371 protein-coding genes, 3 tRNA genes, 3 rRNA genes, 2 other RNA genes and 4 pseudogenes (1 of these 383 only partly in view) are annotated in these 461,373 nt (G+C 58.2%); 197 read left to right on the top strand and 186 right to left on the bottom strand.

Annotation, left to right across the window (positions count from 1 at the left end):
* The 7 genes from AB3226_RS06180 to AB3226_RS06150 form a co-directional block, all read right to left on the bottom strand.
* Positions 1-511, bottom strand: the 5' portion of a protein-coding gene (locus AB3226_RS06180; RefSeq protein WP_367372428.1) for an exonuclease domain-containing protein. The gene continues 38 nt to the left of window position 1, outside the view; the window shows 511 of its 549 coding nt (coding positions 1-511); its start codon is at positions 509-511; the stop codon falls past the left edge of the window.
* A gap of 71 nt (positions 512-582) precedes the next feature.
* Complete coding sequence (locus tag AB3226_RS06175; protein ID WP_367372427.1) at positions 583-2,544, bottom strand: acetyl-CoA carboxylase biotin carboxylase subunit; 1,962 nt, start codon at positions 2,542-2,544, stop codon at positions 583-585.
* A 118-nt stretch (positions 2,545-2,662) separates the two neighbouring features.
* A complete protein-coding gene (locus AB3226_RS06170) occupies positions 2,663-3,460 on the bottom strand; it encodes an enoyl-CoA hydratase/isomerase family protein (RefSeq protein ID WP_367372426.1) in 798 nt (265 codons plus the stop codon).
* The gene (atuD, locus tag AB3226_RS06165) at positions 3,457-4,614 is read right to left on the bottom strand and encodes a citronellyl-CoA dehydrogenase (RefSeq protein WP_052963949.1); all 1,158 of its coding nucleotides are present in this window, start codon (positions 4,612-4,614) and stop codon (positions 3,457-3,459) included. Before atuD ends, AB3226_RS06170 begins: the two co-directional genes overlap by 4 nt.
* Positions 4,615-4,748: 134 nt before the next feature.
* A complete protein-coding gene (gene atuC / locus AB3226_RS06160; RefSeq protein WP_367372425.1) occupies positions 4,749-6,365 on the bottom strand; it encodes a geranyl-CoA carboxylase subunit beta in 1,617 nt (538 codons plus the stop codon).
* A gap of 2 nt (positions 6,366-6,367) precedes the next feature.
* On the bottom strand, positions 6,368-7,282 hold the full coding sequence (locus AB3226_RS06155) for an SDR family oxidoreductase (protein ID WP_367372424.1): 915 nt from the start codon (positions 7,280-7,282) through the stop codon (positions 6,368-6,370).
* A 12-nt stretch (positions 7,283-7,294) separates the two neighbouring features.
* Complete coding sequence (locus tag AB3226_RS06150) at positions 7,295-9,097, bottom strand: acyclic terpene utilization AtuA family protein (RefSeq protein ID WP_367372423.1); 1,803 nt, start codon at positions 9,095-9,097, stop codon at positions 7,295-7,297.
* Between the two features lie 178 nt (positions 9,098-9,275).
* Here AB3226_RS06150 and AB3226_RS06145 point away from each other — a divergent pair, with 178 nt between their 5' ends.
* From AB3226_RS06145 to AB3226_RS06130, 4 genes are all read left to right on the top strand, one after another.
* Positions 9,276-9,902, top strand: coding sequence for a TetR/AcrR family transcriptional regulator (locus tag AB3226_RS06145; protein ID WP_367372422.1), 627 nt, complete (start codon positions 9,276-9,278; stop codon positions 9,900-9,902).
* 92 nt (positions 9,903-9,994) lie between these two features.
* Positions 9,995-10,789, top strand: coding sequence for a substrate-binding periplasmic protein (locus tag AB3226_RS06140; RefSeq protein ID WP_367372421.1), 795 nt, complete (start codon positions 9,995-9,997; stop codon positions 10,787-10,789).
* A gap of 161 nt (positions 10,790-10,950) precedes the next feature.
* The gene (locus tag AB3226_RS06135) at positions 10,951-11,790 is read left to right on the top strand and encodes a sugar-binding protein (RefSeq protein ID WP_367372420.1); all 840 of its coding nucleotides are present in this window, start codon (positions 10,951-10,953) and stop codon (positions 11,788-11,790) included.
* A 148-nt stretch (positions 11,791-11,938) separates the two neighbouring features.
* Positions 11,939-12,952 (top strand): GNAT family N-acetyltransferase, encoded by a 1,014-nt coding sequence (locus tag AB3226_RS06130; protein WP_367372419.1) that lies wholly within the window; start codon positions 11,939-11,941, stop codon positions 12,950-12,952.
* Between the two features lie 137 nt (positions 12,953-13,089).
* Here the strand turns inward: AB3226_RS06130 and AB3226_RS06125 are convergent, their stop codons facing one another.
* On the bottom strand, positions 13,090-13,638 hold the full coding sequence (locus AB3226_RS06125; RefSeq protein WP_007894994.1) for an RNA polymerase factor sigma-70: 549 nt from the start codon (positions 13,636-13,638) through the stop codon (positions 13,090-13,092).
* A gap of 380 nt (positions 13,639-14,018) precedes the next feature.
* Here AB3226_RS06125 and AB3226_RS06120 point away from each other — a divergent pair, with 380 nt between their 5' ends.
* Both AB3226_RS06120 and AB3226_RS06115 read left to right on the top strand, forming a co-directional pair.
* Positions 14,019-27,002 (top strand): non-ribosomal peptide synthetase, encoded by a 12,984-nt coding sequence (locus tag AB3226_RS06120; protein ID WP_367372418.1) that lies wholly within the window; start codon positions 14,019-14,021, stop codon positions 27,000-27,002.
* 207 nt (positions 27,003-27,209) lie between these two features.
* Positions 27,210-28,022, top strand: a complete 813-nt coding sequence (locus AB3226_RS06115) for an alpha/beta fold hydrolase (protein WP_367372417.1) — start codon at positions 27,210-27,212, stop codon at positions 28,020-28,022.
* Between the two features lie 121 nt (positions 28,023-28,143).
* Here AB3226_RS06115 and dsbG read toward each other — a convergent pair whose 3' ends face one another.
* The 4 genes from dsbG to AB3226_RS06095 all read right to left on the bottom strand — a co-directional run bounded on the left by dsbG (position 28,144) and on the right by AB3226_RS06095 (position 32,261).
* Positions 28,144-28,911, bottom strand: a complete 768-nt coding sequence (gene dsbG / locus AB3226_RS06110; RefSeq protein WP_367372416.1) for a thiol:disulfide interchange protein DsbG — start codon at positions 28,909-28,911, stop codon at positions 28,144-28,146.
* Entirely contained in the window at positions 28,887-29,753 is an 867-nt protein-coding gene (locus tag AB3226_RS06105) for a prolipoprotein diacylglyceryl transferase family protein (RefSeq protein WP_367372415.1), read from the bottom strand. The genes dsbG and AB3226_RS06105 overlap by 25 nt, the downstream gene beginning before the upstream one ends.
* Positions 29,753-31,486, bottom strand: coding sequence for a protein-disulfide reductase DsbD (dsbD, locus tag AB3226_RS06100; RefSeq protein ID WP_367372414.1), 1,734 nt, complete (start codon positions 31,484-31,486; stop codon positions 29,753-29,755). The genes AB3226_RS06105 and dsbD overlap by 1 nt, the downstream gene beginning before the upstream one ends.
* A gap of 82 nt (positions 31,487-31,568) precedes the next feature.
* Positions 31,569-32,261: a hypothetical protein gene (locus AB3226_RS06095; protein WP_367372413.1), complete on the bottom strand. Its 693-nt coding sequence runs from the start codon at positions 32,259-32,261 to the stop codon at positions 31,569-31,571.
* A 290-nt stretch (positions 32,262-32,551) separates the two neighbouring features.
* On the opposite strand from AB3226_RS06095, the gene AB3226_RS06090 reads away from it, so the two are divergent.
* From AB3226_RS06090 to AB3226_RS06070, 5 genes are all read left to right on the top strand, one after another.
* Entirely contained in the window at positions 32,552-33,235 is a 684-nt protein-coding gene (locus tag AB3226_RS06090) for a response regulator (protein WP_367372412.1), read from the top strand.
* Positions 33,232-34,557: an ATP-binding protein gene (locus AB3226_RS06085; protein WP_367372411.1), complete on the top strand. Its 1,326-nt coding sequence runs from the start codon at positions 33,232-33,234 to the stop codon at positions 34,555-34,557. The genes AB3226_RS06090 and AB3226_RS06085 overlap by 4 nt, the downstream gene beginning before the upstream one ends.
* A gap of 210 nt (positions 34,558-34,767) precedes the next feature.
* Complete coding sequence (locus tag AB3226_RS06080) at positions 34,768-35,253, top strand: GNAT family N-acetyltransferase (RefSeq protein ID WP_367372410.1); 486 nt, start codon at positions 34,768-34,770, stop codon at positions 35,251-35,253.
* A 143-nt stretch (positions 35,254-35,396) separates the two neighbouring features.
* Positions 35,397-36,809, top strand: coding sequence for an aspartate aminotransferase family protein (locus tag AB3226_RS06075; RefSeq protein WP_367372409.1), 1,413 nt, complete (start codon positions 35,397-35,399; stop codon positions 36,807-36,809).
* An 81-nt stretch (positions 36,810-36,890) separates the two neighbouring features.
* A complete protein-coding gene (locus AB3226_RS06070) occupies positions 36,891-37,118 on the top strand; it encodes an MbtH family protein (protein ID WP_367372408.1) in 228 nt (75 codons plus the stop codon).
* Positions 37,119-37,366: 248 nt separating this feature from the next.
* On the opposite strand, the gene AB3226_RS06065 is transcribed toward AB3226_RS06070, so the two are convergent.
* The 10 genes from AB3226_RS06065 to soxR form a co-directional block, all read right to left on the bottom strand.
* Positions 37,367-38,338: a metal ABC transporter substrate-binding protein gene (locus AB3226_RS06065; protein WP_367372407.1), complete on the bottom strand. Its 972-nt coding sequence runs from the start codon at positions 38,336-38,338 to the stop codon at positions 37,367-37,369.
* Complete coding sequence (locus tag AB3226_RS06060; protein ID WP_095634639.1) at positions 38,339-39,238, bottom strand: metal ABC transporter permease; 900 nt, start codon at positions 39,236-39,238, stop codon at positions 38,339-38,341.
* Entirely contained in the window at positions 39,238-40,101 is an 864-nt protein-coding gene (locus AB3226_RS06055) for a metal ABC transporter ATP-binding protein (protein WP_367372406.1), read from the bottom strand. The genes AB3226_RS06060 and AB3226_RS06055 overlap by 1 nt, the downstream gene beginning before the upstream one ends.
* On the bottom strand, positions 40,098-41,027 hold the full coding sequence (locus AB3226_RS06050; protein WP_367372405.1) for a metal ABC transporter substrate-binding protein: 930 nt from the start codon (positions 41,025-41,027) through the stop codon (positions 40,098-40,100). Before AB3226_RS06050 ends, AB3226_RS06055 begins: the two co-directional genes overlap by 4 nt.
* 35 nt (positions 41,028-41,062) lie before the next feature.
* Entirely contained in the window at positions 41,063-41,638 is a 576-nt protein-coding gene (locus AB3226_RS06045; protein ID WP_367372404.1) for a DUF6162 family protein, read from the bottom strand.
* An 8-nt stretch (positions 41,639-41,646) separates the two neighbouring features.
* A complete protein-coding gene (locus AB3226_RS06040; RefSeq protein WP_367372403.1) occupies positions 41,647-41,967 on the bottom strand; it encodes a hypothetical protein in 321 nt (106 codons plus the stop codon).
* Complete coding sequence (locus AB3226_RS06035; RefSeq protein ID WP_367372402.1) at positions 41,964-42,506, bottom strand: thiamine pyrophosphate-binding protein; 543 nt, start codon at positions 42,504-42,506, stop codon at positions 41,964-41,966. Before AB3226_RS06035 ends, AB3226_RS06040 begins: the two co-directional genes overlap by 4 nt.
* Positions 42,503-43,708, bottom strand: coding sequence for a PepSY-associated TM helix domain-containing protein (locus AB3226_RS06030; RefSeq protein ID WP_367372401.1), 1,206 nt, complete (start codon positions 43,706-43,708; stop codon positions 42,503-42,505). Before AB3226_RS06030 ends, AB3226_RS06035 begins: the two co-directional genes overlap by 4 nt.
* Before the next feature lie 329 nt (positions 43,709-44,037).
* Complete coding sequence (locus tag AB3226_RS06025; protein ID WP_367372400.1) at positions 44,038-44,496, bottom strand: VOC family protein; 459 nt, start codon at positions 44,494-44,496, stop codon at positions 44,038-44,040.
* Between the two features lie 265 nt (positions 44,497-44,761).
* A complete protein-coding gene (gene soxR / locus AB3226_RS06020) occupies positions 44,762-45,229 on the bottom strand; it encodes a redox-sensitive transcriptional activator SoxR (RefSeq protein ID WP_367372399.1) in 468 nt (155 codons plus the stop codon).
* A gap of 94 nt (positions 45,230-45,323) precedes the next feature.
* Here soxR and AB3226_RS06015 point away from each other — a divergent pair, with 94 nt between their 5' ends.
* Positions 45,324-45,689, top strand: a complete 366-nt coding sequence (locus tag AB3226_RS06015) for an antibiotic biosynthesis monooxygenase (RefSeq protein WP_367372398.1) — start codon at positions 45,324-45,326, stop codon at positions 45,687-45,689.
* On the opposite strand, the gene AB3226_RS06010 is transcribed toward AB3226_RS06015, so the two are convergent.
* The 4 genes from AB3226_RS06010 to msuE all read right to left on the bottom strand — a co-directional run bounded on the left by AB3226_RS06010 (position 45,686) and on the right by msuE (position 49,928).
* Positions 45,686-46,789: a sigma-54 interaction domain-containing protein gene (locus AB3226_RS06010; RefSeq protein ID WP_367372397.1), complete on the bottom strand. Its 1,104-nt coding sequence runs from the start codon at positions 46,787-46,789 to the stop codon at positions 45,686-45,688. The two genes, AB3226_RS06015 and AB3226_RS06010, sit on opposite strands and share 4 nt — an antisense overlap.
* 24 nt (positions 46,790-46,813) lie before the next feature.
* Positions 46,814-48,001, bottom strand: coding sequence for an acyl-CoA dehydrogenase family protein (locus tag AB3226_RS06005; protein WP_367372396.1), 1,188 nt, complete (start codon positions 47,999-48,001; stop codon positions 46,814-46,816).
* Between the two features lie 207 nt (positions 48,002-48,208).
* Positions 48,209-49,354, bottom strand: coding sequence for an FMNH2-dependent alkanesulfonate monooxygenase (gene ssuD / locus AB3226_RS06000; protein WP_367372395.1), 1,146 nt, complete (start codon positions 49,352-49,354; stop codon positions 48,209-48,211).
* A 10-nt stretch (positions 49,355-49,364) separates the two neighbouring features.
* Positions 49,365-49,928, bottom strand: coding sequence for an FMN reductase (gene msuE / locus AB3226_RS05995; protein WP_008006482.1), 564 nt, complete (start codon positions 49,926-49,928; stop codon positions 49,365-49,367).
* A gap of 389 nt (positions 49,929-50,317) precedes the next feature.
* Between msuE and AB3226_RS05990 the strand changes: the two genes are divergently transcribed.
* The 4 genes from AB3226_RS05990 (at position 50,318) to AB3226_RS05975 (ending at position 54,536) form a co-directional block, all read left to right on the top strand.
* Positions 50,318-50,587 (top strand): hypothetical protein, encoded by a 270-nt coding sequence (locus AB3226_RS05990; RefSeq protein WP_367372394.1) that lies wholly within the window; start codon positions 50,318-50,320, stop codon positions 50,585-50,587.
* 99 nt (positions 50,588-50,686) lie between these two features.
* On the top strand, positions 50,687-51,301 hold the full coding sequence (locus AB3226_RS05985) for a LysE family translocator (RefSeq protein WP_367372393.1): 615 nt from the start codon (positions 50,687-50,689) through the stop codon (positions 51,299-51,301).
* A 204-nt stretch (positions 51,302-51,505) separates the two neighbouring features.
* Complete coding sequence (locus AB3226_RS05980; protein WP_367372392.1) at positions 51,506-52,672, top strand: cysteine desulfurase family protein; 1,167 nt, start codon at positions 51,506-51,508, stop codon at positions 52,670-52,672.
* 55 nt (positions 52,673-52,727) lie between these two features.
* Positions 52,728-54,536, top strand: a complete 1,809-nt coding sequence (locus AB3226_RS05975) for an aminopeptidase P family protein (protein ID WP_367372391.1) — start codon at positions 52,728-52,730, stop codon at positions 54,534-54,536.
* A gap of 58 nt (positions 54,537-54,594) precedes the next feature.
* Here the strand turns inward: AB3226_RS05975 and AB3226_RS05970 are convergent, their stop codons facing one another.
* The 4 genes from AB3226_RS05970 to rhtA form a co-directional block, all read right to left on the bottom strand.
* Complete coding sequence (locus AB3226_RS05970) at positions 54,595-55,191, bottom strand: 2-hydroxychromene-2-carboxylate isomerase (protein ID WP_367372390.1); 597 nt, start codon at positions 55,189-55,191, stop codon at positions 54,595-54,597.
* A 36-nt stretch (positions 55,192-55,227) separates the two neighbouring features.
* Positions 55,228-55,956 (bottom strand): SDR family oxidoreductase, encoded by a 729-nt coding sequence (locus AB3226_RS05965; protein WP_367372389.1) that lies wholly within the window; start codon positions 55,954-55,956, stop codon positions 55,228-55,230.
* 98 nt (positions 55,957-56,054) lie between these two features.
* A complete protein-coding gene (locus AB3226_RS05960) occupies positions 56,055-56,336 on the bottom strand; it encodes a hypothetical protein (RefSeq protein WP_030132257.1) in 282 nt (93 codons plus the stop codon).
* Between the two features lie 169 nt (positions 56,337-56,505).
* Complete coding sequence (gene rhtA, locus AB3226_RS05955; RefSeq protein WP_367372388.1) at positions 56,506-57,393, bottom strand: threonine/homoserine exporter RhtA; 888 nt, start codon at positions 57,391-57,393, stop codon at positions 56,506-56,508.
* Between the two features lie 681 nt (positions 57,394-58,074).
* Between rhtA and AB3226_RS05950 the strand changes: the two genes are divergently transcribed.
* The 7 genes from AB3226_RS05950 to AB3226_RS05920 all read left to right on the top strand — a co-directional run bounded on the left by AB3226_RS05950 (position 58,075) and on the right by AB3226_RS05920 (position 66,040).
* Positions 58,075-59,613, top strand: a 16S ribosomal RNA gene (locus AB3226_RS05950).
* 123 nt (positions 59,614-59,736) lie between these two features.
* Positions 59,737-59,813 (top strand) — tRNA-Ile (locus AB3226_RS05945).
* Positions 59,814-59,822: 9 nt separating this feature from the next.
* A tRNA-Ala gene (locus tag AB3226_RS05940) sits at positions 59,823-59,898 on the top strand.
* Between the two features lie 230 nt (positions 59,899-60,128).
* Positions 60,129-63,020 (top strand): 23S ribosomal RNA (locus AB3226_RS05935).
* A gap of 161 nt (positions 63,021-63,181) precedes the next feature.
* Positions 63,182-63,297, top strand: a 5S ribosomal RNA gene (gene rrf, locus AB3226_RS05930).
* The 16S, 23S and 5S rRNA genes sit together here with 2 tRNA genes alongside, the layout of an rRNA operon.
* Before the next feature lie 244 nt (positions 63,298-63,541).
* Positions 63,542-65,437 carry a penicillin-binding protein 2 gene (gene mrdA, locus AB3226_RS05925; RefSeq protein WP_367372387.1) on the top strand — a complete coding sequence of 632 codons (1,896 nt, stop codon included), beginning with the start codon at positions 63,542-63,544 and terminating at the stop codon, positions 65,435-65,437.
* Positions 65,438-65,785: 348 nt separating this feature from the next.
* Positions 65,786-66,040, top strand: coding sequence for a DUF1652 domain-containing protein (locus tag AB3226_RS05920; RefSeq protein WP_367372386.1), 255 nt, complete (start codon positions 65,786-65,788; stop codon positions 66,038-66,040).
* 212 nt (positions 66,041-66,252) lie between these two features.
* Here the strand turns inward: AB3226_RS05920 and AB3226_RS05915 are convergent, their stop codons facing one another.
* The 3 genes from AB3226_RS05915 to AB3226_RS05905 all read right to left on the bottom strand — a co-directional run bounded on the left by AB3226_RS05915 (position 66,253) and on the right by AB3226_RS05905 (position 68,097).
* Entirely contained in the window at positions 66,253-66,654 is a 402-nt protein-coding gene (locus AB3226_RS05915; RefSeq protein ID WP_367372385.1) for a lysozyme inhibitor LprI family protein, read from the bottom strand.
* A gap of 106 nt (positions 66,655-66,760) precedes the next feature.
* Entirely contained in the window at positions 66,761-67,159 is a 399-nt protein-coding gene (locus AB3226_RS05910; protein WP_367372384.1) for a GFA family protein, read from the bottom strand.
* Positions 67,156-68,097 carry an ADP-ribosylglycohydrolase family protein gene (locus AB3226_RS05905; RefSeq protein WP_367372383.1) on the bottom strand — a complete coding sequence of 314 codons (942 nt, stop codon included), beginning with the start codon at positions 68,095-68,097 and terminating at the stop codon, positions 67,156-67,158. Before AB3226_RS05905 ends, AB3226_RS05910 begins: the two co-directional genes overlap by 4 nt.
* A 198-nt stretch (positions 68,098-68,295) precedes the next feature.
* Here AB3226_RS05905 and AB3226_RS05900 point away from each other — a divergent pair, with 198 nt between their 5' ends.
* Positions 68,296-68,781, top strand: coding sequence for an SRPBCC family protein (locus AB3226_RS05900; protein ID WP_367372382.1), 486 nt, complete (start codon positions 68,296-68,298; stop codon positions 68,779-68,781).
* 683 nt (positions 68,782-69,464) lie between these two features.
* Here AB3226_RS05900 and inhA read toward each other — a convergent pair.
* Positions 69,465-70,151 (bottom strand): isonitrile hydratase, encoded by a 687-nt coding sequence (gene inhA, locus AB3226_RS05895; protein ID WP_367372381.1) that lies wholly within the window; start codon positions 70,149-70,151, stop codon positions 69,465-69,467.
* Between the two features lie 91 nt (positions 70,152-70,242).
* Here inhA and AB3226_RS05890 point away from each other — a divergent pair, with 91 nt between their 5' ends.
* Positions 70,243-71,235 (top strand): GlxA family transcriptional regulator, encoded by a 993-nt coding sequence (locus AB3226_RS05890; RefSeq protein WP_367372380.1) that lies wholly within the window; start codon positions 70,243-70,245, stop codon positions 71,233-71,235.
* Here the strand turns inward: AB3226_RS05890 and AB3226_RS05885 are convergent.
* The 4 genes and pseudogenes from AB3226_RS05885 to AB3226_RS05870 all read right to left on the bottom strand — a co-directional run.
* Positions 71,204-71,317, bottom strand: a pseudogene (locus AB3226_RS05885) (alpha/beta hydrolase); the annotation flags it as partial. The gene AB3226_RS05890 and the pseudogene AB3226_RS05885 sit on opposite strands and share 32 nt — an antisense overlap.
* A gap of 38 nt (positions 71,318-71,355) precedes the next feature.
* Positions 71,356-71,745, bottom strand: a complete 390-nt coding sequence (locus AB3226_RS05880; protein ID WP_367372379.1) for a hypothetical protein — start codon at positions 71,743-71,745, stop codon at positions 71,356-71,358.
* A gap of 332 nt (positions 71,746-72,077) precedes the next feature.
* Entirely contained in the window at positions 72,078-72,914 is an 837-nt protein-coding gene (locus AB3226_RS05875; protein WP_367372336.1) for an IS3 family transposase, read from the bottom strand.
* Entirely contained in the window at positions 72,911-73,216 is a 306-nt protein-coding gene (locus AB3226_RS05870; protein ID WP_229801896.1) for a transposase, read from the bottom strand. Before AB3226_RS05870 ends, AB3226_RS05875 begins: the two co-directional genes overlap by 4 nt.
* Before the next feature lie 458 nt (positions 73,217-73,674).
* Between AB3226_RS05870 and AB3226_RS05865 the strand changes: the two genes are divergently transcribed.
* Entirely contained in the window at positions 73,675-74,049 is a 375-nt protein-coding gene (locus AB3226_RS05865) for a DUF6124 family protein (protein ID WP_367372378.1), read from the top strand.
* Between the two features lie 161 nt (positions 74,050-74,210).
* Here the strand turns inward: AB3226_RS05865 and AB3226_RS05860 are convergent, their stop codons facing one another.
* Positions 74,211-76,034 (bottom strand): glycoside hydrolase family 15 protein, encoded by a 1,824-nt coding sequence (locus tag AB3226_RS05860; RefSeq protein ID WP_367372377.1) that lies wholly within the window; start codon positions 76,032-76,034, stop codon positions 74,211-74,213.
* Positions 76,035-76,206: 172 nt separating this feature from the next.
* Here AB3226_RS05860 and AB3226_RS05855 point away from each other — a divergent pair, with 172 nt between their 5' ends.
* The 6 genes from AB3226_RS05855 to AB3226_RS05830 all read left to right on the top strand — a co-directional run bounded on the left by AB3226_RS05855 (position 76,207) and on the right by AB3226_RS05830 (position 104,225).
* Positions 76,207-76,947, top strand: coding sequence for a thioesterase II family protein (locus AB3226_RS05855; protein WP_367372376.1), 741 nt, complete (start codon positions 76,207-76,209; stop codon positions 76,945-76,947).
* Between the two features lie 39 nt (positions 76,948-76,986).
* Entirely contained in the window at positions 76,987-77,970 is a 984-nt protein-coding gene (locus tag AB3226_RS05850; RefSeq protein WP_367372375.1) for a TauD/TfdA family dioxygenase, read from the top strand.
* 295 nt (positions 77,971-78,265) lie between these two features.
* Positions 78,266-81,688: an amino acid adenylation domain-containing protein gene (locus AB3226_RS05845; RefSeq protein WP_367372374.1), complete on the top strand. Its 3,423-nt coding sequence runs from the start codon at positions 78,266-78,268 to the stop codon at positions 81,686-81,688.
* Positions 81,685-89,508, top strand: a complete 7,824-nt coding sequence (locus AB3226_RS05840) for an amino acid adenylation domain-containing protein (RefSeq protein ID WP_367372373.1) — start codon at positions 81,685-81,687, stop codon at positions 89,506-89,508. Before AB3226_RS05845 ends, AB3226_RS05840 begins: the two co-directional genes overlap by 4 nt.
* 12 nt (positions 89,509-89,520) lie before the next feature.
* Positions 89,521-103,194, top strand: a complete 13,674-nt coding sequence (locus AB3226_RS05835) for a non-ribosomal peptide synthase/polyketide synthase (RefSeq protein WP_367372372.1) — start codon at positions 89,521-89,523, stop codon at positions 103,192-103,194.
* Between the two features lie 74 nt (positions 103,195-103,268).
* The gene (locus AB3226_RS05830) at positions 103,269-104,225 is read left to right on the top strand and encodes an alpha/beta hydrolase (RefSeq protein WP_367372371.1); all 957 of its coding nucleotides are present in this window, start codon (positions 103,269-103,271) and stop codon (positions 104,223-104,225) included.
* A gap of 197 nt (positions 104,226-104,422) precedes the next feature.
* On the opposite strand, the gene AB3226_RS05825 is transcribed toward AB3226_RS05830, so the two are convergent.
* The 7 genes from AB3226_RS05825 to pvdM form a co-directional block, all read right to left on the bottom strand.
* Positions 104,423-104,782, bottom strand: a complete 360-nt coding sequence (locus tag AB3226_RS05825; RefSeq protein ID WP_367372370.1) for a DUF6124 family protein — start codon at positions 104,780-104,782, stop codon at positions 104,423-104,425.
* 587 nt (positions 104,783-105,369) lie between these two features.
* Complete coding sequence (locus tag AB3226_RS05820) at positions 105,370-105,939, bottom strand: nucleotidyltransferase family protein (protein ID WP_367372369.1); 570 nt, start codon at positions 105,937-105,939, stop codon at positions 105,370-105,372.
* 339 nt (positions 105,940-106,278) lie between these two features.
* Positions 106,279-108,759, bottom strand: coding sequence for a TonB-dependent siderophore receptor (locus AB3226_RS05815; protein ID WP_367372368.1), 2,481 nt, complete (start codon positions 108,757-108,759; stop codon positions 106,279-106,281).
* 348 nt (positions 108,760-109,107) lie between these two features.
* Entirely contained in the window at positions 109,108-110,757 is a 1,650-nt protein-coding gene (locus tag AB3226_RS05810; protein WP_367372367.1) for a cyclic peptide export ABC transporter, read from the bottom strand.
* Positions 110,758-111,071: 314 nt separating this feature from the next.
* Positions 111,072-111,959, bottom strand: coding sequence for a formylglycine-generating enzyme family protein (locus AB3226_RS05805; RefSeq protein ID WP_367372366.1), 888 nt, complete (start codon positions 111,957-111,959; stop codon positions 111,072-111,074).
* Positions 111,960-112,226: 267 nt separating this feature from the next.
* Positions 112,227-113,513 (bottom strand): aminotransferase class V-fold PLP-dependent enzyme, encoded by a 1,287-nt coding sequence (locus AB3226_RS05800; RefSeq protein ID WP_367372365.1) that lies wholly within the window; start codon positions 113,511-113,513, stop codon positions 112,227-112,229.
* Positions 113,510-114,880, bottom strand: a complete 1,371-nt coding sequence (gene pvdM / locus AB3226_RS05795; protein WP_367372364.1) for a pyoverdine-tailoring dipeptidase-like protein PvdM — start codon at positions 114,878-114,880, stop codon at positions 113,510-113,512. Before pvdM ends, AB3226_RS05800 begins: the two co-directional genes overlap by 4 nt.
* Positions 114,881-115,228: 348 nt before the next feature.
* Here pvdM and AB3226_RS05790 point away from each other — a divergent pair, with 348 nt between their 5' ends.
* Complete coding sequence (locus tag AB3226_RS05790; RefSeq protein ID WP_367372363.1) at positions 115,229-116,854, top strand: PvdJ/PvdD/PvdP-like protein; 1,626 nt, start codon at positions 115,229-115,231, stop codon at positions 116,852-116,854.
* Between the two features lie 140 nt (positions 116,855-116,994).
* On the opposite strand, the gene AB3226_RS05785 is transcribed toward AB3226_RS05790, so the two are convergent.
* From AB3226_RS05785 to AB3226_RS05775, 3 genes are read right to left on the bottom strand one after another with little or no spacing between them, the layout of a single operon-like run.
* Positions 116,995-118,389, bottom strand: a complete 1,395-nt coding sequence (locus tag AB3226_RS05785; RefSeq protein ID WP_367372362.1) for an efflux transporter outer membrane subunit — start codon at positions 118,387-118,389, stop codon at positions 116,995-116,997.
* Positions 118,390-118,396: 7 nt separating this feature from the next.
* Positions 118,397-120,370, bottom strand: coding sequence for a MacB family efflux pump subunit (locus AB3226_RS05780; RefSeq protein ID WP_367372361.1), 1,974 nt, complete (start codon positions 120,368-120,370; stop codon positions 118,397-118,399).
* Positions 120,371-121,531, bottom strand: a complete 1,161-nt coding sequence (locus AB3226_RS05775; protein ID WP_367372360.1) for an efflux RND transporter periplasmic adaptor subunit — start codon at positions 121,529-121,531, stop codon at positions 120,371-120,373.
* A gap of 314 nt (positions 121,532-121,845) precedes the next feature.
* Here AB3226_RS05775 and AB3226_RS05770 point away from each other — a divergent pair, with 314 nt between their 5' ends.
* The 5 genes from AB3226_RS05770 to AB3226_RS05750 all read left to right on the top strand — a co-directional run bounded on the left by AB3226_RS05770 (position 121,846) and on the right by AB3226_RS05750 (position 128,747).
* Positions 121,846-122,328 (top strand): sigma-70 family RNA polymerase sigma factor, encoded by a 483-nt coding sequence (locus AB3226_RS05770; RefSeq protein WP_367372359.1) that lies wholly within the window; start codon positions 121,846-121,848, stop codon positions 122,326-122,328.
* Positions 122,329-122,640: 312 nt separating this feature from the next.
* Positions 122,641-123,978, top strand: coding sequence for a lysine N(6)-hydroxylase/L-ornithine N(5)-oxygenase family protein (locus tag AB3226_RS05765; protein WP_367372358.1), 1,338 nt, complete (start codon positions 122,641-122,643; stop codon positions 123,976-123,978).
* Between the two features lie 334 nt (positions 123,979-124,312).
* Positions 124,313-124,741, top strand: a complete 429-nt coding sequence (locus AB3226_RS05760; RefSeq protein ID WP_367372357.1) for a response regulator — start codon at positions 124,313-124,315, stop codon at positions 124,739-124,741.
* Between the two features lie 154 nt (positions 124,742-124,895).
* Entirely contained in the window at positions 124,896-125,516 is a 621-nt protein-coding gene (locus tag AB3226_RS05755) for a response regulator (protein ID WP_367372356.1), read from the top strand.
* Positions 125,517-125,528: 12 nt separating this feature from the next.
* Positions 125,529-128,747 carry a transporter substrate-binding domain-containing protein gene (locus tag AB3226_RS05750; RefSeq protein WP_367372355.1) on the top strand — a complete coding sequence of 1,073 codons (3,219 nt, stop codon included), beginning with the start codon at positions 125,529-125,531 and terminating at the stop codon, positions 128,745-128,747.
* A 221-nt stretch (positions 128,748-128,968) separates the two neighbouring features.
* Here the strand turns inward: AB3226_RS05750 and AB3226_RS05745 are convergent, their stop codons facing one another.
* Complete coding sequence (locus AB3226_RS05745; protein WP_367372354.1) at positions 128,969-129,877, bottom strand: LysR substrate-binding domain-containing protein; 909 nt, start codon at positions 129,875-129,877, stop codon at positions 128,969-128,971.
* A 105-nt stretch (positions 129,878-129,982) separates the two neighbouring features.
* Here AB3226_RS05745 and AB3226_RS05740 point away from each other — a divergent pair, with 105 nt between their 5' ends.
* The 13 genes from AB3226_RS05740 (at position 129,983) to AB3226_RS05680 (ending at position 143,118) form a co-directional block, all read left to right on the top strand.
* A complete protein-coding gene (locus AB3226_RS05740; RefSeq protein ID WP_367372353.1) occupies positions 129,983-130,849 on the top strand; it encodes a pirin family protein in 867 nt (288 codons plus the stop codon).
* A gap of 127 nt (positions 130,850-130,976) precedes the next feature.
* Complete coding sequence (gene ycaC, locus AB3226_RS05735) at positions 130,977-131,603, top strand: isochorismate family cysteine hydrolase YcaC (RefSeq protein WP_247293339.1); 627 nt, start codon at positions 130,977-130,979, stop codon at positions 131,601-131,603.
* Positions 131,604-131,792: 189 nt separating this feature from the next.
* Entirely contained in the window at positions 131,793-133,238 is a 1,446-nt protein-coding gene (locus AB3226_RS05730; protein WP_367372352.1) for a mechanosensitive ion channel domain-containing protein, read from the top strand.
* 245 nt (positions 133,239-133,483) lie between these two features.
* Complete coding sequence (locus AB3226_RS05725; protein WP_367372351.1) at positions 133,484-133,924, top strand: carboxymuconolactone decarboxylase family protein; 441 nt, start codon at positions 133,484-133,486, stop codon at positions 133,922-133,924.
* A gap of 315 nt (positions 133,925-134,239) precedes the next feature.
* Positions 134,240-139,003 (top strand): RHS repeat-associated core domain-containing protein, encoded by a 4,764-nt coding sequence (locus AB3226_RS05720; RefSeq protein WP_367372350.1) that lies wholly within the window; start codon positions 134,240-134,242, stop codon positions 139,001-139,003.
* A gap of 8 nt (positions 139,004-139,011) precedes the next feature.
* Positions 139,012-139,422, top strand: coding sequence for a hypothetical protein (locus tag AB3226_RS05715; RefSeq protein ID WP_367372349.1), 411 nt, complete (start codon positions 139,012-139,014; stop codon positions 139,420-139,422).
* A gap of 254 nt (positions 139,423-139,676) precedes the next feature.
* The gene (locus tag AB3226_RS05710) at positions 139,677-139,919 is read left to right on the top strand and encodes a contact-dependent growth inhibition system immunity protein (RefSeq protein WP_367375760.1); all 243 of its coding nucleotides are present in this window, start codon (positions 139,677-139,679) and stop codon (positions 139,917-139,919) included.
* Positions 139,920-139,975: 56 nt separating this feature from the next.
* On the top strand, positions 139,976-140,356 hold the full coding sequence (locus AB3226_RS05705) for a hypothetical protein (RefSeq protein ID WP_367372348.1): 381 nt from the start codon (positions 139,976-139,978) through the stop codon (positions 140,354-140,356).
* Positions 140,357-140,464: 108 nt separating this feature from the next.
* The gene (locus AB3226_RS05700) at positions 140,465-140,920 is read left to right on the top strand and encodes a hypothetical protein (RefSeq protein ID WP_367372347.1); all 456 of its coding nucleotides are present in this window, start codon (positions 140,465-140,467) and stop codon (positions 140,918-140,920) included.
* Positions 140,920-141,336, top strand: coding sequence for a hypothetical protein (locus tag AB3226_RS05695; RefSeq protein WP_367372346.1), 417 nt, complete (start codon positions 140,920-140,922; stop codon positions 141,334-141,336). The genes AB3226_RS05700 and AB3226_RS05695 overlap by 1 nt, the downstream gene beginning before the upstream one ends.
* 201 nt (positions 141,337-141,537) lie before the next feature.
* A complete protein-coding gene (locus tag AB3226_RS05690; RefSeq protein WP_367372345.1) occupies positions 141,538-141,921 on the top strand; it encodes a hypothetical protein in 384 nt (127 codons plus the stop codon).
* A 91-nt stretch (positions 141,922-142,012) separates the two neighbouring features.
* Positions 142,013-142,435 (top strand): hypothetical protein, encoded by a 423-nt coding sequence (locus tag AB3226_RS05685; RefSeq protein ID WP_367372344.1) that lies wholly within the window; start codon positions 142,013-142,015, stop codon positions 142,433-142,435.
* Between the two features lie 359 nt (positions 142,436-142,794).
* Positions 142,795-143,118, top strand: coding sequence for a hypothetical protein (locus tag AB3226_RS05680; protein WP_367372343.1), 324 nt, complete (start codon positions 142,795-142,797; stop codon positions 143,116-143,118).
* Positions 143,119-143,321: 203 nt separating this feature from the next.
* On the opposite strand, the gene AB3226_RS05675 is transcribed toward AB3226_RS05680, so the two are convergent.
* Positions 143,322-144,914 carry a DHA2 family efflux MFS transporter permease subunit gene (locus AB3226_RS05675; protein ID WP_367372342.1) on the bottom strand — a complete coding sequence of 531 codons (1,593 nt, stop codon included), beginning with the start codon at positions 144,912-144,914 and terminating at the stop codon, positions 143,322-143,324.
* Positions 144,911-146,032: an HlyD family secretion protein gene (locus AB3226_RS05670; RefSeq protein ID WP_367372341.1), complete on the bottom strand. Its 1,122-nt coding sequence runs from the start codon at positions 146,030-146,032 to the stop codon at positions 144,911-144,913. Before AB3226_RS05670 ends, AB3226_RS05675 begins: the two co-directional genes overlap by 4 nt.
* Before the next feature lie 367 nt (positions 146,033-146,399).
* Between AB3226_RS05670 and AB3226_RS05665 the strand changes: the two genes are divergently transcribed.
* From AB3226_RS05665 to AB3226_RS05655, 3 genes are all read left to right on the top strand, one after another.
* Positions 146,400-146,900, top strand: coding sequence for a sigma-70 family RNA polymerase sigma factor (locus AB3226_RS05665; protein WP_038982346.1), 501 nt, complete (start codon positions 146,400-146,402; stop codon positions 146,898-146,900).
* A 40-nt stretch (positions 146,901-146,940) separates the two neighbouring features.
* Entirely contained in the window at positions 146,941-147,915 is a 975-nt protein-coding gene (locus AB3226_RS05660) for a FecR domain-containing protein (RefSeq protein WP_367372340.1), read from the top strand.
* A 97-nt stretch (positions 147,916-148,012) separates the two neighbouring features.
* Positions 148,013-150,436, top strand: coding sequence for a TonB-dependent siderophore receptor (locus tag AB3226_RS05655; protein WP_367372339.1), 2,424 nt, complete (start codon positions 148,013-148,015; stop codon positions 150,434-150,436).
* Between the two features lie 559 nt (positions 150,437-150,995).
* Here AB3226_RS05655 and AB3226_RS05650 read toward each other — a convergent pair.
* Entirely contained in the window at positions 150,996-152,156 is a 1,161-nt protein-coding gene (locus AB3226_RS05650) for an MFS transporter (RefSeq protein WP_367372338.1), read from the bottom strand.
* A gap of 169 nt (positions 152,157-152,325) precedes the next feature.
* Here AB3226_RS05650 and AB3226_RS05645 point away from each other — a divergent pair, with 169 nt between their 5' ends.
* The 3 genes from AB3226_RS05645 to AB3226_RS05635 all read left to right on the top strand — a co-directional run bounded on the left by AB3226_RS05645 (position 152,326) and on the right by AB3226_RS05635 (position 154,545).
* Positions 152,326-153,315 carry a diaminopimelate epimerase gene (locus AB3226_RS05645; RefSeq protein ID WP_367372337.1) on the top strand — a complete coding sequence of 330 codons (990 nt, stop codon included), beginning with the start codon at positions 152,326-152,328 and terminating at the stop codon, positions 153,313-153,315.
* 91 nt (positions 153,316-153,406) lie between these two features.
* Positions 153,407-153,712, top strand: a complete 306-nt coding sequence (locus AB3226_RS05640) for a transposase (RefSeq protein ID WP_229801896.1) — start codon at positions 153,407-153,409, stop codon at positions 153,710-153,712.
* On the top strand, positions 153,709-154,545 hold the full coding sequence (locus tag AB3226_RS05635; protein ID WP_367372336.1) for an IS3 family transposase: 837 nt from the start codon (positions 153,709-153,711) through the stop codon (positions 154,543-154,545). The genes AB3226_RS05640 and AB3226_RS05635 overlap by 4 nt, the downstream gene beginning before the upstream one ends.
* A gap of 65 nt (positions 154,546-154,610) precedes the next feature.
* Here AB3226_RS05635 and AB3226_RS05630 read toward each other — a convergent pair whose 3' ends face one another.
* Both AB3226_RS05630 and AB3226_RS05625 read right to left on the bottom strand, forming a co-directional pair.
* The gene (locus tag AB3226_RS05630; RefSeq protein ID WP_367372335.1) at positions 154,611-156,401 is read right to left on the bottom strand and encodes a bifunctional diguanylate cyclase/phosphodiesterase; all 1,791 of its coding nucleotides are present in this window, start codon (positions 156,399-156,401) and stop codon (positions 154,611-154,613) included.
* 134 nt (positions 156,402-156,535) lie between these two features.
* Complete coding sequence (locus AB3226_RS05625) at positions 156,536-158,617, bottom strand: carboxy terminal-processing peptidase (RefSeq protein WP_367372334.1); 2,082 nt, start codon at positions 158,615-158,617, stop codon at positions 156,536-156,538.
* A 138-nt stretch (positions 158,618-158,755) separates the two neighbouring features.
* On the opposite strand from AB3226_RS05625, the gene AB3226_RS05620 reads away from it, so the two are divergent.
* A complete protein-coding gene (locus tag AB3226_RS05620; RefSeq protein WP_367372333.1) occupies positions 158,756-159,718 on the top strand; it encodes a zinc-binding dehydrogenase in 963 nt (320 codons plus the stop codon).
* Positions 159,719-159,824: 106 nt separating this feature from the next.
* On the opposite strand, the gene AB3226_RS05615 is transcribed toward AB3226_RS05620, so the two are convergent.
* The 6 genes from AB3226_RS05615 to AB3226_RS05590 all read right to left on the bottom strand — a co-directional run bounded on the left by AB3226_RS05615 (position 159,825) and on the right by AB3226_RS05590 (position 165,183).
* Positions 159,825-160,478 (bottom strand): HAD family hydrolase, encoded by a 654-nt coding sequence (locus AB3226_RS05615; RefSeq protein WP_367372332.1) that lies wholly within the window; start codon positions 160,476-160,478, stop codon positions 159,825-159,827.
* Between the two features lie 34 nt (positions 160,479-160,512).
* Positions 160,513-161,502, bottom strand: coding sequence for an ABC transporter ATP-binding protein (locus tag AB3226_RS05610; RefSeq protein WP_367372331.1), 990 nt, complete (start codon positions 161,500-161,502; stop codon positions 160,513-160,515).
* Entirely contained in the window at positions 161,499-162,299 is an 801-nt protein-coding gene (locus tag AB3226_RS05605; protein WP_367372330.1) for an ABC transporter permease, read from the bottom strand. Before AB3226_RS05605 ends, AB3226_RS05610 begins: the two co-directional genes overlap by 4 nt.
* Positions 162,286-163,122, bottom strand: a complete 837-nt coding sequence (locus AB3226_RS05600; RefSeq protein WP_367375759.1) for an ABC transporter permease — start codon at positions 163,120-163,122, stop codon at positions 162,286-162,288. Before AB3226_RS05600 ends, AB3226_RS05605 begins: the two co-directional genes overlap by 14 nt.
* Before the next feature lie 5 nt (positions 163,123-163,127).
* Positions 163,128-163,934 (bottom strand): alkaline phosphatase family protein, encoded by an 807-nt coding sequence (locus tag AB3226_RS05595; RefSeq protein WP_367372329.1) that lies wholly within the window; start codon positions 163,932-163,934, stop codon positions 163,128-163,130.
* Between the two features lie 184 nt (positions 163,935-164,118).
* Positions 164,119-165,183, bottom strand: a complete 1,065-nt coding sequence (locus AB3226_RS05590; RefSeq protein WP_367372328.1) for an ABC transporter substrate-binding protein — start codon at positions 165,181-165,183, stop codon at positions 164,119-164,121.
* A gap of 350 nt (positions 165,184-165,533) precedes the next feature.
* On the opposite strand from AB3226_RS05590, the gene AB3226_RS05585 reads away from it, so the two are divergent.
* The 4 genes from AB3226_RS05585 to AB3226_RS05570 all read left to right on the top strand — a co-directional run bounded on the left by AB3226_RS05585 (position 165,534) and on the right by AB3226_RS05570 (position 168,672).
* Positions 165,534-166,247, top strand: coding sequence for a UTRA domain-containing protein (locus AB3226_RS05585; RefSeq protein WP_123360108.1), 714 nt, complete (start codon positions 165,534-165,536; stop codon positions 166,245-166,247).
* 198 nt (positions 166,248-166,445) lie between these two features.
* Complete coding sequence (locus AB3226_RS05580; RefSeq protein ID WP_367372327.1) at positions 166,446-166,997, top strand: hypothetical protein; 552 nt, start codon at positions 166,446-166,448, stop codon at positions 166,995-166,997.
* 81 nt (positions 166,998-167,078) lie between these two features.
* On the top strand, positions 167,079-168,419 hold the full coding sequence (locus tag AB3226_RS05575; RefSeq protein ID WP_367372326.1) for an S-type pyocin domain-containing protein: 1,341 nt from the start codon (positions 167,079-167,081) through the stop codon (positions 168,417-168,419).
* A gap of 1 nt (position 168,420) precedes the next feature.
* Positions 168,421-168,672: a bacteriocin immunity protein gene (locus AB3226_RS05570; RefSeq protein WP_367372325.1), complete on the top strand. Its 252-nt coding sequence runs from the start codon at positions 168,421-168,423 to the stop codon at positions 168,670-168,672.
* Between the two features lie 95 nt (positions 168,673-168,767).
* On the opposite strand, the gene AB3226_RS05565 is transcribed toward AB3226_RS05570, so the two are convergent.
* The 6 genes from AB3226_RS05565 to minC all read right to left on the bottom strand — a co-directional run bounded on the left by AB3226_RS05565 (position 168,768) and on the right by minC (position 173,421).
* Entirely contained in the window at positions 168,768-168,944 is a 177-nt protein-coding gene (locus AB3226_RS05565) for a hypothetical protein (RefSeq protein ID WP_008005668.1), read from the bottom strand.
* Between the two features lie 156 nt (positions 168,945-169,100).
* The gene (locus AB3226_RS05560; protein WP_367372324.1) at positions 169,101-170,390 is read right to left on the bottom strand and encodes a M18 family aminopeptidase; all 1,290 of its coding nucleotides are present in this window, start codon (positions 170,388-170,390) and stop codon (positions 169,101-169,103) included.
* Positions 170,391-170,597: 207 nt separating this feature from the next.
* Complete coding sequence (locus AB3226_RS05555; RefSeq protein WP_367372323.1) at positions 170,598-171,233, bottom strand: RluA family pseudouridine synthase; 636 nt, start codon at positions 171,231-171,233, stop codon at positions 170,598-170,600.
* A gap of 182 nt (positions 171,234-171,415) precedes the next feature.
* Positions 171,416-171,670, bottom strand: coding sequence for a cell division topological specificity factor MinE (gene minE / locus AB3226_RS05550; protein ID WP_007898843.1), 255 nt, complete (start codon positions 171,668-171,670; stop codon positions 171,416-171,418).
* Positions 171,670-172,482 (bottom strand): septum site-determining protein MinD, encoded by an 813-nt coding sequence (minD, locus tag AB3226_RS05545; RefSeq protein WP_038979761.1) that lies wholly within the window; start codon positions 172,480-172,482, stop codon positions 171,670-171,672. The genes minE and minD overlap by 1 nt, the downstream gene beginning before the upstream one ends.
* Positions 172,483-172,683: 201 nt before the next feature.
* Complete coding sequence (minC, locus tag AB3226_RS05540) at positions 172,684-173,421, bottom strand: septum site-determining protein MinC (protein WP_367372322.1); 738 nt, start codon at positions 173,419-173,421, stop codon at positions 172,684-172,686.
* 118 nt (positions 173,422-173,539) lie between these two features.
* On the opposite strand from minC, the gene AB3226_RS05535 reads away from it, so the two are divergent.
* Both AB3226_RS05535 and AB3226_RS05530 read left to right on the top strand, forming a co-directional pair.
* Complete coding sequence (locus tag AB3226_RS05535) at positions 173,540-174,472, top strand: lipid A biosynthesis lauroyl acyltransferase (protein WP_367372321.1); 933 nt, start codon at positions 173,540-173,542, stop codon at positions 174,470-174,472.
* A 35-nt stretch (positions 174,473-174,507) separates the two neighbouring features.
* Positions 174,508-175,680, top strand: coding sequence for a patatin-like phospholipase family protein (locus AB3226_RS05530; protein ID WP_367372320.1), 1,173 nt, complete (start codon positions 174,508-174,510; stop codon positions 175,678-175,680).
* 117 nt (positions 175,681-175,797) lie between these two features.
* Here AB3226_RS05530 and AB3226_RS05525 read toward each other — a convergent pair whose 3' ends face one another.
* The 6 genes from AB3226_RS05525 to puuE all read right to left on the bottom strand — a co-directional run bounded on the left by AB3226_RS05525 (position 175,798) and on the right by puuE (position 181,764).
* Positions 175,798-176,583, bottom strand: coding sequence for an outer membrane protein OmpK (locus tag AB3226_RS05525; protein ID WP_367372319.1), 786 nt, complete (start codon positions 176,581-176,583; stop codon positions 175,798-175,800).
* A gap of 673 nt (positions 176,584-177,256) precedes the next feature.
* On the bottom strand, positions 177,257-178,561 hold the full coding sequence (locus AB3226_RS05520) for a urate hydroxylase PuuD (protein WP_367372318.1): 1,305 nt from the start codon (positions 178,559-178,561) through the stop codon (positions 177,257-177,259).
* Positions 178,562-178,611: 50 nt separating this feature from the next.
* A complete protein-coding gene (locus tag AB3226_RS05515) occupies positions 178,612-179,115 on the bottom strand; it encodes an ureidoglycolate lyase (RefSeq protein ID WP_007898831.1) in 504 nt (167 codons plus the stop codon).
* A gap of 126 nt (positions 179,116-179,241) precedes the next feature.
* Positions 179,242-180,237: an allantoicase gene (gene alc / locus AB3226_RS05510; protein ID WP_367372317.1), complete on the bottom strand. Its 996-nt coding sequence runs from the start codon at positions 180,235-180,237 to the stop codon at positions 179,242-179,244.
* Positions 180,238-180,325: 88 nt separating this feature from the next.
* Positions 180,326-180,841, bottom strand: a complete 516-nt coding sequence (gene uraD / locus AB3226_RS05505; protein ID WP_367372316.1) for a 2-oxo-4-hydroxy-4-carboxy-5-ureidoimidazoline decarboxylase — start codon at positions 180,839-180,841, stop codon at positions 180,326-180,328.
* Positions 180,838-181,764 carry an allantoinase PuuE gene (gene puuE, locus AB3226_RS05500; protein ID WP_367372315.1) on the bottom strand — a complete coding sequence of 309 codons (927 nt, stop codon included), beginning with the start codon at positions 181,762-181,764 and terminating at the stop codon, positions 180,838-180,840. Before puuE ends, uraD begins: the two co-directional genes overlap by 4 nt.
* 435 nt (positions 181,765-182,199) lie before the next feature.
* Here puuE and uraH point away from each other — a divergent pair, with 435 nt between their 5' ends.
* The gene (gene uraH, locus AB3226_RS05495) at positions 182,200-182,553 is read left to right on the top strand and encodes a hydroxyisourate hydrolase (protein ID WP_367372314.1); all 354 of its coding nucleotides are present in this window, start codon (positions 182,200-182,202) and stop codon (positions 182,551-182,553) included.
* A gap of 197 nt (positions 182,554-182,750) precedes the next feature.
* On the opposite strand, the gene AB3226_RS05490 is transcribed toward uraH, so the two are convergent.
* The 7 genes from AB3226_RS05490 to AB3226_RS05460 form a co-directional block, all read right to left on the bottom strand.
* Positions 182,751-183,377, bottom strand: coding sequence for a LysE family translocator (locus AB3226_RS05490; protein WP_367372313.1), 627 nt, complete (start codon positions 183,375-183,377; stop codon positions 182,751-182,753).
* A gap of 79 nt (positions 183,378-183,456) precedes the next feature.
* Positions 183,457-184,776, bottom strand: a complete 1,320-nt coding sequence (locus AB3226_RS05485; protein ID WP_367375758.1) for an NCS2 family permease — start codon at positions 184,774-184,776, stop codon at positions 183,457-183,459.
* Between the two features lie 755 nt (positions 184,777-185,531).
* Entirely contained in the window at positions 185,532-185,903 is a 372-nt protein-coding gene (locus AB3226_RS05480; protein ID WP_129436949.1) for a glutathione S-transferase N-terminal domain-containing protein, read from the bottom strand.
* 102 nt (positions 185,904-186,005) lie between these two features.
* Complete coding sequence (gene folE / locus AB3226_RS05475) at positions 186,006-186,551, bottom strand: GTP cyclohydrolase I FolE (RefSeq protein ID WP_007898818.1); 546 nt, start codon at positions 186,549-186,551, stop codon at positions 186,006-186,008.
* A gap of 77 nt (positions 186,552-186,628) precedes the next feature.
* Positions 186,629-187,186, bottom strand: a complete 558-nt coding sequence (locus AB3226_RS05470) for a Smr/MutS family protein (protein WP_007898817.1) — start codon at positions 187,184-187,186, stop codon at positions 186,629-186,631.
* 75 nt (positions 187,187-187,261) lie between these two features.
* Positions 187,262-187,582 carry a hypothetical protein gene (locus AB3226_RS05465; RefSeq protein ID WP_010456650.1) on the bottom strand — a complete coding sequence of 107 codons (321 nt, stop codon included), beginning with the start codon at positions 187,580-187,582 and terminating at the stop codon, positions 187,262-187,264.
* Positions 187,583-187,714: 132 nt separating this feature from the next.
* Positions 187,715-188,305 (bottom strand): cysteine hydrolase family protein, encoded by a 591-nt coding sequence (locus AB3226_RS05460; protein WP_367372312.1) that lies wholly within the window; start codon positions 188,303-188,305, stop codon positions 187,715-187,717.
* A gap of 238 nt (positions 188,306-188,543) precedes the next feature.
* Between AB3226_RS05460 and prmB the strand changes: the two genes are divergently transcribed.
* Positions 188,544-189,452 (top strand): 50S ribosomal protein L3 N(5)-glutamine methyltransferase, encoded by a 909-nt coding sequence (prmB, locus tag AB3226_RS05455; RefSeq protein WP_367372311.1) that lies wholly within the window; start codon positions 188,544-188,546, stop codon positions 189,450-189,452.
* A 126-nt stretch (positions 189,453-189,578) separates the two neighbouring features.
* On the opposite strand, the gene AB3226_RS05450 is transcribed toward prmB, so the two are convergent.
* Together AB3226_RS05450 and AB3226_RS05445 are read right to left on the bottom strand one after the other, a co-directional pair.
* Entirely contained in the window at positions 189,579-190,370 is a 792-nt protein-coding gene (locus tag AB3226_RS05450; protein ID WP_367372310.1) for a hypothetical protein, read from the bottom strand.
* Between the two features lie 154 nt (positions 190,371-190,524).
* A complete protein-coding gene (locus AB3226_RS05445; RefSeq protein ID WP_367372309.1) occupies positions 190,525-191,523 on the bottom strand; it encodes an alpha/beta hydrolase in 999 nt (332 codons plus the stop codon).
* 84 nt (positions 191,524-191,607) lie between these two features.
* On the opposite strand from AB3226_RS05445, the gene aroC reads away from it, so the two are divergent.
* The 5 genes from aroC to mtnC all read left to right on the top strand — a co-directional run bounded on the left by aroC (position 191,608) and on the right by mtnC (position 195,913).
* The gene (aroC, locus tag AB3226_RS05440; RefSeq protein ID WP_030131637.1) at positions 191,608-192,699 is read left to right on the top strand and encodes a chorismate synthase; all 1,092 of its coding nucleotides are present in this window, start codon (positions 191,608-191,610) and stop codon (positions 192,697-192,699) included.
* 177 nt (positions 192,700-192,876) lie between these two features.
* Positions 192,877-194,022, top strand: a complete 1,146-nt coding sequence (locus AB3226_RS05435; protein WP_367375757.1) for an MFS transporter — start codon at positions 192,877-192,879, stop codon at positions 194,020-194,022.
* Positions 194,019-194,645, top strand: a complete 627-nt coding sequence (locus AB3226_RS05430) for a methylthioribulose 1-phosphate dehydratase (RefSeq protein ID WP_367372308.1) — start codon at positions 194,019-194,021, stop codon at positions 194,643-194,645. The genes AB3226_RS05435 and AB3226_RS05430 overlap by 4 nt, the downstream gene beginning before the upstream one ends.
* A gap of 34 nt (positions 194,646-194,679) precedes the next feature.
* Complete coding sequence (locus tag AB3226_RS05425; protein WP_367372307.1) at positions 194,680-195,225, top strand: acireductone dioxygenase; 546 nt, start codon at positions 194,680-194,682, stop codon at positions 195,223-195,225.
* Between the two features lie 4 nt (positions 195,226-195,229).
* Positions 195,230-195,913, top strand: coding sequence for an acireductone synthase (gene mtnC / locus AB3226_RS05420; RefSeq protein ID WP_367372306.1), 684 nt, complete (start codon positions 195,230-195,232; stop codon positions 195,911-195,913).
* Positions 195,914-196,108: 195 nt separating this feature from the next.
* Here mtnC and AB3226_RS05415 read toward each other — a convergent pair whose 3' ends face one another.
* Positions 196,109-196,387 (bottom strand): DUF3509 domain-containing protein, encoded by a 279-nt coding sequence (locus AB3226_RS05415; RefSeq protein WP_008005638.1) that lies wholly within the window; start codon positions 196,385-196,387, stop codon positions 196,109-196,111.
* Between the two features lie 353 nt (positions 196,388-196,740).
* Between AB3226_RS05415 and AB3226_RS05410 the strand changes: the two genes are divergently transcribed.
* The 10 genes from AB3226_RS05410 (at position 196,741) to AB3226_RS05365 (ending at position 205,998) form a co-directional block, all read left to right on the top strand.
* Positions 196,741-198,579, top strand: a complete 1,839-nt coding sequence (locus AB3226_RS05410) for a long-chain-acyl-CoA synthetase (protein ID WP_367372305.1) — start codon at positions 196,741-196,743, stop codon at positions 198,577-198,579.
* 127 nt (positions 198,580-198,706) lie between these two features.
* On the top strand, positions 198,707-199,225 hold the full coding sequence (locus AB3226_RS05405) for an ankyrin repeat domain-containing protein (RefSeq protein WP_367372304.1): 519 nt from the start codon (positions 198,707-198,709) through the stop codon (positions 199,223-199,225).
* A 238-nt stretch (positions 199,226-199,463) separates the two neighbouring features.
* Positions 199,464-199,994, top strand: a complete 531-nt coding sequence (locus AB3226_RS05400) for a hypothetical protein (protein WP_367372303.1) — start codon at positions 199,464-199,466, stop codon at positions 199,992-199,994.
* Between the two features lie 83 nt (positions 199,995-200,077).
* Positions 200,078-200,269 (top strand): PLDc N-terminal domain-containing protein, encoded by a 192-nt coding sequence (locus tag AB3226_RS05395; RefSeq protein WP_007902193.1) that lies wholly within the window; start codon positions 200,078-200,080, stop codon positions 200,267-200,269.
* A 262-nt stretch (positions 200,270-200,531) separates the two neighbouring features.
* Positions 200,532-201,407: a polyamine aminopropyltransferase gene (gene speE / locus AB3226_RS05390; protein ID WP_052963708.1), complete on the top strand. Its 876-nt coding sequence runs from the start codon at positions 200,532-200,534 to the stop codon at positions 201,405-201,407.
* 221 nt (positions 201,408-201,628) lie between these two features.
* Positions 201,629-201,862 carry a hypothetical protein gene (locus AB3226_RS05385; RefSeq protein ID WP_123360081.1) on the top strand — a complete coding sequence of 78 codons (234 nt, stop codon included), beginning with the start codon at positions 201,629-201,631 and terminating at the stop codon, positions 201,860-201,862.
* Between the two features lie 214 nt (positions 201,863-202,076).
* Entirely contained in the window at positions 202,077-202,418 is a 342-nt protein-coding gene (locus tag AB3226_RS05380) for a ribonuclease E inhibitor RraB (protein WP_007902188.1), read from the top strand.
* A gap of 407 nt (positions 202,419-202,825) precedes the next feature.
* A complete protein-coding gene (locus AB3226_RS05375) occupies positions 202,826-204,235 on the top strand; it encodes a circularly permuted type 2 ATP-grasp protein (RefSeq protein ID WP_038979788.1) in 1,410 nt (469 codons plus the stop codon).
* A 12-nt stretch (positions 204,236-204,247) separates the two neighbouring features.
* Positions 204,248-205,198, top strand: a complete 951-nt coding sequence (locus tag AB3226_RS05370) for an alpha-E domain-containing protein (RefSeq protein WP_030131627.1) — start codon at positions 204,248-204,250, stop codon at positions 205,196-205,198.
* The gene (locus AB3226_RS05365) at positions 205,195-205,998 is read left to right on the top strand and encodes a transglutaminase domain-containing protein (RefSeq protein ID WP_367372302.1); all 804 of its coding nucleotides are present in this window, start codon (positions 205,195-205,197) and stop codon (positions 205,996-205,998) included. The genes AB3226_RS05370 and AB3226_RS05365 overlap by 4 nt, the downstream gene beginning before the upstream one ends.
* Positions 205,999-206,111: 113 nt before the next feature.
* Here AB3226_RS05365 and AB3226_RS05360 read toward each other — a convergent pair whose 3' ends face one another.
* Complete coding sequence (locus AB3226_RS05360) at positions 206,112-206,933, bottom strand: cytochrome c (RefSeq protein WP_367375756.1); 822 nt, start codon at positions 206,931-206,933, stop codon at positions 206,112-206,114.
* A gap of 645 nt (positions 206,934-207,578) precedes the next feature.
* On the opposite strand from AB3226_RS05360, the gene AB3226_RS05355 reads away from it, so the two are divergent.
* From AB3226_RS05355 to AB3226_RS05335, 5 genes are all read left to right on the top strand, one after another.
* Positions 207,579-208,784, top strand: coding sequence for an acetyl-CoA C-acetyltransferase (locus AB3226_RS05355; protein ID WP_367372301.1), 1,206 nt, complete (start codon positions 207,579-207,581; stop codon positions 208,782-208,784).
* A gap of 24 nt (positions 208,785-208,808) precedes the next feature.
* The gene (locus tag AB3226_RS05350) at positions 208,809-210,953 is read left to right on the top strand and encodes a 3-hydroxyacyl-CoA dehydrogenase NAD-binding domain-containing protein (protein WP_367372300.1); all 2,145 of its coding nucleotides are present in this window, start codon (positions 208,809-208,811) and stop codon (positions 210,951-210,953) included.
* 107 nt (positions 210,954-211,060) lie between these two features.
* Complete coding sequence (locus tag AB3226_RS05345) at positions 211,061-211,795, top strand: amidotransferase (protein WP_367372299.1); 735 nt, start codon at positions 211,061-211,063, stop codon at positions 211,793-211,795.
* Positions 211,796-211,911: 116 nt separating this feature from the next.
* A complete protein-coding gene (locus AB3226_RS05340) occupies positions 211,912-212,208 on the top strand; it encodes a transposase (RefSeq protein WP_367372298.1) in 297 nt (98 codons plus the stop codon).
* 20 nt (positions 212,209-212,228) lie between these two features.
* Complete coding sequence (locus AB3226_RS05335) at positions 212,229-213,038, top strand: IS3 family transposase (RefSeq protein WP_367372297.1); 810 nt, start codon at positions 212,229-212,231, stop codon at positions 213,036-213,038.
* 78 nt (positions 213,039-213,116) lie between these two features.
* Here the strand turns inward: AB3226_RS05335 and AB3226_RS05330 are convergent, their stop codons facing one another.
* The 3 genes from AB3226_RS05330 to AB3226_RS05320 all read right to left on the bottom strand — a co-directional run bounded on the left by AB3226_RS05330 (position 213,117) and on the right by AB3226_RS05320 (position 215,860).
* Complete coding sequence (locus AB3226_RS05330) at positions 213,117-214,088, bottom strand: magnesium and cobalt transport protein CorA (protein ID WP_367372296.1); 972 nt, start codon at positions 214,086-214,088, stop codon at positions 213,117-213,119.
* A 145-nt stretch (positions 214,089-214,233) separates the two neighbouring features.
* Entirely contained in the window at positions 214,234-214,956 is a 723-nt protein-coding gene (locus AB3226_RS05325) for a lysophospholipid acyltransferase family protein (protein ID WP_367372295.1), read from the bottom strand.
* Between the two features lie 214 nt (positions 214,957-215,170).
* The gene (locus AB3226_RS05320; protein WP_258620980.1) at positions 215,171-215,860 is read right to left on the bottom strand and encodes a crotonase/enoyl-CoA hydratase family protein; all 690 of its coding nucleotides are present in this window, start codon (positions 215,858-215,860) and stop codon (positions 215,171-215,173) included.
* Positions 215,861-216,167: 307 nt separating this feature from the next.
* On the opposite strand from AB3226_RS05320, the gene AB3226_RS05315 reads away from it, so the two are divergent.
* Together AB3226_RS05315 and AB3226_RS05310 are read left to right on the top strand one after the other, a co-directional pair.
* Positions 216,168-216,257: transfer RNA gene (locus AB3226_RS05315), tRNA-Ser, on the top strand.
* 298 nt (positions 216,258-216,555) lie between these two features.
* Entirely contained in the window at positions 216,556-216,753 is a 198-nt protein-coding gene (locus AB3226_RS05310) for a hypothetical protein (protein WP_367375755.1), read from the top strand.
* Positions 216,754-216,801: 48 nt separating this feature from the next.
* On the opposite strand, the pseudogene AB3226_RS05305 reads toward AB3226_RS05310, so the two are convergent.
* Both AB3226_RS05305 and AB3226_RS05300 read right to left on the bottom strand, forming a co-directional pair.
* Positions 216,802-217,006, bottom strand: a pseudogene (locus AB3226_RS05305) (Fis family transcriptional regulator); the annotation flags it as partial.
* A gap of 111 nt (positions 217,007-217,117) precedes the next feature.
* Positions 217,118-217,387, bottom strand: coding sequence for a short-chain dehydrogenase (locus AB3226_RS05300; RefSeq protein ID WP_367372294.1), 270 nt, complete (start codon positions 217,385-217,387; stop codon positions 217,118-217,120).
* Positions 217,388-217,875: 488 nt separating this feature from the next.
* Between AB3226_RS05300 and AB3226_RS05295 the strand changes: the two genes are divergently transcribed.
* From AB3226_RS05295 to AB3226_RS05265, 7 genes are all read left to right on the top strand, one after another.
* Entirely contained in the window at positions 217,876-218,196 is a 321-nt protein-coding gene (locus tag AB3226_RS05295; RefSeq protein ID WP_007902143.1) for a YbjQ family protein, read from the top strand.
* Between the two features lie 218 nt (positions 218,197-218,414).
* Entirely contained in the window at positions 218,415-218,609 is a 195-nt protein-coding gene (locus AB3226_RS05290) for a hypothetical protein (protein WP_008072999.1), read from the top strand.
* Positions 218,610-218,949: 340 nt separating this feature from the next.
* Positions 218,950-219,315 (top strand): glycine zipper domain-containing protein, encoded by a 366-nt coding sequence (locus AB3226_RS05285; RefSeq protein WP_038979874.1) that lies wholly within the window; start codon positions 218,950-218,952, stop codon positions 219,313-219,315.
* 186 nt (positions 219,316-219,501) lie between these two features.
* Positions 219,502-219,927, top strand: coding sequence for a glycine zipper domain-containing protein (locus AB3226_RS05280; RefSeq protein WP_030127952.1), 426 nt, complete (start codon positions 219,502-219,504; stop codon positions 219,925-219,927).
* 128 nt (positions 219,928-220,055) lie between these two features.
* The gene (locus AB3226_RS05275; protein WP_007902135.1) at positions 220,056-220,226 is read left to right on the top strand and encodes a hypothetical protein; all 171 of its coding nucleotides are present in this window, start codon (positions 220,056-220,058) and stop codon (positions 220,224-220,226) included.
* Positions 220,227-220,330: 104 nt separating this feature from the next.
* On the top strand, positions 220,331-220,555 hold the full coding sequence (locus AB3226_RS05270; RefSeq protein WP_367372293.1) for a hypothetical protein: 225 nt from the start codon (positions 220,331-220,333) through the stop codon (positions 220,553-220,555).
* A 102-nt stretch (positions 220,556-220,657) separates the two neighbouring features.
* Positions 220,658-221,023 (top strand): hypothetical protein, encoded by a 366-nt coding sequence (locus tag AB3226_RS05265; protein WP_367372292.1) that lies wholly within the window; start codon positions 220,658-220,660, stop codon positions 221,021-221,023.
* Positions 221,024-221,155: 132 nt separating this feature from the next.
* Here the strand turns inward: AB3226_RS05265 and AB3226_RS05260 are convergent, their stop codons facing one another.
* Positions 221,156-221,581, bottom strand: a complete 426-nt coding sequence (locus AB3226_RS05260) for a hypothetical protein (protein WP_367372291.1) — start codon at positions 221,579-221,581, stop codon at positions 221,156-221,158.
* 2 nt (positions 221,582-221,583) lie between these two features.
* A complete protein-coding gene (locus AB3226_RS05255; RefSeq protein ID WP_367372290.1) occupies positions 221,584-226,452 on the bottom strand; it encodes an RHS repeat-associated core domain-containing protein in 4,869 nt (1,622 codons plus the stop codon).
* Between the two features lie 263 nt (positions 226,453-226,715).
* Between AB3226_RS05255 and AB3226_RS05250 the strand changes: the two genes are divergently transcribed.
* Positions 226,716-227,411 carry an HAD-IA family hydrolase gene (locus tag AB3226_RS05250; protein ID WP_253551712.1) on the top strand — a complete coding sequence of 232 codons (696 nt, stop codon included), beginning with the start codon at positions 226,716-226,718 and terminating at the stop codon, positions 227,409-227,411.
* A 182-nt stretch (positions 227,412-227,593) separates the two neighbouring features.
* On the opposite strand, the gene AB3226_RS05245 is transcribed toward AB3226_RS05250, so the two are convergent.
* Positions 227,594-228,340: a 3-oxoacyl-ACP reductase family protein gene (locus tag AB3226_RS05245; RefSeq protein ID WP_367372289.1), complete on the bottom strand. Its 747-nt coding sequence runs from the start codon at positions 228,338-228,340 to the stop codon at positions 227,594-227,596.
* A gap of 124 nt (positions 228,341-228,464) precedes the next feature.
* Here AB3226_RS05245 and AB3226_RS05240 point away from each other — a divergent pair, with 124 nt between their 5' ends.
* Positions 228,465-229,388: a LysR family transcriptional regulator gene (locus AB3226_RS05240; RefSeq protein WP_367372288.1), complete on the top strand. Its 924-nt coding sequence runs from the start codon at positions 228,465-228,467 to the stop codon at positions 229,386-229,388.
* A 134-nt stretch (positions 229,389-229,522) separates the two neighbouring features.
* On the opposite strand, the gene AB3226_RS05235 is transcribed toward AB3226_RS05240, so the two are convergent.
* The 3 genes from AB3226_RS05235 to AB3226_RS05225 form a co-directional block, all read right to left on the bottom strand.
* A complete protein-coding gene (locus tag AB3226_RS05235; protein ID WP_123360060.1) occupies positions 229,523-230,251 on the bottom strand; it encodes an aspartate/glutamate racemase family protein in 729 nt (242 codons plus the stop codon).
* Between the two features lie 59 nt (positions 230,252-230,310).
* A complete protein-coding gene (locus tag AB3226_RS05230; RefSeq protein ID WP_367372287.1) occupies positions 230,311-231,852 on the bottom strand; it encodes an NCS1 family nucleobase:cation symporter-1 in 1,542 nt (513 codons plus the stop codon).
* 579 nt (positions 231,853-232,431) lie between these two features.
* Positions 232,432-233,172 (bottom strand): phosphoadenylyl-sulfate reductase, encoded by a 741-nt coding sequence (locus tag AB3226_RS05225; protein WP_367372286.1) that lies wholly within the window; start codon positions 233,170-233,172, stop codon positions 232,432-232,434.
* 174 nt (positions 233,173-233,346) lie between these two features.
* On the opposite strand from AB3226_RS05225, the gene thrH reads away from it, so the two are divergent.
* The gene (gene thrH / locus AB3226_RS05220; protein WP_305426105.1) at positions 233,347-233,964 is read left to right on the top strand and encodes a bifunctional phosphoserine phosphatase/homoserine phosphotransferase ThrH; all 618 of its coding nucleotides are present in this window, start codon (positions 233,347-233,349) and stop codon (positions 233,962-233,964) included.
* 93 nt (positions 233,965-234,057) lie between these two features.
* Here thrH and pabB read toward each other — a convergent pair whose 3' ends face one another.
* From pabB to AB3226_RS05200, 4 genes are all read right to left on the bottom strand, one after another.
* Complete coding sequence (pabB, locus tag AB3226_RS05215; protein ID WP_367372285.1) at positions 234,058-235,395, bottom strand: aminodeoxychorismate synthase component I; 1,338 nt, start codon at positions 235,393-235,395, stop codon at positions 234,058-234,060.
* A gap of 202 nt (positions 235,396-235,597) precedes the next feature.
* Positions 235,598-236,584 (bottom strand): alpha-L-glutamate ligase-like protein, encoded by a 987-nt coding sequence (locus AB3226_RS05210; RefSeq protein WP_367372284.1) that lies wholly within the window; start codon positions 236,582-236,584, stop codon positions 235,598-235,600.
* Positions 236,584-238,119: an inactive transglutaminase family protein gene (locus tag AB3226_RS05205; RefSeq protein ID WP_367372283.1), complete on the bottom strand. Its 1,536-nt coding sequence runs from the start codon at positions 238,117-238,119 to the stop codon at positions 236,584-236,586. The genes AB3226_RS05210 and AB3226_RS05205 overlap by 1 nt, the downstream gene beginning before the upstream one ends.
* 5 nt (positions 238,120-238,124) lie before the next feature.
* Positions 238,125-238,661 (bottom strand): ATP-dependent zinc protease, encoded by a 537-nt coding sequence (locus tag AB3226_RS05200; protein WP_258621002.1) that lies wholly within the window; start codon positions 238,659-238,661, stop codon positions 238,125-238,127.
* Between the two features lie 300 nt (positions 238,662-238,961).
* Here AB3226_RS05200 and AB3226_RS05195 point away from each other — a divergent pair, with 300 nt between their 5' ends.
* From AB3226_RS05195 to prpD, 6 genes are all read left to right on the top strand, one after another.
* Positions 238,962-239,681 carry a GntR family transcriptional regulator gene (locus tag AB3226_RS05195; RefSeq protein ID WP_172901229.1) on the top strand — a complete coding sequence of 240 codons (720 nt, stop codon included), beginning with the start codon at positions 238,962-238,964 and terminating at the stop codon, positions 239,679-239,681.
* Positions 239,678-240,568 (top strand): methylisocitrate lyase, encoded by an 891-nt coding sequence (gene prpB / locus AB3226_RS05190; RefSeq protein ID WP_038979899.1) that lies wholly within the window; start codon positions 239,678-239,680, stop codon positions 240,566-240,568. Before AB3226_RS05195 ends, prpB begins: the two co-directional genes overlap by 4 nt.
* 105 nt (positions 240,569-240,673) lie before the next feature.
* A complete protein-coding gene (gene prpC / locus AB3226_RS05185; protein WP_367372282.1) occupies positions 240,674-241,801 on the top strand; it encodes a 2-methylcitrate synthase in 1,128 nt (375 codons plus the stop codon).
* Positions 241,802-242,005: 204 nt separating this feature from the next.
* Positions 242,006-244,603 carry a Fe/S-dependent 2-methylisocitrate dehydratase AcnD gene (gene acnD / locus AB3226_RS05180; protein WP_367372281.1) on the top strand — a complete coding sequence of 866 codons (2,598 nt, stop codon included), beginning with the start codon at positions 242,006-242,008 and terminating at the stop codon, positions 244,601-244,603.
* Positions 244,604-244,673: 70 nt separating this feature from the next.
* Positions 244,674-245,864, top strand: a complete 1,191-nt coding sequence (gene prpF / locus AB3226_RS05175) for a 2-methylaconitate cis-trans isomerase PrpF (RefSeq protein ID WP_367372280.1) — start codon at positions 244,674-244,676, stop codon at positions 245,862-245,864.
* Between the two features lie 227 nt (positions 245,865-246,091).
* Positions 246,092-247,576 (top strand): 2-methylcitrate dehydratase, encoded by a 1,485-nt coding sequence (prpD, locus tag AB3226_RS05170; protein ID WP_367372279.1) that lies wholly within the window; start codon positions 246,092-246,094, stop codon positions 247,574-247,576.
* Positions 247,577-247,981: 405 nt separating this feature from the next.
* On the opposite strand, the gene AB3226_RS05165 is transcribed toward prpD, so the two are convergent.
* Entirely contained in the window at positions 247,982-248,800 is an 819-nt protein-coding gene (locus AB3226_RS05165; protein ID WP_007902088.1) for a pyruvate, water dikinase regulatory protein, read from the bottom strand.
* A gap of 174 nt (positions 248,801-248,974) precedes the next feature.
* Here AB3226_RS05165 and ppsA point away from each other — a divergent pair, with 174 nt between their 5' ends.
* From ppsA to AB3226_RS05125, 8 genes are all read left to right on the top strand, one after another.
* Positions 248,975-251,350 carry a phosphoenolpyruvate synthase gene (gene ppsA / locus AB3226_RS05160; RefSeq protein ID WP_367372278.1) on the top strand — a complete coding sequence of 792 codons (2,376 nt, stop codon included), beginning with the start codon at positions 248,975-248,977 and terminating at the stop codon, positions 251,348-251,350.
* 193 nt (positions 251,351-251,543) lie between these two features.
* Complete coding sequence (locus AB3226_RS05155) at positions 251,544-252,533, top strand: alpha/beta fold hydrolase (protein ID WP_367372277.1); 990 nt, start codon at positions 251,544-251,546, stop codon at positions 252,531-252,533.
* Between the two features lie 174 nt (positions 252,534-252,707).
* The gene (gene rraA, locus AB3226_RS05150) at positions 252,708-253,199 is read left to right on the top strand and encodes a ribonuclease E activity regulator RraA (RefSeq protein WP_367372276.1); all 492 of its coding nucleotides are present in this window, start codon (positions 252,708-252,710) and stop codon (positions 253,197-253,199) included.
* Positions 253,200-253,224: 25 nt separating this feature from the next.
* Entirely contained in the window at positions 253,225-254,220 is a 996-nt protein-coding gene (locus AB3226_RS05145) for a zinc transporter ZntB (protein WP_367372275.1), read from the top strand.
* Positions 254,221-254,283: 63 nt separating this feature from the next.
* Positions 254,284-254,532 (top strand): CrfX protein, encoded by a 249-nt coding sequence (locus AB3226_RS05140; RefSeq protein ID WP_367372274.1) that lies wholly within the window; start codon positions 254,284-254,286, stop codon positions 254,530-254,532.
* Positions 254,533-254,534: 2 nt separating this feature from the next.
* The gene (locus AB3226_RS05135) at positions 254,535-255,359 is read left to right on the top strand and encodes a mechanosensitive ion channel family protein (RefSeq protein WP_007902078.1); all 825 of its coding nucleotides are present in this window, start codon (positions 254,535-254,537) and stop codon (positions 255,357-255,359) included.
* An 86-nt stretch (positions 255,360-255,445) separates the two neighbouring features.
* Complete coding sequence (gene sigX, locus AB3226_RS05130; RefSeq protein ID WP_032834987.1) at positions 255,446-256,036, top strand: RNA polymerase sigma factor SigX; 591 nt, start codon at positions 255,446-255,448, stop codon at positions 256,034-256,036.
* 107 nt (positions 256,037-256,143) lie between these two features.
* A complete protein-coding gene (locus AB3226_RS05125; protein ID WP_367372273.1) occupies positions 256,144-257,178 on the top strand; it encodes an OmpA family protein in 1,035 nt (344 codons plus the stop codon).
* Between the two features lie 172 nt (positions 257,179-257,350).
* Here the strand turns inward: AB3226_RS05125 and cobA are convergent, their stop codons facing one another.
* The 8 genes from cobA to AB3226_RS05085 form a co-directional block, all read right to left on the bottom strand.
* Positions 257,351-258,118 carry a uroporphyrinogen-III C-methyltransferase gene (cobA, locus tag AB3226_RS05120; RefSeq protein WP_367372272.1) on the bottom strand — a complete coding sequence of 256 codons (768 nt, stop codon included), beginning with the start codon at positions 258,116-258,118 and terminating at the stop codon, positions 257,351-257,353.
* Between the two features lie 10 nt (positions 258,119-258,128).
* Positions 258,129-260,846 (bottom strand): molybdopterin-dependent oxidoreductase, encoded by a 2,718-nt coding sequence (locus AB3226_RS05115; protein WP_367372271.1) that lies wholly within the window; start codon positions 260,844-260,846, stop codon positions 258,129-258,131.
* A complete protein-coding gene (gene nirD, locus AB3226_RS05110; protein ID WP_007902067.1) occupies positions 260,846-261,163 on the bottom strand; it encodes a nitrite reductase small subunit NirD in 318 nt (105 codons plus the stop codon). Before nirD ends, AB3226_RS05115 begins: the two co-directional genes overlap by 1 nt.
* Positions 261,160-263,613 (bottom strand): nitrite reductase large subunit NirB, encoded by a 2,454-nt coding sequence (gene nirB / locus AB3226_RS05105; RefSeq protein ID WP_367372270.1) that lies wholly within the window; start codon positions 263,611-263,613, stop codon positions 261,160-261,162. Before nirB ends, nirD begins: the two co-directional genes overlap by 4 nt.
* 403 nt (positions 263,614-264,016) lie before the next feature.
* Positions 264,017-265,687: a protein kinase domain-containing protein gene (locus tag AB3226_RS05100; protein WP_367372269.1), complete on the bottom strand. Its 1,671-nt coding sequence runs from the start codon at positions 265,685-265,687 to the stop codon at positions 264,017-264,019.
* Between the two features lie 7 nt (positions 265,688-265,694).
* Complete coding sequence (locus tag AB3226_RS05095; RefSeq protein ID WP_008006983.1) at positions 265,695-266,906, bottom strand: NarK/NasA family nitrate transporter; 1,212 nt, start codon at positions 266,904-266,906, stop codon at positions 265,695-265,697.
* 394 nt (positions 266,907-267,300) lie between these two features.
* Positions 267,301-267,876 (bottom strand): ANTAR domain-containing response regulator, encoded by a 576-nt coding sequence (locus AB3226_RS05090; protein ID WP_367372268.1) that lies wholly within the window; start codon positions 267,874-267,876, stop codon positions 267,301-267,303.
* Between the two features lie 15 nt (positions 267,877-267,891).
* Positions 267,892-269,103: a CmpA/NrtA family ABC transporter substrate-binding protein gene (locus AB3226_RS05085; protein WP_367372267.1), complete on the bottom strand. Its 1,212-nt coding sequence runs from the start codon at positions 269,101-269,103 to the stop codon at positions 267,892-267,894.
* Positions 269,104-269,331: 228 nt separating this feature from the next.
* Between AB3226_RS05085 and AB3226_RS05080 the strand changes: the two genes are divergently transcribed.
* A complete protein-coding gene (locus AB3226_RS05080; protein ID WP_367375754.1) occupies positions 269,332-270,351 on the top strand; it encodes a quinone-dependent dihydroorotate dehydrogenase in 1,020 nt (339 codons plus the stop codon).
* 299 nt (positions 270,352-270,650) lie between these two features.
* On the opposite strand, the gene AB3226_RS05075 is transcribed toward AB3226_RS05080, so the two are convergent.
* Positions 270,651-270,866, bottom strand: a complete 216-nt coding sequence (locus AB3226_RS05075) for a ribosome modulation factor (protein ID WP_003223300.1) — start codon at positions 270,864-270,866, stop codon at positions 270,651-270,653.
* 530 nt (positions 270,867-271,396) lie between these two features.
* Here AB3226_RS05075 and rlmKL point away from each other — a divergent pair.
* The gene (gene rlmKL / locus AB3226_RS05070) at positions 271,397-273,667 is read left to right on the top strand and encodes a bifunctional 23S rRNA (guanine(2069)-N(7))-methyltransferase RlmK/23S rRNA (guanine(2445)-N(2))-methyltransferase RlmL (RefSeq protein ID WP_008074082.1); all 2,271 of its coding nucleotides are present in this window, start codon (positions 271,397-271,399) and stop codon (positions 273,665-273,667) included.
* A gap of 144 nt (positions 273,668-273,811) precedes the next feature.
* Positions 273,812-276,202 carry a diguanylate cyclase gene (locus tag AB3226_RS05065; RefSeq protein ID WP_367372266.1) on the top strand — a complete coding sequence of 797 codons (2,391 nt, stop codon included), beginning with the start codon at positions 273,812-273,814 and terminating at the stop codon, positions 276,200-276,202.
* Between the two features lie 101 nt (positions 276,203-276,303).
* Here AB3226_RS05065 and dacB read toward each other — a convergent pair whose 3' ends face one another.
* On the bottom strand, positions 276,304-277,764 hold the full coding sequence (gene dacB / locus AB3226_RS05060; RefSeq protein ID WP_123360038.1) for a D-alanyl-D-alanine carboxypeptidase/D-alanyl-D-alanine-endopeptidase: 1,461 nt from the start codon (positions 277,762-277,764) through the stop codon (positions 276,304-276,306).
* Between the two features lie 234 nt (positions 277,765-277,998).
* Here dacB and AB3226_RS05055 point away from each other — a divergent pair, with 234 nt between their 5' ends.
* Complete coding sequence (locus AB3226_RS05055) at positions 277,999-278,343, top strand: YggL family protein (protein WP_007896965.1); 345 nt, start codon at positions 277,999-278,001, stop codon at positions 278,341-278,343.
* A gap of 84 nt (positions 278,344-278,427) precedes the next feature.
* On the opposite strand, the gene AB3226_RS05050 is transcribed toward AB3226_RS05055, so the two are convergent.
* The gene (locus tag AB3226_RS05050; protein ID WP_367372265.1) at positions 278,428-279,618 is read right to left on the bottom strand and encodes a benzoate/H(+) symporter BenE family transporter; all 1,191 of its coding nucleotides are present in this window, start codon (positions 279,616-279,618) and stop codon (positions 278,428-278,430) included.
* A 359-nt stretch (positions 279,619-279,977) separates the two neighbouring features.
* Here AB3226_RS05050 and AB3226_RS05045 point away from each other — a divergent pair, with 359 nt between their 5' ends.
* Positions 279,978-280,742 (top strand): GntR family transcriptional regulator, encoded by a 765-nt coding sequence (locus AB3226_RS05045; protein WP_253551663.1) that lies wholly within the window; start codon positions 279,978-279,980, stop codon positions 280,740-280,742.
* 120 nt (positions 280,743-280,862) lie between these two features.
* Here AB3226_RS05045 and guaD read toward each other — a convergent pair whose 3' ends face one another.
* From guaD to xdhA, 4 genes are all read right to left on the bottom strand, one after another.
* Positions 280,863-282,167, bottom strand: coding sequence for a guanine deaminase (gene guaD / locus AB3226_RS05040; protein ID WP_367372264.1), 1,305 nt, complete (start codon positions 282,165-282,167; stop codon positions 280,863-280,865).
* A gap of 27 nt (positions 282,168-282,194) precedes the next feature.
* Positions 282,195-283,040, bottom strand: coding sequence for a xanthine dehydrogenase accessory protein XdhC (xdhC, locus tag AB3226_RS05035; RefSeq protein WP_367372263.1), 846 nt, complete (start codon positions 283,038-283,040; stop codon positions 282,195-282,197).
* Between the two features lie 207 nt (positions 283,041-283,247).
* On the bottom strand, positions 283,248-285,647 hold the full coding sequence (xdhB, locus tag AB3226_RS05030; protein ID WP_367372262.1) for a xanthine dehydrogenase molybdopterin binding subunit: 2,400 nt from the start codon (positions 285,645-285,647) through the stop codon (positions 283,248-283,250).
* Positions 285,640-287,094 (bottom strand): xanthine dehydrogenase small subunit, encoded by a 1,455-nt coding sequence (xdhA, locus tag AB3226_RS05025; RefSeq protein WP_367372261.1) that lies wholly within the window; start codon positions 287,092-287,094, stop codon positions 285,640-285,642. The genes xdhB and xdhA overlap by 8 nt, the downstream gene beginning before the upstream one ends.
* 266 nt (positions 287,095-287,360) lie before the next feature.
* On the opposite strand from xdhA, the gene AB3226_RS05020 reads away from it, so the two are divergent.
* The 13 genes and pseudogenes from AB3226_RS05020 to kwaB all read left to right on the top strand — a co-directional run bounded on the left by AB3226_RS05020 (position 287,361) and on the right by kwaB (position 303,716).
* The gene (locus AB3226_RS05020) at positions 287,361-288,020 is read left to right on the top strand and encodes a GntR family transcriptional regulator (RefSeq protein WP_258621038.1); all 660 of its coding nucleotides are present in this window, start codon (positions 287,361-287,363) and stop codon (positions 288,018-288,020) included.
* Positions 288,021-288,022: 2 nt separating this feature from the next.
* Positions 288,023-291,511, top strand: a complete 3,489-nt coding sequence (gene smc, locus AB3226_RS05015; RefSeq protein WP_367372260.1) for a chromosome segregation protein SMC — start codon at positions 288,023-288,025, stop codon at positions 291,509-291,511.
* A gap of 257 nt (positions 291,512-291,768) precedes the next feature.
* Positions 291,769-292,617 carry a cell division protein ZipA gene (gene zipA, locus AB3226_RS05010; protein ID WP_217858244.1) on the top strand — a complete coding sequence of 283 codons (849 nt, stop codon included), beginning with the start codon at positions 291,769-291,771 and terminating at the stop codon, positions 292,615-292,617.
* Positions 292,618-292,852: 235 nt separating this feature from the next.
* Positions 292,853-295,210, top strand: coding sequence for an NAD-dependent DNA ligase LigA (gene ligA / locus AB3226_RS05005; RefSeq protein WP_367372259.1), 2,358 nt, complete (start codon positions 292,853-292,855; stop codon positions 295,208-295,210).
* Between the two features lie 154 nt (positions 295,211-295,364).
* Positions 295,365-296,528, top strand: coding sequence for a putative zinc-binding metallopeptidase (locus AB3226_RS05000; protein ID WP_367372258.1), 1,164 nt, complete (start codon positions 295,365-295,367; stop codon positions 296,526-296,528).
* 146 nt (positions 296,529-296,674) lie between these two features.
* Positions 296,675-296,771: signal recognition particle sRNA small type (ffs, locus tag AB3226_RS04995), an RNA gene on the top strand.
* Positions 296,772-297,041: 270 nt separating this feature from the next.
* Positions 297,042-298,307 (top strand): hypothetical protein, encoded by a 1,266-nt coding sequence (locus tag AB3226_RS04990; protein WP_367372257.1) that lies wholly within the window; start codon positions 297,042-297,044, stop codon positions 298,305-298,307.
* Positions 298,308-298,332: 25 nt separating this feature from the next.
* Positions 298,333-299,037 (top strand): DUF2971 domain-containing protein, encoded by a 705-nt coding sequence (locus AB3226_RS04985; protein ID WP_367372256.1) that lies wholly within the window; start codon positions 298,333-298,335, stop codon positions 299,035-299,037.
* Between the two features lie 544 nt (positions 299,038-299,581).
* Positions 299,582-301,276 carry an LA2681 family HEPN domain-containing protein gene (locus tag AB3226_RS04980; protein ID WP_367372255.1) on the top strand — a complete coding sequence of 565 codons (1,695 nt, stop codon included), beginning with the start codon at positions 299,582-299,584 and terminating at the stop codon, positions 301,274-301,276.
* Between the two features lie 151 nt (positions 301,277-301,427).
* A pseudogene (locus tag AB3226_RS04975) lies at positions 301,428-301,526 on the top strand (hypothetical protein); the annotation flags it as partial.
* Complete coding sequence (locus AB3226_RS04970; RefSeq protein WP_367372254.1) at positions 301,508-301,954, top strand: Eco29kI family restriction endonuclease; 447 nt, start codon at positions 301,508-301,510, stop codon at positions 301,952-301,954. The pseudogene AB3226_RS04975 and the gene AB3226_RS04970, both read left to right, overlap by 19 nt.
* A gap of 194 nt (positions 301,955-302,148) precedes the next feature.
* Positions 302,149-302,733, top strand: a complete 585-nt coding sequence (kwaA, locus tag AB3226_RS04965; RefSeq protein ID WP_367372253.1) for an anti-phage protein KwaA — start codon at positions 302,149-302,151, stop codon at positions 302,731-302,733.
* Positions 302,733-303,716, top strand: a complete 984-nt coding sequence (kwaB, locus tag AB3226_RS04960) for an anti-phage protein KwaB (protein WP_367372252.1) — start codon at positions 302,733-302,735, stop codon at positions 303,714-303,716. Before kwaA ends, kwaB begins: the two co-directional genes overlap by 1 nt.
* A gap of 556 nt (positions 303,717-304,272) precedes the next feature.
* Here kwaB and AB3226_RS04955 read toward each other — a convergent pair.
* The 3 genes from AB3226_RS04955 to AB3226_RS04945 all read right to left on the bottom strand — a co-directional run bounded on the left by AB3226_RS04955 (position 304,273) and on the right by AB3226_RS04945 (position 305,828).
* Positions 304,273-304,869: a hypothetical protein gene (locus AB3226_RS04955; RefSeq protein WP_367372251.1), complete on the bottom strand. Its 597-nt coding sequence runs from the start codon at positions 304,867-304,869 to the stop codon at positions 304,273-304,275.
* 56 nt (positions 304,870-304,925) lie between these two features.
* Positions 304,926-305,066 (bottom strand): phage tail assembly chaperone, encoded by a 141-nt coding sequence (locus tag AB3226_RS04950; RefSeq protein ID WP_367375753.1) that lies wholly within the window; start codon positions 305,064-305,066, stop codon positions 304,926-304,928.
* 132 nt (positions 305,067-305,198) lie between these two features.
* Positions 305,199-305,828 carry a recombinase family protein gene (locus AB3226_RS04945; RefSeq protein ID WP_367372250.1) on the bottom strand — a complete coding sequence of 210 codons (630 nt, stop codon included), beginning with the start codon at positions 305,826-305,828 and terminating at the stop codon, positions 305,199-305,201.
* Between the two features lie 952 nt (positions 305,829-306,780).
* Here AB3226_RS04945 and AB3226_RS04940 point away from each other — a divergent pair.
* Both AB3226_RS04940 and AB3226_RS04935 read left to right on the top strand, forming a co-directional pair.
* Positions 306,781-307,809, top strand: coding sequence for a hypothetical protein (locus tag AB3226_RS04940; RefSeq protein ID WP_367372249.1), 1,029 nt, complete (start codon positions 306,781-306,783; stop codon positions 307,807-307,809).
* Positions 307,799-309,409 (top strand): hypothetical protein, encoded by a 1,611-nt coding sequence (locus AB3226_RS04935; protein WP_367372248.1) that lies wholly within the window; start codon positions 307,799-307,801, stop codon positions 309,407-309,409. The genes AB3226_RS04940 and AB3226_RS04935 overlap by 11 nt, the downstream gene beginning before the upstream one ends.
* Positions 309,410-311,302: 1,893 nt before the next feature.
* Here AB3226_RS04935 and AB3226_RS04930 read toward each other — a convergent pair.
* Positions 311,303-312,868: a hypothetical protein gene (locus tag AB3226_RS04930; RefSeq protein WP_367372247.1), complete on the bottom strand. Its 1,566-nt coding sequence runs from the start codon at positions 312,866-312,868 to the stop codon at positions 311,303-311,305.
* A gap of 629 nt (positions 312,869-313,497) precedes the next feature.
* Positions 313,498-314,856, bottom strand: a complete 1,359-nt coding sequence (locus AB3226_RS04925; RefSeq protein WP_367372246.1) for a site-specific integrase — start codon at positions 314,854-314,856, stop codon at positions 313,498-313,500.
* Between the two features lie 123 nt (positions 314,857-314,979).
* On the opposite strand from AB3226_RS04925, the gene ffs (AB3226_RS04920) reads away from it, so the two are divergent.
* An RNA gene (ffs, locus tag AB3226_RS04920) (signal recognition particle sRNA small type) lies at positions 314,980-315,076 on the top strand.
* Positions 315,077-315,260: 184 nt separating this feature from the next.
* Here ffs (AB3226_RS04920) and AB3226_RS04915 read toward each other — a convergent pair.
* Positions 315,261-315,575 carry a helix-turn-helix domain-containing protein gene (locus tag AB3226_RS04915; protein ID WP_367372245.1) on the bottom strand — a complete coding sequence of 105 codons (315 nt, stop codon included), beginning with the start codon at positions 315,573-315,575 and terminating at the stop codon, positions 315,261-315,263.
* A 400-nt stretch (positions 315,576-315,975) separates the two neighbouring features.
* On the opposite strand from AB3226_RS04915, the gene AB3226_RS04910 reads away from it, so the two are divergent.
* Positions 315,976-317,676: a putative bifunctional diguanylate cyclase/phosphodiesterase gene (locus AB3226_RS04910; RefSeq protein WP_367372244.1), complete on the top strand. Its 1,701-nt coding sequence runs from the start codon at positions 315,976-315,978 to the stop codon at positions 317,674-317,676.
* Positions 317,677-317,681: 5 nt separating this feature from the next.
* Here AB3226_RS04910 and AB3226_RS04905 read toward each other — a convergent pair whose 3' ends face one another.
* Complete coding sequence (locus tag AB3226_RS04905; RefSeq protein WP_367372243.1) at positions 317,682-318,422, bottom strand: substrate-binding periplasmic protein; 741 nt, start codon at positions 318,420-318,422, stop codon at positions 317,682-317,684.
* Between the two features lie 134 nt (positions 318,423-318,556).
* Here AB3226_RS04905 and dnaX point away from each other — a divergent pair, with 134 nt between their 5' ends.
* The 5 genes from dnaX (at position 318,557) to AB3226_RS04880 (ending at position 324,304) form a co-directional block, all read left to right on the top strand.
* Complete coding sequence (dnaX, locus tag AB3226_RS04900) at positions 318,557-320,656, top strand: DNA polymerase III subunit gamma/tau (protein ID WP_367372242.1); 2,100 nt, start codon at positions 318,557-318,559, stop codon at positions 320,654-320,656.
* Between the two features lie 67 nt (positions 320,657-320,723).
* Positions 320,724-321,062 (top strand): YbaB/EbfC family nucleoid-associated protein, encoded by a 339-nt coding sequence (locus AB3226_RS04895; protein ID WP_007905413.1) that lies wholly within the window; start codon positions 320,724-320,726, stop codon positions 321,060-321,062.
* Between the two features lie 263 nt (positions 321,063-321,325).
* A complete protein-coding gene (locus tag AB3226_RS04890; protein WP_367372241.1) occupies positions 321,326-322,363 on the top strand; it encodes an NADP-dependent oxidoreductase in 1,038 nt (345 codons plus the stop codon).
* Between the two features lie 74 nt (positions 322,364-322,437).
* Positions 322,438-323,040 (top strand): recombination mediator RecR, encoded by a 603-nt coding sequence (gene recR / locus AB3226_RS04885; protein WP_095051991.1) that lies wholly within the window; start codon positions 322,438-322,440, stop codon positions 323,038-323,040.
* A 115-nt stretch (positions 323,041-323,155) separates the two neighbouring features.
* A complete protein-coding gene (locus AB3226_RS04880) occupies positions 323,156-324,304 on the top strand; it encodes an acyl-CoA dehydrogenase family protein (protein ID WP_367372240.1) in 1,149 nt (382 codons plus the stop codon).
* Positions 324,305-324,413: 109 nt separating this feature from the next.
* On the opposite strand, the gene AB3226_RS04875 is transcribed toward AB3226_RS04880, so the two are convergent.
* The 8 genes from AB3226_RS04875 to ccoG form a co-directional block, all read right to left on the bottom strand.
* Positions 324,414-324,962, bottom strand: a complete 549-nt coding sequence (locus AB3226_RS04875) for an adenine phosphoribosyltransferase (RefSeq protein ID WP_367372239.1) — start codon at positions 324,960-324,962, stop codon at positions 324,414-324,416.
* A gap of 79 nt (positions 324,963-325,041) precedes the next feature.
* On the bottom strand, positions 325,042-325,776 hold the full coding sequence (fnr, locus tag AB3226_RS04870) for a fumarate/nitrate reduction transcriptional regulator Fnr (protein WP_123360018.1): 735 nt from the start codon (positions 325,774-325,776) through the stop codon (positions 325,042-325,044).
* Between the two features lie 130 nt (positions 325,777-325,906).
* On the bottom strand, positions 325,907-327,289 hold the full coding sequence (hemN, locus tag AB3226_RS04865; protein WP_367372238.1) for an oxygen-independent coproporphyrinogen III oxidase: 1,383 nt from the start codon (positions 327,287-327,289) through the stop codon (positions 325,907-325,909).
* 213 nt (positions 327,290-327,502) lie between these two features.
* Positions 327,503-328,186: a sulfite exporter TauE/SafE family protein gene (locus AB3226_RS04860; RefSeq protein ID WP_367372237.1), complete on the bottom strand. Its 684-nt coding sequence runs from the start codon at positions 328,184-328,186 to the stop codon at positions 327,503-327,505.
* Positions 328,179-328,397: a cbb3-type cytochrome oxidase assembly protein CcoS gene (ccoS, locus tag AB3226_RS04855; RefSeq protein ID WP_007905420.1), complete on the bottom strand. Its 219-nt coding sequence runs from the start codon at positions 328,395-328,397 to the stop codon at positions 328,179-328,181. Before ccoS ends, AB3226_RS04860 begins: the two co-directional genes overlap by 8 nt.
* A gap of 22 nt (positions 328,398-328,419) precedes the next feature.
* Positions 328,420-330,870, bottom strand: coding sequence for a heavy metal translocating P-type ATPase (locus tag AB3226_RS04850; RefSeq protein ID WP_367372236.1), 2,451 nt, complete (start codon positions 330,868-330,870; stop codon positions 328,420-328,422).
* 135 nt (positions 330,871-331,005) lie between these two features.
* Positions 331,006-331,545: a FixH family protein gene (locus AB3226_RS04845; protein ID WP_367372235.1), complete on the bottom strand. Its 540-nt coding sequence runs from the start codon at positions 331,543-331,545 to the stop codon at positions 331,006-331,008.
* 11 nt (positions 331,546-331,556) lie between these two features.
* The gene (gene ccoG / locus AB3226_RS04840; protein WP_367372234.1) at positions 331,557-332,972 is read right to left on the bottom strand and encodes a cytochrome c oxidase accessory protein CcoG; all 1,416 of its coding nucleotides are present in this window, start codon (positions 332,970-332,972) and stop codon (positions 331,557-331,559) included.
* A gap of 366 nt (positions 332,973-333,338) precedes the next feature.
* Here ccoG and AB3226_RS04835 point away from each other — a divergent pair, with 366 nt between their 5' ends.
* Positions 333,339-334,337 (top strand): metallophosphoesterase, encoded by a 999-nt coding sequence (locus AB3226_RS04835; RefSeq protein WP_367372233.1) that lies wholly within the window; start codon positions 333,339-333,341, stop codon positions 334,335-334,337.
* A 117-nt stretch (positions 334,338-334,454) separates the two neighbouring features.
* Here the strand turns inward: AB3226_RS04835 and ccoP (AB3226_RS04830) are convergent, their stop codons facing one another.
* The 8 genes from ccoP (AB3226_RS04830) to ccoN (AB3226_RS04795) all read right to left on the bottom strand — a co-directional run bounded on the left by ccoP (AB3226_RS04830) (position 334,455) and on the right by ccoN (AB3226_RS04795) (position 341,377).
* Positions 334,455-335,438, bottom strand: coding sequence for a cytochrome-c oxidase, cbb3-type subunit III (gene ccoP, locus AB3226_RS04830; RefSeq protein WP_367372232.1), 984 nt, complete (start codon positions 335,436-335,438; stop codon positions 334,455-334,457).
* Positions 335,435-335,620, bottom strand: coding sequence for a CcoQ/FixQ family Cbb3-type cytochrome c oxidase assembly chaperone (locus tag AB3226_RS04825; protein ID WP_003175465.1), 186 nt, complete (start codon positions 335,618-335,620; stop codon positions 335,435-335,437). The genes ccoP (AB3226_RS04830) and AB3226_RS04825 overlap by 4 nt, the downstream gene beginning before the upstream one ends.
* A gap of 5 nt (positions 335,621-335,625) precedes the next feature.
* Complete coding sequence (gene ccoO, locus AB3226_RS04820; RefSeq protein WP_367372231.1) at positions 335,626-336,234, bottom strand: cytochrome-c oxidase, cbb3-type subunit II; 609 nt, start codon at positions 336,232-336,234, stop codon at positions 335,626-335,628.
* Positions 336,234-337,676 (bottom strand): cytochrome-c oxidase, cbb3-type subunit I, encoded by a 1,443-nt coding sequence (gene ccoN / locus AB3226_RS04815; RefSeq protein ID WP_123360008.1) that lies wholly within the window; start codon positions 337,674-337,676, stop codon positions 336,234-336,236. The genes ccoO (AB3226_RS04820) and ccoN (AB3226_RS04815) overlap by 1 nt, the downstream gene beginning before the upstream one ends.
* Before the next feature lie 482 nt (positions 337,677-338,158).
* Positions 338,159-339,112, bottom strand: coding sequence for a cytochrome-c oxidase, cbb3-type subunit III (gene ccoP, locus AB3226_RS04810; RefSeq protein ID WP_367372230.1), 954 nt, complete (start codon positions 339,110-339,112; stop codon positions 338,159-338,161).
* Positions 339,109-339,312 carry a cbb3-type cytochrome oxidase subunit 3 gene (locus AB3226_RS04805; RefSeq protein ID WP_367375752.1) on the bottom strand — a complete coding sequence of 68 codons (204 nt, stop codon included), beginning with the start codon at positions 339,310-339,312 and terminating at the stop codon, positions 339,109-339,111. The genes ccoP (AB3226_RS04810) and AB3226_RS04805 overlap by 4 nt, the downstream gene beginning before the upstream one ends.
* A 21-nt stretch (positions 339,313-339,333) precedes the next feature.
* On the bottom strand, positions 339,334-339,942 hold the full coding sequence (ccoO, locus tag AB3226_RS04800) for a cytochrome-c oxidase, cbb3-type subunit II (RefSeq protein WP_367372229.1): 609 nt from the start codon (positions 339,940-339,942) through the stop codon (positions 339,334-339,336).
* Positions 339,943-339,952: 10 nt separating this feature from the next.
* A complete protein-coding gene (gene ccoN / locus AB3226_RS04795; RefSeq protein WP_367372228.1) occupies positions 339,953-341,377 on the bottom strand; it encodes a cytochrome-c oxidase, cbb3-type subunit I in 1,425 nt (474 codons plus the stop codon).
* 109 nt (positions 341,378-341,486) lie between these two features.
* Between ccoN (AB3226_RS04795) and AB3226_RS04790 the strand changes: the two genes are divergently transcribed.
* Positions 341,487-342,164 carry an alpha/beta family hydrolase gene (locus tag AB3226_RS04790; protein ID WP_367372227.1) on the top strand — a complete coding sequence of 226 codons (678 nt, stop codon included), beginning with the start codon at positions 341,487-341,489 and terminating at the stop codon, positions 342,162-342,164.
* A gap of 202 nt (positions 342,165-342,366) precedes the next feature.
* Here AB3226_RS04790 and AB3226_RS04785 read toward each other — a convergent pair whose 3' ends face one another.
* From AB3226_RS04785 to acnA, 3 genes are all read right to left on the bottom strand, one after another.
* Positions 342,367-343,932: a methyl-accepting chemotaxis protein gene (locus AB3226_RS04785; RefSeq protein ID WP_367372226.1), complete on the bottom strand. Its 1,566-nt coding sequence runs from the start codon at positions 343,930-343,932 to the stop codon at positions 342,367-342,369.
* A 104-nt stretch (positions 343,933-344,036) separates the two neighbouring features.
* Positions 344,037-344,828 (bottom strand): lysostaphin resistance A-like protein, encoded by a 792-nt coding sequence (locus AB3226_RS04780; protein ID WP_367372225.1) that lies wholly within the window; start codon positions 344,826-344,828, stop codon positions 344,037-344,039.
* Between the two features lie 177 nt (positions 344,829-345,005).
* Complete coding sequence (gene acnA / locus AB3226_RS04775; protein ID WP_367372224.1) at positions 345,006-347,747, bottom strand: aconitate hydratase AcnA; 2,742 nt, start codon at positions 347,745-347,747, stop codon at positions 345,006-345,008.
* Between the two features lie 222 nt (positions 347,748-347,969).
* On the opposite strand from acnA, the gene rlmM reads away from it, so the two are divergent.
* Both rlmM and tusA read left to right on the top strand, forming a co-directional pair.
* Positions 347,970-349,043, top strand: a complete 1,074-nt coding sequence (gene rlmM, locus AB3226_RS04770) for a 23S rRNA (cytidine(2498)-2'-O)-methyltransferase RlmM (RefSeq protein ID WP_367372223.1) — start codon at positions 347,970-347,972, stop codon at positions 349,041-349,043.
* A 176-nt stretch (positions 349,044-349,219) separates the two neighbouring features.
* Complete coding sequence (gene tusA / locus AB3226_RS04765) at positions 349,220-349,471, top strand: sulfurtransferase TusA (RefSeq protein WP_007907805.1); 252 nt, start codon at positions 349,220-349,222, stop codon at positions 349,469-349,471.
* A 212-nt stretch (positions 349,472-349,683) separates the two neighbouring features.
* Here the strand turns inward: tusA and AB3226_RS04760 are convergent, their stop codons facing one another.
* On the bottom strand, positions 349,684-351,093 hold the full coding sequence (locus tag AB3226_RS04760; RefSeq protein WP_038979966.1) for an MATE family efflux transporter: 1,410 nt from the start codon (positions 351,091-351,093) through the stop codon (positions 349,684-349,686).
* Between the two features lie 348 nt (positions 351,094-351,441).
* On the opposite strand from AB3226_RS04760, the gene pdxB reads away from it, so the two are divergent.
* Positions 351,442-352,584, top strand: coding sequence for a 4-phosphoerythronate dehydrogenase PdxB (gene pdxB, locus AB3226_RS04755; RefSeq protein WP_367372222.1), 1,143 nt, complete (start codon positions 351,442-351,444; stop codon positions 352,582-352,584).
* 174 nt (positions 352,585-352,758) lie between these two features.
* On the opposite strand, the gene AB3226_RS04750 is transcribed toward pdxB, so the two are convergent.
* Complete coding sequence (locus AB3226_RS04750; RefSeq protein ID WP_007907798.1) at positions 352,759-352,938, bottom strand: PA1571 family protein; 180 nt, start codon at positions 352,936-352,938, stop codon at positions 352,759-352,761.
* A gap of 264 nt (positions 352,939-353,202) precedes the next feature.
* On the opposite strand from AB3226_RS04750, the gene AB3226_RS04745 reads away from it, so the two are divergent.
* Both AB3226_RS04745 and AB3226_RS04740 read left to right on the top strand, forming a co-directional pair.
* The gene (locus AB3226_RS04745) at positions 353,203-354,990 is read left to right on the top strand and encodes an ABC transporter transmembrane domain-containing protein (RefSeq protein WP_367372221.1); all 1,788 of its coding nucleotides are present in this window, start codon (positions 353,203-353,205) and stop codon (positions 354,988-354,990) included.
* A gap of 111 nt (positions 354,991-355,101) precedes the next feature.
* The gene (locus tag AB3226_RS04740; protein ID WP_367372220.1) at positions 355,102-356,136 is read left to right on the top strand and encodes a Fic family protein; all 1,035 of its coding nucleotides are present in this window, start codon (positions 355,102-355,104) and stop codon (positions 356,134-356,136) included.
* A 131-nt stretch (positions 356,137-356,267) separates the two neighbouring features.
* On the opposite strand, the gene AB3226_RS04735 is transcribed toward AB3226_RS04740, so the two are convergent.
* Entirely contained in the window at positions 356,268-358,196 is a 1,929-nt protein-coding gene (locus tag AB3226_RS04735) for a transglycosylase SLT domain-containing protein (RefSeq protein WP_367372219.1), read from the bottom strand.
* Positions 358,197-358,409: 213 nt separating this feature from the next.
* Here AB3226_RS04735 and AB3226_RS04730 point away from each other — a divergent pair, with 213 nt between their 5' ends.
* The gene (locus tag AB3226_RS04730; RefSeq protein ID WP_367372218.1) at positions 358,410-360,329 is read left to right on the top strand and encodes an ATP-binding cassette domain-containing protein; all 1,920 of its coding nucleotides are present in this window, start codon (positions 358,410-358,412) and stop codon (positions 360,327-360,329) included.
* A 191-nt stretch (positions 360,330-360,520) separates the two neighbouring features.
* Here the strand turns inward: AB3226_RS04730 and AB3226_RS04725 are convergent, their stop codons facing one another.
* Positions 360,521-360,958 carry a universal stress protein gene (locus AB3226_RS04725; protein WP_123359995.1) on the bottom strand — a complete coding sequence of 146 codons (438 nt, stop codon included), beginning with the start codon at positions 360,956-360,958 and terminating at the stop codon, positions 360,521-360,523.
* 104 nt (positions 360,959-361,062) lie between these two features.
* Between AB3226_RS04725 and AB3226_RS04720 the strand changes: the two genes are divergently transcribed.
* From AB3226_RS04720 to AB3226_RS04690, 7 genes are all read left to right on the top strand, one after another.
* Entirely contained in the window at positions 361,063-361,500 is a 438-nt protein-coding gene (locus AB3226_RS04720) for a hypothetical protein (RefSeq protein ID WP_367372217.1), read from the top strand.
* 613 nt (positions 361,501-362,113) lie between these two features.
* Positions 362,114-364,261: a fatty acid oxidation complex subunit alpha FadB gene (fadB, locus tag AB3226_RS04715; protein ID WP_367372216.1), complete on the top strand. Its 2,148-nt coding sequence runs from the start codon at positions 362,114-362,116 to the stop codon at positions 364,259-364,261.
* 30 nt (positions 364,262-364,291) lie between these two features.
* Positions 364,292-365,467 carry an acetyl-CoA C-acyltransferase FadA gene (gene fadA / locus AB3226_RS04710; RefSeq protein WP_008007076.1) on the top strand — a complete coding sequence of 392 codons (1,176 nt, stop codon included), beginning with the start codon at positions 364,292-364,294 and terminating at the stop codon, positions 365,465-365,467.
* A gap of 98 nt (positions 365,468-365,565) precedes the next feature.
* Positions 365,566-365,802 (top strand): DUF1653 domain-containing protein, encoded by a 237-nt coding sequence (locus tag AB3226_RS04705; protein ID WP_007907781.1) that lies wholly within the window; start codon positions 365,566-365,568, stop codon positions 365,800-365,802.
* Positions 365,803-365,916: 114 nt separating this feature from the next.
* Positions 365,917-368,544, top strand: coding sequence for a type I DNA topoisomerase (gene topA / locus AB3226_RS04700; RefSeq protein WP_038979973.1), 2,628 nt, complete (start codon positions 365,917-365,919; stop codon positions 368,542-368,544).
* A 138-nt stretch (positions 368,545-368,682) separates the two neighbouring features.
* Positions 368,683-369,207 carry a DUF6586 family protein gene (locus AB3226_RS04695; protein ID WP_367372215.1) on the top strand — a complete coding sequence of 175 codons (525 nt, stop codon included), beginning with the start codon at positions 368,683-368,685 and terminating at the stop codon, positions 369,205-369,207.
* A gap of 141 nt (positions 369,208-369,348) precedes the next feature.
* Positions 369,349-369,582: a hypothetical protein gene (locus tag AB3226_RS04690; protein ID WP_367375751.1), complete on the top strand. Its 234-nt coding sequence runs from the start codon at positions 369,349-369,351 to the stop codon at positions 369,580-369,582.
* 93 nt (positions 369,583-369,675) lie between these two features.
* Here AB3226_RS04690 and sulA read toward each other — a convergent pair whose 3' ends face one another.
* Together sulA and lexA are read right to left on the bottom strand one after the other, a co-directional pair.
* Entirely contained in the window at positions 369,676-370,149 is a 474-nt protein-coding gene (gene sulA / locus AB3226_RS04685) for an SOS-induced cell division inhibitor SulA (RefSeq protein WP_008073066.1), read from the bottom strand.
* A gap of 10 nt (positions 370,150-370,159) precedes the next feature.
* Positions 370,160-370,768 carry a transcriptional repressor LexA gene (lexA, locus tag AB3226_RS04680; protein ID WP_367372214.1) on the bottom strand — a complete coding sequence of 203 codons (609 nt, stop codon included), beginning with the start codon at positions 370,766-370,768 and terminating at the stop codon, positions 370,160-370,162.
* 229 nt (positions 370,769-370,997) lie between these two features.
* On the opposite strand from lexA, the gene AB3226_RS04675 reads away from it, so the two are divergent.
* From AB3226_RS04675 to AB3226_RS04665, 3 genes are all read left to right on the top strand, one after another.
* Positions 370,998-371,705: a TetR/AcrR family transcriptional regulator gene (locus AB3226_RS04675; RefSeq protein ID WP_258621106.1), complete on the top strand. Its 708-nt coding sequence runs from the start codon at positions 370,998-371,000 to the stop codon at positions 371,703-371,705.
* A gap of 158 nt (positions 371,706-371,863) precedes the next feature.
* The gene (gene nagZ, locus AB3226_RS04670) at positions 371,864-372,874 is read left to right on the top strand and encodes a beta-N-acetylhexosaminidase (RefSeq protein ID WP_367372213.1); all 1,011 of its coding nucleotides are present in this window, start codon (positions 371,864-371,866) and stop codon (positions 372,872-372,874) included.
* Between the two features lie 12 nt (positions 372,875-372,886).
* Positions 372,887-373,624, top strand: a complete 738-nt coding sequence (locus AB3226_RS04665) for an S-methyl-5'-thioinosine phosphorylase (protein ID WP_367372212.1) — start codon at positions 372,887-372,889, stop codon at positions 373,622-373,624.
* A gap of 109 nt (positions 373,625-373,733) precedes the next feature.
* On the opposite strand, the gene AB3226_RS04660 is transcribed toward AB3226_RS04665, so the two are convergent.
* From AB3226_RS04660 to mfd, 3 genes are read right to left on the bottom strand one after another with little or no spacing between them, the layout of a single operon-like run.
* Complete coding sequence (locus AB3226_RS04660) at positions 373,734-376,427, bottom strand: SNF2-related protein (RefSeq protein ID WP_367372211.1); 2,694 nt, start codon at positions 376,425-376,427, stop codon at positions 373,734-373,736.
* 11 nt (positions 376,428-376,438) lie between these two features.
* Positions 376,439-377,017: a CsiV family protein gene (locus AB3226_RS04655; protein WP_367372210.1), complete on the bottom strand. Its 579-nt coding sequence runs from the start codon at positions 377,015-377,017 to the stop codon at positions 376,439-376,441.
* A 10-nt stretch (positions 377,018-377,027) separates the two neighbouring features.
* Complete coding sequence (mfd, locus tag AB3226_RS04650; protein WP_367372209.1) at positions 377,028-380,477, bottom strand: transcription-repair coupling factor; 3,450 nt, start codon at positions 380,475-380,477, stop codon at positions 377,028-377,030.
* Positions 380,478-380,839: 362 nt separating this feature from the next.
* Between mfd and AB3226_RS04645 the strand changes: the two genes are divergently transcribed.
* Complete coding sequence (locus AB3226_RS04645; RefSeq protein ID WP_367372208.1) at positions 380,840-382,303, top strand: glyceraldehyde-3-phosphate dehydrogenase; 1,464 nt, start codon at positions 380,840-380,842, stop codon at positions 382,301-382,303.
* A gap of 195 nt (positions 382,304-382,498) precedes the next feature.
* Here AB3226_RS04645 and AB3226_RS04640 read toward each other — a convergent pair whose 3' ends face one another.
* A complete protein-coding gene (locus AB3226_RS04640; protein WP_367372207.1) occupies positions 382,499-383,797 on the bottom strand; it encodes an MFS transporter in 1,299 nt (432 codons plus the stop codon).
* 264 nt (positions 383,798-384,061) lie between these two features.
* On the opposite strand from AB3226_RS04640, the gene AB3226_RS04635 reads away from it, so the two are divergent.
* Together AB3226_RS04635 and sthA are read left to right on the top strand one after the other, a co-directional pair.
* Positions 384,062-385,048 carry an FAD:protein FMN transferase gene (locus AB3226_RS04635; RefSeq protein WP_367372206.1) on the top strand — a complete coding sequence of 329 codons (987 nt, stop codon included), beginning with the start codon at positions 384,062-384,064 and terminating at the stop codon, positions 385,046-385,048.
* 206 nt (positions 385,049-385,254) lie between these two features.
* Positions 385,255-386,649, top strand: coding sequence for a Si-specific NAD(P)(+) transhydrogenase (sthA, locus tag AB3226_RS04630; RefSeq protein WP_008073074.1), 1,395 nt, complete (start codon positions 385,255-385,257; stop codon positions 386,647-386,649).
* Between the two features lie 42 nt (positions 386,650-386,691).
* Here sthA and AB3226_RS04625 read toward each other — a convergent pair whose 3' ends face one another.
* Positions 386,692-387,414: a glycerophosphodiester phosphodiesterase gene (locus AB3226_RS04625; protein WP_367372205.1), complete on the bottom strand. Its 723-nt coding sequence runs from the start codon at positions 387,412-387,414 to the stop codon at positions 386,692-386,694.
* A 14-nt stretch (positions 387,415-387,428) separates the two neighbouring features.
* Complete coding sequence (locus AB3226_RS04620) at positions 387,429-388,010, bottom strand: PilZ domain-containing protein (protein WP_367372204.1); 582 nt, start codon at positions 388,008-388,010, stop codon at positions 387,429-387,431.
* A gap of 94 nt (positions 388,011-388,104) precedes the next feature.
* On the opposite strand from AB3226_RS04620, the gene AB3226_RS04615 reads away from it, so the two are divergent.
* From AB3226_RS04615 to AB3226_RS04605, 3 genes are all read left to right on the top strand, one after another.
* On the top strand, positions 388,105-389,355 hold the full coding sequence (locus tag AB3226_RS04615) for a lipoprotein-releasing ABC transporter permease subunit (RefSeq protein WP_367372203.1): 1,251 nt from the start codon (positions 388,105-388,107) through the stop codon (positions 389,353-389,355).
* A gap of 7 nt (positions 389,356-389,362) precedes the next feature.
* Positions 389,363-390,046, top strand: coding sequence for a lipoprotein-releasing ABC transporter ATP-binding protein LolD (gene lolD, locus AB3226_RS04610; protein ID WP_020700644.1), 684 nt, complete (start codon positions 389,363-389,365; stop codon positions 390,044-390,046).
* A gap of 65 nt (positions 390,047-390,111) precedes the next feature.
* Positions 390,112-391,356: a lipoprotein-releasing ABC transporter permease subunit gene (locus tag AB3226_RS04605; protein WP_367372202.1), complete on the top strand. Its 1,245-nt coding sequence runs from the start codon at positions 390,112-390,114 to the stop codon at positions 391,354-391,356.
* Between the two features lie 138 nt (positions 391,357-391,494).
* Here the strand turns inward: AB3226_RS04605 and AB3226_RS04600 are convergent, their stop codons facing one another.
* Both AB3226_RS04600 and AB3226_RS04595 read right to left on the bottom strand, forming a co-directional pair.
* Entirely contained in the window at positions 391,495-392,844 is a 1,350-nt protein-coding gene (locus tag AB3226_RS04600) for a heavy metal sensor histidine kinase (RefSeq protein WP_367372201.1), read from the bottom strand.
* Entirely contained in the window at positions 392,844-393,524 is a 681-nt protein-coding gene (locus tag AB3226_RS04595) for a heavy metal response regulator transcription factor (protein ID WP_367372200.1), read from the bottom strand. The genes AB3226_RS04600 and AB3226_RS04595 overlap by 1 nt, the downstream gene beginning before the upstream one ends.
* A 154-nt stretch (positions 393,525-393,678) precedes the next feature.
* Here AB3226_RS04595 and AB3226_RS04590 point away from each other — a divergent pair, with 154 nt between their 5' ends.
* Together AB3226_RS04590 and queF are read left to right on the top strand one after the other, a co-directional pair.
* The gene (locus tag AB3226_RS04590; RefSeq protein WP_367372199.1) at positions 393,679-394,215 is read left to right on the top strand and encodes a plastocyanin/azurin family copper-binding protein; all 537 of its coding nucleotides are present in this window, start codon (positions 393,679-393,681) and stop codon (positions 394,213-394,215) included.
* A 61-nt stretch (positions 394,216-394,276) separates the two neighbouring features.
* Positions 394,277-395,107 carry an NADPH-dependent 7-cyano-7-deazaguanine reductase QueF gene (gene queF, locus AB3226_RS04585; protein WP_367372198.1) on the top strand — a complete coding sequence of 277 codons (831 nt, stop codon included), beginning with the start codon at positions 394,277-394,279 and terminating at the stop codon, positions 395,105-395,107.
* Positions 395,108-395,280: 173 nt separating this feature from the next.
* Here queF and AB3226_RS04580 read toward each other — a convergent pair whose 3' ends face one another.
* The gene (locus AB3226_RS04580; protein ID WP_367372197.1) at positions 395,281-395,544 is read right to left on the bottom strand and encodes a DUF4404 family protein; all 264 of its coding nucleotides are present in this window, start codon (positions 395,542-395,544) and stop codon (positions 395,281-395,283) included.
* A 126-nt stretch (positions 395,545-395,670) separates the two neighbouring features.
* Positions 395,671-396,291 carry an HAD family phosphatase gene (locus AB3226_RS04575; RefSeq protein ID WP_367372196.1) on the bottom strand — a complete coding sequence of 207 codons (621 nt, stop codon included), beginning with the start codon at positions 396,289-396,291 and terminating at the stop codon, positions 395,671-395,673.
* Between the two features lie 200 nt (positions 396,292-396,491).
* On the opposite strand from AB3226_RS04575, the gene AB3226_RS04570 reads away from it, so the two are divergent.
* Entirely contained in the window at positions 396,492-397,181 is a 690-nt protein-coding gene (locus AB3226_RS04570) for a VacJ family lipoprotein (protein WP_048395251.1), read from the top strand.
* Between the two features lie 72 nt (positions 397,182-397,253).
* Here AB3226_RS04570 and AB3226_RS04565 read toward each other — a convergent pair whose 3' ends face one another.
* Positions 397,254-397,553, bottom strand: a complete 300-nt coding sequence (locus AB3226_RS04565) for a PilZ domain-containing protein (RefSeq protein WP_367372195.1) — start codon at positions 397,551-397,553, stop codon at positions 397,254-397,256.
* A 277-nt stretch (positions 397,554-397,830) separates the two neighbouring features.
* Here AB3226_RS04565 and rssB point away from each other — a divergent pair, with 277 nt between their 5' ends.
* Together rssB and rssC are read left to right on the top strand one after the other, a co-directional pair.
* The gene (gene rssB, locus AB3226_RS04560; RefSeq protein ID WP_367372194.1) at positions 397,831-399,012 is read left to right on the top strand and encodes a two-component system response regulator RssB; all 1,182 of its coding nucleotides are present in this window, start codon (positions 397,831-397,833) and stop codon (positions 399,010-399,012) included.
* The gene (gene rssC, locus AB3226_RS04555; RefSeq protein ID WP_007897104.1) at positions 399,012-399,494 is read left to right on the top strand and encodes an anti-sigma factor antagonist RssC; all 483 of its coding nucleotides are present in this window, start codon (positions 399,012-399,014) and stop codon (positions 399,492-399,494) included. Before rssB ends, rssC begins: the two co-directional genes overlap by 1 nt.
* Positions 399,495-399,733: 239 nt before the next feature.
* Here the strand turns inward: rssC and tal are convergent, their stop codons facing one another.
* The 3 genes from tal to dusA form a co-directional block, all read right to left on the bottom strand.
* Entirely contained in the window at positions 399,734-400,660 is a 927-nt protein-coding gene (gene tal / locus AB3226_RS04550) for a transaldolase (protein ID WP_192343296.1), read from the bottom strand.
* 178 nt (positions 400,661-400,838) lie between these two features.
* Entirely contained in the window at positions 400,839-401,066 is a 228-nt protein-coding gene (locus tag AB3226_RS04545) for an AbrB/MazE/SpoVT family DNA-binding domain-containing protein (RefSeq protein WP_367372193.1), read from the bottom strand.
* 43 nt (positions 401,067-401,109) lie between these two features.
* Positions 401,110-402,120 (bottom strand): tRNA dihydrouridine(20/20a) synthase DusA, encoded by a 1,011-nt coding sequence (dusA, locus tag AB3226_RS04540; protein ID WP_367372192.1) that lies wholly within the window; start codon positions 402,118-402,120, stop codon positions 401,110-401,112.
* Between the two features lie 100 nt (positions 402,121-402,220).
* Between dusA and AB3226_RS04535 the strand changes: the two genes are divergently transcribed.
* Positions 402,221-403,333 (top strand): tyrosine-type recombinase/integrase, encoded by a 1,113-nt coding sequence (locus tag AB3226_RS04535; protein ID WP_367372191.1) that lies wholly within the window; start codon positions 402,221-402,223, stop codon positions 403,331-403,333.
* Here AB3226_RS04535 and AB3226_RS04530 read toward each other — a convergent pair.
* From AB3226_RS04530 to AB3226_RS04520, 3 genes are all read right to left on the bottom strand, one after another.
* Positions 403,330-403,611, bottom strand: coding sequence for a pyocin activator PrtN family protein (locus AB3226_RS04530; protein ID WP_367372190.1), 282 nt, complete (start codon positions 403,609-403,611; stop codon positions 403,330-403,332). The genes AB3226_RS04535 and AB3226_RS04530 overlap by 4 nt on opposite strands.
* The gene (locus tag AB3226_RS04525; RefSeq protein WP_367372189.1) at positions 403,608-406,421 is read right to left on the bottom strand and encodes a hypothetical protein; all 2,814 of its coding nucleotides are present in this window, start codon (positions 406,419-406,421) and stop codon (positions 403,608-403,610) included. Before AB3226_RS04525 ends, AB3226_RS04530 begins: the two co-directional genes overlap by 4 nt.
* Positions 406,422-406,834: 413 nt before the next feature.
* The gene (locus AB3226_RS04520) at positions 406,835-407,362 is read right to left on the bottom strand and encodes a hypothetical protein (protein WP_367372188.1); all 528 of its coding nucleotides are present in this window, start codon (positions 407,360-407,362) and stop codon (positions 406,835-406,837) included.
* Between the two features lie 850 nt (positions 407,363-408,212).
* On the opposite strand from AB3226_RS04520, the gene AB3226_RS04515 reads away from it, so the two are divergent.
* Positions 408,213-408,809, top strand: a complete 597-nt coding sequence (locus AB3226_RS04515) for a recombinase family protein (RefSeq protein WP_367372187.1) — start codon at positions 408,213-408,215, stop codon at positions 408,807-408,809.
* A 396-nt stretch (positions 408,810-409,205) separates the two neighbouring features.
* A complete protein-coding gene (locus tag AB3226_RS04510) occupies positions 409,206-409,334 on the top strand; it encodes a hypothetical protein (RefSeq protein WP_367372186.1) in 129 nt (42 codons plus the stop codon).
* A 134-nt stretch (positions 409,335-409,468) separates the two neighbouring features.
* Here AB3226_RS04510 and AB3226_RS04505 read toward each other — a convergent pair whose 3' ends face one another.
* Positions 409,469-409,657: a hypothetical protein gene (locus AB3226_RS04505; RefSeq protein WP_367372185.1), complete on the bottom strand. Its 189-nt coding sequence runs from the start codon at positions 409,655-409,657 to the stop codon at positions 409,469-409,471.
* Between the two features lie 137 nt (positions 409,658-409,794).
* Between AB3226_RS04505 and AB3226_RS04500 the strand changes: the two genes are divergently transcribed.
* The 9 genes from AB3226_RS04500 (at position 409,795) to AB3226_RS04460 (ending at position 419,522) form a co-directional block, all read left to right on the top strand.
* Entirely contained in the window at positions 409,795-410,082 is a 288-nt protein-coding gene (locus AB3226_RS04500; protein WP_367372184.1) for an addiction module antidote protein, read from the top strand.
* Between the two features lie 185 nt (positions 410,083-410,267).
* Positions 410,268-410,480, top strand: a complete 213-nt coding sequence (locus AB3226_RS04495) for a hypothetical protein (protein ID WP_367372183.1) — start codon at positions 410,268-410,270, stop codon at positions 410,478-410,480.
* Positions 410,481-410,556: 76 nt separating this feature from the next.
* Entirely contained in the window at positions 410,557-410,796 is a 240-nt protein-coding gene (locus AB3226_RS04490; RefSeq protein WP_367372182.1) for an AbrB/MazE/SpoVT family DNA-binding domain-containing protein, read from the top strand.
* A 1,601-nt stretch (positions 410,797-412,397) separates the two neighbouring features.
* The gene (locus tag AB3226_RS04485; protein WP_367372181.1) at positions 412,398-413,708 is read left to right on the top strand and encodes a hypothetical protein; all 1,311 of its coding nucleotides are present in this window, start codon (positions 412,398-412,400) and stop codon (positions 413,706-413,708) included.
* Positions 413,709-414,715: 1,007 nt separating this feature from the next.
* Positions 414,716-414,967 (top strand): hypothetical protein, encoded by a 252-nt coding sequence (locus AB3226_RS04480; RefSeq protein ID WP_367372180.1) that lies wholly within the window; start codon positions 414,716-414,718, stop codon positions 414,965-414,967.
* Between the two features lie 28 nt (positions 414,968-414,995).
* The gene (locus AB3226_RS04475) at positions 414,996-415,226 is read left to right on the top strand and encodes a hypothetical protein (protein WP_367372179.1); all 231 of its coding nucleotides are present in this window, start codon (positions 414,996-414,998) and stop codon (positions 415,224-415,226) included.
* A gap of 1,143 nt (positions 415,227-416,369) precedes the next feature.
* On the top strand, positions 416,370-417,761 hold the full coding sequence (locus tag AB3226_RS04470; protein WP_367372178.1) for a hypothetical protein: 1,392 nt from the start codon (positions 416,370-416,372) through the stop codon (positions 417,759-417,761).
* Positions 417,758-419,146: a Dyp-type peroxidase gene (locus tag AB3226_RS04465; protein ID WP_367372177.1), complete on the top strand. Its 1,389-nt coding sequence runs from the start codon at positions 417,758-417,760 to the stop codon at positions 419,144-419,146. Before AB3226_RS04470 ends, AB3226_RS04465 begins: the two co-directional genes overlap by 4 nt.
* 58 nt (positions 419,147-419,204) lie before the next feature.
* Positions 419,205-419,522 carry an FCD domain-containing protein gene (locus AB3226_RS04460; protein WP_367372176.1) on the top strand — a complete coding sequence of 106 codons (318 nt, stop codon included), beginning with the start codon at positions 419,205-419,207 and terminating at the stop codon, positions 419,520-419,522.
* A gap of 477 nt (positions 419,523-419,999) precedes the next feature.
* Here the strand turns inward: AB3226_RS04460 and AB3226_RS04455 are convergent, their stop codons facing one another.
* Positions 420,000-420,344: a type II toxin-antitoxin system RelE/ParE family toxin gene (locus AB3226_RS04455; RefSeq protein ID WP_367372175.1), complete on the bottom strand. Its 345-nt coding sequence runs from the start codon at positions 420,342-420,344 to the stop codon at positions 420,000-420,002.
* Between the two features lie 13 nt (positions 420,345-420,357).
* On the bottom strand, positions 420,358-420,606 hold the full coding sequence (locus AB3226_RS04450) for a type II toxin-antitoxin system Phd/YefM family antitoxin (protein WP_194935689.1): 249 nt from the start codon (positions 420,604-420,606) through the stop codon (positions 420,358-420,360).
* A 953-nt stretch (positions 420,607-421,559) separates the two neighbouring features.
* Between AB3226_RS04450 and AB3226_RS04445 the strand changes: the two genes are divergently transcribed.
* From AB3226_RS04445 to AB3226_RS04430, 4 genes are all read left to right on the top strand, one after another.
* A complete protein-coding gene (locus AB3226_RS04445; RefSeq protein WP_367372174.1) occupies positions 421,560-422,609 on the top strand; it encodes an NAD(P)/FAD-dependent oxidoreductase in 1,050 nt (349 codons plus the stop codon).
* 41 nt (positions 422,610-422,650) lie between these two features.
* Positions 422,651-423,835 carry a hypothetical protein gene (locus AB3226_RS04440; RefSeq protein ID WP_367372173.1) on the top strand — a complete coding sequence of 395 codons (1,185 nt, stop codon included), beginning with the start codon at positions 422,651-422,653 and terminating at the stop codon, positions 423,833-423,835.
* 34 nt (positions 423,836-423,869) lie between these two features.
* Positions 423,870-426,359 carry a hypothetical protein gene (locus AB3226_RS04435; RefSeq protein ID WP_367372172.1) on the top strand — a complete coding sequence of 830 codons (2,490 nt, stop codon included), beginning with the start codon at positions 423,870-423,872 and terminating at the stop codon, positions 426,357-426,359.
* 640 nt (positions 426,360-426,999) lie between these two features.
* Positions 427,000-427,218, top strand: coding sequence for a hypothetical protein (locus AB3226_RS04430; protein WP_367372171.1), 219 nt, complete (start codon positions 427,000-427,002; stop codon positions 427,216-427,218).
* A gap of 116 nt (positions 427,219-427,334) precedes the next feature.
* Here AB3226_RS04430 and AB3226_RS04425 read toward each other — a convergent pair.
* The 4 genes and pseudogenes from AB3226_RS04425 to AB3226_RS04410 form a co-directional block, all read right to left on the bottom strand.
* Positions 427,335-427,584 (bottom strand): annotated as a pseudogene (locus AB3226_RS04425) (tyrosine-type recombinase/integrase); the annotation flags it as partial.
* Positions 427,585-427,693: 109 nt separating this feature from the next.
* The gene (locus AB3226_RS04420; protein ID WP_367372170.1) at positions 427,694-428,611 is read right to left on the bottom strand and encodes a hypothetical protein; all 918 of its coding nucleotides are present in this window, start codon (positions 428,609-428,611) and stop codon (positions 427,694-427,696) included.
* A 20-nt stretch (positions 428,612-428,631) separates the two neighbouring features.
* Entirely contained in the window at positions 428,632-428,874 is a 243-nt protein-coding gene (locus tag AB3226_RS04415) for a hypothetical protein (protein WP_367372169.1), read from the bottom strand.
* 138 nt (positions 428,875-429,012) lie between these two features.
* Positions 429,013-429,633 carry a hypothetical protein gene (locus AB3226_RS04410; RefSeq protein WP_367372168.1) on the bottom strand — a complete coding sequence of 207 codons (621 nt, stop codon included), beginning with the start codon at positions 429,631-429,633 and terminating at the stop codon, positions 429,013-429,015.
* 650 nt (positions 429,634-430,283) lie between these two features.
* On the opposite strand from AB3226_RS04410, the gene AB3226_RS04405 reads away from it, so the two are divergent.
* Together AB3226_RS04405 and AB3226_RS04400 are read left to right on the top strand one after the other, a co-directional pair.
* Positions 430,284-432,227, top strand: a complete 1,944-nt coding sequence (locus AB3226_RS04405) for a S41 family peptidase (protein ID WP_367372167.1) — start codon at positions 430,284-430,286, stop codon at positions 432,225-432,227.
* A 51-nt stretch (positions 432,228-432,278) separates the two neighbouring features.
* Positions 432,279-434,063, top strand: coding sequence for a hypothetical protein (locus tag AB3226_RS04400; RefSeq protein WP_367372166.1), 1,785 nt, complete (start codon positions 432,279-432,281; stop codon positions 434,061-434,063).
* 288 nt (positions 434,064-434,351) lie between these two features.
* On the opposite strand, the gene AB3226_RS04395 is transcribed toward AB3226_RS04400, so the two are convergent.
* The 3 genes from AB3226_RS04395 to AB3226_RS04385 all read right to left on the bottom strand — a co-directional run bounded on the left by AB3226_RS04395 (position 434,352) and on the right by AB3226_RS04385 (position 437,655).
* A complete protein-coding gene (locus tag AB3226_RS04395; protein ID WP_367372165.1) occupies positions 434,352-435,980 on the bottom strand; it encodes a hypothetical protein in 1,629 nt (542 codons plus the stop codon).
* 3 nt (positions 435,981-435,983) lie between these two features.
* Entirely contained in the window at positions 435,984-437,273 is a 1,290-nt protein-coding gene (locus AB3226_RS04390) for a protein kinase domain-containing protein (protein WP_367372164.1), read from the bottom strand.
* A gap of 166 nt (positions 437,274-437,439) precedes the next feature.
* Positions 437,440-437,655, bottom strand: a complete 216-nt coding sequence (locus tag AB3226_RS04385; RefSeq protein WP_367372163.1) for a hypothetical protein — start codon at positions 437,653-437,655, stop codon at positions 437,440-437,442.
* Between the two features lie 901 nt (positions 437,656-438,556).
* Here AB3226_RS04385 and AB3226_RS04380 point away from each other — a divergent pair.
* The 3 genes from AB3226_RS04380 to AB3226_RS04370 all read left to right on the top strand — a co-directional run bounded on the left by AB3226_RS04380 (position 438,557) and on the right by AB3226_RS04370 (position 440,000).
* Positions 438,557-438,928: a DUF6124 family protein gene (locus AB3226_RS04380; protein ID WP_367372162.1), complete on the top strand. Its 372-nt coding sequence runs from the start codon at positions 438,557-438,559 to the stop codon at positions 438,926-438,928.
* 37 nt (positions 438,929-438,965) lie between these two features.
* A complete protein-coding gene (locus AB3226_RS04375) occupies positions 438,966-439,238 on the top strand; it encodes a hypothetical protein (RefSeq protein ID WP_367372161.1) in 273 nt (90 codons plus the stop codon).
* 270 nt (positions 439,239-439,508) lie between these two features.
* Positions 439,509-440,000 (top strand): type VI secretion system amidase immunity protein Tai4, encoded by a 492-nt coding sequence (locus tag AB3226_RS04370; RefSeq protein WP_367375750.1) that lies wholly within the window; start codon positions 439,509-439,511, stop codon positions 439,998-440,000.
* 89 nt (positions 440,001-440,089) lie between these two features.
* Here the strand turns inward: AB3226_RS04370 and AB3226_RS04365 are convergent, their stop codons facing one another.
* The 7 genes from AB3226_RS04365 to AB3226_RS04335 form a co-directional block, all read right to left on the bottom strand.
* On the bottom strand, positions 440,090-440,881 hold the full coding sequence (locus AB3226_RS04365; RefSeq protein WP_367372160.1) for a transporter substrate-binding domain-containing protein: 792 nt from the start codon (positions 440,879-440,881) through the stop codon (positions 440,090-440,092).
* Between the two features lie 153 nt (positions 440,882-441,034).
* Positions 441,035-441,376: a hypothetical protein gene (locus AB3226_RS04360; RefSeq protein WP_367372159.1), complete on the bottom strand. Its 342-nt coding sequence runs from the start codon at positions 441,374-441,376 to the stop codon at positions 441,035-441,037.
* Positions 441,377-441,525: 149 nt separating this feature from the next.
* Positions 441,526-442,449 carry a copper homeostasis membrane protein CopD gene (copD, locus tag AB3226_RS04355; protein WP_367372158.1) on the bottom strand — a complete coding sequence of 308 codons (924 nt, stop codon included), beginning with the start codon at positions 442,447-442,449 and terminating at the stop codon, positions 441,526-441,528.
* A gap of 3 nt (positions 442,450-442,452) precedes the next feature.
* Positions 442,453-442,824, bottom strand: coding sequence for a copper homeostasis periplasmic binding protein CopC (copC, locus tag AB3226_RS04350; RefSeq protein ID WP_367372157.1), 372 nt, complete (start codon positions 442,822-442,824; stop codon positions 442,453-442,455).
* Positions 442,825-442,879: 55 nt separating this feature from the next.
* Entirely contained in the window at positions 442,880-443,770 is an 891-nt protein-coding gene (locus tag AB3226_RS04345; RefSeq protein ID WP_367372156.1) for a copper resistance protein B, read from the bottom strand.
* Between the two features lie 10 nt (positions 443,771-443,780).
* A complete protein-coding gene (locus AB3226_RS04340) occupies positions 443,781-445,574 on the bottom strand; it encodes a copper resistance system multicopper oxidase (protein WP_367372155.1) in 1,794 nt (597 codons plus the stop codon).
* 145 nt (positions 445,575-445,719) lie between these two features.
* Positions 445,720-446,424: a murein L,D-transpeptidase catalytic domain family protein gene (locus tag AB3226_RS04335; RefSeq protein ID WP_367372154.1), complete on the bottom strand. Its 705-nt coding sequence runs from the start codon at positions 446,422-446,424 to the stop codon at positions 445,720-445,722.
* A gap of 81 nt (positions 446,425-446,505) precedes the next feature.
* On the opposite strand from AB3226_RS04335, the gene AB3226_RS04330 reads away from it, so the two are divergent.
* Positions 446,506-448,257 (top strand): murein L,D-transpeptidase, encoded by a 1,752-nt coding sequence (locus AB3226_RS04330; RefSeq protein ID WP_367372153.1) that lies wholly within the window; start codon positions 446,506-446,508, stop codon positions 448,255-448,257.
* Positions 448,258-448,260: 3 nt separating this feature from the next.
* Here AB3226_RS04330 and AB3226_RS04325 read toward each other — a convergent pair whose 3' ends face one another.
* Positions 448,261-448,743 carry a hypothetical protein gene (locus tag AB3226_RS04325; RefSeq protein ID WP_367372152.1) on the bottom strand — a complete coding sequence of 161 codons (483 nt, stop codon included), beginning with the start codon at positions 448,741-448,743 and terminating at the stop codon, positions 448,261-448,263.
* 257 nt (positions 448,744-449,000) lie between these two features.
* On the opposite strand from AB3226_RS04325, the gene AB3226_RS04320 reads away from it, so the two are divergent.
* From AB3226_RS04320 to AB3226_RS04305, 4 genes are all read left to right on the top strand, one after another.
* Positions 449,001-450,572: a diguanylate cyclase gene (locus AB3226_RS04320; protein WP_367372151.1), complete on the top strand. Its 1,572-nt coding sequence runs from the start codon at positions 449,001-449,003 to the stop codon at positions 450,570-450,572.
* A gap of 185 nt (positions 450,573-450,757) precedes the next feature.
* Positions 450,758-453,343 (top strand): EAL domain-containing protein, encoded by a 2,586-nt coding sequence (locus AB3226_RS04315; RefSeq protein ID WP_367372150.1) that lies wholly within the window; start codon positions 450,758-450,760, stop codon positions 453,341-453,343.
* Between the two features lie 85 nt (positions 453,344-453,428).
* Entirely contained in the window at positions 453,429-454,223 is a 795-nt protein-coding gene (gene xth / locus AB3226_RS04310; RefSeq protein ID WP_123359950.1) for an exodeoxyribonuclease III, read from the top strand.
* Positions 454,224-454,336: 113 nt separating this feature from the next.
* Entirely contained in the window at positions 454,337-455,164 is an 828-nt protein-coding gene (locus tag AB3226_RS04305) for an arylamine N-acetyltransferase (RefSeq protein WP_367372149.1), read from the top strand.
* Between the two features lie 73 nt (positions 455,165-455,237).
* Here AB3226_RS04305 and AB3226_RS04300 read toward each other — a convergent pair whose 3' ends face one another.
* Together AB3226_RS04300 and AB3226_RS04295 are read right to left on the bottom strand one after the other, a co-directional pair.
* The gene (locus tag AB3226_RS04300; RefSeq protein WP_367372148.1) at positions 455,238-455,582 is read right to left on the bottom strand and encodes a BrnA antitoxin family protein; all 345 of its coding nucleotides are present in this window, start codon (positions 455,580-455,582) and stop codon (positions 455,238-455,240) included.
* A 3-nt stretch (positions 455,583-455,585) separates the two neighbouring features.
* Positions 455,586-455,867: a BrnT family toxin gene (locus AB3226_RS04295; RefSeq protein ID WP_367372147.1), complete on the bottom strand. Its 282-nt coding sequence runs from the start codon at positions 455,865-455,867 to the stop codon at positions 455,586-455,588.
* 243 nt (positions 455,868-456,110) lie between these two features.
* On the opposite strand from AB3226_RS04295, the gene AB3226_RS04290 reads away from it, so the two are divergent.
* Positions 456,111-457,628 carry a nucleobase:cation symporter-2 family protein gene (locus AB3226_RS04290; RefSeq protein WP_367372146.1) on the top strand — a complete coding sequence of 506 codons (1,518 nt, stop codon included), beginning with the start codon at positions 456,111-456,113 and terminating at the stop codon, positions 457,626-457,628.
* 122 nt (positions 457,629-457,750) lie between these two features.
* On the opposite strand, the gene AB3226_RS04285 is transcribed toward AB3226_RS04290, so the two are convergent.
* Positions 457,751-458,179: a MarR family winged helix-turn-helix transcriptional regulator gene (locus tag AB3226_RS04285; protein ID WP_367372145.1), complete on the bottom strand. Its 429-nt coding sequence runs from the start codon at positions 458,177-458,179 to the stop codon at positions 457,751-457,753.
* Positions 458,180-458,283: 104 nt separating this feature from the next.
* Between AB3226_RS04285 and surE the strand changes: the two genes are divergently transcribed.
* Positions 458,284-459,078, top strand: a complete 795-nt coding sequence (gene surE / locus AB3226_RS04280; RefSeq protein ID WP_367375749.1) for a 5'/3'-nucleotidase SurE — start codon at positions 458,284-458,286, stop codon at positions 459,076-459,078.
* A 38-nt stretch (positions 459,079-459,116) separates the two neighbouring features.
* Here surE and AB3226_RS04275 read toward each other — a convergent pair whose 3' ends face one another.
* Positions 459,117-460,586: an efflux transporter outer membrane subunit gene (locus tag AB3226_RS04275; protein ID WP_367372144.1), complete on the bottom strand. Its 1,470-nt coding sequence runs from the start codon at positions 460,584-460,586 to the stop codon at positions 459,117-459,119.
* 87 nt (positions 460,587-460,673) lie between these two features.
* Between AB3226_RS04275 and AB3226_RS04270 the strand changes: the two genes are divergently transcribed.
* The gene (locus AB3226_RS04270; protein WP_367372143.1) at positions 460,674-461,294 is read left to right on the top strand and encodes a TetR/AcrR family transcriptional regulator; all 621 of its coding nucleotides are present in this window, start codon (positions 460,674-460,676) and stop codon (positions 461,292-461,294) included.
* Positions 461,295-461,373: the final 79 nt, after the last annotated feature.

Raw genomic sequence — 461,373 nt, 5'->3', positions numbered from 1 at the left:
CAGTATTGCGCGCGTCTTCCAGCGCCCGATGCTGCTGGCCGGTGAACTGCAGGCCCGCCAGTTGCAAGGCTCCATTGAGGTTCAGCGGGCGCTCGAGCCGACGAGCCTTGGCGAAGCGTTGCTTGAGGTTCATGTGCGGCACCCGACTCAGGGCGCTGTCGAGTTGCAGGCGCTGCCAGTCTTGAAGCAGTTGTTTGCGGTCGTAATCGCCCCAACTGGCCCAGCCTTCCAGGCGTGCGTGATGTTGGCCGAGCCAGCGTTCGAACAACGGCCAGATCTCGGTGAGCGGCTGTGCGGCATCGATATTGGCCTGGGTGATGTGGGTCAGTTCCCGGCAAAACGGCGTCAGCAAGGGCCGGCGCAGCGGGCGCACGAAGCACTGGAAGTGATCCAGTTCCTGGCCTTTGCGGTCCACGAGGGTGGCACCGATTTCGATGATTTCCATTTCTGTTACTGGCCAGCCACCCTCATCGGTGGTGGCTTCCAGATCAATGACCAACCAGTGAGGCATCGCAGGGTTCCTGGTATCCGCGTCCTGATAGGGCTTGAGCGTAGCCAAACGCGGCGGATCCGCCTAGCGGCTTATTCGACCTCTAACAAAATCTGACGATTTTTGACCTGATCGCCTACCTTGATCTGCAACCGTTTGAGCACGCCGTCGATACCCGATTTGAGCGGATGCTCCATTTTCATTGCTTCAAGCACCACCAGTAGCTGACCTTTGCTGACCGGACTGCCCTCACTGACCAGTACATCGACGATCGCCCCGTCCATCGGCGCCTTGAGCGTGCCGGAACTGATACTGGCCTGGCCGCTGACCAGCGCCTGGGTTCGATCGACCAGCCGCAGGCTGCCGGGGCGCGTGAACAACCACAGTTGCCCGGCATCGATGCGATAGGCATGGCGTTGGCGGATGCCGTCGATTTCCAGGATGGCCCAGCGTCCGTCGCATCCGATGACCTTCAGTTCGAGGGCGCGAGTGCGAACCTGAACACGGTAGGGTTTGCCAGGTTCAGCGTTCAATTCCACCGGCCAATCCTGATCCTCCAGGCCGATTCGGTAGTGCAAAGGTACGCTGGCGTTGTTGCGCCAACCGGCCAACGGGGCGCGGTGAGCCAGGGCTGAAGCCTGATAAAACAGCGCCGCAGCGATGGCCAGTTCTTCGGCGCTCGGCACATGGGGATGCAGGCAAGGATGATCGGCGAAGTACGTGGGGATGAACCCGGTGCTGAACTCGCCGCTGATGAACTGTGGATGTTCCAGCAGGCTGGCGAGCAAGCGCTGATTGCTTTGCACGCCCAGCAGCACGCTGTCCTGTACCGCCCGCAGCAACTTGCGCCGGGCTTCTTCGCGGGTGGCGCCGTGGGCGATGAGCTTGCCCAGCATCGGGTCATAGAACGGGCTGACAGAGTGGCCTTCGATCAGGCCATGGTCGATCCGCACGCCGCCCGGTAACGCAGGTTCCCAGGCTACGATTCGCCCGGTTTGCGGCACAAATCCCTGGGCCGGATCTTCGGCATACAGGCGCACCTCCATGGCATGCCCGTTGAGCTGCACCTGCTCCTGTCGCAACGGCAGTGGCAACCCTTCGGCGACCTGTAATTGCCAGGCCACCAGATCAAGACCGGTGATCAGCTCTGTCACTGGGTGTTCCACTTGCAGCCGGGTGTTCATCTCCAGAAAGTAAAACTGCCCGCGAGCATCCAGCAGGAATTCCACAGTGCCAGCGCCGACGTAATTCACCGCGCGTCCTGCCTTGAGCGCTGCGTCCCCCATGGTTTGGCGCAACTCGGCGGTCATCACCGGGCAGGGCGCTTCTTCGATGATTTTCTGGTGGCGGCGCTGGATCGAACAGTCGCGCTCGCCAAGGTAGATCAGGTTGCCGTGCTGATCGCCGAACACCTGCACCTCGACATGACGCGGGTCGATCAAGGCTTGCTCGAGGATCAGTTCGTCGCTGCCAAACCCATGCAGCGCCTCGGAACGCGCGGTACGCAGTTGCTCCAGCAATTCTCCAGCGCGGTGGACCAGACGCATGCCACGACCGCCACCGCCGGCACTGGCCTTGATCATCAGCGGGTAGCCGATGCGTTCGGCTTCGCGGCTCAGGGTCGCGTCATCTTGTTCGCTGCCCTGATAGCCTTTGATGCAGGGCACGCCCGCTTTGATCATGGCGAGTTTCGACAGACGTTTGCTGCCCATCAGTTCGATGGCTTCGGGGCTGGGGCCGATGAAGATGATGCAGGCCTGTTGGCAGGCGAGGGCGAATTCTGCGTTTTCCGAGAGGAAGCCGTAACCGGGATGGATAGCATCGGCACCGGTGCGCCGGGCGGCGTCGATGATTGCCGGGATGTTCAGGTAAGACTGCTGCACCGGAGCCGGGCCGATGTTCACGGCTTCGTCGGCCATCTGCACATGCAATGCATCGGCGTCGGCATCGCTGAACACGGCGACGGTACGATAGCCCAGCGCTTGCGCGGTGCGCTGGATGCGGCAGGCGATTTCACCGCGGTTGGCGATCAGGATTTTGCTGAAGGCGGGCATGGGATATTCCCTTGGTTTTTGCGGTGAATGTATGGGCCTCTTCGCGGGCAAGCCTCGCTCCTACAGGATTTTGTGAACGACACAAATCCCTGTGGGAGCGGGCTTGCCCGCGATGCTTTTAAGGCGCCCACCCCGGTTTTCGCTTCTGCACAAAAGCCATCGTCCCCTCGACCCCTTCATCCCCGGTCACCGCTTCACTGAACCACTCGGCCGCCTGATCCAGCAGGCCATCCGAAAGTTTCCCGGCACTCGCCAGCAAGAGTTTTTTGGTCGCCGCATTCGCCCCCGGTGCGCAACACAACACATGGGCCAGCACCTCATCGAGGCGCTCGGCCAAGGCTTGCGGGTCATGCTCGACAAAATGCACCAGTCCCATCCGCCGCGCCTGGTTGCCATCGAACCGTGCGGCGGTCAGGGCCAGTCGGCGGGCCTGGGTCAGGCCGATGCGCTGCACCACGAACGGCGCGATCTGCGCCGGCAACAGGCCGAGACTGGTTTCCGGCAGGCCGAATTGCGCCTGATGATCGGCCATCGCGATGTCACTGACGCAGGCCAGACCGAAACCACCGCCAAGCACCGCGCCTTGCAGCACGGTGATGACCACTTGCGGCGCGTGTTGGGCTTCTTCCAGCAAGGCGCCGAACGCACGGTTCAATTCGCGGTAGGCGGTCGCGCCTTGAGCGCGGGCATTGGCCATGTCCTTGATGTCGGCACCGGCACAAAAATGCCCGCCGGCACCGCCGATCACCAACGCGCGAACCTGCCGGTCATCCCGCACCGCCGCCAGCACCGCGCGCAGTTCGGCGACCATTTGCAAGCTCATGGCGTTGCGACTGTCGGGGCGATTGAGGGTGATGTGCAGGACGCCGTTATGTCGTTCGAGCAACAGGGTCTGGCAAACGGGAAGGGTGTTCATTTCTTTTTCCCCGGCAGGATGCCCATGAGTTTGCAGATGATCCCCAGCATGATTTCGTCGGCACCGCCGCCGATCGACACCAGCCGCACGTCGCGGTAAGCCCGCGCCACCGGGTTGTCCCACATGAAGCCCATGCCGCCCCAATATTGCAGGCAACTGTCGCTGACTTCCCGCCCCAGTCGCCCGGCCTTGAGTTTGGCCATGGACGCCAAGCGAGTGACGTCCTGGCCTTTGATGTATTGCTCGGTGGCCTGATAGACCAGCGCCCGCAGGCATTCGATTTCGGTTTGCAGTTCGGCCAGGCGGAAATGAATGACCTGATTGTCGATCAGCGCATTGCCGAAGGTTTTGCGCTCCTTGCAGTACTCGATGGTGCTGTCGACGCAGTACTCCAGGCCTTTGATCATGTTCGCCGCGCCGAACAGCCGTTCTTCCTGGAACTGCAGCATCTGCATCATGAACCCCGCGCCTTCGTGGCCGATGCGGTTGCGTTGCGGCACGCGCACGTTGTCGAAGAATATCTGGGCGGTTTCCGAGCTGCGCATGCCGAGCTTGTCCAGGTGCGAGCTGAGGCTGATGCCGGGGCTGTTCATCGGCACCATGATCAGGGATTTGTTGATGTGCGGCTTGTCGTCCGAGGTGTTGGCCAGCAGGCAGATGAAGTCGGCGCTCGGCGAGTTGGTGATCCACATCTTGCTGCCGTTGATCACGTAGTCGTCGCCGTCCTTGCGGGCCGTGGTTTTCAAACCTGCCACGTCGGAGCCGGCACCGACTTCAGAGACACCGATACAGCCGACCTGCTCGCCGGTGATCGCGGGGCGGAGGAATTCTTCGCGTAACTCATCGGAGCCGAAACGCGCCAGAGCCGGGGTGCACATGTCGGTCTGCACGCCGATGGACATCGGAATGCCGCCGCAATGAATGGTGCCGAACTCTTCGGCGGCCACAATCGAATAGCTGTAATCGAGGCCCATACCGCCGAATTTTTCCGGTTTGGAAATCCCCAGCAGACCGAGGTCACCCGCCTTGCGGAAGATCTCATGGATCGGAAAACGCCCAGCCTTTTCCCATTCATCGACATGAGGATTGATCTCGTGATCGACGAATTGGCGGACGGTACGGCGCAGTGCTTCGTGTTCCTGGGTGAAGATCATTTTTTATTGTTCTCCTGACGAACCCGATCGTTCCCATGCGCAGCAAAGGAACGCCTCTATGGACGCGGTGCGTCCGCCGTTGGGACGCGGTGCGTCCCGGGCTGCATTCCCACGCAGAGCGTGGGAACGATCAATCAAAACCTCGCGACGCCAAAACTATTGGATTGCAACGAACGAACCTCGGCCTCATGGCAGATATCCAGCAAATACCCGAGCAACGTGCGGGTATCCCGCGGATCAATCAGCCCGTCGTCCCACAGATTGGCGCTGCCATACAGCGCGGTGGACTGGCTGTCGAGTTTCTGCGCGGTGACCTGTTCCAGCATGTCGAGCATTTTCGGGTCGGGCACTAACCCATCCTTGAGCTGTTTGGCTTCGGTGACGATCCGCAATACTTTGCCGGCCTGAGCGCCACCCATCACCGCAGTGCGGCTGTTGGGCCAGGCGAAGATGAAGCGCGGGTCGAGGCCACGGCCGCACATCGCGTAGTTGCCGGCGCCGTAGGAACCGCCGACGACGATCGTCAATTTAGGCACCCGCGCATTGGCCACAGCTTGAATCATTTTCGCGCCGTGCTTGATCACCCCTTGTTGTTCCGACTCGGTGCCGACCATGAAACCGGTGGTGTTGTGGAAAAACAGCAGGGGCGTCTGGCTCTGGTCGCAGAGCTGAATGAACTGTGCAGCCTTGCTCGCACCTTTGGGCGTAATCGGGCCGTTGTTGCCGATGAAGCCGCAGGCTCGACCCTGAATCTGCAAATGCCCGCAGATTGTTTGCTGGTCGAACTCGCCCTTGAATTCAAGGAAGTTCGAAGCGTCGGCAATCCGGGCGATGATTTCACGCACGTCATAGGGTTTTTTCGGGTCATCCGGGATCAGACCCAGCAATTCGTCGATGGAGTAGAGCGGTTCTTCCCACCGACGTTCGGGTAACCATTGCAGCTGATCGTTCCACGGCAACAGGCTCATGATCTCGCGCACCTGGCGCACGCCATCGGCATCGTTCTCGGCCAGGTATTCGGCGGTGCCGGCGGTTTGCGCGTGCATCTCGGCGCCGCCCAGTTCTTCATCGGTAGCGACTTCACCGGTGGCGGCCTTGAGCAGCGGCGGCCCGGCGAGAAACAGCTTGGCCTTGCCGCGCACCACCACCACGTAATCCGACAACCCCGGCTGATAAGCGCCGCCCGCCGTGGCCGAGCCATGGACCACGGTGATTTGCGGCAAGCCCATGGCCGACATCCGAGCCTGATTGGCAAAGCTGCGCGCGCCTTCGACGAAAATCTCCGCCGCGTAATTGAGGTTGGCGCCGCCGCTTTCGGCGAGGGTGATTACCGGCAGTTTGTTTTCCATGGCGATCTGTTGCAGGCGCAGAGACTTTTTCAAACCACTGGGGGAAATGGTTCCGCCCTTGATCGCGCTGTTGTTCGCCACCACCAATACCCGCACGCCGGACACGTAACCGATCCCGGCAATCAAACCGCCGCCGGCCGAGCTGCCGTCCTTGTCGTCGTGTAGCTTATAGCCGGCCAGGCTCGCCAGTTCGAGGAACGGCGCGCCGGGGTCGAGCAGCAGGTTAAGCCGCTCCCGGGGCAGCAGTTGCCCGCGCTTGTCGAACCTGGGCTTGGCTTCGGCGGCTTTGCTCAGCAAGTTCTGTTCGAGCTGACGGACCTGCTTGATGCCGGCCAGCATGGCCGCCCGGTTACGGGCGAACGCTTCGCTGAATGGGTCGACTTGGGACTGGATGACCGGCATGGTTACTCCTTGTCCTTGAACTCGTCTGGTTTGGATATGTCTGGTTTGAGCGCGTCGGGTCTGAGTACTTCGGGTAAATAGGCGCGGTGAAAGCCGTTGTACGAATGGCTGTTTTGCGCCTTGTGCATCGGCCAGGCTCGCCCGCCGAGGCTGGCGGCACCGTCGATGCGTAACGTGCTGCCGCTGACAAAAGCGGCTGCCGGGCTGAGCAGGAAAACAATCGCCGCGCTGATTTCCGATTCGGTGCCGATGCGCTTGAGCGGCACGTGTTCGCACAAGGTCGGGATCACGGCCCGGAACGCGCCTTCGTAAGTGTCCATGCCGCTGGAGGCGACCCAGCCTGGCGCGACGGCGTTGACCCGCACGCCGGCATAGCCCCATTCAAACGCGGCAGTCTTGGTGAAGTTGTCCATGCCCGAGCGCGCCGCGCCCGAGTGACCCATGCCGGGCATGCCACCCCACATGTCGGCGAGCATGTTGACGATGGCGCCGCCATGCTTGCTCATGGACTGATTGAACACCTCACGGGCCATCAGAAAACCGCCCACCAGGTTAGTGCGCAATATGGTTTCGAAACCTTTCTGATTGATCGACGCCAGGGGCGAGGGATACTGCCCGCCAGCATTGTTGACCAGCCCATGAATCGGCCCGTGTTTGCGGATCAGTTCGCTGACCAGTTGCGTGACGGCGTCTTCATCGCGGATATCGCAGACCTGCCAACTGGCTTTACCGCCGTCTTCGGTGATTTCAGCGGCGACCTTTTTCAGTTTTTCGACATTTCGCCCCACCAGCAGCACCTGCGCGCCAAGGGCCGCGAGCTCGTGGGCAGTGCAACGGCCGATGCCGCTGCCGCCCCCGGTGACGATGATGTTTTGGCCGGCGAACAGGTCGGGTTTGTAAATCGAGTCATAAGCCATTGCGACGGTCCTCTAGTTGACCTGATCGGCGATGCGCTGCGGCACCGGAATCTGGATCTCCAGCAGTTGTTGGGCGAACGCCTTGCCTTGCGGATCGATCCGCAGGCTGGCCACACCACCGCCGCCGAGCGCGTTCTCCAGAAGAAAATTAAAGCTCTGAGTGCCGGGTAAATACCAGCGTTCGACACGCCCGTGGATCGGGTCGAGGACATGGCTCATCCAGTCGACCATCACCTCGGGTGTCAGCGCTTCGGCGATCCACGGCAGGTAGTCGGGATGGCGGGCCATCACGCCGATATTGCTATGATTGCCCTTGTCGCCGGAGCGCGCCACGGCGAGTTTGATCAGGGCTACGCTGGCGTCGGCGCGTTCTGTGGGTTGGGGCGGCTCGAACGGTATCGGCAAGTCATCCGGGTCGAGTACATCGAGGGCGGGCAGGGCGCACGGGTGGCGTTCACCGGCGAGGTCGATTTCCAGGGTGCAGGCCGTTTTGTCGATCAGGAATGAAAACAATCGGATCAGCGGGTACACCGTCGGCCGCCCGCCGACAATCCCGGTCAACCCCGGCGCCATGCCGGTGGCGGCCTGGGCGATTTCCCGGGAAAACAGAATCAAGGCCTGTTTGCTTGGGTGGCGCACGGCGAGTTTGATCACCACTTCGCGGCTGTCCTGGCGCTGGCCATGAGGGCCATAAGTGGCTTCGCTGCCCAGCAGTTCGATGTTCACTTCGCTGTAGGGCGCCCAGCCACGCTGGCTGAAGATTTCCGAGGTCTTGTTGATGATCGCCTGGCTGACCCGTCGGGCCTTGGCCACGGCATCGATCCCGGCAATCAGGCAACTGGCGGTACAGCGAAAACCGTCCGGATACGTGGCGCTGACCTTGTACTGATCGGTCGGCGGCAAGCCTTTTGCGCCATGCACCTGCACCGCGTTTTTGCCTTGTTGCACGAGTTTGACCTGACTGAAATCGCACACCACATCGGGCAGCAGATAGGCCTGCGGGTCGCCGATTTCATAAAGCATCTGCTCGCCCACCGTCAGGGGCGAGACCAGACCGCCGGAACCATCGGGTTTGCTGACGATAAACTGGCCGTCGGCGCCGACTTCAACGATCGGAAAACCGATGTGTTCGTAGTCGGGCACGTCGCGCCAATCGGTGAAATTGCCGCCGGTGCATTGGGCGCCACATTCAATAAGGTGCCCGGCCAATGCAGCTTGGGCGAGTTTGTCGTAGTCGTGCCACGACCAGCCGAACTCATGCACCAGCGCGGCGCTCACCACAGCGCTGTCGACCACGCGCCCGGTAATCACAATGTCGGCGCCCAGACGCAGGGCTTCGACGATGCCCGGCGCGCCGAGGTAGGCGTTGGTCGACACGCATAGCGGCGGCAGGGCCGTGCCATTGAACATCTCATGGAGGCCAAGACTGCTCAGGCGTTTGAACTGCGGTTGCAAATCGTCACCCGATAGCACGGCGATCTTCAGCGCGACCCCGGCCTTGTCACAGGCCGCTTGCAGGGCAGCGGCGCAAGCCTGTGGATTGACGCCACCGGCATTGCTGATGACGCGGATCTTCTGTTCCGCGAGCTGGTTGAGGAGGGGACTGAGCACTTCGATGAAGTCGCTGGCATAGCCGCCCCCCGGATCTTTCATCCGCGCCCCGGCCATGATCGACATCGTGATCTCGGCCAGATAATCGAACACCAGATAGTCCAGCCGCCCGCCTTCCACCAGTTGCTCGGCGGCGGTCGAAGTGTCGCCCCAGAATGCGCTGGCGCAACCGATGCGGATTGTTTTGGGCGCTGCCAATTCCATAACCACCTCCGACAGAAGTGCTTCGAGACTACCAAGCAAGCGCTTGGTTTGTAAACGACTGAAATATCTTCTGCCCAAGCGCTTGCTTGGTCGCCCCCGCCAGCTTAAATTGCCCGCGCAACCCCGCTGTTTTAGCGGGCAGCGGCGCAATTGATTGATCGACTGTAGGAGAGAACGGGTGGACGAGCAAAAAGCCCTGAGGGTGATGCGCGAATTGGTCGACAGCGGCCAATTGACCGACCCGGACAGCGCCCGCGGCAAACTGCTGCAAGTGGCCGCTCACCTGTTTCGTCATAAAGGTTATGAACGCACCACCGTGCGTGACCTGGCCAGTGCGGTGGGTATTCAATCAGGCAGTATTTTTCATCACTTCAAAAGCAAGGACGAGATCCTGCGGGCAGTGATGGAAGAGACCATTCGCTACAACACCGCGTTAATGCGCGCAGCCCTGGCCGAGGCCGGCAGTGTGCGAGAGCGGGTTCTGGCGTTGATTCGGTGCGAATTGCAGTCGATCATGGGCGGCAGCGGCGAGGCCATGGCAGTGCTGGTGTATGAGTGGCGTTCGCTGTCAGCGGAAGGCCAGGCGCAGGTTCTGGCGCTGCGTGATATTTATGAAGACATCTGGCTGCAGGTGTTGGGCGAAGCCAAGGACGCCGGTTTTATCCGTGGCGACGTGTTCATCACCCGCCGTTTCCTGACGGGCGCGTTGTCCTGGACCACCACCTGGTTTCATGCCGATGGCAGCATGAGCCTCGATCAATTGGCTGATGAGGCGTTGATTCTGGTACTTGCAGAACGGCAGTGAGCCGTCTATCTCGGCAAGAAACTGGCTAAGTTGGCGAAACCGCCTAGCTTGTATGCATTGATGAGTATTTTTTTGGGGAGTGGGCTCTTTTGATGTCTTCACCAATTCGAACGGCGTCGCGGCTTTTGCTGACGGTGCTTGCTGTGTGCTGCGTGTTGCCTTCTCAGGCTGCACAATTGGTGCGGGTCGGTGCCGCGCATTTTCCACCCTATACCGTGCGCCCGGAGTCCGGTGCCGACACCGGGCTGTTGCCGCAACTGGTGGAAGCGCTGAATCAGTTGCAAACCGACTATCAGTTTGAGCTGGTGCCCACCTCGATTCCTCGACGTTTTAACGACTTCAAGGAAGGCCGGGTCGATATGGCGATTTTCGAGAACCCGGACTGGGGCTGGAAGGACATCCAGCACACCCTCGTCGACATGGGGCTGGAAGATGCAGAAATATTCGTCGCGCAGAAGAAACCCGATCGCGATGAGAGTTACTTCAAGGATTTGGCGGGCAAGCGCCTGGCGCTGTACAGCGGCTATCACTACGAGTTTGCCAATTTCAATGCCGATCCCAAGTATCTGGCCGACACATACAAGGCCTCGCTGACTTATTCCCATGACAGCAACTTGCTGATGGTGCTGCGTGGGCGAGCGGACATTGCCTTGGTGACACGTTCCTACCTGAGCGATTACCTGCTGCGTAACGAGAAAGTCGGCGAGCAATTGCTGGTATCGCAACGCGTCGATCAGGTCTATCACCATTACGCGCTGATTCGCCCGCAGGCACCGATTACCGGCGAAGCATTCGGCAAGTTGCTGCAAGGCCTGCGAAACAACGGCCAGATGCTGAAGATTTTCGACCCCTACAAAATTGCCCTGGTGCCGGTGGGCAAACCCTGACGGAGACAGTTTCTGAGATCTGGGGAAAGCAGACGACCATTCATCGGCCTTTCGTGTTATTCGATTAGTCTCAGATTTGACAGTAGACGTTTCGCCGTCTTAGCTCCTTTCCTGCACCGACCCCTTGGAGGGGTTGGTCTCATCCAGAAAGGATTTCTGCCATGTCAAACCCCTCGTTGGTTTCTCTCTCCTGCGTTCCCTCCCCTGTGGTGGCGCAAGCTATCGATGATGTACTCATTCTGAAAAAGCCTGATGATTCGGCCGGTGTCACGGTCGAGGTGGCGCGTTGGCCGTTCATGGTGGTCAATCAAAAGGCGACGTTGCATGTCTGCGGTCAACAGGCCGATGGCTCGCCAGTGATGCTTCGAGTGGCTGATGCCGAGCCCGTCACGCAACAAGAGTTCGCGGAAGGCTGGCGTCGGAATATTGCCTGGGCGTCCTTGCAAGACCTGAAAGACGGGAGCCATCTCGCGTTTGTTTTTCAGGCTGCGCTGGATGGAGGCAGTTGTGCTTGTCCGGTGTTGTTCCCGACATTGTGTCTTGAGGTTCGCGTGCCTTTTGAGGACAAAACGACCTTCTCGGAAAAAGACGGCACCAATAACTGGAATGGCTGGATGAGGGGGGACGCTGCGACTGATCCACGGGATCTCACCATCACCAAAGATGGGGATATCTACGTATTATTCGACAACACCTACACCAACAACTCTGACGGCACGGTGTTGAAAAAGACCTATCAGGGGCTGGAAGTGGGGCGATCCTATGAGTTCGGGTTGACCGTGCGCAGGTGGAATACCAGCTATGCAGTTCCGGTGTTGTCCCTCGATAGCGGACAGCAAGTCATTGCTCCCGCGACGGAAATTCCGACAACAGCCTGGGTGCCGCTCAAGGGCACTTTTACCGCGAGCGCGTCGCAGATGGAGTTGCAGATTGTTAACCATGTCGCCACCGGAAACGGGAATGACTATGCCTTCCGCGAAATCTGGGTCAGGTCGATCTAACGCCAGCGCAACCTCAATGGCCTGGAACTGACCCAGGCTGTGCATGCCACCGCGAACGCTCGTTAAGGTTCGCGGTGTTTTTCGTTAAATTTCCAAGCCTGGCTCACGTCCCCTCAGTTAACTGTCGACGATTACCGTGAGCCCCCCCATGTTCAATCTGAATGACCTGACCACCTTGGCCTTGCCGTCAGGCAACTGTCTTGTCGCCGATGAAACCGCCAGCCGCCTGAGTCTCAGCCTGCAAGGGCAACCGTTGATCGAACTGCGACTGACCCGCGAGCCCGAGTTGCATCTGCGGCTGGAGGAGCGCTTCGGCCGCCCTGACGGTCAGGCTTTCTGGGCGGCCTGCTATTGGCTGTTTGCGCGTGACGTGGCTTGTCAGCGTCTGACCTGGCATCTCGATGACGTGCCCACTGAAGCCTTGCTCAGCGGGTTGCTGATTGCGACCGACGTCACCGGCCAGTATCGCTGCGAACGCACGCTGTTCTGGCAGTTGCCCCAGCCTTGGCTGGGTGAGTCGTGCACCGGCAGCTATCCGCAGCAAATGGTCATCAGCGGCGGCAAGCGCCATCCATTGCGTGCAGTGAAACCCCGTGGTGAGGTGTATCGACGCTTCGATGCGCAGCTCGGTGCGTGGGTCTCCCTGCGCACGGTAGCAATCGAGCATGACCTGGCGCGTTTCAACCGCTGGCAGAACAGCCCGCGAGTGGCGAGTTTCTGGCAGGAGGAGGGCAGTCTCCAGAAGCATCGCGAATACCTGAGCAAGCTCGAAGCGGATCCGCACACCTTGACGCTGATCGGTTGTTTCGATGATCAGCCGTTTGCCTATTTCGAAGCCTATTGGGCCAAGGAAGATCGCATTGCGCCATTCTATGATGCCGGCGATTACGACCGTGGCATTCACATGCTGGTGGGCGAAGAACATCACCGCGGCCCGCACAAGGTGGCGAGCTGGCTATCGGCGCTGGTGCACTACCTGTTTCTCGATGATCCACGCACTCAACGGGTGGTCGCCGAGCCTCGCGCCGACAACGCGAAGATGATCGGGCATATGCACAATCTGTGTTTCCACTGCGAAAAAGAGTTCGACTTCCCGCACAAGCGCGCTGCGCTGATGATGCTGGGGCGTGAGCGGTTTTTTGATCGGTGTTCGTTGGCTTGATGCGTATGGCTCAAGGTCTGTTGCGGTCTTGAGTCTGCCTTCGCGAGCAAGCCCGCTCCCACAGGTGACCGAGTTCTCTCAGAGGAATGCGGTCGAATGTGGGAGCGGGCTTGCTCGCGAATGGAGTGACGCAAATTTCAGCGACGAGCAAAGGTATCCGCACGATTGCCCGACACCTTGCGGCAATGCACCAGCGCATCACGAATCATGAAGTTCACCAGGGTTGGCGAGACGCCGAGTTCCTTGGCGATGTCTTTTTGCGGCACGCCGTGCAGGCGGTACATCTCGAAAGCGTAACGGGTGCGGCTGGGCAGCTCCGTCAGCGCATCGGCAATGTTTTCCAGGGTCGAGAAGTTCATATGCGAGGTTTCCGGCGAAGCGCCCTGAATCACTACGTTCAGACCTTCCTCTTCCGGCCCCGAATACTTCTGCTCCAGCGCTTGCTTGCGGTAATGATCGATCGCCAGGTTACGCACGATCTGGAACAGATAGCTGAGCTGCGCCTTGATTGACGACGTGATCTGCGGCGCCGATTGCAGCCGGAAGAACGCATCCTGCACCACGTCTTCGGCGCGTGATCGGCAACCGGTGATGCGGGCGGCAATCTTGACCAGAATCAGTCGGTTGTCGACGAAGGCCTGAAGTAGCGGTGAATCGCACCTGCTTGTGGATACTTGTTCCGTCATTGGAAATCACCTTGCTGCAAATAGGGTCGTGGGACGACAGGGGAATCGGCGTCGTCCTACATATCGAGGGACAAATTATGTTGAATGATAATGATTGTCAATTGAGAAAGAGAATTAATGCGCCACAAAGGAGCAGAGTGAGAGCTGCGACACGCTGACTCACCTACTGACCTCAAGCCTGCTGGCGCTCTAGCCTGGCGACTAATTATTTCAAGACCTCATCCGTTCTCATTGGTGAATGGCTGCGGGCGAAAGCCCCGGCCAAACCAGCATTCCCAAGCCTTGCGCGGTCGGCGAAGACCGCGTCCTGCATGTCCATGAACGGGCGTGACATACGAAAACCGATTCCACTTGCAAGCCGAATTCAGGCAGGAAACCTCATGACCGACGCGTTCGAACTCCCTAGCACACTGGTCCAAGCCCTTCAGCGCCGCGCGGCCCTGACGCCGGACCGGGTGGCCTTGCGTTTTCTCGCCGAAACCCAGGATCAGGCTGTGGTGCTCAGTTATCGTGAGCTCGATCAACGGGCGCGAACCATTGCCGGTGCGTTGCAGGCCGAGACGTCGTTTGGTGATCGCGCGGTGTTGCTGTTTCCCAGCGGCCCGGATTACGTCGCGGCGTTTTTTGGCTGTCTGTACGCAGGTGTCATTGCAGTGCCGGCCTATCCGCCTGAATCGACCCGTCGTCATCACCAGGAGCGCCTGCTGTCGATCATTAGCGATGCCGAGCCGCGCTTGCTGTTGACCAGCGCCGACCAGCGCGACGCGTTGCTGCAAATCAATGAGGCGCCGCCGCTGCTGTGTGTCGACACCCTCGACAGCGCCCTGGCCGAACGCTGGGTCGCGCCGGACTTGCACGGCGAGCACATCGCCTTCCTGCAATACACCTCCGGCTCCACCGCGTTGCCTAAAGGTGTGCAAGTCAGTCACGGCAACCTGGTGGCCAACGAATTATTGATTCGTCATGGCTTCGGCATCGATCTCAATCCCGACGACGTGATCGTCAGCTGGCTGCCGCTGTACCACGACATGGGCCTGATCGGCGGTCTGTTGCAGCCGATTTTCAGCGGCGTGCCGTGTGTGTTGATGTCGCCGGCGTACTTCCTCGGCCGGCCATTGCGCTGGCTGGAAGCGATCAGCGAATACGGCGGCACCATCAGTGGCGGGCCAGATTTCGCCTATCGACTGTGCAGCGAGCGAGTCAGCGAATCGGCGCTGGAACGCCTGGACCTGAGTGGCTGGCGCGTGGCGTATTCCGGTTCCGAACCGATTCGCCTCGACACCCTGGAACGCTTCGCCGAGAAATTTGCGGCCTGTGGCTTTACCTCGGACAGCTTCATGGCCTCTTACGGCCTCGCGGAAGCCACGTTGTTCGTTGCCGGCAGCCCGCGCGGCCAGGGCATTCCATCGTTGCGCGTGGATGATCAAGCGCTGGCGCAAAACCGTGCCGAGCCGGGCGATGGCAGTCCGATCATGAGTTGCGGCATCAGCCAGCCGGATCACGCAGTGCTGATTGTCGATGCCGTATCGCTCGAAGAGCTCGCCGACAACACGGTCGGTGAAGTCTGGGCCGCCGGGCCGAGCATCGCCCATGGCTACTGGCGCAACCCCGAAGCCACGGCCAAGACCTTCGTCCAGCATGCGGGCCGCACCTGGCTGCGCACCGGCGACCTGGGCTTTTTGCGCGACGGTGAGCTGTTCGTCACTGGGCGCCTGAAAGACATGCTGATCGTGCGCGGTCACAATCTCTATCCGCAGGACATCGAGCAGACCATCGAACGTGAAGTGGAGGTGGTGCGCAAAGGTCGCGTGGCCGCATTCGCAGTCAACATTGAGGATCAGGAGGGCATCGGCATCGCCGCGGAAATCAGCCGCAGCGTGCAGAAAATCTTGCCGCCCGAGGCGTTGATCAAAGCCATCCGTCAAGCAGTGGCCGAGGCGTATCAGGAAGCGCCGAGCGTGGTGGTATTGCTCAATCCGGGAGCGCTGCCGAAGACGTCCAGCGGCAAGTTGCAACGCTCTGCCTGCCGCAATTGTCTGGCCGATGGCAGCCTTGACAGCTATGCGCTATTCCCGTCGGCAGACTTCGCAAATCCATCTGAAACCGACACCGGCTCAGAGCTGCAAACCCTGATCGGCAATATCTGGTGCCAGCAGCTAAGCGTCAAACAGCTCAACGCCGACGATCACTTCTTCCTGCTCGGCGGCAACTCCATCGCCGCCACTCAAGTAGTCGCGCGCCTGCGTGAAGAGCTGGGGCTGGAGCTGAATCTGCGCCTGCTGTTCGAAGCGCCGACCCTCGGCGCATTCGCTACCGCGGTCGCCCGGCAACAACAGGATGGCGGCGTGGCCCAAGGCGCGATCATGCCCTTGTCGCGCAGTGATGCCATGCCGCAATCCCTGGCGCAAAACCGTTTGTGGATCACCTGGCAACTCGACCCGCAGAGCAGTGCCTACAACATCCCTGGTGCCTTGCGCCTGCGCGGCGAACTGGACGAAGACGCCTTGCGCGCCAGTTTCCAGCAACTGATTGAACGTCATGAATCCCTGCGCACACGGTTTTTCGAGCGTGAAGGTGTGGCCCTGCAACAGGTCATTACTGCCGGCGAATTCAACCTGCAAGTGATCGACATCAGCGACCTGCCAGCCGCCGAGCGTGAAGCCCGCGCGCAGCAAATCCGCGAGGACGAAGCCCGCACCCAGTTCGATCTGGAAAAAGGCCCGCTGCTGTGGGTGACCCTGGTGCGCCTCGGCGATGAGGACCATCAACTACTGGTGACCATGCACCACATCATCGCCGACGGCTGGTCGATGAACGTGTTGATCGACGAGTTCTCGCGCCTGTATGCGGCGGCCTCCCAAGGTCAGACCGCCAGCCTTCCAGCGTTGCTGACGCAATACGCCGACTACGGCAGTTGGCAGCGTCAGTGGTTGGCGCAAGGGGAGGGCGAGCGCCAACTCGCGTACTGGAAAGCGCAGTTGGGCGTTGATCATCCGACCCTGAGCCTGGCCACCGATCATCCGCGCTCGGCGCAACACATTCACAGTGCCGCCCGTCATACGCTGCGTTTGGACGCCAGCCTGAGCGATGCCATTCGCCAGACCGCCCAGGCTCATGAGTCGACGCCGTTCATGCTGTTGCTCGCGGCATTCCAGAGCCTGCTGCATCGCTACAGCGGCCAACGCGACATCCGTATCGGCGTGCCGAATGCCAACCGTCCACGCCTGGAAACCCAAGGGTTGATCGGCTTCTTCATCAATACCCAAGTGCTGCGCGCCGAGGTGGATTCGCGACAGCCGTTCGTTGAGTTGCTGGTGCAAACCCGTCAAGCGGCATTGGGCGCGCAAGCGCATCAGGATCTGCCGTTCGAACAACTGCTTGAAGCCTTCCCGCAGGCCCGCGAGCAGGGTCTGTTCCAGGTGATGTTCAACCATCAGCAACGGGATTTCAGTGCGCTGCGTCGCTTGCCGGGACTGCTCGCCGAAGAGCTGCCGTGGCACAGTCGCGAAGCCAAGTTCGATCTGCAACTGCACAGCGAAGAAGACCGCAATGGTCGCCTGAGCCTGTCGTTCGACTACGCCAGCGAGTTGTTTGACGTGACGACTATTGAGCGACTGGCCGAGCATTTCAGCAACCTGCTGCGAGCCGTCTGCGAACAACCGACGACCGCCATCGGCGACCTGCAACTGCTGACCCCGAGCGAGCACGATCAGCAATCCGTCTGGAGCGCCGCACCGTGCACTCCGGCCAGCCAATGGCTGCCTGAGTTGCTCAACGAACAAGCGCGCCAGACCCCGGAGCGCACCGCGCTGCTGTGGGACGGTGGCAGTCTGGACTTCGCCGAACTGCACGCCCAGGCCAACCGTCTGGCGCATTACCTGCGCGACAAAGGCGTCGGCCCGGACGTGTGCGTGGCCATCGCCGCCGAGCGTTCGCCGCAGTTGCTGATCGGCTTGCTGGCGATCATCAAGGCTGGCGGCGCTTATGTGCCGCTGGACCCGGACTACCCGGCCGAACGCCTGGCCTACATGCTCAGCGACAGTGGCGTCGAGCTGCTGCTGACCCAAACCGAATTGCTCGACCGCTTGCCGGCCACCGACGGCGTCAGCGTGATTGCCATGGACGCCCTGCATCTGGAGAACTGGCCAAGCCATGCGCCCGGTTTGCACCTGCACGGCGACAACCTGGCCTACGTGATTTACACCTCCGGTTCCACCGGTCAGCCGAAGGGCGTTGGCAACACTCACGCGGCCCTCGCTGAACGGCTGCAATGGATGCAAGCCACTTACCGTCTGGACCAAACTGACGTGCTGATGCAAAAAGCGCCGATCAGTTTCGACGTGTCGGTGTGGGAATGCTTCTGGCCGCTGATTACCGGTTGCCGCTTGTTGATCGCCGGCCCCGGCGAACACCGCGATCCGCACCGCATCGCGCAACTGGTCCAGCAATTCGGCGTGACCACACTGCACTTCGTGCCGCCGTTGCTTTCCTTGTTCATTGACGAACCGCTCAGCGCCGAATGCACCAGCCTGCGTCGACTGTTCTCCGGCGGCGAAGCCTTGCCCGCCGAACTGCGCAATCGCGTACTGGAACACTTGCCGGCAGTGCAACTGCACAACCGCTATGGTCCGACCGAAACGGCGATCAACGTCACCCACTGGCATTGCACAACGGCTGATGGCGAGCGCTCACCGATTGGCCGGCCATTGGGCAACGTGCTGTGCCGCGTGCTCGACAGCGACCTCAACCCGGTGCCGGCCGGTGTGCCGGGTGAACTGTGCATCAGCGGTCTCGGTTTGGCCCGAGGCTATCTGGGTCGCCCAGGCTTGACCGCGGAACGCTTTGTGGTCGATCCGCTGGGCGAGCAGGGCACACGTCTGTATCGCACCGGTGACCGCGCTCGCTGGACCGCCGACGGCGTGATCGAATACCTCGGTCGTCTCGATCAGCAAGTCAAACTGCGTGGTTTTCGTGTCGAGCCGGAAGAAATCGAAGCGCGTCTGTTGGCGCAGACCGGAGTCGCCCAAGCGGTGGTGCTGGTGCGCGAAACGGCGGCGGGCGGGCAGTTGATCGGTTACTACACCTCTACCGATTCCGCTGAAGCTATTGAAGCTCAAACCACTCGCCTGAAAACCGCGCTGGCGGCTGAGCTGCCGGAATACATGGTCCCGGCGCAACTCATGCGTCTGGATGAAATGCCCCTGAGTCCGAGCGGAAAACTCGACCGTCGCGCCTTGCCGGAACCTCAATGGCAAGTCCGCGAGCACGTCGAACCGGTCACTGCCCTTGAGCAACAAATCGCCGGCATCTGGCGTGAAGTGCTGGGCCTGGCGCAGATCGGCCTTCGCGACGACTTCTTCGCCCTCGGCGGCCACTCGCTGTTGGCCACGCAAATCATCTCCCGCACCCGTCAGGCCTGCGACGTCGAGTTACCGCTGCGGGCGCTGTTCGAGGCCAGTGAGCTGGGCGCTTTTGCCGAACAGGTTCGCTTGATCCAGGCCAGCGGCAAAACCAACAAACAGCCACCGATCGAGAAGGTCGACCGCAGCCAACCGGTGCCACTGTCCTATTCCCAGCAACGCATGTGGTTCCTCTGGCAGATGGAGCCGGACAGCCCGGCCTACAACGTCGGCGGCATGGCGCGGTTGCGCGGCGTGCTGGATGTCGGGCGTTTCGAAGCGGCGCTGCAAGCGCTGATCATGCGTCACGAAACCCTGCGTACGACCTTCCCGAGCATCGACGGCGTGGCCCGGCAACAGGTTCACCCCGACACTCGCCTGCGCATGGACTGGAAGGATTTCACCACGCTGGATGCCGATGGCCGCGAATGGCAGGTCCAGCAACTGGCCGATGACGAAGCCCATAAACCTTTCGATCTGGAAGCCGGGCCGCTGCTGCGCGCTTGCCTGGTCAAGACCGCCGAGCAGGAGCACTACTTCGTCCTGACCCTGCACCACATCGTCACCGAAGGCTGGGCGATGGACATTTTTGCCCGGGAATTGAGCGCGCTCTATGAAGCGTTCGTCGATGACCGCGAATCGCCGCTTCAGCCGCTGCCAGTGCAGTATCTGGATTACAGCGTGTGGCAGCGTCAGTGGCTGGAATCCGGCGAACGTCAGCGTCAGCTCGATTACTGGACCGCGCAACTGGGCCGTGAACATCCGCTGCTGGAATTGCCGGCCGATCGTCCGCGTCCGCCGGTGCAAAGCCATCAGGGCGAGCTGTTCCGCTTCGACCTCAGCGATGATCTTGCGGCGCGGGTTCGTGCCTTCAATGCCCAAAACGGTCTGACCCTGTTCATGACCATGACTGCCGCGCTGGCGGTGCTGCTTTATCGCTACAGTGGCCAGACCGATTTGCGCATCGGTGCGCCGGTGGCCAACCGCATTCGCCCGGAAAGCGAAGGGCTGATCGGCGCGTTCCTCAACACTCAAGTGCTGCGTTGCCAGCTCGACGGGCAGATGTCCGTCGGCGAGTTGTTCGAGCAGGTTCGCCACACCGTGATCGAAGGTCAGTCCCATCAGGACCTGCCATTCGATCATCTGGTGGAAGCCTTGCAGCCACCGCGCAGTGCGGCGTACAACCCGCTGTTCCAGGTGATGTGCAACGTGCAGCGCTGGGAGTTCCAGCAGAGCCGAACCCTGGCCGGGATGACCGTCGAGTACCTGGCCAACGATGCGCGAGCGACCAAGTTTGACCTCAACCTGGAAGTCACTGATCTCGACCATCGCCTCGGTTGCTGCCTGACCTACAGCACCGATTTGTTCGACGAGCCGCGCATTGCGCGCATGGCCGGGCACTGGCGCAATTTGCTGGAAGCGTTGCTCGCCGATCCGCAGCAACGCCTCAGCGAACTGCCGTTACTGGAAGCCACTGAACAGCAAAACCTGCTCGACAGCCTCGGCATCGAGCCGGGCGAGCATCGCCTCGATCAATGCATCCATCACCTGTTCAGCGAACAGGCGCTGGTGCGCAAGGACGCGCCAGCCCTGACGTTCGCCGGGCAAACCCTGAGCTACGCCGAGCTCGACAGCCGCGCCAATCGTTTGGCCTGGATGCTGCGCGAGCGCGGAGTCGGGCCACAGGTTCGGGTCGGTTTGGCGCTGGAGCGTTCGCTGGAGATGGTCGTCGGCCTGCTGGCGATTCTCAAGGCTGGCGGTGCCTATGTGCCGCTGGACCCGGAATACCCGCTGGATCGCTTGCACTACATGATCGAAGACAGCGGCCTCGGTTTGCTGCTCAGCGATGCGGCGATGTTCGCGGCACTCGGTGAACTGCCTGCCAGCGTCGGCCGCTGGTGTCTGGAAGAAGACGCCGCTGCATTGGCCAACTATCCGGCCAGTGAACTGCCGTTTATCAGCCTGCCGCAACATCAGGCGTACCTGATTTACACCTCCGGCTCCACCGGCAAACCGAAAGGCGTGGTGGTGTCCCACGGTGAAATCGCCATGCATTGTCGCGCGGTGATCGAGCGCTTCGGCATGCGTCCGGACGACTGCGAGTTGCACTTCTACTCGATCAACTTCGATGCCGCGACCGAGCGTCTGCTGGTGCCGCTGCTCCGCGGCGCGCAGGTGGTCCTGCGTGCGCAAGGCCAGTGGGATGCGCAAGAAATCTGCGGGCTGATTCGTCGGCACAACATCAATATTCTTGGTTTCACCCCAAGCTACGGCAGCCAGTTGGCGCAATGGCTGGCGACCCAGGGTGAAACCCTGCCAGTGCGCATGTGCATCACCGGCGGCGAGGCTCTGACGGGCGAACACTTGCAACGGATTCGCGCGGCGTTCAAACCGAGCCTGTTTTTCAATGCCTACGGTCCAACTGAAACCGTGGTCATGCCGCTCGCCAGCCTGGCACCTGAGCAATTGGAAGAAGGGCTGGGCAGCGTGCCGATTGGCAGCGTGATTGGCGCTCGCGTCGCTTACATCCTCGACGCTGATCTGGCGTTGGTGCCGCAAGGTGCGACGGGCGAGTTGTTTGTCGGTGGTGCCGGTCTGGCGCAGGGATATCACCAGCGTCCGGGCATGACCGCCGAACGCTTTGTTGCTGATCCGTTCGCCGCCAATGGCGGACGTTTGTACCGCACCGGTGACCTTGTCCGTCAGCGCGTCGATGGTCTGGTTGAGTACCTCGGCCGTATCGACCATCAAGTGAAGATCCGTGGTTTCCGCATCGAACTGGGCGAGATCGAAACCCGTTTGCTGGAACACGAGTCCGTGCGTGAAGCGGTGGTGCTGGCCCTCGACGCACCGAGCGGCAAGCAATTGGTCGGCTATCTGGTCACCGACGTCTCCGAACAGGATGAAGCGCAACAAACTGCATTGCGCGAAGCGTTGAAGGCGCACCTCAAATCGCAGTTGCCGGATTACATGGTGCCGACGCATTTGATCCTGCTGGCCAGCATGCCGCTGACCGCCAACGGCAAGCTCGACCGCCGCGCACTGCCGGCCCCGGACCCGGAGTTGAATCGTCAGCAGTACGTGGCGCCGAGCAACGAACTCGAGCTGACCCTGGCTGGCATCTGGTGCGAAGTGCTGAACGTCCAGCAGGTCGGCCTCAACGATAACTTCTTCGAACTGGGCGGCGATTCGATTCTGTCGATCCAGGTGGTCAGCCGTGCGCGGCAGCAGGGCATCCATTTCAGCCCACGGGACTTGTTCCAGCACCAGACCGTGCAGACGCTGGCCGCCGTCGCAACCCGCACCGAGCAGGTCACGGCCGAGCAAGGATTGCTCACGGGCGAATCACTTTTGACGCCGATTCAACATTGGTTCTTCGACACTGAAATCCCGCAGCGTCAACACTGGAACCAGGCGTTGCTGCTGGAGCCGACCGTGGCGCTGGAGCCGCATCGTCTGGAGCAAGCGCTGCTGGCGGTGATCGAACAGCACGACGCCTTGCGCCTGCGCTTTACCGAAGTCGCCGGCCATTGGCAGGCCGAGCACCAGGCGGTTTCCGACGCTGCCGTGCTGTGGCAGGTGCACGTGCCGACCATGGACAAATGCGTGGCGCTGTTCGCCGATGCCCAACGCAGCCTCGACCTTGAGCAAGGGCCGCTGATGCGGGCGCTGCTGGTGGATGATCCTGAGGGGCAACAACGGCTGTTCATTGCCATTCACCACTTGGTGGTGGACGGGGTGTCGTGGCGGGTGCTGCTGGACGATCTGCAAACGGTTTATCGTCAACTCGATGCAGAGCAGTCAGTAAAACTGCCGGCAAAAACCAGTGCCTTCAAGGACTGGGCCGCACGGTTGCAGGCTTATGCCGGCAGCGAATCCCTGCGGGAAGAATTGAGCTGGTGGCAGACGCAATTGGCCGGGCCAAGCGCTGAATTGCCGTGTGATCGTCCGCAGGGCGGTCAGCAAAATCGTCACGCGCAAACCGTCAGCGTGCGCCTCGACAGCGAGCGTACCCGCCAACTGCTGCAACAGGCACCGACAGCCTATCGCACCCAGGTCAATGACCTGCTGCTGACCGCATTGGCCCGTGTGGTGTGCCGCTGGACCGGTCACGAATCAGCGTTGATTCAACTCGAAGGCCATGGTCGTGAAACCCTGTTCGACGAGATCGACCTGACCCGCACCGTGGGCTGGTTCACCAGCGCCTATCCGCTGCGCCTCACACCCATGAATGAACAGGGTGCGTCGATCAAGGCGATCAAGGAGCAACTGCGCGCGGTGCCTCACAAAGGTTTGGGTTATGGCGTGCTGCGTTACCTGGCCGATGGCGTGTGCCGTCAGACCATGGCCGCGTTGCCGGTGGCGCCGATCACCTTCAACTACCTGGGTCAGTTCGACCAGAGTTTCGGCAGTGATGCGTTGTTCCGTCCGCTCGATGAACCGGTGGGCGCAGCCCATGACCCACATGCGCCGCTGCCCAACGAGCTGAGCGTCGACAGTCAGGTGTATGGCGGTGAGTTGGTGCTGCGCTGGACCTTCAGCACCGAACGCCACGATCTGCTAACCATCACCGAACTGGCAGAGGCGTATCTGGGCGAGTTGCAAAGCCTGATCCAGCATTGTCTGAGCGACAACGCGGGCGGGCTGACGCCGTCGGACTTCCCGCTGGCCAGGCTGACTCAGCCGCAACTCGACGCATTGCCAGTCCCGGCGGCAATGATCGAAGACGTCTACCCGCTGACCCCGATGCAGGAAGGCATGCTGCTGCACACCTTGCTCGAACCGGGCACCGGCCTCTACTACATGCAGGACCGCTACCGCATCAACAGCGAGCTCGATCCGCAACGTTTCGCCCAGGCCTGGCAAGCGGTGATCGCCCGTCACGAAGCCTTGCGCGCGTCGTTCTGCTGGAACGTCGGCGAAGACATGCTGCAAGTGATCCACAAACCGGGCAGCACGCCGATCGAATATCTGGACTGGAGCGCGGTTGCCGAAACCGAGCAAGAGCCGAAGTTGCAGACGCTGCTGAAAAGCGAGCGTGAGGCCGGGTTCGATCTGCTCAACCAGGCACCGTTCCACCTGCGCTTGATCCGTGTGGGCCCGGCGCGTTACTGGTTCATGATGAGCAACCACCACATCCTTATCGATGCCTGGTGCCGCTCGCTGCTGATGAACGATTTCTTCGAGATCTACACCGCCCTCGGCGAAGGCCGCGAAGCGCAGCTTGGGCTTGTGTCGCGATATCGCGATTACATTGGTTGGCTGCAACGCCAGAGCCTGGCCGAAGCGCGGCAGTGGTGGCAGCAGAACCTGCGAGGTTTCGAGCGCACTACACCGATTCCGAGCGACCGACCGTTCCTGCGTGAACATGCCGGCGACAGCGGCGGCATGATCGTCGGCGACCGCTACACAAGGCTCGATGCCCGCGATGGTGCGCAACTGCGCGAACTGGCTCAGGCGCATCAGCTGACCATCAACACCTTCGCCCAGGCAGCATGGGCGCTGGTGCTGCGTCGCTTGAGCGGTGATCGCGACGTGCTGTTCGGCGTCACGGTGGCTGGGCGTCCGGTGGAAATGCCGGAGATGCAACGCACGGTCGGGCTGTTCATCAACAGCATCGCCCTGCGGGTGAAAATGCCCGAAGACGACCAGCGTTGCAGCGTTCGCCAGTGGCTCAGCGGTTTGCTCGACAGCAACATGCAACTGCGCGAGTACGAATACTTGCCGCTGGTGAGCATCCAGGAAAACAGCGAACTGCCTAAAGGCCAGCCGCTGTTCGACAGCCTGTTCGTGTTCGAAAACGCACCGGTGGAAGTCTCGGTACTGGACCGTGCGCAGAGCCTCAACGCGACCTCGGATTCGGGACGCACCCACACCAACTTCCCGTTGACGGCGGTGTGTTATCCGGGTGATGACCTTGGCTTGCACCTGTCTTACGATCAGCGTTATTTCGACGAATCCACGGTCGAGCGCATGCTCGGCGAATTCAAGCGCCTGCTGCTGGCACTGGTCGAAGGCTTCCATGGCGACATGGCCGACTTGCCGCTGCTGGGTAATGAAGAGCAGGATTTCCTGATCCATGGCTGCAACCAGAGCGAACGCGATTACCCGCTGGAGCAGAGCTACGTCTCATTGTTCGAAGCACAGGTTGCCGCGCATCCGCAGCGAGTTGCCGCCAGTTGCCTCGATCAGCGCCACAGCTATGTTGAGCTGAATCAGCGCAGCAACCGTCTCGGCCATGCGCTGATTGCGGCCGGCGTCGGCCTGGATCAACCGGTGGCGCTGCTCGCCGAACGTAACCTCGATCTGTTGGGCATGATCATTGGTAGCTTCAAGGCCGGTGCCGGTTACTTGCCGCTGGACCCGGGCCTGCCGAGTCAGCGCCTGAGCCGGATTATCGACCTGAGCCGCACGCCATTGCTGGTCTGCACCCAGGCATGTCGTGATCAAGCCGTCGCGCTGCTGGAAGAGTTCGGTTGTGCCAACCGACCTCGATTGCTGGTCTGGGAAGAGGTGCAGGCGAGCGAAGTTTCGGTGGCCAATCCGGGGATTTACAGTGGCCCGGACAACCTCGCCTATGTGATCTACACCTCGGGTTCCACCGGCCTGCCGAAGGGCGTGATGGTGGAGCAGCGCGGCATGCTCAATAACCAGTTGAGCAAGGTTCCGTACCTGAAATTGAGCGAAGCTGATGTGATCGCGCAGACTGCGTCGCAAAGCTTCGATATTTCAGTCTGGCAATTCCTCGCGGCACCTCTGTTCGGCGCTCGGGTGGACATCGTGCCCAACAGCATCGCCCACGATCCGCAAGGCTTGCTGGCTCACGTTCAGAGCCAAGGCATCAGCGTGCTGGAAAGCGTGCCGTCGCTGATTCAGGGCATGCTCGCCCAGGACCGCATGAGCCTCGATGGCCTGCGCTGGATGCTGCCAACCGGTGAAGCAATGCCGCCGGAACTGGCGCATCAATGGTTGCTGCGTTACCCGGAGATTGGTTTGGTGAACGCCTATGGCCCAGCGGAATGCTCGGACGATGTGGCGTTCTTCCGCGTCGACCTGGCTTCGACGCGCGGGAGTTATCTGCCGATTGGCACGCCGACCGACAACAACCGTTTGTATTTGCTCGATGGCGCGCTGGAACTGGTGCCGTTGGGGGCGGTGGGTGAGTTGTGTGTGGCTGGTACCGGTGTGGGGCGCGGCTATGTGAGCGATCCGTTGCGTACCGCTCAGGTGTTTGTGCCGAACCCGTTCGGTGCACCGGGGGATCGCCTGTATCGCACCGGCGACCTGGCCCGACGTCGCAGTGATGGCGTGTTGGAATACGTCGGGCGCATCGATCACCAAGTGAAGATTCGCGGTTACCGCATCGAGCTGGGTGAAATCGAGGCGCGGCTGCATGAGCAACCGGAAGTTCGCGATGCGGCGGTGGGTGTGCAGGAAGGTGTCAACGGCAAGCATTTGGTCGGCTATCTGGTTGCAGCGGATTCGGCACTGAATCCGAACGAACGACTGGAGCGCATCAAGCAACGTCTGCGTGCCGAATTGCCGGAATACATGGTGCCGCTGCACTGGTTGTGGCTCGACAAGCTGCCGCTCAACGCCAACGGCAAACTCGATCGCAAGGCCTTGCCGGCGCTGGAAATCGGCCAGTTGCAAAGCCAGGACTATCAGGCGCCGCGCAATGAGCTGGAACAGACCCTGGCGAATATTTGGGCCGAGGTGTTGAAGGTCGAGAAGGTCGGCGTGCGTGACAACTTCTTCGAACTCGGCGGCCATTCGTTGTTGGCCACACAGATCGCCTCGCGGGTGCAAAAAGCCCTGCAACGCAACGTGCCGCTGCGGGCGATGTTCGAGTGCAGCACGGTGGCGGAGCTGGCTGAATACATCGACGGGTTGGCGGCGAGCGACATTACCGAGGAGAAGGTGGATCGGTTGAATGATTTGATGGCGGAGTTGGAGGGGCTGTAGTTCTCTAGCGTTGGTGAGGGCCTCTTCGCGGGCAAGCCTCGCTCCTACAGTACGGTGTCGATCAGTCGACTCCGTACTGTAGGAGCGAGGCTTGCCCGCGAAGGCGTCACCACAGACACCACAAAGCTGCGGGTTGACTGCCGGTCCCATGCGGCTCAGTCTTCCTGTGCTTTTTTAATGGATCCGATTTCACCAGGGAGACAGTCAATGCCCTTCGTAACGGTTGATGGACAAGCGCTTCACTACATAGATCAAGGCACAGGTCCTGCGGTTCTGCTGGCCGGCAGTTACCTGTGGGACCAAGCCATGTGGGCGCCGCAGATTACGGCGCTGTCGCAGCATTATCGGGTCATCGCCCTCGACCTGTGGGGCCACGGCGAATCCGGGCGGATGCCCGAATGTATGACGTCGCTGGATGACGTGGCGCGCCAGGCACTGGCATTGCTCGATCATCTGGACATCGATCGCGTCACGCTGGTCGGTCTTTCGGTGGGTGGCATGTGGGGCGTGCGCCTGGCGCTGTCGGCACCGCAGCGGCTCAACGGTCTGGTGCTGATGGACACCTATGTCGGCGTCGAACCGGAACCGACCCGCCAATACTATTTCTCGCTGTTCAAGCAGATCGAAGACACGGGTGTGATCTCGTCGCAGCTGCTCGACATTATTGTGCCGATTTTCTTCCGTCCGGGCATCGATCCGCAATCGGCGCTGTATCAGGATTTCCGCGCCAGACTGGCTGCGCTGCCGGCCGACCGTCTGCGCGAAAGCATCGTGCCGATGGGACGGATTACCTTTGGTCGTGATGATTTGCTGCCGCGGTTATCCGAGTTGAATCCTGACACCACGCTGTTGATGTGCGGCGATCAGGACAAACCGCGGCCGCCGTCGGAAACCAAAGAAATGGCCGAATTGATCGGTTGCCCGACTGTGCTGGTGCCGGAGGCGGGGCATATCTCCAATCTGGAGAACCCGCAGTTCGTGACTGCGGCTTTGCTGGGATTTCTAGCTCTGAGAAATTAGTAGGTCATATAGACGCCATCGCGGGCAAGCCCGCTCCCACAGGGTTATGCGACCTCCTGTGGGGGCGGGCTTGCCCGCGATGGCGTTGCGGCTGTCACCACAAATCCGACGGCCGAACTACTTACTTAGGCCCCAGAATCTTCACCAATTTATCCGGCGTCGGCGCGCCTTGCTGCTGTTGCAACTGACCCTTGTCGTCCATGTAGAAAATCGCCGGGGTGGCGGCCAACTCCAGGTCTTCCATCAACTTCATGTTCGCCGCGTATTTCGCCTGAACCGTCGGTGGCACGTCTTTCAAGGCCTTGAGCGAACTGTCCTTGCCGGATTTCTCGTGGTCTTCCAAGGCCTTTTGCGGGTCCTTGGCGGCCAGCAGCGCGGCGGATTTGCCCGGGCTGTCTTCGCGGATGATGCCGACCATGATGTGCCGCAACTGCACTTTGCCGGCCTTGACCCATGGCCGTGCCTGTTCCCAGAACATGTTGCAGTACGGGCAATTCGGGTCGCTGAACAGATAGACGATTCGCGGTGCGTCCTTGTTGCCGTCACCGATCCAGTTGCTCGCTTCCATCTTGCCCCAGACTTCCTTGGCCATTGGCGCGTAGACCAGTTTCTGCAACGGCGCGCTGCTCAGGTCATTGCCTTCGGCGTCATACAAATTGCCCAGCAGTACATGTTTGCCGTCCGGGGTCAGGTACAACGCCATGCCACGGTTCTGGTATTGCGCCGCGTAACCGCGCAGGCCGTCGGGGGCGTCGAACTGGCCGACGATTTTTGCGCCCTTGGCTTCGATCTTCTTGATCGCTTCAGGCAATTCTTCGGCCTGTACCGACGGCAAGTGCAGCAGGGCGGCACCCAGGGTCAAGGTCAGCAGGTGGCGGAGGCGGAGCATGGCAATTTCCTTGAAGGCGTGGCCGAGGTGGCCGGGTTCGGGGTGTCGAAGTTTTCCAGGGCTCGGGCCAGGCTGGCTTCAGAGAGCTCGCCCAGATGGCTGCCCAGCAGGTGCCCGTCGGGGCTATAGAACAGCGTAGTCGGCAATGCCATGGAACCCACGGCCTGACCCAATCGACCGCGGCCATCGAACAACACGTTAGCCAGGCTCAGGCCCTGGGTTTCGAGAAAGGTGCTGACGCTCTGCATGCTTTCGGCCTGGTTGACGAACAGGAAGGTCAAGTCCGGACGCTGTTGCTGGGCGTTTTCCAGCACCGGCATCTCCCGGCGGCACGGCGGGCACCAAGTGGCCCAAAGATTGATGACCAGCGGCCCGCCCTGGTAATCGCTGAGCGGTATGGTTTGGCCGGCGGCATTGCGCAGGGTGATCTGTGGCAGGCGCTTGCCTTGTTCGTAAATACTCAGGGAAAACGTCGCCAGCAACCAGAACGCCAGACCACTGACCACGCCAAAGCCCAACGGTCGGCGCAGGCCCGGGCGACGCCAGCCTCGATACAAGGCGGCGAGTAACAACACGACCACCCCGGGCCAGGCGAGAAAACCACCGTCGCGCAGGTCGATGATCTGCCATGGATCGTGGCGATACTGCGCCCAGTAGGCGATCACGAAACCGACCCGGGCTGCCAGCATGCCGAGCAGAAACAGGCTGAACAGCACTGACTCCGGGTTCTCGCCGCCACGCTTGGTCACCCGCCAGCCGACAAAGGTCGCCAGCGCCAGGGCACTGATCAGCAGCAGGTGATTTAGCGCGATGGCAAAGGTGCCGAGGGTAAAAGTCAGCATTAACGAGCGTCTCGGGTGGTGGTCCAGCGTTGCAGGAAGGTGCCGGCATCGACCTCACCGGTGATGCGCTGGCTGCGGCGCTCTTCGCCGTCGGGGCCGATCCACAACAGGCTTGGCGGCCCCGGCACTTTATAGCGGCCGAGCAGTTCGCGGCTGGCGGCATTGTCGGCGGTGACGTCCAGCCGTAGCAAGCGCACATCGCTGAGCGCTTCCAGGACCTGCGGTTTGCCGAAGACCTGTTTTTCCATGACTTTGCACGACACACACCAGTCGGCGTAGTAGTCCAGCAGCACCCATTGCCCCTGGGCCTTGGCCGCATCGAGTTCGCGTTGCAGGACGGCGGGCTCCCTGACCGTGGTGAATGCATCATGCGCGCTCGGCGCGGTAGTACCGGTACGGCCGGCGCTGTACACCTGCAACGGCTGATACGGATCGTCACTGCCGCCCGCCGCACCGACCACCAGCAGGCTGCCCCACAGTCCCAATAACAGCGAACTGGCACCGAACAACTGGGCGACGCGGCCAAAACCTTCGGACTGTTTCCAGGCGCTGTAAGCCGCAATCAACAGCAAGGCACCGCACAATCCCAGCCACAGCGACTCATTCAACACCGGGCGCAGCATCAGCAGCGCGGTGGCGAGGAAGAGGAAACCGAACACGCCTTTGAGCAGGTTCATCCATGCACCCGGTTTGGGCAGGAAGCGATTGCCGACAGTCACCAGCAGCAACAGCGGCACACCGATGCCGATGCCCATGGCGAACAGAATCAGCCCGCCGTGCAGCGCATTTCCACTCTGGGCGATATAGAGCAAGGCCCCCGCCAGCGGTGCGGTCATGCAAGGACCGACCAACAGGCCGGACAAAGCCCCGAGTACACCGGCACCGATCAGGCTGCCACCGCGCTGATTGCGCGAAACATGCTCGAGCCGATCTCGCACGGCCACCGGCAACTGCAGCTCAAAGAAACCGAACATCGGCAAGGCCAGCAGCACGAACACCGCTGCAAAGCTGCCCAACAGCCATGGATTCTGCAGCAGCGCTTGAAGGTTCGCCCCAAGTAGCGCAGCCAGAACGCCCATCGCCGCATACACCAACGCCATGCTGGTCACGTAACTGCCGGCGAGGGCAAAGCCACGTTTGGGCGTGGCACCGCTGCCAACAATTAAACCCGCCAGAATCGGTAGCATCGGCAACGAACAAGGAGTGAACGCCAACAGCAGCCCCAGGCCGAAGAACACCAGCAGGCTCCAGCCCAACGCCCGTTGTTGCAGGCCGCTAGCCAGGGCCTGGTCGGGCGCTTCGACGGTCGCCGCCGCTGTCGCCTGACCACCGAGATCGATGATTTGAGTCTGCGGCGGATAACACAAACCGGCATCGGCGCAGCCCTGGAAGCCTATTTTGATCTGACCAGTGGCTCCGGCCGGAATCTTCAGCTCCAGGCCTTGGCGATAGACCTGCTGTTCGCCGAAGAACTCGTCGCTGTGGGACTCGCCCTCGGGCAGCGCTGGCACCTGCTCCGGGGCCAGACCGTCGAATTTCAGGCGTTTCTGATACAGGTAATAGTTGTCGGCAATTTGCCAATAGAGCTGGGTTTCCCCGGATTCAAGGCGTTCGGAGGTGAAGATGAACGCTTTTTCCACCGGGAGAAAATCGGGTTTTGTCTCGAACGGATTCGTTCCTGCCTGGGCCACACCCGAGATCAACAGAACAAAGAATAAAAACAATCGACGCATGGGTAAGCCTTATCCCTGTGCAAGTGAGGTGCACAGTGGTGGGCGGCGATTAACCGATGATTAACCGCGCCTCCACGTGGACTCAGTCTCGGAACAGACCTGGCCAGGCCTCGTCATTCATCCCGTGTGGACCGGATTGCAGTCGGTTTTGCTGGATGTTGTAGATGAGAAATTGGCCTCTGTTGAGGAAAATGTAGTAGTAGCTGTCTGCAAACGTTCTATCGTTTTGTGCGGCGGTAATGATCCGATGTTTGAATTTTTCTAATCCTGGCATTGAGGTGGCGGTAATTTCTTCGTGGATTATCCGGTTTTTTAGATAGTCGAAAGAGAGGTAGTGTCCGTCATTGAGGAGGAATCGGAACAGGTGTTTTTTGCCCGTAAGTTGCCACCATGTACCCGCTACAATTCGGTCGAAGTAAGGAAGTATCGGCGCCCAGATGGAGTTTTCAACGCGATAGTTATTGACCGTTTTATCCCGATCCTGATCGTATTTGCAAACCATTGGGGTTTCACCGTCGTAATAAAAAAACCAGGAAATGTCGTCAGAGGTGTCTTGTGTATTCAGGTCCGTGGTAGTGAAGCCGAATCGCAGGTGTTTGGCATTTTCGTGAAAACCAGGCCATGCGTACTGCGTGGTTTCTCTAGGGTAGCTGTTCGGGACTTGATGATCGCCCAGATCAAATCGGGTGTAGGTGTCGGTGTCTTTGAAGAAAAAGTAAATGCGGTCTTTGCCGGAGCGCCAGTCAGTGGCGACGAAGTTATTGAAGTTGGGCATGGGCTGATTCCTTTCAGTGGGTTGAAGTCTATTTCGTTAATCGAATGGCGACTGGGTAAGTTGTGGGGTTAGTTATTGATTAACTACGCTGCGGAAGTAAGCTTAACGCGCAATTCAATTTTTAAAGAAAGATTTTTTGAGTTGTTTGTTTCACTGTGCAACTAAGTTGGTTTAGCAGGCCAAACTAACGACGAGGATAGAAAACCGTGCTTTTCGTCAGGCAACGCAGTTGACATAATTGCGCCTTAATCCTCAGCTGCTTGACTCGCGTTTTTAATCCTGGAGCGCCCATGCACGTACTGGTTTGTGAAGACGATGAGCTGATCGCCAGCGGCATTGTCGCCGGCCTCACGGCACAGGGCCTGACGGTGGAGCACGTCGCTACGGCGTCGTCTGCACGAGCGATGCTCAAGGTCGCCGAGTTTGACGTCATGGTGCTCGACCTTGGCCTTCCCGATGAGGATGGCCTGAAGCTGTTGCAGCAACTGCGTCACAGCGGCCTGGAGATTCCGGTGCTGATTCTTACGGCACGGGACTCGGTCACCGATCGTGTCGATGGCTTGCAGGCCGGCGCTGACGATTACCTGCTCAAGCCGTTCGACCTGCGGGAACTCGCCGCACGTCTGCACACCTTGTTGCGACGCGTGGCGGGGCGTAGCGTCAACTTGATCGAACACGGCCGTCTGACCTACGACCCGAGCAGCCGCGAAACCATGCTCGGCGGTCAGTCCGTCGACCTTTCGCGTCGTGAGCAGTCGCTGTTGCAGGCCTTGTTGCATAACCGTGGCCGGGTGCTGTCCACCGAGCAATTGAAAGACAGCGTTTATGGTTTCAACGACGAGCTGGAAAGCAATGCACTCAACGTGCATATCCATCACCTGCGGCGCAAACTCGGCAATGGCATTGTCGAGACCGTGCGTGGCCTGGGTTATCGCTTGGGGCCGGCCGATGGCGCAGAGGAATTGAAAAAGTGATGAGCCTGCGTTTACGCCTGAGCCTGACCCTCGGCGCCGCGTTTGCGCTGATCTGGGCCCTGGCCGCCGCCTGGATGCTCAGTGATCTGCGCAACCAGATGATGTTTTCCCTCGACCAGCGGCTGGTGGCGTCGGCGCGGATGGTGGCCGGGCTACTGGAGCAGCTGCCAGCGTTGCCGAGCAAGGGCGAGGGCACTCATTTCAGTGCAGAGCAGCTAAGTATTCCTGGCGGCATGGCCTGCCAGGTCAGCTCGTTGCGCGGCGAAATCCTGGCCCGCAGCCACAGCAGCCCCGAACAAACCCTGGAAGCCGAAAAAATGGGCTTCCACGATCAAATGATCGACGGCGCTCCGTGGCGCAGTTTTACCCTGGCGCGGGGCGATGTGCGGATTACCACAGCGGATCGGCAGATCGAGCGCGAAGCGCTGAACATGTCCATTTTGCTGGCGGCTTCGGTGCCGGTCGGCGTCGCGCTGCTCGGTTGCCTGTGCCTGTTGTGGCTCGGCATCGGTCAGGGGCTGGCACCGCTTAATCGTATGCGCGATGCGTTGATGCGACGTAGCGCCGATTCTCTGGAACCGTTGCAAATCCAGCCGTTGCCCAGTGAGTTGCAACCGCTGCTGGAAACCCAGAATCAGTTGTTCCAGCGCATCGGCAAGACCATCGAGCGCGAACGGCGCCTGACCGGTGACGCCGCGCACGAATTGCGCAGCCCGCTGACCGCGATCAAAACCCACCTGCAAGTGGCGCGGATGACCGAAGGCAGCGCCCGGGATCAGTCCCTGGCCCGGGCCGAAGAGGGCGCCGACCGGCTGCACCGCACGCTTGAACAATTGCTGCTGCTGGCGCGCGTCGAGGGCAGCCTGTCGTTCGATGATGGCGTGCAGTGCAGCGCCGAGCAGGTGGCGAAACTGGCGATTCAGGATGCGGCCAGCGGTGATCGTCAGCGGATCAAATTTCAGTTGCCGAGCACATTCTCCGATGCGCCGCTGCAAATGCCCGCGGTGCTATCGATTGCCGCATTGCGCAACTTGCTCGACAACGCCTTGCGCCATACCCCGGGCGAAGGGGCGGTGGAGCTGAGCCTGGAAACCACCAACAATCGCGTGCGTTTTTTGGTCCGCGACCACGGCCCGGGGATTGCCGAAGATGACCTGCAACACCTGACCCAACGCTTCTGGCGCAATGGCCAGAGCACCGGTTGCGGCCTCGGCCTGGCGATTGTCCAAGCCATCGTCCAGCGTTGCGGCTGCACCCTGCATTTCGACAGCCGGCCGGATGGCTTGCGGGTTGAATTGACGATGCCTTTGCAGTCGGTCTAACCAACACAAAACCCTGTGGGAGCGGGCTTGCCCGCGATGGCGGTGTAACAGTCAACATGGATGTTGGATGTTATGGCCTCATCGCGGGCAAGCCCGCTCCCACATTTGTTGTGTCGCACACCAAATGTAACGTCTCTCCATTAGCCACCCGGCCCCCACAGCGTTATCGTCCCCGGCAGCTTTGACTCAATGGATTGAGGTAACAGCGCCATGGATGCATCGATACACATCTGCAAGGCAACGCCTGCCGACGCCGGGATCATCAGCCGGATCGTCGAGCGCTCCATTCGCGTCGGCTGCGCGCTCGACCACCGCAACGATCCGCGAACCGTCGCCACCTGGACTCACAACAAAACCATTGACCATGTGCAGCCCTGGCTGGCCGACTCGCGGTTATACCTGAACATCGCCCTGTTGCAGGACAAACCGATCGGCGTCGCCATGGCGGCAATCAGCGGCAAGGTCGCGTTTTGTTACGTGCAGCCGGAATGGTTTCGGCGAGGCGCCGGACAAGCGCTGGTGCACGATCTCGAAACCTGGTTGATCGCTCAGGGTTTACCTCACGCGCGGCTCAACAGCACCCGTACCGGCGAGGCGTTTTACTACCGTCAGGGTTACCGGGCTTGCGCTGAAACCTTCACCGTGGCGGGACTCCACGCCATTCCCATGCACAAGGCGCTGTCGCCACCTTCATAGAAAGCTGATCGAGGGTCTAAATCCTTGAGGTCCTGATGCGTTTCCAGAACAGGAAAACCTGCAAGTGCGCCCCGTGACTGGAACGCGCACCTGCCCGGTGTGCAGTTTTGGTCACTATCAACAGCGTATTGAGGGATCGAGAGATGTCAGTCGCTACCAGCCTTATCGAAGATCAGCCGGCCCGGATTGTCTCGACGCCTGCCGAGACGCTTTATCAGTTCAACGAATCGCCATTGCTAGCCCGTCAGAGTCAGCAGGAATCGAATGCTCGCAGCTATCCGCGGCGCATTCCCCTGGCACTCAAGCGTGCCAAGGGCATTTATGTCGAAGACGTCGAAGGTCGCAGTTTCATTGATTGCCTGGCCGGTGCGGGGACTCTGGCCCTGGGGCACAACCATCCGGTGGTGATCGAAGCGATCCAGCAAGTGCTGACCGATGAACTGCCGCTGCACACACTCGACCTGACCACGCCGGTCAAGGATCAGTTTGTTCAGGACCTGTTCGGTCTATTGCCGTTGGCATTGGCCGCTGAAGCAAAAATTCAATTCTGCGGCCCCACCGGTACCGATGCAGTGGAAGCCGCGCTGAAACTGGTGCGCACCGCCACCGGGCGCAGCACGGTTCTGTCGTTCCAGGGCGGTTACCACGGCATGAGCCTGGGCGCACTGAGTCTGATGGGCAGTCTGGGGCCGAAAAAACCGTTGGGTGCGTTGCTCAGCAGTGGCGTGCAGTTCATGCCGTATCCCTACGATTACCGTTGCCCGTTCGGGCTCGGCGGCGCGCAGGGGGTGCAGGTCAATCTGAATTACCTGGAAAACCTGCTGAATGATCCCGAGGCCGGCGTGCAATTGCCCGCTGCCGTGATCGTCGAAGCGGTGCAGGGCGAGGGCGGGGTGATTCCGGCCGATCTCGATTGGCTGCGCGGCTTGCGACGCATCACCGAGAAGGCCGGCGTAGCGCTGATCGTCGACGAAATCCAGAGCGGTTTCGCCCGCACCGGCAAGATGTTCGCCTTCGAGCACGCCGGGATCATTCCGGACGTGGTGGTGCTGTCCAAAGCCATCGGCGGAAGCCTGCCGCTGGCGGTGGTGGTCTATCGCGACTGGCTCGACACCTGGCTGCCGGGCGCCCATGCCGGAACCTTCCGCGGTAATCAGATGGCGATGGCCGCAGGCTCTGCGGTGATGCGCTACCTGACAGAGCACAAGGTTTGCGAGCACGCCGCCGCCATGGGTGAACGCCTGAATGAACACCTGCACATCCTGCAGCGGGACTTCCCGCAACTGGGCGACATTCGCGGACGCGGCTTGATGCTGGGCGTCGAATTGGTCGATCCGACTGGCGCGCCGGACGCCCAAGGTCATCCACCGATATTCGGTCGTCTGGCGCCGCTGGTGCAGCGCGAATGCCTCAAGCGTGGGTTGATCCTTGAGCTGGGCGGACGTCACGGCGGTGTCGTGCGTTTCTTGCCGCCGCTGGTGATCACCGCCACTGAAATCGATCGGGTGGCCGACATTTTTGGCAGGGCCATGGCCGCAGCCACGGCCAGCCTTTAAATTTTTTGGTGCCTTGAACGTTCCTTCTACATAACGGCTGCGCACGCCGCGCAGCCCACCCTATAGCGATGGAGAGACAGCATGACGTCAGTATTCGACCGCGAGGACATCCTCTTTCAGGTCGTGGTCAACCACGAAGAGCAATACTCGATCTGGCCCGACTACAAAGCCGTGCCACAAGGTTGGCGCACCGTGGGCAAGAGTGGCCTGAAAAAGGAATGCCTGACTTACATCGAAGAGGTCTGGACCGACATGCGTCCATTGAGCCTGCGCCAGAAAATGGAAGAGCAGGCGGCTGTGGCTAACTGAGCTGTCAAGTGAGACGCGGAGCGTCTCTGGCTGCATTCCTTTGCGGCGCCTGGGAACGAAAAGCCCGCTGAACCGGTGACGGTCAGCGGGCTTTTTCAGGTCTGGAGTTTGTGTTGCCTGTCAGGCCGTCATCGCGGGCAAGCCCGCTCCCACAGTGGATTGGTGTTGTTGCATAAATAGAGTGAACACCACAAACCCCTGTGGGAGCGGGCTTGCCCGCGATGAACGATAACGCGGTCCAGCTGACTTTACGCTCCGCTCAACCCCTTGAGCACCTGATCCACATTCCCTTCCAATTCGGCCACCGGATCCGCCGCATCGACACTCAATACCACCAACCGGCTACCTGCCTCGGCAATTACCGCTTTTACCGCGTCCGACGGCTGGCGATGATGCAGCACCACCGCCACATCATTGTCCTTGAGCGTCGCACCCAGTTGCTTGAGCGCCTGCGGTGTCCACTCGGCATCCGGTCGCGCATCGAGGCCAATCAGATCCAGGTTGAGGCCGCCGATCAGGTAGCCGAAATGATCGCTCAGGCTCATCACACTCAGGTTGTCGGCATTGGCCAGCCGTGACTCACTGTCCGCGCTGAGTTTGAGCAGGCGTTGTTTGAGCGCTGCCAGGTTGGCGTCGATCTTCGGTTTGGCCGCTGGCGCCAGGCGCACCAGGTCTGCCGCCATGACATCCGCCATGCGACCCATGTTGTTGCTGGCCAGCCAAGGCTGACTGTTCAAACCGTCGACCTTGTTGTCGGGCTGCACGGCGATGCCGGGCAGGGCGCCGTCCACCGGGCGGGCGGCGTCGATTTCAATGATGCGGATATTGCTGCGCCGTGAGATCGGGTACAGCGGATCGTCCGGCCATAGCGAGCGCAGGCCGATGACCGCATCGGCGTCGATCGCCAGCTTGCTAAGCGCCGGAGCGCCCCGACCTGTGAAGTAAGCGGTCTGCCGGCTGCCAGGCAGATTGGCCGGTGCAGCGCGCTCAAGGCTGACATCGGTGCCCTCCAGCAGCAGGGCACCCAGACCGTAGGTCACAGGCAACGCCGCCAGGACCAGCACCTTGTGAGTTGAAGTCGAGGCGAAGAGCGCGGTGTTACCAGCACCGTGATTGGCCACCAGACGCATCGGCTCGAAGGTGTCGGTGGCGAATGCGTTGAAGGAGGCGGGCCCACACAAGGTCACCGCCAGGGTCAATTGACGCAGAGAAAAAGACATTTATCCGAGGTTCCCTTTCAGACTTGGAACGATACCGCGAGCGATCGCGGCCAGGGCGAAGGCGATGCCGGCCACCAGAATGATCGCGGCACCGGACGGGATGGGCAGGTCAAAGACAATCGGCGCGAGGATTCCGCACAGCGTGCTCACCGTGGCGATCAGCACCGAACACCAGAAGAACCCCTTAAGCGACTGGCTGAGCAAACGTGCGGCCGCCGCTGGAATCACCAACAGTGCGCCGACCAGAATTGCGCCGATGACTTTCACCGCCGCCACCGTGATCAGGGTCACCAGAATCACGAACAGGTAATCCAGGGTCTTCACCGCCACTCCGCGTACCGCCGCCAGCTGCGGATTGAAACTGGCGAGCATGATGCGGTTGTACAGCGGCAGGGCCAGCGCCATCACCAGCGAACCAACAATGGCCAACACCAGCAGGTCATTGCCGTTGACCGTCAGCACCGAACCGAACAGCACGTTTTCCAGAATGTGCACGTTGATCTTGCCCGCCAGAATCAACAATAGGCTGGCACCCAAGGCCAACGACACAGAAAGGAACACACCGATCAAAGTATCTGGCGCCAGCCCGGTACGATTGCGCAGGTAGTTGAGCAAAATGCCGAACAGCAGGCAGTAACCGAACAGGCTGCCATAAGGTCCGGTGTAGGGTTCACCGAGCAGAATGCCGATGGCCACACCGGTCAGCGCGGCGTGGCCCACTGCTTCGGAGAAAAATGCGAAGCGCTTGACCACCACCAGCGTACCCAAGCCGCCCAACACCGGGCCGATCAGCAGCCCGGCGAGCAGGGCATTGACCACAAATCCATAGGCCAGCGCTTGTGGCAGGTAACCCGACGAGGCCCAACCCTGGACCATCAAACGAAAGGCTTCATAACTCATCAGGCAGCGCTCCGGGGATGGGTCGAAAACAAGGTCAGCAGTCGCTCCGGAGTCAGTGCCTGTTTCGGCGTGGCATCGAACAGCACCCGGCGATTGAGCCCGGTGACCCGGTCCGCCAGTCGCGCGACCGCTTCCAGATCATGCTCGATCCACAGCACGGTTATGCCACTCTGGCGCCAGTCACCCAGCAGCCGTTCGAACACTTGAATACCAGCCTCATCGAGGGCCGACATCGGTTCGTCGAGCACCAGCAACTGTGGCGCCGGAATCAGTCCCTGGGCCAACAAAACGCGTTGGCGTTCACCGCCGGAGAGAGCGCCCATGCGCCGCTTGCGCTTGTCTTGCATGCCTACTCGTTCCAGTGCCTCGCCAATGGCTGCCGCGTAATGTTTGCTCAACCCGAGGAACGCCGGGCGCCGCTGGCACATGGCGGCCATGAAGTCATCGACAGTCATCGGTAAACCGCGATCGAATTCCAGCGCCTGGGGCACGTAGCCGATGGTCCCCGGTTCGCCCGGCCATTGCAGACTCAAGCGACCCTGATGCGGCATCTGCCCCAGCAGGGTCTTGATCAGCGAACTCTTGCCGCCACCGTTGGGGCCGACCAATGCATGCACGCTGCCGGGATGGACTTGAAAGGTCACCGTGTCGAGGATTGTCGTACGACCCAGCGTGAGGCTGACTTCGGCGAAATCCAGCGTCGGCCCCGAAACCTGTGGGAGCGAGCCTGTCTCCGGACGGCGATCCGACGAATGCGGTGTGTCATTTAACGATGATGTTGACTGACTGGACGCCTTCGCGAGCAGGCTCGCTCCCACAGGGGATTCGGGGGTGGTCTGGCTGATGGTTTCTTTAGCCGTCATGCGCCGGACTCCTGAATCGCCCGGACCACGGTGTTGAGGTTGCCGGTCATTTCTTTTTCGTACTTGTCGGCGGTGTATTCGCCATAGGAAATGTGCGACAGCGGGTACAACTTCACCCCGGATTCACGCTGGATGGTCTCGACGTAAGTGGACGGGAAATCCATCTCCGAGAAGATCACTTTCACGTCCAGTTCCCGCAGTTGATCGATGGTTTTTTTCAGCTGGCTGGGGCTCGGTTCGATACCGTGGGCCGGCTCGACCACGGCAGTCACTTCCAGGCCAAACTCGCGCAGCAAATAGTCGTAGGCGGCATGCACCGTGGCCACGCGCAACTCCGCGTTCGGCGCCTGGGTCAGTTTTGCCAGGGCATCGGCGCGCATCTGCCGCAGGCGTTTGCCGTAGGCGCGGGCGTTCTGGGTGTAGGTTTTGGCGTTGCTCGGGTCAAGCTTGCCCAGTTCCCGGGCGATGTTGTTGACCTGGGCAATGGAGGCGCTGATCGACAGGAACGTGTGCGGATTGACCACCTTGCCGGCACCGCGGGCAGCGACACCGGTGGCGGCCAAGAGGGGCACATTTTCGTTGGCTTCGATCACCTTGATGTTCGGGGTTTCGCTGGCGGCAATCATGCGGTCGGCGAAATCGTCATGGCCCACGCCGTTGAGCACGACCACGTCCAGCCCGCTGATGCGTTTGATGTCTTCGGCCCGCGGCTCGTAGGCATGCGGGTTGAAACCGGCCGGGATCAGCGGCACCACTTCGGCCTTGTCACCGACGATGTTGGCCACGTAACTGTAATAAGGGTGCAGGGTGATGCCGATGCGCAGGCGCTTGGCTTCATCGGCACTGGCCAAAGGGGTCAGCAAACAGGCAAACAGGCCGACCAGCAGCAGGTGAAAAAAGGGATGACGTTGAGATGAACTAGGCATGGGAAAGCGGTCTTCTCTCGGGTGAAGGCGAGGGTTCAATGCTGATGCTGGCGGGTGACCCCGGCATCGAATTGCGCGACGATCTGCTGCCAGCCGGCGCCGTTGAGCGCAGCGTCGGTGAAATCGTTCGGAACGGGGAGGGCGCTGCCGCGGTTGAGCCAGATGTCCGGCGCGGAGTCGTCTTCAGCGGTCAAACGCATCAAAAACGAGCCGGCGACGGTTGGGGTCTGGCTCTGGCCGAAGTACGCCTTGGCGTCCAGCAACTGCCAGGCATGGCCGCCGCGGCTGACAGAACTGGCGTCCTGGGCAAACGGTGCAAAACCTTCATCGGCGAGGGTGGCGGGCGTGGGCAGTGCTTGCTGTTCCTGACGCAACAGATGAATTTCATCCAGCGTGACCCGCAGGTCAGCGTAAATACCTTGCTCGGAGGCGCTCAGATCACGACGGGCATCCAGTTGATGGCTGCCAACGCTGCTCACTTCCTGAGGCTCGCCACGCCAGGCGACCACCGAGCCGGCAACCGCCAGGATCATCAGGCACAACAGCAACACATAAAGGGTTTCATGGCCGGCACCGGCCGGGCGAACAACTTGGGTGGTGGGCGAGGTCATGCTCACGTTCAGGGCGCCTCGATGTCGGCTTGGTCGATCTCGACGACATGGCCGGGCCCGGCGTCGAACAGCACGTAGAACTCAGCGCCGGGCTTCCTGAACGTCAGGGTCGAATCGCTGCCGAGCTTGCCCGGCACCAGAATGGTTTCGTCGTAGCCGATCACGTCCAGGGTCACTCCCGGTGCGCCGCTACCGTCGGAAAAACCGCCAGTGCATTGAATCTGTTCGGCGTCGATGGCTTTGCATTCGCACATCGGGTTATGGGCCAGGGCGTTGGTGCTGAAGGCGGCACAGAACATTAATAGAACGGGGCGAAAAGCGCTGATCATGGTTTGCCTCCTTGTTTGTTCAGCCATGCGAGAGTGGCCGGGGATGCCTGGCTCAGGGGGATGGACGCTTGATGCATGGCGCCGTCCCAGCCTTCCATGGTGATCCACAGCTCGGCGTCGGTTTTGGTCTTTTCAGGCACTGGCAGCATCGCGCCCATGCGGTATGGCGTACCGAAGAAAATCGCCCCGGCCGCGCGCAGGCTGCGGGGTTTGCCGATGCGCAGGTAAGTCGCCTTGACCTGATCGCGACAGCGTTCGCACAGCGATGCGTTGAAGCCTTTCATGTAGCCGGCGGGGCCAGTCAATCGTGGCGCTTCGTTGCGCAGTTCGGCCAGTTGCAGGCTCCAGGGACCGACCTGGATTTCGCCGATTTCCCGCTCCCCCAATCCGCTGTCGCCGCGAAACAGCGAGGCGTCGGCAAAGTATTTGGGCATGAAGCCCAACGGGATCAGCAGCAAGAAAATGTTGATGTGGAAGCGCCATTTGCGCCAGAGCAGGCTCGCCCGGGAAGGCTGCGGTGCAGTGATAGCTTTGCTCACAGGTTGCCCTCCGGAGTCTGTTGGTTCATGACCGTTTGCGGTCTCGACACCGGGCGCGGGGTCTTGTTGCTGCGCTTGAATGCGTTGGCGGTGGCCAGGGCGGTGCGTTTGGTCCAGATCAGCAACCCGCTGAGTATCATCATGCTCAGCAGCAAACCGAAGAAGAACCAGATCAGCTTGATCCAGATTCCGCCAAAGTCACCGGTGTGCAACGGACGCATCGACTCGGTCACGAACTCCAGGCCGGTGCGATCGCTCAGCAACCGTGTGCTGGCGATATCGCCGTTATACGGGTTGACCTCGGCCGTCTGGAACATCAGCGGATACCAGCTGCGACCGCCGACCGAAAGATGGCTGTAAGCATTGCTCGGCAGGGTGACGAAACTGGCATCGAGTCCGGGGATCTGCTCTTGAGCGACCTTGATGGCTTGTTCCAGATTGATCATCGGGGCCGGCTTTCCGGTGATGGTCAGCGGCACGCTTTCTCGCGAGACGACCGACACCACCGGTTCCGTGGTAATCGAAATCTGGTTGTCGAACAGAATCGCCTTGATCAGGAACCAGACACCAGTGATCGAGATCACCGCAATGAACCAGATCGACCAGATGCCGCTGAGCCGATGAAAGTCGCCCCAGAAAATCCGCGCGCCATGACGAATGCGCAGGGTCGGTCGAAAAAAGCCTTTCCAGAACCGTTTGTAGACCACCAGCCCGGTCACCAGCGATGCCAGCATCGGCAGCGCGAGGAACGACACCAGATACCAGCCCCAGCTGTAGCCGTTGGTGAACGGCACCAGCCACCAGCCATGCAGTGCGCGGGTGAATGCCTTGAAATTGAATTGTGGAGCGGTGCCCTGAATCACCCCGCTATAGGGGTTCACATAGACCGTCACCGAGCGCCCGTCCGGGTAACTGACGTCCACGTCGAGGGCGAAATGCGACTCGTCGGGGCGACTGATACCCTCGACCAGCGTCTGGGGTTCGGCCTTTTTGATGGCGGCGATGATCTCGTCATAATTGAGCCGCGGCGCATCGTCCGAAGGCGGGCTGGCACGCATTTGCGGATTGGCGAGCCAGACGATCTCCTGACTGACCACCGCCAGCGTGCCGGTCACACAGACGATCAATACAAAGAACCAGATGGGCAGCGCCAGCCAGCTATGGACCAGAAACCAGAGTTTTGAGCGGGATTTCTTCGACATGATTAAAGGTCTTGTTTCGATGAGAGGAGCGCTGCTGCGGGCTTCCCAGCGTTGCGTTCCATGAAAAGTCCGGCCGTGGCTTTTGCCTACGCGACCGACTGCATCTAAATAAGACGTATGAGCATCGGAAATCCCGAAAGGGGATATGAAAGTAAATGTTTCGTATTGCTGTTGCCCTATGCGGGCTTGCTCGCGAAAGCGATCTGAGGATCAACATAAGATGTTGAATGTGATGGCCCCATCGCGGGCAAGCCCGCTCCCACAAGGATTGCGTAAACCCTGTGGGAGCGGGCTTGCCCGCGATGGGGCCTGATCAGACACTGAAGTCCTCAACCCTGTTTAAACATCTCCTTCGCCCGCTGTTCGATCTGCTCCTGAGTCAGATCCTCCTTGCGCGTGGCCAGAAACCACAGATGCCCGTAGGGATCCTTCAAAGTCCCCGAACGGTCGCCATAAAACTGATCCTTGACCTCGGACACCTGCGTGGCACCGGCATCGATTGCCTGTTTAAAGGACTTGTCCACATCGTTCACATACAGATGCAGCCCCACGGACGGCGATTTGTCCGGGTTGCTCAATGGACCCTGGTCGCAGGGTGTGCCAAGCATGATCGGGCAGTCGCCGATACGCAGCTCGGCGTGCCCGATGCCGCCATCGGGCATCGACAGGCGCATGACTTCGGTGGCGCCAAAGGCTTTCTTGTAGAAGTCGATGGCTTCGGCAGCTTTCTGAATGCCCAGATAAGGGGTGATGCTGTGATAACCCTCTGGAATAGGTTTTACGCTCATGACGGTTCTCCTTTTGTTGTGGGATTAAGGTGTTCCTTCGCCGATTTCCGGTCGAATAACTATAGGTCAGCCCCTTTCCCGCAACCGAGTGCCCGACGAGCAGCAGTGCCATCGTTCAGCTATCAATCATGCATCTAAATCCTCATCGACTAACAGGACGCCTTCGCGAGCAAGCCCGCTCCCACAGGATATCTCCACTGATTACAAAATTTGCATTCAATGACGATCAAATGTGGGAGCGGGCTTGCTCGCGAAGGCTGCGCCGTTATTTCCGATCAACCGCCGACTCAAGCAGTTGCGCCCCCGGCCCTTGCTCACCCAGCACATCACCAAAGTTACGCAGCGGACACGCCTCCATCGACAAACATCCACACCCGATACACCCATTGAGCCTGTCCCGCAGCAGGGTCAGCTGATTGATCCGCTCATCCAGATCCCGGCTCCACTGCGCCGACAACACTTTCCAGTCCGCCGCCGTCGGTGCACGGTTATCCGGCAAGGATTTCAACGCCTTGCCAATCTCCGCCAGCGGAATCCCCAAACTCTGAGCCACTTTGATCAGCGCCACCCGGCGCAACACTTCCCGGGGATAACGCCGCTGGTTTCCCTGATTTCGATTGCTATTGATCAGGCCTTTGGATTCATAGAAGTGCAGCGCAGTGACCGCCACGCCACTGCGGGCAGCCACTTGGCCGACGGTCAGTTCTTTATGCAGGTTTTGCGAGGTGATCATTTAAAAAATGCCCCTTGACCTCTAGTTAGCTCGAGGTTTTACCCTGCAGGCCTTCGGATCGCAAGATCCGGCTTACAGTGAGTGGGGATTATTCATGCACGCGCCAGCGAAAAATCGCAGCTTCACCCAACTGATCGAATTCGAGATTGAACCCCGTCAGCAAGCCGCGCTGGTGTCGGCACTGTCGGCACACACTGAACGTCTGGCCCAGAGCTACCCGGGTTTTCTGAGTGCCAGCATCCAGGCCAGCGACGATGGCCGGCGAGTGCTCAACTACCTGCAATGGCATTCCCGCGAAGCCGGAGAAGCGGCCTTTCAGAGCGTCGAAAGCGGCGAGCAGGATTTCTGGCAGCTGATTCGCGCCCATCGGGCGAAAACCGTGACCTTCGGCTCATTTCAGGTGCTGCACAGCCTGGCGCTTAGTCACGACAACGCGTTGCACTGCACGCTGATCGGCTAGATCGACAACTGCATCAAACGCTCACCCTGTACGTTCTCCGTAGGCCGGCGTTTATTCACCGCCAGTTCGCCGATCTTGATCAGCCGAGTGCGGGTTACGTTGCGGCTCAACCCCAGCAGGGCAGCAGTGTGCACCTGGTTGTAATGACTGAAGCGGTAAGCCGCCCGCAACAGCGCATCTTCGACTTTCTCGTGCAGCGCTCCGGCCTGTTCCTCGAAGAGCTTTTGAAAGGCCCGATCGAGCAAGGCTTCCGATGAGTCGTCGACGCTGACGTGGTAGTCGTCCTGACGTTCGATGCGCATGTTCGACAGGCGCAAGTCATCGCGCTCGATCACACCATTGCGGCAGATCAACAGCGTGTGGTGAATGACGTTTTCCAGTTCACGGATGTTGCCCGGCCAACCGTAGCTGCGCAGTTTGTGTTCGGCCTCCTTGCTGATGGTGATGCTGCCGTAACCCAAACGCTGGCTGTAGGCTTCGACGAAATGTCGGGTCAGCGGCAGGATGTCGCCGGGGCGTTCGCGCAACGGGCTCAGTTCCAGGCTGACCACATCGAGGCGGTAATACAGATCCTCGCGAAAGTGCCCGGCATTGATGGCTTTTTCCAGTTGCACGTTGGTCGCCGCCAGTACGCGCACATCGATCGGAATGCTCTTGCGCGAACCCAGGCGCACCACTTCGCGCTCCTGCAACACTCGCAGCAATTTCACCTGAATCGCCATCGGCAGATCACCGATTTCGTCGAGGAACAAGGTGCCGCCATCGGCCTCTTCAAACCAGCCGGCCTTGGCGCTCAGCGCGCCGGTGAAGGCGCCTTTTTCATGGCCGAACAGCTCGGCTTCCACCAGCGATTCGGAAAATGCACCGCAGTTCACCGCCACAAACGGCCGGTTGCGGCGGGCGCTGAGGTTGTGGATGTGTCGCGCCACCAGCTCCTTGCCGGTGCCGGTTTCGCCGATGATCAGCACGCTGGCTTCACTCGGCGCGACTTGCTGCAAATGCGCCAGCAGGGCCTGGGATTTCGGGTCTTCGAACACCTGTGCCGTGGCGCGAATTGAGGTGGCCAACGCGGGCGAGGGCGGTAAGGTCAGCAGTTGCATGGGGCAGGCTCCATGAGTGGAAGGCTATGAATAAAAGGTCGGGATCGGCAGGGACTGGTTCAGCGCCCAGTCACCCAGTTCATGGAGTTTGTAATCCACCGGGTCGTGCAGGGTTTGCGTGCGCAAGTTGCGCCAATGGCGGTCCAGCCGCAGTGAGGCGTGGGTCGAGCGGGCGCCGGTCACTTCGAACAAACGGCTACAGAGTTCCAGGCCATTGCGCGTCGCTGCGACCTTGGCGGTAGCGATGGCGGTGGCCAGATGTCCGCGTTCCTCGGCGCTCAGAGTCGGCCCCTTGGCCCAGGCTTTGTCGAGCAACTCAGCGGCGCGTTGCACCAGCAATCGAACACCTTCCAGTGCCACCCAGAATTCGCCGTAATGGCCGAGCACATAAGGATCCTGCCGCACATCCAGAGCACTGGATTTATGCCATGGACGGGTTTCGGTGAGGGTGTATTGCCGCGCTTCTTCAAAGGCGCCTTCGGCAATGCCAAGGAACATATGGGTGAACGTCAGCTGGGCGATCAAGGGGCGCAGGCAGGCGAATGGCGTGCTCAACGGACCGGGGTCGAGCAGCAATTCCGACTCTTCGACGCGCACCCGTTCAAACGTGGCGCTGCCGCTGTCGGTCTGGCGCTGACCCATGTTGTTCCAGTCGTTGTGCAGCGTGATGCCGCTGCGCCCGCTGGGGATCGCGGCGATCAACAACTTGCCGCCGGCACTTTCATCGACGGCCGAGGCGATCAGCATTTCCGAGTCGTTGGCGCCGGAGCAGAAGCTCTTCTTGCCGGAAAACTCACGCCAGCCTCCGAGGTCTTTCACCAGGGTGCGGGTGTCCAGCGGGTTGAGGGCGTTGCCCCAGAACCAGTGCTTGCGCGCCGTCTGTTCAAACCACGGTTGCCATTGTTCGGGCCGGGCGAACAGGCGCACGGTGGCGAGCATCAGATGGTGAAAGCCGAAGACGTGAGCGATCGAACTGTCGACCTTGGCGAATTCGCGCACGATGTTCAGGGTTTCGTTCCAGCTGGCGCCGAGGCCGCCGTACTGGACGGGAATGCTTAAAGCGAGCAGGCCGCTGTGGCGCAAGGCATCACGTTCGGCTTTCGGCGTACCACCGCGTTCATCGCGCTCGACAGCGGTCAGGGCAAATTCGGCGGCCAGCTGGCGGGCGGTCTGCAAGGGGGACAACAGGGCGCTTAGCGGCTTGGCAGTCACGCGGGGTTCCTCATAGGACTCTCAAATTTCCTGGGGGAATGAGGCTTTTGTGGCGAGGGAGCTTGCTCCCGCTCGGCTGCGAAGCAGTCGTAAATCGGCTTGCGCGGTTTTTCAGAAGATCCGCGCTGACCGGTTATGGGACTGCTTCGCAGTCCAGCGGGAGCAAGCTCCCTCGCCACAAGTTCCGGATCCACAGGAGAGCGGTTTTCAAGCCCTGGCTTTGGCCGGCAGCACATCATTGGCAATCATTTCGCCAAACGGCCCGGTGAGGTTGGTGACGCCACGCCCGGCCAGGCTGGCATACGGCTCGGGCAGCAGCGGGAACACCAGTTCGGCAAAGCGATAAGCCTCTTCGAGATGCGGGTAGCCCGAGAAGATGAAACTCTCGATCCCCAAGTCCGCGTACTCCTTGATCCGCGCCGCCACTTGCTGCGGGTCACCCACCAGCGCCGTCCCGGCACCGCCGCGTACCAGACCGACGCCAGCCCAAAGGTTGGGGGAGATTTCCAGGTTGTCGCGACGGCCATCATGCAACGCGGCCATACGTCGCTGGCCTTCGGAATCAAATCGTGAGAACGAGTTTTGCGCGGCAGCAATGGTTTCGTCGCTGATGTGCTCGATGAGTTTGTCCGCAGCTTTCCAGGCCTCTTCGGCCGTCTCGCGCACGATCACATGCAGGCGAATCCCGAACTTCACCGTGCGACCGTTTCGCGCCGCGCGCTCTCGAACATCGGCGAGTTTTTCAGCCACGGCGGCAGGCGGTTCGCCCCACGTCAGGTAAACGTCGACCTGCTCGGCGGCCAAGTCATGAGCGGCCTCGGACGAGCCACCGAAATACAGCGGCGGATAAGGTTTCTGCACCGGTGGATACAGCGCTTTGGCGTTCTGCACTCGCAGGTGTTTGCCGTCGAAATCCACCGATTCGCCTTGCAGTACACGGCGCCAGATCTTCAGGAATTCGTCGGTGACTTCGTAGCGTTCGCTGTGATCGAGAAAACTGCCATCGCCACGGTTTTCGTCCGGGTCGCCGCCGGTCACCACGTTGATCAGCAAGCGGCCGCCGGAGAGTCGATCCAGGGTCGCGGCCATTCGCGCCGAGACCGTTGGCGAAATAATCCCCGGACGAATCGCGACCAGATACCGCAGGCGTTCGGTCAGTGGCACCAGGGCCGAGGCGATCACCCACGAATCCTCACAGGAACGCCCAGTGGGAATCAGCACGCCGTGGTAGCCGAGACTGTCTGCGGCCTGGGCCACTTGTTTCAAATAGTTGAGGGTCACCGGGCGCGCGCCCTGTGTGGTGCCCAGGTAATGGCCATCGCCGTGGGTCGGCAGAAACCAGAAAACATCCATGAAGAGATCCTTAAGCGATTTTCAACAGATTTTTGGGGTGCACGCCGAACAACGGCGCCGCGCGTTCTGCAGCTAGACGAATGCGGGCCTTCAGGGGCTCACTGGTTATTTGATAATTGGAGAAGTCGGCTTCGGTGGCATAGACGCCAATAGGCAAAGTCAGGGCCTGGAAGAAACTGAACAGAGGCCGCAACTGATGATCGAGCACCAGCGCATGACGTTCGCTGCCACCGGTGGCAGCCAGCAGCACCGGGGTGTCGATCAGCGCGTTGAGGTCGATCAGGTCGAACAGGTGCTTGAGCAGGCCTGGGTAGGAGCCGCGATAAACCGGCGCGGCGACGATCAGCAAGTCGGCGCTTTCGATCGCTTGCAGCTCGGCTTCGATATCGGCGCTCAGTTCCTGACGCGACAGCGCGGCGCCCAGTGGTCGGGCGATGTCGCCCAGTTCGATCAGCTTGCTTTCGATCGGCAACTGCTCGGCCAGTTCGGCCAACAGCGCCTGGGTCAACACCAAAGTGCGAGACGGACGCCAGGTACCGCCGGAGAGGGCAACGACTTTCAATGGACGCGACATGATCAGTTCCTTTTTAAACAGTTGCTCAGCGAGCAGTGATGAGTCACCGGAGTTGAGCAAGAGCTGTACCAATCCTTGGGAACCCGGTTTTCCGTGGCTTTCAGCGCGATTGCTGGCAGGCGCTGTTCGATTTGACCGGCTGTTTGTTGATTAACTGTTGCCAGGCAAACAGTTGCGTGGGCAACAGTGCGTGAGGCGATGGAGTTGTTTATAAAGGCTCTTTGTTATTCCGTAAAAGACCATAAATTAATATTTATAGATCATTTGGAGATATTAGGCCGGCGTTTGCCAAAATCGATAGCGACTATCGAGAGCGTTGATTTCTACCCTTCGAGCGGCACGGGTAGCCTGTGTTCATTGCCCCAAACACAGATCTGCGGACGCCCGAAATGAAATCTCTATTCGCCACTTTCTTGCTGCTCGCCATCTCCGTCCTCGCCGGATGTGCCAGCCATGTTTCACCTGAATTGCGGCCCTACACCGCTGAAGAAACCCGGGAACTGGCGCTGGAGGCCCTGAATCGTCGTGGCTTGTCCTTCGACGAGTACCACGCGAAGAAAGCCGAATTGCTCGGCCTGCCGGCAAAGTCGTTCAGTTTCGACAAACAAGGCGAGATGAACGCCGAGCGCGCAGTACAGCTGCACGGCCGCCAAAGCTGAGCGACAACTGTACTGCTCGAACTTTCACGCAACTGTCCATGGGTTTCCCTCAAGGCGTGCGATAGGGTCAATACCTGACTGACCTGATGGACTGCCCCCATGACACTCTCGCTCGACCTGCTGCTGGGCTTTGCCCTGTTTGCCCTTGTCACCTCGATCACCCCCGGCCCGAACAACACCATGTTGCTGGCCTCTGGCGTGAATTTCGGCTTTCAGCGCACCATTCCCCACATGCTGGGCATCACCTGCGGCTTCTTCGTCCTGGTGGTCGCCGTCGGTTTCGGCCTGGGCACGGTGTTTCAAACCTATCCAATGCTTTACACCGTGTTGCGCTATGTCGGCGCGGCGTATTTGCTGTACCTGGCGTGGAAGATTGCTCATTCCGGGCCGGTAGCCGAGGGTGAACAGGGTGAGGGCAGGCCGATCAGTTATTTGGGTGCGGCAGCGTTTCAATGGGTCAACCCCAAGGCCTGGATCATGGCCATCGGAGCCATCAGTACCTACACGCCGATGCAGGGCTATTTCACCAATGTGATTGTGATTGCCGCGGTCTTCGCCTTGATCAACCTGCCAAGCGTCAGTGTGTGGGCCGGTTGCGGCACGTTGTTGCGCAATGTGCTGCGCGATCGCCGCTGGTTGCGGCTGTTCAACTGGGGTATGGCCTTATTGTTGGTGGCTTCGATGTATCCGTTATTGCTCGAAAGCTTTAGCTGACGCATTGCTTCATCCGGTGGCCCGATGCCTGTTAAGCTCGACTTCAGGAGCGTTCCTACGCACTTTTAAATGAAGTTGTTCTTCTTTAATGGCCTCCGATCAGGTATTGCTGTCGTTCTGAAATTCGGCGTCGCTCATGAGGCGGCGCTTTGAAACTTCCAGTGACGAGCTTCCTGATCCCGGAACACGCTCTGCGAGTCTTTTATGAATAAACGTCCGTTGTATTTCGACTACGCCGCCACCACGCCGGTGGATGAGCGGGTCATCAAGGTCATGGTCGAGTGTCTGGGTTTCACAGGTAACTTCGGCAATCCAGCGTCCAGTTCCCACGCTTTCGGCCAACAGGCCCGGCAATCGGTTGAGCAAGCACGGCGCCAGGTCGCCGAATTGGTGGGCGCCCAGGCGGAGCAGATCGTCTGGACTTCCGGCGCCACCGAATCCAACAACCTTGCCCTCAAGGGCGTGGCCCAGGCCCGCGGTGTATCCGGCGGCCATATCATCACCAGTCAGATCGAACACAAAGCGATTCTCGACACTGCAAAACAATTGCAGGATGCAGGCGTTGCCGTGACGTATCTGGTGCCCGATGCCGAAGGCCTGATTACCCCGCAAGCGGTCAGCGAAGCGATGCGTGAGGACACCTTTCTGGTGTCATTGATGCTGGTCAATAACGAACTGGGCACCATCAACGACATCCCGGCCATCGGCCAGGTGGTGCGTGATCGCGATGCGTTGTTCCACGTTGATGCGGCCCAGGGCGCGGGCAAAGTGGCGATTGATCTGGCCCGGTGGCCGGTGGATTTGATGTCATTCTCGGCGCACAAGGTCTACGGTCCCAAAGGTATCGGCGCGCTGTATGTCGGTCCTCGTGCGCAGCAGCGTCTGCAGGCGCAGATCCACGGCGGCGGTCACGAGGGCGGGTTGCGCTCCGGCACGCTGGCGACGCACCAGATTGCCGCAATGGGGGCAGCCTTCGCGTTGGCGGCCACCTCGTTCGATGAAGAAAAAGCCACCATCACGCGCCTGCGGGAACGCTTGCTCGAGCTGCTGCTGAGCATTCCCGGCGTGCGTCTCAATGGCAGCCCGACCCAGCGCATTCCCCATACCCTGAGCCTGACTTTCAACGAAGGCGAGTTCAGTTCCGCTGCGTTGAGCACCTCGATCGCGTTTTCCGCGACCTCGGCCTGTAATTCCGCCAGCAATGCGCCGTCCCATGTGCTGCTGGCCCTGGGACATGACGCTCGCTCGGCCAGTCGCACCATTCGCTTGAGCCTGGGGCGTTTCACCACCGAGCAGGATATCGATCAAGCGGTACACCTGATTAAAGCAGCTTGCGCCAGTGCTCCGGCATTCTGGGCGACAGGTCCTTAAGCGCCGACTCCGATCGGCACCGAATAATAATGATGAGTGGTTAGCAGGAGACACGATGAGTACACAGCCTTTGACCAATGGATCGGTGCCCCAGCGCCTGGCGAAAACCCGCGAGCTGATGAGCCGGGAGGGCATTCATGCTCTGTTGGTGCCGTCGGCCGACCCGCATCTGTCGGAATACCTGCCGGGCTATTGGCAGGGACGTCAGTGGCTGTCAGGTTTTCATGGCTCGGTGGGCACGCTGATCGTCACGCCGGATTTTGCCGGTGTCTGGGCCGACAGCCGCTATTGGGAACAAGCGAGCAAGGAGCTCAAGGGCAGCGGCATCGAACTGGTCAAGCTGCAACCGGGTCAACCCGGCCCGCTCGATTGGCTGGCCGAGCAAACCCCTGAAGGCGCTGTCGTCGCAGTCGATGGCGCGGTGATGGCCGTGGCCTCCGCGCGTACTTTGAGCAGCAAACTCCAAGAGCGCAGCGCACGTCTGCGCACCGACATCGATCTGCTGAGTGAAGTCTGGAGTGATCGTCCGAGTCTGCCGAAAGAGCCGATCTATCAACACTTGCCGCCTCAGGCGACGGTCAGCCGTGGCGAAAAACTCGCCAAACTGCGTGAGGTGCTGAAAGAGCGCGGTGCCGACTGGCATTTCATCGCTACCCTCGACGACATCGCCTGGCTGTTCAACCTGCGCGGCGGCGATGTGTCGTTCAACCCGGTGTTCGTGTCCTTCGCCCTGATCAGTCAGCAGCAGGCCACCTTGTTCGTCGCCCTGAGCAAAGTGAGCGCGGAGCTGCGCGGCATTCTCGAACAGGACGGCGTGACCCTGCGCGATTACAGCGAAGTAACCGCCGCCTTGCGCGCTGTGCCGAGCGGCGAGAGCCTGCAAGTCGATCCGGCGCGGGTCACGGCTGGTCTGCTGGATAACCTGGACAGCGGCGTGAAACTGCTCGAAGGCCTGAACCCGACCACTCTGGCCAAGTCGCAGAAAAGCCTGGCCGATGCCGAGCACATTCGTCGGGCTATGGAGCAGGACGGCGCGGCGCTGTGCGAATTCTTCGCCTGGCTGGAAGTGGCCTTGGGGCGTGAGCGCATCACCGAACTGACCATCGACGAACACCTGACTGCGGCGCGTACCCGCCGCCCGGATTATGTGTCGCTGAGCTTCAACACCATTGCCGCGTTTAACGCCAATGGCGCCATGCCGCACTACCACGCCACCGAAGAAGAACACGCGGTGATCGAGGGTGACGGCCTGTTGCTGATCGACTCCGGCGGCCAATACCTGGGCGGTACCACCGACATTACCCGAATGGTGCCGGTGGGTACGCCGACTGACGAACAGAAGCGCGATTGCACCCGCGTGCTCAAAGGCGTGATTGCACTCTCTCGTGCACAGTTTCCACGAGGCATTCTGTCGCCGTTGCTGGACGCTATTGCTCGCGCACCGATCTGGGCCGAAAGCGTCGACTACGGCCACGGCACCGGTCACGGCGTCGGCTATTTCCTCAATGTTCACGAAGGCCCGCAAGTCATCGCCTATCAGGCCGCGGCGGCACCGCAAACAGCGATGCAGCCGGGCATGATTACGTCCATCGAACCGGGTACTTACCGTCCGGGTCGCTGGGGTGTGCGGATCGAGAACCTGGTATTGAATCGTGAAGCAGGCAAGAGCGAATTCGGGGAGTTCCTGAAATTCGAAACCCTGACCCTGTGCCCGATCGACACCCGTTGCCTCGAACCGTCGCTGCTGACCGAAGATGAAAAGCAGTGGTTCAACGGCTATCACGCCGAGGTGCGTGAACGCTTGAGCCCGTTGCTCGATGGCGCGGCTCTTGAATGGTTGAACACCCGAACCGCAGCTATTTGAACGGTTTGATTCCAGGCGCTGTTTCCAGCGTCTGGCTCAGGTCATAGGCAGGCGCTGGTTATTGCGCAAGCAGGGCTTCAAGGACGAAGTCCAGCCGATCCTGTCCGAAGAACAGCTGATCACCGACAAACATGCTCGGCGCACCGAATACACCGCGTTGCACCGCTTCCTCGGTGTTTTCCTTGAGAGCTGCTTTGACGGTCTCATCGGCGGTCAGTGCCAGCACTTCATTTGGATCAAAACCGTTTTGCATCAGCACGGAGGCAACAGTCGCTGGATCATCGAGGCTGCGTCCTTCAACCCAAAGGGCGTGAAACAGGCAATCGATAAGCGTCTGAAAGCGTTCGGGATGACGCAGTTGCATACCCGTGACAGCGCGCATCAGCATCAGGGTATTGATCGGGAAGTTCGGGTTGAACTTCAGCGGTACGCCATAGCGTTTGGCATAACGGTCCAGGTCCTGAAACATGTAGCGACCCTTGGGCGGTACGGTGATGGGGGAAGCATTACCGGTAGCTTTGAAGACGCCACCCAGCAGCATCGGTCTGTAGATCAGCTGACTATCGGTCTGTTTGCAGATCTTCGGCAGTTGGGTATAGGCCAGGTAAGTGGCGGGGCTGCCGAGGTCGAAAAAGAACTCCACGGTTTTGCTCATGGTCGATGTGCTCTTCTTATTGTTGTAGGGGAGGGCTTACCAGCGTTCGTTCCAGGGGCGCAGATCCAGCTCGAAGGTCCAGGCGTCCCGTGGCTGGCTGTGCAGGTACCAATAGTTGTCGGCGATGTGCTCGGGATTGAGGATGCCGTCCTGATCCTTGGTCGCGTATTTTTCTGGAAAGTTGTCGCGGATAAAGTCGGTGTCGATGGCGCCATCAACTACGACGTGGGCGACATGGATGTTCATCGGTCCCAGTTCGCGGGCCATGCTTTGCGCCAAGGCGCGAATCCCGTGCTTGGCCCCGGCGAAGGCGGCGAAACCCGCGGCGCCGCGCAGGCCAGCAGTGGCGCCAGTGAACAGGATCGTGCCCCGTTGGCGGGTGACCATGCGCTTGGCCACTTCACGGGCGTTGAGAAATCCTGAGAAACAGGCCATTTCCCAAATCTTGAAATACTTGCGAGCGGTTTCTTCGAGGATGCTGCACGGCACATTGGCGCCGATATTGAAGACGAACGCTTCGATGGGGCCGATCTCGGTTTCGATCTGCTCGATGAGCGCTATTACGTCTTCTTCATTGCGCGCATCGCAGGCAAAACCGTGAGCCTCGCCACCACTGGCTGTGATGGACTCTACCAGTGGCTGGAGTTTGTCTGCGCTGCGACGTGTGACGCAGGCGACATAACCTTCACGGGCAAAACGTTTGGAGATGGCGCCGCCGGTGGCATCGCCTGCACCGACGACCAATACGATTTTCTTGTTAGTCATGGATATCGCCCTTTGCTGAACGGTCATTGACTGACGAACGTTAGCAGCATCGGGGCGAAGCGACTATCAGGCTACGCAAGCCCGATAGAAAGGGAGGGTTACTTGCAGATGACGATCATGCTGCGGCTGGTATAGCCGGCAGGGTTGAGGCCGAACGGATAGTCACCGGGTTCTTCCACCGCATCACCTGACTTGGCGATGACCTTGTAACCCTTGGGCGCACACGAATTGGCGGCGCTGGTGTAGCACTTGTCCCACGAAGACGAGAGCCCCGAACAGTTGATATGCAGTCCTTTCTTGCCGTGTTTCATTTGGGGTTTCGAGGTTGCCGCGCAGCCCGCAATTGCAAGTACGGCGATCAGTATCAAAATTCGTTTCATTGCTGTCCTTAATAGCGGCCCCGGATCTACGCCTGGGTCTGCCTGCATTCGCTTTTGCGTGAAGCGTTCTGATATCCCTATCTGAAAAAATCCATGTCTGACACTGAGTTACGTAGCCTAAACATGGCCTAATTGAGCGGCAAATACCAGACCTTCGTCAAATCTCGTTTCAATCCGCTGCGACCGCAGGCTTGGCGGTACTCCCCATGGTCATGGTCGCGCCGACGGAGGCCAGAATGATGCACAGGATAGCCATCCACTGTGACAGGGAAAGGTATTCCTGAAGGAACAACAGGCCGGACAGCGCGCCGATCGCAGGTTCGATGCTCATCAGCGTACCGAAGGTGCGGGCTGGAATCCGTGTGAGGGCGACCATCTCCAGGGTATAGGGCAGGGCGGTGGACAGAATGGCGACGCCGATGGCCACGGGAATCAACGAGGGTGTCAGTAACGCGGCGCCAGCGTGGACAATGCCGATGGGAGCCACGAACAGGGCGGCAATCATCACGCCCAACGCAGCGGTCTGCACTCCATTATCAGCACCAGCCTTCTGGCCGAACAGAATGTAGAGCGCCCAGCAGACACCGGCACCGAGGGCATAACCTGCGCCGACCAGATCGATGCTTGCGCTTGTGGCGCCTGTTGGGATCAATAGCAGTAAACCTAAGGCTGCCAGAGCGATCCATAGAAAGTCGATCGCCCGACGTGAAGCATAAATTGCGACCGCCAATGGGCCGGTGAACTCCAGGGCTACGGCGATACCCAGAGGAACAGTGCGCAAGGACATATAGAAGAGGAAGTTCATGCCGCCCAACGCCATTCCGTAGACGATAACGGTGCGCAGGGATTTTGCGGTGAGCTTCGCTCGCCATGGGCGCAATAGCAGCAGCATGATCACACTGGCAAAGATCAGTCGCAGGGTGGTCGTTCCTTGAGCACCGATAACCGGGAACATGCTTTTGGCCAAGGAAGCTCCGGACTGGATGGATGCCATGGCTATCAAGAGCAGGCCAACCGAGAACAGAGTCGAGGCAAGGCTACGGGGGTGATCATTCATTGCGTGGCATCGTCCGAAGTGGCAAGCGAAAGTATTATTGTATGTATTGGGCAATATACTGCGCATTCGTTACGTGCACGTCTATATATAAGCAGGGATTTTGAACATCCTGATAGAAAAATCAAATCAGGGGTTGACGGCAGATTCTGGAAGTCTATAATTCGCCCCACTTCCGGCGCAGTCGAAACGGAAAACTCCTTGGTAAACAAAGAGTTACGCAGTTTTCGACAGCGGTTACGCTTCAGTTCATCGAAGCCAGAAGGAGTTGGTAGGGCAGTGTGTTTTCGCCTTATTGACGGTTCGATCATCTCGGTCGAAAGCGGAGAAAAAGAGGTGTTGACAGCAGCGAGTAACGCTGTAGAATTCGCCTCCCGCTAACGAGAGATCGGAAGCGCAAGTGGTTGAAGTTGTTAAAGATTTCCAAGCGGAACTTTGAAAACTTCTGAAAATAACCGCTTGACAGTAACAGAGGCTGCTGTAGAATGCGCGCCTCGGTTGAGACGAAAGATCTTAACCAACCGCTCTTTAACAACTGAATCAAGCAATTCGTGTGGGTGCTTGTGGAGTCAGACTGATAGTCAACAAGATTATCAGCATCACAAGTTACTCCGCGAGAAATCAAAGATGTAACCAACGATTGCTGAGCCAAGTTTAGGGTTTCTTAAAAACCCAAAGATGTTTGAACTGAAGAGTTTGATCATGGCTCAGATTGAACGCTGGCGGCAGGCCTAACACATGCAAGTCGAGCGGCAGCACGGGTACTTGTACCTGGTGGCGAGCGGCGGACGGGTGAGTAATGCCTAGGAATCTGCCTGGTAGTGGGGGATAACGCTCGGAAACGGACGCTAATACCGCATACGTCCTACGGGAGAAAGCAGGGGACCTTCGGGCCTTGCGCTATCAGATGAGCCTAGGTCGGATTAGCTAGTTGGTGAGGTAATGGCTCACCAAGGCGACGATCCGTAACTGGTCTGAGAGGATGATCAGTCACACTGGAACTGAGACACGGTCCAGACTCCTACGGGAGGCAGCAGTGGGGAATATTGGACAATGGGCGAAAGCCTGATCCAGCCATGCCGCGTGTGTGAAGAAGGTCTTCGGATTGTAAAGCACTTTAAGTTGGGAGGAAGGGCAGTTACCTAATACGTATCTGTTTTGACGTTACCGACAGAATAAGCACCGGCTAACTCTGTGCCAGCAGCCGCGGTAATACAGAGGGTGCAAGCGTTAATCGGAATTACTGGGCGTAAAGCGCGCGTAGGTGGTTCGTTAAGTTGGATGTGAAATCCCCGGGCTCAACCTGGGAACTGCATTCAAAACTGACGAGCTAGAGTATGGTAGAGGGTGGTGGAATTTCCTGTGTAGCGGTGAAATGCGTAGATATAGGAAGGAACACCAGTGGCGAAGGCGACCACCTGGACTGATACTGACACTGAGGTGCGAAAGCGTGGGGAGCAAACAGGATTAGATACCCTGGTAGTCCACGCCGTAAACGATGTCAACTAGCCGTTGGGAGCCTTGAGCTCTTAGTGGCGCAGCTAACGCATTAAGTTGACCGCCTGGGGAGTACGGCCGCAAGGTTAAAACTCAAATGAATTGACGGGGGCCCGCACAAGCGGTGGAGCATGTGGTTTAATTCGAAGCAACGCGAAGAACCTTACCAGGCCTTGACATCCAATGAACTTTCCAGAGATGGATTGGTGCCTTCGGGAACATTGAGACAGGTGCTGCATGGCTGTCGTCAGCTCGTGTCGTGAGATGTTGGGTTAAGTCCCGTAACGAGCGCAACCCTTGTCCTTAGTTACCAGCACGTCATGGTGGGCACTCTAAGGAGACTGCCGGTGACAAACCGGAGGAAGGTGGGGATGACGTCAAGTCATCATGGCCCTTACGGCCTGGGCTACACACGTGCTACAATGGTCGGTACAGAGGGTTGCCAAGCCGCGAGGTGGAGCTAATCCCAGAAAACCGATCGTAGTCCGGATCGCAGTCTGCAACTCGACTGCGTGAAGTCGGAATCGCTAGTAATCGCGAATCAGAATGTCGCGGTGAATACGTTCCCGGGCCTTGTACACACCGCCCGTCACACCATGGGAGTGGGTTGCACCAGAAGTAGCTAGTCTAACCTTCGGGAGGACGGTTACCACGGTGTGATTCATGACTGGGGTGAAGTCGTAACAAGGTAGCCGTAGGGGAACCTGCGGCTGGATCACCTCCTTAATCGACGACATCAGCTGCTCCATAAGTTCCCACACGAATTGCTTGATTCATTGAAGAAGACGATAGAAGCAGCTTTAAGCTCCAAGCTGATAGCTCAACGCTAACAGTTACGCGCTCGAAATTGGGTCTGTAGCTCAGTTGGTTAGAGCGCACCCCTGATAAGGGTGAGGTCGGCAGTTCGAATCTGCCCAGACCCACCAATTTTGTATGGGGCCATAGCTCAGCTGGGAGAGCGCCTGCCTTGCACGCAGGAGGTCAACGGTTCGATCCCGTTTGGCTCCACCATTAACTGCTTCGAAACGTTTGAGAGTTTAGAAATGAATATTCCGGTGTGAATATTGATTTCTAGTCTTTTGATTAGATCGTTCTTTAAAAATTTGGGTATGTGATAGAAAGATAGACTGAACACTACTTTCACTGGTAGTGGATCAGGCTAAGGTAAAATTTGTGAGTTTAATCGCGAATTTTCGGCGAATGTCGTCTTCACAGTATAACCAGATTGCTTGGGGTTATATGGTCAAGTGAAGAAGCGCATACGGTGGATGCCTTGGCAGTCAGAGGCGATGAAAGACGTGGTAGCCTGCGAAAAGCTTCGGGGAGTCGGCAAACAGACTTTGATCCGGAGATGTCTGAATGGGGGAACCCACCTAACATAAGTTAGGTATCTTAAGCTGAATACATAGGCTTAAGAAGCGAACCAGGGGAACTGAAACATCTAAGTACCCTGAGGAAAAGAAATCAACCGAGATTCCCTTAGTAGTGGCGAGCGAACGGGGACTAGCCCTTAAGTGGCTTTGAGATTAGCGGAACGCTCTGGAAAGTGCGGCCATAGTGGGTGATAGCCCTGTACGCGAAAATCTCTTGGTCATGAAATCGAGTAGGACGGAGCACGAGAAACTTTGTCTGAATATGGGGGGACCATCCTCCAAGGCTAAATACTACTGACTGACCGATAGTGAACTAGTACCGTGAGGGAAAGGCGAAAAGAACCCCGGAGAGGGGAGTGAAATAGATCCTGAAACCGTATGCGTACAAGCAGTGGGAGCCCACTTTGTTGGGTGACTGCGTACCTTTTGTATAATGGGTCAGCGACTTATTTTCAGTGGCGAGCTTAACCGAATAGGGGAGGCGTAGCGAAAGCGAGTCTTAATAGGGCGTCTAGTCGCTGGGAATAGACCCGAAACCGGGCGATCTATCCATGGGCAGGTTGAAGGTTGGGTAACACTAACTGGAGGACCGAACCGACTACCGTTGAAAAGTTAGCGGATGACCTGTGGATCGGAGTGAAAGGCTAATCAAGCTCGGAGATAGCTGGTTCTCCTCGAAAGCTATTTAGGTAGCGCCTCATGTATCACTGTAGGGGGTAGAGCACTGTTTCGGCTAGGGGGTCATCCCGACTTACCAAACCGATGCAAACTCCGAATACCTACAAGTGCCGAGCATGGGAGACACACGGCGGGTGCTAACGTCCGTCGTGAAAAGGGAAACAACCCAGACCGTCAGCTAAGGTCCCAAAGTTATGGTTAAGTGGGAAACGATGTGGGAAGGCTTAGACAGCTAGGAGGTTGGCTTAGAAGCAGCCACCCTTTAAAGAAAGCGTAATAGCTCACTAGTCGAGTCGGCCTGCGCGGAAGATGTAACGGGGCTCAAACCATACACCGAAGCTACGGGTATCACTTAGGTGATGCGGTAGAGGAGCGTTCTGTAAGCCTGTGAAGGTGAGTTGAGAAGCTTGCTGGAGGTATCAGAAGTGCGAATGCTGACATGAGTAACGACAATGGGTGTGAAAAACACCCACGCCGAAAGACCAAGGTTTCCTGCGCAACGTTAATCGACGCAGGGTTAGTCGGTCCCTAAGGCGAGGCTGAAAAGCGTAGTCGATGGAAAACAGGTTAATATTCCTGTACTTCTGGTTATTGCGATGGAGGGACGGAGAAGGCTAGGCCAGCTTGGCGTTGGTTGTCCAAGTTTAAGGTGGTAGGCTGGAATCTTAGGTAAATCCGGGATTCTAAGGCCGAGAGCTGATGACGAGTGTACTTTTAGTACACGAAGTGGTTGATGCCATGCTTCCAAGAAAAGCTTCTAAGCTTCAGGTAACCAGGAACCGTACCCCAAACCGACACAGGTGGTTGGGTAGAGAATACCAAGGCGCTTGAGAGAACTCGGGTGAAGGAACTAGGCAAAATGGCACCGTAACTTCGGGAGAAGGTGCGCCGGTGAGGGTGAAGCATTTACTGCGTAAGCCCACGCCGGTCGAAGATACCAGGCCGCTGCGACTGTTTATTAAAAACACAGCACTCTGCAAACACGAAAGTGGACGTATAGGGTGTGACGCCTGCCCGGTGCCGGAAGGTTAATTGATGGGGTTAGCTAACGCGAAGCTCTTGATCGAAGCCCCGGTAAACGGCGGCCGTAACTATAACGGTCCTAAGGTAGCGAAATTCCTTGTCGGGTAAGTTCCGACCTGCACGAATGGCGTAACGATGGCGGCGCTGTCTCCACCCGAGACTCAGTGAAATTGAAATCGCTGTGAAGATGCAGTGTATCCGCGGCTAGACGGAAAGACCCCGTGAACCTTTACTATAGCTTTGCACTGGACTTTGAATTTGCTTGTGTAGGATAGGTGGGAGGCTTTGAAGCGTGGACGCCAGTTCGCGTGGAGCCAACCTTGAAATACCACCCTGGCAACTTTGAGGTTCTAACTCAGGTCCGTTATCCGGATCGAGGACAGTGTATGGTGGGTAGTTTGACTGGGGCGGTCTCCTCCTAAAGAGTAACGGAGGAGTACGAAGGTGCGCTCAGACCGGTCGGAAATCGGTCGTAGAGTATAAAGGCAAAAGCGCGCTTGACTGCGAGACAGACACGTCGAGCAGGTACGAAAGTAGGTCTTAGTGATCCGGTGGTTCTGTATGGAAGGGCCATCGCTCAACGGATAAAAGGTACTCCGGGGATAACAGGCTGATACCGCCCAAGAGTTCATATCGACGGCGGTGTTTGGCACCTCGATGTCGGCTCATCACATCCTGGGGCTGAAGCCGGTCCCAAGGGTATGGCTGTTCGCCATTTAAAGTGGTACGCGAGCTGGGTTTAGAACGTCGTGAGACAGTTCGGTCCCTATCTGCCGTGGACGTTTGAGATTTGAGAGGGGCTGCTCCTAGTACGAGAGGACCGGAGTGGACGAACCTCTGGTGTTCCGGTTGTCACGCCAGTGGCATTGCCGGGTAGCTATGTTCGGAATAGATAACCGCTGAAAGCATCTAAGCGGGAAACTAGCCTCAAGATGAGATCTCACTGGGACCTTGAGTCCCCTGAAGGGCCGTCGAAGACTACGACGTTGATAGGTTGGGTGTGTAAGCGCTGTGAGGCGTTGAGCTAACCAATACTAATTGCCCGTGAGGCTTGACCATATAACACCCAAGCAATTTGCTGACCTGAGAAGGCACCAGATTGCGGTGTGTGAAGACGAAACGAACCGAAAGTTTGTGACACTCACGAAACACCAGATCTATCACATACCCATTCGCTGGAGCGTGATCTCGCAAGAGAGAACGACCTGGCTACCGAATTTCTTGACGACCATAGAGCATTGGAACCACCTGATCCCATCCCGAACTCAGCAGTGAAACGATGCATCGCCGATGGTAGTGTGGGGTTTCCCCATGTGAGAGTAGGTCATCGTCAAGATTAAATTCCGAAACCCCTATCTGCGTATGCAGGTAGGGGTTTTGTTTTGCCCGCAGGAAAGTGCCGTGGTAAATAAAGGGATATTCCGACCACTTTTCCTGGTGATACCTGCATCGTTTATGAAATTTTGGCTGACGCGCTTAAGTGACGCACCGTTTTTGGTATGGTGCAGCTCGTTTTTTAACGGACTGATTTCAAGCCTACGGATCGGCACCTCTTCTACAGTCAAAGAGCCGCTGCAGAAATGCCTGAACCAATACCAATCAAGGACCACGAAAAAGAGACGCGCCTGGTCAATAAAAGACTGATGGCCTGCGCCTTGTTCGTCGTCGCTATTACCTGCGCGCTGGTGGTGCGGCTGTATGTTCTGCAGGTGGTCGAGTACGAATACCATTCGACGATCTCCGAAAACAACCGTGTACACGTATTGCCGATCGCCCCTACCCGCGGGCTGATCTACGACCGCAACGGCGTGCTACTGGCGGACAACCGGCCCAGTTTCAACCTGACCATCACCCGCGAACGCGCCTCCGACGTCAAAGAAGAGCTGGATGACGTGGTCAACCTCCTGCACCTGCCGGCTGAAGATCGCACGCAGTTCGACAAGGCGATGAAGCAGGCTCGACACCCCTTCGTGCCCGTCACCTTGTTCTACGAACTCAACGAAGAACAGATCGCGGTGTTGGCAGTCAACGAATTCCGTCTGCCAGGGATCGACGTAGAGCCACAGTTCGTTCGCCACTACCCGATGGGCGTGCACTTTGCCCATTCGATCGGCTACGTCGGCCGCATCAACGAGAAAGAATCCAAGGCTCTGGATACGGTGGAATATCGTGGTACCCAATCCATCGGCAAGACCGGCATCGAGAAATTCTACGAGCCCGAGTTGCATGGTCATGTGGGTTATGAAGAGGTCGAGACTAACGCCCAGGGCCGCGTGCTGCGAGTGCTCAAACACACCGACCCGGTCCCCGGCAAAAACATCGTCCTGAGCCTCGACGTCAAACTTCAGGAAGCAGCCGAGGAGGCATTGGGCGATCGCCGTGGCTCGGTGGTTGCTCTCGACCCGTCAACCGGCGAAGTATTGGCCATGGTCAGTAAGCCAAGCTTCGATCCGAACATGTTCGTGACGGGCATCAGCTTCAAGGAATACGCTGCGCTGCACGATTCCATCGACCGGCCGTTGTTCAATCGTGTGCTGCGTGGACTCTACGCGCCGGGCTCGACTATCAAGCCGGAAGTGGCGATCGCCGGCCTCGACGCCGGGGTGGTCACCCCGCAGACCCGTGTCTTCGATCCAGGTTATTACCAGCTACCGGATTTTGATCATAAATACCGTAACTGGAACCACAGTGGCGATGGTTGGGTAGACATGGACGCGGCGATCATGCGCTCCAACGACACCTACTTCTACGATCTGGCCCACAAGCTGGGCATCGACCGTCTGCACGACTACATGGCGATGTTCGGTCTTGGCGAAAAGGTCTCGCTGGACATGTTCGAAGAGTCCCCAGGGTTGATGCCATCCCAGGCCTGGAAACGCGCGACCCGTCGTCAACCCTGGTTCCCTGGCGAGACTGTGATCCTCGGAATCGGTCAAGGCTACATGCAGGTCACGCCTCTGCAATTGGCCCAAGCCACCGCGCTGATCGCCAACAAAGGTATATGGAACCGACCACACCTGGCCAAAACGGTGGATGGCGTAGCGCCGGTGGACGAGCATCCGATGCCGAACATCCTGCTCAAGGACCCGCGTGACTGGGAACAGGTCAATCATGGCATGCAGATGGTGATGCACGATGCCCGTGGGATTGCCCGAGCGGCAGCGGCGGGGGCTCAGTACCGTATTGCTGGCAAAAGTGGGACCGCGCAAGTGGTGGCGATCAAGCAGGGTGAACGCTACAACCGGGCGAAAACGCTGGAGCGCAACCGTGACAATGCCTTGTTCGTCGGTTTCGCCCCGGCTGAACATCCGAAGATTGTCATCTCGGTCATGATCGAAAACGGCGAGGCCGGAGGTCGCGTCGCCGGTCCGGTGGTGCGGCAAATCATGGACGCCTGGCTGCTCGATCAGGATGGTCACCTGAAGCCGCAATACGCCGTGCCGAGCAAAGCGCTGGGTGACCACGCTCACGTCTAACGATCAAAGCTATACAGCACCGGCTTACAGATACTGAGCATGTGCTGACGGGTTAATCGAGCGGCGAACATTCTCTCGACCGACTGATCGACTTCTCCTGCACTTCAATACCGATTTATTGCCCGCAGGGCGACATCCCAGGACTGGACCGGTGGCACCACGGTGTCGGCAGGTTTTGCATGATGCAGGGCGGCTCCCAAGTGTTGTTGTAAATCGCGACAACCAATGAGACGACGAGCAACCTGTTACGGTCTTGAGACACCTGCTATTGAAGACTAGAATTTTCAGGTTAATGGGTGAGTGAGGGAGCATTTGCCCGGCCACACATCTGGCATTCGGGAGGTAGCAATGTTCCTTTCAACCCTGGAAATTCAAAATATCATTGAGCATAGTTTTTTGCCCGCTGTGTGCACTTGCAGCATGGAGGCGGACCAGTCCCTGACAATTCGGGTCTGCGATTGCATGACCGGGAAAGTGGATCTGGTGGCCACCCATGTTCCGGTATGGACACTGGATAGTCCCCACGCGATCGCGTCGCTAGTGGCTGATATGCGGCAAGAAATCGAGGCTCACAAACTCAGTCACCCTCCATTTTACCGCTAAACGTGCGTCACGCCGCACCACGTTGGCGGTGCGGCGTGTATCCGAAGCCGAGAAGGAAGACTCGGCCACCGTCGAACACTCCGATAGCCTGAAGCAGATCGGCAACATCAAGTTGTCGGAGGATTTTTTGCTGAACACACAATTTGTGTCCCGCCAAAGCCCCCGCAAGAGCGAGGCTTGCCCGTGAAGAGGCCTTCAAGAACACCGCAGCATCAAACCCCAGGCACCGGACAGCTCATATCGCCTTCCTCACACTTGAGGTAGCGTTTGAAGGTTTCGACGCGCGCCTTGGTCAGGTTGGTGGTGCACTGGCTGTAGATCAGCGGATACACACTGCCACCCGTCACCGTAGAGGTCGAAAACTCACACTCGGCATCACGAAACGTCACCCAGTTGCGTTGCGCACTGACCAGCAGCTTCTTGGCATCGGGATTGTCTTTCAATCGTTTGGTGATTTGCTGGTAAAGCGTGTTCAGCTCTTTATCAGCCGTTTTGTACTGCTCGGCGGCGCACTGATTCATGGTGCCCTGGTCGTTCGCATTCGCACAGTCCACGGCATGCGCCACGGTGGTGAACAGCAGCGGCGTCAGTGCCAGGAGAAAGCGTGGGTGCATGGGGGATTCTCGTGGTGACATTGGAAAGTTGCGGTGCAGTGTAGCGAAGCGGATGGTTAATCAACGAATCTGCCGCTCGCCACAAAAGCGCTGCGCTGTTCAGAATTTATACCTGCCACTGCGGACATTTCTCATTCGATTCATATTCGAGCCAGGACACGTCATGGGACGTCCAGATATGAGCCTGAGGAGTCATTTTCGGATCATCGTCGAGAGTCGCCACGCGAACGATTACATGAGGTTGGGTCAAGCGCTCTGCCATTAGATGCGATCCGCAGATCGAGCAGAAATGCCGAAGCTTGCCCGGCGACGACTCATAGGTGCTTAGCCGGTCCTGTCCTTTTGTCCAGCGAAAATGCTCACGCATGACCCCGGCCGTTGAGGCGAATGCTGCTGCGTGTGCCTTGCGACAGGTATGGCAGTGGCAGTGACTGATGGGCATGTCGAGGCGATCAAGTTCGTATTCGATGGCTTTGCACAAGCAGCTGCCATGCAAGTTATTCATGGGGCTTTTCCTGGTTGCGTGGCTGATATGTCGGCAGCTGCGGCCCGAAGCAGGGAGTCAGCCGTGGCCTCGATGTCATCGCGCATGTGCAATTTCGCAAGCCAGCCGTCAGGGATGGCCTGCACACCGTAATGAGCCCCGGCCAACTGGCCGACGATGGCGGCAGTGGTATCGGCGTCATCGCCAAGGTTCGCCGCTTCGAGGATGGCGGCTTCAAAACTGTCAGTGTGGTGAAAGCACCACAAGGCCGCTTCCAGTGATGCAACGCAGTAACCGGTACCGCGAATATCGTCTTTGGATTTTCCGAGGTAATCGCCTCGGGCGATGCTCGCGACCTTCGGTTCCAGGAAGGTCGTCTCTGGCAGGCTCTGCAAATCCTGCTTGGGCGCGCCTTGCAATGCCTTGCGGATCAGAGCGGCAAGCAACTGACAGCATTCAAGTGCCTCCGGCGCCGCATGGGTAGTGCGCGAGCTGTCTGCGGAAAACCTCCTGATCCGGTCGGGGTCGGGAAAGTAGTACAACACTATAGGCGCTAACCGCATCAGCGAGCCGTTACCGGCCGTATAGGGATCGGTGGATCCCGCGAATGGCTGACCGGTTTCCTGATAACGAGCCAGCGCTTCACGGACGGTCATACCAATGTCGAAGCATTCGCCGGTCGAACTCAGGTAACCCCATTGCCACCAGTTGAGGTAACGGCCCATTTGATCGGCCGCATCAAAACCTTTTTTGTTCAGCAAGCTTTCTGCCAGGCAAAGTGCCATGGAAGTGTCATCGGTCCATTGCCCTGGCTTCAGATTGAACGGGCCGCCCCCAACCATATCGGTCAGAGGAGCGAATGAGCCGCGCGGCTGGAATTCGGCATGGGTGCCAACGGCATCCCCACAAGCAAGCCCCAGCAGGGTTGCGCGATAACGTTCCGTGAGTGAAGGCTGCATGAATCTTCCTTGTAAGGGTTCCACGTCGTTGCAAACGTTAGCAGTTTCAGCTCGCCGGCTCCCCCGAAAAACCAGAACTTATGGCCAAAACTGAGGCCGAATATTTCAGGTACGGGTGATTGCGGCACCTGTTGGATACAACTTTTAAGTTGGTCTTATGGTCTTTACAGGCCTACTGTTCAATACAGGAGGTGACTTATGAACCCAGCATCAGATCGCATCGAAAGGAAGATCCTGCTCAAGGTGCCGCGCTCGCAGGTCTGGCGCGTGCTGGCCAATGCCGAAGCCTTTGGGCAATGGTTCGGCGTGGCGCTCGAAGGCAAGCGCTTTGTCGCCGGCGAGTGGACCCAGGGGCAGATTACTTATCCTGGTTATGAGCACTTGTTGTGGAATGTACTGGTAGAGCGGGTCGAGCCGGAGCGGGTGTTTTCGTTTCGCTGGCACCCGTATGCAGTCGAACCCGATACCGATTACTCCCAGGAGCCCACAACGCTGGTGAAGTTCGAACTCGAGGATATGGATGAAGGCACGTTGTTGAAGGTCGTCGAGTCCGGTTTCGATCACATTCCTCAGTCGCGCAGGCTCAAGGCGTTCCGCATGGACAGCCGGGGCTGGGATGAGCAGATGAGCAATATCGAAAAATTTCTGGTAGACACCAAGGACCACGAGCGTCAGGGAGGTTGATGGCTGCAGGCCATGAAACTCGTGGCTTCAGCGCATGATGGCTGATACATCCAAGGGTTTTCGGAGGGGTGGATATAGCGAATGTCTTACACGCGGTAGTAGCTATGTCGTCTATTGCAGATTGGATCCCAAGCGTAATCTAGCTTCATCAACTGAAGCACAGGAAGTGCTCCAGGGTCACGGATGATCGACCATAGCAAGGATCGCTGCCGACAGGGAGTCGATATGGTCTTGGGAAAAACCCGCTTCGGCGGGTTTTTTTTCGCCTGCGGAAAACGTCAACCCGGTTCGCCGTAGCCTCTGCCGATTGTTGCTACAAGTGCAGCTTTCAGGCGTTGAATGGTCAATGGCTTACACGTAGCCAGTGGTATGTCGTCTTTTGAAGCTTCAACGATGCGTCTAATCTGGATCCATCAACTGAAGCACAGGACGTGCTCAGGATCATGGATGATCGACCATACGCCAGGATGGCTGCCGACAGGATGTCGCGATGGTCTTGAGAAACCCGCTTAGGCGGGTTTTTTTTCGTGTGCAAAAAACTGAAACCCGATCTCCTGTAGCAGCTGCCGTAGGCTGCGTTCGGCTGCGCAGCAGCCGTAAACCCTACAAACACGTTAATCGCTGGCGGATTTTCCGGCCTGAGCAACTGGCCGCGGACGCGATAGCGCCCACCGCCGTTTCTTTCACTGGCGATCGAGTTTCGCCGCTGCACGTTCGGTGATTTCCGAGCGCAATTTCAACGACGCGGCAGCGCGTTTGCGGGCTTCATCCAGCACGCTGACCGGAGCAGTCTCCGGGCTTCCCGAAGCAAACGGCGGCGCCGGGGCGTATTCCAGCTGCAACTGCACCAGTTGCGCGGTGTCCTTATCGAACAATTCAGCCGCCAGGGTCAGGGCAAAATCGATCCCCGCGGTGATACCGCCACCGGTCAGCAGATTGCCGTCGCGCACCACCCGATCGTTCACCGGGATCGCTCCCAAAACCCCAAGCAATTCGTGATACGCCCAGTGAGTGGTGGCACGTTTGCCCTTGAGCAACCCCGCCGCGCCAAGCACCAGCGCGCCGGTGCAAACCGAAGTGACATACTTCGCGTTAGCGGCCTGAGCCTTGATGAAGGCCAGGGTTTCGTCATCCTCCATCAACGGCCCGACGCCGCTGCCGCCGGGAATGCAGATCACATCCAGTGGCGGGCAATCGTCGAAGGTGATGGTCGGTTTCAACACCAGCCCGGTGCTCGCGGTGATCGGGACCAGGTCCTTCCAGATCAGATGCACTTTCACGTCCGGCAGCGAGGCCAGAACGTCATAAGGGCCGGTCAGGTCCAGTTGTTGAAGCTGTGGAAACAACAGAAAACCGATCTGCAACGTCATGGCGTTTTTTCTCCTGGTTGGGGTGGACGGCTTCACTGTAGGCTCGTAGGATCTGGCGTATACGCCAATAACCCCACGAATTACGCCAAACATGCCGAACAACCCGAAAACCATCCATGTGCTGGCCTTTGCCAACGTGCAACTGCTCGACGTCACCGGGCCGTTGCAGGTGTTCGCCTCGGCCAACGACATTGCTCGCCAGCAAGGTTTGCCGCCGCCCTATGCGCCGTCGGTGATTGCCCGCGGGGGCGGGGCGGTGATGTCGTCGGCGGGGTTGGCGCTGTTGGCGGAGTCGTTGCCAGATCAGGGCAGCGACACTTTGATCATTGCCGGTGGCTGGGGCGTTTACGCGGCGGCGAAAGACGAGCTGCTGGTGGATTGGGTGCGTGAGCACGCGACGGGGTGTCGGCGGGTGGCGTCGGTGTGTACCGGGGCGTTTTTGCTGGCGGCCAGCGGTTGGCTCGATGGCAGGCGGGTGGTCACGCACTGGACCCGCTGCGAGCAATTGGCGCACCAGCATCCCAAACTACAGGTCGAACCCAACCCGATCTTCATCAACGATGGCCCGGTCTGGACCTCGGCCGGGGTCACCGCGGGCATCGACCTGGCCTTGGCGATGGTCGAAGAAGACCTCGGCCGAACCATGGCCCTGGACGTCGCCCGGCAACTGGTGGTGTTTCTCAAGCGTCCGGGGGGCCAGTCGCAGTTCAGCGTGACCTTGTCCCTGCAAAAGGAAGGCAACCGCTTCGATGAACTTCACGCCTGGATCAGCGAAAATCTAACTAAAGACCTCGGCATCCCGACCTTGGCCTTGCAGGCCGGCATGAGCGAGCGCAGTTTCGTCCGTCATTACCGCGCCGACACCGGCCAGACACCGGCGCGGGCCATCGAGCTGATTCGGGTCGAGACTGCGCGACGGCTACTCAGCGACACCGGCGTACCGATCAAACGGGTCGCGGTGCAATGCGGGTTTGGCAGCGAAGAAACTTTGCGCCGCAGTTTTCTGCGAGCCATGGGCGTGACACCGCAAGCCTATCGCGAGCGGTTTTCCGTCAGCTCTCCAGCAGATCCAGTATTGCCTTAAGCGTCGCCTCGGGCGCTTTTTCGGCAATGTTATGCCCGACGCCTGCCAGTACTCGGCGTTCGTAAGGGCTGGTAAACCGCTGTTTGAGAGGGCTGACTCAAATCGACTCGGGCCTTTTCCTCAGGCTTCCACGTCCGCCACTTGATTGAAATACTTCGACCGATCCGGTGTAAACGTCACCATCATTTTGGTCCTGGAACAGGTCAACGCCCGCTCTGCACTCAAATCAATATCCAGATCTTCCCCGCGCAACCCCTGCCATTGGGCGAGGTATTTGAGGGATCCGTATTTTTCGAGTTTCTTCAGGCTGCGGCTGACACCACCTTTCCAGCCCAGCACCGGGAGTTCGTTGGTGAGGCATTGTCGGGCGAGGTCGGGGAAGCGGGCAGCGCGTTGGCGGCCGATTTCCCAGCATTTGATCAGACCTTTGTCGTGGCCCTCCCACAGTTCATCCCGGTTCAGGCCTGATCGGAGTGGGGTGTCGATGCTGCGATGGATGCGCTGGGTCATTCTGGTTCCTTGAATTCGGGTTTTGTTGGACAGCTCCGCTGTGCCCGTTGACGTGGATGGTAGGGATGGATGTAAGCCGTGGCAACAAGGTATTTCTGGATGTAGGAATGAGTGACTGAGTGTTGATTGGGCGGGTTTGTTTAGTAAATGTAGGTGTTTGGACTACGCGATTCTGTGGCGAGGGGCTTGCCGCCGTTCGGCTGCGTAGCGGTCGAAAAGCCAGCAAATGCGGTGCTTCTGGAGGAATGTGGTTGTAGATTTCAGGGCCGCTGCGCACCCCAACGGGAGCAAGCTTGATCTGGTCAAGTAATCCCGGACACCAGTTACGGTGTTTATGCCGCTTTTAGCTCCATAGCTATTGGCGACAGGTAGTTGTTGTAGCTGTGGAGCCTGGTGCGGTTGTAGTACATGAAGAAACGCACCATATCGGTTTGTGCTTCCTCGCTCGTGCTGTAGCCGTTGCGAGGGACCCATTCTGACTTCAGGGTGCCGAAAAAGCGTTCCGTTGGAGCATTGTCCCAACACTGCCCGCGATGACTCATGCTCTGCAAAATGCCATGGCGCATCAGCTCTTCTTGAAACTTGCGACTGGTGTACTGACAGCCCTGATCCGAATGGAACATCAACCCAGGTGGGCAGGTTCGAAGCTCTGTCGCCATGCGTAGCGCTTTACTCACCAAGTTGGCGTCATTGACCAGCGAAAATGCCCAACCAATGACCCGACGAGCAAACAAATCGATCACGATGGCCAGATGAACCCAGCGCTTGCCTACCATCAAGCTTGTAACGTCGCCACACCAGACTTGATTGACCGCGGTCGGCTTGAAATTGCGCTTGAGCAGGTTGGGCGCGACAAATGCTTCAACTCCTTTGGACCTGAATGGATGAGGCTGGCGTTGTTTGCTGACAATGTTGGCTTCCCTCATCAGGGCTTTAACAAGGCTTCTTCCGACCGCTATGTTTTGGGCCTGCAGATGCTTGCTGATCGTTCTGGACCCCATGGCTTCCCGGCTTTCGCTGTGCAGTTCGACCACCTTCCCCTTGAGCTCTTCGCGCTCGATCTTAGGCCGCGAGAGACGCTGTAGCCATTCGTAAAAGCTGCTGCGCTTCACATCGAAAACGCGACACAGGATGGCGGTCGGGAATGACTCTCTTAGCTCCGCGATCATCGAAAACGATCGGGATCCGACATCAAGAGAGCGGTAGCCTTTTTTAAGATTTCGGCTTCCATTTCCATGCGTTTGATCTTGGCTTTCAAATCCTGAATCTGGCGCTGATCCTCAGTAATGGCCTTGGTGCCTTGAACCGGTTGCCCCTTGTGTTCCTTGCGAACCTGATCCACCCAGCGCCGCAACGCGGTGGCGCTAATGTCCAGCGACGCGCAGACTTCCTGTACCGAACAACCGTCATCAATCACCATGCTGGCTGCACGATGTTTGAACTCGCGGGAAAAGACTCTTCTTTCTTTCATGGAACCTCCAAATTGGCGAAATCATATCGCCCTTAAGAGGTGTCCGGAATTATTAGGCCAGATCAGCTCCCTTGCCACAGGAGGTCAGCCCTGTCAGGCGGAGTGTGTTTAAGTTCATCGCGGGTAGGACTTGATCCTACAAAAAGTGTCGTAAATGTGGATATTTCTGACGAGTTTTGGCGGTTGTAGGTTAGGAAAGGGAGCCGATAGTCTTTCCGGGTCGCTGCCAATTCAGCGACCGGGTTTGGTCACCCGTGCAATGTCAGGCGTGCAAGCGCCAACGTGAGCATGTCGGCGCTTTTTCGTGCGCTTGTCGGTATGCTTCGCGGTGGGCTGTGCGCGGGGCACTTTCGAGTGCGCCGGGTGCCTGACTTCCCGGTTGACCAACCTGCGTACCGCCCACCACCCATCGTTTGGTCACGACGGTGGTGAGCTTCATGAATGTCAGGAGTTACACCATGATAAAAGACAGCCCCAATCCCCCAGAAACCGACAACGTTTGCCCCTACGAATCTCTCGATTCGAAAAAACTCCACGAAGCCGCCGAACGTGCGCTCGACCACTATCTCAAACCCGCCCCCAAACAACCCGAAAGCCGTAAGCCAAGCAAGATGTTTCTGGTTGCGCCGGATATGGACAACGAAAGTCTGCTGGCCCATGTCTGCGAATCACTGGCCCCAGCCAGCGTCATGACCAGCGACATTGCCGCGTATGTCGAGGCACCGCAACGGCATACGCTCCTGGCGATTCAGCAGGTCATCATGCTGGCCGAGCTGGCGGTGAATCGGGTGCTGGATAACGTCGACGTACCGAAGCCTGCGCCACACAGCTGATCCCCTGTAGGAGCGAGGCTTGCCCGCGAAGGCGATTTCACATTCAACATGAATGTCGACTGACACACCGCCATCGCGGGCAAGCCCGCTCCCACATTGGACTGTGGCGTTCACAAAACCTGTTGGAGCGAGGCTTGCCCGCGAAGAAGGCGCCTCGGTCTTCAAGGCTGCCAAAGGTTTTTCTCCCCGCTCAACTTCCTGTTCAGAAAACTCGCCGCGCTAATCAGTGCCAGGTGCGTCAGCGCTTGCGGTGTGTTGCCCAGATGCCGGGCATGGCTGTCGAACTCTTCGGCATACAGCCCCAGCGGGTTGGCGTACTTCAGCAATTGTTCGAACTCCAGGTGCGCTTTCTCCACTTGGCCGGCCCGGGCCAGGCATTCGACGTACCAGAACGAGCACGCGGCGAAGGCGCCTTCGGTGCCGGGCAGGCCGTCGATCTGGCTGTCGTCGTTGCGGTAGCGGTAGACCATGCCTGCGCGCACCAGGGTTTTCTCGATGGCTTCGAGGGTCGCGATCCAGCGTGGATCCTTGGCGCTGACGAAGCGCACTAGCGGCATCAGCAGCATCGAGCCGTCGAGGCCGGTGCCGCCGATATGCTGGACGAAATGCCCGCGTTCTTCGTTCCAGAAGTTGCTCCAGATGTCGGTGTGGATCGCTTGACGGGTCTGGTCCCAGCGGGCGAACGGGGCGGGCAGCGAGCGTTTGGAAGCCAGTCGGATGGCGCGGTCCACGGCCACCCAACACATCAGTCGCGAGTGCAGGAAATGATACTGCTCGCCGCGCATTTCCCAGATGCCGACGTCTTTTTGCTGCCAGGTTTCGCAGACCTGATCGACCACTTCCACGGTGTGTTTCCAGCCTTCATGGGAAATCGCTTCACCGTGTTTGTTGACCAGGTACACCGCGTCCAGCAGCTCACCGAAGATGTCGAGCTGGACTTGATCGTAAGCCTGATTACCGATGCGTACCGGTGTCGCGCCGCCATGGCCGGACAAGTGTGGAAGTTCAACTTCCGGCAGTTCCTGACGGCCATCGATGGCGTAGAGGATGTTGAGTTTCATCGGCTTGCCGCGGCAATCGCTGACCCTCCCGCGCAGCCAGCGCATGTAGGCGTTGGCTTCCTCGACGAAGCCCAGGCGCATGAAAGCATAGACGGTGAACGAGGCGTCGCGGATCCAGGTGTAGCGATAGTCCCAGTTGCGTTCGCCGCCGGGTGTTTCCGGCAGGCCGAAGGTGGCGGCGGCGAGGATGGCGCCGTGCTTGCGCGAGGTCAGTAGCTTCAAGGCCAGGGCCGAGCGATTGACCATTTCCCGCCATCGACCGCGATAATTGGACTGGCCGATCCAGTCGCGCCAGAACTTCAGGGTGCGTTCCAGGCACAGTATGGCGGCGCCTTCCTTGAAGCGCGCATCGTCAACGCCCCCGAGCAGGAACTCGGCGCTCTGGTCCTGTTCGAGGATGAATTCGGCGACGGCCGCATGGTCCTCGACGCGCAAGGATTGATCCGAACACAGCTGCATGGCTGGCTGGCCGGTGGCCTCGAAATACACACTCCGATCACGTGCGCGGGCCTTGGTGGGCGCCCTGGCATAGTCATGACGCACAGCGCAGCGCATGCGGATCGTCGCTTGTCCGCTGACCACCCGCACCCGGCGCATCAACATCGGCAAATCATCTTCGCTGTCGCCGATGGGCAGCAGGTCGGTGACTTCGACCACCGCGTGATCGCTCATCCAGCGGGTTTGCAGGACGTTGGTGTCAGGCAGGTAAATCTGCTCGCGGCGGGCGTCGGGCAGGTCCGGGGCCAATTGGAAAATACCAGCTTGGGGGCTGTCCAGCAGCGAGCAGAAGATCGACGGACTGTCGAATTCCGGCCAGCAGAAAAAGTCCACGCTGCCCTTGTCGTTGACCAGCGCCGCGCTGCGCATGTCGCCAATGATGCCGTGGGCGTCGATGGCGCTTTGTCGTTCGGGGTGATCAGCCATTGCCGCAGTACTCCGGGAACCGAGGGTCTAACTAGCTGACCGGTTTGAGCCGCAGAGAGTTCATTTGTCGGCAAACCGTCGCTCCCACAGGCAACTCTGATCCATCCCACAGACTAATTCTCATCACACCTCATCCGTTCTCCTAAACAGATAACCAACTGAGGTAAACGCGGTGACAAAGCTGACACTGCTGTGCCTGCCCTATTCGGGCGCCAGCGCCATGGTCTATAGCCGCTGGCGGCGCCAGTTGCCGCCGTGGCTGCACTTGCAGCCCGTGGAGTTGCCGGGGCGGGGCGCCCGTTATGACGAACCCTTGCAGACCGACATGCGAGCGCTGGCCCTGCAATTGGCCAGGGAGCACAAGCCGTCCTTGCACGGTCCTTACGCCCTGTTCGGTCACAGTCTGGGGGCGTTGCTTGCCTGCGAGATGGCCCACGCCTTTCGTGCTCTCGGTGCTGCGGAGCCGGTGGCGCTGTTTGCTTCCGGCACGGCCGCCCCGACCATGCGCAGCGACTATGACCGTGGCTTCGCCGAGCCCCAGAGCGACGAACAGTTGATCGAGCAGCTGCGCACCCTCCAGGGCACCAGCGAGGACGTGTTGGCCAATCAGGAGTTGATGAGCCTGACGCTGCCGATTCTGCGCGCCGATTTCATGCTCTGCGGACGCTTCCGTCCGATGCAGCGCCCGCTGCTCAAGTGCCCCGTGCACGTGCTCGGCGGCAAGGAAGACAAGGCCACCACCGAGCAATTGATCGGCTGGAGCCAGGAAACCCTGGGCAGTTTCTCGGTGGACATGATGACCGGTGGGCATTTCTTCATTCATGAGCATGAAGCCAAGGTGATCCGGATTATCAAGAATCATCTGGAAGTCCATCACCGGCGTCATGCACAGCTGGCCGCGCCGGTTTTTTAGCGCGCGGTTCACTTTATCGGTGTTAACAGGAGGCCCGTCATGGGTGTTGCTGTGGGTTTTGCCGTGCGGCCGTTGCTGCCGGCGCGGGGTCGCTTGCCGCTGTTGGTGGAGGCGACTGAGCCGAATACCAGTCTGTTGTCGGTGTTCGATGAATTGAATGAGCTGGTGGATGAGCATTTGCTGCGTGACGGCGGCATTCTGTTTCGCGGGTTCGAGCTGGACGGCGCCGAGCAGTTCCGCCAATTCGCCGCCGGCTTCGGGCATCCACTGCTCAATTACGAGTTCGGCTCGACGCCGCGCACCAACGTCACTCAGGGGGTCTACACCTCCACCGAATACCCGGCGCATCAGAGCATTCCGTTGCACAACGAGCAGGCCTACTCCCGGGACTGGCCGATGAAAATCTGGTTCTACAGCATGATCGCCGCCACCTCGGGCGGCGAAACGCCGATTGCCGACAGCCGGGACGTCTATCGCCGCATGCCTGTCGCTATCCGCGAGCGCTTCATCAGCAAAGGCCTGATGTACGTGCGCAATTTCGGTAACGGGCTGGACGTGGCGTGGGAGCAGGTTTTCAACACCGAAGACCGAGAGGTGGCCGAGGCCTACTGCAAGGCCCACGGCATCATTTGCGAGTGGAAGGACGACGGAGAATTGCGCACCCGCCAGACGTGTCAGGCGGTGGCGCGTCATCCGGTGACCGGTGACATGGTTTGGTTCAATCAGGCTCACCTGTTCCACATTTCCAACCTTCAACCGGAGGTGCGTGAAACCCTGCTGGACATCGTCGACGAGGAAGACCTGCCGCGTAACGTCTACTACGGCGACGGCTCGCCCATCGAGGATGAGGTGCTCCGTGAAATTCGTGCCGTGCTTGATGATTGCGCCATCAGTTTCCCTTGGCAGGAGGGTGATGTGCTGATGCTCGACAACATGCTCTCGGCCCACGCCCGCGCGCCCTTCGAAGGCAAGCGCAAGGTGATCGTCGCGATGGCCGAAGGGCATTCCCAGGATGTGCGCTGATCTGATCAGTCCCTGACGCTCCCTGTCGCCGAAGCCGGTCTTGCACCGGCTTTGGTGTTTTTGTGTTCACTTAAGAGCTTCTGAGTCAGACAAACCTGTGGCGAGGGAGCTTGCTCCCGCTTGAGTGCGTAGCACTCACAAAAATCGGCAATGGCTGTCAGATTTTTGGGGCCGCTACGCAACCCAGCGCGAGCAAGCTCGCTCGCCACAAGGCTAAATCATCGCGCTAGCCATTCGTTCTTGTTGATACGACCGGGCCTCCTGGTCACGCCGCCGATCAGCAAGGACCCAATGCATGAATGCCGCAGACGCACAGAAACTCGCCCGCCGCTTTATCGAACTGCCGCAGGACAAGCGCCGCTTGTTTCTGGCCGGCATGGCCCGCGAAGGCATCGATTTTGCGCAGCTTCCCATGACCTCCTGTGTCGGGGTCGATGAGCGTGACGGCCTGTCCTATGCCCAGCAGCGGATGTGGTTTCTCTGGCAGCTGGATCCGCAGAGCGCGGCCTACAACCTGCCGATGGCGGTGCGCCTGAACGGTGCGTTGCAAACTGATGCGCTTGAGCGCGCGTTCCGCCTGTTGGTGGCGCGTCATGAGTGCCTGCGCACCACCTTCGGCCAAGAAGGCGAGCGTGCGTTCCAGCGGGTGGCCGAACCCCGTGACCTGACACTGGCGATCAACGACCTGAGTGCCTTGCCTGAAGAGCGGCGCTGGCCGCAGGCGCAACAGCACATGATGGCTGAAGCCACTCAGGCGTTCGACTTGCAACAGGGGCCGCTGCTGAGCATTCGCCTGTTGCGCCTGGCCGAACAGGAACACGTGCTGTTGCTGACGTTGCACCACATCATTGCCGATGGCTGGTCGATGAATATTCTGATCGACGAGTTCATGCGCACCTACGACGGGTTAGTGGCGGGGCGGCAACCGATCTTGCCGGAATTGACCGTGCACTACCGCGACTATGCCCTGTGGCAGCGCAGTTGGCTGGAAGCCGGAGAGCGCGAGCGTCAGCTCGATTACTGGCGCACGCAGTTGGGCGAAACGCAGTTGGGTGAAGAGCCTCCGATCCTCGAATTGCCCACCGACCGTGCCTATCCGGCTCAGTCCAGCCACCAGGGCGCGCGCCTGGAAAAAGTCATCGACGGAGCCCTGCGCCAGGAGCTGAAAACCCTCGCCCAGCGCCAAGGCGTGACGCTGTTCGTGGTGCTGCTGGCTGCCTTCAAGACCTTGCTGCACCGCTACAGTGGCCAGACCGACATCCGCGTCGGCGGCTTGATCGCCAACCGCACCCGCAGTGAAACCGAAGGCGTGATCGGCTTCTTCGTTAATACCCAGATCCTGCGCAGTGAGATCACCCCACAGACCCGTTTCGGCGACCTGCTGCAGAGCTTGCGTCAAGCGGCGCTTGGCGCCCAAGCCCATCAGGAGCTGCCGTTCGACGTGCTGATCGAAGCCCTGCAACCGGCCCGCAGCCAAAGCCACAATCCATTATTTCAGGTGATGTTCAACCACCAGCCACTGGTGACCGATCTGCAGGACGTGCGGCTCGATTGCGGTTTGCAGGTCGGCTATCTGAGTGAGCAGCAACTGGCCGGCAGCGGACGTCAACATGCGGCCACCAGCGACCTGATGCTCGACACCCGGGAGGAGGGCGAGCAACTGTTCGCCGCGTTCACCTACGCCACCGACCTGTTCGACGCACCGACCATTGCCGCGTTGGCCGAGCATTGGCACAACGTGCTGGTGTCGGTCTGCCGTGATCCGCAACAACCGCTGGGCGAGGTGGCGATGCTCGGCACGGATGAGCGCGAGCGCTTGGTTCAACTCGTCGCCACCCCGGCGCTGCTGCCCGGCATGCCGCAGTTGTTTGAGGCCCAAGTGGCGCGCACTCCCTACACCAGCGCCGTGATTCTGGCGGGCGATCAGTCGCCCTCACTCAGCTATGCCGAACTGAATGTTCGCAGCAATCGTCTGGCCCATCAGTTGCGCGCCAAGGGCGTCGGCCCCGATGTGCTGGTCGGTGTGGCGTTGGGGCGCTCGCTGGAACTGGCCGTGGCATTGTTGGCCGTGCTCAAGGCCGGCGGCGCGTATGTGCCGCTGGACCCGCACACCCCGGCCGAACGCTTGCGCCATGTGCTCGATGACAGCGGGCTGAAACTGTTGCTGACCGAGAGCCCGCTGCTGAGCAGTTTGCCGGCGCTCGATGGCATCGATTGCCTGTGCCTGGATCGACTGCCGGACAGCGACGCGGCGAATCAAGACAACCTGCAAGTGACGGTAGATCCGCAGAACCTCGCGTACGTGATTTACACCTCCGGCTCCACCGGCCGGCCGAAGGGCGTGGCCGTCAGCCATAGCGCGCTGAGCGAATTCATCGCGCGGGCGATCGACTACAGCGATTTGCGCGAAGGCGATCGCGTACTGCAATTCGCCACCAGCAGTTTTGACGGTTTCGTCGAGCAATTCTTCCCGCCGCTGTGCCATGGCGCCTGTGTCGTCCTGCGCGATGCGGGCCTGTGGGACAGTGCGACCTTGCGTCAGGTGATCGTCGAACAGGGCATTACCCTGGCAGATTTGCCGGCCGCTTACTGGTATTCGGTGGTGCAGGATTACGCGGCTAACCCGCCTGTCCACTTCGGCGCCTTGCGCCAGATTCATGTGGGCGGCGAGGCGATGGCGGTGGACGGGCTGCGCCTGTGGCAACGCGCCGGGCTGGGTCATGTACGTTTGCTCAACACCTACGGCCCGACCGAGGCGACGGTGGTTTCGACCATCCACGATTGCAGCGCGCTGACCGCCGAGGCGGTGTCGTGGCGCGGCATACCGATCGGTCACGGTCTGGAGCAACGCCGGCTGTACGTGCTCGACGACGATTTGAACCTGCTGCCGCAAGGGGCGGTGGGCGAGTTGTACATCGGTGGGCCGGGCCTGGCCCGTGGTTATCACCGGCAGCCGACGCTCAGCGCCCAGCGGTTTATCGCCGATCCGTTCGCGGTCGGCGAGCGCCTGTACCGCACTGGCGATCGTGCCCGGCTGCGGGACGACGGCGCGGTGGAGTACATCGGTCGCGTCGATCACCAAGTGAAAATTCGCGGGTTCCGCATTGAGTTGGGGGAAATCGAATCACGGTTGCAGCAATGCCCGGGGATTCGTGAGGCAGTAGTGCTGGCATTGCCCCTGACCGGTGGCGCGCAACTGGTGGCGTATCTGATCGTCGATCAGAGCGTGCTCGGCAGCGCAGCGGAGCAAGCGATTCTGCGTCAGCAAATCCGCGCCTCGCTGCAGAAGAACCTGCCGGACTACATGGTGCCCGGCCATTTGCTGCTGTTGCCGCGCTTGCCCCTGACCCCCAGCGGCAAACTCGACCGCAAGGCCTTGCCGATCCCCGATCCGAGCCAGTTGCAGAGCACCTATCGCGCCCCGCAAACCGCCACCGAACAGGCTCTGGCGCAAATCTGGATAGAAGTGCTGCAGGTGCCACGGGTCGGTATCGATGACCATTTCTTTGAGTTGGGCGGGCATTCGTTGCTGGCCGCGCAAGTGATCGCCCGGATCAAAAGCCAATTGGGCGTGGTGCTGCTGTTGCGCAGTCTGTTCGAGACACCGCTGCTGGGCGATCTGGCGCTGGAGTTGGCCGCGCTGGCAGACGGTGCAAGCGATAACGACTGGTCCGACATGGATCAGTTCATGAGTTCTTTGGAGGGAGTAGAAGTATGAGCGGCAATATGGCGGAGCGTATCGCTAAAAGGTTCGTCGGTTTGCCGCTGGAGCAACGTCGACTGTTTCTCGCCAAACTGCGCGAGGAGGGCAAGGACTTCAGCCTGTTGCCGCTGCCGGTCAGTCGTCACGACTGCGCGGTGATCCCGCTCTCGTTTGCCCAGCAACGCTTGCTGTTTCTCTGGCAGCTCGAGCCGCAGAGCGCCGCGTACAACATGGCTGCTGGCCTGCGCTTGCACGGGCAGTTGAATGAGGCGGCGCTGTTGCGTTCCTTCGATCATCTGGTGGCGCGCCATGAAGTGCTGCGCACGGTGTTCCAGACCGACAACGACCAGCCGAGCCAGGTCATCCTCGACCAGCAGAGCGTGCCACTGCAACGCGTCGATCTGTCGAACGTCGCCGTGCAAGAACGTGAAACGGAGCTGGCGCGGCGGGTTCAGGAAGCGGCCGCGCAACCGTTCGATTTGCTCCACGGGCCATTGCTGCGGGCCAGTCTGTTCTGTCTGGCAGACGATGAACATGTGCTGATCGTGAGCATGCACCACATCGTCTCCGATGGCTGGTCGATGGATGTCATGGTCAAGGAATTCGTGCAGTGCTATCAGGCCTTCAGCCTGGAGCGCGAACCGCAGTTGCCGGCATTGCCGTTGCAGTACGCTGACTATGCGATCTGGCAGCGCCGCTGGCTGGAGGCCGGCGAGGGCGAGCGTCAACTTGATTACTGGCGTCAGCAGTTGGGTGAAGAGCATCCGCTGTTGGACGTGGCGGCGGATTTCCCCCGGCCGCTGACCCAGAGCTTCGAAGGTCAGACCCTGAGCTTTGATTTCGGTGCAGACCTGTCCCGGCAGTTGAACGGGTTTGCCCGGGCTCAGGGCATCAGTTTATTCATGCTGGTACTGGCCGGGTTTTCGCTGTTCCTGTCACGTCTTGGCGGCCAGCGCGATATTCGCGTTGGGGTGCCCAATGCCAACCGTGGGCGCTCCGAGGTTGAAGGGTTGATCGGCTTCTTCGTCAACACCCAGGTGCTGCGTTGCGAGGTCGATGAGCGCGGCAGCTTCGACGATTTGCTGGCCCGGGTTCGGGAAGCATCGTTCGGTGCCCAGGCCCATCAGGAGCTGCCCTTCGAGCAACTGGTGGATGAACTGGTGCCCGAGCGAACCCTGGGGCATAACCCGTTGTTCCAGGCCAAGTTCAACCAGAACGTCGGCATGCAGACTCAGCGTTCGATGAACCTGCCGGGCCTGAGCGTCACCGAGTATCCGCTGGACAAAGCAGGCACGCACTTCGATCTGGCGCTGGACATCACCGATGACGGCACGCTGATCCACGGGCAAATGACTTACGCCAGCGACCTGTACCAGCACTCGACCATCGAGGGGTTTATCCCGACGCTGCTTGGCCTGTTCCGCGAATTGCTCAGCGCCCCGCAGGCGCCGTTGCACAGTCTTGCCACCAAGCCAGTACCACCGGCGTTGACGCCACGGCAGCCGTCAGAGTCGGTATTGCAGCAATGGGATCGTCAGGTTGCCGCGCAGCCTGAAGCGCCGGCCGCACGCTGTCTTGAACGGACCTTGAGCTTTCAGGCGCTGGATCAGGACGCCAATCGCCTGGCCCATTACCTGCGAGCGCAAGGCGTGCAAAACGGGCAGCCCGTGGCGGTGCTGATGGAGCGCTCATTGGAATGGCTGACCTGTGTGTTGGGGATTTTCAAGGCCGGGGCGGTGTACATGCCGCTGGACGTCAAGGCGCCGGCCGCGCGATTGCAGCAGATGCTCGCAGGCGCGCAGGCGAAAGTCCTGCTGTGTGCCGCAGGCGATGCGCGGGAAAGCACTTTGGCGGTCACCGGTTGCCAGAGGCTGGCCTTCGCCCCCGAACGCTGGCAGGACCAGCCGACGACGAAGCCTTCGCTGACATTGTCGGCGGATGCAGCGGCCTATGTGATTCACACCTCTGGCTCCACCGGTCAACCCAAAGGCGTGCTGGTGAGCCACGGCGCTCTGACCAGTTACGTGCGTGGTGCGTTGGAGCGTTTGGCGCTGGAGCCAGCGGCAAGCATGGCGCTGGTCTCGACCATTGCGGCGGACCTGGGGTTTACCGTGCTGTTCGGCGCCTTGTGCTCCGGTCGCTTGCTGCATGTATTGCCCGAAGAGCTGGGCTTCGACCCGGACCGGTTTGCCGATTACATGGCCGAGCACCAAGTGGGCGTGTTGAAGATCGTGCCGGGGCATTTGGCGGCGCTGATGCAAGCCTCCCGGGCCGCCGATGTGTTGCCGCAACACGCACTGATCGTGGGTGGCGAGGCCTGCTCGCCGGCATTGCTCGAACAGGTGCGGCGACTCAAGCCGGGCTGCCGGTTCATCAACCACTATGGCCCGAGCGAAACCACGGTCGGTGTGTTGACCCATGAGCTCAAGGAGCTCGACTCGGATGCCCGCAGCGTGCCGGTCGGCCGTCCGTTGTCGGGTGCGCATGTCTACGTGCTGGACGATGTGCTCAACGCGGTCGCCGATCAGGTGGCGGGCGAGCTGTACATCGGCGGCGACAGTGTGGCGTTGGGTTATCTGGGGCAGCCGGGGCTGACCGCCGAACGCTTCTTGCCAGATCCGTTTGGCGCCGTCGGCGCGCGGGTTTACCGCAGCGGTGACCGGGTGCGGCGCAATCGTCAGGGAGCGCTGGAATTCATTGGTCGTGCCGATGACCAGGTCAAGGTGCGCGGCTACCGGGTGGAGCCGGCGGAAGTCGCCCGGGTATTGCTGGGCCTGAGCGGCGTGAGCGAAGCCGCAGTGTTGGCCTTGCCGCTGGACGGTGATGAAACACGCCTGCAACTGGTGGCGTACTGCGTGGCCGCGCCTGACCTGGCGTTGAATGTCGACGGCTTGCGTCAGCAGTTACAGGCCTGCCTGCCGGAGTACATGGTGCCGGCGCAGATCGTGGTTCTGGAGCGCCTGCCGCTGACCGTCAACGGCAAACTGGACAAGCGTGCCTTGCCGACGCCGGGCTTGGTCACGCAGCAATTTGTCGCCCCGGTGGGCGAGATCGAACAGAAGCTCGCCGCCATCTGGGCCGATGTCCTGAAGCTTGAACAGGTGGGCAGTACCGACAACTTCTTCGAGCTGGGCGGCGATTCGATCCTCAGCCTGCAAATCATTGCCCGGGCCAAACGCCAAGGCATCAAGCTGAGTCCCAAGCAACTGTTCGAGAAGCAAACCATCGGCCAGTTGGCGGCAGTCGCCAAGCTGATCGAGAGCAAACCGGCGGCCAGCGTCGCGCAAAAAATCAGCGGCGATCTGCCGTTGTTGCCGATCCAGGCGCGTTTCTTCCAGACCGACATCCCCCAGCGTCATCACTGGAACCAGTCGGTGATGCTGCAGCCGCAATCACCCCTCGACGCGTCCCATCTAAGCAACGCATTGGCTGCACTGATCGAGCAGCACGATGCGCTGAACCTGAGTTTCCAGGCGTCGGGCGAGACTTGGCAGGCGACATTCCAAGCGCAGCGCCACACAGACCTGTTGTGGGTGCGGGCACTGGACGACCTTGCCGATTTGCCAGCGCTGGCCACCGAAGCCCAGCGCAGTCTCGATCTGCAACAGGGCCGTCTGGTGCGCGCGGTACTGGTGAACCTGCCTGACGCCACACAACGTTTGCTGCTGGTGATCCATCACTTGGTTGTGGATGGCGTGTCCTGGCGGGTGCTGCTGGAAGATTTGCAGCTAGCCTACACCGCGTTGGCGGCAGGCAAGGCGATTGTCCTGCCGGTTAAAAGCAGCTCGCTCCAAGCCTGGGCGCAACACCTGCACCGTTACGGGCAAAGCGATATTTTGAAGGCCGAGCGCGACTACTGGCAGCGCACGCTGGAAGGCGGCAACAGTGACTTGCCGAGGGATTTCCCCGAGACGCGACAGACTCGCCGTCAGGCCGCTCGGGCCACTTCACGCCTGAACAAAGCGCTGACCCACGCGCTGCTCAAAGTGGCACCGGCGGCCTATCGCACCCAGATCAACGACCTGTTGCTGACCGCCCTGGCGCGGGTGCTGTGTGACTGGAGTAAACAGGATTCGGTGCTGATCCAGCTCGAAGGCCACGGTCGCGAAGACCTGTTCGACGACCTGGATTTGAGTCGCACCGTCGGCTGGTTCAGCAGCCTGTTTCCGGTACGCCTGACCCCACAGGCAGAGCCGGGCACTTCGCTGTGCGCGATCAAGGAACAACTGCGAGCGGTGCCGGGCAAAGGCATCGGCTACGGCGTGCTGCGCTACCTCGCAGGCTTCGAACCGCTGCGTGAACTGCCGCCGCCGCGCATCACGTTCAACTATCTGGGCCAGTTCGACGGCGCGTTCAGTGCCGCTGACGGCGCACTGTTCATGCCGACTGCCGAAAGCACTGGCGAGCATCAGGATGACGCTGCGCCCTTGAGCAACTGGCTGAGCGTCGACGGCCAGGTCTATGACGGCGAGCTGGAATTGAGCTGGACGTTCGGCCAAGGCATGTACCGCCCGCAAACCATTCAGGCACTGGCCGATGCTTATTGCCATGAACTGGAACGACTGATCGAGCATTGCACTGCCGGTGAGCATGCCGGGGTCACGCCGTCGGACTTCAATCTGGTGCGCCTGACGCAAGCGCAACTGTCGGCGTTGCCGGTGCCGGCGCGGGATATCAGCGATCTCTATCCGTTGTCGCCGATGCAGCAGGGCATCCTGTTCCACAGCCTCAACGAGCCGGATGGCCCGGCCTACACCAATCAGTTGCGGGTCGATGTGCAGCAACTGGACGCCGAGCGTTTCCGTCAAGCCTGGCAGCAGACGCTGGAGGCCCATGAGATTCTGCGCACAGTATTCGTCTGGCCCGAGGACGCCGATGCGGCGGTGCAGATTGTCCGGCAGACGGTGCAGATGCCCATGACCGTGCAGGACTGGCGCGGTCGTGATGATCTTCAAGCGGCGCTCGATCAGTTGGCCCGAGAGGATCTAACCGCCGGTTTCAAACTGGACCAGGCTCCGCTGTTGCGCGTGCTGCTGGTGCAAACCGGTGAGGCGCAGCATCACCTGATCTACACCAGTCATCACATCTTGATGGATGGCTGGAGCACCTCGCAGTTGTTCGGCGAGGTGTTGCAACGCTATGCTGGCATGACGCCGGCGGCGACCCCGGGGCGCTATCGCGATTACATTGAGTGGCTGGGCCAGCGCGATGTTCAGGCCAGTCGCGAGTTCTGGACGTCGGCATTGGCTGACCTTCAGGAGCCGACCCGCTTGGCCAGCGCCATGCCGGTCAGTCAGACGCCGGCCAGCGGTTATGCCGATTACCAACATGTGTTCAGCGAACAACAAACCGGTGATTTGAACCGCTTTGCCCGCGAACAGAAAGTCACCCTCAATAGCCTGATGCAAGCCGCGTGGCTGGTGCTGTTGCAGCGCTATACCGGCCAGGACACCGTGGCCTTCGGCGCCACTGTGGCCGGTCGGCCGACGGACTTGCCCGGCGTCGAGCAGCAGATCGGCCTGTTCATCAATACCTTGCCGGTGGTGGCTTCGCCGTCCGCCGAGATCCCGGTCGGCCAGTGGATTCAGCAGGTGCAGAGCCTCAACCTGGCCCTGCGCGAACATGAGCACACGCCGCTCTACGATATCCAGCGCTGGGCGGGGCAGGGCGCGCTGTTCGACAGTATTCTGGTGTTCGAGAACTATCCGATGGCCGAAGCGCTGGCCCAAGGCTCTGCCACCGGTCTGGAGTTTTCCACCCTCTCGCGTCAGGAACAGACCAACTATCCGCTGACGCTGGTGGCGGTTACCGGTCGTGAGTTGACCCTGGGCTTGAGCTTCGATCAGGCCTGTTTCGATCACGCCACCATCGCCGACCTGAGCAACCAGCTTGAAGGCCTGATGATGCAAATTATGGCGGACGCTTCGCAGCCTCTGGGCGCGTTGCAACTGCTGGATGGCGCACCGCGTCAAGCGGCTGTCGACTGGGGCAAGGCCGCGATCACGGCGCTGGATTCGCGCAACGTGGTCGAGCGGATTGACGCACAGGCACAACGCAAACCGCAGGCCGCGGCGGTGTTGTTCGCCGAGCAGACCCTCGATTACCGCACCCTCGACACTCGGGCCAATCGACTGGCGCACAAGCTGCAAGCGCTGGGTGTCGGGCCGGAAGTGCGGGTCGGCGTGTGCATGCGCCGCACGCCGGACATGCTGGTCGGGCTGCTCGCGATTCTCAAGGCCGGCGGAGCCTACGTGCCGCTGGACCCGGAGTATCCGCAAGAGCGCTTGCTGCACATGCTTGAGGACAGTTGCGCGGCGGTGCTGCTGACCGAAGCCGCGTTGCAGGCGATGTTGCCCGAGGCGTTGCCGTCTCAAGTGTTGTTGGTCGAAGAGGGCGCCGAATGGCTCGCCGGGTATCCGTCCACGGCGCCTGTCAGCCGGATCGTGGCGCAGAACCTGGCCTACGTGATTTACACCTCCGGTTCCACCGGCAAGCCCAAAGGCGTGGCGATTACCCACGCTAACCTCGCGGCGCTGATCCAGTGGTCGCAGGGTGTTTACCGCGATGAGCAGATGCGTGGCGTGCTGGCCTCGACTTCGATCTGCTTTGACCTGTCGGTGTGGGAGATTTTCGTCACGCTGGCCAGCGGCGGTTGCATGGTGCTGGCGGACAACGCTCTGGCGCTGTCCGAGTTGCCGGCCCGTGAGCGCGTGACGCTGATCAACACGGTGCCGTCGGCGATTGCCGCGCTGCAACGGGCCGGGCAGATTCCGGCGTCGGTCACCACCATCAATCTGGCCGGCGAGCCGCTCAAGCAGACGCTGGTCGATACGCTGTACGCCAACACCTCGGTCAAGCAGGTTTATGACCTGTACGGGCCGTCGGAAGACACCACCTATTCGACCTTCACCCTGCGCACCGCCAACAGCCGGGCGAACATCGGGCGGCCGCTGGATAACACCGTGGCCTACCTGCTCGACAGCCAGTTGCAAGTGCTGCCGGCAGGGCTGGCGGCCGAGTTGTACCTGGCCGGTGCCGGCGTGACTCGAGGTTATCTGCTGCGTCCCGGCCTGACGGCTGAACGCTTCGTACCGGACCCGTTCGCCACCCATGGTGAGCGGCTGTATCGCACCGGCGATCTGGTGCGCCAAGGGCCTGACGACACGATTGAGTACATCGGTCGTGCCGACCATCAGGTGAAGATTCGCGGCTTCCGCATTGAGCTGAGCGAGATCGAAGCCCGATTGCTGGAACAGCCCGAGGTGCGCGAAGCCGTGGTGCTGGCGCAGGAGGGCGCGGCGGGCAAGCATCTGCATGCCTACGTCGTAGCGAGCCAACCGGGCAATTTATCGTTGGTGGAAACCCTGCGCGCGGCGTTGGCCAGCCGCTTGCCGGCGCACATGGTGCCGAGCCATCTGCACGTGATCGACGCGCTGCCGCTGACCCCCAATGGCAAGCTCGACCGCAAGGCCCTGATGGCGCTGGGCGGCAATCCGACGTTGCAGCGTTACGAAGCGCCGCGCACCGATCTGCAATGGGAAGTGGCGACCGTCTGGCAAGAGGTGCTGGAAGTCGAGCGCGTGGGCATGACGGACAACTTCTTCCAATTGGGCGGGCATTCGTTGCTGGCGACACTGGTGGTGACCCGGATCAAGGAGCGCCTGGGTGACAAGGTGCCGCTCAAGGAGCTATTCGAAGCCGACACCCTGCAAGCGTTCTGCACTCGAATCGAAGCGTTACGCGTCGAATTATCGCCGGTTCAGGACGAATTGGCTAAATCCCTGGAGGCCCTCAAACGTCTATCCCTCGATGATCTGGAAAAACTGATTTCTTGAGGGGAACAACGCGTGCAAGAGTTAATCGAGTCGGTAGGACAACTTTCGGCTAAGCAAAGAAAGGCTCTGGCGGTTCTGCTCAAGCAGAAAGGCGTCAACCTTTTTGACATTGCCCCGGTTTTCAAGCGCACGGCTGAAGAACCGTTGTTGCTGTCCTACGCTCAACAGCGCCAGTGGTTTCTCTGGCAATGGGCGCCGCACAGCGCGGCCTACAACATTCCGACGGCCCTGCGCTTGCAGGGCCCGCTGGATGTGGCCGCGTTGCAGCGCAGCGTCCAGGCGCTGGTCGAACGTCACGAAACCTTGCGCACGGTGTTCACTCAAGACGCCGGGCAACCCTTGCAAACGATCCTGCCCGCAGGATTGTTTGCCCTGGATATTCACGAGCTGAGCCCTGAACTGGCGGCAAACCCGCAGGCGTCGATCCAGGCCTTCGTCCAGACCCAGAGCCAGCAAGCTTTCGATTTGCAGACCGGCCCGCTGTTGCGCGCGGCCCTGCTGCAAGTCACCCCGCATGATCACGTGCTGGTGCTGACCCTGCACCACATCGTGTCGGACGGTTGGTCGTTGCAGGTGATGATCGAGGAGCTGGTGCAGTTGTATGCCGGTTTCAACCTCGGGCATGACGCTGGGCTGCCGGCCCTGCCGATTCAATACGCCGACTACGCCCTGTGGCAGCGGCAGTGGATGGAGGCCGGCGAACAGGAACGTCAACTGGCCTACTGGCAACATAAGCTCGGCGGCGAGCAACCAGTGTTGGAGTTGCCCACCGACCGTGCGCGTCCGGTGGAGCAGAGTTTTGCCGGGGCCAGCCACAACCTGATTCTGGACCCGGTGCTGAGCGACAGCCTCAAGGCTTTCGCCCGACGGGAAAACGTCACGCTGTTCGTGCTGTTGCTGGCCTCGTTCCAGACCTTGTTGTACCGCTACAGCGGCCAAACTGACATCCGCGTCGGTGTGCCGGTGGCCAACCGCGGGCGCGTGGAGATCGAGCGTCTGATCGGTTTTTTCGTCAACACCCAGGTGCTCAAGGCGGACGTCGACGGGCAAGCCAGCTTCGTCGATTTGCTGCGCCAGGTTCGGCAAACCGCACAGGAAGCCCAGGCGCATCAGGACCTGCCGTTCGAACAACTGGTGGAAGCCCTGGAGCCGGGACGCAGCCTGAGTCACAGCCCGTTGTTCCAGGTGATGTTCAATCATCAGGCCGAAAGCCGGATCAGTGTCGAGACGCGCTTGAACGGCTTGAGCATTGAACCGCTGGAATGGCAAAGCGCAACCGCGCAATTCGATCTGGTGCTGAACACCACCGAGCAGGCCCATGGCATTGAAGCGGTGCTCAAATACGCCACCGACCTGTTCGAGCCTGCGACCATCGAGCGTCTGGCGCAGCATTGGCGCAACTTGCTGCGGGCGATCGTTCAGGACCCGACTCAGCGCATTGCCCAACTGCCAGTGCTTGATGATGCGCAGCAACAGCAACTGCTCGCACACTGGAACCCAAGCCCGGTGGTGCATCCGGTCAGCCAGTGCATTCATCAGTTGATCGAGGCTCAAGCCGAGCGTCGTCCGCAGGCGCCGGCGGTGGTGTTCGCCGGGCAACGGCTGACGTACGCCGAACTCAATCAACAGGCCAACCAATGGGCGCATCAGCTGATTGCCCGTGGCGTCGGCCCCGATGTTCGAGTGGGCGTGGCGGTTGAGCGTTCGCTGGACATGATCGTCGCCATTGTCGCTGTGCTGAAGGCCGGTGGCGCTTATGTACCGCTGGACCCGAGCTACCCCGACGACCGTTTGCGCTACATGATCGAGGACAGCGGGATCGAGCTGTTGCTGACCCAGGGCCACCTCTTGGCGCAGCTACCGATTCCACCGGGACTGGCCTGCCTGGACCTGAATCAACCGCTACCGGAAAGCAGCACGGCCAATCCGCCGTGCCTAACCACCGCGGACAACCTCGCGTATGTGATTTACACCTCCGGGTCCACCGGCAAGCCCAAAGGCGCGTTGCTGCCCCATGGCAATGTCATTCGCCTGTTCAGCGCCACCGATCACTGGTTCGGTTTCGGCCCCGAGGACAGCTGGACTCTGTTCCATTCCTACGCGTTCGACTTCTCGGTCTGGGAAATTTTCGGCGCGCTGCTTCATGGCGGCAAACTGGTGGTGGTGCCCCACGACGTCACCCGTTCGCCGGAAGAGTTCTACACCTTGCTCTGTGATGAACAAGTCACCGTTCTGAACCAGACGCCGTCGGCGTTCAAACCGCTGATGCAAGTAGCCAGTGCTTCGTCGCGCAACCATGCGCTGCGTTACGTGGTGTTTGGCGGCGAAGCGCTGGAAGTGCAGAGTTTGCGTCCCTGGTTCGAGCGTTTCGGTGATCGTGCGCCGACCCTGATCAACATGTACGGCATCACCGAAACCACCGTGCATGTGACCTATCGCCCGCTGTCCATGGCGGACTTGCAACAGACCCACAGCAGCCCGATCGGCGAGCCGATTGTCGACCTGTCGTGGTACTTGCTCGACGACGCGTTGAACCTGGTGCCCCAAGGCTGTATCGGCGAGTTGTACATCGCCGGGGCCGGGCTTGCGCGGGGGTATTTGAACCAGCCGGGCATGAGCGCCACCCGGTTCGTTCCGGACCCGTTCAATCCTCAGGCTGGTGAACGTTTGTACCGCACCGGCGACCTGGCGCGGCTGCGCGGCGATGGGGTGATCGAGTACATCGGCCGTATCGACCATCAAGTGAAAATTCGCGGTTTCCGTATCGAGCTGGGGGAAATAGAAACCCAATTGCTCAACCATGGCGCGGTACGTGAAGCCGTGGTGCTGGCGGTCGAAGGGCTCAGTGGGCAGCAATTGGCCGCGTGGATCGTGCCGAGCGAACCACTGGACGCGGACGCCCATGCCGGCTTGCGCGATTCGATCAAGGCGCAATTGCGTGAAACCCTGCCGGACTACATGGTGCCGGTCAGCTGGGTGTTCCTCGACCGTCTGCCGCTGACGGCCAACGGCAAGCTCGATCGCAAGCAATTGCCCAACCCTGATGTGAGCCTGGTGCAAGAGGCTTACGCGGCACCGCGCAGTGAACTCGAACAGCGTCTGGCCGAGATCTGGCAGGACGTGTTGAAAGTCGAGCGGGTCGGCCTCAACGACAATTTCTTCGAACTGGGCGGCGATTCGATCATCTCGATTCAGGTGGTCAGCCGGGCGCGTCAGGCGGGCATCCGCTTCTCGCCCAAAGACATCTTCCAGCACCAGACCGTACAACGCCTGGCCACCGTCGCACAGCAGAGCGATGCGGTGCAGGCGATGCAAGGTGATGTGCTCGGCGCTGCCGTGCTGACCCCGATTCAACAGTACTTTTTCGCCACCGAGATTCCTCAGCGTCAGCACTGGAACCAGTCGATCCTGCTGACCCCCGCCGAGCCTCTGCAAGCGGCTGCGCTGGAGCAGGCTCTGGAACATCTGCAACGGCATCACGATGCCTTGCGTCTGCGCTATCGCCAAACCGCAGGCGGCTGGGTGCAGGAACATGCCGCCGTCGATCAGCCGAACACACTGTTGCGCACTGTGGCGTTGCCAGACAGCGAGGCTTTGCCGGCGCTGTGCCTGGCGTTGCAGCGCAGCCTGAACCTGAGCGACGGCCCGTTGATTCGTGCGGCCCTGGTGGACTTGCCCGATGCCAGCCAGCGACTGCTGTTGGTGATCCACCATTTGGTGGTCGATGGTGTGTCGTGGCGGATCCTGCTGGAAGACCTGCAAACTGCTTATCAGCAATTGAGCGCCGGCACGCCGTTGCGCCTGCCGGCCAAGACCACGGCGTTCAAGGATTGGGGCGAACGCCTGCAAGGTTATGCGCGCAGCGCCGGGCTGGAAACCGAGCTGGATTACTGGCGCGGGCAACTGAGCGAAGCGCCGGCGGACTTGCCGCTGGACAACCCCCAAGGACAACTGCAGAACCGTTTCGAGCGCAGCGTCGATACCCGTTTGGATGCCGAGCGCACCCGGCAACTGCTGCAACAGGCGCCGGCGGTGTATCGCACTCAGGTCAACGATTTGCTGTTGACCGCACTGGCCCGGGTTTTGTGTGAATGGACCGCCTCCGACAGCGCTCTGGTGCAGCTCGAAGGGCATGGCCGCGAAGACCTGTTCGATGACCTCGACCTGAGCCGCACCGTGGGCTGGTTCACCAGCATGTTCCCGGTGCGCCTGACTCCGCAGGCCAGCCTCGAAGCGTCCATCAAGGGCATCAAGGAACAACTGCGCTCGATCCCGAACAAAGGCATCGGCTTTGGCTTGCTGCGGTATCTGGGCAGCGACGCTGCGCAGGCAGCCCTGAGCGGTTTGTCCCAACCCAAGGTGACGTTCAACTACCTGGGGCAGTTCGATAACAACTTCGACGAAGGCGCCCTGTGGGTGCCGGCCACCGAAGACAAGGGCGCCGGGCAGGACGAACAGGCGCCGATGAGCAACTGGCTGACCATCGACGGTCGCGTCTACCAAGGGCAATTGAGCCTGACCTGGACTTACAGCGGTGACGTGTTCGAAGAGGCGACCATCAACGCCCTGGCTCGCGCTTATGAAGTTGCGCTGGGCGAGTTGATCGACCATTGCCTTAGCCATCCGAGCGGTGGCCTGACCCCTTCCGATGTGCCGTTGGCCGGGTTGTCCCAAACGCATCTGGACAGCCTGCCAATCGCCGCGCAGCGGATCGAGGACATTTACCCGCTGGCGCCGATGCAGCAGGGCATTCTGTTCCACAGCCTGTACGACGCCGACGCCAGCGCTTACGTCTATCAGATGCTGCTGGATATCGACGGTCTGGATGTACCGCGCTTCCAGCAAGCGTGGCAGCGGGTGGTGGACCGTCATGAAGTGCTGCGCGCCGGTTTCATCTGGGGGCGCGAGGGCCTCGATACACCGCTGCAAGTGATCTATCGCCAGCTGACCCTGGAAATGCCGGAAGTGGATGTGCGCGACGAACCGGATCTGCAAGCCGTGCTTGAGGCCCGTGCCTTGGCTGATCGCGAACGCGGTTTCGACTTGCAGAATCCGCCGCTGCTGCGCCTGTGCCTGTTGCGCACCGCCGATGACCGTCATCGTCTGATCTTCACTTGCCACCACATTCTCATGGACGGCTGGAGCAACTCGCGGATGTTTGGCGAAGTGCTGCAGGATTACGCCGGGCATCCGGTGCCGAGTGCGCAGGGCCGTTATCGCGACTTCCTGGCCTGGCTGCAACGCCAGGACAAGGACGCGGCGCAAGCCTTCTGGCGCGGGCAATTGGCCGAACTGGACGAACCGACGCGGCTGGCCTCGGCCTGCCACGGGCAAACCGTGCCCGGCCCCGGCAAAGGCGTGCATAAGCTGACCTTTGACGCAGCCTTTACCCAGCGCCTCAACGGTTTTTCGCGCCAGCAGCAAGTGACGCTCAACAGTTTGGTGCAAGCCGCGTGGCTGCTGGTGTTGCAGCGCTATACCGGGCAGAGCAGTGTCGCGTTCGGCGCGACGGTGTCCGGTCGCCCGGTGGACCTGCCGGGCATCGAGCAACAGTTGGGCCTGTTCATCAATACCCTGCCAGTGATCGCCAGCCCGCCAGCGACCTGCAGTGTCAGCGACTGGGTGCGCAGCGTGCAGGACAAGAACCTGCTGCTGCGTGATTACGAACAGACGCCGTTGCAAGACATTCAACGCCTGGCCGCGCTCAACGGCGAAGCGTTGTTCGACACCTTGCTGGTGTTCGAAAACTACCCGGTGTCCGACACCCTGGAGGCCAATCCGGGCGGCTTGCGTTTCAGCGGTCTCGAACACCGTGAGCAAACCAACTACGGCCTGACGCTGATTGCCGGTGCCGGCGAGGTGTTGAGCCTGGACTTCAACTATCTCACCGAGCACTTCGCCGAGCGCAGCATTGTCGGCCTGGCCGCTCATCTGGAAGAAGTGCTGCGCCAGTTCCTCGACGCACCGCAACGTTTGCTGGGTGAGATCGGCCTGTTGCCGGCGACCGAGCTGCGCACGCTGGCCGAATGGAATGACCATCACGCAGCGTACCCGGCCCAAGCCTTGATCCATCAGGGCTTTGAAGCCCAGGTCGAAGCTCGGCCACAGGCGATTGCCTTGCGGCATGCCGGCGCCGAGCTGACCTATGGCGAACTCAATCGCCGCGCCAATCAACTGGCCCGTCATCTGCAAACGCTGGGTGTCGGTGCGGAAATCCGCGTGGGCGTGGCGATGCCCCGTTCCGCCGAGCTGGTGATTGCCTTGATGGCAGTGCTCAAGGCCGGTGGCACCTACGTGCCGCTGGACCCGGACTACCCGGCGGATCGCGTGGCCTACATGCTCGACGACAGTCAGGCGCGGGTGTTGCTGACGCAGCCGCATTTGCTGTCGCAATTGCCCGAGACCCAAGCCCAAGTGGTGTGGGTCGAGGCGGGCGGGCAGGCCTTTACCGACCTCGCGCCGCACAACCTTGAGGGCCGGATCGACTCCGCCAACCTGGCTTATGTGATTTATACCTCCGGTTCCACCGGTAAACCCAAAGGCGTGGCGATTGCTCATCGCAACGTGCAGGCGTTGATCCACTGGTCGCACGAGGTGTACAGCGAGGAAGATCTGCAAGGCGTGCTGGCCTCGACTTCGGTGTGCTTCGACCTGTCGGTGTGGGAAATTTTCGTCACTCTGGCCCGCGGTGGCTCGATCATCATGGCGCGCAACGCCCTGGAATTGCCGGACCTGCCGGAGCGCGATCAGGTGCGCCTGATCAACACCGTGCCGTCGGCCATCGCGGCCTTGCAGCGCGCCGGGCAGATCCCTTCAGGTGTGCGCATCATCAATCTTGCGGGTGAACCGCTCAAGCAAGGCCTGGTGGACACTCTGTACCGCGAGACTTCGGTCGAACACGTTTACGATTTGTACGGGCCGTCGGAAGACACCACCTATTCGACCTGCACCCGTCGCGAAGCCGGCGGCCAAGCGAACATCGGCCGGCCGCTGGTGAACACCACCGCGCACTTGCTCGATGCCCAGTTGCAGGCCGCGCCGATTGGCGTTGCTGCCGAGCTGTACCTGGCCGGCGACGGCATTACCCGTGGCTATCTGTTCCGTCCGGGCCTGACCGCCGAGCGCTTTGTGCCCAACCCGCTGGCCAGCAATGGCGAGCGGATGTACCGCACCGGCGACCTGACCCGTTTGCGTGATGACGGCCTGATCGAATACGTCGGCCGCATCGATCATCAGGTCAAGGTGCGCGGGTTCCGTATCGAACTGGGTGAAATCGAAGCGCGCCTGCTGGCCCACGACAGCGTGCGCGAAGGCGTGGTGCTGGCGGTGGAAGGTCATAGTGGCCAGCAACTGGCGGCTTATGTGGTGCCGATGCAGGCTGATCTGAGCCCGCAACAGCAGGACGATCTGAGCGAAGCGCTCAAGGTCGGACTCAAGGCGCACCTGCCGGATTACATGGTGCCGGCGCAATGGCTGTTCATTGAACAATTGCCGCTGACCCCCAACGGCAAACTCGACCGCAAAGCCTTGCCGACCCCGGACGCCAACCAGCTGCAACGCGATTACGTGGCACCGCGCACCGCGCTGGAACAGCAGATTGCCGGGATCTGGCAAGACATTCTGAAACTCGAACGGGTCGGCGTGACCGACAACTTCTTCACCCTGGGCGGCGACTCGATCATCTCCATTCAGGTGGTGAGCCGGGCGCGTCAGCAGGGAATCAGCTTCACGCCCAAGGATCTGTTCCAGCAGCAGACTGTCCAGGGGCTGGCCACTGTCGCGCAACTCGGCAAAGCCCTGGCGCCAACCGATCAAGGCCCGGTGACAGGTGAGACGCCGTTGCTGCCGATTCAGCAATGGTTCTTCGAACAACCCTTGCCGCAGCGTCATCACTGGAATCAGTCGGTGCTGCTCAAACCGTTGAACCCTCTGATGGCTGCGCCGCTTGAGCAGGCCTTGCACGCGCTGATCGATCATCACGATGGCCTGCGCCTGGGCTTTACACAAACCCCAGGCAGCTGGTCGGCGAGCTATCGGACCGTGGAACAACAGCGCCTGTCGCCGTTGTGGCTGGAATCGGTCAGTGACGCCGCCCACCTGGAACGCGTCGCCGAACACGCCCAACGCAGCCTGGATCTGCAACAAGGCCCGTTGTTGCGCGCGGTATTGTTCGATTTGCCTGAGGGCGAACAGCGCTTGTTGTTGATCGTTCATCACCTGGTGGTCGATGGTGTGTCGTGGCGGATCCTGCTGGAGGATTTGCAGGGCAGCTACCGCCAGTTACTGGCCGGCGAACCGTTGGCATTGGCGGCCAAGACCACGTCCTTCAAGCATTGGGCGGAGCAATTGCAACGTCACGCCCGCAGTGAATCGCTGCTTGGACAACTGCCTTACTGGCAGGCGCAGCGCTCGGACGGCGCGCCGCTGCCGCAAGATAACCCCCAGGGTAGCCTGCAGAGCCGCCATGCCTTGACGCTTTACAGTCGCCTGAACCCGACCTTGACCCGACGTCTGCTGCAACAGACCCCGGCGGCTTACCGCACACAGGTCAACGACCTGTTGCTGACGGCGCTGGCACGGGTGATCGCCCGTTGGAGCGAACAGTCGTCGGTGCTGATTCAGCTCGAAGGCCATGGTCGTGAAGATGTGTTCGACGACCTCGATCTGACCCGCACCGTAGGCTGGTTCACCAGCCTGTTCCCGGTCAAATTGACCCCGACCCAGGAGCTGGCCGGCTCGATCAAGCAAATCAAGGAGCAACTGCGCGCGATTCCGGATCGTGGCATTGGTTACGGTGTGCTGCGTTATCTGGGTGACGAGGCTTGCCAGGCGTCGCTGCGGACCCTGCCGACACCGCGTATCACCTTCAACTACCTGGGCCAGTTCGATGGTAGCTTCGATAGCCAGAGCGGTGCCTTGTTTGTGCCGGCCGATGAGGTCAAGGGCGCAGAGCACAGTAACGATGCGCTGCTGGGTAACTGGCTGACGCTCAATGGCCAAGTGTACGGCGGCGAGTTGAGTGTTGGCTGGTCATTCAGCACGCACATGTTCAATGCCTCGACCATCGAACGCCTGGCCGAGGAGTACGCCCGGGAACTGGAGCTGCTGATCGAGCATTGCTGCCACCCGGACAGCCATGGAGTCACACCGTCGGACTTCCCGTTGGCGCATCTGGATCAGGCCCGACTGGACGCCTTGCCGGTAGCCCCGTCCCGGATCGAAGACATTTATCCGCTGTCGCCGATGCAAGAGGGCATGCTGTTCCACACCTTGTCGGACAATGGTTCGAGCCTGTACGTCAATCAGATCAGTTTGCCGGTGGGCGGTCTGGATGTTGAGCGTTTCCGCAAGGCCTGGGAGGCGGTCATCGCGCGTCAGGCCATCCTGCGCACCAGCTTCCATTGGCACGATGGCTTGGCCAAACCGCTGCAAATAGTCCAGCGTCAGGCGACGCTCGATTTGCAGGTGCTCGACTGGCGCGATCGCGACGCCAGCGAGGCGGACATCGCCGCGCGGGCCGCCGAGGACCGCGCGCGAGGCTTCGAGCTGACCCAGGCGCCACTGCAGCGAGTGTTGTTGATTCGCAGCACTGAAGATCAGTATCAGATGGTCTGGACCAGTCACCACATCTTGATGGACGGCTGGAGCAGTTCGCGGCTGTTTGGTGAGGTGATCCAGCACTACGCCAAGGGTGAAATCAGCGCAGAAAACGGCCGCTACCGCGACTTCATTGCCTGGTTGCAAACCCAGGACCAGGACGCCCGGGAGCTGTTCTGGAAAGCCCGGCTGGCCCCGGTCAACGAGGCGACGGCGTTGAGCCAGGCCATCCATCCACGGCATGTGTCCGATGAACCTGGCCACAACGCCATTTACTCCCATTGGGACGCGCAACAGACCGATCGTCTGCTGCAGTTCTGCCGCGATCTGCGGATTACGCCGAACACGTTGATCCAGGGCGCATGGTTGCTGCTGTTGCAGCGCTACACCGGGAAAAACACCGTGACCTTTGGGGCCACGGTGTCCGGGCGTCCCGAGAGTTTGCCCAATGTCGGCAACATGCTGGGTCTGTTCATCAACACCTTGCCGATCATTCAAACGCTGGAACCGGATCAGCCTCTGGCAGACTGGCTGAACCGGATCCAGGCGTACAACCTGGATATCCGCGACCATTCCCAGGCTCCGTTGGCGGACGTGCAACGCTGGTCCGGCCTGGGCGGGCAGGCGCTGTTCGACAGCATTATCGTGTTCGAGAACTACCCGATCGACGATCGCCTGCAAGAGGACAACGATACCGGCCTGAGCTTCGGCAAATCCATCGGCCATGACGTGACGAACGTGCCGATGGACCTGGCGGTGACGCTCGGCGACGAACTATCAATTGAGTACCTGTACCTGCGCAGCCACTTCAATGCTGAGGCGGTGGAAGGAATTCGCCTGACCCTGGAAAACACCCTCGAGGCGATGATGCGCGCGCCTGACGAACGGCTGGGTAACCTGCAGCGCCTGTCGCCTGAACAATGGCAGGCGATGCAAACCTGGAGCGCCGAACCGCCAGCGGATCATCAGCCGCAGTTGTTGCCGGAGCTGATCAGTCGACACGCACTGACTCAGCCTGAAGCCATTGCGGTGCAATGTGCCGGGCTGAGCCTGAGCTACGGCGAACTGGAACGCCGGGCCAATCGTCTGGCCCATTGCTTGATCGAGCATGGCGCGGGGCCGGAAGTGGTGATCGGCGTGGCACTGCCGCGTTCGCTGGAAATGGTCGTCAGCTTCCTCGCCGTGCTCAAAAGCGGCGCTGCGTATGTGCCGCTGGACATCGATTATCCGCCGGAGCGTCTGGCGTACATGATCGAAGATTCGGGCATGGCGCTGCTGCTGACCCAGAGCAGCCTGCGAACGACGTTACCGGCGCCCGAGGGTCTGTTGCGCCTTGAGCTGGATCACCTCGACGAGTCCCGTTATGCCGATGAGGCGCCGGTGTGTCGCGTGCTGGAGCAAGGGCTGGCTTATCTGGTTTACACCTCGGGTTCTACCGGGCGGCCAAAAGGTGTGGCGGTTACCCAAGGACCACTGAGCATGCACTGTCAGGCCATCGCCAAACTGTATGAAATGGACACCCGCAGTTGCGAACTGCACTTCATGTCGTTCGCCTTCGACGGTGCTCATGAGCGCTGGTTGAGTACGCTGTACAGCGGCGGTCGGCTGGTGGTGCGGGACGGTTGCCTGTGGACGCCGGAGCAGACTTACCAAGCGCTGCACGAGTATGGCGTGACCATCGCCTGCTTCCCGCCGGCCTACCTCAAGCAACTGGCCGAGTACGCCGCAGCCAGCGGTATCGCACCGCCACCGGTGCGCATCTATTGCTTCGGCGGCGACGCGGTGCCAGACCAGACCTTCGAACAGGTCAAGGCAGCGCTGCGTCCCGAGTACTTCACCAACGGCTACGGCCCGACGGAAACCGTGGTCACGCCGATGCTGTGGAAAGTGCCGGTGAGCCAGCAGTGTGAAGCGGCTTATGCGCCGATCGGCCGGGCGGTGGGTGCGCGTTCCCTGTATGTGCTGGATGAAGAACTGAATCCGCTGCCGCCCGGGTTTGCCGGCGAGTTGTACATCGGTGGCTACGGGGTTGCCCGTGGTTATCACGGTCGGCCAGACCTGACCTGCGAACGCTTCGTGCCCAACCCGTTTGCCAGTGGCGAGCGGCTGTACCGCACCGGCGACCTGGTGCGCTTGCGTCAGGACGGCGTGGTCGATTACGTCGGCCGCATCGACCATCAGGTCAAGGTGCGCGGGTTCCGCATCGAGCTCGGTGAAGTCGAGGCCAGCCTGCGGCAACTGGCGCAGGTCAGCGACGCCTTGGTGATCGCCCGGGACAACGCCTCCGGCAAGCAACTGATCGGTTATGTCGTCACCGATGCCGGGCAGCACTTGGATGATAAGGCGCTGTGCGATGAACTCAAGGCCGGTCTGCGCACCACCTTGCCTGAATACATGGTGCCGGCGCAGATCGTTTGCCTCAGTGCCTTCCCGATCACCCCCAACGGCAAGCTTGACCGCAAGGCATTGCCCGAGCCGGAATTCAAAAGTGAGGAATATGTCGCCCCGCGCAATCAGCAGGAAGAACTGCTGGCGGAGATCTGGTCGCAGGTGTTGCAGGTGGAGCAGGTCGGTATCAGCGATAACTTCTTCGAACTGGGCGGCGACTCGATCCTGAGCCTGCAAGTGATTTCCCGGGTCAGGAACCACCCGACCCTGCAGATGGAACTCAAGCTGCGCGATCTGATGCGCTACCAGACCATCGCCGGCATCGTCGAACAGGACGTGGTCAAGGCGAGCACCGCGCAACCGTCGGTGGACCTCACCCATGTGGCCAGTGAAGGGTTGTTCAATCTGCTGCCGATCCAGGAGTGGTTCTTTGCCGAAGGCATGGCCGAGTCTCATCACTACAACCAGTCGTTTTTGCTGAGTGCGCGTCAGACGCTGGATCTGGATGCCCTGGAGCAAGCGCTGGGCTGGATCGAAAACCACCACGACACCTTGCGCCTGCGCTTCTGTCAGGAAGGCGGGCGCTGGTTGCAGCGCTATGCCGCACCGACCGAACGCCGCGAGCCGGTGCTGTGGCGCCGTGAAGTCGAGAGCAGCGAGCAGGTAGAAGCCTTGGCCAACCTGACTCAGCGCAGCCTCAAACTCGACGATGGACCGGCCTGGCGTGTGGTGCACATCGCCTTGCCGGACGGCCAGGCGCGGCTGTTGATGGTCATCCACCATCTGGTGGTCGACACCGTGTCGTGGCGGATTCTGCTCGACGACTTGAAGGTGGCCTACGAGGCTTGCGTGATGGGCATCGAACCGCAACTGCCGATCCGCACCAGCAGCTATCGCGCATTTGCCGAAGCCCTGCAGGCGCAGGCGCCGGTGATTGCCGAGCAGGAATTGGGCTACTGGCTGGAGCAACTGGACCAGCCGAGCGTCGACCTGCCGTGCGACAACCGTCGCGGCAAGAATCAGGTGCGTCACCAGGCTCAGGCGCGGCTCAAGTTGTCCCGCGAGCACACCGAACAATTGCTCAAGCAGGCGCCGGCGGTCTATCGCACGCAGATCAATGATTTGCTGTTGTCGGCCCTGAGCCGGGCGTTGTGTCGCTGGAGCGAACAACCGTCGGCGCTGATTTTGCTGGAAGGGCACGGCCGCGAGGACCTGTTCGAGAACATCGACCTGAGTCGCAGCCTGGGCTGGTTCACCAGCATGTTCCCGGTACGGCTCACCCCAGACAGCGCGGACATCGGCGCGTCGATTGTCAACGTGCAGGCGCAGTTGGCGGCCATCCCGCAGAAGGGCATCGGCTACGGCGTGTTGCGTCATCTGGCCGGCCCGCAACTGGCCCGCCAGTTGGCCGACCTGCCGCAGGCACGGGTGACGTTCAACTATCTGGGCCAGTTCGACCAGAGCTTCGACGAGCAAGCGCTGCTGGTGCCGGCGCTGGAAGAAACCGGCGACAACTACAGCCTGCAGGCCAATCTGGGTAACTGGCTGGAGGTTGTCGGCCAGGTGTACGACGGTCAGTTGGCGCTGCGCTGCATCTACAGCACCCAGCGTTATCGAGCCAGCACCATGGAGTCGTTCATGCAGGATTATCAACGCGAGCTTGAGGCGTTGATCGAGCATTGCATGGCGCGAGTGGGCTGAGAGCCGGGGTTCTAATCATTGCTGGGGGCGTTGCTTGGGCACGCCCCTTTTTTACGGACATAAGGATTCTTTCGATGTCGTTACACCCTGATCTGGAAGCCTTCCTCGACCTGGCGCAAGACGGCCAGGACGCAGGCCTGCCGGCGCTGCATCAAATGACACCGGCCGAGGCGCGGGCGATCTTCGAACAAACCACCGTGCAATTGCGCTGGAATGCTCCTCAGGATATTGATGTGCTGGAGGTCAACACCACGGCGCGGGACAGTGCGCCGCTGGCGTTGCGTTTGTATCGCCCGAGCGGGACGACGGCGTCGATGCCGGTGCTGGTGTACTTCCATGGCGGTGGTTTTGTAGTGGGCAGCCTGGACTCCCATGACGGAGTCTGCCGCGAATTCTGCCGACGTACGCCGTGCGCGGTGTTGTCGGTTGGCTATCGGCTGGCGCCGGAGCATCGTTTCCCGACGGCGCTGGAGGACGGTGAAGACGCCTTGTCCTGGCTGGCGGAACAGGCGCTGGCCCTGGGGCTGGATGCTGGACGCGTCGCGTTCGGCGGCGACAGTGCCGGTGCCACATTGGCGACGGTGCTGGCCTTGCAAGCGGTGGTTCAGCCACACACCGTGGCCATCGTCCCCAAGGTGCAACTGCTGTGTTATCCGGTCACTGATGCGTCGCGCACTCACGATTCGCGCTTGTTGTTCAGTGAGGGGTATTTGCTGGAAAACGACACGCTGGACTGGTTTTACCAGCACTACGCCCGCAGCCCCGAAGACCTGCTGAACTGGCGCTTCTCACCGTTGCTGGCTGAGGACCTGCGCGGTGTGGCGCCGGCGATTGTGCTGCTGGCCGGGTTCGATCCGTTGCTCGATGAAGGCCAGGCCTACGTCGATAAACTGCGCGCGCAGGGGGTGAGTGTCGAACTCGAATATTGCCCGGGTTTGACTCATGACTTGCTTAGGTTGGCCTCGGTCATGCCAGATGTGCTGAGCGTGCATGAAAGCTTGAGTCGGGCGCTGAGTCGGCATTTGGGCTGAGCATGGAAACTGCGAAGCAGTCAAAAGGTCGCAGCTTTTGACCCGACACACCCCCTGTGGCGAGGGAGCTTGCTCCCGCTGGGCTGCGAAGCGGCCCCAATTCTGGCAATCACGGTTTTTCAGACATACCGCATGCTCAGGCTTTGCGACTGCTGCGCAGCCGAACGGGAGCAAGCTCCCTCGCCACAGGTTCCTCGTTAGCCTCGTGGATCGAGGTTATCCAGCACCCGATTCACCGCCAGCTCGCCGAGCATGACCACCGATTGAATCCCCAACATCATATTGCGATGGGGCATGTCCATCAATCCGGCGAACTCAGTGAGCATCATGCTCGCTGACGCCAGGGATTCGCAGGCGTTGACCAGCAGGGTTTCGTTATCGACCTCGGCGCCGACGTGGTAAATGGTGCTGGGTTTGCGCGGGATGTCTTTGGGGATGACCGGTTTGAGGTAGTAATCGAGGGCGCGGTCGGCGGCTTCGTTGAGTTTTTTGGAATCGAGGGATTCATAGGGGGAAACGTCGTCGGTTTCCGGAGGATTTGGCGTTGGTTTGAACATGGTGAAGCTCCTTTGTAGAAAAGCACCACCAGAACCTGTCGCTAAACAAACAAAGGTGGCGGCTGTATGCAGGTTAGCGAACCGGTCAAAGGCACCCGGTAGACCCGAAGGTCTCCCGCATACAGCCGCCATAACGTAATTGCAGACGTTAAAAAGCCTGCAATGAAGTCTGGGACACTGATGCACTTCGAATGATCCGGGTCGCTAAACCCGATCGCTGAATTCGTCAGCGACCGGAAAACGATACAGCCCGGGCCACAGGTGCACTAGCCGGCGGATTCTGGCGTAGTCGTAGGCAACGGCGCAAGAATGTGTAGCCTGAGTGAGTATCTGGAAGTGTCGTTTAAACAGTGCTTGTTTAGCGGTCTGACACTGAGCCTTGTGGTGGCTGTACCGGCCTCATCGCGGGCAAGCCCGCTCCCACAGGTATCTGCTTAGGCCAAAGGATTTGTGAACGACACCAATCACTGTGGGAGCGGGCTTGCCCGCGATGAGGCCCGAAAGAACACCCTCAAACCCAGGGTCAAACCACCGGATAAACGAATGCGTCCGCTTTCTCGCTAAAAACCAGTAAGCATCTGGTTAAGTCATCTTTCTGATAGACCAGGCTCTTGCCTGAGTCGAGGCCACGTTGTCGTCCACCCCTTGGACTTCAAGCGCTCTTTGTACATCGCCTTTTTTTCTTCGGTAAATTTCCAAGTGGGCCTGATGATCAGGTTAAAAAGATCATCCAGCCCCAATGGGGCAGATACCTCACAGGTGTTTCCTTCTCCCAATCTGACGGCTATTGCCGTTGCTGTCTCTGGCCAGTAACGCATTGCATCAGTCGTGGAGATGTAAGGCTTATCGCCGTTCTGAACATGCATTCTCGCCTGATTTTTTACTGACCAGAGGACTGTCGGGTCCAGATCTCGCAGAGCTGCTTCTAAAGCCCTGTCATCTGAGGGAGTGCAGTGAGATGGATCAAACCAGATGACGTCGACGTCGGTCGAAATAGGGGACGGGAAGCGCCCGTGCAAGTAGTCCCAAACCGCGTTCCGGGCAAAACCTGCACCGACCCAACAGTCTGGCAACCCCAAGGAATGAACAAGCTGGAGTAGACGCCATCGAGCGGGGTCTTCTGAAATGATGGTCTGGACTCTTGAAGCGTTATTCACTGACACCTCCAAGCTTGTTGGGTAGAACGATTTTCCGCGCTACAGACTATAGGGTGTGCGGGAGATGTCGATTAAACATCACCAGTTAATCTGTCTCGCTGCGGGTTTTGTAGTGGATGGACGGCCTCATCGCGGGCAAGCCCGCTCCCACAGGTATCTGCTTAGGCCAAAAGATTTGTGAACGACACCAATCACTGTGGGAGCGGGCTTGCCCGCGATGAGGCCCGAAAGAACACCCTAAAACCTACGATCAAACCCCCGGATAAACAAATACGTCAGCTTTTCCCGCACAAAAAAAACGCCCCGCAATTGCGGGGCGTTTTCATTGGCGCTGCAAAATCAGAAGTCAGCCTTGACCGACATCACGAAGCTGCGCGGTTCACCGTAGAAGTTACCCCAACTTTCGGTACCGACCGTGGCGTAGTAGCGCTTGTCGAACAGGTTTTTGCCGTTCAATGCCACGGACCAGGTGTCGTCGATGCGGTAGCCGATGCGACCGTTCCAGACCGCATAGCCAGCCTGGGTGATATTGCTGCCGCTGCTCGGCGAGGTGCGGTAGTTGCCGCTCTGGGCATTGACGCCGGCACCGACGGTGAAGCGTTCCAGTGGGCCGCTGAGCGCATAGTCGCCCCACATCCGCAGCACGTGACGCGGCACATAGGTGTTGTACGACACGCCATCCTGACTGACGTCGGCGTCTTCAAGCACCTTGGTCTGGGTGTAGGTGTAGCCGGCGAGCAATTGCAGGCGGTCAATGACTTCACCGCTGACTTCAGCTTCGAAGCCTTGGGCGCGCACTTTGCCGGAGTTCTGCGAGCAGCTGCTGTCCGGGCAGGCCGGGTCATCCTGGGCTGCGTCTTTCTGTACGGTGCGGAACAGGTTGAAAGAGCTGTTCAGGCGACCGTCGAACCATTCACCCTTGATCCCCAGTTCATAGCTCTGGCCGATCAATGGCTTGAGCGTCGAACCGGTGATGGTCTTGTAGTTGCCTTGCGGGGTGAAGATATCCGCGTAGCTGGTGTAGACGGTCAGGTTGTCGTTGATGTCGAACAGCAGCCCGGCGAACGGGGTGACTTGCCCGGTTTCCTTGGCCTCGGAACTGACCGGTGTGCCTTCGCCGCGCCAGAACGAGACGGAGTCGGTTTCGGATTTGTACCAGCTGACGCGGCTGCCCAAGACGAAGGTCAGCGGATCGGCCAGTTTCAGGCGTGCCGTGGAGTAGGCGCCGTATTGCTTGATCCGCATGTCCACCGGCCCGCCCCGGGTGGCGTTGGCCAGGTAGAAACTTTCATCCGGCTGGGGCAGGTGATGATTGGGGTTCAGCACATTCTGAGTCTGAGGCAGGAGGGCCACGGCGTAGAAGTCATCCTTGCGGGAGCGGCTGGCGTTGGCACCGACGATCAGCTCGTGCTCTTGGCCGAATGCGTCGAACTTGCCGTCCACATAAGCATCGAGGCCGTAGTCGACCTGATCGTAGTCAAAGATGCTGCCGATCATCAGGGTATTGGTGCTGGTGGCGCCAACCGGTACCGTTCCGCTCGGGAAGGCGTATTCCATGTCCTGGGTGTTTTTCGAGTAAACCCCCGCGACCTTCAGCGCCCAGTTGTCGTTGAACTCGTGTTTCAGGTCGCCAAAGTAGGTGGTTCGCTTACTGCGCTGGTTGCTCCAGGCGGTGTTCAGGCACGTGGAGCGAGAGAGCTTCAGGTCGCTGCCATCGGCGTAGCGTGGCAAGCCGCCCCAGCACGGAGTGGCATCGACGTCTTCATAGGCCATGCCCAGGCCCAGGGTGGTGTAGTCGCTCAGGTCGAAGTCCAGCGCGCCGTAGTAGATCTGGTCCTTGCGCGCGCCCACATCATAGAAATATTGACGGGTCTGCTGGGTCACCACGGCCCGGCCACGGATGGTGCCGGCGTCGTTCAGCGGACCGCCGGTGTCGACCTGGCCACGGTAGTTGTCCCATGTGCCGGCAGACAACGACAGTTGAGTGTGCGGGGTGTCCTGGCCGCGCTTGCGCACGAAGTTCACGGCGCCCGCGGTGCCCCCGGCGCCCTTCATCATCCCGGCCGCGCCGCGCATCACTTCGACCCGATCATAGATCGCCATGTCGCTGTTGAAGGCATCGGCCTGCACGTAGCTGCTGCCGATGTCCAGCGGCACGCCGTCGTACTGGTACTGGCCGGTCATGCGGAAACCGCGGGAGTAGAAATACTTGCCGCCCATGGGCGAGTCGTAAACGGTGATGCCCGGGGTCTTTTCCATGACCTGTTCGATGGTGTCCAGGTTCTGGTCATCGAGCATCTTGCGCGTGATGACGGTGACCGACTGCGGGGTTTCCTTGAGCGAGTGCTCGCCCTTGCCAATGGTCACCGCCCCGGTGGTGTAAGAGTTGCTGCCTTCGGTGGTCGCGCCCAATCGCTGACCGTTGATACTGGTCGGTGCCAGTTCCATCGCGCTGCCGGTGGCCGGCGCCAGCAGCGTGACCGTGTTGCCGTCGCGTTGATGGCGAATCCCGGTGCCCTTGAGCATCGCGCTGAGCGAATCCTCTTCCTGATAGCGGCCGTTGAGGGCACTGGAGCGCAGGTTCTGAATGCTCTCCGGGCTGTAGATGATTTGCAGATTGGTCTGTTGACCGAGAGTCTGCAGCGCCTGAGCCAATGGCTGGGCCGGGATGTTCAGGGTCCATTCCTGGGCCTGGACATACGGCGTCATGGCCAGGGTCATCGCCAGGCCGAGGCCGGTGGCGGTCATGCGCGAGCGGGTCGTGCTGCTCATTAACAGGGCGCGGGTCAGAGGTCGAAGCATGAAACGGGATGCGGACATGAGGTTAAGACCTTGGCAGGTATAGTTGGTAATGGTTCTTATTCATCTCATTAAGACGAGGAGGTCGCGGCAAACCGGAAAATTATTTTCCGGTTTAGGGGCAATGCCGGTCATGTAGGAGCCAGGCTTGCGGGCGAAGGCACTTTCAAGGACAAGCCTCAATGCCAGTCAGTTAAGGCGCGCAAACTTGTGGGAGCGAGCCTGCTCGCGATGACGGCGGTAAATTCAGCATCAATATTGGCTGAGCCACCGCTATCGCGAGCAGGCTCGCTCCCACAGGTCTGCGGTGTTCAAGTCCTAAACTGACTGGCATTACGGCAAGCCTGGCTCCTACACGGCCTTCGGCGGTCAGGCGGGTTGCAGTTCGCTTTTGACCTTGCCGGCCTCCATGCGCACCAGTTGATCGGCCACGTCGAAGTAGCGGTCATCGTGGGAGATGACGATGATGGTTTTGCCCAGGCGCTTCAGGTCGGGCAGCAGTTCGGTGTAGAAAATGCGGCGGAAGGTCGGGTCCTGATCGGCCGCCCATTCGTCGAACACCAGCACCGGCCGTTCTTCGAGCCAGGCATTGACCAGCGCCAGGCGTTTGCGCTGGCCGGTGGACAGATCGGTGGTGCTGAACGCGCCGTCGCGCACGCTGACCTTGTGCGCGATCTCCAGGCGTTCGAGGTAGCGCGTGGCATCCTGCGGCACTTGTCGGTCGCCCTGAATCAGGTCATCGAACAGGTAATAGTCAGCAAATACCGTGGTGAAGTTCTGCCGGTAGTCATCGCGGTTGAGCGCGGTGATCGGCTGGTCGTTCACGCGGATCTCGCCTTCGGTGGGTGCATAAAGACCCAGCAGCAGTTTGATCAGCGTGGTTTTGCCGCAGCCGTTCTCACCGACGATGAACACGATGTCGCCTTGCTCGATGCGCAGGTTGACCGGTCCGAGGCGGAAGGGCTCGCTGCCTTCCACCGGCGGGAAAGCGTAACGCACGTTGCTCAGTTCCAGGCTGTGGACCGGGCCGGGTTTATGGCCCTGGTCTTCCAGCAGCAGGTGCGGTTCAGGGGAGGAAAATTGTTCGCTGAGCTCGGCGATCCGGCGAAACGCAATCTGCGCCCGGCTGATGATTGGCAGGGTGCTGACCAAGTGTTCCAGCGGTCCTTTCATGTACAGCAGCACCAACACAAAACCGCTCATCACGGCTTTGTCGGAACTGGGCCAGAACGATTGCAGGGCCAGCGCCAGGCCGATGACCACGAAGAACAGCATCGAGCCGAACGACTTGGCAATGACGAAGGTATTGATCGAGCGGATCTGGGTATCACAGATGTTCTCGGCGGTTTTCTGGATGCCGGACACGAACATGCGCTGACGCCGCGGGCGGTGGATGCGCAGTTCCTTGGCCCCTTCGGCGATGGCGTTGTAGTGCTTTTGCAGCTCGTCTTCGCAGGCGCGCGCCGCGTAGAAACCGCGCATGCCCTTAGCCCGCGCGATGGCCTGGATGGTGGTGCCGATGGCGATGGCCACCAGCATCATCAGAAACATCGGCCACGACAGCATCGCCAGATAGCCGAGGCAACCGAGGGTCACGGTCAGGGAAATCGCCAAGGGCGCGAAGGCGAAGGCGAAATCGCTGATGGTGTCCACGTCATGGGTCAGCACCGGGATCAACCGGTGGCTGCGGTAGCGCTCGATCTGGTCGATTGGCGCCGACAGCACTTTCTCCCCCAGCTCTTTGCGCAGCCTGGCGATGATGTGCTGACCGACGTAGTTGGTGCCGATGTCGGACACAATCGTGGTCAGCAGCGCCAGCACGCACAGCCCGGCGAAAATCATCACCACGGTGCGAGTCAGGCCGTCAGCGGAGTGCAGGGCATTGTTGATGGTCGCCAGCAACACGGTGACGCTCAGGCCACCGATCATGCCGAGCACGATGGACACAGAGACGATCAGCCGGAAGGGCTTGAGCAGGGCGAACAATTCGTTGATCGCCCCACGCGTTGGCTTGGTCATGGAGGATTCCTGCTTCGATGCGGAGTGCGGAGGGAGTGCCGGTACTTAAGGAAAACGAATGGTTGCGGAGTTTATTTAATCGCCAATAGATAGCGCGTCAGACACAAGACCTGTGGCGAGGGAGCTTGCTCCCGCTGGGGCGCGTAGCGGCCCCAATCCCGGCGATCACGGTTTTTCAGACATACCGTATGCTCAGGCTTTTGCGACTGCTGCGCAGCCGAGCGGGAGCAAGCTCCCTCGCCACAAGGGACCTTCAGCTTCAAGATCTCCGTAAACTGACCGGCATCAGGGCAAGCCCCCTCGCCACAAAGGATTCAGAGCTCACGCACCACGCGAAACCCCAGCCAGTCGCCGCTGCTGGTGGGCAGGCTGCTGTTGCGATTGCCGGAGCGGGAAAACACCGGCGCTTCGCCCCAGTCGTTGCCGCGCATGACCTGGCGTTTGCAGTTCTGCTCCAGCCACGGACTGCCATCGCTGGGCACCCCGACATAGTCTTCGCGGTAGCAGTCGGCGACCCACTCGTAGACATTGCCGTGCATGTCGAACACGCCAAAGGCGTTGGCCGGGAAGGTGCCGGCCGGGGAGGTGAAGTTGTAGCCGTCGGCGGCGCCGTAGGTGTTGGCGTTTTTGGAGATCTGGTAGTCGGCGCCTGCATCGAACGCAAACGGGAAAGACCCGGTACTGCCGGCGCGGGCGGCGTACTCACGGATCGACTCGCTGGGCATGCGATAGGCATGACCGGTTTTCTTCGACAGCCAGGCAATGTAGCCCTCGGCTTCGGCAACGTTCATGCACACGGCCGGGTGGCGTGCGGTCTGTTTGAAGCTGGGTTTGCCGGCCGTGCAGCGACGGCCCGGGCGATCATCGAAGTCGGCGGGAGTGTTGCCGGTGGCGCGCACGTACGCGTCCCATTCGCCGACCAGTACCTGGAAGCGGCTGATGGCGAAAGGGCGGGTGAAGGTCACTTCATGCCGCGGGCCTTCATCGGGCTGGTGGCCGACTTCATCCTCTGGCGTGCCCATGGTGTAGCGGCCGGCGGGCAGCACGACCATTTCCGGACAGTCCTTGCAGTCCTTGAACACCTTGCCGGGAGCAGGCGGGTTCGCGGCCTGGGCGGCGCCGGGCAGCAGACCGGCGAGCAGTGCGGTCAGTGCCAGGGCCGATAGGTTTCGCAGGGAAGAGGGCATATGCAGCGTTTTCATAAGTCGTCTCGGTTAAAGGAAAACTGTGCCTCGCAGCGCAATGCTGTTCACTTGAAGCGCGCTCATCAGTCATGCCTGCCTTTTGTGGAAAGCGAGCTTTTGTGGCGAGCGAGCTTGCTCGCGCTGGGCTGCGCAGCGGCCCCAAAAATCTGACAACTCTTGCCGATTTTTGTGAGTGCTACGCACTCAAGCGCGAGCAAGCTCGCTCGCCACAGGTCTCTGACTCAGACGCTCTTAAGTGAACTGCATTGGCCTCGCAGCGAATGTTCACGCAGAGCGCTTTTTGCCCAGCACGTCGATGAAGCGGTCCACCTCGGCTTCGGTATTGAGCAGGCCGGGTGCGGTGCGGATCACCGGGCCGACGTCGCGACTGACCGCATCGCTGACGATCCGGTTTTGCATCAGGTGAGCCGCCACCGCATCGCCGTCCTGACCCTTGACCCGGAAGAAGCTGAAACCCGCCGAAAACCTCGGATCGACCGGGGTGACCAGTTCGATGCCCGGCTGTTCCAGCAATCGCTGTTTCAGGTAGCTGTTGAGCTGATGGATGCGCGCCTGGATGTCGGCCTTGCCCAGTTCCAGGTGCAATTTGAATGCTTCATCCACGGCCCAGCGATGTTCGAAGGCGTGATAGCCGCCCGGGGACATGGTGGTGGAGAAGGTCGTGGCTTCGGAGAAGGTCGGCACGCTCGGGCTGACGTATTTCAGCTCTTCGCTACGGCTGCAAACGATGCCGGTGCCGCGGGGGCCGAACATCCATTTGTGTGTGCCGGCAATGAAAAAGTCGCAGTTCATCGCCGGGAAACTCAGGTCTTCGACGCCAAAGCCGTGCACACCGTCGACCACGTAAACGATCCGGTCCTTGTCGTCGCGCTGACGATTGTGTTCATCCACGAGTCTGGCGATGTCGCTGATCGGCAGCTTCACGCCACTGCCCGAGTGCACCCAGGTCATGCCCAGCACGCGGGTCTCGGGGCGGATGTTGCGGTTGATGGTATCCAGCACTTGGTCGGCCGAGATCGACTGTGGCTGCTCGAACAACTGAATTTTGCGCACCTTGGTGCCATCGCGCTGGTTGCGAAAATGCAGGATGTTGTTTGTGGAGTAATGCTCGTGAACCGTGGTGAGGATTTCCTGATCGGCGCGCACCTGTACGCCGCCATAAATCATCGCCAGGCCTTCGGTGGTGCTGCCTGTGAGGGCGATCTGTGTCGGTTTGGCCTGCAAATATCGACCGGCCCAGAGCCGCACGTTTTCTTCGCGCTGGTGGGTCACGCCCAGGTCCCAGTCCATGGCCAGACCGGGATTCAGATCGAGAGCTGCGCGGTGACGGGCGATGGCCTCGCGCACGGGTTTGGGGTGGGAGGTCACCAGGAAGTTGGCAAAGTGGATGTAGTTCGGGTCCTGCTCGAACAGCTGACGCAATTGCGCCCATTTGTCCCGGGGCAGGGTTTGCATCTGCGCGGCGGCGACCGATGAGCCGAGGCTGGCACCCAACGGCAGGCCGGCGGCGAGGACCCCGGCCTGTTTCAGAAAAGTACGACGGTCACTCATGGCTTTACCGTTTCCTGTCGAGAAATCAGCGTGGGCTTCGCGGCTTTTTGCACCTGTTCCCAGACTCGCAGGAAGTTACCGCCCCAGAGCTTGGCGATATCGGCTTCGGAATAACCGCGCTGGATCAGTTCGGCGGTGACGTTGCGGATTTCGCCGACATTTTCCCAGCCCTTGATGCCGCCGCCGTCGTTGAAGTCCGAAGCGATGCCGACGTGGTCGATGCCGACCTTGCGCACGGTGTAATCGATGGCGTCGCCGAGGTCCTTGAGCGTGGCCTTGGGTTCTTCTTCGAGAATGGCGTACAGACCGCTGGCGTATTGACCGAGCTTCTGTTCTGACCAGGCGGTGATGATCGGGTCGCCCGGCATCAGCGCCATCGCCAGGTTGGGCAATGGCGGCAAATCGAAACGTGTGCGCAGGGTGTTGAGTTTGTCCTGTGTGCCCTGGGTCAGCGGTTTGAGGTATTGCGAGAAACCGACTACCTGCACCACGCCGCCGCTGTTCTTGATCAGCTGCAGCTCCTTGTCGCTGAGGTTGCGCGGGATGTCCACCGAGGCCCGTGGCGCCGAGTGCGAGGCCACCATCGGCGTGCGGCTCAGTTGCGCCACTTGCTCCAGGCCTTTGGTCGACATCTGCGACACATCAATGATCACGCCCAGATCGTTCAGGCGTTGCACCGCTTGTTTGCCGATGTCCGACAGCCCATCGAGGGCATCGGGGGAGTCGTTGAAAAACGGCAGCGGTCGTGACGAATCGGCCCAGCTGTTGTTGCCGATGTAGCTGAAACCGAACATGCGCATACCGCGGGCGGCCCACAGGTCCAGTTTGCTCAGGTCATTGCCCAGCGGGTAGGCGTTGAGCATGCTGATGAAAATCGCAAACTTGCCTTCGCCGTGCAGGCGCCGGAAGTCGTCGGGGGTGTAGGCGATGCCGACCTGATTGGGAAAATCGCGCACCAGGCCGGAGATGATTTTGTAGCGCACTTCCTGCTGGTTGCGTGCTTCTTCGACGAAACCGTCGGTGGGCCTGTGCGGCGCGTTCGGGCCGTTCCACATTTCCGGCCAGCCGAAGACTGTCAGGGCCGCGCCGGACAGTCGGCCACGGTTGGCCTTGATCAAATCGAACTGGCCGGAACCGTCCTTGTCGGCCTCGTTGCCGTGGGCGCCGAAACTCAGGGGGACGGTGATGTGGCTGTCGAAGGAAAGGATCCGCCCCTGCAGTTCGGTGGCCTGTTTCATGACCTTGACCGGGTAGCCGGGATTGTCCTTGAACCCGTAATCCCAGACCAGCCAGCCTGCGCCGGCACTGATAGCCAGGGCCAGTGGCAGGCCGAGGTACAGAGCTTTTTTCGAACGTGTTTTTTTCATCGCCATCTCAGTCAGGTTCGCCGCCCCGGTGCAGGCGCAGGGGCCTTTGCTATCTGGGAAGAACGAGTGACCAATAGAAAAAATTAAGGACTTGTGCGATTCCCTGTGGCGAGGGAGCTTGCTCCCGCTCGGCTGCGAAGCAGTCGTAAATCCAGCAGACGCGATCTGTCTGAGAAAAATCAGGACCGCTCCGCGCTCCAGCGGGAGCAAGCTCCCTCGCCACAGGAAAGCCCTCACTCCAGAGGAAAGCCCCCCCCACAAAGCACTGCCTGGTGCGCTTAAATTTCCCCCCACAACAAACGTTCTAGCTTGGATAAAGCCTGCTTCATGGCTGACACAGGTAGGGCAATGACGATTTCTCGACGCTGGTTCATGGCGGGCCTGGCGCTCACGGGCGCTGCGGTGCCTGCCGCTTTTTATACACATCGTGAGCTGACCCGGGAAAAGGAACCGATCACGCCGGGGGAGGCCACGGTCGACCTGGCGAGCACCGCCGGGCAGCAACTGGCCGACAGCTTGCGCGGAGTCTGGGACATTCGTTTTGTCGGCAGCGATGCCGGGCTTGATGGCTTGCCGCAGGACGGGCTGGAGCTGTTTCTCGACATCGCTCATCGCGGGCGCGGGTTGCGCGGTTGCCTGGACACCGGCACTCACCTGCGTGGGGAAGGCCAGCCGTGCTATCAGGTCATCGGCGATCTGGCGCCGGCCAAGGGCGCCGAACTGTACTGGCGGCTGATGCGCACCGACGCCCCGCTGGTGGCGCCGGTGTATGAGTTCAAGGCAAAACTCGACGAAGTCTGGGCCGCTTTCGGCAACGCCGGCAGCGGCACGTTCAGCGGCCAGGTACTGAGCCTGAATCGCCCGTTGGGTTTGCCCGAACTCGACAACCGCTTTATTGCCATCAAGCGCCGGTTTCCCGAAGCGCGGGAGCGAACCGCCCTCAACCCGGCGTTTCTGGCGTGGCTGGTGTCCCCCGAGCATCGATTGTTTCATCAGCTCTGGCACGCGTCCCGGGACAAATGGCACAAGCTCTCGGAGAAAAAACGCGAGGCGTTGCGCGGTATCGGCTGGCAACCCGGCCCACGGGATAAGGAGCGTGATGCCCGCGGGCCGCGCAAGGACCGCAACGGTTCGGGCATCGATTTTTTCTACATGCACCGGCACATGCTCGGCATCGCCCGGTCCATGCAGGATTTGCCTTCATGGCCGGCGTTCCCCTTGCCGCAGCCGGAACTCGAGCGTGATCGCCAGGGCTTCGCGCGCTATTTCGACAATCACGATGGCAATGCCTTGCCGCCCACCTGGTTGACCGAGGGCGATGACGAATACACCAAGTGGGTCAGTGACATCAAAGCGGCAGAGACCTATCACAGCAACTTCCAGGTCTGGGAGTCGCAATACCGGGATCCGCGTTACCTGTCGAAACTGACCCTCGGACAGTTCGGCTCGGAGGTCGAGTTGGGCCTGCACGACTGGCTGCACATGCGCTGGGCGTCGGTGGCTCGGGACCCGTCCAACGAGATACCGGTGCCGATGGCCCGGGATCAGGCCGACTTCGCGGCGCGCTGGTATGCCCCGGAAAACGACTTTCTCGGTGATCCGTTTTCGTCCCACGTCAATCCGGTGTTCTGGCGTTTCCACGGCTGGATCGACGATCGCATCGAAGACTGGTTCCGCGCCCATGAGCGTTTTCACCCGGGCGAGCTGAGCCGCCTGGAGGTTAACGGCGTGCCGTGGTTTGCGCCGGGGCGTTGGGTGGAAGTCGGCGACCCATGGCTCGGGCCGGATACTCACGGTTGCAGCACGACCCCGGGCCTGCAAACGGGGCGCTCGGTGGAAATGGACCCGGAAACCATGAAGCTGGCGTTGCGCATTACGTTTGGCGATGAAGACAGCATGAGCGACCTGTTGCGCAAAGTGCCGCGACGGCCGTGGTATGCGCGGCATTTGAAGGTCAAGGGGTGGCCGGTTTAAGCAGATAGACCGCGTTATCGTTCTTCGCGAGCAGGCTCGCTCCCACACTGGATCTTTGTAGTACACAGAATTTGTGTTCACTGAAGATCTACTGTGGGAGCGAGCCTGCTCGCGATAGCGATCTCAATGCTCACACTGAGCTAAAGGACTTGCCACCCCCCACCCAACGCCTTGTACAGCGCAATACTGGCCTGCAACCGCGACAATCTCAGCTGCACATTCATATCCTGGGCGGCATACAGCGTGCGCTGGGTTTGCAGCACCGTGAGCAGGTCTTCGGCGCCGGCCTGGTAGCGGCTCTGGGCGATGTCGAAAGCGGTCTGCGCCTGGCTCAATTCTTCCCCTTGCCACTGACGTTGTTCGTCCAGCCCATGAATGCTGTTGAGGGCTTTTTCCACATCGGCGAAGCCATTGATGATTGCCCCTCGATAGGTTTCCAGCAGTTCCTGTTGACGCGCCGTGGCTTTGTCGCGGGAGGCACTGAGGTGACCATTGTTGAAGACCGGCGCCACCAGCCCCGAGGACAGGTTGTAAAAAGTCGTGCGCAACAGATCTGAAGCCAGGTCGGCGCCAGTGCCCAGGCTGGCGGTGAGCGTCAGGGTGGGCAGCATCGCCGCGCGGGCGACGGTCACATCGGCCTGGGCGGCGGCAAGTTTGGCTTCGGCGCTGGCGATGTCCGGGCGGCGGCTCAACAACTCACTGGGCACGCCGCTGGCAATCTGCGGCCAATGCAATTGATCGAACGGCTGTTCCGCCAGCGTCAGTGCCTGCACCGGTTGGCCGAGCAGGGCGGCGAGGGTGATCCGCGCTTCCCGGGCCTGTTGCTGCACCAGCGGCAGTTTGCGTTGCTGCTCGGCCACCAGGCTTTTTTGCTGAGCCAGTTCCAGTGCGGTGGCGCTGCCGGCGTCGTAGCGGGTCTGCACCAATCGCAAAACGCTTTGGGCGTTGGCCAGGTTCAGCTCGGCGATCCGTTGCTGTTCACGCAATGACAAGGCCTGGGTGTAGCTGTTGGCCACGCCGCTTTGCAAGGTCAGTTCCACGGTGGCCCGGTCGAACTCGCTGGCCTGCAAGCCGAGCAGGGCGCTGTCCCGGGCCGCCCGTTTGCCGCCCCAGAAATCGATTTCGTAACTGGCGCTCAGTTCCGCATCGTAATAATTCAGCGAGCGATTATCGGGGCTGACGTCCAGTTGGCTGTAGCCCTTGCCATGCAGCAAGCGTTGGCGATTGGCGTTGAGGCCAGCCTTGAGTTCGGGCAGCAGCGGGGCGCCGGCGATGGTGGCGCTGGCCTGGGCCTGCTGCACCCGGGCGACGGCGGCAGCCAGGTCATGGCTGCCCACGCTGGCCTGGTCGATCAGGCGATTCAGTTGTGGGCTGCCGAACTGCATCCACCATTGCCGATTGCTGTGTGCTGCGGCCGCGGTGTTCGGCGATTGCCAGGCGGCGGGTGGTTGCAGGCCGCTGTCGGGGCGCGGCGCAGGGTTGCTGCAGGCGGCCAGCAACAGGCTGGCGGCCAGAAGGGTCAGGGGCACTTTCATAGGTCGATCATTCACTGGTAAGGGCCGTGACCGGATCGAGCCGGGCAGCCTTGCGGGCAGGCATGAAGCCGAAGATGACACCGGTGACCAGGGCGCAGCCGAAGGCGCCGAGCACGGCGATCAACTGGAACGCGACCGCGACATTGCTCAGCAGCAGCACGCCACCGACCAACAGCGCCAGACCGATCCCGGCGACACCGCCGACCACAGAAAGCATCACCGCCTCGGTGAGAAACTGGCGCAGGATGTCGCGCTGACGGGCGCCGGTGGCCATGCGAATACCGATTTCCCGGGTGCGTTCGCGCACCGTCATCAGCATGATGTTCATGACGCCAATGCCGCCGACCAGCAGCGAAATCGCCGCAATCGAACCGAGCATCAATGACAGCGTGCCCTGGGTGCGAGCCTCGGCCTGGATCATCGCGGCGTTGTTGGTCAGCTCGAAATCGCGCTTGCCCTTGTGCTCGCGCAGCATCGTTTGTTCGATTGCCTGCTCGGCCTCCTTGACCTTGCGCGCATCCTTGGCGGCGATCACCACATACTCGGGGTTGCGACTGCCAAACAGACGCACGCTGGCTGCCGAGTAGGGCACGGCAATGCGGTTGTCGCTGTCGGAGTCGCCGGAACTGGAGCCTTTTTCGGCCAGCACGCCGAGCACCTGAAACGGTACGTTTTCGATCAGGATGTACTGGCCGATCGGGTCGCTCAGGTCTTTGAACAGCTTCTCCCGGACCTTGTGGCCGATCACCGCGACCGCGGCGGCGCTGTCTTCATCGGCCTGGGTGAAATAGCTGCCTTGAACCACCGGCCAATTGAAAATGCTCGGGAAGTTGGTGTCGTTGCCGCCCACATAGGCGGTGTGATCGGCGTTGCCGAAACGCACGCCGGCCGTCGAGCCGTTGACCGGCATGATCCGCTGCACCTGAGGCAGGTTGGCGAGCGCGGCGACGTCGTCGAGGGTAATGATCCCGGGCGGCGTACGCGGATTGGGCGCGGCGCCGCTGAGGTAAATGATGTTGGAGCCGAAGGCGCCCATCTGCGCCATTACTTGCCGCTTGCTGCCTTCGCCCACCGCCAGCATCACCACCACCGACGCGACGCCAATGACAATCCCCAGTAGCGTCAGGGCGGTGCGGAAGCGGTTGATCCACATCACGCGCCAGGCCGCCTGAACCGCGTCCAGCAGTTCGCCCTTCCAGGCGCCATTGGGCTCGCTGCCGGCACTCAGGCGCTGGCGCAGGTCTACGGCTTGCAGTGCGCCGGGACGGGCCGTGCGCGGGGCATCCGAAGGATGTGTGGCGGTGTCGCTGATAATCAAGCCGTCGCGGATTTCGATGACCCGGTTGGCGCGTCTGGCCACTTCGCGGTCGTGGGTGATCAGGATCACCACATGCCCCTGGCTGGCCAGTTCATCGAGCAGGGTCATGACTTCGGCGCCGCTGTGGCTGTCGAGGGCGCCGGTGGGTTCGTCGGCGAGAATGATGTGGCCGCCGTTCATCAAGGCGCGGGCGATCGACACTCGTTGTTGCTGGCCACCGGAGAGCTGATGCGGACGGTTGCCGGTGCGCGAACCCAGGCCGAGACGTTCGAGCAGGGCCGCCGCGCGGGCATGGCGTTCGTCCGCCGGAGTGCCGGCATAGATGGCTGGCATCTCGACGTTTTCCTGGGCCGATCCGGACGGGATCAGGTGGTAACCCTGAAACACGAAGCCGAAGGCCTCGCGCCGTAGCCACGCCAGTTCATCACTGCCCAGGCCTGCGACGTTTTCCCCGGCGAACAGGTAGTCGCCGCTGGTGGGGCGGTCGAGGCAGCCGAGGATGTTCATCAGGGTCGATTTGCCGGAGCCGGAAGCGCCGACGATGGCGACAAATTCGCCGGCATGGATCGACAGGTCGATACCGCGCAGCACCTCCACCAAGGGGCTGTCGCCACCGCCGTAGGCTTTGCGGATCTGTCGCAGGTCAATCAGGGGCGTTTGCATTCAGCCTCCGCTGCCGGTGAGCGGAGCGCTCAGCACGTGATCGCCTTCCGTCAGCCCGTCGAGAATCTGCGTGCGTAACCGATCGCTGATTCCGGTGCGAACCTCGCGGCGCTGAACCTCGCCGTTGGCGGCCACCACTTGCGCCACTTGGCGATCCGCCGCGGTGCCGTTTTGCAGGGCCGTGGTGGGTACCGTCAGCGCGTTCTGCGCCTGCTGGGCGACGAAAAATACCTGGGCGGTCATGTCGGTCATCAAGGCGTTGTCGGCGTTGTCGACATCCAGCAACACGGTGTAGAGCACCACCCGTTCGCTGCCGCTGCGACCGCTGGTGGGGCTGCCCTGCGTCTGTTCGAGCGGGCGCGGCGGCACTGGCAAAATCTGCCGCACGGTGCTGCTCCAGCGCCGGTTGCCACCGCTGAGCGTGGTGAACCAGGCGGTCATGCCGGGTTTGACCTGGCCGATATCGGCCTCCGAAACCTCGGCCCATACGGTCATCGGTGACAACCGGGCGATGCGCAATATCAGCGGCGTCTGTTGTTGGGCGTTGAGCGTCTGGCCTTCTCGGGCGCCGACGGCGACCACTGTGCCGGACATCGGCGCGTAGATCCGTGTGTAACCCAGCTCCGCTTCGTCGCTGCGCAAACTGGCCTGGGCTTGACGAATCTGCGCCTGGAACCTGTCGATGCGCGCTTGGGTCGCCCGGACTTCGGCGCGGGCGGTTTGCACATCTTCTTCGCGGGTCGCGCCGCCGGCCTTGAGGTTCTGCTGGCGCTGATACTTTTGCTGCGCCAGGTCGTGCTGGGCGCGCTGCTCTTGCAACTGGGCCTTGAGGTTGTCGATGGAAAAGCGCCCGGCGTCGAGTTTGGCTTTCTGGGTAGAGGGATCGATCTCCACCAGCAATTGGCCTTCCTTGATCTGATCGCCGGCCTCGACATGAATCTTCTGGATCTGCCCGGACGCCTGGGCGCCGACGTCGACGTAGCGTCGCGGTTGCAGGGTGCCGAGGGCGGTCACGCTGTTTTCGATATCGGCGCGGGTCACGGCGGCGGTGGCAAGTTTCTCACGCCCCGGCGGGATCACTTGCCAGGCAGCCACGGCCACGGCGGGGATCAGGCACAGAGCGACAAACAGGGCGCGTCGGGTGGGGCGGGGACGTTTCATGCGGGGTTCCAGCCGGTGAAAATCGGCCCGTCGCTCGGCGAGCGCGGCAGTGACCGGCGCCGCTGAACGCTGTCGGTGGACCGACAGACACGGGAAGCTGTCCTGTAAACGAGAACCCCGAACTGGAATTTAAGCGTTGATACATGGCGTTACAGGACGACAAATGAGGTTATTTCTCAAGTAAATGGATCCAGTGCTTTAAATCTATATGAGAATTACTATAAATTACGCTCCTTGCGCGCTGCCATCATCGTGCCGCCATCTCTTTTATGGCGCACTCTTTATGGCACAGATTGGCCCAAGAACCGGGAGTCATGTTGGAAAACTACTATCGCGAGCTGGTGTGTTTCCTGAACGCCAAGCTAGGCAACCGTCAGGTGGCCGAAGATGTGGTGCATGACGCTTATCTGCGGGTGCTGGAGCGTTCCAGTGAGACGCCGATCGAACAACCCCGGGCGTTTCTTTATCGCACCGCGCTCAATCTGGTGATCGACGACCACCGACGCAATGCCTTGCGGCAGGTCGAATCCCTGGACGTGCTCGACAGCGAAGAGCGCTATTTCACGCCATCCCCCCACAACAGCCTCGATCACGGTCAGCGTCTGGACATGCTCCAGCGCGCGCTGGCGGAGTTGCCACGCCTGTGTCGCGAGAGTTTTCTTTTGCGCAAGATCGATGGCTTGTCGCACCCGGAAATCGCCGAGCAGCTGGGTATTTCCCGGGCGCTGGTAGAAAAGCACATCGTCAATGCGATGAAGCATTGCCGGGTGCGAATGCGCCAGTGGGACGCCCATTGATCGACGCCGGTTAGTAGTAATGCTGTTCACTTAAGCGGATGAAATGATCCTGTGGCGAGGGAGCTTGCTCCCGCTGGGCTGCGCAGCAGGCCTCTTTTGTGAGCGCTTCGCACTCAAGCGGGAGCAAGCTCCCTCGCCACAAGGATTCAGGCAAGCCTTAAGTGAACAGCATTGCCGTTTAGTCAGGCTACGTTAAATTTTTTTTCATTGTCCTCGTTCCTATTCAACAGACGATCTGCTGCCGCACAAGGCCGGTCAGGTCACCCAGGCGTTATCCCCGCTGGTCCGGGGTTCATCCAGAGGACACTGGAAATGACACAGGCAATTGCATCGCCCATCGTTCACGACCTGATCGGCGTCGGTTTCGGCCCTTCGAACCTGGCTCTGGCCATCGCCCTGCAAGAGCGCGGGCCGAGCCAGGGCGAGTTGGATGTGCTGTTTCTCGACAAGCAGGCGGACTACCGCTGGCATGGCAACACCCTGGTCACCCAGAGCGAACTGCAGATTTCCTTTCTCAAGGATCTGGTGACGCTGCGTAACCCGACCAGCCCGTATTCCTTCGTCAATTACCTCAAGCAGCACGGTCGTCTGGTGGACTTCATCAACCTCGGCACCTTCTATCCGTGCCGTATGGAGTACAACGACTACCTGCGCTGGGTCGCCGGGCAATTTACCGAGCAGAGCCGCTACGGCGAGGAAGTGCTGGCCATCGAACCGGTGCTGCACCACCAGCAGGTTGAAGCACTGCGGGTGATCTCGCGTGATACGCAAGGTCTGCAGCATGTGCGCACCACCCGTTCGGTAGTGGTCAGCGCCGGCGGTACACCGCGCATTCCCGAAGCGTTCAAGGCACTCAAGGATGACGGCCGGGTGTTCCACCACTCCCAGTACCTGGAGCGCATGGCCAAGCAGCCGTGCGTAAACAACCAACCGATGAGCATCGCGATCATCGGCGGCGGGCAGAGTGCGGCGGAAGCCTTCATCGACCTGAACGACAGCTTCCCGTCGGTGCAGGTGGACATGATCCTGCGTGGCTCGGCCCTGAAACCGGCCGATGACAGCCCCTTCGTCAACGAAGTGTTCTCACCGGAGTTCACCGACCTGGTGTTCCAGCAGGCCAGCAGCGAACGCGAGCGTCTGGTCAACGAGTACCACAACACCAACTATTCGGTGGTGGACATCGACCTGATCGAACGCATTTACGGCATCTTCTACCGGCAGAAAGTCTCGGGCATCGCGCGCCATGCGTTCCGTACCCTGACCACCGTCGAAAAAGCCACCGCCACCGAGCGCGGTATCGAACTGGCAGTGCGCAACAACGCCACCAGTGAAGTCACGGTTCGCCCTTACGACGCGGTGGTGCTGGCCACCGGTTACGAGCGTCAGATGCACCGCAAATTGCTGGCACCGCTGGAACAGTACCTGGGCGATTTCGAGGTCGATCGCAACTACAAACTGATCACCGACGAGCGTTGCAAGGCCGGCATCTACATGCAGGGCTTCTGCCAGGCCAGCCACGGTTTGAGCGACACCTTGCTGTCGATTCTGCCGATCCGCGCCGATGAAATCGCCGGCTCGCTGTATGACCATGGCAAGTCGCGGGGGCATGGCCGGTCGGTGATGGATTTGTTGTTGGCGACTGCCAGCTAAATCTTCGGCGCCTGCCAGGCCGCTATCGCGGGCAAGCCCGCTCCCACAGTTTGATCTTCGGTCACCAAATCTGTGTTCACTGAAGATCCCTGTGGGAGCGGGCTTGCCCGCGATGGGGCCCTAAAAAGCACCACAAATCCAGAATCCTGAACCCTCCTGAACCCTCCTGAAGAATCCCGCACTGCAACTGCGCGGCGAATCCCGGCCCGTTCCCTGGGAGCCATGTACTGAAGGGATAAGTGACACCGCTTTTAGGAAACGTCCTACATAACGCTTCATGGCTCTTGCGTAGTCTTGCCGCCTCACTCATCAGGCATTGACCTGGAGGCACGCGATGACCAACAAAACCTTGCGTATCCTGATCGCCGACGAACAGCATTTTCACCGGATGAAAACCGAACGGCTGTTCAATCAACTCGATTACTACAGAGTGGCGCCGGTACAAAGCCTTGCGCAGACGCTGACCCTGGTCGAGTACGGCTGCGAGCCCTTTGATCTGGTCGTCATCAATGCCTCACTGGCGGGTGGGGCATTGGACCTGCCCGGGTTCTTCCTCGATAACCGCCAGGTTCGTCACGCCTTGATCTACGCTGGCCGGCAGGTACAGGTCCCTGCTGCCGGTTTTCAGCAGAAGGTTCAGATAAGCCATGCGGCGCTCCCGGATTTTGCATCCATTCAACAACTGATGACGCGCATCGATCCGCCTGCATGTGAAGCTGCACCCTCCTTGAATCAAGAGCGATATCGGCAACGGATCGGTTGATTTTCGGGGCTACCGTTCGTCGGTACTATCACTTCTGACAGGTACATTCTTTCTGCCTTCCATGCAAAAGTCTTAGCGCAGCCGTTGCGTCCGGTTCGTGGTTATCCGGCGTGCATTGGTGCGCAATCGTCAGATCTTTGCACAGGGAATTACCATGAAGTCAGTGCTGATTGTGGACGATCATCCGGTGGTACGCGCCGCAGTCAAAATCGTGTTGGAGAAGGAGGGTTTCAAACGGATTTATGAGGCTGCCAGCGGTAGCGAGGCATTGTCGATGCTCCGGGAGCATTCACCTATGCTGGTGGTGCTGGATCTGGTCATGCCCGAGGGCGATGGGCTGGATGTGCTGGACCGGATCAGGGCCAGTGATTGGTCATCTCAGGTACTGGTTTTCACGTCCCTTGATCCGCTGTTTTTTCAAGAGCGTTGCATGCGCGCCGGGGCCATGGCGTATGTCGCCAAGACTAACGTCCTGAGTCAATTGCAAAAGGCCGTGCATGCGGTCATGACCGGCTACACCTATTTTGCGCGGCTGCCTTCGGGATCGCAGGACGCCCTGCAACGCAGCGAAAAACAGATGATCGACAAACTCTCCAACCGCGAACTGACCATTCTGCAATACCTAGCCCGGGGCACGAGCAACAAGGCCATCGCCGAGCTTATGCACCTGAGTCACAAGACTGTCAGCACTTACAAGACTCGCTTGATCGAAAAGCTCGGGGTGAACGCAGCGGTGCACTTGCGGGACTTCGCCAAGCGCAATCATCTGATCTGAGTGAGCCCGATCATGCGCATGTTGCTGTTGGCCTTGGCACTGAGTCTTTTAACGCAGCTGCCTGCGGCGATGGCCGACGAGCCGCAGCGGTTGCACCTGCTGGGTCGCTCCACGGCGGAGGGTTTTCAGGTCAAGCTGGATGAAAAGGACTGGCAATGGCTGCGTGATAAACGGGCCCTGCGCCTGGGGGTGACGGGGCCGGACTACCCGCCGTTCGAGGTGACGCGCCACCGCGATGAGCTGGAGGGCATCACGGCCGATTACGCCGAGCTGCTGGGGCAACTGCTGCACGTCAAGATCGAGGTGTTGCGTTATGCCACCCGTGAAGCCGCCATGGACGCCCTCAAACGCCATGAGCTGGATCTGCTCGGAACATCGAACAACTTCGAAGCGGCCGACCCTGCGCTGACCCGGTCCCGAGCCTATGCCGAAGATCAGCCGATGCTGGTCACTCGACTGGACGAGCGAATGCCTGTCGATCTTGCCGGCAAACGTATCGCCATGGTCGAAGACTATCTGTCAGCCCAAACGGTGGAGGCCTTCTACCCCGACGCGACCTTGCAGCGCTATCCCTCGGCACTCGATGCGCTCGGAGCGGTAGCGTTCGGGCCGGACGATGTGTACCTCGGCGACTTCATCAGCGCCAATTACCTGATCAACAATAACTACCTCAACAATGTCCATCTGGCGGGGCCTTCCGGTCTGGATGCCAATCCGTTCGGCTTCGCTTTGGCGAAGGACAATCCGCGTCTCAAAAGCATCATCGACAAGGCTCTGGCAGCGATTCCGATGGACCAGCGCGCGGTCATCGAGGTGCGCTGGAGTGCCGGCAGGGGCAATACGGCGGGGCAACAGCAAGTGCGTTTGAGTCCCAGTGAACAACGCTGGGTGGACCGGCATCCGACGGTCACTGTCGGCGCGATCGACAACTTTGCCCCGCTGACGTTCTACGATGCGCAAGGCCGGCTCAGCGGGTTGACGGCGCAGTTGCTGACGCTGATCAGCCAACGCAGCGGTTTGACCTTTCAGGTGCAACGCGGCCACTCTCTGGACCGGCAAATCGAGCAACTCCAGGACGGTGAGATCGATCTATTACTTGTGGTCACCCCCAGTGCCGAGCGTGAAGACGCGTTGCTCTTTACCCGCGCCTACCTCAGCAATCCATTTGTGCTGGTCAGTGCAACGACGACGGGCAGCCCCAGGACGCTGGACGATCTGGCCGGTAAACGCCTGGCGATTTATCGCGGTCATCCGTTGTTCGGGTTCATGCAGGCCCGGGCGCCGCAGGTGCGTCTGGTCGAAGTGCAAAGCCCGGCCGAGGGTATGGAATGGGTGATCAAGGGGCAGGCTGATGCGACGCTCAGTTCATTGATGGTCGCCCGTTACCTGATCGCTCGGCATTACCGTGATCGTTTGCGCGTCAGCAGCACCGTGGGCGATCAACCCGCCCGAATCGCCTTGGCCACGCACCGCGGCGCGCAGGAGTTGCACTCGATTCTGAACAAGGCATTGCTGAGCATTTCGCCTCTGGAAATGGACGATTTGGTGGCCCGCTGGAGTCATGATGTGGTGCTGGATGACAGCTATTGGCTGCGTCACCGTAGGAGTATTTTTCAGGCCTTTGCCGTGGCTGGCGCCTTGCTGTTGTTCGCCTTTGGCTGGATCGCCTGGCAGCGCCGACAGATCCGCCAGCGCCAGCAATGGTTGCAGCAATTGCAGGATGCCAAAAACGAGGCGGACGATGCCAACCGTGCCAAAACCACCTTTCTGGCGACCATGAGTCATGAGATTCGCACGCCAATGAACGCCCTGATAGGCATGCTTGAATTGGCCCTCAAACGTGCCGACGAGGGCGTCACCGACCGTTTCGCCATTGAGTTGGCGTCCGGTGCCGCACAACAATTGCTGGCGTTGATCGGCGACATTCTGGACATCGCCCGTATCGAGTCCGGGCATCTATTCCTGACACCTGAGCGCGCCAATCTTCGGCGGCTGGTGGAATCGGTGTGTGGGGTTTTCGAAGGCCTTGCACGACAGAATGAACTGGCGTGGCGCATCGATCTGGATGAACACAGCGACTGCGACGTGTTGATCGACCCCACCCGTTTCAAGCAGGTACTGTCCAATCTGCTGAGCAACGCCATCAAGTTCACCCGTGAGGGCGAGGTCAGCCTGACGCTGCGGGTGACGCCCGTGATGCCGGAGCATCTGGCGGTCAGTGTGCGCATTGAAGACACCGGCATTGGCATCAGCGCCGTCGACCGGCAACGGTTATTCAGCCCGTTCGCCCAAGCCAGCAATAACCGGCAATCGGCTCGCGGCGGCTCCGGGTTGGGCCTGGTGATCAGCCGCACTTTGTGCGAAATGATGGGCGGCCGGTTGCAACTCGACAGCGTCCTCGGGCAAGGCACGCGGGTGGACATCAATCTTGAGCTGATCGCGTTGCAACCGTTGTCTTCCATTGAAGCAGTGGATAGCGGGTTGCAGGCGCCGACGCCGCCGCTGACGATTCTGGTGGTCGACGATCACCCGATTAATCGGCTGTTATTGTCATGGCAACTGTGTGATCTGGGGCATCACGTTATGCAGGCTGCGGATGGCGAGCGAGGACTTGAGCTATGGCACGAGCATGAGTTCGATCTGGTGGTTACCGATTGCAATATGCCCAGACTCAGTGGTTATGAACTGGCGGGGGCAATCCGCGATGAAGAGCGCGCCCAGGGATTACCGCCGACGCTGATTCTGGGCTTTACCGCCAATGCGCAGCCCGAGGAAAAAATCCGCTGCCTGGAGGCAGGTATGGACGACTGCCTGTTCAAACCCATCCTGCTGGCGGATTTGAGCGCATGGCTGGCGTCCAGGTTTGTGAGCGAATTGCCAGAGACGCTCGAAGAGCAACCCGGGCCCGAGATGGATTTGAGTGGCCTGGAGCAATACGTCGGTGCGGATCGCACGTTGCTTGATCACTTGGTGCGCGAACTGGCGGTGACTAATCGCAGTGATCGGACCAATCTGCTCCAGGCGCACGCCAGTGGTAATCGCCCGGGTCTGCAAGACCTGGCGCACCGCATCAAGGGCAGTGCACGTATGGTTCGGGCGCAGCGCTTGATCGAGCATTGCGAACAACTGGAGCGCGTAATCGCCGAGGGGAACACGGTGCTGCTCGACGAAGCCGTCGATCGGTTGCAGCACGCTATGTCATCGCTGGACAAACATTTGAACCAAGGCTGAAGCTCAATCCAACTGCGGCGCAATGGGGGATAGACATCAAATGACTCCAGGGGTTGTGACATGTCGGTGGTATTGATGGTGCCTGATCTGACGCTATCGCGAGCAGGCTCGCTCCCACATTGGATCTGCGTACACCACAAATCCCCTGTGGGAGCGAGCTTGCTCGCGATAGCCACGGCGCGGTTTAGAGCCTCACCTCAAGCCTCGGCTTGCCGCTGCCCCTAAGCAATATCGCTATGACTGAATTCCTCCCCCAGAAAATCGATCAAGGTCCGCACCGACGGCAGCAGTCCGCGTCGTGAGGGGAAGATCGCATGCACGATCCCGCACTTGGGTGTCCAGCCCGGCACCAGTTCCACCAAGCGGCCAGTAGCGATGTCATCGCGCACTACCACGTTCGGCAGGTGGGCGATGCCGATGCCGGAGAGCACCGCGTGACGCAAGGCCAGCAAGTCGTCGGTGACCATCCGCGGGGTATGACGAATCAGCGCGCTGGCGCCGTCGGCGCCGAACAATTCCCACTGATATTCACGCTGCGCGCCACCCCAATGCACGCTTGGCAGGCCGCTGAGGTCAGCCGGTGTGGCCGGTGACGACAAACGCTGCAAAAACGCCGGAATGCCCACCAGGCATTGGGTGCTGTTGCCCAGCACCTTCATCACCATGTCGGTGTTTTCCAGCGGTGGAAAGCGCACTCGCAGAGCGATATCGAACCCTTCGTGGATCAGATCGACCCGGCGGTTGGTGCTTTCGATAAACAACTCCACCAACGGGTATTTGAGCATGTAGCGGGTCAGCATCGGCCCGACCCAGGTGTTCAGCAGCGCGGTCGGGCAACTGATGCGCACCAGGCCTTGGGGTTCGGAGCGATTGCGTTCGATCAGTTCGGCGGCGCTTTCGGCTTCCACCCGCATGGCCAGGCAACGTTGGTAATACGCCTGGCCGATTTCGGTCAATGAACAATGCCGGCTGGTGCGGTGCAGCAGCCGCACGCCGAGGCGTTCTTCGAGCTCGGCGATGCGTCGGCTGAGCTTGGATTTGGGCATGTCCAGCGCGCGGCCGGCGGGGGCGAAACCGCGGTGTTCCACCACCTGAGTGAAGTAGTACAGGGTGTTGAGGTCTTCCACCATCGTTCTCCAAATAGAACGCTAAGGCTGATTTTTGCAGTCTAGCGCACTAAAGGCGCCGGTTTTAAGCTTTGTTCATCGCGTCACACAACAGATTTGGAGGCAAAGATGAAAAACATCATCGGTATCTACACCAGCCCACGAACCCATTGGGTCGGCGACGGTTTTCCGGTTCGCACGCTGTTTTCCTACGACAACCTGGGCAAACACATCAGCCCGTTTCTGCTGCTGGATCACGCCGGCCCTGCCGAATTCACCCCGACCACCGAGCGTCGTGGCGTTGGTCAGCATCCGCACCGTGGTTTCGAAACCGTGACTATCGTTTACAAGGGCGAAGTGGAACACCGCGACTCCACCGGCAGCGGCGGCAAGATCGGCCCCGGCGACGTGCAATGGATGACCGCAGCCTCGGGGATTCTTCATGAAGAGTTCCACTCCGAAGGTTTCGCCAAGAGCGGCGGCACCCTGGAAATGGTGCAGCTGTGGGTCAACCTGCCGGCCAGGGACAAGATGGCCGAGCCCGGTTACCAGACGATTCTCGACGGTGACATCCCGAGCCTCCCGCTGAAAAACAATGCCGGCAGCCTGCGCTTGATCTCCGGTGAATTCGACGGTCACAAAGGCCCGGCGCGGACCTTCACGCCGATCGACGTTTGGGATATTCGCTTGAACGCCGGCAAGTTGCTGACCCTGGACCTGCACGAAGGGCGCAACACCGCTCTGGTGGTGCTGCGTGGCACGGTTCAGGTCAATCAAAAGGAACTGGTGCGAGAAGGGCAGTTGGCGTTGTTTGAGCGCGACGGCGATCAGCTCAGTCTGGAAGCCAATAACGACGCCGTGGTGCTGCTGCTCAGCGGCGAGCCGATCGACGAACCCATCGTCGGCCACGGCCCGTTCGTGATGAACACCGAGCAAGAAATTCACCAGGCCTTTGCCGACTTCCAGTCGGGCCAGTTCGGCCGGATGAGCGATTGAAATCATTGTTGTAGCGCTGTGGCGTGCCGGACTTGGCTGACTACGCTTGCCTGGCCGCGTTGAAACGAAAAAACAGAGTTCACTTACGCCGGCCCGTTCGGCATCGATAAAAAGCGAGGATTACCCCATGACTACTTCCTACAAACGTCTCGACAAAGATAACGCCGCCGTTCTGCTGGTCGATCACCAGGCGGGTTTGCTTTCTCTGGTGCGCGACATCGATCCGGACCGTTTCAAGAACAACGTGCTGGCCCTGGCCGACCTGGCGAAGTACTTCAAGCTGCCAACGATTCTGACCACCAGTTTCGAAACCGGCCCCAATGGCCCGCTGGTACCGGAGCTCAAGGCGTTGTTCCCGGATGCGCCGTACATCGCTCGTCCAGGCCAGATCAATGCCTGGGACAACGAAGACTTCGTCAAGGCGATCAAGGCCACTGGCAAGAAGCAACTGATCATCGCCGGTGTGGTAACCGAAGTCTGCGTGGCGTTCCCGGCGCTGTCGGCCCTGGCCGAAGGTTTTGAGGTGTTCGTGGTGACCGACGCTTCCGGCACGTTCAACGAACTGACCCGTCAATCGGCGTGGGATCGCATGTCGTCCTCCGGTGCCCAGTTGATGACCTGGTTCGGCCTGGCCTGTGAACTGCATCGCGACTGGCGCAACGACGTGGAAGGTCTGGCGACCCTGTTCTCCAACCACATCCCGGACTACCGCAACCTGATGACCAGCTACAACACCCTGACTAACAACAAGTAAGCCCTGGCAGCACATACACACATAACCTGTGGGAGCGGGCTTGCCCGCGATAGCGGTCTGACAGTCAACATCCCAGTGACTGATCAATTGCCATCGCGGGCAAGCCCGCTCCCACAGTGTTTTGTGTTGTTCTGAAGACATCAAATCCTCCTACACTGTGCCCATCCGTACTATTGCTGGAGTCGCTCGATGCTGTCACTGCTCACCGAACACCCATTGCTCAGCGCGCTGACTCTGATCCTGATCGATCTGGGATTGTGGCGTTTGATCACGGCCAGCGGGAGCAACTGGAAGCTGGCGGTGCGGGTGGTAATTTTCGCGCTGTTCAGCATGCTGCTGTTCAACGAAGGCATGAACCCCATGGAGCCGGCGCCCTGGGTCGACAACGTGCCGTTGCATCTGGCGGCGACCGGTTTGCAAATTGGCTGGTGGCTGTTCGCTGCGCGCACCCTGACGGTATTGATCGGCACGGTGATGATGCAACGGGTCGGGCACACCGGGCGTTTGTTGCAGGATCTGCTCGGCGCGGTGATTTTCCTGATCGCGGTCATCGCCGCCCTGGCGTACGTACTCGAATTGCCGGTCAAAGGCGTGCTGGCAACGTCCGGCGCGTTGGCGATCATCGTCGGCCTGGCCTTGCAAAGTACCCTCAGCGACGTGTTTTCCGGGATCGTCCTCAATACCACCAAACCCTATCAACTGGATGACTGGATCTCCATCGACGGCACCGAAGGCCGGGTCATTGACATCGACTGGCGCGCCACGCGCCTGCAAACCGCGCAAGGCAGCATGGCGGTGATTCCCAACTCGTTGGCGGCCAAGGCCAAGATCATCAACTTCAGCCGGCCCAGTGACATTTTCGGCGTCTCCGTCAGCTTGCAACTGAGCCCGCACGCACGTCCGCAAACGGTGATCGACGCGTTGGAACGGGCGATGCAAGGATGCCGCTATCTGTTGAATAAACCGGCGCCATGCGTAGCGTTGAAAGGCTCCAGCGCCACGGGCGTAGAATACGAAATCAGTGGTTTCGTCGTCTCGATGGACCAGAAACGCATGGTTCGCAATCTGCTGTTCGACCTGGCGTTCCGGCACTTGCAGGCCAGCGGTGTCAGCCTGTTGTCGAACGTCGAACCGAATGCACCTGCCAACCTGTCGCGGCCACGGGCATTGCTGGACGCCTCGAACATTTTCTCGACCCTGCGTCAGGAAGAGAAAGAAACCTTCAGTCAGAACATGACACTGCAAACTTTCCGCCCTGGTGAAATGATCCTGCCGGCCGGGGAGGTCAGCGATCATTTGTTCATCATCGAATCCGGCGTCGTGTCGGTGGAGCTGAGCCGCCGTGGGGTCAAGTTTGAAACCGGGCGCATGGGGCCGGGCGAGGTGATCGGCGAGGGCGGGATTTTGTCCGATACGGCGATGCCGGCAGACTTTATCGCCAAGACGGTCTGCAGCTTGTACCGAATCGAGAAGGAATACCTCCAACCGTGCCTGGATGCGCGGCATGACATCGGCGAAGCGATGAAGGCGTTGCTGGATTTTCGCTTGAACAAGGCTCAGACGCTGATTCAGGAAACACCCAAGGTGGTGGAGAAGAAAGGGTTTTTGCAGTGGTTGCGCAAGCGTAGCGGTTGATGTGTTGGTTGCCTGTTCCGGCCTCTTCGCGAGCAAGTCCGCTCCCACATTGGATCTTCAGTGAACACAGGTTTTGTGTCCGGCGAAGATCTAATGTGGGAGCGGGCTTGCTCGCGAAAGCGCCGGTATAGTCACTGAAAATCTTCTGGCCCATTGGCATCCTCAACTTCCCAATAATTGGCTATTTGTTCAACCGCAGGTCCGCATTAACGTAGCTCCAATCCCACCCGTAATTGGAGCTCACCATGCAACCTCGTATCGATTTCTACACCGCCTCCCCAGACGGTCTCAAAGCCATGATCGCCCTGGAAACCGCCGTCTCGAAACTACCGCTGGAAAAGTCGCTGATCGAACTGGTCAAGCTGCGCGCTTCGCAGATCAACGGCTGCGCCTTTTGCATCGACATGCACACCGCTGATGCCATCAAGGGCGGGGAAACGCCACGCCGGCTGTTCGCCGTGACGGCCTGGCGCGAGGCACCGTTCTTCACCGATCGTGAACGGGCGGCTCTGGCCTGGACCGAGTCCCTGACCCAGCTGAGTCTGACCCACGCCCCGGATGAAGACTATTTGCTGCTCAGCGCCGAGTTCAGTCCCAAGGAAATGGTCGACCTGACCGTGGCGATTTCCACCATTAACAGCTGGAATCGGCTGGCCGTGGGTTTTCGTAAAATGCCTCAGGCGTAACGCCTGGCTCTAATTTCAGTCAGTTAAGGAATTGAACACCGCAGCCCCTGTGGGAGCGAGCCTGCTCGCGATAGCGGCGGGTCAGCCAACATTGATGCCGAATATACCGCCGCCATCGCGAGCAGGCTCGCTCCCACCTGGATTGGGCGTTATTTACCCGCTGTTAATCAGCGAATCTTCCTACATCCATTTCCACCTTTCCCGACTTCTTTCCTGATCGATCCCCCGCAAAGTCCTCGCGCCTAATTTTCTGCGCGAGGGATTGCTCATGTTCGAACCGTTTTTTAACCCCGCCTCCTGTTGTTCGGTGCGTTGATGGAGCACATCGCCCGCATCGAGCAGGAACTCGACGGATTCAAAGACACGCTGAGTTTGTATCGCCAACAGCTCGGTGGCTTCTTGAGTCGCAATGCCGACAAGGTCAGCCACGTGGCGGATCTGCCATCGCTGATGGGCATGGAACGGATCATTTTGTTCGGCAATGCCAGCACCGCCGTGAGCAGCGGCGACGACGAGTTTATCTCCACCGTCGTCCAGTGCCCGAAAGGCGGAAAGCTCGAAATCGAGAGCAAGTTCGAATCGGTTTATGACATTCCCGTGGGCAACATTCAGGTCGATGTGATTGCCATGGATGGGGGGCAGTCGACGCCGGTCACGCTCGATGAAAACGGCAAAGGGCAGTTCGAAGGCTTACCCGGCAAGTTCTACCGTGTTCATGTCCAGGGTGAAGTTACTCCGAAGCAAGTCGATGACCTTTTTGATTCCTACAAAGGCCTGGCCAACGAGCTGGAGGGCTGGCTACGCAAAGAGTGGGAAGGATTTAAACCGCAATGGTCGCAATCGACTTTTGCGGCCGCCGGTAACGGCATGCTGGCGGGCAGTTGGGCGGCGGTCATCGGTGTTTGGGACAGCCTCAGCCTGCTCTCGGACATCCTTCAGGATCCCCGCAAGTTCGCTGAACGTTTGGGCAGTGGCGCCGATGAGTTGGCCAAGCTTGCGGAGACAGCGCCGCAGGTCATGGCCAAAGTCCAACTGCTGGCCAGTGACGAAGCGGCGCTCTGTTTACTGCTGCGTACTGCAAGTCTCTGGCTGGAAATGCTCCCGCCCAGCGAGATCGCTGGCAACACGGCGGAGGTGACCAGCCAAGTCATTGTTTCGGTACTGATCGATATTCTGATTGCTTTGGCGCTGGCCTGGACGGGTGTCGGTATACCCGCCGCCAAGGCCTATCTCACACTTCGTGGGATTAAGTACGGGGCGTTGCTGGCTGGCCTTGCGATGCGCTTTGTCGAGGCCACTTTCAATATCCTCAACACCTTCATGAAGTACGTCGACCAGTACAAAGCCGTCGCCGCACGCGGTGTGGCGGCGGGTCTGAAAAAGGGTCGGATGCAACTGCGCTGGGATGCCAAGCGCAACACCACGCTCAAGCAAAACGAACACCACGACAACGTCCCGGATCAAGCAAAAAACCCCAACGGCGACAGTGCCGACTCGGCCAATAAAACTGCCACCAACAAATGCCCGGTGTCGATGGTCACCGGCGAAGAACTGCTGACCCTCACTGACGGATCGCTGGATGGGGTTCTGCCGTTCGACTTCACCCGGCTCTATCGCACCAGCGCCGCCGAGATCGACTGTGGATTGGGCTTCGGCTGGAGCCATTCGCTCGCCCATCGACTGGAGATCGAGGGTGACACGGTTATCTGGATCGACCACGAAAACCGTCGCACCCCGTTTCCATTACCGAACCATGAACGCCCGGCGATCCACAACAGCCTGTCGCGCGCGGCGATTTATCTCGGCGATGATCCCGAAGAACTGATCCTCGCCCAAGCTGGCGACGACGCGCGTTTCTACCACTTCCGCAATGGTTATCTGACGGCGATCAGCGACGCCTACGACAACCGCCTGCGCATCACCCGCGACCGCCAGCAGCGCATCCAGCGCCTCGACAACGGCGCCGGCCGCGCCTTGCTGTTGCGCTATGACCGCGCGCATCTGATCGCCGTCGACTATCAGGTGTTTGTCCCGGCGCAGACCCTCGCTGAGGCCTGGCACACCGAGCGGACGCTGGTCAGTTACCGCTACGACGAATGCGCTCAGCTGATCGAAGCGAGCAACGCCGCCGGGGAAAGCGAGCGTTACGACTACGACGACCGGCACGTCATCCTGCAGCGGCAACTGGCCGGTGGCGCGAGTTTCTTCTGGGCGTGGGAACGCTCCGGCAAGGCAGCCAGATGCATCCGGCACTGGGCGTCGTTTGCGCAGATGGATGCGTGCTATGTCTGGGACGATCAGGGCAGCGTCACGGTCCATAACGTCGATGGCAGCCAAGAGGTTTACCTTCATGACGACCGCGCGCGACTGGTGCGCAAGGTCGAGCTGGACGGCGGCGAACAGCTCAAGGCCTATGACGATCAAGGTCGACTAATTGCCGAGCAGGATCCGCTCGGGGCCATCACCGAATACCGTTACGACGAAGTCGGACGGTTGGTGGCGCTGATTCCGCCGGAAGACGAGCCAACATCCTACGAGTATCGCAACGGTTTCCTGCATGCGCGCTATCGCGGCAAAGCGGTGTGGAAATATCGGCGTAATGCGCAGGGCGATGTCACCGAGGCCACTGATCCCGATGGGCAGGTCACCCATTATCACTACGACGCTCAGGGGCGTTTGCTGTCGATCCGCTACCCGGACACCAGCCGGCATGTCTTCGTCTGGAATGCCTTGGGGCAGCTGGTCGAGGAAACGCTGCCGGATGGCGGGCAGCGACGCTTTTCCTACGATGCACTGGGGCGGCAGATTACCCGTCAGGACGAACACGGCGCGCTCACCCGCTACCAATGGGATGCCGTCGGTCGACTGATCCAGACGACTTTACCTACCGGCGCCAGCCGTGGGTTCAGCTACAACGCCTACGGCAAGATCACCGCCGAACGCGATGAACTGGGCCGCGTCACCCGCTACGAATACGTCGACGATCTGCATCTGGTCAGCCGCCGCATCAACCCCGACGGCACCCAGCTCAACTACCGCTACGACAACGCGCAGTTGTTGCTCACGGAAATCGAAAACGAATCCGGCGAAAAGTATCAGCTGGACTACACGCCCAACGGCCTGATCCGACAGGAAACCGGCTTCGACGGCCGCCGTACCGCGTACGCCTACGATCTCAATGGGCACCTGCTGGAGAAAACCGAGTTCGGCGACGGCGGCTCGCAGCTGGTTACGGCTTATGAACGGGACCCGGCCGGACGGCTGCTGGTCAAAATATTGCCCGATGGCATCAAGGTCGGCTACCACTACGACTCGCTGGGCCGACTGACCAGTGTCGACGACGGCCACGATCATCCACTGGAATTCGAGTACGACCGACAAGACCGGCTGATCACCGAGCATCAAGGCTGGGGCACGTTGCGTTACGCCTACGACGCCTGTGGCCAGCTCAAGCGCCTGCGCCTGCCGGACAACAGCAAACTCGACTATCACCACGCCAAGGGCGGCGCGCTGACGGCCATCGACCTCAACGGTGCACGTCTTACAAGCCACACGTACAAATCCGGCCGCGAACTACAGCGCCAGCAAGGTCTGTTGCTCAGCGAATATGCCTACGACGACCAGGGTCGATTAAAGGCCCACGCCGTCAGCCAACAGCAAAAAAACCTGTACCGCCGCGACTATGCCTACAGCCTCAACGGCAATCTCGACCACATCGCCGACACCCGCCACGGCCAACGCAATTACCAATACGACCCGCTCAACCGCCTGATCCGCGTGCGCCACACCCGCGACGATCCAGCGGAAAGCTTCGCCCACGACCCGGCCGGCAACCTGCTGATGCAGGACCGCCCCGGCGCCGCGACCGTCAAAGGCAATCGGCTATTGATGCAGGGCGACCGGCATTACGACTACGACGCCTTCGGCAACCTGATCCGCGAACGCCGCGGCACCGCGCAGAAACTCATCACCGAATACCGCTACGACTGCCAGCACCGGCTGGTTGGCGTCACCACCCCGGATGGTCGTTGTTCCAGCTACCGCTACGACGCCTTCGGCCGCCGCATCGCCAAAATCGTTGATGGCCACACCACCGAGTTCTTCTGGCAGGGCGACCACCTCGTCGCTGAAAGCAGTCGCGAGCATTACCGCAGCTACCTCTACGAACCGGGTAGCTTCCGCCCGTTGGCCATGCTTGACGGCAAAGGCCCGCGCAAGGCTTGCCCGTTCTACTACCAACTCGACCACCTCGGCACGCCGCAGGAGCTGACGGATTACAGCGGCGAGATCGTGTGGTCGGCGAAGTACAACGCCTACGGCAAAGTCACGCATCTGGCGTTGGGCGGGGGCGAGCAGCTTGAGCAACCGCTGCGCTTTCAAGGGCAGTACTTCGACGCCGAGAGCGGTCTGCACTACAACCGGCATCGCTACTACAATCCGGAAGTTGGCCGGTACCTGACGCCGGACCCGATCAAGTTGGCCGGCGGGCTGAACCAGTATCAATACACCCCGAATCCAACGGGATGGGTTGATCCGTTGGGGTTGAGCGGGAATTGTCCGCCACCGAACAAACCTGGGTGTGGGGCGCCGGATGATACGACTGGCGCTAGGGTTGATGAAGGTGAGCCGGCGCTACCAAAGCCTAAATTAAGTGCTCAGGAGCTTGCCGAGAAAGAAGTTAGACGGTTGGATAAAAGCCAGAGCATGCATATGGTGGGGAAACATAGTCCAGCGGTACCAGATGCCAAATGGAAGCAGCGAGCTATTGATGGTACGGATCCGATAACTGGTAGAAAACCCTGGCACCAACGTGGTAATCCAAGCTCCAGATTTAGCAGTTGGGAGTTGATGCTCGAGGCTTACACTCTTGCAACAACGAGGACTGAGCGAGGGCTATCTCGATTTACGGGGACGGACGGGGAGGGTCATAACATCGTTAGAATGAGGCTTCCGGGTGCCGGGGAGGGATATGTGCCAAACACTAGGTCGAAGGAAAATCCAAGGCTTATTAAATTGGACGGCTTTGAAATGAAGTTTAATGCTGCTGGCGTTCCATTTACGTTATATCCAATTAAGTGAGGAAGATTATGTTTATTGATCCTGATACTCAGCAGCCATATATACCGACACCTTCATATTTTTTGGGTTGTTTCGATATTTATGATCGTGAGCATACTCTTGGAGAGGAGCTGGAAAAATTCGATCCGAATGATCCAGCGGACAGAGAAGAGTTAATACTCAAGTATTGCTTGGTTAGAAATCGCACATATCGACATCGATTTTTACTTTATAAATGCTTAGAAGAGGCGCTTCAGGACAAAAGCTATGATTTCCAGTCGCTGCTGAAATATGACCCAGAGGCGTATTCCTCATTCCCCTGTGGGTGGGATGAAATGGAAAATACAAGAGTTTTTTTTGAGGATATTTATAGATTGGCAACTATCGAATGGAAAGAAGATCTTCAAAAAGCCAGTCTTGAAGATCAATCCACTTGGTAGAGGACGTCTCGGTGTGGAAGCGAAATTTCCGGGCAGGGTTATCGGAAGTTTCCTTTGACTCGTAGCGGTATGCATGAGCTGGTGTAGAGGGTAAATATGTCCGTCCCCTTTTTGGATCCTTTATCGTTGATAATATTAGTGCTTAGGCGAGACTCTTGTTCGCCGAGTGAATATTTCATCTTGACGGGGTGCGTAAATGAATAGCGGTGTGTTTTAGCGTATTCATCAGTTCTTGGGGGCTTATTTAAACGAGGATTGGATGTGAATTTGAATCGGCTGATGATGTCGTTAGGTCGTTCTTATTGGACTCTAGTAAGGAGGCGATTGCAGGTGCTAGAGAAGAGATAAATATGCTGCTGATGCAGTCAATGGGTGAGGAGTGTTTGCGAGATTTTTTGTTAAAGGATATGGGAGCTTGTTACTGCTATTGGTATGAGTGGCCCTCAGGAAGATCGTGGTTAAAGCATGTTGTTGTTCTTCTTGAAGGTGAGCGATAAGGGGGAAAATAAGTCCGCCCCTTTTTTGTCGTGCGATAAAGTAGTGAGGCGAGGGAATGACTAAGAGATATGAAGCCGTAGTACTGGCAGTAGGTCCGGTGATTGAGGACGAGGTCTTGTTACTCGTTAAATGTTTGGAAATTAAATGCTTCACAAGCTACAGCCCATCAAAAATTGAAGTGGGAGAAACCTATGAAGTTGAGTTCGATTTGGTGCTTCCCGACAACGATGTTGTTATTGAAGCGGCAGAGGAACCAATCACTACACTGATAGAAATGAAAGATAGCGGATTTTCATACGTGCTTTATGGGTATTTGGATGGAAGCGTGTTTCGATCTTTTGTTGATTTTTCGGATCAGGAAATTCACTACGACCATCCTCATCTGAACGGCCGATTTGTAAAAATTCAGGTAGATCGAATAGACGTGTCTTTCTGACGTAAAATTCAAAATTTCCCGGCGGGCGTCGGAAGTTTCCTTCAGTTCGTAGGATTAAATAAATCTGTTCCGTTGTTTTGGCGGGTTTCAGTTGCGGAGATAAAGCGCTTGAAAGAAAAGGCGATTAATTTGATCAGTAAATTTCTGAGGTGCGGTATTTTTAGTAGATATAAAAAGGATGGTGTGGCACGAACTGAGGATACACATGGAGCAGAAAATTCGAGCTCTGCTGTTCAGCAGCAACCCACTGGGCGTGAATTACATGGTGAAAGCAAAAAGTGGAGAGCCGTTAACAGTTCTCGGTTTTTAAGTCATAGAGCACAATTGAATGCATATAACGAAGCGATGACAAGGGAAACCAGAAAAATGTCTCGTTTTACTGGAGAGGATAGGAAAGGAAATTTGTTAGTAAGAATGGAGGCTGAAAATGTAGGTCAGGGATATGAGCCTAATCCTTTAGATCCAGCCAGCCCGCGTTTCATTCCTCAGATGAATGCCTTCGAGATGAAATTCGACTTTGAAACGTTGCAGCCTATAGCGCTTTATCCGATAGAGAAAATTTAATGCTAATGCATCCTTTTTTTGATATTCCATATAATCCACGTTTAGAGCACTTTCTCGGTGGGTTCGATATATATGACCGAGAGGAAAGTCTTGGTGTTGAATTGTCAGCGTACGATCCTGGCTGTGCTACTGATAGAGAGTTTTTAATATCTCAGTTTGTTGTCAGGCGTTTCGCGGGCTTGAGTTATCGGCACAAATTTGTTTTGTTTTCCGTATTGGGGGAGGCTCTTGACGGTGACTCAAGTGTTTTTTCTGAAGTTTTTGAACATGATCCGATGTCGCATTCCTTGCTTCCTCCTGGGTGGGATGAAATGAAAGATCCGAAGGCGTTTTTTGAAGATGTGTACGTTAAATTATCAGAAGAATGGGTTGATGATCTGTATAAAGCGAGTCAGGAGGATTTTTCAACTTGGTGAGGGCTAATACTTTCGCGAGAGGTAAGTTCAGCACTTGGCCAAAATATTTTGTTGGGCTTTGCAAATGACCATTGAAGGGTTTTCTATGACCAAGCCGAGTAAGCATCATTACCACGAGGAGAAGTGGATACTCCAGTTGAGGGAGAATGTTATGAACGTTGAAAATACCGTTTTCCGCGTCCCATCACTGAAGAAATAAGTATGAAAATAACCATAGATCTCGTGACTCTTGCTGCTAGAGAAGTTTTAGTTGGGTTTTCAACCAATGTCGGGGCCGCAACCGCAGTTTGGCGTGCTACCCCACCGAAAGTTGGTGAGCAGTATGATGTCGAATTAGAAGTCGATGATGAGTTTGTTTGGGGAGAGAATGCTTGCTCTTCGCTCAATAACACTCACTCTATTGGAGTGATGGATGGCACCGTAACTATGACGGGGACTTTAATTTCAAATGATATGGAGGGCGGCGCAGTTGTTGATGTGGGTGGATCAATAATATTTATTGAGTTGATTGGATGTGCGGAAGCTGATTCGTTATTAGTGGATTTAAATGTTAAGAATATAAATGTGTTTCCGGCAGGTATCTGAAGGTTCAGCAGTTTGTTGTCGAGAACAGCTACAAATAAATCCGTCCGCTTTTTGCTTTATTTGCTTTATATCCGATTAGGTAGAGTGAAAAATGCTTATTGATCCTGGAAGTGGGCAGCCGTATATCCCTGCACTCTCTTATTTTTTGGGGTGTTTTGATATTTATGATCGTGAAGAGACTCTGGGTGAGGAGTTGGAGGAGTTCGATCCTAATGATCCGTCGGACAGGGAGGAGCTAATTCTCAAATATTGCCTACCCAGAAAACGATCATATCGGCAAAGATTTTTACTTTACAAATGTCTGGAGGAAGCTCTTCAAGACAAAAATTATGATTTCCAATCACTGCTGAAGTATGACCCTGAGGCGTATTCATCATTTCCTGATGGGTGGGATGAGATGAAAAATGCCAGGGCATTTTTTGAAGACATTTTTCGCTTGGCAACTGTTGTGTGGAAAGACGACCTTCAAAAAGCCAGCTTTGAAGATCAATCCACTTGGACGACTGTCGGTTAGTTGCGTTGACGGTCGTACATGCTGCGAAATTTCTGGACAAGCCCGTCGGAAGTTTCCTTCAACTCGTAGCGGTTTCCATGAACTGGTGCGAAATGTTTTCCATCGATAGTCTCTGGCAGTCACTGAAAATTCAGTGGCAGGGTGTAGGAACCCTTCAAGACTAGAGAGGACGCTTTGGCGTCGACACCTGAATTGCGGCCATCAACGTGCGTCCGTAAGATCAGTTGCGGCGGCTGTGCGCGGGCACGCTTCGGTGTGGTCGAGTTTGCTCTGGTCTCGATATTCCTACCCCGCGTATAGCTGCCACCCAAGCCTGTAGGAAGGCCGATGGTAGCTCCACTTCTACCAGAGGTTTAAAAATGAAAAGTCTTCATCCCGATCCCCCCTACGAAAAACCAATTCCCCACCCCAAAAACCGCTTCATGGCGCTCACCAGCAACTGCACCGACATGCCCACCCTGTTCGTCGATACCCACGCGCCGCTCGATATCTTGACCGACGCTGCCAGCTATCGAATTCGCGCTGTAACCCAGGTGCTCGAAAATATGTCCATGCGCGGCTCGGTCGAGTGCGACTCGATCATCCTCAGCGACTTCGCTTTGCTCTGCGCCATTCCTCTAAGGGACGGGTGCGATGTGCTGGATGTGATTGGGCGGCGGTTGCGGGCAAGGCCTTCGGAGTAGCGGCGGGCGCTGTTGTGGCGAGGGAGCTTGCTCCCGCTCGACTGCGTAGCAGGCGCCAAACCAAGCCCTGCGGTGTACCTGACAAACTCGTGGTGTTGGTTCTGGGGCTGCTGCGCAGCCCAACGGGAGCAAGCTCCCTCGCCACAGGGTTTTGATAGGCCGGGATGTTTTGGGGCCGCTTCGAGACCCGAAGGCGGCAAGCCTCAATGCGCATCAGCGCTCGGCGCAGCCGGTGGTTGCACCTTGCGCATCAAGGGCACCATCGCCGTGGCGAGGATGAAGCAGACCATGATCATCAGGAACGCGTCGCCGTAGGTTTGCGTCTGCGCTTCGCGGTAGGTCAGCAGCCATAGCTGACGCAGGCTGGCGGTGACGCCGATGTCACCGCTTTGGCCCAGGGCTGCGAAGTTATTGCCGACCTGGGACAGCCACTGATTGAGTGCTTCGTTGGTGCTGTTGAGGTTCTCCGCCAACCGGGTGAAGTGCAGGTTGGTGCGGTCATTGAGGATGGTCGCGCACGCGGCGATGCCCATTGCGCCGCCGAGATTGCGCATCAGGTTGAACAATCCCGAAGCATGTTTGAGCCGCGCGGGCGCCAGTCCGCCGAGGGTCAGGGTTACCGCGGGCGGCACTGCCAGTTGTTGAGCGATCCCGCGCAAGGCTTGCGGCAGCATCAATTCTTTGGCCCCCCAGTCGTGGGTGATCGGACTGAAATCCCACATCGACAGGGCAAACAATCCAAGGCCGGTCATCATGATCCAGCGCAGGTCGATGCGGTTGGCCAGAAAGGCGTACAGCGGAATCGCCAGGATCTGGAACACTCCGGTGGAAAAAACCGCCAGGCCAATGTCCAGCGCGCTGTAGCCGCGCACTCGTCCGAGAAACAGCGGCGTCAGGTAAATCGTCGCGAACAGGCCGATCCCCGTGACGAATGAAAAGAAACAGCCGAGGGCGAAGTTACGGTCTTTCAAGGCACGCAGATCGACGATTGGATTGGCCACGTGAAGGGTGCGACCAATGAAAGCCAGTCCAGCCAGGCCGCTGATCCAGGCGGTGGTCAGAATCGTGCTGTCGCTAAACCAGTTCCAGCGCGGGCCTTCTTCCAGGGTGTATTCCAGGCAACCGAGAAACACCGCCATGAACAGCATGCTCAGGTAGTCGGCGCCCTTGAGCAGCGACAGTTCCGGCTGGTCGATTTTCACCAGCATCGGCACCGCCACCGCAACGAAAATCCCCGGCACCAAGTTAATGTAGAACAGCCAGTGCCAGGACGAAATGTCGGTGATCCAGCCCCCGATCACCGGCCCCAGCGTTGGTGCCAGCGAGGCCACTGCGCCGATGGTCGCGGCGGCGATCACCCGTTGTTTACCGGTGAAGAAAAAAAATGCGGTGGTAAACACCAGCGGGATCATTGAACCGCCAAGAAAGCCTTGCAGGGCGCGGAAGGCGATCATGCTCTGGATGTTCCAGGCCGCGCCGCAGAGCAGGCTGGCTAAAGTGAAACCCACCGCCGAGGCGCAGAACAGCCAACGGGTCGAGAACACCCGGGACAACCAGCCCGACAGCGGAATCACGATGATTTCGGCGATCAGGTAGCTGGTCTGTATCCACGCGGTTTCGTCGGTGCCGGCCGAGAGTCCGCCGCCGATGTCACGCAGCGACGCCGAGACGATCTGAATATCCAGCAGCGCAATGAACATGCCGATGCACATGGTGGCGAAGGCGAACACTTTGGTCGCCGTCGCCATGTTGGCGGCGTTGAACGGCTGCGCGGGGGCGGCGAGAGCGCGGCTCATGGCGCGCGGGCCACGGTCGGGGTTTCAGGCTCGGCGCGGGTGTCCACTTCGGCAGTCACCGATAAACCGGGGCGCAGATGACCGAGCACGCCGTCAGCGGGATCGAGCAGGATTCGCACCGGTACCCGCTGAACGATTTTGGTGAAATTGCCAGTGGCGTTTTCCGCTGGCAGGACGCTGAACTGCGAACCACTGGCCGGCGCGAGGCTGTCCAGATGACCGTGGAATTCACGCCCCTTGAGCACGTCGGCATGAACGATCACGCGCTGGCCTGGCGTCATCCGCGACAGCTGATCTTCTTTGAAATTGGCATCGACCCACAACCCGCTGGCCGGCACCACCGACAACAGTTGCGAACCGGCCTGAGCGTAAGCGCCGACCCTTGCCCGACGATTGCCGATCACACCGTCGACGGGGGCTTTCAACTCGGTGTAACCGACGTTCAATTGCGCCAGATCACGCTCGGCCCGCGCCTGGATCAACGCGGCGCGCGCTTGCTGTTTCTGGGTTTCGATCACGTTCAACTGACGTTGCGCGGCCAGCAATTCGGCCTGAGCCCGGGCACTCTGCGCCTGTGCAGTCTTGAAGGTGGCGTCGGCCCGTTGCGCGCTTTCCACCGAGACGGCATTGCTGTTCACCAGGCGTTTGTAGCGGGCGTTATCGTCCCGCGAGCGCGCGGTTTCGGCGCCTGTAGCATCGATGCCGGCGCGGGCCTGGCCGATCACTGCGTGTTGCAGTTGTTCGGTGGCGTCGAGGTTGGCGAGTAACGCTTCTTCGGCAGCCACCGCACCTTCGGCCTTGGCCAGGTTGGCGCGATAATCACGGGCGTCGAGCCGAATCAGCACATCGCCAGCCTTGACCTTCTGGTTGTCGGTGACCAGCACTTCTTCGATATACCCCGCGACTTTCGGCCCAATCACCGTGACGTCGCCACCGATATAGGCATCGTCGGTTTCCTCGATGAAACGCCCGGCGGTCCACCAATGGGTCGCGTACAGCCCGATGAATACCAGGGCCGCGATGGCCGCCGTCAGCAAGAGCAGCCTTTTAAGCAGGGGAGGCCTGGGAGTATTCGCCGCGACAGCAAGGTCGGGTTCAAGGCTGGGCATGCTGGTCATAAAGAAATACCTGTGAGGAACGACGCTTTATTACATGTATAATATGACGCAGGTAATATTCGCTGACAATTGTTTTCCCCTGCCGATCGTCGGTTGCTCATTTCAGCCAGCTGAGGGGGGTGATGCTCGCGGCGTGGGCTCAGGTATTGGGCGAAACCTTGATGCTGTGCGCTGCGCTCGCATTGCTGCTGACGATGACGGTAAGCAAGGCAGTTGTTCAAGAAGGCAGCGCCCGCTGAAAAGGAAAAATTGGCGGGCAACTGCAAACGGGATATGGGATCTGAGGATCCATGAGGTCCGAGGAATCCATTGCTTCAGGTTAATACGAAGCATTACTATTCACGTCTCCTCTCTACAGCACACCGCAATGACCCCCAAGCTGCCCCGCAGACCCGGCTTTTTCGAACATTACGAAGAGTTGATCGGCACCTGGACCCGTCGCCTGAGAAATCGTCAGCAGGCCGAGGACTTGGCCCACGACACCTTCGTGCGGGTGCTTGAGTCTGATTCGGCGGCGGTGCAACAACCTCGGGCGTATTTGCACCAGACCGCGCGCAACATCGCGGTGGACGGTTATCGGCGTGAGGATCGGCGGGGCGCCATGGAGTCCGAGGCGATCGATCACAGTGTGTCGTCGTCCGGCGACCCGGAGCATTTCATGCACGCGATCCAGTTGGCGGATTCCATCGAACGGGCGCTCACCGAGCTGCCGGTCAACTGTCGCAAGGTGTTCGTCTGGCAGAAGATCGAAGGCCTGACCCAAGCTGAAATCGCTGAGCGCCTGGGGCTGTCCAAGAACATGGTGGAAAAGTATATGATCCGCACCCTGCGGCATTTGCGTGATCGCCTGGACGGGTTACAGCCATGATTCGCCGCGCCTTCTCATCCCCGGCCCAACAGGACTTTCCATGATGGATACTCGTGATTGTGCGTGCGGGCAAACAACGGTTCGCGACGACGCGGCGCGGTGGTTTGTGCGTTTGCAGGAACCTGCCGTCAACGCCGAAGACCGGCGTGGCTTTGAGGTCTGGCTGGACGAACACCCTCAGCATCGCGACGAATATCAAATGCTCCAGAGCCTGTGGGCGGCGGCCGATCTGCTGCCGGCCAAGCGTTTGCACGCCTTGTGCGAAGCCCCGCCGGCACACCGTACACGTCATCCGTTGGTGCGTTACGCGGTGGCCGCGAGTGTGTTGGCGGTGGCGCTCGGCCTGGGACTGTTCAGTGGCTTGAATCATCCGGCGACCTACACGGCTGAATATTCCACGGCCCTTGGCGAACGTCGTCATGTGGCGTTGCCGGACGGTTCGGTGATCGATATGAACAGCCGCAGCCGGGTGCAGGTGCGCTATGAAAAAGATCGTCGCGGCATCGAGTTGACGCAAGGCGAGGCGATGTTCAGCGTCGAGCACGACAGCAGCCGACCGTTCGTGGTCGAGGCAGGCAGCGGCAAGGTCACGGTCACCGGCACCCGTTTTGACGTGCGTCGCGACATCGCCGAAACCCGGGTCGTCGTAGAGCAGGGCACGGTCAAGGTTCAAGGTGACGGCGCTGATATCATCAGCCTCACCGCCGGCCTCGGCACTCGCGTCGATGCCCTGGGGAAGGTGGCCGCCGCCTATGCGGTCAACCCTGCGGAACTGACCGCGTGGCGCAGCGGCAAACTGGTGTTCAACAACGCCAGCCTCAGCGAAGTGGCCGAAGAAGTGTCGCGCTATCGGGAAAAACCGCTGACGGTCGGCAATGCCAAAGTGGGCAATCTGCGCCTGACCAGCGTGTTCAAATCCGACAACACCGACGCACTGCTCAAGGCCTTGCCGAGCATTCTGCCGGTGGCCATCCGCACCCTGGATGACGGCAGCCAGGAAATAATTGCCCGATAGATTCAGGTTTTTTTCGAGTTCTTCGTCTTCTTGTCCAACTGCAACTGGTTTGCATTAACAGCCGCACACTCTTGCGATCCACAGGACAATGTTCGACGTGAAGAAAACCACCGCTAAAAATAACAAATCATCCTGGCTGCCCCTCGCGTTTGCACTGGCGGTCAGCTCGGCGCTGTCCCAAGCGTTCGCTGCCGATGCCATTCATATTCAGGCGCAGCCACTGGGTCAGGCCTTGAGTCAGCTGGGTCAGCAAACCTCGCTGCAGGTTTTTTTCAGCCCTGAACTGATGGCCGGCAAACAGGCTCCGGCGGTGGACGGTAATCTCTCGCCGGAACAGGCTTTGCGCCAATTACTGCAAGGCAGCGGTTTGGAATACCGGATCGATGAAGGTTCGGTGACGCTGATGCCGACGCCGACTTCTGCCTCGAATGGCCCGTTGGAACTGGGCGTGACCGATATCAAGGTCGTCGGCGACTGGCTTGGCGACGCCAATGCCGCAGTGGTGCAGAACCACCCCGGCGCCCGTACCGTGATCCGCCGCGAAGCGATGGTTGAGCAGGGTGCGATGAACGTCGGCGACGTGCTCAAGCGCGTACCCGGTGTGCAAGTGCAGGACGCGAACGGCACCGGCGGCAGCGATATTTCCCTGAACGTCGGCGTGCGTGGCCTGACCTCGCGCCTGTCGCCACGCTCCACCGTGCTGATCGACGGCGTGCCGGCCGCCTTCGCCCCTTATGGGCAACCGCAACTGTCCATGGCACCGATTTCCTCCGGTAACCTCGACAGCATCGACGTGGTGCGTGGCGCCGGTTCCGTGCGTTATGGGCCGCAGAACGTCGGTGGCGTGATCAACTTTGTCACCCGGGCGATCCCGGAGAAAGCCACCGGCGAAATCGGTACCACCCTGGAAACCACCCAGCGCGGTGGCTGGAAACACATCGACACCGCGTTTCTCGGTGGCACCGCCGATAACGGCATGGGTGTGGCGCTGTTGTATTCCGGCGTGAACGGCAACGGTTATCGCAAAAGCAACAACAGCAATGACATCGACGACGTGATTCTCAAGACCCATTGGGCACCCACCGATCAGGACGATTTCAGCCTCAATTTCCATTACTACGACGCCAGCGCCGACATGCCGGGTGGCCTGACGCAGAAGCAGTACGACGCCGATCCGTTCCAGTCCGACCGCGACCATGACAACTTCAGCGGCCGCCGCAAGGACGTGTCCTTCAAGTGGATTCGACAGATCGACGACCGCACCCAGGCCGAAGTGCTGACCTACTATTCCGACAGTTTTCGCGGCAGCACCATCGCCGCGCGCGACCAGAAAACCCTCAGCTCCTATCCGCGTACTTACTACACCTTCGGCATCGAACCGCGTGTGTCCCATGTGTTCGATCTGGGCCCGACCACGCAGGAAGCCAGCGTCGGTTATCGCTACCTGAAAGAAGGCATGCATGAAGAGGCGAGCCGTCTGGCGCTGGTGAACAATCAACCGGTGGTCACCAAAACTTCCGATGGCCATGTGTTCCAGGATCGCACCGGAGGCACCGAAGCCCACGCCGTTTACATCGATGACAAGATCGACGTCGGCAACTGGACCGTGACCCCCGGCATCCGTTTTGAAAGCATCAGCACCGAATGGCACGACCGGTCGGTTCTCGACACCGCCGGTAAACCTGTGCAGGAAAAACGCCGCAGCATCGACAGCAACGAACCGCTGCCGGCCCTGAGCGTGATGTATCACCTGTCCGAGGCCTGGAAGCTGTTCGCCAACTACGAGACCTCGTTCGGCAGCCTGCAATATTTCCAGCTCGGTCAGGGTGGTTCGGGTGACAACACCGCCAATGGCCTGAACCCGGAAAAGGCCAAGACCTACGAGATCGGCACGCGCTACAACGATGACGTGTGGGGCGGGGAAGTGACGTTGTTCTACATCGACTTCGATAAAGAACTGCAATACATCAGCAACGATGTGGGCTGGACCAACCTCGGCGCGACCACGCACCAGGGCCTTGAAGCCTCGGTGCACTACGACATGGCGGCGCTGGACCCACGACTCGACGGCCTGACCGCCAACGCCGGTTTCACCTACACTCGCGCCGTTTATGAAGGCGAGATTCCAGGCTTCAAGGGCCGTGACCTACCGTTCTACTCACGTCAGGTGGCGACCGCCGGCCTGCGTTATGACATCAATCGCTGGACCTACAATCTCGATGCCTTTGCCCAGTCCAAACAACGCTCGCCGGGCACCGCGGTGAACGCCGATGGCAGTTTCAGCGGCAACTACATCACCGAAGGCAGCTCGGACGGCCAATACGGCGACATCCCGGGTTACGTCACCTGGAACGTGCGTGGGGGGTATGACTTCGGCTCGCAACTGTCGAACCTGAAAGTCGGCGCGGGGGTGAAGAACATATTCGACAAGCAGTACTTCACCCGCTCCAGCGACAACAACTCGGGGATGTACGTCGGCGCACCGCGTACATTCTTTGTGCAGGCCAGCGTCGGGTTCTGATCGACCAAGTTAACTTCATCGCGGGCAAGCCCGCTCCCACATGATCTTTGGCGTACACAAAATCTGTGTTCGCTGAAAATTTATTGTAGGAGCGAGGCTTGCCCGCGAAGACGGACATCCAGCCGATAAAGCCATCGCCTGACACAACGCTTTCACGGGCATCCAGCCGATAAAGCCGTCGCCTGACCCAACGCTTTCGCGAGCAAGCCCGCTCCCACATTGGATCTGCGTCGTACACAAATGCTGTGTTCGCTGAAGATCCTTGTGGGAGCGGGCTTGCCCGCGAAGACTGACATCCAGCCGATAAAGCCGTCGCCTGACCCAACGCTTTCACGGGCAAGCCCGCTCCCACATTGGATCTGCGCCGTACACAAATACTGTGTTCGCTGAAGATTCTTGTGGGAGCGGGCTTGCCCGCGAAGACTGACATCCAGCCGATAAAGCCGTCGCCTGACACAACGCTTTCACGGGCAAGCCCGCTCCCACAGGATCTTTGGCGTGCACAAAATCTGTGTCCGCTGTAGATCTATTGTAGGAGCGAGGCTTGCCCGCGAAGCTTTTAAACCTTCAACACCTTCAACACCTTCCCGCCAATCGCCACCGCCACCAGCAACACCGCCATCAACCCAAAGGCAAAACTCAAGCTGCTGCCATGGGCGATAAAACCGATCACTGCAGGCCCGGCGAGAATTCCTGCATAACCCAGGGTGGTAATGGCCGGCACGGCAATGCTTTCCGGCATGACGGTCTGTTTGCCCACGGCGGTATAGAGCACCGGCACAATGTTCGAACAGCCAGCGCCGAGCAGCGCATACCCCACCAGCGCCGCTTCCCAGCTCGGTGCAAATGTCGCCAGCGCCAGGCCTGCCGCGGCCGTCAGGCCACCAAACACAATCACTCGTGTAGCACCGAGGCGCCGGACAATTGCATCGCCGGTCAAACGCCCGACGGTCATGGTCAGCGCAAACGCCGCATAACCCAGCCCCGCATACGCCGTGTCGATCCCGCGCTCCTGCGCCAGGAACACTGCGCTCCAGTCGAGCGCCGCGCCTTCGGCCAGGAATACGATGAAACACATCCCGCCGATAAACAGCACGATGCCATGCGGCACGGCAAACGCCGGGCCGGAGCTTTCGCTGCCATAGGGCAACAGATGCGGCGCGGCTTTGAGCAACGCCACCACCAGCAGCACGATCACCACCAGCATCGCTCCCAGCGGCGACATCCCGAGGCCAAGGAGGGCGCTGACACCCGCAGCGCCGACGATTCCGCCAAGGCTGAACAGCCCATGGAACCCCGACATCATGGTCTTGCCGCTGGCCCGTTCGACGATCACCGCTTGCAGGTTCACCGTCGAATCCACCGTGCCCAGCCCCGCGCCAAACATGAACAACGCGGCGATCAGCGCCGGAATCGTAGACACCGTCGCCAACAGCGGCAGTGCCGCACAGATCAACAAAGTCCCGCCGCTCAACACCCGACGGCAGCCGAAGCGTGTAGCCAGAATACCGGCCATAGGCATCGCCAGAATCGAGCCCACCCCCAGACACAGCAGCAACAGCCCGAGGGTTCCTTCATCCAGCCCGGCCCGCGCCTTGGCGTAAGGCACCAGCGGCGCCCAGGCCGCGATGCCGAAGCCTGCGATGAAAAAGGCGATGCGGGTGGACATCTGCTCCATACGTCCGGGGACGAAGGTGGCTTGGGTGTTGAGGTTGGTCATTATCGATCCTTGGCAAAAAACGTCGCGTCCCCAAGGGACAGTGAACAACCGCAAAGGGTTCGCTCATCACGTCCGGGTGGAATCGCAGTCAGGCAGGGTGACATCCTTGCACAGCCAGCCGTTGTTTCGCGATATCGTCGACGTATCAATTGTTCATAGAGGGGGCGCCATGACGCGGATGTACGATGCTCGGGGCAATATCTACGCGGTGGTGGCGCCTGATGCGCTGCGCGGTAGCGGTATCGACCTGCCTGAACAAGCCAGCCATGCCGCGCAAACCCGTGAGGCGTGGACGTTGTCGGCCATCGAGGCATTCTGCGCTTGGGCTCCAGGTACACAACCGTCCGGCAGCAAGGCGCATCGCTGCGATGGTCTGCTGGTGGGGCCGTTTCAATCGTCGCCGCCTTTTGACCTGCTGATCGTCAACACCGACGGCACCCTGGCCGAGCGCAGTGGCAATGGCCTGACGATTTTTTCCCAGGCCCTTGGCGAACAAGGGCTGATACCGGAGGAGGCCTGTCAGCTGCGGGTTCATCACGACAAGAGCGACGCGGTTTCGCCAGTGGAGACTTCAGTGAAACCGGCTGAAATTAATGGCGTGCAAGGGTTCTGGCTGGACCTGGGACAGCCATCGTTCGGACCTGAAGCGGTGGGGGCGCAAGGGGTTGAATCCGTGACGTTGAAGGGGCGCGAAGTCAGTCATGTGCGGCCATTGTCGGCGCTCGATCCTGCCTGGGATCACAGCCAGTTTGTGCGCATCGGCAATCCTCATTGCGTGACGTTGGTAACTGGCGCTGATGCGTTGCCGAGTAACACGCAGATGCGCGAACCGGCGTTGGCCGAAGGATTGACCCGAATCGCCTATGCCATGCCGACCGGGGCAGGGCAGCCGTGTATGGCTGGGGTGAACCTGCAATGGGCGATGCTTGAGTCCGAGGGGCGAATCGTTGCGCGGGTATTCGAGCGCGGCGAAGGGCCGACCGTGTCGTCGGGCACCAGCGCCAGTGCGGTGGCGTGTGCGGCATGGCGCGTGGGATGGGTGGCGGCGGGGGAGGTGAAGGTGGTCATGCCTGGCGGCACGGCGCCGATTTTGTTGGAAGAATCGGATGGCGAGTTGAGTCGGGTGAGGTTGTTTGGTGCGGCGCGGTTGATGGGTTGAATTCAAGATCGCTATCGCGGGCAAGCTGATCTGGCCTAATAATTCCGGACACCTCTTAAGGGCGATATGATTTCGCCAATTTGGAGGTTCCATGAAAGAAAGAAGAGTCTTTTCCCGCGAGTTCAAACATCGTGCAGCCAGCATGGTGATTGATGACGGTTGTTCGGTACAGGAAGTCTGCGCGTCGCTGGACATTAGCGCCACCGCGTTGCGGCGCTGGGTGGATCAGGTTCGCAAGGAACACAAGGGGCAACCGGTTCAAGGCACCAAGGCCATTACTGAGGATCAGCGCCAGATTCAGGATTTGAAAGCCAAGATCAAACGCATGGAAATGGAAGCCGAAATCTTAAAAAAGGCTACCGCTCTCTTGATGTCGGATCCCGATCGTTTTCGATGATCGCGGAGCTAAGAGAGTCATTCCCGACCGCCATCCTGTGTCGCGTTTTCGATGTGAAGCGCAGCAGCTTTTACGAATGGCTACAGCGTCTCTCGCGGCCTAAGATCGAGCGCGAAGAGCTCAAGGGGAAGGTGGTCGAACTGCACAGCGAAAGCCGGGAAGCCATGGGGTCCAGAACGATCAGCAAGCATCTGCAGGCCCAAAACATAGCGGTCGGAAGAAGCCTTGTTAAAGCCCTGATGAGGGAAGCCAACATTGTCAGCAAACAACGCCAGCCTCATCCATTCAGATCCAAAGGAGTTGAAGCATTTGTCGCGCCCAACCTGCTCAAGCGCAATTTCAAGCCGACCGCGGTCAATCAAGTCTGGTGTGGCGACGTTACAAGCTTGATGGTAGGCAAGCGCTGGGTTCATCTGGCCATCGTGATCGATTTGTTTGCTCGTCGGGTCATTGGTTGGGCATTTTCGCTGGTCAATGACGCCAACTTGGTGAGTAAAGCGCTACGCATGGCGACAGAGCTTCGAACCTGCCCACCTGGGTTGATGTTCCATTCGGATCAGGGCTGTCAGTACACCAGTCGCAAGTTTCAAGAAGAGCTGATGCGCCATGGCATTTTGCAGAGCATGAGTCATCGCGGGCAGTGTTGGGACAATGCTCCAACGGAACGCTTTTTCGGCACCCTGAAGTCAGAATGGGTCCCTCGCAACGGCTACAGCACGAGCGAGGAAGCACAAACCGATATGGTGCGTTTCTTCATGTACTACAACCGCACCAGGCTCCACAGCTACAACAACTACCTGTCGCCAATAGCTATGGAGCTAAAAGCGGCATAAACACCGTAACTGGTGTCCGGGATTACTTGACCAGATCAAGCTTGCCCGCGAAGGCGTCAGATCAATCAGTGATGCCCAATGAGCAGTTCTTCTTCTGGTCCGGGCACCGCCAAGCTATCAATCACATGCACGCTATACCCCGGCACATTCTTCGCGTGATGCTTGGCCTGTGATGCCATTTCCGCCAATTGACTCGCATCGAGTTGTCCGCAGGCCTGTGGATGCAAATGCACCGCGCCGATGGACAGCGACAGCAGCGGAAACTCTTGCCTTACGCCTTGGCGGTTGGGGGCGATGAAGCAGCCGGCTTCCAGGTGTTCGCTGCGGTAAAAGCGTCGGCATTGGCTGTGGAAGTCGTCTAGCAGTTGATTCAGGCGTTTGCGCCAGTCTTCCGGGCCGAGCACCAGCAGGAAGTCGTCGCCGCCGATATGGCCGACGAAGTCGCGGGACGGGTCGACGCGGTCGTTCAGGCATTGCGCCAGGCACAGTAGGACTTCATCCCCGCGACCATAGCCGTAGATGTCGTTGAAGGGTTTGAAGCTGTCGATGTCCACGTAGCAGATCACCGATTCCCGTTCCTGTTGCAGCAGCCGTGTCAGGCATTGCTGGATCGGCACGTTGCCCGGCAACAGGGTCAGCGGGTTGGCGTAGCGGGCTTGCTGGATCTTCAGTTCGGTAATCAGTTTGAGTACGTCGATCACTCGGCCCAGCCCCAGATAGCCGCCGTTGAGGGTGATGATGAAGTCTTCTTCGATACGCTGGCGGGCGCGGCTGGTGATCAGGCGGCTGACCTGTTGCAGCGACTGGCTCAGCTCCACGGCGAGGAAGTCGTCGCTCATCAAGCGGCTGATGGGCTTACGGGCGAACAGGTCGGTGGCAAAGGGCTTGAGCAGGGCGTCCGAGAGTGAATGACGGTGGACGATGCCGCATGGCTGACCCTGTTCGTCGAGCACTGCCAGGGAGTTCAGGTTGGCTTGGCGGCGGAAGGCTTCCAGTACGGTGGCGGTCGGGGTGTCGCTGGTCACCGCCGGTTGGTCGTTGAGCAGGGCGCTGAGGTCACTGACTTCCTCGTTCAGTATCGCGGCGACGCTGTTTGGTTTGGGCATCAAGGTTCGAGCATCGCGGGGCGGATGCTCCTGGGGCCGGCAGAGCAGATAACCCTGGACCAGATCGACGCCCATTTCGGTCAGCACGGCCAGTTCTTCCGGCAATTCGATGCCTTCGGCGATCACTTTTGCCCGGGAAGCCTTGGCGATCTGCAGGATCGAGCCGACGAACTCACGCTTGAGCGCGTCCTGGTGAATGCCGTCGATAAAGTGCCGATCGATCTTGACGTAATCCGGGCGCAATTCAGACCAGAGTCGCAAGCTCGAATAACCCGCACCCAGATCATCCAGCGCAATGGAAAAGCCCATCGCCCGATAGTGATGCAGGGCGGTTTGCAATAACTGGAAGTCGTCGGTGGGTGTTTGTTCGGTGAGTTCGATCACTACCTGGCTCGGTGGTATGCCGAAATCCTGCAACAGTTGCAGCGTGCGTCCGGGTTGATGAGCGGCTTCGAGCAGGGATTCCGGGGACACATTGAGGAAGAGTTTGCCGGGCAGTTGCTGTTCATTGAAACGGCGGCAAGCGCTTTGACGACAAGCGATCTCCAGTTCGCTGAGGCGACCGGCCTGGCGAGCTATCGCGAACAGGGCAACAGGGGAGTGCAGCGGACTGTTGGAGGGGCCACGGCTGAGGGCTTCGTAACCGATGATACGTCGTTCAGAGAGGGAAATGATCGGCTGGAACAGGCTGTGCAAACCGCTTTGAGTCAGTATTGAGCTCAAGGCACTCAGCTGTTCGGTTGTGGTCATGGCGTTCTCTGGCGATAAAAAAAGGACCGAGTGCAATGTGCACTCAGTCCTTTATTTCACGACAGAATGATGACTGTTTGATGACGCTCCGGGGAGCGCCGGTATTAAATTGCCATCATCCGGATTGTAACAACCTAGTGCTTGGCAACCGCGGTGTTGAGTTTCAAGTAATCCAGCAGAATCCGCCCGGTCTCGCTCAGATAAGCATCGTCTTCTGGCTTGGTCTTGTCCTGCTCGGCCGCGATGGCATCCTCGTCTTCTTTCTTCAATTCTTTGAGCGGCTCTTCGCCCTTGGCCTTGCGACGGATGTTTTCCATGACAAGTTGCTTGGCTTCGATATCGGCATGTTGTGCGCGACGGTCGGCTTCATTGAGGCTGACGGTTTTTTCGCTCATCAACTTCTGCGCCAGGGCCAGTTTGTCGCGGATGAACACGAACTCCGCATCTTTGGCCGTGCGTACGTCATGCTCGGACTTGAGCTGCGTGATGTACGGTTTGAACGGGTCAAGCGCAGGCTTGATGGCCGCACGAATGGTGTCCCATGGCATGGCTTCCGGCAGGGCGCTTTCGCCGATTTCCTTGGTGTCGATGATCGACGGGTAATCGATGTCTGGCAGTACGCCCTGATGCTGGGTGCTCTGACCGGAAACCCGGTAGAACTTGGCCAGGGTCAGTTTCAGTTCGCCATGGTTCAGCGGCTGAATGGTCTGCACGGTGCCTTTGCCGAAGGTCTGGCCGCCGATGATCAGCGCGCGGTGGTAGTCCTGCATGGCACCGGCGAAAATTTCCGAAGCCGAGGCGGACAAACGGTTGACCAGCAACGCCATCGGGCCTTTGTAGAACGCGCCCGGGTTTTCATCTTCCAGTACATCGACCCGGCCATCGGCGTTACGCACCAGTACCGTCGGACCTTTGTCGATGAACAGACTGGTCAGCTCGGTGGCCTCCTGCAAGGAACCGCCGCCGTTGTTGCGCAGGTCGATGACCACGCCGTCGACCTTGTCTTTCTGCAGCTCGGTCAGCAGCTTCTTGACGTCGCGGGTGGTGCTCTTGTAGTCCGGATCGCCGGCACGGAAGGCCTTGAAGTCCAGGTAGAAGGCCGGGATCTCGATGACCCCGAGCTTGTAGTCCTTGCCATCCTGCTTGAGGTTGAGGACCGACTTCTTGACTGCCTGATCTTCGAGCTTCACCGCTTCGCGGGTGATCGGCACGATTTTGGTGGTCTGGTCGTTCGGTGCGTTGCTGGCCGGAATCACTTCCAGGCGCACCACGGTGCCTTTCGGACCACGAATCAGTTTGACCACTTCGTCCAGGCGCCAGCCGACCACGTCGACCATCTCTTTGTTGCCCTGGGCCACGCCGATGATCTTGTCGGCCGGTGCAACCTGCTTGGTTTTGTCGGCCGGGCCGGCAGGCACCAGGCGCACGACTTTCACTTGATCGTTATCGCTCTGCAACACGGCGCCGATGCCCTCAAGGGACAGGCTCATGTTGATGTCGAAGTTTTCCGCGTTATCCGGCGACAGATAATTGGTGTGCGGGTCGTAGGACATGGCGAAGGTGTTGATGTACGCCTGGAAGATGTCTTCCGCACGGGTCTGGTCCAGACGCGTCAGCTGATTCTTGTAACGCTTGGTCAGGGTTTCCTGAATCTGCTTCGACTCTTTGCCGGAGATCTTCATCCGCAGCACTTCGTCCTTGACGCGTTTGCGCCACAGGTCATCCAGTTCTGCGTTGGTCTTGAGCCAAGGGGCATCCTTGCGATCGACCAGCAAGGTTTCCTTGGCGGTGAAGTCGATCTTGTCGACACCCTTGTTCAGCTCGGCAAGGGCAAAGTCCAGACGCGCCTTGACGCGGTCCAGGTAGCGCTTGTAGATGGTGAACCCTGCGTTCAGGTCACCGCTTTTGAGGAAGTCGTCAAACTGGGTTTTCCATTTGTCGAATTCGGCAATATCGCTGGCCAAGAAGTAGCTGCGCGATGGATCCAGCAGCTTGAGGTAGCTGTCGTAGATGATCACGGAGCGTGCATCGTCGAGCGGTGGCTTGCTGTAATGGTGACGCTTGAGCAATTCGACGACGTTCAGACTGGCGATTACTTCATCACGATCGGGCTGAAGCTTGTCCCAGCTATTGGCTGCGAACGAATTGCTCGACATCGGCAAAAGACCGAGGCCAATGACAAGAGCGAGGGCGGTGCTGGGGAGCAGATGCTTCATGCTGATTCGACGCGGGGACAATTGATAACGCATATTAGGCCGTCTTTGAAGTCGCCGGATCCACAAGGACCGGTCGCATAATGCAAAAAGCCCGACGCTACAGCTTCGGGCTCAGTCCAGACTCACTATGGAGGCACTGTGAAAGCATTGCAAGGCGTTGAGGGGCGAGTGGAGTGGGTTGAAGAGCCGAGTCCTACGTGCGATGTAGGACAAGTTCGCATCCGAGTGGCGGCAGCAGGACTCAATCGCGCCGATTTGTTACAGAAAGCAGGACTTTACCCGCCACCGCCGGGGGCCAGTCAAGTACTGGGTCTTGAGTGTTCCGGGGTGATCAGCGAGGTCGGTCCGGGCTCTTCCTGGCAGGTCGGCGATCGGGTTTGCGCCTTGCTGGCCGGGGGTGGGATGGCCGAAGAGGTAGTTGTCGACGGACGGCATGTGTTGCCGGTTCCCGAAGGTTTGTCTCTGGCCGAGGCGGCAGCATTGCCGGAAGTGTATGCGACCGTTTGGCTGAATTTGTTTCAACTGGCTGCGCTCAAACCGGGTGAGAAAGTTCTCCTGCACGCCGGAGCGAGTGGAATCGGTTCAGCTGCCATTCAGCTGTGCAAGGCGTTTGGTAACCCGTGCTGGGTCAGCGTCGGTTCCGCCGAGCGTCTGGCTTACTGCGAAGCGTTGGGTGCGCAGGGCGGGGTAGTGCGCAATGGCGATCTGGATAGCTTGAATGATCTTGCGCCGTTCGACGTGATCCTCGACCCGGTGGGTGGCAACTATGCGGCGTTGAACCTCAAGCTGCTGGCTCGCGACGGTCGTTGGGTGTTGATCGGTTTGATGGGCGGGCGTGAGGCGCAGCTTGATCTGGCACAGGTCCTGGCTAAACGGGTGCAACTGCTGGGTTCGACCCTGCGCAATCGCGACGAGCAGTTCAAGGCCGATTTGTTCAGCGATCTTGGCCAGCATGTCTGGCCGCTGTTTGCCGAAGGGCGTTTGAGCCCGCAACTGGCCAGGACCTTTGCGATCAAGGATGCCGAAGCGGCGTTTGCGGAGCTGGCGAGCAATAAGGTTTCCGGCAAACTGGTATTGGTGATCGACGAAAGCCTGGTTTGACATTCACCTGTGGGAGCGTGGCTTGCCCGCGATGAACGATGACGCGGTATGAAAGACAGACCGCGTCGCCTGAATCGCGGGCAAGCCCGCTCCCACAGGATTTGGGTTACTTCCAGATATGGATCGGCCAGCCGGCTTTTTCGGCGTGTTCGAGGAGGACCGGATCCGGGTTCACCACGTGTGGGAAATCCACCTTCAGCAGCAGCGGCAAGTCATTGCGCGAGTCGGAATAGAAACTCGCGCCTTCCAGGTTTTCCTCTTCGGCATCCAGCCATTCCAGCAAGCGGGTGATCTTGCCCTCGCGGTAGGTCAACGTGCCAAGGGTATTGCCGCTGTACACCCCGTGCGCCACTTCCAGCTCGATCCCGAGAATCTCATCGATGCCCAGGCGGTCGGCAATAGGCTTGACCAAATGCGTGCCCGACGCCGAGATCACCAGGATCCGGTCGCCGGCCTTGCGGTGGGCGGCAATGGCTTTGGTGGCGTTGCTGAATATGATCGGTTCGATGAAGTCTTCTACCCAAGGTCCGACCAGATGGTCGACCTCTTCCGGGGTGCGACCGATCATCGGTTCCAGACTGAAGGTCATGTACTCCTCCATCCGTAACTTGCCGTGGCTGTAAGCGTCCATCAGTTCGTTGTTCTGACGCATGAACGACTCGGGATCGACCCAGCCCAGGCGGCCCATTTGCTCGCTCCAGAGGGTGGCGCAGTCGCCGTGGATCAGGGTTTCGTCCAGATCAAAAATTGCCAGGGCCATCAGTGCAGTTCTCTCTTCAACATCAGCAAAGTCATCAGGCTACCTCACACAGGGCCGTCGGATCGATGGAAAGCGCCAGGCGCTGACCATCGGGATGCAGGTCGGCCGCCGAACGGTTCAGCACATCCACCACCAATTCCACGCCCCGGGCTTCGACCCGGTAGCGAATCACGTTGCCCAACAGACTGTGGCTGCGAATCTGCGCGTCGAGTTCGCCGTTCAGGCTCAGCTCGATGGCTTCCGGGCGAATGGCGAGGCGATGGGTGATCGGTCGTTGCAACAGTTTCGTCGCGCTGTCGGCGTCCAGCAGGTTGTAGTTGCCGATGAAGCCTGCGGCAAAAACATCGACTGGCGCGGTGTAGAGGGTTTCGGCATCGCCGCTTTGTACGATTTTTCCCTGATTCATCAGGAAGATGCGGTCAGACATGGTCAGGGCTTCTTCCTGATCGTGAGTGACGAAGATCGTGGTCAGGCCCAATTCGCGCTGGATCTGACGGATCTGTTCGCGCAGGTGCTTGCGAATCCGCGCATCCAATGCCGACAGCGGCTCATCCAGCAACAACAATCGAGGCCGGGTCACCAGCGAGCGAGCCAGGGCGACACGCTGGCATTGGCCGCCGGACAATTGATGTGGATAACGAGCGGCGAAGTCGTTGAGCTCCACCAGTGCCAGCACTTCGGCGACGCGCTTGTGGCTGTCGTCCGCGTTGACCTTCTGCATGCGCAAGCCGAAGGCGACGTTCTGTTCCACGGTCATGTTCGGGAACAGCGCATAACTCTGGAACACCATGCCGATCCCGCGTTTTTGCGGGCTCAGCGGGACGAGGTCCTGACCCTCCAGCAGAATCTTGCCGCCGTCCACCGAGGTCAGGCCGGCGATGCAACGCAGCAGGGTGGACTTGCCGCAACCGGACGGGCCGAGAAGGGTGACGAATTCGCCTTTCTTGATTTCGCAGTTGATGTCGCTGAATACCGTGGTGCCCGAGTAATTCTTTTGCAGGTGTTGGACGCTGACGTAGCTCATTCGCTTTTGTCCTTGTTCAAGATATTGGCAGCCCAGGTCAGAACCAGCACAAAGAAGAAGTAGGAGATCACCAGCGCACTGGTGAAGTGGCCGCTGCTGTTACGCATATTGTTGAGGTAGACCTGCAGGGTTTCGTAGCGGGTGCCGACCAGAATATTGGCGAACACGAACTCGCCGAACAGGAACGAGAACGACAGCAGCAACGCCACCATCAAACCCTTGCGCAGGTTCGGCAGCACCACCAGGAATGCCGCTTGCCAAGTGCTGGCGCCGAGCAGTTGCGCGGAGTCCATCAGGTCGCGCAGGTTGATCGCTTGCAGGTTATTGGTGATCGCCCGGTACATGAACGGCAGCGCCACGGTGAAATAGCAACCGATCAGAATCCAAGGCGTGCCGACCATCGCGAACGGCCCCGAACCGTAGAGCTGCAGCAGCCCCACCGACGACACCACCGGCGGCACCGCGAAGGGCAGCAGGATCAGGATGTTCATCAATGCGTCGAGTTTCGGGAAGTGGTAATGCACCACGAACAGCAGCGGCAGAATCAACACCACCGACAGAATCAACGAGCCGACGCAGACCAGTAACGACTGGCCAAATGCGTCGAGAAAGCGCGGATCGCTCCACAGCTGGATGTACCACTTGAAGGTAAAACCGCTGGGCATAATCGTCGCGGACCAACTGCTGGAGATCGAGTAGATCAGCGTTCCGAGCAGCGGCAACAGCAGAATGGCAAACAACAAATACGCCACGACGCGGTGATAGACACCGACGGGCCCCAGTTCAACGCGAGACATGGTAGCTCCTCTTCAACAGCAGCTGATGCACGATGGTCACCAGGGTCATCAACGCCACCAGCACCACGGCCAAGGCGCTGGCCAGGTTCGGGTCGAGGGAAATGTCGCCGGAGACCATCGCCGCGATGCGGATCGGCAACACGTTGAAGTTGCCGGTGGTCAGGGCGTAGACCGTGGCGTACGCGCCGAGGGCGTTGGCCAGCAGGATTACGAAAGTGCCCAGCAGTGCGGGGGTCAACACCGGCAAACCGATGTGCCGCCAGAATTGCCAGCCGTTGGCGCCAAGCAACGCAGCGGACTCACGCCAGTCTTCGCGCAGGGCATCGAAAGCCGGGTAGAGCAGCAGCACGCCCAGGGGAATCTGGAAGTAGGTATAGAGAATGATCAGGCCGGTTTTCGAGTACAGGTTGAAGTCCTGAATAATCCCGGCCTGTTTGAGCATGATGGTGAAGGTGCCGTTGAACCCCAGCAAAATGATGAACGCGAAGGCCAGGGGTACGCCAGCGAAGTTGCTGGTCATGTTGGCGAAGGCGTTGACGAAGTTGCGCAGTTTCGAGTCGACCCGGCGCAGGGAGTAGGCGCCGAGTATGGCGATGATGATGCCGAACACGCTGGACCAGAAACTGATCTCGAGGCTGTGCTGGATCGCCTGCAGATAGAACTTCGAGTTGAAGATTTTGCTGAAGTTGGACAGGCCCCAGCCGAACTCTTCCGACTCCAGGCTATTGATCATTACCCAGAGCAGCGGGGCGATCTGGAACACGAAGAAGAAAATCGCGAAGGGCACCAGGCACAGAACGGCCAGCCATTTACCGCGGGTCATGGCGTTCACTTGAGCAGCTCCCGGCACACAGGTTTGTCGTGGGGCACGCCCAGCAGTTCGCAGACGGTGCCGCAGATTTCGGTCTGTTTCGGTGCGGCGTTTTGGTTGAAGCTGAAGGCATCGCCGAGGACGAACAGCGGCACTTCGCGTTCTTCGGGCAGCAGGCCGTTGTGCGAGCGGTCGTTATTCATGCCGTGGTCGGCCGTCACCAGTACCTGATAACCGGCGTCGAGCCAGCCTTGCAGGTAATCGGCGAGGATGATGTCGGCCGAGCGGGCGCTGTTGCGGTACTGCGGGGTGTCGAGGCCGTGCTTGTGCCCGGCGTCGTCGATGTTCATAGGGTGGACCAATAAAAAGTCCGGCGCGTGGCGCAGGCGCAAGTTTTCCGCGTCGGCGAACAGGTGCGAGTCCGGGTAGTGGTCGCTCCAATAGAAATGACCGTGCTGGATCGGCAGTTTGGGGTCGTCGGTATGACGGTCCCGGGCGGCCACGAACGGCGAACGGTTATACAACTCGCTGACCCAGTGATAGGCCGCGGCGGCGGTTGTAAGGCCGGCATCGGTGGCGTAATGGTAGATGCTGCGCTGGTTGGACAGGCGCGAGACGTTGTTATGAACGATGCCGCTGACGATCGGCGTAACGCCGGTCAGGATGCATTCATAAAGTGGTCGGGACAGGGCCGGCAGCTCGCACTCCAACTTGTAGAGTGCCGCGCGTCCTGCGCCAACGTAAGCCTGCAGATGCCCCATGGCGTGGCGCGCGACTTCGTAATTGAGGCCGTCGAGCACGACAAGGATGACGTTGTGCTTCATAGGGCTGGGACTCCGCAAAACATGTGTTCAGAAAACTCGAATTCACCACCATCCACTGTGGGAGCGAGCTTGCTCGCGATGACGGACTGACATTCAACAGTGATGTTGACTGAACTACCGCTATCGCGAGCAAGCTCGCTCCCACAGGGATCTCCACTAGCCCACCCAATGGCGGGCTACATCCTTACGGCATATTGATGATGACTTCTTCCTGCCACTTCTGCGGCAGCGACTTGGAGGTCTTTTCCCACGAGTCGGCGTCTTTGATCGGCGTGACCTTTTTGTACTGCTCGTTAGGCAGCAGTTTGGCCTTCACGTCTTCCGGCAGTTTGATGTGTTCGGCGCGGATCGGACGAGCGTTGCCTTTCGCCAGGTTGATTTGGCCGGCATCGCTGAAGATGTATTCGCGGGTCAGCTTGGCGGCGTTCGGGTGCTTGGCGTATTTGTTGATGATGGTGGTGTAACCGGAAATCACCGAGCCATCGGATGGAATCAGCACGATGTAGTCATCCGGATTGGCCATCTTGGCTTTGTAGCTCAAGCCGTTGAAGTCCCAGACCACACCGACTTCGATTTCACCCTTTTCCATGGTGGCGATCGTCGGGTTGGCCATGGACAGGCGGCCTTGCTTGGCGATGTCAGCGAACAGCAACAGGGCTGGCTGAATGTTTTTTTCGTCACCACCGTTGGCGAGGGCGGCGGCCAGTACACCGTTGGCCGCCTGGGCCGCGGTGCTCACGTCGCCAATAGAGACTTTGTACTTGCCAGTCTTGAGGTCGGCCCATTTGGTCGGTGCTTCAGAACCGTGCAGCAGCTTTTTGTTGACGATAAACGCGATGGTGCCGGTGTAGGCCAGCGCCCAGTTACCGTCCTTGTCCTTGGCCCAATCCGGAATCTGTTCCCAGGTAGTTGGCTTATAAGGTTGCACCACGCCCTGCTTGACCGAGATCGGGCCGAAGGCGGCACCGACGTCGCCGATGTCGGCGCTGGCGTTGTCTTTTTCGGCGGCGAACTTGGCGATTTCCTGGGCCGAGCTCATGTCGGTGTCGATGTGTTTCAGGCCATATTTCTTGGCCAGGTCTTCCCAGGTGCCTTTCCAGTTGGCCCAGTCATCGGGCATGCCGACGCTGTTGACTGCGCCTTCCGCTTTCGCAGCGGCTTCCAGGGTTTTCAGATCATCCGCCGCCATGGCGGTGGTGCACAGGGCAATGGTCGAGCCTAACAGTGATGCCAGGAAAAACTGTTTCATCCGAAGCTCCTTTGGGCGTTTTCAACGCTGCGATTGCGGTTGTGTTGGTCTAGGTCAGCAATACCTGAGCCAATTTAGGCGGGTTGGATGACATTTTGATGTCGACGACCGGTCGGCCTGAATTTTCTGCGCTCGGATACGCGGGGTGCGAGATAAGCGTAGACCATGGCTAAAGAGCTGATATGAAAGGGACTTGGCCATAAAATTGCAGGTGTCTGGCGCAGCCGTTCGGCGGCTTTGTCATCTGTCAGTCATGTGCAGTGCCTAGGCTTGCAGGCAGTTGAAGGAACCGATGTGAATCACGGTTCTGCCCTGAATCAGTGCTGGTCTAGTCCAGATAGGTAACGTTGATGCGCATCGAGACCACCAAAGCGGTGACAGCCATCGGGCAGGTTCTGCAGGAACAGCTCGACCACGGCTTGTTGGCGCCGGGGAGCAAGTTGCCGGCAGAGCGCAAGCTCAGTGAGTTGTTCGGTACCACGCGGATTACCGTGCGTGAGGCGTTATTGCAGCTGGAGGCCCAGGGCCAGATTTATCGCGAGGAGCGACGCGGCTGGTTCGTGTCGCCACCGCGGCTGGCTTATAACCTGATGCAGCGCAGCCACTTTCACGCGATGGTCAGTGCGCAGGGGCGAGTGCCGTCCACCGAGGTGATCTCGGCGCGGTTGCAGCCGGCGTCGGCGGCGGTGTGTGCCTGGTTGCAGTTGCCGGCGCTGTCGAGCGTGATCCAGATCTGCCGCTCGCGACGGATTGACGGGCGATTGGTGCTGTATGTGGAGCACTACCTGAACCCACAGTTTTTCCCGGGGATTCTGGACTTCGATCTGAATCAGTCGATGACCGAACTGTATGCCCGGCATTACGACTTGCATTACGGGCGGGTGCGCTTCGAGATTGTGCCGACGGCGTTGTCGGTGGACGCTGCGGCGGCTTTACGGGTGTCGGTGGGCAGCCCGGGGTTGCGGATTGCGCGGGTCAATTACGATCAGCATCAACGACTGATCGACTGTGACCTGGAGTTCTGGCGCCATGATGCGATTCATGTTGGGGTGGATGTGGTTTGATTTTTTGGATCTTCTGTAGGAACACCGCTGGAAATTTGTTCGGAAATAATTTCTGCCTATATATATATGTACCGCATCTGAAGCTTCTGATCCTCATAGATTTGCCCATAGCGGGAAGCATGTTGAGCCAATGCATTATTAAATGCTCACACCTGCTTGTCCTGCTATCACGACGCAAGTCTATAGAGGAGAAGTTCTATGTCAGGGAATGGAATAACACTTCCGGTTACGGTTGTGCGCCCGGATAAACAAGATGAGTATTTGCATTATTTGGGGGCAGGGGATGGCTCAGGGCCTGGAATCGATTTTGCGCCGCTGGGTGAGATTCTGGATATGGAGAACTCCTACAAAGAGTTCTCCAATAATCTTGCGCATACCCTTGAGGTAGAACTTGCGCAAGTCCGGGCAGCGGGCGATACAAGCGTTTTGCCTCCCTTGCAGGCCTTTGTACGTGAGTTGAGTGTCCGGGAAGGTTTGATCGCCAGAAAAGGCGGCGCACTGCCGTCAGCCATGAGCACGGCCAGTCAAAGGTTCGGCCAGACACAGGTCGATACATTTCTGATGCGGGGACGGTTGCCTCAGGTAAACCGTCGGGCCGGGGCCAGTGGAGTCTCTGTCCGTGAGGCTTACGCCGCATTGTTCAACGCCAAGTTGCTGGCTGAGGGCATCGCGCGGTTAAGCGCACAATCCGTTGGCGTGAAAGGCATCATTGCTACGTTACAAGGTCAGGAGGCCAATCGCATCGCATAGGAGCAGGCACGACGTGCGGCGGAGCATGAGCGGCAAGTCGCTCAAGAGCAGGCTCGTATTGCGCAGGAACAAGCCCGTAGAGTGGCAGAAGAGTTAGCACGTATCGCCGCGGAAAACGAAGTCAGGCGACTGGCAGAAGAGCGAGCGCGTATTGCGGCCGAGGCACATGCGAAGGAAATGGCTGAAGCGTTGGCTCGGCTTGAGGCAGAAAAACTGGCTAGTCAAAGGGCTGAAGAACAGGCCCGGATCGAGGCGGCCGAGCAAGCACAACGTTTGGTGGATGACGAACTTCGACGCTTGGAACTCGCCACCAGAGCCGCGAACACATATCACATACATGGCGCCACCACGCACCCTCAGCCTGGATTCACAACTCCGAACGGCTCCATGGAAATTGCCGAAGAGGTGCTGGCGGCATTGCGGTCTGCTATACGCTCTGCGATCGCCGCGTTGTCCAGTCTGACAGCAGGAACGGCAACGGGTTTTATGGTCGGCGTTGGCGCACTGGTGTACTCACCTGAACTGGCCAATGGTGAATTGCCGAAAAGGTATATGTTCAGCTATCCCTTGGAGGATCTCATATCCGCTCCTTTGCCTGATCTCGACGATCTAGCGAAGCAAGGCGGTTTGCTTGATGTACCGGTGCGTTTCAGTTCCAGGGCAACAGAGGGAGATCGATCGGAGTTACTTGTCGTTCCGGTCGATGGAGTAAACCTCCCCTCCGGTGTGCCGGTAGTGGCGGCTGTCTATAACCTGCAGGAGAACATCTATAGCGTCATCATCCCCGATATTCCCCCCAGAACGTTGGTATGGACGCCACTGATTACTCCGGACAGTAGTTCGACTGCTCTGCCCGTCCAGGAACCGAGTCCGCCGCGGTATGCCGGTGGCGTCATAATCCCCGTCGAAGGACGAATCGACAGTCATCCGGCTGTTGGTGAAGCCGGCTTCGATGATTACATTATTGTGTTTCCGGCGGATTCTGGCCTGCCCCCGCAGTACGTGATGTTCAGGGATCCTCGGGAGGATGCCGGGGTTGCCACGGGTGATGGAGAGCCGGTTGCAGGCAGATGGCTGGAGGCGGCTTCCCAAGGCGATGGCGCGCCTGTTCCGTCGCAGATTGCAGAACAGTTGAGCGGAAGGCAGTTCAGGAATTTCAGGGCGTTTAGGGAGGCGTTTTGGAAAACTGTAAGCGCTGATCCTGAATTGTCTGAGCAGTTCAGGAACAGTAATCGGGCGTTGATGGCGAAAGGGCGATCACCGGTTGCTATCCCGGAGGAGGGAGTGGGTGGTAATAAAGTATTTGAGCTACATCATTTAGACTATATAAAAAATGGAGGTGAGGTCTACGACATGGATAATTTGAGAGTGGTAACGCCAAAGCGACATGTGGAAATTCACTCTGTTAATGGAGGGGTTTGAAATGCATCGTAAATTTGAAGAATATACGGAGAGTGAGTTTTTAGCTCTTTTGAATGATATTTGTTTTGTTAATTCTCCAGATGAACAAAGCCACAACGTCTTGATCGATCAGTTTGTAACGGCCTCGGAGCACCCAAGAAGTTATGGGGTTATCTATTACCCTCTCCCTGATGAGGATGATAGTCCAGAGGGGATATTGAAGACAGTAAAGGAATGGCGCGCAGCTAATGGTAAGCCTGGCTTTAAACAATAATGTTTAGTGAGCAATTTGGCCCCTGTCGGCAAGCTTTCGCCGATAGGGGCTTAATACGTGGCCCGTCAAAATCAATGCGAGCCAGGCGCGAGGATTTATTCGTTGAGTTTGGCGAGGATCTTGTAAATCACGGTGGCGAGGATCATCAGCATGCCGACCCACATCGCGAACACACCGGCGTTCTTGTCGCGGAAGTTGAAGCCGATGGCCAGCATGATCATCCCGGAAAGAATCGGGATCAGCATGGCGTGGAACGAAGACATCGAGATCATGGTGACTGCCTTGTCGCAGAGGGGGTATTGCAAGTCTAGGCGGCTTTCGGATGACCGGAGGTGATGTGAGTGTAGGAGCTGCCGAAGGCTGCGATCTTTAGATTTTGTTTTAAAGCAAAGTCAAAAGATCGCAGCCTGCGGCAGCTCCTACAGGGACTACGGCAATTCGCGGCAGGCGTAGAACGCGCTCAGCACTTTGACCAGGTGTGCAAGGTCGTGACTGCCGCACAGTTCACGGATCGAGTGCATGGCGAACGTTGGCAGGCCGATGTCCACGGTGCGTACGCCCAAGTGGCTGGCGGTGATCGGGCCGATGGTCGAGCCGCAGCCCATGTCGCTGCGCACCACGAAGCTCTGCACCGGTACTTCTTCGGCCATGCACAAATGGCGGAAGAAGCCGGCGGTTTCGCTGTTGGTGGCGTAGCGCTGGTTGCTGTTGACCTTGATCACCGGGCCGGCGTTGAGTTTCGGGCCGTGGTTGGCGTCGTGCTTATCCGCATAGTTCGGGTGCACGCCGTGGGCATTGTCGGCCGAGACCAGCAGGGATTTCTGAATGGTCCGTACGAATTCGTCCCCTTCGGGCAACAGACGACGCAGAGTCTGCTCAAGCATTGGACCGTCGGCGCCACAAGCCGAGCTGGAACCGACTTCTTCGTGATCATTGCAGACCAGCACGCAGGTTTCGTCGGTTTCGGTTGTCAGCAAAGCTTGCAGGCCGGCGTAGCACGACAGCAGATTATCGAGGCGCGCACCCGCAATGAAATCGCCATGCAGGCCAATGACCGCAGCGCTTTGGGTGTCGTAGAAGCTCAGCTCGTAATCGAGCACCACGTCGGCATTCAGGCCATGTTCGCGGGCCAGTTGATCGGTGAGCACGGCGCGGAAGTCCACGCGTTCGTCACCGGCGAATTGCGCGAGGATCGGCGGCAGTTCGGTCTGGGCATTGATCGCCCAGCCCATGTTGGCTTCACGATTGAGGTGAATGGCCAGGTTCGGGATGGTGGCGATCGGAGCCTTGAAGTCGATCAACTGGCTCTCGACCTTGCCATCACGGCGGAACGTCACGCGGCCGGCCAGAGACAGGTCACGGTCGAACCACGGCGCCAACAATGCGCCGCCATAGACTTCGACGCCCAATTGCCAGAAGCCCTGGCGTTGCAACTCCGGCTGGGGTTTGACCCGCAGGCATGGGCTGTCGGTGTGCGCGCCGACCAGACGGATGCCGCCGTGCAGGGGTGAATGACGGCCCATTTTGAACGCGACGATCGAAGAGTCGTTACGGGTGACGTAGTAACGACCATTGGTTTCGGTGTTCCACGGCTCGCGCTCGTCGAGGCGCACAAAACCGGCCGCTTCCAGACGCTGAACAAGGCTGGCGGTGGCATGGAACGGGGTAGGGGAGGCCTTGAGGAAGTCGATCAGGCCTTGGTTCAACTCTTCGCGCATAAGAAGCTCCAGACAGCAGTGGCGCCAGTTTAACGTATTGGTCACAGAATTGGCGGTGGGCTGCTGCGGTGCTACGAGTTTACGTCTTCAATAGAACCCTGTGGGAGCGGGCTTGCCCGCGATGGCGGCGGGTCAGGCGACATCCATGCTGGCTGTGCCGACCTCATCGCGGACAAGCCCGCTCCCACAGTTTTATCGTATTGGCAGTCAAAACGGTGCCGGGCACTCGAAGCGCAGGCGTTCGCCCGTCTGGGGATGAGTGAAGCTGAGCATGCTCGCGTGCAGGCACAGACGTGGCCAGGCAGCGAGTGCTTGCTCATGGGCATAGAGCCCATCACCCAACAGCGGGTGACCGATGGAGAGCATGTGCACACGCAACTGGTGAGAACGGCCGGTGATCGGCGTCAGCTCGACACGGCACCAGTCGCCACAACGCTCCAGCACACGCCAGAATGTCAGGGCGTGCTTGCCGAACTCGTGGTCCACCACATGGCGTGGCTTGGTCGGCGGATCGTAGCGCAGGGGCAGGTCGATGCTGCCGCTGTCCAGTTCCGGTTGTCCCCAGCACAGGGCTGTGTAGGCTTTTTCGGTTTCTCGGTCGTGAAATTGCCGAGACAGCTCGCGATGAGTGTCCGGGTCACGAGCGAGCAGAATGATGCCGGAAGTTTCCCAGTCCAGCCGATGAACAATTCGTGCTTCCGGGTAGCCGTTTTCTTGCAGGCGCGTAATCAGGCAGTCCTTGTTGTCATCGGCCCGGCCAGGGACGGAGAGCAACAGGGTCGGTTTGTCCACCACCAGTACGGCGGTGTCCTGATAGATGATGCGGATGTTGGACAACGGCATTAAAACAGCCTCGTAACAAACGCCAACGGCGGCTCAGGCTCCGCATCCTGTAGGAGCGAAGCTTGCTCGCGAATGCGTCACCTCGGTCTATCAGATACACCGAGTTGCCTGTATTCGCGAGCAAACTTCGCTCCTACGGAGTGCGCAAGAGCCTGAGCCGCCGTGGCTCCCGCCGAATCGACTCAGCGATCTGGCAGGGTGATATTGAGTTCCAGGATCGAGCAACTGCCCTGGTTTTCCAGAGCGACGTGCACGTCATCGGACCCGATATTGACGTACTTGCGGATCACTTCCACCAGTTCCTTCTGCAAGGCTGGCAGGTAATCCGGCGTACTGCGCTGGCCGCGTTCATGCGCCACGATGATCTGTAGACGCTCTTTCGCTACCGACGCGGTACTGACCTTTTTACTGGCACGAAAGAAGTCAAAAAGGTTCATTACCTACCTCCAAAAAGTCGCTCGAAGAATCCCTTCTTCTCGACATCGAGGAAACGATGGTCCACGGTTTTACCCAACAGACGATCGACCGCATCGCTGTACGCCTGACCGGCGTCGCTCTGGTCGTCGAGAATCACCGGCACACCCTGGTTGGAGGCCTTGAGGACGGCTTGCGATTCCGGAATAACGCCCAGCAGGGTCACCGCCAGGATGTCCTTGACGTCTTCGACGCCGAGCATTTCGCCGTTGCTCACGCGTGTAGGGTTGTAGCGGGTCAGCAGCAGGTGTTCCTTGATCGGGTCTTCGCCGTTTTCGGCGCGACGGGATTTGCTGGCCAGCAGGCCCAACATGCGGTCCGAGTCACGTACGGAGGAGACTTCCGGGTTGGTCACTACAATCGCTTCGTCAGCGAAGTACATGGCCAGGTGGGCGCCTTTCTCGATACCCGCCGGAGAGTCGCAGACCACGAATTCGAAGTCTTCCTTGAGCTGCATCAGGACCTTTTCGACGCCTTCGACAGTCAGCGCGTCTTTATCGCGAGTCTGACTGGCGGCCAGTACGTAGAGGTTTTCCAGACGCTTGTCTTTGATCAGAGCCTGTTGCAGGTTGGCTTCGCCGTTTACCACGTTGACGAAGTCATACACCACGCGGCGCTCGCAACCCATGATCAGGTCGAGGTTACGCAAACCAACGTCGAAGTCGACGATTACTGTTTTGTGACCACGCAAAGCGAGGCCGGTACCGATAGCGGCGCTGGTGGTGGTCTTACCCACACCACCCTTGCCGGATGTAACCACGAGAATCTTGGCCAAGGTGTTTTACCCCTAAGGAAAAAGGACGTTTAGCCCCTGAAAAACATCTCTTGAAAAACTACTGCAGTCGGACAGCCTTGGCTGGAATCCGGTTCTGAGCGGCGTTTACCCCCGGTAAACACTGCTTTTAGCCTTTTTCCTACTTCGTTTGAGCCGTTTTCGCTACGTTTTAGAGATGCTTGGAAAATGCGGCAGTATCCGTTAAAGCCGAATGATGTTCAACACGTCGCCCGACAGGCTGACTTGTACGCCCGCGCCCCACAATGGATCACGACGCAGATCCTCGGAAACCTTGTAGTGGCCGGCAATGGAGACCAGTTCAGCGGTCATTTGCTGACAGAAAATCCTGGCTTTCGTGTCACCTTTGACGCCGGCCAAGATACGACCGCGCATCGCGCCGTATACATGGATGTTCCCATCGGCGAGAAGTTCCGCCCCCGGGCTGACCGACGAAATCACCACCAAATCGCAACCCTGGGCATAAATCTGCTGGCCACCGCGTACCGGCGAGGTAATGATTTTGGTCGGTTTGATGGTCGGTTCCGGTGGTTTTTCCGGTTTTTTCGCAACAGTGCCTTCGTTCGGGTCGAGCGGTCGCTCACGGGCGCCGGACGGCGGCAGCACCGGCAGATCGACCGCGATGGCGGCGGCAATGTCTTCGATGCGGCTGGCCCGGATCGCCAGGGTGCGCAGGCCATGCTGGCGGCAGATGCGCATCAGCCCTGGAAGATCGACCGAGCCTTCGCTGGCCGGAAGTTTGTCCAGGGCCAGTACCAGCGGCGCGTTGCTGAAAAAGTTGGGCGCCTGGGCGACCTTGGCGGCCAGTTGTCGATCAAGGTTCTCAAGGTCGTTACGGGCCAGTTCCAGCACCGTAATGGCGAGCATGCTGCCCTTTAACTGGAACACGGGATCTTGGTCTAGCGGTTCGGTTTGGCTCATGGTCGGCATACAACGGCTTGTCACTAAAAGTGCCGAGACTTATAACGAGAACGCCCGCAGGCCGCAAGCCGGGTCGAACGATGTAGAATGCGCGGCCACTGTCTTGACGGAACCTTTAATGGATCGCCCGCGTTTTCGAACAGCATTTCTTTCTCCACGTTTCTGGCCGCTGTGGTGTGGCTTGGGGCTGTTGTGGCTGATTGTGCAGCTGCCGTATCCGGCGCTGCTGTCGATCGGTCGCGCCCTGGGCACATTGATGTATCGGGTGGCCGGCGACCGACGGCGCATCGCCAAGCGCAATCTTGAGCTGTGTTTCCCGGAAAAGTCCGCTGCCGAGCGCAAGCGCCTGCTCAAGGAAAACTTCGCCTCCACCGGCATCGCCTTCCTGGAGATGGCCATGAGCTGGTGGTGGTCGCGCAAGCGTCTGGCGAAACTGGCCCATGTCGAAGGCCTGGAGCATTTGAAGCAGGCCCAACGCGATGGCAAGGGTGTGATTCTGATGGCCGTGCATTTCACCACGCTGGAGATCGGCGCGGCGCTGCTCGGTCAGCAACACACCATCGATGGCATGTACCGCGAACACAAGAATCCGCTGTTCGACTACATCCAGCGTCTTGGCCGCGAGCGGCATAACCTCGACTCGCTGGCGGTGGAGCGCGACGACGTGCGCGGCATGCTCAAACTGCTGCGGGCAGGCAGGGCGATCTGGTACGCGCCGGATCAGGACTACGGCGCCAAGCAAAGTATCTTTGTGCCGCTGTTCGGGGTTCAGGCGGCGACCGTCACCGCCACCAGCAAATTCGCACGGCTGGGCAAAGCGCTGGTAGTGCCGTTCACCCAGGAACGCCTGGCTGACGGCAGTGGTTATCGGTTGATGATCCATGCGCCGCTCGAGGGTTTTCCTGGCGAGACGGAAGAGGCTGACTGCATTCGCATCAATCAGTGGGTCGAGAGCGCGTTGCGCGAGTGTCCGGAGCAATACCTCTGGGCACATCGCCGCTTCAAGACCCGTCCACCGGGCGAACCGAAGCTGTACGCCAAACGCGGTTGAGTCACCGATCCCTTTAAGCACCATGGAGTGTTGCGATGAGTTCTGCTGAACCGGTTACAGGGTTGATACTTTCCGGCGGCGGGGCTCGGGCGGCTTATCAGGTGGGCGTGCTGGCGGCGATTGCCGAGCTGCTGCCGGTGGGGGCGGCGAATCCGTTTCCGGTCATCGTCGGCACCTCGGCCGGCGCGATCAACGCGGTCAGCCTGGCCAGTGGGGCAATGGACTTTCGCGGCGCGATTCAGCGCCTGACCGCTTTCTGGCAGGGTTTCCGCAGTCATCTGGTATTGCGCAGCGACTGGCCGGGGGTGATCCATCAAGCCACCCGGTTTGTCAGTCACAGTTTGCTGGGGATTGGCGCTCAGGTGCCAGTGGCCCTGCTCAACAGCTCGCCGCTGCGCGGTTTGCTCAACGACAAACTGCACATGTCCGGGATTGCCGAGGCCATCGCGCAAAAGCAATTGAAGGCGGTAGCGGTCACGGCGTTTGGCTATGAGTCCGGCCAGGCCGTCACGTTTTATCAGGGCGGCGGCACCATCGAGTCCTGGTTGCGTCATCGGCGAATCGGCGTGCCGACCCAATTGAGCGTCGAACATTTGCTGGCCAGTTCGGCGATTCCGTTGCTGTTTGCGCCGGTGAAAATCGGCGAAGAATATTTCGGCGATGGCGCGGTACGCCAATCGGCACCGATCAGCCCGGCCCTGCACCTGGGTGCCAGCCGCGTGCTGGTGGTGGGCGTCAGCGGCAACCCGCGCGCGGTCGACCCGCAACAGCCGCTGCAACGTGCCTACACCGGTCAGCAGCCGACCCTGGCACAAATCGGCGGGCACATGCTCAACAGTACGTTCATTGACAGCCTGGAAAGTGACATCGAGTTGCTGCAGCGTCTGAACCAGTTCAGCCATCTGCTGCCCGACGGCACGCCGAGTCGTGCATTGGGAGCAGCGCCGGTGGAGGTGCTGGTGATTTCGCCGAGTCAGCCGATCGATGAAATTGCAGCGCGGCATCGCCAGGAATTACCGGCGGCCTTGCGTCTGTTTTTGCGCGGGCCAGGGGCGACCAAGACCAGCGGGGCGGGGGTGCTGAGTTATCTGTTGTTCGAGGCGGGGTATTGCAGCGAGTTGATCGATCTGGGGCGGCGCGATGCGTTGGCCAAGCGCGATGAGTTGTGCCGGTTTCTGGGGTTGGTGGAGCCTGCGGTTTCGGCTTGAGATTTGTGGTGCAGCCATCGCGGGCAAGCCTCGCTCCCACAGGTTTTGTATCGTTCGCCGATGATGTGAACGACACAAAATCTGTGGGAGCGTGGCTTGCCCGCGAAGCTTTTACGATTAGAAGTGGAACTTCACCAGGAAGCTCGTGTTGCTCTGATCGGTCTTGAAGTACTGGCTGTCCTTGATCCCGTACTTGTCTGACCAGTAGTCGTACTCGACGCCGACGTACAACTGCTTCTCGCCTATGTTCAGGGCTTTACCCAAGTCGTATTTGATCTGTGGGTTGAAGTGCAGGTTGGCGTGGTAGGTGCCTTTGCTGTTCTTGTCGTTGTCGACCACCCAGTCCATGAAACCATCGATCAGGATGTTCGAATCGCCCACTGGAATGGTGTAGGACCAGACCGGCGTGATCTGCCAGACGTTGTCACCCGGGCGGCTGCCTTCGGTATGACGCTGGTAGAAGTTCAGCTGGAAGTAGTCGAACCCGGGAATCGCCAAATCGAAGCCCGGACCGATCAGGTAAGACTCGGTATCGCCTTCACCGAACTCGTACGTCATGGCCAGCAGCACGTCTTTGACCGGGCCGAATTCGATCTTCTGGTCGAGGACCTTGCCCAGCGAAATACGCGGCTGGAACTCCCCGTAATAGGTGTTTGGGCCGGCGTTGAAGTCTTTTTCGCCGTTGTAGAAGATCTTGTCGAGGAAGAAGAAGTTATCCCCGTATTTCCAGGCATCGGCGTGCTCGAAGGTGACGGTTTGCTGAATGCGCGGGTTGACCTGGAAGTCCTTGCCATAAAGGTAGGTCAGGCTGTTGTTCTGCCATTGCAGCAAGTCGCCGGCCATTGCCTGGCCTCCGGCCAGCAAGGATCCCGCGAGCATCAGGCTGGTGCACGTACGTTTCATTCGGTTGCTCCCAAAAAGTAGGTGGTTCCACGTTATTTTTCTAAGGTCGGTGCTCTGGTGTGGCGCCTTTTGTTGCTGCTGTAAAAAATCATCCATTCGGTCAGCTTTGATGCTGTTAGCAAGAGCTGAGCCAAGGCTTTCAAAAAGCCAAAAAACGCCCGTTCGGCTGTTCGAAAACAGTCGATTGAGCGTCATTTTGGGGTGCCTTGGTACGGTCCAGAGCCGGGGTAAGTTGGCTTTCTGGTCAGGAATTAAATTCGCGCTTTTTTTTAGACCGAACTCGAGCGGGCGCGGAGAATACTGACTCCCGCGCCATGGCTCAAGTGCTCCGCAACAGAGCGTCGGGGACAGGTTTGGGGCACGGTTGTCGGCGGTCAGCCTGGCGTCGTTGAACGACAGGCTTGTCGGGGTACGAATCATCTGTTGCTCCCTCTTGTTTTTATTGTTTGAGGCGCAGGCAGCTGCCACTGTGGGGGCGAGCAGGCTCGCTCCCACAGGGTTTTGTGTTTTTAGTGTGTCAGTGCGGGTGGGCGTGGCAGCATCAGGCAACCTGTGGCGAGGGAGCTTGCTCCCGCTGGGTCGCGAAGCGGCCCCACGATGGGACTGCTGCGCAGTCCAGCGGGAGCAAGCTCCCTCGCCACAAAAGCCCGCTTGTCACAGGCTTTTGTGTTGCTTATTGGGTTTGGGCTCCCTGAACAATCCACGCACCGATCAAGTCACGTTCCTGTTGGGTCATCTGGGTGATGTTGCCCAGTGGCATGATCTGGCTGGCAACAGCCTGTGCCTGGATGCGCGGGGCCTGGAGCTTGATCTGTTCGGGCGTATCGAACATCACGCCGGCCGGTGCCGCGCTGAACAGCGGGCTGGTGGGTTTGGCCGAATGGCAGACCGTGCAGCGCTCCTGGATCACGTTGTGCACCTTGTCAAAGTCCGGGCCGGCATTTGACGCTTGAGCGGGTGCCGTTTCAGGGGCCGCCGCCGGTGCAGCTTCAGCCGGTTTCTTGCCACCCCCGAGGGCGGTTTCCGGCAGCGGCTGGTACTCGATGGTCCCAGGCGCCTTGGCCACTTCAGGTGCGCTGGACATCGGCGCCGGCCCGGTCACGTAGGCCAGGCAGATCATGCCGACCGCCGCAACGGGCAAGGTCCAGGCAAACTTGTGGCTGTCGTGGCGGGTGTTGAAGTAGTGACGCACCAACACCGCCAACACCGCGATCCCGGCCAGGATCAGCCAGTTGTATTGGCTGCCGTAGGTGCTCGGGAAGTGGTTGCTGATCATGATGAACAGCACCGGCAAGGTGAAGTAGTTGTTGTGACGCGAACGCAGCAAGCCTTTGGCCGGCAGCGCTGGATCGGGCGTGCGGTTCTCGGCGATCGCCGCCACCAGTGCGCGCTGCGCCGGCATGATGATACGGAACACGTTGCCGACCATGATGGTGCCGATGATCGCGCCGACATGCAGGTACGCACCACGACCGCTGAATACTTTGCTGAAACCGTAAGCGGCGCCAATGATCAGCACGAACAGGATAAAGCCGAGCAGGGCAGGGCGTTTGCCCAGGGCCGAGTCGCAGAGGAAGGAGTAGACGAACCAGCCGATGAACAGCGAACCGATGCCAAGTAGAACACCTTCAGGTCCGGTCAGGCTGCTGCCCGGCGCGAGCAAGTACAGCGTCGGGTTGGAGTAGAACACCACGCAGAGCAGCGCGACCCCCGACAGCCAGGTGAAGTAGGCTTCCCATTTGAACCAATGCAGGTTGTCCGGCATGGTCGGTGGAGCCAGTTTGTATTTTTCCAGGTGATAGATACCGCCGCCGTGGATCGCCCACAAATCGCCCGCCAGCCCGTTTTTCGGATTGACCCGATTGAGGTTGTTTTCCAGCCAGACGAAATAGAACGATGCGCCGATCCAGGCCACGCCAGTAATCATGTGAACCCAGCGCACGCTCAGGTTCAGCCATTCCAACAGATGTGCTTCCACAGTCTTTACCTCTCGCCTGTCACTCTGTCGTCGAGTGATCAGACCTTCTCTTATTGGTGGGGGGCGAGGATCAAACGCTCATCCTCTTTGAAAAAATGCTCATCGCAGTTATTGCCTGTGCCACTGCGATCAACCACCAGGAAGTCATCCCGCTTTTCGATCGTCAGCACCGGATGGTGCCAAACGCCGCGATGGTAATTAATGCCCTGCCTGCCGTTGGTGACGAAGGCGCGGACCAAGCCTGATACAGGTTCATCGCCAAGTGGCGCGACCACGATCAGAAAGGGGTTGCCGAGCAGCGGAATGAAAGCCTGGCTGCCCAGCGGGTGACGCTCCAGCATGCAGACGGTCAGCGGCATGTCCTGCGCGTCGGCGCGGAAGATGCTGATGATCGCCTTGTCCTCTGGCGTGGCGGTTTCCACCGTCGCCAGTTTATGAAAGCGCATGGTCGAACCGTTGTTGATCATGAAGTGATCGCTGCCGTCGGTTTCGATCACGTCACCGAAAGGGGCGAAGGCTTCTTTGGTCAGCGGTTCAATCGTTAGTGTGCGCATGCTGGTCTTCTTTTCCGAATTCTGTGTTGTTTGTTCTATCGCCATCGCGGGCAAGCCCGCTCCCACAGGTTTTGTGAGCGCCACAACTCCTTGTGGGAGCGGGCTTGCCCGCGATTGGGGCGACGCTTATTTTGCGACCTTGCCCAAAACGCGCAGGCGGCTCACACCCCCATCCGGGAACACGTTCAGGCGGATGTGAGTGATCGGGCCCAGCGCCTTGATCTGCTCGGCGAAGGTGTGTTCGGCGTGCATTTCCAGCTTCTGGCTTGGCAGCAGTTCGCGCCAGAACAGCGATTGGGTTTCGATCTGGCTGTCGGTGCCGCCCTTCACGAATGCACCCTGGATCGAACAGGTGTCCGGGTAGTTACCCTTGAAGTGCAGGGTGTCGACGATGACTTTCTCGATCTCGCCGGCATGACCCAGCGCGACGATTACCCAGTCATTGCCCGGCGTACGACGACGCGCGGTTTCCCAGCCGTCGCCCATGTTGATGCCACGGCCCGGGTTGAGGATGTTGCTCATGCGGCCGAAGTGTTCATCGGAGCAGGCCAGTGCACGGCCACCGTTCAGGGCTGCTGCCAGATCGATCTGCTCGTTGTCGCCCACAGCGGACCAGTCGCGGAACGGAACACCGTAAACACGCAGACGGGCCACGCCGCCATCCGGGTAGATGTTGAAGCGCAGGTGGCTGAAGGCCTGGTCGTTGTTGATTTCGTGGTAGTGGTGGCTGTTGCCTTGCAACTCGACGGCCGACAGCACTTCAGTCCACTGAGTGTTTTCGTCCGGCTCGCCCGAGGCCAGGAAGCAGGCTTCCAGGGAGGCCGATGGCGGGAAGTTGCCGGTGAAGAATGAAGTGTCGATGTCCACGCCTTTGATCGAGCCCGGTACGCCCAGGCGGATCACCGCGCTGTCGTAGCCTTCGAAGCGCTTGCGGCGCGACTCCCAGCCATCCATCCACTTGCCGTTGTCATCGAACACGCCCTCCTTCCACACGGCCGGGGTCGGTTGGAACAGACGGTTGGCGTCTGCGAACCAGTCATCGGTGACCGAGATGATTTTGGTGCCCAGTCGGGCGTCGGCCAGGTTGACGAACTTCTCGAAAGGTACGGCGTAAGCTTTCATTCTTCTTGTCTGCCTTTAATAAGTTGGCTTGGGATGCTTGCAGGGCCCTGGGCGATGTTTACGTTCATTTACGCTCGGGCCAAGCTTGCTAAAGAGTCAGTAATCGGAACAACGCGATCTTGTTGATCTCCGCCAGCGCGCATTTGAATTCGGTGTCGACCGAGTTGTGAATGCGCGTTTCGAACGCTGCGAGGATCTGATGCCGGTTGCTGCCTTTTACCGCCATGATGAAGGGAAACTTGAACTTGGCTTTGTAGGCGTCGTTCAGCTCGGTGAAGCGAGAAAACTCTTCGGCCGTGCATTGGTGAATACCCGCGCCAGACTGTTCTTCAGTGCTGGCTGCGGTAAGCTGGCCCTGGACGGCGGCTTTGCCGGCCAGGTCCGGGTGAGCGACGACCAGCTCAAGCTGGCTTGTGTGATCGGCGCTCAACAGGATGTCGCTCATGCGCTGGTGCAGGGTTTCGATCTCGTCGATCGAAGCGTCCTGGCCCAGATCGAAGGCCTTTTCGGCCACCCATGGCGAATGTTCGTAGATGTCGGCGAAGGCAGCGACAAACGCGTCGCGACTCAGGGACGATGGTTTCAGGGTTTGGAAGCGGCTCATTTTTCGGCCCCTTGATACGGGTGGGTTTGGTGCCAGTGGCGAGCGATGTCGACGCGACGGCTGAACCACACCTGTTCATGACTTTTAGCGTATTCGATAAAGCGTTTGAGCGAGGCCAGACGCGCCGGACGGCCGATCAGCCGGCAGTGCAGGCCGATCGACAACATCTTCGGTGCTTCGGCGCCTTCGGCATACAGCACATCGAACGCGTCTTTCAGGTATTCAAAGAAATCGTCGCCCTTGTTGAAGCCCTGGACCTGGGTGAAGCGCATGTCGTTGGTGTCCAGGGTGTACGGAATCACCAGATGCGCCTTGCCGGTCGGGTTGTTCGGTTCCCAGTAGGGCAGGTCGTCGTCGTAGGTGTCGCAGTCGTAGAGGAAACCGCCTTCTTCCATCACCAGCCGACGGGTGTTCGGGCCGGTGCGGCCGGTGTACCAACCCAGTGGGCGCTCGCCGGTGATTTCGGTGAGGACGCGGATCGCTTCGAGCATGTGCTCGCGTTCCTGCGCTTCGTCCATGTACTGGTAGTCGATCCAGCGGTAGCCGTGGCTGCAGATCTCGTGGCCGGCCTCGACCATCGCGCGGATCACGTCCGGGTGGCGCTGGGCGGCCATGGCCACGGCGAAGATGGTCAGCGGAATGTCGAATTCCTTGAACAGTTTCAGAACCCGCCAGACGCCGGCACGGCTGCCATACTCGTAAAGGGATTCCATGCTCATGTTGCGCTCGCCTTGCAGCGGCTGCGCCGAGACCATCTCCGAGAGGAAAGCTTCGGACTCTTTATCGCCGTGCAGGATATTGCGCTCGCCACCTTCCTCGTAATTGAGCACGAAGGACAGCGCGATGCGGGCATTGCCCGGCCAGTGTGGGTGAGGAGGGTTACTGCCGTAACCGATCAGGTCGCGTGGATAGTCAGCGCTCACTGCAGTCTTCCTTCTTGTTCGTGTCGACTTATTCAAAGTCAGGGTGTGTGTGGCGGCCTGGCGATGAGAGGGCAGGCTGGCGTCACAGCGATGGAGTGATTGTATACAACTTTATATTCACTTTGTAAGCCTGATTTTTTGCATTTTTCACTGACTGCCCACTTTGAAGGGTACTGCAAGAAACCTGCCTGACTGGTCAGCTAATGGATAGGAGGTCCTCTGATCTCATGGTTCGGCGCAAGATTGGCTGGTAAACCCTGAATGACGGCGGTAGCGGTAAAAATGTCGTTTTTATTGTGTACAATTTTTATGAAAAGTGTCTTAATCAGTCGCTCGCCGCAGCTTTTCGTGCTCCGAAACGGTGCGGTCTCCTTTTCAACTGACTTCGGGAGGCGCGAGGTCTGACTGCTCCACGCAGGCAGGCGCGCAGAATCAATGGGACGTTTGACTACACACGTTTTGGACGCTGCACACGGTTGCCCAGGCAGTTCGATCAAGGTCGAGTTGTACCGCGTTGAAGGTTCGCAGCTGGAATGGGTCGCCACTGTGATTACCAACAGCGATGGCCGTGTCGATTCGCCGCTGCTGCAAGGCGCTGACTATCGGTCCGGGGTTTATCAGCTTCAGTTTCACGCGGGTGATTACTACCGCGCCCGTGGGGTTCAGTTGCCTGAGCCTGCGTTCCTGGATGTGGTGGTGCTGCGTTTCGGCATCTCCGCGGAGCAGGATCACTACCATGTGCCGTTGTTGATTTCGCCGTATAGCTATTCGACGTATCGAGGCAGTTGATCCCCCAAGCAGCTGCCTCCTCCGAGAAGCGACTGCGCATATAGCTTCTTTGGTCTTTCGCCCGCTCACACTGCGGGTTTTTTTTGTCCTGAGGAATGTGGTGCATGGGAGGGACCCTTCGCGGGCAAGCCTCGCTCCTACAGGGGATTAGTGAACGACACAGATCAATGTAGGAGCGAGGCTTGCCCGCGAAGCTTTTAGCGGCTCAATAATGAAGCGGCACCGGCCCCACTGAACAACCCCGCACTCACCCGGTTAAACCAGCTCTGCCCCTTGCCGCTACGCAGATACCGCGCCGCGCCGTGGGCACCGAGGCCATAAGCCAATTTGCACAGCAGATCAAGCACGGTCCAGGTGGCAATCATCACCAGCAACTGCGGCAGGAACGGTTGCTCGGCACTCAAAAACTGCGGCAGGAAAGCGGCGAAGAACAAAATGTCTTTCGGATTGCTAGCGCCGAGCATGAACGCGCGCCCGAACAGTGCGCGAAAGCGCGGCACCGGTGCAGCTTGGGGCACTTCGGCGCCTTGGGATGGCTGACGCGATTGCTGCCAGCTCTGCCAGGCAAGATAGAACAGGTACAGCGCACCGACGATTTTCAGGGCGCTGAACAGCTGTTCCGACGCCAGCAACAATGCGCCAAGACCCAAAGCCGAAGCACTGAGCAGGCAGATCGACGCAATCACGCCTCCCAGAAACGCTGGGTAAGAACGGCGCAAACCGTAATTCAAACTGTTGCTGATCATCAGCAAAGACAGTGGCCCCGGGATCAGGATCACCACCAGCGCAGCGCCGCTGAACAGCAGCCAGGTTTCCAGACTCATTACTTTCCTCCCTTTGCACAGAAGCCTCACCCGACGGGGTGAGGCTGTTTTGAAACACTGCTTTTGAATCGTAAACGGCTTACAAGAAAATGAACTTGGCGATGAAGATCGCGCAAAGCACCCACAGGCTGACGGAAATTTCCTTGTACTTACCGGTGCCGCCCTTCAACGCTACATAAGTGATGAAACCCAGCGCGATGCCGTCGGCGACCGAGAAGGTCAGTGGCATCATGATCGCGGTAACGATCGCCGGAATGCTGTCAGTCGCTTCGTCCCATTCGATATGCGCCATGCCACCCATCATCAGCATCGCCACATAAATCAGTGCACCGGCGGTTGCATAAGCGGGGATCATGCCAGCCAGCGGTGCGAAAAACATTGCGGCAATAAATAGCACACCTACGGTCACGGCGGTAAGACCAGTCCGACCACCCGCTGCTACACCCGCGGCACTTTCCACATAGCTGGTGACTGGCGGAACACCGACCACCGCACCAAATACGCTGGAAGCGCTGTCGGCTTTCATGGCGCGGGAAAGGTTTTCGATCCGGCCGTCAGCGTTCACCAGGTTGGCGCGCTGGGCGACGCCCATCAGGGTGCCAGCGGTGTCGAACATGTGCACGAAGAGGAAGGCCAGCACCACGCTGATCATGCTGACGTTGAACACGCCGGCGACATTCATGGCCATCCAGGTCGGTGCCAGGCTCGGCGGGGCAGACATGATGCCCTCGTAGTGCACCAAGCCCAGGCCCCAACCGGCCAAAGTCACGGTGATGATGCTGATGAGGATCGCGCCGAACACTTTGTGATAGCTGAGCACGGCAATCATCAGGAAGCAGATGGCCGCCAGCAGCGGGCCAGGCTCGCGCAGGGAACCAAGCTTGATCAGAGTGGCCGGGCTATCGACAACGATGCCGGCGGTTTTCAAACCGATCAGCCCCAGAAACAAGCCCACACCGGCGCCCATGGCAAAGCGCAAACTCACTGGAATGCTGTTGAGCAGCCATTCGCGAATCCGCGAAAAGGTCAGGAACATGAACAACACACCGGAGACGAACACCGCCCCGAGCGCGGTTTCCCAGTTGTAGCCCATAGTGCCGACCACGGTGTAAGTGAAGAACGCGTTCAGGCCCATGCCCGGTGCCAGGCCGACCGGCCAGTTGGCGTACAGGCCCATCAGCAGGCAACCCAGCGCGGCAGCGATGCAGGTAGCGACGAACGCCGCCCCGTGGTCGATGCCGGCATCGGCCATGATGTTCGGGTTGACGAAGATGATGTAAGCCATGGTGATGAAGGTTGTCAGACCGGCGATCAGCTCGGTCTTCACCGTGGTGCCGTGCAAGCTGAGTTTGAAGATGCGCTCCAGCCAGCCATTGCGTAATGGCGGCGAGAGTTCCAGCGTCGGGGCTTCGGATTTGCGGCTTTCCACAGCGAATACTCCTCAAGAGTTTTATTGTTATTTCCAGGGCCGGACCCATGAGGGTGGCAGCGACCCTTTGAGGTACTTGCGAATTTGTTGACCTGTTGGTCAAGAACTCGCACGAAGCGAATTATGCTTTTGTATACAAATAAAGCAAATAATGTTTTTGATTTTGTAGACGAAAAGTTTGGCAATAGGGATATATCGCCAGGAAGGACGCCTTCGCGGGCAAGCCTCGCTCCTACAGGTGAGTGCATTCCCCTGTGGGAGCGTGGCTTGCCCGCGATAGCTTTAGATCAGTCGACACACATGTCGCGGGTAGAGCGTTCAGTCAGCTTCCACCTGACTTTTTCCCAGCGCCAGATTCACCGCCAACCTTTTCCGATCTGGCGCAGTGGAACGTGCCGCAGGGTGGGCAGCTCGAGCAATTGGCGACGGTGGTGCGGCAGGCACATGCAGCAGAAGTGGCCTGAGGGGAGGGTATAAACAACAAACCGGCCAATCGGCCAATGCCAGTCAGTTAAGCGCAATCCATGTGGGAGCGGCGGTGCGACGATTCGACTTGCTCGCGAAGACGGCGGCACAGTAAACATTGATGTTGCCTGACCCACCGCTTTCGCGAGCAAGCCCGCTCCCACAGTGGATCTTTTTTAAACACAGATCCCATTCACACTACAAATCCCTGTGGGAGCGGGCTTGCCCGCGATGAGGCCGGTCGAAGCACCACAAAACCATCAGGCAGCAGCAAATCGCTTATCCAGATAATCAATGATCACCTTGGACTCATACATCCAGGTGGTCTGGCCATTCTCTTCGATGCGCAGGCACGGCACCTTGATCTTGCCACCTTGCTCCAGCAGCGCCTGGCGATCCTGTTCGTTGTTCTTCGCATCGCGCAACGCCACCGGAACGTTCAGGCGACGCAGGGTGCGGCGGGTTTTCACGCAGAACGGGCAGGCGTGGAACTGATACAGGGTCAGGTCCTTGGCGGCCGTTTCGACCTGAGCCTGAGCGGCGGCGGGGCGCTGCTTTTTGCCTGGGCGAGTAATGAAATCGATGAAGATGATCAGTTGGCCGAGGCCGACACGAAGCGCTTTAACGAACACGGGGTAAGCCTCACAGGAGCAAACAGAAGGCGCGCAGCTTACCTGATTTTTCGCAGGCGAAAAAAAACCGGCGATCAGTGCCGGTTTTCTTCGTGCTGCGAGTTACTTGATCAGGCTGAGAAACTCGCTGCGGGTCGCCGCATTTTCGCGAAACTCGCCGAGCATCACTGAGGTGATCATCGTCGAATTCTGTTTCTCCACACCGCGCATCATCATGCACATGTGCTTGGCCTCGATCACCACGGCAACGCCCAGGGCGCCGGTGACTTGCTGGACCGCATCGGCGATCTGGCGGCTGAGGTTTTCCTGGATCTGCAGGCGCCGGGCATACATATCGACGATGCGCGCGACTTTCGACAGCCCCAGAACCTTGCCGCTCGGGATGTAGGCAACATGGGCCTTGCCGATGAACGGCAGCATGTGGTGCTCGCACAACGAGTAAAGCTCGATGTCCTTGACCAGCACCATCTCGCTGTTGTCGGAGCTGAACAAGGCACCGTTGGTAACCTCTTCCAGTGTCTGTTCATAACCGCGGCAAAGGTACTGCATGGCTTTGGCGGCACGTTTTGGCGTGTCGAGCAGGCCCTCGCGGGAGGCGTCCTCGCCCAATTGGCCGAGAATCTCGGTGTAATTCTGTTCCAGGGACATGAAACTACCTGTGGGATTTTACGCAAAGGGCAAGGGTACGGTGACGGACACGGCGCTGCAAGCGTGAAGCGACGGCATCACTCGTCACGACCTTCCATCATGGTGCGTTTGAGCATCACATAAACTGCTCCGGCGCCGCCGTGTTTCGGTTGGCACGAGGTGAAGCCGAGTACCTGTGAATGCTGGCGTAGCCACGTGTTGACGTGACTCTTGATCATCGGCCGCTTGCCGTCCAGGCGAACCGCTTTGCCATGGGTGACACGTACGCAGCGGATTTCGAATTTTGTCGCTTCGGCCAGAAAGGCCCACAGGGTTTCACGGGCCTTTTCCACGTTCATGCCATGCAGATCGAGGCTGCCTTCGAACGGAATCTGTCCGATCTTGAGCTTGCGCATCTGGCTTTCCTGGACGCCGTCGCGGGCCCACATCAGCTCATCTTCGGGACCGACATCGATGACGAACTGATCGGACAGCCCGTCAACGGTGGTGGCATCAGTGCGCACGGTGGCGGCCTGGCGCAGCTTGGCAATTTGCGCGCGGTCGGCCTTGGGTTTGCCGGTTTCGGCGCGATCGTGCTTGATCGGCTTGACGCCTTGGATCGCGCTTTTGAACAGGGAAAAATCGTCGTCTTGCATGTCAGCCTCCGCGAAGGGCGGCCAGTTTACCCAAGTCGGGACGCATCGGGCGCGACAAAACGTCCGGCGTTGGGCTTAGTCGTGTTTTTTCATCAAGTGCGGAGACATGTTCAGCTCTCGCGACTGGCGCGAGCGGCGACGGCAGCGGCGCCATAGCCACACACCGATGTACAGCACGAACAGGCCTACCGCCAGAATAATCGCCGAGCCCAGTGGGCTGGCATTCAACTCGCCCAACGCGGGTGGCCGGCCCAGCAGGCTGGCCGCGCCGGCCATCGCCAGCAACACACCGCACGTCGCCAGCAAGGCAGCGAACGCTGCGCCGAAGCGAAAACGCCAGTTGCGTTGGCCTTTGGGCCGCAAGCGGCGTGCATCAAAACCATCGGATAACTTCATTCCGACCTTCCTCAATGGGTATCGGCCCTTCGACCGGGAGTTGACCGGGATGTTCCTGAGGCTAGGGCAATTACAGCAAATGAGAGGCTTTTGCGGATGAGCGGCGGCATAGACCGCTCATCGAAGGGGTGATCAGATCAGTTCGTGGGTCTGGGCGAGGGTGGCGAAATTGTCCGCCATAATCGCCATCTCGGTGTGCTGAACGTGCTCGGCGCTCAGGACGCCACCCTTGTAAGGCAGGTCGCGAGTCGCGCAGGCGTCTTCAACCAATGTGCAACGAAAGCCCAGGTTCTTTGCGGCGCGTACGGTAGTGCTGACGCTGGAATGGCTCATGAAGCCGCAGACGATAAGGTCCAGCGAGCCGAGATTCTGCAGGCGCTCCAGCAGTTCGGTGCCATGAAACGCACTCGGTAGCAATTTGCCGATGATGGTTTCGTCACCTTGTGGCTCGAGCCCGGGGATGAACTCGCCGCGCTCGCCTTGCGGGTCGAACAGTCCACCGACAGTGCCGAGGTGGCGCACGTGCACGATCGGCCGACCGGCTGCACGGGCAGCGGCCACCAGTTGCTTGATGTTCGCGACGGCAGCATCCATGCCGCTCAGTGCCAAGGGGCCGCTGAGGTATTCTTTCTGGGCATCGATGATGACAAGGGTCGCATGACCCAGATTGGCCGCTGCATAACCACGGCCGCTGAGTTGAAACATCGTTTTTGGAACGGACATTCTGGGGCTCCTTCGGGTGGGGCTTTTGCGACATTGTCCTCTGGCTGAGCGCTTCTGTGAATCGCTACCATCGTAGGCACCGCCGTTGTTGGGTCGCAGCCTCGTTAAGATACTCGTTCTGTTCAATAGCTTGCTGAAAAAATAGAAGAGTCCTACATCTGGTCCGGTGTTTTTCCTGCGTCGTCGCGGCGCCTTTTGGCTGTTAGAATCGTCAGTCGTTTTTTCTGGAGTTTGCCCCGTGATCACTTCCCGACTTCGTACCCTGCGTGACCATATCCGTTGGGCCGTCAGCCGCTTCCATGGGGAGGATCTGTTTTTCGGCCATGGGACCGACAACGCCTGGGACGAAGCCCGTCAGCTGGTATTGGGTGCGCTGCACTTGCCGTGGGAAATCGCCGACAGCTATCTGGATTGCCGTCTGGAAGATGACGAGCTGGTCAATCTGCAACGCTTGCTCAAGCGCCGCATCGAAGAGCGCATTCCGACAGCTTACCTGCTGGGCGAAGCCTGGTTCTGTGGAATGTCATTCATTGTCGACGAGCGCGTGCTGATCCCGCGTTCGCCAATTGGCGAGCTGATCGAAAAGCGTTTCGAACCGTGGTTGGGTGCCGAACCTGCGCGCATTCTCGACCTGTGCACAGGTTCCGGTTGCATCGGCATCGCCTGTGCCTACGAGTTCCAGAACGCTGAAGTGGTACTGGCCGATCTATCGTTCGAAGCGCTGGAAGTGGCGAACCAGAACATCGAGCGCCACGGTGTCGATGAGCGCGTGTTCACCGTTCAGGGCGATGGTTTCGATGGCTTGCCGGGTCAACGTTTCGACCTGATCGTGTCGAACCCGCCTTACGTCGATGCGGAAGATTTCGCCGACATGCCGGACGAGTATCAGCACGAACCGGAGTTGGGCCTGGCCTGTGGCGATGACGGTTTGAACCTGGTGCGTCGCATGCTCGCCGAAGCGGCGGATCATCTGACCGAGAAGGGTTTGCTGATTGTCGAGGTGGGTAACAGCCAGGTTCACGTCGAGGCGTTGTACCCGGAAGTCGATTTCGCGTGGCTGGAGTTCGAGCGCGGTGGGCATGGGGTGTTCATGCTGACAGCGGAGCAGTGCCGCAATCATCAGGCGTTGTTCGCTTCTCGCGTCTGACGATAGAAAGCCATCGCGGGCAAGCCACGCTCCCACAGGTTTTGTGTGTGCCACATCATTTAGACACGACACAAAACCTGTGGGAGCGTGGCTTGCCCGCGATGGCCGCGCCGCGGTCTCAAGTTTTCAACGGTGCGTAGCAATCCAGATCAACAACCCCGCCTGAAACACCGCAAACGCCACCAGACACGTAATGGTAAAACGCAGCCCTGCGTCTTCGCGTTTGTACTTGCTGACTTTTTCTTCGTGCTTCTTCAGTTTGACTTCCTGTTCCGCCAGGTTCTGCTCGGCTTGCTGGAGCATCTGCGCGGCTTCGAGGATTTCCACCTGCTGCAACTTTTCGCTGTTCCAGTCGCCGAGCAAATCACCGACCTGCACTTCTTTAACGCTGCCCTTCAAATGCTGGGCGTCGGCGTAGACCACGTCAAAACCGTGCACCCGCAGAAAGTGATCGCGGCGCAGGCGAGTGTCTTCGTTCAGCGCATCCTTGTTGTTCAGATCGGTGGCGTCGACGGTGTAGGCGGGCCATTTCTTCTTCGCCCAGGTAATGCCCTGAGCGGCCATATAGCGCCCGATGCCGCGGTTCATCGGCTCGATCTGCAAACCGCTTTCCGGCTCGAAATGCACGCCTTTGGTCGTGTGATTAACCCACACGTCCAGATGATTCTGTTCTTTGCGCACACGCTGGCCCGGCAGCTTGATGGTCATGCGCAGCAGACTGTGTTCCTTGCTATTGCGTTCGGCGTAACCAAATTCGACAAAGCGCAATGGCCGTCCGCCAGTGTTGCGGTCGGTTTTCAGCGGCGCCAGGCGGAGCATTTTGTGGTGCTCGACGTGGACATCCGCCCACGGCAGCTCGACCGCTGGCGGTGCGTCTTTTTCAGCGGTGGTGTCCGGTGAAGTCTGGGTATCAGTCATAACGGCGAGATCCTGTCCAAGCCCTGCTTGCCGCCAGCCATTGCGCTGGCGACAAAGGCTTATCGGCCGTTTTTTTCAGGACTGGAGGGGCAGGGGCGTTCTCAACTAGTTTTCCCAGCGTGAAAACTAGTTGAGAACGCCCCTCTGACAGCGCTTAACGGGTGCGAAGTCCGTCAATAAACCCGAGGATTCGCGCGCCGAGTTCGGCTGCCAGTGGCAATTGCGGATCTTTATAGGAGGCCAATTGCCGCTTCACGTCGTTGGGCACGATGCGCATCACGTGGTTCATGCCTTCGATCAGCGCCAGTTCGGCGTCCGGTTTGGCGGCCTTGAGCGCCCGGGCGTCACCGACGCCGACCTGAATGTCGTTGCTGCCCTGGATAATCAGCGCCGGCATCTTCAGTTTGGCGAAGGCCGCTGCCGGGTCTTGGCGGAACAACGAAATCAGATACGGCTGCACGCTGGGACGGAAAATCACCTGCAATTGCGGGGGCACGTTGTCGTCGGTGTGGCCGGCCTTGAGGCTGTCGAGTAGCTCATTGCTGCGCAGCATCAAGGGAGGCGGAAGGCGATTACTCAATTGCTGGCGCAGGACCTGATCGATCGGCCGGGCGCTGCCGGACATGGAAATCACCGCCGCGGCATCGACGTTTGGCGCCGCCAGGCTGGCGATCAAAGCACCTTCGCTGTGGCCCAGCAAAATCAGTTGGCCAAAGCGCGGATCGGTTTTGAGCTTGTGGCCCCAGGCTTCGGCGTCGGCCACATAGGCCTCCACCGACAGATTGCGTTCGTCTGGAGTCGCAGCCAGGCTCGCCGCCACGCCGCGCTTGTCGTAGCGCACACTGGCGATGTTGTGTTTGGCCAGCACCCAGGCCAGTCGTTTGAGGCTGTCGTTGCGTCCGCCGTCGGGATTGTTTCCGTCACGGTCCGTAGGACCGGAGCCGGAAATGATCAGGACAACCGGTACAGGCGTGTCGGACTTGGGCAGCAACAGCGAGCCGAAAAGCTCGCCGCTGCCGGTGTCCAAAGTGATCGGGCGTTGCAGGACAGTGGCCTGTGCAAAGCCGGTAAACAAGGTAAGGCTCAAGGCTAGAACTCGCAGCATCATCACGCCATCATCCACAAGGTGCCGGTTGGACTCGCAGGCACCCATAAGGTTCGAGGATGAACTAGTCGGGTAGCCTGCGTATACTGGCGCGCATTACGTATTTCAGTTCGATTTCACGGAGCGTCCCGCATGTCCGGCAATACCTACGGCAAGCTGTTCACTGTCACCACCGCGGGCGAAAGCCATGGTCCGGCGTTGGTCGCCATTGTCGATGGCTGCCCGCCGGGCCTGGAGATTTCCCTTGAGGACCTGCAGCGCGACCTGGACCGGCGCAAGCCCGGCACCAGCCGTCACACCACCCAGCGCCAGGAAGCCGACGAAGTCGAAATCCTCAGCGGCGTGTTCGAAGGCCGCACCACCGGTTGCGCCATCGGCCTGCTGATTCGCAACACCGACCAGAAGTCCAAGGACTACTCGGCGATCAAGGATCTGTTCCGCCCGGCCCACGCCGACTACACCTACCACCACAAATACGGCGAGCGCGATTACCGCGGCGGCGGTCGCAGTTCGGCCCGTGAAACCGCCATGCGCGTGGCGGCAGGGGCGATTGCGAAAAAGTACCTGGCCACCCAGGGCATCGTCATTCGTGGCTACATGAGCCAACTCGGCCCGATCGAAATCCCGTTCAAGACCTGGGATTCGGTGGAAGAAAACGCCTTCTTCAGCCCCGATCCGGACAAAGTGCCGGAGCTGGAGGCCTATATGGACCAGTTGCGTCGCGACCAGGATTCGGTAGGCGCGAAGATCACCGTGGTTGCCGAAGGCGTTATGCCTGGCTTGGGCGAGCCGATTTTCGACCGCCTCGATGCCGAACTGGCCCACGCGCTGATGAGCATCAACGCGGTCAAAGGCGTGGAAATCGGTGCCGGATTTGCCAGCATCGCCCAGCGCGGTACCGAACACCGCGATGAAATGACCCCGGAAGGTTTCCTCAGCAACAACGCCGGCGGCATTCTCGGTGGCATCTCGTCCGGTCAGCCGATCGTTGCGCATCTGGCACTCAAGCCAACCTCGAGCATCACTACTCCGGGCCGTTCCATCGACATCCACGGCAACCCGGTTGAGGTTGTCACCAAAGGCCGTCACGACCCGTGCGTCGGCATCCGCGCCACGCCGATTGCCGAAGCGATGATGGCCATCGTGCTGATGGATCACCTGCTGCGTCACCGCGGGCAGAACGTCGATGTGCGCGTGAGCACTCCGGTGCTGGGTCAGCTTTAATGGCTGACGCAGGGGCTGTACGAAAACTCGCCGAGCGGCGATCAGGCAAGGCAAAAACAGGCGAGCAAGCGGAGTGTAGGGACCTACATGAGCATTGCGAGCCTGTTTTTAACGCAGCATGATCGTCGCGCAGGCAGTTTTTGTGCAGAACCTTACAGCCGCTTTGGTTTGACGACCGTGGCGGCGCTCCCGTACTGGCGGCTTTCCAGTTTCTATCTGTTCTATTTCGCCTTGCTCGGTTCGACGGCGCCGTTTCTGGCGCTGTATTTCGATCACCTGGGCTTTTCCAGTGCGCGCATTGGCGAACTGGTGGCAATCCCGATGCTGATGCGCTGCGTGGCGCCGAACATCTGGGGCTGGCTCGGTGACTACACCGGCCAGCGGCTGGCCATCGTGCGGTTCGGCGCGGTCTGTACGCTGCTGACCTTCTCACTGATTTTCATCAGCAAAAGCTATGCGTGGCTGGCGATGGTCATGGCCTTGCATGCGTTCTTCTGGCACGCGGTATTGCCGCAGTTCGAAGTCATCACTCTGGCGCATTTGAACGGCCAGTCGTCTCGCTACAGTCAGATTCGCCTGTGGGGTTCAATCGGTTTCATTATCACCGTGGTCGCGCTGGGCAGATTGTTTGAATGGCTTAGCCTGGACATCTATCCGGTGGCGCTGGTGCTGATCATGGCCGGGATCGTCGTCAGCAGTTTATGGGTGCCTAACGCGCAACCGATTCAGGGTGAACGGTTGGCGGGGGAGGGATTCCTCCAGCAATTGCGCAACCCCGGAGTGTTGGCGTTCTACGGTTGCGTGGCGCTGATGCAGATGAGTCACGGGCCGTATTACACCTTTCTGACCCTGCATCTTGAGCGACTCGGTTACAGTCGCGGGTTGATCGGCATACTCTGGGCGGTCGGCGTGGTTGCCGAAGTCTTGATGTTTCTGGCCATGAGCAAGATCCTTGCGCGTTTCTCGGTGCGCCGGGTGCTGCTGACGAGTTTTCTATTGGCGGCGTTGCGTTGGTTGTTGCTCGGTTCGTTTGCTGAATTCCTCTGGGTGCTGCTGTTTGCCCAAGTGCTGCACGCCGCAACCTTCGGCAGCTTTCACGCGGCTGCCATCCAGTTCGTGCAACGTAGCTTCGGCGCGCGGCAGCAAGGGCAGGGCCAGGCGTTGTATGCCGCGTTGGCCGGCACCGGCGGCGCGCTGGGTGCGTTGTATTCCGGCTACAGCTGGAATGCCCTTGGCGCCACATTGACCTTTAGTATTGCCAGTCTCGCAGCCTTTGCGGCTGCCGTTATCATTGCCACATGTATGCAAGAGGACAGGCCATGAGCCTTACCCGTGAACACCTCGCCCAGGAAATCATCGACGCCGGGCGTTTTCTGTATGGTCGCGGCTGGTCGCCGGCCACCAGCAGCAATTATTCGACCCGCCTGTCGCCGACCGAAGCCTTGCTGACGGTCTCTGGCAAACACAAAGGCCAGTTGAGCCTTGATGATGTGCTCGCCACCGACCTGTCGGGCAATAGCCTGGAACCGGGCAAAAAACCGTCCGCCGAAACCCTGCTGCACACTCAGCTCTACAGCTGGCGCCCGGAGATCGGCGCGGTGTTGCACACCCATTCGGTGAATGCCACGGTGCTGTCGCGCCTGACGCCGGAAGACTTCATCGAGTTTGAAGACTACGAACTGCAAAAAGCCTTCAGTGGCGTCTCGACCCACGAGTGCCGCGTGCGCGTGCCGATTTTCGACAACGATCAGGACATTGCGCGGCTGGCCGCCAAGGTGCAGCCTTGGCTCGACGCCCATCCTGATTGCGTCGGCTATCTGATCCGCGGCCATGGCCTCTACACGTGGGGCGCGCGCATGAACGACGCGCTGCGGCAGATCGAGGCCTTTGAATTTTTGTTCGAGTGCGAGTTGAAGACGCGCTCGGTTATGAACCGTCAAGCATGAACCAAAAAGCATGAACCGTTAAGGAGTTGCCCAGATGAGCAGCCTGTCCGTTTATCACGTCTCCAGCCCTGAAATACCGAACAAGGTCCTGACCCACCTTGAAGACATCGCCTCGACCCTGGCCGAGCAGGGCGTGCGTTTCGACCGTTGGCAAGCGGCGGCGAAAATCCAGCCCGGTGCCAGCCAGGAAGAAGTGATCGCCGCGTATCAGGAGCAAATCGACAAGCTGATGACCGAGCGCGGCTACATCACCGTCGACGTGATCAGCCTGAACAGCGACCACCCGCAAAAAGCCGAGTTGCGCGCCAAGTTCCTCGATGAGCACCGCCATGGTGAAGACGAAGTACGATTTTTCGTCGCCGGCCGTGGCTTGTTCACCCTGCACATCGACGATTACGTCTACGCTGTGCTCTGCGAGAAAAACGACCTGATCTCCGTACCGGCCGGTACGCCGCACTGGTTCGACATGGGTGAAAACCCGCATTTCGTCGCGATCCGCCTGTTCAACAACCCTGAAGGCTGGGTGGCCAATTTCACCGGCGACAACATCGCCAGCCGCTTCCCGCGTCTCGAGGACTGAGCCGATGCCGATCAAAGCGATTCTCACCGATATCGAAGGCACCACCAGCGCGGTGAGTTTTGTGTTCGACGTGCTGTTTCCCTACGCCGCCAAACACCTGCCGGGCTTCGTTCGCGAAAATGCTGAACGCGCCGACGTTGCCGAGCAGCTCGCCGCTGTTCGGCGTGACAGCGGTGAACCGCAAGCCGACGTCGAACGGGTCATTGAAATCCTCTTGGGCTGGATCGCCGAAGACCGCAAGGCCACGCCGCTTAAAGCGTTGCAAGGCATGGTCTGGGAGCAGGGGTATCAGGCCGGGCAGTTGAAAGGCCACGTGTACCCGGACGCCGTTGAAGCGCTCAAGCGCTGGCATCAGGAAGGATATCAACTGTTTGTTTATTCTTCGGGCTCGATTCAGGCGCAAAAACTGATTTTCGGGTGCTCGGACGCAGGTGATTTGTCGCCACTGTTCAGCGGCTATTTCGATACCACCTCAGGGCCCAAGCGCGAAGCACAGTCCTACGAGCGCATCACCCAGGCGATTGACCTCGAGGCGTCGCAGATTCTGTTTCTGTCCGACATCGTTCAAGAGCTGGACGCGGCGCGCACGGCCGGGATGGCAACCTGTGGCCTGGCTCGTGAGGGCGGGGAATTGGCGGGTCATGTGACCGTCGACAGTTTTACCCGGATAAATCCTTCTGCCCTGTAAACCCCATAACCTGTAGGAGCAGAGCTTGCTCGCGAAGGCGACGGGTCAGTCAACATTGTCGCCTGATACACCGCCTTCGCGAGCAACCTCTGCTCCTACAAGGGGTTGCGTAATGGCAGAAACAACTCAGGCCGTGAAGCGAAAGCGCTCACGGCCTGTTTGTTTGTAGCGTGTTTATTTATACAACCGCAGGATTTAAACCGAGTGATAGGTCGGGAGCGCAAACCGTTGCTGGCTTTGCAGCATGGAGATCTGCGGCAGTTCGCTCGCCTGTTCGGCGATGTCACGGCGAATCGCGCTGATCACCCACGACAGCTGATCGCCGGCATGCAGTTGCTGGTAGGAAATCGAACGTTTGAAGACTTTGCCGTCCGTACTGCGCAGGGTCAGCAGAATGCCGCCGTCCGGCCGGGGCTGGGTGGTCACTTCGAAGTTGGAGAACAGGGACGAAAATTTTTCCTGGATCAGGCTCATGTCTATCAGCTCCGTTTGTGCTTGAAGGGCAACATGGAGAGGTAGTTGCAGTGATTGTGCCAGCACCTGTTTTATTAAAAATTCATATAAATCAATAACTTAATTTTCAAACGTTTTTATGCTTTCGTGCAATCTGCATGAATGGCCATCGTGCATCCTGCATTTTGCGTGGTCGGCATCGATTCGATGGAACCAATCCCAACGCCAGGGTTCCGCTTTTCGATCTCCGATCTGATCGCTTCGGTCGCGGATACAAAACATTTCAAAAACCGCGTGTACAGCTCAAGAACTGCTGACGTATTTTCGGCCTCAATCAACGCCACCCGACAATAAGAAGATCGAACGGGAGCACCATGAGCCGCACGCTGAACGACACGATTACCTGGGGCATGATGCTCCGCAAGCTGCCTTCTATTGCCAAAGCCATTCCCCGCGTGGTGAAGGGCATGAAAGCCGCCAACGTCAAGGACCCGACCCAACCGTGTGGTCTCGGCTGGAGCTTCGAGCAGGCGACGTTGCGCAATCCCGATGGCCCGGCCTTGCTGCAGGGCGAGGTGGTGCTCACTTATGCACAGGTCAATCAATGGGCCAATCGCATCGCCCATCACTTGATTGCCCAAGACATCGGCAAGGGCGATGTGGTGGCGATTTTTATCGAGAACCGTCCGGAACTGCTGGTGACGATATTGGCGGTGGCCAAGATCGGTGCGATCAGCGCCTTGCTCAATACTTCCCAGACCCGAGATACCCTGGCCCATAGCCTGAACCTGGTGGCACCGGTGGCGATCGTGGTCGGAGAAGAGCTGGTTCCGGCCTTTAATGCGGTCCGCGAGCGGGTGGCGATCGACGCGGCGCGCATCTGGTTTGTCGCCGATCAAGACACTTATCGCGATCCGGGCATTTCGCCCGATGGCTTCATTAATCTGATGACGGCCAGTGCCGAAGCGTGCAGCGATAACCCCGTCAGCAGCCAGCAGGTTTTTCTCGACGATCCTTGTTTCTACATTTACACCTCGGGCACCACCGGGTTGCCCAAAGCCGGGGTGTTCAAGCACGGGCGCTGGATGCGCAGTTCTGCAAGTTTTGGCTTGATCGCCCTGGATATGCAGCCCCAGGACGTCGTTTATTGCACCTTGCCGCTGTACCACGCCACCGGGCTCTGCGTGTGCTGGGGCTCGGCAATCAGCGGGGCGTCGGCGTTTGCCATCCGTCGCAAGTTCAGCGCCAGTCAGTTCTGGAGTGACGTGCGCAAATACCGGGCGACCACCCTCGGTTACGTCGGCGAATTGTGCCGCTACCTGGTGGATCAACCGCGCAGCATCGACGACAGTCGGCACGGCGTGACGAAGATGATCGGCAATGGTCTGCGCCCCGGTGCGTGGAGCGAGTTCAAAACGCGCTTTGCCGTTGACCATATCTGCGAACTGTACGCCGCCAGCGACGGCAATATCGGCTTCACCAACATCCTCAATTTTGACAACACCATCGGTTTTTCCCTGATGACCTGGGAACTGGTGGCATACGAGCATGACAGCGGCGACCCCACCCGTGATGCCAACGGCTTCATGCGCAAAGTGGCCAAGGGCGAGCAGGGACTGCTGCTGGCGAGGATCGACGACAAGGCGCCGCTGGACGGCTACACCGACCCGCAGAAAACCGCAAAAGTCGTGCTCCACGACGTGTTCAAGAAGGGTGACCGTTACTTCAATACCGGTGACCTGCTGCGCAACATCGGGTTTGGCCACGCGCAGTTTGTCGATCGCTTGGGCGACACCTACCGCTGGAAAGGCGAAAACGTCTCGACCACCGAGGTCGAGAACATCCTGCTGCAACACCCGCAGATCGCCGAAGCCGTGGCCTATGGCGTAGAAATTCACAACACCAATGGGCGTGCCGGGATGGCGGCAATCACCCCGGCTGAATCCCTGGCGACCCTGGATTTCAGCGAGTTGCTGGCGTTTGCCAAGCAGCAAATGCCTGCCTATGCGGTGCCACTTTTCCTGCGGGTGAAAGTGAAAATGGAGACCACCGGGACCTTCAAATACCAGAAGACCCGGCTCAAGGACGAAGCCTTCGACCCGAATAAAACCGGCGATGACCCGATCTATGCCTGGTTGCCGGGTACCCAGACTTATGTGCAAGTCACCGAACAGGTGCTGGCGGATATTCGCGGCGGCAAGCACCGCTATTGAAAGTGTCGCTATTGAATGTGGCTCTTATTAAGTGTGGCTATGGCCACCCATGAGAAAAAAGAAGTGACAGGTTCCGGACTGCTCGGGAAACTATCGGCTTTCCGATTGACCGAATGTGGAGTCCCCAATGTCAGACAAAAGCCGCCAGATGACGCCCGAAGAGGCTGCTGAATTTGCCGAACAGGTGTTCAACAAAGCGCGCGAGGGCGATGCGGCCATGATGGCTGCGCTGCTGACCAAGGGCTTGCCGCCGAACCTGCGCAACCACAAGGGCGACACCTTGCTGATGCTCGCCGCGTACCACGGCCATGTCGAGACGGTAAAAGTGCTGCTCGAGCACAAGGCCGACCCGGAAATCCGCAACGACAACGGCCAGAGCCCGATTGCCGGCGCGGCGTTCAAAGGTGATCTGGCGGTGGTCAAGGCGTTGGTGGAAGGTGGCGCGCAAGTCGAAGGTTCGTCCTTCGACGGTCGTACTGCGCTGATGATGGCGGCGATGTTCAACCGCGTCGAAATCGTCGACTACCTGATCAGCAAAGGCGCCGATCCGAAAGCCAAGGATACCAACGGTGTGTCCGCACTGGATGCGGCCAAAACCATGGGCGCGGTGGATACCACTGCTCAGCTGGAAAAACTTCTCGGCTGATTCCCAGTGTGGCCGCGGGGCTTTTGTGGCGAGGGAGCTTGCTCCCGTTGGGTTGCGAAGCAGCCCCAAAATCAGACGGCGCTGTCGTTCAGACAAACCGCATTCGCCGGTTTACGACTGCTTCGCAGCCGAGCGGGAGCAAGCTCCCTCGCCACAGGTTCATGCCACGTCCCGCAATCCGTTTCCGAATGCGCTATCCTTCGCGCCCTCAAATCTCCCTCGCTACAGGACCCACCTCATGAAAGCCGCACTCGTCGAACTCATCAGCAAAATCAGCTCCGGGTGCATGAGCGATGACGAAATTCTGAAAATCGCAGACGAAGCGGCTCAGGCCTACGCCGATCCCGAGGCTTTTCTGACGGCCAATCCAGACATCAACTACGACGACACCTTCCCGATCCCGTTGGGCGAGTGGATTGTCGTTGGCAGCCTGCCGGAAACCGTGCTGTTCCAGGCCGACACCTACATGGACCTGTTTGCGCAGATCGTCGCTTCGTTCGGCCCCGGCGTTGAATTCAACATCAAGCCCAAGCAACTGGCCAAGACCGAAGCCCTGACGGCGCTCAATCGTATTCAGGTGCAGATGAGCAGCATGAACAAGGAAAACGGCGGTTACACGCTGATGAACTTCAGTCAGTTGCTCGACGACGAACTGCAAGTGGTGCTGGTCTACGGTAACGACGTGCCACGGGTTCTCGAATTGTGCGCCGAAGTCGGCATCGCCGCCGCGCCCTCCCTGGAAGCCCTGAAAGTGGCGATTCACGTCTGAAACCGTCTACGACGGTAATAAAACGGAACCCTCGCAACACCCGACTATCCTAAGAGTGCATACCACTCTTCGGGAGCGTCACCATGGGTTCCACGTTCAACAGCCTGGTCGGCCTGATTATTCTTGCCCTGGATATCTGGGCCATCATCAACGTACTTAAAAGTGGCGCCGAGACCGGGATGAAAATCATCTGGGTGCTGTTGATCCTCCTGCTGCCGGTCCTGGGCCTGATCATCTGGGCCATCGCCGGGCCGCGTGGCAATGTGCGGATCTGATCGGTTTCCCACAAGCAACACTGAACCTGTGGGAGCGTGGCTTGCCCGCGATGCAGGCGCTGCGGTCAGTCAGATACACCGCAGCGCCTGCATCGCGGGCAAGCCACGCTCCCACAGGATTGGGTGGAGCCATAACGTGACGTTCGACCTGTCATGTTCCGCAACGTAGAATGCGCGCCTTTCCCGGTCAATCGAACGGATCGATTGGCCATCATGGGCGGGTAACCGTCCGTTGCCACCCGCATTCATCGGAGCACTTCCCATGAGCAATACCCCAACCAGCGAGTACCTGGAAACCCTCTACGAAGGCTATGGCCAGCGTTTTCGCATGGAAAAACTGCTGCACGAAGTGCGCACCGAACACCAGCATCTGGTGATTTTCGAGAACCCGCGCATGGGCCGGGTAATGGCACTGGATGGCGTGATCCAGACCACCGAAGCGGACGAGTTCATCTACCACGAAATGCTCACCCACGTGCCGATCCTCGCCCATGGCACCGCCAAGCGCGTACTGATCATTGGCGGCGGCGACGGCGGCATGCTGCGTGAAGTGGCCAAGCACCGCAGCATCGAGCACATCACCATGGTCGAGATCGACGGCACCGTGGTCGACATGTGCAAGGAATTCCTGCCGAACCACTCCAAGGGTGCATTCGATGATCCACGCCTGAACCTGGTGATCGACGATGGCATGCGTTTCGTCGCCACCACCACCGAAAAGTTCGACGTGATCATTTCCGACTCCACCGATCCGATCGGCCCGGGTGAAGTGCTGTTCTCCGAAAACTTCTACCAGGCTTGTCGTCGCTGCCTGAATGAAGGCGGCATTCTGGTGACGCAGAACGGCACCCCGTTCATGCAAATCGAAGAAGTCAAAACCACCGCCGGTCGACTGCGCAGCCTGTTTCCGGACTGGCACTTCTATCAGGCGGCGGTGCCGACCTACATTGGTGGCGCGATGACCTTCGCTTGGGGCGCAACCAATACCGCCTATCGCAAATTGTCCCGCGAAACCCTGCAACAGCGGTTCGCCGGCAGCGGCATCATCACCCGCTACTACAACCCGGAAATCCACATCGGTGCCTTTGCCTTGCCGCAATACGTGCTGCAAGCGGTGAACAAGCCAAGCAACGACTAAACTCAAGATGTACGCATACCCCTCGTGGGAGCGAGCCTGCTCGCGAAGGCGGTCGACCAGTCGATAAATATGTCGATTGATACACCGCTTTCGCGAGCAGGCTCGCTCCCACAGGATCTGCGTTTTTCATGCTTCTACGCCGTAATCCGTTTGAACGATCACTCAGGGCAAAAGTCCAGATACTTGTAAGCCCATCCATGGGTTTTATCGAGGAGGCACCGATGCAAAAGTGGAAAATCACTTTCGTGGATGATCACGGTGAAACAGTGGACGAACTCTTCGAGTGCGAGGAATGCCCGAACAACGAGCAGGCCGCCAAACTCATTCGCGCCCGGTGCCTGCCGGTCGCTGCCGAACTGGATCTCAATGATCTGGAGGGGCGTACCGATGATCCGACCGTCAAAAGTCTGAAATCCCAGAACAGCATTGAAATCATCAGTATTACCCCGATCTGATACACCCCTTGTCACATTCACAACCAGACCTTGGCAGCGCCTCTGTCTTAAGGCTACTCTGCAAGCGAGATCAGCGAACGGATCGCTAAGGTCTGGTCTTGTCAGCTACATGCTTGCTTCCCACCGGCAACGAGGTTGCCGCATCGCGCGCACCACTCGGTTGCGCGTGCAGGGAATACGGAAAGTCTATCCATCAGTCTGAGGGGGACGTTTCATGAGCACAGCCTATCAAGAAGACATCAGCAGCAGCGTGCTGCGCCGCATGAAAGAAGGCGGTTTCGACTTTTCACGATTCCATCCCATCGAGTTCTACGCCATTTTTCCGGACGAGGAGCGGGCACGCAGGGCGGCAGGTCATTTCTGTGGTGAATCCTTGAATGCCCAGATCAGCGTGCGCGACGACGGCGCGTGGCATCTGGAACTGAGCAAAGTGATGTACGCCACCTACGACGGGATCGGCGACTTTGAGCAGGACTTCGAGGCGGTGGTCGAGCCTCTGGGCGGTATCATCGAAGGATGGGGCGTCAAGCAGGAGGTACGAGGGTTACTCGCATAACTTTATGAACAGTGACAACACTCAGCAACGGCTGACCTTTGGGTTGGCCGTTTTCGTTTTCGCGGTTTGGAAAGGCCTCTTGATCGTGTTTTTGATTCATAACGTTTCAAAAACGCAAAAAAAAGCCACCTAAACAGGCGGCTAAAAGGGAAGAGCGATAAGTTTTCCAGCGAATGCGCCGATTATCCGCATCGCCTCCCGGGCAGTGAAATCAACTCTGGCTATGCTGCTGATAGGCGACAGCATTGCTTCGCCATGAAGCGGGGGCGATCAGGTTGGGGCATTTACCGCACAGGATTGGTGCGGTGCCTGCAGCGCCATTCTCCAACTGATTGATATCAAAGCGTTTATGCCGATGGCACGGGCCTTGCGAAGGTCTGGATGTCCGGAGTGACAAGGAGTACGGCATGATCCGCACCTATTTTGATGAGATGTACGATGCCGGCGGCCAGGTCCGCCCGCATTATCGGGAGTTTGCCCGTTGGCTGGCCGAAACGCCTGACGAGCTTTTGGCACAACGGCGACGCGAGGCCGATCTGTTATTTCATCGTGCCGGGATTACATTCACGCTCTATGGTGATGAGCAAGGGACAGAGCGCCTGATTCCCTTCGACACCATTCCCCGCAGTATCCCCGCCAGTGAATGGCGGATCGTCGAGCGCGGCTGCATTCAGCGGGTCAAGGCATTGAACATGTTCCTTGCCGACCTCTATCACGAGCAGCGCATCATCAAGGCCGGCATCATCCCGGCCGAGCAAGTGCTGGCCAACGAGCAATATCAGTTGGCGATGCAAGGGCTGGATCTACACCGCGATATCTATTCGCACATTTCCGGCGTCGACCTGGTGCGCGATGGCGACGGCACGTACTACGTGCTCGAAGACAATCTTCGTACACCCAGCGGCGTGAGCTACATGCTCGAAGACCGCAAGATGATGATGCGATTGTTCCCCGAGTTGTTCGCGGCCCAGCGCATCGCGCCGATCGACCACTATCCGAACCTGTTGCTCGACACCCTGAAAAGCTCCAGCCCGATCGACAACCCGAGCGTGGTGGTGCTGACGCCGGGGCGCTTCAACAGTGCGTTTTTCGAGCATGCGTTTCTGGCCCGGGAAATGGGCGTTGAATTGGTGGAAGGCGCGGACCTGTTCGTGCGCGATGACAAGGTGTTCATGCGCACCACCGACGGGCCGAAAGCCGTCGACGTGATCTACCGTCGCCTCGACGATGCGTTCCTCGATCCGTTGGCGTTCAACCCGGACTCGATGCTTGGTGTTCCAGGGCTGTTGTCGTCCTACCGATCCGGTAACGTGGTGCTGGCGAATGCCATCGGCACCGGGGTCGCGGACGACAAATCGGTCTATCCCTTCGTCACGGACATGATTCGTTTCTACCTCGATGAAGAGCCGATCCTGAAGAACGTGCCTACATGGCAGTGTCGTAATCCCTCGGAACTGTCCCACGTGCTGGCCAATCTTCCTGAGCTGGTAGTCAAGGAAACCCAGGGCTCCGGCGGTTACGGAATGCTGGTGGGGCCGGCGGCGACGGCGGCGGAAATCGAATCTTTCCGTGAGCGGATCAAAGCCAAACCCCACGCGTACATCGCCCAACCGACGTTGTCTTTATCGACCTGTCCGACCTTTGTCGAAAACGGCATCGCTCCACGCCATATCGACCTGCGTCCGTTTGTATTGTCTGGCCGCGAAACCCGGGTTGTGCCCGGCGGTTTGACCCGTGTCGCCTTGCGCGAAGGCTCCCTGGTGGTGAACTCATCCCAGGGCGGCGGAACCAAGGACACCTGGGTGGTCGAGGATTGAAGGAAGCCTGCCATGTTAAGTAGAACTGCCTCGGATCTGTATTGGATGTCGCGTTACCTGGAGCGGGCGGAAAACCTCGCACGGATGCTCGACATCAGTTATTCGCTGTCGCTGATGCCGCAGGACGGTCGTGGCGACGGCTTGCACGAACTCGCCATGCCGTTGCTGATCACCGGCACTCTGGACGATTACCTGGAACGTCACGGCGATCTGCATGCCGAACGGCTGCTGCATTTTTTCGCTTTGGATGCGGCCAACCCGGCGAGCATCTACAGCTGCCTCGGTGCCGCGCGAGCCAGTGCCCACGCGGTGCGTGGGCGAATCACCGCCGACATGTGGGAAAACATCAACTCTACCTGGCTGGAAATTCGCGGGATCGCCGAGCAGGGCTTGAGTCGCTACGGCATGAGCCGGTTTTGCGAGTGGATCAAGGAACGTTCCCACCTGTTCCGCGGCGCGTCCTACGGCACGATCATGCGTAACGACGCGTTCCGCTTCATTCGTCTGGGCACCTTTATCGAAAGGGCTGACAACACCTTGCGCCTGCTCGACGCCCGTTACGAAATGGCCGGCGATCAGGCCGAAGCAGTCAGCGACGGCACGGCTCACGCCTATTACCAGTGGAGCGCCTTGCTGCGGGCCTTGTCGTCGTTTGAGGCTTACACCGAGATTTACCGCGACGCCCCCGGCGCCCGGCATGTGGCCGAGTTGTTGCTGCTGCGCGCCGACGTGCCGCGCTCCCTGCGGGCCTGCACCGAAGAAATCGACCAGATTCTCGCCCAATTGCCGGGGGCCAACGGCCGTCCCGCGCAACGCCTGGCCGCGGAAATGGACGCGCGCCTGCGCTACACCGGTATCAACGAAATCCTCGACGAAGGCCTGCACGCCTGGCTGACCGAGTTCATCCCGCTGGTGCGCCAGTTGGGCAACGCCATACACAGTTCCTACCTGGAGGCTGCATGAGACTTTCCATTAGCCACGAGACCACCTATCACTACGAAGATCAGGTGCGGGCGAGCATCCAGTACCTGCGACTGACCCCCCATGACAGCGAGCGCCAGCACGTGCTCAGCTGGCAGCTCGACCTGCCACGCCCGGTGCGCGCGCAACTCGATCCGTTCGGCAACATTCTGCATGTGCTGACCCTGGACGAACCCCACGAGGCAATCATCATCGGCGCCCGTGGGCAGGTGGACATTGATGAGTTGCGCGAAGCCGAGCATGAAAGCCAGTCGGCGTTGCCGTTCCTGCGCTTCACGCGCCTGACCGAAGCCGACGAAGCGCTGCGCGCATTCGCCGAGAAGGCCTGCAAACAACGCCGGGATCGTACGGCGCTGATCGATTTGATGCATGGCCTGAACCAGCACATGACCTACACGCCGGGCTCCACCGAAGTGGACACCAGCGCCGCCCAAGCCTTCGCCGGGCGTTCCGGTGTCTGTCAGGACCACACTCATGCGTTCCTCGCCTGCGCCCGCAGCCTGGGCATTCCTTCGCGTTATGTATCGGGGTATTTGTACAGCGAGAACAGCGAACACTTGGCCAGTCACGCCTGGGCTGAAGCCTGGCTGGATGACGCCTGGTACAGCTTCGACGTAACCAACGAACTGGCCCGCCCGGAGCGTCACCTGAAACTGGCCGTGGGTTTGGATTACCTGGACGCCTGCCCGGTGCGCGGCATGCGTCGTGGGGGCGGGTGCGAGCAGATGCATGCGAAGGTGTTTGTCTCGCCGACGCCGATGATTACCGTCCAGCAGCAGTAAGTAATCCCTGTGAGAGCGGGCTTGCCCGCGATGGCGGTCTTCCAGTCACTGCATTTATGTTTGGAATAACGCTATCGCGGGCAAGCCCGCTCCCACAGGGAGGGGGGTGGTCATTACGGCTTAATCTTGCGTCCCGCCATATGCTTCAAATATCCCACCAACAACTCCAGATCCCCCTCCGGCAACACCGTCGTCGCGAACGCCGGCATCTTCGCCTGCGGCCACTGGCGCAAGCTCTGCGGATCACGAATATAGCGCTTGAGGAAATCCGCGCCGAAATACTCGGTCGGGTTGAACGGAATATTCAGGTCCGGCCCGAACTGCGCATCTCCCGCGCCATTCAATCGATGACAGGCCAGGCAGTTCTTCTGAAATAGCGCAAAGCCCTTGTTCACCGGGTCGTCCGTCTTCAGCGCAGGATCGGGCAATAGGGCAGGGAAGCGCTCGGCCACCGGGGCCATGCGCTTGATGCTGGCGACTTCGAACGGCCATTGCTCGGGGCTGATATTGCCTGCCTGCGGATCGGTCCAGACCAGATAAAACGGCCCTGCACTGTGCTTGCCCTCTGACAACGGCGGCCACGGCTTGGCCGGGTCTTCAATCGCTAGCCAAGCCTGTGCCCCTTGGGTATTGAGCAACGGCGCGGCAGCCAGTTCGGCGGCGAAACCGTCCAGGGCAACGGCTTGCAGATGATCGTCAGGCTTGATGCCCGTCAACAACGCCGCTAACGGCACGGCGCGATAGCTCATGTCCCGTTTGTAGGAAACGTCGTTAGTGATCGTGATGGTCTGAACCTGGGGATGCTTGAGCAATTGCTCGGTCTGCCAGGTGTGAGAACTCGCGCCCAGCTCCAGATTCAGCTGTGCGGCAGATAGAGGCATGCTGAGCAGCAAGGCCCCAAACAGAATGAGCGTTTTCAAATGATCGCCGTCCATGTCGTGGTAGTGCCGCAAAGGTTGGCACAGCCACGCTGACCCGGGTAGCGAGCCAATCATATTTTTATCAGGCGAAATGAAAACCCTGATGCTCGATCAGCCAATCACCTTGGTCAGGTTCGGCAAAATCAACAACAGCGTGGTGGCGAATAGAATGAGCCCGGCTTGACGAACTTTCGAATGCTTGAACATGGCTTGACCGCCTTTTTTGTTATTTCCTGATGCTTGTCTGCCTATCTCCATGACGGCAGAGCTCTGCACTTCCTTGTAGGACGAGTGCCTCGGCAAAACCCGACGACAACTTCGTACAGGTTTACCTTAGGGCCCGCGTCACGATTGGCTTAGATCCATTTCGTATGTATTGAGCACTCATCGCTTTTAAAAAAGCATGAGGCTTATGGCCAGCTTCTTGGGCGCCCGTTGGCTAGACAGCTTGGTGACTTGAATCGGTTTATCCGATAGCAGACTACCGTTCGTCTGAGCGTGACCGTCAACGCCAATGAGCACTGTGGTCATTGAATCCACGGCTGCTCGGCATAAGGTGAGGGCATAAAGATCAGGGGCACACGGTCTCCTGTAGAAGCCGCCGAAGGCTGCGATCGTTTGATTTTTTGATCTTCATTCACCGTCAGGTTCGAGGACGTCATGACCCAAGCTTTGATATTCGACGCGTTACGCACGCCCCGTGGCAAAGGCAAGGCCAATGGCGCCTTGCACAGCGTCAAGCCAGTGAATCTGGTGGCCGGGCTGCTGACGGCGCTGCAGCAGCGCACGTCGCTGGATACCAGTCAGGTCGATGATGTGGTACTCGGCTGTGTGACGCCCATTGGCGATCAGGGTTCCGACATCGCCAAGACCGCCACGCAGGTGGCCGATTGGGACGTCAGCGTGGCCGGGATGCAACTCAATCGCTTCTGCGCGTCGGGGCTGGAAGCGGTGAATCTCGGTGCGATCAAAGTGCGTTCCGGTTTCGAAGACCTGGTGGTGGTCGGTGGCGTCGAGTCGATGTCCCGCGTGCCCATGGGCAGCGATGGCGGGGCCTGGGCGCTGGACCCGGAAACCAATTTGCACAACCACTTCACGCCCCAGGGCGTGGGGGCCGACCTGATCGCCACGATTGAAGGCTTCAGCCGTCAGGACGTCGATGCCTTCGCGTTGCACTCCCAACAGAAGGCGGCGCGGGCACGGGCGAACGGTTCATTCAACAAGTCGCTGGTGCCGGTGCAGGACCAGAACGGCATCATCCTGCTCGATCACGATGAGTTCATCCGCGCCGAATCGACGATGGAAGGCCTGGGCAAGCTCAAGCCAAGTTTCGAAATGATCGGGCAAATGGGCTTCGACGCCACGGCATTGCGGGTTTACAGCCAGATCGAGCGGATCAACCACGTGCATACGCCGGGCAACAGTTCCGGGATCGTCGATGGCGCGGCGCTGATGCTGATCGGCTCCGAATCCAAGGGCCGGGCGCTGGGCTTGCAGCCACGGGCGCGAATCGTCGCCACGGCGGTCACCAGCACCGACCCGACCATCATGCTCACCGGCCCGGCGCCGGCCACTCGCAAGGCACTGGCCAAGGCAGGGCTGCGGGTCGAAGACATCGACCTGTTCGAAGTCAATGAAGCGTTCGCCTCGGTCGTGCTCAAGTTCATCAAGGACATGGCCATCGACCCCGACAAGGTCAACGTCAACGGCGGCTCCATCGCCATGGGCCACCCGCTCGGCGCCACCGGCTGCGCGATTCTCGGCACGCTGCTCGATGAACTGGAAACCCGGCGCCTGCGCTATGGCCTGGCGACATTGTGTGTCGGCGGCGGCATGGGCATTGCCACCATCATCGAACGCCTCTGAGCCCCGACTTCAAGGAATATTTTTATGAGCGAAGCCATTCGTTACGAAAAGGGTCAGGACCAGATCGTCGTCCTGACCATCGACATGCCGGGCCAGAGTGCCAACACCATGAACGCGGTCTACCGCGACGCCATGGCCACCTGCGTCGCCCGACTGGTCGCCGAAAAGGACGCCATTGCCGGCGTCATCATTACCTCGGCCAAGAAGACCTTCTTCGCCGGCGGCGACCTCAATGAACTGATCAAGGTCGGCAAACCCGAAGCCAAAGCCTTTTACGACATGGTGCTGACACTCAAGGGCCAACTGCGCACCCTGGAAACCCTCGGCAAACCGGTGGTCGCCGCCATTAACGGCGCGGCGCTCGGTGGCGGTTGGGAAATCTGCCTGGCGTGTCATCACCGTGTGGCGCTGGACAATCCGTCGGTGCTGCTGGGCCTGCCGGAAGTCACTCTTGGCCTGTTGCCGGGCGGCGGCGGGGTAGTGCGTATGGTCCGCATGTTGGGCATCGAAAAAGCTCTGCCGTATCTGCTTGAAGGCAAGAAGATCCGGCCGCAACAGGCGTTGCAGGCGCGGTTGATCGACGAGTTGGCCGCCGATCGCGATGAGATGATGGCCAAGGCGCGGGCATGGATTGTCGCTCACCCAGTCGCTGTGCAGCGCTGGGACGTGAAGGGTTATCAAATTCCTGGCGGCACGCCGTCGGATCCGAAACTCGCGCCGATGCTTGCTATCACGCCATCGATTCTGCGCAGCAAAACCCAAGGCTGTCTGCCCGCACCGGAGAAAATCCTCTGCGCTGCGGTGGAAGGCGCTCAAGTGGATTTCGATACGGCGCACCTGATCGAAACCCGCTACTTCACCGAGCTGACCACTGGCCAAGTGTCGAAAAACCTCATTGGCACGTTCTGGTTTCAGCTCAATGAGATCAATGCCGGCGGCTCGCGGCCCCAAGGCATAGCGCCTTATGTGACTAAGAAAGTCGGCGTGCTCGGTGCCGGGATGATGGGCGCGGGCATCGCGTTTGTCAGCGCATCGGCCGGCATCGACGTGGTGCTCAAAGACATCAACCTCGCTGCGGCAGAGAAGGGCAAGGCTCACTCGGCGGCGGTGCTGGACAAGAAAGTTGCGCGTGGTCAGTTAACCCGGGAGCAGCGCGAAGATATTCTGGCGCGAATCCATGCCACCAAAAACGATGCGGACCTGGCGGGTTGCGATCTGATTATTGAAGCGGTGTTTGAGGATCGCGAACTGAAGGCCAAGGTCTCATCGGCTGCGCAAACAGTCGTCGGCCCGGATGCGGTCATCGCCTCCAACACCTCGACCTTGCCGATCAGCGGCTTGGCCACGGCAGTGCCGGACCAGACAAAATTCATCGGCCTGCATTTCTTCAGTCCCGTGGAAAAAATGCCACTGGTGGAAATCATCAAGGGCGTCCATACCAGCGACGAAACCCTGGCTCGCGGGTTCGATTTCGTCCTGCAAATCAAGAAAACGCCGATTGTGGTCAACGACAGTCGCGGTTTCTTTACCTCGCGGGTGTTCGGCACCTTCACTAACGAAGGCATCGCCATGCTCGGCGAAGGTGTGAGCGCGCCGATGATCGAGACCGAAGCGCGCAAGGCCGGCATGCCTGTCGGGCCTCTGGCAATCTCCGACGAAGTTTCCCTCAGCCTCATGAGCCATATCCGCGAGCAAACCGCCAAAGACCTGCGAGCGGAAGGGAAAACCCTGATTGAGCACCCGGCGTTCGCCGTGATTGACTTGCTGCTCAAGGAATACAAGCGTCCGGGCAAGGCCGCTGGAGGTGGTTTCTACGATTACCCGGCCACAGGGCAGAAGCATTTGTGGCCTGAGCTGAAAGCCCGTTTCGAGAAAGCCGATGGGCAGATTTCGCCGAAGGACATACGCGATCGACTGCTGTTTGTACAAGCCATCGAAACCGTGCGCTGTATGGAGGAGGGCGTGCTGACCTCGACGGCGGATGCCAACGTCGGTTCGATCTTCGGCATCGGCTTCGCGGCCTGGACCGGCGGTGCGCTGCAGTTCATCAATCAGTACGGCGTGAAAGACTTCGTCGCGCGCGCTCAGTACTTGGCCGAGCAGTACGGTGAGCGCTTCACACCGCCTGCGCTGTTGCTGGAGAAAGCCGCCAAAAACGCGCTGTTCTAAGGGGAGCTCCAAGGGACCGATGACGCGCTCCGGGGCTTGCCTTGCCACTGTGTTTCAAGGCAGGCTCTGGGGTGTGCATTATTCCCATCATGTGTCAGGTATTTTTTATGTCGTTACGCATCTGCATTCTGGAAACCGACATCCTGCGTCCGGAACTGGTCGATCAATATCAGGGTTACGGGCAGATGTTCCAGCGTCTGTTTTCGCAGCAGCCCATCGCTGCCGAGTTCACCATGTACAACGTGATGCAGGGCGATTACCCCAGCGATGACCTGACCTTCGATGCGTATCTGGTCACCGGCAGCAAGGCCGATTCCTTCGGCACCGACCCGTGGATTCAAACCCTCAAGACGTATCTGCTGAGCCGTTACGAGCGGGGCGACAAACTGCTGGGCGTGTGCTTCGGCCATCAACTGCTGGCGCTGTTGTTGGGTGGCAAGAGCGAGCGGGCGACCCAGGGTTGGGGCGTCGGCACCCACAAGTACAAACTCGCGGCCAAAGCGCCGTGGATGAGCCCGCTGAGGGAAGAGCTGACGCTGCTGATCAGCCACCAGGATCAGGTCACCGCGCTGCCGGAAAACGCTACGGTCATCGCCTCGAGCGATTTCTGCCCGTTCGCCGCGTACCACATCAACGATCAAGTGCTGTGCTTCCAGGGGCATCCGGAGTTCATTCACGATTACTCACGGGCGTTGCTGGATATCCGTCAGGAAGCGCTGGGCGAGCAGATTTATTCGAAAGGTATGGCGAGTCTTGAACACGAGCATCACGGCACTACCGTCGCAGAGTGGATGATGCGGTTTGTGGCGCACAAGCCTGAGGGTGAGTCGGTTAAGCCATAAAAGCTTCGCGGGCAAGCCTCGCTCCTACAGGTGTTTCGGTGTTCTTGTAGGAGCGAGGCTATTGTGGCTCACTGTTTTTGGACCATGATGTAGGAGTCTCGACCTAAGGAAGCATCATGGGATATCGGGTTGTTAAGGCCGAGGAAAAAGCGGAAGCCATTCGCTTGGTTGTGGAAATGAATTACTCCATCCCTAAAGCCTGTGAGCTAACCAAGGTTGGACCCACAGCCCTACGTCGTTGGGTTCTGAGTTGGCGCCGGGAGCAGGCGGGAATGTTGCAGCCAACTCGGCCACAAGATCAGGAAATGATCGAGTCGTTGCAGGCGAAACTGGCGTTGCTCGAGGCCGAGAACCAAGTGCTAAAAAAGCAATTGCCCTCTCATCTAAAGGTTCTGTTCGGTCGAACCAAGTGATTGATGGCGCTAGAGGGGGAATGTCGGTTCGACGCATTTGCTCGGTGCTCGGTTTTGCCCGCAGTAGCTATTACGTTAAGCGCAAACCTGAGCAGCGCCGCCTAGCCCAGCGCCCCTTGGAGCTTCAAATTCGTGCGCTACATAAAGAGCATCGTGAGGCGCTCGGCGCTCGCGGGCTATCCAAAGAGTTAAGAAAGTCGGGCATTTTCATCGGGCGCTATCGAATGGGCACTTTGATCAAGACCCTCGGTCTGCCAAGGCGCCGGCCACGTTATGCCCACTATCGCCGTGCTACCAAGCCTGCGGTGACTGCGCCGAACATACTTGATCGTCGCTTTAATCCAATCCAGCCAAATACGCTCTGGGCAGGCGATATCACCTACATCAAAGTGAAAGACAGTTGGTTGTATCTGGCGGTGGTGATGGATCTGTTTTCACGCAGGATCGTCGGGTGGGCGTGCTCAAGGACCGCAGACACCGAGCTGTCTATCAAGGCGCTAAGGCTGGCGGTAGCGCTGCGTCGACCGATGCCTGAGCTGCTATTTCACTCAGACCAGGGCTGTCAGTACACCGCTGACCGTTTTGTTGCATGCTTGGCAGAAAGCAGGATCGTCCAGAGCATGAGCCGCCGTGGCAACTGCTGGGACAATGCGGTGGTAGAGCGTTATTTCAGAACGCTGAAACACGAATGGATGCCGCAGGGCGGCTACCAGAATCATTTCGAGGCGGAGAAGGATGTGATGGATTTTATCTCGCACTACAACCATCGCCGTTGCCACACTGCCTCGAACGACCTGCCGCCAGCGCTCTTTGAGCAGCTGGCGGCCTAATACTTCTACAGATTGGTCTAAAAAAACTGGACCGCTACAGGCTATTGCCCGCGAATTTCGCAGACGACTCGGTCCTGACTACAACCACCCCGACCGCTTGAAACTCGCCCACAAACCAACACACCCAACGGTGATGAAACCCAACACCGCGAAATACCCGTAATGCCAGGTCAACTCTGGCATGTCCTCGAAGTTCATCCCGTAAATCCCCGCCACCGCCGTCGGGAAGGCAAGAATCGCCGCCCATGCCGCAAATTTACGCTGCACCACACTCTGCCGTGACGCCTCCAGCAACACCCCGATTTCGATGGTCTGGCTGGCAATGTCCGCGAGAGTCGTCAGGTCTTCCATCTGCCGCGTGACATGAATCTGCACATCGCGGAAATACGGGCGCATGTTCTTGTCGATGAACGGAAAGCTCAGTTTCTGCAGTTCCTCGCCGATTTCCACCATTGGCGCCGCAAACCGGCGCAAGCGCAATACATCACGCCGCAGACTGTGGAGTTTCTGAATGTCGCGCTCGTTCAGGGAACCGCACATAACGTTTTGTTCCAGCTCATCGATCTCGGCGTGGATCGCTTCGCCCATCGGCTGGTAGTTTTCAATCACGAAGTCGAGGATGGCATAAAGTACGAAATCTTCCCCATGCTCCAACAACAGCGGCCGCGCCTCACAACGCTGTCGGACGTACGCGTAGGACGCCGAATGACCATTGCGTGCGGTAATGATGTAACCCTTGCCGGCGAAGATATGAGTCTCGATGAACTCCAGTTTGCCTTCATTGCGGATTGGCGAATACGTGACGATAAACAGTGCGTCGCCGAACGTTTCCAGCTTCGGTCGGCTGTGTTTTTCCAGGGCGTCTTCGATGGCCAGTTCGTGCAGGTTGAACTGGCGTTGCAGGTTGAACAGCTCCTGGGCGTTCGGCTCTTCGAGGCCAATCCACACAAAGTGGCCAGGCTTGGCAGCCCAGGCAGCGCCTTCGTCGAGGGTGATATTGGTGACTTTTTTACCGGCGCTGTAAACCGCAGCAGCAACGACTCTACCCATGATGGTGATTCACTTCTTGTTAGCCGCTTTCTGTAAAGACTGGCGGTGCCAGGCAGGATTCAGCTTAACCTTGTCTGCTGCTTGAGAGTCAGCAAAATCTGTAGAGTTCGCAGGTAAAAGAAAACCCGCACAGGGCGGGTTTCTTTCAGGCGGCTTGCAGTTGCCGATCCATCGAGTCGATACACTCGCGCATCTGCTCGCGGCACTGGGCGATCAGCATCGGCATGTCATCCAGACTCAATCCAGCCGTAGGAATCGCCGGCAGCGAACGGATCAGAATCTTCCCACTGCGCCAGCGGTTCAATCGCATGTGTTTGACGTAACTGCTGACACACACCGGCACGATTGGCACGCCCGCGGCAATCGCCATCTGGAACGCGCCTTTCTTGAACGGCAGCAACTCTTCGCCGAGGTTGCGCGTACCTTCCGGGAAGACCCAGATCGAGGTGTCTTCATGTTGCAAGGTGCGAGTAGTGGTCAGCATCGACTGGCGTGCCTTGTGCGCATTGCCACGGTCAATCAATACATTGCCGGCCAGCCAGAACAACTGCCCGAACAGCGGCACCCACTTAAGGCTCTTCTTGCCGATGCACACGGTGCGGCGGGGCACCACGTTGCCGAACACAAACAGATCGTAGTTGGACTGGTGGTTGGCGATGATCACGCAGCTGTCAGGCTTAGCCATCAACGGCCCGACGTCAGTCTTCACCCGCAAACGCAAAATGCACATCGCCGGCCACGCATACAGACGTGCGCATAAACGGCTGTTGTCCGGATTAAACGGCCGGCATAGACCGAGGATCACTCCGAGCACGCCGGCCAGAATAAAGTGCAAGCCCATCAATAACATACGAAACACAAACAGCATTTAAAGGGCCCACCGGGACAAAAGGTGGCGCAGTGTACGGATGTGCACTGTTTTCGGCAATTGCCGCTATAGAAGTGGGAGATAGCCGATGTTTGAGCGCATGTTTCCGACTTATGGGTCAGATGCGGACTAGAGCGGTTGTAAGCTTTTAAACCAGACACACATGAAAAAGCCCGACACGACGGTCGGGCTTTTCGGTGCAACGCGTTCGGGCTTAACCCATATGCTCCTGATCCAGGATGATCGCGTTGTCCAGCGTCTCCAGCAGCGCCTTGCGCACTTTCAACTTGGTGTTCTTGTGGGCGATCATGTTGAGCTTCTTCAACTGACGGGCCGCCGCCAGCGCTGCGCCTTGCAGCTCTTCGGCCGACACCACCAAATCAAGGAAACCGGCATCCACAGCACTCTGCGGATTGAACATCTCGGCATTGATCACCGCACGATGAAACGCCGACTTGCGCAGACGATCACGCGCCAGCTCGATACCGGCGTGGTGCATGGTCATACCGATCTGCACTTCGTTCAGACCAATGCTGAACGGGCCATCGACACCAATGCGGTAGTCAGCCGACAACAGAATAAACGCACCCTTGGCCACCGCATGCCCAGGACACGCCACGACCACCGGGAACGGGTGCGACAGCAGACGACGAGCCAGTGTCGAACCGGCAGCTACGAGTGCTCTGGCTTCGTTAGGGCCGGCCGTCATCACCTTCAAGTCATAACCACCCGAAAAAATGCCCGGTTGACTGGTAATGATCACTACTGCCCGATCCGCCACCGCCCGATCCAGCGCAGCGTTAAACGCAACAATCACATCCGGCGAGATGGCATTGACCTTGCCATTGCTCAAGGTCAGGGTCGCGATACCGTCTTCGAGATGGTAGGAAATCAACTCACTCATGACGCCAATCCTTCTAATAAAGTAGGGCAGACGTTACCCACCGTCGTAGGCCAGGTAAAGCGCCGTGACTGACCACTCGGTCACCCTTTCCCCGCCCGGCAAGCATTGCCGGCCACGCCAGCCGTGCATTCCCCTCTATATAGAAGAGGGCGCGAAGCCGGAGATTGGCGGGTTTGCCATGGCACGGCCCCCACCGGAACGACTAAATCGCTAACCGCATGAAAATTCTGCAAAAAAAGTTTGCCATCAGAAAAGCTTTCGACTACATTAGCGCGCCTCGACAGACAGAACATGTTTGACGAGATACGGTGAAGTGTCCGAGTGGCTTAAGGAGCACGCCTGGAAAGTGTGTATACAAGAAATTGTATCGAGAGTTCGAATCTCTCCTTCACCGCCAAATTCGATATACACAAAACCCCTGATTTCGAGAGAAGTCAGGGGTTTTGTGGTTTCTGGTGTCTGGATTTCATGCATGGCGACTTCAGCGAAGGCGCTTCCGAAATTGATGTAGGAAGATTGATTGACGTGTGGGAAGCAATGCTGGAAAGCCAGATGGTTGGGGGCTTTTATCGGTTTTGGCACCTCATATGAGTCGCACTGTGAGGAGTATTGGTTTTGCGCCTTCAGGGTGCAAAATGACTCAAAGGGCAGCTGACAAGAAGCGCCCCATTATCTGTAACGGGCGCGCACACGTTATGCAGGAATTCACTATTAAACAGGCCGAGCTGAAAAAGGTTCACGTAGAAATCGTCAAGCTGATGGCTGAACAGCGCAAGCTGAACGCCGAAGCTGGCAAGATGACCTGTGAAATTTTTTGGTATCCGGTAGGCGTTGCGACTGGTCTGATCGTGACGGTGGCAACTATTACTGCGGCGTTGATCAAGCTTCTCTAATCCCTACAGGACTCGAGATTAGGGCTTGGTTTTCTGAGGGAGGGCAGGGGCCAATGTCATGCTTGAGTCATTTTGATCGAGTGCCCAATCCACTGCGGTGCGGCTTGTATGCATCTGCTCGGCAAGGGTTCAGCTTCGTAGCCTCAGCAATTTGCCAGGAAATGACGCGCTTGAGAGCTGCAGCGGAAACCTCTTCGGCAAGACCTTGCGCGCCAAGGAAGTCATCGAAGTCAGATCCGATATGCTTGTTCATCTTTTGTGCCTCATAGTTTTTCTTTGCACTGTTTGGCGGTTACCGAATTATTTTCGGGTTTGTTGGCACGCAACAAAATGGGTGACTGTCTGGTCGCCCATTTCTTATTTATCAATCCGGCATTTTATCCAGCCTCCGCCCAATTACATCCAGCACATCACACCCATCCTGCAGTGGAATAGCGCAAAGCAACGCGAAGTCGCTAAGAATCACCGAGTCGCTGGCAATATCACCGCGCATTGCGAGGTTTTCCAGGACTTGAGTAACGGCGCGGATTCGATAGCCAGCTGCGTCGAGCAGTATATGCAGAGGTTTTGTGGTGTCGACAAACAGCGTGGGTTGGTCGTCGGCGTTGCTGGTGAGGGCCATGTATTGCTGCATGAGTGATGCTCCAGATGAATTAGGGAGAACCACCACTCATTCGTCGCCAAACGAATAGGTGGCGGCTGTACGCAGGTTGGCGAACCGGGACAAAAGGAAAACCGGCAGACCCAAAGGTCTCCCGCGCACAGCTACCATGGAGCAGCTTATTGCGCGCAGAAGCGCTCCGCAAATTAACCTGAAGGCTTCTGCACTTTCGTCATCGAGTCGCCAAACCCGAGCCGCCATTTGGGCGACATCCAGACTATAGGCGTGCATTCCAAACCAGAGCAATGCACGAACGGCGCGTTGCTTCCGAACGATATGTAGGACTTGACTCCTTTTCGGTACGACCTTTTCAAACCGTCCTCAAAACCCCATTTCAGGTGAGTTCCGCCCCCCTGTTAGACTGCCAAACCCCTCGGCGCTAATCGATCTCTATACTCAATTCTCGCGCCGTTTTTCCCGTCGTTTAACCCTGTCGACGACAGCTTGAACAAGGACATTTCATGATCACCACTACAACCCACACCATCGAAGGTCGGCAAATCACTGCTTACCTGGACATCGTCAGCGCCGAGTCGGTGCAGGGCGTTAACGTGATCCGCGATCTGTTCGCTGGCATGCGGGATTTTTTCGGTGGGCGCTCTCAAACGTTGGAACGGGCATTGAAGGATGCGCGGATTCAGGCGACCGACGAGATCAAGGAGCGGGCGCGGGCGCTTCAGGCGGATGCAGTGGTAGGGCTCGATTATGAGATCAGCATGCCGGCCGGCAAGGGTGGAATGGTGGTGGTGTTTGTGACCGGGACGGCGGTCAAACTGAGGTAAGTTGGCGTCAAAAAATCTTTAGGGCACCCGTGCCAATGGCGTGCGCGTGTGTTTATTCGCCATCTGATTTTGTAGGAAGCAAGCGCGGCCATTCGTCGGTACGTAACAATCTGAATCACAAGTCCGGGAATGACCGACTAGTCTCAAAATCCTGGGTGGTCGATATTTTTCAGGCAAATAGGGCTTGCCGGTATCGACCCGTTGAGAGGAGCGAAGATATGACTGAGCCGTATATCGAAGACGACGGGGCGGAGTTTCCAATCAATAATTGCGTGCAGTGTGGTCAGACGGACTATGTGCCGAGCTTCGGTGAAGACCGTATCAAAATCAACAAAATCAAATCTACAGTGCCTCGAACTCGAGGGCCGAAGTCGAAATTCATGCCCAAGCTGGGCGCGCCTTCCAGGAAGTAAACAGTGACTCGTACGAGCCCCGCCATTGAGCGGGGTTTCTTGTTTTTGAAGGGTAAAAGCATGGCTTGATGGCAATGCAGAGAAATGTCCTACAGTGGTGTAGGTTTTTTCACAAACTTTTCACACCAGCCTACGTAATCTCAGCTCATCCGTTAGAAAGTAGTACCCTGGCCCGTCTCCCCAGCGGGCTTTTTTTTGCCTGTCATAAAACCTTTTCCATAAATGCTGTCCAACCGTCGCCAATGACGAGGTTGTTCCGTGTTTGTGTCTGGACTTTGCCTCCTCTAAAGCATTCAATCTCCGGCCTTTCGGTTTCCCCCCCTTTGTTGAGGTTCTCGTTATGCGTTTGACACTGCCTGCTCTGGTTCTGGGCCTTTTGGTTGCACAAGGTGCAATGGCTGCCGGTGATGGCACTGCCGCGCTCGGTGGTGGTCTGGGTGGCGCACTGGGTAATGTGGTCGGTCAGAAAATGGGCGGCAGCACAGGTGCAGCGATTGGTGCTGGCGTAGCGGGCGCAGCCGGCAGTGCTGTTGCCGCACGCAAAGGCAGCCGCACCAAAGCGGCTATCGGTGGCGGTGTCGGTGCGGCGGGCGGTTCGGTGATCGGCAATAGCCTGGGCGGCAAGACAGGTTCCACCATCGGTGCTGGTCTAGGCGGTGCATTGGGCGGCGGTGTGGGCAGCAATCTGTCCAAAAAGCGCCACTGATCCTGAATGATCCGCTGAAAAAGCCCGGCTCGATGCCGGGCTTTTTCGTTTTGGAACGTTTCTCCTGTATGTGGCTCAAATCTCGTACAGTCGGCATTTGCGTTACTGTTCAATAGACGCAGATGCCAGGCTTAGGCCTATCCGCGGCTCGTTCTTCCCCCGATGCGGAAATTAGAGGTTCATATCATGCGTTTGACATTGTCCACGGTGGTTTTAGGACTTTTGGTCGCTCAGGGTGCAATGGCTGCCGGTGACGGCACTGCTGCTGTGGGCGGTGGTCTTGGCGGCGCGTTGGGTAACGTGGTCGGCGGTCAACTAGGCGGCAGCACGGGAGCAGCGGTTGGCGCTGGCGTCGGCGGTGCGGCAGGCAGCGCGGTCGGTGCGCGCAAGGGCAGTCGAACAGAAGCGGCCGTTGGCGGCGGTATTGGCGCTGCGGGCGGCTCAGTGATCGGCAATAGTTTGGGCGGCTCCACCGGTTCGACCATTGGTGCTGGTGTGGGCGGTGCAGCCGGTGGCGCGGTGGGCAGCAACCTGGGTAATGACAGCGGCAGCTCGCATTCCGGTGGCGGCAAACACAAACACAAGCATAAAAATAAGTACAAGCATCGCTAACTCGATATCGAGTGACAGTAGAAACCCGGCCCAGTGCCGGGTTTTTCGTTTCTGTTAGTAGGACTCTGGAACGTTTGCCCGTAGGACGCCTCGAACTTCATACACCCCTGAACGTTTTGAGGCATGTCATGACTCCGGAAACCGAAGGCATGGAAGATGAAGGTCCGATCAACGATCCTGGCAACGAAGATCCGGGGTCTCTAATGGACGACGCTACGGTGCCGCTCAACGATGCCGATGACGCAGGCGATGTGGGCAATTGCGAGTACGACGAATACGACGAGGAAGATGACGAGTGACAAGGATTTGCGGGCCGACCGATCGTCCCTCTGATCGAACCGCGCCTATCGTGTTGTCCTCGAAATGTCAGGATCTGCTTTTCAGGTCCATTGAGAGGTGCGTTATGAACGCTGATCCAAAAGACTCTGATATCGACGACGATACCCCCGAATATCCGCTGCCTTCACCCACCGACTCCCTGAGTCGCGATCAGCGCCCGCCCGACGATGACGACACCGGCGTGGAGCAGGTGCCCACCGATACCGATGATGTGACGCGCGGGGATGTGGAAGCCAATCCCGATGACCCGGACATTGCCGGCGACGATCTATCGGGAGAACCGAGCTGAAGCCTGCGCAGCGATCCATCGCCGCTCGTCGATTGCGCGGCATCTTTTAAAAAGCGACCGCTGTCAGACATCAGGTAAAGCACTCTTTAAAGGAGGTGCGCCATGATCAGGTCAAAACTGACGACCCTGACAGTGGTCGGCTTATTGTCGATCAGTTCATTGACGGCGTTAGCTCAATCCTCCGGCCGCGATGCGCCGGTCGACAAGGGCGGAATGCCACCTTATTCGGAAATGAATGCAGGTTCCTCGGATGGGAAGACGCCGCCACCGGACACCATTGGTGGTGGGAATGGCGGCGATGCCAATGGAAGTAGCACCAGCCCGGGGAAGGGAAGTGGGTCGATGAGCGATGGAAGTTCGATGGGGAGTGGTTCTGGAAGTGGGTCTGGAGAATCAGATGATTTTGAAATTGATGAGAACGGTAGTGGAGTAGGAAGTGGAGGTAAAACCGGTAGTTCTGGCGGTTAAGTCAGAGTGTTTACTGTACAACTGAGCCCAGCGTCTGGGCTTTGGTACTTTTTTTCACAGGCGTCACTGATGCTTGACGCATTGCTCGATGAGCGTGTTGCGTGCGTTCATGATTCTATGTTGTTGGTTGTTCTATTGAGTATTATCTTCAGATTTTTTTTGCGTTGTAATAATTAATGACTCGATCCAGTTTTTATAGAAGGTTTTTTGCTCTTCAATGTTGCTAGTAATATTTTGGTCTTCGTAGTCGAAAATTCGTACTATGTCCTCTTCTTCGCTAGGTTTTCCAAGTTTAAGTTCGTATGCGACTAAGCCGCTAGACATTTGGGACGACATTCGTGAAGGATGAACATTTAATTTGGCTCCTTTGCACAGAAATTTTATCTCAGGATAGTCGGCTCTTAACATGCCAAAGCATACGTAAAGGTCATAGGCTGTATAAACTTTTTTTAAACCACTTTGCATCGTGAATGTGAGTGTCGGTTTTTTTCTGTCGCATTCGATTGTGGCCCTTTCTATGACCCCATGAATGTTTATTAAAATGTCTATTGTTTTCATAGTTACTTCCTGAAAGGGTTGGGTATTGAGTAGCCCTTATAGCTACCATCATCGTAGACGGGGGTGACGCCTACGATGTCGTGATTTTTTATTCCTCCTGGGAACGCTATCTCAGCCTCACGCCGATGTGGTGACATCATGCCCAATTCTTTATTTACATCGATGCCGCGAATGTTTTTCAGCACATATATATAGCCGTCGGTAAGACCGTACCCTGTGGCAAACTTTTTTGCCTCTTTTTCGTTTGTCGTAGTGCTGACAAAGTAACTGGGAGGGCTTCTATTATCTGATGCATGCAAAAACAGATCTGTACTGTCTCCCAAGGGTTCAAATCCTGCCTCAAAAATTTCCCATGGTTCTCGGTCGTCACCACGGTATAAATAATAGTTCTCTTGTTTTGGATTTGGGGGGCCGGGCTCCCCCTCATCAACCCCCACCTTACCCGCCGGATCCTCATCCCCAAACGACGGCTTCTTACACCCATCCCCTCCAGGACAATCACTCAACCCCAACGGATCAACCCAACCCACCGGATTGCGCGTGTACTGATAGCCGTTTAACCCACCCGCCAACTTGCTCGGATCCGGCGTCAGGTACCGCCCGACATCCGGATTGTAGTAGCGATGCCGGTTGTAGTGCAGGCCGGTTTCCGCATCGAAATACTGCCCTTGAAAGCGCAATGGCTGATCGAGGACCTGGTGGGTGTCGCGGTTGAGGCGGGTGAGGCGGCCATAGGCGGTGTATCGGGCGGCCCAGATGATGTCACCGCTGTAGTCGGTGAGTTCTTGCGGTGTGCCGAGGTGGTCGAGTTGGTAGTAGAACGGGCAGGCTTGGCGTGGGCCTTTGCCGTCGAGCATCGCCAGTGGACGGAAGGTGCCGGGTTCGTAGATGTAGCTTCGATGGTGATCTTGGCTGTGTTCGGCGACGAGGTGATCGCCTTGCCAGAAGAACTCGGTGGTTTTGCCATCGACGTATTTGCTGATACGGCGGCCGAAGGCGTCGTAGCGGTAATTTGAACAACGGCCGTCTGCAGTAGTGACGCCGATCAACCGGTGTTGGCAGTCGTAACGGTATTCGGTGACGAGTTTTTGCGCGGTGCCGCGGCGTTCGCGAATCAGGTTGCCGAAGGCGTCGTAGTCGTAATGTCGATCGCCTTGCATCAGCAGGCGATTACCCAGCACCTTCGCAACGCCGGGGCGATCCTGCATCAACAGGTTGCCCGCCGGGTCGTGGGCGAAGCTTTCCGGCGATTGGTCACGGGAATGGCGGACGCGGGTCAGGCGGTCGAGCGAGTCGTACTGGTAGCTGCGCTGGCCGTGACGGGTGTCGGCGATGTGTCCGAGATTGCCGTTGGCGCTGTAGGCATAGTCGCGACGGTACAGCGGATGTTGGTGTTGGCTGACGGCATGGGCTTTCAGCCGACCTTGGTCGTCGTAGGCATATTCGCTGAGCAGCAGACCTTGTTGGCGGTTTTGTTCGCGACCGAAGGCAAACTGGTGGGTGGTGAGGCGTGTGCCGTTGAGGTCAATGGCCGTTAGCGCGCCGCCCTTGGCGTGGTGATAATCGAGTTTGCTGTTGTCCGGCAGGCGCAGGTGGTTGAGTCGGCCGCACGCGTCGTAGCGGTAACGCAAGGTGCCCCAACTTTGGTGCTCGGTGATCAGCCTGTCCTGGGCGTCGTATTCGAATTCCAGCGGATGGTCGTGGCCGTCGTCGACACTGATCAGTCGGCCGAGGCGGTCGTAGCGGTACTTGACCTTGATGCCGTCGGGCAGGGTTTTGGTTAGCAACCGTCCGGCCGAGTCCCGCTCATAAGCCGTGATCAGCTGCGACCCGTCGTCGCCGAACTCGTTTTTCTCCAGCAGGTGACCGTTGAGGTCGTAGCTATAAGCGGTGCGACGGCCGTCGAAGCCGGTTTCCTGTCGGATCAGGCCGTTGGGCGTGTAGTCCAGGCGATACTTTTCACCGGATTCGTTTTCGATTTCCGTGAGTCGTAACTGCGTGTTTTCATAGCGATAACGCAGTTGCGTGCCATCGGGATTGATCCGGCGGCTGACCAGGTGCAAATCGTCGGCGTATTCATAGCGAGTGACGCGGCCCAGCTCATCGCGTTCGGCGGTGATCTTGCCGTAGGCGTTGTAGCTGAACCCGCGGTTGGCTCCGGTAGGCAGCGTCGTCTGAACCAGTCGGCCGACGGCGCCCCATTGGTACTGGGTGAGCGCACCGTGTTCGTCCTGACGGGTCGTCTGCCGGCCTAGCGCGTCGTAGGAAAAGCGTCGCTGGCCGCCATCCGGCAGCGTTTCCTCAAGCAACTGCCCCAAGGCATTCCAGACGAACACATGCCGGCTGGTGTCCGGGGCGCGGATCGACAGCAAACGCCCCTGAGCGTCGTAGTGATAGTGAGTGACCTGGCCATCCGGATCGATGGCTTCGGTGACATCCCCCTGAGCATTGCGCTGATATTTCCACACTGCTTTGCCGCGATAGCGCGCATGCAGGAAACCATTGCGATATTCGTAGGATGTTGGCTCGTCTTCCGGCGGAATCAGCGCCACCAATCTTCCGACTTTGTCGTAGCGGTATTCGGTGACGGCCCCGAGCGGATCCTGCTCTGCAATCAGCCGACCCTGATCGTCATAGGCCTTGAGGTGTTCGCCACCATCCAGCTCGACCTTGCGCACCAGCCGCGCCCGGTCATCGTGGGCGTAAACCTCTTGGCTGCCGTCGATGTTCAGGACGGTGACACTGCCTTGGTCATCCCAGACATAGCGCGCATCCATCTGCGCAAACGACGCCCAATGCCGGACGCAGCGCGCCGCCTTGCCAGAGCGTTCCCACTCCCAGAAGAAACTCGCGCCACCGGCCAGTTGCCGCTGCAGAATCACGTGCCGGTCGTCGTAGTCGTAACGCTCGCTTTCCCCGGCGGCGTTGGTCGCTTCGATCAAGCGTTGGCGGGCGTCGTAGCGATAGAAAACCAGCGTCTGCTCTGTACGCCAGGCTTCATTCATGTCATCGGTGCGTTGAAACGACTGGTATTCGACGGCGACGAGGTGCCTGCGCTCGTAGCACAACAGCAGCGAACGACCCGCGCCGTTATCGAGACGTTGAATGCGATTCTGACGGTCGCGGGTGATGTGGAGGCGGTTGTTGTGGGCGTCACTGATCGCCGTTAAGCGACCCCCTCGAAAGTGGTAGAACCGGCTCGTCTCGCCCGCTAGCGCGAGAATCAACTCCTCCGGTTCGCCTCCGAGGTAAATCGCCGCCCGCGACAGGCTGTTGTGGATCACGGGGCGCTCGACGTTCGGCAGCGGAAACGTAGTGCGGCGGTTTTCATGGTCGATCCAGACGACCTGTTCGTCGCCCAGCTCCAACCGCTGCGTCAGCGAATGGCTCCAGCCCCAGCCCAGCCCGCAATCGATCTCCGCCGCGCTGGTGCGGTACAACCGGGTAAAGGCAAACGGCAGTAGCCCATCCAGCGCACCGTCGGTCAGGGTCAGCAGTTCTTCGCCGGTGACCATCGATACCGGACAGCCGTTGGTGCAGGTCAGTGCCGCGCAATCGGCACTGTCGCCGTTGGGATTTTTCGCCTGACTCGATGCATCGTCGTGAGGTTCGTATCGCCCCAGCCGGGTCATGGCGTTGGACTTGTCGCGAGCGATTGCCACCGGATTGTTCACCCGCACAACCGGTGAGTCGCCAGCGCTGATCTGCAGCGGAACCGTCGGTGCAGGTTTCAGTGGTGCATTGCGCGCGCTGACCACGAGTGGTTTGAGCGCACCAGCGTGGGCTGTCAGATCAGATCTGGCCGTCAGTTCGACCAGCCGCAAACTGGCCCCCGCCAACCACTGCCGAGCCTGCCGGGACTTGATCTTGTCCAATACTTTGGCGCTCATGCCGAGCTTCAGGCCCGTAGGGCCGGTGAGGCGTACCAGCAGGAAACTGATCAACAGTTCTGTACGAATTTGCGCCACGACTTCGGCAATGTACTGCGGCGGCAACATCCTCAGCCAACTGGTAAAGGCCGCGAGATGGATGAACATCAACGGCTCATCGCTCAACATCAGCAACACATTGGCGATGGCTTCAGCCGAGGCGTTCAGCAGCGTCTCAAGCTCGCCTTGGGTCAGGTACTCCAGGAGTTTTTCGCTGTTGGTTTGCAGGTCTGCCAGCAGGGCGTAGAGCTGCTTCACGTCATCCCACAAACCGTGCAGCGAACGCTCGAAACCGCGCCAGTCTGCCTGTTGCAGCATGCCGTAGCGCTGGGTGAACCCTGCCTCGGAAAAACCTGCCCACAAGGGCTCGAATTCGCTCGTCCATTCGTTACGCAACCAGTCTTCCAGCTCGCCGATCACGTCCTGATAGGAGGCATAGAGTGCTTTGACGTGCTCAGCCGAAACATTGGGAAAGAAGGTGATGCGATAACGCTGGCCGCGCCAGCATTCGGGGATTTCGAGGATGCCGCTGGGGCCAATGGTTTCGTGGACGGGCTCACCGAACGTCAGTTCACCATTGCGCTGCGAGATAACCGGTTCGAGCGTCACCGGCGTATTGCCGATCGGCACGAAGCGCGCGGCCTCAAACAGGTGCACCAGGGTCAACGGACCGCTGGCGGGACACATGGCGAGCGTCGAACTGACAGGGGTGGTTGAATCCTTCGGTGCGCTGAGCCGAACTTCGTTGCCGACCTTGAACACTTGCTCGACATTCAGCGCCCCACCGGTCCAGAAGTGTTCTGCCCAGGCGTCGTAGTCGTTGAGGCAGAGTCGAAAATCACCGAGCAACGCTTCGACGTCCGGCTGATCGGGGTTCATGGCGGCGACCACCAGCAGGCCGATGGCATTGTTCAAGGCCAGGACCTTGTCAGGTTCGAACATTCGCAGTCCCTCGCGCTGATTAATCTGGAGCGCAAGACTTTGCGGGGGATCAACAAGGAAAGAAGTCGGGAAAGGAGGTGTTTGGTGTAGGGGAAATCGCTAAATCATCGCGGGCGCCGAGACACAGTTTTTTGTATCCCCCAGGCATTGCCCGTTGCTCTCTGCCAACCGCGCTCGCTATGCTGCTGAAACCTTTAATTCACCACCGACCCGGTCGTGCCTTAGCCGCTCCTGGGATGTCATGAGAAAACGGATCAGATGCGATGAATGCACCCTTGGATGAGTTCGGCCCGATCAAGGCCGTGATTTTCGACATGGACGGCTTGTTGCTGGACACCGAGGGCATTTACACCGAGGTCACGTCCATCATAGCCGAGCGTTATGGCCGGACCTTCGACTGGAGCGTCAAACAGAACATCATCGGTCGTGGCGCGGGTGATCTGGCACGCTATGTGGTCGAGGCGCTGGACCTGCCAATCACCGCCGAAGAATTCCTGGTGATCCGCGAACCCTTGATGCGCGAGCGTTTTCCGACGGCGCTGGCGATGCCTGGCGCAGAGGAGCTGGTTCGGCACTTGAAGGCCAACAACATTCCTATTGCGGTGGGCACCAGTTCTTCACGTCAGTCGTTCGGCCAGAAAACCACCTTGCACCGCGACTGGTTCGCGCTGTTCGACTTCATCGTCACCGCTGATGACCCGGAAGTGGGCGCGGCCAAACCAGCGCCGGATATCTTCCTGACGGCAGCACGGCGCCTGGGTGTCGCGCCTGAGGATTGTCTGGTGTTCGAGGATTCACCGTTCGGCGTCACCGCGGCGAAAGCAGCGGGGATGACGGCGATTGCGATCCCGGATGCGGCGATGGCCGATGAAAAGTACGCACATGCCGATGGCATTCTTCGTACGTTGAAGGCGTTCAAGCCCGGTGCCTGTGGCCTGCCGGCACTCGAGTGGGCTTAACACCGGTAAATGCGGGAGTGCGCTTATGTGGCGAGGGGGCTTGCCCCCGTTGGACTGCGCAGCAGTCCCAAAACCTGAACATTCGGTTTGTGAAATACAAACAGAATCCAGATATTGGGGTTGCTTCGCGACCCAACGGGGGCAAGCCCCCTCGCCACATAAGCCCGCACAAGTGACCTGTATCAGGCGCCGAAACCACCGTCGATGGTCAGGCTGGCACCCGTGATATAGCCGGCTTCAGGGCCGACAAGATAGGCGACGAAGCTGGCGATTTCTTCCACTTTGCCGTAACGACCCACGGCCATCAGCGGGATCAGGCTTTCAGCGAAGTCGCCGCTGGCGGGGTTCATGTCAGTGTCGACCGGGCCCGGTTGCACGTTGTTTATGGTGATACCCCGTGGGCCGAGGTCGCGGGCCAGGCCTTTGGTCAGGCCGACCAGCGCCGATTTGCTCATGGCGTACGGGCCACCACCGGCGAAGGGCATGCGCTCGGCATTGGTGCTGCCGATGTTGATGATGCGACCGCCTTCGGTCATATGTCTGGCCGCTTCCTGAGTGGCGATGAACACACTGCGTACGTTGATGGCCAAGGTCTGGTCGAAGTCTTCGAGTTTGAAGTCTTCCAGCGGAGCGACGGCCAGAACGCCTGCGTTGTTGACCAGGATGTCCAGGCGACCGAAGGCTTCGACGGTGGCATTAACGGCATTGCGAATCGCGACGGCATCGGCGCTGTCGGCCTTGATGGCCAGGGCTTTGCCGCCAGCGCCGGTGATGCTGTTTTGCAACTCTTCTGCTTTGGCGGTGGAGCTGACGTAAGTGAAGGCGACGGTAGCGCCTTCGGCAGCCAGGCGTTTGACGATGGCAGCACCGATGCCGCGTGAACCGCCTTGAATCAGAGCTACTTTACCGCTGAGGTGTTGAGTGGTCATGTCGATCTCCAGAAATTCAAGGCGGGCTGCCTTGTTGTTGGAGTCGAGTATCGACCTCGCATTACCCGCCGGGTAGACCGTCATTGCTATAGTCTGTGTAAACCAAAAGTTTATAGTGACGCTTATGGAAACCTTCAGCAGTATCGAATGCTTCGTGCGCAGCGCCGAGGTCGGCAGCTTCGCGGAAGCGGCGCGGCGCTTGAGTCTGACGCCCGCAGCGGTTGGAAAAAGCGTTGCCAAGCTGGAGGCGCGACTGGGTGTGCGGCTTTTCCAGCGCAGCACGCGTAGCTTGACGCTCACCGAGGCCGGTCAGCTGTTTCTCGGCGAAGTCAGCGCCAGCCTGCACACGATCCAGAATGCCGTGGCCAACCTGGCCAGTGCCGAAGGACGTCCGGCAGGCACGCTCAAGGTCAGTATGGGGACGGTGTTCGGGCGTTTGTACATCGTGCCGTTGCTGGGAGAGTTTCTGCGGCGTTTTCCGGCGATCAACCCGGACTGGCATTTCGATAACCGCCAGGTCGACCTGATCGGCCAGGGTTTCGATGCGGCAATTGGTGGCGGATTCGAGCTGCCCCAAGGCGTGGTGGCACGCAAGTTGACGCCCGCCCATCGGGTATTGGTGGCTTCAGCCGAGTACCTCGCGGGGCACGAGACGATCGTCGAGCCCGACGACCTCAAACACCACGACGGCATCTTGATACGCTCGCCGCAGACGGGGCGCGTGCGTTCCTGGCAGTTGACCAGTCGCGCCCGGCAACACAGCCCGCTGACACTCAAGGCCCGGATGACCATGAGCGATTCGGAAGCTGCCTGCGCCACGGCGGCTCAGGGGTTGGGCATTGCGTTGGTGAGCATGCCATTTGCCGTGGGTTATCTGGATACCGGGGCGTTACAGCGGGTGTTGCCTGACTGGTACGTCGATGACGGCAACATCTCCATCTATTACGCCGAACACAAACTGCTACCGGGCAAGACCCGGGCGTTTGTCGATTTCATTATCGAGCAGTTTGCGGAGCAGGGGTTGGGGCAGCGGTTCAGTGCGCTTTGAACCTGGCTTGAGGCCGAGGTGTGGCCATCGCGGGCAAGCCTCGCTCCCACAGGGTTTTGAGTCGTATCGTAATGATGTAAACGACACAAAACCCTGTGGGAGTGTGGCTTGCCCGCGATGAACGATAACGCGGTCTATCTGCCAAACCGCCCCGGCCAACCAATAATGGTCTTCGGCCGAGGCGTCGCATACGTCCGCACTTTCGACGTCGACAACCCCAGCCGCACCAGCGATTCGGCAATGGTCACAGCCGCCGTCACACCATCCACCACCGGCACACCGGTGCGCTGACGAATCTGCTCATCCAACCCGGCCATGCCGCCGCAGCCCAGGCAGATCACCTCGGCCTTGTCTTCACTCACCGCCAGTTCCGCCTGGCGAACAATTGCCTCCAGCGCACGCTCTGGATCGGACTCCAGTTCCAGCACCGCCAACCCGCTGGCCCGTACCGACGCACAACGGTCCCAGAGCCCGGACAGTTTGAGGCGATCCTCGATCAGCGGCACGGTGCGGTCAAGGGTGGTGACCACTGAATAGGCGTGCCCGAGGAACATCGCGGTGCTGGCGCCGGCATCGGTGATGTCCACTACCGGCACGTTAAGTAGCTCCTGCAAACCTTCGCGGCCGTGCTCGCCATAACCGGCCTGGATGACCGCATCGAAGGGCTGATCGTAGGACATGACCCGATCCATCACCGCGATAGCAGCCAGATAACTTTCGAAATTGCCTTCGATAGAGTCGGCACCAAAATGCGGGGTCAGGCCGATGATTTCGGTGCCGGGTGAGGCCACGGATTGAGCCTGACGGGCAATGGCCTGGGTAATGGATTCGGTGGTGTTGACGTTGACCACGAGAATTCGCATGGGAGGTCCTTTTATAGCGAAGTGGTTCTGCGGCCCGACGTTGCCAGGCCGCCCGGGGATCAATGGCTGACGTTATCGACCGCGATGGCTTCACCGCTGACATCTGCGTAGTAACGCTGCCGTTTGGCGATGATCAGGTAGAGCATCCCGGCAATCCCGGCGCCAATCAGCCAGGAGAACGGTGAAATGCTGTCGAAACCTGGCACCAGGGCCAGGATAATGGCGATCAAGGCAGCCGGAATGAACGCCGCCACGGCACGCAAATTGACCCCATGACTGTAGTAATAATCGCCATTGGGATCTTCGCTGTACAGCTGCGGCACGTTGATCCGGCCTTTTCGTACCTGCCAGTAGTCGACCATGATCACCCCGTACAACGGGCCGAGCAGGGCTCCGAGGCCGGACAAGAAATAGACGATCACCAGCGGGCTGTTGTAGAGGTTCCACGGCAGGATCAGCACCGCGATGGTCGCACTGATCAGCCCGGCGCGGCGGAAGGTCAGGTACTTGGGCGCCAGGTTACTCAGTACGAAGGCCGGGGCCACGAAGTTGGCCATGATGTTCACCGCCACGGTGACAATCAGAAACGCCAGGCAACCGAGTACCAGAAAGAAGGTGTTGGGAATCGACGCGATGATCTCCGTCGGGCTTTCGATGATCCGGCCATTGATCTGAAATTGCGCACCGCACAGTAGGACCGTGATCCCGGCGAATACCAGAATGTTGACGGGCAGACCCCAGAAGTTACCCACCCGGATGGTCTTTCGGCACGGCGAGGAGCGGGCGAAGTCGCAGAAATTCAGGATCAGCGTGCCGTAGATCGACAGCCACAATGCGCCACCCGCAAAGATGTTGCGCCACATCTCGCCACCGCTCAGCGGCTCGCGAATCGACCAGGCGATAGTTGCGTTGGCCTGGAAGTACATCCACCCGGCAAGGGAGGCGACGGTCAGCAAAATCACCGGGCCGGCAAACGCCTCGTAGCGTCGAACCATTTCCATGCCATAGGCCAGGATCGCCAACTGCACGAACCAGATCGCCACGAAACATACCCAACCCAGGCTCGACAGCCCGAGGATCGAGTTGTGGTCGTAATCGGCGAAGCCGGGGTGCACCGCCGTCAACAAAACGCGAAAGACCACTGACGCCAGGTATGTCTGAATCCCGAACCAGGCAATGGCGATAACGGCGCGAATCAATGCCGGAATCTGCGCCCCGTGGATACCGAAACTGATCCGGCTGATCACCGGAAACGGCACACCGGTTTTCTGGCCCATGTAACCGGAAAGGTTCATGAAGCAATACACCAGCGCCGCGCCGATTCCCAGGGATAGCAGAATCTGCCAGCCGCCCAGCCCCAGTGCATACAGACCAATGGCGAAGGAGTAGTTGGCAATGTTGTGCACGTCGTTGGTCCACAGGGCAAAGATACTGTAACGACCCCAACGCCGGCCTTCAGCCTTGGTCGGCGCCAGGTCCTTGTTGTGCAGGCGAGGGCTGAGTACCACGGGTGGTTGAAATGTTTGATCATGAATGGCGGAGGTGGAAGGTGGGGAGGGCAGATCCAGCGCGATGTTGTTATTGGAGAGGCTAGTACGCATTCCGGCAGGCTCCTGAAGCTCGTTGCCGCGATGACTGTGCATGAGCATGAACTCGACAAATCTTCGTCGCGGCGGAAGAGCATCATTGGTTACGGGGCATCTGCAGCCTGTACGGGATAGGGCGCTTCAGGCTGCGGATATAAAGTGTGTGTATGTTTTGAATTTAATTGTATACAAAACATATGCTCACTTAAGCCAAATCTATGCCATCCAGTGATCTATAAAATTTAACGCTTATTTCTATTTGTTATTTATTGAAGCTAAGTAGCTGAAACAATGGCGATATAAGTTGACCAATTGAACAGGTATTTATTTTTGCCGGGGTTTTGTGGCAGTGTTCGACTGAGGAAGTCAGGACGGGGAGATGTAACTTTTTGGGGCGCTTAAACTAAAAGTGCATACAGATATGGCACTTACGGTGACATTTCTGTGTACACAATTATCCGGATTGACCCAGGACCAGTGTGGGAGCGGGCTTGCTCGCGAAGAGGCAGTCACATTCAACACTGATGTTGACTGACAGTCCGCCTTCGCGAGCAAGCCCGCTCCCACAGGGGATTGACGTGGGCGGGGCGGGGATTACGCTTTGGATTTGCTGATGATGTTTCCGGCATGCAGCCCGCATTCTTTCTGCGTGGCTTCTTCCCACCACCAACGACCTTCGCGCTCATGCTGGTTCGGCAATACCGGGCGGGTGCAAGGCTCGCAGCCGATGCTGATAAAGCCGCGCTCATGCAGGCTGTTGTACGGCAGCTCCAGCATGCGGATGTAGCCCCAGATCTCTTCGCTGGTCATTTGCGCCAGCGGGTTGAATTTGTACAGGGTGCGTTCCGGGGTCGAGAACGCGGTATCGATTTCCAGCACCGCGACCGCACTGCGGGTGCCCGGGCTCTGGTCCCGACGCTGGCCGGTGGCCCAAGCGGTCACACCCGAGAGCTTGCGACGCAACGGCTCGATCTTGCGGATGCCGCAGCACTCGCCATGGCCGTCCTTGTAGAAACTGAACAAGCCCTTTTCCTTCACGAAAGGTTCGAGCTTGGTGTAGTCCGGCGATACCACTTCGATATCGATCTTGTAGTGCTCGCGCACCTGTTCGATGAAGCGGTAGGTCTCGGGGTGCAAGCGGCCGGTGTCGAGGCTGAACACTTTGACGTTCTTGTTCAGCTTCCAGGCCATGTCCACCAGCACCACATCCTCGGCGCCGCTGAAAGAGATCCACAGGTCATCGCCGAACTCGGCGAACGCGAGTTTCAGGATGTCCTGGGCGGATTTGTTGGTATAGGTCGTGGCGAGTTCCACGACATCGAACGATGGGCTCATCAGGGCGGCTTCCTACAGGTCGGTGGCGCTGGGCGCTCTATATGTGCCTGATGGTAACAAAATCCTGCGGCGGCTGGTGCGCCCTCTGCGTTGCACAGAGAAGGACGAGTCGCTAGAGTTCGGCAGTCCTTTTGCTCGCTCGACTCAATAAACAGTACAAAATGGGAGTGTCTTGTGGAAATTGCCTGTCTGGATCTTGAAGGTGTGCTGGTCCCGGAAATCTGGATCGCCTTTGCCGAAAAAACCGGGATTGACTCCCTCAGGGCCACCACTCGGGACATTCCCGACTACGACGTGTTGATGAAGCAGCGGTTGCGGATTCTCGACGAACATGGCCTGAAGCTTTCCGACATCCAGGAAGTGATCGCCACGCTCAAGCCTCTGGACGGCGCCAGCGAATTCGTCGACTGGCTGCGTGAGCGCTTTCAGGTGGTGATTCTGTCAGACACCTTTTACGAGTTTTCCCAGCCGCTGATGCGTCAACTGGGCTTCCCGACCTTGCTTTGCCATCGTCTGATTACCGACGATGCCGGTCGGGTCACGGGCTATCAGTTGCGTCAGAAAGATCCCAAGCGTCAGTCGGTGCTGGCGTTCAAGAGCCTCTACTATCGGGTGATCGCGGCGGGGGATTCCTACAACGACACGACGATGCTGGGCGAAGCCGATGCGGGGATTCTGTTCCATGCGCCGGACAATGTGATTCGCGAATTTCCACAGTTCCCGGCGGTGCACAGTTTTGCCGAGTTGAAGCAAGAGTTCATCAAGGCTTCGAATCGGGCGTTGAGTTTGTAGTCGTCAGGGATGGCCCCATCGCGGGCAAGCCCGCTCCCACAGGATTTGTGTTGATCGACACATAACCTGTGGGAGCGGGCTCCCGCGATGCTTTTAAAGATTTTGCAAGGTATCGAGCAGTACCTTCACCTTGGTAATCGATTCCTGATATTCCGCCTGCCAGTCCGAATCTGCGACGATCCCGCCGCCACCCCAGCAACACACCTGCCCATCCTTGACCAGCAAACTGCGGATGGCGATGGAGCTGTCCATCTCGCCGCGCACGTCCAGGTACAGCAATGAACCGCAGTACAACCCACGACGGGTCGGTTCCAGCTCATCAATGATCTGCATCGCGCGAATCTTTGGTGCGCCGGTAATCGAGCCGCCGGGGAAGCTGCCGGCGATCAAATCCAGCGCATCCTTGTCATCCGCCAGCTCGCCGGTAACGCTGCTCACCAGGTGATGAACGTTCGGGTAGCTTTCCAGACTGAACAACTCCGGCACCCGCACCGAGCCGATGCGGCAGGTACGGCCGAGGTCGTTGCGCAGCAGATCGACGATCATCAGGTTTTCCGCGCGATCTTTGGGGCTGGCCAGTAGTTCGGCGGCGTTCGCCGCATCTTCAGCAGCAGTCAGGCCGCGGGGGCGGGTGCCTTTGATCGGGCGGGTTTCAACGTGACGCTCGCTGACTTTGACGAAGCGCTCCGGCGACAGGCTCAGCACGGCGTCGCCGTCGGGCAGGCTCTGGAAGCCGGAAAACGGTGTCGGGCACGCCGCCCGCAGCGCGCAGTACGCGGCCCATGGGTCGCCCTGGCATTGCGCGCGAAAGCGCTGGGCGAAGTTGACCTGATAGCAGTCGCCGGCCTGGATGTACTGCTGAATGCGTTCGAAGGCTTGTCGATAGTCATCGGCGCTCAGGTCGGCACTCATCGGGCCGTCCAGTTTGAAAGGCTCGATTTGCTGAGGTGCAGGTTGCGTGAACAGTTCGATCAGCCGCTGTCGTTCGCTGTCGATCAGCGCCGGGTGGAACACCAGTTGGCTGGTGGCCAAGTGGTGATCACTGATCAGGGCCCAGTCGTACAGCCCAAAACGTGCGTCGGGCAATTGCAGGTCGTCCCGTGCCTGGTTCGGCAGGTTTTCCAGATGCCGGCCGAAGTCGTAGCTCAGATAACCGATCAGGCCACCGGCGAAAGGCAGGTCGAAAGGAACAGTGGCTTCGCCGAGTCGCGTCAGATTGTCGCGAAGGCGTTGCAGGAAATGGTTGCCGCTTTCATCCGGTAACACGGCCAGTTGCTCCAGCGGCCAGGCGCTGAGCAGGTCATAACGCCCACGCTCGGCGCTCGGCCGGCCGCTGTCGAGCAGCACGGCGCCGGGGGCATGACGAATCGCCGCGAAGTACTCGGCGGGGTTGGCGCGATAGGGCAGCGGGTGTACGGAACAGGTCAACATGGGCGGGGCAGATCAGCCATCGAGGCGGGGGAGCGATTGTAGTCCTCTGCAGGATTTGCTCCTAGAGGGGATGTCGGGGATTGGCAGGTTGAGAGCTTCAGTGACGGCCAGTCAGCCATCGCGAGCAGGCTCGCTCCCACAGGGTTGAGCGTGGTCCTTGTGGGAGCGAGCCTGCTCGCGATGGCAGCGCCTCGGTCTCGGATCAACCCTCAACCGCAGGAATATGCCCAAACATTTCCTGAACGAACTCCACGCGTTCCTGCGCTGTTTCGATGATCCCGCGGGCCTGTAATTCTTCCAGTCGCGCTTCGACTGCGTGGGTACGCAACGTCAACCCGCAATCGTTGGCGATTTGAATGTTCAGCCCGGGCCGGGCGTTAAGCTCAAGAATCAGCGGGCCTTTTTCCTGGTCGAGCACCATATCGACACCGATGTAACCCAACCCGCACAGCTCATAGCAGCCGGCCGCGAGCTTCATGAAACCGTCCCAGTAGGGCAGTTGCACGCCGTCCACTGCGTTGGTGGTGTCCGGGTGTTTATTGATGATGTTGTTCAGCCAGGTGCCGCGCAATGTCAGGCCTGTAGCCAGATCGACACCGACGCCGATGGCGCCTTGGTGCAGGTTGGCCTTGCCGCCAGACTGGCGGGTCGGCAAGCGCAACATGGCCATCACCGGATAGCCCATCAGCACGATGATGCGAATGTCCGGCACACCTTCATAGCTGATGCTTTTGAAGATCTGGTCCGGGGTCACGCGGTATTCGATCAGCGCGCGGTCACGGTGACCGCCGAGGGAATACAGGCCGGTGAGGATGCTGGAAATATGGTGCTCGATTTCCTCATGGCTGATGATCTTGCCCGACACCGTGCGATAGCGGCCCTCGAAGCGGTCGGCAATTACAATAATGCCGTCACCGCCGGCGCCCTGGGCGGGTTTGACCACGAAATCGGTACGCCCGCCGATGATCTCGCCGAGGTTGTCGATTTCCTTCTCGGTGGAGATCACGCCGTACAGTTCCGGCACGTGGATGCCGGCGGCGATGGCGCGCTCCTTGGTGATGATCTTGTCATCGACGATCGGGTACAGGCTGCGCTTGTTGTACTTGAGCACGTAGTCTGCGTTGCGCCGATTGATCCCCATGATGCCCCGGGCCTCCAGGGCTTTCCAGGTCTTCCAGAGACCGAACATCAGGCTTCAGCCTTCTTCAGGAAAGCCTTGAAACGCACCAGTTCGGTCAGGCGATAACCGCGATAGCGACCCATGGCCAGCATGAAACCCACCAGGATCAGCAGGATCGCCGGGAAGGTGAATACGAAGTACACCAACTCAGGCACGCTCATGATCAAGTGCGCCAGGGAGGCGGCGAACAACGTGCCGATCGCCACTTTCATGGCATGGCCGCCACCGCGCTCTTCCCAGGTGATCGACAGGCGTTCGATGGTCATGGTCAGAATCACCATCGGGAACAGCGCCACCGACAAGCCGCGCTCCAGGCCGAGTTTATGGCTGAACAGGCTGATCGCCGCGATCAGCACCACCACGAAGGTCAGTACCACCGACAGCCTCGGCAACATTTGCAGCTTCAAGTGTTCAAGGTAGGAGCGTAGCGACAGCCCCAGCGCCGTAATGATTGTAAACAGCACAATACCGAAGCCGAGCTGGGTTTCCCGGAAGGCGAGGGCGATCAGCACCGGGGTAAAGGTGCCGAGCGTCTGAATGCCGATCAGGTTGCGCAGGATCAGGATCACCAGCACGCCGATCGGGATCATCACCATGATCATGAAGGTTTGCTGGGTTTGCAGCGGCAGGCCGTACAGCGAGTAGTCGAGGAAGTTGGCGTCGGAGTTTTCGTCGGTCAGCTTGGCCAGGCGAATGGCGTTCATTTCGCTGTTGTTCAGGCTGAAGGTGACATTGGCTTTTTTGCCGCCATCGACGGTGATCAGGTTTTCATCGCCCGTCCACCACAGCAAGCGGTCGGTGGGCAGGCCCTGTTCGCCGGTTTCCGGGTTGAAGTACAGCCAGTCGGTGCCGTTGAAGCTGCGCAACCAGAGTTCAGGGATTTGCGGCTGATCGGCCACCAGGCGAACGGTGTGAACCTTTTCCACCGGCACGTGGGCGATGGACAGTACCAGCTCGACGATTTTGGCTTTGTTCGCGGTGGACGGATCGCCGGCCAGCAGCAGTTTTACGTTGTCGTCGTTGAGGTTGTTGACACGCTTGATGGCTTCGCCAATGAACGTTTCGACGTCGGCCGAATGCTGGCGGATCGGCGCGAGCAGGCCTTCGGCGGCAATTTTTTCAGGACCTTCGACGGTGATGCTGTCGCGGAAGGTCGGGCCTTTGACCTTGGATTTTTCACCGCTGTAGCGCTTGGTCAACACCAGACGGTAATAAAGGGTCTGGTTGCCCTTGGCCCGACGCGCCGACCAGGTGACCTTGCGGTTGCCGTCGACACGGTTCACCGCCACGCCGTAGTTATTGGAAATGAAACTCTCGTTGAGGCTCACGTAGTCGCGGCTCAGCGGCGGCACGAACATCTGGATCTTGATCGGATCCTTGGCGTTGGCGACGAACTCGACCTTGGCGTCGATGTTCCACAAGTCGTCGGTAGCGTCTTCGGTCACCGGAATTCCGAGCACGAAAATCTGATAGGCCGTAACTGAAATGCCCAGCACCACCAGGATGGCGATCAGCAATTTCAGATGGAGGGTAAGAGAGCGCATTGGAATTACTCTGCGGTATGTGCGTCGGTGGCGCAGGCGGGTTTGCCAGCAGCGTATTTAAGACTGGGGTCGACCAGCGCATCGAAACGTTTGAGTGCCTCGGAGCCGATCAAGAGCGGGTATTGGAAGGCGCTGCGGTCGGTCAAGTTCACTTCGATGCTGCGTAACGCCGAACCCATGCAGATATCCAGCTCGATGACCGGACGGGCGGTGTACTTCTTGCCTTCTTCCGGGTCGTAGTCACCGGCCCGGCGCTTGATCTTGCTGACACGGGCCAGCGGTCGTTCGATCGGGTGCGAATGCGCGGCGTCGATAGCCAGATAGAAGCGCACCCAGGACTCGCCATTGCGTTTAAAACGTTTGATGTCGCGAGCACTCAGCGAAGCGGTTTTCGCCCCGGTGTCGAGTTTGGCGGCGACTTGCAGATTGATGCCATCCAGCGAAGCGTACTCATTGAGGCCGTACACAGTCTTTTCCCCTGCCGCGGCGAAACCTGGCAGGCCAAAAAGACAAAGAAATGTGGTGAAGGGCTTGAGTCTCATAAATCCTGGTGCGCAGCGGTCCGTTCTTCAATTCAAGGCCCTGGCATTGCTGCACAAGCTCCCTCGTATGCCTATCCGATTTTTATGACAGGCAATGCAGATGACAAGCAAATGCGGGCGGCATTCTAGCACGGTGGGTATATGGCGCCAGCGTTGGCCGACGGCTATAACTTGAGGTGTTGCTTCCTTATGGTGCAGCGGGTTATTAGACGATTGTCGACAATGTCGAATTATCCTTTGACGTAACCGGCCATATTCGCTAGTTTTTGCGGCATTGCTTTTAAAGGTGTCGACAATATGCTGGATCAACTCGATCCCCCGGTCACAGTTCAGGACGACTCGGAAACACTTTCCGAAAACGTCTTCCGACGCATTCAGGCGGCCATCGTCAAAGGCGAGATCGCCCCGGGCAGCAAGATCTCCGAGCCGGAGCTGGCGCGCACCTACGGCATCAGCCGTGGGCCGTTGCGTGAGGCGATTCACCGTCTGGAAGGCCAGCGCCTGCTGGTTCGCGTGCCGCACGTCGGGGCGCGGGTGGTGTCGCTGAGCCACGCTGAATTGCTGGAACTCTACGAAATTCGTGAATCCCTGGAAGGCATGGCGTGCCGTCTGGCGGCTGAACGCATGACAGTCGAAGAAATCGACGAACTGCGTCGGGTGCTGGAAACCCATGAGCGCGATGCGGCGTTTCAGGCCGGTGTCGGCTACTACCAGCAGGAAGGCGATTTCGACTTTCATTACCGGATCATCCAGGGCAGCGGCAACCGCACCCTGACCCAGATGCTGTGCGGTGAGCTCTATCAACTGGTGCGCATGTACCGCATCCAGTTTTCCACCACGCCCAATCGGCCGCGCCAGGCGTTTGCCGAACACCACCGAATTCTCGATGCCATCGCCGACCGTGACGGTGAATTGGCCGAGTTGTTGATGCGTCGTCACATCGGCGCCTCCAAACGCAATATCGCCCGTCACTACCAGGACGGCGCTAACCCGACAGCCACTGAACGAGGTGAGTCATGAGTTCCAACAAGAGCACTCCAGGCCAGCGTTTCCGCGATGCGGTCGCCAGCGAACATCCGCTGCAAGTGGTCGGCACGATCAACGCCAACCACGCACTGCTGGCCAAGCGCGCCGGTTTCAAGGCTATTTACCTGTCGGGTGGCGGGGTGGCTGCCGGCTCTCTGGGCGTGCCTGATCTGGGGATTACCGGTCTGGATGACGTGCTGACCGACGTACGTCGGATCACTGACGTCTGCGACTTGCCGCTGTTGGTGGACGTGGACACCGGTTTCGGTTCTTCGGCGTTCAACGTCGCCCGTACCGTGAAGTCGATGATCAAGTTCGGCGCGGCGGCGATTCACATCGAAGACCAGGTCGGCGCCAAGCGCTGCGGTCATCGTCCTAATAAAGAGATCGTCTCGCTGCAGGAAATGGTCGACCGCATCAAAGCGGCCGTCGATGCCCGGACCGACGACAGCTTCGTGATCATGGCCCGCACCGACGCCCTGGCGGTGGAAGGTCTTGAATCTGCGCTGGAACGCGCGGCCGCATGCATCGAAGCCGGCGCCGACATGGTGTTCCCGGAAGCCATCACCGAGCTTGAGATGTACAAGCTGTTCGCCAGCCGCGTGAAAGCGCCGATCCTGGCCAACATCACCGAATTTGGCGCGACGCCGCTGTACACCACCGAGCAGCTCGCCGCAGCCGATGTGTCGCTGGTGCTGTACCCGCTGTCGGCGTTCCGCGCGATGAACAAAGCCGCGGAAAACGTCTACACCGCGATCCGCCGCGACGGCACGCAACAGAACGTCATCGACACCATGCAGACGCGCATGGAGCTTTACGATCGCATTGACTACCACACCTTCGAGCAAAAGCTCGATGCGTTGTTTGCGGCGAAGAAATGAAGATCAAGAGATCGCAGCGAGGCTGCGATCTTTCGGCATCACAAAGAACCTGATGAAACACAATTTGCCGATTCCCTAACAAATTCAAGAAAACTGGAGACAGCAATGGCCGAAGCAAAAGTACTCAGTGGCGCCGGGCTCCGTGGCCAGGTTGCCGGACAAACCGCACTGTCCACCGTGGGCCAGTCGGGCGCAGGCCTGACCTATCGCGGCTATGACGTTCGCGAACTGGCGGCTGACGCACAATTCGAAGAAGTGGCTTACCTGCTGCTGTACGGGGAGCTGCCAACCAAAGCGCAACTCGCTGCCTACACCGAGAAACTGAGCAAGCTGCGCGACCTGCCGCAAGCGCTGAAAGAAGTGCTGGAACGCATCCCCGCCGACGCCCACCCGATGGACGTTATGCGCACCGGTTGCTCGTTCCTGGGCAACATCGAACCGGAGAAAGACTTCTCCGAACAACACGACGTGACCGACCGCCTGCTGGCCGCGTTCCCGGCGATCATGTGCTACTGGTATCGCTTCAGCCACGACGGCAAACGCATCAATTGCGTGACCGACGAAGCCTGCATCGGCGGCCATTTCCTGCACCTGCTGCACGACAAGAAACCGAGCGAGTTGCACGTCAAAGTGATGAACGTTTCGCTGATCCTCTACGCGGAACACGAGTTCAACGCCTCGACGTTCACCGCACGGGTTTGTGCATCGACCCTGTCGGACATGTACTCCTGCGTCACGGCGGCCATTGGCTCGCTGCGCGGTCCGCTGCACGGCGGCGCCAACGAAGCGGCAATGGAAATGATCGAGCGCTTCAGCTCGCCGGAAGAAGCGATCAAAGGCACCCTCGGCATGCTCGAGCGCAAGGACAAGATCATGGGCTTCGGCCACGCGATCTATAAGGACAACGATCCGCGCAACGAGGTGATCAAGGGCTGGTCGAAAAAACTCGCAGACGAAGTCGGCGACACCGTGTTGTTCCCGGTTTCCGAAGCCATCGACAAGACCATGTGGGAGCAGAAGAAACTGTTCCCGAACGCCGACTTCTACCATGCGTCGACGTACCACTTCATGGGCATTCCGACCAAGTTGTTCACACCGATCTTCGTCTGCTCGCGCCTGACCGGCTGGGCGGCGCATGTGTTCGAACAACGTGCCAACAACCGCATCATCCGCCCGAGTGCCGAATACGTCGGCGTCGAACAGCGCAAGTTCGTGCCAATCGAACAACGCTGACTGGGGGAGGCCTGACACAGGGATTTGAACGTTACGCAAATCCCTGTGGGAGCGGGCTTGCCCGCGATGACGGAGTCACATTCGACATAAATGTCGCCTGACCCACCGCAATCGCGGGCAAGCCCGCTCCCACAGGGGTTGTGTTGAATTCAAACCGAATGCCAGGCGCCCACCCTTTGAAACCACCGTGACCGAGTCCTGACGATGAACACTGAATTCCGCAAACCGCTGCCCGGCAGCCATCTGGATTATTTCGACGTCCGCGCGGCGGTCGATGCCATTGCGCCCGGCGCCTACGACACCCTGCCGTACACCTCCCGCGTGCTGGCGGAAAACCTCGTGCGTCGCTGCGACCCGGCCACGCTCACCGAATCCCTGAAGCAATTCATCGAGCGCAAACGCGATCTCGATTTCCCGTGGTTCCCGGCCCGCGTGGTGTGCCACGACATTCTTGGCCAGACCGCTCTGGTCGACCTCGCCGGCCTGCGCGATGCCATCGCCCTGCAAGGTGGCGATCCGGCGCAAGTGAACCCGGTGGTGCCGACGCAGTTGATCGTTGACCACTCCCTGGCCGTTGAACGCGGTGGCTTCGATCCCGAGGCGTTCGAGAAGAACCGCGCCATCGAAGACCGTCGCAACGAAGACCGTTTTCACTTCATCAACTGGACCAAAAAAGCCTTCAAGAACGTCGATGTGATCCCGCCGGGCAACGGGATCATGCACCAGATCAACCTGGAGAAAATGTCGCCGGTGATTCAGGTGCGTGACGGCGTGGCCTTCCCCGATACCTGCGTCGGCACCGACAGCCACACCCCGCACGTCGATGCGCTGGGCGTGATCGCCATTGGTGTTGGTGGCCTGGAAGCGGAAAGCGTGATGCTCGGTCGCGCATCGTGGATGCGTCTGCCGGAAAGCGTCGGTGTCGAACTCACTGGCAAACTGCAACCGGGCATCACCGCCACCGACATGGTGCTGGCGCTGACCGAATACCTGCGCAAACAAAAAGTCGTCGGCGCATGGCTGGAGTTTTTCGGTGAAGGGGCTTCGGCGCTGACCTTGGGCGACCGCGCGACCATTTCCAATATGGCCCCGGAATACGGCGCCACGGCGGCAATGTTCTACATCGACCAGCAGACCATCGACTACCTGAAACTCACCGGCCGTGAAGACGAGCAAGTGCAGCTTGTGGAGAACTACGCCAAGCAGACCGGCCTCTGGGCCGACAGCCTGAAAGGCGCGCAGTACGAGCGCGGGCTGAGCTTCGACCTGTCCTCGGTGGTGCGCAACATGGCCGGCCCGAGCAACCCGCACGCCCGTGTCGCTACGTCCGATCTCGCGGCGCAAGGCATCTCCGGCCAGTGGGATGACGTGCCCGGCCAGATGCCGGACGGCGCGGTGATCATCGCCGCCATCACCAGTTGCACCAACACCAGCAACCCACGCAACGTGATTGCCGCGGGCCTGCTGGCGCGCAACGCCAACAAGCTCGGGCTGAGCCGCAAGCCGTGGGTCAAATCCTCGCTGGCGCCGGGCTCGAAAACCGTGGCGCTGTATCTGGATGAAGCCGGGCTGACTAAAGAACTGGAGCAACTCGGCTTCGGCGTCGTGGCCTTCGCTTGCACCACGTGCAACGGCATGTCCGGCGCACTGGACCCGGTGATCCAGCAGGAAATCATCGACCGCGATCTGTACGCCACGGCCGTACTCTCCGGTAACCGTAACTTCGACGGGCGGATTCACCCGTACGCCAAAAACGCATTCCTGGCTTCGCCGCCCTTGGTGGTCGCGTACGCCATCGCCGGGACCATTCGTTTTGACATCGAAAAAGATGTGCTGGGCCTGGACGCGAGCGGCAAGGAAATCCGCCTGAAAGACATCTGGCCGAGCGACGAAGAAATCGACGCGGTGGTGAAAGCTTCGGTCAAACCGGAGCAGTTCCGCCAGGTGTACATTCCGATGTTTGCCATCCACGAAGACACCGGTCCGAAGGTAACGCCGCTGTATGACTGGCGCGAAATGAGCACCTACATCCGTCGTCCGCCGTATTGGGAAGGCGCGCTGGCCGGCGCTCGTCCGCTCAAGGGCATGCGCCCGCTGGCGGTGCTGCCGGACAACATCACCACCGATCACCTGTCGCCTTCCAACGCAATCATGCTCGACAGCGCCGCCGGTGAATACCTGGCGAAAATGGGCCTGCCGGAAGAAGACTTCAACTCCTACGCCACCCACCGCGGCGACCATTTGACCGCGCAGCGCGCGACGTTCGCCAACCCGAAACTGTTCAATGAAATGGTTCAGGAAAACGGCAAGGTCAAGCAGGGTTCCCTGGCGCGAGTCGAGCCGGAAGGCCAGGTCATGCGCATGTGGGAAGCGATCGAAACCTACATGGAGCGCAAGCAGCCGCTGATCATCATCGCAGGCCAAGACTATGGTCAGGGTTCGTCCCGCGACTGGGCGGCCAAAGGTGTGCGTCTGGCGGGTGTGGAAGCGATCGCCGCTGAAGGTTTCGAGCGCATTCACCGCACCAACCTGGTGGGCATGGGCGTGCTGCCGTTGGAGTTCAAATCGGGCACCGATCGTCACACTCTGGCCATCGACGGCAGCGAAACCTACGACGTGATCGGCGACCGCACCCCGCGTGCGACGCTGACGCTGGTGATCAACCGCAAAAATGGTGAGCGCGTCGAAGTGCCGGTGACCTGCCGCCTCGACACCGCCGAAGAAGTGTCGATCTACGAGGCCGGCGGCGTGTTGCAGCGTTTCGCTCAGGACTTCCTCGAAGAATCGGCGGTCGCCGTTTAAATCTCGAAGTGCGGACACGGGATATCAGGCCTGTGTCTGCCTGCTTTTACGATAAGGAGTAGGAGCACCAATGGCTAACGCACCTCAAATTAAAATCCCCGCCACCTACATGCGCGGCGGCACCAGCAAAGGCGTGTTCTTCAGCCTGAAAGACCTGCCCGAAGCGGCACAGATTCCAGGGCCGGCTCGCGATGCGTTGTTGCTGCGAGTGATCGGCAGTCCCGACCCGTACGACAAGCAGATCGACGGCATGGGCGGCGCCACTTCGAGCACCAGCAAAACCGTGATCCTGTCGAAAAGCATTAAGGCCGATCATGACGTCGATTACCTGTTCGGTCAGGTCTCCATCGACAAGCCTTTCGTCGACTGGAGCGGCAACTGCGGCAACCTGTCGGCGGCAGTCGGTTCGTTCGCCATCAGCAATGGCCTGGTGGATGCCAGCCGCATTCCACACAACGGTGTGGCGGTGGTGCGCGTGTGGCAGGCCAACATCGGCAAGACCATCATCGCCCATGTGCCGATCACTAACGGCGAGGTCCAGGAAACCGGCGATTTCGAACTCGACGGCGTGACCTTTCCGGCGGCCGAAGTGCAGCTCGAATTCATGGACCCGGCGGCGGAAGAAGAGGGGGGCGGTGGTTCGATGTTCCCCACCGGCAATCTGGTGGATGACCTCGAAGTGCCGGGCGTCGGTACGCTCAAGGCGACCCTGATCAACGCCGGCATTCCGACCATTTTCATCAATGCCGAAGACATCGGCTACACCGGCACCGAATTGCAAGGCGCGATCAACGGCGACCTGAAGGCCCTGGCGATGTTCGAAACCATCCGCGCTTACGGCGCGCTGCGCATGGGGCTGATTCAGCACCTGGACGAAGCGGCCAAGCGTCAGCACACACCAAAGGTGGCGTTCGTCGCCAAACCGGCGGATTACATTGCGTCCAGCGGCAAGGCGATTGCGGCCATCGACATTGACTTGCTGGTGCGTGCGCTGTCCATGGGCAAACTGCACCACGCGATGATGGGCACGGCAGCGGTGGCCATCGGCACGGCAGCGGCGATTTCCGGCACGTTGGTGAACCTGGCGGCGGGCGGCATCGAGCGCAACGCCGTGCGCTTCGGTCATCCCTCCGGCACCTTGCGCGTGGGCGCCGAGGCCACTCAGGTCAACGATGAATGGACCGTGAACAAAGCCATCATGAGCCGCAGTGCGCGGGTGTTGATGGAAGGTTATGTTCGCGTGCCGGGGGATTGTTTCTAACTTGAATTTAGAAGTCACCCAAAACCCTGTGGGAGCGGCGGTGCGGCGATCCGACTTGCCCGCGATGAGGCCTTCACATTCAACATCTACGTTGGCTGATTCACCGCTATCGCGAGCAAGCTCGCTCCCACAGTGGACTGCATTTCAATAACAAGAATGGCGTTACCCACTAAGATTGATCCTGAACCGAGGTCCCATCAGCGAACCACTGACCGAGTGAATCGAACATGAGCGCCAACGTCGACCTGAACAACCGCCCCGACTACGACACGGTCCTGCAGGACATCGCCGACTACGTCCTCAACTTCAAAACCGAATCTGCCGAGGCGCTGGATACCGCCCGCAATTGCCTGATGGACACCCTCGGCTGCGGTCTGCTGGCCCTGCGTTTCCCCGAATGCACCAAACACCTTGGACCTATCGTCGAAGGCACTGTCGTCCCTTTTGGCGCTCGCGTGCCGGGCACCAGTTACCGTCTCGATCCGGTCAAAGCCGCCTGGGATATCGGTTGCATCGTCCGCTGGCTCGATTACAACGACACCTGGCTCGCCGCCGAATGGGGTCATCCGTCCGATAACCTCGGCGCCATTCTCGCGGTGGCCGATCACCTGTCGCAAAAACGCCTGGCCAATGGTGATACCCCGCTGACCATTCGCGTGGTGCTGGACGCCATGATCATGGCTCACGAAATTCAGGGCGTGATCGCATTGGAAAACTCGTTCAACCGCGTCGGCATCGACCACGTCATCCTGGTGAAAGTCGCCTCGACCGCCGTTACCGCCAAGCTCATGGGCGCCAATCGCGAGCAACTGCTGTCGGCGTTGTCCCATGCCTTTGCCGATGGCCAGGCGCTGCGCACTTATCGGCATGCGCCGAATGCCGGGTCGCGTAAATCCTGGGCAGCGGGGGATGCGTCCAGTCGTGGCGTGCGTCTGGCGGACATTGCGATGCGCGGGGAGATGGGCATTCCCGGTGTGCTGACCGCCAAACAATGGGGTTTCTACGACGTACTGTTCAGCCACACCAACAACGATCTGGCGCTCAAGCCTGAAGACAAACGTGCCTTCAGCTTTTCCCGGCCGTTCGGCAGTTACGTGATGGAAAACGTGCTGTTCAAGATCAGCTTTCCCGCCGAGTTTCACGCGCAAACCGCCTGCGAGGCCGCCGTTACCCTCCACCCATTGGTCAGGAATCGCCTGCATGAAATCGACAGGATCGTCATCACCACCCACGAATCGGCGATCCGCATCATCTCCAAGGTCGGCCCGCTGGCCAACGCTGCGGACCGCGACCACTGCATCCAGTACATGACCGCCGTACCCCTGGTGTTCGGTAATCTGGTGGCCGAGCAATATGAAGACGACTTCCACGCCGTGCATCCGATCATCGACGTGCTGCGCGACAAAATGGTCATCGTCGAAGACCCACGCTTCACCCGCGAATACCTGGAGCCGGACAAACGATCCATCGCCAACGCGGTGCAGGTGTTTTTCAAGGATGGCTCCAGCACCGAGAACGTAGTGGTGGAATACCCGATCGGCCATCGCCGTCGTCGTACCGATGGTATTGCGCTGCTGGAAGACAAGTTCAAGGCCAACCTGGCGACGCGCTTCACGGCGCAGCGCAGTGCCGAGATCTTTGCGTTGTGCAAGGATCAGACGCGGCTTGAGGAGATGGCGGTCAACCGGTTTGTGGATTTGTTTGTGATCTAGTTACACCGAGTCATCGTTCAATCGCGGGCAAGCCCGCTCCCACAGGTTCTCCATTGTTTGCAAGTTTTGCATTCAACATAGATCCCTGTGGGAGGAGACGGCGGTGAACCGTTTTGTGGATTTGTTTGTGATCTAGTTATACCGCGTCATCGTTCAATCGCGAGCAGGCTCGCTCCCACAGGTTCTCCATTGTTTGCAAATTTTGCATTCAACATAGATCCCTGTGGGAGGAGACGGCGGTGAACCGGTTTGTGGATTTGTTTGTGATCTAGTTACACCGAGTCATCGTTCAATCGCGGGCAAGCCCGCTCCCACAGGTTCTCCATTGTTTGCAAATTTTGCATTCAACACAGACCCCTGTGGGAGCGGGCTTGCCCGCGATGGCGGTGGAACAGGCGCCGGAAATTACTTGAACCGCCGCTCCACACCTTTCTCTACTAAAATTTTCGCTGAGATTTCTTCCACGGAGAAATGCGTGGAATTGATGTGGGCAATGTTCTCGCGGCGAAACAGATTCTCCACCTCGCGCACTTCGAATTCACATTGCGCGTAGCTCGAATAACGGCTGTTGGGCTTGCGTTCGTTGCGAATCGCCGTGAGGCGGTCCGGGTCGATGGTCAGGCCGAACAGCTTGTGATGATGGGCGCGCAGCGCGGTTGGCAGTTGCAGGCGCTCCATGTCGTCTTCGGTCAGCGGATAATTGGCGGCGCGGATGCCGAATTGCATCGCCATATACAGGCACGTCGGCGTCTTACCACATCGCGACACGCCCACTAGTATCAGGTCGGCCTTGTCGTAATAGTGGGTGCGGGCGCCGTCGTCATTGTCGAGGGCGAAGTTCACTGCCTCGATGCGCTCCATGTAATTGGAGTTGCCACCGATGGAGTGGGATTTGCCGACGGTGTAGGAAGAATGCTCGGTCAGTTCCTGTTCCAGCGGAGCCAGGAAGGTCGAGAAAATGTCAATCATGAAACCATTGGACGTTGCGAGGATCTCACGAATGTCCTGATTGACAATGGTGTCGAAAATAATCGGACGAAAACCATCGTTTTCGGCGGCTTTGTTGATTTGTTGTACCATGGCCCGCGCTTTATCCGCGTTGTCGATGTAGGGCCGCGTGATTTTGCTGAAGGTAATGTTTTCGAACTGCGCCAACAGGCTTTGACCGAGGGTTTCGGCCGTAATGCCCGTGCCATCGGAGATAAAGAAAGCAGATCGTTTCATTTGCACCTTGGGCCTTAAGCTAGTAACGATTCTTGGATATAGTAGGCGCGATTTGTCGGCCGCCAGTGGCCAGCATTCTCACTTATTTTCCAGGTCCAGGCCATACAGCCGGCAAATGCTCCCCCGAGTCGCCGGCTTCTGAGCTTTTCCAACACAGTTAGTGGAGAGATCACCTTGGTAGAGTACGTAGTTTCCCTCGATAAGCTCGGCGTCCATGATGTAGAGCATGTGGGGGGCAAGAACGCATCCCTGGGCGAGATGATCAGTAACCTTGCAGGTGCCGGTGTATCGGTGCCCGGTGGCTTCGCCACGACAGCTCAGGCATATCGTGACTTCCTGGAACTGAGCGGTCTGAACGATCAGATCCATGCCGCCCTCGACGCGCTGGATGTCGATGATGTCAACGCCTTGGCCAAAACCGGCGCCCAGATCCGTCAATGGATCATGGAAGCCGAGTTTCCCGAGAAGCTCAACGCCGAGATCCGCACCGCGTTCGCCACGCTGTCGGCCGGCAACCCTGACATGGCCGTTGCCGTGCGCTCTTCCGCTACCGCCGAAGACTTGCCGGACGCTTCCTTCGCTGGCCAGCAGGAAACTTTCCTGAACATCCGTGGTGTCGAAAACGTCATTCGCGCCGCCAAAGAAGTGTTCGCTTCCCTATTCAACGACCGTGCGATTTCCTACCGCGTCCACCAGGGCTTCGACCACAAGCTGGTTGCCCTGTCGGCCGGCGTGCAGCGCATGGTCCGCTCCGAAACCGGCACCGCCGGCGTGATGTTCACCCTCGATACCGAATCGGGCTTCCGTGACGTGGTGTTCATCACCGGCGCTTACGGCCTGGGTGAAACCGTCGTACAAGGCGCGGTGAACCCGGATGAATTCTATGTCCACAAAGGCACGCTGGAAGCCGGTCGTCCGGCCATCCTGCGTCGCAACCTGGGCAGCAAAGCCATCAAGATGATCTACGGCGAAGTGGCCACGGCCGGTAAGTCGGTCAAGACCATCGACGTGGACAAGGCTGATCGTGCGCGTTTCTGCCTGAGCGACGCCGAAGTCAGCGAGCTGGCCAAACAAGCGATGATCATCGAGAAGCACTACAAGTGCCCGATGGACATCGAATGGGCCAAAGACGGCGATGACGGCAAGCTCTACATCGTGCAGGCCCGTCCAGAAACCGTGAAGAGCCGCACCCAGGCCAACGTCATGGAACGTTACCTGTTGAAAGAAACCGGCACCGTGCTGGTGGAAGGTCGCGCCATCGGCCAGCGCATCGGCGCCGGCAAGGTGCGGATCATCAAGGACGTGTCCGAAATGGACAAAGTCCAGCCGGGTGATGTTCTGGTTTCCGACATGACCGACCCGGATTGGGAACCGGTCATGAAGCGCGCCAGCGCCATCGTCACCAACCGTGGCGGGCGTACCTGCCACGCGGCGATCATCGCTCGCGAGCTGGGTATCCCGGCCGTGGTCGGTTGCGGCAACGCCACTCAGCTGTTGAAAGACGGCCAGGGTGTGACCGTTTCTTGCGCTGAAGGCGACACCGGTTACATCTTCGAAGGCGAACTGGGCTTCGACATCAAGAAAAACTCCGTGGATGCCATGCCGGATCTGCCGTTCAAGATCATGATGAACGTCGGCAACCCGGACCGCGCCTTCGACTTCGCGCAATTACCGAACGCCGGTGTGGGCCTGGCCCGTCTGGAATTCATCATCAACCGCATGATTGGTGTTCACCCCAAAGCGCTGTTGAACTACGACGGTCTGCCGCAGGACATCAAGGACAGCGTCGACAAGCGCATCGCCGGTTACGACGATCCGGTTGGCTTCTATGTCGACAAACTGGTTGAAGGCATCAGCACCCTGGCCGCTGCGTTCACCCCGAAAAAGGTCATCGTGCGTTTGTCGGACTTCAAGTCCAACGAATACGCGAACCTGATCGGCGGCAAACTCTACGAGCCGGAAGAAGAGAACCCGATGCTGGGCTTCCGTGGCGCTTCGCGTTACATCAGCGAATCGTTCCGCGACTGCTTTGAACTCGAGTGCCGCGCCCTCAAACGCGTGCGCAACGAGATGGGCTTGACCAACGTCGAAATCATGGTGCCGTTCGTCCGTACACTGGGCGAAGCTAGCCAAGTGATCGATCTGTTGGCCGAAAATGGCCTGGCCCGCGGCGAGAATGGTCTGCGCATCATCATGATGTGCGAGCTGCCGTCCAACGCGATCCTCGCGGAAGAGTTCCTCGAGTTCTTCGACGGCTTCTCCATCGGCTCCAACGACCTGACTCAGCTGACACTGGGCCTGGACCGTGACTCCGGGATCATCGCGCACCTGTTCGACGAGCGTAATCCTGCGGTCAAGAAGCTGCTGGCCAATGCTATTCAAGCGTGCAACAAGGCCGGTAAGTACATCGGCATCTGCGGTCAGGGTCCTTCGGATCACCCGGATCTGGCCAAATGGCTGATGGAACAGGGCATCGAAAGCGTTTCGCTGAACCCCGATTCCGTGCTGGAAACGTGGTTCTTCCTGGCTGAAGGTCAGGCTTCGGTCTGATGGTGTGAACGGGCCGCTCTCTGTGGGGGCGAGCCTGCTCGCGATGGTCGCAAACGATAACGCGTACTTGCGGGATAAACGCGTTGTTCTGGCGTCCTTCGCGAGCAGGCTCGCTCCCACACTGGCCGGCTCTTTTAGATATTCAAGTAGGGCGGGCTCCTCTGGACGCCGCCCTTTTTTGTGCAAGAGCATTATGCAAAGCAGCAGCAACCTATTTCCTGTCGCCCTGATCAGCGCCGAGCGGCGCGGTGATCTGAGCGAAGACGTCTATCGTTTGAAACCCGGCAACAGCCCCGACGGCACAGTCGAACTGGCTGTGACGCGCCTGGGTCTGGCCGATGAGCCGGCGGTGCGTGGTGTGCCGGTGATTCTGTTGCACGGCAGCTTTTCCAATCGACGATTCTGGTTCTCTCCCAAAGGTCTGGGGTTGGGGGCTTATCTGACGCGTCTGGGGTTCGATGTGTGGATCCCGGAAATGCGCGGTCATGGCCTGTCTCAGCGCAACCAGGACTATCGCAAGAACCGCGTCGCCGACTACGCGCGTTACGATTTGCCGGCCATTGGCGCGTTCGTGCGCGAACAAAGCGGCCAGGTCCCACACTGGATCGGTCACTCGCTGGGTGGCATTACGCTGGCGGCGGCGCTGGGCGGGGAATACATCGGCGAGCCTGTCGTCGCGTCTGCGGCGTTTTTTGGCACACAGGTCAGTCGCACCTACTGGCCGTTGAAGTTTCCGCCTGTGGAGTGGAGCGGGCGCTTCATTCTCAAGCGATTTGCCCAACTGTCAGGTTCACGGCTCAAGCGCGGCCCGGAGGACGAGCCAATTGGCCTGGCCCTGGAAAGCATGCGCTGGTACGGGTTGTTCGGCCGTTTTGGCGATGCCGACAAAGACTGGTGGGCGGGTTTGGCCGAGGTTCAGTTACCGGTGTTGGCCGTGAGTGCCGCGGGCGATCATCAGGACCCGACCTGGGCCTGCCGCAAGCTGTTCGATCAGGTTGGCTCCGAGCACAAGCAATTCATCACCCTTGGCCGCGAACAAGGCTTTGGCGATAATTTCGGTCATGTGGAAATGCTTGTCAGCAAGGCTGCACAGACTGAAGTCTGGCCGTTGGTGGCGCGTTGGCTGGCGGATCAACAGACGCCTTTGCTGGGTGGAAAGCCGGATTTAGCCGCAGCAGTTTGAGCCTGATGCTCTAACAAGGGCATTTCGCTCGGAACGGCTTGCGGCTAAGATATGACGCATTAAGCGGTTCTGGTCACTTTTGGTGACTGTTTCGATCGGCGCGTTTACAGCCGTTCAGCCTTGGCCCGCGTATGCTGCCTACTCGATTGTCTTCCTCTTCACAGGAGTTTCTCGATGAACCATTACATCACGCCTGACCTGTGCGACGCCTACCCGGAGCTGGTGCAGGTGCTGGAACCGATGTTCAGCAATTTCGGTGGCCGTGATTCTTTCGGTGGCGAAATCGTGACCATCAAATGTTTCGAAGATAATTCGCTGGTCAAGGAGCAAGTCGCGCTCAAGGGGAACGGTAAAGTGCTGGTTGTCGACGGTGGCGGTTCCCTGCGCCGCGCGCTCTTGGGCGACCTGCTGGCCGAGAAAGCCGCCAGTAACGGTTGGGAAGGGCTGGTGGTCTACGGTTGCATCCGCGACGTCGACGTCATCGCGCAAACCGATCTGGGGGTTCAAGCCTTGGCCAGTCACCCGATGAAAACCGACCGGCGCGGTGTTGGCGAACTCAACGTTGCCGTGACCTTCGCGGGTGTGACCTTCCACCCGGGTCACTATGTTTACGCGGACAACAACGGCGTGATCATTTCGCCAAGCCCGCTGCAGATGCCTGAATAAAGCGCGTTTCATTAAAGGGGTGAGGATGTTCGAGGAAGAAAACGCGCAGTGGGGGCTGGTGCACGCCCTCGTGCTGGACGGTAAAGGCAGTGCGCGTTCGATAGCCCGGACTGAACTCGATGACTTGCAGTTGCAGGCCCATGAAAGCCTGTGGTTGCACTGGGATCGTAGTCACCCGCAAACCCAGACCTGGCTGCGTAAATACAGCGGTCTGAGTGAATTTAGTTGCGACTTGTTGCTGGAAGAGAACACCCGGCCGCGTCTTTTGCCGCTGCCGGACTCCGAGCTTTTGCTGTTTCTGCGCGGGATTAACCTCAATCCTGGTGCCGAGCCGGAAGACATGGTCTCGGTGCGGATCTTCGGTTCGGCCCAGCGGGTGATCTCCCTGCGTCTGCGGCCATTGCGCGCCACTGATGAGTTGCTGGTGCAACTGGCCGAAGGCAAAGGGCCGAAAACCGCCTCCGAACTCATTCTTTATATGGCGCAATACCTCACCAATAAGGTGCAGGATCTGGTCAGCTGCCTCTCGGAAATCGTCGATGAGGAAGAAGAAAAGCTGGATACCGACGAACGGTATACACCGGAGCATGGAGCCGTTTTGCAGATCCGTCGCAGGGCGGCCGCACTGAAACGTTTTCTGGCACCGCAACGGGATATTTTCGGGCAACTGACCCGGATAAAACTGCCGTGGTTCGTCGAAGACGATGGCGATTACTGGAACGAATTGAACAACAGCCTGACCCGTTATCTCGAGGAGCTGGAATTGACCCGGGAGCGCGTGGGGTTGGTCCTGGAGGCCGAAGACCGGCGTCTGACCGTGCGCATGAACCGCACGATGTACCGCTTCGGGATCATCACCGGGATCTTTTTGCCGATGAGTTTTCTGACCGGTCTTTTGGGTATCAACGTCGGCGGCATTCCGTTCTCCAGCAGCCCTTATGGCTTCCTGATCGCCTGCTTGCTGGCAGGCTCGGTAGCGCTGGCGCAGTGGTGGCTATTCCGACGGTTGCGCTGGTTCTGATGATGAGTCATGTGACCCGACCAAATTTGACCGCGTCTTTCACAGATATCACGAGAGGTGCGTATGCACGATCCGTTTGAACAATCTTTGCGTGACATGCTCAAAGCTTCGCCGTCCGCCCGTGACGACGATGCCTGTCTGGGTCGCGTGCTGAAAACCGCCAACCGCCAGGTCGGTGCCGGCGATCTGTTCAGCCTGCTGGGCCGCTGGTTGCCCGCGTTGATGATCGCCCTGAATAACGGATCGGCCCATATCTCGCCGGTTTCCCGTCTTCGTAAACCTACCGCTCGCACTGCTGATAAGGCTGATTGAATATGGAACTTGATCTCTGGACTCAGAGCCTCGTCACTGCAATGACTGCGTTATGGACCAAAGTTGCGAACTTCATTCCGAACCTGTTCGGCGCACTGGTTGTGCTGCTGCTGGGTTTTGTCGTGGCCAAACTGCTGGACACGCTGCTCTCCAAATTGCTTGCCAAACTGGGCCTCGATCGCCTCATGGGTGGTACCGGGCTGACCAAATTGCTGTCCCGCGCCGGCCTTCAGGTGCCGATCTCGACGTTGATCGGCAAGATCGTCTATTGGTTCGTTCTGCTGATTTTTCTGGTTTCAGCCGCAGAATCACTTGGACTTGAGCGGGTTTCGGCTACGCTGGACATGTTGGCGCTGTATTTACCGAAAGTATTCGGCGCTGCGCTGGTGCTGCTGGTGGGTGTCTTGCTGGCGCAATTGGCCAATGGGCTGGTGCGTGGCGCGGCAGAAGGCGTAGGGCTTGATTACGCCGCGGGCCTGGGGCGGATTGCCCAGGGCCTGGTGATCATCATCAGTATTTCGGTTGCGATCAGCCAGTTGGAGGTCAAGACAGATCTGCTCAACCATGTGATCGTGATCGTCTTGATTACCGTTGGTCTGGCGGTTGCGCTGGCCATGGGCCTGGGAAGCCGGGAAATTGCCGGTCAGATTCTTGCGGGAATCTATGTGCGTGAGTTGTATCAGGTTGGGCAACAAGTGCGTGTTGGCGAGGTCGAAGGTCAGATCGAAGAGATCGGCACGGTTAAAACCACCGTCCTGACCGATGAGGGTGAGCTAGTATCTCTCTCGAATCGGATTCTCTTGGAGCAGCATGTGAGTAGCCGCTAACCCGGCAAATCCTGCTAATGTATGCCGCCGCAAAATGCCCTGAAGGGCTGCGGCGGACATTGACCTGACTGTCGGCCAGACTTGTTTTGAATAAAGCTCAATCGCTCTCCACGCGCTACGACCCCCGCGAGCTCTCTGATGAGGAGTTGGTCGCGCGCTCGCATACCGAGCTGTTTCACGTAACGCGCGCTTATGAAGAACTGATGCGGCGTTACCAGCGAACATTATTTAACGTTTGTGCACGGTATCTTGGGAACGATCGTGATGCAGACGATGTCTGTCAGGAAGTGATGTTGAAGGTGCTCTACGGCCTGAAGAACTTCGAGGGCAAATCGAAGTTCAAGACATGGCTATATAGCATCACGTACAACGAGTGCATCACGCAGTATCGGAAAGAACGGCGAAAGCGTCGCTTGATGGACGCTTTGAGTCTGGACCCCCTTGAGGAAGCGTCTGAAGAAAAGACGCCGAAACCCGAGGAGAAGGGCGGACTTGATCGCTGGCTGGTGTATGTGAACCCGATCGACCGTGAAATTCTGGTGCTACGATTTGTCGCAGAGCTGGAATTTCAGGAGATCGCAGACATAATGCACATGGGTTTGAGTGCGACAAAAATGCGTTACAAACGCGCTCTAGACAAATTGCGTGAGAAATTTGCAGGCATTGCTGAAACTTAGTTCGGCGCAAATATCTCTTACGTGTAGGCAAGTTCTGATAGACTTGCCGCCGAGTTGTCCCCCGGTTTGCGGGACTGCTTCACAATCACCAGATGGGGATTTAACGGATGAAACTGAAAAACACCTTGGGCTTGGCCATTGGTTCTTTGATTGCCGCCACTTCGTTCGGCGCTCTGGCACAAGGCCAAGGCGCAGTTGAAATCGAAGGCTTCGCTAAGAAAGAACAATTCGACAGCGCTCGTAACTTCAAGAACAACGGCAACCTGTTCGGCGGTTCTGTTGGTTACTTCCTGACCGACGACGTTGAACTGCGTCTGGCCTACGACGAAGTGCACAACGTGCGTTCCGACGACGGTCGTAACATCAAGGGCTCCAACACCGCTCTGGATGCTCTGTACCACTTCAACAACCCGGGCGACATGCTGCGTCCGTACGTATCGGCTGGCTTCTCCGACCAAAGCATTGGTCAGAACGGCAAAAGCGGTCGTAACGGTTCCACCTTCGCCAACGTTGGCGGCGGTGCCAAGCTGTACTTCACCGAGAACTTCTACGCCCGTGCCGGCGTTGAAGCTCAGTACAACATCGACCAGGGCGACACCGAGTGGGCTCCTAGTGTTGGTATCGGTGTGAACTTCGGTGGCGGCTCCAAGCCTGCTGCTGCTCCAGTTCCAGCACCAGCTGAAGTCTGCTCCGACAGCGACAACGATGGCGTTTGCGACAACGTTGACAAGTGCCCGGACACCGCCGCCAACGTAACTGTTGACGCTGATGGCTGCCCAGCAGTTGCTGAAGTTGTTCGTGTTGAGCTGGACGTGAAATTCGACTTCGACAAGTCGGTAGTCAAGCCTAACAGCTACGGCGACATCAAAAACCTGGCTGACTTCATGAAGCAGTACCCATCCACCACTACTACTGTTGAAGGTCACACTGACTCCGTCGGTCCTGACGCTTACAACCAGAAACTGTCCGAGCGTCGTGCAAACGCCGTTAAGCAAGTTCTGACCAACCAGTACGGTGTTGAATCGTCCCGCGTTCAGTCTGTTGGCTACGGCGAATCCCGCCCAGTTGCTGACAACAAAACTGACGCTGGTCGCGCTGTAAACCGTCGCGTAGAAGCACAGGTTGAAGCTAGCGGTAAGTAATTAGCTCGCAGCTCTGGAAAAGCCCGGCTTAGGCCGGGCTTTTCTTTGTCTGCGATTTGGGTTTCAGAGTTGGTTGTGCGCTGTTGCTAAGAGATCGCAGCCTGCGGAAGTTCCTACATGGATTTGGTATTTATCCCTGTAGGAACTGCCGAAGGCTGCGATCTTTTAATTCCTACAAGGATAAACACCGAGCCAATGCAGGAGCTGCCGCAGGCTGCGATCTTTTGATCTCATCACAAGCCGCCACAGCACCGATCACCAGGATCGCCGGGCTTTTGAGCTGGAAGTCGCAGGCATCGTCTTCCATGGCTGCCAAGTCGCTCCGACATTCCCGTTGGTGCGGCAGGGAAGCATTTTCGATCATCGCCACAGGTGTATCGGCAGCCATTCCGCCGGCCAGCAGTTGCTCGCGAATTTCACTGAGCTTCGCCACGCCCATGTAGATCACCAGTGTGGTGCCTCCTTGAGCCAGGGCCTGCCAATTCAGGCTGCTGTCATCTTGAGTGTGCGCCGTGACCAGTGTCACGCCACGCGCGACGCCCCTTAGTGTCAGCGGGATATCGCATTGGGTCGCGCCGGCAAGACCCGCGGTGATGCCATTGACCAGCTCAACCTCGACGCCACGCTCACGCAACCACTGCGCTTCTTCACCGCCGCGCCCGAAGATGCACGGATCGCCACCCTTGAGCCGCACCACGCATTTGCCGTGGCGGGTGTAACGCAACATCAGGCGATGAATGAAGGCTTGAGGCGTGGAGCGACAGCCGCCGCGCTTGCCCACAGGAATAATTCGCGCATTCGGGCAATGCTCCAGCACCGCGTCATTGACCAGATCGTCGATCAGCACCACGTCCGCTTCGCGCAACGCTCGAACCGCCTTGAGGGTCAGCAATTCAGGGTCGCCAGGACCCGCACCCACCAGCCAGACTTTTGCGCTCATAGTGTTTTCCTCACGAGATGACGGCGACTGGCTGCGCAGTGGCGGCCAGCAAACGCTTGATTTCCGGGACGCAGGAGCCGCATTGCGTGCCGCAGCCCAATTCTTGTTTCAAACCCTGCAAATCCAGACCACGGCTGATGCCGGCACACACCGCGTTCTGGCTGACGTTCATGCAGTTGCACAGGGTTTTGGTGCCCGATGCCGGACCGCCAGCGCTGCCCGGTGGCGCACTCAAAGGCGCCAGCAGCCAACGGCGTAGCTGTTCGTCGGCGCGACCTTCCAGCCACAGGCTTTGCAGCCAGTGCTGAGCGAGGGTTTCACCGGCCAGGCGAATCGCGGTGATCCGACCGTTCTCGATCCGTACCCGCTTGCCAATCGAGCGCCGGGGATCGTCGTAGGCCAATACCGGACCGTCGTTGAGCCCCAGGCATTGATCGATATCACGCAATAGCTGCGGCTCTGGCGCGGTGGCGCTGGCGGCGCGTATCAGCAGTGCCGGGCGCTCACGGCCTGTGAGGCTGAGGCTTGCGTAGGAAAACGCCTCGCAGAGCGGTCGCAGCGTCTCCAAGTGCTGTTGAACATCGCCCTCTATCAGGGCGAAAAGCTGCCAGGGCAATTGCACAGGCTCGAGTCGCACACCACTGTGTTTGAGTTCCGGTTGTTTCGACAGTGGGTCGAAGGCGGGAAGGGTGAGGGTGTTCACGCCGCCCTTGAGAAAGCGGTCGCCCCAGTGCATCGGCAGGAAGGCCTGGCCCGGACGTACGCTGTCATCGCTGCTGACCGGCACGATCACCGAGCCCCGGCGACTTTTCAGATTGATTAGATCGCCCGGTTGCAAGCGATGCCGACGCAATTCATCCGGGTGCAGGCTCAACACGGCTTCGCTGACATGGCCGAATAGCTGCGCGGCGGTACCGGTGCGGCTCATGCCGTGCCATTGATCGCGCAGGCGGCCGGTGATCAGGGTCAGCGGGAAGCGCGCATCGCGTTGCTCCTTGGCGGCGCGATACGGGTCGGTGACGAACTGAGCACGCCCGCTGGCTGTAGGGAAAACTCCGTCGAGATACAGCCGCGCCGTGCCTTCGCGGGCTCCGGCGGGGAAGGGCCATTGCTGCGGACCGAGCTGGTCGATCAGCGCATGGCTGATTCCGGAGAGGTCGAGGTCACGGCCGCGAGTCAGGTGTTTGTATTCATCGAAGACCTGCGCCGGAGTTTCAAAGGCAAACAGGCTGGTTGCTCCAGGGCGCAGATGTTTTTCCAGGCGCTGTGCGAAATCCACGGTGATCGCCCAGTCGGGTCGTGCTTCACCGGGTGCGCCGATGGCCTGACGGACGTGGGAAATGCGCCGTTCAGAGTTGGTGACAGTGCCGTCCTTTTCACCCCAACTGGCGGCGGGCAGCAGCAGGTCGGCGAACGTGGCGGTTTCGGTGGTGCGAAAGGCTTCCTGCAACACTACGAACGGGCAGGCTTGCAGTGCCTCGCGCACAGAGCTCTGATCCGGCAGCGACTGTGCAGGGTTGGTGCAGGCGATCCACAGGGCTTTGATCTTGCCGCTGCGCATCTGCTCGAACAGTTCGATGGCGGTTAGCCCGGTGTTCGCGGGCAGTTGATCAACGCCCCAGTAGTCGGCCACTTGCGCGCGGTGTTCGGCATTGGCCGCTTCGCGATGGCCTGGCAGCAGGTTCGACAAACTGCCGGTTTCCCGGCCGCCCATGGCATTCGGCTGACCCGTCAGTGAGAAAGGTCCTGCACCGGGGCGGCCGATTTGTCCTGTGGCCAGGTGCAGGTTGATCAGCGCGCTGTTTTTTGCGCTGCCGGCGGTGGACTGATTCAGCCCCATGCACCACAGCGACAGAAAGCTCGGTGAAGTGCCGACCCATTCCGCGCATTGATGCAGTTGCTCGACGCTGATGCCGCAGAGTTGCGAAACCATTGACGGGGTGTAATCGCGCACCAGGTTTTTCAGCTCGGCGAGGCCTTCGGTGTGGGCCGTGATGAAATCGCGGTCAACCCAGTCTTCCCACAGCAACAGGTGCAAAATCCCATGGAACAAGGCGACATCGGTGCCGGGCAAAATCGCCAAATGCAGGTCAGCCAAATCGCAGGTGTCGGTGCGCCGTGGATCGATGACGATGACTTTCATCTGTGGACGACGGGATTTGGCTTCTTCCAGGCGACGAAAGAGGACCGGGTGGGCGTAGGCCATGTTGCTGCCGACGATCATCACGCAGTCGCTCAACTCCAGGTCTTCGTAGCTGCAAGGCGGAGCATCGGCGCCGAGGCTGCGCTTGTAGCCGACCACCGCCGAAGACATGCATAGCCGTGAATTACTGTCGATGTTGTTGGTGCCCACCAGCGCTCGCGCCAGTTTGTTGAAGGCGTAGTAATCCTCGGTCAACAACTGCCCGGAGATATAGAACGCAACGCTGTCCGGGCCGTGCTCGGCGATGGTTTCGGCGAAGACGCTGGCGGCATGATCAAGGGCCGTGTCCCAGTCGGTGCGGCTGCGGGCCAGGCCTTTGCCCAAGCGCAGTTCCGGGTACAACGCCCGTGCCGCCAAGTCGCCGGTCAGGTGCAGGGTCGAACCTTTACTGCACAATTTGCCGAAGTTGGCCGGGTGTGCGGGATCGCCGCTGACGCCGAGGATGCGCTCGCCGTCGTGCTCGATCAGCACGCCGCAGCCGACCCCGCAGTAGCAGCAGGTGGAGGCGGTGATTTGACGGTCCATCAGCTTGCTTCCCGCAGGGCCAGCAGCACCCGGCCGTTCTCGACCCGTGCCGAGTGATGGTGGGCGCAGCCGATATCCGGGGCCTGGGCCTCGCCGGTTTCCAGGTCGATCTGCCAATTGTGCAGCGGGCAGGCCACCCGCTTGCCGTAGATCAAACCCTGGGACAGCGGGCCGCCCTTGTGCGGGCAGCGGTCGTCGAGGGCGAAAACCTCATCGTCGCTCGTACGAAAAATCGCGATGTCGCCTTTCGGGCCCGCGATGATCCGCGAGCCAAGGGTGTTGATCTCTTCCAGTGCGCAGATATCCAGCCAGTTCATACCGACACCTCCAGGTTCTTCACGGGAATGACCTCGAATTCTTTTTTCAACAACGGCTGTTCGAGGCGTTCCTTCCAGGGGTCCTGCTCGAACGACAGGGAAAATTGCAGGCGATCATTCAATGCCTTGCGCCGCTCCGGGTCTTCCAGCACGGCTTTCTTGATGTGTTCCATGCCGACCCGTTGCAGGTAGTGCACGGTGCGCTCGAGGTAGAAGGCTTCTTCGCGATACAACTGCAGAAAGGCGCCGTTGTATTCGCGCACTTCTTCGGCGGTTTTCAGTTTGACGAAGAACTCCGCGACTTCGGTTTTGATCCCGCCATTGCCACCGATGTACATCTCCCAGCCGGAATCCACGCCGATAATTCCGACGTCCTTGATCCCCGCTTCTGAGCAGTTGCGTGGGCAACCGGAGACGGCCAGTTTCACTTTGTGCGGCGACCACATGTTGAACAGGTCGTGCTCAAGCTCGATGCCCAGTTGCGTGGAGTTCTGGGTGCCGAAGCGGCAGAACTCACTGCCGACACAGGTTTTTACGGTGCGGATGGATTTGCCGTAGGCGTGACCGGACGCCATGTCCAGGTCTTTCCAGACACCTGGCAGGTCCTGCTTTTTGATTCCCAGCAAGTCGATGCGCTGGCCGCCGGTGACCTTGACCATCGGCACGTTGTACTTGTCGGCCACGTCGGCAATGCGCCGCAACTCTGAAGGATTGGTCACACCGCCCCACATCCGCGGGACTACAGAGTAAGTGCCGTCTTTCTGAATGTTGGCGTGGGCGCGTTCGTTGATCAGGCGCGATTGCGGGTCGTCCTTGGCTTCGCCTGGCCAGGTGGAAATCAGGTAGTAGTTGAGCGCCGGACGGCATGTGGCGCAACCGTTCGGGGTACGCCAGTTCAGGTAGCTCATGGTGCCGGCGATGGTCAGCAGGTGCTGGTCGCGGATGGCCTGGCGGATTTGCCCGTGGTTGAGGTCGCTGCAACCGCAGATGGCTTTTTCGCTTTTCGGTTTGACGTCCGCCGCGCCGCCCACGGTGTTGATCAGGATCTGTTCGACGAGGCCGGCGCAGGAACCGCAAGAACTGGCAGCCTTGGTGTGTTTCTTTACGTCATCGACGCTGAACAGTCCGTGTTCCTGAATGGCCTTGACGATGGTGCCTTTGCACACGCCGTTGCAGCCGCAGACTTCGGCGGTGTCGGCCATGCTCATGGCTTTGTCCTGGCCCTGGTGTCCTACGTCGCCCAAGGCGTTTTCGCCGAACATCAAGTGATCGCGGATCTCTCCGATGCCATGGTTCTCACGGATCTGCCGGAAATACCAACCGCCATCTGCCGTATCGCCGTACAGACAGGCGCCGACCAGCACGTCATCCTTGATCACCAGTTTTTTGTAGACCCCGCCGATCGGGTCGGAGAGGGTGATGGTCTCGGTGCCTTCGCCGCCCATGAAGTCGCCAGCGGAAAACAGGTCGATGCCGGTGACTTTCAATTTGGTCGAAGTCACCGAACCCTTGTAGGTGGCGAAACCCAATTGGGCGAGGTGGTTGGCGCACACCTTGGCCTGTTCGAACAGCGGCGCGACCAGACCGTAGGCGATGCCACGGTGGCTGGCGCATTCGCCGATGGCGTAGACCCGAGGGTCGTAGGTTTGCATCGTGTCGTTGACTAGAATCCCGCGGTTGCACGGGATGCCGGATTTTTCCGCGAGTTCGGTATTGGGGCGAATACCGGCGGCCATCACCACCAGGTCGGCAGGGATGATGTCGCCGTTCTTGAACTGCACCGAGCCGACCCGGCCATTGCCGGCGTCGTGCAGGGCCTGGGTCTGTTCGCACAGACGGAAATGCAGGCCGCGGCCTTCCAGAGCGGTTTGCAGGAGCTGGCCGCTGGTTTTGTCCAGTTGCCGCTCCAGCAGCCATTCGCCGATGTGCACCACGGTGACGTGCATGCCGCGCAGCATCAGGCCGTTGGCGGCTTCAAGACCCAGCAGGCCGCCGCCGATGACCACGGCGTGCTTGTGGGTCTTGGCGGTGTCGATCATCGCCTGGGTGTCGGCAATGTCGCGGTAGCCGATCACGCCCTGCAAGGTGTTGCCAGGGATCGGCAGGATGAACGGGGTCGAGCCGGTGGCAATCAGCAGACGGTCGTATTCGGCCTCGGTGCCGTCTTCGGCGATGACCCGGCGTTTGACCCGGTCGATCTCCACCACTTTGCGGTTGAGTAGCAGCTTGATGTTGTTTTCCAGGTACCAGTCCAGATCGTTGAGCACGATCTCTTCGAACGTCTGTTCGCCGGCCAGTACAGGCGATAGCAGGATGCGGTTGTAGTTGGTATGGGGTTCGGCGCCGAAGACCGTGATGTCGTACAGCTCATTACTCAGCTTGAGCAGTTCTTCCAGGGTACGAACCCCGGCCATGCCGTTGCCGATCATCACTAGTTTTAGTTTTTTCATCAGGTTCTCCGGGGAGCTCGGGCCTGCCTCATCAGGGCATTCAGGCCTTGCTCGACAAAATTTTGCGCAAACAAAAAAAGGCGTCTCGCTAGTTAACTAGCGAGGACGCCTTTGTCCTTGTCCCGTTCTCTCGGGCAGCGCAGCCTTCTACGTTGAAGGCTGGGCTTTATGTATGTTGGAAAAGGTAATGCAGCGGTTGTGCCAAGTCGTCAAAATGCCGAATTTATGGGCTCTCACCGTGGGAGGAGGGTGTTTGCGTGCACCGGTTCAATGCGCTATGCCCGGTTTTGAAGCAGAAAAGTCAAAAGATCGCAGCCTGCGGTAATTCCTACAGGAGATCGTGGGCACCGGTAGGAGCTGCCGCAGGCTGCGATCCTTTGATCTTTTGGGTGAAGTGAAAAACTCAACCATGAAACAGCAAAAACAGCAGCACCAGATTCACCAGTAACGACACCAGTGCCAACGTCCGCCAGACCTTCAACGGTTCGCGCTCCAGCAACGGTCTGGGGCGCACGCTCAAACTGCGTCGTTCTCCCTGTTCCAGTAGCAACAACCATTCTTCCGCTGTTTCAAAACGCTGATCCGGAGCCGCCGCTACCGCGCGCTCCAGACTTTGCGCGATCCATTCCGGCAGGTCGGGCCGGTAGCGACTGGCGCTGACAGGCACACCAAACCGAGGGCGCTGGAACGCTTCGATTTCGCCGTAGGGATAATGTCCGGTGAGCAGGTAATACAAGGTCACGCCGACTGCATACAAATCCTGTTGTGGTGTAGGAGCGTCACCTCGAAAGGCTTCCGGCGCTATATAGCTGGGCGTTCCGGGCAGGGCGCAGGCTTGATCTTCGGACAGACCGGGACAGTAGGCGAGGCCGAAATCCAGCAGGCGCAACTCGCCGTCGTCCCCTAGCAGCAGGTTCTCCGGTTTGATATCGCGATGCAGAATCTGCCGTCGATGCAATATGCCGATGGCTCGCAGCAGGCGTTCGGCCAGGTCCAGCCATTGAGCCAATGGCAGCGTTGCGACACGCTCATGCAGCTCAGCCAGGGTCGACCCGGAATATTCCCGCATCACGTAGTACAAATGCTGACGCTGACTGGCGGCATGGACTTCAGGAAAGTGCCGCCCGGCCACACGCTTGAGAAACCATTCCTCCGACAACAATGCCTGTCCGGCCTGGTGATCGTCACGGAGTGCACCGGGCAAGGTTTTCAGCAGCCAGGGCTGTTGTTGTGCGTCGCGCACCCGGTAGAGCAGCGATTGCTGGCTCTGGCCGAGGATCCCTTCGACCTGCCAGCCTTCGAAAGTCTGGCCCGGCTTCAGCGCAGGCGGGAGTGGCCATTGCTGCAGATGAATCAGTGCATCGCCAATGCTGGTTTCACCGAGGGCATCGACCCGCACCAGCAGGGCGCTGGCGTTGTCCTGACTGCCGGCCAGGTGTGCCGCGCTGACCAGGGTCTGCGCGGCACTGTTCAGGTCAGGTTGATCGCGCAAAATGCCTGCAATGGCGGTGTCACCCAGCACGGCCCAAATGCCGTCGCTGAGCAACACGAAACTCTCGTTCAGGCGCAGTTCGCCATCGAGAAAGTCCAGCACCAGATGTTGATCCAGCCCCAAGGCCCGCTTAAGCACATGTTGCATGCCCGGCTGGTCCCAGACGTGATCCTCACTCACCCGTTGCAGCGTGTCGGCGTGCCAGCGATAAACCCGGCAATCGCCGACGTGAGCCAGAGTGAAACGCCGGCCACGCATCACCAAGGCACTGACGGTGGTCAGCAGCGGTTGCCCGCCACCGTTAGCCTGCAACCAGCGATTTTGCGCCAGTAGCAGACGGTCCAATGCCTGGGCGACACCCCAGGTTTCCGGGGTGGCGTAGTAGTCCAGCGCCAAGGCCTGCAAGGTCGAACGGGCCGCGAGACCGCCGTCGGCGCATTGGCTGACGCCGTCGGCGATGGCGAACAGGTAACCCTTGCTCGCCGCCAGCGCCGGGGCCGGAGTGACCAGGCGCAGAGCATCCTGGTTCTCCTCGCGGGGGCCGATGGCGCTGTGTTCGGCGAAGCTCAGTTGCAGGCTCATTCAGTCCTCACACCCGTGCTGCGGTGACGGCTGCCGAACCCCAAGTGGTTCTCCAGCGACGTTTCACACCGTGCAGACCGAACCAGGCAAGCACACCGAGGCTTGCGAACAACCACAAGGCCAGTTGATAGCTGCCAGTGCTTTGCTTGATCGCGCCCATGCCGGCTGCGAGTGCGAAGCCACCGATGCCGCCGGCCATGCCGATCAGCCCGGTCATCACACCGATCTCCCGACGAAAACGCTGCGGGACCAACTGGAATACCGCACCGTTGCCCGCACCCAAACCGAGCATGGTGCAGACGAAAAGCGCCAGCGCGGCGTAGGAACTCGGCAGATTGAAACCTACCGTCGCAATACAGATCGCCGCCACGGTGTACATCGCCAGCAGGGTACGAATCCCGCCGAAGCGATCCGCCAGCGCGCCGCCCAACGGACGCATCAGGCTGCCACCGAACACACAAGCAGCAGTGTAGTAGCCGGCGGTCACCGGGCTCAGGCCGTATTGGTCGTTGAAGTAGCCGGGCAGGGCGCTCGCCAGACCGATGAAACCACCGAAGGTCACGCTGTAGAAAAACATGAACCACCAGCTGTCGCGGTCACCCAAGGCCTTGAAATAGTCAGACACGGACTTGGCTTTCGGACGCTCGGGTGCGTTTTTGGCCAGCCAGGCGAAGACGATCAAGGTCAGGATCAGCGGGATCAGGGCGAAGCCGAACACGTTGCTCCAGCCAAATGCAGCGGCCAGTACCGGGGCGATCAAGGCAGCGAGGACGGTGCCCGAGTTACCGGCACCGGCGATGCCCATGGCTTTGCCCTGGTGCTGGGGCGGATACCATTGCGAGGCCAAAGGCAGGGCGACGGCGAAGGATGCACCGGCCATGCCGAGGAACAGGCCCAGCAACAGCGCTTGCTCGTAACTGTGGATGCCGACTTTCCAGGCGACGAACAGGGCGCAGATGACGATCACCTGGCCGATTATCCCGGCGGTTTTGGGCGACAGGCGATCAGCCAGCAGGCCCATCGCAAAGCGCAATACGGCCCCGGCCAGAATCGGCGTGGCCACCACCAGCCCGCGCTGTTGGGTGGTCAGGTGCAGATCAGCGGCGATCTGCACCGCCAGAGGGCCGAGCAGGTACCAGACCATGAAGCTCAGATCGAAATAGAGAAAGGCTGCGAACAGTGTCGGGGTATGGCCGGATTTCCAGAAGCTTGAATTCATCGCGCACCTCAGCTGTCAGGCGTATCAAGAAGGAGTCATGAGCTTGCAGGTGGGGCGCCACAACGGCCGCACCACCAGCCCCGGTCTCTGGGGCCAAAACGGAAAAACGCCGCTACCCGATCCGCCAAGGGGGCGAATGAGGTGAGCGACGTCTTTGTCGTAGGTGGGGCAACCGCCGTTGGTTACCTTGCAGGGTTTTACTTAGCGAGATTTGTGCCAATAATCGGTGGTTGTGGCAATAGAGGTTGTTGTGGCGAGGGAGCTTGCTCCCGCTCGGCTGCGAAGCAGTCGTAAATCCTGCCCCCGTGTTGTGTTTGATTTATCGTGTTGGCTGGTTTTGGGGCCGCTTCGCAGCCCAGCGGGAGCAAGCTCCCTCGCCACAGGGGTAAGGCAGTCAGCCAAGCAACTCACTCATGGCAATGATCTGCTCCGCCACCTGAATCAGCTTCTGCTGGCGGCTCATGGCTTGGCGGCGCATCAGGGTGTAGGCCTCTTCTTCATTGCAGTCCTTCATCTTCATCAGCAGCCCCTTAGCCAGCTCGATGCGCTTGCGCTCGGCCAGTTGCTGGTCGCGGGCGTGCAGTTGCGCGCGCAGGGCCTGGTCGCTTTCAAAGCGCGCCATGGCCACGTCGAGAATCGGCTGCAAGCGTTGTGCGTGAATGCCTTCGACGATGTAGGCACTGACGCCGGACTTGATCGCCCGACGCATCACGTCGGGGTCGTGCTCGTCGGTAAACATCACGATCGGCCGTGGTTGATCACGGCTCACCAGCACCACTTGCTCCATCACATCGCGGCTCGGTGACTCGGTATCGATCAGGATCACGTCCGGACGCACCGTTTCGACGCGCGCGGGCAGGTCAATGGTCAGGCCGGATTCGTCGATGACCTCGAACCCGGCCTCGGTCAGGGCCGCTTTCAGGCGCCCGACTTTTTTCGCAGTGTCATTGATCAGCAGGATACGCAACATATTCGTAGGCTCCTGTCAGCGGCTGGCGAGAAGGGGAGCGCTGTCGCTCATGGCGTGCAGCGTGAAGCTGCGGGCATAGCCGGCCGGGTCCGAACCGTCCCAGACTTTGCCGTCGATCAATTGACTGCTGCGCATTTCCTGACTCCGGGCGGGCACACCGACAGCGGTGGCGGCCTCACGGTATAAGTCTAGTTGCTGGACCTGACGGGCCACGCCGAGGTAATCCGGGTCGTCACGCAACAAACCCCAACGCCGGAACTGGGTCATGAACCACATACCGTCAGACAAATACGGAAAATTGACCTCGCCTCCACCGTGGAAACGCATGGCGTGCGGGTCCTGCCAGCAATTGCCCAAACCATCGGCGTAGTCACCGAGCAAGCGTGGTTCGATGCAATCGAGTGGTGCATCCAGATACTCAGGCGCACTCAATAGTTGCGCGGTGCTGCGGCGATTTTCGCCACTGGCTTCGATAAAGCGGCTGGCCTCGAGGATCGCCATCACCAATGCCCGGGCGGTGTTGGGGTATTGCTCGACGAAGGCGCGGGTGCAGCCGAGGACTTTTTCCGGGTGATCGGGCCAGAGGGTCTGGCTGGTGGCCATCGTAAATCCCAGATTCTGCTGCACCGCGCTGGCCGCCCACGGCTCGCCGACGCAGAAACCGTCGATGCGCCCGGCTTGCAGGTGCGCGACCATTTGCGGCGGCGGTACCACCACGCTGTCGACATCCTGCAATGGATGAATGCCCTGGCTCGCGAGCCAGTAATACAGCCACATGGCGTGGGTGCCCGTAGGAAATGTCTGAGCGAAGGTCAGTTTTGGGCGACTTTGGTGCACGTGCCGGTCCAATGCTTCAGGACTGGTCACGCCCAAGGCCTGCAAGCCGTGGGAGAGGTTGATGCTCTGGCCGTTCTGGTTCAGGCCCATGAGCACGGCCATGTTGGTGGAGGCTACGCCGCCGATGCCCAAGTGCACGGCGTAAATCAGGCCGTACAGGCTGTGGGCGGCGTCGAGTTCGCCGCTGACCAGTTTGTCCCGCAGGTTGGCCCAGGACGATTGGCGCTTGAGGTTCAGGGTCAGGCCGTACGGTTGGGCGAAGCCCTGAGTGGCCGCGACCACCACTGAGGCGCAGTCGCTCAGGGCCATGAAGCCGAGGTTGATTGCGGTTTTTTCCGGGGCATCGCTGCCATTGACCCAGGCCAGTGGGCCGGCTGATGGTTCGTTCATCGATTTCGCACCTTCCAAAAAAAAGCGTCGTCCAAGGCTCTTGCGTGAGCAAAGCCGGGTGACGACGCCATTGTCCTTCCACTCATCCCGCCGTTGGCATGAGTGCTGATGCCTGTGACGGTGCAAGGCATATGCCATCGCTGGCTGATTTTGTTGCGCGCCTCGCGTGAAGCCCTGATGCGCGGCTATAATCGCCGCCTCTCATCGCCAACCGAGTCAAGCCTGCCCATGTACACCCTGGCCCGTCAGCTGCTGTTCAAACTTTCCCCGGAAACCTCCCACGATCTGTCCCTGGACCTGATCGGCGCGGGCGGGCGTTTGGGCCTCAACGGCTTGCTGTGCAAGGCACCGGCGAAACTGCCGATAACGGTCATGGGCCTGGAGTTCCCGAACCCGGTGGGTTTGGCGGCCGGTCTGGACAAGAACGGCGCGGCAATTGATGGCTTTGCCCAATTGGGTTTCGGTTTCGTCGAAATCGGCACCATCACTCCGCGTCCACAGCCGGGCAACCCGAAACCACGGATTTTCCGCTTGCCGGACGCCGAGGCGATCATCAACCGCATGGGTTTCAACAACCTCGGCGTCGATCACTTGCTCGCTCGCGTGGCGGCAGCCAAGTACAAGGGCGTGCTGGGCATCAATATCGGCAAGAATTTCGACACGCCGGTTGAGCGTGCGGTCGACGACTACCTGATCTGCCTGGACAAGGTCTATGCCCACGCCAGCTACGTGACGGTCAATGTCAGTTCGCCGAATACCCCGGGCCTGCGCAGCCTGCAATTCGGCGATTCGCTCAAGCAGTTGCTCGCCGATCTGGCCACCCGCCGTGCGGAACTGGCGCTGCGTCACGGTAAACATGTTCCGCTGGCGATCAAGATCGCGCCGGACATGACTGACGAAGAAACCGCTCAAGTCGCCCAAGCGTTGATCGAAACCGGGATGGACGCGGTGATTGCCACCAACACCACCCTGAGCCGCGTTGGCGTCGAGGGCATGGAACATGGTGACGAGGCGGGCGGTTTGTCCGGCGCACCGGTTCGCGACAAGAGCACTCACACGGTGAAGGTGCTGGCGGCGGAACTGGCCGGTCGCTTGCCGATCATCGCCGTGGGCGGCATCACCGAAGGCAAACACGCAGCTGAGAAAATCGCCGCGGGTGCGAGTTTGGTGCAGCTTTACTCCGGCTTCATCTACAAAGGCCCGGCGTTGATTCGTGAATCGGTGGATGCCATCGCCGCCCTGCGCTGAAACCTGGGTAGCCTTGGGTAAAGGCTTTTGTGGCGAGGGAGCTTGCTTCCGTTCGGCTGCGAAGCAGTCGTAAATCCTGCAATCGCGCTTTACCTGATACACCGAGTTGATTGTTTTGGGGCCGCTTCGCAGCCCAGCGGGAGCAAGCTCCCTCGCCACAAAAGCCCCACCGCAATTTTTACAGGAATAAAAAAGGGCTCCTCGAAGGAGCCCCTGGGCCGAAGCCCGCCGTCCGGATGGGACGTGCGTGGTTAAGTCGTTGCGTAATCAGATTGTCGTGTCGGAATGTGTGCCCTGTATTAGCCGACGGCGTGAAGTTCGTTGAGTCTGTGGATTCCCGCAGTGCCGGTCATACCGTCCCAGTTGTCGCCGCGTCCCTCTCGCCAGCCATTGATCCAGGCTTGGCGTACCGACGGTAGAGTAAAAGGGCAAAGCTCACGGGATTTACCACCAACGCCATATTGATATCCGCGCAAAAATGCTCTTTCCAACGGATCACGCTTAAGTCTTCTCATAGGGTGTTGCCCTCACTTGTTGACTGTATGTATCGCGTCGACCTCAATCGAGGTCAGGCAGAAAAACTCTGCCGTTGGTGGCTCGCTGCCGGCGTCGCGAGCCAAGGTGTTGACGCCGTTGCGACGTCAACCTGAGTTGAGTTCTAACCAATGCGTCACATCGAGGGAATGATCGTTTTGTCATAAGAACGTAACCATAAAGATGCTATGGCCATAAGTAACACGACATTTGTCCCGTGTTTATTGGCCAAACCCCGGTATGATCGGCCCTGCGCTGGATGATGGGGGTAAGCCTTTAACGAGAATGACACCCGTTGCACTTGGGGACTATTCGACGAAGGGTCGACTTATGACATTTTGTTGCATCAACTTTTTTATCTGCCCTGGCATCTAAGCTCTTTTAACCCGAGCAGTCAGGGTGGGACGGCACACCTTCGTGCCACGCGGGCGTTCTGTTAGAAAAGCGCCTGATTGAAAACCGGATCGGCAATGCGTTGCCGGTTCACTTAGCTAAAGGCTCTGGAATTACCATGTCCGATCGTTTCGAACTCTTCCTCACTTGCCCCAAAGGCCTTGAAGGCCTGCTCATCGAGGAAGCCGTCGGGCTTGGCCTTGAGGAAGCACGTGAGCACACCTCGGCTGTGCGCGGCATGGCCACCATGGAAACCGCCTATCGCCTGTGCCTGTGGTCGCGTCTGGCGAACCGCGTGCTGCTGGTGCTCAAGCGTTTCCCGATGAAGGACGCCGAAGACCTCTACCACGGCGTGCTGGATATCGAGTGGCAAGACCACATGCTCAACGACGGCACCTTGGCCGTCGAATTCAGCGGTCACGGCTCGGGCATCGACAACACCCACTTCGGCGCCTTGAAAGTCAAAGACGCCATCGTCGACAAACTGCGGACCCCGCAGGGCGACCGTCCGTCGATCGACAAGCTCAACCCGGACCTGCGCATTCACCTGCGCCTGGACCGTGGTGAAGCGATTCTTTCTCTCGACCTGTCCGGTCACAGCCTGCACCAGCGCGGTTATCGCTTGCAGCAAGGCGCGGCACCGCTGAAGGAAAACCTCGCGGCGGCGATTCTGATCCGTTCCGGCTGGCCACGAATTGCCGCCGATGGCGGCGCGCTGGCTGACCCGATGTGCGGTGTCGGTACGTTCCTGGTCGAAGCCGCGATGATCGCCGCCGACATGGCGCCGAACCTGCGTCGCGAGCAATGGGGCTTCACCGCCTGGCTCGGCCACGTGCCGGCGCTGTGGAAAAAGCTCCACGAAGAAGCCACCGAACGCGCCGCAGCCGGCCTGGCCAAGCCACCGCTGTGGATTCGCGGTTATGAAGCTGACCCGCGCCTGATTCAACCGGGCCGCAATAACGTCGAACGTGCCGGCCTGAGCGAGTGGATCAAGATCTACCAGGGCGAAGTCGCGACCTTCGAGCCGCGCCCGGACCAGAACCAGAAAGGCCTGGTGATCTGCAACCCTCCGTACGGCGAGCGTCTGGGCGATGAGGCGAGCCTGCTTTATCTCTACCAGAACCTTGGCGAACGTCTGCGTCAGGCATGCTTGAACTGGGAAGCGGCGGTGTTCACCGGCGCCCCGGACCTGGGCAAGCGCATGGGCATCCGCAGCCACAAACAGTACTCGTTCTGGAACGGTGCCTTGCCGTGCAAATTGCTGCTGATCAAGGTCACGCCGGACCAGTTCGTCACTGGCGAGCGTCGCACCCCGGAACAGCGCCAGATCGAGCGCGAACAGGCCGAGTCCGATGCGCCGTCGAACATTGAAGCGCCGGGCAAATACGAGAAGTACAACAAGAACGGTAACCCGATCAAACCGGCCCCGGTGGTGATCGAGCAACCGCGCCTGAGCGAAGGCGGGCAGATGTTTGCCAACCGTCTGCAAAAAAACCTCAAGGCGCTGGGCAAGTGGGTCAAGCGTGAAGGCATCGACTGCTACCGCGTCTACGATGCCGACATGCCGGAATATTCCATGGCCATCGACCTGTATCACGACTGGGTCCACGTTCAGGAATACGCCGCCCCGAAATCCATCGACCCGGAAAAAGCCTCGGCGCGGATGTTCGATGCCCTGGCGGCGATCCCGCAAGCGTTGAACATTGACAAGAACCGCGTGGTGGTCAAGCGTCGCGAGCGTCAGAGTGGCACCAAGCAGTACGAACGCCAGAGTGCACAGGGCAAGTTCAATGAGGTCAACGAAGGCGGCGTGAAGCTGCTGGTGAACCTCACCGACTACCTCGACACCGGGCTGTTCCTCGACCACCGGCCGATGCGCATGCGGATTCAGAAAGAGGCGGCCGGCAAGCGCTTCCTCAACCTGTATTGCTACACCGCGACGGCCAGCGTTCATGCCGCCAAGGGTGGCGCGCGCAGCACCACCAGCGTCGACCTGTCGAAAACTTATCTGGATTGGGCGCGTCGCAACCTGTCGCTGAACGGTTTCTCCGACAAGAACCGTCTGGAGCAGGGCGATGTGATGGTCTGGCTCGATGCCTGCCGTGACGAGTACGACTTGATCTTCATCGACCCGCCGACCTTCTCCAACTCCAAGCGCATGGAAGGGATCTTCGATGTGCAGCGTGATCAGGTGCAGTTGATCGACCTGGCCATGGCACGTCTGGCGCCGGGCGGGGTGTTGTACTTCTCCAACAACTTCCGCAAGTTCACGCTTGAGGAAAACCTCACCGAGCGTTATGCCGTTGAAGAAATCACTGCCCAGACCATCGATCCGGATTTCGCCCGTAATGGCAAGATTCACCGTGCCTGGAAAATCACCGCTCGCTGACCCTTAAGCACGATTGGATCCACAGGGCCTTGATTTTTAAAGGCTCTTGGGTCCTTTCAGTGCTGGTCAAATTAGTGGCTAATAGCTATAACTCAACTCATGGCCAATGGGCTTTTCCGGCACCTGGCGTTTTGAGTTGTATCTATGTCGTTACACGCCGTGCGCCCCAAGATCCTGGGTTTTATCCGCGAAGATGTTTCGGCCTGGCTGGTCGCGCTGCTGGCGTTGCTCGTCGGCGGGATTCTCACGGGATTGCTTGCCTGGGCGACGTTCAATCAATTTCATCAGCAATTGCGGCAACGTTTCCAGCTGCTCGCCAGTGAACGTTACAGCCGTATCGAAGAACGTTTCGAAGATCAGGAGCAGCGCCTCGACGGCCTGCGCCGATTCTTCATCAACTCCGGATCGGTGTCCCGCGAGGAATTCGACGGTTACGCCAGACCTCTTTTGCGTCGCACTCAGGCCTACTCCTGGGCCCCCCGGGTTTCCCGTGCTGAACGTCCCCTGCTTGAACGCGTGGTGCGTGAAGAAGGCTGGGGCGATTTCACCTTTCGCGAACTCACCGCCGATGGCCAGTTGCAACTGGCCACGGAACGGGACGAGTACGTACCGGTGCTCTACACCCAAACCCAAAGCCGACTGCCCACGCCGCTGGGTTACGATTTGCTGGCTCAACCCCTGCGTCGTTCGACCCTGGAACGGGCCGATCGCAATGGCTGCATGGCCGTGTCGCAACCGTTGCATCTGGTCGGCATCGAGCCCGCCTATTCGCGGGGCGTATTGCTGGTAGCGCCAGTCATCCGTCAGAACCTCCCGGACGCCACACCCGCCGGCTATGTCATGGCGGTGATCAGCATGCGCCAGCTGTTGGCGGACGGGCTGCCGGATGAGAATCACGACTCTCTCTCGGTGCGTATTCTCGACTTGTCCACCGCTGATCAGCACGAACTGTTGTACGAGTCGACCAACACGGCGGGGGCCAGTGACTTGTCCTCCACGCGCGTGCTACGTCTGGCCGACCATGATTATCAAGTGGATATGCGCCCCAGCGCCGCGTTCCTGAAAGCCAACCATTCCTCGGTGGCCAGCCTGGTGGTGCTCGGCGGTTTGCTCAGCCTGCTGCTCAGTGTGTTTCTCTATGTGCTGGTCAGCCAGCGCCAGCGGGCGCTGAAAATGGTGGAGCAGCGGACCCGGGAACTTCACGACCGTGAGCAAGAGTTGCGCGGCACGCATGGCCAGTTGCGCGGTGTACTGGATGCCGCGACTCAGGTGGCGATCATCGCCACCGACTTGCGCGGAATCATCAACACCTTCAACGCCGGCGCAGAGCAGATGCTTGGTTACTTCAGTTCGCAGGCCGTGGGCCACATGACCCTGGAAAATCTGCACCTGCCCCGGGAACTCGAAGCGCGCTCGGCGGAGTTGAGCGCGCGCTATGGCAAGCCGATCCCGACGTGTCAGGCGATGCTGGTCGAAGGGGGGGAAGAGGGCGGTCACGAAGCCCGGGAGTGGACGCTGGTCCGCCACGACGGCAGCCATTTGACGGTGAACATGCTGGCGACGCCGGTCCTCGACGAGCAAGGCTTGTGGGTCGGCCACCTGGCGATCTGTATCGATATCACCGAGCGCAAGCGCGTCCACGAAGCCCTGGCGGCACGCGACCTGTTGTTGAAGAAACTCAGCGCCCATGTGCCCGGCGGGATCTACCAGTTCAAGATGGAATTCGATGGGCGCTTCAGCGTGATCTACGCCAGCGACGGTATGCGCGATATCTACGAACTCGAGCCGGACGTGCTGTTGCTCAACGCCGAAGCGGTGTTCGCGCGGATTCATCCTCAGGACTCGCGTCGGGTCCGCGCGTCGATCCAGGCCTCGGCGGACACCCTCAGCCCCTGGCGCGAGGAATACCGCGTGCAATTGCCCCAGCGAGGTCTGCGCTGGGTCCGCGGCGAAGCAACTCCAGAGGAACTGCCCGGGGGCGGTGTGCTATGGCATGGTTTCATCTCGGACATCTCCGACCTCAAGCGCGTGGAAGAGGAATTGCGCGCACTGTCAGTGACTGACTCCCTGACCGGAATCCATAACCGTCGCTACTTTCAGGAGCGCCTGACCACCGAAATGGCCCGGGTCGAGCGCGGCGGTGGCGAGTTGTCGGTGATCATGCTCGACATCGATCACTTCAAGCGCATCAACGATCAGCACGGTCATGCCATGGGTGATCGGGTGTTGCAGGCCGTGTGCGAGCGCATTAGCGGTCGCCTGCGGCGCACAGATGTGTTCTGTCGCCTGGGCGGCGAAGAGTTCATGGTGCTTTGTCCGGATATCGACGGCGAACAGGCCCATGTGTTGGCCGTGGAGTTGTGGCAAGGGTTGCGCAGTGCGCCGATCGACGAGGTCGGGATTGTCACCGCGAGTTTCGGGATTGCCAGCTGGCGGGTCGGAGAGGGCGCGGATGCGTTGCTGTTGCGGGCGGACTCAGGGGTGTATGCGGCGAAGCAGGCGGGAAGGGATCGGGTTGAGGGGCAGATGAGCTAAGGCCACATGCAGGCCCCTGTGGGAGCGAGCCTGCTCGCGATAGCGGTCTGTCTGTCACATGATCGTTCCCACGCTCTGCGTGGGAACGATCATGTTGAGGGTTACAACACCGAAGCCGTTTCCGGCAGTTTCGGCTGGCGATACAGATCCAGCAGCACCTGATCCAGCACCGAGGAGGCGCCAAACGGTGCCTTGTCGTTGAGGATCGCCACTACCGCCCAGGTATTGCCATTGATGTCGCGGCTGAAGCCTGAGATGGCGCGCACGGTATTCAGGGTGCCGGTCTTGACGTGGGCTTCACCGCGCATCGCGGTAGTCTTCAGGCGTTTGCGCATGGTGCCGTCGGTGCCGGCGATGGGCATCGAACTGATGAACTCGGCGGAATACGGGCTGCGCCAGGCGGCTTGCAGCATCGCGGCCATTTCACGGGCACTCACTCGCTCGGCACGGGACAGGCCGGAGCCGTTCTCCATCACCAAGTGCGGCGCAGTAATGCCTTTTCTTGCCAGCCACTGACGCACCACGCGCTGAGCGGCCTTGGCGTCGTCACCGTCGGCATCGGTGCGGAACTTCTGGCCCAGGCTCAGGAATAACTGCTGAGCCATGGTGTTGTTACTGTATTTGTTGATGTCGCGGATGATTTCCGCCAGGTCTGGCGAATAGGCCCGGGCGAGCACCTTGGCGTTGCTCGGCGTCGGTGCCAGACGATCCTGGCCCTGGATGCTGCCGCCCAGCTCCTTCCAGATCGCCCGCACGGCGCCGGCGGTGTAGGTCGCGTGGTCGAGCAGCGACAGATAGGTCTGGGAGCTGCAACCTTCGCCCAACTGGCCGCCAACGGTCACGGTGACGCTGCCATCAGCCTGAGGCACCGGGTTGTAGCGCACGCCACCGGTGCATTGCTTGGAGTTGAGCGCCTTGACCTGATTGTCGATGCGGATGCTGGCAATCGGCGGTTCGACCGACACCAGGACCTTGCCCGAGTCGTTGCGGGCCACGAAGCGCAGGGCCTTGAGGTTAACCAGCAGCGCGTCGGGTTTGACCAGGAACGGTTTGTTCTCGTCATTGCCGTCGTCGTTGAATTCAGGCAGTTGCGGTTGTACGAAGAAGCCGCGGTCCAGCACCAGGTCGCCGGTGACCTGGGTCACGCCGTTGGCGCGCAAATCGCGCATCAGCAGCCAGAGTTTTTCCATGTTCAGCTTCGGATCGCCGCCACCCTTGAGGTAGAGGTTGCCGTTGAGGATGCCACCGCTAAGGGTGCCGTCGGTGTAGAACTCGGTTTTCCACTGGTGGTTCGGGCCAAGCATTTCCAGCGCGGCATACGTGGTCACCAGCTTCATGGTCGAGGCCGGGTTAACCGAAACGTCAGCGTTATGAATGGTTGGGGTGCCCGGGCCATTGAGCGGGATCATCACCAGCGACAGGGCACTGTCCTGCAGTTTGCTGGCCTTGAGAGCCTTTTCGACGTTGGGCGACAGGGCGGTGTTGATCGAAGCGGCGGAAACGGGAAGGGCCAGGGGTAAAAGAAGACTGGCCAGCAGCAATGGACGCAAAGATTTGATCATCTGAAATAAAACCCTACAGCCGAGGGGAAAAAAGACGAGGGCATGGAAATAAATTCCCTCAGCGGTCATGAAAGTGTCGGCATTATGCCCCAAGGTGCAACAGCTTGTGCCTTACCCCGGTCGTCTAATCCGCTATTTTTTTACCGACGGTAGGTATAGCGCTGTTCCGAGGCGGGCAATCGGCGCCTTAAACTGCTAAAGTGCGGCCCGTTATTACTTATGAGGATTGTTCCAATGGCGACTAACCGTTCCCAGCGTCTGCGCAAAAAACTGTGCGTCGATGAATTTCAAGAGCTGGGTTTCGAACTGAACCTGGATTTCAAAGAAGATTTGGCTGATGAAGCCATTGATGCTTTCCTCGACGCGTTCCTGAAAGAAGCCATGGAAGCCAACGGTCTGGGCTATGTTGGCGGCGACGACTTCGGTCTGGTTTGCCTGCAGAAGCGTGGCTCGGTTTCCGAAGAGCAGCGTGCCGCTGTTGAAGCCTGGCTCAAAGGCCGCAGCGAACTGACCGAAGCAACCGTCAGCCCGCTGATCGACGTCTGGTACCCGGAAAAGCCGATCAATCCGGTAGCTTGATGTTCTAAAAAACGGCGACCCAAGGGTCGCCGTTTTTTTATGCCTGCTTTTTGTAGGCGCATGGCTTGGCCTGCGAAGGGCCCCTCAGGCCTTGCGCCAGTTCAGAATCAGCAGCGTCAACACCCCCGCCACAATCCCCCAAAATGCCGAACCGATGGAAAACAGCGTCAGCCCCGACGCCGTCACCATAAAGGTAATCAGCGCTGCTTCCCGTTCTTGCACTTGCGCCATGGCAATGCTCAACCCATTGATGATCGAGCCGAACAACGCCAGCGCGGCAATCGACAGCACCAACTCTTTAGGCAATGCGGCAAACAACGCCGCCAGCGTCGCGCCGAACACCCCGGCAATCCCGTAGAAAATCCCGCACCAGACGGCTGCGGTGTAGCGCTTGTTGCGATCTTCATGGGCATGCGGCCCGGTGCAGATCGCCGCGCTGATGGCCGCCAGGTTGATGCCGTGGGAGCCGAACGGCGCCAACAGCAACGAGGCGATGCCGGTGGTGGTGATCAGTGGCGAGGCCGGCACGTTGTAGCCGTCGGCGCGCAATACGGCGATGCCCGGCATGTTCTGCGAGGTCATCGCCACCACGAACAGCGGGATGCCGATGCTGATGGTCGCGGCCAGGGAGAAATGCGGCGTGGTCCAGACCGGCGTCGCGACTTCGAGGTGGAAGCCACTGAAATCCAGCAACCCCATGAACCCCGATAATGCTGTGCCGATCAACAGCGCGGCCAGCACGGCGTAGCGGGGTGACAGGCGTTTAACCACCAGATACGTGAAGAACATCCCCAGGACCAGCGCAGTACGGTGCTGGGCGGCGACGAAAATCTCGCTGCCGATCTTGAACAGAATCCCCGCTAGTAACGCCGCCGCCAATGAGGCCGGAATCTTTTTCACCAGCCGTTCGAAACTGCCGGTCAGGCCGCAGATGGTCACCAGCACTGCGCAAGTGATGTAGGCGCCGATGGCCTCGCCGTAGCTGACACCGCCCAGGCTGGTGATCAGCAACGCTGCGCCGGGGGTCGACCAGGCGATGGTGATCGGGGTGCGGTAGCGCAGGGACAAGCCGATCGAGCACACCGCCATGCCAATGGAGATCGCCCAGATCCACGACGAAATCTGCCCGCTAGTCAGGCCCGCTGCTTGCCCGGCCTGGAACATCAGCACCAGAGAACTGGTGTAGCCGGTCATCATGGCGATGAACCCGGCGACGATGGCCGAGGGGGATGTGTCAGTCAGGGGGCGAAGCTGCGTGTGCGTGGCGTCGGTCATGACAGCGGTGTTCCTTATTCATATGAGAATATCCGAACCAACGCTGAATCCTGTGGGAGCGTGGCTTGCCCGCGAAGGCGTAGTGTCAGTCGACGTCAATGCTGAATGACACGACGCCTTCGCGGGCAAGCCACGCTCCCACAAGGGATTGTGTTCAGGCTGCGGATTCTGCGTTCAAGCCTAAACTGAAAAGTAACCGGTCGTTGCAATACAGCGAGGGCGACAAACAGCCGTACAGTCGTGTTGCCACCGTCCATTGTGTACAATCGCGGTGTTTTTTACGCGATACTTGCCAGCGACCCACTGTGCCGTATTACAGTCACGGTCAATTCGCCGCAGTTCTCCCGACTCGAGTGCCCATGAACGAACAGTTGCAACCCCTCAAGAAACAACCGCGAGCAGGCAAAGCCGGCCGTAGCGGTACCCAGGACGATATTGTCTACGCGCATATCTTCGAGGCCATCCTCGAACAGCGTCTGGCGCCCGGCACCAAGTTGAGCGAAGAAGCGCTGGGGGAAATTTTCGGGGTCAGCCGCACCATCATTCGCCGCGCGCTGTCGCGTCTGGCCCATGAAGGTGTGGTGTTGCTGCGACCGAATCGCGGCGCGGTCGTCGCCAGTCCGAGTGTCGAAGAGGCCCGTCAGGTGTTTCTGGCGCGGCGTCTGGTGGAGCGGGCGATCACTGAATTGGCGGTTCAGCACGCCACCGCCGAGCAACTTCTCGAACTGCGGCAGATGGTCAACGACGAGCGCGACAGCTTTTCCCGTGGCGATCGTGGTGCCGGTATCCGTCTGTCCGGCGAGTTCCATTTGAAACTGGCCGAAGCGGCGAAAAACGCGCCGCTGATCAGCTTCCAGCGCAGCCTGGTGTCCCAGACTTCGTTGATCATTGCCCAGTACGAGAGCGGTAACCGTTCCCACTGTTCTTATGATGAACACACCCAGTTGATCGACGCGATCGAAGCGCGGGACGCGACGCTGGCGGTGGACCTGATGATGCATCACATGGACCACATCGACAGCAAACTCAACCTCGACGAAGAAAGTGCGTCGGATGATTTGCATGCGGTGTTTTCGCATTTGTTGCAGACCAAGAAGCCAGGGCGGCCGGTCGCGAAACTTTAAGTCAGACCGCATCGCTCCCATCGCGGGCAAGTCGAATCGTCGCACCGCGATGGCTTTGTGACAGGCAAAAAAATCCCCCGGGCTGTACGGCTACGGGGGATTTTTTATGCTTGGAGAAAACTAGCGCTGATGCACCAGATTCCCCGCCGCATACGTCTGCAACACCGTCCGGTCATCCCCCAGCGTCATCAATACAAACAACGTCTCGGCAATGTTATTGGCCTGTTTCAGGCGATAGCCGAGCAGTGGCGTGGCGTTGTAGTCCAGCACCAGGAAGTCCGCGTCGCTGCCCGGTTGCAAGGTACCGATCTTGTCTTCCAGGCGTAGCGCACGGGCGCCGCCGAGGGTGGCCAGGTACAGCGACTTGAACGGGCTCAGCCGCGCACCTTGCAGTTGCATGACTTTGTAGGCTTCGTTCAGGGTTTGCAGCAGCGAGAAACTGGTGCCGCCGCCGACGTCGGTACCGAGGCCGACATTGAGTTTGTGTTTCTCGGCCATCGGCAGATTGAACAGGCCGCTGCCGAGGAACAGGTTCGAGGTCGGGCAGAACGCAATCGCTGAACCCGTCTGCGCCAGTCGCGCACATTCGTCGTCGCACAGGTGCACGCCGTGGGCGAACACCGAGCGTTCGCCGAGCAATTGGTAGTGATCGTAGACATCCAGGTAGCCCTTGCGCTCCGGGAACAGCGCCTTGACCCACTCGACTTCCTTGAGATTTTCGCTGATGTGGGTCTGCATGTACAGATCCGGATATTCACTCAGCAACTGGCCGGCGAGGGTCAGTTGCTCCGGGGTGCTGGTCGGGGCGAAGCGTGGGGTGACCGCGTAGTGCAGGCGACCCTTGCCGTGCCAGCGCTCGATCAGCGCCTTGCTTTCGACGTAGCTCGATTCGGCGGTGTCGGTCAGGTAGTCCGGCGCGTTGCGGTCCATCATCACCTTGCCGGCGATCATCCGCAGGTCCAGCTGTTCGGCGACCTCGAAGAACGAATTCACCGATTGCGGATGCACGCTGCCGAACACCAGCGCAGTGGTGGTGCCGTTGCGCAGCAGTTCCTTGATGAAAATATCCGCGACTTCATCGGCGTGGGCCTTGTCGGCGAACTGGCTTTCGCATGGGAAGGTGTAGGTATTCAGCCAGTCCAGAAGCTGTTCGCCATAGGCGCCGACCATGCCGGTTTGCGGCAGGTGGATGTGGGTGTCGATGAAGCCCGGCGTGATCAGCGCGTCCTGATAATGAGTAATCTCGATGTCGGCCGGCAGGGTCGGCAGCAATTCGCTGGCGTGGCCGATGGCGCTGATCTGGCCGTTTTCGACCACCAGCAAGCCGTCTTCGAAATACTCATACGAGGCCTCGATGCCCACTTCGGCGGGGTCGGCGATGCTGTGCAGGAGGGCGGCGCGGTAGGCTTTGCGAGTCAGAGGCATGTGAGTTCTCAATTAGTTCGAAGCTTTTCAGTTCAAAGCTTGGCTGCGGCGTGAAACAGGCAGCAGTTTGGCGATCGATGATCCGGCGCTGGCAGTGTGCTGGCCGAAATTCGCGTTATAGGTAGCGATGATTTCACCGGCGATGGAGATGGCGATTTCCACAGGCAACTTGCCTTTGACTTCACCAATGCCCATCGGGCAGCGCATGCGTTGCAGCACGCTGCTGTCGAAACCGCGGTCACGCAAGCGATGTTCGAACTTCACTCGTTTGGTCTTCGAACCGATCAGGCCGAAGTAGGCAAAGTCGTTGCGTTTGAGGATCGCAGCAGTGAGTTCAAGGTCGAGTTGGTGGTTGTGGGTCATGACAATGCAGTAGCTGCCGGTGGGCAGATCATCCACTTCATCCAGCGGTTCTTCAGTGACGATTTTGCGCACGCCGTGGGGAATCTGTTCAGGGAATTCCGCTTCCCGGGAATCGATCCAGCGCACTCGGCAGGGCAGGCTGGCGAGCAGCGGCACCAGCGCTCGACCGACGTGGCCGGCGCCGAACACGGCAATCTGCGCCTGGACCTGGCCCATCGGTTCGAACAGCAATACGGTCACGCCGCCGCAGCACTGGCCCAGGCTGGCGCCGAGGCTGAAGCGCTCCAGATGGGTGTCCTGTCGGCCGCTGGCCAGCATCTCGCGGCCGATCTGCATGGCCTTGTATTCCAGATGCCCGCCACCGATGGTGTCGAACGTTTGCGTGGCGCTGATGACCATTTTCGAGCCGGCATTACGCGGCGTCGAGCCGAGCTCTTCGATGATGGTCACCAACACACAGGGTTCACCCCGGGTTTGCAGGTCGGCGAGGGCGTCGATCCAGTTGTACATATTTCACCTCAACATCTCTGTTGTCTGTTCGGGCCTCTTCGCGAGCAGGCTCGCTCCCACATTGGTTTTGCACAGGTCCTTCAATCTGCACCAATCCTGTGGGAGCCGGGCTTGCCCGCGATGGCGTCTTCGCGGGCAAGCCCGCTCCCACAGGGAATGCATTTCAAATGTGGGAGCGAGCCTGCTCGCGAATGGCCGCACCTCGGTCTAGAGCGAAGCCAGCTCGGTTTCAGCTTCCACGGCTTTCACCGCCCTCAACTGCCGCATCTGCTCACAGCCCCACAACACCCGCTCCGGGGTCGCCGGCGCGTCGATTTTCGGTTGATGCTGGTAGTCGCCCAAACTGGCCACGGCATCCTTGATCGCGCACCACGCGGCGATGCCGAGCATGAACGGCGGCTCACCCACGGCCTTGGAATGGAACACCGTGTCTTCCGGGTTCTTGCGGTTTTCCACCAGCTTCACCCGCAGGTCTAATGGCATGTCTGCCACCGCCGGGATCTTGTAGCTGGCCGGGCCGTTGGTCATCAGTTTGCCTTTGTTGTTCCACACCAGTTCTTCCATGGTCAGCCAGCCCATGCCCTGGATGAAACCACCCTCGACCTGACCGATATCGATCGCCGGGTTCAGCGAGTCGCCGACGTCGTGAAGAATGTCGGTGCGCAGCATCTTGTACTCGCCGGTCAGCGTGTCGACGATCACCTCGGCGCAGGCCGCACCGAAGGCGTAGTAATAAAACGGCCGACCACGGGCCTGACTGCGGTCGTAGTAGATTTTCGGGGTCTTGTAGAAGCCGGTGCTCGACAGCGAAACTTGAGCGAAATACGCCTGCTGGATCAGCGATTCGAAGGTGAGGATGTGATCGCGAACCCGCACGTGACCGTTGTGGAATTCCACGTCTTCTTCGCTGACCTTGTATTGCCGCGCGGCGAACTCCACCAGGCGTTTCTTGATGATTTCAGCCGCGTTTTGCGCCGCTTTACCATTGAGGTCGGCACCGCTCGAAGCAGCGGTTGGCGAAGTGTTCGGAACCTTGTCGGTGTTGGTCGCGGTGATCTGCACGCGGTCCATTTCCACCTGGAATACTTCAGCCACGACTTGCGCAACCTTGGTGTTCAGACCCTGGCCCATTTCGGTGCCGCCGTGGTTCAGGTGGATGCTGCCGTCGGTGTAGATGTGGATCAGTGCACCGGCCTGATTGAGGAAGCTGGCGGTGAAGGAAATACCGAATTTCACTGGGGTCAGCGCCAGGCCTTTTTTCAGGATCGGGCTGTTGGCGTTGTAGCGACGGATCGCTTCGCGACGTTCTGCATACTGGCTGCTTGCTTCCAGTTCGGCGGTCATTTCCTCGAGCATGTTGTGCTCGACGGTCTGGTAGTAATGGGTGACGTTGCGCTCGGTCTTGCCGTAATAGTTGGCCTTGCGCACCGCCAGTGGATCGAGGCCCAAATGTCGGGCGATCGCGTCCATCACTTCTTCGATGGCGACCATGCCTTGCGGGCCACCGAAACCACGGTAAGCGGTGTTCGACGCGGTGTTGGTCTTGCAGCGGTGACCGTTGATGGTTGCATCGCCCAGATAATAAGAGTTGTCGGCATGGAACATCGCGCGGTCGACAATCGATGCCGACAAATCCGGTGAGCAGCCGCAGTTGCCGGCCAGTTCCAGTGCAATGCCGTGCAGGCGGCCAGTGCTGTCGAAGCCCACGTCGTACTCGACGTAGAACGGGTGACGCTTGCCGGTCATCAGCATGTCTTCGACACGCGGCAGGCGCATTTTGGTCGGTTGACCGGTCAGGTGCGCTATCACTGCGCACAGGCATGCCGGGCTTGCCGCTTGAGTTTCCTTGCCGCCGAAACCACCGCCCATGCGGCGCATGTCGACGACGATTTTGTTCATCGACACGTCCAGTACTTCCGCCACCAGTTTCTGCACTTCGGTGGGGTTCTGGGTCGAGCAGTAAACGATCATGCCGCCGTCTTCGGTCGGCATCACCGAAGAGATCTGGGTTTCCAGATAAAAGTGCTCCTGGCCGCCGATGTGCAGCGTGCCTTGAATGCGATGCTCTGCAGTAGAAAGCGCGGTGGCCGAATCGCCACGCTGATGGGTATGACTGTCGAGCACAAAGTGGCGTTTGCGCAGAGCCTCAACCACATCCAGAACGGGTTCCAAATCTTCATATTCGATGATCGCGGCCATCGCTGCTTTGCGCGCGGTCTCCAGGTCTTTCGCCGCTACGGCGAGCACCGGTTGACCGACAAATTGCACGTCATCGATGGCCAGTAACGGATCGCCCGGCAGCAATGGACCGATGTCTTTCAGGCCCGGCACATCTTCGTGGGTGATGGCGATACGCACGCCTTCGAAGGCGTAGCAGGGCTTGGTGTCGATGCTGATGATTTTCGCGTGGGCGCGGTCGGACAGCCGTGCATAAACGTGCAGCTGATTGGGAAATTCCAGCCGATCGTCGATGTACTGCGCTTCACCAGACACGTGCTTGTCGGCGCTGTCGTGCTTGACGCTACGGCCGACACCGGTGGTCAGGTCCTTGGCGAACAATTCAGCCAGTTCGGCTTGGGTCTTCTCTACAGCGTGATGATTAGACATAAGCGGTCACCCGAGTCTCGATGTGCGGTGTTTGCAGTTCGATGAAGTATTTACGCAACAGGTTCTGCGCACTGAGCAGGCGATATTCCTTGCTGGCGCGGAAGTCCGAGAGTGGCGTGAAGTCTTCGGCCAATGCAGCGCAGGCGCGTTCGAGGGTGGCGTTGTTGAACGGTGCACCAACCAGGGCGGCTTCGCAGTGTTTGGCGCGTTTTGGAATGGCCGCCATGCCGCCGAAAGCCACGCGGGCGTCGGCGATCACACCGGTGTCGATGCGCAGGTTGAACGCGGCACAAACGGCGGAAATGTCATCGTCCAGACGCTTGGATACCTTGTAGGCGCGGAACAGTTGTTCAATGCTGGCGCGCGGCACGATGATCTTTTCGATGAACTCGCTTTCCTGACGCGCGGTGACCCGGTAATCGATGAAGTAATCTTCCAGGGCCATGGTGCGGCGGGTTTCGCCTTTACACAGGATGATCTGCGCGCCGAGGGCGATCAGCAGCGGTGGAGAGTCACCAATCGGCGAGGCGTTACCGATGTTGCCGCCGAGGGTGCCCTGGTTGCGGATCTGCAAGGAGGCGAAGCGTTGCAGCAATTCGCCGAAGTCCGGGTACTCGGCCTTCAAGGCGTCGTAGCAGTCGGAGAGGGTGGTAGCGGCGCCGATCTCCAGGCGATCGTCGAAGCGTTCGATGCGTTTCATTTCGGCGACGTTGCCGACGTAGATCATCACCGGCAAGGTGCGGTGGAACTGGGTGACTTCCAGCGCCAGATCCGTACCACCGGCCAGCAGGCGGGCCTGTGGATAAGCGTCGTAGAGGTCGGCCAGATCGGCCACGGTCAACGGCACCAGGCAGCGCTTGTCGCCACTGTTGAGTTCACCGATGTCTGTGGGAGCGATAGCTTTCAGGCGAGCGATAGTTTCCGCTTCGCGTGCATCGAACTGGTCGGGTTGTTTGCCGCAGCAGGATTGCTCGGCGGCGGCCAGGATCGGCCGATAGCCGGTGCAGCGGCAGAGGTTGCCGGCCAACGCTTCGTGGGCTTTATGGGCGTCGGGCTCGTCGCTGTTCTTTTGCAGCGCGAACAGCGACATCACGAAACCCGGCGTGCAGAAGCCGCACTGCGAACCGTGGCATTCAACCATGGCTTTTTGCACGCTGTGCAGCTCGCCTTGGTGCTTGAGGTCTTCGACGCTGATCAGTTGCTTGCCGTGCAAGGAGGAGACGAACGTCAGGCACGAATTGAGGCTGCGATAGCGAATATGTTCGCGGCCACCGTCGTCCGTCTGCAACTCGCCGACCACCACGGTGCAGGCGCCACAGTCGCCGCTGGCGCAGCCTTCTTTGGTGCCGGGCTTGCCCACATGTTCGCGTAGGTAATTGAGCACGGTCAGGTTCGGGTCCAGGGCGTGCTCGCTACGGAGTTCCTGGTTTAGTAAAAACTGGATCACGGAAGGCCTCGCAAACTCATTATTGTTGTTAACCGACATGAGCCGAATTTATCAGGTCTGACTTTTCGGTCAATGATTTTCTGACTTAAAGGTCAGGAAATGGCATTTTGTCGATCAACGACTCGTTCCTTCATTATTGACCCTCGCGGGATAGCTTGCCTTTTGCGTGAATCGTGCCAAAAACCGCTGGGTGGGCACTCCGCCATGACCCATCAATTGCGCTACACTGCGCCGCTTGTGCAGATCGAAGAGTTTGAAGGACAACCATGACGTTCAAGGCCCCGGACAGCCTCGCCGAGCAAATCGCTCACCACCTCGCCGAACGTATCATTCGCGGCGAAATGAAGCCGGGGGAGCGCATTCAGGAACAGAAGGTCACGCTGGCCCTTAATGTCAGCCGCGGTTCAGTCCGTGAGGCGTTACTGATTCTCGAGCGCCGCCACTTGATCGCGATTTTGCCGCGACGTGGCGCCCATGTGACTGAGCTCACGGCGCACAAGGTGCAGAGCCTGTGCACGTTGATGAGCGAGTTGTACATTTTGCTCGGCAATGCCGTGGCCAGCGGCTGGCAAGTCCAGGCCGACATGGTGCCGTTTCTGCAGATCCAGCAGCGCCTGACCGACAGCTACGAGCGCCAGGACATTCGCACGTTCGTCGACGACAGCTTCAGTGTGATGCGCGCCGCGTATCCGTTCGCCAACAACCCGTACTTGCAGGAAACCGTCGAGAATCTGCAGCCGGCCATGAGCCGCGCGTATTTCCTCGCGCTGGATCAGCGCAAGGCCTCGATGAGCGAGTTCCTCGAGCTGTTCGAGCGCTTGCTCGCCGCCGTGCTTGCCCGTGACTTTCCTCAGATCCGCGTGGTGCTGACGGCGTATGCCCAGCGCAGCTGCGATCTGGTGGTCTCTGCCCTGACGGTCGCTTAAGCGTGCGGCTCAAGTGCATTAAGCTGGCGGGGTTCAAATCCTTCGTCGATCCGACCACGGTGAACTTCCCCAGCAACATGGCGGCAGTGGTCGGGCCCAATGGTTGCGGCAAGTCGAACATCATCGACGCCGTGCGTTGGGTGATGGGCGAGAGCTCGGCCAAGAACTTGCGCGGCGAGTCGATGACCGACGTCATCTTCAACGGCTCGACCAGCCGTAAACCGGTGAGCCAGGCGAGCATTGAGCTGGTGTTCGATAACTCCGATGGCACCCTGCTCGGCGAATGGGCTGCCTATGCGGAGATTTCCATTCGCCGAAAAGTAACCCGCGACAGCCAGACCACCTACTACCTCAACGGCACCAAATGCCGCCGCCGCGATATCACCGACATCTTTCTGGGTACCGGCCTCGGCCCGCGCAGCTATTCGATTATCGAACAGGGGATGATCTCCAAGCTGATCGAATCCAAGCCCGAAGACCTGCGCAATTTCATCGAAGAAGCCGCCGGTATTTCCAAGTACAAGGAACGTCGGCGCGAGACTGAAAACCGTATTCGCCGCACCCATGAAAACCTTGCCCGCCTGACCGACCTGCGCGAAGAGCTCGAGCGTCAGCTTGAACGCTTGCACCGCCAGGCCGAGGCCGCCAAGAAGTATCAGGAATACAAGGGCGAAGAACGCCAGCTCAAGGCCCAGTTGTCGGGCCTGCGCTGGCAGGCGTTGAACGAACAGGTCGGCCAGCGCGAGTCGATCATCGGCACTCAGGAAGTCACCTTCGAAGCCCTGGTGGCCGAGCAACGCAATGCCGACGCGGCCATCGAACGCCTGCGTGACGGTCATCACGATCTGTCCGAGCGCTTCAATCTGGTGCAGGGGCGTTTCTATTCGGTCGGCGGCGACATCGCCCGGGTCGAGCAGAGCATCCAGCACGGTCAGCAGCGTTTGCGTCAGCTGCAGGACGACCTGAAGGAAGCCGAGCGCGCGCGGCTGGAAACCGAGTCTCACTTGGGCCACGACCGCACCTTGCTGCTGACCTTGGGCGAAGAGCTGGACATGCTCACGCCGGAACAGGAAGTCACCAGCGCCGCCGCCGAGGAAGCTGCTGCCGCGCTCGAAGAATCCGAAACCACCATGCACGGCTGGCAGGAGCAGTGGGACACCTTCAACCTCACTGCCGCCGAGCCACGCCGTCAGGCTGAAGTTCAGCAGTCGCGAATCCAGCAGCTGGAAACCAGCATGGAACGTTTGGCTGATCGCCAGAAGCGCCTTGGTGAAGAGCGCGCGTTGCTCTCGGCGGATCCGGAAGACGCGGCGATCATGGAACTCAGCGAGCAGTTGGCTGCGTCCGAGGCCACGCTCGAAGACTTGCAGGCCAGTGAAGAAGCTCAGGTTGAGCGTCTTGAACAACTGCGTCAGGAATTGCAACTAGCGCTGCAAAATCAGCAACAAGCCCAAGGTGATTTGCAGCGGCTCAACGGTCGACTGGCGTCGTTGGAAGCCTTGCAGCAAGCCGCGCTCGATCCCGGCACCGGCACTGCCGAATGGCTGCGCGAACAGCATCTGGCGGATCGTCCGCGTCTGGCCGAAGGCCTGAAGGTCGAGGCCGGTTGGGAGCTGGCGGTGGAAACCGTGCTCGGCGCCGACCTGCAAGCGGTGCTGGTGGATGACTTCGGTGATTTCGATCTGGCCGGGTTTGCCCAAGGCGATTTGCGCCTGCTCAGCTCGGCCAGCGATGGCGTGCGCATGCCCGGCAGTTTGCTCGACAAGGTCGAGGCGCAGATTGATTTGTCGCCATGGCTGGGGCAGGTCAAACCGGTCGACAGCCTTGAGCAGGCCTTGGCCTTGCGCGGGCAATTGGCCGCCGGGCAAAGCCTGATCAGCCGCGACGGTTACTGGGTCGGCCGACACTTTTTGCGCGTGCGCCGGGCCAGCGAGGCGGAAAGCGGCGTACTTGCCCGTGGCCAGGAAATCCAGCGGTTGGGCCTTGAGCGCGAAGAGCGCGAAGCCACGGTCGAAACCCTGGAAACCCAACTTCAGAATCTCAGGGCGCAACAGCGTCAGCAGGAAAACGGGCGCGAACATTTGCGCCGTCTGCTGCAAGACGAAGCCCGTCAGCAGGGCGAATTGAAAGCCCAGCTGTCCGCTGGCAAAGCCAAGGTCGAGCAGTTGACCCTACGCCGCACCCGTCTCGATGAAGAGCTCACCGAGCTGAGCGAGCAGCGGGCCCTGGAACACGAAAACATCGGCGAAGCGCGTCTGCAATTGCAGGAAGCCCTCGACAGCATGGCGCTGGACACCGAGCAGCGCGAGTTGCTGTTGGCTCAGCGCGACAGCCTGCGCGAGCGCCTCGACCGGGTGCGTCAGGAAGCCCGACAGCACAAGGATCATGCGCATCAACTGGCGGTGCGCCTCGGTTCGCTGAAGGCGCAACACGATTCCACTCGTCAGGCGCTGGAACGGCTGGAAATGCAGTCCGAGCGCCTGACCGAGAAGCGCGAACAGCTCAGCCTCAATCTGGAAGAGGGCGAGGCGCCGCTGGAAGAGCTGCGGCTGAAACTTGAAGAGCTGCTCGACAAGCGCATGACCGTCGACGAAGAGCTCAAGACCGCGCAAATCGCCATGGAAGACGCCGACCGCGAACTGCGCGACGCCGAAAAGCGCCGCACTCAGGCCGAGCAGCAATCCCATTTGATTCGCAGCCAACTCGAACAGCAGCGCATGGAATGGCAAGCGCTGACGGTGCGGCGCAAGACTTTGCAGGATCAATTGCTGGAGGACGGCTACGACCTGCACGGCGTACTCGCGACCTTGGTGGCCGAGGCCAACGAGAAAGACGCCGAAGAAGAACTCGAGCGTATTGCCGCGCGAATTCAGCGCCTCGGCGCGATCAACCTCGCGGCTATCGACGAATACCAGCAACAATCCGAGCGTAAACGTTATCTGGATGCTCAGAACGACGATTTGGTGGAAGCGCTGGACACGCTCGAGAACGTGATTCGCAAGATCGACAAGGAAACCCGAAACCGCTTCAAAGATACCTTTGATCAGATCAATGGTGGTTTACAGGCCCTTTTCCCAAAAGTTTTCGGTGGAGGACGCGCGTATTTGGAACTGACGGGCGAAGATCTACTCGATACAGGGGTGACGATCATGGCGCAGCCGCCAGGAAAGAAGAACAGCACCATCCATTTGCTCTCCGGTGGCGAAAAAGCCCTGACCGCATTGGCCCTGGTTTTTGCCATCTTCAAGTTGAATCCGGCGCCGTTCTGCATGCTCGATGAGGTTGACGCGCCATTGGATGACGCTAACGTTGGACGCTACGCACGGTTGGTCAAAGAGATGTCGCAGACGGTGCAGTTCATCTATATCACCCACAACAAGATTGCCATGGAAATGGCCGATCAATTGATGGGGGTGACGATGCACGAACCCGGTTGCTCGCGTCTGGTGGCAGTGGATGTGGAGGAGGCGATGGCCATGGTGGACGCCTGAATTATTGCTTGTAGGGCAGGTATTTTTGAGCTGTAGGGCTTTTTACCTGTCTTGACTTGCTGGCCAATCGACATAATTCGCGCAAGCCACTGTGACAGACGTGTAAAGTTGCCTTTGGTCGTGCTAGTTTAATGTCAATTTTTCGTATACGTGGGCAAAACGCCTGTCAGAACATAGAGTTGGCGCCACGTTTTAAAGCGGTTTACACAATGTAAACCCCTTATTTTTCAGCATTTTTTATAGAGGCACGGGATTACATGGAAATCGGTCTGCGCGAGTGGCTGATCGTCATCGGCATTATTGTCATTGCCGGTATTCTTTTCGATGGCTGGCGTCGCATGCGCGGCGGCAAGGGAAAACTGAAATTCCGTCTTGACCGAAGTTTGTCCAATTTGCCGGACGAGGACACCAGCGCCGAGCTGTTGGGCCCGCCCCGCGTGCTGGATAACCATAAAGAACCGCAACTGGACGAGCATGATCTGCCGTCGGTGAGCATGCCTGCCCGTGAACCGCGTGAATCGGGTTCCAAGCGCGGCAAGCGTGGCCATGGCGAGCCATCGCAAGGCGACTTGAACCTCAACCTCGACCTGGACGGCGGCCCGAGCTTCAATAGCCGTGACGATTTCCCGGATGACACCAAGCCCGCCAGCTCGGCCGAAAAAGATCAGCCGCAAGCCGAAGAAGTATTGGTGATCAGCGTGATCTGCCGCGACCCGGCCGGCTTCAAGGGCCCGGCACTGTTGCAGAACATTCTGGAAAGCGGTCTGCGTTTCGGCGAGATGGATATTTTCCACCGTCACGAAAGCATGGCCGGTAACGGCGAAGTCCTGTTCTCCATGGCCAATGCGGTCAAGCCGGGCGTCTTTGATCTGGATGACATCGATCATTTCAGCACCCCGGCGGTGAGCTTCTTCCTCGGTCTGCCAGGCCCGCGTCATCCCAAGCAAGCCTTCGACGTGATGGTGGCTGCAGCACGCAAACTGTCCCAGGAGCTGAACGGCGAACTGAAAGACGACCAGCGCAGCGTGCTGACCGCCCAAACGATTGAGCACTACCGTCAGCGCATCGTCGAGTTCGAGCGTCGTGCATTGACCCAGAAGCGCTGACTCGAATGACTGGGGCGGGCTCTTGTGGCGAGGGAGCTTGCTCCCGCTGGGTCGCGAAGCGGCCCCGTTCATTTCGGCAACTCCGCTTATTCAGATACACCGCATTAGCTGATTTTACGACGGCTTCGCCGCCGAGCGGGAGCAGCTCCCTCGCCACAGTGTCCACAGCTTTGCGCTACCGTATTTAAAAGATTGAGCAGCCTCGGCTGCTCTTTTGCTTTATGAGAGAACACCCATGACCGCCGCCAAAAACCGCATTCTAGAGCTGCGTGCCGAGCTCGATCAGCACAACTATCGCTACCACGTGCTGGACGAACCCAGCATCCCGGACGCCGAATACGATCGCCTGTTCCACGAGCTCAAGGCCCTCGAAGCGGCCCACCCCGAATTGATCACCAGCGACTCGCCGACCCAGCGTGTCGGCAGCGCGGCGCTGTCGGCGTTCACTCAGGTGCGTCATGAAGTGCCGATGCTCAGCCTCGGCAACGCCTTCGAAGAAACCGACATGCGCGAATTCGATCGCCGGGTGACGGACGGGCTGGACCTGCCGGTCGGCGACTTGTTTGGCAGTGGCGCAGTGGTGGAGTACAGCTGCGAACCCAAGCTCGATGGCCTGGCGGTCAGTCTGCTGTATCAGGACGGTGTGCTGGTGCGCGGCGCCACCCGCGGCGATGGCACCACTGGTGAAGACATCAGTGTCAACGTGCGCACCGTGCGCAATATCCCGCTCAAGCTGCATGGCACCGGCTGGCCGGCGACCCTGGAAGTGCGTGGCGAAGTCTTCATGTCCAAGGCCGGTTTCGAGCGGCTCAACGCCACACAACTGGAAGTCGGCGGCAAGACCTTCGCCAACCCGCGTAACGCGGCGGCGGGCAGTTTGCGGCAGCTGGATTCGAAGATCACCGCCAACCGTCCGCTGGAATTCTGCTGCTACGGCATCGGCCAGATTTCAGCCGATATTGCCGACACGCACATCGGCAATCTGCAGCAACTCAAAGCCTGGGGGATGCCGATCAGTCATGAGCTGAAACTGGCGCACGGCATCGAAGAATGCCTGGATTACTACCGCGACATCGGTGAGCGTCGCAATGCGCTCCAGTATGAAATCGACGGTGTGGTGTTCAAGGTCAACAGCATTGCTTCCCAGCGTGAACTGGGTTTCCGCGCTCGCGAACCGCGTTGGGCGATTGCCCACAAATTTCCGGCGATGGAAGAACTCACCGAATTGCTCGACGTGGAATTCCAGGTCGGTCGCACCGGTGCCGTGACGCCGGTGGCACGCTTGAAACCGGTCAGGGTTGCGGGCGTCACCGTGGCCAATGCGACCTTGCACAACATGGATGAAGTTGCACGGCTGGGCCTGATGATTGGCGATACGGTGATCATTCGTCGCGCCGGTGATGTGATTCCGCAAGTGGTGCAAGTGGTCACCGAACGCCGCCCGGAGAATGCCCGTCCGGTGCAGATTCCCGAGCAGTGCCCTGTCTGCGGCTCCCATGTCGAGCGCACGCAACTGGTCAAGCGCAGCAAGGGCCGCGAGACCATCAGCGAGGGCGCGGTGTATCGCTGCGTCGGGCGTCTGGCCTGTGGTGCGCAACTCAAGCAAGCGATCATTCACTTCGTTTCGCGCCGCGCCATGGACATTGAAGGTCTGGGCGAGAAGAGCGTCGAGCAACTGGTGGATGAAGGCCTGGTGAGTTCGCCGGCCGATCTTTACGCCCTGACTTTCGAGCAGATTGTTGACCTGGAAGGCTTTGCCGAGCTGTCGAGCAAGAACCTGCTCAGTGCAATCGAAGACAGCAAGCAGCCGAGCCTGGCACGGTTCATCTACGCCTTGGGCATTCCCGATGTCGGCGAAGAGACGGCCAAGGTCCTCGCGCGCTCTCTCGGCTCGCTGGTGCGGGTTCAGCAGGCGTTGCCGCAAGTACTCACGTACTTGCCGGATGTCGGGCTGGAAGTGGCTCACGAGATTCACAGCTTCTTTGAAGACGCGCATAACCAGCAGGTGATCAAGGATCTGCTCAAGCATGGCCTGCAGATTCAGGATCAGAGCGATCTGGGCGCCGAGTTTGCTGCCAGTACCACGCTGGGCGGCTTGCTCGATAAGTTGCACATTCCGTCGGTCGGGCCGGGCGGGGCGCAGAAGCTTGCGGACAAGTTCGGCTCGCTCGAAGCGGTGATGAGTGCTGATTGGCTGGACATGCGTCAGGCGCTGCCGGAGAAACAGGCGACTTCGGTTCGCGAGTTCTTTGCGGGCACGGAAAATCGTCAGGTTGCCGAGGCCGCCGAAAAGCAGCTGCGTGATTTCGGCATGCATTGGCAGAGCGAGAAAAAGGTCGTCGAAGGGTTGCCGCTGGCCGGGCAGACTTGGGTGCTGACCGGTTCGCTGGAGCTGATGAGTCGCGATGTCGCCAAGGACAAACTTGAAAGCCTTGGCGCCAAGGTGGCCGGTTCCGTGTCGGCCAAGACCCATTGCGTGGTCGCCGGCCCGGGCGCGGGGTCGAAGCTGGCCAAGGCCAATGAGCTGGGGTTGAAGGTGCTGGATGAAGAGGCGTTTGTCGGGTTTCTTGGCAAGCACAATATTTCGGTTTAACTGATCGTTCCCACGCTCTGCGTGGTAACGCATCCCGTGACGCTCTGCGTCACAGCGGACGCGGAGCGTCCGGGGCGGCATTCCCACGCAGAGCGTGGGAACGATCACGGTAAAAGAATGATCTAGTCTTGGCAGGCCCCAGGGAGAGATCGCCATGTACCGCTTCTTCGAACAGCTCAGTTCACGCATCGCCGCGCCCTTCATGGGTGAGCGTTTGCGCAACAGCAAGGTCTGGCATTGCCGTTGTGGGCAGTCGCTGTTCTTTCGCAACAGTCAGTGCCTGGCCTGTTCGGCAGCGCTGGGCTATCAGCCGCAGCAGAGTCGCTTGTCTTCGTTGCAACCTGGCCCACAAGTGGATACCTGGTTGCTCGACGCCGGTCCCGACGCCGGTGTGTTCCGCCGCTGCGCCAATCTCGACTCTCCGGCCGCCTGCAACTGGCTGCTGCCGGCCAATGATCACGATGCGTTATGCATTGCCTGTAGCCTGAATCGCACCATCCCCGACCTGGCGATCCCCGAGAACCACGAGCGCTGGCGCAAAGTGGAAATCGCCAAGCGTCGGCTGGTGGCGCAGCTGATCAGCCTGGGCTTGTCAGTCATTCCGAAATCCATGGATGAAGACATCGGCCTGGCCTTCGACTTCATCGGTATCGACCTCGAAGGCAAACCGCCGACCACCGGGCATGCCAACGGTCTGATCACCCTCGATATCAAGGAAGCCGACGACGCCCATCGCGAGCAGGTTCGCGTGCAGATGCACGAACCTTATCGCACGCTGCTCGGGCACTTTCGTCACGAGGTCGGGCATTACTACTGGGACCGCTTGGTCGCCAACAGTCATTGGCTGGAACCGTTCCGCGCTCTGTTCGGTGATGAGCAAGCAAGTTATGCCGAGGCCCTTGAGCGGCATTATCAGCAAGGCGCACCGCTCGACTGGCAGCAACATTACGTCAGCGCCTACGCCACCATGCACCCCTGGGAAGACTGGGCCGAAACCTGGGCTCACTACCTGCACATGATGGATGCAGTAGACACCGCCCTGGGTTTTGGCATGAGTGCGCAGGAAATGGATTTCGATTACCAGCCGTTTCCGCCGAGCACGCTATTCGACCCGCAGCACCCCGGCGGCCCGGCGTTCCTGTCATTCGTCAACGCATGGATCGAGCTGGCCGGCATGCTCAACGAATTGTCACGCAGCATGGGCCAGCCGGATTTCTATCCGTTCGTCCTGCCGCCGGCGGTGATTGCCAAACTGCACTTCATTCACCTGGTGATCCAGCAAGAGGGCGGCAGGGCGGATGAGGTGTTGGCGCAATAGGATCAACATACAGGGGTGGGGTTTCAAGGCCGGCGCATGTCCTTGAAGCGGCTCATATTTTTTAATCCGCTCGAACGGTTGTAACTTCGTCTCAGATAGGTACAATGGCGCGGCTCGCCGTCAGGTGAGCGTCGTTATGGTGACCCCATCGGTCCCCCCGCAACGATTACCCGTGAACCTGGTCAGACCCGGAAGGGAGCAGCCACAGCGGGAACATTGTGTGCCGGGGTGTGGCTGGTGGGGTTGCCTCCTATCTCTAAGTCCTTGATTCTGCAAGGATTTATCAGTCAAAAATCTCGAAGTGTGACAGCGATTAGTGACACCCAAGTGGTGCACTGTGCTGGCAATGCTACCGTGTGTATCTTCATCCGCCAATAAAATCCAATATTTCGCTCTGTGGGCGAGCTGCGGGCTGCTGTGCGCCTTCTCTGAAGAAACCTGAATCCTCCATGATGACTAATTGACATTATCAACACTTGCTGATGATAATTCATTTGACTTGGGGGGAGCTGTATGATTAAGGAAGGGCAGGTTGTAGAGTTACTAATACGTTGCGAAGAGATAACAGGGCAGCGACTTGAGCAGGTTCGTGGAAATTTAAGTCGAGCTGAAACTAGATCTGCAGCGATATGGGAACTTCTAGCTCTTGATGCTAGCACGGAACTTGGAACTGTAGAGTATGAGCCTCATGCAGATGGGAGCCCAGATATAAGGGTGACGCTGCCAAGCGGTGAGAAAGTTTGGATTGAAGTTGCATTCCTTTATCCGCGCTTTTGGAAAGAGGAGCGTCAATCATTCGAGGTGTCACAGTGGCTAAGAGAAGAAGCTAAAAAACGTGGTATTGACGGTTTTAAGATATCGTGCAGGTTTGATGGGGTTGCCTCTCGGTCTGGGTTTATTAGAAAACTTCCCCGGCAGCAGGAGAAAAATGAGTTTTTAAAATCAGAACTCGTCAGCAGTTTCTTCTCTCAGGTGTCGGCCAATAAGAGTGAAAAATCATCTTTTATCCATCCTGACTATACACTTGCTGTGGTTTATTCACCTGAGTCCAATGGCGGAGGTGGCGGAGGGCTAGTCCAAGAGGCACCTAAGCATTATAAAGAGCACGCCCTATACAGGATTGTGAAAACGAAAGCTCGCCAGCACGACGTATCGGGAGTTCGGCTTCTTTGCATAGGAACAGATCAAAGCAACGCACTGTCTGACTTCGTAGCGCCCAATGTCGTTACACCTGCAAATGCGCTTCATTATGCTTTCAAGGAAACATCAGCTATCAGCGGTGTGATTACTGTAAGTATTGAAAGCAGGGTGCAAGGAATTAGCGGGACTACTCGGGATGCTAGGGCAAAAATTTATTATAATGAAAATGCTAAGGTGCATCCGAGCAGTCCAGATAAGGAAGTCATTTCAAAGTTAAATTTTAATCGGTGGAAGTATCATTATCCTCTTACGAAGTACGATACTCCGTCCAATGGTATGAGTCGAAAGCTAGGAGGGAAGTTAACTGTGTCTACATCCAATAAAGGCGGTACGCTTAAAATCCCTTCCACGATGTTGCTCGAGGTATTGGCTGGGAGAATATCGCTTAATCAGGAATACGATCTTTCAATTTCGCATCTGCTTTCGGGTGATTATCGTATAACGTCATCGTCGCTAGAATCTGGAAGTCCCGAGTCTGGAGAGGCTCCGCGCATTGTGTTTGAGTTTGAGCTTGACTTTGATGCTGTTTTTGAGCGAACGAGACCGTCCAAGCAAGGGGATTCAGGCGGCAGTGTATGAATAGGACGGCTGGCATGGGGGGGGCATGACTTCAAAATCGAAGATCAAGCGTTTGTATCGAATTATGGACTTTAGTCGTGTTGTGCAAATCTTCGAAAAAGGGGAAATATACTTTGCCAAGCCTAGTATGTGGGACGACCCGTATGAGCAACGCATAAGACACGCTAAGGACCATGCGATTTTCGCTCAATGTTGGGGGCAGACACCAATCTCAGATGCGATGTGGAGAATCTACTCCCAGCATGGCACAGGGGTGAGGATCTCTACCACGGTAGATAAACTAACAGAGGTTATGAAGTCAGCCTGTAGGTTGCATGGGTACAAGCGAAGACTCGATAGGGTTGAGTATAAGACACAAAAAGAGATTGATGAGTTAACAAGAAGTGTAGCTGCTGAGTTGAGGGAAGGTTTTGATATCGGCAGGGCGACAGATGTGCTTTATATGAAGCGTGATGCGTTTAGTCATGAAACGGAGTGGAGAGCTGCGCTCTTTACGCCAGAAGCAAGCCGTGAGGTCGAAAAGAGCGGTATCACCATTAAAGTTGACCCGCATGATTTTATTGAGCGGATTCTTCTGGATCCTAGAGCTCCGGAAGAACTGGTTGGAGCATTTGAGTTTTATTTCAAGAACAAGTTGGGGTTCAAGGGGAGTGTTGCGCGGTCCGTGCTTTATAAAGTTCCTGATACATATGTGGTAGAGGATAACTCTATCGGTGTTGATGATCTTTAAGGTTGAAATTTTAAGTCTGCTGCGGGTCTTATATTTCGTTGTGTCAAAGGTGCAGGTTTTTGTTTATTACACTCCCGCTTTTTCCCTGAAATAAGAGTTTGCAATCAGTGTTCAATCACATGTTGATGGTGCTAAAAGTCCGTGGATATTCAGCTAGCCGGTTTAAATGGGTCCGGTTCTGTAGAAGACCACCCGTCGTTACTTTCCAAGGATCCTTATGACTTGGCACGCATGGCGATAGCGGACCACGACTTATCGAATTCGCCATCCATTGTAGACAAATTGAAAATTGCCATTCGCGCATATACTGTGCGCACGCACAGTATTTGGTGTGCCGTGTGATGGATGATGATTTGATTGATGATTCTGGGTTTGAGCTCGGTCTTCCTTCTCGCGAGGAAATGCTCAATCATCAATGTGATTTGCTATGCTCTGAATTGGACTTGACGCGGCGTGACCTTCGGCTACGCAGACGTGCAATGAGCCATTAGTGCTACCCTGGACGGGTTACTTATAAGTCGAATTCATAGGGCGGGTGAGTTAAATGGACGAACAAATCCTCAGCTACAAAAATGTTGAGCGAATCAGCAAAAAGATGGATGAATACATAGATGATAATAATGCAGGTCTTGAGAAATATTGTCGAATACAACACGATAAAAAATGCGAAAGTCCATTTCTTGCAGCACAACTATACTATGTAATTGGTACCGGCTACTCTGCCGTGCATTTTAACAATATACAAAAAGATTGGTATTCTTCAAGCATAAGCAATGCTGTGTATTTTTTAAGAAAGGCATTGCATGAGTTGAAAGACTTTAAATCTGAATACTACAAAGTTGAAGTTGGTAGTAAGACCATACTGCTGAGCTTTGCAGAGCTATACTCACGGATAAATATAAATGTTGCGAACTACCTAGCCGAGCAGTATCGGCATATCGAAGCATTAGAGTTTTACGATAGAGCAATAGCAATGCAAAATGCCTTTGGACTTGCTACCAAAGCCCATTGCCTGATAAAGTTGAATAAAAATGTTTGCGACGAAAATGCTAGCTTCTTCTTTTCAAAAGAGATATATAAACTCATAAAAAAATCAATGCTGGCTGACAGCCAAACAATAGAGGGTGACGAAGAGCAATTTGTAAGTTTGAAAGCGCGCCTCGAATCATATTTGCCATATTTTGAAGGTAAGTACCCGGATTACATCGGCTTAGATCATTCGGATACGCATAGGGAAACCTTCAAGAACGCTAAGCATAAATCGTATTTGGATTGGGTAGGGGTAAATAAACTTTTTTTGAATATGTCTAATATCGTAATCACTAAGGAATATGCGTACGAGGATTGTTTAAGTCTTCCATCTTTTTCTGGAAAGCTCAATCCGCTGCTGCTAGCGAGTGAGGAGCTTGCGTTTCATGCGCACTTCGACGAAATGAAAGATACATATTGCTACGCAAGATATACTTATTTTGCAGCGTTAAAAACTCCGTGCGATGCTGATCATTTCTATAACTCAACATACAAGCAAGTGAATAGCCTGGACTATTCGATAAATAGCTTTAAAACGAATAACTATAAAACTGCCCTCAGGTGCTTGTATTCATTGCTAGATAAAATAGCTTTTTTTACCTATAAGTTCTATGGGGTGAGCATTGATGAGCTGGAGGAGCACGAAGTAAGTATAAAGACTATTTTTGTGTCGAATAAGAAGCCAGCGGCATGGTTAGCAGAAATGAGAAACCCGTTCCTTTCGGCTCTATATTTTTTGAGCAAAGACATTAACGACGTAAAACGGCCAGGAAAGAGGGGCCAAATAAAGAACTCCGATGAGGCGCTTTATCTCTCAGAAACTACATTCCCGGCTGCAAATCAAATCAACCAAATACGAAATGCTCTTGAACATAAGTCCTTAAAGATTGTAGATGGTTTCGGATATGAGCTATCTCAAAGGCACTGCTACTCAAAAAATACCCTTGAGGAGGCAATCAAGGAAATAGAGAGTCTAGATGAGTCGTCAGACGAATATCAGGCGCTTAATGGTCATATAGATGAAAAATCGAGATTGCAGTCTTTTCATTTGGCCGTTTCCGTTGAGCATATCGAAGAACAGCTTTTAGAGCTAATTAAGTTGTCTAGAAACGCATTGATATATCTAGCCCTTTCCATCCAGCACCATGAAAGCAACAAGCCAAACGATGGTGATTCGATCCTGTTGGAACGTGATGTGCCTTACATCTGAAGAACGCACGCGGCCTAGATACGGATGCGTTGGCGATCTTCACGCCATCTTTGTACACGCCAGTTTGCCTGGCCTACTTTGATGCGCACCTTTTGATGTTTGCGAATTATCGAGCGTTCACCCACTCAGCGCCTTACCTGCGTTTGATGGGGCAGGGGTGTATGCGATTTATTACACTGGTGACTTTGCTGCATATGCACGCTTAGCGTCATTGAATCAAGTGGACAGTTCATGTTGCCGATTTATGTAGGCAAAGCTGTTCCTGCTGGTGCCCGAATGGGCGGCGATTTAGGTTCATCACCGGGAAAAGTTCTTCAAAAGCGATTAAAGGAACACGCTGACAGCATTCGGTCCGCCGAGAACCTGAATATCGAAGATTTCCATTGCCGTTTTTTGGTCGTGGACGACATTTGGATTCCGTTGGGTGAATCGCTGATTATTGCGAGATTTACCCCAGTGTGGAATTCGCTAATTGATGGCTTCGGTAACCACAATCCTGGAAAGGGGCGCCACGCGGGAATGCGCCCTCGCTGGGACGTATTGCATCCAGGCCGATCATGGGCATTGAGCTTGGCCGAAAGGCCCGAGAAGGCGAAGGACATTGCTGAGGACGCGGCAACCTACCTTTGCGAGCGAACCCCCAAGCCTTTCTACTCAATTCATCAAAGCGGAAGGTGAATAGCAGCTTGTACATGCAGCTAATATCTCTGCCCTCGCTCAATTGCTAAGTCACCTATTTTAAGATCAGTGCAATCTGCCATGTATTCATGGCGGATTGCCTTGTGGTGGCCTATAGACATCTACCGCGCAATGGAATACGGTGATGAAAGCTGCTTGTCATAAGCTAGCTTGAGCGAAGGGATCATGACTCAATGCGGATAAATGAAAGTAGTGAGAAGTTTGAGTTGTACATACTTTCGCTGTGGTTTCTATTTCTGCTGATTATAATTGTTACTGTTGATATTCCGTTTTGTTATGGTGATGATTGTAAGTTCATAGGCTTTTTATCTCTACTTAATCGAAATGTCGTTTCTGTTATTGCGTTCGCATTTTTACTTTTTGGTACGGTGTACTACTTTCGTTTCGATTATCGTATCGCGGGAAGCAAAAGCATTGCGGCAAGAGTGGTTAAAATCGAAGATGTAAATTATGAGCATCTTACGTTTCTAACAACCTACATCATTCCTTTAATTTGTTTTAATTTGACCAGTGTAAGATACTTGCTTGCTCTGGGTGTGTTGCTGTTTATCATTGGTGTGATATACGTTAAAACTGATAAGTTTTACGCGAATCCGACTTTGGCGGTCCTTGGTTTTAGGGTGTATAAAGTAAATTTGCAGACGCGCGTGGGGTTGGTGGAAGGCATAGTAGTTATTTCAAAAGAACGCCTGGCTGAGGGGGACCAAATAAGTCGCTTAGGCCTGGATGATAAAGTCTACTTCGTAAGGAAAGCGTAATGACTATAGATGAGTTGAAAGCGCAGATATCGGCGGTTATCGCCGATGGATGTGGGGCTGAAATCTATTTTCTTTTAGACTCCGACAATGGCATGCAGATAAAAAAGGCGGACATTGATGAGGTTCCGCAGGCTGAATTAACGAATATGTTTGTTGAAACGATAACCAACAGGATTCTTCTGAATGATGATCTTTCCCTGATCGAGCTTTCGAGCGCCGATGATCGTAGGGAAACGGTTTATCACTATGACCTGCCTGATGTCCCCGAAGAGCTACAACACCTGAGAAGCATCATTGCGGCTGATGACTTTGACGAGTTTTCTTTCGCTGAAGATAGGCTTAATAATCTTGAGGGGATATTGATTTTGCTGGGTAATGCAGAGCGCCAGATGGCGTTATATAAGTATCAATACCCTGTTGCGTTGCTGCGTAAAGATACAGGCTTCAACTTGATGCGTGCTCGGGGTAGCAATAGATTCAAGAAGCTCGATGAAGATGTGTTGAAGATTAATGCGAAGTTTGAATTCTTTAAGATAGATGGCCAGTATTATATTCTTGACTTGAAGGCGTTAGAACGCTTTTTTGGGTTTCATGATGCCATCAAAAATATAGCTACTCAAGGCATTGAAAATATCAGACAAGCAGACTTGGTTGAAAGCGTACAGGTGTTTTCTGATCGGCTGGATGATATTTCGTTTTCTCGGAAACTGGTAAGGGCTGCAAGTTCTTCGCCGGTTCTAAATTTGATACCTAATGCAGAAGTTATCAGTTTTGCGAGTACGCACCCAGCATTGCGTGGGCGATTCAAGTTTACAGCTGATGGCGAACGGTTCAGTTTGCGTACGAAAAAGTCTCAGGGTTTGTTTTTAAAACTATTGAATGATGACTTTCTTCAATCTGAACTTACTAAACGATACTATGATAGTTTGGCAAAAGACGCGATTGAAGCGGGCGTGGCAGATGCCGTTGCCGAGGCGATATGATTTTTCCAATATTTTGACCCTGCTGGTTAGTAGGGTCAATTCACAGTGTGTCTTCTTTAGTTCTTGCTAGCTAGGATAAGGATCGATCAAAGCTCGCCCGTTGGCGACGTTCCTTTCGCTCTGAACCTGTAGATTATGGCAACGCCATCGACAGTCTAACTATTTGTTCCAATGCCGTTTTGCAGTGGCGATGCCGACACCCGGCTATCCGCATCTGTAATCATAAGAAATCCCCGTAGATCAAGTTTTGCGGGTTTTTTGTTTCTGCATTGTACGTAGGTGTTGTACTTGAATTTCGCAGTCGAAAAAGTCTGGAATGCAAAAAAAATATAGCGACGGATTTTTTTATCGGACCATACCGAAAAACTGGAGCAATTTAGCTCCTTTAGCCCTTTTGGGGGAGCATGTAGTAGCTCCCCCTGCCCTTAGCCCTGTCCAAGCTGGTTCATCAGCATGGAGCGATCCAATCCCCAGCGTTAATCACTGTTCACTAAACCTCTTGGTCGTTGCTTCACGTATGTGGGCCAATTGCGGATAAAAGATGGCCTCACTTGCATCATTGACTTGAGATAGGTCTGGACGGATAGTAATCTGGGTGCCGCTTATATTCAGGCTTCCAGGGATCATTCTTGTCGAAGGAGTAGGTTGACAACTTGAAGACCTTCGATATTTTCCACCCTGAAGAGTCTTTCTCAATCAAGTATCTATACGTCGACCCTTTTTCCCTATCAGCCTTTTCGGTTTCGGTTGGGTTCATTGAAGACGAGGTCGTATTCTTGATCGTAGCGAGTACTACAGCCCTGGTCTCAGTTTCCTGCTTGACCTCTTGAATCTCCCGACTGTACGAGTCCAATCGGCAATCTCGAATCTGATTGGTTTTTACACTCAAAACGTCCCCTGTCGTAAAAGCAGAGTAGTACTTTTCACGGGCAGGCTGATTTTCAAAATACTTCTGGCAACTTTCATAAGACCTTTGATCATCGGCATCAAGAAACCTCCACCACGATTTCAACGCATTGTCAGGCGATGATAGGTCTTTATCGAATTCCATTTCGAGACTTGCTTTCTGAAAGTGCTCGGCCATCTTGCGGTTAATTTGATCACAGCCCGTTGTTGCTAGAGCGATAAGTGATACAGCGACAAGCCTCTTCATGAATCCCTTCCGGCGTTGTGAGCGTGTGATCCCATTATGCCCGCAGGCCTAACAGGTCACCACGGCTTTTGCGGCCAAACCACACCGGCAGTGTCTAAGTTCTCAACGATGTCGCGGAGTGTCTGCCGATACGCTGCAAGCGCCTGGCGCGTCTCCTGGTCGACCTGAGTGCCGTTGAGTAATGCCTGCCCGAGTATCTTAACGAAAAATCTCCGGTCGATTGGGTGGGGCTGCCTTGATTATAAAATAACCCCAACAGGCCTGTGTGCATCGTGGGTACTACCGCTTTCCAGACGTGACCAAACCCGCCAGAGCGGGCTTGTAAGCTGTCACAGTGATGACTCTGACTGACGCTTGATCCTGTATACAGTAGCAACGCCACAGTCAGCCAGCTTGGCTACCTGATCAGCCGACATGGTTGGGTGCTTGATCAGCAGTGCTCGTACCTTCGCCCACAGCACAGCATCTTTTCCCTTGCCAGATGGTTTCCAGTCCGGGTCTACAGCACGTTTCTTTGCCAACCCTTGATTGATTCGTTCCACGCGCTTCTCTTGGTCTAACCGGGCCATCGTGGACATCAGATCAATCAACATGCCATTGATCACTTCCATAATTTGACCGGTGATGCCCTTGTCTTCGACCAACATGTGACTGGTGGGAAGATCCGCGATTACCAGCTTCAATCCTTTCGCTTCGATGCTAGCTTTCAGCGTCTTCCAATCAGCTTGGGATAGCCGGGACAGTCTGTCCACGGATTCACACAATAGGACATCACCACGCTCGGCTACATTCAGTAGTCGCATCAATTCAGGTCGATCTAGCATGGTCCCTGAGATGTTCTCGGCGTACACGGCAATGATTGTCAGACCGTGTTCCATGGCGAATGCTTCCAAGGCAATCTTGGCTCGGTTAGCGTCTTGATCCTTGGTGGAAGCTCGAAGGTACAAATGGGTTTTCACGAGGACTATCCTTTAGTCATTTATTCAATAGACCTATGATAATCGATCGTAAAGCTTTCATCCATAGGTATTTTGATAGCCGGTTTGGGTGCAGCGTCGGACTACCGAACACCTAGAGTCTTTTGATCGTCGGATCATCAAGATTTATCCAGAGATAGTCATACCCATGGCCGATCTAAATGCGTGGCTGGGGACCGGAACGGGTTTCACTCGATGTGACACAGCGATGTGTTGCGGGCCTGCCGATAGCGGATTGGTGTCTTGGTGTTGCCGGATGGGGGAGTGGTGTCGATTAACTGGTCAAGGTCTCCGCGCCTCAAGCCTATGCTTGAGGCGCTGCCTATCTGCCTATCTGCCTATCTGCCCGTGTCGAGTGTCCTTCTTTTGCGACTCATCAATAGTTTCTTACAGAGCGGATTGGTTTTCTGGTCAGCCACGGTATAGTGGCATCGTAATGGCAATGGCTGTATTGAATTTGCCAAGTAAAAACTCGGGATGGCGATAATTCGGGAAGTAGCTAGACGCTGGTACGTCCGAACACATGGAATCAAGTGGATATTGAAATGACAGTGTCAAGAATGGACATGCACGAAGCTGGCGAAAGGTTAAGCAACCTATGCATGGATGCGGACGTGGATGACGACATAGTAGCTCGCAATGAGCGACTAGAACGCGTGAATCTTCTATGTATGCCCGCAACTGGTGGAAACCGGCCACGTACCAGCGTCGGCAAATGTAGTGGCAAAAGCATGTACGACTATACACAGCAATGGATGAAAGCTGTGACTAGTGAAGGTGGAATAACAGTGATCAAGAAAAATAAACTACCAAAATAAATCTCCCAATAAGACATAGGGGTTCTTCTTGAAATGCACATACCTCAAATCGATACATAAGCAAAAATTTAACAGTTTATTGTCTTTGCTTGTGGTGTGAGTTTAGGGAGAAGTATATGTATGTCTTTAAGAATACTGAGCGAAATAATAGTAAGGCCTCGCAGTACGAAACAAAATCCCTTCTCTATCTAATCGGTCTGCGTGCAGACAGGGAAAAGATTTCAATATTGGCAATAGACTGCTTCAATGATATCACCGGGCTCAGTGACAGTGGTGCAAAGCTGTGGGATGTACAGTCGAAGGGAGAAGCTAATTTAACACCCCAGAAAATCGGGAAATACCTATATACACTTTACAGTAATCACAGTTCGGTATTTGTGTTCCATGAATACATTTTTTTCATGCCTCCATTGAAAGCATCCTATCTGAATAGTGATGTGGGCTATCACTACACATTAGACAATTTTAAAGAAGTAGAAAAGAAAAAAATAGAGATTGGTTTATCTAATGAACTAGCCCGGCTTGGAATTCCTGTAGTCAAAAAAACAATCGATAGTTTTCTCAGTGGTGTTGTCTTTGTGGAGGATAGAGAGCCTTCCGCCAAGTACGTAAAAAGCGTCCTGGAATTTAATGGCAAGGATAAGAAGCCTGATTCTTTTTATGAGGAGATATTTAACGAAATTAGAAATCAGCAAGTAATTAAGAAGCTTTCATGTATAGAAGGTTTAAGTATCTCAAAGCCTCTGGATGTGCTTGGTTTTAATAGGCATATCGAGAAGAAAGAGATTCATATGTTGCTTGTGAATAGGCTTGTCGGTGTTGACCTTTTTTCACAAAAGGGATTTCCGTTTGAATTCTATGCGGAGGCAGTATCTAGAGGTTTTGATACTGAAGATTTGCATGATCTAGTCCAGGACTGTCAGGCTAGTATAAGTAAGGCGTTTTTTAACAAGAACTCCAAAAAGGAATTCTGGAAGATTCTTGAACATATAATGAATTCAATCGAAAAAAACCCCAAAGTTTCCCTGGTCGCAATTTACAACAGTATTAGCATAGTGATAATACAAAAATTAACAGTTTTAGATAGAGACGGCATACTGTTTCTCTCTGCACTTATTAAAGATGGTCTCAAAAATGAGAATTAAAAAAATAGCGTTTGGAAATACCTCTGAAGCTTTTATTGAGTCTCGACTTGAAGAACGCATCAATATCATATACAGCGACGAAAATAACAAGGGAAAGACCCTGGTCGTACAAGGTCTGATGTATTGCCTCGGAAATGAGCCGATTTTTCCAGCAGGGTTTGAATACAAAAAGTACCATTTTTACGTACAGTTCACCGTCGAAAATAATACTTTCGAGATAGTGAGGAGGAATAGTTCTTTTATAATTAAGACGTCCCGCGGAATGCAAATATGTAACTCAGTGTCAGAGTTGAAATATTTTTTTGATGAAAATATATATCGACTGCCGCGGATGCTGAAAGATGGACGTGATCGGCTAGTTGATCCAGCATTGTTTTATGAAATATTTTTCATAGGCCAAGATAAGCGAGATACGTCAAGTATCTTTAATAAGGGCTTTTATAAAAATGATGACTTTGTCAGCATGCTATTCGCAATGGGGGAGCCAGCACAGCAAATTCTCACGGCAAGCGATCTAGAACGTATAAAGGATCAAATAAAAATCAAGCGCCAAAGAGTTGTAATGCTTAAAAGAAGTTCCAAAAAAATAAAGGTTGATCCAGAAATTGGTGCTATCGCATTGTCCGGCTCAGGAAGCAATTCTTTCGAAGAACGTAAGAAGTATTTGGTTGAGATATATGCGGATTTAACAAAGTTGCAGAAACAAAGAACAAGGGAGCTAAATCGGGCGCAAAAACTTGAGAGCTTGATAGCCGAACTAAATTCCTTGAACAGAAATCTTGAAGAGGGGCTTGTTGTCTGTGCGGATTGCGGAAGCGAACGAGTAATATATAAGAGTAAAGATTTAGAGTTTGAGGTGAGCAATAAATCGGTTAAAGACTCTATTATGGGTTCTATCAATAATAGCATTGCATTCAAGAAAAAAACCATCTACGACCTAGGTATGCAAGTCGAGTCAATACAAAGCCAGTTGACGCAAGAGATAAACAAATCACCACCTTCCTTTCGTGAATTTATTTTGTTTAGCGAGGGGTTGGGGGAGGCGAAAAAATTTGATGAGGAAATAGCCAAGCTTTTGGCAGAGATTGGGGCATTTACGCAGCTATTGGAGCGTGGAACGGCTGTTAGTGAGAGGGAAAGAGAAAGACAGCTACAAGCGATCTCTGAAATACTGAGTAGAATTAGTTATTATTATCACGAGATCGACAAAAATGGTAGGTTGGAATTCAGTTCATTATTCACAAGAAAAGACGAAACATATTCTGGAAGCGAAGGGCAGGAATTCTATTTTTGCAAGGCGTTGGCCCTTAGGGATTATTTGAATCATCCATTTCCTATTGTAATCGATTCATTCAGAGATGGTGAAATATCAACTGCAAAAGAAGAGGTGATGCTCAAGCTCTTAAGTGAAATAGAGAACCAAGTAATACTAACCTCAACGTTAAAGTCAGAAGAATATATTAGGGAGAAATATAAGCGAACAGACAATGTTAATCCGATCGACTACAGTCCTCATAGAGACTCGGCGATACTTGAGCCGAAATATAGCGCTGCGTTTAAGCAACTACTTAGTGAGTTTAATATCAGGTTGTTCCCTTAGAGGATCGAGTGGCATTGGACCGATGGGGTCGTTTCTATCGAGCCACGCCTTGAAGGGCTAATTTAACGTAGTATCATGATGTCAAGGCATCACCAACTGATCAGCTCTATTGTATGATGCCAATACAGGGTCCGATGAACAGTACCGTTTAACGGTCGTTTGTTGGTGCTAGCCGCAATCGTTGACCATCTGGTGAAGAGGGCATGCAAGTAGGGTTAGCCGCTTACGATTCTCATCACCTCGTGAGAGAGGAATTGGCAAATTTGTGGATTATCCAATTTGATGGACCTCAGCCCCACGTGGAGGCAAGGTCATTGATGCTCATTCATTCAGCAAATCGCCAGTGTTCAGGATTGCGTCTATTCGTAATTCGGACCCGAGCAACCCATGGAGTTAAGCCGAGTTTCCGAGCCGCATCAACGGCCTCTTTCTCGGTTCTATAGCGCAAGTTGGTAACAAATTGGCCATTGCCATGCAGCAGCACGTAGCAAGTTATTGGAGCAGATTCAAGGCGAGCTGAAGGGTGAGGTTCTACGTATACTTGGTTCATAATTTTTCTGTCTGTATTGCCAAAAGGCTCGTTAGTTGTAGGTGGCACTTGACGAAGTAACAAGTGACCGTATTAATATTTATGATTGCTGTCAGTTATGTCTATCTATCCAAACCAATGCGGACAATGGAGGTGGCTTATTTGCCTGCCATTCAGCGTACATTCAATTTTGTGTATCTTGAATACGGCTATCGATGAAGGTTTGTTTCTTGATCGGCTCAAATGAATGATAGATAACGCAAAGCATTGAATAAGATCATTCCGCCGGTAATTGAGTAGATGATCATTGAAGGGTATGTTGATTTCATGGGTGTTTTGGTACTCTTTTAGTGTTGGTTATTGGCGGGTGTGAAGGATCACCCTTGACTGGAACTTCCATAAGCTGATCCTGGGGTTATATATTTATTTAATATGATAGATTGTTTGTCTATAATATGTTGCCTGGTTGGGTGCGTTAAAGGCCGCCTTGAAATATAATAACTACGAGCTCGTACAGTGCGGTATTCAATTGTATTGTAGTTGATGCAAAATAGTATTAAGTATCTCTCCCGCCGGATGCAACTAACGCACGACAATACGCGGGCTTTGGGGTGTTTCGGTGTTTGCAAGTCGAGCTTGATTAAGCCGAAGGAGAGGCACGGAGAAATAGCGTTTTTGAATTTTATAAAATCATCTACTACGGATGCGACCACCCTAGCGGAAAACCAGAAGTTCCGCATTTTTGAGGGTGGTATACATTCAATTTTACAGCATGGCTTACTCCAATCTAAACACTTTGAAGGGGTAATTTTAAAGCGGTGGTGCTTGCATGGGTACGATTATGCTCAAGCTACATCTAAGTTTTTTGAATTCCATGACGGCCGTAGAAACATCCGAAAGAGCGCCGTCGGCGTCTAGAACGGATTTGTTTATCGGATGGCTATACCGTTAAAAAACGTATAGTAAGTCGATGGAATTCTATTCGGTTAATTATAAGTCACGAGCGTGCGAGTACGCACGTAGGGCGTGGGTGAACCCACATGAACCGATTGTCACTTTAAGGCTTGATATAATTAAAATTTTTAGTGTTGCTAGCAGTATTTGAAAGTCGAAGGCTGAGAATTGATTGTACTAGTATCTTTGAAGCCTAGATGTGTTGTACGGTTCAAATGGTGTGTTTCACAACGCTTCGCGTTAGAATGCCCTGCGTGCATTCTGATTTTTCTATGATTAGAATAGCTGCTCTGGTTCTAGAATGAGCTTGAACAGTTCGAAAACGGTCACATCTCTAAGGAATACTCTTAGGGATATGATCGGTTTTGCAATGTAGATTGACAGCCCCGTCGAAGCGGGGCTATATCTATTTAGACAAAAAACTCTTCGAGCCCTTCAACGGATTTCGGATTAACCCCTTGAAGGATGTTTCTAGTCCATCTACGTGCGGTGGTCTCGGAGACTTCCCACAGTTCGATCAATGCTCTGTTAATGTCTAGGCGCCGCATTCCTTTTTCAAAGGAAATTTTGATGAAATTAGCTACTTTGTTTTTTTCATCCGCTGTGACAGCGCACCGATTGTCCCGTTGTTTAGGGGGTGTCAGTGCCAAACTTGTATTAATGATTGCATTTTTCATATGCGTCTTTTTCAGGTACTCGGCTACCTGAAGGTCCTGCACGTACAGGAAAACAGGTTTCTTGTTTTCCCTGTCCCGAACTGCAGTCCTGGTTGCAGCTTGAAGACTGGCGTCTAATTTGTTCGTTACAATCCATGCATTGATAAGGTCGCTTCGGCTGATCCCGTGTTTCTCAGAAAGAATCTGAAAGCTCTTTTGATCATTAGGTGAAGGTCGACCACTGAATAGCAGGCTAGCTGCGGTTTTACCTTTGTAAGTATTCAAGCCGCGGCAGTCAATTGTACTGTAATCGATACCGCTTTTTTTGTTGGGGATATCGTAGTGGGGGCCAAAGTCGGCCCAGCTATTAGAAATCACCAGGAAGTCTTCTTCAGGTGTGTTATTGATTGCGTTTGCCAGGACACGATCGATCATCTGGCAATCGCGCATGGCCAAGTGAAACCAGTAATGGTCGCCACTTTCATTTTTCAGCGCCTGGGTCTTTGACCACATGCCATCCATCATTGGGAAGATAGTAATCTCGCAGTTGTACTCAAATGTTGCAGGAGTGAATGGTGAAGGTTTGTACTGAAATCCAAGCTTCTTCGAGAACAAGTCGAACAGGCCGCCTTCCATAGTTGCCGACAAAATATGGGTTTCTTTGGCGTGTTTGATATGTGAGTAAATATTACTTTCAATAATTGTGTGAAAGTGAAAGACCACCTTGCCTTTCTTAAGCCCTTCTTCAATATAGATGATTTGTTCGCTCAGCAAGGCTTCAAATAACTTGTGCTCAAGCCCGGAGAGGGTGGATGCTTTGCTTTGATCCTTTTTAGATGCCTTGTAAGTGGTAACTCGCTGCTTCATCTCCGTAATCATGCCAGGTTTGATGGTCAAAAAATTATCGTTGATGTCAGTCATGCGGAAAACTTGCTGAGCTTCAAGAACTCCCAGAGTATCGTGGTGAAGCTTCAGTGGGGCAGGAGTTTCATCAATAATCAAAATCCACCCTTGAAGTAACTCAGGGTTGGTCAGTTTCAATCCCTCATGTGTTACCAGGATCAAGTTTTCATTTCCGTTTCGAAGGGTGCCTTCGATGGATTTGGATACGGACTTGTTGTGGATTTCATCGCTATTGATGACTTTTGGGTTCAAATTTAAATCCTTCATGCGAGAAAGGATTTCTCCGTTCAGTCGGCGAGTCGGAAGCGCGATAATCACTCTCTCGCCTTGTTTGATGTAGTTAGGAAGTTTCTCGATCATGGTTTGCGTTTTGCCCGCACCTGGGGCTGCTAGGGCTGTATGGATGATGCTGCTCATAACGGTATGTACCTTTTTTAGGCTGAGTTTGCCCGAAGAATGCGATGATTTTTCATCGTTTTCAGTTGGTGGGCGTTGTTGATGAGCCCATAGTACACCGACTTTGTAAGATCCTAAACACAATCGATGAAAATTTTATACTTAGTAAGAGTGTTGCCAGATAATGATAACTAATGTGTTTTTGTTCGTGCCAAGTAGTAATTTGATTGAATCGTTATAGTCGCTGTTTTGTTGGTATTGTGGGGTGGTGTTGGTTCTGTGTTTTTAATTTGATGTAACTGTTTTGGGTGCCTTCGTAGGGTTGTAAAGTTCCACAGGCACCCTTTCTTTATTCGCCAGGGATTAGTCCAGCAGACTTCGTAATTCTCGGAAGCTCTGTATTTCCTCTACCATTCTGTACAAAGGGTTCACCCCATAGCGGTCGCCTTCATTCGAGTGTGCGTGACCGGTGATCCAATCGCCGACCTCTTTGGGGATTCAAACCTGTCTGGCTGTGGTCTTGAAGGTATGTCTGCAACGACAAGCGAACCCTGCTGAACGATCCTCAAGGCAACCTAGTGAGCAGTAGCGGCTAGTGCCTATTAGTTTTTTAAGCCGGGCGATGATGTCAGCTAGCAAGCGGATGTCATTCATCGCTGGTCTCCGTACCCATGGATATTTGGATGGCCTAGCTCGGCTACTTGGGCTTGAGGTGTCAATTCAATGTGTCGCAGTGCGTCCACCATAGCCCTCAATGGGCTGCGACTGCCGTAGATGCTGAATGTCACTGCGCCGTCCTCGTGTCCCGCAATACGTTTGATTAGCGAGTCCTGGACCCCTGCATCCCGGAGATCATCAATCAACGTGTGCCGAAAGCTATGGAAGGTTTTCTTGGGATCGGTGATTCCGCGTTTCATCTTGTAACGTCCGAACCACTTCGACGGTGCATGACCTAGCTTTCCCCGTACGGGTTCAAGTTCTGGGAATAGCCGATCAACTCCGCTGTTCCTGGCCTTCTCCACATGTTGTAGCAGACCGAGTTCAATCAGGGCGGGGTGGATGGGGAGTAAGCGGCGACTGCTTGCGTTCTTGAGGTTCTGGCCTTTATGGCTGTCGTCGATCCGTAGGCACTGGATTCCTTGTTGTTCGATGAAGTCATGCACGCGCAGTTGGCAAAGCTCTTCGAGTCGTGCACCTGTGCATCTGCCCAGCAATGGCAACCAGTAACGCCATGGATGCTTCTGTGCTTCAGCCTGGAGGACGATCAGGTCTAGGAGTGTGCGTAGGTCGCCAGTGTCGAATGACAAACGGGCTTCCTTGGATGCACCAGTCATCATCTTGAGTCCAGCCATTGGGTTGTCCGTGATGTAACTGTTGGACTTGCACCAGTTGAGAAAGGCAGAGAGTTTGCGTAGCCGGTTGTTCACCGTTACTGCTGTGATGGTCTTGTAGGTACCGCCAGATTCCACCACCTGCTTCAAGGTTTTTCCTTTGAATTCAGGGCGTAGGCCGAAGTACTGGGGGCATCGGCACAGTCTTTCTTTCAGTAGTCGGGCTTGTCGAGCGTCGAAGGCTTCAACTGGCATGTCACCCATTAGCTCGAACAAATCGCGTAGGGCGCGTTCCACCTCGAAGGTACTGACGGTTCGCCACGTACCGCCACGCTTTCCCTCATCTATATAGAGTTTCGACAGAGTAGACAGTGCGGGACCATTAGCGACTGATTCCGCAGGCTTGGCTATGGGCTGGTGTGATCGATGCATTGAGTTCGGGGCAGGGCATGTATCTCGCCATTCAGTGCAAAGCTTACGCAACGTCAGAAGGTCTGTCAGAGGGTGTTCGGATAGGTGGCTATGCACCTGCTGAGCTAGTGAGCTGGCGAGGAACAAGGCGCTCTGTCGGTGCCGAATTTTCAGGCTCAAACGCAAGGTGTGACACCTCGGGAAGAGATGCTCGGGTAGCCTGAGATTCAGGTAATAGACGGGTCCACGGCGGGTTATGTAGGCCATGTTGTACACCAGTGTTGTACAGCAAAGTTGTACAGTGCTGACTACACCCCGTTTTCTGACTGCCCGTGCAGCGAGTTTGCACGGTAGAAATATTGCAACCCAAAGAGCCTGTAACCCTTACCCCATCGGTCCCCCCGCAACGATTACCCGTGAACCTGGTCAGATCCGGAAGGAAGCAGCCACAGCGGGAACATTGTGTGCCGGGGTGTGGCTGGTGGGGTTGCCTCCATAACGCAACACGAACCCTCTTTCGTGTTTTCTAGCTAAAAATACTATTTTGTTCTCCCTGCCATGGAGCTCCTCCAGGGTAGTGTTTCGTCGTTTCCGAATTAAGGCGAGGGATACAAAAAAGGAGGCCGATCTGTCGCATCCGACAGATCGGCCTCCTTTTTCATTTACTGGCACTAAGGCTTGGACAAGGCCTGGTCAACCGCTGCGATCAGCTTTCCCAGATCCTTCGGGGTGGCTTTGTGTATGACGCTGAACAGGTACGCGCGCTGTTCGTCTTCGTCGGCCAGATCTGCGAAAAAGGCTTTCAGCTTCACGCCCAGCACGTCGGCAAGCAAAAACAATGCTTCCACGCTGGGAGTATAGGTGCCTGTTTCGAAGCGGCTGATGGTTTTGGGGTCAAAACCGGTTTTTTCGCCGAGTTCAGCCTGAGTAAGCCCTGCGACCTTACGATAGCGTCGGATGGCCAGACCCAAACTTGAAATTTGCATCGCTCAATTCCCATTTAGAATCAAGAACTTAACGATAGTTTTTTGCATTAGGCAACTGCATGATTCATCACCTTGCTTTGCAAAATGTGATGCATTTCGTAGAATCGCCGCTTCGAAGGGGTTTTGGGTGATCTGTTTTCTGAAGTTTAGGCGATATGAAAAAGCCAGCATCGCGTTCCCTGCCGGGTATATGTAGAGGCCACTGGCGGTCTGAAGCCTCGCGAAATATTACCAGAGTCGGTGTTGTTACTTTGCCCTTGATCTTCGGGGGGGCCGGGGGGCCATCAAATGCTGTTCATGGAGTGATAACGTGTCTCTGCGCAGTACGTCTCAAAACACCTCTTCCGGGCATCCTGCGCTGGTCGAGCGGTACCACCGCTAGCGACAGTGAGCCTGACTCATGGATGAGAAATACCGCAGGGCCGTGGATGCCGCCGCCATTTTTTCCGAGACCGATCTGGACGGCCGGATTACCTACGTCAACGATCAATTCTGCGACGTGTCCGGCTACAGTCGCGAGGAACTGCTGGGGCAGAATCATCGCCTGCTGAACTCCGGCTTGCACTCCGGCGATTTCTTCGCCGCCATGTGGCGCACCATCGCCTTGGGCAATATCTGGAAGGGCGAGATCTGTAATCGCGCCAAGGATGGCAGCCTGTATTGGGTCGACAGCACCATGGTGCCGGTGCTTGATGATGCCACCGGGCGCGTTCACCGATACCTGTCGATTCGTTTTGACATCAGCGAAAAACGTCAACTGTTGCAAACTCTGCAATGGCGGGTCGGGCATGACGTGCTGACCGGGCTGCCCAATCGCGCGTTCCTCTCGGAATTGCTGGATCAGGCACTGGAATTCTCCCGGCATGAAAACATTCCGTTAGCGGTGTGCATGCTTGATCTTGACGGATTCAAGGCGGTCAACGACGGTTATGGTCACGCCAGTGGCGATCTGTTGCTGGTGGAAGTGGCCAAGCGTCTGCGTGACATTGTGCGCGGCGAAGATGTGGTGGCGCGATTGGCCGGTGATGAGTTTGTGCTGGTGTTGCGCTATGTGCGTGATCTGGCGGAATTGCGCGCAGCACTGAATCGCGTGTTGGGGGCGATTTCGGCGCCTTACACACTGCACGGCAAGGCCATCAATGTGTTTGCCAGTATCGGCGTCACCCTGTTTCCCCACGACAATGAAGATGCCGAAACCCTGCTGCGTCATGCCGATCAGGCGATGTACGTGGCCAAGCAGGGCGGGCGAAACCGCTTTCATCTATTCGATGTCTCACGGGATCAGGAGGTCAAGGCCACTCACCAGACCGTCGAGCGAGTACGTCAGGCGCTGGTCGCCGGTGAACTGCGCGTTCATTTTCAGCCCAAAGTGAACATGCGCCGAGGTGTGGTCGTCGGTTTCGAAGCGCTGTTGCGTTGGGAGCACCCGCAAAACGGCATGGTGCCACCCCGAGAGTTTTTGCCGCTGGTGGAGGACACCGACCTGATCATCGATATCGGTGAATGGGTAATGGATCAGGTTTTGTCGCAGTTGCACCGTTGGCAGCAAGCGGGGCAGGCCTGGCCGATCAGTATCAATATCGCGGCGCGACATTTTCAGCGCGCCGATTTCGTCGACCGGCTCAAGCACGTACTCGCTCGACATGCCCAGGTTGCCCCGCAGATGCTCGATCTGGAAATCGTCGAGTCGGTGGCGATCGAGAATATCCAGCATGTCAGTGCCTGTTTGCAGGCCTGTCAGGCGTTGGGGGTGCAGTTTTCGCTGGGTGACTTTGGCACCGGTTACTCGTCCCTGAGCTATCTCAAGCGTTTGCGTACCCAAACCATCAAGATCGATAAGTCATTCGTGCGCGACATTCTGATCGATCGTGACGACCTGGCCCTGACCAAAGCGGTGATTGGCCTGGCCCGCGCGTTCGGTCGGCAGGTGATTGCCGAGGGGCTGGAAAGCCTTGAGCATGGTGAGTTGCTGTTGCGGCTGGGATGCGAAGTCGCTCAAGGCTATTTCATCGCTCGCCCGATGCCGCCCGGTGAAGTGCCGAGCTGGGTGGCGGGATTTGTAGCCCCGTCACAATGGCAGACGCTTGATCAGACAGCCTGAACTGGCTAAGGCCCGTTACCGGTATAGAGCCGGATAATGTCATCGATCTCCCCGGACATTTTCATTTGCAGCAACGTGTTCAGAATGCGTTGCACGGGTACTTTGGGGTCATTGCGCACGTAGCAGCCGACGGTTTGTTCATGTACCAGCGCTACGCTTTGCAATTGCTGGTCGGGCAGCAGGCGCTGGTTGAACCAGTCCAGGGTCCATTGGTTGCTCACCGCGTAGCGGTAGCGTCCGACCAGCAGTTTTTCCAGCACCTGTTCCTGATTGCGCGCGTCATCGCGCTGCAGCCGGTCGGCGTCGAACAGCGATTGCAAGGTCGGGTAGCTATAGCCACGCACGGTGCCGATCGACTGGTGCGGCAGGTCTGCCGGGTTGACCGAGTCGGGTGAGCCTCGCCGACCAATCAGCAAGTCGCGCTGAACCAGCAGCGGAACGCTCCAGATATAGTTGCCGGACTGATTCGGCAGCCACGATGCTGAGATATAACAGCGCACATCGACTTCGCCGTGCTCCATGGCGTTCTGCACCCGTGCCCGAGGCAATATGTGAAACTCAGCCGGCACGCCGACTTGAGTCGCCAGGCTGATCATCATGTCGTGAAGGATGCCTTGGGTCGGTCGGCCGCGCTCGATCTGCACCATGGGCATGGCCCAGCTGTCGGACACGACAAACCGCAATGGCGCCTCGGCGGCCGCGACGCTCAGGCTGATCAACAGCAATGCCCCCAAGGCAAAACGCATAAACGCTCCGGTATGAGCCAATAAAAGCCTCCACAAAGTGCAGCTTAGCCAGAATAGACGAGCGCACCGGATGCAATTTTGGCCTTGCTCCGCTAGCATTAGCCGCTTGTGTTCCTTCGTTGCGACGGTTTTCGATGAGTTATCAGGTTCTTGCACGTAAATGGCGTCCGCGCTCGTTCGGCGAAATGGTCGGCCAGACCCATGTGCTCAAGGCTCTGATCAATGCCTTGGACAGCCAGCGGTTGCACCACGCGTACCTGTTTACCGGTACCCGCGGGGTCGGCAAGACCACCATCGCGCGGATCATCGCCAAATGCCTGAACTGTGAAACAGGTATCACTTCGACCCCCTGCGGCGAGTGCTCGGTGTGCCGCGAAATCGATGAAGGCCGCTTCGTCGACCTGATCGAGATCGACGCCGCGAGCCGGACCAAGGTCGAAGACACCCGCGAGCTGCTCGACAACGTGCAGTACGCGCCGAGCCGCGGGCGCTTCAAGGTCTACCTGATCGACGAAGTGCACATGCTCTCCAGCCATTCCTTTAATGCGCTGTTGAAAACCCTTGAAGAGCCGCCGCCCTACGTCAAGTTCATCCTGGCGACCACCGATCCGCAGAAGCTTCCTGCAACGATTCTTTCGCGGTGCCTGCAGTTCTCCCTGAAGAACATGACCCCGGAACGGGTGGTCGAGCATTTGACCCACGTGCTGAGCGTCGAGAACGTGCCGTTCGAAGACGACGCACTGTGGCTGCTGGGCCGCGCCGCCGATGGTTCGATGCGCGACGCCATGAGCCTGACCGACCAGGCCATCGCCTTCGGTGAAGGCAAAGTCATGGCTGCCGACGTGCGGGCCATGCTCGGTACCCTTGATCACGGCCAGGTCTACGACGTTTTGCATGCGCTGATCGAAGGCGACGCCAAGGCGTTGCTCGAAGCCGTGCGCCATCTGGCCGAACAAGGCCCGGACTGGAACGGCGTGCTCTCGGAAATTCTCAATGTGCTGCACCGTGTCGCCATCGCCCAGGCCCTGCCTGAAGGCGTCGACAACGGCCATGGCGACCGTGACCGCGTGTTGGCTCTGGCCCAGGCATTGCCGGCTGAAGACGTGCAGTTCTATTACCAGATGGGCCTGATCGGTCGCCGGGACTTGCCGCTGGCGCCGGACCCGCGCGGCGGTTTCGAAATGGTCCTGCTGCGAATGCTCGCGTTCCGGCCGGCAGACACCACGGACGCGCCGAGGCAACCGCTAAAGCCAGTGGGGATCAGCCAGGCCACAGTTGATTCCGCAAACTCAGTGGCTGCCGCGCCGATTGTTGCGCCGGTAGTCGCTACGGTCGTTACACCAGCTCCGGTTGCGCCCGTGGTGGCACCGGCCCCTGTCCCGGTAGCTGCGCTTGAGCCGGTCGTTTCCGCGCCTGTGCCTGTGGTCGAGCCTGAGCCCGAGCCTGTTGTCGAGTTCGTAGCGGTCGAAGAAGTCGTCGATCTGCCGTGGAACGACCCGATAGAGCCCGAAGTTGTCCAGCAGCCTGCCGTCGAGCCGGTGCTGGAAACGGCTGGCGAACAACCCGAATTGCCACCGATGCCCATGCCGACCCCGGACAGCGTAGTGCCGGACGCGCCGGAATGGGCCGCTGCGCCGATTCCGGAACCGTCCATGGCCGAAGTCGATGCCGCTACGCCAGGCATGGACCTGGACGACGAGCCGCCGCTGGACGAGGACTACATCGAGCCAGATATGGATTCGGCCTACAGCTACCTCGACGAACTGGCCAGTGAGCACACCGCCGAACCTGCGCCGGAACCCGAGCCAGAACCGGCCGCGATGCCGGCCACCGGTCTGGCCCTGCAATGGCTAGAGTTGTTCCCGAAACTGCCGGTGTCCGGCATGACCGCCAGCATCGGCGCCAACTGCACGCTGATCGCCGTCGATGGCGACAATTGGTTGTTGCACCTGGACCCGGCCCACAGCGCCTTGTTCAACGCGACACAACAACGTCGCCTCAACGATGCGCTGAACCAGTTCCACGGGCGCACGCTGACCCTGAGCATGGAGCTGATCAAGCCCGAGCAGGAAACCCCGGCTCAGGCCTCATCCCGCCGTCGTGCCAACCGTCAGCGTGAGGCCGAGGAATCGATCCACGGCGATCCGTTCATCCAGCAAATGATGCAGCAGTTCGGGGCGGTGGTCCGTCACGATACTATTGAACCTGTCGAGGCCCTGGTCAGTCAGGACTAATAACTGAAGGCGCTTGGCCGCATTCGCCGGGCGCTGTTTTTATCCAAGTACTTTTGAGGTGATTCCCATGATGAAAGGTGGCATGGCCGGCCTGATGAAGCAGGCGCAGCAGATGCAGGAAAAAATGGCCAAGATGCAGGAAGAACTGGCCAACGCCGAAGTCACCGGTAAAGCTGGCGGCGATATGGTCACCGTGGTGATGACCGGTCGTCACGACGTCAAACGCGTGACCATCGATCCAAGCCTGGTCGAAGGCCTGAGCGAAGACGACAAGGAAATGCTCGAGGCGGTATTCGCCGCAGCCGTCAACGACGCCGTACGCAAGATCGAAGCCAACAGCCAGGACAAAATGTCCGGCGTGACCGCTGGCATGCAATTGCCACCGGGTATGAAACTGCCATTCTGATTCGCCAACGCGCATCGGATGGGTTACAAAAAAATGCCAGGCATCGCGCCTGGCATTTTTGTTTCCGTTTGTTGGAAGTAGGGTGCCTGTGAGGCAGCCTTCGCGGACAAGCCCGCTCCCACAGGGATCACCAGAATCCTGTGGGAGCGTGGCTTGCCCGCGATGAAGTCACCTCGGTACAACTGACGAAACTTCGAACGCGACAACGCCACAACGGTCTGCTCCCTATACAGCCGAAATTCATCGATCAAGGAGACGTTCACATGCCGCAAGCATTGACCCTCAACCAGCGTATCGTTCTGGTGTCCCGCCCGGTGGGCGCGCCGACGCCAGAGAATTTCCGCCTGGAACGGGTAGCGCTGCCAGACCTGGCCGATGGTCAGGTACTGCTCAAGACGCTTTATCTGTCGCTCGATCCCTACATGCGCGGTCGTATGAGCGACGCGCCGTCCTACGCTGCACCGGTAGAAATCGACGAGGTGATGACCGGCGGGGCGGTCAGTCGTGTCGAGCGCTCGTTGCATCCTAAATTCCATGAAGGCGATCTGGTGGTCGGCGTCACAGGGTGGCAGAGCCACAGCATCAGTGACGGACGCAACATCATTCCGATCCCGTCCGGGCTGCAGAGTCCGTCGATGGCCCTGGGTGTGCTGGGCATGCCCGGCATGACCGCCTACATGGGGTTGATGGACATCGGCCAGCCAAAGGAAGGCGAAACCCTGGTGGTAGCGGCTGCGTCCGGCGCGGTGGGGTCGGTGGTCGGCCAAGTGGCGAAGATCAAGGGCTTGCGAGTGGTCGGTGTGGCCGGCGGCGCGGACAAATGCCGCTACGTGGTCGAGGAGCTGGGCTTCGATGCCTGTATCGACCACAAGCGCCCGGATTTCGCTGAAGAGTTGGCGCTGGCCTGCTTCAAAGGCGTCGATATCTACTTTGAAAATGTCGGAGGCAAGGTGTTCGATGCGGTGCTGCCGCTGCTCAACACCAAGGCGCGGATTCCTCTTTGCGGTTTGATTGCCTCCTACAACACCAATGAAAAGCCGAGCGGGCCAGATCGCTTGCCACAATTGCAGCGCACGCTGCTGACCAAGCGCGTGCGGATTCAGGGCTTTATTGTGTTCGACGACTACGGTGACCGTCAGCCAGAGTTCATCAGCGCAATGGCGTCATGGGTGCGTGATGGCAAAGTGAAATTCCGTGAGGACGTGGTCGACGGTCTGGAGAACGCACCCCAGGCGTTCATCGGTCTGCTGGAGGGACGAAACTTCGGCAAACTGGTGGTACGGGTCGCGCAGACTGAGTAATTGACGCTGCTATTTGACGCTAAACAGAGGCGCGGGTATAAACCGCGTCTCGTTGTTATGTCGGACTTTTCCCCATGAGCTTCAGCCCTTTGATTCGCCAACTGATCGATGCCCTGCGAATTTTGCCGGGTGTGGGTCAGAAAACTGCCCAGCGCATGGCGTTGCAACTGCTTGAGCGTGATCGCAGCGGCGGTTCGCGACTGGCCCAGGCGCTGAGCCAGGCCATGGAAGGAGTGGGCCACTGCCGCTTGTGCCGCACGCTGACCGAGGACGATCTGTGCCCGCAATGCGCCGATCCACGCCGCGACGACACCTTGCTGTGTGTGGTGGAAGGTCCGATGGATGTTTACGCGGTGGAGCAGACTGGTTTCCGCGGTCGCTACTTCGTGCTCAAAGGCCACCTGTCGCCGCTCGACGGCTTGGGGCCGGACGCCATCGGTATTCCCCAATTGATGGCGCGGATCGAAGAGGCGGGCACGTTTGCCGAAGTCATCCTCGCCACCAACCCGACGGTGGAAGGCGAAGCCACGGCGCATTACATCGCCCAGTTGCTCAGCAACAAAGGCCTGATCGCCTCGCGAATCGCCCATGGCGTGCCGTTGGGTGGCGAGCTGGAGCTGGTGGACGGCGGGACATTGGCGCATTCGTTTGCCGGGCGTAAGCCGATTGCCTTGTAGTGTCTGAACTGGCCCCTTCGAGGGCAAGCACCTCGGTCCATCTGATTCACACAGCTCTATTGAAAACCAAGCAAGCGCTCGGTTAACTTCGCTGAACCTTCAGTGGAGCTCGCCGATGCCTGCCTTTCAGGAATACTTCGACCCCAGCCACCAATTGGTCCGCGACAGCGTCAGACGTTTCGTCGAACGCGAGATTCTTCCGGACATCGACCAGTGGGAAGAAGCCGAAAGCTTCCCCCGTGAGCTCTACTTAAAGGCCGGCATGGCGGGGATTCTGGGCATTGGTTATCCAGAAGCCTTGGGTGGCAGCCACGAAGGCGATGTGTTCGCCAAGATCGCCGCCAGTGAAGAGCTGATGCGCTGCGGTTCCGGTGGTCTGGTCGCGGGGCTGGGCTCGCTGGACATTGGTCTGCCGCCGATCCTCAAGTGGGCCAGGCCCGAAGTCCGCGATCGCGTTGTGCCTCAGGTGCTGGCGGGCGAGAAGATCAGCGCCCTGGCCGTCACCGAGCCCAGCGGCGGCTCCGACGTCGCCAATCTGCAAACCCGCGCCGTACGTGACGGCGCCTTTTACCGGGTCAGCGGCAGCAAAACCTTCATTACCAGCGGCGTTCGTGCGGATTTCTACACCGTCGCGGTGCGCACCGGCGAGCCGGGGTTTGGCGGTATCAGTTTGTTGCTGATCGAGAAGGGCACGCCCGGTTTCACCGTCGGTCGGCAGTTGAGGAAAATGGGCTGGTGGGCGTCGGACACCGCCGAATTGTTTTTCGATGATTGCCGGGTGCCGGTTAGCCATCTGATCGGGGCCGAGAACATGGGCTTCGCCTGCATCATGGGCAACTTCCAGAGCGAGCGTCTGGCCCTGGCACTGATGGCCAACATGACCGCGCAGTTGGCGTTAGAGGAGAGCCTGAAGTGGGCTCGTCAGCGTGAAGCCTTTGGCAAACCCATCGGCAAGTTCCAGGTGCTCAAGCACCGTCTCGCGGAAATGGCCACGGCGCTGGAGGTGTCACGGGAATTCACCTACCGCCAGGCGGCGAAAATGGCCGCCGGGCAGAGTGTGATCAAGGAGATTTCCATGGCCAAGAATTTTGCTACCGACACGGCTGATCGCATTACGACCGATGCGGTGCAGATTCTCGGCGGTCTGGGTTACATGCGTGAAAGTCTGGTGGAGCGGCTGTATCGCGATAACCGGATTCTGTCGATTGGCGGCGGGACGCGGGAAGTGATGAACGAGATCATCAGCAAGCAAATGGGGCTTTGAAATAGGCGGTGTTGCGGCTGACGCCATCGCGGGCAAGCCCGCTCCCACAGGTTCCGCGCTGACCTTGTGGGAGCGGGCTTGCCCGCGATGGCGTCAGTACAGACGCTGCTTATTTATCGGTAAGGGCAAACTGCGTCAAACAGAAAGTAGGAATCCCCATGTCTTCCAGCCGCTGCGAGCCACCCAGCTCCGGCAAGTCGATGATCGCCGCCGCTTCATGCACCCGGGCGCCCATGCGCCGAATCAGGTTGGCCGCCGCGATCAGCGTGCCGCCAGTGGCGATCAGGTCATCGAACATCACCACCGCATCACCCTCACACAAGCTGTCGGCATGGACTTCGAGAAACGCTTCGCCGTACTCGGTGGCATAACCCTCGGCCAGCACGTCGGCCGGCAGTTTGCCCTGCTTGCGGAACAGCACCAGCGGTTTGTTCAGCTGATAGGCCAGGATCGAACCGATCAGAAAGCCACGGGCATCCATGGCGCCGATGTGGGTGAAGTCGGCTTCGACGTAACGATGGGCAAAGCTGTCCATCACCAGGCGCAGGGCCGTGGGTGACTGGAACAATGGGGTGATGTCGCGAAAGATCACGCCCGGCTTGGGGAAGTCGATCACGGGGCGGATCAAGGATTTGATGTCGAAGGAGTCGAAGACCATCGTCGAGGTGTCCTGGCGGGCTGCAAACGTCGCAGTATAACGGCGGCTGAACCGTTTCGCTCAGCCGCAATCGTCGCTATCAGCCTTCGAGCGAACCGCCGGCCAAGGCGCAGAGCTGGATCGGGTCGAGGATGTGGATTTCCTTGCCTTCGGCGGCGATCAGTTCGTTTTGCTGGAAACGGGTGAACACCCGGGACACGGTTTCCACCGCCAGACCCAGATAGTTGCCGATCTCGTTGCGCGACATGCTCAACCGGAACTGGTTGGCCGAGAAGCCCCGGGCGCGGAAACGTGCCGACAGGTTGACCAGGAAAGTGGCGATGCGCTCGTCGGCGGTTTTCTTCGACAGCAGCAACATCATCTGCTGATCGTCGCGAATCTCGCGGCTCATTACCCGCATCAACTGACGGCGCAGTTGTGGCAGTTGCAGGGCCAGTTCGTCGAGGCGATCGAAAGGGATTTCGCACACCGAGGTGGTTTCCAGGGCTTGCGCCGAGACCGGGTGCTTTTCAGTGTCCATGCCCGACAGGCCGACCAGTTCACTCGGCAAGTGGAAGCCAGTGAGCTGCTCTTCGCCACCATCGCTCAGGCTGAAGGTTTTCAGGGCGCCGGAGCGTACTGCATAAACGGAATCGAACGTGTCGCCCTGGCGAAACAGAAACTCGCCTTTTTTCAGCGGGCGACCACGTTTGACGATATCGTCCAGCGCATCCATGTCTTCCAGATTCAGAGAAAGTGGCAGGCAGAGAGGGGCCAGGCTGCAATCCTTGCAATGGGCCTGACTATGAGCGCGCAGCTTTACTGGCTCGGACATTTCTTTAATCCTTGTGGGAAAAACACACATAAGCTGTAAGGGTAACCCACGGGAGGACATTCAGGCACGCGGCGATTTTGTCGCAGGGGCGTAAAATCAGCATTTAGCAGACCGGCCAGTGAGCTGATGGCTAGATAACCCGTGAAAACCGCTGGCGATTTTGCTGTTCCAGGTACGCGTCGAACACCATGCACACCGAACGCACCAACAATCGTCCGGCGGGCAGTACGGTAATCCGTTCATTATCAAGTTCGATCAGTCCGTCGTCGGCCATTCCCTGCAACTGTGGCCAGAGTTCGCCGAAGTAACCCTGAAAGTCGATGTTGAAGGCTTGTTCAATCTGGGCGAATTCCAGACCGAAAGTGCAGATCAGTTGTTGGATGACCGCACGTCGCAGGCGGTCATCGGCGTTGCACAGCAGACCCCGGCTGGTGGCCAGCTGTGCGCTGGCCAGCGTGTTCTGGTACTGATTCAGATCACTGCTGTTCTGGCAGTACAAATCGCCGATCTGGCTGATCGCCGATACTCCCAGACCGATCAAATCGCAATGACCGTGGGTGGTATAGCCCTGGAAGTTACGTTGCAGGGTCGATTCTTCCTGAGCAATCGCCAGTTCATCGTCGGGCAGCGCGAAGTGGTCCATGCCGATATAGCGGTAACCGGCTTTGGTCAGCTGCTCGATGGTGCCCTGGAGCATTTCCAGTTTTTGCGCCGGTGTCGGCAGTTCGTCGCTGTTGATCCGCCGTTGCGGCATGAAGCGTTCCGGCAGATGGGCGTAGTTGAACACCGAGAGCCGATCCGGTTGCAGGCTCATGACTTCGTCGACGGTGCGGGCGAAGTTTTCGGGTGTCTGCTTTGGCAGGCCGTAGATCAGATCGATGTTGATCGAGCGAAATTGCAGGGTTCGGGCGGCATCGATCACCGCACGGGTTTCTTCCAGGCTTTGCAGGCGATTGACCGCCCGTTGCACCGCCGGATCAAGGTCTTGAACGCCAATGCTGACCCGGTTGAAGCCCAGTTCCCGGAGCAGGCCCATGGTCGACCAATCAGCCTCGCGAGGGTCGATCTCGATGCCGTAGTCGCCGGAATCGTCGTCCAGCAGATTGAAATGCTTGCGCAGCTGAGCCATCAACTGGCGCAGTTCGTCATGGCTGAGAAAGGTCGGTGTGCCGCCGCCGAAATGCAGCTGCTCGACTTTCTGCGAGGGGTCGAGATGACAGGCAATCAGCTGGATTTCCTGTTCCAGACGCTGCAAATAGGACAGGGCACGGCCGCGGTCTTTGGTGATGACTTTGTTGCAGGCGCAGTAGTAGCAAATGTTCGCGCAGAACGGCACGTGCACATACAGCGACAGCGGCCGAAGGGCTTTACGGCTGTCGCGCAGGGCATGAAACAGGTCGAAGGTGCCGACCTGGCTGTCGAACTGTACGGCGGTCGGGTACGACGTGTAGCGCGGGCCCGCCAGGTCGTAACGGCGGATCAGATCAGTGTCCCAACGAATGGCGTCGAGCATGCGGGCATTCCCCCGGATAGGCTGGCAGTGTGGGCGAGTCTAGGGGGAGGAGCGTATGGGCATGTTGATTTGCATCAACGGTCGGGATCTGTGTCGCAGGTGCGGGCCTCATCGCGGGCAAGCCCGCTCCCACAGGGTTGTGTTTGGACCACCGAATTGGGCATTCTCAAATCCTGTGGGAGCGGGCTTGCCCGCGATGGGGCCACTGCCGATCTAATGCCCCATGAGCCAATGCTGATGCGGCCCCGGCAAGGTCCAGATACCGAACACCATCACCAGCAAGCCACCGGTCATGCGTATGCTGCGTTTGCGCAACAACGCCGTGACGCGCTCGGCCGCCAGCCCTGTGGCGAGCAGCACCGGCCAGGTGCCCAGCCCGAATGCCAGCATCAGCAATGCACTGTCCAGCGCATTGCCCTGGCTCGCCGACCACAGCAATGTGCTGTAGACCAACCCGCACGGCAGCCAGCCCCAGAGTGCGCCCAGCAGCAGGGCACGGGGCAGGTTCGACACTGGCAGTAGTTTGTTGGCTACCGGCTGGATATGCCGCCACAGGCCGCGACCGAGGCTTTCGATGCGGGTCAGGCCGCTCCACCAGCCGGCCAGGTACAGGCCCATGGCGATCAGCAGCAGTCCGGCGAGGATGCGCATGAACATCGCCGCCGGGCTATTGGCCACGGCCCAGCCGGCCAGGCCGATCAGCAGGCCGGCCGCGGCGTAGCTGAGAATTCGCCCCAGGTTGTAGGCCAGCAACAATCGAAAGCGTCGGCTGCGCTGTTCCTTGGGAATCGCCAGGGTCAATGCGCCCATCAAGCCTCCGCACATGCCCAGGCAATGCCCGCCGCCGAGCAGGCCGAGGATCAGCGCAGACACCAACAGTGGCGCCAACTCAAGCATGAGGCGGCGCCTTGTCGTCCGGTTTGGCCGGATGGCCGCTGGCCTCGTCGACCGCTGCCTTGTGGTTCGGGTCCTGATCGTCGAACAGGATGCTGTGGGCCGGACCGTCGAGGTCGTCGTACTGACCGCTGTCGACCGCCCAGAAGAAGATATAGATAGCGATGGCCACGATCAGCAGCGCGGCCGGGATCATCACGTAGAGAGCTGGCATCTGGACTCCATGCCCGCGCGGCTCAGGCCGGCAGCGGGCGGGTTTCTGGCGTGGTGCTGGTAGCCGGCGCGCTTGGCAGGCGAGTCAGGCGCAGGGCATTCAACACCACGGTCAACGAACTGATCGACATGCCAACCGCAGCCCATACCGGAGTGATCCAGCCGAGGGCAGCGAACGGCAACATGAGGCCATTGTACAGCGCTGCCCACAGCAAGTTCTCGATGATGACCCGACGGGTCCGACGGGCCAGGCTGAAGGCTTGCACCAGCGCGTCGAGGCGGTTCGACAGCAGCACCGCGTCGGCACTGGTTTTCGCCAGATCGGTGGCCGAACCCATCGCCACGCTGATGTCGGCGGCGGCCAGCACCGGCACGTCGTTGACCCCGTCACCGAGCATCAACACCTTGCGACCTTCCTTGTGCAGTTGTTGCAGCACCTGCAATTTATCGTCCGGACGCAAACCGCCATGGGCCTCGTCGATGCCCAATTCGGCAGCGACGCTGGCAACCATCGGTGAGCTGTCGCCGGACAGCAGCAACGTGCGCCAGCCGCGAGCCTTGCAGGCCGCCAGCAGGGCGGGCGCGTCGGCGCGCAAACGGTCATCGAGCACGAACCACGCCAGCGGCCCTTGATTGTCGCCGAGCAGCAGCCATTGGCCGGGCTCATCGGGCATTACTGGCGTCTGAGCGCCGCTGAGTTCGCAGACAAACCCCGGTTGGCCAATGCGCAGGCGTTGTGCGCCGACCAACCCCTCCAGGCCCAGGCCCGGCGTGCTGTGAACTTCTTCGGCGGCCAGCGGTGCGCGGCCAAAGGCTCGGGCAATCGGGTGCTCGGAACGGTTTTCCAAAGCGGCGGCGAGGCTCAGGCATTGATCGCTGGTGAAGGCACCAAGCGGCCGGATCGAACGCAAGGCCAGCCGACCTTCGGTGAGGGTGCCGGTCTTGTCGAAAATCACCGTGTCGATCTGATTCAGGCCTTCCAGTACATGGCCGCGCGTCAACAAAAGACCGAGCTTGTGCAGCGTGCCGGTGGCGGCGGTGAGGGCAGTTGGCGTGGCCAGCGACAAGGCGCACGGGCACGTCGCAACCAGCATCGCCAGGACAATCCAGAAGGCCCGCGAAGCATCCAGCTCCCACCACAGCAGGCCAATGGCGGCCACCGCGATAAGTGACAACAGCAAAAACCATTGCGCGGCGCGGTCGGCGATTTCCGCCAGTCGCGGCTTTTCGGCCTGGGCGCGATCCAGCAGGCGGACGATGGCCGACAGTCGCGTGTCCTGACCCAACGCCAGGACTTCCACGGTCAGCGCCCCTTCAACGTTCAAGGTGCCGGCGGTGACGGCATCGCCCAGGATTCGTGGTTGTGGCAGGTATTCGCCGGTGAGCAGGGATTCGTCGATGCTCGACTGACCGTCGAGAATCTTGCCGTCGGCCGGCAGGATCGCACCGGGATGCACCAGCACCTGATCGCCCACGCGCAACTCACTGAGCAGAATCCGCTCGCTCTGGCCGTCAGCGCTCAGCCGCAGGCAGGAGGCGGGCAACAGATTGACCAGTTGAGCGGTCGCGGCGGCGGTGCGTTCGCGGGCACGACGTTCCAGATAACGCCCGGCCAGTAGAAACAGCGCGAACATCCCCACTGCATCGAAATACAGCTCGCCAACCCCGGTGATCGAGGTCCAGATCCCGGCGATATAGGCACTGCCGATCGCCAGCGACACCGAGACGTCCATGGTCAGGTGACGGGTGCGCAGATCGCGCATCGCCCCCTTGAAGAACGGCGCGCAACTGTAAAACACAATCGGAGTGGTCAGAAACAGCGCGACCCAGCGCAGGATGGTGTGTAGCTCGGGGCTGAGGTCAATGTTGAATTCCGGCCAGGTGGCCATCGTTGCCATCATCGCCTGGAACCACAGCAACCCAGCGACCCCGAGTTGACGCAGGGCCAGGCGGTTTTCGCTGGCCAGCTGTTCGCTGGCGCGGTCGGCCTGATAAGGGTGGGCGGCGTAACCGATGTGGCGCAATTCGCTGAGCACTTGGCTCAATGGCAATTGCGCGTCGGCCCAGCGCACATGCAGGCGATGGTTGGACAGGTTCAGGCGTGCTTCGGCCACCGCAGGCAAGGCGCGCAGGTGTTTTTCGATCAACCAGCCGCAGGCGGCGCAACTGATGCCTTCCATCAACAGGGTGGTTTCGGCGAGTTCGCCTTCGTGGCGGACAAAGGGTTGCTGCACATCGGCGCGGTCGTACAGTGCCAGCTCATCTACTAACTGCACCGGCAAGGCTTCGGGGTTGGCCGAGGCTTCGCTGCGATGCTGGTAATAGCTTTCCAGCCCACCGGCCACGATGGCCTCGGCCACTGCCTGGCAACCCGGGCAGCAGAACTCGCGGGTTTCCCCGAGGACGGCGGCCGTGAAGCGACTGCCGGCCGGGACGGGCAGGGCGCAGTGGTAGCAGGGGGTTGGACTGGTCATGGGGCGTGTTCCGATGATCGTTCCCACGCTCTGCGTGGGAATGCCTCCCCGGACGCTCCGCGTCCGCTTCGGCTGGGACGCGGAGCGTCCCTGGCTGCGTTCCCACGCAGAGCATGGGAACGATCAGGGTAAGGCTTATTTTTTCAGGTCTTCCGCGCCTTGCAGCGGCTCATCACCGAGCAGCAAATCCTTGGCATGGCTGACCTGTTCTTCTTCGAACATGCGCCAGGTCTTGTCATCCTGTACGCCCAGCAACTCGACGAAGCGACGACCTTCAATCTTGTCGCTCAACTGGCCAATGTAGCGGCCCTGTTCGGTTTCGCTGCGGGCCAGGGTGATCTTGCGATCTTTCTCTGGCTGGGTTGGCGAAATCAGGTTCAGCTCAAGGGTTGCAGGCGTGCTGTTGCCGCTCAGGCGCAGGTCGACTTCGCCGGTCACGTCATCCAGGTGCACACTGGCACGCAGTTGCAGGGTCTGGGCCAGCAGTTCGCGGTCCAGCGAACGGTTAATGCCCTTGCCAGCCTCGTAGTAGTTGTCGTTGACCAGGTTGTCCGGGTTGTTCACCGCGATGGTCACCATCGACAGGGTCAAAGTCACCGAGCAGGCCAGGATGGCGATGATGATCCACGGCCAAAGGTGCTTGTACCAGGGACTTGCGGCAGTTGCTGCGGGCATGATCACTTCTCTCAACGAATTTGTGGGCCGATGAATCGGCTCTTGGCTTCAACGTGCACGTTGGCGTCATCGGCATCCTTGAGGATGAATTTCACCTCGTTGGTGCTCGACGGCAGTTGTTCCGGTGCGCTGGACAGTTCGACCGGCTGACTGAAAATCTCCCCGGCGGCGACTTTGATCTCGCGCTTGCCTTGCAGCTTGAGATCCGGCAGGCCGGTGGCTTCCAGCACATAGGTGTGGTCGCGCTGGTCCTTGTTCATGATCTTCAGGCTGTAGACGTTTTCGATCCGGCCTTCGGCGTTCTCGCGGTACAACACGCGGTCTTTGCTGACATCGAAACCGACCAGCGAACGCATGAAGAACGCGGTCATCAGCAACGCGATCATCGCCAGCAGCACCGTGGCATAGCCAATCAGGCGCGGACGCAGTTTATTGGTTTTTTGCCCCGACAGGTTGTGCTCGGTGGTGTAGCTGATCAGGCCGCGCGGGTAATCCATCTTGTCCATGATGCTGTCGCAGGCGTCGATGCACGCCGCGCAGCCGATGCATTCGACTTGCAGGCCGTCGCGGATGTCGATACCGGTGGGGCAGACCTGGACGCACATGGTGCAGTCGATGCAATCGCCCAGGCCCTGAGCCTTGTAGTCGATGCCTTTCTTGCGCGGGCCACGGCTCTCGCCACGGCGCGGGTCGTAGGAGACGATCAGCGTGTCCTTGTCGAACATTACGCTCTGGAAGCGTGCATACGGGCACATGTAGATGCACACCTGCTCGCGCAACCAACCGGCATTGCCGTAGGTGGCGAGGGTGAAGAAACCGACCCAGAAATACGACCAGCCATCGGCCTGGCCGGTGAAGAAGTCGAGCACCAGTTCGCGAATCGGCGAGAAGTAACCGACGAAGGTCATGCCGGTCACGAAACCGATCAGCAGCCACATCGTGTGCTTGCTGAGTTTACGCACGAACTTGTTGGCGCTCATCGACGCCTTGTCGAGCTTGATGCGCTGGTTGCGGTCACCCTCGGTAACCTTCTCGCACCACATGAAGATCCAGGTCCAGACGCTTTGCGGGCAGGTGTAGCCGCACCAGACCCGACCGGCATACACGGTGATGAAGAACAGGCCGAAGGCACTGACGATCAGAATGCCCGAGAGCAGGATGAAATCCTGTGGCCAGAAGGTCGCGCCAAAAATGAAGAATTTACGCTCCGGCAGGTTCCACCAGACGGCCTGATGACCGCCCCAGTTCAGCCATACCGTGCCGAAATACAGCAGAAACAGCCCGGCACCGCCGATCATCCGCAGGTTGCGGAACAGGCCGGTGAAGGCGCGGGTGTAGATCTTTTCTCGAGAGGCGTAGAGGTCGACGCTGTTGTTCGCGTTCTTGGCAGGCGGAGTGACGTCGTGTACCGGAATCTGATTGCTCATCATTGCATCCCACGGCAGTGGAAAAATGCCCCGGTCAGTACGTGCCGACCGCGGTCAAAAAGAGGTGTTGCAGTGGCGCAATGATACGCCTGTAGCTCTGGGTCAAGGGTGCGACCTTTGGTCGCGTTGGGTGGCGGGGGCGGATGGTGTAGCGGATGTAACAAGTCGTGACCCAGATCAATTGACTATAGCTGCTTCATGACGCTGGCCTTGGCCGGTTGCGGTGGGAAATGGGAGGTCGACATATCTGTTAGTAATCCAAAAGGTCACACTAATTGTCTTGTCGTTCGTATTACCCTAAGTTTGGAGACGCAGCATATAACGTCTGTGTATTTAAATAACTATCGTGTCATGAAAAGGATTTCTATGAACTTAACCTTTAGTTCCCCGCGATGGCTGGGACTACTTTTAATATTGACCGGGTTTCCGGCATGGGCCGTTGAAGAATTGCCCGCGCACTTGATCTTCGCCTCTGATTCGCAATATCCGTGGAGTGATCTGACTGATGCCGATATCCGTGATCCGAATGTCGAAAAGCGTTCGGCTGAACTGATTGATGCGCAATATTCCAGTATGGCCAGTTTTCGCAAGCTCAATGGCGGCGCGGCTCGCGTACCCGTCATGATTAACGGAGACATCACGTCGTTCGGGCATGGTGGCGAACGTTCGTTCATGCGTACCGTGTTCGAGGACACGCTGGAGGGCGCGTATGACTACGGCCTGGGTAATCATGATTACGCCAATAACGTAGATGATTGTTTTCTCAATAATTGTGCGGCCGGGAGTGTTGATGATTTAAAAAGCCGTTATTGGGGTAAAGTTGATTCTATGGACTTGGCGGCTCGAGCTTCGGGGCTAGGTACAACCTATTACGGCAGCCTCGCCTATTCAAAAACCTTCGGTGATGTGCACATGGTTCAGTTGCACAAGGAGCCGACTTATACCGTTACCTTCACTTCAGGGATCGTTAAGACAACCACCTATGAAATCACCGATGCGCTTGACTGGCTGGATAAAGATCTGGCTCGGGCGCGGGCTGACGGAAAGATCATTATCTTGAACATGCACAAGGTCTATGACTGGAGAAAGGCTAGCGCGGCCCAGATCCAGCGCTTCAAGGAGATGATCAACACCTACAAGGTTACCGCGGTGTTCGGTGGTCATGACCATTGGGGCGCCGGATGGTATGGCCTTGGGGAAGAGCTTTTTGGCGAGGTGCCGGTTTTCCTGAGCGGATCGTCTTCGCAGCAAACGTATCTGATCGCCAGTTTTATCGAGGACAGGCAGAGCATTGAGGTCAGCGTCGTCAAAGGCAACAACTGGTCCACTCGTCGAATAGCAGCCGAAGCGCGAGTGCGCAAGTAACAGGAGCCGACCCGCGCCTCGCGTCATCTGCATAGCCACCGCTTAAGCCGAGGGCGAATAAAAAGGCCCCGCCAACTTTCATTGGCGGGGCCTATATGCATCGGTCAGGCGTGGATCTTACTGGGCGTCTTCCGTCGGAGCTTTCTCACCATGAGACAGGCTGTAGACGTAAGCGGCCAGCAGGTGAACCTTGTCGTTGCCTTGCAGCTGTTCTTGCGCAGGCATCTGGCCCTGACGGCCGTAACGGATGGTCTGCTGCAGCTGAGCGAAGCTCGAACCGTAGATGAACGCCGCCGGGTGGGTCAGGTCAGGGGCGCCCATTGCTGGGGTGCCTTTGCCTTGCGGGCCATGGCACGCCACACAGTTGGCGGCGAACAGTTTCTGGCCGGCAACCGGATCGGCCTTGGTGCCTTCCGGCAGCTTGCGGCCATCCAGGTTGGTCAGCACGAACGCGGCAACGTCCGCAACGCCTTGCTCGCCGATCACTGCAGCCCAAGCCGGCATCACGGCGTGACGACCGCCCATGATGGTGGTCTTGATGGTTTCTGCCTCACCGCCCCAGCGCCAGTCGGCGTCGGTCAGGTTAGGGAAACCGTAGGCGCCTTTGGCGTCGGAACCGTGGCAGACCGAGCAGTTGGAGGCGAACAAGCGGCCACCCATCTTCAGGGCTTGCGGGTCTTTGGCGACTTCTTCGATCGGCATGGAAGCAAACTTGGCGAAGATCGGGCCGAATTTGGCGTCCGACCTGAGCATTTCCTTTTCCCACTCGTGAACGCCGGTCCAGCCAGCCTGGCCGTTGGCGAACGCGGTCTGCTTGTCGTTATCGAGGTAGTTGTAACCCGGCAACAGACCTTTCCAGTTACCCAGGCCCGGGTACAGCACCAGATAGCCGAGGGCGAAGATGATGGTGCCCACGAACAGCATGAACCACCATTTTGGCAGCGGATTGTCATACTCCTCGATCCCGTCGAAGGAGTGACCGACCGTTTCATCGGTGGATTCGCTGCGCTGGCCCTTGCGGGTGGACAGCAGCAGCCAGGTCAGGGCGAAGATGGTGCCGAGACTGAGGACTGTGACGTACAGACTCCAGAACGTAGTCATTCTTTGTTACTCCTAGAAGCTTGCTCGACGTGCTTGATGGCTTCGGGATCATCCGCGAAAGGCAGCAAGGTCGCGTCTTCAAACTCCGACTTGCGCTTGGGGCTGAACACCCACAGCGCCAGACCGATGAAGGCCACCATCACAACAACGGTGCCCAGGCCACGTATCATCCCGATATCCATCTAAATCACCGTTTGCTTTTGATGATGGTGCCCAGGCCTTGCAGATAGGCCACCAGCGCGTCCATTTCGGTTTTGCCCTTCACGGCATCCTTGGCACCGGCGATGTCTTCGTCGGTGTAAGGGGTGCCGAGCGTGCGCAAGACTTCCATTTTCTTGGCGGTGTCTTTGCCGTCGAGCTTGTTTTCCACGAGGAACGGGTAAGCCGGCATTTTCGACTCAGGCACTACGTTGCGCGGGTTGTACAAGTGCGCACGCTGCCAGTCATCGGAGTAACGACCGCCGACACGGGCCAGGTCCGGACCGGTACGCTTGGAACCCCACAGGAACGGGTGGTCCCAAACGCTTTCACCGGCGACCGAGTAGTGGCCGTAACGTTCGGTTTCAGCACGGAACGGGCGGATCATCTGCGAGTGGCAGCCGACACAACCGTTGGCGATGTACACGTCGCGGCCTTCCAGCTCAAGGGCGGTGCGAGGCTTCATGCCCTCGACCGGCTTGTTGGTGACGTCCTGGAAAAACAGCGGAACGATTTGAGTCAGGCCGCCGATGCTGACGGCGATAACCATGAAGAAGGCCAGCAGGCCAATATTCTTCTCGACTGCTTCATGCTTCATCAGTGAGCTCCAACTACAGCAATCTGTTCAGCAGCTTTGGCTTCAGCCGGGTTCGAGGCACGTACGGTACGCCATACGTTGTAGGCCATGAACAGCATGCCGCTGGCGAAGAACGCACCGCCCAGGGCGCGAACGATGAAACCAGGGTGGCTGGCTTGCAGCGCTTCGACGAACGAGTAGGTGAGGGTGCCGTCATCGTTGATTGCACGCCACATCAGACCTTGGGTGATGCCGTTGACCCACATCGACGCGATGTACAGAACGGTACCGATGGTCGCGAGCCAGAAGTGCGTGTTGATCAGGCCGATGCTGTGCATCTGCGCACGACCGAACAGTTTCGGGATCATGTGGTAGATCGCGCCGATCGAAATCATCGCTACCCAGCCAAGAGCGCCGGCGTGTACGTGGCCGATGGTCCAGTCGGTGTAGTGCGACAGCGAGTTGACGGTCTTGATGGCCATCATCGGGCCTTCGAAGGTCGACATGCCGTAGAACGCCAGCGATACCACGAGGAAGCGCAGGATCGGGTCGGTGCGCAGCTTATGCCAGGCGCCCGACAGGGTCATCATGCCGTTGATCATGCCGCCCCAGCTTGGTGCCAGCAGGATGATCGACATCGCCATGCCCAGGGACTGAGCCCAGTCTGGCAGAGCGGTGTAGTGCAGGTGGTGCGGACCGGCCCAGATGTACAGGGTGATCAGCGCCCAGAAGTGCACGATCGACAGACGATAGGAGTAGATCGGACGCTCGGCCTGCTTCGGAACGAAGTAGTACATCATCCCCAGGAAGCCAGTGGTCAGGAAGAAGCCCACGGCGTTGTGGCCGTACCACCACTGGATCATTGCGTCAGTCGCACCGGCGTAGGCCGAGTAGGACTTGAAGAAACTGACCGGCAGGGAGGCGTGGTTGACGATGTGCAGCATCGCCGTCACGACGATGAAGGCACCGTAGAACCAGTTACCGACATAGATGTGCTTGGTCTTGCGCTTGGTGATGGTGCCGAAGAACACCAGACCGTAAGTAACCCAGACGATGGCCAGCAGAATAGCCAGGGGCCATTCCAGTTCCGCGTATTCCTTGGTGGTGGTGTAACCCAGCGGCAAGGTCACGATCGCGCCGACAATCACCGCTTGCCAACCCCAGAAGGTGAAGGCCGCGAGGCTGTCGGAAATCAGTCGCGTTTGGCAGGTTCGCTGCACGACGTAATAGGAAGTGGCAAACAACGCACAACCACCGAAGGCGAAAATCACCAGGTTGGTGTGCAGCGGGCGTAAGCGTCCAAAAGTCGTCCACGGCAGACCGAAGTTCAATTCCGGCCATACGAGCTGTGAGGCGATGAAGACACCAAGCCCCATGCCAAGGATCCCCCAGACCACCGTCATGATGGCGAACTGGCGGACTACCTTATAGTTATAAGCAGTCGGACTGATTGCTGTGCTCATTCTAAGGTTCCACGGTTTGGGTGTTTTATTAGGAGTAAAAATCGGCCGCAAGTATGGAGAAAGCGGGGGGTCATTGCAACGCGCCATGACGTGGGTCAATGCTTTCAAAAGCTGATTCTGCGGCCTTTCCATGCGCCGCGTAAGGACAAAATTGCCCCCGGACAAATGTCGCAACGGATGAAAATGGTGAGGGGGGCAGGTCGGATGTAACGGGGTGTGTTCAAACATAACGAACGGGCGATGGATGGCAATTGGCATGGCAGCCGGTATCTACCAGCCTTTGCGGCCTGTCATCAAGCAGAGTCGTCGAACACATCGAGTTGGGTCGACCTGGAACCGGCGCTGACCAGTCCGCATCGCAGGGAAGCTTAGACCCGAATCCGGCGAACCGAAAGGAAGACCAAGGGAGGGTGCGACAATGCGTCGCAAAGGGGCAGGGAACTGCCGCATCCGGGTGAATGCGGCAGCAGAGCGGACGAGATTTATTTGCTTTTGCCTTCAGCCTGTAAACGCTCGGTGCTCAGCCCCTGAGACAGGCTATACACATAAGCGGCCAGCAATTGCACCTTGTCGTTGCCGAGCAGTTCGTTCTGCGCCGGCATATGGCCCTGGCGGCCATGACGAATGGTTTGTTGCAGTTGCGCCAGGCTTGTACCGTAGATAAATCCGGCCGGTTGCGTCAGATTCGGCGCTCCCATGGCTTCAGTGCCTTGGCCGTTTGCCCCATGACAGGCTACGCAGGTGGTGCTGAACGCTTGCTGTCCAGCGCGCAGATCAGCTGTGCTGCCTTCCGGCAAGGGCAGGCCGGCCAGTTCATGACGCACATAAGCGGCGACGTTTTTCACGCCAGCGTCGCCGAGGATTTCACCCCAGGCCGGCATCGCGGCCATGCGACCACCCATGATTGTCGTTTTGATCATGTCGGCATCGCCGCCCCAGCGCCAATTGCTGTCGGCCAGGTTCGGGAAACCAAACGCGCCCTTGGCGTCCGAGCCGTGGCACACCGAGCAATTGGACGCAAACAGGCGACCGCCCATTTTCAGTGCCAGCGGGTCCTTCGCCACTTCTTCGATGGGCATGGCGGAAAATTTGGCGAAGATCGGCCCGAACTTCGCGTCAGCCTTGTTCATCTCCTTTTCCCATTCGTGGACGCCGGTCCAGCCGTTTTCATAACCGGGCAATATGCCTTTCCAGTTGCCCAGGCCCGGGTAAAGGATCAGGTAGCCGACGGCAAACACCAACGTGCCGGCGAACAGCATGAACCACCACTGCGGCAGCGGATTGTCGTACTCCTCGATGCCGTCGAAGCTGTGGCCCATGGTCTGGTCAGTGCTGCCCTTGGTTTCCCCTCGGCGCGTACCGATCAGCAACCAGGTCAGGCCGATCAGGCTGCCGATGGTCAGTACGCAGATCCACGTACTCCAGAAGGTGGTCATGGCCGGGTACTCCTCGTGGCGGATTCTTGTTGGGTGCTGTTTTCGGATGGCGGCTCGTCGGCGAACGGCAGCAGGCGCGCTTCGGCGAACTCCGGATTACGCTTGCTGTTGAACACCCACAGCGTCAGGCCGACGAAGGCCACGAACACCACGACCGTGCCCAGACCGCGGATCATTCCACTGCTCATTTCGCTGACTATTTCAAAGGGCATGGACATGGCTCACCTCTTGCTCTTGATGGCAGTGCCGAGCACTTGCAGATAGGCAACCAGCGCGTCCATTTCGGTTTTGCCCTGGAGCGAAGCCGCTGCACCGGCGATGTCTTCGTCGGTGTACGGCACGCCGAGGGTGCGCATGGCGCGGATCTTGGTTTCGGTATGGCTGCTGTCGACCTGATTGGCGACCAGCCATGGGTAGGCCGGCATCTTCGATTCCGGCACCACGTTGCGCGGGTTGTATAAATGCGCGCGGTGCCAGTCTTCGGAGTAGCGACCGCCGACGCGCGCCAGGTCAGGCCCGGTCCGTTTCGAACCCCAGAGGAACGGATGATCCCAGACGCTTTCCCCTGCCACCGAGTAGTGGCCATAGCGCTCGGTCTCGGCGCGGAACGGGCGGATCATTTGTGAATGGCAACCGACGCAGCCTTCGCGGATGTAAATGTCGCGACCTTCCAGTTGCAACGCGGTGTAGGGCTTCATGCCTTCGACCGGTTTATTGGTCACGTCCTGAAAGAACAGCGGGACGATCTGGGTCAGGCCGCCGATGCTCACGGCGAACACCATCAGCAACATCAGCAGGCCGACGTTTTTCTCGATTGTTTCGTGTTTCATCGCGGACTCCTCAGGCTATCTGCGCGGCAGCGGCGGCTTCGACAGGCTGCGAGGCCCGCACGGTGCGCCAGGTGTTGTAAGCCATCAGGAACATGCCACTGAGGAAGATCGCGCCGCCCACCAGTCGCACGACGAAGCCTGGGTGGCTGGCCACCAGGGTTTCGACGAAGGAATAGGTCAGCGTGCCGTCCTCGTTGACAGCGCGCCACATCAGGCCCTGGGCGATGCCGTTGACCCACATCGATGCGATGTACAGCACGGTGCCGATGGTCGCGAGCCAGAAGTGCGCGTTGATCAGGCCGATGCTGTGCATCTGCGTGCGGCCGAAGATTTTCGGAATCATGTGGTAGAGCGCACCGATGGAAATCATCGCCACCCAGCCAAGTGCGCCAGCGTGAACGTGGCCGATGGTCCAGTCGGTGTAGTGGGAGAGGGCATTGACCGTTTTGATCGCCATCATCGGCCCTTCGAAGGTCGACATGCCGTAGAACGCCAGCGACACCACGAGGAAGCGCAGGATCGGGTCGCTGCGCAACTTATGCCAGGCGCCCGAGAGCGTCATCATGCCGTTGATCATCCCGCCCCAGCTTGGCGCCAGCAGGATCAGCGACATCACCATGCCCAACGACTGCGCCCAGTCCGGCAGCGCGGTGTAGTGCAAGTGGTGCGGGCCGGCCCAGATGTACAGGGTGATCAGCGCCCAGAAGTGCACGATCGACAAACGATAGGAGTACACCGGGCGCTCGGCCTGTTTCGGCACGAAGTAGTACATCATCCCGAGGAAACCGGCGGTGAGGAAAAAGCCTACGGCGTTGTGTCCATACCACCACTGCACCATGGCATCGGTCGCACCGGCGTACACCGAGTAGGACTTGGTGAAACTCACCGGCAGCTCAAGGTTGTTGACGATGTGCAGGATCGCCACGGTGATGATGAATCCACCGAAGAACCAGTTGCCGACATAGATGTGTTTGGTCTTGCGCTGCATGATCGTGCCGAAGAACACGACGGCGTAGGCCACCCAGACGATGGTGATCAGGATGTCGATCGGCCATTCCAGCTCGGCGTATTCCTTGGAACTGGTGTAACCCAGTGGCAGGCTGATGGCCGCCAAGAGAATCACAAGCTGCCAGCCCCAGAAGCAGAACGCAGCAACTGCGGGAGCAAATAAGCGGGTCTGGCAAGTACGTTGTACGGAGTACAACGAACTGGCGAACAGGGCGCAGCCGCCGAAGGCGAAAATCACCGCGTTGGTGTGCAGCGGGCGCAGACGGCCGAAGCTGGTCCACGGCAGGTTGAAGTTGAGTTCAGGCCAGACCAATTGGGCGGCGAGAAAAACCCCGAGCCCCATGCCGACGATGCCCCACACCACCGTCATAATGGCGAATTGGCGGACCACCTTGTAGTTGTAGGCGGTACTGATTGAAGTGTTCATGGTTCCCCATCCACGGTTCAGCCGAAGTGAGGGCCTGTCTTTGCGAGTAAGCCGCACGGCAGACGCTCCCTTCGCCTGGAGTTATAGGCAGACTAAAAGCGAGGCAAGCATGGACAAAGAGCACAAGGCCAGTATTGACGGGGATCAATGGGCGCAGTGCGTGCGGGATCATGGATGGTTGTGGAATGCCGCCTCGACGCCGGCCTCGGCGACGCTGATTCTCGCTCACGGCGCCGGTGCGCCGATGGACAGTGACTGGATGAGCGACATGGCTGCGCGCCTTGCTGCGCATGGGGTCAACGTGCTGCGTTTCGAGTTTCCGTACATGGCGCAGCGGCGTATCGATGGCGGTAAACGTCCCCCGAACCCGGCGCCAAAATTGCAGGAATGCTGGCGTGAGGTGTATGCCTTGGTGCGACGCCATGTCGCTGGGCGCCTGGCCATTGGCGGCAAGTCCATGGGCGGGCGGATGGCGAGTTTGTTGGTTGATGAGTTGGGCGCGGATGCGCTGGTGTGTCTGGGATATCCGTTTTATGCGGTGGGCAAACCGGAGAAGCCGCGGGTCGAGCATCTGGCGGCGCTGAAGACCCGCACGTTGATTGTGCAGGGTGAGCGAGATGCGCTGGGTAATCGGGCGGCCGTCGAGGCTTACACGTTGGCGCCGAGTATCGAGGTGTTTTGGCTGGAAGCGGCGGACCATGACTTGAAGCCGTTGAAGGCTTCGGGGTTTACGCATGAGCAGCATTTGGCGGCTGCGGCGGGGAAGGTTTCCGAGTTTCTCCGGTGAGATTTTCGGTGCCAGTTTGGGCCTCTTCGCGGGCAAGCCCGCTCCCACAGGGTTTCGTGTCGATCCCAAAATCCAGCCACACCACAGTTCACTGTGGGAGCGGGCTTGCCCGCGATGGCGGCCTCACAGGCAACAAATTTTCAAAGGGATAATAAAAAACCGGACGCTTTCGCCGTCCGGTTTTTTTTGCCTTCAAGCGCTATCAGCGGTTAAACCGCTCCACCAACGAATACTGGGTATTCGCCGTTTTGGTCAGTTCTTCACTCAGCAGCGCCGAGTGCTGCGCCTGTTCCGAGGTCTGGTCAGCCAGTTGTGAGATGTTGCTGATGTTGCGGCTGATTTCTTCGGCCACTGCACTTTGCTCTTCGGTGGCGGCAGCGATCTGGGTGGTCATGTCGGTGATGTTGGCCACCGCTTCGCTGATGCCCACTAGTGCCTGGTCCGCTTCCAATACCCGCGCCACACCCTCTTCGGCCTGGCGATGACCAGTTTCCATGGTCTGCACCGCCGAGCTGGCGGTTTGTTGCAGCTTGGCAATCAGGGCGTGGATCTGCCCGGTGGATTCGCTGGTGCGTTGCGCCAATTGACGCACTTCGTCGGCCACTACCGCAAAACCACGGCCCATCTCGCCGGCGCGAGCCGCTTCAATCGCGGCGTTCAAGGCCAGCAGGTTGGTCTGGTCGGCAATGCCTTTGATCACATCGACCACACCACCAATTTCGTCGCTGTCCTTGGCCAGTTGCGTGACCGTCAGGCCGGTTTCACCGACCACTACCGACAGACGTTGAATGGCTGCGCGGGTTTCCCCGGCGATGTCGCGACCGCGACCGGTCAGGCGATTGGCTTCTTGAGTGGCGTCCGCGGTGCGCTGCACGTGGCTGGCGACTTCCTGAGTGGTGGCGGCCATCTGATTCACAGCGGTCGCCACTTGCTCGGTTTCGACGCGTTGACGTTCCAGGCCGGTGGAGCTGTTATGGGCCAGGGTGTCGGACTGTTTCGCTTGTTCGGTCAGGTGTTCGGCGGTGTCCTGCAAACGGGTCAAGCAGGTTTTCAGGCGTGCTTCCTGACTGAGGATCGACATCTCCAGGCGTGCCTGGGCGCCACGACTGTCGGTGTACATCTGCGCGATCAGCGGGTCGGACGTGGTCTGTTCGGCCAGGCGCAGCAAACGCTTGATACCGCGCTGTTGCCAACTCAAACCCATCAAGCCCAACGGCACCGAAAGGCCGGCGGCCAGGGCGAAGCCCCATTGGGACGTCAGGGTGGCGCCGATCATGAAGCTCAACTGGCTGACCAGAATGAACGGCAGCCAGTCTTGAAGCACCGGCAGCCATTTGTCTGTAGCGGGAATCGCAGACTTGCCCTGATTGATGCGTTGGTAAAGTGCTTCGGCGCGGCGGATCTGCTCGGCGGTGGGTTTGACCCGCACCGACTCGTAACCGATCACCTGATTACCGTCGAACACCGGTGTGACATAGGCGTTAACCCAGTAGTGGTCACCGGTCTTGCAGCGATTCTTGACAATGCCCATCCATGGCAAGCCTTGTTTCAGCGTGCCCCACATGTGCGCGAACACCGCAGCCGGGACGTCGGGGTGACGGACCAGGTTATGCGGCGCACGGATCAGTTCCTCACGAGAAAACCCGCTGATCTCGACGAAAGCGTCGTTGCAGTAAGTGATCACGCCCTTGGCATCGGTGGTGGAAATCAACCGTTGCTGAGCCGGGAAGGTCCGTTCGCGTTGTGTAATGGGCTGGTTGTTACGCATGGCTTTTTCAATCCGCAAGGCTTTGAGGGGGTATCGGCATCGTCAGGTATTTATTGAAGTGTTTTTTTCAATAATCAGAGATGCGTCACGAAACGACCGTTGCGTCAGCCAGCGAGCATTGGATAGGTGAACAGCCCGAAATGCAGCAGATTCAAACCAAAGTGGGTGGCGATGGCCGCGCCCAACCCACCGAAACGGTAGGCCAGGCCATAACCGCCCCCCGCGAGGCCCGCCAGCAACACCCATTGCCAGCCAGCCCCCAGATGAACCAGGCCGAACAGCATTGAGGCGAGCAACAAGGCAAGATTTTCGCCATAGGGCAGGTGTTTGAACTGCCGGCTCAGGCCACCCTGGATGTAGCCGCGAAACAACGCTTCTTCCACCAGGGTCACCAGCAACAGATTGTTCAGTACCCACAACCAGGCTTGATCCGGCCACTTCGGTGCCCAACTGATCACGCCCAGTAACAGCGCGCCACCCAAGGCCAGCACGGCGCTTACGGTCAGGGCGAGGGCGGTGGCATAAACGGACAGCCGTAACGAGCGCCGGCCGACAATCCATGGACAAACCAGCAACAACCAGAAACCGATGAGCGGTTTGTCCTGATTCAGGTACATGGCAAACGGCACGGCATCGTCGGTGAAACGCTGGGGGTCGATGACGCGACCGTTGAAGAAACCGGGAAGCCAGTGGATTGCCAGCGCAACCGCCAGAACGATGAACAAGCCGTGGCCGAGGTAGCGGCCGATGGGAACCTGTTGTTGGCGAACGGCGAAACCGGCGAACAGCAGCAACGCGAAAGAGATAGCGGCCAGCCAGCCGAGTTGACCGTAGATCAAAGCCAGGCCGTAGCCAATGGAGAGAAGTGCCAGATAAGTCCATGGCAGAGCGATCATGTTAAGTCCTTGTTTCAGAGATTCTGCGGATTGCCTAAGTCCCTGTGGGAGCCCTGTGGCGAGGGGGCTCCCACATTGATCTGTGATCGACACCAAACTAATGGGCGCACGATTATAGAGACGCACACCGCGTAAACAAAAACACCGCCCGCAGGCGGTGTCGTTGTCAGCAGGCTGTTACGAGGCAATCAATTGCCGCAACACGTAATGCAAAATCCCTCCGGCCTTGAAGTACTCCACTTCATTGAGGGTATCGATCCGGCACAACACCTCGATCTTTTCCTTGCTGCCGTCCTCGCGGGTGACAACCAGCGTCAGGTTCATCCGTGGGGTCAGTTCGACGCCCGTCAGGCCAAGGATGTCCAGGGTTTCCTTGCCAGTGAGGTTCAGGCTCTTGCGGTTCTGATCCAGCTTGAACTGCAACGGCAATACGCCCATGCCGACCAGGTTGGAACGGTGAATCCGCTCGAAGCTCTCGGCGATGACCGCTTTGACCCCCAGCAGATTGGTGCCCTTGGCCGCCCAGTCGCGGCTCGAGCCGGTGCCGTATTCTTGCCCGGCGATTACCACCAGCGGCGTGCCTGAAGCCTGGTAACGCATGGCCGCGTCGTAGATCGGCAGCTTCTCCCCGGTCGGAATATAAATCGTGTTGCCGCCTTCTTCACCGCCGAGCATCTCGTTGCGAATCCGGATGTTGGCGAAGGTGCCGCGCATCATCACTTGATGGTTGCCGCGACGGGAGCCGTAGGAGTTGAAGTCCCGCGGTTCCACCCCTTGCTCGCGCAGGTAACGGCCGGCAGGGCTGTCAGCCTTGATATTGCCGGCCGGGGAGATGTGGTCGGTGGTCACCGAATCGCCGAGCAGCGCCAGGACTTTCGCCCCTTCGACGTCCTTGACCACCGGCGCAGGGCCGCCGATGTCATCGAAGAAGGGCGGATGCTGGATATACGTCGAATCGTTGTTCCAGACATACGTCGCCGCCTGCGGCACTTCGATCGCCTGCCACTGCTCGTCGCCGGCAAACACTTCGGCGTACTCCTTGTGGAACATCGCAGTGTTCACCTGAGTCACCGCGTCGGCGATTTCTTTAGTGCTCGGCCAAATATCCCGCAGATAAACCGGCTGGCCGTCCTTGTCGTGACCCAAGGATTCGCTGCTGATGTCGATGCGCACTGTGCCGGCCAACGCATAGGCCACGACCAGGGGTGGGGAGGCCAGCCAATTGGTTTTTACCAGCGGATGTACGCGACCTTCGAAGTTGCGGTTGCCCGAGAGCACCGAGGCAACCGTCAGGTCGGCTTTCTGAATGGCTTTTTCGATTGGCTCCGGCAACGGTCCGGAGTTGCCAATGCAGGTGGTGCAGCCATAACCGACTAGCGCAAAACCGAGTTCATCAAGGTATTGGGTCAGGCCCGCGGCCTTGTAGTAGTCGGTGACCACTTTCGAACCGGGAGCCAGTGAACTCTTGACCCACGGCTTGCGCTTCAGCCCTTTCTCCACAGCTTTTTTTGCCACCAGCCCGGCCGCCATCATTACGCTGGGGTTGGAGGTGTTGGTGCAGGAGGTGATCGCGGCGATCACCACCGCGCCGTTTTTCAGCCGGTACGTGCGGCCTTCGTGGTCGTAGTCCGTTTCGCCGATCAGATCGGCGTTGCCCACCGCGACGCCACCGCCCCCCTCACTTTCGAGGCGACCTTCTTCCTTGCTGGAGGGTTTGAATTGCAGGCCGAGAAAGTCAGTGAACGCTTGCGCGACATTCGGCAGCGAGACGCGGTCCTGTGGGCGTTTCGGTCCGGCGAGGCTGGCCTCGACGCTGCCCATGTCCAGAGCCAGACTGTCAGTGAACACCGGCTCCTTGCCGGGCAGGCGCCACAGGCCCTGGATCTTGCTATAGGCCTCCACCAGTTTCACGGTTTCCGGTGTGCGGCCGGACAGGCGCAAGTATTCCAGTGTGACCTCGTCCACCGGGAAGAAGCCGCACGTGGCGCCATATTCCGGGGCCATGTTGGCGATGGTCGCGCGGTCGGCCAACGGCAGGTCGGCGAGGCCGTCGCCGTAGAACTCGACGAATTTGCCGACCACCCCTTTCTTGCGCAGCATCTGGGTCACCGTCAGCACCAGGTCGGTGGCGGTAATGCCTTCCTTGAGCTTGCCGGTGAGTTTGAAACCGATCACTTCCGGAATCAGCATCGACACCGGTTGGCCGAGCATCGCTGCTTCCGCTTCGATCCCGCCCACGCCCCAGCCGAGTACGCCGAGGCCGTTGATCATGGTGGTGTGGGAGTCAGTGCCAACCAAGGTGTCCGGAAAGGCATAGGTGCGCCCGTCCTCGTCCTTGGTCCAGACCGTGCGGCCCAGATACTCGAGGTTGACCTGGTGGCAGATGCCGGTGCCCGGTGGCACCACGCTGAAGTTGTCGAAGGCGCTCTGGCCCCAGCGCAGGAAGGCGTAACGTTCGTGGTTGCGCTGCATTTCGATGTCGACATTCTGTTCGAAGGCGCTTGAGCTGGCGTACTTGTCGACCATCACCGAGTGGTCGATCACCAGGTCCACCGGCGACAGCGGATTGATTCGCTGCGGGTCGCCACCGGCCTTGGCCATGGCGGCGCGCATGGCGGCCAGATCGACCACGGCGGGGACGCCGGTAAAGTCCTGCATTAATACCCGCGCCGGGCGGTACTGGATTTCGCGATCGGAGCGACGCTCCTTGAGCCAGGCGGCAATCGCCTTGAGGTCAGCGCCGGTAACGGTTTTCTCGTCCTCCCAGCGCAGCAGGTTTTCCAACAGCACTTTCAACGACATTGGCAGCTTGTCGAGATCGCCCAGGCTTTTGGCGGCTTCGGGCAGGCTGAAATAGTGATAGGTCTTGTCGTCGACTTGTAAGGTTTTAAGGGTTTTCAGGCTATCGAGGGACGGCATTGAAATGACTCCTTTAAATCCGCACGGCTACGGACTGAGGGAACGAACTGAGGCTTAAACCTAGTCCTGTTTGATGCTTAAGGCTAATTACTGGACCCTAAGGACAAGTCCAAGGTTCCGATCTCGGCTATCATGCGCCGGTTTTCGTGACAGGCTTTGCTTCAACGCAAGTCTGGGCATCGCGCAGTGGCTGAATTCTTCGCCAACTGCCCAGGAGTAAGAATGAACACCCTCTTTATGCATTGCCGGCCGGGCTTCGAAAGCGAAGTCTGTTCCGAGATTTCCGAACATGCCGCGCGGCTGAACGTGGCCGGTTATGCCAAGGCCAAAACCGCCAGCGCCTGCGCCGAATTTATTTGCACCGAAGAAGACGGCGCCGAACGCCTGATGCGTGGCCAGCGTTTCGCTGACCTGATCTTCCCGCGTCAGTGGGCTCGCGGGATCTTCATCGATCTGCCGGAAACCGACCGCATCAGCGTGATCCTTGCGCACATGGCGGACTTCCCGGTGTGCGGCAGCCTGTGGCTGGAAATGGTCGACACCAACGATGGCAAGGAGCTGTCGAACTTCTGCAAGAAGTTCGAAGGCCACCTGCGCAAGGCGCTGATGGCGGCCGGCAAACTGGTGGAAGACGCCCACAAGCCGAGGCTGCTGCTGACTTTCAAAAGTGGCCGCGAAGTGTTCATGGGGCTGGCCGAGTCGAACAACTCGGCGATGTGGCCGATGGGCATTCCACGCCTGAAATTCCCGCGTGAAGCGCCGAGCCGTTCGACGCTGAAACTGGAAGAGGCGTGGCACCACTTCATCCCTCGCGATCAGTGGGATGAGCGTCTGCACAGTGACATGACCGGCGTCGACCTCGGTGCTGCGCCCGGCGGCTGGACCTGGCAGTTGGTCAATCGTGGCATGCTGGTGACCGCGATCGACAACGGCCCGATGGCCGAAAGCCTGATGGACACCGGTTTGGTGCAGCACTTGATGGCCGACGGTTTCACCTTCAAGCCCAAGCAACCGGTGGACTGGATGGTCTGCGACATCGTCGAGAAGCCGGCGCGCAACGCCGCAATGCTGGAAGAATGGATTGGCGAGGGGCATTGCCGCGAAGCGGTGGTCAACCTCAAGTTGCCGATGAAACAGCGTTATGCCGAAGTGAAGCGCTTGCTGGAACGTATTGCCGACGGGTTCAAGGCGCGAGGCATTCGAGTCGAGATCGGCTGCAAGCAGCTGTACCACGATCGTGAAGAAGTGACCTGCCATTTGCGCCGGCTCGACGTAAAGAAACCCAAGTCCCGTTAAGGTACACAGACCCTGTGGGAGCGGGCTTGCCCGCGATGAGGGCGGTACATTCAGCATTGATGCTGGCTCATCAACCGCTATCGCGGGCAAGCCCGCTCCCACAGGTACGGTGTACGCCATAGATGACCGAACACCCGGCAATGCGCGACAATGCCGGCAAGTTTCAGGAGTAAATCATGAGTGAAATGATCGATACGCCGGTAGACGGCACCCTCGACGCCACCGGCCTCAATTGCCCGGAACCGGTGATGATGCTGCACCAGCACATCCGTGACCTGGTGCCCGGCGGCCTGCTGAAGGTGATCGCCACCGACCCGTCGACCCGTCGCGACATCCCCAAGTTTTGCGTGTTTCTCGACCATGAGTTGGTGGCGCAGCACGAAGAGGCTGGCACCTACCTCTACTGGATCCGCAAGAAACTCGCTTAATAGGCACAAAAAAGGCCTGCATCTGCAGGTAATGCCAGTCAATCAGGTCGCGGAACCTGTGGGAGCGGCGGTGCGACGATTCGACTTGCCCGCGATGAAGTCCGCACATTTACCATTGATGTGTCAGGCAGGTCGCTATCGCGGGCAAGCCACGCTCCCACAGGTTCCTCGGCTTGATTGACTGCCATTACTGCATGCATATTTACACTCACTTAACCCGCCGAACGACTGATGCGGATCCGCTTGCGTGCACTGCGCGTCAGGCGGATCGACAGCATCAGCGCCGCGCAACTCAAGCCGACGATCAAACCCTGCCACAGCCCGCTCGGGCCGCTCGGCGCACCGAGCCAGTCGGTCAGGCCCAGGGCGTAACCCACCGGCAAGCCAATCCCCCAGTACGCGAACAATGTCAGGATCATCGTCACTCGCGTGTCCTGATAGCCACGCAGTGCGCCAGCCGCCGTCACCTGAATCGCATCAGAAAACTGGAACAGCGCCGAATACACGATCAGCATCGCGGCCACCTGAATCACCGTCGGGTCGGCGGTGTAAATCGCAGCGATGGGCTCACGTAGCAACAGCATCATGCTCGCCGACAGGCACGCATACGCCAGGGCGGTGCCCATGCCGACACCGGCGGCGAAGCGGGCTTCGCGTGGTTCCTCTCGGCCGAGTGCCTGGCCGACTCGCACGGTCACCGCCATGCCCAGGGAGTAGGGGATCATGAACACCAGCGAGCTGAAGTTCAGCGCGATCTGGTGCCCGGCGACCACGGTGGCGCCGAGGCTGCCGATCAGCAGGGCGATCACGGCGAAGATACTCGACTCGGCGAACACCGCGATGCCGATCGGCAGGCCGATGCCCAGCAAACGCTTGATCACCGACCACTGTGGCCAGTCGAAACGGCTGAACAGCTCACTCGACTGATAGGCCGGCGCCCAGCGCTCCCAGCCGGCCATGCCCAACGCCATCACCCACATCACGATTGCCGTGGCCCAGCCGCAGCCGACGCCACCCATGGCTGGCACACCAAAGTGGCCATAGATGAAGATGTAATTGAGCGGAATATTCAGCGCCAGCCCGCACAGGCCAAGGACCATGGCCGGGCGGGTGCGACCCAGTCCATCACTGAAGCAGCGCAGTACGTGATAGAACGCAACGGCAGGCAGGCCGCTGGCGATGCCGTGCAGATACTGCATGCACGGGCCGATCAATTCGGGGTCGACTTTCATGATGTGCAGGATCGGTTCGGCGCTGAACAGCATGCCGGTCGCCATCAAACCCACCACCAGCGCCAGCCATAACGCCTGACGTACGATCGGGCCAATCTCGCTGTGCGTGCCGGCACCGAAGCGCTGGGCGACTTTCGGGGTGGTGGCCAGCAACGTGCCGGTCATCAGCAGAAAAACCGGCACCCAGATCGAGTTACCCAGCGCGACGGCCGCCAGATCTCGAGGCCCGACACGACCGGCCATCACCGCATCGACGAAGCCCATGGCGGTGGTCGCCAGTTGCGCGATCATGATCGGCAACGCCAGGCCGAGCAGGTTTTTCAGCTCCAGGCGAACCCGGGCCGGGCGATTGAGGGAAATAGCGGAGGGGCGGTCAGTCACGGAATTCAAGGCGAAACGTCCAAAAGGGTTTTGATGCGCGAGGCGGCGAATTCTACGCCTTGACGCAGTGGTCAGGAAAAATCCTGTGTTAGGGATTTGTAATCAGCTTTGCAGGCGTCCCCACCTTCTGTGGCGAGGGAGCTTGCTCCCGCTGGGTTGCGCAGCAGCCCCAAAATCAGCAACCCGTTTCCCTCAGGCACACCGCGCCATCAGTCTTTACGACTGCTTCGCAGCCGGACGGGAGCAAGCTCCCTCGCCACAGGGGGAAGTGGTGCCCTTGCCATTAAGGTGAACAATGCCTGCTGGCCCATCACGGTCATCTCCGCCTACACTGCCGATCCGCCAAAGGAGCCTGCCATGCTGATTGTTGCCGACGAAAATATCCCGCTGCTCGATGCCTTCTTCGCAGGTTTCGGTGAAATCCGCCGGGTGCCGGGACGTGCCATCGACCGCGCCACTGTCGAGCAGGCCGATGTGCTGTTGGTGCGCTCGGTGACCAACGTCAACCGCGAATTGCTCGAAGGCAGCAAGGTGCGCTTTGTCGGCACCTGCACTATCGGCACTGATCATCTGGATCTGGATTACTTTCATCAGGCCGGCATCACCTGGTCCAGCGCGCCAGGCTGCAACGCCCGGGGTGTGGTCGATTACGTGCTGGGTAGCCTGCTGACCCTGGCCGAAATCGAAGGTGCCGACCTGACTCAACGCACCTATGGCGTGGTCGGCGCCGGTGAAGTGGGCGGGCGGCTGGTCAAGGTTCTGCAAGGTCTGGGCTGGAACGTGCTGGTCTGCGATCCCCCACGGCAAGCCGCTGAAGGGGGGGATTACGTCAGTCTCGAGCAGATCATCGAGCAATGCGACGTCATCAGTCTGCATACTCCGCTGAACAAGCAAGGCCCTCAGTCGACCTGGCATCTGTTGGATAAAAACCGTTTGAACCAACTTAAGCCGGGCACCTGGCTGATCAACGCCAGTCGTGGCCCGGTGATCGACAACGCCGCTCTGCGCCAGGTGCTGTTGCAGCGTGAAGATCTGCAAGCGGTGCTGGATGTCTGGGAGGGTGAGCCTCAGGTCGAAGTGGCATTGGCCGAATTGTGTGTGCTGGCGACGCCGCACATTGCCGGTTACAGCCTCGACGGCAGGCAGCGCGGGACGGCGCAGATCTATCAGGCATTGTGCGATTTCCTTGGGCAACCGGAACAAGTCCATCTGAGCGACTTGCTGCCAGCGCCATGGCTGTCGACAGTGACGTTGAGCGCCAACAGCGATCCGGCTTGGGCACTGGCGATGTTGTGCCGTGGCGTGTATGACCCACGCCGTGACGATGCGGATTTCCGTCGTAGCCTTGTAGGCAACGTGAGCGAGCAGCGCGCGGCGTTCGATGCGTTGCGCAAGCATTACCCGCTGCGGCGTGAGATCGATGGGTTGAAGGTGCGGATCGAAGGGGATTCGCCGGCGTTGCTGCAGATTGTGGCGGCGTTGGGTGCTTCGGCTGTCTGAGTACCGCGTTGGCCTTATCGCGGGCAAGCCACGCTCCCACAGGTCATGCGTCAATTTTGAGATCGCGGTAATCCTGTGGGAGCGGGCTTGCCCGCGATAGGGTGCGCAGCACCCTCAAAAGGCACCCATAAAAAACCCGGCTAAAAGAGCCGGGTCAAGAAGACGGTGGCTATATCACTCTTGTTCGGCAGGCTTGACCAATCGCTTCTCCAGTTCGCGGCAAGCGTCCTGGATCATGTTTTCAGTGATCGGTACTTCGTGCCCATCCTTATCAATAATCGAGCAACCCAGAGACTGGTCTGGCTGCGTGCGGATCACTGGAATCTTGTCATCGCTGCTGTTTTGCAAGGACATGGCCTGTCTCCTCATCAGGTTGTGTGCTTACTGTAGAACCGCCAGGTGACCGGGCTGTGACAACTCCCTGCGATCTTCAGGTCGGCACCTTCAGTCCATCAGAAATACCCTCACGTTTCCACCCGGACTTTAGACCAATAATCTCTAGCCACTAGTCTTAGCGGTCATAATTAACCTGACTCATTATGATTTACTGATTTACAGCGTTCAATCCCGATGACGGTGTAGGCTTGGTCGGGTCAAAGCCATCGGTTGCACCCTCGGATGATCTTCATGCTCTCTTCCCGTCACCGCCGCGCCATTCGTCTGGCCAGCCGTTTCCTCGCGCCTTATCGCTGGCCGGCCTTCGGCGCCTTGTTGGCGTTGATCGTCACTGCCGGCATCACCTTGTCCATGGGGCAAGGGATTCGCCTGTTGGTGGATCAGGGTTTCATGACCCAATCGCCGCATTTGCTCAACCGATCCATCGGCGTGTTCATGCTGCTGGTGGTCGGTCTGGCGATTGGCACCTTTGCACGGTTTTACCTGGTGTCGTGGATCGGTGAACGCGTGGTTGCCGACATCCGCCGTCGGGTGTTCAACCATCTGATTTACCTGCATCCGGGCTTTTACGAAGACAACCGCAGTTCCGAGATCCAGTCACGGCTGACCGCCGACACCACGCTGTTGCAATCGGTGATCGGCTCTTCGCTGTCGCTGTTCCTGCGTAATGGGCTGATGGTGATCGGCGGGATTGTCTTGCTGTTTATTACCAACCCCAAACTTACCAGCATCGTGGTGGTCGCGTTGCCGCTGGTGGTCGCGCCGATCCTGATTTTTGGTCGCCGGGTGCGCACCCTGTCGCGTCTGAGCCAGGACCGGATTGCCGATATCGGCAGCTATGTCTCCGAAACCCTGAGTCAAATCAAAACCGTGCAGGCCTACAACCATCAGGTTCAGGACGAGCAGCGTTTTGGCACGACCGTGGAAGAGGCTTTCAACACTGCCCGCAAGCGCATCTTCCAGCGCGCCTGGTTGATTACCCTGGTGATCCTGCTGGTGTTGGGCGCAGTCGGGGTGATGCTCTGGGTCGGTGGCATGGATGTCATCGCCGGGCGGATTTCCGCCGGTGAATTGGCGGCATTCGTCTTTTACAGCCTGATCGTCGGCGGTGCCTTCGGCACGTTGAGTGAAGTGATCGGCGAACTGCAGCGAGCAGCAGGTGCGGCGGAACGGATTGCCGAGTTGTTGCGTTCGGAAAACATCATCCAGCCACCGACCCAGGGCCTGGTGACGTTGCCTGAACGGGTGAAGGGCGATCTGGTGCTACAAGATGTGCGTTTTTCCTACCCGTCGCGTCCGCAAAGCTATGCCGTCGATGGTCTGAATCTGACGATCAACGCTGGCGAAACCCTTGCATTGGTCGGGCCGTCCGGTGCCGGCAAGTCGACCGTGTATGACCTGCTATTGCGCTTTTACGACCCCGCCCAAGGACACATCCTGCTGGACGGCGTGCCGCTGACTCAACTCGACCCACTGGACCTGCGCCGCTGTTTCGCCCTCGTCTCGCAAACCCCGGCGCTGTTCTTCGGCAGCATCGAAGAGAACATTCGCTACGGCCGCCCTACGGCGACTTTGGCCCAGGTCCAGGAAGCCGCGAAAATCGCCTATGCCCACGATTTCATCGAGCAAATGCCCAACGGCTACCAGACTCACCTCGGCGACGCGGGTCTCGGTTTGTCCGGCGGGCAACGCCAGCGCCTGGCCATCGCCCGGGCGCTGCTGGTGGACGCGCCGATCCTGCTGCTGGACGAAGCCACTAGCGCCCTCGACGCCCAGAGCGAGCACCTGATCCAGCAAGCTCTGCCTAGCCTGATGAAAAATCGCACCACACTGGTCATCGCCCATCGACTGGCCACAGTGAAAAACGCCGACAGGATCGCGGTGATGGACCAAGGGAAACTGGTGGCGGTGGGGACGCATCAGGAGTTGATTGCGAGTAATGCGCTGTATGCACGGCTGGCAGCGTTGCAGTTCAATGACGGCAAAGTCGAAACCGATCTGCGAGTGTAGGTACTGCCGGTTCGGGACGATCATCAAAGATCGAAAATGGCCGCGAGGTTTAAATAAATGTGGCCGCATTCGGGCATTATGTCGGCCTCAGTTGCGAGCCTGGATGAGGATATGAGTCGTTATCAACCACCGTTGACCCTGACCACAAGAATATTGGCGTTGATCGCTGAGATCAGTGAGCAGATTGGTCAGCTTTCGGCGATGGACGATCGTCGGCAGACGCCTCAACTGCGCCGTAGCAATCGAATTCGTACGATTCAGGCTTCTTTGGCGATCGAGAACAACACCCTGAGCATTGAGCAGGTGACTGCCGTTCTGGCAGGGCAGCGAGTGCTTGGCCTGCCACGAGAAATCCAGGAAGTCCGTAACGCCTTTACAGCCTATGAATCCATGCCGCAGTGGCAGTCGGGCAGCCGGTCCGACCTGCTCCAGGCGCATGAGTTGCTGATGCGGGGATTGATTGATGACTGTGGGCAGCTTCGTCGAGCCGGGGTGGGCATCTACCGTGGCGAGAAATTGGTTCATATGGCGCCACCACCGAGTCGCGTTGGGCATTTGATGGATGATTTGCTGGCATGGCTCGCCGCTTCGGACTGGCATCCGTTGATCACTAGCTGTGTTTTCCATTACGAGTTTGAGTTTATCCATCCCTTCGCCGACGGTAATGGGCGTATGGGACGCCTCTGGCAGACCTTGATACTCAGTCAATGGCGACCGGTGCTGGCTTATCTGCCGGTCGAAGCGGTCATTCGAGAGCAGCAGGACGATTATTACGCCGCATTATCGGCTGCCGACCAATTGGCCGAATCAACTCCTTTTGTCGAGTTCATGTTGCAAGCGCTGAGCCTTGCACTTCAAGAGGTTGCCAGGAGCGAGCCAGTAACCGACCCAGTAACCGACCCAGTAACCGACCCAGTAGCGAAATTGCTTCGGACTCTCGATGGCACCGGTCCGCTGAAGATCAGTGAGTTGATGACAGCGCTCGGATTGGCTCACAAGGCGACCTTCCGGGCTAACTATCTCAAACCGGCGTCAGCTGCCGATTTGATTGAAATGACAAACCCCGAGTCGCCCAATAGTCCGGCTCAACGGTACCGCTTGACTGAACTTGGCAAGCAGATCGCGGCACGGTCAAGATCTGTGTAGGAACTGCCGCAGGCTGCGATCTTTTGATCTGAGCTGCAAACAAAAATGCCCGCTTCGAAAGAGGCGGGCATTTTTTACAGTTGCGGAAAAGATCGTCCGATCGCGGCCCGAGCTGCGGCAGCGCCTACAGATCATTGATCGTCAAAATACCGCTCATGCCAATCCACCAGAGGTTGTGGTGAGTTGAGCTTCTGGCCGTAGATCACCGAGTACGACAACACGTTTTGCACGTACTGGCGGGTTTCGTCGAACGGGATGCTTTCCACCCACACATCGAAGCTCAAGTGATCGGCGCCACGCAGCCATTGACGTACGCGGCCGGGGCCGGCGTTGTAGGCGGCAGAGGCGAGGACGCGGTTGCCGTTGAACTGGCTGTGGACCTGGCTCAGGTAAGCGGCACCGAGCTGAATGTTCTTGTCCGGATCGAGCACTTGCTGCGGCGAAGCGAGGGGAATGCTGAACTTGCGCGCGGTTTCCTTGGCGGTGCCGGGCATCAGTTGCATCAAGCCGCTGGCACCGACGCCGGAGCGCGCATCGGCCATGAAGGCGCTTTCCTGACGGGTGATGGCGAATACCCAGCTCGAGTGCAGGCCACGAACCTTGGCTTCACGGACCAGGGTTTCGCGGTGGGCCATCGGGAAACGAATATCCAGGTCGTCCCAGTATTTCGCCTGACTGATGGTGCGGATCGCCGGGAAATACCATTTCAGGTCGTAAGCCAGTTTCGCCTGGGCGACCATTTCGTCACGGCTGAAGTGCCGGCTGACGTGGTACCACTCGCGACGACCGTCGACGATCTGCCCGCGTGCATGGAATTCCAGGGCACGTCGCACGCCCGGGGTATTGCGCACCTTGTTGATCAGCGCCTGACTGAGCACCAGCGGTTTGTTGTTCAGCGAATAGGGGGATTGCGAGCGATCAGCCGCCAGGAAACCGTAGAAGTCGCGCTCGCGAGCCAGGCCCTTGTAAAGCGTCTGTGCTTCCGGATTCTGTGGCTGCGCCAGCTCCAGGCTGCGAGCCTGCCAGTAACGCCAGCGGTTGGTGGTGGCCAGATCCTGAGGCAGGCGGCGGGTCAACTGATAGGCATCGTCCCAGCGGGCCAGGCGTAACAGCAGGCGCAAACGCCATTCGGAAACGGTGTTGTCCCGTAGCTCCGGGTCGTATTTGGTCATTACGTCCAGCGCGCGGCTGTCGAAACGACGAGCGAGGGTCAGCCCGATTTCCCGGGCAATCGCGACTTTTTCGTCACGAGAGAAGTGCATGCTGCTGGCATAACCGTCGAGCAGGGCCATGGCCTTGTCCGGATCCTGACGGGCCAGGCGGCGCAGGCCGAGGCTGACGATGTCGGACATCGGTTCATCCGCCGGGGTGAAGCGCGACGGCTGATTGAGCAGCTCGGGGTTCTGCGCCACATCCACCAGCAAGCGACCGCGAGGGGCGAGTGTCGTCAGGCCATTGATCAGGCTGTTGGCCAGCGGATAATTGCGCGCCTGGGCGGCGAGCTTGGTGCGTTCCCAGCGTTTCTGTTCGGTCAATTGGCCCTCGGCGGCCCACATGCCGAACAAACCATCGCATGCGTCGGGCTGGGTTTTGCCGCTCAACCAGAGCTTGTCGGCGTTGGCGTAGCCTTCGACCTTGCGGTTGTGGCTGATCTGATACTGCGCGTTCAGGCAGTCCAGTTCGGTGAAATTGAGCTTGGGGTCATAATATTTGACGAAGGTCGCCCAATCGCCGCGTTCGGCCAGCCAGCGCAACCAACGCAATTTCATCCAGTTGGCTTGCGGCAGGTCACCGTGTTCGGCGAGGAATTTCTCGATTTCGGCGTTGCTCGCGGTTTTCAGACGCGCGGTCAATTCGTCATACGCCAGATAGGGCTCCAGCGGATAATCGCTTAGCGCCTGGCTGTAACGGAAATAAGGGCCGGAATCGCCTTTGGCCAAGGCACGCTTGGCTTCATCGTAATACTGGCGTTGGGTGGACAGGTCCACCGCCTGGGCGGATTGAGCGGCAGCGGCTGTAAGAAGCAAACACGAAAAAAGATTGAAAAGGCGACTGCGCATGAGACGTCCGGGCAGAGAAATCATGACAAGTGCCGGCGAGAGCGGCACTGAATTATCTGTAGCTTAGCCTTTTGCCAGCAGCGGGCGAAAGCTTTGCCGAGCTGTCGGCACAAGTTCGCAACAATTGTTGTGCAGAGTGCTTCGACATTGAAATTGCCGGCCTTCTGAAGCCTCAAGTCAGGTAGAATGCGCGCCCGGTTTTTGGAGAAGCTCATGACCCTGCTCAAATTCAGCGATGTGTCCCTTGCTTTCGGCGCTATGCCGTTGTTGGACAAGGTGTCCTGGCAGATCGCCCGTGGTGAGCGGGTGTGCATCATCGGCCGCAACGGCACTGGCAAGTCCAGCATGATGAAGCTCGTCAAGGGCGACCAGAAGCCCGATGAAGGCTCTGTTTGGCGCGCACCTGGCCTAAAGATTGGCGAATTGCCGCAAGAATTGCCGGTAGCCGACGAGCGGACCGTGTTCGACGTGGTTGCCGAGGGCCTGGACGGTGTCGGCGAGCTGCTCGCGCAGTACCACCACCTGAGCCAGAACATCGTCACCGACGCCGATCTGGACAAACTGATGCATGTCCAGCACGACCTCGAAGCCCGCGACGGCTGGCGTTTGCAGCAACTGGTCGACAGCACCTTGAGCCGCTTGCAACTGCCGGCCGACAAGACCCTCGCCGAATTGTCCGGCGGCTGGCGTCGTCGCGTCCTGCTGGCTCAGGCGCTGGTTTCCGAACCGGATCTGCTGCTGCTCGATGAGCCGACCAACCACCTGGACATCGGTGCAATTGCCTGGCTCGAAGAAGCGCTGAAGGATTTCCAGGGCGCCGTGTTGTTCATCACGCACGACCGTTCATTCCTGCAGAACCTTGCGACCCGCATCCTGGAACTGGATCGTGGCGGCCTGATCGACTGGAACGGCGACTACGCCAGTTTCCTCGTGCACAAAGAGGCGACTCTGGCTGCTGAAGAAACCGCCAACGCGCTGTTCGACAAGAAACTGGCCCAGGAAGAAGTCTGGATCCGCCAAGGCATCAAGGCTCGCCGCACCCGTAACGAAGGCCGCGTTCGCGCATTGAAAGCCTTGCGCGTTGAGCGTAGCGAGCGTCGTGAGCGCACCGGCAAGGCCAACATTCAGTTGGATACCGCCGACAAGTCCGGCAAGCAGGTCATGGTCCTCGAGAACGTGAGCTTCGCTCACCCGGGTGGCCCGTTCCTGATCAAGGATTTCTCGATGGTCCTGACGCGCGGCGACCGTATCGGTCTGCTCGGCGCCAACGGTACCGGCAAGACCACGCTGCTGAAACTGATGCTCAGCGGCCTGCAACCGACCAGCGGCAAAGTGGAAGAGGGGACACGCATCGACGTGGCCTACTTCGACCAGTTGCGCCATCAGCTGGACCTGGAAAAGACCGTGATCGACAACGTGGCCGAAGGTCGCGACTTTATCGATATCGATGGTCAGAGCCGCCATGTGTTGAGCTACCTCGGCGACTTCCTGTTCAGCCCGCAGCGTGCCCGCACGCCGGTCAAGGCGCTGTCCGGTGGTGAGCGTGCCCGTCTGTTGCTGGCCAAACTGTTCAGCAAACCGGCGAACCTGCTGGTACTCGACGAACCGACCAACGACCTGGACGTGGAAACCCTCGAGCTGCTGGAAGAGGTATTGCTGACCTTCAACGGCACCGTGCTGATGGTCAGCCACGACCGGGCATTCCTCGACAACGTGGTCACCAGTACCCTGGTCTTCGAAGGCGAAGGCAAGGTTCGCGAATACGTCGGTGGGTATCAGGACTGGCTGCGTCAGGGCGGCTCGCCGCGCCTGCTGGGCGTGACCGAGAGCAAGTCCGGCAAGGCCGACCTGAGCTCGGCTGTCGTCACTGCTGAACCCGCGCCAGTCGCTGCGGCAGTAGAGGCGCCGGTGGCAAAGAAAAAGCTCAGTTACAAGTTGCAGCGTGAGCTGGAAATGTTGCCGAGTCAGATCGAAGCCATGGAGCAGCAGATCGTGGTGGTTGAAGCGCAGATGGCAGATGCCGGCTTCTATCAGCGTCCGGCTGCCGAGACGGCTGCGGTGATCGCTCAGCTTGAGCAGTTGCAGGCTGAACTCGACGTGATGGTCGAGCGCTGGGCCGAGCTGGATGCCTGATTGATCCGGCGATAAAAAAAGCCCGGCGTTCAGTGATGAGCGCCGGGCTTTTCGTATGAAATGCGATCTACTGGCTGCGTTAGATCCCCTGTGGGAGCGAGCCTGCTCGCGAAGACGGTTTAACATCCAACAAATCTGTCGACTGTGACACCGCCTTCGCGAGCAGGCTCGCTCCCACAGGGTATGGGTTGTCAGCTTTTGATCAGGCGAACCGCCAGCACATCGCAAGGCGCGCCGTGGAGTACGTCATTGGCGGTGGAGCCGAGCAGCAGTGCCAAGCCGTGTCGGCCATGACTGCCCACCACGATCAGGTCGCAGGTTTGCTCCTTGGCAAGGTGGTGAATCTCCTGACGCGGCTGGCCGTAGGTCAAGTGACTGTATTCCTTGGAGAGCTCCGGATACTTAAGGATTAATCGCTCAAGGCGCTCTTTGGCCTGATCGAATTGTTGCTGTTGCAACTGGGAAAGGTCCATCGGCACGTCGCCACCAAAGGCCATGGCCATTGGTTCGACGATATGCACCAGGGACAGCTTCGCGCCATTGCTCACCGAGAGTTCGCGAGCTCGGTGGATTACAGGATCGCACTCTTCGGTTAGATCTACAGCGACCAGAATGTGGTGGTAGGGCATGAGGTGCTCCTCCTGAGGATTGCAATATTGGTAAGTATGGCTGGTTTCAAGCGCATCGGTTTCAAAGTGACTCAATGCGCTCATCAAGAATCGGGAGTACAGATATGACGGTCTGGATAGTGGTGTCAATCCTGCTAGTGGTCTTGAGCCCGCTGGCGTGGTTGCGACCGTCTCGTGCCCAGAGCGGGCGCATGGCCCTGCGCATGGAGGCGCGGCGCATTGGCCTGGCCATGCAACTGGCGCCCCAGGAATGGCCGCACTGGCTGAACGAGGAACCGCCGAGCCCTTGCGCCCAGTACCATCGGCCGCGCCGTGGCACGCGCCCGGCGTGCTGGAGTTATTGGCAGAAGGCGCCGGGTGTGTGGGTCAATCAGTGGCAGGAGGTCTGTGAGGATGGGATGCTGCTGAATCATTTCGAAAAATTGCCTGCCAACGTCTACAAGGTCGAGGCAGACAAGCAAATGATTGCCCTGTATTGGGGCGAGAAGGGCGAATCGAATGTTTTGCAGGACATTGATGCGCTGCTGAAAGCGCTGGCCTGAAATCCGATCCGGGAGCTGCCGCAGGCTGGGATCTTTTGATTTTGTTTTTAAGAGCAACATCAAAAGATCGCCGCCTGCGGCAGCTCCTACACAGTGGCGCGTCGTCGCCTGACAGACAGGCAATAAAAAGCCCGACATCATCATCGGGCTGAGGTTGGCCAGGCAGGCCGGTAATTCTTTGTGCGCTGATCTTACGCTGGACATTCGTCAAAAGCGTTCAGATTTTTTCTTCAGAGTCCCGCCAGCGTAGCTTGTTAAACACAGGCTGCCGCTAATTAGGGCGACTTTTCTAACTATTGATTCTATGAATGGTCTCGCATGCATCCTGCGTGTTCAAGGCTTCGTGGTACGGAAGTGACCGGAAAGTCGCGTTTCAACCAGTATTTTGGGCGATTGACAATTGCCGGAAATTCCGTGAAGGTGACATACCCAAATCAAACGGGCGTATGAATTGAGCGTTTGTATTACAGAATGCTCCTACAGAATCCCGACTATCGCGTTGGCGGGTGTGCCGGGTGAGATGGCGTTAGCATTGACGGATAAACGTCCCTGCCGAGCCACTCGCCTGCGTCCGACGTGTACTGTTCAGCTTCCATATCGTGGAGATCAGTTGATGATTTACGAAGGTAAAGCCATCACGGTTAAGGCTCTTGAAAGTGGCATCGTCGAATTGAAATTCGACCTCAAGGGTGAGTCCGTCAACAAGTTCAACCGTCTTACCCTGAACGAACTGCGTCAGGCCGTAGACACCATCAAGGCAGATGCTTCGATCAAGGGTGTGATCGTCAGCAGTGGCAAGGACGTGTTCATCGTCGGCGCCGACATCACCGAATTCGTCGACAACTTCAAGCTGCCGGATGCAGAGCTTGTTGCTGGTAACCTCGAAGCCAACAAGATTTTCAGCGATTTCGAAGACCTCAACGTCCCGACTGTCGCCGCGATCAATGGCATCGCACTGGGCGGCGGTCTGGAAATGTGCCTGGCGGCAGATTTCCGCGTCATGGCCAATACCGCCAAAATCGGTCTGCCGGAAGTCAAGCTGGGCATCTACCCGGGCTTCGGCGGTACTGTGCGTTTGCCGCGCATCATCGGTGCCGACAACGCCATCGAGTGGATTGCCGCCGGTAAGGAAAACCGCGCTGAAGACGCGTTGAAAGTCGGTGCTGTCGACGCCGTGGTTGCTCTAGAGAAACTGCAGGAAGCGGCTCTGAATTTGGTCAAAGGCGCCATCTCCGGTGAGTTTGACTACAAGGCCAAGCGTCAGCCGAAGCTCGAAAAGCTCAAGCTCAACGCCATCGAACAAATGATGTCGTTCGAAACCGCCAAAGGTTTCGTGGCCGGTCAAGCAGGCCCGAACTACCCGGCACCGGTTGAAGCGATCAAAACCATCCAGAAAGCCGCGAACTTCGGTCGTGACAAAGCGCTGGAAGTCGAAGCCACCGGTTTCGTCAAACTGGCCAAGACCTCTGCCGCGCAGAGCTTGATCGGTCTGTTCCTGAACGATCAGGAGCTGAAGAAAAAGGCCAAGGCCTACGACGAAATCGCCAAGGACGTGAAGCAGGCTGCTGTATTGGGCGCCGGCATCATGGGTGGCGGTATCGCTTATCAGTCGGCCTCCAAAGGTACGCCGATCCTGATGAAAGACATCAACGAGCACGGCATTGAGCAAGGTCTGGCTGAAGCCGCCAAGCTGCTGGTGGGCCGCGTTGATAAAGGTCGCATGACCGCGGCGAAGATGGCCGAAGTGCTCAATGGCATTCGTCCGACCCTGTCCTACGGCGATTTCGGTCACGTCGACCTGGTCGTCGAAGCCGTTGTCGAGAACCCGAAGGTCAAGCAAGCCGTACTGGCCGAAGTTGAAGGCAAGGTCAAAGAGGACACCATCCTCGCGTCCAACACCTCGACCATTTCCATCACCTTGCTGGCCAAAGCCCTCAAGCGTCCGGAAAACTTCGTCGGCATGCACTTCTTCAACCCGGTGCACATGATGCCGCTGGTTGAAGTGATCCGTGGCGAGAAGTCCAGCGAAGTGGCCGTTGCCACCACCGTTGCCTACGCCAAGAAAATGGGCAAGAACCCGATCGTCGTCAACGACTGCCCGGGCTTCCTGGTCAACCGCGTGCTGTTCCCGTACTTCGGCGGTTTCGCCAAACTGGTCAGCGCCGGTGTGGACTTCGTCCGCATCGACAAGGTCATGGAAAAATTCGGCTGGCCGATGGGCCCGGCGTACCTGATGGACGTGGTCGGCATCGACACCGGTCACCACGGTCGCGATGTAATGGCTGAAGGCTTCCCGGATCGTATGAAGGACGATCGCCGTTCGGCCGTCGACGTGCTCTACGAAGCCAAGCGCCTGGGCCAGAAGAATGGCAAGGGCTTCTACGCCTACGAGACCGACAAGCGCGGCAAGCAGAAGAAAGTCGCCGATCCTTCGGTGCTGGAAGTGCTCAAGCCAATCGTGTTCGAACAGCGCGAAGTCACTGACGAAGACATCATCAACTGGATGATGATCCCTCTGTGCCTGGAAACCGTGCGTTGCCTGGAAGACCGCATCGTCGAAACCGCCGCCGAAGCTGACATGGGTCTGGTCTACGGTATTGGTTTCCCTCCATTCCGTGGCGGTGCGCTGCGCTACATCGACTCGATCGGTGTTGCAGCGTTCGTTGCCCTGGCTGACCAGTACGCTGATTTGGGCGCGCTGTACCACCCGACCGCGAAGCTGCGTGAAATGGCCAAGAACGGTCAGAGCTTCTTCGGTTAAGCGCCCACACTAGAGCGAGAGTGAACGTATATGAGCTTGAATCCTAGAGACGTCGTGATTGTCGACTTCGGTCGTACGCCGATGGGCCGCTCCAAGGGCGGCATGCACCGCAACACCCGCGCTGAAGACATGTCGGCGCACCTGATCAGCAAATTGCTGGAACGCAACGTCAAGGTCGACCCGAGCGAAGTCGAAGACGTGATCTGGGGCTGTGTGAACCAGACCCTGGAGCAGGGCTGGAACATCGCCCGCATGGCGTCCCTGATGACGCAGATCCCGCACACCGCGGCCGGTCAGACCGTCAGCCGTCTGTGTGGCTCGTCGATGAGTGCTCTGCACACCGCCGCGCAAGCGATCATGACCGGTAACGGTGACGTGTTCGTCGTTGGTGGCGTCGAGCATATGGGTCACGTGAGCATGATGCACGGTGTCGATCCGAACCCGCACATGTCTCTGTACGCGGCGAAAGCCTCGGGCATGATGGGCCTGACCGCGGAAATGCTCGGCAAAATGCACGGCATTACTCGCGAACAACAGGACGCCTTTGGCGTGCGCTCCCACCAACTCGCCCACAAGGCGACTCTGGAAGGCAAGTTCAAAGACGAAATCATCCCGATGCAGGGCTACGACGAGAACGGTTTCCTGAAACTGTTCGACTACGACGAAACCATTCGTCCGGAGACCACCCTGGAAAGCCTGGCGGCTCTGAAGCCAGCGTTTAATCCGAAGGGCGGCACCGTGACAGCCGGTACTTCGTCGCAGATCACCGACGGTGCTTCGTGCATGATCGTGATGTCGGCGCAGCGTGCCCAAGACCTGGGCATCCAGCCGATGGCGGTGATTCGTTCGATGGCAGTGGCAGGTGTGGACCCGGCGATCATGGGCTATGGTCCAGTACCGGCAACGCAGAAAGCATTGAAGCGCGCGGGTCTTGGTATCAACGATATCGACTTCTTCGAGCTCAACGAAGCTTTCGCCGCACAGGCGCTGCCAGTGCTGAAAGATTTGAAAGTGCTCGACAAGATGAACGAGAAGGTTAACCTGCACGGCGGCGCGATCGCCCTGGGTCACCCGTTCGGTTGCTCCGGTGCCCGTATCTCCGGCACTTTGCTGAACGTGATGAAGCAGAATGGCGGCACCTTCGGGGTAGCTACCATGTGCATTGGTCTCGGCCAAGGCATCTCCACCGTCTTCGAACGCGTTTAAGCGTTTCGCTGATGGAAGCCGGGGCCAAGTGCCCCGGTTTTTGTTTTTCCGGATTTATTTTGTTTTTATTTTGAAAAAATTTCAGTGAGGGCCAAAGCATGCCGATACAACCTGGGCTCTACGAACATTACAAAGGTCCGCAGTACCGCGTATTCGCGGTTGCGCGGCATTCGGAAACCGAAGAGGAAGTGGTCTTCTACCAAGCCCTGTATGGCGATTACGGCTTTTGGGTGCGCCCCTTGAGCATGTTCCTGGAGTCGGTCGAGGTTGACGGCGAACAGGTGCCACGCTTTGCTTTGGTGCAAGCCGAACCGAGCGTTTTTCCGCAGCCATAAGGGGAGTGCGCGCAGAACCCTGCGCTTGACCTCACCTTGTAGCCACTATATATAGCGGTGCCGCGTCAGGCGCCAACCGCCTTTCACTTCTAGAATTCAGGAATTTTCTGATCCATGGGCAAATCGCTGGTCATTGTGGAATCCCCGGCTAAGGCCAAGACCATCAACAAGTATCTGGGTAACCAATACGTGGTGAAGTCGAGTATCGGCCATATCCGAGACCTGCCCACCAGCGGTTCGGCTAGCGCCAGCAAAGAGCCTGCCGCCAAGCGCGGCAAGGCCGCCGCAGGTGAAGGTCCGGTGCTCACGCCGAAAGAGAAAGCGCGCAAGCAGCTGGTCTCGCGCATGGGTGTCGATCCCGATCATGGCTGGAAAGCCAAGTACGAGATCCTCCCGGGCAAGGAAAAAGTCATCGAAGAGCTGCGCCGGCTCGCCAAAGATGCTGACACCATCTATCTCGCAACCGACTTGGATCGCGAGGGGGAAGCCATTGCCTGGCACCTGCGCGAAGCCATCGGTGGTGACGACAGCCGCTATAAGCGCGTGGTGTTCAACGAAATCACCAAGAAAGCGATCCAGGAAGCCTTCTCCAAACCGGGCGAGCTGGACATCGATCGAGTAAACGCCCAGCAGGCGCGTCGCTTCCTCGACCGCGTGGTGGGTTACATGGTTTCGCCGCTGCTATGGGCCAAGGTCGCCCGTGGCCTGTCTGCCGGTCGCGTGCAATCGGTTGCCGTGAAGCTGGTGGTCGAGCGTGAGCGTGAAATCCGCGCGTTCAACCCGGAAGAGTACTGGGAAGTTCATGCCGACCTCGGCACCGCCAAGGGCGCGACCGTGCGCTTCGACGTAGCCCGCGAGAAAGGCGAAGCCTTCAAGCCGCTGAACGAAGCCCAGGCCATGGCCGCGCTGGAAAAGCTCAAGGCTTCCAGCTACAGCATCGTAAAACGCGAAGACAAACCGACCAGCAGCAAGCCGTCGGCACCGTTCATCACCTCCACCCTGCAACAGGCCGCGAGTAACCGCCTGGGCTTCGGTGTGAAGAAAACCATGATGATGGCCCAGCGTTTGTACGAAGCCGGCTACATCACGTATATGCGTACCGACTCCACCAACCTCTCGGCCGATGCCGTGACGATGGCGCGTACCTATATTGAAGGCGAGTTCGGCAAGAAGTACCTGCCGGAAAACCCAAACGTCTACAGCAGCAAGGAAGGCGCACAAGAGGCTCACGAAGCGATTCGTCCGTCCGACGCCAATACCGAGCCAAGCAAGCTGTCGGGCATGGAACGTGATGCCGAGCGGCTTTACGAGCTGATCTGGCGCCAGTTCCTGGCCTGCCAGATGCTGCCGGCGCAATACCTGTCGACCACGGTTACCGTCGGTGCCGGCGACTTCGAGCTGCGTGCCAAGGGCCGCATCCTGAAGTTCGACGGTTACACCCGCGTCATGCCGCAAATTGCCAAGCCTGGCGATGACGATGTGCTGCCGGACATGGCCCAGGGCGACGCGATGAAGCTGATCAAGCTTGATCCGACCCAGCACTTCACCAAGCCGCCGGCGCGTTACTCGGAAGCGAGTCTGGTGAAAGAAATGGAAAAACGCGGCATCGGTCGTCCTTCGACCTACGCGGCGATCATTTCGACCATCCAGGACCGCGGCTACGTGGCGCTGCACAACCGTCGTTTCTACTCGGAAAAGATGGGCGACATCGTCACCGAGCGTCTGGCCGAGAGCTTCTCCAATCTCATGGACTACGGCTTCACCGCCGGCATGGAAGAGAACCTCGATGACGTGGCTCAGGGCGAACGCGACTGGAAAAACGTGCTCGACGAGTTCTACGGCGACTTCAAGAAGAAACTCGAAGTGGCTGAAAGCGCCGAAGGCGGCATGCGCGCCAACCAGCCGGTAATGACTGACATTCCGTGCGTGTTGTGCGGTCGTCCGATGCAGATTCGTACAGCTTCGACAGGCGTATTCCTCGGTTGCTCGGGCTACAGCCTGCCGCCGAAAGAGCGCTGCAAAGCCACCGTCAACCTGGTGCCGGGCGATGAAATCGCCGCGGACGACGAAGGTGAGTCCGAGTCGCTGGTATTGCGTGGCAAGCATCGCTGCCCGATCTGCAGCACGGCCATGGACGCTTATCTGCTCGATGAGAAGCGCAAGCTGCATATCTGCGGTAACAACCCGGATTGCTCTGGCTACGAAATCGAAGAGGGCACCTATCGCATCAAGGGCTACGAAGGTCCGAGCCTGGAATGCGACAAGTGCGGCAGCGAGATGCAGCTCAAGACCGGTCGTTTCGGCAAGTTCTTCGGTTGCACCAACGCCACCTGCAAGAACACCCGCAAACTGTTGAAAAGCGGTGATGCGGCGCCGCCGAAGATGGACCCGGTGAAGATGCCTGAGCTCAAATGCGAAAAGGTCAACGACACCTACATCCTGCGCGACGGTGCTTCCGGCCTGTTCCTGGCGGCCAGTCAGTTTCCGAAAAACCGCGAGACCCGTGCTCCGCTGGTGATGGAAATCGTGCCGCACAAGGATGAGATCGATCCGAAGTATCACTTCCTCTGCGAAGCGCCGAAGAAAGATCCGGATGGCCTCCCTTCGGTAATTCGTTACAGTCGCAAGACCAAAGAGCAATACGTGCAGACAGAGGTCGACGGTAAGCCGACTGGCTGGAAGGCGTATTACGACGGCGGCAAGTGGACGGTTGAAGACAAGCGTCCATCAGCCAAGGCTTAAAAGGCTGGACACCAAAGGCCGCATGACAACCCTCGGGTTTTCATGCGGCCTTTTGTTTTGGGCTTGCGGGAAGCTCAGGTGATCCACGACACTGTCTGACCTGCGTGAAGCAATTATTTCGTTGTGGAGGCTGCCGTCATGGCCCACGAACTCTATACCCGTACCAACCAGAAGATTTATTTCGCCGGCCTGTCGCTGGAAGCGCTCGCCAAAGCCGAAGAGGGGCGGGCGATGAACTCCCTGGCGCTGATTCAGGCCGGACGCGAATCAGCGTTGTTTCACCTGTACGGTGCGCTGTTGGGGCTGTGCCATGAAATCGCCGGTTTCTATCGACTGCCTCAAGCCAATGCGCCGCGGGCAGAGATGCTGCTGGCCCGCGAAGTACTCGAAACCATCGCTATTCCGGAAATGGCCGAGATGGTCGAGCTGGCGCAAAACCCTGAAACCTGGCTGGCCAAGCTGCTGTCGGCACACGCCGCATTGTTTCAGCCGCCTCGCGTTCCGCACAAGCCCAAGGGCGATGTGACGCAGCCGCTAATCCAGGCTGTTAATCTGGATGAAGATGAGGCGCCGCAAGAGCTGAGTCGGGAAGAGCTGGAGAGCTGGCGTCAGAACCTTAAAGGTCTGGCGATTCGGTTTCGCGAAGGATTGAACGAGTGCTGAAAGATTGAGTGTTTAGGGGTGGGGCCGCTCAAGGAAGAGTGATGTCAGAAATTTCTCTTCGTGATGGCATTTGGTCAAGATCCCGAGCGAAGCTTGGCTGATGCCTATATAATCCCCGCCTTTCGTGGAGAACAGACCTTTATGCCAACGTCCTTTCTAGAAATTGTCGAGTTACCAGACGGCCGAATCGAGCTGCGCAGGGCCGAGGACGAGGGTTCTCTGGTTACTTTGGATTTCTCCGAGGATGCCAAGGTTTTCCTGCAAGGCCAGCATGTCGAAGTCGCCAAGGCGATGTTGAGCGTCGGTGTTCAGATGGCAGGACGCCTGGTTGAAGGCGAATTTGATAAGGAAGAGGGGACACGGGTTCTTCATTGATCCCGCCCGTCGGATTCTTCAGATACCACTACAGATTGGCTTCTCTATCCCTGGAGAAGCCCCGCGCTGTTCAGCGCGCACAGTGTTTGTCAGTTAACCCAGTCGAATATTCAGGCTTTGCGCATCCCCGATACGGGCGGCGCTGATCAACTGTTGTCGCGACGTTGTGCTCAGCGGGTTAAGCCAGCTGACTACCGTATGGCTGCGGCCAAGTCGCAAGGCTTCGCAGGTCAACTGCTGAGCGCTCTGCGTGCCGCGCGGTTGCAGGAGCAGAATGCGCTCACGGTTCAGACCGGCGTCCCGTAACCAGGCTTGTGTCAGGCTAGCGGGCGGGGCGATCAGTGTCAGCCAGCGTGCATCCTGATCCTGACTCAGTTCCCTGAGAATCGGTGCCAGAAGGTTCAGGCAGTTCCCGGCCGCGCCGCGCAGTGATAGCTCGCTGAAGACTTCGGGCTCGGCGCTCCAGGGCGATTCGACCACATCTTTCAGGATCGGCGCCAATGGCTGTGCCATGAACGCCTCAAACAACGGCAGTTGGGCTTGCTGTGAGGTATGTGGGAACTGCATAAAGCCTCCTTTAGCGGCGAATCACGCCGACACTCAAGCCTTCGATAACCAGTTCCTGATCTTTCAGGTTGACTTCGATAGGGGCGAATTCAGGGTTTTCGGCAATCAACCAGACCTTGCTGCCGTCGCGCTTGAAGCGTTTGACGGTCACTTCGTCGGCGATCCGCGCCACCACGATCTGACCGTTACGGGCTTCACGGGTGGTATGGACGGCGAGCAGGTCGCCGTCGAAAATACCGATGTCCTTCATGCTCATGCCATGGACCCGCAGCAGATAGTCAGCGCGAGGATGGAAGAACGAAGGGTTGATGTTGCAGGATTCTTCGATGTGCTGCTGGGCGAGGATCGGCGCACCGGCAGCCACCCGGCCAATGATCGGCAAGCTGGACTCGTCGGCCTTGGCTTCGAAGCCAGGAATGCGGATGCCGCGGGAAGCGCCCGGGGTCATCTCGATCGCTCCCTTGCGGGCCAGCGCCTTGAGGTGTTCCTCCGCCGCATTGGGCGACTTGAACCCCAGTTCCTGAGCGATTTCCGCGCGGGTCGGCGGGTAGCCGTTGTCTTCGAGGCAACGTTTGATGAAGGCCAGAATCTCTGCTTGGCGTGGCGTCAGCTTTAGCATATTGATCGCTCTGTCTTTTTATACAGTGACTGGGATTATATACAGTGAACGGGTCTTGGCAATGCCCCTTTTTTTATCGGCCGCTGGACGGTCATTTCGCTCGCTGATTGAAGCGCCACTGTTGTATGGTTAAATACCTGACCGACCATTCCCAAAACGAACCGCCAGACTTGACAAGGCCAAGGCTGAAACGTATGTTTCAAACAAGTGTTTGTCAGGCGGAGTAGCCATGGCCCAGTCGGAAACCGTTGAACGCATTCTCGATGCTGCCGAGCAGTTGTTCGCGGAAAAAGGTTTTGCTGAAACCTCATTGCGTCTGATCACCAGCAAGGCCGGTGTCAATCTGGCGGCGGTGAATTATCACTTCGGGTCGAAGAAGGCGCTGATTCAGGCGGTCTTCTCGCGTTTTCTCGGACCTTTCTGCCTCAGTCTCGAAAAAGAGCTGGAGCGCCGTCAGGCCAAGCCCGAGAACAAGCCGACCCTTGAAGAGCTGCTGGAGATCCTTGTCGAGCAGGCCTTGGTGGTGCAGCCACGCAGCGGCAACGACTTGTCTATTTTCATGCGTTTGCTGGGGCTGGCGTTCAGTCAGAGCCAAGGGCACTTGCGTCGTTACCTGGAAGATATGTACGGCAAGGTGTTCCGCCGTTACATGATGCTGGTCAACGAGGCCGCACCGCGCATTCCTCCGATCGAATTGTTCTGGCGTGTGCACTTCATGCTCGGTGCCGCGGCGTTCAGTATGTCGGGGATCAAGGCCTTGCGTGCGATCGCCGAGACCGACTTCGGCGTCAACACCTCCATCGAGCAGGTGATGCGTTTGATGGTGCCGTTCCTGGCCGCAGGCATGCGGGCCGAAACCGGCGTCACCGACACTGCCATGGCCACCGCGCAGTTGCGTCCACGCAGCAAATCGGCCCCGGTCGCCGCCAAGGTTTAACCGCACACGGGTGGGCGCGGCAGCTGACATCCGCTAAGCTAGCCGCCCATGCCGACTCTCGTTCTGAATCCGCTTCTCATTGATATCGCCGACCTGCCGGGCTCAGCCCATGGCGGCGAATTCGTGCGAGCCGGGTTTATCGTAATCAAGGAATCTCTATGACTGCTGGCCTGCAAGGCTCGTTGATGGTGGACGTCGCCGGTACCTGGCTGACGGCTGAAGATCGCCAATTGTTGCGCCAGCCCGAAGTGGGCGGCCTGATCATTTTTGCCCGCAACATCGAACATTCGCGTCAAGTGCGCGAGTTGAGCGCTTCGATCCGCGCCATTCGTCCCGATCTGCTGCTGGCGGTGGATCAAGAGGGCGGTCGGGTTCAGCGGTTGCGTCAGGGCTTCGTGCGACTGCCAGCCATGCGCGCCATCGCCGACAATCCGAATGCCGAATACCTGGCCGAGCAGTGTGGCTGGATCATGGCGACCGAAGTGCTCGCGGTCGGTCTCGACTTGAGTTTCGCCCCGGTGCTGGACTTGGATTACCAGCGCAGCGCGGTGGTTGGCACCCGTTCGTTCGAAGGTGATCCCGAGCGCGCCGCCTTGCTCGCCGGTGCATTCATCCGCGGCATGAACAGCGCCGGAATGGCCGCCACCGGCAAGCATTTCCCCGGTCATGGCTGGGCCGAGGCCGATTCCCATGTCGCGATTCCCAACGACGAGCGCAGCCTCGATGATATCCGCGCCAACGACTTGGTGCCGTTCGCGCGATTGAGCAAGCAACTGGCTGCCGTCATGCCCGCTCATGTGATTTATCCACAAGTCGATTCCCAGCCTGCGGGTTTCTCCCGTCGCTGGTTGCAGGACATCCTGCGCGGCGAGCTGCAGTTCGATGGTGTGATCTTCAGCGACGACCTGTCGATGGCCGGTGCGCACGTGGTCGGCGATGCCGCCAGTCGCATCGAAGCTGCATTGACCGCCGGTTGCGACATGGGCCTGGTGTGCAACGATCGCGCGGCTGCCGAATTGGCGTTGAGCGCCGCCCAGCGTTTGAAGGTCAAACCATCGGCGCGTATTGCGCGGATGCGTGGGCAGGCGTACGCCAGCACCGAATACCGTCAAGACCCACGCTGGCTGGCGGCCATCGGCGCGCTCAAAGAAGCTCAATTGATTGATTAAGGATTTTTCGTAATGACGGTTTACGCGATTATCGGTGGCACCGGCCTGACTCAACTCGAAGGCCTGAGCATTCGTCAGTCATTGGCGGTGGACACACCTTTTGGCGCGCCTTCGGCCGAGGTGCAGATCGGTGAGTACGCCGGCAAGGAAGTACTGTTTCTCGCGCGTCACGGGCACCCACATCGTTTTCCGCCGCATCAGGTGAACTATCGCTCCAACCTGTGGGCCTTGAAGCAGGCCGGCGCCGAAGCGATTCTCGCGGTCAATGCCGTGGGCGGGATTCATGCCGCGATGGGCACCGGACATTTCTGCGTTCCGCACCAATTGATTGACTACACCAGCGGTCGCGAACACACCTATTTCGCCGATGACCTGGAGCAGGTCACGCACATCGATTTCAGCTATCCCTACAGTGAAGCCCTGCGTCAGCAATTGATTGCGGCGTTGGCGGCTGAAGGGGTTGGCTACAGCAGCCATGGCGTGTACGCCTGCACCCAGGGACCGCGTCTGGAAACCGTCGCTGAAATTGCGCGCCTGGAACGTGACGGTTGCGACATCGTCGGCATGACCGGCATGCCGGAGGCAGCGTTGGCGCGTGAGCTGGAACTGGATTACGCCTGTCTGGCGCTGGTGGTGAACCCGGCGGCGGGCAAGTCGACAGCGGTGATCACCATGGCCGAGATCGAACAGGCATTGCATGACGGGATGGGTAAGGTGAAGTCGACGTTGGCGCGGGTGTTGAAAGGTTGATAGACCGTTAAACCGAGTCGACCCCATCGCGGGCAAACCACGCTCCCACAGGTAAAGTGATTTCCTGTAGACGCGAGGCTTGCCCGCGAAGGCAATCTACACATCGACGCTACTTATCAATTTTCTCCGGCAACGGCGCAAACAACGCCTCGATATCATCGCTCTGCAACTTCCAGTCCCCGGCCTTGCGCCCATCCAGCACGCCAGCGGCAAGATCGGATTTTTCCTTCTGCAGATGCTGAATTTTCTCTTCCACCGTGCCCCTGGCAATCATCTTGTAGACGAATACCGGCTTCTCCTGACCAATGCGATAGGCACGATCAGTCGCCTGATTTTCTGTCGCAGGGTTCCACCAAGGGTCATAGTGAATCACCGTATCGGCTTCGGTCAGGTTCAGTCCTACGCCACCAGCCTTCAGGCTGATCAGAAAGATCTGACGCTTGCCGCTCTGGAATTCTTTCACCGGTGTGCGTCGGTCGCGGGTTTGTCCGGTCAGGATTGCATACGCCACACCGCGTTTTTTCAGCTCGTCCTCGATCAACGACAGCATTGAGGTGAACTGCGAAAACAGCAGAATCCGCCGACCTTCTTCAAACAACTCTTCCAGCATTTCCATCAGGCTATCAAGCTTGCCGGAGGTGCTGCCGCGCGCGGGCAGGGCGGCGTCGTTGACCAGGCGTAAATCGCAGCACACCTGGCGCAGCTTCAGCAGCGCCTCAAGGATGATGATCTGACTGCGCGCCACGCCCTTGAGGGTGATTTCGTCGCGGACTTTTTTGTCCATGGCCAGGCGCATGGTTTCGTATACGTCGCGCTGGGCTTCGTTGAGTTCGACCCAATGAATGATCTCGGTTTTGGGCGGCAGTTCGGTGGCCACCTGTTCCTTGGTTCTGCGCAGCAGGAACGGTTTTATCCGACCGTTGAGGTGCTGAAGCCTTACTTCGCTGGCGCGCTTTTCTATCGGTACGCGGTAATCGCGGTTGAAGCTTTTCACGTCACCGAGCCAGCCGGGCAGCAAAAAGTGGAACAGCGACCATAGCTCGCCCAGATGGTTTTCCAGCGGCGTGCCGCTCAGGCATAGACGTTGGCGAGCATTTAGCTCACGGGCAGCATGGGCAGCTTTGCTGTTGGGGTTTTTGATGTACTGCGCTTCATCCAGCACCAGTACATGAAACGGTTGTGCGGCAAGGCGTTCGACGTCCTTGGGCAGCAGCGCATAGGTGGTCAGAATCAGGTCGTAATCGGCCAGGTGCGCGAAATGCTTTTTGCGACTGGCACCGTACAGCGCCAGCACTTTGAGCTGCGGCGTGAAATGCGCCGCTTCGTCGAGCCAGTTGGGGATCAGGCTGGTGGGCATGACCACCATGCACGGCCGATCGAGGCGCCCGGCGTTCTTCTCGCTGAGAATATGCGCCAGGGTCTGTAGGGTTTTGCCCAGACCCATGTCGTCCGCGAGAATCCCGCCGACTTCCAGTTGCCGCAACGACTGCATCCAGCTCAGGCCTTCCAGCTGATATGGGCGCAGGGTGGCATTCAAACCTTCGGGTGCAGCGGCGGTATGGTCCTTGATGTCGCGCAGGCGCTGGGCAAAGGTGCGGATCTGCTCGCCACCTTCCCAAAGCAATGGCAGACCTTCCAGCGGATTCAATCGTGTGGCGTCGGCCTTGCTCAGGCGCAGCGTGGTTTCGCCGGGCTCTTGCAGATAAAACTCGCCGAGGGTGGCCAGCACCGGTTTCAAACGGCCGAAGGGCAGGGCGACCTGCAATGGGCCTTGGTCGGTGCTACGGCGCTGCGGGATGTTCACCAGAATCAGTTCGTCGTCGCGACGTCGGGCGAGCCGTTCCGGGTTGAGGAGCTCGGTGTGGGAGCGCATCAGGTTCAACAGAATCGGCAATAGGCTCAGCCGTTCGCCGTTGACGATGATCCCCAATTCGAGGTCGAACCAGTCGCGCTCAGGTGCCTGCTCGACAGTGGCGTACCAGTCGTCCACGGCGGTCAGGTCGAAGCCGAAATCCTCATCGATCTGTAACTCCCAGCCCTGGGTGCGCAGCTTCGGCAGCTCGTTGAGGGTGAAGGTCAGCCAGGCGCTGTCGTTGACCATCTCGTAGAGTTCGCCGGCACTTTCCGGCAAGGCCTTGCTTTGTCGGGTGGCGATCTTGAAGCCGAGGATTCGCAACTGCTCCCTGTAGGCTTGTTCGACTTCTGGGTGGCGTTTTATCCGCAACGTCTGCGTCTCCTGACGAATCAGGATGTCAGTGTTTTTCTGTCCGCTGACGTATTCATCCAGATAGCTGAAGGACAGCGCCGCTCGATGCTGGATGTAGCGCTGCATCTTGCCGTTGCGCGGTTCGAAGGCGCTGAACTCAATGCTCGCCAGCCACAGGCGCGGCACCGGTTGCACGTTGTCCACCAACACTTGCGGCGGCGCTTTGGGGCTACGGTTTTCCAGTACAGCCTGAAGTTTTTCCAGCAGTTCAGCGTCTTTGGCAGCCGCCGGATAAGCAAGGGTTTCCTGCACTTGCAGCAACACCGCCGCGCAATGTTTGCAGTTGCTATGAACCGGGCAGGTGCACGTGGCGTCGATCATCAGCAAGGTGCCTTTGGCCGACTCGCGCAGGCGAATGGTCTGACGGTAAACGTTACCGCCAGAGCCTTCGCAACTGGCGGTGATGGTGGCATCGCCGACTTCGACGATCCTGACGCGGTTCTCCAGAGCGTAGCGGCGGCCACGCTCCAGGCTCTGTTCCTTGAATCGGCTGACCCAGGATGTTGCCAGGGGTTTGCTCAGGGTCGCGGAGGACATAAGGGCTTCAATCAGTCCGGAATTACATCAGGGACTGGCCGAGGCGCAGGGGCGGTCAGCGAGGTGATCTTGATCAGCAGGCCCAGGTGGCCGTTGTCGAGGAAGTTCAGCTGACCGTTCTTGGTGTGGCTTTCCTGCTTCAGGCGTTCGCTGGCGGTGACCAGGCCGTTGGCATCAATCTTGTTGACCCAGAAGTCGGCATCGACGTCGGTGAAGCGCCCCAATTTCAGGCTCAGCGTGCCCTCGATCGGGAACTGCCCGAACTGTTCGGTGCCTTCGCTGATCGCGACTTTGCTGGCTTCTTCGCCGAGCGTTTGTTGCCAGGCCTTGTGCAACAACACGGTGTATTCATTGCTGGCGGTGAGCTTTTCCACCTCGGGATTAAGGCTCGGCGTGCGAAAACTGTCGGGGCTGATGCGTTGAGCACCGGCATCCCAGTCTTCCGGCGCGGCGCGGCTGACGATGGCGGGCACGGTGTTTTGCCGCACCAGAATCATTTCAACCTGATACAGATCATCGGCAAACGCCGTGGGGGCGAGCAGTGACATCAACAACGTCAACAACAAGGTCAGTGAGCGAAACAGGCGCATGCGGCGTCCTTCAAGCAGTGGTCGGAATGAGGCGCTCGAATAGCGCTTCTATAGTATTAAAGCGTTCTTCCGGGCGCTCCATTGGTACCTGGAATTTGAACATTGTGGCGCCTTCGAATTTGTAGCGTTTGGGCTGGCTCTGGATCAGTTTGATCAGTGTCAGCGGGTCGACCGGGGTCTGGGCCGCAAACTCGATTCTTCCGCCTTGCGGACCGCCGTCGACTTTCTTGATGCCCAGTTGTTCGGCCTGCAATTTCAGTGCAGTGATCCGCACCAGGTTCTTGGTCGGCTCTGGCAGCAGACCGAAACGGTCGATCATCTCAACTTGCAGGTCCTTGAGGCCTTCCTCATCGGTGGCCGAGGCAATGCGTTTGTAGAGAATCAATCGAGCATGAACATCCGGCAGATAGTCCTCGGGAATCAACGCCGGTACACGCAGATTGACTTCGGGACCACCGCCCAGCGGTTGATCGAGGTTCGGCTGTTCGCCCTTGCGGATCGACTTCACGGCGCGCTCGAGCATTTCCATGTACAGCGTGAAACCGACGGCCTGGATCTGCCCGCTCTGACCGTCGCCCAGCAGTTCGCCGGCACCACGGATTTCCAGGTCGTTGGTGGCGAGCACGAAGCCCGCGCCGAGGTCCTGGGTATTGGCGATCGCTTCCAGGCGCTTTTCTGCGTCGGGAGTGATTTGCTGGCGCGGCGGTGTCAGCAGGTAAGCATACGCCTGGTGGTGGCTGCGACCCACTCGGCCACGCAGTTGGTGCAACTGCGCCAGGCCGAACTTGTCGGCGCGCTCGATGATGATGGTGTTGGCGCTCGGCACGTCGATGCCGGTCTCGATGATGGTCGAGGCGATCAGCACGTTGAAGCGCTTGTGGTAGAAGTCGCTCATCACTTGTTCGAGATCGCGTTCACGCATCTGCCCGTGGCCGATGCCGATCCGCGCTTCCGGCACCAGTTCGGCGAGGTCGGCGGCGCATTTCTCGATGGTCTTCACGTCGTTGTGCAGGTAGTAGACCTGACCGCCACGCAGCAACTCACGCAGCAGGGCCTCTTTGACCGTGCTCTTGTTCTGCTCCATGACGAACGTGCGCACCGACAGGCGACGGGCCGGTGGCGTGGCGATGATCGACAGGTCACGCATGCCCGACACCGCCATGTTCAGCGTGCGCGGAATCGGCGTAGCGGTCAGCGTCAGGATGTCGACTTCACTGCGCAGCGCCTTGAGCTGTTCTTTCTGACGGACACCGAAGCGGTGCTCTTCGTCGATGATCACCAGCCCGAGGTTTTTGATCTTCACGTCGTCTTGCAGCAGCTTGTGTGTGCCGATGACGATGTCGATCTTGCCTTCGGCCAAGTCCGCGACCGCGGCGTTGACTTCCTTGGTCGACTTGAAGCGGCTCATCACTTCCACGCTCACCGGCCAGTCGGCGAAGCGGTCGCGGAAGCTGTTGTAATGTTGCTGGGCGAGCAGGGTGGTCGGCACCAGAATCGCCACCTGACGACCGCCATGCACTGCGATGAACGCCGCGCGCATCGCCACTTCGGTCTTGCCGAAACCGACGTCGCCGCAGACCAGACGATCCATCGGTTTCGGCGCGAGCATGTCGGCGCGCACCGCTTCGATGGTGGTCTGCTGATCCGGGGTTTCTTCGAACGGGAAACCGGCGCTGAAGGTCGCGTAATCGGCTTTCGGGTCGGCGAAGGCATAACCCTCGCGAGCGGCGCGACGGGCGTAGATGTCGAGCAGCTCGGCGGCCACGTCGCGCACTTGTTCGGCGGCTTTGCGTTTGGCTTTCTGCCAGGTCTCGGAGCCGAGGCGGTGCAGCGGCGCCAAGGCATCGTCGCTGCCGGTGTAACGGGCGATCAGGTGCAGGTTGGCGACCGGGACGTACAGCTTGGCGTTCTCGGCATATTCAAGGGTCAGGAATTCGGCGGCTTGATTATCGATTTCCAGGATCGTCAGCCCCAGATAGCGGCCGACACCATGATCGATATGCACAACCGGCGCGCCTTCGCGCAGCTCGGTGAGGTTCTTGATCACTGCATCGTTGTTGGCGTCAGCGCGTTTCTCGCGACGGCGGCGCTGCATCACGCGCTGGCCGAACAATGGGCTTTCAGCGACCAGGGCCAGCGCTGGATCGTCCAGCAACAGACCTTCGTCGAGCGGCGCGATGGTGATCGCCAAGCGCTCCTTGCTCGCGACAAAGTCTGGCCAGCTGTCGACGGTTTTCGGTCGCAGCTTCAGGCGCTCCAGCAATTCCAGCAGCACTTCACGGCGGCCCGCGGACTCGGCGGTAAACAGCACGCGGCCGGGGAACTCGTCGAGGAAACCGGCCAGAGCCGCCAACGGCTGAGTGGCCTTGGCTTCGATGGCCAGGTTCGGCAGCGGCTGAGCCGGGAAGCGCTCGCGGCCGACACCGGTTTCCACGTCCTGTTGACTGGCAACCACACGGGGCCAGCTCTTCAGGCGGGCAAAGCAATCTTCCACGGGCAAGAACAACTCGGCCGGTGGCAATAAAGGACGGGCCGGATCGACGCGACGCTCTTCGTAACGATTGCGCACGTCGTTCCAGAAATTCTCTGCCGCCTGTTCGATGCCCGGCAAAGAGAACACTTGTGTGTCCTGGGGCAGGTAATCGAACAGCGTGGAGGTTTCGTCGAAGAACAGCGGCAAGTAGTACTCTATACCCGCCGGTGTAATCCCGCTGCTCAAATCCTGAAAGATCGGGCAGCGACGGAAGTCGACATCGAAACGCTCGCGAAAGCGCGCCTTGAAACGGGTGACCGCGTCTTTTTGCAGCGGGAACTCCCGCGCCGGCAGCAGACGAACGGTGTCCACCTTGTCGATGGAACGCTGGTTTTCCGGATCGAAGGTACGCAGGGTTTCGATTTCGTCGTCGAACAGATCGATACGGAAGGGCAGTTTGCTGCCCATCGGGAACAGATCGATCAGCGAGCCGCGCACGGTGAATTCGCCGTGCTCATAGACTGTATCGACGTAACGATAGCCGGTGGCTTCTAGCCGGGTGCGCATTTGCTCGACATCAAGCTTCTGGCCGACATCCAGCACCAGGCTGCTGCCGAGCAGAAATTTGGTCGGCGCCAGGCGGTGCAGGGCCGTGGTGATCGGCACGACCAGCACGCCATGCGCAAGCTCCGGCAACCGATACAGGCTGGCGATGCGCTGAGAGATGATGTCCTGGTGTGGCGAGAACAGGTCGTAGGGCAGGGTTTCCCAGTCGGGGAAATGCAGGACAGGCAAATCCGGGGCGAAGAAACTCAGCTCCTGTTCCAGCCGTTCGGCACTCTGGCTGTCGGCGGTCAGTAGCAGGGTAAAGCGCTTGGCAGCGCTGGCGGCCTCGGCGATGGCCAGGCTCAGGGCGGCACCGGGCAGGTTGCCCCAGTGCTGTTTACCTGCCGCGGCAGGGAGAAGCGGTAGACGCAGAACGGGCACGGAAGGTTGAGCTCCAAGCGTTGCGACAAAGTCGACAATTGTAACGGCCTCAGGTGCCGGCTGTCAGTTGCAGATATGTCTATTACGCGGGTTGGGCGAAATGTAGTGGTAATGACAAAATCGAGCGGTTTTTTAGTGAAAATTACTGATTATGTAGTGGCAAAACGAACGCGTGTTACGGATGGTTACGGACAAGGCGGCGATGTCTCCAAAAAATTGACGATGCTGGAGGCCCCGGTTTTATTGGGCTTCAGCGCCTCGTGATTTTTTTGAACAGGATTTTGTTACCGTCTGTGCGACAGGCGCGCATTGCTACGGGAGGCACTCGGCGGCATAATGTAGCCCCTTTTTTCTGCCCCTACATGTGGAAGGTTACCGTGACTCAGAAGCCCGACCAGTGTCTTGGTGAATGGATCGACCGTGAAGCACTCGCAGAAGCGATGATTCCGCTTATCGGTCAGCTCTACCGCAATAACAACGTGGTGAGCTCGATCTATGGCCGCAGTCTGATCAACCAGTCTGTCATTGCGATTCTCAAAGCTCACCGCTTTGCTCGCCATCGCCAGTCCGATGACAGCGAATTGTCCGTCCACGAAACATTCCCGCTGCTCAAGGCAATGAGCGAGCTCAAGCTCGGCGCTGCTTCGGTAGACCTGGGCAAGCTGGCTGTCAAATTCAAAGCCGAAGGCAATGGCCGTACCGCCGAAGCGTTCGTCCGTGACGAACTGGCCGATGTGGTCGGCAAGCAGAATGGTTCCGGCCGTACCGGCACCGACGTTGTCCTGTACGGCTTCGGTCGTATCGGTCGTCTGCTGGCGCGCATCCTGATCGAGAAAACCGGTGGTGGCGATGGCCTGCGTCTGCGCGCCATCGTTGTCCGCAAGGGCGCCGAGAACGATCTGGTCAAGCGTGCCAGCCTGCTGCGTCGCGACTCGGTGCACGGTTCGTTCAATGGCACCATCACCATTAATGAAGCCAACAACACCATCACCGCCAACGGCAACCTGATCCAGGTTATCTACGCGAAGAACCCGACTGAAGTGGACTACACCCAGTACGGCATCAAGAATGCGCTGCTGGTGGACAACACCGGTGTATGGCGTGACGCCGACGGCCTGGGCCAGCACCTGGCCTGTCCGGGTATCGACCGCGTTGTTCTGACCGCGCCTGGCAAAGGCAAGCTGAAGAACATCGTTCACGGCATCAACCACGGTGAAATCACCGCTGACGACAAGATCGTGTCCGCCGCTTCCTGCACCACCAACGCCATCGTGCCGGTGCTGAAAGCTGTGAATGACAAGTTCGGCATCATCAACGGTCACGTCGAAACCGTTCACTCGTACACCAACGACCAGAACCTGATCGACAACTTCCACAAGGGTGATCGCCGTGGCCGTAGCGCCGCGTTGAACATGGTCATCACCGAGACTGGTGCTGCCACCGCTGCTGCCAAGGCGCTGCCTGAGCTGGCCGGCAAGCTGACCGGTAACGCGATCCGTGTTCCGACGCCGAACGTGTCGATGGCCATTCTCAACCTGAACCTTGAGAAAGCCGCCACCCGTGAAGAGATGAACGAGTACCTGCGCTACATGGCGCTGCACTCCGATCTGCACAAGCAAATCGACTACGTCAATTCGCAGGAAGTGGTTTCCACCGACTTCGTTGGCTCGCGCCACGCAGGCGTTGTGGACGCTGAAGCGACCATCGTTCAGGACAACCGCGTTGTTCTGTACGTCTGGTACGACAACGAGTTCGGTTACAGCTGCCAGGTAGTTCGCGTGATGGAAGACATGGCCGGTGTAAACCCGCCAGCGTTCCCGCGCTAAGCCTTAGCCGCACATGAAAACGCCCCGACTTTGGTCGGGGCGTTTTTGTTTGTGGGGTTTGTCAGTTATAGGTGTGCTGTCTGGGACGGCCTCTTCGCGGGCAAGCCCGCTCCCACAGGTTTTGGTGGTGTTGACACAATAGTGGTTGCACCAAAAATCCATTGTGGGAGCGGGCTTGCCCGCGATGGCGATCGATTAGGCGCCACCGACCATGGCCGCTTGTGCAGTCCGCAGTTCATGCTTGTTGCCCCGGAACAACACCAGCGTCGCAATCAACCCCAACACCGCCGCGCCACTGAGCCAGATCCCCGGCGCCGCCTTGTTGTCCAGCACATGGATCAGATACGTACAGGCCGCTGGTGTGAAACCACCAAAGGTCGCGGTCGCCAGGCTGTAGGCAAGGGAGAAACCGGTCGTGCGAACTTCCACCGGCATGATCTCGGTCAGGGCTACGACCATGGCGCCGTTGTACGAGCCATACAGGAACGACAACCACAACTCGACAATCAGCAGATGGCTGAAGCTCGGGTTCGCAACCAGCCATGACAGCGCTGGATAAGCCGTGAGGATCGCCAGAATCGTCGCCGCCAACAACAGGGGTTTGCGCCCGATTCTGTCAGACACAGAGCCCATCACCGGCAGCCAGAAGAAATTCGACAGACCAATGCACACCGTCACCAGTAACGTATCCAGATCCGACAGATGCAGTTCGGCTTTGCCGAAGGTCGGGGTGTAGGCGGTAATCAGGTAGAACGACACAGTGGTCATCACCACCAGCGCCATGCCGGCGAGGACGATGCCGAAGTTCTGACCAATCGAGCGGACAATGTCTTGCAGGGTAGGGCGGTGCTTGCGCGCCTGGAATTCCGGGGTTTCTTCCAGCGAACGGCGGATCACGAAGATCACCGGCACGATCATGCAGCCGATCAGGAACGGCACGCGCCAGCCCCATTCACCCATTTCTTGCGGGCTGAGCCAATGGTTCAAACCCACGCCGAGCAGGCCGGCGAAGACCACCGCGGCTTGCTGACTGGCGGACTGCCAACTGACGAAGAAGCCCTTGCGGCCTGGTGTGGAGATCTCGGCGAGGTACACCGACACACCGCCCAGTTCCACGCCCGCCGAAAAGCCTTGCAGCAAGCGACCGAGCAGTACGATCAGCGGCGCCGCGACACCCAGCGTCGCGTAACCCGGCACACAGGCAATCAATAGTGTGCCAGCGGCCATCATTGCCAGTGTGATGATCAGGCCTTTGCGGCGGCCGTGACGGTCGATGTAAGCCCCGAGGAAAATCGCCCCCAGCGGGCGCATCAGGAAGCCGGCCCCGAAAGTGGCCAAAGACAGCATCAGGGAAGCGAAAGCGCTGTCGGCGGGGAAGAAAGTTTTAGCAATGGCCGTGGCGTAAAAGCCGTAGACCATGAAGTCGAACATCTCCAGGAAGTTTCCGCTGACGACGCGAAAAATTGCTTTGCCGTTGCTCGTATTGGAAGACATTTGTAGGTACTCACGCTGGTAAATCTTGTTTGAAAACGCTGCGCCTGTGGGAGCCTGCTCGCGATAGCGGTGACCGGATTTGCGATTGCTTCGCAATCGGACGGGGGCAAGCCCCCTCGCCACACAGGCTCGCTCCCACAGGTTTTGCGTCTGGCTGACGGGCGCTGGCAGACCTCGCTCTCATGCGCTCTGAGGCCCATAATGGCGGGCGCGGTTTTGAGGGGAGATGAAGATTTGTTAACTGGACGGTGGAGTGGACTTGTGGTGCTGGCCGGCGTTTTGTCCGGTTGTGGCAACGGCGACAGCCTGGAACGCTTCGACGGCCCGACCATGGGCAGTCGTTATTCCATCCAATACGTAAGACATTCCTCCACGCCGGGGCCGAAAGCGGTGCAGGCCGAAGTAGAAAATATCCTCGCCGAAGTGGATCGACAATTCTCGACCTATCGCAGCGACTCGGACATCAAACGCTTCAACGCACTGCCGGCCGGTCGCTGTCAGGTCATGCCTGGCCCTGTGCTCGAATTGATCCGTGTGGGCGAGCAGTTGTCATCCCAAAGCGATGGCTCCTTCGACTTGACGGTGGAGCCGCTGCTCAATCTCTGGGGATTCGGTCCGCAAGCACGTGAGGCAAAAGTCCCGAGCGCAGAAGCGCTCGCCGAGACGCAGCAGCGCGTTGGCCATACGCACTTGCGCATCGACGGTGATCAGTTGTGCAAGGATGCTGCGGTTGAGGTCGACTTCAACAGCATTGCTGCCGGTTACGCGGTCGACACGATTGCCGCAAGGCTCGAAGCGCTGGGCATCCACAACTACCTCGCTGAAGCCACCGGCGAACTCAAGGCCGTCGGCAAAAAGCTCGACGGCTCACCGTGGCACATCGCATTAGAAGAGCCTCGGGACGACCAGCACGTTGCGCAAAAAATCATCGCCGTCGACGGCTACGCGGTGTCCACCTCCGGCGACTACCGCAATTATTTTCAGCAGAATGGCCGGCGCTATTCCCACACCTTCGATGCCCGCACCGGAGCGCCGGTCCTACACACCCTGGCGTCAGTCACAGTGATTCATCCTTCAGCGTTAATGGCCGATGGCCTATCGACGCTGTTGCTGATTCTCGGTCCTGAACGGGGTTGGGACTATGCCCAAACCCATGACATTGGTGCATTCTTTGTGATTCGTGCCGATACAGGTTTCGTCACACGCACCAATCAGGCTTTTGAGCGCCTGGCGGGTGAGAAAACCAAGTGATTACGGCTTAAAAAGCATTTTTGATGGCGTTGTAGTGCAGGCAAAACTAGCCTACGACGCGACCAAGGGTTAATGTGCCCGGCGTTGACGCTTCTATAGACTGTGTCCGGGTTCTGCACTGGCCCCAAATTGTTCCTTCACGCCGCAGATCGGCGTGATTTAGCCGCAGGTGCCGAGGGCGCCGCGGCCTGTTCTGAGGAGTATGCATGGCTGTCTACAACTACGACGTGGTGGTGTTGGGTTCCGGCCCGGCGGGAGAAGGCGCGGCAATGAATGCCGCCAAAGCAGGACGCAAGGTGGCGATGGTCGATAGTCGTCGCCAGGTCGGCGGCAACTGCACCCACCTGGGCACCATCCCGTCCAAGGCCTTGCGTCACTCGGTCCGGCAGATCATGCAGTTCAACACCAACCCGATGTTCCGGGCGATTGGTGAGCCGCGCTGGTTCTCGTTCCCGGACGTTTTGAAAAGCGCCGAAAAAGTCATCTCCAAACAAGTCGCCTCGCGCACCGGCTACTACGCCCGTAACCGTGTCGACGTGTTCTTCGGCACCGGCAGCTTCGCTGACGAGCAAACCATCGAAGTGGTCTGCGCCAACGGCGTGGTCGAAAAACTGGTGGCCAAGCACATCATCATCGCCACCGGCTCGCGTCCTTATCGCCCGGCGGACATCGATTTCCATCACCCGCGTATCTACGATAGCGACACCATCCTCAGTCTCGGCCATACCCCGCGCAAACTCATCGTTTACGGCGCTGGCGTGATCGGTTGCGAATACGCCTCGATCTTCAGTGGTCTGGGTGTGCTGGTCGAGCTGGTGGATAACCGCGGTCAGTTGCTGAGCTTCCTCGACTCGGAAATTTCCCAGGCCCTGAGTTACCACTTCAGCAACAACAACATCACGGTTCGCCACAACGAAGACTACGACCGCGTCGAAGGCGTGGACAACGGCGTGATCCTGCACCTGAAGTCCGGCAAGAAGATCAAGGCCGATGCCTTGCTCTGGTGCAATGGCCGTACCGGCAACACCGATCAGCTGGGTCTGGAAAATATCGGCGTGAAGGTCAACAGCCGTGGCCAGATCGAAGTCGACGAAAACTACCGCACTTGCGTGCCGAATATTTATGGCGCCGGTGACGTGATTGGTTGGCCGAGCCTGGCCAGTGCCGCCCACGACCAGGGCCGTTCGGCCGCTGGCAGCATTGTCGACAATGGCAGCTGGCGCTTCGTCAACGACGTGCCAACCGGCATCTACACCATTCCGGAGATCAGCTCGATCGGCAAGAACGAGCAGGAGCTGACTCAGGCCAAGGTGCCGTACGAAGTGGGCAAGGCGTTCTTCAAGGGCATGGCGCGTGCGCAGATTGCCGGCGAGCCGCAAGGCATGCTGAAGATCCTGTTCCACCGCGATACCCTGGAAGTGCTGGGCGTTCACTGCTTCGGTTATCAGGCGTCGGAGATCGTGCACATCGGTCAGGCGATCATGAGCCAGCCGGGCGAACAGAACACCCTGAAGTACTTCGTCAACACGACGTTCAACTACCCGACCATGGCTGAAGCCTATCGGGTAGCGGCGTACGATGGCCTCAACCGGCTTTTTTGAGCGGCTCCGGCCGGTGGCCTGAGCCGGCCGGGGAGACCGATTTCAGCAATTCTCGAGCGTGGCAGTGGCCAAACCGGGAAAGTCTGTAATCAGGCTGTCAACGCCGAAGTCGGCGAGTCTGCGCATCAGCGCGGGCTCGTTGACTGTCCACACTGACACATGCAGCCCCTGACGCTGCGCCTTCTGCAGGCGTTCCGGCGTACACAGGGTCCAGTTCAGCGCCAGCATCTCACAGCCATAGTTTTGCGCGACCTTCAATGGGTCGAGCCAGGCATACTCGGCCACCAAACCGCGAGACACGTCCGGCACCAGGTCCAGCGCGGCTTTCAATACTTCGCGTGAACTCGACGTAATCGTGATCTTGTCCCGCATACCGAAACGCTGCGCCATTTCGCGAATCGCCAGCACGGTGGTCGCGGCACGGGTGCGTGAAGCGCTTTTGACCTCTAGCTGCCAGTGATCGAAATCACATTTTTCGAACAATTCTTCCAGCGTTGGAATAGGGCAGGGTTTGATCCAGCCCGGGCCACCCTTGCGCGCGTCGTAGGTCACCAGCTCCGCGGCGCTATGTTCGACTACTTTGCCGCGACGCTCGGTGGTGCGTTTGAGGGTCGGGTCGTGGATTACCATCAGCTCGCCATCTTTGGACAGATGCAAGTCCAGTTCGCAGCGGCGTACGCCGTGCTTGAGGCATTCCTGAAAGCTGGTCAGGGTGTTTTCCGGTGCTTCGCCCTTGGCGCCGCGATGGCCGTAGATGAGAGTCACGGTTCTTCCTTAAATTAAATGCCTGATTCGTTTTGTTCGCGGGCCAGGCGTCGTTCTTGTGCCTGTCGCTGCAAGATGTAACGGGCCAGCAATTGCCGCTGGGCATCGGACAGGTATTCGAACTCGGTGCCGATGTCATAGCCGTCGCCCTTGCGGTCACAATGGGTGACACGGGCCCGCAGCAACAGGCCAAGGGCTTGCGGCATCAGCACCAGTTTCACCGACAGGTGCGCGCCGGTGGCGATGGGCGTCGGATACTGAAAGTCGATGCCCCCTTCGGAGATGATCACTGGCTGCGGCTCGCCGATCTGTCCGAGCACGGTCAGGGCGACCACCTGGCTCAGCAGATCGATGCGTTTGTTCTGGGATTTCAGGAACGCGGCGATGGCCCGGTCGCGTTCGCTGATCTGTCGCAGCAGGTGTTGCGACTCGAATTCGCTCAGGTGCAGTTCGCTGAGCAGGTTGAATAGAGGGGAAGCATCCTGCAACACTTCCTGGCCTGCGGCTTCGGGAGCAGACAGGGGCCGAATTTCCAGTGCGATCGTGTCCTCGATACGGTAGTATTCGCGGCGATCTTCTTCATCTAATGTCGACATGGCGAACCCATGGTAGCGGCGGTGGTCTGAGTGTAAAGCTGGTTATCGACCCCCGCCACAAGGACGTTCCTTTTCCCTCCGAACAAGCCCCGACATGTTCAGACCTCTCTTCGTATTTATTGGCACGCGTTATACCCGTGCAAAGCGTCGCAATCATTTTGTGTCGTTCATTTCCCTGACCTCGATGATCGGACTCGCCCTTGGCGTGGTCGTGATGATCGTCGTACTGTCGGTCATGAACGGCTTCGATCATGAGATGCGCACCCGTGTGCTGGGCATGGTGCCCCACGCGACCATCGAGTCCGGTGAGCCGATCAGCGACTGGCAAAGCCTGGCCGCCAAGGTCAAGCAGAGCCCGCAGGTGGCGGCGGTCGCGCCCTTCGTCCAGATGCAGGGCCTGCTGACCAACAACGGCAAGGTCTCCAAAGTGCTGCTCAATGCCATCGACCCGGTGCAGGAGCGGCAGGTGTCGATCATTGATAACTTCATGCAGCAGGGCAAACTCGACGACCTGGCGCCGGGCAGTTTCGGCATCGTCATCGGCGACAAGGCCGCAGCCAAGCTCGGAGTGGCGGTCGGCGACAAGCTGACGTTTGTCGCGCCGGAAGTCACCGTGACCCCGGCCGGGATGTTCCCGCGCATGAAACGCTTTACCGTGGTCGGCATCTTCCACGTCGGTGCCGGTGAGATCGACGGGTATCTGGGCATCACCAATTTGCAGGATCTGGCGAAGCTGCACCGCTGGAAGCCGGATCAGGTCCAGGGCCTGCGCTTGAAGTTCGACGACTTGTTCCAGGCGCCGCGTGTCGCGTGGACCATCGCCCAGCAACTCGGCGAAGACAAGTATTACGCCCGCGACTGGACCCGCACCCACGGCAATCTGTATCAGGCGATCCGCATGGAAAAAGCCATGATCGGCCTGCTGTTGCTGCTGATCGTCGCCGTTGCGGCGTTCAACATTATCTCCACGCTGGTGATGGTGGTGAACGACAAGAAGGGCGACATCGCGATCCTGCGCACCCTTGGCGCCACGCCGGGTTCAATCATGGCGATCTTCATGGTCCAGGGTACGGTCATTGGCGTGGTCGGTACGCTGATCGGCGCTGTGGTCGGGATCTTCGCCGCGCTCAACGTCAGCGCCGCGATTTCGGCCCTTGAAGGGCTGATCGGCCACAAATTCCTGAACGCCGACGTGTATTTCATCGATTACCTGCCGTCGCAAGTGCAGAGCCAGGACGTGTTGATGGTCTGCGCCGCCGCGTTGGTTCTGAGTTTCCTCGCCACCCTGTATCCAGCCTGGCGTGCCGCGCGCACCCAGCCTGCGGAGGCGCTACGTTATGAGTGAGTCGGGCATGAGTGATAAAGCAATCTTGAGCTGCCGCAACCTGGGCAAATCCTACGTGGAAGGCCCTGAATCGGTAGAGGTTCTGGCGGGTCTGCAACTGGAGCTGCACCCTGGTGAGCGCGTGGCGATCGTCGGTACGTCGGGTTCGGGCAAAAGTACTTTGCTCAACCTGCTGGGTGGCCTCGATACGCCGACCAAGGGCAGCGTCTGGCTGGCCGGTGAAGAACTCTCGGCATTGAACGAAAAGGCCCGTGGCCTGCTGCGCAATCGGTCGCTGGGTTTCGTTTACCAGTTCCACCACTTGCTGCCTGAGTTCACCGCGCTGGAAAACGTCTGCATGCCATTGCTGATCGGTAAAACCGCGATCCCGGAAGCGCGTCAGCGTGCGACGGCGTTGCTGGAGCGGGTAGGGCTGGGCCATCGTCTGGAGCATAAACCAGCGGAATTGTCCGGCGGCGAACGCCAGCGTGTGGCCATCGCCCGTGCCTTGGTGAACAAGCCAGGCCTGGTGATGCTCGACGAGCCGACCGGCAACCTCGACTCCCATACTGCTCAAGGCATTCAGGATTTGATGCTGGAACTCAGCACCTCGATGCGCACCGCGTTTCTGGTGGTGACCCACGACATGAACCTGGCTCGCCAGATGGATCGCGTCCTGCATTTGCAGGAAGGTTACCTGACACCCATCTGATTGGCCGAAACCCGGCGCACCGAACAGTGCGTCGGGTCTTTTATTTTTATACGGTGCCCCAGCGAATGTTCAGACCGTTATCGATCTTTATCGGCATGCGCTATACCCGCGCCAAGCGCCGCAATCGCTTTGTTTCCTTCATCTCGATGACCTCGATGATCGGCCTCGCCCTGGGCGTGCTGGCGATGATCGTGGTGCTGTCGGTGATGAACGGCTTCCAGCGCGAAATGAGCTCGCGCATCCTTGGCATGGTGCCCCACGCGACCATCGTCGGCGTGAACCCTATCGACGATTGGCAGCCAGTGGCCGCCGCAGCGATGAAAAATCCTGAAGTCACCGCCGCCGTGCCGTTTACCGAGATGGAAGGCATGCTGTCCTACAAGGGCACGATGCAGCCGATCCAGGTCAGCGGTGTCGACCCGGCGCTGGAAGGCAAGGTCTCGATCGTTGCCAAGCACATTGTTCAGGGGCGTCTCGACGCCTTGAAGCCAGGCGAGTTTGGCGTGGTGGTCGGTGAGATCACTGCACGACGCTTTCGCTTGAATGTCGGCGACAAGATCACCCTGATCGTGCCGGAAATCAGCAGCGCACCGGGCGGGATTACCCCGCGCATGCAGCGGCTGAACGTGGTCGGCGTGTTCAAGGTTGGCGCCGAGCTGGACGGCTCCATGGCGCTGATCCACCTCGCCGATGCCGCGCAGATGCAACACTGGCAGCCGAATCAGGTGCAGAGCGTGCGCCTGGCGGTGAAGGATCTGTACGCTGCACCGCAAGTGTCGAGCGACATCGCGGCCGGCCTGGGCGCTGCCTACAAGGCTGACGACTGGACTCACACCCAAGGCAGTCTGTTCAGCGCGATGAAAATGGAAAAAACCATGATCGGCCTGCTGTTGCTGATGATCGTCGCGGTGGCGGCGTTCAACATCATCGCCACCCTGATCATGGTGGTGAACGACAAGGGCGCGGACATCGCAATCCTGCGCACCATCGGCGCGACGCCTCGGCAGATCATGGCGATTTTCATGGTGCAAGGCACGGTAATCGGGATTGTCGGCACCTTGATCGGCGGCGTGCTGGGCGTGATTGCAGCGCTGAACGTCAGTGAACTGGTGGGCTGGATGGAGCGGGTCAGCGGGCAGCACATCTTCAGTTCCGATGTGTACTTTGTCAGTAACTTGCCGTCGGAATTGCAGGGCGCGGATGTGTTGTTGATCTGTTCCGCCGGTTTCATCATGAGCTTTTTGGCGACGGTGTATCCGGCGTGGCGGGCGGCGAAAGTCGAGCCGGCTACGGCGTTGCGGTATTCGTAAGCCTGTAGACCGCTATCGCGGGCAAGCCCGCTCCCACAGGGTTTCGAGACGTTCACATCATTGTGTTTCAACTCGGTCACTGTGGGAGCGGCGATGCGGCGATCCGACTTGCCCGCGAAGGGGCCGGCCCTGCTGGCCTCAATCCCCCTTCGGCAACCCAATCACAAACCGCGTCCATCCGTTATCCGATTCACAACGAATCTGCCCGCCATGGGCGCGGATGATCGACTGGGTGATCGCCAATCCCAGCCCCGCATGCTCACTGCTGCCTTCACGACGCGCCGGGTCTGCCCGGTAGAAGCGGTCAAACAAGCGCGGCAACAAGTCTTCAGAAATCCCTTCACCACTGTTTTCAACGGTCAGGCTCAAGCCAATCGGCTGCTCGATAATCTTCACCCGCACCTCGCCATTGGCCGGGGTAAACCGCAACGCATTGTCCAGCAAATTGGACAGCGCCCGACGCAACATGCTGCGGTCGCCCTGCATGCGCGCGCTGCCGTCACGACTCAACTTCACCTGAGCGTCCTCGGCCAGCGGTGCAAAGAACTCCAGCAACACATCGGCTTCTTCCGCCAGCTCCAGCGGTTCGCGCTTGGGCATCAGCAAGCCGTGGTCAGCCTTGGCCAGGTACAACATGTCGTTGACCAGTTGCGCCATCCATTGCAGTTCTTCGAGGTTGCTGTGCAGCGCTTCGCGGTAATCCTCGATTGGGCGAGGGCGGGTGAGGGTAACCTGGGTGTGGGTCAGCAGGTTCGACAGCGGTGTGCGCAGTTCATGGGCGATGTCGGCGGAGAACGCCGAGAGGCGCTGAAAAGAGTCATCGAGGCGTCCGAGCATGGCGTTGAAGCTGTGGGCCATTTCCGCGAGTTCCGGCGGCATGTTGGCTTCTGGCAGGCGCGCGTTGAGCGATTGCGCCGAAACACCGCTGGCGACCGCACTCATGCGCCGCAACGGGCGCAAGCCACTGCGCGCCGCCCAGGCACCAAGCAGGGCGGTGGCCAGGGCCGAGAGGCCGACCGTCAGCCAGATCAGATGCTGCATGCGTTGCAGAAAGTGTTGGTGATGGGTGATGTCCAGCAGCAAGGTCAGTTGCGGTGAGTCGGGTTTATCGGGGATCAGCGGCGCATTCAGGACGCGATAGTCGGTGCCGTCGTCACTCACTGTCGATAGGCCCAACTGGCGCGGCAAGTCTTTGGGTAAACGGTCCGAGCTGTCGTACACGCGTTGGCCGTCGCTGCCAATGATGCGCAGCGAAAGATCGGCTTGTCGGCTCAATTCATCGGCCAGCTTTGTCTCGCTTTCGCTGGACTGAATGTCATCCAGCGCCCGGCGCAAGCCAATCAGTTTGCCGTCGAGCAATTGCTGGTCCAATTCGACAAAGTGCGCCTCACTGGCGCGGCTGAACAACACTCCGGCGAACAATGACACCACGGCAGTGCATGCTGCGAACAGCAGCGCCAGACGATTGCTGAGTGAGAGTTGGCGCATCAGGCAGGGCGCTCTTCAAGGACATAACCCATGCCGCGCACGGTGTGGATCAACTTGTTCGGGAAGTCATCGTCGATCTTCAGGCGCAAACGGCGGATCGCCACTTCGATAACGTTGGTGTCGCTGTCGAAATTCATGTCCCACACCTGGGAAGCGATCAGCGACTTGGGCAGCACTTCGCCTTGGCGCCGTAGGAGCATTTCCAGCAGGGCGAATTCCTTGGCGGTCAGGTCGATGCGCTGGCCGTTGCGCTCGACCCGGCGACGAATCAGGTCCAGGCGCAAGTCGGCCAGTTGCAGGCTGGTTTCCTGAGGCGTGGTATTGCCGCGACGCAGCAGGCTACGAACCCGCGCCAGCAGTTCGGAGAAGGCGAACGGTTTGACCAGATAGTCGTCGGCGCCCAGTTCCAGGCCGTGGACTCTGTCCTCCACTGCGTCTCGCGCTGTAAGAAACAGTACCGGCGTGTCGAGACCTGCGCCGCGCACTGCTTGCAGAATCTGCCAGCCATCGCGACCGGGCAGCATCACATCGAGGATCAGCAAGGCGTAATCGCCGCTCAACGCCAATTGCTGACCGGTGTTGCCGTCGGCCGCCAGTTCGGTGGTGAAACCGGCCTCGGTCAGGCCCTGGCGCAGGTAATGGCCGGTTTTCGGTTGGTCTTCGACAATCAGCAGTTTCATGGGCGGCTCGGGCAATTGGAACGGGTGCGTTATACCGTGGGCGGCGGCGATAAAGGCCAAACTGACAAAGTTGTAATCTGCCTGTCAGGTGGCTGGCAGAGCCCGCGGGTTAGAGTTTCCCACAAGCTGAACCTCATCTTGTTGGAGTGCGACTATGTTTTTGCGAAAGCGTCTGGAGTTGGCCGCTTGCTTGCTGACACTGAGTGTAGGGCTGGAGGCCTCGCCGGCACATACATACGACTTCGGTCAACCGGCGACGGCGACCAAGACTACCCGCAGCATTGAAGTGGTAATGGGCGATATGTCGTTCGATCCGAAAGCCATCGAGATCAAGGACGGTGAGACCATTCGCTTTGTACTGGTGAATAAAGGCCAGTTGCTGCACGAATTCAACCTCGGCGACGCGGCGATGCATGCCCGGCACCAGCAGGAAATGTTGCAGATGCAGCAAAGCGGCATGCTGATGCCTACAGGCATGAAGGCCATGGACCACGGCGCCATGGCCGCGATGGATCATTCCTCCGAAGGGCATGGGATGAAACACGATGATCCGAACAGTGTGCTGGTGGAACCGGGTAAATCCGCCGAGCTGACCTGGACCTTCACCAAGGCCACCAACCTGGAATTTGCCTGCAATATCCCCGGCCACTATCAGGCCGGTATGGTCGGCAAACTGACAGTCAGTCAGTAAGCACTCAAAGGCGGGAGCAAAGGCTGGTAGAATCCGCTGATTCTTCAGTCAGGTTTCCGCCATGCATCCCGCAGCCGAACATTCGCCGCTGGGCAAATCCAGCGAATACATCGCCACCTATACGCCGTCCTTGCTATTCCCGATCCCGCGCACCGCGAAATGGGCGGAGCTGGGCCTGACGGCTGAAACCCTGCCGTACAAGGGCGTGGACTTCTGGAATTGCTTCGAGCTGTCGTGGCTGTTGCCATCCGGCAAGCCCGTGGTGGCGATTGGCGAATTCAGCATTCCGGCGGATTCGCCGAACATCATCGAATCGAAGTCGTTCAAGCTGTACCTCAACTCGCTGAACCAAACGGCGTTTGCCGACAGCGCAAGCCTTGAAGCGACACTGACGAAGGACCTCTCGGCCGCTGCCGGTAAACCGGTGGGCGTGCGGATTCGCAGCTTGAAAGATGTTGAAGCAGAAGGCGTCGTGGCGTTGCCGGGCGTGTGCATCGATGACCTGGACATCCGCGTCAGCAACTATGAGCATCCGCGTCCGGAACTGCTGCGGTGCGATGAGTCGCTCATTATTGAAGAGAGCGTGCACAGCCATTTGCTCAAATCCAACTGCCCGGTCACCAGCCAGCCGGATTGGGGTAGCGTAGCGGTGGAGTATCGCGGCGCGGCGCTGGATCATGCGAGTTTGCTGGAATACATCGTGAGCTTCCGCCAGCACTCGGACTTCCATGAGCAGTGCGTGGAGCGGATTTTCCTCGACCTGCAGCGCTTGCTGAAGCCGGAGAAATTGACGGTGTATGCACGGTATGTGCGTCGCGGCGGGTTGGACATCAATCCGTATCGCAGCACCGAAGACGTGCAACTGCCGAACCATCGCCTGGTTCGTCAGTAAGATCAAGATCAAAAGATCGCAGCCTTCGGCAGCTCCTACAGGGTGTACGCCGTCCCAATGTAGGAGCTGCCGCAGGCTACGATCTTGGCGCAATTCCAATTGCCCAATAACTCAACGGCTAGAAATCAAAAAGCCCCGCTATCGATAGCGGGGCTTTTTTGCATCTGGTGGGTTCAGATCCCCATGTTGCCCAACGCTTGCACGATGTTGCGCAAGGTGCCGGCCAGGGTTGGGTGTTCGATTTCGAAGCGCTCGACGGCCAGGTTCACATTGTCGGAGAGGCTGGAGTCCTGGGTTTTGGTTTCCAGCTCAATTTCCAGTTCGATCTGCTGCATCAGCGCATGCAGGTCTTCGCGCTCGGCTTCGGTCAGCGGTGGATTCTGTTCCAGTTGCTCGCGCAGAGTATTGAGTTGTTGTTGCAGTTCGCGGGCAGGCATGGCGTTCTTCCTTTTATCGATAGGCACTGGCATAGACCGCAGCAGCATGCCAAAGGTCTATGGCTTGACCTTTAGATTAATCCACTCGCGCGCAACCTGCATGCGTTCATAGGTGTGAGGCGGCGATCAGGGCTTTTCGCCCTTGAGCCGGCGCAGGCTGATATCGGCCAGGCAGGTGTCGAGCTCGCCCAGATGATCGATCACCGAATGCACGCCCAGGCCGAACAGCTGCACCGTTGCCTTGCCGCGCAGGTGTTCCCGTTCCTTTTGACTCAATGCCTGCCATTCGTTTGGAGCCAGCCCACACAGCGAGCCGCAGGACGCCAGGCCAATGGTCCACAATCCGGCATTCAGGCCCGATTGCAGAAGGCGCGGTTCGCCACTGACCAGCACGCAACCGTCCAGTCGTTCGACATTCAACGCCATCAAGGCTTGCCAGCAGGCATTCGGCGCGGGCCATGGATTAATTGTTGCCGGGTATTGCGATGGTTTGATCCAGTCCGGGAGTGCGGCAGCCAGAGTGTGGCTGAGGGCAGGGGGCAGTTCATCGAGCCAGGCGCAAGGAATCTGTTGGCGCTGCAAGCTGGACAGGCTATCCAGAGCGCCGAGCGTGACTTCGCCATGCTCGGGAGTCAGTGTGCCGGGTTGGCGGGTGCGTGCGCCGAAATCCACCAGGCATCCACTAAGGCCGAACAGTACAGCGGTCAGGCTGGGTGCAATGAGAGGCGAGGTTTCGGCGCGTGGCATGTCAACGTCCTTGAAATAGTAACAAGGCTATTCGTGGACGGTGACAGTTGAGTGACACTGATGTGAATCGCTCCCAGCCAGGAAGAATCATCCGGGGGCCGTCGCGCACGATGCTGCCTAAACCGGGTTATCCGTCATATACTAGCGGTCTTTGCGACTGGGCCAAGCGCCCGCGTCAGTACAATCCAAGGAGTTTCTTTATGCGCTGGAGCAATCGACTCGCTCAGCTTTGTATGTGTGCCAGTGTATTGCTGGTTCCGTTTGCGGCTCAGGCTGCCACGGAAGAAGATCCTTGGGAAAGCATTAACCGCCCGATCTACAAGTTCAACGATTTTGTCGACACTTATGCACTGAAGCCATTGGCTCAGGGCTACCAGTTCGTCACGCCGCAGTTTCTGGAAGATGGCATCCACAACATGTTCCGCAACGTCGGCGACGTGACCAACCTCGCCAATGACGTATTGCAGGTCAAACCCGCCGCGGCAGGCGTCGACACCGCGCGCTTGATCTTCAACACCACCTTCGGTCTGTTGGGCTTCTTCGACGTGGGCACTCAGATGGGCCTGCATCGCAATGATGAAGACTTCGGCCAGACCCTCGGTTACTGGGGCGTGGGCAGCGGCCCATACTTGATGCTGCCGCTGCTGGGTCCAAGCACCTTGCGTGATGCGCCTTCCAAGTATGTCGACGGCTATACCGGCCCGTACCGCTACATCCACGACGTGCCGGTGCGTAATTCGATCTTCGGCCTGAATATCGTCGACACCCGCGCCAACCTGCTGTCGGCCGAGAAACTGGTCAGCGGCGACAAATACACCTTCATTCGCAATGCGTACCTGCAAAACCGCGAATTCAAGGTCAAGGATGGCCAGGTCGAAGACGATTTTTAATCTCGACCGGTAAAACGAAGAAGGCGGCCATTTGGCCGCCTTCTATTGTTTGGCTTACGGGTTAAATCGGAGTTATTTCATCTTCAGGATTGTAAGCCCGAGTTTCTGACTGCCACCGTCCTGTGCTCTTACCCACACCACTTCAGTATCGGCCTCAAGGCCTTTTAGCGCCGCATGATCGGAATCGATCCGCACGCTAAGCCGGTCACCGACCTTGAATAAGCGGGGCGCCTCAACCTGCATACCGCTGCTGGAAAGGTCGATGCAGACAGCTGGCACCTCATCGCCCTCATGAATCAGCGCCACATCGGCATCGACCCGCATGCGGATGAAATCGCGCTTTTCACTGTAGTCCCGATCAGTTTGGCTCATGGGCTCGATCCTTCCTTTGGGTTACGGTTTTGCCTGTTCTTATAACTCTCGGTGATTTGACAAGTAAAGACGTCAAGCGACCATCGGCGTGAGCTTGAAACACCTCGCGGATGGGAGTACCGTCTGCGCCTTAGAAGGGCACCTTTGGTGGACTTGTGAGTAGGGCAAACGCTCGAAAACAGTGCAGTCAGAGAGGCTAGAAAGCGAATCCAGTAGTGTGAGCAGGGTCAAGTGCCCAGCCAGCTACGCCAACCTAATTCTGGCGCCGTTTGCCCACATGCCAAAAACCAGTGCCACGCTGCTGATAATCGATGATGACGATGTAGTGCGCGCGAGCCTCGCGGCCTACTTGGAAGACAGTGGTTTCAGTGTCCTGCAGGCCAGCAATGGCCAGCAGGGTCTTCAGGTATTCGAGCAAGACAAGCCCGATTTGGTCATCTGCGATCTGCGCATGCCGCAGATGGGCGGACTCGAACTCATTCGCCAGGTCACCGAGCTGTCGCCGCAAACACCGGTAATCGTGGTGTCGGGCGCCGGTGTGATGAACGACGCGGTCGAGGCCCTGCGCCTGGGCGCGGCGGACTACCTGATCAAGCCTCTCGAAGATCTGGCCGTGCTCGAGCACTCCGTGCGCCGGGCTCTGGACCGTGCGCGCCTGCTGCTGGAAAACCAGCGCTACCGCGAGAAGCTGGAAAAGGCCAACCGCGAGCTCGAAGCCAGCCTGAACCTGCTCCAGGAAGACCAGAACGCCGGTCGCCAGGTGCAGATGAACATGCTGCCGGTCAGCCCCTGGAGCATCGACGAGTTCCAGTTTGCACACCAGATCATCCCGTCGCTGTACCTTTCGGGCGATTTCGTCGATTACTTTCGGGTCGACGAGCGTCGGGTAGCGTTTTACCTGGCGGACGTTTCCGGTCATGGCGCCTCTTCAGCCTTCGTTACCGTGCTGCTGAAGTTCATGACCACGCGCTTGCTGTTCGAATCCAAGCGCAACGGCACATTGCCGGAGTTCAAGCCTTCAGAGGTTCTTGGTCATATCAACCGGGGCCTGATCAGTTGTAAGCTGGGCAAACACGTCACAATGGTCGGTGGAGTCATCGACGAGGAGACCGGTTTGTTGACCTATAGCATCGGCGGTCATCTGCCGTTGCCTGTGTTGTACACGCCAGACAGTGTTCGTTACCTGGAAGGGCGCGGTTTGCCGGTGGGCCTCTTCAATGAGGCCACCTACGAAGACCACGTGCTGGAATTGCCGCCAGTGTTCAGCTTGACGCTGATGTCTGATGGCATTTTGGACCTTTTGCCAGAACCCACACTCAAAGATAAAGAAGCTGCTTTGCCTCAACGGGTGAAGGCAGCGGGCGGCAGCCTGGATGGTCTGCGCCAGGTTTTTGGATTGGCCACGCTAGGGGAGATGCCGGATGATATCGCCCTGTTGGTGTTGAGCAGGAATCTTTAATGAGTACCGGTAGAATCCAGTTCGCCGAGCAGGACGGCACCTTCGTCCTGAAGTTCGTCGGTGAAGTTCGCCTGACCCTGTGTTCGGCGTTGGATGCGACTATTGAGCGGATCTTCACCGCGTTGAATTTCAACGCCATCGTGATCGACCTGACCGAAACCCGCAGCATCGACAGCACCACCCTGGGCCTGCTGGCCAAACTGTCGATCCTGTCGCGGCAAAAGGTCGGCCTGCTGCCGACCGTCGTCACCACCCACGAAGACATCACCCGTCTGCTGCAGTCCATGGGCTTTGAGCAAGTGTTCAACATCGTTGACCGCCCGATCCCATGCCCTGAATGCCTGACCGACCTGCCAGACCAGGACCAGTCCGAAGAAGTGGTGCGCGTCAAAGTTCTCGAAGCGCACAAAATCCTCATGGGCCTGAACGACTCCAACCGTGAAGCGTTCCATGACCTGGTGAATGCGCTGGAGCGGCATTGATTCCCAGAAGTGATGTGGGTCTTATGGGCCCCATCGCAGGCAAGCCAGCTCCCACATAAACCTCAGTCGTAAACACTATCGCGACCCACCGCAGAACCCCTGTGGGAGCCGGGCTTGCCCGCGATGGCGTCATCACAAACGCCACATCCCTCCGCGCGCAGCCATCCAATACCCAAACTCAACGCAAAAAAAGGGCGAACCCACCAAGGTTCGCCCTTTTTGCATCGCTACAAACTAGATCACAGCTTGGCCTGCAACAACGCCTCAAGCTTTTCCTGATCCCGAGCAAACTGACGAATCCCCTCAGCCAGCTTCTCGGTCGCCATCGCATCCTCGTTGGACAACCAACGGAACTGCGCTTCATTCAAGCTCAGACGCGCTTCACCGGCATGCCCCGGCGCCAATTTGCGCTCCAGCTTGCCAGTGTCCGCCGCCAGCTTCTCCAGCAGATCCGGGCTGATGGTCAACCGATCACAGCCGGCCAACTGCTCGATCTGATTCAGATTACGGAAGCTCGCGCCCATCACCACAGTCTTGTAGTCATTGGCCTTGTAGTAGTTGTAGATACGCGTCACCGACTGCACGCCCGGATCATCCGCGCCTGTGTAGTCGTTGCCGGTGGCCTTCTTGTACCAATCGTAGATGCGGCCCACGAACGGCGAAATCAGAAACACCCCGGCATCGGCACACGCGGCAGCCTGAGCGAAGGAAAACAGCAGCGTCAGGTTGCACTGAATGCCTTCCTTTTCCAGTTTCTCGGCAGCACGAATGCCTTCCCAGGTCGAAGCGATCTTGATCAGCACACGGTCACGGCCAACGCCGGCCTTGTCGTACAGGTCGATCAGACGGTGCGCGCGCTTCAATACGGCGTCAGTGTCGAACGACAGGCGCGCATCCACTTCAGTGGAAATACGACCCGGTACAACCTTCAGAATTTCTTGCCCTACCGCAACGCCAAAACGGTCGCTGGCCAGGCCCACATCGCCCTTGCAGTCGTGAACGCAAGCGTTCAGCAACTCGGCATAAGCGGGAATGGCCGCCGCTTTGAGCAGCAGGGAAGGGTTGGTGGTAGCGTCCACGGGTTTAACGCGAGCGATTGCTTCGAAGTCGCCGGTGTCGGCAACCACGGTGGTCATTTGTTTGAGTTGTTCCAGCTTGGAAGTCATGAGCGTGCTCTGTCCTATGGGTCTAATGACATTACCCGAGCGCTTGCAGCCACTCAAGGGCGCGTACGTGTATCGATGGCCCCAGCGGCAACATCCTGAAAGCGGATGCTTGAAAGGCGGGGCGTGGTATCGGTAGATACGATGCTGAAATGGGGGACAGGTTCAACGCAGGTGACGGCTAGCGTGCTGGGCAGGCCTGGGCCATGTCCTTGATGCTTACCGATTTGGACGGTTTACGGATTAATCCTTTGAGCGCTCGGGCCGAACAAGTGCCGGCCACGATTTCAAAGCTGCCATTTTCTAACGAAACAAACTGAACGCGATCACCGGCGCGAAGCCCCAGTGAAGCGCGCAGCTCGGCTGGAAGGGTGATCCGTCCTTTAGAGCTCAGCGTGGCCGTTGCCATAGATGATTTCTCCGTTCCGTCTTACTAATGAGTGGTAGGGGATTCATCGCCCCTCCAACAACTCCGCCGCCTGATCCAGCAACGCCAAAGGCTCTTTGGCCTTATGAATATCCACCGACAACAACTGCCGAAACTTGCGCGCCCCCGGAAACCCGGTGCCCAGCCCCAGCACATGCCGAGTGATGTGATGCATCGATCCACCCGCCAGCAGATGCTCAGCGATATAAGGCCGCAACTGCGCCAGCGCCTCGGCCCGGCTGATCACCGGCGACGTGCTGCCGAACAGCTGCTGATCCACCTCAGCCATCACATAAGGATTGTGATACGCCTCACGGCCCAACATCACGCCGTCAAACGTCTGCAAATGCTCGTGACAGGCCTCCAGCGTCTTGATCCCGCCGTTGAGGATAATCTCCAGCTCCGGAAAATCCGTCTTCAACCGCGCCGCCACGTCATAGCGAAGAGGCGGAATGTCACGGTTCTCCTTCGGCGACAACCCCTCCAGAATCGCAATCCGCGCATGCACCGTAAAACTCGTGCATCCGGCATCCCGAACCGTGCCGACGAAATCGCACAACTGCTCGTAACTGTCCCTCCCATTAATCCCGATCCGATGCTTCACCGTCACCGGAATCGACACCGCATCACGCATCGCCTTCACACAATCAGCCACCAATTGCGGATGCCCCATCAGGCACGCCCCGATCATATTGTTCTGCACCCGATCACTCGGGCAGCCGACATTCAGATTCACCTCGTCGTAACCGTGCTCCTGGGCCATGCGTGCACAGGCGGCCAGGTCCAGCGGGACACTGCCGCCGAGTTGCAACGCGAGCGGATGCTCGGCTTCGTTGTGACGCAGGAAGCGGTCGTGATCGCCGTTGAGGAGCGCTCCGGTGGTGACCATTTCGGTGTAGAGGAGGGCGTGCTTGGAGAGTAGGCGTAGGAAAAAACGGCAGTGACGGTCAGTCCAATCCATCATGGGCGCAACAGAAAACCTCCTAGATATGGAATATGCTGGATGGGCTAGGTTTTCTGCGGGTTTCGTCTGCATTTGGCTACTTCTCATTCACTACTGTTTGCCACTGTTTTTGCTTGTTTTAGCAAGGTCGTTGCTACAATGTAGCAACTCAAACCTGTCGTGTAGCAAAATCATGGGATCGATCACCGTTCGCAAGCGCAAGAATGGCTCTGCAGCGTACACCGCACAGATCCGCATCATGCAAAAGGGCGTCACAGTTTATCAGGAAAGCCAGACGTTCGATCGCAAGGCGACGGCGCAGACCTGGATCAAGCGCCGCGAGACAGAAATGGCCGAGCCGGGGGCGATCGCCAAAGCGAATCGTAAGGGCGCTACGGTCAAGCAAATGATCGACCGCTACCTTGAAGAGTATGAAAAAATTCGACCACTGGGCAAAACCAAACGCGCCACTCTCAAGGCGATCGGCGAAACCTGGCTAGGTAAGCTTGAAGACAAGGAAATCACCAGCCAGAAGCTGGTCGAGTACGCCAACGACAGGATGCAGAAAGACGGTATCCAGCCACAGACTGTTGGCAACGACCTCGCGCACTTTGGCGCTGTGCTATCTATTGCCCGACCCGCCTGGGGATTTGACATCGATCCCATGGCCATGCCGGATGCACGCCGCGTGTTACGCAAAATGGGCGCCGTGTCCAAGAGTAAGGAGCGAGGCCGCAGACCCACGCTGGAAGAGCTCGACCGTATCCTGACCTACTTTGTCGATATGCGCGCACGTCGTAAGCAAGAGATCGACATGGTTAGGGTGACTGCTTTCGCACTGTTCTCCACGCGCCGACAGGAAGAGATCACCCGCATTCGCTGGGACGCAATGGACGAGGTTCGCCAGTCGGTGCTGATCACCGATATGAAGAACCCCGGGCAGAAATATGGCAACGACGTTTGGTGCCATGTTCCGGATGAGGCCTGGAGGATATTGAAGTCCATGCCGAAGGTCGCCGACGAGGTGTTTCCGTACAATGCCAGATCCATATCGGCCTCATTTACCCGGGCTTGTCATTTTCTCGAAATTGAGGACTTACATTTTCACGACCTGCGCCACGATGGCGTGAGTCGGCTGTTTGAAATGGGGTGGGATATTCCGAAAGTGGCCAGCGTGTCAGGACACCGAGATTGGAACTCGATGCGACGCTATACACACCTGCGGGGGAATGACGACCCGTACAAGGATTGGCCGTGGTTGGAGAGGGTTGTAACTGGCCCCGTGATTGAGGCCATGTCGCGTTAAGATGCTCGGTGTATACCTCGCCCCATCAGTTTTTCGTGTTCAGTTTTGGCCTTGCTGTGCTGGGCGTCGAGGTAAGCAGCCAAGTCAGACAAATGGACGCCTCGCGCTGACTTCTGGCTGCTCTCCATGGGCACCAGTGTAAGGTCTATCTGGCCAGCGGCGACCTTGAACTTCATTTTCTCCGGTGATAGGTGGCTGAAATAGTCAGCACAGACGCGCTCAAGCGGGATGATTGCCTGGCCGTTGTACTGGGCCATTAGTAGGAAGACCGTATTCATACCGTACCTCCCCAGCCGATCAGGCTGATGTCGATGTTCTTAGCCTGCATTTCCTGCAGCGAAAGGAACAGCATGGGTCGACCGCCGCCCATACCGGCATACGGTTCGTACTTCACGAAATAGGGCTCTTCGGTTATCAACTTGACGAACTGCGTGCCGCTGTTGATTACCGGCGTGCTGCGTTCATCGACATTGCAATAGCGGGTGTAACTGGCATGGGATAGGACCGGGTCGAGGATCAGGTACTCGGGAGTTACCGTGTAGTGTATGCCCTCGGCCAAATGCACATTGTTTTGGCCTGCCTCTTCGGTGCTGCGCGAAACGGCCACGATGATCGACATTTTTTGTATCACTAGGTCGATCTCGCTCTGCACATAACCATCGCCGTCGCCAGCAAACCGCTCGATCACCGTCTTGATGATTGGTTCCAGGGTCTTCAGGGCCGAGAACAGGTGCAGCTCTTCGCAGACCTGCTGCAATTTCCACAACCCGACCAAGATCACCTGCAGCGAATAGCGCGGGCGGTCGTCCATTTCCTCGGGCAGCAGGGCCGACGCCTTCTCCATCAACGCCTCGATGTCCTCCAGTGAGGTGGTTAGTGCCATGGCCATGATCGCTTTACCCAGTCGACGAAGATCATTCCGGTTCTTGGTGGCGTGGAAGAAGTGTTCCCGGCAATGGGCGCGTTTGACTTTGGTCAGGTGCACGCGAATGCTCCGTTCCTGAATCGCCGGGATCTCGATCTCCTGTTCCGAGATCACCACCAGTGGCGACGACAGCGGGATGGCAATCGCTTCGGCGTTGGTGCGGCCCATGGCGCTGCTGGAACGGCTGAGCCGCCCTTTCAGGGTCGCCTCGCCATTCCAGGCCTGCTTGATTCGCTCACTGGTGTCCTTATAGATCTTGCTGTTTATTTTCGACTTGTTGAATTCTTCGATGATGCGCGGGATGGTCGTGGTACTGGTCAAGTATTCGAGCATGGCATAGTGCGACGTCGACGGGGCGCTGACCCCGGAGTCCTTCTGCATGTAGTCGGTGCCGTTGAGCCAGGTGAATAGGCCGGCGGTTTTCGACTTGCCGGAGCCGGCACTGCCCCACAGGCAGAGAATCGGAAACTGACTGAACGAGTGCATGAAATGGGTTTTGAAGTGTGCCGCGATGGTCCAGCCGATCATCAGGCCGACCTCGTGTTTCTGATTGATCTTGAGCAGCCGTGTCAGGGCGTTGTCCACCGCTTCGTCACCCCTTTCGCACATGGTGGTGTGGGCGAAGTACGGGCGGGCCAGCAGGTTGCCGAGGAACTGGTGTGTGCCGCGCACCTTCACCGAGTTGACCGACATATCGGGCTCGACGTAGGTGAACACGGGACTGTTGTCGACGAAGTCCAGATGGACCCCGACGGTGTAAACCTGGTGGATTTCGTCCACGTCTTGATCCTCTCGATAAATTGCCACTTTGATCCGCTGTACGTCGAGGTCTGTGCCCTGAAAGGTCAGGTCGCTGAGTCCTTCGAATTCATGCAGGAACGCCGAGCGGCTGGCGAAGCTGAGCTCTTTGAAAATAAGCTTGCCCACTTCTAACCCGCTCTTCATCACGCTCATCCGTGTACCGATCCGACGCGGACTGGTGCCGTCCTCCGGCACGGCGATGAACACGTCGAGTGGCTGCAAGGTGAAGTTGCTGATGCGCCGCTTGCTGTCACCGACGCGGATGTAATAACCGTCCGCTTCGGCCACCGCGCTCAGGTCGGCGTCGGGGTTGCCATCCTTGTTCACCCCGGACTCGATCACGCAGCCTTCGCAGGGGCGCTTGCTCAGCAGCGAACGGATCGCATTGCAGCCAAAGCTGAAGGTCGGCGTGTGCTCGACGTAGCGGATCTGCGCTTCGATGTGGTCGCGGCGCAATTTCGGCGTGCTGTACTTGCTCGACTTGGCGCTGCTGGCCAGCCGCGCGGTGAGGCTTTCGGCCACGCTCTGCGATACCCCGGCGCGCACGATGTAGGTGGCCAACTGGGTCGCGACCTGGTTGTAGGAGGCATCGGCCTTCAATGAATCGCTGTCGCAGAGCATCTGGATGCACGCCGGCACCGGCTCGCGGATCGCTTCCATATCCGCCGACGAGGCGATGATCACCAGCTTTGGTTTGGAATTGACGCGCTTCTTGGCTTCTTCAAACAGCGCCTTCAGCTCGTGCACCACCTGCTCCTGCGGGTCGTCGACCTCGACAGTGCGCGGTGCCTTTACCCATTCGCGGTAGCGCTCGACGGTCAGGTCGATCAGTTCATCAGCGGTCACCGGCACCCGGTACTTGCCGTCATGGCGCTGCAGGTTGACGATGCGGAAACTGTTGCCCCGACCGCTGCTGTACACCGAATAATCGAGGCCAATGACGAATAGGTCGCGGGCCATTTCCTTGTAGATTTCTGGTAGGCGCAGGATGAAGCGTTTGCCCGTGAAAAACGTCTCATTGACCAGAATGTGCAGGCCTTTGCTACCCGACAGGAAAATCTCGATGCCGTCTTTCGGTACGCCCATGCGCACCAGCTTGCCGACTAATTCTTGGCCACTGGTGATGGCTTGGGCCAAGTCATCCTTGCAGTCGATATCGAAGTACAGCGGGCCACGGTAGCCGATCTTGTCGCGGTTGCGCGGCAGTTCGGCTTCGGTACCGTCGTTGACCATCTGGTTCAGGGCGAGAATGGTCAGTTTCTTCGCTCCCTGCGCCTTGGCCAGCTCCACCGGGCTTTCTTCGCCATGGCAGGAAAGAAGAAACCAGGCGTCATGTTCTGAGCGTTGGTAGTAATGGTACATACTAATGTCCCCCCGCCGACTTGCTGCTTTTGACATGGTCTAAGGTCAGCTCCAGCAGCAGGCGGTCGACCGCCCTGGCAGAGACATGTCGGTGGCGGAGAGAGTCGCATGAGGTAAACCAGCCAGACACGGTGTCAAGCAGATATCCGGTGTATTTTGTGAGGTCTTGGTGGGACAAGCAGTGGGTTTTAGCGATGCGGCGGATGAACGCGAGGCGTTCGTCAGCAGTCATCCGTTCCCCGGTGGTGCTGGGAGGATTTTTTATCATTTTGTTTTCCAGGTCGCACCCTTGAAAACCAAGAGGCTCCTTCTCTAGTACCGAAGTGGTGAGGAAAAATTACCGGACAAACCGGGCATCAAACTTGAGTGCCGTCCTCTCAGTTGGGACGGTCACCCAATCAATCCTTACGTTCTCAAGTATTAACCAGGTCTTGAATTCCTGCCGAAATCTCCTCTGCAGGCCACGGCTTTACTGGTTTTTCATCTTGCGCGAAGTCATAGGAAGCCCCTCGCTCTTCGGCTTCTTGGGCCACCCGCGCAGCGATGGCCTGGAAAGTCTGTACTACCCGCATCACATTGTCGGTGAGGCGCTGCAAAACCAGAGGACGCTTGTTTTTTGGGAAGCGTTGGCCGCGTTCGTCGCGCATCGGACGGAACAGGCGGTAATCTCCTTCCTTCATCCCGCGCAGCCCGAAGATTTTGCGTAAGTTGCTGGTACTCGGCTGATTCGGCAGCACCACCAATAACAGATCGCCCGGTTCGGCTTTATTGTAACGCAGGGCCAGAGAGTCATAGATCAGGGTAGCGGCCTGATATTGGGTGCCCCGCATTGCAAGTTCTTGGGTCAGGTTCTCGAAGGCTAGGCTGCCGGGTTTTATTACTTTAATTGCCATGCCATCAGCATTCCAGCTGGGCTCGGTAGCGACCTTGTTATTATTCATATTGATAACCCCAAATTATTGTTTTCAGTATGTTGAATAACGCTATTTAATCGTAGTCGATGTACTGATTTTTAGCGTTCTTCAGGGTGTTTTATCTATGTAATCGATTGATTTTTATAAATAAAATGTTTTATTTTTGGTCTTTAGGTGCTTTTGTGGTGGGTGGTGGCTGGCAAATATATTAATTTCTTTTGTAGTGTTTTTTGTTGATGGTTGTACTATGTACCGTCGGGATTTTTTGTTGGTTGAAGATGGTGAGTGGGTCTGTGCTAGCAAGTTTTAAAAAAAGTAGTAAAAAGTCGTGGGTGGGGTGTTGATGGTACGTTAAATGCTTTTTATTACATGTATTGGTTAATATGTTTAATATATTTCTAAATAATCTAGTTGGTATTGCATTATATATTTCTTGGTGTTGTGAACTGTGCTTAGATATTTATGTGGTAGCGGGTGGTGTGGCAGTCATATCGAATGGAAGGTTCGGGGGCGCTCTTATTAGTGCCTGGGACAGCAATCCGGATTGCCTAAGAAAGGACCGAATTAAATGGTTCGTCACAAGAAAATTAACAGCGCCTCGCTCGGATAGCGGCAGATGCGACTCGTTTGCGTGTTGCGTCCATCGAGGCCGGTTACTGGCGAAAACGGCCCCGAAGGAGCGCGCCAGCTTGGGCGACCTGATCGTCTAAGCATTGGCGAAAGTCCACCAGTGTGAGGAAAAACGCCATGTAATCTCCAAATAGAGCCGGCCCCTGTGATAGCAGAAGAATCCATACCTAAACCTCTCATATAAGTGGGTTAACTATTTTGGGAGGTGCGCTATCGCAGGGTCTTAAACATATGTGGGAGAAAACCCATGGATATAGGTTATGCACGTACTTCAACGATCGAACAAGAGGCAGGCTTTGAGGCCCAGTTGCGCGAATTAGAACAATGTGGCTGTGAAAAAATATTTAAAGAGCAGGTGTCGTCCGTGGCCCAGCGCGTCCAGTTGGACGCGGCCATTGAGTTTGCCCGCGTGGGGGATACCTTTGTGGTCACTAAGCTCGACCGGTTGGCCCGCTCGATCACCGATCTGCTGCAGACACTGCACCGATTGGAACTGAAGAAGGTTGAGGTCAAGATTCTCAATCTGGGATTGGACACCAGCACGCCCACCGGCAAGTTAATCCTGACCGTGTTAGGGGGGATTGCCCAGTTTGAGCGAGAAATGATGCTGGAGCGGCAGCGAGAGGGGATCGACAAAGCGCAGAAGGCCGGCAGGTACAAAGGACGTAAGCCAATCCACGAGGAAAAACGCGCGGCCATACTGCGCCTGGCGGGCGAGGGCGTGACTAAGGTCGAGATTGCCAAGCTGCTTGGCGTCGGGCAGGCCACGGTTTACCGCGAACTGGCTCTTTACCGTACCGCTGCCGTGACTCGGTCAGCCGTCCCGCTCACTTCTGAACTATGAAGGGGTCAATTCGGTTTTTCTGCCATGCTCAAGCATCCCCACACCTATTGGAGGTCCTATGCCCACCCTCCTGACTGGTCCTGCCTCGCCGTCTACGGCGTCCTGCCGCTGACCGGCGAAGCCGCCGCCTGTGCTGTGTCACCTGAGTGAACTGGGGTGCGCTGCTGACCGCCTACTTCGGCCTGCACAGCGCCGAGGTGTGCCACGCCTTTACGCCGGCCGGGTTCTCTGACCCGGTCGGGCGGGCATGGCACCAACTGCAAAGTGCAGTACAATTTTCGCCTAGCTAATCTGCCTGGAAAGTCCCATGCCGCGCATGACCCTTGATCTGTGTGATGAAATCGACCAGAAGCTTACCGCCATTGCCAAGGATCGCGGCATGACAAGGCCGAAGCCATGCGCAAGGCCTTTGCCCTGCTGATAATCGCAGACAGTGAAGCGCGCAAGCCCGGGTTCTCGCTGGGCATCGTCCGCGAACGCGACGACCACACGCTGGAGGCTGTGGGCCGAGTGGTGGGGCTCTGATGGACAAACCCGACTATGACCTGACCACGGTGTTCACCAAACCGGGCGGGGGGGGGGCACTCAATGAAGGCGAGCGGCTACGCTTTGCCCGGCAGATGCTGCTGAGGCTGAACTGCTTCGGGGGTGTTCGTCGCTCACGGGTCGGTGCCGGACAGCCCCGGGGTCAGCCAGATCTTCGAACTGGTGAAGATTGGCGCCTTGCCCCTAGTCACCTCGGTGCTCTCGTTCCACTTCCCCAACAGCTCGACCAAGTAATCCACCGCGCGAGCGGCCCCTGTGAAGGGCGAAACGTCCAGGCACTGCCGGGCCGCGACGGGCGGCAAAAAGCCCACCCCCTGTATTTCTTAGATTACAATTCGGTCATGGTAGAGATAAATCAGACCGCCACGTTTAGGGCGTGGGAACGCCAGCTCCGGGACATCGAGACGGCTAAAGCCTTAGCCCATCAATGGAGTCAAACATGAACGACCGTCTAGTGGAATTCGACCCTGCCGCCGCCCTGGTGGACCCGGAGTCCATCGCTATCTTTGTCGCCGATGCCTTCGAAACCGGCGACGTGGCGTACATCGCCAAGGCCATGGGCGTGGTCGCCCGTGCCAAGGGCATGACCGAGCTGGCCCGCGAGTCGGGGCTGGCCCGCGAACAGCTGTACCGCTCGTTCAGCGAGAAGGGCAACCCGACCCTGAAAACCATGCTCGCGGTGATGCGCGCCGTGGGCATTGACATGACCGTGCGCCTGCATGTCTGAGCCGGACCTGCCTGAGAAGGAGACAACCCCGATGAAGCGCACGAAGCAGACACCCCACTACACCTTGGACGAACTGCTGGCCCGCTGCGACTGGAAGGTGCCGAGGTCGGCAGAAGAGACCGTATGGCTGGAAGCGCCGCCGGTAGGCCGCGAACTTGAAGCATGGGGGCCAGAAGGAGAACCGCATGTTGACCCAAGCCGAACTCGAAAAAATCCACGCTGACATTGTCCGGCTGCGGGCCGAGACCATGAAGCTTGTCGGTCCCGTGACCCGAACGCCGAACGTCGAAGCGCGGCAGTTCACCCGCGAGACCTTCTGGTATCCGCTAGCCTTCGCCATTGGCCTGTTCGCCACCGTGGCCGGTCTCACCGTGTGGGTGACCAAGCTGCTCAACTGAGCCCGACCTGCCGTAAATACAACTGTAGATACGCAGTAGTGTGGCGACGAATGCAAATACCCCCGGAGAGACCACTATGAAAAGCAATATCAAGAAGTGGGGCAACAGCCTCGCCTTGCGCCTGCCCGCGTCGATCCTGGGCGGCACCGTGTTCGAGCTTGACCTGGAGGTCGACGTGCGGGTTGAAGGCAACCGGATGATCATCGAACCGGTGCGCGAGCCCTTGGACCTGGCCACGCTGTTGGCCAAGGTGACCCCGGAGAACCGCCATGAAGCGGTTGACTGGGGGCCACCGGTGGGCAAGGAGGTCTGGTAATAAGCGGCTATACGCCCAGCGCGGGCGACGTGGTGTGGTTCAGCCCGCAGGCGGGCCACTAGCAAGCCGGCCATCGCCAGGCGGTGGTGCTGACGCAGGCCAGGTACAATTGGGCAAGCGGCATGATGATCTGTATGCCTATGGCTACCAAGATCAAGGGTTATCCGTTCTAGGTGTCGATTGCCAGCGCCAGGTCCAGCGCGGCGCTGGCCGATCAGGTTAAAAGTGTCGACTGGCTAGCGCGCCAAGTGTAGTCCGCAGAACTGGAGCAAATCCAGCGCGTGGTTGCGGTGTTGATTGGCCGTCCTTAATGCACACGCTACACAGCTAGGCACACCTCTCTTGAGAAGGAGCGCCCAATGTAACGGCATGACCTGTCCGCCGCTGAACTGAACAAGATTCACGCCGACATCGTCAATCTGGTGGCCGAGTCCCGCCGGCTAAATACCCCCGCAGAACTGAAGTACGAACAAACTGCGACAGTCTGAAAAGCTGGCCGACAGTTCATGACTCCCTGAAAGGAACCAACAGGAATGGCTCAGCTGCTCCCGAAGGGCAGAGTTTTACCCCTGCTATCAGCTACTGATTATTAAATATATTATTTTAATATTTTTATTATTTATATAGATGAGAAGGGAGGACTAATGAAGCGATAATTTTATAAATGAGAAAGACTCGTATCGAAAACCCTCAAAAATTAAGTCACTAAGTACTCCTTGCTGACTTAGTGACTTGTTTGGCAGGCGAAGTCTTCGCGGGTCTGATTTTTGTGGTTTTTATAATTTATAATGTAATCAACATCTTAGGGTGGGTAATGCGATTATCGAATTTGAGAAAAGGTATTGCTATCAGCGCTACTCTGGCTGCTCGTTTAAACAATTGGACAAATAGCAAGCAAATAATCATTCAGGTAAACGATAAGTAGTCAGTACAAAAGCGTAGAATTTCAAATCTAGGTATCCGGTCGCGTAGTCGATACCCATGTTTTGTTGCCTCGTTTTTTACACATTAGCCACCATTGCGGTGTGGGTGATCGGCTATCCTGGTTAATACCGTGTTCCCTGGCAACGTACTTCCCGGAAGGAGTGTGGGGGGACATCGAGTGCAGCCAGCCCGAAACCTTCGCGCAGTGCCTAGCGCCAACCCTTTGGGTCGCATGGCCGCGGCGAGGAGGTGGCGCGGGCGACAGTGTTCCTGGCTAGCGCTACAGCAAGCTTCATCGCGGGCACCAGTCTGCTTATCGATAGCCGTCTCGCCAAGGGGGCCCAGTTCTAGGTCTGCGGCCTGCTGACAAAATGCGAGCCCCAGCACCTTCGCGCCAGGAGCGCCGCCGTAGAGACATAGGGTTGAATTTCACGATGGCGCCCTTATGATCGTGCGTGGTTCAGGGCGTCCTGTTTGATTCGGTTATGTACAGCGCATCCCGTTAGAGTTTGAAAAGCGTTACGCAATGAGCTTTCAGGGTGTCTAGAAAATCCGAGGCGATTCACTGAGCTAAATTCTTTATCCTGTGGGGGAAACCCGCAGCGCCGTGGCGGGACGCAAGCGATATCTCTTCCGGATCGAGAAGACTTTATATTGATAGATGAGTAGGGTTTGACATGGCAGTAAGGCTGGAATTTCTGACCCAAGACAGTGAAGAGCGGGCTCTGGCAATGCGTTATTGGGCAACGGACGAGGAGGGTGCGTATCTTGAGCGTGTCGCCGACCTCGTACCGTTCCGGGAGATTGTTCAGTCTGGCCAAATTGCAAAGCAGGTGCGCGAGTACTGCCTGGCTTTCGACGAAAACCAAAGCTGCTGTCTCTGTGGAGGCGAAGTGCGCATCAACGGTCGCGCCGAAGCCAAGAAGGTCTTCCAGCGCTCATCCACCCCCTGCGCCCCGTGTGCCGAGCTTCAAAATAGGAAGCGCGCAGAGCAGGCAGCGCTTGAGCAAGCCGAGATCAGTAAACGGCTCGCTTACAAGATGGAGAGGAGCGCCGCAGCTACGCTGGACTACACGTCCCTTCCGGATAATGTGGTGCTGCTCATACTGGCTATCAATGCAGTCGTTGCTCCGCGCTTGGCTCATGGCACCTTCGGCATAGCGGATTGTGACGACTTGGCACCGTTGAATGCCGATAAATTCGTTAAGCAACTTTGTAAGGATGAATACCTTTTAGAGGATCCCGGCGCGGCCAAAGCTGGAACCTATTTCCTCCAAAACGGCGAGCTATGGCATAAAACCTATCAGCTTGAGCTGTTCCTGCCGCCCGACAAAACTCATGGGCGTGGTATTGGAGCGTTAGGCCTGCTAGATGAGCATCGGTTTACCGATCCCGATTCGCTATTCAACCTCTGGCTGGATTACGCCGTAGCCGATGTGCTGCGTTACCTGTTAGACCAGTGCAATATCTACAGCCATGATCTCGAAGACGAGGCGATTGAGAAAATCACAAGCACAGTCAGGCATGGATTGCAGACGTACAGCGTTGCACAGCTGTGGTCTGTGATGTGGAAGGTGGTCAAAGATGCGGCCAGCCTCGCGAATCGCGAGTATTACAACCGGCCCAAAGCCGTCGCGACGATACCTAACAAAATTCGTAAGCTCCTGGAAGTGGCGGATCAGCAAGGTGGGATTCAGAGAAGCTGGGACAGACCAGAGCATCATCTGGCTGGCTCTCTTGGGATGGTTTTCTCGAACCTCTTTGACATTGATGAATATTCTCAAGGCAGCCACGTAATCGAGCTGTTCAATCGGCTGCGACCTCCTGCCCAGGTTGAAACCGAGCATAATTTGCAGTCACTGGCCGAAGCCTTCATGCGTAGCGCATCGAACGGGCCAGATCCGTGGTCGGCGATGGAACATTTTGCAGACAAGATACGTGCTGGCTTAACGACTGAAGACGCGTTGATGGAAGCCTTCGGTCAGTAATCGCCAAATGTTCGCTTAGCAAAGCGCCAACGGCCCCGTCAGGCTGATGATTATGGGCGCCCCACGGTTGAGCAGTTGAAAAGGTGGTTGTCAGCAAACCGGGATGTCGGCGCCTACTATCTTGGCCCCCAACTGTTTTGGCATTCATCAAAGGTGCGCTTCAGGGCCTCGGGCTGGCCGAGGCGCTCAACTAAGCTCGCGTAGCCGTTGCGGGTGTTGTTGCGGTCAGGGCTTATGACGTCGAAGCTCCATTATGTGTTGGGCAACAAACTGGATCATTTGCCTGAGCAAATCGGCGTCAGGTCCTTTCTCAAACAGCCAGTTCAATGCGACATTAGGTTCTCTAGCCGTCCCGACCTAAACGCCGAAACATATGATAGTCAGAGGTTTAAAAATGCCAATTACCATTGAGATGCTCCTACCCGGCGATCCGCGTACCACTGTGGAGTCATTCTCAGGCATGTATCGAATCACTGTTGAGCGGGAGGACGGTATTGCCTGTACTGATTAGAGGCCCGCACAGCGATGAGTGTGTATTGTTTCAACCCGCCCAAGAAGACACCACGGAAGGTGAAAGCCAAGGCTGAGTGACCTAGGAGTGCAATCCGGGGTTTGGGGAGCAATGGAACCAGTGTTGTGGACCAGCTTCTGCGTCCGCGATTCGTCTCACCGATTTTGCTCAAGCCGTGGAAATCCTTGAGGCCGATACTGTCCCTACATCACAAGGATCGTACTGTTATTGAAAGGCGCCGATTCCTCGGCGCGACAAGCATTTTCCTTGGTTGGTTCTATCAATTGACGTTTTTAGATTCAATTGTTGTCCGAGAAAAGGATCGCGTCCCTCAAGCAGGCAGTAACCATCGCACGGTTGGGCTTCATCCAATCAAAGGTCGGGACACGAACCAAACGCAACCCCGGACTTGGACGCACTGCTGGCCAAGATCAACTCTCGAGAACCGGCACCTAGAAACTGACTGGGGCCCACCCGTTGGCAAGGAGGTTTGGTGATGGCGAAAGTAAACCGTAAGAAGAAAACCGCGAAGAACAACCCGAACGCTGCTGCACTGAGAAACAGTAGTTACGCCGTGAAGGGCTCAAGGAATAGAAAACCGAACCGGAAAATCGAAGCGCGAGTGCTGGACAAGGGAACACGCGAAGCGGGTAAAACCATCGAGAAAGGCCAGAAAATGGCGCAGATCGAGGCTTACGCGAAGGAGCACAACTGCACCATCACGCAAGCCATGATCGCTTTCATGTGATCGGCTGCTTGCCCCGGAGGTGGACACCATGTTGACCCAGGCGGAACTCGAAAAGATTCACGCTGACCTTGTCAAGGTGAGGGCCGAAACCATGCGGCTTGTCGGTTCTGGAACCAGTTTGTCGGCGACTGAATCCAGCGGTACAACTGCCGAACCCAGTAAGCTCACGGCCTGGGAATTGTTCTGGTGCCCGGTGACTGTCGTTGCAGGGATGTTCGTGGTCATCGGCGGTGCCATGGCCCTGATCTTCATGAAGTGATCATGTACAACTATGCAATCCGCTTTAAGCGGGACACCGCCCCCGAGGGTGGCCGTCTTCTGCACGCATCAAAGACTGGATTTTCTGCTGCAGGATGGAAGCCAGTTCCCGACTAGGGTATTGGGCTTTCAAGCTCCGCGCTTTACAGCCGAGCTCATGACTAAAAGCACTGGCGTCCGTGAGGCCTTGGGCGCTCCCACACAATCGACAGGGCACCAGTACGCCGTCGCGTTTCCAGTGTTTGTCCCAAGCCTCCAGCGGCAGATAGGTCACGGAAATTCAAAAGCAGTCCTTTGGCAATGAACGACAAGGGCTAAGGCGCGTAAAACCATTCACCATGGCAATGGTAGGCCAGCCTCCGGAGGGCTTGTGTCCAGCAGGTGCAAAAAAGCCCACTGAGTGTTTTTTTGTGTGAGGGGACATTTAACGCAACTCCGTTATGCGCTGTCGTTTAAGTGTGTCCCGGAATACATCTAGCCGTGGCGGATCACTTCCGCATCTGCTTAGGCAGTTAGCTACATTCCTCAGTGCGTTAAGGGCAGGAAACGGCCGATTCTGTTGAAAAAGTCGGTTCTTCCAGACTGCCCGCATACCGACCGCTGAAAACGCCTTTTTTGCGCGCCGCTACGCGAAATCTGAGCCCGGAATCCTTTGCTCAATGTAAAGATTTCAATCTCAAGCGCGTACTTTTCTACGGTAGAAAAAACCATGGCCGACTTTTTCAACAGAATCGGCCAGAAGCAGACGTTAGGGAAGAGCCCCCTTGGCGAACGCATCAGTATGTAGCCTCGATGAGCTCAGCGATGAACAGGCAGAGAAGATGCCTCGGTACCCGCCGGTGTAGGCTCCCGAAATCAATGTGAGACTGTTGAAATAGCTTTGACAAAATACCCGCTTAGGCAGGCTTTTGAGTGGATCTGAATTTTCTGCCGAGACAGATGGCATCGCGACTACCATCATCCCCTCGGACTGTTTTGCGTTGCGCTAATGTCTGCGTTTCAGTACATCAATCCATTGCCCCCGGCAGGCCTCCTCGAACCACCGCAGGCCCAGGCCGTGTCAAATCGAAATCACAAGCTATATTTACTCGACGTGAAATTGGAATCACACGCATCAATCGCGCATCTGCGCACGGAGGGAACCATGAGCAAAGATTGGATTTTCGATGCACCAGGTGGGGTTACCGATTTCAGAGATCCCTCTAGATGGGACGCCGCCATGCGCAAGGAAACGCAGAATATCGTGTTTGATCTTGTTAGCTCAGCTTTGGAAAAGAATGAGCCGACGGCAGAAGAAATTGAAGCAAATCGCGATCAGATCTCATACGTTGATCCGACCGTTACCGACATTCCGAACGACGCCGAAACGATTCCGGTACAGGCGTGGGGTGGCTTCCCGCGTGCTGTCAAGCGACGCGTGCCATGGAAAGATCTACCACATGCTGCCGACGATCCCGATGGCATCTATCGAGCAGTCGAGCATCTCGGTGACGAGGATTGCCGACCTGGTGTATTCGTTGATCAGCACGATCGAGTACTACATCTACCAGTACGGGATCGTCAGGACGAGTATCTCGAATGGGCAGCCGTACGGAATGATGACAATAAGATCACCAAACTAACGTTCGTAGCTGAAGGCTATGACTACTACAGCGAATTGTTCGATAGTGACGAGCAGCGTGTACTTGACTTATATAAAGAGGCGACTGGGCTTTCGTCGCTCAAGGTTGATGATCTACGCGCTAAGAATGGTGTATATAGGCGTCTCACCGACGGCAGGCGCACGATTGTAGCTGAACCTGGTGCATTTAATCCGCGCAACAGCTACAACATCAACCCTGGCATCGTTCATCTTTCACACCGTGCTAATTCGCTGGGAGCTGAAATCAATTTGGCAGGCGTGTCGGCGATCGCCCGTAGGGATGCCACTGGCAAGACGCTCGACGAGACTAAGCCGGAACGTCTCATGTGCTGCAACGAAGGGGGAGACCCCAACCGCAACAGTGACCCTTCGATATCAGCCCAAGCCTATAAGCAAGTTTTGGAAGGGTATCGCTATACGCTTGCCAATCCGTTGGGCCTTTACATTGCTGGTATTGAGGACGGGTTGTGCTTGCCGGACGATGCTAACTCTCCAGTACCACAAGAATGGTGGACGGTCGTGCGTGGACATGACTTGTGGGACTCCAGCAAGAGCCGCGTGCTCCGACTAGAGCTCGAAATTCCGGAATCTGAAAAGCTCACCATTAGTGACCTCATCGCTAGCGGAAATAAAGTTACTTATGAGGGGCAGATTGCGGAGTTGCTGTCTGTCCACCTTTTCATCACGCGCTGGAAGCGGGCTGGGGCGGGTATTGGCCCGATCGTAAAATGCCTCGGGACGTGCTGCCGGCAGCAGGGGGGGGAGCAGCTTATATATAGCAAAGGCTCCTGCGCGGCTGGTTACGATTTGGCATTTCCAGACCTTCTCCCGGCCAAGGTAACTCCCGCTACGGTAAAGGCGAAGTCGTTCGTAGCTAAGAGTTTTAAACGATGAGCGATCGCCAACTCGAACTCGACGATATCCAAGGCAACATACTGGGCGGGTTTAATACCGACATACAGGTCCTTCTCTTTTTTTCAGTAGCGGCTGGCCAGATATCGAATGCGGCGGCTTGGGTGGCCACGCTGGCAGAAGAGGTTACGACTGCCAGTGAGGTCAGCGCTCGTCGTGATTTGATAAAAACCGATATTGGACCGAACGCGCCGACCTGGTTGTTCGTGGCTGTGAGCCTAGGCATGCTGCAAGGAACCGCAAAAGATCTCAGTTTTAACGATATCGCGTTCAACACCGGTCATCTGAACCGCGCCAAGTCGGTTCTCAACGATCGCACCAACCCTATGACATGGGTTGCCGGCAATGTTGCAAAACCAGTCGACGTATTGCTGCTCATTGGGGGAAATGTTGACGCAGCGGTCGCCGGTCGCACAGATCAACTGCTCAAGCAGGCGACCGCAGCAGGGCTTACCTTGGCGTGGAGAGAGAATGCACAGCGGTTGGAAGGCGAACGTGAGCATTTTGGGTTTCGCGATGGTATCTCCCAACCACTGGTCACCGGTTATGATCCGGGTGATGGGATGGCCGCTGGTAATTTTGTGTTTGGCTACCCTAAAACTACCGGCGGTGCACCGGTCAAGCCGAGCCTCGATCCGCGTGGCGTCGCAGACAATGGATCTCTTTTGGTATGGCGGCGACTGAACCAGAATGTGCAGGCTTTTCGAGATTTCTGTGCTGCCGCAGCGGCTCAATTTTCGACTGACTGGCCAGGCCTTAGCAAGGAGCATATGGCTGCACTTTTGGTCGGCAGATGGCCTTCGGGTGCCCCAGTACTGGCGGGGCAATTTGCCGACCCTAACCCTACCACGACCGAAAACGACTTTAATTTTTCTGGCGATAGCAATGGTCAATCCTGCCCTTTTGGCGCACATATTCGGAAGGTAAATCCAAGGAAAGGCAAAGCGGATGTTGTAGATGTCCCTCGATTGCTCCGCCGCGGTATTCCCCACGGTAAGCCCTATGACCAAGCGCCAGGCGAGACTGATCGAGGTCTGACTTTTTTGGCTTTCCAGACGTCAATCAAAGAACAATTCGAGTTCTTGACTCAGCACTGGATGAACAGCGACCTCAATCCCGCGCAGGAAAGTGACCTACTCATCGGACGGCGTTCGTCTCCCGGTAATCTGAACATTTGGGGGCCGGCTGGCCCAATTAACGTTACTGGCCCCGCGGATTCCTGGATCACACCTTGTGGAGGTGCCTATCTATTCGCGCCGAGCCGCTCAGGGCTCAGGAAATTAGCAGAGCCGCCTGCGCCGGCAATTCAGTGGCGGGCGCAGAAGTTTTTATTGCAGTTGACGTCCTCATTTCGGGAGTTGTTTTAGCAATCGGCTCCTGACGCCTTTCTGGTCAGCGCTTACAATAGACAGTCCCCGAACCGCCATGCCAGCGCTGGTCTTACAGGCAATCTGCGGGGGGGCTTTCCGGGCGAATATGCGCTTTCACGAATTACTGTTCGGGCTTTCTGATAACCCGGTATTGGTGGCACCGATTCAGGACCATGCGCAGCGAGCACATTCGATCTGCTCGTCATCATTGGTGGTGACGGATCAACTGGAGCGGGCGCGTCGTGAGCGCTGGTCAATAATCGAGGCATTGCGGGGCCAGGATACGGAAGAGTTGGTTGAGCTTTGCAGCGACCATCTAAAGCCATCTCGTGACAACGATGTAGCCGCCTATCATCACCGGACAGATCGATAACAGCAGCCTGCTACTGTTCCGTCACATCTGTGAAGGTCTCCTTCGGGTTGTTCTTTGACGGTCGTCATTGCGGTGCGAGGTGGTTAAGTCGAATGCAAACGGTTGGTCAGCACGAATGCAATTAACTGGTCAGTGAGAATACAAATGTGTGGACAAGTCCATGCAATTATCCAAAGACGGGTGGTGTAAAGCGTTCTATCGTTGTTGAGGAATTTCTGGCAGCGCTCGGACAGCATGCGGCTGCGCGGATTTGAACGCTCCTTAAGAGCGACCTTCGCGCCTTCGTAATGCCAGTAGTATTGGGTGATTGAGGTAGCCGGGTGTTGCGATTGGCCAGCGCACATTTCTAGCCGGTGCGCGAGCGTGCTGTCAGTACCAAGACAGGGAGGAAGGGAGAGATTGATGAAGGATTCGATCCCGGCACCTAAGCGCCGGGACAGAGACTAAGCAGTCCGCTCATGATGGGAAATGTCAGAGCTAGAAGGCTTTGAGTAAACAGTAACGAACGAGGGCCCGTTCGACACTCTGCTTACCTCTCAAGACCAGACCAACGGCGACAGTCTGATCCGCGTCGAAGATCTCGTAGAAGACGCGGTAACCATCTGTATTAAGTTCACGATATTGCATGACACCCAGCTCGCTCAACTGAAGGCTGACGGGATAACCGTAGGGGGTGGACGCGAGTATATTTGTGATGATGTCAACGACGGCATCAACCCGCTGGTAAGCAGATTGCAGTCCGTGATAATCAGCCAGATATTCGATCTGGTCTTCGATGCTTTGTTGAGCGATTTCGGTGTAACGAACGGTGAACTTGGTCATTTAGACTCCTATATTATTTGTGGGCAAACCTCCTGCTCAAACGGGCTTTCAGCTCATCAGTAGAACAATGCTTGCCTTGGGCATACTCGCGAGAACTGATTGCGAGCATTTTCACAAGGGCAACTGCTTCGTCACGGCGCTTATGGTCAACATAAGACTCCACAACATAGGCAGGAACACCATTTTGCGTGACGACCATTGGCTCATCTAATGGCAGGTCGGATGCGTGTTTTTTCAAAAAACTTATTGTTTCGACTCGCATGAGTGGAAACCCTCCTTTGTGACGTCCGTCCCGGACGCCAACTAACTCTGATGGCTCTGTTTTAACGCGGCTCAGAACCTTCGGGGCGAAATTGCCCAACACCAACCACTATACACCAAATTCAGACCAAAACAAGACCGATAACGTTTTTTATTTTGCGCACTCTGTCAAGTTTTATTTTTAATTTTCCACGCTCTCGGGGTGTTCTGATACCGAAAAACGAGGTTTGTTATCAATCTGCCGGTCGATCGCCGGCACCTGAAGGAGTTTCTGCCCAGTACCCAGTTCTTACGACGGCACCGAATGGAACATTGACGCAAGGCATCGTGGGCCGATCTTCCGGGCCTGTACCCATTCCAGTCTTGATAGGGCGCAATGAAGCCGCTATCGGAATGCGCTGGCCAGCTTTTTGGGCTTGGTCGCGAACTGCTAGCAGTTCTCAACCTGGCAGCGGATCCGCTGCCAGTCGATTGATAGAATGACGGGAGACTATCACGTACCTGCGGACAGAAAGGGGGGATGCATAGACGCTCCTTGTCGCTTGGGATAACGACTCGGTGATAAGTGAAGTGTTGTTTTTGATATTGTGCTGAGTCACACAAAGAAGATAGCCAATTGCCTAGATGGCATTCGATGCGTCAGGCACGGAGAGACCGAACGGATTGATGCGTTGACGGGTGGCGGTAGGAGCTCCAGCCGAGGAGTCGGGTGCGCAGTTCAATAGGTGAAGTGGTGCTTAAAGCAGGGGCGTGTGAGGGAGATGAATGCGGCCCACACATAAGCAGCCCGAAAGTCGCCGTTCAATGCACAACTAAGCCGTTCACCCGCCACATGCAGACATTCGGCCTGAGCGCCTCGACATCCGTATAACTGCTGATAGGCTGATACTAGGGAGCAGTTTTGGACTTGCCGCAAACGAGGCCGCCGCGACAGATCGCGCAGGGAGGGGAACAGTGGTCGATTTGGCGGTCATTGGAGCCGGGCCAGCAGGCTGCGCTACTGCCATTTGGGCGGCAGCGCGGGGACTGAATGTCCTTCTTGTAGAGAGATCCCAATTTCCCCGATTCCGTCCGGGCGAATGCCTCCATCCTGGCATTGAAGTACTATTTCGGGATCTAGGTGTTTTCGATAAAGTGCTTGAAAAGTCCTCGGTGAGGCCGTCGACCCGTACAGTAATATCGGAAGGATGCCGGTCTGTTGAAAGTTTCGGCGTCGATGACAATGGTCCATGGCAGGCATTGCATGTTTCTCGCGCCGACCTGGACGCCATCCTCTTGACACGGGCGCAGCAGCTTGGGGTCACACTACACATCCATCGTTCACGGGTGATTCCGATTTCCAGCAATGGAAAGATCGAAGGCGTCGAATTTGATGGGCGGATATTCCGCTGTGCGTTCGTCGTCGACGCAAGCGGGCAGGGCGCGTGGCTGACACGTTCCTTGGGGCGGAAGTATCTCCCGGCATCGCCGTGTTTGACCGCGTTCTACGGTTACTGCCACGGACATCTTCCTGAGGGGCAACTTTTCGAAGCCAGCACTGCCGGTTGGCAATGGATGGCCCAAGTCTCGGCGGACGTCGTGAACTGGACATCGCTCCATTTTGGTGTCCATCAGAAGCCGCTACCACCCGCAACAATGTCTTCGCTGTCGTCCTGCGGCCGCAACGGTGGCGCGGACGTTACATGGCGCATTGCCCCCTCTGTTGCCGGGCCGTCATTTTTCATCACCGGCGACGCAGCTTTTGTCACCGATCCCGCGTGCGGGAATGGCGTACTTCGTGCCGTCATGTCTGGCATCAAGGCTGCGTACAACGCCAGAGCCATCCTTACTGGGCAGGCCACGCAGGCCGAGGCCGCACAGGACTACCGGACATGGATGAAACACTGGTTTGAGGCGGATACCGCCCAATTGACGCACCTGTACGAAACGTTGCGGAAGGATTGGCGCGCACCCAACTCCTTGGCGATCACGCAACACCCGGCGTTTGAACTGAAGAGTATTTGAAACCCACTGGTATCGTTTTTCTACTGAAACAGGAGGTTATCGTGTCGAAGACGCTCATCCTGAACATCCGGAACAGCACATTTCCCATGGCGACCGTCCGGCCCGGCACCTACGTCGTGTGGCGGAATCTCGACCCGTATCCGCACTCTGTCGAAACCGAGAGCAACGCGGATTTCTTCTTCAATGCGGGCCCGTTGTTGCCTGGCGAGGTTTCGCCGCCGGTGCTGTTCTCCGGTCTTGGCGATTTTCCGTACCGTTGCCGCTACCACGCGGGAATGTCGTCGATGGTGCATGTCCGGGACGACGCTCCGCTCGGAGGCATTGCTGAGAATGCCGGTGCCCCCGGTCACGAAGGGCATGATGGTCACGGAGGGCATGGTACTTTCAATCATCTGCATGGATTCGTCACCGGCGGGCGGACCGGCCAACGTTTCTTCATGTCGCACACTCCGGTATTAGCCGATCCGCGTCACAGCTACCAGGTCATCCTGCAAGGAAGCCTGACCACGCCGGAGCATATCCAGGCTTATGAAGCCATCCGCAATACCGGCTATGGCGATCGGCGAGTCCAGATCTTCCACGGTCACACTTCGCTGCCGGACATTCGCGATGGGATAACGAAAGTGCTTCCGGCGGCCTCGTTCACGTATTACCCCGACCTGGCACATCCCGACGATGGCGTCGACATCCCCGGTCTCGAAGAGAACATCCCGGTCAGCATCGATAAGGTCCTTCATTTCCACACCTTCGATGTCGATGACGACAGCAGCGACGGATCGCTGCGATACCTGATCTATGGCGATATGGACGATATCTTCATCGACCACTTTATGAACAAGGCGCCGAGCTTCCACTCGGTCGCGAAGCTTGCGTCCGCCCCATCATTTTGGACAGCGGCGCAGACGGGCGGCGTCGTGCAGCTCTCGGTACCCGCGAAAAGAATCGAATATTTGTCGGCCAAGCTGATTCAGCGGATCGCGTTTGTCGACAACAGCTTCCATGTCTTCTGGCTACCGCCGAGCGGGTTGTACACGCCAGCGCCCCTAGACCCGCTTTTTCCGCGAAAAGCTTTCAGTCGGGCCCAGCCGTCTGAGTTCAAGGGCGGCCCATTCCGGCACGAAGTAGTGCTGGCAGACGGCACACCAAGCCAGATCGATGTGGCGAGGTCGCTGCATTTCGACACGCGGCTTCTCAACCATGGCGTCTTCCTGCCCGACAACGCCTGATGCCCCGGTCGATCTGAGAATCTTAGGAGGAATCATGACCCTGATCGAGCAAATGAAAACGACAGTTCTCGACGCGCTGGCGCCCCATGGCTGGGGCGAATTGTTTGCCCTCCATGGCTTGGATATCACTGTCCCGCTGGACCGCCTGGTAGAGGAAATGAGCAGGCCTCTGAAAGTAGACAGGAGCATGCCGGGATTCGAGGAATTCTCGCTTGCCGGGGTTCGCGGAGTCGAGCCGGGAAACCTGGGCTTGAGCCTGCTCTATCACGCGTTGGCCAGTCCCTGCTGCGCCGCGCTGTCCCTGTCGGTGTTTCCAACACTCGCCCAGCTAGATGTCGTCGAGAACTACATCTATAGCCAGCGTCGTATGACGCTGGCGGAGCTGCGGGACCCGGTTCTGGCGGTCTTCGCATATCAGTACCGGGATCAGCGGCGTACGACACATCGCCAGCACGCGGATATCGCCTTTTCCCGCGCAGGGGTCGCGCGAGTAGGAACGCATCCCGAAGAATACGACGGCCTATCACGCGGCTACGTCGTTAATCCCGGTGTCGGCATCAAAGGCTTCAGGGTGCTTCCGGCCCGCTACGGCCTCTTCATTGCAGAACGCCGGGTGCGTGGTCCTGACGGCGCCGTCCTGCGCCCCTCGAAGGTCGATGGCGAGTTAATATTCCTGTTTCCGGTTCACAAGGTTTTTCCGGGCGACGAATGCCTCTTCCGTAGGGATGAGAACGACAACATAGTGCCGGTTCACCTTGGAGGGGTCGACTATGCCGAGGTACATGTCAACGAAAAGCTCTCACGGGTTCATGACGAACAGGGCGGTGAGAATGATGCGTTCGTGCCGCCCCATCCGGACATTCCGTTCAATCTCAAGGCGTATCCGTTTGTTCGGGATTCACGAACGGACACGACGCTCGTACGCCTCTCGCCTGTTGGCGCATCCTGCCAAGTCATGCCAGTCACCGGTAAGGTGGTCGCAACGGCAACCCAGAAGGTAGGCGACAAGGAAGAATTGGCTCGCTTCATAGTTCCGAAGAAGCGCACGACGCGGCACCGACTGAACCGCTACTGGTCGACTCTGGAAATCGAGGCGCGCGGGGGTAGTCGAGCGGCTCCGGAGTATCTGAATATTCGCCACGAGCCGAAGGCCGACGTGCTGGCGGATCTGAATCAACTTGATTCAGCCACATTCGCATCGAAAGTTCTTGAGACCGGCAGCTATGAGGCCGCGCACTTCATCGACAACAGCTGCGACGGGGTGCTAACCGTGAGGCCAGTCGACGGCATCAGTCTGCCAATCCATTGCGCCTACTCTCTCGTAACGGCGACAGATTATTTCCCCCAAGTCGATCAGGTCGAAGTCGAGGAATGGATTGAGCGGAAACAGAATGTCCCGACAGGTTTGGCGAACATCGGCTTGGTTTTTCCTCAAGGCGGTCCGCAACCGATGAGTGACGGCCGCTTCACCTGGTATGGAGAGGGGCTCCAGGACCTCGCCCTCTCATATCAGCTTCCCAATTGCAACCTGCCGCATCCGCTAACACCCGATCGGTTGGCCTTCGAGCTGGACGATCCGAGCAGCTTCACCGTCACCGCGATTGTCGGGCTTCCCAGCGTTGCAGCGAGCCTGAACACCATCTCAGCACCACGCCGGACGCTAAGTTGGTTGCCCGATGCGGCGGCGGGTGTCTACGCGCCGGGATGGGATGTCTCGCAGCATCAGCGCGATGGCCGGAACATGATGGTCAACTATGGGCTGGGAAGTCCGTTTCCCGAAGACGCCAAGCTGTGCGCCGCACTGAATTCCTTCTGGCCGGCCGTCGCGCCGGACTCGAGCCGCACCTACGGTTTCGGGCCACAGATGCCCGGCCTGCCCCCCCGGCATCTCTTCACGTCGATCCCATTGACAGATGGCGAACTGGGCTATCACCAGCATCATCCTCGTGTGCTGGCGAATGAGGTGGTGAGCGAGGCGGGATGGGACGGCGACTACGGCCCGTATCTGTCGCTCGAATCCGGGACGCGGTACGTATATGCGTCAAATCCGCTGCGGGCGGACCTTGCCAAGTCCGCGCTTGACGGTAACCTGCACCTTGCCGGCCTGGATGCCATAACGACCGACGCATTCATCAGCCGTATTCATGCGCTGAGCTGGTGTCGCGAAAAAATTGAGGATTGGTGTCGGCTCAAGTTCGGAACAGTGTTCAATCATCGCAAGATCGGCTGGTGGCTAGTGTCGTTCGAGGTCGTGCCGAAATGGGAGGACTGGCAGAGCACGGTGCTGCCCCGGCTCAGCAAAGATTTGACCGGACCGGGTTACATCCTCGTATTCGCCACAGTTGGAGATTGCGATGAGTTCGAAAGCCCGCCCCTACGGCTCCGCTATCCGCTGCTGAACCGGCTGGAGATACGGCTCTCCGGGCTTGACGGGTTCCATCCCGACAGCACGTCCAAGCCCCGTCCAGTGACCGTACTGCGCAAGAATGACGACCCGGAGGAGAAGCTGTCGCCAGCGCCATAAGTACGGGATGCTCAAATCGTCGATGAGCCCCCGCCTCTGGGCGTCGATATCAGGCGTGGATTCTTTGCAACCGAGAAAGGTGGCATTTAATTAAAGATGGGGCAAAGGAAGGCTCACTGTCAGAGTGAGCCTTTTGCTGTATGGGAAAGTTAGGCTTGGAAGGCGTGCCCCAATTCCAAGCTTGCACCTATCGTCGCGATGAGGAAGGGAAGCGGCGTCGAGTCACCCGAAAATACAAGGCGGGCTGGGCCGCTACCAAGCATTTAGCCTGCAGCCTATATAGTGGAACTCTTCAATTTTGGGATCGCATCTCTTTGAGCACCTATGATAGCACTCCAATGATGGCGATGTGGCTCCAACCGTACAACCAGTGCACCACGATCGATTATAGCGACTAGCCCATAGAGGTCACCCAAGTTCGACCTTCCGTTGGTGATTCTTTACCGATAGCTGCCATCGTCGAACGTCCTCTTTGGGTCGTCTTCAGACGGTCATAGTCAGGGGCGTGGTGGTCAAATGCAGTTCAAGAGACTGTCAGGTCGAATGCAAACAGTTGAGCGGATCTGGGCAATTAGTCACCAGTCTCAGCCAACGGCGAGATGAGCTAGGCTTCCGACATCATTTCTCAAGGATGACCGCCATGCCAGATAACTCAGACTGCAAGATCGCCACGGCGGACGCTCTTGCATTGCTCCTCCACAATCAGCACGCCCTAAGTGCAGCGATAGAAGAAATAACCAAGTGGCTCTCAGAAAATGGTGTAGGCAGTGTCGCCGTTAATGCGATGTCGGCCATGGAAACGCTGGACACTAATGCTCAAGCCATCACAGATTCCATTTTGAGGATACGCCAGGCATAAATTACTCAGCACAACACTGCCCTCTGATTTGAATGGCCACTGATTTTGTAGACACAAATGACACGCAGCTATGGGACGGAAAGTGGTGGTCTAACATCGACCGTCGTAGTGAATGGTCAGACTTCTGTCTGCTCCGCCATCCCCAAGGCATCATCGACCTCGATTCCCAGGTATCTGACAGTGCTTTCAAGCTTAGTATGACCAAGCAGGAGTTGGACTGCTCTCAGGTTCTTCGTCCTGCGATGGATCAACAAGGCCTTGGTTCTCCGTAGCGTGTGGGGTACCGTACATGGTTGGATCAAGGCCAATGGCTGTCACCCACGCTTTGACTATTCGAGCATATTGCCTAGTGGAAAGATGGTCTGAGGCTGGGTAGACGCTCGGAACCGTATATAAAATAAATTCATTATTCTCTCCAGGCCGGAAGAACGAATAAATTCCATACCGGCTTTTCGAACTTGGATTGAGCGGAGGATTAGGTGATGTTTGCCTCATCTATGATGAATTTGGCGAAGTCCAACAGGATTGGATAGCCAGACAGCGGATCCAAGTATGCGAACGCCCCTTGTTGATTAACTTCCAAAAAATACCACTCACCAGCATTAGATTTTTTAAAATCAAAGATCCCCATCTTTAACCCGGAAATCGCCATAAATCGTAGAATTCCGCTTCTCAGGCTCTCCGTTACAGCTACTAAACTCGCCCCGTTTCTGGCATCGAATCGACTATCCAAATTATTACTTTCATACTCGAATGGTAGGATTTTTGATCCAAAAACAACGACCCTTAGGTGATTTGTCCCGCATATTTTCTCTTGGTAAATTGCAGGTGCCAGCATGCAATTTTCAGGAGAGATAAGATGCGCGTTAAACAGAAAAGTACCTGTCGGAGATCCTCCGATTGAGCGCATTGATTTAATTACTAGCGGACCATGGTTGTTCTCAAACTCCATGATTTCCGTGTAGGAAGTTGAGATCAGTGTTAATGGTGTTCTCAATCCGGCAGATTCTGAGATTCGTAGCTGAATCGCCTTGTTTTCGATCTTTGCAGCTTTGTCAATGGGATTAATAAAATGGCGGCCACTTTGAGAAATAAATGCATCCAGCGCATCTTGGCTGGATTGAGCTGAATTGATTGCCAAGTCAAAGTTAATATTGATATCCGGCTTTAAGTAAAGGAAATTTTTTCTACGAATCCATATCACGTCATAAATGATGTTTTTATTTTTTTGTATATTTCCGTAGTTCAGAGACAAAATATCCTGACATTGATCTGCGTGGATTGTTTTCACGTAAGCGGAATATTTTCTCTCCAGGATAGAAGAAATTATTTCAGCGTGTGCATCGCCCGAAAAAGAAACGATGCACACGCTAATACGATTTGCTTGAGCCAAAGCAATCCCCCCTTAGTTTTTTAGTCCGCGTCACAGGCTCCGCCACCTGTGCCGCAACAGCTTCCGCCCGCCGCGATCAAAGCATTTCCGTCTATCTTTAGGCCAACGTCGTCAAACATTTGCTTTTCCCATTTGGCGATCTCTTCCGGCGTCTTGTAGTATTCCTTAATTTCAATATTGGAGACGTCTGCGCCTTTTGCACCACTTTTATGCAAAAAAAAGACCGGGCCATCAACTTCTGCTTCCAATTTAAACGTGCTCATATATGACTCCTGATAGACCTAATAGGCGCCCCTGATAGAAAAGCCAAGCGACGGGGGCACGCGTCGCTTGACGGTTAGTAGGGGAAAATTGATACTTCATGAAGCTAAGCATTTGCGTGATTTCATTTGTTAGGAGCCTCAGCAAACCTGGTCGACAAACCAGCCAGGCGAGAAATCAACAATTCGGACCACTGTGTTCAGTGACGCGTACTTGACGAACGGAAGTGAGGTTTCAATCTGTCTGGCGACTTCTTGCTCGTGGAAGGCATTGACCTTGATTAAGTACAAATTCGGAATTAACACAGAGATCGAGGAAGAATATGCTGCGAGTTCAGTACGAACTGTTGACTCACTGGTTTCGTCCTTAACGCCCACCATGAGTTCGGTTGGAATACAGGGGTAGAGAATCTGACCCCGAGAGGATCCAACCACCGAGCGAGTTATAGCACCCTTAAAGTTTGGGAAGCTTGGGTCTCCACGGCCAGAGTTTGTCCACGATATCTGTACTCCACAAGCTGCGGGAAAACCTACATCAAGTACATAGAGGAACTCGGGGCCGAAGATCACCTCGTCTTTATCTTCCCCACCGACAAACTTTGGATTGGACACTCCTCTTATGTGGTACATCGAAATTTTCTTTGTTGCTGGAAGCGGCGATAGGCCAGTTTGTTCCTCAATTACCGCACGAATTTCCTCTTCAGGCGAGCGCTGAAGGCTGCTAATCGGGAGGTTCGTGTAGATCGAAGATCGTGTGGTCATCCTAATCCCCTGATTTTTTCGATCAAGCCTAGTAGATGACATCCTTAGGCGCGTGTGCCGCCGCACGCCAGCCTGCTGTGTGGTGGGAACTACGTGTAAGGCCCTACCCATCATGATTACAAACCGCAACTCGTACTCTTCGGGAAAGCGTAGTAGAGGCGATGCAAAATGCCAGCAAAAGCTTTGGTTGTGGTTGGAGGCGTCTGCTTTGGCCAAAAGCAAACCTGGATTGAACGCCTGCTTTAGGTCCAGGCTGTGTGAAAACGTTTTAGAGCGAGTTCGATAGTCAGGACCGCAGCGAAATCGCGTTCCTATACAAATTTCAGGTGATTAACTCAGCCGTTGGCAGATTTTACGTAGCAACGCAGACTTCAAAACGGCGCCTCCGTTTTACATAGTTTAAGCCGAAAGGCGCCGTTCGCGTCTGTCCGCTCCAGTCCAGTGAGTTAAAAAACGCCTCCTCAAACCCCTGCTATGATTTCTGAGGAGTTCATTGCAGGGATCTCGATACTGCGGAAGATCTACACCTACGGCTATCTGGAGCACATTCAATCGAGCCTGCGCGCGCAATGACGTCCTTTACCCCAGCGCACAGCACGCTCAGCAACCAGACCGTACATCGCGAGCATTCAAATTGTAGGAGGGGTGTTATGCCGACGAGCGAATATCCGAAGACTCGCGGAACCGGTACGGTTAAGGGCAAGGGCGCGGCTTTAGCGGGCGAGACCCTCATTCGCTCACCGGGCGGCAAGCTACTCGCCAAGTCGTTTTCATTATCGGCGCCTGGCTTCGCAGTAGCGCCTTTTTATCCCACTGCCGATCGACTGCGTCTTCTAGATCAACTGTCGATCGCCCTTGATAGCTTCTATGTTCATCTCAATCGTAAGAAGGCGATCTATGGCTTTGATCCCGTTCGGGCATTGGGCCTCCTACGAATGCAGATTGCAGAGCTCTCGGATGCAGAATTCCACGAGAACCTTGTCGTGATCCTCGCGCGAGTCAGAGACCGGCACGTCATATTCTACGGGCGGGCACCATATGGGGTCGCAGCCGTCCTACCTTTCACCGTCGAGACGTGTTGGGACAGCGGGTCTGAGATTTATGTCGTCACCAGGGTCGATCCAAGGGCTACATTCAAACTGCTCCAACCCGGAGCCCGTGTCAGCCATTGGAATGCTATTCCCATCGACCGTTATGTCCGTCTAGTCGCCAATCTCTTCGACGGCGGCAACGAGGCGGCATCGCTTGCTCGGAGCCTTGCCTTCCTCACATACCGTCCTCTCACGCGGTTCGGACCGCCGCTTGAAGAATGGGTCGATCTTCGCTTTTCTCTGAACGGTATCGACTCTAGCGAAAACTTTAACTGGATCGGGCTCGATGTTACCACCGCGCCGACACATCCAGCTCTGGGTCGCAATGTCACCGGTTTTGGTGGCGACCGTCTGCTGATGGATCTTCAGAATGCGCGACGGGTGCTGACCGCCCCACACTCTTTTGATCCTGCGCCACTTTCCCCGCCTCTTCAACCCCATCTTGGTGTTCCCGTCATTCAAGGTAACACCGCGCAAGGCGTGATCAACTATGGCACCGTCACAACAAGTGATGGCACCTTTGCCTATGTACGTTTACGGTCATTCGAAGCGAACGACGTCGATGATCTCGTCCATGCGCTGGCACCGATCCTTACAACTCTGCCGCAGAATGGTCTTCTTTGCGATATACGCGGCAATACCGGCGGTTACATAGCCGCTGGCGAACGTCTGCTTCAACTGTTCAGCCCCCAGCCGATCGTGCCCGCAAGGTTCCAGTTTCGAGTTACTGATTTGACCCGCGCTATGGTTGAAGCGAGCGATAAATTCATCCGGTGGCGTCCTTCCTTCGCGGAGGCGTTCAAGACTGGGGAAACCTACACACGGGGCATCCCAATGGAAGGTGACGACATCGATTACAACAAGGTAGGTCGCAAATATACAGGTCCCGTGATTCTCATCTCCGATGCCCTAGCCTTCAGCACCGCAGACATGTTCGCAGCCGGTTTCATCGACAATGAGATCGGTAAGGTAATTTGCACTGACGACAACATGGCCGCGGCAGGAGGAAATGTTTGGAACTGGGATGCTGTGCGCATCTTCAATCCTGACTTCCGCCTCGACGCAAAGCTGAAGACTGACTTTGTTGCTGGCAATCTATCTACGCAAATTGTCGACGCTTTCAACGCTGCCGGTATTTCTTTGTCAGAAAAGGCAACTCTGGCGTCCGAACAGGTCGACGAAGATGAAACCGCGTGGGTCATCCAAGATGGAATACTTACTCATGTAATACGCGATCTGCCATGGATGAGTGACCATCTTGAAGTCTATCTCGCGCGCAGCCCTTCCGGCCTCGCAAACCTTCCGAACGGCGTCAATTTTGGTCTGACTATTCGACGCGCACTGCGCGTAAAGGCGAATGAGGGGCGCGTACTGGAGGACGTTGGAATCGTACCAGATACTTTTTATCACATGACCTTAAGGGACGTGATGGAACATAACCAGGATTTGTTCGAACGAGCTGGCAAAGAACTGAGTGGCGGGGAGCCGGCTTCGGCTACTTGATAGCGATGCATGGTTTCGAAGTATTTTTACGTAAACCAGTACTGGAACTAAATGAGCTCTCTTCTTCTACAAGTCCCACGCAACACGAAATTCCGAGCAGACGTCGGCAAGTACATAGTCGAACTTGAGTCGAGGATCACGCGACTTTCTTTCTTTCGAACGGCGAAAGCCAAGGCACCGCTGTCAGCCCGAGATAGCTGTGAATTCTTCACTCAATGCACTCAATCAATGGAGGAGGCGTTTGCGGGCGATCTCAATTCCTACTCAGCCATGCGCTGGATGTATTACCTGCGGCGTACTCCTAACGAAGTTTTCGCTGGAGAACTATCTTCCACCGGCGTTAACGCCCGGGCGTTAGCCGAGATCTATGCGAATCGCAGCACTAAAGCCGAAGCGGCCACTTATGGGCGCGAAGGCTTCGTTTTCCCGATCAACGAGAGCACTCTAAGGCATATCGCGCGTTTTATTTCTTTCATCACGATTATTTATGACTTGCAAGTCGGATTCCGTTTAGCGAGCAAAGGGTTCGATTACGATTTCCCTAATCCGCATTCCCGCGGAGTATCCGGAGGCAAACTCGCGGCGGGCCTACCAGCAATCAAATCGCTTACCCATTCCGCGACCTCAGCCCTACCACGCCGTGTACCAAACCCGGTGTTGGAGTCCGCAGTGCGGATCTATGACCAGCGCCATGATTACCTGCGACGCACATACCAAGGGGTAGCAATGACCCAGACGGGCCTGGCTCATGACGACGTTGCAGTAGCCGGCATCGAAGCTAATGTGAACATCACACAGGCGCTATGGGGGATGCATGACGAAAGAGCGTTCTCGCCTCAGAGGTTTCTTGAGGGGCACCCACACGCCGCCATTTATGGAACCAACCGACAAATCATGCTGCGTTTTGGCCCGGCGAACCTAGATCTAGCAAGGCTCTTCGAGTTATATCGCTTACCCGCCATGGTAGGAGTCGGAATTGAAAACAACGCTTCGCTTTGCTTGCTGCTACTCTTCCTCGGTGGGCGCTGGCTTTATAAGCGACGCTACTCGTTTCTTCGGGTGATGGAGCTCGGCTACTTCATCATGGAATCCAAGGAATGGGACGAATTCGGCGAAAAGGAATACTCCACAGTATGCGATGAGATCAGCGAACATCTTCCTCAATTCCAAGCGCCAGAGAGCTACGCTGCCTTCAGCGCCAGTTGCCTGAGCTTTAAAGGGGAGGCTTGGCCCCTCGCTCACGGGGATATCATTAGGATAACGGACAACTACGTGTGTATCGACATGTGGGCTGCTTCTACGGGGTTCCTAAGCTGGTTCCAATTTCCTAAAACTCAAGGACAGATCGCCAATGAGCGTGCAACGAAGTTTGAGGATGTAGTTCAAGAAGTCATTGACCGTTCCTACTGGGCAGACAGCGCCACTCGAGTGTTGCGACAGCGGACGCTTTGCGTTGATGGCCAGGCTATGACCGACATTGATGCAATTGGCTCATACGATGGCACTCTCCTAGTAGTCTCGTGCAAAAGCATTCCATACACACGAGAGTACGACCGAGGTGTGCACAACGTTATCCGCAATGCAGCGTCGACGGTGGACAAAGGGGTAGATTACTGGGCAAGCATCGTCAGTCAACTCGAAGCGAGGAGGGAGGGTGACAATTTCAATTTGACTGGTTACAAGCAGATTGTGGGGGTAGTTTGTACACCCTTTGCAGTCTACACAAGCCATACGAAGTCTCTTTCGGCCTCTGTTGGTGAATTGCGTTGGGCGTGCTCACTGGATGAATTGTCGAATTTTTTGAGGAGTAACGCCTCAGGTATTACCGTGGATTGATAGCGAGGACTCACGCACACATCGGAACACAGAAAGCGCATGGATGATCTCCCCCGGAAGGTGAAATGTCGAGCAACTTATCGAGTCAGTCGGCTACCTAGTCCTGTTCGCCTTGGATCGGCTTCCGGCCGATTGACGTCACAGGTGATAAGCTGCTTTGGGTTGATAGAGGTCCTAGATGATCGGCAGCTTTCGGGCAAAAGCGAATATGTGATTAAGGATCGCTGCCAGCCGAAATAGGTTTCTTTGGGGGCATCACTCTCGCCCAAATAAAACACGCGACAAGTTTTAATTGAACTCAGGAAGGTAAAATTTTATTGTGGCTTCCGTGCCTGTATTTTGGAATGCAAAGATTTCGCGACTAGGCAAGGCTATAGTTGTTGGTTTCGCAATACCAGAAATTGTTGACCAGGATTCCGGAGCATTTCTCAACTGCTCAATCTTTTTCATGTAAAACATGCCGGATGGGAGCTCTGATCCATTATTTTTGCTTAATAAGTTTTTTGCAAACTCAAAGACTTCAGTTGCCCATGGTGCTTTAGCAATTATAGATTCTCGAGCATGGTGTATAGCGCACATGACGTAATTTTCGTTACCGTCACCTTTACATGCTGTCTCAGCATGATTATACCACGCTCTGCCATTTTCTATGGAGCCCATTCGATAGCAGAGCATTCCCATATTGGCTGCTGCGTGACCAGCAGTCGATCTCTCTTTTTTCAGCATATCCTTAAATAGGGTGACCCAACTAATGAACGTTGATTCATCTACATCGTAACCTTTTACAATGCCAATTTTTGCAATTTCGGCGTAGGCCTTGTTTAGTTTTAATGTGCTATTTTCAGAGTTGGTTCTAAGTCCCTGGTTTGCAATCTCAATGACATAGTCATATTGATCAACCAATGATGCCAAATAAGTTGCGAGCATGGGCGGCTTACTTGAGTAAGGTTCTGACTGATACCACTCCATCGAATAAAATAATGCCTTACCTATATCGCCATTAATATAATTCTCCCAAGCCTTGGCCTCATAAGCTATTTCCATTTGTTCAGTGGTAATGATAACTCCTGCTTTTAAATCATGGGCCTGTTCGACCCATTTAGCTTGCGCCAAGGCATTTCTATTGGGGTCTACAAGCGAATTTCTGAAATAGTTTTTGGCTTTTTTATTTGCGCCCGCAGAAAGCTCTAATGTACCTAGCGCGCTAGCAAGTTCAGCCGTATGCTTCGGATGCAAGCCTGACTCAAGTATTTTCTTAGCATTTCCCACATTCTTACTCGTACGCCCCGAAAGCTGCGATACAGCAAGCTCAGCAGAAGCAATCCAAGGATCAATACGTACTGCCGGATGATTCATCAGTAGATAATGTGATTTGTCAATCAAGTCAAGATGAACATATAATCTTGAGGCGACTCTAGTAATCCACCGATGACTTGGCGCGAGACTCAAAGCGATCGTCATTGCTCGCTCAGCTTGAGTACTATTACCGACAATCACGTGTTCCCTAGCCAGGTCCACCCAGGCTAACACGTTCTTTGGACGCAGCTTTAAATGAGCGCGCAACCTTTTTATTTCATAGAATTCAGACTTGTTCGGCTGCTCTTCAGTTTCGCCGAGAATCATGCGAGCCATTTTCGTTACAGGTGCAGGTAAATTACTTTCTTTTAAAATTCGGCTTGCAGCCAAAGCTAAAGCTTCGCTTTTCCCTTCCAATGCAGCGACGTTCAAAAGCTCAACGGCCACGCCTGCGTCATCGCTTCGCTTAAGTTCCAGAATTAATTTTTCCGAAATGTTTTCAGAAACCTGCTCAGCATTGAAGTGTTTTACCGACGAGTTTTCAGCCAGCTTTCCAGATATAGCTGAGTCGTCCCATATGGGTAAAACTTTTCTATCAAACTCTTCATTATGAAAGCTCATAATTTATGCCTGGCGCTTCGCAGCTATAATTGATTGACGATCAGCCTCATTACGCAAATAATCAAGCTCGCTTACAAATCGATTGAATCCCAAGCCTAAAAAATTATTTTTACCCAAAACACTCTTTGCTCCACGCTTATTATAGTCGGGATTTGAGCATTGTTCGATCAGATTAACTATCCTACTCCCTAACCAACTAGGGAGTGATCGCTCATACTCCTCAAGCCCCTCGTAAAAAGCTTTTTGTAGGTAAGGTAAGGCTTGAGCGTAGGTGCTGTGGCCACCGCCCCATCTCCGAGGCGAGACCTCTTGAGGGAGTCGTTCATGAAGAATAGTGTTTACAGTCACTCCGAACATAAGAAAGCTGATTATAGATCCGAATTGGTATAAGTCACACCTTTCTCTCCGATCTACCCATTCGTTAAGCGTAAGTCCATAAAGTTGTTCTGGCGGAGCATATCCTTGATCTCCTGCAATTACCCATCCGTCATAAACGCCAACAATACCCTGTACACTAGCACGTCCTAAGTCACCAATTTTCGCCCCAGCCTCTTCAAATATCATTACATTTGATGGCTTAATATCTTGATGGCTAATTTTTTCAGCGTGCAATTGCGAAATGCCTAAAGCAATCTCTTTTAAATATCGAAATTTCACGGAAAGGTCGTGCAAGCTGGTTTGCTTTAGATAGCTTCTTACATCGCCCCCATCTGCCAATTCCATTACCATATAAGGTATTTCATTGACCATATCGCCGTGCTCTGAGGGCACTGTCACATCTCCATGATCAATAATCTTTACTATTTGACGCATCCTCGATTTCACACACAGGGTATTCAGCCCTTTTTCATTATTGAATGCCGTGGTTTCTTGTTGTAATGTTTCCATCAATGAGCGATTGCCACGCTTCTTCAGCACATTATCAAGGTCAAAAGCCTTTAAAAATGCAGTTTTTCCTTCTTTAGTCACCACATACGACACAGAAAAGGTACCACCGCTTCCCTCACCACCTTCCTGAGCGCGCCCAACCACTAAGATATCGCCAACGATCCAACCATTTTGTAGAGTCATGCCACTTAAACGGGTCGCAGGGGTATTGTCGAGCATCGAGTTTCTCCATATCCTGCCATTTATTTTCTGACTTCTAGCTGCATAGTGCGCGCTTGAAGGACAGTCTGGCTTTTTGCCATGCCATGCCATGCCATGCCATGCCATGCCGATGGTAGACAATCTCAGAATGAGCACCATCTCTTTTTGCTTTAAAAAGTACTCGAAAAGGTTCTTGTCCGTCATACGATATTTTGGTCGGACACGGCCCTGATTTTAAGCTCGTTACGGCTCACAAAGATCCTATTTTTGAACGACTGCTTTTTGCCGATAGACGCCTGTGAGGTGAACCGGACTGGCCCCCCGAATTCACTTCAACATGACTGTCGACGAGTCTTTGGTGTGTAATCGGTTAGCCGAAGTCCAATTTCTTCAATCGAGCCAGGGCTTGTCTGATATGGCCAGTGTTTTCACCCATGGTCCATAGTGCGCCACGGACATTTCCGCCTACTTCCTGCGCCCCTTGCTCCTCAACCAGGAGGGTCAACTCCATAATGGCCGCCTGCAGAGCCTGCTGGTTTTCGTATAGCCTTTCCAGTAAATCCGACAGTGAATAATCGCTTGGCATGGTGTCGATTCCTTTCGAGAAACCCCAAGCATAGCAGTGACATTTCCGACCGCAATTGCGCCCGTACCAGGATGCAACGGCGGATGCAGGAAATCGAATTGAGCATCAGCCGACAATGCGCAGATCAGAGCCCGCATTTGACCTGTATGACGATCTACTCAAGGACGCGCGCTATGCGATGGCGCGTCAACAAAAGTCTAAGAGAGGCTCTGGAGGATGAAGATGAGTAGCCGGGCGAATGTTGACTGCCGCTGGAGCTGGAGCGGTATGCGGTGAATACGAAAAAGGGGTTCAAATCCCTTACTCAGTTTTATCTTCAACGCAGCGGTCATGGGGGCTGGCTAGCTTGAGAAGTCTTCTAGCGCCATGTCTTGGATGCCAGTCAGGTATGTCATGGATTGGACAGACTTTCGTGTAAAAATAGCTTTCTGGGACTAATTCTGCTTTTTTATCTTGCTTGATATTTGCTACAGCAAGGATGATTTTGTTTTTATTACACTGAAATATAAGTAGATTTTAGTTATATCGGTACAATCCATCATCGGATAGTGACAATATCATTCTGTTTATGGCATCACGCCAATGTAGGAGATTTCCCGCAACCCGCGTCGCCATCGCCCACCTTGCACTCCTCCAACCACCCAGATAACCTTCCCTTGTCGCTGCAAAATCAGCGACAAGGGTGTGGAAGCCCTTCACAAGATCTAGGCGCACAAGCGCCACCTAAATTTCAGCGGGCGCTTTTTTCTCGTCTGCTGTTAAATTATGGCGGCTGTGCGCGGGGCACTTTCGGGTGCGCCGGGTTCCTAGATCCCCGGTCTTCCACACCTGCGTACAGCTGCCACCCATCATGTGGAAGTGATGCTGGCAGTTCCTTAATTTAATTCTAGGAACAAAAGCAATGAAGAAAATCACTCCAAATCCCCCCGAAACCTCAACCGTTTCCGACCCTCTCGATGAGCTCTCCAAAGCCACTCAACGCGCTGTCAGCAAACGCCTTCGTAACCCAAACCATGCCGATCCGATCAGCCACGTTTTCACCATCCTCCCAAACGTCGATACCGAAACCCTGTTAAGCCATGCCTGCGAAACCCTCGCGTCCCTAAACGTCCTGACCACCGACTTGGCCTGCGTACTCGAAGGTTCACATCGCAGTCTCGCGCTATCGATTCAGCAATTAGCAGTAGTCGGTGAGTTATTGGTAAACCGAGCCCTGGATAATCTTGACCCGCCCGACGGTGAGTCCGAGATTCCATCCGCCAGCCAAGCCTAAGCGGCCACGCTCGTTTGCCTAATGGAGGTTCAAAACCATGGCTCGATACATGCCAATCACCGGAATCGATTGCACAATTCCGTCGCTGTTGATCGACACCGAAGCACCCGTCGACGTGTTGCACGACACGGCCGCATACCGCATCCGCATCCGCACCGTGACGCAACTGCTGGAAACCCTTTCTCTGGGCGAAGGCATCAGTCGTGACGCATTGCTCCTGCAGGACTTCGCGCGGGTGTTGGCGATTCCGTTGCGCGATGGCTGCGATTTGATGGATGTTGTGGGGCGGCGCTTGCAGGTGCAGGTGTAGTCGGCGCAATGAAGATGGGCGACCTGAAGAGGTCGCCCATTTGCTTCATCTTCTGGAGCCTTCCGGGCGACACACCTTCATGGCCCCGCCGTTCAGGTCTATGTCACCTCAAGTATGAAGGATTAAACTGTTGCGATTTTCTGCTTCATAAAATCAAGGATGAAACATGATTCGACCCTCATTTCTAGCGCGTGGGCAGCTTCTCAACGGATTTACGACACCCTCAATCCATCTGGAAAAGTTACGACAGTCATCGGCTGCAATGTTGCAATGAACATTAACTGCCGTGATCCGGCCCTGAGGTGGGTCAACAATTTGACTGCGGTCTTGGTACTGGCTTGGGCAGCCGCGCCTTCCAACAGTTGGTCCAAGGATGATTCGACCAACTCCCCACAGGCAGGCGGGCGCACCTACGCGCAAAATTACAAGGATATGGTGCTGGCAGATTGCATCGCTACAGCCTACAAGAGCGAACCTAAAGCCGACCAGGACGCCGGAAGCAGCGCCAGTGCGCTTATGGACTGGACCTATTTCGATCTGGAGCAAGCACCTCAAGCCGGTAGGCCTCTGGTTGATCAGTTTCTGGCTCGTGATTATCACAATCCACTGGTCGAATCAGAGCGTCAAGGCGTTCGCTTTGAGCTGCTCAAATGCCTGGACCTGTATCACAGCAAAGAGTTGGACAGCCAGGTCAGGCAATTGGTCATCAATCCCATGCATACCTATCGTCAGGACAACCCGTCACGACCCAAAAAGGATTGACCCTGCACCGCGATTGACGCGTGTTGGTGATTTTTGACGGTGACTGCCATCCCGCGCGGTAACGATGATGGCAGCTGAACCAACGCGGGCTATTTCGCCTCTGGCACCGCTATCCACTGCCCCAAAATTTTCTGGTAGTTCCCCGTAACCTTAGCCAGATGCAACCACTGATCGACATACAACTTCCAGCTAATATCATCACGCGGCAACAGATAAGCCTTCTCCCCATACTGCATAAATTGCGTCGGGTTTACCGCACACAAACCGGGTTTGAGTTTCTGCTGATACAGGGCCTCCGAAGCATCGGTAATCATCACGTCAGCCTTCTTATCCAGCAGTTCCTGGAAGATGGTCACGTTGTCGTGAAGCCGCAGTTGCGCCTTGGGCAGGAAGGCGTGAACGAAGGCTTCGTTGGTGCCGCCGGCCGGTTCGACCAGGCGAACCGAAGGTTGGTTGATTTGTTCGATGGTCTGGTATTGCGCCTTGTTTTCGCAGCGCACCAGTGGAATTTTGCCGTCGACGTCCAGTGTGGTGCTGAAGAAGGCTTTTTTCTGGCGTTCCAGCGTGACGGAGATGCCGCCGACGCCGATGTCGCATTTGCCCGCGAGCATGTCGGGCATCAGGGTTTTCCAGGTGGTCTGGATCCACTCAACCTTCACGCCCAGGCTGTCGGCCAGCGAGCAGGCCATGGCGATGTCGATCCCCGAGTATTCGCCGTCTTCACCTTTGAAGGTATAGGGTTTGTAGTCGCCGGTCGTGCAAACCCGCAGTTGGCCTTGTTGCAGGACGGTGTCCAAGTGCGAAAGGTTTTGCTCTGCCTGAGCGCCGCAGGATAGAGCCAGCAGGCCACAGAGCATCATTGTGCTTTTTATGGTTTTCATTGTTATCGGGCTTTTGTGACGGAGTGGGGTTCAAGCGGGAGTCAGTGTAGTGAAAGCACTCCTTGACTGTCATCCAGTGTCCCAATATCCCGTTCATTCCAATGCGCGAACGTGCCAGGCAAGGTCTGGCACGTATCCCTCCGCATTAGTTGTTTATGCAACAGCCAAGGACTTCGCACTCTCAAGATAGGCTTCTATCGAGTTGTTAGCAGAGTGGATTCTTACGCCCTTGAGTTTATCGAGTGGCGGGTTTTCCCATAGCTCTGATGCGGCGATGGGAAGGATGGGCTGTATAGCAGGTCTTTGGGGCGGATCAGCAACAAAATCAAAGTCTTGAATGCCGTCTGGTGGGAACTGAAGGTAAATCCGCGGCTCCAGTCTCGGGTTTGTCCATCCACCAGAATTCACCAGGCCAATTGCCGATATGTGTAGCTGCGGTGGGTAGGATTTAAGCAAGGTTAACTGAACATCCACCACTTTCATTACGCTAGCCATTTTCGAACTCCTTTCGATAATTGCGCCGCATTTTCACCTTGGCGCTTGGGTGTTGGACCCTATGGCTTGAAATCTGGTGGTTAGACGCTAGTAAAGGCCCCTCATCCTGTCCACTGACTGCTATGGCCGGTCATCGGATGCTTCATTCCCTACAGAGCATCCATCTCCGGACTCAACGTCCCCAACCAAGCCACCAACCCCACAATCAACACCGCCGCCACCAATTCCACCACCACACTACGCCGCAGCGCATTGGCGGCGACCGTGTATTGCCCGTCCCGCAATGACTGCTCCAAAAGCGGCCCAAGGTGAAACCGGTTCAACGCGGCGAGCACGAGCATGCCAGCAAACAGCATCACTTTGATGAATAGCAAAATCCCATAAGTACTGAGAAAAACTTCATCCAGCTTCGGCCCGACGATGAACAGATAATTCACAACCCCCGTCACCGTGATGACCACCACGATGACCGCGCCAATCACCTCAAATCGATTAACCGAGCGGGCCAACAATTGGATGCGTGCTTCGGTCTGCAGAGCATTAATCTTCGCCATCAACGCAAACGCTACTAACGCCCCAATCCATGCCCCTGCCGCCAACAAGTGCAGAATATCCACCACGAAATGCCAATCACGACGACTGCCTTCATCCATCGCACCATGTCCGTTCCAGGCCAGGCTGGAGAGGGCGATACCGCCGGCAAAAGCCGCGACCCACAAGCTGAAACCAGGCGTACGGAGCATCACCGCTAAACCTGCGACGACCAGCGCAACGATGCGAACCACACACGCCAGCCCTACGTCCGTTTCAAGCACCATCATTTCGATGTGCGGACGCAGCGCGGCGAAGTCCGATTCCCCGCTCATGGCACTCGCCATCATTACCATGCTCGCGACAGACAGCAGCGCACCCAGCACTGCCGTCCCCGCCAACATCGACCGGAACGGCAACACTGCTCCCGACATCCGCTCCTGCCCTTTAAGGCTGTACAAGCCAAAAAGCGCCACCCCAAACAACAGCATCAAATCCACATACAACGCAAAGCGCAGGGCAATGCTGACCGAGTCGCTCATCAATCACTTCACTTTGAACGTAACGTTGCCGGTGATCGGGTGAGTGTCCGAAGACACGGCGCGCCATTCGACTTTGTAGCTGCCGGTGGGCAGTGGCGAGAGCGGGGTGATGACCATGGTTTTCGGGTCGCTGCCGCCGGAGACTTTGGCTTTCATGGGCATGGGCGAGTGGGCCATGCCGGGCATTGCGGTCATGACCAGTTTGGCGCCGGAAAATTGGGTCATGAGGTTTTCGGAAAAGTGCAGTTCGATGTTGCTCGGCGCTGCACCGTCCGCGCCTTCCGCCGGGGTGGAGGAGAGCAGTTTCGGGTGGGCTTGAGCCAGTGCGCTCATGAGCAGCCCAATGGCAACAGCGGTAGTTTTAATCATGCGCATGCAAGGCCTCTTACCGCTTTAAGCGGTTGTTTTTTAGGTTTTTGAGTTGAAGCGTTTAGAACCACAGCCGAACGCCGACGACCAGGCGGGCTTCGCTGCGGTCCTCGCCTTCGTCCCTGGCGTAATCGGCGGTTTTACCGTAGGTGCGGTTCCAGGTCACGCCGATGTAAGGCGCGAATTCCCGGCGGATTTCATACCGCAATCGCAGGCCGGCTTCGGTGTTGGACAGCCCGGAGCCGATGCCCCGTTGCGGGTCGTTTTTGCCGTAGACGTTGAGCTCGGCGGTCGGCTGCAAAATCAGCCGGTTGGTGAGCAGAATGTCGTAGTCGCCTTCCAGTCGTGCGGCGGTCTGTCCATCTTCGCCGATGAAGGCGGTGGCCTCGGTTTCGAAGTTGTACAACGCCATGCCTTGCACGCCGAACGCGGCCCAGGTTTGCGGATCGCCGGGTTTGAAATCCTGGCGCACGCCGGTCATCACGTCCCACCACGGGCTGATCGCGTGGCCCCAGAGGGCCTGGACTTCGGCGTCTTCGGTTTTGCCATTGACGCGTTCGCCTTCGGAGCGCAGCCACAGGCGATCGATGTCGCCGCCGATCCAGCCGGACAGGTCCCACGCCAACGCGCTGCCGTCGTCGGTGTCCTGCCATTCGAGTTTGTCGGCGAGGAAGTAATAATTGAGCGCGGTGTCATGCACGGCGTGGCCGGCGGGGCTGACATACACGGCGGCGCGGTCGGCGTCGGTCAATACCGGGATCGGCGTGCGGCTTTGGGTCGGCGCGGCGGGCTGCATCTGGCCGTCGTCCATGCTCTGCATTTGGCTGTGATCCATTCCCGGCATCTGGCTATGGTCCATGCCCTGCATGTCGTCGGTGGCGGCCATGGCTGAAGAAGCCGTAAAGCCAGCGAGTGCCAAAGCGAGGCGGGTAGAGCGAATCAGTCTGGTCATGGGTAGCGCCTCATTCTTCCACGCGAACTTCACGGAACATGCCCATTTCCATGTGGTACAGGAGATGGCAGTGGTAGGCCCAGCGGCCGAGCGCGTCGGCGGTGACCCGATAGCTGCGCTTTGATCCCGGCGGCATGTCGATGGTGTGTTTGCGCACCATGAACTGGCCGTTCTCGTCTTCGAGGTCGCTCCACATTCCGTGCAAATGGATGGGGTGAGTCATCATCGTGTCGTTGACCAGCACCACCCGGATTCGCTCGCCGTACTTGAGTCGCAGCGGTTCGGCATCGGAGAACTTCACGCCGTTGAACGACCAGGCGAATTTCTCCATGTGGCCGGTCAGGTGCAACTCGATTGTGCGGCCGGGCTCGCGGCCGTCCGGGTCTTCGAAGGTGCTGCGCAGGTCTGAATAGGTCAGTACGCGGCGACCGTTGTCGCGCAGACCCAGGCCCGGGTCGTCGAGTTTCGGCGAGGTGGTCATGGCTTGCATGTCCACCAGCGGGTTGTCTTTTTCCGTGTCTGGATGGGATTGCATACCGGCCATGCCACCCATGGCCATGCTGCTGTGATCCATCCCGGCCATGTTGTCCATGCCCTGCATGTCACCGCCGTCCATGCCCGTCATGCCTGGCATGGCGCTGTGATCCATCCCCGCCATTTCACCGCCCATGCTGCCGTGATCCATCCCGCCCATGCCCATGTCATCCATGCTCACCAGCGGCCGCGGATCCAGCGATGGCACCGGCGCCGACAACCCGGCCTTCGCCGCGAGGGTGCCTCGCGCATAACCCGTTCGATCCATCGACTGCGCGAACAGCGTGTAGGCGTCCTGGGTCGGCTCGACGATCACATCGAACGTCTCCGCCACCGCGATGCGGAATTCGTCGACGCTTACCGGTTTGACGTGTTGGCCATCCGCCGCGACCACGGTCATTTTCAGGCCGGGAATGCGCACGTCGAAGTAGGTCATCGACGAGCCGTTGATGAAACGCAGTCGCAGCTTTTCGCCGGGGCGGAATACGCCAGTCCAATTCATGTTCGGCGCCAGGCCGTTCATCAAGTAGGTGTAAGTGGCGCCGCTGACGTCCGCCAGATCGGTGGGGTTCATCTTCATCTCGGCCCACATCTTGCGATCGGCAACTGTCGAGCCCCAGCCGTTCTCGCTGACGTCGTGGATGAAGTCGCCCACGGTGCGCTTGTGGTCGTTGTAGTAGTCCGACTGCTTCTTGAGTTTGCTCATCAGGCCGACCGCATCTTCGTCGGTCCAGTCGGTCAGCATCACCACGTAATCGCGGTCGTACTGGAACGGCTCCGGTTCCCTGGCGTCGATCACCAATGGCCCGTAAACCCCGGACTGTTCCTGAAAGCCGGAATGGCTGTGATACCAGTAAGTGCCGTTCTGCCGGACCTTGAACTGGTAGACGTACGTCCCGTCCGGTTCGATGCCGTGAAAGCTCAGGCCCGGCACGCCGTCCATGTTGGCGGGCAGCAAGATGCCGTGCCAGTGAATCGAGGTGCTGTCCTTGAGTTTGTTTTTCACTCGCAGCGTGACGGTGTCGCCTTCGCGCCAGCGCAGCAGAGGGCCGGGAATGCCGCCGTTGATGGTCATCGCGGTTCGAGGGTTGCCGGTGATGTTGACCGGAGTTTCGACGATGAACAGGTCGAAGTCGGTACCGGCCAGCACGTTCGGTTCGCCGGGGCTGGTGACCGCCCAGACAGGCGTGCGCCACAGCCCGAGGCCAGCGAGAACCCCGCCGGCGGCGAGGCCCTTCACGAAAGTGCGTCTTGAGGTGTTGGAATGCATGCCGTTGTTCCCGTCCATCAGCCTGATGAAGTCCTCAAGTCCATCCTGAGCGGAGGGAAGAGCACTTAATGAGGTGGAGGCTAACGGGCGGCGCCTTTCAGCAGACTGAGGCCGAGATTACATTTCTGACAGTTTCACGCTGTGTTCAATGATTTCCGGTCGGCCTGGCCGAGTCCGCCACGGTGGCATTACCGCAATTGATATACGAAGAAGACTTCAACCAGCGCTGATCCGGATAGTAAGAAAACAACAACTGGCCATCCTTCATCGAGTCGATCAGTTGATGTGCAATCGCAGGCCTTACAGCCGGACAGCCCAAGCTTCTACCGATGCGGCCATTCGCCCGTGCCAGGTCGGGACTGACATAAGGCGCACCATGAATGACGATCGCCCGATCGAGAGCGTTGTCGTTGAAACCCGGCTCCAGACCTTCCATGCGCAACGAATAACCGTTGTGCCCGACATAGCTGGATTGGGTGCGATACAAGCCGAGGCTGGTGGCGTAGCTGGCATTCTGGTTGGAGAATTGACGGGCCATGTTTTCGCCGCTGTTGCGACCGTGGGCGACCAGTTCGTGGAACAACAATTTGCGTTGTTTAAGGTCGAACACCCAAAGACGCTGCGCGGTCGAGGGCAGGGAATAATCGATCACTGCTAGTCTTTGAGCCGGAGCCGCACTTTTGGTCCGGCTGCATTGGGAAGCGCGTACGGCCAGGGCAATTACCTTGGCGTTGGCATTGGGGGCCGCTTTGATGAGCGCGGCTTCAAGCGAATCGGCGTAGGCTGCCGGTAAGGTAAACGCGGTCAGTAACAGGGCCGTTATTAAAAAGCCGAAGCGGTCTGGGGCCATACGCAAGTCTCATCTGATTGTTTCGAGTCTAGCAGCGCGCACGACGCTAGCCGGTTGAAAACGGGAGATTAAGGATTATCCATGGGGCAGTTAACAAGGTTATTCGTCATAAGCCGCATATTTTTTATGGGCTTTCTGATAAGCGGCATGGCAATTGCGGAAACTTCGCCGATTGAGCCGCCATCTCCCGTTAGCGTGGTCGCTGGTGCCGCGCCTGGCGATTATGTTGGTCAGGCGATTCAGGCGGCGCTGGCGCCATTGAGTTCGGCATTTCCCCCATTGCTCACCTCGCCGCGTCATCAACGGGTCGACGTCAATCGAGCGGTGATGGACTTTTACAGCCATCGTGGCTATCGCGCCGCCTGGACGGACGATGACGATGTCGTCCAGTTATTGAAAAGCCTGAGCGACACCGAGGTCGATGGCCTGGCCCCTGAGGATTTTCATATTGCTGAACTGGTCACGGCCAGAAACTCGATGCAGACAACTGCGCCAACCCCCGGGCAACAGGCGGCTTTTGATATCTCGGCGACCCAGACGTTCATCACGGCGCTGCTGCAGTTGCGGCGCGGTAAGGTCGACCCTTCGCGGCTGGACATCCATTGGAATTTCGACCCGGTCGGCATCGACCCTCGGGAGGACGTCAACCTTTTCTTCGCCGCCCTCGACAGCCATGACGTCGGGCGCGCGTTCGCCCAAGCGCCGCCACAAGAAGCGATTTATGACACGTTGCGTCAGGGCCTGGCGCAACTGCGCAGGGTTCGCGACAGTGGTGGCTGGCCAAAAGTCCCGGGAGGGCAGACCCTCAGGCCCGGCATGGACGACGCCTCGGTTGCGCAATTGCGAGCCCGTTTAGTGGCGGGTGGTTATCTCACCGCGAAAATGAACGCGCGCTCCGACTACGACGACTCCGTCATGGCGGCGGTGAAGAAGTATCAGGCCGAGCAATACCTCGGGGCGGATGGTGTGGCGGGGCCGGCGACACTCGCGGCGCTGAATGTGCCGGTCGAGGCGCGAATCGATCAGGTCCGCGTGAACATGGAGCGGGCGCGCTGGCTGCTGTACAAACTTCAGGGCACCTTTGTCATCGTCGACATCGCCGGGTACAAGGTTTCGTTCTATCGTGATGGCAAGCTGATATGGCGCTCCCGGGTGCAGGTGGGTAAACCGTATCGCAGCACACCGATTTTTCAATCCGCGATTACCTACGTCACGTTCAACCCGACCTGGACCGTGCCGCCGACCATTCTGGTCAAGGATATGCTGCCGAAGATTCGCAACAATCCTGGCTACCTCGATGCAAACCGGATTCGCGTGATCGATCGGGAAGGCAACGTGCTCGACCCGTTGACCGTGGATTGGGACAACCCGCGCGGCCTTACGCTACGTCAGGATGCAGGGTCGGATAACTCGCTGGGGCAGGTGGTCATTCGCTTTCCCAATGACTATGCGATTTACCTGCACGACACACCGCATCGTGAGTTGTTTGCGCAATCGAATCGCGCGACCAGTTCTGGCTGTATTCGGGTAGAAAACCCGCTGCAATTGGTGGAGCTGTTGTTCAACGACCCGGTTCGCTGGGGCAGCGAAGGGATTCAAAAGCAGCTGGCCAACGGCAAGACCGAGAACATCAGGCTCCCCGTGAAAGTGCCGGTGCTGTTGGCCTACTGGACGGTGGACCTGAGCCTTGATGGGCGAGTGACGTTCAAGCCCGATGTGTATGGATACGATAACCCGGTGTTACGGGCGCTGAATCTGCCTTCGGAACGGCCAACGCTGGACGGGAGGCGAGCGGCGCCTCCCTCAATGGCGGTGGGGCAGAACAAGTTGTAAAGCTTAAAGCCCCAACCCTTCCTGCACCGCCAGGAGCAGGTTGTGTTCCGTCAGTGCGATCGCATCCGGTTGTTGTCCGGACTGTTCGATCGCCTGAAGCCACCAATGCGTCGCGCCATGTTCGTCCACGGTTCGCAACAGGGCGAGTTCCTTGCCTGTCGAGTGAATCTCGATCCGCCCGGCACCGTCGGCGGTGAAGCGAGCGACAGGGTCGAAGGTGATGCTGTGGTGGTTGCCTTCGATCAGCAGTTGGTCGATGGCGTAATCGTAACTCGCCTCGTCCGGAGCCCTCTCGAACACGTGAGTGGAATTGCGTCGTAGCTTCAGGCCCACTTCGATCAGTGGCTGCAACCAGGCTTCGATCTGGTGATACAGCTCATAGACCTGGGCGGGCCAGCTGTCGATGGCCTGATCGGCGATGGTCGCGTCGGCGCTGGTTTGCCGGGATTGTTTCAGCTTCTCGGCGAGCTCGTCTGCTTTACTCATTTCGATTTCCTGTCGTGATGTCAGTTAATCGTAGCTCTTTCAAGGTCATGCGGTTTTGCCTTGTGTCATGGGATTAGTGCCGGGCGGGAGATATCCGGGTTAATGCCAATCAGTCAGGACTTGAGCACCGCAGCCACAGTTTGTGAACCATTGATCCCCCGACCCCTGCGTTTATTCCTCTCAACCCCGTAGACTAAGCTCACAAAAAACAAGGGCTTTGGGCCTCTGCCCATGCCTTGCCCTTTCAGGACTCACTTTTGCCTATCCCCATTCCCGATCCGCACCACGCGCTCGATGGTGCCTTGAAGCGGCTGCCCCTGCTCAAAGCTGCGGTGCTGTTCATTGCTGCGGTGTGTTTCTGCCTCTGTGGTCTGCTTTACCTGCAACTGGAGCAGTCGCGTCGGCACGACCTGGCGTTGGCCGAGGTGTCTTCGTCGAACCTGACCCGGGCCATGGCGCAGCAGGCCGAAGACACCTTCATGAAAGCCGATCTGGTGCTGACCAGTCTGGTGGACTGGATTCAGGCTGAGGGTTTCGACGCTGCGCAGACGCCACGCTTGCAGAAAACCTTCGCGCGGCGGGTGCAGACGCTGCATCAATTGCACGGGATATTTCTGTTCGACAAGCGCGGGCAATGGGCCGTGACGTCGTTCGAAAATCTACCCCGTGGCCCAGGTGTGGCGGACCGCGAATATTTCCGGTTTCACCAGCAGAACATATCGTCCCAGGCACACATCGGCCCGGCGATTCGCAGTCGGGAAAATGGCGAGTGGATCATTCCAGTGTCCAGGCGGGTGAACGACCAGAGCGGTAATTTCCAGGGCGTATTGTTGGTCGGAATCAAGATGTCGTACTTCGATCAGTTCTTCAAAAGCTTCAGCATCGATGACAAAGGTGCAATGTTCTTGGCGTTGACCGACGGAACGCTGCTGGCGCGACGGCCGTTTGTGGAATCGCAGATCGGCACGTCCCTGGCCCAGGGTGCGATTTTTCAAAAGCACTTGCCCGGTGCGACTTCCGGCAACGCCATGATTGATTCGGTGGTGGATGGCATCGTCCGGTTGTATGGCTACCGTCAGCTCGATGCCTATCCGCTGGTGGTCGCGGCGGCATCCTCCAAAGACGCGATCCTCAAGGACTGGTACAACACGGCGATCCAATCCAGTGTGATCGTCGCTCTGGTCGTCCTCGGCGTGGGCTTGTTCGGTTGGGTATTCGTTCACCAGGTGCGCGCGGGCGAGCGCATTGAGGCGGATTTGCGCGAGGCGCAGAAAACCCTGGAATTGATCGCCACCCACGACAGCCTGACCGGGTTGGCCAACCGTCGATTGTTCGAGCGGGCGCTGGAGATCGAGTTCGGGCGCGGTGCCCGGCGGTCGAGTCCGCTGAGCCTGATCATGCTCGATATCGATTTTTTCAAACGCTATAACGACACCTACGGCCATGTGGCCGGAGACCATTGCCTGGCCGAGGTATCGCGGGCGCTAAAGAGTTGCTGCCATCGCCAGGCCGACCTGGCGGTGCGCTACGGCGGCGAAGAGTTCGCGGTGTTGCTGCCGGATACCGACATCCATGGTGCGCTGACGATCGCAGAGCAAATCCGTCGCAGTGTCATCGACAAAAACATCATCCATAGCGGTTCGCCCTCAGGCTATGTGACGATCAGCCTCGGCTGTTATTCATTTGTACCGACGGGGTACGACAGCACCGAGGTGTTGATCAAACGTGCAGATGCTGCGCTGTATCAGGCCAAAAACTCGGGGCGAAATCGCTCGGCGGTGTTGTCCATGGAAGGGGGCGTCGAGGCGCTGATGCGCTCGGATCGATGAGCTTTGCAGTCATTGATTGGCAATGGCGATGTTATCGGTTCTTCAAGTGTGGCAATGACTTACGTTATTCAGGGGCGGTGACCGAGCATGGCTGCTATGGTCAGTGGAGAGCCTGGCTGTCATGACGACAGACCAGACCCCGCCGGTCTCACCCGATAAGGCGATCGATTGACAGGATCAAGTGCATGGATTTGACTGCCGTTACCACCGCTGCACCAGCGCGTCATACACCGATTACCCGCAACCTGATGCTCGTCATCGGCCTGCTATTTATGGTTGGGGTGCTGATCGCGCTGATGGCTCTGTTCAGCATTGCCGCACGGCTCGATGCCGAAGACCTGAGTAAAACCACGTTCTACACGCAACGCGCACTTGAGAACCGCATCACTGCCTCGAAAAACTACATCGCCAGCTACGCCAACTGGACGACCGCCTACGACCACCTGAACGATAAGGTCGATGTGCAGTGGGCCTACGTCGATCAGAATGTGGGTAAAACCCTGTTCACCATCGATCACTATGACGGGGTTTTCGTGATCGATGGTCAGCGATCCAAATACGCCACGGTGCGCGGGCTGCTGGTTCAGGATCAGGCGACAACCTATCTGTCGACCTCGATGGCGCCGCTTATAGACGAGGTTCAAAGTCAGGAAAGCCTCATCGAGCCCGTCAGCCGTTACACCTTGTTCGAAGGCAAACCGGCGCTGTTGACGGCGGCCGCGATCGTACCCAATGACGAACGCCCGGCGGTCGATCCCAAGAGCACCTCGGTGTTGATATATGTCGACCAGTTGACCCCTGAAAAGCTCAAAACCCTGGGTGCCGATTACGGGTTGAATGATTTGAGCCTGACGGCCGACGACGCCATGGTTCCCGGTCAGCCAGCCGTCGCCCTGACCGGCACGGGTTACAGTTTGGTCTCCCGGCTTGAGCGGCCGGGGCATGAGCTGCTTTGGTCGCTGCTGCCGCCACTGGGCGGAGCGCTGTTGATTCTGGCGTTGTTGACGGCTTACTTCTTTCGATATGTCCTGCGCACGTCCGGGCATGTGGATGCCAGTTACACCAGCCTCGACTTGTCGAATCAGGCGCTGGAGGCCAGCGAAGAACGTTTTCGTGCGGTGGCCGAAGCCGCGTCCGACTGGATCTGGGAAATCGATGACCAGCACTGCATCACCTATCTGTCGGGGCGCTTCAGCACCGTTACCGGATTCTCCGATCAGCAATGGCTGGGGCAGAACATCGGCCAATTGCTCAACTGCGATACCACGCCCTTGTCGCTGTGGCTGAACAAACTCGATGAGGAGCAAGCCGTCAGCCACTTGCGCTGCTCTTACCGCGATCAGTCGGGGCAACAACGGGTGTGCCGGGTGTCGGCGCGACCGATCCAGAGCAAGGGCGCGGTGCTGGGTTTTCGCGGGACGGCCACCGACATCACCGATGAGGTCGCCGCCCATGCGCAGATCCAGCATCTGTCGATGCACGACGCACTGACTGGTTTGCCGAACCGCAACAAACTGGCGCGCTACCTCGAAGACGCGCTGGCACTGAAAGAGCAATCGGCAGCGCTGACGTTGTTGATGATCGACCTGGATAACTTCAAGCCGATCAACGATTCCCTCGGCCATCCGGCCGGCGATGCGGTATTGCTGGAAGTGGCGATCCGTTTGCACGAATGCACGCGGGACATCGATCTGGTTGCACGATTGGGTGGCGACGAGTTCGTGCTGGTGCTCCACGGCATGGACAGCCACGCGGAAATCGACCGGTTTTGCGAGCGCTTGCTCGACAGCCTGCATCAACCGATCCATTACGATCACCACACGCTGCACATCGGTGCGAGCATCGGCGTCGCCCTGAGTCGGCGCCAGGGGCATCTTCCGGAGGAGCTGATTCGCTGTGCCGATATTGCGTTGTATCAGGCCAAGTCCAATGGCAAGAAGACCTGGTGCTACTTTGCGGCGCATATGAACGATCAGATCCAACATCGCCGACAACTGGAGAGCGACCTGCGTCAGGCGATCAAGAACAACGAATTCGTGATGCATTACCAGCCGCGTTATCACGTCGATGGCAAGCAGATCGTCTCGGTCGAAGCGCTGCTGCGCTGGCAGCATCCGGTGCAAGGCTTGTTAAACCCCGACGCGTTTATTCCATTGGCCGAGCAGACCGATCTGATCGTGCCATTAGGGCGCTGGGTGTTGCGCGAGGCGTGCGAGACGGCCCTGACCTGGCCCGGTGCGATGATGGTGTCGGTCAACTTGTCGCCGGTGCAGTTTGCCCGTAGCGATGTGATCGAGGATGTCCGGGAGGCGTTGATCCAGAGCCGATTGCCCGCCAGTCGACTGGAACTGGAGATCACTGAAAACGTGATGCTCATCGACGTCGATGGCGCCTTGGCGACCATGAATGCGCTCAAGGAGTTGGGCGTACGACTGAACATGGACGACTTCGGCACCGGTTATTCTTCGCTGGGTTACCTGCGCACGTATCCGTTCGACGGGATCAAGATCGACAAGCGCTTCATTGCGTCCATGAGCAGCGGCAGCAATGACCGCGCCGTGGTGCAGGCGATCATAAATCTGGGCAAGGCCATGGGCCTGACCGTCACCGCAGAGGGCGTCGAGACGCTGGAGCAACTGGACTTCCTGATCTCGGACCAGTGCCATGAAGTGCAGGGTTTCTACCTCAGTCGGCCGGTGGACAAGTTTGCTCTGCTGCCGTTGCTCAAGGCATCAAGGGATGATTTTCCGCCGCAGGGCACGCACCTTTAGTCGCTTGTTTCGTGCGCCACGGCAACTGCCGTGACGCACCTCGGTCACAACTGGATACCGCCCAATCCGTTGCGAGCGTCGGATCATGAAGAACCTGAAAATCGCCACCTTCAACGTCAATGGCATGCGCGCCCGCTTGCCGAATCTACTGGCTTGGCTTGCGCGGGAGCAGCCAGACATCGCCTGTTTGCAGGAACTCAAATCGGTCGATGGCGCGTTCCCCGTCGCCGAACTGGAGGCGGCCGGGTATGGCGCCGTCTGGCACGGCCAGGTGTCGTGGAACGGGGTGGCGATTCTGGCGCGTGATGCGCAGCCACTGGAGAGTCGGCGCGGTTTGCCGGGTGATGACAGCGATACCCATAGCCGCTACGTGGAAGCTGCCGTGCACGGGGTTCTAGTGGGTTGTCTGTATCTGCCCAATGGCAATCCACAGCCGGGGCCGAAATTCGATTACAAACTGGCGTGGTTCGAGCGGCTGATCTCGCACGCCAAGGATCTGCAGAGCAGCGACCATCCGGTAGTGCTGGCCGGCGACTACAACGTGGTGCCCACTGATCTGGACATCTACAACCCGCGCTCCTGGCTCAAGGACGCGCTGCTGCAACCCGAGAGTCGCGCCTGTTATCAGCGGTTGCTGGACCAGGGCTGGACCGATGCCCTGCGTCATCTGTATCCAGAGGAGCGGATCTACACCTTCTGGGATTATTTCCGGCAGCACTGGCAGAAAAACTCGGGGTTGCGCATCGATCATCTGCTGCTCAACCCGGCACTGAGTCCTTACCTGCAAGAGGCCGGTGTCGACGCCTGGGTTCGCAACGAACCTCATGCCAGCGATCATGCGCCGACATGGATTCGATTGGGTTCGCGCAAGCGTCGATAACCTTGGCGTGTGCGGCGATTGGCTAAATCAATTGTCAGTCCGACCGTGTTTTCCCTTATACATGGCGCCCATCGGCGGAGCGATCCGCGGACCTCTGCATAAAGGATTGAGCGATGAGCGAAACACGACTGACGAATCTTGCGCTGTACCTGCAACGGCTGGGCTTCGACGCCCCCCCGGCGCCGTCCCTGGAAACCCTGCGCAAATTGCAGTTGCGCCACACAGGTGCTTTCCCCTTCGAAAACCTCACCACACTATTGGGGCAACCGGTACTCATCGATCTACCGTCCATCGAGCAGAAAGTTTTGCGCGAAGGTCGTGGCGGTTACTGCTACGAACTCAACAACCTGTTCCTGGTCTTGCTTCAGGCACTGGGCTTCGACGCTCGTGGCATCACCGGTCGCGTGGTCATGGGCCAGCCCGAAGGCGCATGGACCGCCCGCACTCACCGCTTGAGCCTGGTAACCCTGGATGGCGTGCGCTACATCACCGACGTCGGCTTCGGCGGCATGGTGCCCACCGCACCGCTGATGCTGGATACCGAAGCCGAGCAGTTCACCCCCCACGAATCCTATCGCATCGAACCGCACGCCGACGGCTATACCCTGCGCGCCAACGTCGGCGGTGAATGGAGGGCGATGTACATCTTCGATTTGCAACGTCAGGAAGACATCGATTACACCCTCGGCAACTGGTACGTCTCGACCCATCCTGAATCTTCCTTTGTGAAACAATTGATGGTGGCGCGGACGGGGGAGGGATGGCGACGCACATTGCTTAACGGCAGCTTTACCATTCATCGCATGGGCAGTGAGAGCGAACGGCGGGAGGTGGCAGAGGTGGACGAGTTGATCGGGTTACTGGAAAGCGAATTCGGGATTCGAGTGCCGGAGCAGGAAGTGTTGAAACAGGTGCTTGAGCGCTTGATTAAGCCTGTGTAGCAGGCAAATTGAGCGACACGTAAAGGGGCGGATTTGATCAATTCGCCCCTTTTTCTTTTGGTCGGTTTTTTGTTCAGGAGCGAACTTCAAGCTCCATCACGTGATGGATTTCATTGAGGGCTTCTAACAATTTTTTCTCCAGGCTTTTCAGCTCCGAGGCGGTGATGCCTTTTTTGAGATGCCCGACACTTGCAACAGCCGTGTTCTGATCGGGCTTCATCGTTTTGCCCTTATCACTGAGCAATGCCTGGCGCAGGGTATTGTTGATCACCGTCTGGTAGCCATACCCCTCGCTTTCTGCCGACGCACGCGCGGCCTCTATGACGACATCATCGAGCATGATGGTGATTCGGGTCTTGCCTTTGCTGGAGGCGACCGCTCCACGTTTGGCGTTGCTGAAGTCGTATTCATCTTTCATCGGTCAAGCCTCCATATAGTGGCGACGCTCGTTTTTAGTGGCGATGCGCGCTGAAATGATTCGCACGAAATTCGGGTCGCGGTAGGTGTATGCAACGACCAGCAGTCGACCTTTGGCATCCAGCCCGATGATGATCCATCGCGGCTCATCATGGTGGTTGTCCTGAAGCATCAGAGCTCGTTCGTCATAAAACACGGGTTCTGTATCTGCGAGGCTGACGCCTTGATGCTTTAGTTTGTTGGCCGCGTTCTTTGCCTTGTGGTACTGAATTTCGAATGACTTCATTATGCATACTTTATATGTATAAGCGAGGGGCGGCCGTGCCGGCGGTCGCTTGGAAAGCAAAAGATTAGCGGTGGGGAGGGAAAGGGGAGGAAGGATGTATTTCAAGAGTTTTTTAGGCTGGCTAAAGGGCAGTGTGAATATCTGTCCATAATCTGACTGGTTAGTTGTATACAACTCTATAGACATTTGTCCTGACTATTGAATACAGTGTGCGCACAACAAAAACCAGGGAACTCCCCAACCATGAAAACGCCCCATGTTTCACAACAACGGCCTGAGGATGAGAATCTCGGGATCGGCGCGAATATGGCTTACGGCCTGCAACACGTTCTGACCATGTATGGCGGTATCGTCGCGGTGCCTTTGATCATCGGCCAAGCGGCCGGTCTCTCGCCGGCGGACATCGGTTTGTTGATTGCTGCTTCATTGTTTGCAGGGGGGCTGGCGACACTGCTGCAAACCCTGGGTTTGCCGTTTTTCGGTTGTCAGTTGCCGCTGGTACAGGGCGTGTCGTTCTCCGGCGTTGCGACCATGGTGGCGATTGTCAGCAGTGGTGGGGAGGGCGGGTTTCAGTCGATTCTCGGGGCGGTGATTGCCGCGTCGCTGATCGGTTTGCTGATCACGCCGGTGTTCTCGCGAATCACCAAGTTCTTTCCGCCGCTGGTGACGGGCATTGTGATCACTACTATCGGCCTGACGCTGATGCCGGTAGCCGCGCGCTGGGCCATGGGCGGCAACAGCCATGCCCCGGACTTCGGCAGCATGGCGAACATTGGCCTGGCGGCAGTAACGCTGGTGCTGGTACTGCTGCTGAGCAAGATCGGCAGTGCGACCATCTCCCGTTTGTCGATCCTCTTGGCCATGGTCATCGGCACAGTCATCGCTGTGTTCCTCGGCATGGCGGATTTCTCGTCCGTCACCCAAGGCCCGATGTTCGGCTTCCCGACACCATTCCATTTCGGCATGCCGACGTTCCACTTCGCCGCGATTCTGTCGATGTGTATTGTGATCATGGTGACCCTGGTGGAAACCTCGGCCGACATTCTGGCCGTCGGTGAAATCATCGGCACCAAAGTCGACTCCAAACGCTTGGGCAACGGCCTGCGCGCCGACATGCTGTCGAGCATGATCGCGCCGATCTTCGGCTCTTTCACCCAGAGCGCCTTCGCCCAGAACGTCGGGCTGGTGGCGGTGACGGGGATCAAGAGCCGTTTCGTGGTGGCCACCGGTGGTGTGTTCCTGGTGGTGCTCGGATTGCTGCCCTTCATGGGCCGGGTCATCGCCGCCGTCCCGACCTCCGTCCTCGGCGGCGCCGGCATTGTGTTGTTCGGCACTGTGGCGGCGAGCGGCATTCGGACGCTGTCCAAGGTTGACTACCGCAACAACGTCAACCTGATCATCGTCGCTACCTCCATCGGTTTCGGCATGATCCCCATCGCTGCACCGAACTTTTACGATCACTTCCCCAGCTGGTTCGCGACGATCTTCCACTCGGGCATCAGCTCCTCGGCGATCATGGCCATCGTGCTGAACCTGACCTTCAACCACCTCACTGCCGGCAATTCGGATCAACAATCGGTGTTTGCGGCCGGTACCGAGCGGGTCTTGCGTTATCAGGATCTGGCGGCATTGCGGGAAGGGGATTACTTCAGCGAAGGTAAGCTGCGTGATTGCGAGGGAAATGAGATTCCGGTGGTGGAGGTAGAGCATGGGCATACAGAGCTGCGGGCGGTGCATGCGAAAAACAGTGAGCATGTCTGACGGCGGTACCCGGTAAACAGGCAGGTAGATCAAAAGATCGCAGCCTGCGGCAGTTTCTACAGGCATTCGTGTGCGATGCGATCCCCGTAGGAACTGCCGCAGGCTGCGATCTTTTGATTTTGCTAATCGCTTAACTTTCTATAGCCGCTCAGCTTCTCCATCAGCATTCCAGCAGCTTCCAGTTGTTTGCGTTCTTTATCCGAAAGGCAGGCTTGCACCGCGTTGCCGAGCCATTCATCACGCCGATCTCGGCTTGCCTGCAATACCAACCTGCCTTTTTCGGACAGCCCTATCCATGTGCGGCGAAGATCACTGGTGTCTTGAGTGCGCGTAATCAACTCACGAGCGTCCAGGTCGCGCAGCAGAGAGGCCAGGTTCGACGACCGCATGTTTTCTGCTTCTGCAATTTTCGAAGGCGTCGCCGTCCCGTCCATTTGGTCAATTGCACTCAAGACCAACATCTGCGACCACGTTTCAGGGTGATTTTGTGCTTCCTGACGCAGACGTTTGCTTAGTCGAGTCGCTCGTTCACGAAACAACGAAATATCCATACGGCTATACCTATAATAAAATAGCTATGTAATTATAGCTAAATGCGGCCTGCAACGGTATTCACTCTCAGACTCGGCCGGAAAAAATCATGACGGGGATTAAGATGCCTAATGACCAGCCGAGATTCGAGCGGATTCTTCTCACCAATGATGACGGTATTGATGCTCCGGGGCTCAAGGTTTTGGAGCGCATTGCGTCTCAAATGGCACGGGAGGTTTGGGTTGTAGCGCCGTTACTCGATCAAAGCGGGACTTCTCACTCGCTTAGTCTTCACACTCCCTTGCGGCTGAGCTTTCATGGCGCCAGACGCTTTGCAGTCACCGGGACGCCGGGGGATTGTGTGGCAATGGCACTAGGGCACCTGCTCAATCACGACAGTCCTGATCTGATTTTGTCAGGAGTAAATAGAGGCGCGAACTTGGGAGTCGAAACAGTTTTCTCGGGCACGGTTGGGGCAGCCATGACGGGGTTGCTGTTTGGGATTCCATCTATCGCGTTGAGCCAGTCGTTTACCGACAGGAGTGCTGTGCCTTGGGAAAACGCGCTCAATCATGCGCCGCAAGTCATCGCCCAGCTCATGGACATGGACTGGCCGAAGGATGTTTGCTTGAACATCAATTTCCCCAGCTGCGCCTTGGCCGCCGTGCTTCCATTGAAACTGACACGCCAAGGATTCGGGCGTTTGAGCGGTGTATCGGTACGCACAGAAAATGATCCTCGTGGTCTTCAGTATCACTGGCTGAGCCTGGATAGGCACACACAAGCCGATACAGCGGGTACTGAAACGGCCGAGCTTCTTGCTGGGCACATTACCGTGACACCGCTGCAATTTGAGCGGACATATGACAAGGCATTTGTATCGCTTGGGCAACAGAATCGAGACTCGCTCGTGGATTAGCACGGCTTAGTGTCTACTTATTGCGAGCATCTGAGGTCTTACAGTGCCTTTGAGACAATACGAGTATTTGAGTCGTCTCGCTGCCAACCGCCGCCCAATGCTTTGAACGTGGCCACTGCAGCGCGAGCCGATTCAGTTTGTGCCTGGGCTCTACCATCTGATGCCGCTAGGAGATGTTCATCGGCATCCAGTACTTCGATCAGGCTGACCACGCCTTTTTCATAGGCGGCAAACGACGTCGCTCTGGCTTTCGCATACGCCGACTCGCCCTGGGCGAGTTTTGTCGATTGTTGCTCGCGGTTGATCAGCGCCGAAAAAGCGCTTTCGACATCTTCGCAGGCCCGCAGAACAGACTGGCGGTAAGCGGCCAAGGCTTCGGCTTCTTGGCCTTTCGCCAAATCAATTTGAGCGTTGATGCGGCCAAAATCGAACAGCCTCCAGCGTAATCCCAGTGCCGCCGAAGCCTGGCTGGCGCCGTTGCTGAACAGGTTTGCGCTGGAGACCGATGTAGCGCTGCCGAGCAGCGCAGCCACAGACAGTTTGGGGTAGTATTCGGACATGGCTTCGCCGATGCGCGCGCTGGATGCCGCAAGACGGCGCTCGGCAACGATCAAGTCTGGACGCCGACGCAGCAGATCGGCCGGAGCACCCATGTCCGTGAGGCCTGGCACATCAGGGATAGGCGCTGGTTTGGTCAACTGCGCGCTATAAGTGCCCGGTGCCTTGCCCAGCATGACATCCAGCGCGTTCATTGCCGCGTCAAGGCCGGCTTGCAGTACCGGCACGGTTGCCTGCGCTTGATTCAGCGCTCCTTGGGTCTGGTTCAACTGCAGTTCAGCTGCCAGTCCTTTTGCGTAGAGGTGTTCGATGGTGGTGAGCAGTTGTTGTCGCGTGTCTACTTGATGCCGGGCAATTTCCAGGCGTGCTTGAAGGCCTCGGATGCTGATGTAAAGATCGGCTGTCTGCGCGATCACTGCCAAGCGTGTGGCAATCGCTCCGGCTTGCGAGGCCTGATAATCGGCGAAGGCGGCTTCTTTACCTCGGCGCAACCCGCCAAATACATCCAGCTCCCAGCCGGCATTTAGATTCGCTTCATAGGCATTGCCGTAGCGATTATAGGACGGGTCTGAATTCAGCACTTGGCCCAACGGAGTCTCCAATGACTGACGGGCTCGGGCCGCTTGAGCGCTGACGGTAGCCGACGGCAGGAGGGCTGCGTTAGCTGCGCCCAAACCGGCGCGAGCCTGCTCGATCCTTGCGCTTGCCTGGGCTAAATCGAGGTTCTGTTCAAGTGCTCGATTGATCAGCTGACTGAGTATTGGGTCATTAAATGCGTTCCACCAAGCGGCGAGATCGGCGTTTGCGGCGGCCACTTGTCGTGTCCTGGACGTTTGAGCCGAGAAATGCTCGGGCAATTCCACACTGGGTTCTGAGTAGTCGGGGCCCACTGCGCAACCTGCAACCACACCCAAACACAGTAAGACGGCGAAACGAGGAGAAGGGTGCATGCGATACCTGCGAAAGGGGCGATTTGTGACGATATTACAATTTGGTCACAAGTTGTCAACCACCTTTGGGATGAGTAAGCTGCTCGCATGAATCAGCCATCAGTTTCTTCGCCCAGCGCCCGTGGCCCAGCCGATCACGACATTCGAGACCAGATTGTCGCGGCGGCCAACGAACATTTCAGTCAGTACGGTTATGGCAAAACAACGGTTTCTGACCTAGCCAAGGCCATCGGCTTTTCCAAGGCTTACATCTACAAATTCTTTGAATCCAAGCAGGCGATTGGTAACGCTATCTGTACAAATTGCCTGACGGAAATCGTTGCAGCCGTGGAGCAGGCCATCAATGCAGACGGCATCTCGCAGACTGAACGTTTTCGGCGATTGGTCAAAACCCTGATCGCTACAGGTGTGAGCCTGTTCTTTAACGACCGTAAACTCTATGACATCGCGGCGTTCTCCGCATCGGAGCGCTGGCCGAGCTCGCAAGTCTATGACGCTCAGATCAAGAACTTCGTGCTGCAAATCGTGCGTGAGGGGCGAGAACTCGGCGAGTTTGAACGCAAGACACCGCTGGACGAGACGGTTGAGGCGATTCATCTCGCTCTGCGGCCCTTCATCAATCCTCTGCTATTGCAGTACAACCTCGATTTTGTTGAAGAAGCCCCTTCGCTCATCTCCAATCTTGTTCTGCGCAGCCTGATGCCTTAAACCTCTGCTGACGGATGCGCTACGCATCCGTATCAGCGTGTGCGCCTGAAAAAACTGGATATCAAGCTTCTCTGCTTTG

Origin of the sequence: Pseudomonas lini (genome assembly GCF_964063345.1) — a bacterium.
GTDB lineage: Bacteria > Pseudomonadota > Gammaproteobacteria > Pseudomonadales > Pseudomonadaceae > Aquipseudomonas > Aquipseudomonas lini_B.
This window is presented reverse-complemented; position numbering and strand designations above follow the sequence as displayed.

What these genes read in the sequence shown, in the direction of transcription:
- AB3226_RS05145 (WP_367372275.1), top strand. Translation starts at nt 253,225, where the DNA reads ATGTTCGAGGAAGAAAACGCGCAGTGGGGGCTGGTGCACGCCCTCGTG.
- AB3226_RS04990 (WP_367372257.1), top strand. Translation starts at nt 297,042, where the DNA reads ATGATTAAGGAAGGGCAGGTTGTAGAGTTACTAATACGTTGCGAAGAG.
- AB3226_RS05350 (WP_367372300.1), top strand. Translation starts at nt 208,809, where the DNA reads ATGAGCGAAGCCATTCGTTACGAAAAGGGTCAGGACCAGATCGTCGTC.
- AB3226_RS04905 (WP_367372243.1), bottom strand. Translation starts at nt 318,422, where the DNA reads ATGCGTTTTGCCTTGGGGGCATTGCTGTTGATCAGCCTGAGCGTCGCG.
- AB3226_RS05810 (WP_367372367.1), bottom strand. Translation starts at nt 110,757, where the DNA reads ATGACCAAGCCAACGCGTGGGGCGATCAACGAATTGTTCGCCCTGCTC.
- AB3226_RS05915 (WP_367372385.1), bottom strand. Translation starts at nt 66,654, where the DNA reads ATGCACCCACGCTTTCTCCTGGCACTGACGCCGCTGCTGTTCACCACC.
- AB3226_RS05405 (WP_367372304.1), top strand. Translation starts at nt 198,707, where the DNA reads ATGTCAGACAAAAGCCGCCAGATGACGCCCGAAGAGGCTGCTGAATTT.
- AB3226_RS05740 (WP_367372353.1), top strand. Translation starts at nt 129,983, where the DNA reads ATGAAAAACATCATCGGTATCTACACCAGCCCACGAACCCATTGGGTC.
- AB3226_RS05685 (WP_367372344.1), top strand. Translation starts at nt 142,013, where the DNA reads ATGCTTATTGATCCTGGAAGTGGGCAGCCGTATATCCCTGCACTCTCT.
- guaD (WP_367372264.1), bottom strand. Translation starts at nt 282,167, where the DNA reads ATGCCTCTGACTCGCAAAGCCTACCGCGCCGCCCTCCTGCACAGCATC.
- rlmKL (WP_008074082.1), top strand. Translation starts at nt 271,397, where the DNA reads ATGTCCGATCGTTTCGAACTCTTCCTCACTTGCCCCAAAGGCCTTGAA.
- AB3226_RS06050 (WP_367372405.1), bottom strand. Translation starts at nt 41,027, where the DNA reads ATGCCTAGTTCATCTCAACGTCATCCCTTTTTTCACCTGCTGCTGGTC.
- AB3226_RS06175 (WP_367372427.1), bottom strand. Translation starts at nt 2,544, where the DNA reads ATGCCCGCCTTCAGCAAAATCCTGATCGCCAACCGCGGTGAAATCGCC.
- AB3226_RS04665 (WP_367372212.1), top strand. Translation starts at nt 372,887, where the DNA reads ATGACGGTTTACGCGATTATCGGTGGCACCGGCCTGACTCAACTCGAA.
- AB3226_RS06055 (WP_367372406.1), bottom strand. Translation starts at nt 40,101, where the DNA reads ATGACGGCTAAAGAAACCATCAGCCAGACCACCCCCGAATCCCCTGTG.
- AB3226_RS05285 (WP_038979874.1), top strand. Translation starts at nt 218,950, where the DNA reads ATGCGTTTGACACTGCCTGCTCTGGTTCTGGGCCTTTTGGTTGCACAA.
- AB3226_RS04695 (WP_367372215.1), top strand. Translation starts at nt 368,683, where the DNA reads ATGGCCCACGAACTCTATACCCGTACCAACCAGAAGATTTATTTCGCC.
- AB3226_RS05155 (WP_367372277.1), top strand. Translation starts at nt 251,544, where the DNA reads ATGCAAAGCAGCAGCAACCTATTTCCTGTCGCCCTGATCAGCGCCGAG.
- AB3226_RS05675 (WP_367372342.1), bottom strand. Translation starts at nt 144,914, where the DNA reads ATGAGCCGCGCTCTCGCCGCCCCCGCGCAGCCGTTCAACGCCGCCAAC.
- AB3226_RS05610 (WP_367372331.1), bottom strand. Translation starts at nt 161,502, where the DNA reads ATGAGCTACGTCAGCGTCCAACACCTGCAAAAGAATTACTCGGGCACC.
- prpB (WP_038979899.1), top strand. Translation starts at nt 239,678, where the DNA reads ATGAGTTCCAACAAGAGCACTCCAGGCCAGCGTTTCCGCGATGCGGTC.
- AB3226_RS06080 (WP_367372410.1), top strand. Translation starts at nt 34,768, where the DNA reads ATGGATGCATCGATACACATCTGCAAGGCAACGCCTGCCGACGCCGGG.
- AB3226_RS05870 (WP_229801896.1), bottom strand. Translation starts at nt 73,216, where the DNA reads ATGAAAGAAAGAAGAGTCTTTTCCCGCGAGTTCAAACATCGTGCAGCC.
- AB3226_RS05615 (WP_367372332.1), bottom strand. Translation starts at nt 160,478, where the DNA reads ATGGCCCTGGCAATTTTTGATCTGGACGAAACCCTGATCCACGGCGAC.
- AB3226_RS04535 (WP_367372191.1), top strand. Translation starts at nt 402,221, where the DNA reads ATGGGATCGATCACCGTTCGCAAGCGCAAGAATGGCTCTGCAGCGTAC.
- AB3226_RS05340 (WP_367372298.1), top strand. Translation starts at nt 211,912, where the DNA reads ATGGGATATCGGGTTGTTAAGGCCGAGGAAAAAGCGGAAGCCATTCGC.
- AB3226_RS04980 (WP_367372255.1), top strand. Translation starts at nt 299,582, where the DNA reads ATGGACGAACAAATCCTCAGCTACAAAAATGTTGAGCGAATCAGCAAA.
- AB3226_RS05775 (WP_367372360.1), bottom strand. Translation starts at nt 121,531, where the DNA reads ATGAAACGTCCCCGCCCCACCCGACGCGCCCTGTTTGTCGCTCTGTGC.
- AB3226_RS04460 (WP_367372176.1), top strand. Translation starts at nt 419,205, where the DNA reads ATGCCAGCGCTGGTCTTACAGGCAATCTGCGGGGGGGCTTTCCGGGCG.
- AB3226_RS04910 (WP_367372244.1), top strand. Translation starts at nt 315,976, where the DNA reads ATGGATGAGAAATACCGCAGGGCCGTGGATGCCGCCGCCATTTTTTCC.
- AB3226_RS05845 (WP_367372374.1), top strand. Translation starts at nt 78,266, where the DNA reads ATGAATGCCGCAGACGCACAGAAACTCGCCCGCCGCTTTATCGAACTG.
- AB3226_RS04480 (WP_367372180.1), top strand. Translation starts at nt 414,716, where the DNA reads ATGGCGAAAGTAAACCGTAAGAAGAAAACCGCGAAGAACAACCCGAAC.
- dsbD (WP_367372414.1), bottom strand. Translation starts at nt 31,486, where the DNA reads ATGCGTCGATTGTTTTTATTCTTTGTTCTGTTGATCTCGGGTGTGGCC.
- AB3226_RS04970 (WP_367372254.1), top strand. Translation starts at nt 301,508, where the DNA reads ATGTTGCCGATTTATGTAGGCAAAGCTGTTCCTGCTGGTGCCCGAATG.
- AB3226_RS06135 (WP_367372420.1), top strand. Translation starts at nt 10,951, where the DNA reads ATGTCAAACCCCTCGTTGGTTTCTCTCTCCTGCGTTCCCTCCCCTGTG.
- AB3226_RS04525 (WP_367372189.1), bottom strand. Translation starts at nt 406,421, where the DNA reads ATGTACCATTACTACCAACGCTCAGAACATGACGCCTGGTTTCTTCTT.
- AB3226_RS04510 (WP_367372186.1), top strand. Translation starts at nt 409,206, where the DNA reads ATGCGCAAGGCCTTTGCCCTGCTGATAATCGCAGACAGTGAAGCGCGC.
- AB3226_RS05335 (WP_367372297.1), top strand. Translation starts at nt 212,229, where the DNA reads ATGTCGGTTCGACGCATTTGCTCGGTGCTCGGTTTTGCCCGCAGTAGC.
- AB3226_RS05595 (WP_367372329.1), bottom strand. Translation starts at nt 163,934, where the DNA reads ATGAAGCACAACGTCATCCTTGTCGTGCTCGACGGCCTCAATTACGAA.
- AB3226_RS05250 (WP_253551712.1), top strand. Translation starts at nt 226,716, where the DNA reads ATGAATGCACCCTTGGATGAGTTCGGCCCGATCAAGGCCGTGATTTTC.
- AB3226_RS04985 (WP_367372256.1), top strand. Translation starts at nt 298,333, where the DNA reads ATGACTTCAAAATCGAAGATCAAGCGTTTGTATCGAATTATGGACTTT.
- ccoP (WP_367372230.1), bottom strand. Translation starts at nt 339,112, where the DNA reads ATGACCACCTTCTGGAGTACGTGGATCTGCGTACTGACCATCGGCAGC.
- AB3226_RS06025 (WP_367372400.1), bottom strand. Translation starts at nt 44,496, where the DNA reads ATGAGCGTAAAACCTATTCCAGAGGGTTATCACAGCATCACCCCTTAT.
- AB3226_RS05975 (WP_367372391.1), top strand. Translation starts at nt 52,728, where the DNA reads ATGAGTACACAGCCTTTGACCAATGGATCGGTGCCCCAGCGCCTGGCG.
- AB3226_RS04890 (WP_367372241.1), top strand. Translation starts at nt 321,326, where the DNA reads ATGCCGCAAGCATTGACCCTCAACCAGCGTATCGTTCTGGTGTCCCGC.
- AB3226_RS04825 (WP_003175465.1), bottom strand. Translation starts at nt 335,620, where the DNA reads ATGGATATCGGGATGATACGTGGCCTGGGCACCGTTGTTGTGATGGTG.
- AB3226_RS05745 (WP_367372354.1), bottom strand. Translation starts at nt 129,877, where the DNA reads ATGGTGGAAGACCTCAACACCCTGTACTACTTCACTCAGGTGGTGGAA.
- AB3226_RS04485 (WP_367372181.1), top strand. Translation starts at nt 412,398, where the DNA reads ATGGCAGTAAGGCTGGAATTTCTGACCCAAGACAGTGAAGAGCGGGCT.
- aroC (WP_030131637.1), top strand. Translation starts at nt 191,608, where the DNA reads ATGTCCGGCAATACCTACGGCAAGCTGTTCACTGTCACCACCGCGGGC.
- AB3226_RS06030 (WP_367372401.1), bottom strand. Translation starts at nt 43,708, where the DNA reads ATGTCGAAGAAATCCCGCTCAAAACTCTGGTTTCTGGTCCATAGCTGG.
- AB3226_RS05355 (WP_367372301.1), top strand. Translation starts at nt 207,579, where the DNA reads ATGACCCAAGCTTTGATATTCGACGCGTTACGCACGCCCCGTGGCAAA.
- acnD (WP_367372281.1), top strand. Translation starts at nt 242,006, where the DNA reads ATGAACACTGAATTCCGCAAACCGCTGCCCGGCAGCCATCTGGATTAT.
- AB3226_RS06170 (WP_367372426.1), bottom strand. Translation starts at nt 3,460, where the DNA reads ATGAACACCCTTCCCGTTTGCCAGACCCTGTTGCTCGAACGACATAAC.
- AB3226_RS04405 (WP_367372167.1), top strand. Translation starts at nt 430,284, where the DNA reads ATGCCGACGAGCGAATATCCGAAGACTCGCGGAACCGGTACGGTTAAG.
- AB3226_RS05765 (WP_367372358.1), top strand. Translation starts at nt 122,641, where the DNA reads ATGACACAGGCAATTGCATCGCCCATCGTTCACGACCTGATCGGCGTC.
- AB3226_RS05970 (WP_367372390.1), bottom strand. Translation starts at nt 55,191, where the DNA reads ATGAGCAAAACCGTGGAGTTCTTTTTCGACCTCGGCAGCCCCGCCACT.
- AB3226_RS05020 (WP_258621038.1), top strand. Translation starts at nt 287,361, where the DNA reads ATGACGTTCAAGGCCCCGGACAGCCTCGCCGAGCAAATCGCTCACCAC.
- AB3226_RS05560 (WP_367372324.1), bottom strand. Translation starts at nt 170,390, where the DNA reads ATGCGCGAAGAGTTGAACCAAGGCCTGATCGACTTCCTCAAGGCCTCC.
- AB3226_RS05990 (WP_367372394.1), top strand. Translation starts at nt 50,318, where the DNA reads ATGAAATCTCTATTCGCCACTTTCTTGCTGCTCGCCATCTCCGTCCTC.
- AB3226_RS05000 (WP_367372258.1), top strand. Translation starts at nt 295,365, where the DNA reads ATGTACCGCTTCTTCGAACAGCTCAGTTCACGCATCGCCGCGCCCTTC.
- AB3226_RS05725 (WP_367372351.1), top strand. Translation starts at nt 133,484, where the DNA reads ATGCAACCTCGTATCGATTTCTACACCGCCTCCCCAGACGGTCTCAAA.
- AB3226_RS04645 (WP_367372208.1), top strand. Translation starts at nt 380,840, where the DNA reads ATGTGGAAGGTTACCGTGACTCAGAAGCCCGACCAGTGTCTTGGTGAA.
- AB3226_RS05525 (WP_367372319.1), bottom strand. Translation starts at nt 176,583, where the DNA reads ATGAAACGTACGTGCACCAGCCTGATGCTCGCGGGATCCTTGCTGGCC.
- ccoP (WP_367372232.1), bottom strand. Translation starts at nt 335,438, where the DNA reads ATGACTACGTTCTGGAGTCTGTACGTCACAGTCCTCAGTCTCGGCACC.
- AB3226_RS04935 (WP_367372248.1), top strand. Translation starts at nt 307,799, where the DNA reads ATGAGAATTAAAAAAATAGCGTTTGGAAATACCTCTGAAGCTTTTATT.
- AB3226_RS04305 (WP_367372149.1), top strand. Translation starts at nt 454,337, where the DNA reads ATGAGCGAAACACGACTGACGAATCTTGCGCTGTACCTGCAACGGCTG.
- AB3226_RS05080 (WP_367375754.1), top strand. Translation starts at nt 269,332, where the DNA reads ATGTACACCCTGGCCCGTCAGCTGCTGTTCAAACTTTCCCCGGAAACC.
- AB3226_RS05320 (WP_258620980.1), bottom strand. Translation starts at nt 215,860, where the DNA reads ATGAGTGAGTTGATTTCCTACCATCTCGAAGACGGTATCGCGACCCTG.
- AB3226_RS05210 (WP_367372284.1), bottom strand. Translation starts at nt 236,584, where the DNA reads ATGTTCGGTCTCTGGAAGACCTGGAAAGCCCTGGAGGCCCGGGGCATC.
- AB3226_RS04745 (WP_367372221.1), top strand. Translation starts at nt 353,203, where the DNA reads ATGATCTTCATGCTCTCTTCCCGTCACCGCCGCGCCATTCGTCTGGCC.
- AB3226_RS05200 (WP_258621002.1), bottom strand. Translation starts at nt 238,661, where the DNA reads ATGAGACTCAAGCCCTTCACCACATTTCTTTGTCTTTTTGGCCTGCCA.
- AB3226_RS04325 (WP_367372152.1), bottom strand. Translation starts at nt 448,743, where the DNA reads ATGAGTAAAGCAGACGAGCTCGCCGAGAAGCTGAAACAATCCCGGCAA.
- AB3226_RS04835 (WP_367372233.1), top strand. Translation starts at nt 333,339, where the DNA reads ATGAACTTAACCTTTAGTTCCCCGCGATGGCTGGGACTACTTTTAATA.
- AB3226_RS05125 (WP_367372273.1), top strand. Translation starts at nt 256,144, where the DNA reads ATGAAACTGAAAAACACCTTGGGCTTGGCCATTGGTTCTTTGATTGCC.
- AB3226_RS05255 (WP_367372290.1), bottom strand. Translation starts at nt 226,452, where the DNA reads ATGTTCGAACCTGACAAGGTCCTGGCCTTGAACAATGCCATCGGCCTG.
- AB3226_RS05240 (WP_367372288.1), top strand. Translation starts at nt 228,465, where the DNA reads ATGGAAACCTTCAGCAGTATCGAATGCTTCGTGCGCAGCGCCGAGGTC.
- AB3226_RS04385 (WP_367372163.1), bottom strand. Translation starts at nt 437,655, where the DNA reads ATGCCAAGCGATTATTCACTGTCGGATTTACTGGAAAGGCTATACGAA.
- AB3226_RS05965 (WP_367372389.1), bottom strand. Translation starts at nt 55,956, where the DNA reads ATGACTAACAAGAAAATCGTATTGGTCGTCGGTGCAGGCGATGCCACC.
- AB3226_RS04915 (WP_367372245.1), bottom strand. Translation starts at nt 315,575, where the DNA reads ATGCAAATTTCAAGTTTGGGTCTGGCCATCCGACGCTATCGTAAGGTC.
- AB3226_RS04565 (WP_367372195.1), bottom strand. Translation starts at nt 397,553, where the DNA reads ATGAGCCAAACTGATCGGGACTACAGTGAAAAGCGCGATTTCATCCGC.
- AB3226_RS04360 (WP_367372159.1), bottom strand. Translation starts at nt 441,376, where the DNA reads ATGGCTAGCGTAATGAAAGTGGTGGATGTTCAGTTAACCTTGCTTAAA.
- ccoO (WP_367372231.1), bottom strand. Translation starts at nt 336,234, where the DNA reads ATGAAGCATGAAGCAGTCGAGAAGAATATTGGCCTGCTGGCCTTCTTC.
- AB3226_RS04575 (WP_367372196.1), bottom strand. Translation starts at nt 396,291, where the DNA reads ATGCCACGCGCCGAAACCTCGCCTCTCATTGCACCCAGCCTGACCGCT.
- AB3226_RS05460 (WP_367372312.1), bottom strand. Translation starts at nt 188,305, where the DNA reads ATGTCCGTTCCAAAAACGATGTTTCAACTCAGCGGCCGTGGTTATGCA.
- ssuD (WP_367372395.1), bottom strand. Translation starts at nt 49,354, where the DNA reads ATGGATGTTTTCTGGTTTCTGCCGACCCACGGCGATGGCCATTACCTG.
- AB3226_RS05375 (WP_038979788.1), top strand. Translation starts at nt 202,826, where the DNA reads ATGATCCGCACCTATTTTGATGAGATGTACGATGCCGGCGGCCAGGTC.
- AB3226_RS04295 (WP_367372147.1), bottom strand. Translation starts at nt 455,867, where the DNA reads ATGAAGTCATTCGAAATTCAGTACCACAAGGCAAAGAACGCGGCCAAC.
- speE (WP_052963708.1), top strand. Translation starts at nt 200,532, where the DNA reads ATGAGCAATACCCCAACCAGCGAGTACCTGGAAACCCTCTACGAAGGC.
- AB3226_RS05395 (WP_007902193.1), top strand. Translation starts at nt 200,078, where the DNA reads ATGGGTTCCACGTTCAACAGCCTGGTCGGCCTGATTATTCTTGCCCTG.
- AB3226_RS06125 (WP_007894994.1), bottom strand. Translation starts at nt 13,638, where the DNA reads ATGACGGAACAAGTATCCACAAGCAGGTGCGATTCACCGCTACTTCAG.
- AB3226_RS05415 (WP_008005638.1), bottom strand. Translation starts at nt 196,387, where the DNA reads ATGAGCCTGATCCAGGAAAAATTTTCGTCCCTGTTCTCCAACTTCGAA.
- AB3226_RS05425 (WP_367372307.1), top strand. Translation starts at nt 194,680, where the DNA reads ATGAGCAGCCTGTCCGTTTATCACGTCTCCAGCCCTGAAATACCGAAC.
- sthA (WP_008073074.1), top strand. Translation starts at nt 385,255, where the DNA reads ATGGCTGTCTACAACTACGACGTGGTGGTGTTGGGTTCCGGCCCGGCG.
- AB3226_RS05770 (WP_367372359.1), top strand. Translation starts at nt 121,846, where the DNA reads ATGTTGGAAAACTACTATCGCGAGCTGGTGTGTTTCCTGAACGCCAAG.
- AB3226_RS05960 (WP_030132257.1), bottom strand. Translation starts at nt 56,336, where the DNA reads ATGAAACGAATTTTGATACTGATCGCCGTACTTGCAATTGCGGGCTGC.
- atuD (WP_052963949.1), bottom strand. Translation starts at nt 4,614, where the DNA reads ATGATCTTCACCCAGGAACACGAAGCACTGCGCCGTACCGTCCGCCAA.
- AB3226_RS06070 (WP_367372408.1), top strand. Translation starts at nt 36,891, where the DNA reads ATGACGTCAGTATTCGACCGCGAGGACATCCTCTTTCAGGTCGTGGTC.
- topA (WP_038979973.1), top strand. Translation starts at nt 365,917, where the DNA reads ATGGGCAAATCGCTGGTCATTGTGGAATCCCCGGCTAAGGCCAAGACC.
- AB3226_RS05670 (WP_367372341.1), bottom strand. Translation starts at nt 146,032, where the DNA reads ATGACCAGCATGCCCAGCCTTGAACCCGACCTTGCTGTCGCGGCGAAT.
- AB3226_RS05815 (WP_367372368.1), bottom strand. Translation starts at nt 108,759, where the DNA reads ATGTCCGCATCCCGTTTCATGCTTCGACCTCTGACCCGCGCCCTGTTA.
- AB3226_RS04455 (WP_367372175.1), bottom strand. Translation starts at nt 420,344, where the DNA reads ATGACCAAGTTCACCGTTCGTTACACCGAAATCGCTCAACAAAGCATC.
- AB3226_RS05330 (WP_367372296.1), bottom strand. Translation starts at nt 214,088, where the DNA reads ATGGGTAGAGTCGTTGCTGCTGCGGTTTACAGCGCCGGTAAAAAAGTC.
- AB3226_RS04675 (WP_258621106.1), top strand. Translation starts at nt 370,998, where the DNA reads ATGGCCCAGTCGGAAACCGTTGAACGCATTCTCGATGCTGCCGAGCAG.
- AB3226_RS05115 (WP_367372271.1), bottom strand. Translation starts at nt 260,846, where the DNA reads ATGGACCGTCAAATCACCGCCTCCACCTGCTGCTACTGCGGGGTCGGC.
- AB3226_RS06075 (WP_367372409.1), top strand. Translation starts at nt 35,397, where the DNA reads ATGTCAGTCGCTACCAGCCTTATCGAAGATCAGCCGGCCCGGATTGTC.
- rlmM (WP_367372223.1), top strand. Translation starts at nt 347,970, where the DNA reads ATGAACACCCTCTTTATGCATTGCCGGCCGGGCTTCGAAAGCGAAGTC.
- AB3226_RS04410 (WP_367372168.1), bottom strand. Translation starts at nt 429,633, where the DNA reads ATGACCACACGATCTTCGATCTACACGAACCTCCCGATTAGCAGCCTT.
- AB3226_RS05380 (WP_007902188.1), top strand. Translation starts at nt 202,077, where the DNA reads ATGAGCACAGCCTATCAAGAAGACATCAGCAGCAGCGTGCTGCGCCGC.
- AB3226_RS04520 (WP_367372188.1), bottom strand. Translation starts at nt 407,362, where the DNA reads ATGAATAATAACAAGGTCGCTACCGAGCCCAGCTGGAATGCTGATGGC.
- ligA (WP_367372259.1), top strand. Translation starts at nt 292,853, where the DNA reads ATGACCGCCGCCAAAAACCGCATTCTAGAGCTGCGTGCCGAGCTCGAT.
- AB3226_RS05290 (WP_008072999.1), top strand. Translation starts at nt 218,415, where the DNA reads ATGACTGAGCCGTATATCGAAGACGACGGGGCGGAGTTTCCAATCAAT.
- AB3226_RS04345 (WP_367372156.1), bottom strand. Translation starts at nt 443,770, where the DNA reads ATGACCAGACTGATTCGCTCTACCCGCCTCGCTTTGGCACTCGCTGGC.
- AB3226_RS04845 (WP_367372235.1), bottom strand. Translation starts at nt 331,545, where the DNA reads ATGCCCGCAGCAACTGCCGCAAGTCCCTGGTACAAGCACCTTTGGCCG.
- AB3226_RS05235 (WP_123360060.1), bottom strand. Translation starts at nt 230,251, where the DNA reads ATGCGAATTCTCGTGGTCAACGTCAACACCACCGAATCCATTACCCAG.
- folE (WP_007898818.1), bottom strand. Translation starts at nt 186,551, where the DNA reads ATGTCCCTGGAACAGAATTACACCGAGATTCTCGGCCAATTGGGCGAG.
- AB3226_RS04470 (WP_367372178.1), top strand. Translation starts at nt 416,370, where the DNA reads ATGAGCAAAGATTGGATTTTCGATGCACCAGGTGGGGTTACCGATTTC.
- AB3226_RS05665 (WP_038982346.1), top strand. Translation starts at nt 146,400, where the DNA reads ATGACCCCCAAGCTGCCCCGCAGACCCGGCTTTTTCGAACATTACGAA.
- AB3226_RS05640 (WP_229801896.1), top strand. Translation starts at nt 153,407, where the DNA reads ATGAAAGAAAGAAGAGTCTTTTCCCGCGAGTTCAAACATCGTGCAGCC.
- AB3226_RS04315 (WP_367372150.1), top strand. Translation starts at nt 450,758, where the DNA reads ATGGATTTGACTGCCGTTACCACCGCTGCACCAGCGCGTCATACACCG.
- AB3226_RS04495 (WP_367372183.1), top strand. Translation starts at nt 410,268, where the DNA reads ATGTTGACCCAAGCCGAACTCGAAAAAATCCACGCTGACATTGTCCGG.
- AB3226_RS05890 (WP_367372380.1), top strand. Translation starts at nt 70,243, where the DNA reads ATGCCGAACAACCCGAAAACCATCCATGTGCTGGCCTTTGCCAACGTG.
- AB3226_RS04370 (WP_367375750.1), top strand. Translation starts at nt 439,509, where the DNA reads ATGAACATTAACTGCCGTGATCCGGCCCTGAGGTGGGTCAACAATTTG.
- AB3226_RS05275 (WP_007902135.1), top strand. Translation starts at nt 220,056, where the DNA reads ATGACTCCGGAAACCGAAGGCATGGAAGATGAAGGTCCGATCAACGAT.
- AB3226_RS04530 (WP_367372190.1), bottom strand. Translation starts at nt 403,611, where the DNA reads ATGAATACGGTCTTCCTACTAATGGCCCAGTACAACGGCCAGGCAATC.
- AB3226_RS04400 (WP_367372166.1), top strand. Translation starts at nt 432,279, where the DNA reads ATGAGCTCTCTTCTTCTACAAGTCCCACGCAACACGAAATTCCGAGCA.
- AB3226_RS04435 (WP_367372172.1), top strand. Translation starts at nt 423,870, where the DNA reads ATGACCCTGATCGAGCAAATGAAAACGACAGTTCTCGACGCGCTGGCG.
- AB3226_RS04705 (WP_007907781.1), top strand. Translation starts at nt 365,566, where the DNA reads ATGCCGATACAACCTGGGCTCTACGAACATTACAAAGGTCCGCAGTAC.
- AB3226_RS05875 (WP_367372336.1), bottom strand. Translation starts at nt 72,914, where the DNA reads ATGATCGCGGAGCTAAGAGAGTCATTCCCGACCGCCATCCTGTGTCGC.
- AB3226_RS04615 (WP_367372203.1), top strand. Translation starts at nt 388,105, where the DNA reads ATGTTCAGACCTCTCTTCGTATTTATTGGCACGCGTTATACCCGTGCA.
- ccoO (WP_367372229.1), bottom strand. Translation starts at nt 339,942, where the DNA reads ATGAAACACGAAACAATCGAGAAAAACGTCGGCCTGCTGATGTTGCTG.
- AB3226_RS04590 (WP_367372199.1), top strand. Translation starts at nt 393,679, where the DNA reads ATGTTTTTGCGAAAGCGTCTGGAGTTGGCCGCTTGCTTGCTGACACTG.
- AB3226_RS05045 (WP_253551663.1), top strand. Translation starts at nt 279,978, where the DNA reads ATGAACGAACAGTTGCAACCCCTCAAGAAACAACCGCGAGCAGGCAAA.
- AB3226_RS04490 (WP_367372182.1), top strand. Translation starts at nt 410,557, where the DNA reads ATGAAAAGCAATATCAAGAAGTGGGGCAACAGCCTCGCCTTGCGCCTG.
- AB3226_RS05590 (WP_367372328.1), bottom strand. Translation starts at nt 165,183, where the DNA reads ATGAAACAGTTTTTCCTGGCATCACTGTTAGGCTCGACCATTGCCCTG.
- AB3226_RS05515 (WP_007898831.1), bottom strand. Translation starts at nt 179,115, where the DNA reads ATGCGCACACTAACGATTGAACCGCTGACCAAAGAAGCCTTCGCCCCT.
- dnaX (WP_367372242.1), top strand. Translation starts at nt 318,557, where the DNA reads ATGAGTTATCAGGTTCTTGCACGTAAATGGCGTCCGCGCTCGTTCGGC.
- AB3226_RS05075 (WP_003223300.1), bottom strand. Translation starts at nt 270,866, where the DNA reads ATGAGAAGACTTAAGCGTGATCCGTTGGAAAGAGCATTTTTGCGCGGA.
- AB3226_RS05705 (WP_367372348.1), top strand. Translation starts at nt 139,976, where the DNA reads ATGACTAAGAGATATGAAGCCGTAGTACTGGCAGTAGGTCCGGTGATT.
- AB3226_RS04620 (WP_367372204.1), bottom strand. Translation starts at nt 388,010, where the DNA reads ATGTCGACATTAGATGAAGAAGATCGCCGCGAATACTACCGTATCGAG.
- AB3226_RS05880 (WP_367372379.1), bottom strand. Translation starts at nt 71,745, where the DNA reads ATGACCCAGCGCATCCATCGCAGCATCGACACCCCACTCCGATCAGGC.
- dusA (WP_367372192.1), bottom strand. Translation starts at nt 402,120, where the DNA reads ATGCAGACGAAACCCGCAGAAAACCTAGCCCATCCAGCATATTCCATA.
- AB3226_RS05690 (WP_367372345.1), top strand. Translation starts at nt 141,538, where the DNA reads ATGAAAATAACCATAGATCTCGTGACTCTTGCTGCTAGAGAAGTTTTA.
- AB3226_RS05635 (WP_367372336.1), top strand. Translation starts at nt 153,709, where the DNA reads ATGATCGCGGAGCTAAGAGAGTCATTCCCGACCGCCATCCTGTGTCGC.
- AB3226_RS04515 (WP_367372187.1), top strand. Translation starts at nt 408,213, where the DNA reads ATGGATATAGGTTATGCACGTACTTCAACGATCGAACAAGAGGCAGGC.
- inhA (WP_367372381.1), bottom strand. Translation starts at nt 70,151, where the DNA reads ATGACGTTGCAGATCGGTTTTCTGTTGTTTCCACAGCTTCAACAACTG.
- AB3226_RS04655 (WP_367372210.1), bottom strand. Translation starts at nt 377,017, where the DNA reads ATGCGCCTGTTTCGCTCACTGACCTTGTTGTTGACGTTGTTGATGTCA.
- AB3226_RS04925 (WP_367372246.1), bottom strand. Translation starts at nt 314,856, where the DNA reads ATGGCCTACATAACCCGCCGTGGACCCGTCTATTACCTGAATCTCAGG.
- copD (WP_367372158.1), bottom strand. Translation starts at nt 442,449, where the DNA reads ATGAGCGACTCGGTCAGCATTGCCCTGCGCTTTGCGTTGTATGTGGAT.
- AB3226_RS05260 (WP_367372291.1), bottom strand. Translation starts at nt 221,581, where the DNA reads ATGAAAACAATAGACATTTTAATAAACATTCATGGGGTCATAGAAAGG.
- AB3226_RS05645 (WP_367372337.1), top strand. Translation starts at nt 152,326, where the DNA reads ATGACGCGGATGTACGATGCTCGGGGCAATATCTACGCGGTGGTGGCG.
- AB3226_RS05270 (WP_367372293.1), top strand. Translation starts at nt 220,331, where the DNA reads ATGAACGCTGATCCAAAAGACTCTGATATCGACGACGATACCCCCGAA.
- AB3226_RS04725 (WP_123359995.1), bottom strand. Translation starts at nt 360,958, where the DNA reads ATGCCCTACCACCACATTCTGGTCGCTGTAGATCTAACCGAAGAGTGC.
- AB3226_RS04380 (WP_367372162.1), top strand. Translation starts at nt 438,557, where the DNA reads ATGAAGAAAATCACTCCAAATCCCCCCGAAACCTCAACCGTTTCCGAC.
- AB3226_RS05720 (WP_367372350.1), top strand. Translation starts at nt 134,240, where the DNA reads ATGGAGCACATCGCCCGCATCGAGCAGGAACTCGACGGATTCAAAGAC.
- atuC (WP_367372425.1), bottom strand. Translation starts at nt 6,365, where the DNA reads ATGCCGGTCATCCAGTCCCAAGTCGACCCATTCAGCGAAGCGTTCGCC.
- AB3226_RS05695 (WP_367372346.1), top strand. Translation starts at nt 140,920, where the DNA reads ATGCTAATGCATCCTTTTTTTGATATTCCATATAATCCACGTTTAGAG.
- minE (WP_007898843.1), bottom strand. Translation starts at nt 171,670, where the DNA reads ATGAACCTTTTTGACTTCTTTCGTGCCAGTAAAAAGGTCAGTACCGCG.
- AB3226_RS05555 (WP_367372323.1), bottom strand. Translation starts at nt 171,233, where the DNA reads ATGCCGTTGTCCAACATCCGCATCATCTATCAGGACACCGCCGTACTG.
- soxR (WP_367372399.1), bottom strand. Translation starts at nt 45,229, where the DNA reads ATGATCACCTCGCAAAACCTGCATAAAGAACTGACCGTCGGCCAAGTG.
- AB3226_RS05165 (WP_007902088.1), bottom strand. Translation starts at nt 248,800, where the DNA reads ATGAAACGATCTGCTTTCTTTATCTCCGATGGCACGGGCATTACGGCC.
- AB3226_RS04860 (WP_367372237.1), bottom strand. Translation starts at nt 328,186, where the DNA reads ATGCTTGAGTTGGCGCCACTGTTGGTGTCTGCGCTGATCCTCGGCCTG.
- AB3226_RS05325 (WP_367372295.1), bottom strand. Translation starts at nt 214,956, where the DNA reads ATGCTGTTTGTGTTTCGTATGTTATTGATGGGCTTGCACTTTATTCTG.
- mrdA (WP_367372387.1), top strand. Translation starts at nt 63,542, where the DNA reads ATGCCTGAACCAATACCAATCAAGGACCACGAAAAAGAGACGCGCCTG.
- AB3226_RS05530 (WP_367372320.1), top strand. Translation starts at nt 174,508, where the DNA reads ATGAGTTCTGCTGAACCGGTTACAGGGTTGATACTTTCCGGCGGCGGG.
- ccoN (WP_367372228.1), bottom strand. Translation starts at nt 341,377, where the DNA reads ATGAACACTTCAATCAGTACCGCCTACAACTACAAGGTGGTCCGCCAA.
- AB3226_RS05370 (WP_030131627.1), top strand. Translation starts at nt 204,248, where the DNA reads ATGTTAAGTAGAACTGCCTCGGATCTGTATTGGATGTCGCGTTACCTG.
- AB3226_RS04740 (WP_367372220.1), top strand. Translation starts at nt 355,102, where the DNA reads ATGAGTCGTTATCAACCACCGTTGACCCTGACCACAAGAATATTGGCG.
- alc (WP_367372317.1), bottom strand. Translation starts at nt 180,237, where the DNA reads ATGAAAGCTTACGCCGTACCTTTCGAGAAGTTCGTCAACCTGGCCGAC.
- msuE (WP_008006482.1), bottom strand. Translation starts at nt 49,928, where the DNA reads ATGTCGCGTCCATTGAAAGTCGTTGCCCTCTCCGGCGGTACCTGGCGT.
- AB3226_RS04940 (WP_367372249.1), top strand. Translation starts at nt 306,781, where the DNA reads ATGTATGTCTTTAAGAATACTGAGCGAAATAATAGTAAGGCCTCGCAG.
- AB3226_RS05600 (WP_367375759.1), bottom strand. Translation starts at nt 163,122, where the DNA reads ATGACCCGCGGTAAATGGCTGGCCGTTCTGTGCCTGGTGCCCTTCGCG.
- prpD (WP_367372279.1), top strand. Translation starts at nt 246,092, where the DNA reads ATGAGCGCCAACGTCGACCTGAACAACCGCCCCGACTACGACACGGTC.
- AB3226_RS05050 (WP_367372265.1), bottom strand. Translation starts at nt 279,618, where the DNA reads ATGACCGACGCCACGCACACGCAGCTTCGCCCCCTGACTGACACATCC.
- dacB (WP_123360038.1), bottom strand. Translation starts at nt 277,764, where the DNA reads ATGATCAAATCTTTGCGTCCATTGCTGCTGGCCAGTCTTCTTTTACCC.
- AB3226_RS04875 (WP_367372239.1), bottom strand. Translation starts at nt 324,962, where the DNA reads ATGGTCTTCGACTCCTTCGACATCAAATCCTTGATCCGCCCCGTGATC.
- recR (WP_095051991.1), top strand. Translation starts at nt 322,438, where the DNA reads ATGAGCTTCAGCCCTTTGATTCGCCAACTGATCGATGCCCTGCGAATT.
- AB3226_RS05245 (WP_367372289.1), bottom strand. Translation starts at nt 228,340, where the DNA reads ATGACCACTCAACACCTCAGCGGTAAAGTAGCTCTGATTCAAGGCGGT.
- AB3226_RS05900 (WP_367372382.1), top strand. Translation starts at nt 68,296, where the DNA reads ATGAACCCAGCATCAGATCGCATCGAAAGGAAGATCCTGCTCAAGGTG.
- AB3226_RS05055 (WP_007896965.1), top strand. Translation starts at nt 277,999, where the DNA reads ATGGCGACTAACCGTTCCCAGCGTCTGCGCAAAAAACTGTGCGTCGAT.
- xdhC (WP_367372263.1), bottom strand. Translation starts at nt 283,040, where the DNA reads ATGTACAACTGGATCGACGCCCTCGCCGACCTGCAAACCCGGGGTGAA.
- AB3226_RS05385 (WP_123360081.1), top strand. Translation starts at nt 201,629, where the DNA reads ATGCAAAAGTGGAAAATCACTTTCGTGGATGATCACGGTGAAACAGTG.
- tal (WP_192343296.1), bottom strand. Translation starts at nt 400,660, where the DNA reads ATGACTTCCAAGCTGGAACAACTCAAACAAATGACCACCGTGGTTGCC.
- ccoN (WP_123360008.1), bottom strand. Translation starts at nt 337,676, where the DNA reads ATGAGCACAGCAATCAGTCCGACTGCTTATAACTATAAGGTAGTCCGC.
- AB3226_RS05660 (WP_367372340.1), top strand. Translation starts at nt 146,941, where the DNA reads ATGATGGATACTCGTGATTGTGCGTGCGGGCAAACAACGGTTCGCGAC.
- AB3226_RS05905 (WP_367372383.1), bottom strand. Translation starts at nt 68,097, where the DNA reads ATGCAGCCTTCACTCACGGAACGTTATCGCGCAACCCTGCTGGGGCTT.
- AB3226_RS05265 (WP_367372292.1), top strand. Translation starts at nt 220,658, where the DNA reads ATGATCAGGTCAAAACTGACGACCCTGACAGTGGTCGGCTTATTGTCG.
- AB3226_RS06105 (WP_367372415.1), bottom strand. Translation starts at nt 29,753, where the DNA reads ATGCTGACTTTTACCCTCGGCACCTTTGCCATCGCGCTAAATCACCTG.
- AB3226_RS05865 (WP_367372378.1), top strand. Translation starts at nt 73,675, where the DNA reads ATGATAAAAGACAGCCCCAATCCCCCAGAAACCGACAACGTTTGCCCC.
- nagZ (WP_367372213.1), top strand. Translation starts at nt 371,864, where the DNA reads ATGACTGCTGGCCTGCAAGGCTCGTTGATGGTGGACGTCGCCGGTACC.
- AB3226_RS05205 (WP_367372283.1), bottom strand. Translation starts at nt 238,119, where the DNA reads ATGCGCTCTCTTACCCTCCATCTGAAATTGCTGATCGCCATCCTGGTG.
- AB3226_RS04300 (WP_367372148.1), bottom strand. Translation starts at nt 455,582, where the DNA reads ATGAAAGATGAATACGACTTCAGCAACGCCAAACGTGGAGCGGTCGCC.
- AB3226_RS04500 (WP_367372184.1), top strand. Translation starts at nt 409,795, where the DNA reads ATGAACGACCGTCTAGTGGAATTCGACCCTGCCGCCGCCCTGGTGGAC.
- pabB (WP_367372285.1), bottom strand. Translation starts at nt 235,395, where the DNA reads ATGTTGACCTGTTCCGTACACCCGCTGCCCTATCGCGCCAACCCCGCC.
- AB3226_RS04430 (WP_367372171.1), top strand. Translation starts at nt 427,000, where the DNA reads ATGCCAGATAACTCAGACTGCAAGATCGCCACGGCGGACGCTCTTGCA.
- rssC (WP_007897104.1), top strand. Translation starts at nt 399,012, where the DNA reads ATGAGTACCGGTAGAATCCAGTTCGCCGAGCAGGACGGCACCTTCGTC.
- ccoG (WP_367372234.1), bottom strand. Translation starts at nt 332,972, where the DNA reads ATGAGCAATCAGATTCCGGTACACGACGTCACTCCGCCTGCCAAGAAC.
- AB3226_RS04955 (WP_367372251.1), bottom strand. Translation starts at nt 304,869, where the DNA reads ATGAAGAGGCTTGTCGCTGTATCACTTATCGCTCTAGCAACAACGGGC.
- AB3226_RS04545 (WP_367372193.1), bottom strand. Translation starts at nt 401,066, where the DNA reads ATGGCAACGGCCACGCTGAGCTCTAAAGGACGGATCACCCTTCCAGCC.
- AB3226_RS06015 (WP_367372398.1), top strand. Translation starts at nt 45,324, where the DNA reads ATGCACGCGCCAGCGAAAAATCGCAGCTTCACCCAACTGATCGAATTC.
- AB3226_RS06010 (WP_367372397.1), bottom strand. Translation starts at nt 46,789, where the DNA reads ATGCAACTGCTGACCTTACCGCCCTCGCCCGCGTTGGCCACCTCAATT.
- AB3226_RS05760 (WP_367372357.1), top strand. Translation starts at nt 124,313, where the DNA reads ATGACCAACAAAACCTTGCGTATCCTGATCGCCGACGAACAGCATTTT.
- lolD (WP_020700644.1), top strand. Translation starts at nt 389,363, where the DNA reads ATGAGTGATAAAGCAATCTTGAGCTGCCGCAACCTGGGCAAATCCTAC.
- AB3226_RS05585 (WP_123360108.1), top strand. Translation starts at nt 165,534, where the DNA reads ATGCGCATCGAGACCACCAAAGCGGTGACAGCCATCGGGCAGGTTCTG.
- AB3226_RS04270 (WP_367372143.1), top strand. Translation starts at nt 460,674, where the DNA reads ATGAATCAGCCATCAGTTTCTTCGCCCAGCGCCCGTGGCCCAGCCGAT.
- uraD (WP_367372316.1), bottom strand. Translation starts at nt 180,841, where the DNA reads ATGAGCCGCTTCCAAACCCTGAAACCATCGTCCCTGAGTCGCGACGCG.
- AB3226_RS05100 (WP_367372269.1), bottom strand. Translation starts at nt 265,687, where the DNA reads ATGAGCCTGCAACTGAGCTTCGCCGAACACAGCGCCATCGGCCCCCGC.
- AB3226_RS05095 (WP_008006983.1), bottom strand. Translation starts at nt 266,906, where the DNA reads ATGAATTCAAGCTTCTGGAAATCCGGCCATACCCCGACACTGTTCGCA.
- AB3226_RS04605 (WP_367372202.1), top strand. Translation starts at nt 390,112, where the DNA reads ATGTTCAGACCGTTATCGATCTTTATCGGCATGCGCTATACCCGCGCC.
- kwaB (WP_367372252.1), top strand. Translation starts at nt 302,733, where the DNA reads ATGACTATAGATGAGTTGAAAGCGCAGATATCGGCGGTTATCGCCGAT.
- AB3226_RS04465 (WP_367372177.1), top strand. Translation starts at nt 417,758, where the DNA reads ATGAGCGATCGCCAACTCGAACTCGACGATATCCAAGGCAACATACTG.
- AB3226_RS05830 (WP_367372371.1), top strand. Translation starts at nt 103,269, where the DNA reads ATGTCGTTACACCCTGATCTGGAAGCCTTCCTCGACCTGGCGCAAGAC.
- AB3226_RS04690 (WP_367375751.1), top strand. Translation starts at nt 369,349, where the DNA reads ATGCCAACGTCCTTTCTAGAAATTGTCGAGTTACCAGACGGCCGAATC.
- AB3226_RS05445 (WP_367372309.1), bottom strand. Translation starts at nt 191,523, where the DNA reads ATGGGTGCCTGCGAGTCCAACCGGCACCTTGTGGATGATGGCGTGATG.
- kwaA (WP_367372253.1), top strand. Translation starts at nt 302,149, where the DNA reads ATGCGGATAAATGAAAGTAGTGAGAAGTTTGAGTTGTACATACTTTCG.
- AB3226_RS06155 (WP_367372424.1), bottom strand. Translation starts at nt 7,282, where the DNA reads ATGGCTTATGACTCGATTTACAAACCCGACCTGTTCGCCGGCCAAAAC.
- prpF (WP_367372280.1), top strand. Translation starts at nt 244,674, where the DNA reads ATGGCTAACGCACCTCAAATTAAAATCCCCGCCACCTACATGCGCGGC.
- AB3226_RS04735 (WP_367372219.1), bottom strand. Translation starts at nt 358,196, where the DNA reads ATGCGCAGTCGCCTTTTCAATCTTTTTTCGTGTTTGCTTCTTACAGCC.
- AB3226_RS05920 (WP_367372386.1), top strand. Translation starts at nt 65,786, where the DNA reads ATGTTCCTTTCAACCCTGGAAATTCAAAATATCATTGAGCATAGTTTT.
- AB3226_RS04595 (WP_367372200.1), bottom strand. Translation starts at nt 393,524, where the DNA reads ATGAAACTGCTGATTGTCGAAGACCAACCGAAAACCGGCCATTACCTG.
- AB3226_RS06150 (WP_367372423.1), bottom strand. Translation starts at nt 9,097, where the DNA reads ATGGAATTGGCAGCGCCCAAAACAATCCGCATCGGTTGCGCCAGCGCA.
- AB3226_RS05750 (WP_367372355.1), top strand. Translation starts at nt 125,529, where the DNA reads ATGCGCATGTTGCTGTTGGCCTTGGCACTGAGTCTTTTAACGCAGCTG.
- AB3226_RS05985 (WP_367372393.1), top strand. Translation starts at nt 50,687, where the DNA reads ATGACACTCTCGCTCGACCTGCTGCTGGGCTTTGCCCTGTTTGCCCTT.
- AB3226_RS04475 (WP_367372179.1), top strand. Translation starts at nt 414,996, where the DNA reads ATGTTGACCCAGGCGGAACTCGAAAAGATTCACGCTGACCTTGTCAAG.
- AB3226_RS05570 (WP_367372325.1), top strand. Translation starts at nt 168,421, where the DNA reads ATGCATCGTAAATTTGAAGAATATACGGAGAGTGAGTTTTTAGCTCTT.
- minC (WP_367372322.1), bottom strand. Translation starts at nt 173,421, where the DNA reads ATGAGCCAAACCGAACCGCTAGACCAAGATCCCGTGTTCCAGTTAAAG.
- AB3226_RS04395 (WP_367372165.1), bottom strand. Translation starts at nt 435,980, where the DNA reads ATGAGCTTTCATAATGAAGAGTTTGATAGAAAAGTTTTACCCATATGG.
- AB3226_RS04390 (WP_367372164.1), bottom strand. Translation starts at nt 437,273, where the DNA reads ATGACGGACAAGAACCTTTTCGAGTACTTTTTAAAGCAAAAAGAGATG.
- AB3226_RS05860 (WP_367372377.1), bottom strand. Translation starts at nt 76,034, where the DNA reads ATGGCTGATCACCCCGAACGACAAAGCGCCATCGACGCCCACGGCATC.
- AB3226_RS05230 (WP_367372287.1), bottom strand. Translation starts at nt 231,852, where the DNA reads ATGCGTACTAGCCTCTCCAATAACAACATCGCGCTGGATCTGCCCTCC.
- cobA (WP_367372272.1), bottom strand. Translation starts at nt 258,118, where the DNA reads ATGAGCGCAAAAGTCTGGCTGGTGGGTGCGGGTCCTGGCGACCCTGAA.
- AB3226_RS04330 (WP_367372153.1), top strand. Translation starts at nt 446,506, where the DNA reads ATGGGGCAGTTAACAAGGTTATTCGTCATAAGCCGCATATTTTTTATG.
- fnr (WP_123360018.1), bottom strand. Translation starts at nt 325,776, where the DNA reads ATGTCCGAGCCAGTAAAGCTGCGCGCTCATAGTCAGGCCCATTGCAAG.
- queF (WP_367372198.1), top strand. Translation starts at nt 394,277, where the DNA reads ATGCATCCCGCAGCCGAACATTCGCCGCTGGGCAAATCCAGCGAATAC.
- AB3226_RS04850 (WP_367372236.1), bottom strand. Translation starts at nt 330,870, where the DNA reads ATGACCAGTCCAACCCCCTGCTACCACTGCGCCCTGCCCGTCCCGGCC.
- AB3226_RS05360 (WP_367375756.1), bottom strand. Translation starts at nt 206,933, where the DNA reads ATGGACGGCGATCATTTGAAAACGCTCATTCTGTTTGGGGCCTTGCTG.
- AB3226_RS05805 (WP_367372366.1), bottom strand. Translation starts at nt 111,959, where the DNA reads ATGAAAACGCTGCATATGCCCTCTTCCCTGCGAAACCTATCGGCCCTG.
- AB3226_RS04335 (WP_367372154.1), bottom strand. Translation starts at nt 446,424, where the DNA reads ATGGCCCCAGACCGCTTCGGCTTTTTAATAACGGCCCTGTTACTGACC.
- AB3226_RS05465 (WP_010456650.1), bottom strand. Translation starts at nt 187,582, where the DNA reads ATGAAGTTATCCGATGGTTTTGATGCACGCCGCTTGCGGCCCAAAGGC.
- AB3226_RS05780 (WP_367372361.1), bottom strand. Translation starts at nt 120,370, where the DNA reads ATGCAAACGCCCCTGATTGACCTGCGACAGATCCGCAAAGCCTACGGC.
- AB3226_RS05365 (WP_367372302.1), top strand. Translation starts at nt 205,195, where the DNA reads ATGAGACTTTCCATTAGCCACGAGACCACCTATCACTACGAAGATCAG.
- AB3226_RS04290 (WP_367372146.1), top strand. Translation starts at nt 456,111, where the DNA reads ATGAAAACGCCCCATGTTTCACAACAACGGCCTGAGGATGAGAATCTC.
- AB3226_RS06040 (WP_367372403.1), bottom strand. Translation starts at nt 41,967, where the DNA reads ATGATCAGCGCTTTTCGCCCCGTTCTATTAATGTTCTGTGCCGCCTTC.
- tusA (WP_007907805.1), top strand. Translation starts at nt 349,220, where the DNA reads ATGAGTGAAATGATCGATACGCCGGTAGACGGCACCCTCGACGCCACC.
- AB3226_RS04275 (WP_367372144.1), bottom strand. Translation starts at nt 460,586, where the DNA reads ATGCACCCTTCTCCTCGTTTCGCCGTCTTACTGTGTTTGGGTGTGGTT.
- rhtA (WP_367372388.1), bottom strand. Translation starts at nt 57,393, where the DNA reads ATGAATGATCACCCCCGTAGCCTTGCCTCGACTCTGTTCTCGGTTGGC.
- AB3226_RS05825 (WP_367372370.1), bottom strand. Translation starts at nt 104,782, where the DNA reads ATGTTCAAACCAACGCCAAATCCTCCGGAAACCGACGACGTTTCCCCC.
- AB3226_RS06140 (WP_367372421.1), top strand. Translation starts at nt 9,995, where the DNA reads ATGTCTTCACCAATTCGAACGGCGTCGCGGCTTTTGCTGACGGTGCTT.
- AB3226_RS05085 (WP_367372267.1), bottom strand. Translation starts at nt 269,103, where the DNA reads ATGAACGAACCATCAGCCGGCCCACTGGCCTGGGTCAATGGCAGCGAT.
- AB3226_RS05630 (WP_367372335.1), bottom strand. Translation starts at nt 156,401, where the DNA reads ATGACCACAACCGAACAGCTGAGTGCCTTGAGCTCAATACTGACTCAA.
- AB3226_RS04785 (WP_367372226.1), bottom strand. Translation starts at nt 343,932, where the DNA reads ATGCGTAACAACCAGCCCATTACACAACGCGAACGGACCTTCCCGGCT.
- AB3226_RS05850 (WP_367372375.1), top strand. Translation starts at nt 76,987, where the DNA reads ATGGGTGTTGCTGTGGGTTTTGCCGTGCGGCCGTTGCTGCCGGCGCGG.
- AB3226_RS05730 (WP_367372352.1), top strand. Translation starts at nt 131,793, where the DNA reads ATGCTGTCACTGCTCACCGAACACCCATTGCTCAGCGCGCTGACTCTG.
- AB3226_RS06090 (WP_367372412.1), top strand. Translation starts at nt 32,552, where the DNA reads ATGCACGTACTGGTTTGTGAAGACGATGAGCTGATCGCCAGCGGCATT.
- uraH (WP_367372314.1), top strand. Translation starts at nt 182,200, where the DNA reads ATGGGACGTTTGACTACACACGTTTTGGACGCTGCACACGGTTGCCCA.
- AB3226_RS05430 (WP_367372308.1), top strand. Translation starts at nt 194,019, where the DNA reads ATGAGCCTTACCCGTGAACACCTCGCCCAGGAAATCATCGACGCCGGG.
- AB3226_RS04580 (WP_367372197.1), bottom strand. Translation starts at nt 395,544, where the DNA reads ATGCCTGCCCGCGAACTGCAACAACAACTCAATACTCTGCGCGAGCAA.
- fadA (WP_008007076.1), top strand. Translation starts at nt 364,292, where the DNA reads ATGAGCTTGAATCCTAGAGACGTCGTGATTGTCGACTTCGGTCGTACG.
- nirB (WP_367372270.1), bottom strand. Translation starts at nt 263,613, where the DNA reads ATGAAAAAACTAAAACTAGTGATGATCGGCAACGGCATGGCCGGGGTT.
- AB3226_RS04930 (WP_367372247.1), bottom strand. Translation starts at nt 312,868, where the DNA reads ATGAGCAGCATCATCCATACAGCCCTAGCAGCCCCAGGTGCGGGCAAA.
- AB3226_RS05715 (WP_367372349.1), top strand. Translation starts at nt 139,012, where the DNA reads ATGTTTATTGATCCTGATACTCAGCAGCCATATATACCGACACCTTCA.
- AB3226_RS05470 (WP_007898817.1), bottom strand. Translation starts at nt 187,186, where the DNA reads ATGCAAGACGACGATTTTTCCCTGTTCAAAAGCGCGATCCAAGGCGTC.
- ccoS (WP_007905420.1), bottom strand. Translation starts at nt 328,397, where the DNA reads ATGCCAGCTCTCTACGTGATGATCCCGGCCGCGCTGCTGATCGTGGCC.
- rraA (WP_367372276.1), top strand. Translation starts at nt 252,708, where the DNA reads ATGAACCATTACATCACGCCTGACCTGTGCGACGCCTACCCGGAGCTG.
- AB3226_RS05400 (WP_367372303.1), top strand. Translation starts at nt 199,464, where the DNA reads ATGAAAGCCGCACTCGTCGAACTCATCAGCAAAATCAGCTCCGGGTGC.
- AB3226_RS05800 (WP_367372365.1), bottom strand. Translation starts at nt 113,513, where the DNA reads ATGAGTGACCGTCGTACTTTTCTGAAACAGGCCGGGGTCCTCGCCGCC.
- AB3226_RS05490 (WP_367372313.1), bottom strand. Translation starts at nt 183,377, where the DNA reads ATGAGTCTGGAAACCTGGCTGCTGTTCAGCGGCGCTGCGCTGGTGGTG.
- hemN (WP_367372238.1), bottom strand. Translation starts at nt 327,289, where the DNA reads ATGCTCGACGCCATTCGTTGGGACACTGATCTGATCCGCCGTTACGAC.
- lexA (WP_367372214.1), bottom strand. Translation starts at nt 370,768, where the DNA reads ATGCTAAAGCTGACGCCACGCCAAGCAGAGATTCTGGCCTTCATCAAA.
- AB3226_RS05565 (WP_008005668.1), bottom strand. Translation starts at nt 168,944, where the DNA reads ATGATCTCGATGTCTTCGTTCCACGCCATGCTGATCCCGATTCTTTCC.
- AB3226_RS06115 (WP_367372417.1), top strand. Translation starts at nt 27,210, where the DNA reads ATGCCCTTCGTAACGGTTGATGGACAAGCGCTTCACTACATAGATCAA.
- pvdM (WP_367372364.1), bottom strand. Translation starts at nt 114,880, where the DNA reads ATGAAAAAAACACGTTCGAAAAAAGCTCTGTACCTCGGCCTGCCACTG.
- AB3226_RS05910 (WP_367372384.1), bottom strand. Translation starts at nt 67,159, where the DNA reads ATGAATAACTTGCATGGCAGCTGCTTGTGCAAAGCCATCGAATACGAA.
- AB3226_RS04285 (WP_367372145.1), bottom strand. Translation starts at nt 458,179, where the DNA reads ATGGATATTTCGTTGTTTCGTGAACGAGCGACTCGACTAAGCAAACGT.
- AB3226_RS04895 (WP_007905413.1), top strand. Translation starts at nt 320,724, where the DNA reads ATGATGAAAGGTGGCATGGCCGGCCTGATGAAGCAGGCGCAGCAGATG.
- AB3226_RS05345 (WP_367372299.1), top strand. Translation starts at nt 211,061, where the DNA reads ATGTCGTTACGCATCTGCATTCTGGAAACCGACATCCTGCGTCCGGAA.
- AB3226_RS04640 (WP_367372207.1), bottom strand. Translation starts at nt 383,797, where the DNA reads ATGTCTTCCAATACGAGCAACGGCAAAGCAATTTTTCGCGTCGTCAGC.
- AB3226_RS04880 (WP_367372240.1), top strand. Translation starts at nt 323,156, where the DNA reads ATGCCTGCCTTTCAGGAATACTTCGACCCCAGCCACCAATTGGTCCGC.
- acnA (WP_367372224.1), bottom strand. Translation starts at nt 347,747, where the DNA reads ATGCCGTCCCTCGATAGCCTGAAAACCCTTAAAACCTTACAAGTCGAC.
- AB3226_RS06120 (WP_367372418.1), top strand. Translation starts at nt 14,019, where the DNA reads ATGACCGACGCGTTCGAACTCCCTAGCACACTGGTCCAAGCCCTTCAG.
- AB3226_RS05580 (WP_367372327.1), top strand. Translation starts at nt 166,446, where the DNA reads ATGTCAGGGAATGGAATAACACTTCCGGTTACGGTTGTGCGCCCGGAT.
- AB3226_RS05680 (WP_367372343.1), top strand. Translation starts at nt 142,795, where the DNA reads ATGAAAAGTCTTCATCCCGATCCCCCCTACGAAAAACCAATTCCCCAC.
- zipA (WP_217858244.1), top strand. Translation starts at nt 291,769, where the DNA reads ATGGAAATCGGTCTGCGCGAGTGGCTGATCGTCATCGGCATTATTGTC.
- AB3226_RS05650 (WP_367372338.1), bottom strand. Translation starts at nt 152,156, where the DNA reads ATGACCAACCTCAACACCCAAGCCACCTTCGTCCCCGGACGTATGGAG.
- AB3226_RS05090 (WP_367372268.1), bottom strand. Translation starts at nt 267,876, where the DNA reads ATGTTGCGTATCCTGCTGATCAATGACACTGCGAAAAAAGTCGGGCGC.
- xdhB (WP_367372262.1), bottom strand. Translation starts at nt 285,647, where the DNA reads ATGTCTAATCATCACGCTGTAGAGAAGACCCAAGCCGAACTGGCTGAA.
- sulA (WP_008073066.1), bottom strand. Translation starts at nt 370,149, where the DNA reads ATGCAGTTCCCACATACCTCACAGCAAGCCCAACTGCCGTTGTTTGAG.
- AB3226_RS06060 (WP_095634639.1), bottom strand. Translation starts at nt 39,238, where the DNA reads ATGAGTTATGAAGCCTTTCGTTTGATGGTCCAGGGTTGGGCCTCGTCG.
- AB3226_RS04720 (WP_367372217.1), top strand. Translation starts at nt 361,063, where the DNA reads ATGACGGTCTGGATAGTGGTGTCAATCCTGCTAGTGGTCTTGAGCCCG.
- AB3226_RS05140 (WP_367372274.1), top strand. Translation starts at nt 254,284, where the DNA reads ATGCACGATCCGTTTGAACAATCTTTGCGTGACATGCTCAAAGCTTCG.
- AB3226_RS06065 (WP_367372407.1), bottom strand. Translation starts at nt 38,338, where the DNA reads ATGTCTTTTTCTCTGCGTCAATTGACCCTGGCGGTGACCTTGTGTGGG.
- AB3226_RS06045 (WP_367372404.1), bottom strand. Translation starts at nt 41,638, where the DNA reads ATGACCTCGCCCACCACCCAAGTTGTTCGCCCGGCCGGTGCCGGCCAT.
- ycaC (WP_247293339.1), top strand. Translation starts at nt 130,977, where the DNA reads ATGACTACTTCCTACAAACGTCTCGACAAAGATAACGCCGCCGTTCTG.
- pdxB (WP_367372222.1), top strand. Translation starts at nt 351,442, where the DNA reads ATGCTGATTGTTGCCGACGAAAATATCCCGCTGCTCGATGCCTTCTTC.
- AB3226_RS04660 (WP_367372211.1), bottom strand. Translation starts at nt 376,427, where the DNA reads ATGTCCTCCGCGACCCTGAGCAAACCCCTGGCAACATCCTGGGTCAGC.
- AB3226_RS04570 (WP_048395251.1), top strand. Translation starts at nt 396,492, where the DNA reads ATGCGCTGGAGCAATCGACTCGCTCAGCTTTGTATGTGTGCCAGTGTA.
- AB3226_RS04340 (WP_367372155.1), bottom strand. Translation starts at nt 445,574, where the DNA reads ATGCATTCCAACACCTCAAGACGCACTTTCGTGAAGGGCCTCGCCGCC.
- AB3226_RS04780 (WP_367372225.1), bottom strand. Translation starts at nt 344,828, where the DNA reads ATGATCGCTCTGCCATGGACTTATCTGGCACTTCTCTCCATTGGCTAC.
- AB3226_RS05605 (WP_367372330.1), bottom strand. Translation starts at nt 162,299, where the DNA reads ATGTCTCGCGTTGAACTGGGGCCCGTCGGTGTCTATCACCGCGTCGTG.
- AB3226_RS05410 (WP_367372305.1), top strand. Translation starts at nt 196,741, where the DNA reads ATGAGCCGCACGCTGAACGACACGATTACCTGGGGCATGATGCTCCGC.
- AB3226_RS04790 (WP_367372227.1), top strand. Translation starts at nt 341,487, where the DNA reads ATGGACAAAGAGCACAAGGCCAGTATTGACGGGGATCAATGGGCGCAG.
- AB3226_RS05280 (WP_030127952.1), top strand. Translation starts at nt 219,502, where the DNA reads ATGCGTTTGACATTGTCCACGGTGGTTTTAGGACTTTTGGTCGCTCAG.
- AB3226_RS04375 (WP_367372161.1), top strand. Translation starts at nt 438,966, where the DNA reads ATGGCTCGATACATGCCAATCACCGGAATCGATTGCACAATTCCGTCG.
- AB3226_RS04365 (WP_367372160.1), bottom strand. Translation starts at nt 440,881, where the DNA reads ATGAAAACCATAAAAAGCACAATGATGCTCTGTGGCCTGCTGGCTCTA.
- dsbG (WP_367372416.1), bottom strand. Translation starts at nt 28,911, where the DNA reads ATGCTCCGCCTCCGCCACCTGCTGACCTTGACCCTGGGTGCCGCCCTG.
- copC (WP_367372157.1), bottom strand. Translation starts at nt 442,824, where the DNA reads ATGCGCATGATTAAAACTACCGCTGTTGCCATTGGGCTGCTCATGAGC.
- AB3226_RS06130 (WP_367372419.1), top strand. Translation starts at nt 11,939, where the DNA reads ATGTTCAATCTGAATGACCTGACCACCTTGGCCTTGCCGTCAGGCAAC.
- prpC (WP_367372282.1), top strand. Translation starts at nt 240,674, where the DNA reads ATGGCCGAAGCAAAAGTACTCAGTGGCGCCGGGCTCCGTGGCCAGGTT.
- AB3226_RS05535 (WP_367372321.1), top strand. Translation starts at nt 173,540, where the DNA reads ATGGATCGCCCGCGTTTTCGAACAGCATTTCTTTCTCCACGTTTCTGG.
- AB3226_RS05790 (WP_367372363.1), top strand. Translation starts at nt 115,229, where the DNA reads ATGACGATTTCTCGACGCTGGTTCATGGCGGGCCTGGCGCTCACGGGC.
- AB3226_RS04600 (WP_367372201.1), bottom strand. Translation starts at nt 392,844, where the DNA reads ATGCGCCAACTCTCACTCAGCAATCGTCTGGCGCTGCTGTTCGCAGCA.
- AB3226_RS05625 (WP_367372334.1), bottom strand. Translation starts at nt 158,617, where the DNA reads ATGAAGCATCTGCTCCCCAGCACCGCCCTCGCTCTTGTCATTGGCCTC.
- AB3226_RS05295 (WP_007902143.1), top strand. Translation starts at nt 217,876, where the DNA reads ATGATCACCACTACAACCCACACCATCGAAGGTCGGCAAATCACTGCT.
- fadB (WP_367372216.1), top strand. Translation starts at nt 362,114, where the DNA reads ATGATTTACGAAGGTAAAGCCATCACGGTTAAGGCTCTTGAAAGTGGC.
- AB3226_RS04450 (WP_194935689.1), bottom strand. Translation starts at nt 420,606, where the DNA reads ATGCGAGTCGAAACAATAAGTTTTTTGAAAAAACACGCATCCGACCTG.
- AB3226_RS05300 (WP_367372294.1), bottom strand. Translation starts at nt 217,387, where the DNA reads ATGCAGCAATACATGGCCCTCACCAGCAACGCCGACGACCAACCCACG.
- AB3226_RS05225 (WP_367372286.1), bottom strand. Translation starts at nt 233,172, where the DNA reads ATGAGCCCATCGTTCGATGTCGTGGAACTCGCCACGACCTATACCAAC.
- AB3226_RS04750 (WP_007907798.1), bottom strand. Translation starts at nt 352,938, where the DNA reads ATGTCCTTGCAAAACAGCAGCGATGACAAGATTCCAGTGATCCGCACG.
- surE (WP_367375749.1), top strand. Translation starts at nt 458,284, where the DNA reads ATGCCTAATGACCAGCCGAGATTCGAGCGGATTCTTCTCACCAATGAT.
- AB3226_RS05785 (WP_367372362.1), bottom strand. Translation starts at nt 118,389, where the DNA reads ATGAAAGTGCCCCTGACCCTTCTGGCCGCCAGCCTGTTGCTGGCCGCC.
- AB3226_RS05135 (WP_007902078.1), top strand. Translation starts at nt 254,535, where the DNA reads ATGGAACTTGATCTCTGGACTCAGAGCCTCGTCACTGCAATGACTGCG.
- nirD (WP_007902067.1), bottom strand. Translation starts at nt 261,163, where the DNA reads ATGAACTGGCTGGATATCTGCGCACTGGAAGAGATCAACACCCTTGGC.
- AB3226_RS06095 (WP_367372413.1), bottom strand. Translation starts at nt 32,261, where the DNA reads ATGCCCAACTTCAATAACTTCGTCGCCACTGACTGGCGCTCCGGCAAA.
- AB3226_RS05310 (WP_367375755.1), top strand. Translation starts at nt 216,556, where the DNA reads ATGCAGGAATTCACTATTAAACAGGCCGAGCTGAAAAAGGTTCACGTA.
- AB3226_RS05755 (WP_367372356.1), top strand. Translation starts at nt 124,896, where the DNA reads ATGAAGTCAGTGCTGATTGTGGACGATCATCCGGTGGTACGCGCCGCA.
- mtnC (WP_367372306.1), top strand. Translation starts at nt 195,230, where the DNA reads ATGCCGATCAAAGCGATTCTCACCGATATCGAAGGCACCACCAGCGCG.
- AB3226_RS04415 (WP_367372169.1), bottom strand. Translation starts at nt 428,874, where the DNA reads ATGAGCACGTTTAAATTGGAAGCAGAAGTTGATGGCCCGGTCTTTTTT.
- AB3226_RS04730 (WP_367372218.1), top strand. Translation starts at nt 358,410, where the DNA reads ATGACCCTGCTCAAATTCAGCGATGTGTCCCTTGCTTTCGGCGCTATG.
- AB3226_RS05840 (WP_367372373.1), top strand. Translation starts at nt 81,685, where the DNA reads ATGAGCGGCAATATGGCGGAGCGTATCGCTAAAAGGTTCGTCGGTTTG.
- AB3226_RS05980 (WP_367372392.1), top strand. Translation starts at nt 51,506, where the DNA reads ATGAATAAACGTCCGTTGTATTTCGACTACGCCGCCACCACGCCGGTG.
- xth (WP_123359950.1), top strand. Translation starts at nt 453,429, where the DNA reads ATGAAGAACCTGAAAATCGCCACCTTCAACGTCAATGGCATGCGCGCC.
- rssB (WP_367372194.1), top strand. Translation starts at nt 397,831, where the DNA reads ATGCCAAAAACCAGTGCCACGCTGCTGATAATCGATGATGACGATGTA.
- AB3226_RS05450 (WP_367372310.1), bottom strand. Translation starts at nt 190,370, where the DNA reads ATGACTGATACCCAGACTTCACCGGACACCACCGCTGAAAAAGACGCA.
- AB3226_RS05065 (WP_367372266.1), top strand. Translation starts at nt 273,812, where the DNA reads ATGTCGTTACACGCCGTGCGCCCCAAGATCCTGGGTTTTATCCGCGAA.